Here is a 455,431-nt window from a genome sequence, read left to right on the forward strand (position 1 = left end):
ACGACAACGCCGCGGCGCTGTAGGCCAGGCTGTCGGTACCATGCAGTACGAGCACGCCATCATGGCCAGCCACCTCTACCGCTGCGACGATTGCATCGCGCATCGCCAGCCAGTTGTGCTGTTGCATGTTGGCGCTGTCGAGCAGCGGGTTCAGTTCCTGCAAGGTCCATTGCACCTGGGGGGCGTCGGCCAACTGGGCAAAGTGTTCGCGCATGCGTGCTTCGAAGCCACCGGCGGGCGCCAGGCCTTCGGGGGTTTCGAGCATGCCGATGGTGCCCCCGGTATAGAGCACGAGGAGATTCTTTACTGCTCGCATGGGAAGTATCCGTAGCGGTGAGCGGAAGAAGGTAAGCCGCCCACGGACGGGGCGGCTGGCAGGGGAGAATATCAGCGTTGAGTCTGGACTTCGCCGACTGCTTTGTCAGTGGCTGTTTCCGCCTGCGGATTGGCAGGCCAGGCATTGCGATCCAGGTCCAGGTCGGCAAACTTGGCCGAGTCGAACACCGGTTGGTCGACGCCCGCCTTGCGCTGGTCGTCGTAGTCGCGCATCACCCGCAGGCCGACCTTGAACAGCAGGGCCAGGGCCACCAGGTTGACGAAGGCCAGGCAGGTCATGGTGATATCGGCAAAGGCGAACACAGTCGACAGGTCCTGCAACGAGCCCCATACAACCAGCGCCAGTACCAGGCCACGGAATACCATCAGTACCACACGATTGCGGCTGAGGAATTGCAGGCTGTTCTCGCCCAGGTAGTAGTTGTAGAGGATGCAGGTGAACACGAACAGCGACAGTGCCACGCTGACGAACACGCGGCCCCAGTCACCAACCACGGCGGCCAGCGAGTTCTGGGTCAGGACGATGCCGTCACCTTCGAAGCCCGGGGTGTAGAAACCCGACAACAGGATCAGCAGCGCGGTGCAGGTGCAGATCACGAAGGTGTCGAGGAACACGCTGAATGCCTGGACAACGCCCTGCGCACCCGGGTGTTTCACGGCGGCCACGGCTGCGACGTTTGGCGCACTGCCCAGGCCCGCTTCGTTGGCGAACACACCACGCTTCACGCCCATGACGATGGCGCTGCCGAGCAGGCCGCCGAACGCCGGGTCGAGGCCGAAGGCACTCTTGAAGATGGTTTCCAGCATGGCTGGCACGTGCTCGATCTGGGTGCCGATCACGTACAGGGTCACGCCGATGTACGCCAGGGTCTTGACCGGTACCAGCAGGTCCGACACCGCGGCGATGCGCTTGATGCCGCCGATGAAGGTGATGGCCAGCAGCACGGCGAGGACGATGCCGGTGTGCTTGGGGTCGAAGGCGAAGGCGTTCTGCAGCGAGTGAGTCACGGTGTACGACTGCAGGCCGATGAAGGCGAAGCCGTAAGTGACCAGCAGCAGGACCGAGAACACGATGGCCATGCTTTTCAGCTTCAGGCCGTGCTGGATGTAGTACGCCGGGCCACCACGGTACAGGCCGTCGCCATCGGCGCGCTTGTAGACCTGGGCCAGGGTGCATTCGAAGAAGCTGCTGGACATACCCACCAGTGCGGTGACCCACATCCAGAACACGGCACCTGGGCCACCCAGGGTCACGGCAATGCCGACACCGGCGATGTTACCGGCACCAACGCGGCCAGCCAGGCTCAGCATCAGGGCCTGGAAGGAGCTCAGCTGGCCTGCCTGGCCACGCAGCGATTCCTTGAACACACCGAACATGTGGCCGAAGTGGCGGAACTGGACGAACCGGGAGCGGATAGTGAAGTAGCTACCCAGCCCTACGATCAGCACAATGAGAAGTTTCCCCGAGAGGAAATCGTTGAGTACTTCGAGCATTGGAAAATGACCTCGATTCTTATTGTTCGTGTGGAAGATCAGCGGACGGCAGGCGCACCGCTATTCGTGGGGCGCATGGTTGGCTATGACAAGAGCGGTTACAATTTCGCGGGTTGCTCTGATTTGGTGCAACTTGATGCTACAATTGCGCCATTCGCGTCACCTGAGTCCCGAGTCATGAGCGATCATTTCGCTACCAATCTTAAACTGGCCTGCAGCCACTACCGCTCTATCTCCGAAGTTTGCCGCCAGCTGTCGATCAACCGCGCGCAGTTCAACAAGTACCTGAGTGGGCAAAGCCGCCCGACGACCTACAACCTCAAGCGCATCGGCGATTTCTTCGGGGTCGAAGATTACGAATTGAATTTGCCACCCGAGCAGTTCAGCCGCCTGATCGGTGCCCGCGTGTCGACCCCGGCCGAGCAGCCTGGCGACCCGATCATTGATCTGTTCCGCCCGTTGCACGCCCACGCGGGGAACCTGTCGCGCTATTGCGGTTACTACCTGGAATATTCCAACTGCATGTCGGTTCCGGGTACGGTCCTGGTGTCATTGGTGCACCTGTGGGAGGAGCGCGGGCAGTTCCTTTTCGAACGCCAGGAACGCCAGGAGCGTTCCAGCGCCACCAACCCCCATGCCGAGGTGCGTTGTCGCTATCTGGGAGCGGCGTTCCAGCTGCAGGACCGGATGTTCCTGGTCGATTACGAGTCGCTGACGTTCAACGAGATGAGCCAGACTATCCTCATCCCCAGTTTCAAAAGCCGCATTACCCGGCTCAACGGCCTGAAGGCCGGCGTATCCAGCGGAGACCGGCGAAACCCGGCCTGCACTCGGGTTGTGTGGGACTACCTGGGAGAGGAGATCAATCGCATCAATGTCTACCGGCAGGTAAAACTGTACCAGCCGGATGATCCACGCATAGATGACGATGTGCGTGAGCGCCTCAGCGTGGGGCCGTTGCGTAACAGTCTGTTCGAAATCGAGTGATGCTTTTTTCAGAGAACAAGTTGATGTAACCACTCGCCAACAGGGTTGCCTGGGTCGAGCAGCAACTTGATTGCCATGATGCAGCAAACACAGACCAGCAATGGCTTGATCAGACGGGGGCCAAAGTGTACTGCGCAGCGTGCGCCCAGTTGAGCCCCCACAAAAGCAGCGAATGCCATTGCCAGTGCCAGCGGCCAGATGATCGCCCCGCTCAGTGAAAAGACTGACAACGCGCCCAGGTTACAGGCTGCGTTCAAAAGCTTGCTTGTGCACACGGCTTGTATCAAGTGCTGGCCCAAGAGGATCACGCAGGCCAGCATGAAGAACGAGCCGACGCCAGGGCCGAAGATCCCGTCATAAAAGCCAATGATTGGTGCAACCGTAATGCAGAACAGGCTGGTCGATATCTTTGCCTTGCGCGCTTGTTCATTCGGCTTTGGACTGAAGGCAAAGTAGGCGGCTATCAGGATCAGCAGAGGTGGAACGCACGCCTGCAGAACGCTTTTGGGCACGTAAGTTATCGACAAGGCACCCAACGCCCCTCCGATAAACGACATGACAGCCATTGGACTGCCTTGTCTCCAGTCGATCATGCCTTTGCGGGCGAAGGCGCACGTAGCCGAAACCGTAGCCGAAGCCGCCTGGAACTTGTTGGTGGCAATTGCCGCCAAGGGTTCGATACCGGCAATGAACAACACCGGGAGCGTGATCAGGCCCCCGCCACCGGCGATAGCATCGAAAAAGCCGGCCATCAGTGCCACCAGTGCTAGGGTCAGAACAAGCGTTAAATCTAATTCGATCATTGCGTGTTTTCCTATGATCAGCCACGCACCAGCAGCGGGTCTTCAGCGAGCACCAGCGGTTCGGCGAAGGGGGAATATCCGAATTGACGGATAAGCAGGCGCCGGTTGTCCTGAACCATGTCGCGGCCGTGCAAGGCTCGGCTGTTGTTGATCAGCAGTGCGGTGTCAGGCTGCAGGACAAACGCCAACGGTTGTGTGGTATCCAGTATTTTTTGAAAGGAGTCGAAAGCGCGCGCAGCAGCGCTGCAGGCGCGTTCATTCAGACTGAAGCGATAGCAATTGTAACGAACAGAGAAACCACCATTTGGCTCGAATTGCAGTATTGAAACTGCTTTGCCTGCATTGCCTTGTCCGTGACCGAAGCAGTCACTGCGGGTGAAGTCGAAAGACGCTGAAGTCAGTGCAAGTGTGCCCATGCTACCCAAGCGTTCAATGATTCCCCGGAGCGGGAAGACATGCGTAGGTTCATTGGCGGGGTTCCAGCGCGCAGTCAGAATCAGTGCAGAGGGAGCAGGGGAGTGAGCGTTGCTGGAAATTGTCGAGCAGTTGTAGGGCGCTTCAGTGTGCGGCCCCAAGCGCAAGCCCGCATGCGAGCTGGTTTCAACTTTCAGGCAGGGATCTTCGTCGAGTCGCGGAATGCGGCCACCGCCCTTGAAGTTGCCTACCAGGCGAACCTGCTTACCCTCGTTATCTATATCGAAGGCGAAACTGCGGTGGCGCACGAGCTCCAGCAGTAGTTGATTGCGTGAGGCAAGGTATTGGCAGCGTGGGTTTTGCGCCAGGGCGGAAATGTGGGGCAGATATTCTGGTATTGGCTCGTCGGCACAAGGCATATGCCTGTACATCAAGGCAGATAGCTGGCCTTCACTGAAGCGTTGTAGCAACCCACGCTGTTCCACGCTCAAGGCTTGCTCGAATTGATCGGCAAATATACGAGCCTGAAGTGCTACTCCTTTGGCCTCTGGGCCACCCAGGTCAGCAATTGTCTGGCTTGCAAAGGCTATGGCTTTGCTTTGCTCCGGGCTGAAATCCAGGTATGCAGCTTCCGAGTGAGGCATTGAACGTTCCTTGTACTTGTTTTTGTGAAGCTCCCCGGCTGGCAAGTGGGGGAGTCAACTATTCAATGCGGTTGTGCTGTTGCGCGGAAGTCAGCTCGTTCCTGGTATGTCGTAGGAGATTTCTGCGTGTTGCGGTATTGAACGGTGGAACTTTGAATTCAGTACCGCCTGTGGCATCGAACGGGTCCGGTGTTGGACTTCCCCGCCCGGAAACCGCAAAATGACCCCTTTCCTTCAATCAACCTCTCCGGATCTGCTGACTCTATGCGTATGCGCCTAATGCTGTTGGGTGGTGGCAATGCCCTCGGGCAAGCGCTGATTCGTCTTGGGGCCGAGGAGGACATCGCATTCCTGGCTCCGCGCCCGCCCGAGAACGGCTGGACGCCGGCCAGCCTCACCCAGCTGCTCGACGATCATCGTCCCGATGCACTGGTCAACCTGGCCTATTACTTCGACTGGTTCCAGGCCGAGTCGGTCAGTGAGCAGCGCCTGGCCCAGCAGGAGCGGGCTGTGGAGCGGTTGGCAGAGCTGTGCCAGCACCACCAGATCACCCTGGTTCAGCCATCCAGCTACCGGGTGTTCGATGGTTCTCGGGCCACGGCCTACAGCGAAAAGGACGAGCCGGTACCGCTGGGCCTGCGTGGCCAGGCCCTGTGGCGCATCGAGCAGAGCGTTCGCGCGGCTTGCCCGCAACACGTGCTGTTGCGCTTTGGTTGGCTGCTCGACGAAAGCATCGACGGGGCGTTGGGCCGCTTCCTGACCCGCGCCGAGCAACCCCAGGAGCTGCTGCTGGCCGATGACCGGCGTGGCAACCCTACGCCAGTCGACGACGCCGCCCGGGTGATCCTGTCGGTGCTCAAACAACTCGATTGCAGTGCGCCGCTGTGGGGCACCTACCATTACGCCGGCAACGAGGCGACCACGCCGCTGGCGCTGGGCCAGGCGATCCTCGCCGAGGCAGGCCAGTACCGGCAGCTGGCCGTGCAGGCGCCGACGCCGCAGGCACATGCCGCACGGCCGGATGCCAGCGAAGAGCCGCAGCACGCGGTACTGGCCTGCAAGAAAATCCTTCATACCTTCGGCATCAAGCCGCGCGCCTGGCGCGCCGGCTTGCCGCCTCTACTGGACCGGTTCTACCGCCATGGCTGACGCCCCCATCCTGATCACCGGCGGTGCCGGCTTTATTGGCTCCCACCTGTGCGATGCGTTGTTGGAGAAAGGCTACGCCGTACGCATTCTCGACGATTTCTCCACTGGCCAGCGGGGCAACCTGCAGGTTGACCACCCTCGGCTGGAACTGGTTGAAGGCGATGTCGCCGATGCCGAGCTGGTTACGCAGGTTACGGCTGGCTGCAGTGCCGTGGTGCACCTGGCAGCGGTGGCCTCGGTGCAGGCCTCGGTCGAGGACCCGGTGCGGACCCACCAGAGCAATTTCATCGGTACCCTCAACGTGTGCGAAGCCATGCGCGTGCATGGGCTGCGCCGGGTGCTGTTCGCCTCCAGTGCGGCGGTGTATGGCAACAATGGTGAAGGCGAGTCGATTGCCGAAGACACCCCCAAGGCGCCGCTGACCCCGTATGCCGTGGACAAGCTGGCCAGTGAGCAGTACCTGGACTTCTACCGTCGTCAGCATGGCCTGGAGCCGGTGGTGTTCCGCTTCTTCAATATCTTCGGGCCGCGCCAGGACCCGTCATCGCCGTATTCCGGGGTGATCAGCATCTTCTCCCAACGTGCTGTGCAGGGTTTGCCGATTACCGTGTTCGGTGATGGTGAGCAGACCCGGGACTTCCTTTACGTGGGCGACCTGGTGCAGGTGATGGTGCAGGCGCTGGAGCAGCCGCAGGTCGAGGAGGGCGCGGTGAATATCGGCCTCAACCAGGCCACTTCGCTCAACCAGTTGCTGGCAGCGCTTGAGAAGGTGGTGGGTAGCTTGCCGGCGGTCAGCTATGTGGCGGCACGTTCGGGTGACATTCGCCATTCGCGGGCGGATAACCAGCGCTTGTTGGCGCGGTTCGAGTTTCCGCAGGCGACGCCGATGGTCGAGGGCTTGTCGCGGCTTCTGGGTAAGGGCTGAAATTCTTGGTGGCGCTTTGCGCCCCTATCGCGACACAAGGCCGCTCCTACAGCTACCGCGCAACCTCGGCCTGGCGCGATCGCTGTAGGAGCGGCCTTGTGTCGCGATGGGCTGCGCAGCAGCCCCAGAATCACTCATGCCGCACCACTTTTCGCAGGCAATCCCCTGCCGCCAGCACCCGCCCATCCCGGGCCCGCACCTGCAGTGTTTCCAGCGCCTGCCCCGTATCACTATCCACCAACTCCGAACGCACCTCGCCCGCCTCGAACAGAAACCGCTCCCCCCACTGCCTCAAGCCAACCACCACCGGGAACACCGATCGCCCTTTCTCGGTCAGCACATACTCCTTGTAGGCACTGCCATCCGACGCCGGCTGCAGCGTCAGCAGCCCACTCTCCACCAGCCACTTCAGCCGTGAGGCGAGGATGTTCTTCGCCAGCCCCAGGTTCTTCTGGAATTCACTGAAGCGCCGCAGCCCATCGAATGCGTCGCGCAGGATCATCAGCGCCCAGCGGTCTCCCAGTACCTCCAGCGCCCGGGCTACGGGGCATTGCGCATTGTTTTCATCGAGCATGGACGGGGCCTTTCGTGATCATCTGGTTGCAGATTAAAACCACATTTGCTAAATAGCCAGTATGTGGTTTCAATTCGAAACCAGATTGACGAGACCAGCCCGATGAACCCTGCACTGACACGCTGGATAACCCTGCTGCTGGCCATTACCAGCGCCATGGCTGTGGCGACAGTGTATTTCGCCCAGCCTCTGCTCGAGTCGATGGCCGCTGACCTTGGCGTGGCGCAGCAGCAGATCGGTTGGGTAGTTGGCGCGACCCAGGCGGGCTACGCCCTGGGGTTGTTGCTGATCGTGCCGTTGGGTGACCTGATCGACCGCAAGCGCCTGCTGCTCGGGCAGTTGCTGTTCTCGGCCCTGGCGCTGGTTGGGGTAGGCATGGCGCCCAACTGGGCGCTATTGCTGCTGGCCCTGGCTATCACCGGGCTGATGGCGGTCATGGTGCAAGTGATGGTGGCGCATGCTGCGAGCCTTGCCGCCCCCGGCCAGCAAGGGCAGGCCGTGGGCACCGTCACCAGCGGCATAGTGCTGGGCATTCTGCTGGCGCGGCTGGTCTCGGGCGGGCTTGCCGACCTGGCTGGCTGGCGCAGCGTGTACCTGTTTACCGCAGGGTTGTTGATGCTGCTGGCCCTGGTGCTGTGGCGCAGCCTGCCCGTGGGGCAACCGGTGTCGCTGCGGTCTGGCTACCGGGCGCTGATCGTTGCCCAGTTCAGGCTGTACCGGCACGACCGGCTGCTGCGCCAGCGCGGGTTGTTCGGCGTGTTGATCTTCGCTGCGTTCAGCGTGCTCTGGAGTGCCATGGTCATGCCCCTGAGTGCCGAGCCACTGGAGCTGAGCCATACCGCGATCGGTCTATTCGGCCTGGCGGGTGTTGCCGGCACATTGGCGGCAGCGCGCGCCGGTCGCCTGGCCGACCAGGGGCTGGGTGAGCGCACCACTGGGGTAGCGCTGATTCTGCTGGTGCTGTCATGGCTGCTCACGGCCTTCGTCGGGCATTCACTGATGGCCTTCGGGTTGGGCGTGCTGATGCTGGACTTTGCCGTGCAGGCGGTGCATGTCACCAACCAGAGCCTGCTGCTGGCTGGGCGTGGCGCAATGGCCAGCCGTTTGATCGGCGCCTACATGTGCTGCTATTCGCTTGGCAGTGGAGTGGGGGCAGTGCTGGCGAGCTGGGTGTATGCCCATTGGGGTTGGGCAGCGGTGTGTGGGCTCGGGATGGGCATCAGCGCGGTCGCGCTGGGGTACTGGTTATGGCTGCAACGCGCGAGGGCGGCCGAAGCCGCCCTGCAGTGTTCAGGTCAGAACTTGTAGCCAAGGCCGACCATGTACACCCATGGGTCGACATCGACGTCGACTTTGGTCTTGCTGTAGCCCAGTGCGGACGGGCCGTCGACGCTGGCCTTGGTGTCGATGTCGACGTACCAGACCGCGGCGTTGACCAGCAGGTTGTCGGTGATCATGTAGTCCATGCCCAGCTGGCCGGCGAAACCGACCGAGTCCTGCAGCTTCAGGTTGCTGAAGCCTTGCTGCTTGCGGGCGCTGCTGAGGTCTTCATCGAAGAACAGGGTGTAGTTGATGCCGACACCAGCGTACGGCTGGAACTTGGAGGTCGGTTCCATCGGGTAGTACTGCAGCGACAGGGTCGGTGGCAGCTGCTTGATGTCGGCCAGCTTGCCGTCCAGGCCGCCGCCCAGGCCCTTGACGCCAACGGTATGCTTGAACGGGGTGGCCGCCAGCAGCTCCAGGCCGACATGGTCGGTGAGCATATAGGCGAAGGTCAGGCCCAGCTGGGTGTCGCTGTCCAGGGTTGCCTTGGTGCCCGAGACTTTGTTGCCGTCGAATTTCAGGTCGCCGCTGCTCTCGTTGGGCGCGGTGGTGATCGCGCCGGCACGGACGATGACATCGCCTGCCTGGTGGGCGTTGGCAACAGGGGTAGCGAGCGCCAGGGCCGCGAGGGCGGCGCTGAGCAAGGACTTGTTCATGGAAGCTCCCAGAGGACGTGAGTAATCGAGTAGTCCAATGGTACGGATGCGTCTGAACGGAAAGTTTGACCCAGCTCAACGAAGCATCGCCACAAATTCGAAATAGTTCTCATCTCAGCTCATAAGCGTATATTTTCTCGGCTTCCATCTGGTAGCCGGCATCGGCCAGTTCGCTGCTGGAGGCTCTAACCTGAAGCTTTCCCTCGATCCAGTAGGGCTGGTAGAGGTCTTCAATGCGAACGCCCATTTCACTGAAGATGTGCACAATCTGGTTCGACGGTGGCGGTGGCACGTGGATGCACGCGCCGTAGTAGGGGACCAGCAGGAATTCGGTGGTGCGGCCTTCTTCGCTCACCTCCAGCGGTACGATGTAGCCGGGCAGTTTGATCTGCTGGCCGTCGAGGATTTTTACCACTGGTGCATCGGGGGCCTGCTGGCGCGCCGGCGGGGCGGACTCGGCGGACAGGGCGTTGCTGAGCTGCGACATGTCGTGCAACGGCGCGAGTTGGGGCGGGATGACCGGGGCGCCTTCGGGGATGAGGGCGGGCCAGTCAAGTTCGCGGGGTTCCGAGGCCCAGGTGGGCGATGCCAGCGAAAGCAGCATGACCAGTAGTAGTTGTACTGCCTGTACTGGCCTCTTCGCGGGTGAACCCGCTCCCACAGGTCCTGCATAGGCTTTGAAGCTTGTGGTGGACCTTGTGGGAGCGGGTTCACCCGCGAAGAAGGCAGTGAGGTATTGGATCATTGCACGCCCTCAGAGGTGAATGGACAAGCCGTCGGCCAGCGACTGCCGATAGGCCCGCCACGCCGGTACGCTGCCCATCAACAGCGCAGCTCCCAGGATGATAGCCAGCAACGTCCATTCATGAGCACTCGGCATGGCCAGCGGCAAGTACAAACCATAGTTGGCCTGCACATACCCTTGTGCCAGGGCGATTCCCGCATACAGCAAGCCAAGCCCTGCAGCGATCCCTACCGCCGCCAGCGACAGTGCCTCCAGCACCAGCAGCCCTGCGATATGCCACGGCCTGGCACCAACCGAGCGCAATATCGCCATCTCCCTGCGGCGTTCATTGAGGCTGGTGAGAATCGCCGTAAGCATGCCGATCAGGCCGGTCAGCACCACGAACAGCGACACCACGAACAACGCCTGCTCCGCGGTGCCCATCAGGCTCCACAGCTCCTGCAGGGCTACCCCGGGCAGGATCGCCAGCAACGGCTCGCTGCGGTATTCATTGATCTCCCGCTGCAGGCTGAATGTCGCGATCTTGCTGTTCAGGCCGAGCATGAACGCAGTGATGGCGGCAGGCTGCAGGTCCATGGTCCGTGCCTGCTCGGCGCTGATACGCCCGGCGCCACGGGCCGGCACACCGTTGTGCCAGTCGATGTGGATGGCTTCCATGCCGCCCAGGCTGATATGCAGCGTGCGGTCGACCGGTGTGCCGGTGCGCTTGAGCACTCCGACTACGGTGAACGGCTTGTCGTCGTGCTTGACCAGGCTGATCGCGGCCACGCCGTGGGCAAGCACCAGCTTGTCGCCCAGCTTGTAGTGCAATGCCTCGGCCACTTCGGCACCCAGCACCACCTCGAACGGATCATCGGCAAACGCGCGGCCATGGCTCAATTCCAGGTGCTGGCGGCGGCCGTACTGGTAATGGCTGAAGTAATCACCGGTAGTGCCCATCACTCGATAACCACGGTGCGAGTCGCCCAGCGAGATAGGGATGGCCCATTCCACCCGCGGGTCCTTGGCGTAGTGCTCATAGCTGTCCCAACGGATGTTGTTGGTGGCGTTGCCGATGCGGAACACCGAGTACAACAGCAGGTTCACCGAGCCGGAGCGGGCGCCGACGATCAGGTCGGTACCGCTTATGGTGCTGGCGAAGCTGGCCCGGGCCTCGGTACGGACCCGCTCCACGGCCAGCAGCAGGCACACCGACAGGGCGATGGCGAAGGCGGTGAGTAATGCGGTGAAGCGGCGGTTGGCCAGGCTGGCCAAGGCAAGGCGGAGCAGGTACATCAGGCCTCCCGGGACTTGGCGGCGCGGTTGAGTTCGGCCAGCGACAGGTGGCGGTCGAACAGCGGCGCCAGGCTCTGGTCGTGGCTGACGAACAGCAGGCTGGCACCGGCGGCGCGGCATTCATCGAACAGCAGGCGGATGAACGCTTCGCGGGTGTCGGCATCCAGCGCCGAGGTCGGTTCGTCGGCGATCACCAGTTCGGGTTGGCCGATCAGTGCGCGGGCGGCAGCGACCCGTTGCTGCTGGCCTATCGACAGGCTGTCGGCGCGGCGGGCGAGCAGGGCGGGGTCGTCCAGGCCCAGGTGGGCCAGCAAGGTGCTGGCTGCCTGGTTGACACTGCCATGGCGTTGCTCGGCGCGGGCCTTGCGGCTGCGCGAGAAGCGGCAGGGCAGCTCGACATTTTCGCGTACCGAGAGGAACGGCAGCAGGTTGAACTGCTGGAAGATATAACCGGTGTGGTCGACCCGGAAGCGGTCACGGGCGCCTTGGCCCAGGCGCCCGAGGTCCTGGCCGAGCAACTGGATGCGGCCCTGGCCTGGTACGTTCACCCCGCCCAGCAGGCCCAGCAATGTGGTCTTGCCACTGCCACTGGGGCCCTTGAGAAACAGGGCTTCGCCAGCCTCCAGGCGGAATGCCGGAATATCCAGCAGCGCCGGCTGGCCGGGCCAGGCAAACACCAGGTCATGCAGTTCGATCAACGGCTGGCGCATTCAGAACGCGACCGCAGCCTTGGCTGGCGTGGCTTCCGCGCCTTTCTGGCCATTGGGGCCGATCAGTTGAACGGTGATTTTCTGGGTAGCCGGGAACGCCTTGAACAGCGGAGCGAGGTCCACCTGCGCCAGTTTGTCGGGGTCGGCGCAAGTCAGCTGGTAATGGGCGCCGATGTCGCTGTGCTGGTGGCTGTGCTCGTGGTCGTCACCATCGTCGTCGGCTTTCGGGGCATCACCGAACAGCGGGCTTTCCAGTTCCTGCTGGTCTTCCTTGCAACCGGCAGCGGCGGGCAGGCCGAACAGCTTCAGTGGCTGCTCCAGCTGCTGGCGCACCGCCGCGACCTTGGCCTTGTCGGCGTCGCTGTTGGCGGCGTGTTCGAAGCCGACCAGGTTCATTGCCGGGCTGTCCAGCTCCAGCTCCAGGGTGTTGCCATCGAGCACGGCATTGAGCTTGGCCACGCCATGCTCGTGGGCGCCGAGGGTGCCGTGGTCGTGATCATGGTCATCATCGTGGGCTTGGGCCACGGCCAGGGGCAGCAGGGCGAAGGGCAAGGCGAGCAACAGGCGACGCATGGACGACTCCGGAGCGGGCGGGAAGATCGGGTTATGTTATAACAACTTTTCCGTGTGCTGCCAGCCTGCGTGGCGCAGGTTTCATGTTGGGGTAGGATGGTGGCATTGACTTGGGTTCAGGGAATGCAGCATGAGAATTCGTGGACAGATTGGTGACTGGCCTGTGGATCTGACCATCGAGCTGGCGCCTGAAGAGTGGGCGCAACTGGGGCGGCGGATCGAATTGCCTGCGGTGGCACAGACCGCAACAGCGGAAACCGTGGCGACAACTCGTCAGGATGACGGGCAATGGACTGCGGCACGTGAGGTGTTGCGCCTGGCAGGGCAGATGAGCGGGCCGGAATTGCTGGATCGGCTGGAAGGGCTGGCTGGGAGTACGGCGGCGGGTAAACGGCTGCTGGTGCGCTTGCGGCATAGCCGTGAAGTCAAGGTGGAAAGTGGCGTGGACGCGCCGGTGTATCACTGGGTGGGATAAATCTGTATTGCCTGTGCTGGCCTCGTTCGCGGGCATGCCCGCGAACGAGGGCAAAGCCCTCGCAATAGGCCTAGGGTCAGAACATCGCCGCCGATAACTTGCGACGATACACGCCGACCAGCGGGTGATCACCGCCCAGCAGCTCGAACACCTGCAGCAACGCCTTCTGCGGCAGCCCGTTCTCATAACCACGGTTACGCTGGAACAGCTTCAGCAACCCTTCCAGCGCCGCTTCATATTGCTGGCGCGCCAGCTGCTGCACGCTCAGCTGATAAGCCGCTTCATCATCCTGCGGGTTCTGCGCCAGGCGGCTTTTCAGGTCAGCCACTTCCGGCAGACTGGCGGCCTGGCGCAGGAAGGTCAGTTGTGCCTTGGCGCCGGCCAGTGCAGCTTTGTGCTCGTCAGTCTTGACCGCATCCAGCACCACCTGGGCTTCACCCAGCTCCCCGCGCTCGGCCAGGCAACGGGCATACAGAATCAGTGCCTCGGCATTGCTGTTGTCCTCACCCAGCAGTGCCTGCAACAGTGCTTCGGCCTCGGCAAAACGGCTTTCGGCAAAAAGTCCCTTGGCCTGCTCCAGCGGCGAGGCGGTAGGCGCGGCAGGCAGTTGCACGTGCGGCTCGAGCATCGCGCGGATCGCCGATTCCGGCTGCGCACCGGCAAAACCGTCCACCGGCTGGCCGTCCTTGAACAGCACCACGGTCGGCAGGCTGCGGATGCCGAACTGGGCAACTACCTGTTGCTCCACGTCACAGTTGATCTTGGCCAGCAGCAACTCGCCCTGGTAGCCCTCGGTGATCTTCGCCAGCAGTGGCATCAGTGCCTTGCACGGCGCGCACCACTCGGCCCAGAAATCCACCAGCACCGGTTTGTGGAAGGAGTTCTCGATAACCAGTTGCTGGAAGGTGGCATCGGTAGCGTCGAAAATGTATGGCGTGTCTTGGGTCATCGCGACTCTCGCAAACTCGTGGATAACACCACTATAAAGTGTCGCGGCTGGCGTGGTACAGGCTGACCCGGCGGAATTCGTGCGGCTCGGCCAGGTCTGGCAGGGTGAGCGCTTCCAGCACGCCCAGTTGTTGATACAACGGGTGGCTGAAGTCGCGTACACGCGAGTCGGCCACCAGCGCCTGGCGCCCGCGGCCGAGGAAGGCATCCAGCAGCGGCAGGTTGGCGCGGTCGTACAGCACGTCGGCAACCAGGATCAGATCGAAGCGATCGTCCTCGGCGAAGAAATTGCTGCTGTAACCCAGTTCCACCCCGTTCAGCGCGGCATTTGCGCGGCAGGCATCGAGTGCCAGCGGGTCGAGGTCGCAGGCCACCACTTCCAGCGCACCGGCGCGGGCGGCGGCAATACCGGCGATACCGGAGCCGGCGCCAAAGTCCAGCACGCGCTTGCCGGCTACCCATTCCGGGTGCTCGGCCAGGTAACGGGCCATGGCCAGGCCGCTGGCCCAGCAGAAGCTCCAGTAGGGCGGTTCTTCAAGAATGCGCCGGGTCTCTTCGCTGCTGAAGGCGCGGTCCATGTTCTGGTCGTCGATCAGCCACAGCTTGAGGTCGCAGCCGGGCAGCTCGCTGACGACAAGACGCGCTTCGCCGATCAGGCTGCTGAGGGCCTGTTGCAGGGGCTGTTGTAGGGAGACTGGCGCCACTTACGGCGCCTTCTCGAAACGCAGCGGGCCGATGGCCTGGGTCTGGGCCTGGGTAATGCGCACCGGCGGCAGGTGCATGATCAGCTGGCCAGAGCTGCTGGCGCGGCCGCGCAGCTCGACCCGGGCACCGGCGGGGAAGGCCTCGGGGTTGAAGCGCAGTTGGTAGGGCAGGGCCTGGCCGGTGCCAGTCAGGTTGCTGCTGGCCAGCAAGCGTTGTGGGCGGTCGCGTTCGTCGATGACCAGCAAGGCCAGCTCCACGTCGGCACCGGCGGGGATTTCCAGCAAGGTGCCGCTTAGCTCGCGCTGGTAGGCCGGCAGCGGGCCCAGTACTGCGGCCGGCTTGGCCGTGCGGGCTGGCGTGGGTGCCGGAGGGGTGTCGGGCTTCGGCCTGTCGCTGCCGCAGGCGGCGAGCAGGGCGGCGCAGCACAGCACGACGAGCGCTCGGTAGTGCATGGGGTAGTCCTTCACGGGCAGATTTCCCATGGATGTTAACCCCTTTGGCTTGTCTTGCCAGTGGGATGCGCTACCATGGCCCTCCCTTTTTTTGTTGCCTGCCACCATGCACTGTCCCTTTTGCGGTGCCAACGACACCAAGGTCATCGACTCTCGCCTCGTCGCCGAGGGCGAGCAGGTGCGCCGCCGCCGCGAATGCGTCGCCTGCGGCGAGCGCTTCACCACCTTCGAAACCGCGGAGCTGGTGCTGCCCCGGCTGATCAAGCAGGACGGCACGCGCCAACCCTTCGACGAAGAAAAACTGCGCGCCGGCATGCAACGGGCACTGGAAAAGCGCCCGGTCAGCGTCGAGCGTCTGGAAGCTGCGCTGGCGCATATCAAGAGCCGCCTGCGTGCCACCGGCGAGCGTGAAGTCAAATCGCTGGTGGTGGGTGAAATGGTCATGGCCGAGCTGCGCAAGCTCGACGAAGTGGCCTATATCCGTTTTGCCTCGGTTTACCGGCGCTTCCAGGACCTCGACGAGTTCCGCGAAGAAATCGACCGCCTGGCTCGCGAGCCGGCTAAAGAGTGATCATGCCCAGCCAAGCTGCCATCCTCGACGCCCACTACATGGCCCGCGCGCTGGAGCTGGCGCGCAAGGGCCTGTACACCACCCACCCGAACCCGCGCGTAGGCTGCGTGATCGTGCGCGATGGCGAGGTGGTCGGCGAAGGCTGGCATGTACGCGCCGGCGAGCCGCATGCCGAAGTGCATGCGCTGCGCCAGGCCGGTGAGCGTGCCCGTGGCGCCTGTGCCTATGTCACCCTCGAGCCGTGCAGCCATCACGGCCGCACGCCGCCGTGCGCCGAAGCGCTGGTCAAGGCAGGCGTGGCACGGGTGGTAGCCGCCATGCAGGACCCCAACCCGCAAGTGGCGGGGCAGGGCCTGCGGCGCCTGGCCGAGGCCGGTATCGAAGTGGCCAGCGGCGTGCTCGAGGCCGAGGCCCGCGCACTCAACCCCGGTTTCCTCAAACGCATGGAACATGGCCTGCCGTTCGTTCGCGCCAAGCTGGCCATGAGCCTGGATGGCCGCACCGCCATGGCCAGTGGCGAAAGCCAGTGGATCACCGGCCCGGCCGCCCGTTCGGCGGTGCAGCGCCTGCGCGCCCGCTCCAGCGTGGTACTGACCAGCGCCACCAGCGTGTTGGCCGACAACGCGCGGATGACCGTGCGCGGCGCCGAGCTGGGCCTGGATGCCGAAACCGCCGCCCTGGCACTCAGCCGCACACCGTTGCGCGTGCTGATCGATGGCCGCCTGCGCCTGCCGCTGGATGCACCGTTTTTCCAGGCTGGCCCGGTGCTGGTGGTGACCGCTGTCGCAGATGACCCGCGCTATGCCGCTGCCGGCCACGAACTGCTCAGCTTGCCGGGTGACAATGGCCAGGTAGACCTGTCGGCGTTGCTGCAGGCCCTGGCGGCCCGCAGCATCAACGAAGTCCTGCTGGAAGCCGGTGCCGGCCTGGTCGGCGCCTTCGCCCGGCAAGGCCTGATCGACGAGTACCAACTGTTCGTCGCCGGCACTTTCCTTGGTTCCCAGGCTCGTCCGCTGTTGGACTGGCCACTGGACAAGATGAGCGAAGCGCCGCGGCTGAAAATTACTGAAATGCGCGCAGTGGGCGATGACTGGCGGGTCACGGCCATCCCCCTGCCGGCACCCCGCGTATAATGCCTGGCTTGCCCTGCGCAAAACGTTTTTGAGGAAGACCCCATGTTCACCGGCATCATCGAATCCATCGGCACCATCCGCAGCCTGACCCCCAAGGGTGGCGACGTGCGCGTATACGTCGAAACCGGCAAGCTCGACCTGGGTGACGTCAAGCTCGGCGACAGCATCGCCGTCAACGGCGTGTGCTTGACCGCCGTCGAACTGCCGGGCGACGGCTTCTGGGCCGACGTCAGCGTCGAAACCCTCAAGCGCACCGCCTTCATCGACCTCAAGAGCGGCAGCAAGGTCAACCTGGAAAAAGCCCTGACTCCCACGACCCGGCTGGGCGGGCACCTGGTCAGCGGCCACGTCGACGGGGTCGGCGAAATCATCTCGCGCAGCGATAACGCCCGCGCCATCCAGTTCCGCGTGCGTGCACCGAAGGAGCTGGCCAAGTACATCGCCCACAAGGGTTCGATCACCGTCGACGGCACCAGCCTGACGGTCAACGAGGTCAATGGCGCCGAGTTCGAGCTGACCATTGTCCCGCACACCCTGTCCGAAACCATCATGGCCGACTACCGTGCAGGGCGTCGGGTAAACCTTGAGGTCGACCTGCTGGCCCGTTACCTGGAGCGTCTGCTGCTGGGTGACAAGGCCGCCGAACCGAGCAAGGGCAGTGGCATTACCGAAAGCTTCCTGGCCGCCAACGGCTTCTTGAAATCCTGATTGAGAAGGGGGTGCCGCGTGGCGCTCAACAGCATCGAAGAACTGGTCGAAGACATCCGCCAGGGCAAAATGGTCATCCTCATGGATGACGAAGATCGCGAAAACGAAGGCGACATCATCATGGCAGCCGAGTGCTGCCTGCCCGAGCATATCAATTTCATGGCCAAGCACGCCCGTGGCCTGATCTGTATGCCGATGACCCGCGAGCGTTGCGAAACGCTGAAGCTGCCGCTGATGGCGCCGCGCAACGGCTCGGGCTTCGGCACCAAGTTCACCGTGTCGATCGAAGCCGCCGAAGGTGTCACCACCGGCATCTCCGCCGCTGACCGCGCACGCACCGTGCAGGCGGCGGCCGCCAAGGACGCCAAGGCCGAAGATATCGTCAGCCCTGGCCACATCTTCCCGCTGATGGCCCAGCCTGGCGGTACCCTGGCCCGTGCCGGCCACACCGAGGCCGCGTGCGACCTGGCGCGCATGGCCGGTTTCGAACCGAGCGGCGTGATCTGCGAAGTGATGAACGACGACGGCACCATGTCGCGGCGCGCCGAGCTGGAAGTGTTTGCCGCCGAGCACGGCCTGAAGATCGGCACCATCGCCGACCTGATCCACTACCGCATGATCCACGAGCGCACCGTGCAGCGCGTCTCCGAGCAACCGGTCGAGAGCGAGCTGGGTGAGTTCAACCTGGTCACCTACCGCGACGCGGTGGAAGGCGACGTGCACATGGCCTTGACCCTGGGCAAGATCTGCGCCGAAGAGCCGACCCTGGTCCGCGTACACAACATGGACCCGCTGCGCGACCTGCTGCTGGTCAAGCAACCGGGCCGCTGGAGCCTGCGCGCCGCCATGGCTGCCGTGGCCGAGGCCGGCAGCGGCGTGGTATTGCTGCTGGGGCACCCGCTGGACGGCGACGTGTTGCTGGCGCACATCCGCGAAAGCGCTGGCGATGCACCAGTCAAGGCACCGACCACCTACAGCACCGTGGGTGCAGGTTCGCAGATCCTGCGCGACCTCGGTGTGCGCAAGATGCGCCTGATGAGTTCGCCGATGAAGTTCAACGCGATATCCGGATTCGATCTGGAAGTTGTAGAATACGTGCCCTCCGAGTGACTTGAGGCGGCAGTGACGCCCTCCAGCTCGAGTCCATACCCCTGTCGAGGCCGCCAGCATGCGGCCTCGCTCTTGAAGATGAGAATATCGGAATGACCCTGAAGACCATCGAAGGTACCTTCATCGCCCCCAAAGGTCGCTATGCTTTGGTGGTTGGCCGCTTCAACAGCTTCGTCGTCGAAAGCCTGGTAAGCGGTGCCGTTGATGCCCTGGTACGCCACGGTGTCAGCGAAAGCGACATCACCATCATCCGTGCCCCGGGTGCATTCGAAATCCCGCTGGTGGCACAGAAGGTCGCCCAGCAAGGCGCCTACGACGCGATCATCGCCCTGGGCGCCGTGATCCGTGGTGGTACCCCGCACTTCGAATACGTGGCGGGCGAATGCACCAAGGGCCTGGCCCAGGTGTCCATGGAGTTCGGTGTTCCGGTGGCCTTCGGCGTACTGACCGTCGACTCCATCGAGCAGGCCATCGAGCGTTCCGGCACCAAGGCCGGCAACAAAGGTGCTGAAGCTGCCCTGTCCGCTCTGGAAATGGTCAGCCTGCTGGCGCAGTTGGAGGCCAAGTGATTAGCGACGAAAGCGATCGTTTCAACCCGCGCGATCCAAAACCTGCGGATGCCGGCAAGCCATCGAAGAGTGCCAAGCGCCGCGAAGCCCGCAAGCTCGCGACCCAGGCACTGTACCAGTGGCACATGGCGCAGCATTCGCTGAACGAGATCGAAGCGCAGTTCCGGGTCGATAACGATTTCTCCGATGTCGACGGCGCTTATTTCCGCGAGATCCTGCATGGGGTCCCGGCGATCAAGAGCGAAATCGACAGCGCCCTGAAGCCATGCCTGGACCTGGCGCTGGAAGAGCTCGACCCGGTCGAGCTGGCCGTGCTGCGTCTGTCTACCTGGGAGTTCATCAAACGCGTCGACGTACCGTACCGCGTGGTGATCAACGAAGGTGTCGAGCTGGCCAAGGTCTTCGGTGCCACCGATGGCCACAAGTTCGTCAACGGTGTGCTGGACAAGCTGGCCCCGAACCTGCGCGAAGCAGAAGTCAAGGCGAACAAGCGCTGATCCTGGCGCTTGCGGACCATGGGTGAGTTCGAGCTGATCAGCCATTACTTCGCCGCCGCGCCCTGTGCGCAAGGCGGTGAAGGCGTGGCTCTTGGCATTGGTGACGACTGCGCCTTGCTGGGCCTTCCTGCCGGCGAGCAACTGGCGGTGTCCACCGACACCCTGGTTGCCGGGGTGCATTTTCCGGCTCTGTGCGACCCTTGGTTGCTCGGCCAGCGCTCGCTGGCCGTGGCGGCCAGCGACCTGGCTGCCATGGGCGCCACCCCCATCGGCTTCACCCTTGCCCTGACCTTGCCCGAGGTCAGCGCCGACTGGCTGCAAGCCTACGCCAGCGGCCTCAACCGCATGGCCGGCCACTGCCAGCTAAGCCTTATCGGTGGCGACACCACTCGCGGCCCCCTGAGTATCACCATGACCGTGTTCGGCCGGGTTCCGGTGGGGCAGGCGTTGCGCCGTGATGGCGCTCGCCCGGGCGACCTGCTTTGCGTCGGGGGCGAGTTGGGTAACGCGGCAGGGGCTTTGCCGCTGGTGCTGGGCCAGCGCCAGGCCGATGCCGCGCTGGCGCAACCGTTGCTCGACCATTACTGGTCGCCGTCGCCGCAGTTCGCCCTGGGCCAGTTGCTGCGCGGGCGTGCAACTTCGGCACTGGATATTTCCGACGGCCTGCTGGCCGACTGCGGGCATATCGCCAAGGGCTCCCGCGTGGCGCTCGAAGTGAACCTGGAGCAGGTGCCGGTGTCATCCGCCCTGCAGGGCTTGCTCGGCGCCGAGGCGGCCGTACACGCGGCGCTGACCGGTGGCGATGACTACGTGCTGGCGTTCACCTTGCCGCCAGCCGAGCTTTCATCCCTGCAGGCACAAGGCCTGGCGGCATTCCACGTCATCGGGCGGGTGCTCGAAGGGCAGGGTGTGAGCCTGCGCGACCGGCAGGGCCAGGACATCACCCCGCGGCAACGCGGCTATCAACATTTTAGGGAGACACCGTGACCGATCACCCCAACCAGGTGCCTGCGGAGTTTGTTCCGCCTTCGGTCTGGCGCAACCCGTGGCACTTCATCGCCTTCGGTTTCGGTTCTGGCACCTTGCCAAAGGCGCCGGGCACCTGGGGCTCGCTGGTGGCCATACCGTTCATCCCGCTGTGGCAGATGCTGCCCGACTGGGGCTACTGGCTGTTGCTGGGCGTGAGCATGCTGTTCGGCTTCTGGCTATGCGGTAAGGTCGCCAATGACTTGCGCGTGCACGACCATGAAGGCATTGTCTGGGACGAGATCGTCGGCATGTGGATAACCCTCTGGCTGGTGCCGGAAGGCTGGCAGTGGCTGCTGGCGGGGTTCCTGATGTTCCGCTTCTTCGACATTCTCAAGCCGTGGCCGATCCGCTGGGTCGACCGCCATGTGCATGGGGGTGTTGGCATCATGCTCGACGATATCCTGGCTGGCGTGTTTGCCTGGCTGGGGATGCAGGTTCTGGTTTGGGCGGTTGCCTGATACAGGGAGCGTGTGAATGGCCATGAGGACCGTGCTGCTGGCAATGCTGCTGAGCCTTGCCCCGTGGGCGGCGGCTGCCGAGGGTGTGCCGAAACAGATCCACCTGGTCAGCGAAGAGTGGCTCGACTACACCAACGCCGACGGTACCGGGGTAGCCTGGGACGTGCTCCGCAAGGTGTTCGAGCCGGCCGGGGTCAAGGTAGTGACCCAGAGCGCGCCCTACAGCCGCGCGGTCGGGTTGGTGAAGCGTGGCGAGGCTGACGCCTGGGTAGGCTCGTACAAGGAAGAGAACGACGACAACCTGTACCCGCGCTGGCACTTCGACATGGACCACATCTACGCGCTAGGGTTGGTCAGCAAGCCAGTGCCTACTCGGCAGACCATAGGCCGCTACCGCTTGGCCTGGGTGCGTGGCTACGACTTCGGTAGCTATCTGCCCGATGTGCATGACTTCCGCGAAGTCCAGCGCCGCGAAGGTATCCTGCCGATGCTCGAGCATGACCGCGTGGACTTCTACATCGATGCGCTGACCGAGATCGACTACGTGCTCGGCCAGACCTCTCAGCCCGAGCGCTTCCGCCGCACCCATGTGGCCGAACTGCCGCTGTACCTGGCCTTTGCCCGCAGCGACCAGGCCAGGGCCCTGCGCGATCTGTTCGACAAGCGCATGGCCGAGCTGGTGCGCAGTGGTGAGCTGAAGCCGATCTTCGAGCACTGGCAGCAGCCGTATCCGTTCAGCCCGGATAGCAAACCGCATTGAGACGCAGAGCACCAAGGCCTGTGCGGTCCCTGTGGGAGCGGGTTTACCCGCGAACACCGGCGAAGCCGGTGCCAGGCACCGCGTTACCTTCTTCGCGGGTAAACCCGCTCCCACAGAAGCCCGCGTAGGGGGCAGGGTTGATCGATGGCCTAATAAGCATCGAACTTTTCGATCTTACCCCACGATATTCAGCCAGCCCACATCCCCCAACCTGCTGATACAATCGGCCCACGAGAAATTTAAACTTATTCCAGGAGCACAACGTGCCCGTCGTCTTTGTTGCCGCCTCTAAACTCCCGACTCCCTTCGCGACCTTCACCATGCATGGCTTCCTCGACGAAGCCACTGGCCGTGAGCACGTGGTGCTCAGCCTGGGTGACATCGCGGACGGCCAGCCGGTGCTGGGGCGCCTGCACTCCGAGTGCCTGACCGGCGATGCCCTGTTCAGCCAGCGCTGCGACTGCGGCTCGCAGCTGGAAGCCGCGCTGCAGGCCATCGCCCGTGAAGGCCGTGGCGTGCTGCTGTACCTGCGCCAGGAAGGCCGTGGCATCGGCCTGCTGAACAAGATTCGCGCTTATGAGTTGCAGGACGGTGGCGCCGATACCGTCGAGGCCAACGAGCGCCTGGGCTTCGCCGCCGACCAGCGCGACTACGCCATGTGCCTGCCGATGCTGGAGCACCTGGGCGTGAAGTCGTTGCGCCTGATGACCAACAACCCGCGCAAGGTCAAAGCCCTGACCGACATGAACATCGTCGTCGCCGAGCGCGTACCGCTGCACACCGGGCACAACCCGCACAACCGCTACTACCTGGCAACCAAGGCCGGCAAGCTGGGGCACATGCTGGGTAACGAGCACCAGGGCGAGGTGCCTCAGGCGTGACCCGCGCCGAGGTCAAGCGGCGCCTGGCGCTGGCCTGGTGGCAATACCTGGCGGTGGGCCTGGTGCCGCTGCCAGTGATGGCCTGGGCCTTCGGTGGCGGTGATGCGCTGGCCTCGGTGCTGGCCATGCCACTGTTCATTGCCGGCGCGGCGACCATGTTCCTCAGCCTGCCGCGCTTCGGTGCCTACAAGCGCGCCCTCATCGCCACTTCCAAGGTGCTCGGCACTGGAGAAGAGCCCGCCGCCTGGATCGAGCTGGCGCGGGTGCGGCGCGTGGCCATGCTGTATGCCTGCTTGCCGGCCTGGGTCGCCGCCTTATCGGTGCTGGTCGGCCTCGAGGCAGTGCCGCAGATCCTGCTGGCGTTGTCCACCGCAGTGGTGCTGTACCTCTATCGCATTCCACGCCAGCTCGGCTGATGCGCCTGCTGCCCGGCCTGCTGGTACTGTTCGCCTGTTCCGCACTGGCCGCCGAACCCCTGCGGGTGGTCAGCCTGGCCCCGTCGATGAGCGAGATCATGCTCGAACTGCAGGCCGATGACCTGCTGGTCGGTGTGCTCGACGGTGGCGAACGGCCGGCGGCGCTGCGCGAGTTGCCCTCGGTGGGGCGCCAGGGGCAACTGGACCTCGAACGCCTGCTCAGCCTGCGCCCCGACCTGCTGCTGCTGTGGCCGGGCAGCGTGCCGCCGGCCCAACGCGACCAGCTCAAGCGCCTGGGTATCGCAACGTACAGCGCAGAACCCCATGATATCGACCAGCTGATCGAGCAGATCGAAGCCATCGCCGAACGAATCGGCCGTGCCGAACAGGGCCATCGGTATGCCCAGGCCCTGCGTGACCGACTGCGGCAGCTGCGCCAGCAGTATCGACGGGACGAGCCCTTGCAGGTGTTCTACCAGGTCTGGGACCGACCGCTGTATACGCTCGGTGGCCGGCAGGTGGTCAGCGATGCCCTGGCCGTTTGCGGCGCGCGTAATGTCTTCGCCGATCTCACCCAGGCGGCGCCGCAGGTAAATGTGGAGTCTGTGCTGCTGCGCAACCCGCAGGTCATTCTGGCGGGTGATCAGGCGCAGCTGGCGGGTTGGAAGGCCTGGCCACAACTGCGTGCAGTTGCCGATGATCGTTTACTGGTGGTGCCAGACAAGGGCCTGGAGCGGCCTAGTGGGCAGATGATCGAAGCTACGGCGCGTTTGTGTGCGTTGCTCGAGGCTAACGCGCCGGCGTCCAAGTAAGCTTTTGCGAGGGCTGCGCCCTCGATCGCGACGCAAGGCCGCTCCCACAGGGACTGCGCAAGGCTTGGTGGCTTGCACGACCTTTGTGGGAGCGGCCTTGTGTCGCGAAAGGGCCGCAAAGCGGCCCCCAAGGGATTACAACCCGAGCCTGGCCATCCGAGCCGTCACCGAAGCCTCGATCCCAGCCGCATCCAGCCCGCACTCAGCCAGCATCTGCGCCGGCTTGGCATGCTCGACATAGATGTCCGGCAACCCAAGGTGCAGCAGCGGTTTCACGATCGCCTGGCTGGCCAGGAACTCACCCACAGCCGCACCGGCACCGCCCATGATGGCGTTTTCTTCGATGGTTACCAGCAGCTCATGGCTTGCAGCCAGCTCCAGCACCAGCGCCTCGTCCAGCGGTTTGACGAAACGCATGTCCACAACGGTAGCGTTGATCTGCTCGGCCACCTGCATGGCCTCGGCCAGTTGCACGCCGAACACCAGCAAAGCGACTTTCTCGCCCTGGCGACGGACCACGCCCTTGCCGATTTCCAGCGGCTCCAGGTCACCGCTGATCGGCGCGTTCGGGCCGGTGCCACGCGGGTAGCGCACAGCCGCCGGGCCGTTGTACAGGTGGCCGGTGCTGAGCATCTTGCGCAGTTCGTTTTCGTCGCTTGGGGTCATCACCAGCATGCCCGGGATGCAGCGCAGGTACGACAGGTCGTAGCTGCCCGCGTGGGTCGGGCCGTCTTCGCCGACCAGGCCGGCGCGGTCGATGGCGAACAGCACGTCAAGATTCTGTACCGCCACGTCGTGAATCAGCTGGTCGTAGGCGCGCTGCAGGAAGGTGGAGTAGATCGCCACCACCGGCTTGCTGCCCTCGCAGGCCATGCCGGCCGCCAGGGTCACGGCATGTTGCTCGGCAATCGCCACGTCGAAGTAACGCTCCGGGTAGCGTTCGCTGAACTCGACCAGGTCGGAGCCTTCCTTCATCGCCGGGGTGATGCCCACCAGGCGGTTGTCGGCGGCAGCCATGTCGCACAGCCACTGGCCGAACACCGCGGAGTATTTTGGGCCGCTGGCTTTCTTCGGTGCGGCGGGTTTGTCGGCCGGCTCCAGCTTGGTGATGGCGTGGTAGCCGATAGGGTCGATCTCGGCCGGGGCGAAGCCCTTGCCCTTCTTGGTCACCACGTGCAGGAACTGCGGGCCCTTGAGGTCACGCATATTCCGCAGGGTGGCGATCATGGTCGGCAGGTCGTGGCCGTCGATCGGGCCGATGTAGTTCCAGCCCAGTTCTTCGAACAGCGTGCCCGGCACCAGCATGCCCTTGGCGTACTCCTCGGTGCGGCGGGCGATTTCCCAGGCGCCTGGCAGGCGCGACAGCACTTTCTTGCTGCCTTCGCGCATGCTCGCGTAGGTGCGGCTGGAGAGGATCTTGGCCAGGTAGTTGGACAGGCCGCCGACATTGCGCGAAATCGACATGTCGTTGTCGTTGAGGATCACCAGCATGTCGGCGTTGACTTCCTGGGCGTGGTTCAACGCCTCGAAGGCCATGCCGGCGGTCAGCGCGCCGTCACCGATCACCGCGATCGACTTGCGGTCGCTGTTCTGCAGGCGGGCGGCAATGGCCATGCCCAGTGCGGCGCTGATCGAGGTGCTGGAGTGGCCGACGCCGAAGGTGTCGTACTCGCTCTCGCTGCGGCGCGGGAAGGCGGCGATGCCGCCCTTCTGGCGCAGGCTGAGCATGCGGTTACGGCGCCCGGTGAGGATCTTGTGCGGGTAGGCCTGGTGCCCCACGTCCCACACCAGCCGGTCGTCGGGGGTGTCGAAGACATAGTGCAGGGCGATGGTCAGCTCGATGACGCCCAGGCCGGCACCAAAATGCCCACCGGTCTGACCCACGGTGTAGAGCAGTTCCTGGCGCAGTTCGTCGGCCAGGGTCTCCAGGTCGGCTTCGGCCAGCCGGCGCAGGCCGGCAGGCGTGTCAGCGCGGTCGAGCAACGGCGTGACCGGGCGTTCGCGGGGGATCTCTTGAAACGTCGTGGGCATCAGGCGAGTCGTTATAGGTGTGTGAAGACGCGGCAGTTTACCCCATTGTAGGAAATACTGCCCATTCAGACGGGTGTCGCATGGGGCTGCTGTGCAGCCCTTCGCGGGCAAGCCCGCTCCCACAGGTGCAGCGCTGTCCTGTAGGAGCGGGCTTGCCCGCGAAGGGCCGCACAGCGGCCCCAGTCAAATCAGTTGCGGCGTTCGACGATGTAACGCGCCAACGCCCGCAGCGGTTCGGCCTTTTCGCCAAACCCTTGCAGTGCGACCAGCGCCTGGTCGCGCAGTTCGATCGCATAGGCCTTGGCCGCTTCCAGGCCCAGCAGCGCCGGGTAGGTCGGCTTGTCACGGGCGATATCGGCCCCCTGGCGTTTGCCCAGGGTCGCAGTGTCGCTTTCCACGTCAAGGATGTCGTCCTGCACCTGGAACGCCAGGCCGATCGCCTGTGCATAGGTCTGCAAGGCATCCAGTTGCGCCTGTTCGGCGCGGGCGCTGGCCAGGGCGCCGAGGCGCACGCTGGCTTCGATCAGCGCGCCGGTCTTGTGCCGGTGCATGAACTCCAGCGCCTGCTGGTCCAGCTTCAGGCCAACCGAGCCCAGGTCGATGGCCTGGCCACCGACCATGCCTGCCGGGCCGGCAGCCTTGGCCAGGGCCTGGACCATGGCCAGGCGAATGTTGTCATCCTGCGGGCTCAGACGCGGGTCGAGCAAGGCGCTGAAGGCCAGACTCTGCAAACCGTCGCCGGCGAGGATCGCGCAGGCTTCATCGAAGGCTTTGTGGGTGGTCGGCTGGCCGCGGCGCAGGTCGTCGTCATCCATGGCCGGCAGGTCGTCATGCACCAGCGAGTACGCGTGGATCAGTTCCACCGCACAGGCTGCGCCGTTGGCCTGTTCGGCCGGGGCGCCCAATGCTTCGCAGGCCGCGTAAGCCAGCAGCGGACGAACGCGTTTGCCACCGTTCATCACGCTGTAGCGCATGGCGGCGTAAAGGCGTTCGAGTTCCTTGGTCGGGGCGACGAACAACGGTTCGAGGGCGGCATCGACTCGCGCCTGGCAGCTGGCCTGGTAGGTGCCGATCATGCTTCCGGCTCCGCGTCGAAGGGCTGGGCCGCCAGTTCGCCATCGCGTTCCAGCAGGATCTGCACCTTCTGTTCGGCCTGGGCCAGGGCACCCTGGCAATCGCGGGTCAGGGCGATGCCTTGCTCGAAGGCGGCCAGCGACTCTTCCAGCGACAACTCGCCGTTCTCCAGGCGCTCGACCAGTGCTTGCAGGTCTGCGAGGGATTGCTCGAAATCGAGGGAGGCTTTTTTGCGGGCCATGGCGACTGTCTCGGTGGCATTCAGAACGGCGCGACACTAGCAGAGCGGGGCGGGGGGAGCAAACTTCCGGCAGCCTGAGGTTGCACTTGCCGGCCTCTTCGCGGGTAAACCCGCTCCCACAGGTACTGCACCGGTTCCGAGTCTGCGCGGTCCCTGTGGGAGCGGGTTTACCCGCGAATGGGCCGCAAAGCGGCCCCGTGCGGTGGATCAGGCTGGCTCTGCTTCCAGCTCCAGCATGGCCTCACGGTACCGCGCCAGTTCCTCGATGGTCAGCACCGGCAGATTGTATTGCCGCGCATACACCGCCACCTGCTCGCCACGGGCCATCGTGCCATCGGGGTTCATCAGTTCGCACAGCACTGCCGCCGGGCGCAACCCGGCCAGGCGTGCCAGGTCCACCGAGCCTTCGGTGTGGCCACGGCGGGTCAGCACCCCACCATTGCGGGCGCGCAGCGGGAATACATGCCCCGGGCTGACGATATGGCGCTGGTCCGCAGTAGAGCGCAATGCCGCGCCAATGGTGGTGATGCGGTCCTGGGCGGACACCCCGGTGGTGATGCCTTCCGCCGCCTCGATGGTGACGGTGAAGCCGGTGCCATGGCGTGCCTGGTTGTTCTGCACCATGGGTGCCAGTTGCAGTTCGTCGACGGTGGCCTCGTCCAGGCACAGGCAGACGATGCCGCTGCAATCGCGAATCATCATGGCCATGGTCTGCAGCGAGATGTTCTCGGCGGCGGCGATGATGTCCGCTTCGTCCTCGCGGTCGTCGTCGTCGAGCAGCAGCACAGGGCGCCCGGCCCGGAAGGCGGCGATGGCGGCGCTGACATTGGGGAATTGCGGGTGGTGCTTGGTGGACATGAAACGCTCCTCGTGAATGATCGATGAACGTCTCGGGGCGAACAAAATGCGCGCGCAGGGACGCCCGGATGGCCCCTGCCTGACGCCTTCTTTCATCCGGACTATGACCGTCGGCTCTGGAGTCTCACCAGATCTGCTGACCCCCGACATGGCCGGGGCGCTCGCGGGCTCATCTTTCGATTTACCGCCGGTGGGGACTTTCACCCCGCCCTGAAGACCCGCCAAGCATACAGCACATTGCCATCTCGCTGGCAACCCACGGCTCTACGACCTTTGGCGGTATCATTCGGCTATGCATTCGAGGAACAACCCCATGGACATTCTCCAGGTCGCCGGCGGCAAGCCGGTCAAGTTGTGGACCGACGGCGTACCGGTGGAAGACGACGCCCGCAAGCAACTGCTCAACACGGCCAGGATGCCGTTCATCTTCAAGCACCTGGCTGTGATGCCGGACGTGCATCTGGGCAAAGGCTCGACCATCGGCAGTGTGATCCCCACGGTTGGCGCGATCATTCCCGCCGCGGTGGGTGTGGATATCGGCTGCGGAATGATCGCCGCGCGCACGTCGCTGCACGCCCGTGACTTGCCGGACAACCTGCATGGCCTGCGCAATGCCATCGAGCACGCCGTGCCGCATGGCAAGACCTTCGGCAAACGTGACCAGGGCGCCTGGGCCGATGTGCCGGCCAAGGCGGACAAGGCCTGGGGGCCGTTGGCCGGGCGCTTCAAGGCCATCACCGACAAGTACCCGCGCCTGGAGAAGACCAATAACCGCCATCACCTGGGGACGCTGGGCGGCGGCAACCACTTCATCGAGGTGTGCCTGGACGAGGCCGACCGCGTCTGGTTCATGCTGCACAGCGGCTCCCGGGGCGTGGGCAATGCCATCGGCAACCTGTTCATCGAACTGGCCCAGGCCGACATGCGCCAGCACCTGGCCAATTTGCCGGACAAGGACCTGGCGTATTTCGAGGAAGGCAGCCGCCATTTCGCCGACTACGTTGAAGCGGTGGAGTGGGCGCAGGACTACGCCAGGCAGAACCGCGAGCTGATGATGCTGGCGGTGGTCGGTGCGGCTCGCAAGGCGCTCGGCAAACCGTTCGAGGCCAGCCTGGAAGCGGTGAACTGCCACCATAACTATGTGCAGCGCGAGCAGCATTTTGGCCGAGAGGTGCTGGTGACGCGCAAGGGGGCGGTGTCGGCGCAGAAAGGGCAGTTGGGCATCATTCCCGGCTCGATGGGGGCCAAGAGCTTCATCGTGCGAGGGCTGGGCAACGAGGAATCGTTCTGTTCCTGCAGCCATGGTGCCGGCCGGGTGATGAGCCGGACCAAGGCCAAGAGCCGCTTCACCGTGGAAGACCAGCGGCGGGCCACGGCGCATGTGGAATGCCGCAAGGACAAGGAGGTGATCGACGAGATCCCCATGGCCTACAAGGACATCGATGCGGTGATGCGCGCGCAGCAGGACTTGGTGGAGGTGGTGCACACCTTGCGGCAGGTGGTGTGTGTGAAGGGCTGACGGGTTTACCGAGATATCCCTTCATTCGAGCCGCGGTATGACTTCTGATAATCAGATTTTTTCCGTTGCGCGTAGGCCATTTCTGAAATAGCTTCCTGGCGCCCCAATGGCATGCCATTGCGCGCGCTTGAGGGTGGCTGCGTACGGGAGGTTTTCGAACCTGCCGGTTTCGTTCTCTGCCGGTCTTGCAGACCTGTACGTGGCCGCCACCCATCACACTGCAAGTAATGAGTGGCGGTTCTAGCCAATCAACTGAGAACCTCACCATGCTTAAGATTGTCCCCGATCCACCCCACGATATTCATTCCCTTGAAGACACCCTGATCCGGGCCACGGACTACGCGCTGTGCGCGGCGACCGTTGTGCATCAGGCCATGCTGCTGCCCGCTCAGCCTCGGACTTTGCACTGAGGCTTGAGTGATGTGTTGTCTGGGTCGGCCTTTTCGCGGGTAAACCCGCTCCTACAACGATCGGTGGTCCATGTAGGAGCGGGTTTACCCGCGAAAGGGCCCGTCCAGGCAGTCGAGAATTCTCAGGGGATTCAAAAATGACCACAGAAGACACCCAATTCACTGTCGGCAAGACCACGTTCTACCAAGGCGAACATGGCACCCACCCACTGTTTCGCATCGAGCCCGGCATTCTGTGCAGAGACGCCCGCGAGCAGTCCTCAGAGTTGATGGGCTATGTCCGAGAACTGACCATCACCGGCCTGATGGATGATGCCGAGCTGGGCATGGGACAGTGATGAGCGTTCGCCGTGGCAGTTTCAACGCCTGTCGGTATACACCTGTTGGCCTGCTTGATTAGAGTGGCGCCTGAGGTGATACAGGCCAGTCAAGCCTTTCGACAAGCGAGGTGCAGGTGAGCGTTGATATCGAGTGTGTGGTGGTCGGGGCCGGCGTGGTCGGCCTGGCGGTGGCGCGCGCCTTGGCCCAGGCTGGCCATGAAGTGCTGGTGGTGGAGGCGGGCGAGGGCATTGGCGTCGGGGTCAGCTCGCGCAACTCCGAGGTGATCCACGCCGGCCTGTATTACCCCGACGGCAGCCTGAAGGCGCAGTTGTGTGTCGAGGGCAAGCAACGCCTGTATGCCTATTGCGACAGTCGGGGCGTTGAATACCAACGCCTCGGCAAACTGATCGTCGCCACCGATGCGGCCCAGGTCGAAGGCTTGCAGCGCCTGCTGGAGCAGGGCCGGCGCAATGGTGTCGATGACCTGCAATGGCTCGACGCCGACCAGGCGCGTGAGTTGGAGCCGGCGCTGTCATGTGTCGCCGCGCTGTGGTCGCCGTCCACCGGCATCATCGACTCCCACGGTTTGATGCTCGCCCTGCTGGGTGACGCCGAGGCCGCAGGCGCCACCTTGGTACTGCATACCCCACTGCTTGCCGCGCGGGTGATCGAGGCCGGTTTCAGCCTGGACATGGGCGGTGCCGAGCCGATGAGCCTGACCTGCCAGCGGCTGGTCAACTGCGCCGGGTTATCGGCAGTTGAAGTCGCTGGGCACATCACCGGCCTCGATCCGGCCCATGTGCCCAAGGCCTATCTATGCAAAGGCAGCTATTTCAGCCTGAGCGGTCGCGCGCCATTTCGGCACCTGGTGTACCCCGCACCGGAGCACGCCGGCCTGGGCGTGCACATGACCCTCGACCTGGGCGGCCAGGCGCGCTTCGGCCCGGATGTGGAGTGGGTGGAAAATATCGACTACCCGGTAGACCCCCGACGCGGCGACAGCTTCTACGCTGCAGTACGGCGCTATTGGCCCAACCTGCCAGACGCCAGCCTGCAACCGGCCTACAGCGGCATCCGCCCGAAGATCAGCGGCCCGCAGGACCCGGCGGCAGACTTCGTCATCAGTACGCCCGCCGAGCATGGTGTGCCGGGGTTGGTGAACCTGTTTGGCATCGAGTCACCGGGTTTGACCAGTTGCCTGGCATTGGCGGATCGCGTGCTGCGTACCCTGCGTGGCAACTGAAGGCAGTGCCGAGCTGCCTTCAGTCTTTATGCATGTGCTGCTTGCCATCGCGATGAGTATGGGCCTTTGAATGCCCCTCATCATGCTGGCTTGCGCCCGAGGCCTGCTCACCATGGTGGCCAGGCACGTTGCCGCGGTGCTGGCCTTCATGGTTGTGCATTTCACTTTCGCCACCACCATGCTGGTGGCCGCCACTGGCCGCGACCATCGTTTTGTACTGCTGGGCGTTCAACTGGGGTAGCTGATCCAGGAAGGCGACGATGCCCCAGATGTATTCATCGCCCATGCTCTTGCCCCAGGCCGGCATGCCGGAGGCCTTGATGCCGTGCTTGATGATCCAGAACGCCGCAGCGGGGTCGCTACCGATCCCGCTTATGGTCAGGTTGGGGGGTGATGGATACAGAGCCTGGCTGAGCTCGGTCTTCTCGACGCCAGGGGCAAGGTGGCAACCGATGCACATGGCATTGTAGTTACCGGCGCCGGTACGAATCAGCGCTTCATCTTTCAGGTCTGGCACCTCGATGTCCCTGGCCCGTACTGCGATCGAGCGGTCGCGTGCCATGGCCAGAAAGGCATGCACGGCGGGGAAATGGGGATCATCGGCTCCCACATTGACCAGGCCGGAGTACGCAGCACCCAGCACGGCCACGCTGGCCACTGCGCCTGCTGCAACAAGCGTTGTTATTGTTCTTTTCATGTCTGGTTCTCAAAACCACATGCGGATACCGGCCACGAAACGCGCTTCATCCACATCACCACCGTCGTCGCGGACGAAATCGGCGGTTTTGCCGTAGGAGCGGCTCCAGGTGATGCCGATGTAGGGGGCGAACTGGCGGACAATTTCATAGCGCAGGCGCAGCCCGACTTCGGTATTTGCCAGGCCGGAACCCACACCGCGCCCAGGGTCGTTCTTGCCATAGAAATTGGCTTCAGCGGTCGGCTGCAGGATCAGGCGGTTGGTCAGCAGAATGTCGTAGTCGCCTTCCAGGCGAGCGGCAGTCTGGCCGTTCTCGCCAATGAACGCGGTGGCTTCGGCTTCGAAGTCGTAGAGCGCCATGCCCTGGATACCGAACGCCGCCCAGGTCTGGGGAGATTCAGGCTTGAAGTCCTGGCGCACCCCGGCAACCAAATCCCACCATGGGTTGATCGCGCGGCCGTACAGCAGCTGCAATTCGGCATCCTCGGTGACACCGTTGGTGCGTTCACCTTCGGAGCGGATCCACAGCCGGTTGATATCGCCGCCTACCCAGCCAGAAGCATCCCAGGCCAGCGTGCTGCCTTCATTCGCATCTTGGTACTCGAGCTGATCCAGCAGGAAGAAGCTGTTGATAGCACTGTCGTGCATCTGATGCCCACCCAATGGGGGGAAGGCTGCCTGGCGGTCGGCGTCGGTCAGGACCGGGATCGGGGTACGGCTTGTTGTCGGTGTATCCGCCGAGCCTTGGTTCATTGTCGAATGGTCCATAGCCTCATGATTCATAGCTCCATGATTCATCGCGCCATGGTCCATGCCCTGCATGCTGCCATGATCCATCTCGCCGTGGTCCATCATCGAATGGTCCATTTCTTCAGCGGCGAAGCTGGGCGCAGCGCCCAGCGCCCCCAGCGTAACGGTCAGTGCCAGCAGCGATGGTCGTGCCAGGCTATTGAGCATCTTTCCCTGCCTTGGCTTTGTTACTGCCATGGGATTCCATCATCTTGCCGTGGTCCATGCCCTGCATCGAACCATGGTCCATACCCTTCATGGCGTCATGGTTCATACCTTTCATCGAGCTGTGATCCATCCCTTTCATGGCGCCATGGTCCATGCCCTTCATCGCACCATGGTCCATGCCTTGGGCACTCCTGGCTTCCTTGGCATCGGCAGACTGCTGATCGTTGCCGTCGGACCAGGATGCCGGGGCATAAACTGCAAACAGGCCGGCTATCGCAGCAGAGAGAAAAAACGCGCTTCGTTTCATTGGTTTGCTCATCTCGGATCTCCAGTTCATTCGTCCACGCGGACTTCGCGGAACATGCCCATTTCCATGTGGAACAGCAGGTGACAGTGATAGGCCCAACGCCCCAAGGCATCTGCCGTGACGCGATAGCTTCGTTTTGAGCCAGGCGGCATGTCGATCGTGTGTTTGCGCACCATGAAGTTGCCGTTCTCATCCTCCAGGTCGCTCCACATGCCATGCAGGTGGATGGGGTGAGTCATCATGGTGTCGTTGACCAGGGTGATGCGCAGGCGCTCGCCATACTTGAGGCGCAGTGGCTCGGCATCGGAAAACTTGATGCCGTCGAAGGACCACGCGAACTTTTCCATGTGGCCGGTTAGGTGCAACTCGATTGTGCGACCAGGCGCGCGGCCGTCCGGGTCCGGGAAGGTGCTGCGCAGGTCGGCATAGGTCAGCACACGGCGGCCGTTGTCACGCAGGCCGATGCCCGGATCGCCCAGTTTTGGCGTCGGGGTCATCGTTTGCATGTCGACCAGGGGGTTGTTGGTCTCGGACTCTGGGTGGCTCTGCATGGGCGCGCTGGTGCCAGCCATTTCGCCATGGTCCATGCCGGCCATGCTGCCATGGTCCATGCTGCCGTGGTCCATGCCAGCCATGTCACCGTCGTCCATGCCGGCCATGCTGCCGTGATCCATGCCGCCCATACCGCCATGGTCCATGCCCATATCGCTCATGGAAATGGTCGGCCGTGGATCGACAGCGGGAACAGGGGCCTGCAAGCCCTCGCGAACCGCCAGGGTGCCCCTGGAATACCCGGTACGGTCCATGGATTGGGCGAAAATGGTGTAAGCCTGCTCGCTTTCGGGTTCGACGATGACATCGTAGGTTTCGGCAACGGCAATGCGGAACTCGTCGACCGCAACGGGTTTGACATGCTGCCCATCCGCCGCGACAACCGTCATCTTCAGGCCGGGAATTCGCACATCGAAATACGTCATGGCCGAGCCGTTGATGAAGCGCAGGCGGATTTTCTCGCCCGGCTTGAACACGCCCGTCCAGTTACCGTCGGGGGCCTGGCCGTTCATCAGGTAGGTGTAGGTGTAGCCGCTCACGTCAGCGAGATCGGTGGGGCTCATTTTCATCTCGGCCCACATCTTGCGGTCGGCTACCGCGGCGGACCAGCCCATTTCGCTCACATCGTTGACGAAATCGCCCACCGTGCGCTTGTGGTAGTTGTAGTAGTCGGACTGCTTCTTGAGCTTGGACAGCACCCGTGCAGGGTCTTCATCCGTCCAGTCGCTGAGCATGACCACGTAGTCCCGGTCATAGGTGAACGGCTCAGGCTCTTTCGCGTCGATGACCAGGGCGCCATACACCCCGACCTGCTCCTGGAAACCGGAGTGGCTGTGGTACCAGTAGGTGCCGTTCTGCTGGACCTTGAACTTGTACTCATACATGCCGTCGGGGGCGATGCCATGGAAGCTCAGGCCCGGCACGCCGTCCATGTTCGCCGGCAGGATGATGCCGTGCCAATGGATGGAGGTGTCCTGCTGCAAGCGGTTGCGCACACGCAGCGTGACGGTATCGCCTTCGCGCCAGCGCAGGATGGGCCCGGGAATGGAGCCGTTGATGGCCATCGCTGTGCGCGCAGCGCCGGTAATGTTGACCGGCAGCTCACCGATGTAGAGATCGAAGTCGGTGCCGCTCAGCACACTCGGTTGGCCCGGGCTGGTCACGGCCCAGACCGGCGCGCGCCACATGCCAAGCCCGCCAAGCAGTCCGGTAGCGGCAAGGCCTTTGACGAAGGAGCGTCTGGTGGTTTTGCTTTGCATGCCGTTGCGTCCAGTCAGTCGTGAAGTCGCTGGCATTCAGCGGTTGAATGCCCAGCCCGTGGGACGAGAGGCCCACAATCATCATTCACGCTAGCGGACCTGCGCTGTCATCTGGCTGAGCTTCAGATTACTTTTTTGTCAGCTTCTGACTGGATGTACTGGCGAACCCTATGGTCTGGCTGCAACGCCAGTGTCCGGGAAGCCTGCAACAGTCTGCAAAGGGTGGGAGTGGCTTTTACTCGGGCATTAAAAAGCCGGCTTGTGGCCGGCTTCTCGGGGACGCTTCCGACTAATTTATGGTAAGCCGCAATCGCCTTAACTGTGTGGCCATCAAGGGCCTGAAAGAGATGGCAGATGCCCGTGTGGGATATCGCCGAGCCCTCTGGACCGCGGCTTGCGCCGGTCGGGGCTGAATGTGCGGCGTAGCATACAAGGGCGCGCGCAGGATGCCCAGCAAAAAATGGCACAGGTTGTTTCAGTCGGGCCGTTGCTGGCGGAAATGCGACCAGTGGAACACCCAGCCCAGGACCTTCAGCCCTTGTGTCTGGCGCTGGGCGGCGGTGTAGCGTTCGACCGCATAGTTGCGCCGATCATGGCTGTGCAGGTACAGCGTGCCGTGCTGGCCGAGGCTGAGGTTGTTAACCCTGAGCACGCCGTTGTGCAGCAGGGCATAGGTTTCGCCCTCGACCACCTGGGTCATGCCCAGGTCGATGGCCAGGGTAGCTTGCAGCGGAATCAGCGGGGTCATGTTGCTGGCGGGCATGGCCAGGCAGATGGCGTCGTCGGCATGCACTCCCAACCCTTTCAGGGCTTTTGCGGGCAGGCACAGGTGTTTGCCGGCCACGGGCGACAGCAGGCCGTTGTGCAACTCGTAAAAGGGCACCTTCAATGTACGGCCGCCTTGCGCCGATAGCGGCGTGCGCGGGTTGGCGGGCGCCGGCTCCGGTGGGCAGGTGCGCAGGATCGGGTTGTGGTGTTTGGGGCCTTCGCCCGTGCGCAACCAGCGACGATGCACGCAGAACAGGTCCGCCATTTCGTCCAGCCGGGCCAGGGGCACGCCGCGCTTGAGCCAGTTGTTGACGTGCTGGGGCGTGACGCTGCGCTGGGCGGCGAAATCGGAAGAGGTCAGGCCACATTCGTGGAGGAGGGCTTTGAGTCTGTCACCGGATGTGTTCATGGCGGCGAGTGTAGCGGCGGGATGCCAGCAAGGATATGAACCGGATGTTGATGGGGCTTGTGTGAAAAGCGCCTGTTTGTAGGGCGTTGGAGTAGGACTGCGTAGGATTTTTTACTCTCCCAGGCAAGTGCGCGGTTCCTGTGGGAGCGGGCGTGCCCGCGAAGAGGCCAACGCGGTGGCTGGCACCGGCTGCGCCGGTGTTCGCGGGCACGCCCGCTCCCACAGGGATCGCGCCGGCATCTAGAATTTGAGCAAGACAGTTGTTCCCACAAAAGTGCTGCGCAGGCAGGTCATCCAGTGCCAGGGCGACCAGCCATCCATCAGGCATAAAAAAACCCCGCCGAGGCGGGGTTCTTCATGCAACCGGCATCAGCCCTTGTAGGCAGCAACCGATTTGGTGATCGCGGCGCGGGCGGCGTCAGCGCCTTCCCAGCCTTCGATCTTGACCCACTTGCCCTTCTCGAGATCTTTGTAGTTGGCAAAGAAGTGCTCGATCTGCTGGATCAGCAGGGCTGGCAGGTCGGTGTATTCCTTCACGTCGACATACAGCTGCGACAGCTTGTCGTGAGGAACAGCGATGACCTTGGCGTCGCCGCCGCCGTCGTCGGTCATGTTCAGCACGCCGACCGGACGGGCGCGGATAACCGAACCTGGGGCTACCGGGTAAGGGGTAACGACCAGCACGTCCAGCGGATCACCGTCATCGGCCAGGGTGTTCGGGATGAAGCCGTAGTTGGCTGGGTAGAACATCGGGGTAGCCATGAAACGGTCGACGAACAGGGTATCGCTGTCCTTGTCGATCTCGTATTTGATCGGCGCATGGTTGGCCGGGATCTCGATGGCGACGTAGATGTCGTTCGGCAGGTCTTTGCCCGCCGGAATCTTGCTGTAGCTCATTGGGCAGTGCCCCCGTGTTTGACCAAAAAAGTGGCGGCGATTATAGGCACATTCTGCATGGGCATGCCACGCCTGGCCTGATGTGCGGCCCCGTCAGGCGTGGCTTTCGCGGTATTCCGGGTGTTCGGCCTGCAGCCGGCACAGGCGCGCCAGCGGGTCTTGGCGGTAGAACAGCGACAACTGGCGGTAGACCTGTGGATAAGCCTGTTGCAGCAGGTCGGGAGCACTAAAGAAGTACTCGCTGGTTACGGCAAAGAATTCTGCGGGGTTCTCTGCGGCATATGGATCGATGGCGGTTTCGGCGTCGGGGTTGGCGTCCAGCTGGCGGTTGAGGTCGTCATAGGCCTGTTGCATGGCGGTTGCCCATTCATCCACGGGCATGCCGCTGTGCAGCGGCGGCAGGCCGTTGGCATCACCATTGAGCATGTCGAGCTTGTGCGCCAGTTCATGGATGACCAGGTTGTAGGCCTCCCAGCCACCACTGGCCAGCACGCCGCTCCAGGCGAGGATGATCGGGCCCTGCTGCCAGGCTTCGCCGCTGTGCTCACCGTCCCACACGTGCTCCACGCCACTGGCATCGCGGTGGCGCTGGGGGCTCTTGAAATCGTCTGGGTAGAGGATGATTTCGTGGAAACCCTGGTACCAGTTCAGCTCGCCCAGGTGCAGCAGCGGCAATTGCGCCTGGGCCGCCAGCAACAGGCGCTGCTCGTCATCCGGCTCGACGCCGGGCAGGCAGGTGAGGTGCTTGTCGAGCAGGAACAGGATGCAGGCTTCACGCAGCCAGCGATCCTCTTCGTCAGTGATGCCGTCCAGCATTGGCAGGCGCTCGCGCACGGCCTGCCATTGCTGGGGGGGGATGGGATAGCGCGCCAGGGTGCGCTTGCGCCGCCAGGCGCTGAACGACCACATCGGCAAGTTTCAGTGCGCTTTGGCCGTGCGGCCCAGACGGCCACGCAGCAGGCCGAGGATCATCGGTACCAGCGACAGGATGATGATGCCCACCACCATCAGCGACAGGTGCTGTTTGATGAATGGCACGTTGCCGAAGAAGTAGCCCAGTGTCACCAGGCCGCCGACCCACAGTAGCGAACCGGCGACGCTGAAACCGAGGAAGCGCGGGTAGTGCATGTGGGCGATGCCGGCGACGAACGGCGCAAAGGTGCGCAGGATGGGCAGGAAGCGCGCCATGGTCACGGTCTTGCCGCCGTGGCGTTCATAGAAGTCGTGGGTACGCTGCAGGTAGTCGCGACGGAAGATCTTCGAGTTGGGGTTGTTGAACAACCGCTCGCCCGTCGTGCGGCCGATCACATAGTTGGTGCTGTCGCCGAGGATCGCGGCGGCCATCAGCAGGCCGGCCAGCAGCAACGGGTCCATGCCGCCACCGGCGGCCACGGCGCCGGCAATGAACAGCAGCGAATCGCCAGGCAGGAAGGGCATGACCACCAGCCCGGTTTCACAGAAGATCACGGTGAAGAGGATGGCGTAGATCCAGGGACCGTAGTTGGTGACCAGCAGATCGAGGTAGGCATCGAGATGCAGGATAAGGTCCAGCGGGTTGAAATCCATGTACAGCACCTGTGTTCTTGGGCGTAGGCTCGGTTACCTGCGGATGGGTAAATTTTCACACACGACAGGTGGGCCATTATACGGCTAAGTCAGGATCATGCCCGGGGAGTTTGTAGCGGGGGGTTACGGCAGGGGTACTCCTGTACCGGCCTCTTCGCGGGTAAACCCGCTCCCACAGGTACAGCACCGACTTCAGATGTGCCGCTATGCCTGTGGGAGCGGGTTTACCCGCGAAAAGGCCGGTGCAGGTCAATCCTGGCTGATCGGCAGGATATAGCTCTTGAACTCGTTATCCTCACGAAACCCGATGGATTCGTAAGTCTTGTGCGCTACCTCATTGTCCGCACTGGTCGACACCCGCATGCGCACGGCGTTGGTTTCCTTGGCCATTTTCTTCGCCTCGCGCATCAGGTGGTCGGCCACCAGCATGCGCCGCGAGTCCTCGGCCACGTAGATATCGTTGAGAATCCATACCCGCTTCAGCGACAGCGACGAGTAGCTCGGGTACAGCTGGCAGAAGCCCAGCAGCTTGCCGTCATCATCATCGGGTAGCGCCAGGTAGATCACCGACTCATCCCGCTTCAGGCGCTTTTCCAGGAAGCTGCGCGAACTGTCGGGGTAGGGTAGCTGCCCATAGAACTCGCGGTATTTGACGAACATCGGCGTAAGCAGATCGAGGTGTTCCAGGGTTGCCTTGATGATGCGCATGTGCGGCCCTCAGAGTCCATTAGGGGAAACAGCGGATTGCCAGCAGCTTTCAAAGGCATGCTGCCCAATGCTTGGCGCAAGTGCAATCCGCCTTCCGTGACATGTTTTTTATCCTTTGCCGAGCAGGAAGTTACCTTTCTGGCCGGTGCTGTTTTCGCTCTCCAGGCTATGGACCTCGGCCTCGTCCTTCAGATTCACCCCGGAAAGCTGGCGCCGGCAGGCTTCGCGCATCAAGTACAGCAAGCGGTGCGCCGCCATGCCATAACTCAGGCCTTCCAGGCGGATGTTGGAAATGCAGTTGCGGTAGGCATCGGTCAGGCCGACCTTTGGCGCATAGGTGAAGTACAGGCCAAGGCTGTCGGGCGAGCTGAGCCCCGGGCGTTCGCCGATCAGCATCACGGTCATCCGTGCGCCCAGCAGTTCACCGACCTCGTCGGCCACTGCCACGCGGCCCTGCTGCACCAGCACCACCGGGGCGCTGGTCCAGCCGTCGGCGGCGGCCTGTTCCTCGAAGCGCGCCAGGAACGGCAGGGTGTGGCGGTGCACGGCCAGTGCCGAGAGGCCGTCAGCGACGACGATGGCCAGGTCGACCCCGCCGGGGTTGGCCTGGGCATGCTGGCGCAGCGCGGCAACCGAATCTTCGTTCAGCCGTCGGCCCAGGTCCGGGCGTTGCAGGTACTGGTTGCGGTCGCTGGCGGCGCTGTGCAGCACCAGGCTTTCGCGCCCGCGGTCACTCAGCTGGGTAGCCAGGCCGGCATGGTCGAAGGCCAGGTGCACGGCGTCGCGGGCCTGGGCGTGGGCAAACTGGAAGTCCAGCTGCGCACCGGTCGGCAGGCTGGTGCCGGTCCGGCCCAGGGCAATGCGCGCCGGGGTCAGGTTGCGCAGGGCCAGCCAGGGGTTTTCGGGGGTAGGCGTGCGGTGGTCCATGGTCATCCCTATGCAAGCTGTGCCAAGGCCTGGCGGAAGGCCGGCGGCAGGTTGTCACCGAAGCGCACCCGGCCATCGGCCTGGGTGAAGATGCCGGTGCGGGCCAGCCATGCCTCGAATTCCGGCCCAGGCTTAAGGCCCAGGGTCTGGCGCGCGTACAGCGCGTCGTGGAACGAGGTGGTCTGGTAGTTGAGCATGATGTCGTCGGAGCCTGGGATACCCATGATGAAGTTGATCCCGGCCACGCCCAGCAGGGTCAGCAGGGTGTCCATGTCGTCCTGGTCGGCTTCGGCGTGGTTGGTGTAGCAGATGTCGCAACCCATCGGCACTCCCAGCAGCTTGCCGCAGAAGTGGTCTTCGAGGCCGGCGCGGATGATCTGCTTGCCGTTGTACAGGTATTCGGGGCCGATGAAACCGACCACGGTGTTGACCAGGAACGGTTTGAAGTGGCGGGCCACGGCATAGGCGCGGGTCTCACAGGTCTGCTGGTCGACGCCGTGGTGGGCGTTGGCCGACAGCGCGCTGCCCTGTCCGGTTTCGAAGTACATCAGGTTCTGCCCGAGGGTGCCGCGTTTCAGCGAAAGGCCCGCTTCGTAGCCTTCCTGCAGCACGTTCAGGTTGATGCCGAACCCGGCGTTGGCCGCCTCGGTGCCGGCGATGGATTGGAACACCAGGTCCAGTGGCACGCCACGGTTGATCGCCTCGATCGAGGTGGTGACGTGGGTCAGCACGCAGGCCTGGGTGGGGATGTCGTAGCGCTGGATGATGGCGTCGAGCATCTCCAGCAGGGCGCAGATCGAGGCGATGCTGTCGGTGGCCGGGTTGATGCCGATCATGGCGTCGCCGTTGCCGTACAGCAGGCCGTCGAGAATGCTGGCGGCGATGCCGGCTGGCTCGTCGGTCGGGTGGTTGGGCTGCAGCCGGGTCGACAGGCGCCCGCGCAGGCCCATGGTGCCACGGAACCGGGTGACCACGCGGATCTTCTGTGCCACCAGCACCAGGTCCTGCACGCGCATGATCTTCGACACCGCTGCGGCCATTTCCGGCGTCAGCCCGGGTGCCAGGCTGCGCAGGCTGTCCTCGTTGGCCTCTTCGCTCAGCAGCCAGTCGCGCAGGCCACCCACGGTCAGGTGGCTGACCGGGGCGAAGGCCTGGGCGTCGTGAGTGTCGATGATCAGGCGCGTGACTTCATCATCTTCGTAAGGGATCAGCGCTTCGTTGAGGAAATGCGTCAGCGGGATATTGGCCAGGGCCATCTGCGCGGCGACCCGTTCGCCATCATTGCTGGCCGCCACGCCCGCCAGGTAGTCCCCCGAGCGGGCGGGGCTGGCCTTGGCCATCACTTCCTTGAGGCTGTCGAAGCGGTAGACCAGGTGGCCGACCGTGTGTACGAAACTTGCCATACAGAGTCTCCAGAGCCGCGGGTTGCCCCGCGGCGGGTGGCGGCGATCAGTGCAGGGCCTCTTCGGCCTTCTGGATCGCGGCGAATTCCTCTTCCGGTGTACCCGCGACCAGGTGGTGGCGGCTGTAGAAAGCAAAGTAGGCAATTAATACCGCATAGATCACTGCGGCGCCAATCACCACCCGTGGGTCTACCAGGAAACCGGCGACCACAGCGATGCACGCCAGTACCAGTGCCAGGCCCGAGGTGAAGATGCCACCAGGGGTGCGGTATGGGCGCTCCATCTTCGGTCGACGGATGCGCAGGGTGATGTGCGCGGCCATCATCAGCACGTACGACAGGGTAGCGCCGAACACCGCCACCAGGATCAGCAGGTCACCCTGGCCGGTCAGCGACAGGGCAAAGCCGATGATCCCGGGGATGATCAAGGCCAGTACCGGGGCCTTGCTCTTGTTGGTTTCCGACAGCTTGCGCGGCAGATAACCGGCGCGGGACAGGGCGAAGATCTGCCGGGAGTAGGCGTAGATGATCGAGAAGAAGCTGGCGATCAGCCCGGCCAGGCCGACCAGGTTGACGAAACCGCCCATCCAGGTGCTACCGCCGTAGGCCTTGGACAAGGCTTCTACCAGCGGGTTGCCGGACGCTTTCAGTGCTTCGGAGCCTGCGCCGCCGGGGCCGACCACCAGGATCAGCAGGGCGAAGGCCAGCAACACCAGCATGGCGCCGATCAGGCCGCGTGGCAGGTCACGCTTGGGGTTCTTGGTTTCTTCGGCAGCCAGCGGCACGCCCTCTACGGCAAGGAAGAACCAGATGGCATAGGGGATGGCCGCCCACACGCCGACATAGCCGAACGGCAGGAAGCTGCTGGCGCCCACAGCGTCCGTTTTGGCGATGTCGAACAGGTTGGCTGCATCAAAATGGGGCACCATGCTCACTAGGAACACGGCCAGAGCGATGGCTGCGATGGCGGTGATGATGAACATCAGCTTCAACGCCTCACCCACGCCAAAGATGTGGATGCCGATGAACACGATGTAGAACGCCAGGTAGATCATCCAGCCGCCGATGCCGAACAGTGACTGGCAGTAGGCGCCGATGAACACCGCGATGGCGGCGGGGGCGATAGCGTACTCGATGAGGATCGCCGTGCCGGTGAGGAAGCCGCCCCAGGGGCCGAATGCGCTGCGGGCAAAGCCGTAGCCGCCGCCTGCGGTGGGGATCATCGACGACAGTTCGGCCAGCGAGAAGCACATGCACAGGTACATGGTGGCCATCAGCAGGGTGGCGAGGAACATGCCGCCCCAGCCGCCCTGGGCCAGGCCGAAGTTCCAGCCGGCATAGTCGCCGGAGATGACGTAGGCCACGCCCAGGCCGACCAGCAGGACCCAGCCGGCGGCACCTTTTTTCAGTTCACGTTGCTGGAAATAGTCCGAGCCGACTTTTTCGAAGTCGACGGAAGAGCCTGCCGGCGAGCCGGCGGAATGATCGCTTGGCATAGATTCACCTGTTGTTTTTCTTGGTGGCCGGACGGGTTCCGGGCCGATGGTGATGGGTACTGCAGGAAGCGAGCCAGAGCGTTGGTGCACGGTTACCGCTCTGGGTTTTGTATATGCAGGCCTGGCCTCTTCGCGGGTGAACCCGCTCCTACAGGGGGTGTACAGCGCCTTAAGCAAGCGCAGTACCTGTGGGAGCGGGTTTACCCGCGAAGAAGGCGACGCGGTTTAGAAGAAGCCCAACGGATTGATGTCGTAGCTCACCAGCAGGTTCTTGGTCTGCTGATAGTGGTCGAGCATCATCTTGTGCGTCTCACGCCCGACCCCCGACTTCTTGTAGCCACCGAACGCGGCATGCGCCGGGTACAGGTGGTAGCAGTTGGTCCACACGCGGCCAGCCTTGATCCCACGGCCCATGCGGTAGGCACGGTTGATGTCGCGGGTCCACACGCCGGCACCCAGGCCGAACTCGGTGTCGTTGGCGATCGCCAGGGCTTCGGCTTCGTCCTTGAAGGTGGTGACGCTGACCACCGGGCCGAAAATTTCTTCCTGGAACACGCGCATCTTGTTGTTGCCCTTGAGCAGGGTCGGCTGGATGTAGTAACCGGTGGCCAGCGAGCCTTCCAGTTTTTCGACCTTGCCGCCGGTCAGCAACTCGGCGCCTTCCTTCTGGGCGATGTCCAGATACGACAGGATCTTCTCGAACTGCTGTTGCGAGGCCTGCGCTCCGACCATGGTGTCGGTGTCCAGCGGGTCGCCGCGCTTGATCTGCAGCACCTTCTTCATCACCACTTCCATGAACTGCGGGTAGATCGACTCCTGTACCAGTGCCCGTGACGGGCAGGTGCATACCTCGCCCTGGTTGAAGAACGCCAGCACCATGCCTTCGGCCGCCTTCTCGATGAAGCTTGGCTCGGCTTGCATGATGTCTTCGAAATACACGTTCGGCGACTTGCCGCCCAGTTCGACGGTGGACGGGATGATGTTCTCGGCGGCGCATTTCATGATGTGCGAGCCAACCGGGGTCGAGCCGGTGAAGGCGATCTTGGCGATGCGCTTGCTGGTGGCCAGTGCTTCACCGGCTTCGCGGCCATAGCCTTGCACCACGTTGAGCACGCCTTTTGGCAGCAGGTCACCGATCACTTCCAGCAGCACGGTGATGCCCAGCGGGGTCTGTTCGGCCGGCTTGAGCACCACGCAGTTGCCGGCGGCCAGGGCCGGGGCGAGCTTCCAGGCGGCCATCAGGATCGGGAAGTTCCACGGGATGATCTGCCCGACCACGCCCAGTGGCTCATGGATGTGGTAGGCCACGGTACCTTCGTTGATTTCCGCGGCGCCGCCTTCCTGGGCGCGGATGCAGCCAGCGAAGTAGCGGAAGTGGTCGACCGCCAGCGGAATGTCGGCATTGAGGGTTTCGCGGATCGGCTTGCCGTTGTCCCAGGTTTCGGTAATGGCCAGCAGTTCGAGGTTCTGCTCGATACGGTCGGCGATCTTCAGCAGAACGTTGGAGCGGTCCTGCACTGAAGTGCGGCCCCAGGCGTCGGCTGCAGCGTGGGCGGCATCCAGGGCTTTGTCGATGTCTTCGGCAGTGGAGCGAGGGAATTCAGCGATCAGCTTGCCATTCACCGGGGAGGTATTTTCGAAGTACTGCCCCTTTACCGGAGGAACGAACTCACCACCGATGTAGTTGCCGTAGCGGCTCTTGAAGGAAACCTTCGCGCCTTCGGTACCGGGATGTGCGTAACGCATGGTGTGTCTCCTGGCTATTGTGTTTGTTAGGGAGTTGGAAAGCGTAGAGCAAAGGTTGGGCCAGCGTTTCGAGCGCCAGGTAAATCAATGACTTGGCTCGGTCCTTTGGGCCGGGCCCACGATCTCTGTGCCAGCGCCGGTACGCGCGGGGGTGACACTTTGTGCCATTTGCGACACGTAACCGGAGGGTGCATTGCAAAGCCTTCCCGGGTGGAGGATGCTGGCGGGACTCTCTATCTGCGGAGAACTACAACAATGCAGAGCAATCATTTCAGTCGCCATGCCCAGCAAGTCCATACCGTCGCCCATGGTGGGGCCGGGGAGGGTGGCAGTGACCCGTCCATCGCCCGCTCCTGGCTACGCTGCCTGGAGGACTACCACCTCGACCCGTCGGTGATCGAGGCCCCGGTGGTGCTCGAGCATGGGCGCTTGCTGGAAAGCCGCGAGCGCCTGCGCCAGGTGCTGCAGATTGCCGACCATGAAATGAACAGCCTGCACCAGCAGCTTTCCGGGGCCGGCCATGCGGTGCTGCTGACCGATGCCCGTGGGGTGATCCTCAATTGCGTCAGCGCGCCGACCGAGCGGCGCAGCTTCGAGCGTGCCGGGCTGTGGCTGGGCGCTGACTGGAGCGAGGCGCGCGAGGGCACCAACGGCATCGGCACCTGCCTGGTCGAGCGCCAGGCGCTGACCATTCACCAGAACGAGCACTTCCGCGGTCGCCACACCGGCCTGACCTGCTCGGCCAGCCCGGTGTTCGACCCGCATGGCGAGTTGCTGGCAGTGCTGGATGTGTCTTCGGCGCGGCCCGACGTTTCCCGGCAGAGCCAGTTCCACACCATGGCTTTGGTCAACCTGTCGGCGAAGATGATCGAAAGCTGCTACTTCCTGCGCCATTTCGAACAGCAATGGCTGCTGCGTTTTCACCTGCAGGCCGAGTCGGTCGGCCTGTTCAGCGAAGGCCTGCTGGCGTTCGACGGTGACGGGCGCATCTGCGCCGCCAACCAGAGCGCGCTGAACCTGCTGGGCACGGTGCGTGGTGGCGTGCTGGGCAAACCGCTGGAACGCTTCTTCGCTTGCAGCCACGACGAACTGTTCAGCCGCGCCACGCCTGGCGGCAGCACGGCGTGGCCGCTGCATACCCTGGACGGGCGCCAAGTGTTCGCCAGCCTGCGTGGCCTGGCGCGCGCACCGGTGTGGTCGGTACCAGCCGCCCAGCCGCGGCCCACGCGGGAAGTGGAGCCGCTTATCTGCCTGCTCGACCCCGCCTTGCAAAACGACTTCCGCCGCAGCGTGCGGGTGTTCGAGCGCGATGTGCCGCTGTTGCTGCGCGGCGAGACCGGCTGCGGCAAGGAGGCCTTCGCCCAGGCCGTGCACCAGGCCAGCGAGCGGCGCGGCAAGCCGTTCGTCGCCATCAACTGCGCCTCGATCCCGGAAAGCCTGATCGAGAGCGAACTGTTCGGCTATCGCGGCGGCAGCTTTACTGGTGCACGCAAGGAAGGCATGCGCGGCAAGCTGCTGCAGGCCGATGGCGGCACCTTGCTGCTGGACGAGATTGGCGACATGCCACTGGCCCTGCAAACCCGCCTGCTGCGCGTGCTGGAGGAGCGCCAGGTGGTGCCGATCGGTGGCGAGCCGCAGGCGGTCGACGTGCGCATTGTCAGCGCTACTCACCGTGACCTGCTGGAACGGGTGGAGCAGGGCAGTTTCCGCGAGGACCTGTATTACCGGCTGAATGGTCTGGAAGTGGCATTGCCTGCGGTGCGCGAGCGCAGTGACAAGGCGCAGTTGCTGGACTTTCTGCTGCGTCAGGAGACGCAGGGAGAACCGATCGATATCGAGCCCAGGGCGCGGCAGGCACTGCTCGACTTCGCCTGGCCGGGCAACGTGCGGCAGATGCGCAACGTGCTGCGTACCCTGGTGGCACTTTGCGAAGACTCCCGCATCGCGTTCCCGGATCTCCCCACCATTCTCCGCAACAGCACCGTCCCTGTAGGAGCGGCCTTGTGTCGCGAAAGGGCCGCAGAGCGGCCCCAGGGTCTCAGCAGCGCCGACCAATCTGCAGGGGCTGCGTCGCAGCCCGATCGCGACACAAGGCCGCTCCTACAGGATGCGGAGCGGCAAGCATTGTTGGAGACGCTAGATGCAAAACACTGGCACCTCACCCGTGTCGCCGAGCACTTGGGCATCAGCCGCAATACCTTGTATCGAAAACTGCGCAAACACGGCATCACCAGAGCCGACTGAGCGAAACATCTGGTGCGATTTGTCGCGCCCTGGGCTACCCTGCCTCGATGTTTTGCGAGGTCGACCATGCATATTCACATTCTCGGTATTTGCGGCACTTTCATGGGCTCGCTGGCGGTGCTGGCCAAGGAACTTGGCCACCGCGTCACCGGCTCGGACGCCAACGTCTATCCCCCGATGAGCACCCAGCTTGAAGCCCAGGGCATCGAGCTGACCCAAGGCTATGACCCGGCCCAGCTGGACCCGGCGCCAGACCTGGTGGTCATCGGCAACGCCATGTCGCGTGGCAACCCGGCGGTGGAGTACGTGCTGAACAAGGGCCTGCCCTATGTTTCCGGCCCGCAGTGGCTGGCCGACCACGTGTTGCAGGGCCGCTGGGTGCTGGCCGTTGCCGGTACCCACGGCAAGACCACTACCAGCAGCATGCTGGCCTGGGTGCTGGAACATGCCGGCATGAGCCCGGGCTTCCTGATTGGCGGTGTGCCGCAGAACTTCTCGGTGTCGGCGCGCCTTGGCGATACGCCGTTCTTCGTGGTCGAAGCCGACGAGTACGACAGTGCCTTCTTCGACAAGCGCTCGAAGTTCGTCCACTACCACCCGCGCACGGCGATCCTCAACAACCTCGAGTTCGACCATGCGGACATCTTCCCCGACCTGGCCTCGATCGAGCGGCAGTTCCACCACCTGGTGCGCACCATTCCCAGCGAAGGCCTGGTCATCCACCCCACCACCGAGCAGGCGCTGGAGCGAGTGATCGGCATGGGTTGCTGGACGCCGGTGCAGACCACCGGCGAAGGTGGCCAGTGGCAAGCCCGTCTGCTCAGCCCCGACGGCTCGCGCTTCGAAGTGCTGTTCGACGGCGAAGCGCAGGGCGTGGTGGACTGGGCGCTGACTGGCCAGCACAACGTCGCCAACGCCCTGGCTACCCTGGCAGCGGCGCGCCATGTAGGCGTGGTGCCCGCCATGGGCATCGAAGGCCTGAGCGCCTTCAAGAGCGTCAAGCGGCGTATGGAGAAGGTTGCCGAAGTGCAGGGCGTGACCATCTACGATGACTTCGCCCACCACCCGACCGCCATCGCCACCACCCTGGACGGCCTGCGCAAGCGCGTTGGCGAAGCCCCGGTGATCGCCGTGATCGAGCCGCGCTCCAACTCGATGAAGCTCGGTGCCCACCGTGACGGCCTGCCGGAAAGCGTCAACGACGCCGACCAGGTGATCTGGTACGCCCCGGCCAACCTTGGCTGGGACCTGGCTGCCACCGCCGCGCAATGCAAAGTGCCCAGCGTGGTGGCCGACAGCCTCGAAGCGATCATCGAGCGGGTCAAGGGGCAGGCCCGCGCGGGTACCCATGTAGTGATCATGAGCAACGGCGGCTTCGGCGGCCTGCACGGCAAGCTGGCCGAGGCACTGAAGTGAGCGGGCCGGAACGCATCACCCTGGCCATGACGGGCGCCTCTGGTGCCCAGTATGGCCTGCGCCTGCTCGACTGCCTGGTGCGTGAGGACCGCGAGGTGCACTTCCTGATCTCCAAGGCCGCGCAACTGGTGATGGCCACCGAGACGGACGTGGTGCTGCCGGCCAAGCCACAGGCGATGCAGGCTTTCCTCACCGAATATACCGGCGCTGCCGACGGGCAGATCCGCGTGTATGGCAAGGAAGACTGGATGTCGCCGGTGGCCTCGGGCTCCGGCGCCCCGGCGGCAATGGTAGTGGTGCCCTGTTCCACTGGCACGCTGTCGGCGATTGCCACCGGTGCCTGCAACAACCTGATCGAACGTGCTGCCGACGTTACCCTCAAGGAGCGTCGCCAGCTGATCCTGGTGCCGCGCGAGGCGCCGTTCTCCACCATCCACCTGGAGAACATGCTCAAGCTGTCGCAGATGGGCGCGGTGATCCTGCCGGCGGCGCCGGGCTTTTATCACCAGCCGCAGACCATCGACGACCTGGTCGACTTCGTGGTGGCGCGCATTCTCAACCTGCTGAACATTCCTCAGGACATGTTGCCGCGCTGGGGCGAGCACCACTTCGGGGTGGATGATTGAAGCGAGCGCTGGCGGGTTTGATGGCGCTGGTGCTGCTTGGTGGCTGCGCCACGGTGCGCACGCTGGATGCCAACAAGCCCGGAGCACCGGTGGTGTATGCCGGTACCCGGCTGGACTTGTATGTGATCAATGGCGGGTGCTGCCCGCGGGATCGTTACGGGGCTGAGGCGCCAACGTATCCGGGGCTGGACCTGCCGGGGAGCATGTTGCTGGATACCTTGTTGCTGCCGTTGTCGTTGCTGACAGCGGCCGGTGTAGGCTTCCAGGCCACTGGTGGCCTGTAAGGGCCCTTTCGCGGGTAAACCCGCTCCTACAGGATCTGTGTAATCTTCTTGTGATCACTGTACCTGTGGGAGCGGGCGTGCCCGCGAAGAGGCCATCACAAGTGAAGCCTACTTCTTGCCCAACCTGCGCAACTCATCCGACTCCACAATCCGCACCCCGTCCTCTTCCTCCAGCGCCAGCCGCCACAGCGCCCGGGCCAAGGTACAAGCCTCGATCCCCCGGTACTTCCCGGGTATCAGCCTGGCAAACGGCGAAGCCAACTGTTCGCCGAGCCGCGGCTCGACCCGCTCACCCAGCAGCAACGACGGCCGCACGATGGTCAGCTGCGGCCAATCCTGAGCCTTGAGTGCCTCCTCCATCTCACCCTTGACCCGGTTGTAGAAAATCGACGATTTCGGGTCGGCGCCCAATGCACTGACCACCAGCAGATGCCGCGCGCCCAACTCCCGGGCACGCTTGCTGAAAGCCACCACCATGTCCAGGTCCACCGCGCGGAAGGCCGATTCGGAACCGGCCTGCTTCAGCGTGGTGCCCAGGCAGCAATAGGCGATATCGACCCGCCCACCCAGTTGTGGAAGGAACACAGCCGGGTCGCCTACCGGGTTTTCCAGGTGCGGGTGCTCGGCCAATGGCCGGCGGGTAGGCGCCAGTACGCGAGTGATGGTGGGCTCGTTGAGCAGACGGTCAAGCAGGTGTTCACCTGTCAGACCCGTGGCACCGGCAAGCAGGACATGCTGAGGCGTCAAATACATGATGTCTCTCCCTTGTTACACACAAGCTTAGTGGCTGCCGGGCGTTTGCGCCTGTTCCCCCGCGTTGGCCTGTGCGGCGTTACGCAATGCTTCTTCGGCCTGTTGCCGGCGCAGGTGCTGCCAGTGCTCAAGCACCTTCGGCGGCGCCCACAGCTGCGGTTCGGAGGCCTCGAAACCTTCCCTTTGTTCTCTTTCGGCAACGCTGGCGCGCGCCAGTTCAAACGCCTGTTTCAGGTCGTCGGTCTGGTTCAGCGCTTCGGCGAACAGGGCATCGCCGAAATAGGTGAAATCGGCTTCTTCCGAGCAACCGAAAGACACGCGGTCGGCCCGGGCGGCGGTCATGATGAGCGTGCGCTCATCTTTGAGCGGCGTGATGTAGCCCCCTGAATAGCAGGCGGATATGACAATCACCTTGTCGCGGTTCTTCAGCGGTGCCAGCGCGCTCGCCAGCTCGTCGGCAGACAGATCGGCCAGCTGCAGGCGCGGTTGGTCGAGTACCAGCTGATGGTCCTGGCTGCCATGACTGGTGAGATAGATGAACACCAGGTCTTCGGGGCCGCTGCGCTCGGCCAGGGTGCGGGCGGCGCGGGTCAGGTTTTCGCGTGTGGCCATGGCTCGGGTGGTCATGTGGTCGCGGTGGTTGACCAGGGTCACCTGGCCACTGGCGCCAAAGCGCACCTTGAGCATGTTGCTGACATAGTCGGCTTCGCGCATGAACACGCTCTGCTGGCCATCGCCGGCCACCACCAGGCTGTATAGCTGAACTGGTGGCGCCGAGCGCGGTACCCGGGCCAGCGCTTCATCCAGCAAACGGCCCTGGTTGAGCAGCGCCAGGTCCAGAGGGTCGGGCAGCAGCTTGCCGTTCTGGTCCCGTACGCGCACGCCGTTGCTCCAGGTGCCACTTTCGACCTTGCCGTTGGCCAGGATCAGCCGGCCCTGGCCGTGGTAGGCATCGTTGAGAAAGCCACCGATATACTTGCTGCCGTCGGCCAGCTGCAGGCTGCCCTGGCCCGACAGGCGCCAGTCGGCGAAGGTGCCTTTGTAGTGGCTGCCATCGCTGCCCAGCAGTTCGCCTTCGCCAACCAGCGAGCCGTCCTTGAATTCGCCGATCCACACATCACCATCGGCATTTTCGTAGCGGCCACGGCCTTCCAGGCGGTTGTCCTTGAACTCGCCGATGTACTGCTCGCCGTCAACGCTGTCGTAGGTGCCGCTGCCCTCCAGCTGGCCATTTATGAAGTGGCCGCTGAACTGGTTGCCGCTGGCATCGCTGCGCACCCCGGCGCCGTTGGGCTTGCCCTTGGCGAACAGGCCCTGGTAGCGGCTGCCGTCGGCCAGTTCCAGCTCGCCGGCACCTTCGTACAGGTCGTCCTTGAACTGGCCGCGGTAGGTCTGGTCGTCTTGCTTGAGGGTGCCTTCGCCGTCGCGGCGGCCGTGGCTGAAGGTGCCGGCATAGTGGCTGCCCGGGGTGGTCAGCTCGCCCAGCCCCTGGAACAGCCCTGCGGCGAACTGGCCGCGATACACCTCGCCGTTGCGGCCGTGCCATTCGCCCTGGCCGTGCCATTGGCCGTCCTTGAAGGTACCGGCGTACCAGCTGCCGTTGGGGTAGTCGATCCGGCCCTCGCCTTGCAACAGGCCATCGACCACCTGCCCCCGGTACCGCCCACCGTCAGGCAGGCGTGCGTCCGGCGGGAGCAGCGATTCGCCATCGCCGCAGGCGGCGAGCAGCAGGACCAGGGTGACGGGGAGCAGTGAACGCATGGCGAGAACCGGGCAATAGGTCTGCCGAGTATGACGCAGAATGGGATCCTGAAACAGCGAACGCATGTGCTGGCGCAGCTTTCGAGCCTGCACTGCATTGAAAAGCTGGCACGGAACCTGTGGGAGCGGGCGTGCCCGCGAACACCGGCGAAGCCGGTGCCATGTACCGTGTGGCTTTCTTCGCGGGTGAACCCGCTTGTATGGTTAGACTTGAAGGGGTGGTGGGACTAAATGCCCGATTCTGACTGTTCACAGCAGTACAGACCGTGGGAGACATCGCCCCACCCCTTCCACCAAAGCGCCGATAAAGAATGCATCGTTTGCAAGCGACGATAGAAGCAAGCCAGCGCCTCTTGGTGAAACCCCTTCAAGCCGAAAAACCATAACGTGAGGAGCCGCCCATGGCAATGCAGGTAGGTAAGTTGATCGTGGGTGCGGATGTCGCGAAGGCTGAGCTGGTTATCCACCACGATGATCGCGACGAGATCATCAGGCTGAAAAACTCCAAACTCGAGATCAGAAGGTGGCTCAAGCAACAAACCCTCAACACCGCTATCGCTGTTGAGGCGACCAATGTCTACCACTTGGACCTGGTTGAATTGGCCCACAGCCTAGGCTTCGAGGTCTATGTCATCGATGGTTTTCAATTGAGCAACTACCGGAAAAGTGTTGGGGGACGGGTTAAAACCGACCCCTCCGATGCTCGGTTGTTGTCCCGTTTTTTAAAAAATGAAGGCGAGGACCTTCGCCCTTGGAGCCCGCCTCCCGCTGTCTACGGCAAGCTTCAGAGCCTCTTGCGACGCAGAGCCGCCTTGGTGACTGCTCGTACTGCAATGACTCAGAGCTGGGCTAACGAAAGCCTTTTGAAAGCCGCCTTCGAAACTTTTGTGAAGTCGATAGATCGGCTGGATCAGTTGATTCAAAAGAAGATTAAAGAAGTACTGCGAGACGCTGGGCTACAGGAACAAGTCGCTCGCTGCCAGGCAGTAGAGGGCATTGGTTTTCTCACCGCCGCAGCATTGGTGATGGCTTTTACAAGGGGCGAGTTCAAAAGCAGTGACTCGTACATTGCATTCCTAGGAATGGATTTACGAGTCAGTGATTCCGGGCAGAAGAATGGGCGACGTCGCCTCACCAAGCGAGGTTGTTCAGAAATTCGTCGCTTATTGCACAACGCTGCGATGGCGGCCAGCAGATCGGCAGCCTGGAAAGGGCTTTACGAACAGCATCGGAGCAGTGGTAAAGCAACAACCCAAGCTTTGGTAATCCTGGCAAGAAAGCTCGCGCGGGTGGCATTCGCCCTGATGAAAAATCAGGACGAATACGTCACTAAAGGCGCGAAACTGGCTTGCTGAAAACCATAGAATCTCCCACAGGTATTGCGGTGAATTTCAGCTTTGCGCAATCCCTATGGGAGCGGCTTTAGCCGCGAACACCGGCGAAGCCGGTGCCAGGCACCGTGTGGTCTTCTTCGCGGGTGAACCCGCTCCCACAGCTATTGCGGTGAATTTCAGCTTTGCGCAATCCCTGTGGGAGCGGCTTTAGCCGCGAACACCGGCGAAGCCGGTGCCAGGCACCGTGTGGTCTTCTTCGCGGGTGAACCCGCTCCCACAGGTATTGCGGTGACCTTCAGCTTTGCGCAATACCTGTGGGAGCGGCTTTAGCCGCGAACACCGGCGAAGCCGGTGCCATGTACCGTGTGGCTTTCTTCGCGGGTGAACCCGCTCCCACAGGTATTGCGGTGACCTTCAGCTTTGCGCAATCCCTGTGGGAGCGGCTTTAGCCGCGAACACCGGCGAAGCCGGTGCCAGGCACCGCGTCGCCTGCTTCGCGGGCACGCCCGCTCCCACAGGTTCCGTGTTGCCTTTGAGGTGCAATCAGCGCACGCCCGGCGAAACGATGATCTTCACGTTCTCCTCCTTGTTGTTGACCAACTCCTCGAAGCCCAGCTCGACAATCTGCTCCAGCCCGATCCGCCCGGTCACCAGCGGGCCAATGTCCAGCCTGCCGTCAGCGATGAAGGCAATCACATCGGCAAACTCGCCGTTGTACGCCAACGCGCCCAGCACCTGCTTTTCGGTGGACACCAGTTCGAAGAAGTTGAACTCGCTAGGCTCCTCGAATATCCCCACCAACACGCACTTGCCCGCCTTGCGGATGGTGTCGATGGCCAGCTTGGCCGTGTGCTTGTTGCCGATGCATTCAAAACTCACATCCGCGCCCAGCCCGGCAGTGAGCTTGCGGATTTCCACCAGGGCGTCGCACTGGCTGGGGTCCAGCACCACGCTGGCGCCAACCTCTTTGGCCTTGGCCTTGCGTGCCGAGGACATTTCCAGGGCGATCACCTGCGCCGCGCCTGCCGCCTTGGCACACATGATGGTGCACAAACCGATAGTGCCGGCTCCAACTACCACCACCGTCTCGCCAAGCAGGCTGCCGGCCTTCTTTACCGCATGCATGCCCACCGCCAGCGGTTCGATCAGCGCCCCGGCCTCAGCCGGGAAACCCTGCGGCAGCCGGTACAGCAGGTTGGCGGGCACGTTGACCAGTTCGGCAAAGGCGCCATTGTTCATCAGGCCGGTGAAGGCCAGGCGCTCGCAGATGTTGTACAGGCCGTGGGTGCAGTAGTAGCAGGTGCCGCAATGCTGGCAGGCGTCCGCAGCCACCGGGTCACCGACGGCAAAACCTTCCACGCCTTCACCCAGCTTGGCGATCTGGCCGCAGAACTCGTGGCCGAGGATGCACTGGCCCTGGATGCCGGTCAGCGGGTGCGGTGCCTCCACCGGGATGAATACCGGGCCAGCGACGTATTCGTGCAGGTCGGAGCCGCAGATGCCGCACCAGTCCACCTTGATCTGCACCCAGCCGGGCGCAGGGTCGGCCGGCAGGGGCACCTGTTCGACGCGAATATCATTGCGGCCATGCCAGACGGCGGCGCGCATGTGGGTGTGGCTCAGGTCGTTCATTGTTGTTCTCCAGGCTCACGGAAAGGGCTTAGTGCTTGCGCAGGAACGCGAGCAGTTGCTGGTTGACCTGTTCGGCCGCCTCCATTTGCACCATATGGCCAGCCTCGGGCAGCACCAGCACTTCAGCCTCCAGCCCTTCGGCATGGCTGGCCGGGATGATCGCGTCCTTGCCGCCCCACACCACCAGGGCCGGGTGTTGTCCCAGCACCCCGCGCAGGTCGTGGCGCTGCCGGTCGCCGTCGGCGATGGCCGATGCCAACAGGCGCAACGCGTCGTCCACGCCTTCCAGTCTCTTGAACTTGAGCATGTCCTCCAGCATCTGCCGCGTTACCAGTGCGGGGTCGGCAAACAGCTGTACCATCTGCGGTTTGAGGGCATTGCGGTTAGCGGCAGCGACGAAGCCTTGCAGGTACTGTCCGTTGATCTCCTCGCCCAGCCCGGCACTGGCCACCAGGCTCAGGCTGGCCACCCGTTGCGGCGCCAGGCGCGCCACATTCAGGCTGACCGCGCCGCCCATGGAGTGGCCGGCCAGGTGGGCCTTGGCGATGTCCAGGTGGTCGAGCAGGGCCAGTACGGTTTCGCTCAACTCATCCAGATCGCCCCGTTGCAGGGCCTTGGCCGACTCGCCATGGCCCGGCAGGTCGAGGGCGATTACCCGTCGCTCGGCAGCCAGCGCCGGGTGGTTGAACAGCCAGTTGTTGAGGTCGCCACCAAAACCGTGCACCAGCACCAGCGGCGTGCCGCCTTCACCCAGCTCGAACCAGCGCAACTGCCGGCCAGCCACTTCAGCCTTCTGTGGCGCCGGCCCTTGGGCCTGGTCGGCGCCACCCTCGGCGACGAACTCGGCCTGGAAGCGCTGCACCACGGCATCGATTTCGGCTTCTTCGGCTTCGCCTTCCACCACCACCGCCAGCAGGGCTCCGACCGGCAGGGTTTCATCAGGCCTGGCCACCTGACGGCGCAACACACCGCTGAACGGGGCTTCGACGCTGCTGCTGATCTTGTCGGTCTCGACGTCCAGCACCTCGTCGCCCTTGCTGATTTCGTCACCTTCCTGCTTCAGCCAGGTATCCACCCGGCCCTCGGTCATCGACAAGCCCCACTTGGGCATGGTCAGGGTATGGATCTGGCTCATGCGGCACTCCTTGCGGCTTCGATCACTTTGCGTACCGCAGCCTCGATCTTCGCCGCGTCAGGGATGTACAGGTCTTCCAAGGCATCGGAGAACGGCACAGGAGTATGCGGGGCGGTGACCATTTCGATCGGGCCCTTGAGCGCGCCGAAGGCCTTCTGTGCCACCAGCGCGCTGATGTCGGTGGCCATGGAGCAACGCGGGTTGGCTTCGTCGATCACCACCAGGCGACCGGTCTTTTCCACGCTTTCCAGGATGCTGTCCTCATCCAGCGGGCTGGTGGTGCGCAGGTCCAGCACCTCGCAGTCGATACCCTGGCGGGCCAGGTTGTTGGCGGCCTCCAGCGCCACATGCACCATGCGGCCATAGGTGACCAGGGTCACGTCGTCGCCATCACGCAGGAAGTTGGCCTCACCGAACGGTACGGTGTACACCTCTTCCGGCACCTCTCCCTGCATGCTGTAGAGCAGCTTGTGCTCGCAGAAGATCACCGGGTCGTTGTCGCGGATCGCCTGTATCAACAGGCCCTTGGCATCGTACGGCGAGGACGGGCAGACCACCTTCAGGCCGGGAATGTGCGTCCACAGCGAGGTGAGCATCTGCGAGTGCTGGGCCGCCGCGCGCAGGCCGGCGCCGTACATGGTGCGCATCACCAGCGGGGTGACCGCCTTGCCGCCGAACATGTAGCGGAACTTGGCGGCCTGGTTGAGGATCTGGTCCAGGCAGCAGCCGGCGAAGTCGACGAACATCAGCTCGCACACCGGGCGCAGGCCCTGGGTGGCAGCACCGACGGCAGCGCCGACGTAGCCGATTTCCGACAGCGGTGCGTCGAGCACGCGCCCCGGGAACTGATGGTAAAGGCCCTTGGTCACGCCCAGCACGCCCCCCCAGGCGTCATCCTCGCCGGGGGCACCGGCGCCGCCGGCAACGTCTTCGCCAATGATGAATACAGTGTTGTCGCGGCGCATTTCCTGGGCCAGGGCTTCGTTGATGGCCTGCTGGTAGCTGATCTTTCTTGCCATGGTGATTCTCCTGTTGTTCTTGTAATCCGCGGCTCAGGGGTAGGCGACGTAGACGTCGGTGAGCAGGTCGGCGGGCTGTGGCTTGGGATCGGACTTGGCGCGGCGCACGGCGTCTTCGATCAGGTCCTCGACGCGGGCGTCGATGGCGTCCAGTTGCGCAGCCGTGAGCAGGCCGGCGCGGGTGGTCTTGTTGCGGAACTGCATGAGGCAGTCGCGGGATTCGCGCAGGTTCTTCACTTCGTCCGGGGCGCGGTAGGTTTGTGCATCGCCTTCGAAATGGCCGTAGTAGCGGCTGAGCTTGACCTCGATCAGCGACGGGCCTTGCCCGGAACGCGCACGTTCGATGGCAGCGCCGGCGGCCTCGTACACGGCAAAGAAGTCGAAACCGTCGATGGTGACACCGGGCATGCCGAACCCGGCCGCGCGGTCGGCGATATGGTCGCAGGCAACCGACCAGGTCGAGGCGGTGGCTTCGGCGTAGCCGTTGTTCTCGGCCACGAAGATGCACGGCAGGTTCATGATCGAGGCCATGTTCATTGCTTCGAACACGGCGCCTTCGTTGGAAGCGCCATCGCCGAAGAAGGCCACCGATACATCGTCGCGGCCTTTGATCTTGGCCGCCAGCGCCGCCCCGGCCACCAGCGGAGCGCCGGCACCGACGATGCCGTTGGCGCCGAGCATGCCTTTTTCCAGGTCGGCGATGTGCATCGAACCGCCTTTGCCGCCGCACACGCCGGTCTTCTTGCCGTAGATCTCGGCCATCATGCCGTATACGTCCACACCCTTGGCGATGCAGTGGCCGTGGCCGCGGTGGGTCGAGGCGATACAGTCGCTATCGCGCAGGTGGGCCATGACTCCAGCGGCGGAAGCCTCTTCGCCGGCATACAGGTGCACGAAGCCAGGGATCTCGCCGGTGGCGAACTCGACGTGCAGGCGTTCTTCGAAGGCACGGATGGTGCGCATCACTTCATAGGCATGCAGCAGTTGTTCGGTACTGAGTTGATTGGACATCTTGTTGTTCTCCGGGGTTGTCTCAACACGGGTTTGCAGGGTGCAGCCGATGGCCACGGGGCACGGCCAGCAAGTGATGGCGGGCGGCGTGCGCCAGTACGGCCTCGACGTCCACGCTCAATGGGCCTTGGTGGTCGAGGGTGATGGTGGGGCTGTCATGCTCGGCGAATTCGATTTCGCGCTCGCCGTCCAGCGCCAGGGTGCCGCTGGCCAGGCTCAGGCGATGGGCTACGCCGGGCGTCAGGGCGCCGCTAGCGGTGATGCCGCAGCCTTGCAGCAGGCCGGGTGCCAGTGGTGCGAGCAGCGCTTGTTCAGCACCGGGGTTCAGGCGTACCCAGGCACCGTGCGGGTCCTGGCGCGAGACCGGGCACCACAGGCCGCACAGGGCCGAGAGGCCGATGGCATGGGGTTCGGCGAAACAGGCGAATACTTCGCAAAGGTCTTCGCTGCGGCTCAGTGCCCGAGCGCCGATGAAGCGCTGGGGCGATACCGCCACCTCCACCAGTGCCCATTCGGCAAGCTGTTGTTCGGGCACCTTCACCAGCAGGCGCTTGTTGCGGCGCAGGCCGATGCTCGGCGGTACCCGGCCGCTGGCAAGCAGGCCGCCGGCCAGGCCGGCGCTGGTGGCCTCGCGCAGTTCGGGGAAGGCATTGTTGGTGCCGGTGGACAAGGTCAGCAGCGGTACGTCACCGGCCTCGGCAGCAACTGCCTTGTGGGTGCCGTCGCCGCCGAGCACTGCAATCATCGCCACGCCGCGTTCGACCATGCGCCGGGTGGCCAGGCGGGTATCGGCAACGGTCTGGGTCAGCGGCAGGTCGAGGATCTCGATGGCCGGCCAGTGCTGGTCCTGGGCGACCGGGCCCTGGCTGGCCTTGAGCACGGCAGCGGCGATGCCGGTCATGTCGCTGGGCAGCAGCACCTGACCGATGCCGGTAGCACCGAAGGCAGCGAGCAGGCGCTGGATCGCCGATGCCTTGTCGGTACTCGAATAGAGCCCGGCATTGGCAGTCAGGCGGCGCAGGTCGCGGCCAGAGGCAGGGTTGGCAATGATGCCGACAGTTGGGGCGGGTAGCGGCATGGCGCACCTCGTTTCTTGTTTGCCAGTGCTGGAGCAAGCGGGATGCCAGTTTTCCTTGGGTAGGCTGAAATCACCGGGGCAGAGCGGTTTCGTTGCGCTCTGGCCGGAACGTATGGCCGGGCTGGCGAGACGCCGGGTGCCAGCCGAGGTATGGCATGGCCGAGACGCTGAGACGCTGCGTCTCAAGCCAGCCGGTAATCACGCAGTGCTTGTCGGGGCATGCCCGGAAGCGCTTAATGGCCGGACAACGATAAAAACAGCAACGAGAACCGGAGGGCCTGCATGCTTGCCGCGAACTCCCGAGCCCATGTCGACTGCGTCAGCAGGGTGCTGAAGAATGCCGACCGCCTGCCGCAGGCGCCGGTGCCACCGCTGATCCTCGATTCATGGCGCCGTTCCATGGAGCTGTACCGCCTCGACCCCGGGTCCCAGCAGGGGCCGCGCATCCTGTCCCAAAGCCTGCTCAACGAATGCCGCGAGCGCGCTGAACTGTTCCTGCGCATCGCCAGCGATGCCGTGGCCCGCCTGCATGAGCGGGTGCGCGGTGCCGACTACTGCGTGCTGCTCACCGACGCCTTGGGGCGCACCATCGATTACCGGGTCGAGTCGGCCATCCGCAACGATTGCCGAAAGGCCGGGCTGTACCTGGGCACCTGCTGGTCGGAGGGCGAGGAGGGCACCTGCGGCGTGGCGGCGGTGTTGACCAGCAAGGCGCCGGTCACGGTGCACAAGCGCGACCACTTCCGCGCCGCGTTCATTGGCCTGACCTGTACGGCGGCACCGGTGTTCGACCCGCTGGGCGAGTTGCTGGGCGTGGTGGATGTCTCGGCCTTGCAGTCGCCGGACGACCGCCGCAGCCAGCACCTGATCCGCCAATTGGTCGAGCAGACTGCGCGCGAGATCGAAAATGCCTTCTTCATGCACAGTGCCCAGGGCCATTGGGTAATGCGTGCCCATGGCACGCCGGGCTATGTGGAAAGCCAGCCCGACTACCTGCTGGCCTGGGATGGCGATGGCCGCCTGCAGGCGATCAACAGCCTGGCGCGCCAGCGCCTGGTGGAGCATCTGGGGCGTTTGCCCGAGCACATTGGCGAGCTGTTCGACATGGATCAGTTGCGCCGCGTGAACGCATCGTCCGCTCAACGCCTGCCGGGCCTGGGTGGTCTGTACGGCCGGGTCAGCGCACCCCGACAGCGCCAGCGTGCGCAGCCGTTGCGCCAGGCCCAGGACGCCCGTATCGAGCAGCATCTGCGCCTGGCCACGCGGGTCAAGGACTGCAACCTGGCGGTGCTTGTGCAAGGCGAGACGGGGGCTGGCAAAGAGGTGTTCGCCCGCCAGCTGCATCAGCAAAGCCTGCGTCGCGATGGCCCGTTCGTCACCTTGAACTGCGCGGCCATCCCGGAAAGCCTGATCGAGAGCGAGCTGTTCGGCTATGTGGCCGGGGCCTTCACCGGGGCTTCCAGCAAAGGTATGCAGGGGCTGTTGCAGCAGGCCGATGGCGGCACGCTGTTCCTCGACGAAATCGGTGACATGCCGCTGAACCTGCAAACCCGGTTGCTGCGCGTGCTGGCGGAGGGTGAAGTGGCGCCGCTGGGCGCGGCGCGGCGGGAGCGGGTGGATATTCAGGTGATTTGCGCGACCCACCGCGATTTGGCGGCGATGGTGGAGGATGGGCGTTTTCGTGAGGACCTGTACTTCCGCCTGGCCAATGCCCGCTTCGAGTTGCCGCCGCTGCGCGAGCGTGAGGACCGCTTGGGGTTGATTCACCAGTTGCTGGCCGAGGAAGCCGAGGCCTGCGGAGTCGAGGTGGTGTTGGCGGATGATGCGCTGCAGGCGCTGCTGGTTTACCGCTGGCCGGGGAATTTGCGCCAGCTGCGGCAGGTGTTGCGCTATGCATGTGCGGTGAGCGAGGACGGGCGGGTGCAGGTGCAGGACCTGCCGCAGGAGGTGCGCGGCGAGGTAGTCGCGTCGGCTGAAAGCAGCATGTCCTGTCCGGCCCGGCAGTTGCTGCTGGATGCGCTGATCCGCCATCGCTGGAAGCCGGCCGATGCGGCGCGGGCTCTGGGAATATCGCGGGCAACCTTGTACCGGCGGGTGCATGAGCACCACATCGAGATGCCGCGGATGAAGGGGTAGGGTCCGGGGGCTGCTTTGCAGCCCAATCGCCGGCAAGCCAGCTCCCACCTCGACCGCATAGACCTCAAGCCGTGTGCAATCCCTGTGGGAGCTGGCTTGCCGGCGATGAGGCCCTGACAGGCAATAAAAAACCCCGGAACAAGTCCGGGGTTTTCAGTACATCACACTACGCGATCACTCCTGGCTAGCCAGTTTGTGCTCGAGGTAGTGAATGTTGACGCCGCCTTTGCAGAAACCTTCATCACGCACCAGGTCGCGGTGCAGCGGGATGTTAGTCTTGATGCCGTCGACGACGATCTCGTCCAGGGCATTGCGCATGCGCGCCATGGCTTCGTCGCGGTCCTTGCCGTAGGTGATCAGCTTGCCGATCAGCGAGTCGTAGTTCGGCGGAACCGAGTAACCGCTGTACAGGTGCGAATCAACACGCACGCCGTTGCCGCCCGGGGCGTGGAAGTGCTTCACCTTGCCTGGGCTCGGGATGAACTTCTTCGGGTCTTCGGCGTTGATACGGCATTCCAGCGCATGGCCACGGATGACCACGTCTTCCTGGCGGAACGACAGCTTGTTGCCAGCGGCGATGCTCAGCATCTCCTTGACGATGTCGATACCGGTCACCATCTCCGACACCGGGTGCTCAACCTGCACGCGGGTGTTCATCTCGATGAAGTAGAAGCGGCCGTTCTCGTACAGGAACTCGAAAGTACCCGCACCACGGTAGCCGATCTCGATGCACGCATCGACGCAGCGCTTGAACACTTCCTGACGGGCTTTCTCGTCGATGCCCGGGGCTGGCGCTTCTTCCAGTACCTTCTGGTGACGGCGCTGCAGCGAGCAGTCACGGTCACCCAGGTGAATGGCGTTGCCTTGGCCGTCGGACAGTACCTGTACTTCCACGTGGCGTGGGTTGGTCAGGAACTTCTCCAGGTAGACCATCGGGTTGCCGAAGGCTGCACCGGCTTCGGTACGGGTGAGCTTGGCCGAGGAAATCAGGTCCTCTTCCTTGTGCACCACACGCATGCCGCGACCACCACCGCCACCGGCGGCCTTGATGATTACCGGGTAGCCGACGTCACGAGCAATCGCCAGGGCGACTTCTTCATCTTCCGGCAGCGGGCCATCGGAGCCCGGTACGGTCGGTACGCCCGACTTGATCATCGCGTCCTTGGCCGAAACCTTGTCGCCCATCAGGCGAATGGTGTCGGCTTTCGGGCCGATGAAGGCGAAACCGGACTTTTCCACCTGCTCGGCGAAGTCGGCGTTTTCCGCCAGGAAGCCGTAGCCCGGGTGAATCGCGGTGGCGCCGGTCACTTCGGCGGCAGCGATGATTGCCGGGATATGCAGGTAGGAATCCTTGGACGATGCAGGGCCGATGCAGACCGACTCGTCTGCCAGGCCCAGGTGCATCAGTTCACGGTCGGCGGTGGAGTGCACGGCGACTGTCTTGATACCCAGCTCTTTGCAGGCACGCAGGATCCGCAGGGCAATTTCCCCGCGGTTGGCGATCAGGACTTTTTCGAGCTTCCCAGACATCGTTGGCTCTCCGCGATTCAAACGATGGTGAACAGCGGCTGGTCGAACTCAACCGGCTGGCCGTCTTCTACCAGGATGGCGTCGATGACACCGCCGACATCGGCTTCGATGTGGTTCATCATCTTCATGGCTTCGACGATGCACAGGGTGTCGCCCTTCTTCACGGTCTGGCCAACTTCAGCGAAGTTCGGCGAGGTCGGCGAAGGCTTGCGGTAGAAGGTACCTACCATCGGCGAGCGGATCACGGTGCCTTTCAGGGCCGGGGCGGCGGCAGCGGCTTCAGCGGCCGGAGCGGCAGCGGCGGCAACCGGGGCAGCAGCAGGGGCAGCGGCTACCGGAGCCGGTGCGAAGTACTGCTGGGCAGCCGGGGTCTTGCTGTGACGGCTGATACGGACCGACTCTTCGCCTTCCTTGATCTCCAGTTCGTCGATGCCAGACTCTTCCAGCAGCTCGATCAGTTTCTTGACTTTACGGATATCCATTAATCATCAACTCCCAAAGGTTCGGTCAGGGGGCGAAATACAAAAAAACGTATCTGAAACGTTTCTCTCGAACCCTGGCCCACTGAGGCCAGGGTTTTCATCATTTGGGCTGTGCGTTGGCAGCCAGTTGTTCCAGCGCGGACTCCAGGGCCAGGCGATAACCGCTGGCGCCCAGGCCGCAGATCACCCCTACGGCAACATCGGAAAAGTAGGAGTGGTGGCGGAACGGTTCGCGTTTGTGCACGTTGGACAGGTGCACTTCGATGAATGGGATGCTCACCGCAAGCAATGCGTCACGTAATGCGACACTTGTGTGGGTGAAAGCAGCCGGATTGATCAGGATGAAGTCCACACCCTCATTGCGTGCGGCGTGAATGCGGTCGATCAGTTCGTATTCGGCGTTGCTCTGCAGGTACTGCAGATGGTGGCCTGCGGCGCGGGCACGTTGCTCCAGGTCCTGGTTGATCTGGGCCAGGGTCACGGCGCCGTAGTGGCCAGGCTCGCGGGTACCGAGCAGGTTGAGGTTGGGGCCGTGGAGCACCAGTAGCGTTGCCATCTGCGGATTCCTTGGATTTGTAGGGCAATTCGACACAGCGCGGCGAGTGTGCCGTAAAGCGACGGCAAGTGTCCAGTTCCCGGCAATAGCCAGCACGATGTCCGAGGTTCGCGCGAAGTATGTGACCAAATAATTAAATTTGGTCACTGATTTCTGGATTTTTCACAGCTCGCGGGAAGTTATAGACCGACTTTACCGCGCACGCGTGTGAGAATTTGCGCAAATTCACCGGCATTTATCTCGCCAATGACCCGATCAGCGGTTATTTCGCTACCGTTCGCGGCAAAGAACAGCAGAGCGGGCGGGCCGAACAGCTGGTAGCGATCGAGCAGGCTGCGTTGTTCGGCATTGCTTTCGGTGATGTCAAAACGCAGCAGCTTGAAGCCGGCCAGTTGCGCTTGCACCTGCGGAGCGGTGAGCACCTCGCGTTCGATCACTTTGCAGCTGATGCACCAATCGGCGTACCAGTCCAAGAGCACCGGCTGGCCGGCTGCCTTGGCCTGGGCCAGGGCAGCGTCCAGTGCGGCGGGGGTAGTGATGGTCTGCCAGCTATCCGCCTGCACCGCCGGCCCGTTGCCGGTGGCCACAAGGGTTGCCGGCGGCAACGGGCGCAGTGGGTCGCCCTGGCCGCTGAGGGCGCCGTACCAGCAGGCCAGGGCGTACACCAGCAGGGCCAGGCCGAGCAGTTGGGCCAGGCGCTGGCGTGCGGTCTTGACGACGAACTCGAGGGCACCGAGGAACAGCGCCACGCCAGCGGCGAGGAAACCGACCAGCAGCAAGGTCAGCGGGCCTGGCAGCACTCGGCTGAGCAAGCCGATGGCCAAGCCCAGCAGCAGGACGCCGATGGCATTCTTCACCGTGTTCAGCCAGGGGCCGCTTTTCGGCAGCCAGGCCGCGCCACCGGTGGCCACCAGCAGCAATGGTGCGCCCATGCCCAGGCCCAGGGCGAACAGCTTGAGTGCGCCGCCCAGGGCATCGCCGCTGGCGCTGATGTACAGCAGCGCACCGGCCAGCGGCGCCGACACACAGGGCGAAACCAGCAGGCTGGAGAGGACGCCCAATATTGCCGCGCCCAGCAGCGAGCCGCCCCGGGTGTGGCTGGCGACATTGTTCAGGCGGTTGCTCAGGGCTTGCGGCAGTTTAAGTTCGAACAGGCCGAACATGGCCAGGGCGAACACCACGAAAAACAGAGCGAAGGGCACCAGTACCCAGGCCGACTGCAGGCGCGCCTGCAGGTTCAGGCCGGCGCCGAACAACCCCATCAACGCACCGAGTACCGCAAAGCTGGCCGCCATCGGCAGCACATAGGCAAGCGACAGCGCCAGCCCGCGCAGGCCGCCGGCCTGGCCGCGCAGCACCACGCCGGAAAGGATCGGCAGCATCGGCAGCACGCAGGGGGTGAACGTCAGGCCGACCCCAGCGAGGAAGAACAGCAGCAGCGACTTCCAGGTCCAGGCGTGTTCACCGCCGGCCGGGGTGCTTTTGCCGCCTTCGCCATCGATGTTCAGGCGTGCGGTTTCTGGCGGGTAGCACAGGCCTTTGTCGGCGCAGCCCTGGTAGCCCACCAGCAGGGTGAAGGCGCGCGGGTCATTGCGCGGCAGCTCGATATCGAGCACGCCGTGGTACACCTCGACATCGCCGAAGAACTCATCGTGCTTGGCCTCGCCCTTGGGGATGCTTGGTGTGCCCAGGGCAATGTCGGCCGGTTCGGTGCGGAACTGGAAACGGTGGCGATAGAGGTAGTAGCCGTCGGTTGCGACGAAGCGCAGCTTGATGGTTTGCGCATCGGCCTGGACCAGGCTGAGCTTGAACGCTTCGTGTACCGGCAGGAAGTCGGCGTTGTTGGCCAGCGAAGCTGCGCCGAGGGTGGCGCTGGGGCGGTTGTCGAGCAGGCCCGTGGCGAAGGCAGGGCTGGCCAGCAGCAGGAACAGCAGGAAAAACAGGCGGCGCATGGCGGACTCGCGAGGTGGAACGTGCTGGGCATGATAGCGGAGTTGGTGCGGGTTGGGGCCATGCTGGTTGCGGGGGCGACACATGGCCGCTGGCTCATGTGCTGCCTGTGCCGGCCTCTTCGCGGGTAAACCCGCTCCCCCCTCGTCCGCATAGGCTATCCCTGTGGGAGCGGGTTTACCCGCGAAGAGGCCAGCACAGGCCAACCTAGACTCTGAAGGCCCGCACCGCCCGGTTCAGTTCACCCCCCAAACTCAGCAACTGCTCGCCTTGCTCGCGCCCCTCGCCAATGCGCTGCAGGTTGTCCTCACCCAGCTCATGAATTCGCTCGCTGTGGTCGCGAATCTCACTCACGGCACCACTCTGCTGCGCCGTGACATCGGCAATCCGCACCGCAGTGTCCGAAATGGTGCGAATGGCACAGACGATCTCGTCCAGCGCCCCGTCCGCCGCCTGGGCCTGGTTGGCCGTGGCCTCGGCATGCTCAAGCTGCGCACGCATCCCGGCCACCGAGCTTCTGGCTGCCTGCTGCAAGCGGTCGATCAGTGCCTGAATCTCGCCGGTCGCCCCGGTGGTGCGCTGTGCCAGCGAACGCACCTCATCGGCCACCACTGCAAAACCACGGCCCATCTCACCGGCGCGGGCCGCTTCGATCGCGGCATTCAGCGCCAGCAGGTTGGTCTGCTCGGCAATCGAGCGGATCACTGTCAGGACGCCGCCGATGGTGGCCGACTCCTCCGCCAGTTGCTCGATCATGCGGGCGTTGCCCTGCACCTCGTCGACCAACTCACGCAAGCCCGACAGGCTCTGGCCGATCACCGCCTGGCCCTGCTCCACTGCACGCCCGGCATCGCGGCTGGCGTCGGCTGCGGCGCTGGCGTCGCCGGCTACTTGCTGGATGGTCGCTTCCAGTTCACCCAAAGCATCGCGGATCTGCCCGGTGTCGCCGGCCTGGCGTTCGGCGCCGTCATGCAGGGCGGCGCTCATGCCGGCCAGGGCGTGGCTGCTGCCAGCCACCTGCTCGGCGTTGTGGCGGATGGTGCCGACCAGCTCTACCAGATACTGGCGCAGGCGGTTGAGCGATTCCTGGATGTCGCGCAGTTCGCGGTTGGTCCTGCCCAGGGCGATGGCCTCGGCGAAGTCACCCTCGGCCCAGCGCGACAGGGCCGGGGCCAGGCCGGTCAGGGTGCGCGCCAGGCGACGTTGCAAGGTGTCGATCAGCAGGGCGATAAGTAGGATCAGGCCGATCATCAGACCCTGGATGATGCGCACTTCGCCGGCAATTTTCGCATGCTGGCCGCGTACCTCGGGCTCCAGTGCCGCAATGGCCTGTTGCACGGCCTCCAGGCGTTGGCCAGTGCTGGCAGCCAGGGCGACGCGCCGCTCGATCTGTTCGCGGGTGCGCTGCAGTTCGGCCGGGTAGCGGCCGAGCAGGCTCTGCAGTTCGCGCTTGAGGCCGACGGCAATGTCTTCCTGCTGGGCGCTGGCCTGGGTTTCCAGGCCCATCATCGCGGCGAAGTCGTCGGCACCGGACTCGGCGCTACGGGTTACGCCGAGCAAGGGCAAGGCATCGATCGCCTGGGCCTGGGCACGGATCAGTTGCAGCTCGCGCTCCACTTCGTCAGCCAGCTCGGGGCGACCGCTGCTGACCAGCTTGTCCCGGGCCAGCGACAGGCGACCGAGGTGCACGGTGGCGTCGAGCAGTGGCACCAGGTAGCGGTTGGCGTCGGCGCTGCCGCTGTCGCGGGCGTAGCCGGCCAGTTGTTCGAAGTTGGCGCCCAGTTCCCGCTCGGCTTGCAGCAGCAGGGCTTGCGGGTCACCAGCCAGCTTGCCGGCGGCCAGCAGCTCCTCGGCGGTAAAGGCCTGCAGGCTGTCCAGGCTGGGGCGCAGTTTGTCGGCCAGTTCGCTGGGCCACTCGGCCAGCGCGGCCTGCAACTGCTGGTTGGCCTCCATCGCCGCGGCATGGCGCAGGGCATCGCCGCTGCCCAGGTACGCCTGGATGTTGCGGGCCGCCTGGTTCTGGAACTGCTGGGACAGGCCCAGGTAGCGCTCCATCAACTGGTAGGGGCGCTCAAGGGCCCGCTGCGACCACCAAAGGGTGGCGCCCAAGGCGATACACACGGTTACCAGCAACAGGGTGTTGAAATTGGTCAGCCACTTCAGGCGCATAGCCGCGAGCTTCCTGCGGGGGAGGGAGAGGTCGGTGGCTGAAGTTATTGCGATTTTGTGACGGGGTGATGACGGCAGGGGGTTGGCGCCATAAAAAAGTGGCACAGTGCCTCTATTTTAATCTGTGCCGGCCTCTTCGCGGCTAAAGCCGCTCCCACAGGGACTGCGCAATCCTTCAGTCCGGTGGAGTACCTGTGGGAGCAACTGTCTTTAGAAATTTATTTTCAAGCGTGCCATTCGGGCAGGGCTTCGCTCGATACCGCGTAGCGGTGTCGCTGGCGAAGCCCGCATTTGTAGAAAATCGATCCTCGTTCGTGATCAGGGTGCGGGTACCTGAGGCTTGAGCTCTTTCCACTCCGTTCCGTCACGCAGCATTGCGTTCAGGCGCACCAGCAACACGCGCATGCACGCCACTGCGGCAACTTTTGCGCGCTTGCCTCGGGCTATCAGGGCTTCATAGCGGGTTCTAACTTCTGGGACATGCTGGATCATTGACCAGATCGACATGTAGGCCGCCTTGCGGACTCTGTAACGCCCGCCTTCGATCTTCCTCGGGCCACTCTTCTTGCCGCTGTCTTTGTTGTACGGCGCTAACCCAGCCAAGGCTGCAATTTCGCGCCCCGTCACGCTTCCCAGCTCAGGTAGGTAGGCCATGAAGGTGCCACAACTGATGACGCCAATCCCTTTCACAGACCTTAGCCGCATGGCTGTCGTGCGATCCAGCACGTTCGAGGCACGCTCAATCGCCTTGTCCAAGGCCTTAATCTGATCATTCAGGTAAGCGACATGCTCGGTATAAACGGTAATGGCCGTAGCTGAAGTGGTTTGTTTCATCCGACGCTTGTCATCATCCCGATGCTGGACAAGATTGCCACGGAGTTTGATGAGCTCTCCCAGTTCATCCCGATCTTGATTAGGCTCTATCTGCGGCAAGTCCTCGAAGTCCCTGGCAAACCGCGCCAGCATCTGGGCGTCGATCTTGTCAGTCTTGGCAATTTTGCCCATGGCACTCGCATAGTCCCGACAGCGCCTGGGGTTGACCCTGACGACGTTCAAACCCTCCAGTCGCAAGGCTTTGAATACGGCCCGTTCATAGCCACCGGTGGCTTCCAGCAAGACCCGTTCGACCTCAAGCTCGTTCAGGCATGCGATCAGTTGCGCAAAGCCCTCAGAGTCATTCCTGACCTGGAACTGGGGAATACTTTCAGGAAGAAAGCCCACATCCAGAGTCGCTTTCGAAACGTCGAGACCAACGAAGTAGGAAATCATCGCCAAGCCCTCTTACACTCAAGAAGTGAGAGCACTCTGACTTAGCCCTAGCTTGTGACTGCGAGTTCGCCACTCATTCAACTGTTCGGGCTTAGGTCAGAGTGGGAGGTGGATGGCGACTAGGCTCCCACTCGTGCTTTAGAGCACACCTGGCTTTCAGTCTGCCATCCACTGCTCTCACCCTTTCGAGTTTAAGAGACCTTGAAGACACAAGCGGCTTTAGCCGCGAAGAGGCTGGCACAGGCAAAGCCTGATTCAGGGCTCTACACGCACCACACAATTTCGCCCGGCATGCTTGGCCCGATACAGCGCCTCGTCCGCCGCACTGGCCATGGTCAGCGCATCCAGCCCCTCATCCAACTGCACCACCCCTGCACTGAAGGTGCACTGCAAGTCCCGTGGCTGCGCCGGGTAGAGGATCTCGGCAAAGCGCCTGCGGATTTCGTCGAGAACCTTGTGCGCCGCGTCCAGCGCGGTATTGGGCATCACAATGGCGAACTCTTCACCGCCGTAACGGCCAATGAAATCGGTCTTGCGCAAGCGCTGCTTGAGAAACAGCGCCAGGCTCTTGATCACCCGGTCGCCCATCGGGTGGCCGTGGCGGTCGTTGATCTTCTTGAAGTGGTCGATGTCGAGCATGGCAAAGCACAACGGCAGCTGCTCGCGACGGGCGCGGAAGCTGCAGTCTTCCAGCAATTGCAGGATGTGGGTGTGGTTGTACAACCCGGTCAGGCTGTCGCGCACCATGCGCGCCTTCAGGTGCCGGGCGCGAGCGGCGCGGTTGCGCACGGTGGTGATCAGGTGGCGAGAACGAAACGGTTTGGTCAGGAAGTCATCACCGCCTTCGCTCATGGCATCCAGCTGCTTGTCCAGGTCGTCTTCGGCAGACAGATAGATGATCGGCACGCTCACATAACGGTCGCTGTGGCGGATCACCTTGGCCAGTTCGGGGCCGGTGCAGGCCGGCATGTACAGATCGAGGATGATCAGGTCGGGCTGGAAGTCAGCCAGCTCGGCCATGGTGCGGATCGGGTCGGTCAGGCTGCGGGTGATCATGCCGGCGCTGGCCAGCACGCGCTCGGTGTACAGCGCCTGGGTGCGTGAGTCGTCGATGACCAGTACGCGCAACGGGTCGTGCGGGGTTGCATTGGTCAGCAGTTCGACCTTTTCCAACAGGCTGGAGGCTTCCAGGGTGCCGGTGAGGAAGTCCTGGCCACCGGCGCGCACGGCGGCCAGGCGGGTCGGGGTGTCGGTTTCGTGATGGCTGAAGAACAGCAGTGGTATATGTCGGGCCAGCCCCTGCTGCATCTGGGCAGCCAACAGCAGGCCTTGGCCGGCACCGTTGAAGTCGACATCCATGATGATGGCCGAGGGCGGGTATTCGCTGATCGAGGCCTGAAACGCCGCGGCGCTGGCAAGCGCCTGCACCACCAGGCCAAAGAATTCCAGTTGCTGGGCCAGGCGCTGGGCGCGCTCGTGGTCCTGCAGCAGGATGTACACCGGCTTGCGCAGGGGCGGCAGCAGCACCTGATCGAGCGGGTCGTCCTTGCGCAGGCCGCTACGCGTCAGCTGTTGGGCGGGGCACAGCGGGCTCGGCTCGGCTGCTTGGCTCATGTCCTGGCTACTTGTAGGTTGGGGTGTGCAGGGGCAATGATGGCTCTATGCTAGCAGTTCTTTTCAGGTGCGTGAGTGCCCTGCGTCAACAAAGCGGCCAGAACGAATATTCAGTTGCTGACCGATTGGTCGCTTATGCGTAAGGCGGTGTCTGCTTTATAGTGCTGCCACGCGGGCTTGCCGTGGCACCCTGGCGTAGGCCTGTGGTCCAAGCCCCTGAACCGTCGTGACTGATTAAGGACAAAGCCATGCTGGACTGGAAAAACCGCGAGGCCAAAGCCGAGCCCCGCGAGCGTGTCGACGGCCGTGGCGCCGCCGCCCGTAGCTATCTTGGCGGCCTCTGGAGCCGTGCCCTGGGGACCCTGATCGGGTTGTACCTGCTGGTGTGCATTGGCCTGGGCTGGTACTGGAGCCAGGAGCCGGAGCTGTTCCCGGTGCAGCAGAACGCCCAGGCCGCAGCCGAGCGTACCGGCCAGCAGATGGTGGTGGGCTACACCACTATCGAAACCCTCAAGACTGTGGCCGGCACCTTGCTGAACAAGCCGGGTGGCTACATTTCCAACGACCGCTTCCCGCCCGGGCTGTGGATGGACAACATGCCGAGCTGGGAATATGGCGTGCTGGTCCAGGTGCGTGACCTGTCCCGTGCCTTGCGCAAGGACTTCGCCCGTTCGCAGTCGCAGTCGACCGAAGACGCCGACCTGGCCAAGGCCGAGCCGCGTTTCAACTTCGACAACAAGAGCTGGATCCTGCCGTCGAGCGAGTCGGAGTTCGAAGAGGGCATCAAGTCGCTGACCCGCTACCAGACCCGTCTGGCTGCCGGCGACAAGGGCGCAATCTTCTATACCCGTGCCGACAACCTGAACAACTGGCTGGGTGACGTGGCCACCCGCCTGGGCTCGCTGTCGCAGCGCCTGTCGGCCAGCGTTGGCCGGGTCAAGCTCAACACCACTTTGAAGACTGAGTCGCTGGTCGCCGGCCAGGCGCCGCAGGTGGACGAGGAGCTGGTGGAAACCCCATGGCTGCAGATCGACAACGTGTTCTACGAAGCCCGTGGCCAGGCCTGGGCGCTGTCGCACCTGCTGCGCGCCATCGAGGTGGACTTTGCCGACGTGCTGGCGAAGAAGAACGCCACGGTCAGCGTGCGCCAGATCATCCGTGAGCTGGAAGCCTCGCAGGAGGCCCTGTGGAGCCCGATGGTGCTCAACGGCAGCGGCTTCGGCATGTGGGCCAACCACTCACTGGTCATGGCCAACTACATTTCCCGGGCCAACGCGGCGGTCATCGACCTGCGTCAGCTGCTGTCGCAGGGTTGATGATGGCGATCAGCCCGAACGAGGCCGCCCACCGGGCGGCTTCCGACCGAGAACTGGTCACCTGGGTGGACGAAGCCGACCGGGTGCTGGGTGCCTTGCCCCGGGCCGAACTGCGTGAGCGGGGCCTGATAGGGCGTTGCACGTTCATTCTGCTGTTCAACAGTGCCGGTGAGCTGTGCGTGCACCGGCGAACCCTGAGCAAGGCGCTGTACCCGGGTTACTGGGATGTGGCGGCAGGCGGCATGGTGACGGCCGGGGAGGCGTATGCCGATTCGGCGGCGCGGGAGCTGGCCGAGGAGCTGGGGATCGACGGTGTGGAGCTGCGTTTTCATGAGCGGTTCTACTTTGACCAGCCGGATAACCACTTGTGGTGTGCGGTGTATTCGGCGGTGTCGGATGCGCCATTGCGGTTACAGCCGGAAGAGGTGATCGAGGCGCGGTTCATTGGCCTGGAGCAGGCTGAGCAAGAAAGCCTGACGAAGCCGTATTGCCCGGACTCGTTGGCGGCGTTGCAGCGCTATAAAGCCAGCCTCAAATAGATGCGTGGCCCATGCGGGCCCCTTCGCGGGTAAACCCGCTCCCACAGGGATTTCACAGGTCGTGAAACCTGCGCAGTACCTGTGGGAGCGGGTTTACCCGCGAGGGGGTCGCAAAACATTCGCAAAATGCCGCATTCCGGTACTTAGCAACAGCGGGATTTATCGTTACACTGCGCGCCCTTTTCGGGCTGCCGCAGGTCTTGTGGCAGTAGCGCCGCCCCTGCCAGAGTGGGGCTTCGCGGTCGGGCTCAACCCCCTGGGGCCGACCAGTTTTTGTCCTCAGCACAGAGGAACAAAAGTGGCCAAGAAAGCTTCTTCCTTCGCCGCCCTTGGCGGTCTCGTTTACTCCACCGACACCGGTCGGCACTGCCCCGACTGTAGCCAGCCGGTGGATGCCTGTACCTGCAAGCAGCAGGTCATCCCCGAAGGCGATGGCATTGCCCGTGTGCGCCGCGAAAGCAAGGGCCGCGGCGGCAAGACCGTGACCACCGTCACCGGCGTGCCGCTGCCGCTCGATCAGCTCAAGGAGCTGGCCTCTACCCTCAAGCGCCGCTGCGGTACCGGTGGCGCCCTGAAGGATGGGGTCATCGAAATCCAGGGCGACCATGTCGAACTGCTGATCGGTGAGCTGACCAAGCAGGGCTTCAAGGCGAAAAAATCCGGCGGCTGATGCGGCCACGCGATTTTTTGCCCAGTGCTTTCTAAACTCGTTGCCGTGACCAGGGTCTATCCAGGGCACGGACGAATCGTCATTTTCGGCTTTTACACTGCGCCCGCCTCCTTGCGGGGCAGTGTCTTCGACTTATCTATAGGGGACTTGAATGTCCGTACGACGCACACGCAAAGACGATGGTAGCCAATGGACCGTGGCCGACAGCCGCAGTGTTTATGGCATCCGCCATTGGGGCGCTGGTTATTTCGCCATCAATGAAGCCGGGCGCGTCGAAGTACGCCCCAACGGCCCAAAAAGCGCACCGATCGACCTGTTCGAACAGGTCGACGAATTGCGCCAGAGCGGCCTGTCGCTGCCATTGCTGGTGCGCTTCCCCGACATTCTGCAAGACCGCGTGCGCCAGCTGACCGGCGCCTTCGATGCCAACATCGCGCGCCTGGAATACCAGAGCAAGTACACCGCGCTGTACCCGATCAAGGTCAACCAGCAGGAAGCGGTGGTGGAAAACATCATCGCTACGCAGAACGTCTCCATTGGCCTGGAAGCCGGCTCCAAGCCTGAGCTGCTGGCAGTGCTGGCGCTGGCGCCGAAGGGTGGCACCATCGTCTGCAACGGCTACAAGGACCGCGAGTTCATCCGCCTGGCGCTGATGGGCCAGAAGCTCGGCCACAACGTGTTCATCGTCATCGAGAAAGAGTCGGAAGTGGCCCTGGTGATCGACGAGGCCGCCGAGCTCAAGGTCAAGCCGCAAGTCGGCCTGCGCGTGCGCCTGTCGTCGCTGGCCTCGAGCAAGTGGGCCGACACCGGTGGCGAGAAGTCCAAGTTCGGCTTGTCCGCCGCCCAGCTGATTTCGGTGGTACAGCGCTTCCGCGATGCCGGCCTGGACCAAGGTATCCGCCTGCTTCACTTCCACATGGGCTCGCAGATCGCCAACCTGGCCGACTACCAGCACGGCTTCAAGGAAGCCATCCGTTACTACGGTGAGCTGCGTGCGCTGGGCCTGCCGGTCGACCATATCGACGTTGGCGGTGGTCTGGGCGTGGACTACGACGGTACCCATTCGCGCAATGCCAGCTCGATCAACTACGACATGGACGACTACGCCGGCGTTGTTGTGGGCATGCTCAAGGAATTCTGCGACGCGCAGGGCCTGCCGCACCCGCACATCTTCTCCGAGAGCGGCCGTTCGCTGACCGCCCACCACGCCATGCTGGTGATCCAGGTGACCGACGTCGAGAAGCACAACGACGACGTGCCGACCATCGAGAACAAGGAAGCCCTGCCCGAGACCGTGCAGTGGCTGGTCGACCTGCTCGGCCCGACCGACATCGAGATGGTGACCGAGACCTACTGGCGCGCCACCCACTACATGGGTGACGTGGCTGCGCAGTATGCCGATGGCAAGATCAGCCTGGCCGAGAAGGCCCTGGCCGAGCAGTGCTACTTTGCCGTGTGCCGCCGCCTGCACAACTCGCTGAAAGCCCGCCAGCGCTCGCACCGCCAAGTGCTGGACGAGCTGAACGACAAGCTGGCCGACAAGTACATCTGCAACTTCTCGGTGTTCCAGAGCCTGCCGGACACCTGGGCCATCGGCCAGGTACTGCCGATCATCCCGCTGCACCGCCTGGACGAAGAGCCGATGCGTCGTGCCGTGCTGCAGGACCTGACCTGCGACTCCGACGGCAAGATCAACCAGTACGTCGACGAGCAGAGCATCGAGACCAGCATGCCGGTGCATGCGGTGAAGGAGGGCGAGGACTACTTGCTGGGTGTGTTCCTGGTTGGTGCCTACCAGGAAATCCTCGGTGACATGCACAACCTGTTCGGTGACACCGACTCGGTGAACATCTACCAGAACGCCGACGGTAGCGTGTACCACGCCGGTATCGAGACCCACGACACCATCGAAGACATGCTGCGCTATGTGCACCTGTCGCCGGAGGAGTTGATGACGCATTACCGTGACAAGGTGGCCAGCGCCAAGATCACTGCGCGGGAGCGGACTCAGTACCTGGATGCGTTGCGCCTTGGGTTGACCCGGTCTTCGTACCTGTCCTCGTGATTGCCAGGCCGCTCCCGCTTTTTTGTGGGAGCGGCCTTGCGTCGCGATATGAGGGCGAAGCCCTCACCGCGTCATACCTGGTAATGGTCCAGTCCTCGCCTATCGCATCAGCGCCGCTACCTTTGAATGCAATGTTCAAAGGAGGACGACATGGAAAGTCCCGGCTCCCATCGTTTACGTAGTGGCCGAGTGTCCGAACCAGGGCGTCTCTACCTGCTCACCACGACCACTCGCAACCGAACACCGTTGTTCAAAGACTTCTTGTTCGCCAGAACAGTTATCCAGCAATTGCGGCTCAGCGAAGAGCGCAAGGCGTGTCGATCTCTGGCGTGGGTCTTGATGCCGGATCATCTTCACTGGCTTCTCGAGCTTGGGCCGTCGAGCCTGGGTAGGCTGATGTGCGAGTTCAAGTCCAGAAGCAGTTGTGCGCTGTACAAGGTGGGGGCTGAAAGGCGGCATATCTGGCAGACCAGCTTTCATGATCGGGCTTTGCGCCGCGAGGAGGATGTGAGGGCAGTGGCGCGCTACATCATCGCCAATCCCATTCGGGCTGGCCTGGTGCGGCGGGCTGGTGATTATCCACATTGGGATTGTGTGTGGCTGTGAATCCGCAGGTGAGGGCTTCGCCCTCATTTCGCGACACAAGGCCGCTCCCACAAAGTCCTGCGTACGCCGATCAATGTGGGAGCGGCCCCGGCATTACTGAACCCAAAGCCCTTTTTCCTGCAACCTCCACCCCACCCACCCCAATGTCACCGCCCGCAACCCCATGAACCCGAGAAACGCCAACCACAACCCATGGTTGCCAAACGCACTCATGAGCACCCCCAAGGGCAGCGCAATCACCACCGACACCAACATCGCATTACGCATCTCCCGCGCCCGTGTCGCGCCTATGAACAAGCCATCCAGCAAATAGCTCCACACCGCAATCAATGGCAGCAATGCCAGGTACGGCAGGTACGGATAAGCCGCTGCCCGCACACTCTCGATGTCGGTCTGCAAATCGATGAACAGGTGCCCGCCCAGCAGGAACAACCCGGCAAACCCCAGGCTGGTGATCAGCGACCAGCCACAGGCCACCACCAGCGAGCGGCGCAATGTGTCGCGGTCGCGGGCGCCAATGGCATGGCCGCACAGGGCCTCTACCGCGTGCGCCAACCCGTCAAGCGCATAGGCAGTCAGCAGCAGGCCGTTGAGCAGCAGGGCATTGGCCGCCACGGTGGCTTCGCCCAGACGAGCGCCTTGCACGGTGATCAGCAGGAACACCAGTTGCAGCGCCAGGCTGCGCAGGAAGATGTCGCGGTTCACCGCCAGCAGCGGCCGCCAGGCCTGCCAGCACTTGAGCGCCGCCCACACGATCTGCCCCGGGTAGGCGCGCAGGGCCGGTTGGGTCAGGGCCAGGCCGAGCAGGGCGGCGCTCCATTCGGCGATCACCGACGCCCGCGCCGAACCCAGCACGCCCCAGTCCAGGCCAAGCACGAACCACAGGTTCAAGGCGATGTTCAGCAGGTTGGTGGTCAGCAGGATGGCCAGTGGCGCCCTGGCGTTCTGGGTGCCGAGGAACCAGCCGACCAGGGCGTAGCTGGCCAGTGCCGCGGGCAGGCCGAGCAGGCGGGTATGGAAGAAGTCTTCGGTGGCTTGCTGCAGGGCCGCGCTGGGCTGCATCGCGTGCAGCGCCAGCTGGCTGAAGGGCAGGGCCAGCAGGCCGATCAGCAGGGCGAAGCCGACCGCCAGCAACAGCCCTTGTACCAGTACCTGGCGCAACGCTGCACCGTCGCCACGGCCGGCGGCCTGGGCGGCGAAGCCGGTGGAGCCCATGCGCAGGAAGCCCATCAGGCCAACCATGAAGGTGAACAGCGTGGCGCCCACGGCTACGGCACCCAACTGGTGGGCGTGGGGGAGGTGGCCGATGACCGTGCTGTCGACCAGGGCTACCAGCGGCACGGAGATGTTGGACAGGATCATCGGCGCGGCCAGGGCCCAGACCTTGTGGTGGGTGGGGCGGTGCTGCCAGTCGGTGGTCAGTGAGGTCATCGGGTGTCCTGGGGAATCTTGGGGCTGCTGCGCAGCCCTTTCGCGACACAAGGCCGCTCCCACAAGAATCGTGTAAACCGAAGCCTGTGCAGTACCTGTGGGAGCGGCCTTGCGTCGCGAAAGGGGCGCAAAGCGCCCCCGCTTTTCTAAATTGCCAGCAGTGTACCGGCCATGCAGCCAATTCGCGCGACCATAGTTGCGCTATAGTTGCTGCCCTCACGTACACGCTGCCAAAGAGTTCTACTCCATGTTCAACAAAGGATTGTTGCTGGCCTGCGCGCTGGCTTTGCTCAGTGCCTGTGACTCTTCGACGCCGGACAAGCCGGCGCCATCCGAAAAGCCGGCGGCCACAGCGCCCGTCGCCACCCCGGCACCCCAACGCGAAGACCAGGCCGAACTCGGAAAACGCTACGAGGGCCGCGAGCTGACGGTGCTGGATGTTTCCGAAGTGCAGCTCGATGGCGCCGCGACGCTGTCGATCAGCTTCTCCGCGCCGCTGGATGCCAAACAGGACTTCGCCAGCAAAGTGCACCTGGTCGACACCGTCAAAGGCAAGCTCGACGGCGCCTGGGAGCTCTCCGACAACCAGATGGAGCTGCGTCTGCGCCATCTGGAGCCGCAGCGCAAGCTGGTGCTGACCGTCGACAAGGGCCTGCTGGCGGTCAATGGCAAGCAACTGGACAGCGAGTCGATCAGCCGCCTGGAAACCCGCGACATGCAGCCGACCATCGGCTTCGCCAGCCGCGGTTCGCTGCTGCCCACGCGCCTGGCCGAGGGTCTGCCGGTGATCGCCCTCAACGTCGACAAGGTCGATGTCGAGTTCTTCCGCGTGAAGCCGGACATGCTCTCGACCTTTCTGGTCAACTGGGGGCGCAACAGCAGCCTGTACTACTACCAGTCCAAGGAAACCCTGGACATGGCCGAGCTGGTCTACAGCGGCCGCTTCGACCTCAACCCCGCACGCAACACCCGCGAGACCGTGCTGCTGCCGATCGCCGGCATCAAGCCGCTGCAGGAGCCAGGCGTGTACCTGGCGGTGATGCGTGCCTCGGGCACCTACGACTACTCGCAACCAGCGACGCTGTTCACCCTCAGCGACATCGGTGTGTCCGCGCACCGCTACCGCGACCGCCTCGATGTGTTCGCCCAGGCCCTGGAAGGTGGCAAGGCGATGAACGGCGTCAACCTGGAAATCCATGACGACAAGGGCAAGCTGCTGGCCCAGGCCAGCACCGATAGCGATGGCCACGCCCAGCTGCCGATCACGCCCAAGGCCGACACCCTGATCGCCACCCAGGGCGTGCACACCACCCTGCTGCGCCTGAGCAGCGCGGCGCTGGACCTGGCCGAGTTCGACATCACCGGCCCGCAGGCCAACCCGCTGCAGTTCTTCATCTTCGGCCCGCGTGACCTGTATCGCCCCGGGGAAACGGTGTTGCTCAACGGCCTGCTGCGCGACCAGGACGGCAAGCCGGTCAAGGCGCAGCCAGTGAGCGTGGAAGTGCGTCGCCCGGATGAGCAGGTCAGCCGCAAGTTCGTCTGGGAAGCCGACAGCAATGGCTTGTACCAGTACCAGTTGCAGCTGGCCAGCGAGGCCCCGACCGGCCGCTGGCAACTGCTGCTCGACCTGGGCGGCGGGCGCAAGCAGGTGTATGAATTTCTCGTCGAAGACTTCCTGCCCGAGCGCCTGGCGCTGGAACTCAAGGGCAGCAGCAAACCGTTGTCTCCGGATCAGGATGCGCGCATCCAGGTCAATGGCCGTTACCTTTACGGCGCCCCGGCTGCCGGCAACCGCCTGAGCGGCCAGGCCTATGTTCGCCCACTGCGCGAGGCGGTACCGGCGCTGCCTGGCTACCAGTTCGGCTCGGTCACCGAAACCGAGCTGAACCAGGACCTGGAGCTGGACGAAGTCACCCTCGACCAGGCCGGCAAGGCCGTGGTCGATATCGAAAGCCGCTGGGCCGAAGCCCGCTCGCCGCTGCAACTGACCGTGCAGGCCAGCCTGCAGGAGTCCGGTGGCCGGCCGATCACCCGGCGCCTGGAACAACCCATCTGGCCGGCCGAGCGCCTGCCGGGCCTGCGTGGCCTGTTCGACGGCGAGGAAACCGACAGTGACGGGCCGGTGGAGTTCGAGTTCCTGGTGGCCGACCGCAACGGCAAGAAGCTGGCGGCCAACGACCTCAAGGTGCGGCTGGTACGCGAGCGCCGCGACTACTACTGGAACTACTCGCAGAGCGATGGCTGGAGCTACGCCTACAACGAGAAGTTCCTCACCCAGAGCGAAGAGACCGTCAGCGTCAAGGCCGGCTCCACGGCCAAGCTGAGCTTCCAGGTGGAATGGGGCCCGTACCGTGTCGAGGTGGAGGACCCGGAGACGGGCCTTGTGTCCAGCGCGCGCTTCTGGGCTGGCTACCGCGCCCAGGACAACGCCGAGGGCGGAGCGGTGCGGCCGGACCAGGTCAAGCTGGCGCTGGACAAACCGGCCTACGCCGACGGCGCTACCGCCAAGGTCACCGTCACCCCGCCCGCAGCCGGCAGTGGCTACCTGATGATCGAGTCCAGCGATGGCCCGCTGTGGTGGCAGGAGATCGACGTGCCCGCCGAGGGCAAGACGTTCGACGTGCAGCTGGACAAGCAGTGGGCCCGCCATGACCTGTACATCAGCGCGCTGGTGATCCGCCCGGGTGAGCGCAAGGCCAACGCCACGCCGAAACGCGCGGTGGGCGTGCTGCACCTGCCGCTGAACCGCGCCGAACGCAAGCTGGCGGTGAGCCTGCAGGCGCCGGAGAAAATGCGCCCGAAACAGCCGCTGACCGTGAAGGTCAAGGCTGCAAATGCCGATGGCAGTGTGCCTGAACAGGTGCATGTGCTGTTGTCGGCGGTGGACGTGGGCATCCTCAACATCACCGACTTCAAGACCCCCGACCCGTTCGCCAGCCTGTTCGGGCGCAAGGCCTATGGTGCTGACCAGCTGGATATCTACGGCCAGTTGATCGAAGCCGGCCAAGGCCGCCTGGCCAGCCTGGCATTTGGTGGTGACGCGGCGATGGCCAAGGGTGGCAAGCGCCCCAACACCACGGTGACCATCGTCGCCCAGCAGAGCCTGCCGGTGACCCTGGACGACAAGGGCGAGGGCCTGGCCACGGTCGATATCCCCGACTTCAATGGCGAACTGCGGCTGATGGCCCAGGCCTGGACCGACGAACACTTCGGCATGGCCGAAGGCAAGACCGTGGTCGCCGCGCCCTTGATCGCCGAACTCTCGGCGCCGCGTTTCCTGGCCGGTGGCGACCGTACCAGCCTGGCGCTGGACCTGGCCAACCTGTCGGGTCGTGCCCAGCAACTGAACGTTGAAATCAGCACCGAAGGGCAGCTGAGCCTGGCGGCCAACGCCGTGCAGAACGTTGCCCTGGCTGAAGGCCAGCGCTCGACGCTGTTGATCCCGGTCCAGGCCCAAGGTGGCCTGGGGCAGGGCAAGGTGCATGTGCGGGTCACTGGCCTGCAGCTGCCGAACGAGCCGACCGGCGCGTTCGAGCGCGAGTGGACGCTGGGCGTGCGCCCGGCTTACCCGGCGATGCTCAAGCACTACCGCGTGGCCTTGAAGGACCAGCCATGGACCCTGCCTGAAGCAGACCTGGCCGCCTTCGAACCCGCCGGGCTTGAAGCCAGCCTGGCCTTGTCGAGCCGGCCACCGCTGAACCTGGCCGAGCAGATCCGTGCCCTCGAAGCCTACCCCTACGGTTGCCTGGAGCAGACCACCAGCGGCCTCTACCCGTCGCTGTACGCCGATGCCGACAGCCTCAAGCGCCTGGGCATCAAGGGCGAGCCAGCCGATGTGCGCAAGCGCAAGATCGAGATGGGTATCGAGCACCTGCTGGGCATGCAGCGCTACAACGGCAGCTTCGGCCTGTGGAGCTCGGACAGCGAAGAAGAATACTGGCTGACCGCCTATGTCACCGACTTCCTGCTGCGCGCCCGTGACCAAGGCTATGGTGTGCCGGCCGAAGCGCTGAAGAAGGCCAGCGAGCGCCTGCTGCGCTACCTGCAGGAGCGCAACCTGATCGAAGTCGACTACAGCGAGAACGCCGAACACACCCGCTTCGCCGTGCAGGCCTATGCGGCATTGGTGCTGTCGCGCAGCCAGCAGGCGCCGCTGGGTGCCCTGCGTGGCCTGTTCGAACGCCGCGCCGACGCCCGCTCTGGCCTGCCACTGGTGCAACTGGCGGTGGCGCTGGACAAGATGGGCGACAAGCCGCGTGCCGAGCAGGCCCTGCAGGCAGGCCTGGGCATCAGCCGCGGTAAAGGCTGGATGGCCGACTATGGTAGCGCCCTGCGCGACCAGGCACTGATCCTGGCGCTGCTGCAGGAAAACAACCTGGCCAGCCGCCAGGTCGACCAGCGCCTGTTCGCCCTGTCGGATGAGCTGGCGGCCAACCGCTGGCTGTCGACCCAGGAGCGCAATGCGCTGTTCCTGGCCGGCCGTGGCCTGCTGGGCAAACCGGAAGGCCAGTGGCAGGCGCGCCTGGACAGCGCGGGCGAAGTGCGCGAGTTCAACAATGCCGAGTCTGGCATGAAGCTCGAAGGCCCGTTGCTGGCTTCGCCGCTTAGTGTGCAGAACCAAGGCAGCGAGACGCTGTACCAGCAACTGACCTTGTCGGGTTACCCACGCCAGGCGCCTGCGGCCGTTGGCAACGGCATGCAGATCCGCCGTGAGTACCTGGGCATGAATGGTCAGCCGTTGGATCTGCATAACCTGCGCAGCGGAGACCTGGTGCTGGTGCACCTGGCGCTCAAGGCTGAAGACCGGGTGCCGGATGCGCTGGTGGTGGACTTGTTACCGGCGGGCCTGGAGCTGGAAAACCAGAACCTGGCGCAAAGTGCCGCCAGCCTGGAAAACGCCAGCAGTGCGGTGAAGGAATGGCGCGAATCGATGCAGAATGCCAGCGTGGTGCACCAGGAGTATCGCGATGATCGTTACGTCGCCGCACTCAAGCTGGACAGCTATGGCACCACCCACCTGCTGTACCTGGCTCGGGCGGTGACCCCGGGCACCTACCGCGTGCCGTCGCCGCAGGTCGAATCGATGTACCGGCCAAACCTGCAGGCTGTGGGGGATGGGCAAGGTGAGATGACCGTAAAAGCCCGCTAAGCACCTGCCTTGCGCGTACTATGTGGGAGCGGCCTTGTGTCGCGAAAGGGCCGCAAAGCGGCCCCGGCATTTCAAGCGGCGGAGCTGAGATCCTGGGGCTGCTGCGCAGCCCTTTCGCGACACAAGGCCGCTCCCACAGGTCTGCGCCGGGCAGTTCAATGTCAGTGAATCACCCAGCTCATCACCCACAACCCCAACAGCAGCCAGATGATCCCGAGGATGATCGAGGCGCGCATGAACGCGCGGATTGCCGAGTACAGCAGCACCAGCCCGATGATCAGGGCGAGGATGCTGAGCAGCGAGGTCTCCATGCCCAAGGTGCGCGCCAGGCCATCGATGAAATTGCCACCGGCATTGGCCAGCAGGTTGAACAGCCCGCTCAATGCGTCGACGATGAAGCGGATCAACGACCCCAGCGCCTGGCCCAGCCACTCGAAAAAACCTTCTACATGCATAGTTGCTTCCTGATGAACGAATCGGCGACGTTGCCGTTCCCAAGCCTTTGGCCATCACCTGGCCAGGTCGGTTCCCGATGCCAAGCTTAACGCGGCCGCATACCCGTGCGGGCAGGCTGTTGCGCGCCACGGTGATCGGCATGCTGGTACTGTTCGGCCTGTTGTGGCTGGCCGACCGCCTATGGCCGCTGCCCATGCCCGGAGACGACCTGGCCCGCGTGGTGCTGGCCGAGGACGGCACGCCGTTGTGGCGCTTTGCCGATGCCGATGGTGTATGGCGCTACCCGGTCAGCTCCGACGAGGTCTCGCCGCTGTATCTGCAGGCGCTGCTCACCTACGAAGACCGCTGGTTCTACAGCCACCCCGGGGTCAACCCGCTGGCCCTGGCTCGCGCTGCCTGGCTGAACCTGCGTGGCGGGCGTGTGGTGTCGGGCGGCAGCACGCTGTCGATGCAGGTCGCACGCCTGCTCGACCCGCATGAGCGCACCCTGGCCGGCAAGTTGCGCCAACTATGGCGCACGGCGCAGCTGGAATGGCACTTGTCCAAGCGCGAAATCCTGCAGATCTACCTGGACCGCGCGCCCTTCGGCGGCACCCTGCAGGGCGTGGCGGCGGCCAGCTGGGCCTACCTTGGCAAGTCGCCCATGCACCTGACCCCGGCCGAAGCGGCACTGCTGGCCGTGCTGCCCCAGGCGCCCAGCCGCTTGCGCCCGGACCGTCACCCCGAGCGTGCGCAGCGCGCCCGGGACAAGGTGCTGCAACGCCTGGCCGAATACCAAGTGTGGCCGGCTCAGCAAATCCGTGAGGCTGCCGAAGAACCTCTGGTGCTGGCACCACGTCAGGAACCGGCCCTGGCGCCGCTGCTGGCCCGGCGCCTGAACAGCGCCGACAGCCCGCCGCTGATCCGCACCACGCTCGACGCCGCACTGCAGCGGCGCCTCGAAGACCTGCTGCTGGGCTGGCGCGCACGGCTTCCAGAGCGCACCTCCGCTGCCATTCTGGTGGTCGATGCGCAAACCATGGCGGTGCGTGCCTACCTGGGCTCGATCGACCTGGCCGACGAACGCCGCTTCGGGCATGTCGACATGGTGCGTTCGTTGCGCTCGCCGGGCTCCACCCTCAAGCCGTTCCTCTACGGCATGGCGCTGGATGACGGCCTGATCCATTCCGAGTCGTTGTTGCAGGATGTGCCGCGACGCTACGGTGACTACCGCCCCGGCAACTTCTCCATGGGCTTCAGCGGGCCGGTGTCGGCCAGTTCGGCGCTTGCGCTGTCGCTCAACCTGCCGGCGGTGCAGCTGTTGGAGGCCTATGGTCCGAAACGCTTTGCCGCGCAACTGCGCATGGCGGGCATGCCGCTGATATTGCCGCCTCTGGCAGAGCCCAACCTGTCGTTGATCCTGGGTGGCGCGGGCAGCCGCCTGGAGGATCTGGTGGGTGGCTACGCTGCGCTGGCGCGGGGTGGCAATAGTGCGAGGGTGCGCCTGCAACCGCAGGATCCGTTGCTGGAACGGCGCCTGCTGTCACCAGGGGCTGCGTGGATCATCCGGCGCATCCTCAGCGGCCAGGCGCGCCCCGACCGCGACCCGCATGCCGAGCTGGTGCAACGCCCGCAACTGGCGTGGAAGACGGGCACAAGCTACGGCTTTCGCGATGCCTGGTCGATCGGCGTGGGCCCGCGCTACCTGATCGGCGTATGGATTGGCCGCCCCGATGGCACACCGGTCCCCGGCCAATTCGGGCTGGCTTCGGCAGCGCCGCTGATGCTGCAGGTGCACGACCTGCTGAGCAACCGTGACAGCCAGCGTGGCATCAGCGTGCCGGTGGAGCGGGTGCCGGCGAACGTCGGCGTGGCTGCGATCTGTTGGCCACTGGGCCAGCCGATGAGCAAAAAGGACCCCAACTGCCGGCGTCAGCGTTTCGCCTGGACTTTGGACGGCACTACGCCGCCAACCCTGCAGGCCGCCGACCAGCCACTCGGCCTGGGCCTGCGTGAAAGCGTATGGGTCAACGACCAGGGGCTGCGCGTCGATGGCAGTTGCCCGGGCGCCAAGGCCCGCGATATCGCCCTATGGCCCGCCCCGCTGGAGCCTTGGCTGCCACGTGTGGAGCGGCGTGCGGCGCGCCTGCCGGCCATCGATCCGGCCTGCCCGCCGCATGTGCCGGTCAGCGCGCCACCGCTTTCGATCGTGGGCGTGCGCCCGGGCGACAACCTGCGCCGTCCGGCCACCAGCAGCGAGCCGTTGCAACTGCATGTGTCGGCGCTGGGCGGCGGCGGTCGGCGCTGGTGGTTCCTCAACGGCCAGCCATTGGGCGAAACCCAGGGCCAGGACAGCCTGCTGGTGCGCTTCCAACAGGTAGGCCAGGCCGAAATCAGCGCGCTGGATGAAAGCGGCGAGACGGCGCGCGTGGCGTTCCAGGTCAGCGAGTAGCCGTTCGACGAGGGCCGAGGCAGCACCTACGCTTGCAGGTAACGGGTGTGACCGGCTGGCGCCCCTGATGCCTGTCAGTCAAGCAATTTGGGGCCGCTTTGCAGCCCCAGGGAACATGGAGCGCGCTATGCGTCCTCTGGCCGTGCCCCTGTTGTTGCTGCCTTGGGCGCTTGCGGCCCATGCCGAGCCTTTGCCAGGTTTTCTCGACAGCCATGAGTACGAACGTCGCCTGCCCGGCGCCAACCTGCCGATAGACGCCTACCGCCCGGTCAGTGCTCACCTGCAGCTGGCCGAGGAGGATGGCGACAGCCCCGCGTGGGCGCCTGCGAATACCCGGCTGGTGCTGCATAAAGTGCGCTTCGAAGGCGGCACGGTGTTCCCCCTGAGCGACCTGCGCGAACACTACCAACCGCTGATCGGGCGCCAGACTACCTTGGGCGAGCTGCAGCAGTACACCGCGCGCCTGACCCAGCGCTATCGGCAGGAAGGCTACCTGTTGTCTTACGCCTACCTGCCGCCGCAGGAGGTGGCTGATGGCCAGGTCAATGTGGTGCTGGTCGAAGGCTATATTCGGGATTACCGCGTGGTCGGCGATATCGGCCCGGCAAGCGCCTATCTGCACCAGCTGCTGGAGCGGCTTGCAACCGAGCGCCCGCTGACCCGGGAAACGCTGGAGCGCTACCTGGGCCTGGCCGAGCGCCTGCCAGGGGTGAAGATAGACTCACAGCTGGCCATGGCGCGAACCGCTGATGGTGCCACGTTGTTGACCGTGCATGCCCGGCGCAAGCCGTTCAGCGCTGCCGTTACCGTGGTTGATGGCAACCGCGACGATGCGCAGGCGCTGCTGACGGCAACCAGCCACGCCCAGACCCGCTTTGCCGAACAGATCCAGGCCAGCGTGTTGCTGCCACCAGGGAATGACCAGGTGCATTATCAGCGCCTGGCTTACAGCCAATACCTGGATGCGGGCGGCAGCCAGCTGCTGCTGTCGGCCTCGCGTTATCGCAGCGAACCGGGCACGCGGATTCGGCTGGATGATGGCCGTGATATCACTCGCAAGCGCGACAGCGATCGCTATGCGATCGGCCTGCGCCAGCCGGTGATCGTCAGGCCGGATGAATGGATGGTGGTGCAGGGGCAGGTATATTCGGTCAGTGAGCACTTCGAAGACCGGGTAGATGGGTTGCCATCGGCACGGGACTACGACACCTACGTGCGTGCGCTGTCATTCGAGGGCGACTGGCGCAAGGTGGAAGAGGGCCATTTGCGCATCGTCAGCGCCGGGGTCTATCAGGGCCTGGATTATCTGGGGGCACGCAGCGATGCCGACTACAATCTGGATTTTCTGCGGTTGCGGCTTTCCGGCTTGCAGAGCGACAGGTTGCTCGGTAACTGGCAGGGGGTGGTGTCCGGGGCGCTGTACTGGAGTGATGACCGCTTGCCCGACAGCGAGCGTGCGGGGTTTGGCGGGCAGAGTTTCGGCCGTGGCTACCCGCGCGACCAGGCGGACGGGGACAAGGGCTGGGGTGTGGCTTACGAGGTGAATTACAGCATGCACGCCAACTGGCTGGCGTTGGTGCAGCCCTATGTGGTGGTTGATACGGCGCAGGCCTGGCATAACCGGGGGCCTGTGCAGGATGCCCACCTGGCTTCGGCGGCGCTTGGTGTGCGGTTGGGCGATGGGCGCTTGTTCAATGTGGCGCTGGAGCTGGCCAAGCCTTTGGCGGATGTGGCATTGGACAGCCTGGACCGCGCGCCTCGGCTGACTTTGACGCTTGGCGTTCAGATGTAAGGGGTCGCTGTGGGCTGCAACGCAGCCGCCAAAATCTTGAAGCTACCTGTTTAGTGGGTAGTAAACCGCTGATGCACCGGCGACGAACTGGGTGTCAGTGCCAGTGCCAGCTGGGTGCGGTTGTGCATGTGGGTCAGGCGCAGCACCTGCGACACATACAGCTTCACGGTATTCTCGGTAATGCCCAGCTCACAGGCGATCTGGTAGTTGGTCTGGCCCTTGCCCACCAGGCGGGCTACTTCCAGCTGGCGTGGCGACAGCTTCTCGAACGCCGCTGGCAGTTCGCTTTCACTCTCGTCCACATCGCTGGCACGCCGGTGCATGCCCTGGCCCCGGGCTTTTTGCAGGTCCTGGTAAAGCTCGTCCATCGACTCTGCCAGCTCTTGCAGACGCTGGCTCAACCCGCCCAGCTCGCGGAAGCTGCGCTGGCGCTCCTGCACGGCCTGTTCCTGGCGGCGTACGCCCTCCAGCAGTTCATCGAGGTCCATGGGTTTCTGGTAGTAATCGGCAAAGCCCTCGCGCAACGCTCGGATCACATCCTGCTTCTCCGCGCGACCGGTCACCATGATGGCCTCGAACGCGCGCTGCCCGCCTTGTATCTTCAGTTCGCGGACCAGTTCAATACCATCACGACCAGGCATGTGCAGGTCACAGATGACCACGCCAATGGCCTCGTCTGCCAGGTAACGTTCCAGGGCTTCGTCAGTGGAGTGGGCCGGCAGGCAGCGGTAACCCTTGGTTTCGAGAAACTCACACAATTGTTCGACTATCACTGGTTGGTCATCGACCACCAATATCTTCACATCACTGAATGCTCTGGACACGATCAACTCCCTGTCGTTACGCGGTCCTGCTCCCGGGCCAAGCGCGTTGCAAACTAAAAATAGTCGGGGGTAGTGGATTTGTACAAGTTACAAATTCTGTACAGCCATCGGACCACGAGATTGCTCACTGGATCCATACAGCAGTCAAAAGAAAACCGGTGAGCACATAGGGGACGAACGCCTGCTTGTCACCCATTTCCTCGGTCAAGGCCTGCAAGCGCTTTTTTACCTTGGGGTTGAGCAACGTCCACAGGCGCCGGCGGGTGAGCAGCCACAGCAGCACGCTGACACCGGCGCCGATGAAGGTGCCAAGCACGTATTGCGGGCTGGTGGCCAGGGCCAGGGCGCCCATCAGCTTGACGTCATCGGCACCGAAACGGCCGAGCATGTAGCCGGGCAGGGTCAGCAGCATGACGATGGCCAGCGCCCAGCCTGCATCGCTGGCATCGGCGCCGATCCAGCTGCGGCCAGTGGCGAAAAGCCAGGCCAGGGCGCAGGCAGCCACACCCAGGGTGAGCATGTTGGATATCTGGCGTTGACGCACGTCCTGTTCGGAGCACAAGGCAAGCCACAGCAGGAGAACAATGCTTTGCATTGGCAGGTAGCCCTTCCCAAATGTTGAACACATCTACCCGGTCAGTCAGGTTTCCTTAAGTGAAGATAGACGGGAACCTGCGGGCGAGTGGGGCGGGAAAGGCAAAAAGGCGTGGTCGGGATGGATTTTGTCGCTGTTGAAACAGGCCTCGCAGGCGACCCTTGTGGGAGCGGGTTCACCCGCGAACACCGGCAAAGCCGGTGCCATGCACCGCGTTGTTTTCTTCGCGGGTAAACCCGCTCCCACAGGGGCTGCGGCGCCTGCATAACCGCGTTCGGTGTTACTTCCTGCTCCCCGGCGGGTAGTTGGCCAACACCTTGGTCACGGTGTTCTGGATAGCGCTGTTACGTTCTTCAGGGCTTGGCGGGTAGTTGTTCATGATCTGCTCGGCACTGCCGCGCCACACCAGCTTGCCGTCACGCCCATCGAACAGGTCGATCTGGATGGTGGCGACCTTGTAGTCGACGCTGCGGGTTTCGTTGTACATCGGGCCACCCCAGTAGCCGCCCCAGTAGCCACCCCAGCCACCGCCGTAGTTGGTGGTGATCTGTTGCTGGCGCTGCTCGACGATCAGGTACGCGCGCACTGTCACGTCCGGCCGGGCGCCGCCTTGTACCGGGCGCAGGCCACGCTGGTCGAGTTGGCTTGCAACTGCCTGGCGAATGCGTTGCTCGGTGAGGTCGCTCTTGATTCGTGGGTCATCCGGGCGGTACTGCAGGCCCGGTTCCTGCCATGCCCAGCTGCGGTAGGCGGCAAAGTCACGGCTGGCATCGAAATCCTGCTGGACGTTATTGCTGGAGCAGGCGGCGAGCAACAACGCGAATGACAGTAGAACGAGACGGCGCAACATGATGGTTCTCCGTTGGATATCAACTGGGAGGATAGCCGTTGAGCGCCTTGTGCACAGAATCGCGCAGGGCGCTTTCGCGTTCACGCGGCGAGTCCTTGTCGCTGCCGCTTTCGGCACTGGCACTCCATACCGGCTGGCCGCTGCGGGCGTCGTACAGGTCGATACGCACCACCATCACCTGCACTTCGTAGGTGCGCACGATGGGCACGCTGGCATAGCCCCCATAGCCATGGCGGTAGCCGCCATAGCCGACACCGCCATAGGGATACGGGCCGTAGTAAGGGTCGTAGGCATCGTAGTCACGTACCTGGCGCAAGCGCTTTTCCAGGCGTATGTCGGCGCTGACCAGCAAGTCGCCGGGGCCGCCCCGGGCGGGACGCAGGCCATGCTGGTCCAGTGCGCCGCTGACGGCATCGGCCAGTTGCGCCGGGTCGGTATCGACCGAGCCACTGGGCAACTGGCCGTTGAGCCAGCTCCAGCTACGGTAGTGCCCGTAATCACGGGCCGGTGTCGGGTAGGCACTGGCATCGAAGGTGCTGGCCGCCTGGGCCGGTGCCGGTGGTAACGGGCGGCTACTGGCCACGTAGGGGTTGCTGCCCTGGCAGCCAGCCAGGGCAAGCGGCAGCACGGCCAGGCACAACAGACGGTACGGCATGTATTCCTCCCGGCGGGCAGGTCAACGGGGGCGGCAGACCCAGTGCAGGTAGCGGCCGAGCCCGGCGAAGCTGGGGTGGCGACGGTAGGCCAGTTCCATTTCCAGCAGGTCGAGCAGCTCGGCCTTGCCTTGGAATTCCTTGGGCATGTAGTCGTGGAACACCCGCACGCCACTTTCGCTTTCAACCTGCCACATAGGATCAAGTTGCGCCCTGAGTTCCCGTGGATCAAGCGGTTTTTGCGGGGTCAGGCTCTGCTTTTCACCTTCCAGCCGGTTGCTGCGCAACTTGCGGAAATGGCCCTTGAGCAGGTTGCGATAGACCAGGGCGTCGCGGTTGTAGAAGGCCAGCGATAGCCACCCGGAAGGGGCCGTGAGCTGGTGCAGCACCGGCAGGATGCTTTCGGGCTCGGCCAGCCACTCGAGTACGGCGTGGCATAGCACCAGATCGTAGGGTTCGGTCAGCTGGCCAAGCAGGTCTTGCCAGGGGGCCTGGATGAAGGTGGCCGGTTGGCCGGCTTCGGCAAAGCGCGCCCGTGCGCCGTCGAGCATGGGCGCGGCGGGTTCGGCCAGGGTCAGCTGGTGGCCGCGCTGGGCCAGCCACAAAGCCATGTGACCCAACCCGGCACCGATGTCGAGGATGCGCAGCGGGCGGTCAGGCAGGGCTTCGGCCAGGTCGGCCTGCAGCACGGCCAGGCGGATCGCGCCCTTGGCGCCGCCGTAGATCTTTTCGGCAAAGCGGGTAGCCAGCTCATCGAAGTGACGGTCGTTCATCGGGCGAAGCGCCTCTCGCTGTCGGCCAGCTTGGCTCGCACTACCTGGTCCATGTCCAGGCCAAGTTCGCTGCACAGCAGCAACAGGTAGAGCACCACATCGCCGATTTCCTGGCCGGCATGGGCCAGCTTATCGGCTGGCAGCTGGCGCGATTGGTCTTCGCTCAGCCACTGGAAGATTTCCACCAGCTCGGCCATTTCGACACTGGCGGCCATGGCGAGGTTCTTCGGGCTGTGAAAGCCGCGCCAGTCGTTGTTGTCGCGGATCTGGTGCAGGCGTTGGGTGAGTTCTTGCAGGTTCATCGGGGGTCTCCTAATGCTGCATAGCTTCTGCGCAGGCCCGATGCAAAGCAAGGGGGCCGCTATGCGGCCCATCGCGACGCAAGGCCGCTCCCACAGGAGGTCACCGGCATCAAACCGAACGCGGTACCTGTGGGAGCGGCCTTGTGTCGCGAAAAGGCTGCGAAGCAGCCTCACGATTCAAAGCCGGTCCCAGCGCCCGACCATATGCAGTACCCCTCCATGGCCATCCAGCCGCAGCTCTCCCGTAGCCCCCGCCTCACTGGCACCGAGCACCACCTCCGATGGCAACCGCACCGGCTTGCGGAAATCCACCTCGAAGGCAAAGCCACTGTGCGGCAGGTGCCCGCGCAATGCCGCCAGGGCCATGGCCTTGCTCCACATGCCATGGGCAATGGCCGTGGGGAAGCCGAACAGCCGGGCACTGGCCGCGCTGAGGTGGATCGGGTTGTAGTCCCCGCAGACCTTGGCATAACGCCGGCCGATATCGCTGTCGGCGTACCAGCGGGTTGCCTCCGGCAACGCTTGCGGTTCGTCCTCGGCAGGCTCACCTGCCTGGCTTTCCAGCTTCAGCCCGCGCACCAGCATACGGCTGGTCTCGCGCCACAGCAGGCCGATGCCGTCTTCGGCTTCGGTGACCAGGTCGAAGGTGCCGCCCTTGGCATGCGCTTGCAGATTGCCTGCATGCACCGCAAAGCGCAGCCCTTCGATACCGCCCAGCGGGCGCAGCACCTCGATGCGGTTGTGCAGGTGCACCAGGCCGAGCAGCGGGAAGGGGAAGTTTGGCGCGGTCATCAACTGCAGCTGCAGCGTGAACGCCATGACATGTGGATAAGTCCCCGGCAGGCGGCCATCGTCGGTGAAGTGGCACAACCGTCGATAGGCGGCCAGGTTGCCCGGCTGGACGCGGATGAAGCAGCGCAGGCCGTCGTCCGGCAGCTGGTCGCCGCTGATGCTGCGCTTGCTGGCCGCGCGCAGGTACAGGCTGGTGCGCGAAGCCGGGCTGTGCAGGTCGTGCCAGTGTCGGCTCATGCTCAAGCCCCCATCAAGGCCTGGCCGCATACCCGCAGCACCTGGCCGTTGACTGCACCGGAGCCTGGCTGGCTGAGCCAGGCGATGGCTTCGGCGACATCCTGCGGGCGGCCGCCCTGGCCAAGCGAACTCAAGCGTCGCCCGGCCTCGCGCAGGCCCATGGGCATGGCGGCGGTCATGTGGGTTTCGATGAAACCGGGTGCCACGGCATTGATGCTGCCGCCGCGCTCGGCGAGCCGGGGCGCCCACGCCTGGGCCAAGCCGATCAGCCCGGCCTTGCTCGCGGCATAGTTGGCCTGCCCGCGGTTGCCGGCGATACCGCTGACCGAGGCCAGCAGGGTGATGCGCGCGTTTTCACCCAGGGCGCCGTTGTCGTACAGCGCCTGTGTCAGCACCTGCGGTGCCTTGAGGTTTACCGCCAGCACCGCGTCCCAGTATTCCGGGGTCATGTTGGCCAGGGTCTTGTCGCGTGTGATACCGGCATTGTGCACCACGATGTCGACGCCGTCGGGCAGGGCCGCAAGCAGTTGCGTTGCCGCGTCGCCGGCGCAGATGTCCAAGGGCAGCGCCTTGCCACCCAGGCGCGCGGCCAGGGCGTCTAGGTCCTGGCTGGCTTGGGGCACGTCCAGCAGCAGTACGTCGGCACCGTCCCGGGCCAGGGTTTCGGCAATGGCGGCACCGATGCCGCGCGCGGCACCGGTCACCAGGGCGCGGCGCCCAGCCAGCGGCCGTGTCCAGTCCTCGACCTGGCTGGCGCAGGCATGCAGGCGCAGCACCTGGCCGGAAATGAAGGCGCTCTTGGGCGAGAGGAAGAAGCGCAGGGCGCCTTCCAGCTGGTCCTCCGCGCTGGGGCTGACATACAGCAACTGCGCGGTCGCACCGTTGCGCAGTTCCTTCGCCAGCGAGCGGCTGAAGCCTTCCAGGGCTCGTTGGGCAATGCTGGCCAACGGGTCGTCGAGGCTTTCTGGCGTGCGGCCCAGCAGCACCACATGGGCGCACGATGCCAGGCTGCGCAGCAGTGGCTGGAAAAATTCGCGCAACTGCTTCAACGCGTCGCTGTCGGACAGGTGACTGGCATCGAATACCACGGCCTTGATCTTCGGCCCCAGACCAGCCACCCATGCTTCGGCCTGGAGGTTGTCGGTATTGAAGCTGTAAAGCGTGTCGGTCAGGCGCGGGGCAATGGCTTCGACCTGGCTCGCCAGTGGCCCGCCACCCAGTACCAGGGCACCTTCGACCGGGCGCAGGCGGCCTGCCTGCCAACGCTCCAGCGGCGCTGGACGTGGCAGGCCAAGGGCATCCACAAGGCGGCGGCCGAGGTTGGAGTTGGCAAAGCCGAGGTAGCGATCGCTCATGAGTGGGTCTCCCGGAAGGCAAGCTTGAAAGTGTGGACCAACTTTGTGGCAAGGTCGTTCGAATGCGGTAAAAACACCTAGGCTGTACGGATCAAATTGTTTCAGGAGGAACAAGCGCATGCGTTCACTTCGCCGGGTCGCGATCCTGGGCGGCAACCGAATTCCCTTCGCCCGTTCCAATGGCGCCTACGCCACGGCCAGCAACCAGGCGATGCTAACCGTCGCCCTCGAAGGGCTGATCGAACGCTACCGCCTGCATGGGTTGCGCATGGGGGAGGTGGTGGCTGGCGCTGTGCTCAAGCACTCGCGAGACATGAACCTGACACGTGAGTGCGTGCTGGGTTCGCGCCTGTCGCCGCTGACGCCAGCCTATGACATCCAGCAAGCCTGCGGGACGGGGCTAGAGGCGGCACTGCTGGTGGCCAATAAGATTGCCCTGGGGCAGATCGACTGCGGCATAGCCGGCGGTGTGGACACCACCTCCGATGCGCCGATTGCGGTCAACGAAGGCCTGCGCCACATCCTGTTGCAGGCCAACCGTGGCAAGAGCCTGGGCGAACGGCTCAAGCCATTTCTCAAGCTGCGTCCTCACCACCTGAAACCCGAATTACCGCGCAACGGTGAGCCGCGCACCGGTTTGTCTATGGGCGAGCATTGCGAACGCATGGCCCAGGCCTGGCGCATTGGCCGTGCCGAGCAGGACGAGCTGGCGCTGCTGAGCCACCAGGCGCTGGCTGCCGCGTACGCCGAAGGGTGGCAGGATGACCTGCTGACGCCGTTTCTGTCTTTGACCCGTGATAACAACCTGCGCCCCGACCTGACGCTGGAACAATTGGCCAAGCTCAAGCCAGCCTTCGACCGCAGCGGGCAGGGCACGCTGACGGCGGGCAACTCCACACCGCTGACCGATGGTGCTTCGCTGGTTTTGCTGGGCAGCGAGGAATGGGCCGAGCAGCAGGGGCTGTCGGTGCTGGCCTATCTGGTCGATGGTGAAACCGCTGCGGTGGATTTCGTTACTGGTCGCGAAGGGCTGTTGATGGCGCCGGTGTATGCGGTGCCGCGGCTGTTGGCGCGCAATGGCCTGACGCTGCAGGACTTTGACTATTACGAGATTCACGAAGCCTTTGCTGCCCAGGTGCTGTGCACGCTCAAGGCCTGGGAAGATGCCGATTATTGCCGCGAACGGCTGGGGCTGGATGCGCCGCTCGGGGCGATTGACCGCAGCAAGCTCAACGTCAAGGGCAGTTCGCTGGCGGCCGGGCACCCGTTTGCCGCGACCGGGGGGCGGATATTGGCCAACCTGGCCAAGCTGCTGGCGAGGTCGGGGAAGGGGCGGGGGTTGATATCGATCTGCGCTGCGGGTGGGCAGGGGGTGACCGTCATCGTCGAGCGCTGAGCTGTTAGGCTTGTCTGGTCAGAACTAAAAGAAACCACCATGCCCATCATCGGACACCCCCGCCCCATTCCGGCGCTGGACCACCTGCCCAGGCCGCTCTATGCACGAGCCGAAAGCCTTGGCGCCGGCTCCTGGACCACCCGCCACCAGCACGACTGGGTGCAGTTTTCCTATGCCATCAGCGGCGTCCTCGGGGTGTATACCCAGGAAGGCAGCTACTTCGCCCCGCCCCAGTGGGGCGTGTGGATACCAGCCGATGCCGAACACGAAGTGGTCACCTCGATGCAGGCCGAAATGCGCAGCCTTTACGTGCGCCGGGATGCCTGCCCGTGGGCCCCGGAGCAATGCCGGGTACTGGAAGTGACCCCGTTGGCGCGCGAACTGATCAAGCAGTTCTGCCTGTTCCCGGCAGAATACCCGGAGGTTGACAGCGCCGAGGCGCGGCTGGTGGCGGTGCTGCTCGACCAGTTGCGCATGCTGCCCGAAGTCGGCTTTTCGTTGCCACTGCCACGGCATCCGGGGTTGCTGGCGCTGTGCAATGGTCTGATCGCTGCACCGGACCAGTCGCAGACCTTGCAGCAGTGGGCGCGAGAGTTGGGTTGCTCGGAGAAGACGCTGATGCGGCTGTTCCAGCGGGAGACGGGCTTGAGTTTTCGCAACTGGCGGCAGCGTATGCGGCTGTTGTCGTCGCTGGCGCTGCTGGAGGCCGGGGAGAGTGTGACCGAGGCGGCGTTGGGGTGTGGGTATGACTCCACCTCGGCTTACATTGCGGCGTTCAAGCAATTGTTCGGCGCGACGCCGGGAGAATTGAGGCTTTAGTGATTGGTCGCTTGTGCCGGCCTCTTCGCGGGCACGTCCGCTCCCACAGGTACTGCACAGCTTGCAAAGCTGCGGTGATCCCTGTGGGAGCGGGTTCACCCGCGAAGAGGCCAGCGCAGGCAACACATCAGGTACGGAACCTGCGCACCAGTGCATCCAGCTCATTGGACAGCCCGGCCAGGCTCTCCGAATCCATCCGCGCCGCCTGGGCCAGTTCGGCCACCAGCTGCGCATCGCCGTGAATCTGGCTGATGTGCCGGTTGATGTCTTCGGCCACCTGGTGCTGCTCTTCGGCCGCCGTCGCAATCTGGGTGTTCATGTCGCGGATCACATCCACCGACTCGCGGATCTGCCCGAAGCTGTCACGGGCCAGGCCGATGCGGCTCACCGACTGCTGCGAAACCTCCAGGCTGGCGTGCATCTGTGCAGCCACTTCGGCAGTGCGGCTGGCCAGGTTGCCCAGCAGGCCGTCGATCTCGGCGGTGGAGTCGGCAGTGCGCTTGGCCAGCGCCCGCACCTCGTCGGCAACCACGGCAAAGCCACGGCCCTGCTCGCCGGCACGGGCCGCTTCGATGGCGGCGTTGAGCGCCAGCAGGTTGGTCTGCTCGGCAATCGAGCGGATGGTGCCGAGGATCGACTGGATGGCGTTGCTGTCACGCTCCAGTTGCTGGATCGACTGCGCCGACTGCTCGATCTCCTGGCTCAGGCGGTCAACGCTATGTACCGCGGCATCGATCTGCTGCTGGCCTTCGCGGGCCTGTTGCTGGCCGCTGTCGGCCGATTGCGCCGCCTGGCTGCAGGAACGTGCCACTTCGTTGGCGGTGGCGACCATTTCGTGGAAGGCGGTTGAGACCATGTCCACCGCTTCGCGCTGGCGGCCTGCGGCTTCGGCCATGTCGCTGGAAACGCGGGTCGAGCTGCTGGAGGTGCTGAGGATCTTGCTGGCGGCAGCACCGATGTGCTGGATCAGGCTGCGAATGGCACCGAGGAACTGGTTGAACCAGCTGGCCAGTTGTGCGGTTTCGTCGCGGCCGCGGATCTCCAGATTGCGGGTCAGGTCGCCCTCGCCCTGGGCGATATCTTCCAGGCCGCTGGTGACGCTGTTGATCGGGCGTACGATCAGCTTGGCGAAGGTGGCACCGACCACGGCGAACAGCGCGGCCAGTACCAGGGCCACCACGCCGATCAGCCAGGTCAGGCGGGTGGTGGTCTGCATCACTTCGCTTTGTTCGATCAGGCCGATCAGGGTCCAGCCAAGCTGTTCGTCCGGGTAGATGTTGGCCATGTAGCGCACGCCATTCAGCTCCACTTCGGCCAGCCCCTTGCCGTGCTTGGCCAGCTCGGCGTACCCGTCGCCAAAGCTCGCCAGTTGCTTGAAGTTATGCTTGGCGTCACGAGGGTCGACCAATACGTTGCCGTTGTTTTCCACCAGTAGCACGTAGCCGCTTTCGCCCAGCTTGATCTGCTGGACGATCTCGGTAAGGCCTTTGAGCGAGACGTCGACGTTGACCACGCCACCAGGGTTGCCCAACTGGTTGGCGACGGTGCGCACGGTGCTGACCAGCACAGCGTCGTCGGCAGCCCAGTAGTAGGCGCCGGTACGCAAGGTCTTGCCAGGGTTGGCCATTGCCAATTGGTACCAGGGGCGGGTGCGCGGGTCGTAATTGACGAACTTCTGCCCGGCCGGCCAGCCGACATAGCCACCGTCATTCACCCCGTAGGACAGGTACGCATAGCTGGGATGCGTGGTGGCCAGGCGGGTCATGAACTCCAGCAGCTTGCTGGCCTGCTCGCCCAGTTCATAGGACGGGGTTGCGCTCATGTATTTGTTCAGTTCGCTACCCGTGGCAGCGACCATCGGCTGCGCAGCCAGGTACTCGACGTTCTGGTTGATGCCCTGGAAGAAGATGTTCATCGCGTTGCTGACCTGGCGGATTTCCCGGCTGCTGCCATCGAGGAATCCGTCGCGGGCTTCGCCACGCAGGTTGAGGACCACAAGGGTGGCCACTAGGACGATGGGCAAGCCGGCGATGACCGCGAATGCCCAGGTCAGTTTCTGTTTGATGCTCATCGACGCTCCCGGATTTGTTATTTTCGACATACGAGGCAGGTAACAATTGCATCGGCAGCATCCGGGTTTAATGTAGGGAAACGCCCGTATTTATTGGATAAAGTCGCAGTTGGTGACTATTCGGTCGTGTTTGGACGTATATGGCATACCAGAAGCGTTGCGGGTGGCTCAGTGACAGCAGCCACCAGCAGTGCCATTGGCCAGATCCTTGAGGATCGGGCAGTCCGGGCGCTCGTCTCCCTGGCAGTGCGATACCAGTTCGCCAAGGGTGTCGCGCAGGCTCACCAGCTCTTCGATGCGCCGGTTCAGCTCATCGATGTGCTGCATGGCCAGCGCTTTCACATCGGCGCTGGCACGCTGGCGGTCCTGCCACAAGGTCAACAGCTTGCCGACCTCCTCGAGGGAAAAGCCCAGGTCGCGGGAGCGCTTGATGAAGGCCAGGCTGTGCAAGTCTTCCGCCTGGTAAAGGCGGTAGCCGCTGTCACTGCGCGTGGCGGGTTTGAGCAGGCCGATGGACTCGTAGTAACGGATCATCTTGGTGCTGAGCCCGCTGCGGCGGGCGGCCTGGCCTATGTTCATGGGGCCTCCTGGGTGTTGCTGGTGGGTTTCCACGCCTTGAGCCACAGCGCGTTGCTCACCACGCTGACGCTGGACAGGGCCATGGCGGCGCCGGCCAGTACCGGGTTGAGGTAACCCAGCGCGGCCAGCGGGATGCCGATCAGGTTATAGATGAACGCCCAGAACAGGTTCTGGCGGATCTTCGCATAGGTCTTGCGGCTGATCTCCAGGGCGGCCGGTACCAGGCGTGGGTCGCCGCGCATCAGGGTGATGCCGGCGGCCTGCATGGCCACGTCGGTACCGCCCCCCATGGCAATGCCGATATCGGCGGCGGCCAGCGCCGGCGCATCATTGATGCCATCACCGACCATGGCGACCACGCCATCCTGCTTGAGCGCGGCCACGGTCGCGGCCTTGTCGGCCGGCAGCACTTCGGCATGCACGTCGTCGATGCCCAGGGCATCGGCCACCACTTTGGCGCTGCCGCGGTTGTCGCCGGTCAGCAGGTGGCTGCTGATGTGTTGCGCATGCAGGGTATCGATTGCCTGCGCGGCGCCGGGCTTGAGGCTGTCACCAAAGGCGAACAGGCCCAGCACACGCGGCTGCGCGCCGCGTTCGATAAGCCATGACAGGGTGCGCCCCTCGGCTTCCCAGGCCTGGGCCTTGGCGGCCAGGTCGCCGGGTGGCAGGGCGCTTTCATCGAGCAGGCGGCGGTTGCCCAGGGCCAGCTCGCGGCCTTCCACGCGCCCGGCAATACCACGCCCGGTCAGCGACTGGCTGTCGGTAACGCCAGGCACGTCCAGGCCTTGTTCGGCACAGGCATCCAGTACCGCCTTGGCCAGCGGGTGTTCGCTGCCGCGCTGCAGGGCACCGGCCAGGCGGTGCAGGTCGGCGCTGCTGCCCACCTGCGCCTGGCTGTGGACAACGCGCGGGCTGCCGGAGGTGAGGGTGCCGGTCTTGTCGAACACCACGCGGTTGACCGCATGGGCGCGCTCCAGCGCTTCGGCGTCCTTGATCAGGATGCCATGGCGGGCGGCAACCCCGGTGCCGGCCATGATCGCTGCGGGTGTGGCCAGGCCGAGGGCGCAGGGGCAGGCGATGACCAGTACCGCGACGGCATTGATCAGCGCGGTTTCCAGCGGCGCGCCGGCCAGCCACCAACCGGCCAGGGTGATCAGCGCCAGTACCAGCACGGCCGGGACGAATACCTGGCTGACCCGGTCGACCAGCTTTTGGATCGGTGCCTTGGCCGCCTGGGCGTCTTCCACCAGGCGGATGATGCGTGCCAGCACGGTTTCGGTACCCAGTGCCTTGGTGCGTACCAGCAGCCGGCCTTCGCCGTTGATGGCGCCACCGGTGACGCTGTCGCCGGGCTGCTTGGGCACCGGCAGGCTCTCGCCGCTGATCAGGGCTTCATCGGCATGGCTGCTGCCGTCTTCCACCACGCCATCGACCGGGAAGCGCTCGCCGGGTTTGACCAGTACCAGGTCGCCGAGGCGCAGTTGGGCAATGGCCACGTCTTCTTCCCGGCCATCGACCAGGCGCACGGCCCGTTCCGGGCGCAGGGCCTCGAGGGCACGGATGGCGCTGGCGGTCTGGCGCTTGGCACGGCTTTCCAGGTACTTGCCCAGCAGCACCAGGGCAATCACCACGGCCGAAGCTTCGAAGTACAGGTGAGGGGCCATGCCGCCGGGGGCTTGCGCCCACTGGTACAGGCTCAAGCCGTAGCCGGCGCTGGTACCCAGGGCCACCAGCAGGTCCATGTTGCCGGTACCTGCGCGCACGGCCTTCCAGGCGGCCACGTAGAACCGCGCGCCGAGAATGAACTGCACCGGTGTGGCCAGCAGGAACTGCACCCACGCTGGCAACATCCAGTGCACGCCAAACGGCTGCACCACCATTGGTACCACCAACGGCAGGGCGAGCAGCAACGCTGCGCCGACCGCCAGGCGTTCGTTACGCAGGCGGTGCTGGGCAGCGTGCTGGTCGTCCCTGGCTGTTTGCGGCAGGCTGGCGCTGTAGCCGGCCTTTTGCACGGCATCGATCAGCAGGTTGTCGTCGAGGGCCGCGAGCACTTCGAGGTGCGCACGTTCGCTGGCCAGGTTGACGCTGACCCGTTCAACACCCGGCAGCTTGCCGAGAGCGCGCTCTACGCGGCCGACGCAACTGGCGCAGGTCATGCCGCCAATCTGCAGTTCGACGGTGCGGGTGGGCACGCCATAGCCGGCTTCGCGTATGGCCTCGACCAGCGCGGGCAGACTGTTGACCGGGGCCTGGACCCGGGCCTGTTCGGTGGCGAGGTTGACGCTGACCTGTTCAGTGCCGGTGACCTTGCGCAGGGCGCGTTCGACCCGGCCGGCACAACTGGCGCAGGTCATGCCGGAGATCGGCAGGTCGTATGTGGTGGATGCGGGCATGGCTCTCCTCCTTGGACAGGCCTCCAGCATCAACCTTGCCACGCAGGTAAGGTCAATAGCCCAGGCCGGCTCGCTTCAACTCCAGCCCATATTGCCCCATGGCGATGCGGTATTTGTTGATCTGGCCCGCCTGCAGGTTCAGTCGCGTGCTGCGTTGGTCCTCGACACCCGGGGCGCAGCCGGGCATTTGCCCGGGCAGCAGGCGCAGGCGCACGTCCACCGGGCCGGGCGGCAGGTTGAACGAGGTGGACTGCTCCTGGAACACGCGCCCGGAGAGCTGGTCGTTGAGGTAGATGCCGATTTCGCAACTGGTGGCCACTTCCAGACGCTCCCGGGAAATGATCAGCACGCTGTAGTCCGAGTTGCCCTCGGCGCTGGCCGGTGGCACTGCAGCCAGCGTGCTCAATAGCCCGACGACGGCCAATGCTGCCCTGAACATGAAGAATCTCCTGCTTGCCTGATCATCAAAGGCGCAGCTTGGCCGACGCGCGCGCGGATTTCCACCCCGGCTGGTGTCGGCAAGTCTTGACCTTGCCCCGATGGCAAGCTTGAGACTTGTGGAAAACCTGAAGGAGGTAACCCCCATGCAAGTGTTCAATGTACAAGGCATGACCTGTGGCCATTGCGTGAAAGCCGTGACCCGGGCAGTGCAGGAGCAGGATGCCGCGGCCAAGGTGGAGGTCGATCTGGCGGCCAGGCAGGTACGGGTGCAGAGCGAGTTGGCTCAGGAGCGGATCCTCACGGCCATTCGCGATGAAGGTTATCAGGTCGAGGCGGCCTGAATACTGACCTGTGGGAGCGGGCGTGCCCGCGAACACCGGCGTAGCCGGTGCCATCCACCGCGCCGCCTGATTCGCGGGCACGCCCGCTCCCACAGGGGGCGCTCCAGGCTCGGTATTGTTGCAAATGTTTTCACATGGATAGGGGCCACAGCAGGTAGAATCGAGCACTTGCTTAGCCTGCTATGGATTCCTGATGAACCTGCGAATGGTGCTCATCCTGGGCGCACTCAGTGCGTTCGGGCCCTTGGCGATCGACTTCTACCTGCCCGCCTTCCCGGCCATGGCGCAGGCGTTCGCCACCGATGAAAAACACGTCCAGGCCACCTTGGCCGCCTACTTCCTTGGCCTGTCCATCGGGCAACTGGCCTACGGGCCGGTGGCTGACCGCTTTGGCCGACGCAAGCCGCTGATGTTCGGGGTGACCCTGTTCACCCTGGCGTCACTGGCATGTGCCTATGCCCCCGACCTCGATACCCTGGTGCTGGCGCGGTTTGTCCAGGCGTTGGGCGGTTGCGCCGGGATGGTGCTTTCGCGGGCCATCGTCAGTGACAAGTGCGACCCGGTGGCCTCGGCCAAGGTGTTCTCGCAGCTGATGCTGGTCATGGGGCTGGCGCCAATCCTGGCACCGATGCTGGGCGGGGTGCTGGTGAACGTGGCCGGCTGGCAATCGATCTTCCTCGCCCTGAGCCTGTTCAGTGCCGGCTGCCTGTTGGCGGTCAGCCTGGGCCTGCCGGAAAGCCTGCCCGAGCACATACCGCGGCAACCGCTGTCTGGCGCCATGCGCCAGTACTTGCGCCTGTTCGCTGACCGGGTGTTCGTCGGCCATGCCCTGACCGGTGGTATCGCCATCGCCGGCATGTTTGCCTACATCGCCGGTTCGCCTTTCGTGTTCATCAAGCTCTATGGCGTGCCGGCCGAGCATTACGGCTGGTTGTTCGGCACCAATGCCGCCGGCTTCATCCTGGTGGCGCAGGTGAATGCACGCTTGCTGGCCAAGCGCGGGCCGGCATTTCTGTTGGCGCGTGCGGTATGGCTGTACCTGGCTGCGGGCCTGGTGTTGCTGGCCGTGGCGGCAATGCGGCCAACACAGCTGTGGCCACTGCTGGTACCGCTGTTCGTCTGCATTTCCAGCCTCGGCTGCATCATCCCCAACGCCTCTGCCTGTGCCATGAGCGGGCAGGGGGCGCGGGCCGGCAGTGCCTCGGCGCTGATGGGCTGCCTGCAGTTCAGCGTCGCCGCCGGTGCAGCGGCGCTGGTGGGGCTGCTGCATGATGGCAGTGCGGTACCGATGGCGCTGGTGATCAGCCTGTGCGGGGCGCTGGTGGTCAGTGTCGCGCTGCTGACCCGACGCTTGCCGGCCAAGGCTCCCGCATAAGCGGGTGAGGTGCCTGCAGACGGGTTTCCAGCGTGGCGACGAAGGCACGCGCCTCGGCCTCGCTGCGGAAACTGACCACGTGTTGATCGAGCTGGACCTGCCAGGGGCAAGCGGGGTTTCGGCTCGACGCACTGACGACAATTTTCATCGCGGCATACCTCCAAAGGGGGAGAGCGGATGAAGTGTAGCGCTGCACTTTCTGCCCGCCATGACCTGCATCAGTGTCCTGACTGACGGTCGGCAAGAACGTTTTCTACATGTTTTTTCCAGCTTGGGGTGCAATGCCCGCAAGCACGTGGAACCTTCGCTTTGGCTTGCGCTACTTGTGGAAATTGCTTGTCGGCCGCGTCCGAAGTTGCATCCGGTGTTTTTTCCGCCTGTCGTTCCCGGGCTCCTGCCATGTGTGCCGGGCTGCTTGCCCACGCGGTCCGGGCAGCTTTCACGCACTGTTCCGCTGCCTGCCATGGGTAGGCATACCCAGTGGTATTTTGCCTGTGGCACCACTGCGCGGCGCTGCCTGAATGGCGTTTTTTGCGGCTTATACTGGCGAACCAGGCCAGTGCCAGCGAGAGGCGCTTCCCTGCCAGGGGTGGCCATCGCATCCACACAGTGAACTTGCAGGGAGTTACAGGGACATGAACGCAGCCAGCAGTATCAGCCAGATTGCCAGCCTGATGGCCGACCCCAAGCGCAGTGCCATGTTGTGGGCATTGATCGATGGCACGCCGCGGCTGGCCAACGAGCTCGCGGTAATGACAGGCCTGACCTCGTCATCGGCCTGCGCTCATCTTTCGTTGTTGTCGTCGGCCGGTTTGCTCCGACACGAAGCGCGGGGGCGCAAGCGCTACTTCCGGCTGGCCACCCCGCAAGTCGGGGCAGCGGTGGAGGCCCTGGCCAGTGTCCAGTTGGAGAGTGCCAGGGGGGAGCGGGCCAAGGCACCGGTATCACCGCTGCCCATGTCGATACGCAGGGCGCGTCGCTGTGGCGATCACTTGGGGGGGGAACTGGCCGGTGAGCTGTATCACCGTCTGGTGGTGGCCGGCTGGCTGGAGGGTAGTGGTCGGCAGTTGATGGTAAGCGAAGAGGGGCGGACGCAGTTGGCTTTGGTCGGGGTCTACATCGATGCCTTGGCGCCGCACCAGCAACGTGGCTGCGTGATCTGCCGCTGCACCGAGTGGAACGACCAGGGGCCGCACCTGGGCGGCGTGCTGGGGCAGGCCTTGTTCCGGCTGTTCCTGCAATCTGGCTGGATGCGCGAGGCCGAGGACTCGCGGGCATTGCATATTTCTGCGTTGGGTATCCAGCAGATCAATCGCATTGCCCGCGTGCCGACGTTGCAGGTAGGTTGACGGCGCCACAGATATGTCGCCGTCAGGTCATTCAGGCCAGCCGGGCATCCAGGCTGTTCTGGGCCAGTCGACGGGCCTGGTCTTCGGTCATGCCCAGATGGGTGTACAGGGCGTGGAAGTTTTCGGTGACATAGCCGCCGAAGTAGGCCGGGTCGTCAGAGTTGACCGTGACCTTCACGCCGCGCTCGAGCATCTCGAGGATGTTATGTTGGCTCATGTGGTCGAACACGCACAGCTTGGTGTTCGACAGCGGGCACACCGTGAGCGGGATCTGCTCGTCGATGATGCGCTGCATCAGGCGCTCGTCCTCGATGGCGCGCACACCGTGGTCGATACGCTTGACCTTCAGCAGGTCCAGGGCTTCCCAGATGTACTCGGGCGGGCCTTCCTCGCCGGCATGGGCAACGGCGACCAGGCCTTCGCTGCGGGCGCGGTCGAACACTCGCTGGAACTTGCTCGGTGGGTGCCCCATTTCCGAGCTGTCCAGGCCAACGGCGATGAACGCATCGCGGAATGGCAGGGCCTGGTCGAGGGTTTTCTGTGCTTCATCTTCGCTGAGGTGGCGCAGGAGGCTGAGGATCAGGCCACTGCTGATGCCCAGTTGTTCGCGACCGTCCTTCAACGCCTGGTTGATGCCGTTGAGCACCACCTCGAAGGGGATGCCGCGGTCGGTATGGGTCTGTGGGTCGAAGAACGGTTCGGTGTGGATCACGTTCTGCGCCTTGCAGCGTTGCAGGTAGGCCCAGGTCAGGTCGTAGAAGTCCTGCTCGGTGCGCAGCACGTCGGCGCCCTGGTAATACAGGTCCAGGAACTCCTGCAGGTTGTTGAAGGCATAGGCACCGCGCAAGGTCTCCACATCGGCCCAGGGCAGGGCGATCTTGTTGCGCTCGGCCAGGGCGAACAGCAGCTCGGGCTCCAGCGAGCCTTCCAGGTGCAGGTGCAGTTCGGCCTTGGGCAGGGCGTTCAACCAGTCATACATGGTGGGTCATCTCGATCAGGTACGGTTGCCGCCATTCTACAGAGCCTGGCCGGGCATTGCGCACGGCCAGGCTGCGACCTGGTGAATCACCAGACCAAGGGTTCGCCCTTGTAGTTGATGAAGCGCAGGCCGCCGTTGCCGCTTTGCGCCTTGATCTGTTCAAGCATGCCGCGGGTGCTGGTCAGCACGTCGATCTCGGCGTTTTCACCGCCCATGTCGGTTTTCACCCAGCCCGGGTGCATGGCCAGTACGCAAAGGTCGGGGCGTTGTTGCTCGACGACGAAGCTGTTGATCATCGAGTTCAGGGCCGCCTTGCTGGCCTTGTACAGGCAGATTTCGCCGCCGTCGGGGATGGTCACGCTGCCCAGGATCGAGCTCATGAAGGCGAGTACGCCGCTGCCTTCGCGTACCTGGCCGACCAGGCGGCGGGCCACGCGGATTGGCGCCACGGCGTTGGTCATGAACAGGTCGCCGATGTCCTTGTTCTGCACCGTCTCAAGGTCTTGCGGCAGAGGCCCCATGACCCCGGCGTTGATGAACACCAGGTCGAAGACTTGGTCTTGCAGGCGTTGCTTGAGGCCATCGAGCTGGGCCGTGTCGTTCATTTCCAGCTGTTCGATGCGCACGCCGGGCACGTCCGCCAGGGCGCCGGGCTGCTGCGGGTTGCGCACGGTGGCGGTGATGGTCCAGCCGTCTTCCTGCAGGCGTTGCACCAGGCCCAGTCCCAGCCCGCGCGAGGCGCCGATGATGAGTGCGGTTTTTGCGTTAGCCATTTGGATGCGCTCCGTGATCGGTTCGAAGAAGGATATTGAGGATAATGCACTGTGGTGCCGAGCGCCTCGTGGTGGGCTGTACGAAAAATCACCAGTTGCGTCAGGCCCTTGTACGGCGTGGCCTTCGGCTTGTTGGCGCACGGGTTATCCACAAGCTGGTCCACAGTTATTGTGTGCAAGCGCAGATGGCTGTGCGGGGGTACGCAGGCTGGGGACCTGGGGATAACGTCAGGAGCATCAACGGTTTGCGGCTGTCATCAAATGGTGATCAAAATATGATCAAGCCTCTGTAGCCCTTGATTAATGCTGCCTGCAAGCGAATGCCCCAAGCTTATCCACAGGCCGGCCCACAGTTGTTGTGGGCAATGTTCAACGTGCTTCGAGCAGAATGCGCCCGCGGCTCAAGTCGGCCAACTGCTGCTGCAGTGGCGCCAGGTGGGCGTCACCGAGTGCAATCAACAGGTCCACGCCATTGGCGGTGAACTGCTCATCCAGGACCAGGCCGTCAACCTCCGCCAGGCGCAGCTTCACCAGTGCCAGTTCGCTGAAACTGCAACTGCAGGTGAATTCGCTGCGCTGCACCAGCAGCCGCTTGGGTGCCTGTTGCAGGCATTTGTTGGCGCCGCCGCCGTAGGCCCTGGCCAAGCCGCCAGTTCCCAGCTGAATGCCGCCGTACCAGCGGATTACCAGCACTACCACCTGGTCGCAGTCCTGCGCTTCGATGGCCGCGAGGATTGGCCGTCCCGCGGTACCGCCAGGTTCGCCGTCATCGCTGCTGCGGTACTGGGCGCCAAGCTTCCAGGCCCAGCAGTTGTGGGTGGCGGCCAGGTCGCTGTGGCGTTCGATGAAACTCATCGCGTCGGCGGCACTGCTGATCGGCCCGGCCATGGTGATGAAGCGGCTTTTGCGGATTTCCTCGCGATACTCGCAGAGGTCGAGCAAGGTAGAAGGCATAAATGACGATCAGGCAGCCGGCTTTATGCCGCAGCCCTTCAAAATGATGTGGATAAGATTGTTGCTCGCGTCTTCCATGTCCTGCTTGGTCAGGCGGCTGCGGCCGGTCACCTGGCAGATCTGGGTGGCGAAGTCGGCGTAGTGCTGGGTGCTGCCCCACAGCAGGAAGATCAGGTGCACCGGGTCGACCGGGTCCATCTTTCCGGCTTCGATCCAGGCCTGGAACACCGCGGCCCGGCCGCGGAACCATTCGCGGTAGTCGGCACTGAAGTATTCGCTCAGGCAGGTGCCGCCGCTGATCACTTCCATGGCGAAAATCCGCGAGGCTTGCGGGTTGCGCCGGGAGAACTCCATCTTGGTGCGGATGTACTGGCTCAGGGCTTCGCCCGGATCGTCGTCGACGCTCAAGGCGTTGAAGGTGCTGTCCCACAACTCGATGATGTTGCTGAGTACTGCAATGTACAGGCCCAGCTTGTTGGTGAAGTAGTAATGCAGATTGGCCTTGGGCAACCCCGCCTTGAGGGCGATGGTGTTCATGCTGGTGCCCTTGAAACCATGGCGGGCAAACTCGTCTTCGGCGGCCTGGATAATGGCCTGTTCGTTCTTCTGGCGGATGCGGCCCGCGGGCTTGCCCGAGGCGGAGAGGCGATGCGCAGGGACTTCTAGGGTCATGGACGATTCCGTACGGGTCAGTGGCTGCGGCTGTCGGACAAGATTACCTGCCTGTGCCGAAGTGACAAGCGTTTGCGGCACAGACTGGCATCAGCGTGTCGCAGCCAGGCTTTCGAGGAAGCTTTCCAGTACCAGGTTCGGCCGCCGGCCCTTGCGCGTTACCCAGCTGAGACTCAGATCATAGAAGCGTTCCCGGGGCTTGAGGGCACGCAAGCGGCCTTGCTGCACCCAGAACGTGGCGTAGTGGTCTGGTAGGTAGCCGATGTAGCGCCCGGTAAGGATGAGAAACGCCATGCCTTCGCGGTCCGAAGCACTGGCCGTGCAATTCAGTGCCTGGTAATGCGCCTGGATTTCGGCCGGCAGGCGGAAGGTGGGGGTGATGGCTTCCTGGCTGTTGAGGCGGTCGTCGTCGATCTGCTGGTCATCTGCATAGAACAGCGGGTGGCCGACTGCGCAGTACAGCAGCGAGCGCTCACTGTACAGCGGCTGGTACTCGAGGCCCGACAGCGGGCTGGTCTGCGGCACCACGCCGACATGCAGGCTGCCATCAAGCACGCCGTGCTCGACCTGGCTGGGTGCGATCATGCGGATCTGGATGCGCACATCGGGGCCGCGGTCCTTGAGCTCGGCCAGGGCATGGGTAATGCGCATGTGCGGCAGCGTCACAAGGTTATCGGTCAGGCCAATGTTCAGCTCGCCACGCAAATGCTGGTGCAGGCCGTTGACCTCGGTGCGAAAGCTTTCCAGAGCGCTGAGCAGTTGCAGCGCCGAGTGGTAGACCTCGCGGCCTTCCTCGGTCAGCGAGAACCCGGCGCGTCCGCGCTGGCACAGGCGCAGGCCAAGGCGTTGCTCAAGGTCGTTCATTTGCTGGCTGATGGCCGAACGGCCAATGCCCAGCACGTTTTCGGCGGCCGAGAAACCGCCACACTCTACGACACTGCGATAGATCTTCAGCAGACGGATGTCAAAATCGCTGACTTGGGCGAGTGGATCGGGGCGTCGGCTCATTAGTTTAGTCAGGGCCTGTCTGAAGATTAGAAATGTTGGCTTTTCCAGACTTTATCGCCGTGCCAATTTAGCTGCAACAACATCCATCGTTGCCTAATCGTCTTCCGAGGAACCGCCGATGAACATGCCCGAAACCGCCCCCGCCGGTATCGCCAGCCAGCTCAAGCTGGATGCGCACTGGATGCCCTACACCGCCAACCGCAACTTCCAGCGCGACCCACGCCTGATCGTGGCGGCCGAAGGCAGCTACCTGTTCGACGACCAGGGGCGCAAGATCTTCGATGCCCTGTCCGGTTTGTGGACCTGCGGCGCCGGGCACACCCGCAAGGAAATCACCGAAGCGGTGGCTCGTCAGATCGGCACACTGGACTACTCCCCGGCCTTCCAGTTCGGCCACCCGCTGTCGTTCCAGCTGGCCGAGAAGATCACCGAACTTACCCCGGGCGACCTGAACCATGTGTTCTATACCAACTCCGGTTCCGAGTGTGCCGACACCGCGCTGAAGATGGTGCGTGCCTACTGGCGTCTGAAAGGCCAGGCGACCAAGACCAAGATTATCGGCCGTGCTCGCGGCTACCACGGCGTGAACATCGCCGGCACCAGCCTCGGTGGCGTCAACGGTAACCGCAAGCTGTTCGGTCAGCTGCTGGATGTCGACCACCTGCCTCACACCGTGCTGCCGGTCAACGCCTTCTCCAAAGGCATGCCGGAAGAGGGTGGTATTGCCCTCGCTGATGAGATGCTCAAGCTGATCGAGCTGCACGACGCCTCCAACATCGCTGCCGTGATCGTCGAGCCGCTGGCAGGTTCGGCTGGTGTTCTGCCGCCGCCGAAGGGTTACCTGAAGCGCCTGCGTGAAATCTGCACCCAGCACAACATCCTGCTGATCTTCGACGAAGTGATTACCGGCTTCGGCCGCATGGGCGCTATGACTGGCTCCGAAGCCTTCGGCGTGACCCCGGACCTTATGTGCATCGCCAAGCAGGTGACCAACGGCGCCATCCCGATGGGCGCGGTTATCGCCAGCAGCGAGATCTACCAGACCTTCATGAACCAGCCGACCCCGGAGTACGCCGTGGAATTCCCGCACGGCTACACCTACTCGGCCCACCCGGTAGCCTGCGCCGCCGGTATCGCCGCGCTGGACCTGCTGCAGAAGGAAAACCTGGTGCAGGCCGCCGCCGAGCTGGCGCCGCACTTCGAGAAGCTGCTGCATGGCGTGAAGGGCACCAAGAACATCGTCGATATCCGCAACTACGGCCTGGCCGGCGCGATCCAGATCGCTGCCCGCGACGGTGATGCCATCGTGCGTCCGTACGAGGCGGCGATGAAACTGTGGAAGAAAGGCTTCTATGTACGCTTCGGTGGCGACACCCTGCAGTTCGGCCCAACCTTCAACACCACGCCGCAGGAACTGGATCGCCTGTTCGACGCAGTAGGCGAAACCCTGAACCTGATCGACTGATCTTTCCGATTCTGATGCCTGGCGCGTGAACGCATCGCGCGCCTGCCTCAACCTTCTTTATCTGGAGTTTTGCATGAGCATTGTTCAGCACCTGATCCACGGCGAACTGGTTACCAAGGGTGAGCGCACCGCCGATGTCTTCAACCCGTCCACCGGCCAGGCCGTGCGCAAAGTCGAGTTGGCCAGCCGCGCGACCGTGCAGGAAGCGATCGACTCGGCCAAGGCTGCCTTCCCGGCCTGGCGTAACACCCCACCGGCCAAGCGCGCCCAGGTGATGTTCCGCTTCAAGCAACTGTTGGAGCAGAACGAAGCGCGTATCTCGCAGATGATTAGCGAAGAGCACGGCAAGACCCTGGAAGATGCTGCCGGCGAACTGAAGCGTGGCATCGAGAACGTCGAGTTCGCCTGCGCCGCGCCGGAAGTGCTCAAAGGCGAGTACAGCCGCAACGTTGGCCCGAACATCGATGCCTGGTCCGACTTCCAGCCACTGGGCGTGGTTGCCGGTATCACCCCGTTCAACTTCCCGGCCATGGTGCCGCTGTGGATGTACCCACTGGCCATCGCCTGCGGTAACGCCTTCATCCTCAAGCCTTCCGAGCGCGACCCGAGCTCGACTCTGTTCATCGCCCAGCTGCTGCTGGAAGCCGGCCTGCCGAAGGGCATCCTCAACGTGGTGCACGGCGACAAGGAAGCGGTGGATGCGCTGATCGAAGCGCCGGAAGTGAAGGCCCTGAGCTTCGTCGGTTCGACTCCGATCGCTGAGTACATCTACGCTGAAGGCACCAAGCGCGGCAAGCGTGTGCAGGCCCTGGGTGGTGCGAAGAACCATGCGGTGCTGATGCCGGATGCCGACCTGGACAATGCCGTGAGCGCACTGATGGGGGCGGCCTACGGTTCGTGCGGCGAGCGTTGCATGGCCATTTCGGTGGCGGTATGCGTGGGTGACCAGGTGGCTGACGCCCTGATTGCCAAGCTGGAACCGCAGATCAAGGCCCTGAAGATTGGTGCCGGCACCTCGTGCGGCCTGGACATGGGCCCGCTGGTGACGGCTGCTGCCCGTGACAAGGTGGTGGGCTACATTGATGACGGTGTTGCTGCTGGCGCCAAGCTGGTGGTGGATGGCCGTGGCTTCCGTGTGGCTGGTAATGAGGATGGCTACTTCGTCGGCGGCACCCTGTTCGACAAGGTGACCCCGGAGATGCGTATCTATAAGGAAGAGATCTTCGGCCCGGTGCTTTGCGTAGTGCGTGTGAACAGCCTGGAGCAGGCCATGCAACTGATCAACGATCATGAGTATGGCAACGGCACCTGCATCTTCACCCGTGACGGTGAAGCGGCGCGCCTGTTCTGCGACGAGATCGAAGTGGGCATGGTCGGTGTGAACGTACCGCTGCCGGTGCCGGTGGCCTACCACAGCTTTGGTGGCTGGAAGCGCTCGCTGTTCGGTGACCTGCATGCCTATGGTCCGGACGGTGTGCGCTTCTATACCCGTCGCAAGGCGATTACCCAGCGCTGGCCGCAGCGGGCCAGCCATGAGGCTTCGCAGTTTGCGTTCCCTAGTTTGTAAGGGATGACGCAGAAGCGGGGAGGCCGACAGGCCTCCCCGCTTTGTTTTTCAGCGATATTAAAGTTTCTTGAAATTAAAGGTTGACGCCCTCTCGAATCCCCTTATAATGCGCCCCACTTCCAGCGACATCGGAACGACAAACTTATTGAAATTCAACAAGTTAGGTTGTTCGGAAAGAGTTGAAAGGGCTACGATCAAATGATCGGCAGCGGTTGAGATGATGGTTGACAGCGTTTCTAAACGCTGTATGATTCGCCTCCCGCTACGAGAGATCGCAGCGAGTCAAGTGTTTGAAGCTAAACGAGTTTCTCGCAAAAAACTTCAAAATAAACGCTTGACAGCAAATGAGGAAGGCGTAGAATGCGCGCCTCGGTTGAGACGAAACGCTCTTAACCAAACGCTCTTTAACAAATCGAATCAAGCAATTCGTGTGGGTGCTTGTGAGTACGGACTGATAGTCACAAAGATTATCAGCATCACAAGTGGCCATGCGAGAAATCACATAGTCATTTGAGATTGCTGAGCCAAGTTTAGGGTTTCTTAAAAACCCAAGCAGTATTGAACTGAAGAGTTTGATCATGGCTCAGATTGAACGCTGGCGGCAGGCCTAACACATGCAAGTCGAGCGGATGACGGGAGCTTGCTCCTTGATTCAGCGGCGGACGGGTGAGTAATGCCTAGGAATCTGCCTGGTAGTGGGGGACAACGTTTCGAAAGGAACGCTAATACCGCATACGTCCTACGGGAGAAAGCAGGGGACCTTCGGGCCTTGCGCTATCAGATGAGCCTAGGTCGGATTAGCTAGTTGGTGAGGTAATGGCTCACCAAGGCGACGATCCGTAACTGGTCTGAGAGGATGATCAGTCACACTGGAACTGAGACACGGTCCAGACTCCTACGGGAGGCAGCAGTGGGGAATATTGGACAATGGGCGAAAGCCTGATCCAGCCATGCCGCGTGTGTGAAGAAGGTCTTCGGATTGTAAAGCACTTTAAGTTGGGAGGAAGGGCAGTAAGTTAATACCTTGCTGTTTTGACGTTACCGACAGAATAAGCACCGGCTAACTCTGTGCCAGCAGCCGCGGTAATACAGAGGGTGCAAGCGTTAATCGGAATTACTGGGCGTAAAGCGCGCGTAGGTGGTTCGTTAAGTTGGATGTGAAAGCCCCGGGCTCAACCTGGGAACTGCATCCAAAACTGGCGAGCTAGAGTACGGTAGAGGGTGGTGGAATTTCCTGTGTAGCGGTGAAATGCGTAGATATAGGAAGGAACACCAGTGGCGAAGGCGACCACCTGGACTGATACTGACACTGAGGTGCGAAAGCGTGGGGAGCAAACAGGATTAGATACCCTGGTAGTCCACGCCGTAAACGATGTCAACTAGCCGTTGGAATCCTTGAGATTTTAGTGGCGCAGCTAACGCATTAAGTTGACCGCCTGGGGAGTACGGCCGCAAGGTTAAAACTCAAATGAATTGACGGGGGCCCGCACAAGCGGTGGAGCATGTGGTTTAATTCGAAGCAACGCGAAGAACCTTACCAGGCCTTGACATGCAGAGAACTTTCCAGAGATGGATTGGTGCCTTCGGGAACTCTGACACAGGTGCTGCATGGCTGTCGTCAGCTCGTGTCGTGAGATGTTGGGTTAAGTCCCGTAACGAGCGCAACCCTTGTCCTTAGTTACCAGCACGTTATGGTGGGCACTCTAAGGAGACTGCCGGTGACAAACCGGAGGAAGGTGGGGATGACGTCAAGTCATCATGGCCCTTACGGCCTGGGCTACACACGTGCTACAATGGTCGGTACAGAGGGTTGCCAAGCCGCGAGGTGGAGCTAATCTCACAAAACCGATCGTAGTCCGGATCGCAGTCTGCAACTCGACTGCGTGAAGTCGGAATCGCTAGTAATCGCGAATCAGAATGTCGCGGTGAATACGTTCCCGGGCCTTGTACACACCGCCCGTCACACCATGGGAGTGGGTTGCACCAGAAGTAGCTAGTCTAACCTTCGGGAGGACGGTTACCACGGTGTGATTCATGACTGGGGTGAAGTCGTAACAAGGTAGCCGTAGGGGAACCTGCGGCTGGATCACCTCCTTAATCGACGACATCAGCCTGCTGATGAGCTCCCACACGAATTGCTTGATTCATGGTTGAAGACGATCAAGATCCTGTATGGGTCTTGTGTTGTTCCTGGTCAGAACTTGGAAATGAGCATTCGTTTCGAATGTTGATTTCTGGCTTTTGTCAGATCGTTCTTTAAAAATTCGGATATGTGATAGATATAGACTGATGGCCAGTTTCACTGCTGGTTAATCAGGCTAAGGTAAAATTTGTGAGTTCTGCTCGAAAGAGCAACATGCGAATTTTCGGCGAATGTCGTCTTCACAGTATAACCAGATTGCTTGGGGTTATATGGTCAAGTGAAGAAGCGCATACGGTGGATGCCTTGGCAGTCAGAGGCGATGAAAGACGTGGTAGCCTGCGATAAGCTTTGGGGAGTCGGCAAACAGACTGTGATCCAGAGATCTCTGAATGGGGGAACCCACTCAGCACAAGCTGAGTATCTTGTACTGAATACATAGGTGCAAGAGGCGAACCAGGGGAACTGAAACATCTAAGTACCCTGAGGAAAAGAAATCAACCGAGATTCCCTTAGTAGTGGCGAGCGAACGGGGACCAGCCCTTAAGTTGATTTGAGATTAGTGGAACGCTCTGGAAAGTGCGGCCATAGTGGGTGATAGCCCCGTACACGAAAATCTCTTGTCAATGAAATCGAGTAGGACGGAGCACGAGAAACTTTGTCTGAATATGGGGGGACCATCCTCCAAGGCTAAATACTACTGACTGACCGATAGTGAACCAGTACCGTGAGGGAAAGGCGAAAAGAACCCCGGAGAGGGGAGTGAAATAGAACCTGAAACCGTATGCGTACAAGCAGTGGGAGCCTACTTTGTTAGGTGACTGCGTACCTTTTGTATAATGGGTCAGCGACTTATATTCAGTGGCGAGCTTAACCGAATAGGGGAGGCGTAGCGAAAGCGAGTCTTAATAGGGCGTTTAGTCGCTGGGTATAGACCCGAAACCGGGCGATCTATCCATGGGCAGGTTGAAGGTTAGGTAACACTGACTGGAGGACCGAACCGACTACCGTTGAAAAGTTAGCGGATGACCTGTGGATCGGAGTGAAAGGCTAATCAAGCTCGGAGATAGCTGGTTCTCCTCGAAAGCTATTTAGGTAGCGCCTCATGTATCACTCCAGGGGGTAGAGCACTGTTTCGGCTAGGGGGTCATCCCGACTTACCAAACCGATGCAAACTCCGAATACCTGGAAGTGCCGAGCATGGGAGACACACGGCGGGTGCTAACGTCCGTCGTGAAAAGGGAAACAACCCAGACCGTCAGCTAAGGTCCCAAAGTCATGGTTAAGTGGGAAACGATGTGGGAAGGCTTAGACAGCTAGGAGGTTGGCTTAGAAGCAGCCACCCTTTAAAGAAAGCGTAATAGCTCACTAGTCGAGTCGGCCTGCGCGGAAGATGTAACGGGGCTCAAACCATGCACCGAAGCTACGGGTGTCATCTTTGATGACGCGGTAGAGGAGCGTTCTGTAAGCCTGTGAAGGTGAGTTGAGAAGCTTGCTGGAGGTATCAGAAGTGCGAATGCTGACATGAGTAACGACAATGCGAGTGAAAAACTCGCACGCCGAAAGACCAAGGTTTCCTGCGCAACGTTAATCGACGCAGGGTTAGTCGGTCCCTAAGGCGAGGCTGAAAAGCGTAGTCGATGGAAAACAGGTTAATATTCCTGTACTTCCAGTTATTGCGATGGAGGGACGGAGAAGGTTAGGCCAGCCTGGCGTTGGTTGTCCAGGTTTAAGGTGGTAGGCTGAAATCTTAGGCAAATCCGGGATTTCAAGGCCGAGAGCTGATGACGAGTTGCCTTTAGGCGACGAAGTGGTTGATACCATGCTTCCAAGAAAAGCTCCTAAGCTTCAGATAACTGGGAACCGTACCCCAAACCGACACAGGTGGTTAGGTAGAGAATACCAAGGCGCTTGAGAGAACTCGGGTGAAGGAACTAGGCAAAATGGCACCGTAACTTCGGGAGAAGGTGCGCCGGCGAGGGTGAAGGACTTGCTCCGTAAGCCCATGCCGGTCGAAGATACCAGGCCGCTGCGACTGTTTATTAAAAACACAGCACTCTGCAAACACGAAAGTGGACGTATAGGGTGTGACGCCTGCCCGGTGCCGGAAGGTTAATTGATGGGGTTAGCGCAAGCGAAGCTCTTGATCGAAGCCCCGGTAAACGGCGGCCGTAACTATAACGGTCCTAAGGTAGCGAAATTCCTTGTCGGGTAAGTTCCGACCTGCACGAATGGCGTAACGATGGCGGCGCTGTCTCCACCCGAGACTCAGTGAAATTGAAATCGCTGTGAAGATGCAGTGTATCCGCGGCTAGACGGAAAGACCCCGTGAACCTTTACTATAGCTTTGCACTGGACTTTGAATTTGCTTGTGTAGGATAGGTGGGAGGCTTTGAAGTGGGGACGCCAGTTCTCATGGAGCCATCCTTGAAATACCACCCTGGCAACTTTGAGGTTCTAACTCAGGTCCGTTATCCGGATCGAGGACAGTGTATGGTGGGTAGTTTGACTGGGGCGGTCTCCTCCCAAAGAGTAACGGAGGAGTACGAAGGTGCGCTCAGGCCGGTCGGAAATCGGTCGTAGAGTATAAAGGCAAAAGCGCGCTTGACTGCGAGACAAACACGTCGAGCAGGTACGAAAGTAGGTCTTAGTGATCCGGTGGTTCTGTATGGAAGGGCCATCGCTCAACGGATAAAAGGTACTCCGGGGATAACAGGCTGATACCGCCCAAGAGTTCATATCGACGGCGGTGTTTGGCACCTCGATGTCGGCTCATCACATCCTGGGGCTGAAGCCGGTCCCAAGGGTATGGCTGTTCGCCATTTAAAGTGGTACGCGAGCTGGGTTTAGAACGTCGTGAGACAGTTCGGTCCCTATCTGCCGTGGACGTTTGAGATTTGAGAGGGGCTGCTCCTAGTACGAGAGGACCGGAGTGGACGAACCTCTGGTGTTCCGGTTGTCACGCCAGTGGCATTGCCGGGTAGCTATGTTCGGAAGAGATAACCGCTGAAAGCATCTAAGCGGGAAACTTGCCTCAAGATGAGATCTCACTGGGATCTTGAATCCCCTAAAGGGCCGTCGAAGACTACGACGTTGATAGGTTGGGTGTGTAAGCGCTGTGAGGCGTTGAGCTAACCAATACTAATTGCCCGTGAGGCTTGACCATATAACACCCAAGCAATTTGCTAGCGCAGATTGCGGTGGTGAAGACGAAACGACCGAAAGTTCGCAATATCACAAATATCGCATATCCGAATTCGCTGGGCTGTCCATCTGGACATTCTGGCAACAGAATTTCTTGACGACCATAGAGCATTGGAACCACCTGATCCCATCCCGAACTCAGTAGTGAAACGATGCATCGCCGATGGTAGTGTGGGGTTTCCCCATGTGAGAGTAGGTCATCGTCAAGATTCATTTCGCAAAACCCCTATCTGCGCATGCAGGTAGGGGTTTTGTCTTTGTGGCGCAAAAATTCCCAGGCATACGCAGTCCCTGTGGGAGCGGGTTCACCCGCGAACACCGGCATAGCCGGTGCCATCCACCACGTCGCCCGCTTCGCGGCGGTTCGACGCCTCGACTCGCCCGCACTGGTCACCGTTCAATCGTCGCCTCCCACAATTCGAGCCAGAACACTAGAATAGGCCCACGCACCTATTCAGAAGCGCTATATGCCCAATCCTGTCGAACCTGAAACCCTGGCCCAGTTGCCGTTGGACGAGCTTGTCGCCTGTCACGAATGTGACCTGCTGCTGCGCAAGCCCGTGCTCCAGCATGATGAGAAAGCCCAATGCCCGCGCTGCGGCTATGAGCTGTACGCCCATCGGCACAATGTGGTCAACCGCAGCCTGGCCCTGGTGCTCACCGCCTTGCTGCTGTTTGTGCCTGCCAATTTCCTGCCGATCATGCAGCTGCACCTGCTTGGCCAGACATCGGACGATACTGTCTGGAGCGGCGTGCTGGGCCTGTACAACTCGGAAATGCGCGGTGTGGCCGTCGTGGTTTTCTTGTGCAGCATGGCCATCCCTCTGGCAAAACTGCTCTGTCAGCTGGTCGTGCTCTTGAGTATCCGTCTGAACGTGGGGCGTAGTTTCGGCCTGCTGTTCTACCGCATCTATCACCACTTGCGTGACTGGGGCATGCTCGAGGTCTATTTCATGGGCGTGCTGGTAGCCATCGTCAAGCTGGTGGACCTGGCCGAGCTGACGGTAGGCCTGGGGCTGTTCTGCTTCATCAGCCTGTTATTGATCCAGGTGTGGCTCGAGGTGGTGATGTCACCGCATCAGATCTGGAGTGCGCTATCAGGGGAGGACCTGCATGCGGGCGATTGATGCAGGCATTCTTGTCTGCAATGAATGTCACGAGCTGAACCGGCAACAGCCAGACAGCACTTCACAAACCTGTACACGCTGCGGTGCCATCGTGCATGCCCGTCGGCCGAACAGCATCGCGCGTACCTGGGCGCTGCTGATTGCCGCGTCGATCCTGTACATCCCGGCCAACATGCTGCCGATCATGACCGTGAGCACCCTGGGCCAAGGCAGCCCCGACACGATCATGTCCGGTGTCATCACCTTGCTCAAGCATGGCATGGTGCCCATTGCTGCCGTGGTGTTCATTGCCAGTATCCTGGTGCCCACGTTCAAACTGGTGGGCATCGGCTTGCTGTTGTACTCCGTTCAGCGCCGTCAGCCGCTTTCGGCACGGCAACGGATATTGATGTACCGCTTCATCGAATTCATTGGGCGCTGGTCCATGCTCGATATCTTTGTCATCGCCATCCTGGTGGCGGTGGTGAATTTCGGCCGAATAGCCAGTGTCGAAGCCAACCTGGGCGCTGTCGCCTTTGCAACTGTGGTGATCCTGACAATGCTTGCCGCTTTAACTTTCGATCCCCGACTGATTTGGGATAACACGGAGTCGGATGACGACCATGAGTGACCTGCCAACGGCTAAAACCCGCCCAGCCTCGAACTGGTCGGCCATATGGATCCTGCCTTTGATCGCCTTGATGATCGGTGGCTGGCTTGCTTGGCAGGCTTACCGTGATGCCGGTGTGGAAATTGAGGTCCGCTTCGAGTCGGGTGAGGGTATCGTCGCCAACAAGACCGAGGTGATCTACAAGGGCATGCCGGTTGGCAAGGTCAAGAGCCTGGTGCTCGACGCCAAGGGTGAGAACCAGGGGGTGATCGCCACCATCGAGATGAACAAGGCTGCCGAGCCGCATCTGACCAAAGGCACGCGTTTCTGGCTGGTGAAGCCGAGCGTCAGCCTGGCGGGTATTTCCGGCCTGGAAACTCTGGTGTCAGGCAACTACATCGCCGTCAGCCCAGGGGAGGGGGAGCGCACCAAGCGTTTTACTGCCTTGAAGGTTGCGCCGCCGCTGTCGGACACCGAGCCGGGCCTGCACCTTACCCTCAAGGCTGAGCGGCTTGGGTCGCTCAACCGTGACAGCCCGGTGTTCTACAAGCAGATCCAGGTTGGCCGGGTTAAAAGCTACCGCCTGTCCGAGGACCAGAGCACTGTCGAGATAAAGGTCTTCATCGAGCCGGCCTATGCCAGCCTGGTGCGCAAGCACACGCGTTTCTGGAATGCCAGCGGCGTCAGCATCGATGCCTCGCTCTCGGGCGTGAAAGTGCGTAGCGAATCGCTGTCGAGCATTGTCGCCGGTGGTATCGCCTTTGCCACGCCGGAACACCGCAAGGACAGTCCACCCACCGACTCGAACCTGCCGTTCCGTCTGTATGAGGACTTCGATGCGGCCCAGGCCGGTATCCGGGTGAAGGTGAAATTGAGCGATTACGAGGGCCTGCAGGCGGGCCGTACACCGGTCATGTACAAGGGCATCCAGGTAGGCTCGCTGAAAGCCCTGACAATGGCAGACAACCTGGCCAGTGCCTCGGCCGAGCTTACGCTGGACCCGTTGGCCGAGGATTATCTGGTCGAGGGCACGCAGTTCTGGGTGGTCAAACCGTCAATTTCCCTGGCGGGTATCACTGGCTTGGAGGCGCTGGTCAAGGGTAACTACATTGCCATTCGCCCTGGTGAGAAAGGGGCGCGGCCCGAGCGTGAGTTCGAAGCCCGCGCCAAGGCGCCGCCGCTCGACCTCAAGGCACCAGGCCTGCACATGGTGCTGTTCGCCGACACCCTGGGTTCGCTGGAAGTCGGTAGCCCGGTCATGTACCGCCAGGTGAAGGTGGGTAGCGTGCAGAGCTACCAGTTCGCCCGCAACAGCAATCGCATCCTGATCGGAGTGCATATCGAGAAGGAATACGAAAAGCTGGTCAACGGTTCGTCGCGCTTCTGGAATGTCAGTGGCATCACCCTGACGGGCGGCCTGTCGGGCATCAAGATCAAGAGTGAATCACTGCAGACCCTGATGGCTGGTGGTATCGCGTTCGATACGCCACGGCCTGATGTGCCGCTCAAACGACACATCCCACGCTTCCGCCTGCATGACAGCCAGGAGGCGGTCAACCGCGCGGGTACGTTGATCACCATTCGTGTGGACCGTGCCGACGGCCTCAAGCCTGGCACGGCGATTCGCTTCCGCGGCCTGGATGTGGGTAGCGTCGAGAGCGTCGACCTGACCGATGACTTGCAGGCGGTGCTGCTGCGGGCGCGCATTACCGAAGCGGCGGACCGTATCGCCCGCGTCGGTACGCAGTTCTGGGTGGTCAAGCCAGCCTTTGGCCTGGTGCGCACGCAGAACCTCGACACCCTGGTGGGCGGGCAGTACCTGGAAGTGCAGCCGGCTGCCAAGGACCGTGGCCCGCAGCGCGATTTCATCGCCTTGGCCGACGCCCCGCAGGTGGCAGGGCCTGAAGTCGGGCTGCCGTTGACGCTGAGCGCCCCGCGCCGTGGCTCGATCAAGCCGGGCGTGCCGGTGACCTATCGTGAGGTTGCGGTGGGCAAGGTGACGGGCTTCGAGCTGGGCCAGAGCGCTGACCGCGTATTGATCCATATCCTGATCGAGCCGCGCTATGCGGCCCTGGTGCGCAGCGGCAGCCGCTTCTGGAACAGCAGCGGCTTCGGTTTCGACTGGGGGCTGGTCAAGGGGGTTACGGTGCGTACCGAGTCGGTGGAGACCATGATCGACGGCGGTATCGCCTTCGCCACGCCGGATGGCGAGCAGATGGGCAACCCGGCACGGCCGCAGCAGACGTTCGCCTTGTTCGACAAGGCCGAGGATGAATGGCTGCAGTGGGCGCCGAAGATTCAGATTGCCAAGTAAGATTGCAGAAGGGGCCGCTTTGCGGCCCCTCGCCGGCAAGCCAGCTCCCACAGGGACCGCGCATGGCTTGCCGGTGATGAGGCCGGATCAGGTTATCCAGGCAAGCCCGTCAAATCGCAGGCAACAAAAAACCGACCCTAGGGTCGGTTTTTCGACTAGCGCGTCGCTTAGGCAGCTGCAGCTTCTTTCAGCGCCTTGATGTGGCCATTCAGACGGCCTTTGTGACGAGCAGCCTTGTTCTTGTGGATGATGCCCTTGTCGGCCATACGGTCGATTACAGGCACAGCCAGAACGTAAGCGGCTTGCGCTTTTTCGGCGTCTTTTGCGTCGATGGCCTTGACTACATTCTTGATGTAGGTGCGGACCATGGAACGCAGGCTGGCGTTGTGGCTGCGACGCTTCTCAGCCTGTTTTGCACGTTTCTTGGCGGAAGGTGTGTTGGCCACCGTCGAGCTCCTCGAAAGACTTTAGGTAAATAGCAAACAAAATAGGCCGCGAATCATGCCGATCAGTCGAACGGATGTCAAGGCCACCTGCAAGGTTCCGCCGAGCGGTGCGCCAACAAGAGGGAAATATTCCTTTCTGCTGCGCGACCTGTAAACTCGGGAATTTTTGGCTCCCCTGCGAAGGCGCGGGAGTATCGCACATTCGGACGCTGTCTGGCAGCGTCCTCTGCCCTTGGCGTGAATCTTTTCGATGAACCTGCTCAAATCCCTGGCTGCGGTAAGCTCGATCACCATGATTTCCCGGGTGCTAGGCTTTGTCCGCGACACCATCCTGGCGCGTGTTTTCGGCGCCGGCATCGCCACCGATGCTTTCTTCATCGCCTTCAAGCTGCCCAACCTGCTGCGGCGCATCTTCGCCGAGGGCGCGTTTTCCCAGGCCTTCGTACCGATCCTGGCCGAATACAAGACCCAGCAAGGCGAGGAGGCGACCCGCACCTTCGTCGCCTATGTCAGTGGCCTGCTGACCTTGGTTCTGGCGCTGGTGACCGCCATCGGCATCCTGGCGGCGCCATGGGTGGTGTGGGCGACCGCACCAGGCTTTGTCGACAGTGCCGAAAAGTACGAACTGACCACCGCCCTGTTGCGGGTGACTTTTCCTTATATATTGCTGATCTCGCTGTCCTCCCTGGCCGGGGCAATCCTCAATACCTGGAACCGTTTCTCGGTGCCGGCCTTTACCCCGACCTTGCTGAATGTGGCGATGATTGCCTTCGCCGTGCTGCTCACGCCGTATTTCGACCCGCCCATCATGGCCCTGGCATGGGGCGTGCTGGCCGGTGGCCTGGCACAGTTGCTGTACCAGCTGCCAGCGCTGAAGAAGATCGGCATGCTCGTGCTGCCACGCCTGAACCTGCGCGATACCGGCGTGTGGCGGGTGCTCAAGCAGATGCTGCCAGCGATCCTCGGGGTGTCGGTGAGCCAGATCTCGCTGATCATCAACACCATCTTCGCCTCCTTCCTGGTAGCCGGCTCGGTGTCGTGGATGTACTACGCCGACCGCCTCATGGAGCTGCCTTCCGGCGTACTGGGCGTGGCCCTGGGCACCATACTGCTGCCGACCCTGGCCAAGACCTACGCCAACAAGGACCGCGAGGAATACTCGCGGATCCTCGACTGGGGCCTGCGCCTGTGCTTCCTGCTGGTGCTGCCATGCACCCTGGCCCTGGCCATTCTCGCCGAGCCACTGACCGTGGCGCTGTTCCAGTACGGCAAGTTCACTGCCGTCGACGCAGCCATGACCCAGAAGGCGCTGATCGCCTATTCCGTGGGCTTGCTGGCGATCATTCTGGTCAAGGTGCTGGCACCCGGCTTCTACGCGCAGCAGAATATCCGTACACCGGTGAAGATCGCGGTATTCACCCTGGTCTGCACCCAACTGTTCAACCTGGCCCTGATCGGGCCGCTCGCGCATGCCGGCCTGGCCCTGGCGATCAGCCTGGGGGCCTGCCTGAACGCCGGCCTGCTGTTCTGGAAACTGCGCAGTCAGCAGCTGTTCCAGCCGCAACCAGGCTGGGCGATATTCCTGCTCAAGCTGGTGCTGGCGGTGGGGCTGATGTCGGCGGTGTTGCTGGCCGGCATGCATTATTTGCCGGCCTGGGAACAGGGCAACATGCTCGAGCGCCTGGTGCGCCTGGGGGCTTTGGTACTGGCGGGCGTCGTGACCTATTTCGGCTGCCTGTACCTGTGCGGCTTCCGGCCTCGGCATTTCGCCCGCAAGGCCTTGCACTGAGGCATCGGGCGGGTCAGGCGTCGGTTTTTCGAATTCCACGCCGCCCTTGGGCGCTGCTGCCTGTCACCGGCGCCCGGGTGTGGTTATAATCGGCCACTTTATGAGCAAGAAGCGCGTTATGCAGCTGGTTCGAGGTCTTCACAACCTGCGCCCCGAGCACCGGGGCTGTGTCGCCACCATTGGCAACTTCGACGGGGTTCACCGCGGCCACCAGGCTATCCTGGCGCGCCTGCGCGAGCGCGGCCAGGCCTTGGGCCTGCCGACCTGCGTGGTCATCTTCGAACCGCAACCACGCGAGTATTTCGCCCCCGACACCGCGCCGGCCCGCCTGGCCCGGCTGCGCGACAAGATCGAGCTGCTGGCGGCCGAGGGTATCGACCGGGTGCTGTGCCTGGCATTCAACCAGCGCCTGAGCAAGCTCGGCGCCGATGCCTTCGTCAAGGCCATCCTGGTCGACGGCCTGGGTGTACGCCACCTCGAAGTGGGCGATGACTTCCGCTTCGGCTGCGACCGCGCCGGCGACTTCGCTTTCCTGGTCGAGGCCGGCAAGCAGTACGGCTTCACCGTCGAGGCTGCCAACACGGTGATCCAGGACGGCCTGCGGGTCAGCAGCACCGAAGTGCGCAAGGCCCTGTCCGAAGGCAACTTCGAGCTGGCCGAGCACCTGCTGGGCCGCCCGTACCGCATCAGCGGCCGCGTGCTGCATGGCCAGAAGCTGGCCCGCCAGCTCGGCACACCTACCGCCAACATTCAGCTCAAGCGCCGCCGCGTGCCGCTGTCCGGGGTCTACCTGGCCAGCATCGAAATCGACGGCAAGGCCTGGCCGGGTGTCGGCAATATCGGCGTGCGCCCCACCGTTGCCGGTGATGGGCGCCCGCACCTGGAGATTCATCTGCTGGACTATGCCGGCGACCTTTACGGCCGGCGCCTGACGGTGGAGTTCCACCACAAGCTGCGAGAAGAGCAGCGATTCGCCTCCCTGGAGGCGCTGAAGTCGGCGATCGATGCGGATATCGCCGCCGCACGTGCACATTGGCACGCTCAACCGCTAACGAAGAGCCTGAAATGACCGACTACAAAGCCACGCTTAACCTTCCGGACACCGCCTTCCCCATGAAGGCCGGCCTGCCTCAGCGCGAACCGCAGATCCTGCAGCGCTGGGACAGCATTGGCCTGTACCAGAAGCTGCGCGAAATTGGCAAGGATCGTCCCAAGTTCGTCCTGCACGACGGCCCGCCCTATGCCAACGGCAAGATTCACATCGGTCATGCGCTGAACAAGATCCTCAAGGACATGATCGTCCGTTCCAAGACCCTGGCCGGCTTCGATGCGCCGTATGTGCCGGGCTGGGACTGCCATGGCCTGCCGATCGAGCACAAGGTCGAGGTCACCCACGGCAAGCATCTGTCCGCCGACCGCACTCGCGAGCTGTGCCGCGAGTACGCCGCCGAGCAGATCGAAGGGCAGAAGACCGAGTTCATCCGCCTGGGCGTGCTGGGTGACTGGGACAACCCGTACAAGACCATGAACTTTGCCAACGAGGCCGGCGAAATCCGCGCCCTGGCCGAGATGGTCAAGCAAGGCTTCGTGTTCAAGGGCCTGAAGCCTGTGAACTGGTGCTTCGATTGCGGTTCGGCCCTGGCCGAGGCCGAAGTCGAGTACGCCGACAAGAAATCGCAGACCATCGACGTTGCCTTCCCGGTAGCCGATGACGCCAAGCTGGCTGCTGCCTTCGGTCTGGCTTCGCTGGCCAAGCCGGCTGCCATCGTGATCTGGACCACCACCCCGTGGACTATCCCGGCCAACCAGGCGCTGAACATCCACCCGGAGTTCAAGTACGCCCTGGTCGACACCGGCGAGCGTCTGCTGGTTCTGGCCGAAGAGTTGGTCGAGTCGTGCCTCAAGCGCTACAGCCTGGAAGGCTCGGTCATTGCCACCGCCCAGGGTTCGGCACTGGAACTGATCAACTTCCGCCACCCGTTCTATGACCGCCTGTCGCCAATCTACCTGGCTGACTACGTCGAACTGGGCGCCGGTACCGGCGTGGTGCACTCCTCGCCAGCCTACGGTGAAGACGACTTCGTCACCTGCAAGCGCTACGGCATGGTCAACGACGACATCCTCACCCCGGTGCAGAGCAACGGCGTGTATGTGGACTCGCTGCCATTCTTCGGCGGCCAGTTCATCTGGAAGGCCAACCCGGCCATCGTCGAGAAGCTGAGCGAAGTCGGCGCGCTGATGCACACCGAAACCATCAGCCACAGCTACATGCACTGCTGGCGCCACAAGACCCCGCTGATCTACCGCGCCACCGCGCAGTGGTTCGTGGGTATGGACAAGCAGCCGACCACCGGCGAGCCGCTGCGTGAGCGCGCACTTAAAGCCATCGAAGACACCAAGTTCGTCCCGGCCTGGGGCCAGGCGCGCCTGCATTCGATGATCGCCAACCGCCCGGACTGGTGCATCTCCCGTCAGCGCAACTGGGGTGTACCGATCCCGTTCTTCCTGCACAAGCAGACCGGCGAGCTGCACCCACGCACCGTCGAGCTGATGGAAGCAGTGGCCAAGCGCGTCGAACAGGAAGGCATCGAGGCCTGGTTCAAGCTGGACGCCGCCGAACTGCTGGGCGCTGAAGCCGAGCAGTACGACAAGATCACCGACACCCTCGACGTGTGGTTCGACTCGGGTACCACCCACTGGCACGTGCTGCGTGGCTCGCATGACATTGGCCACGCCACCGGCCCGCGTGCCGACCTGTACCTGGAAGGTTCCGACCAGCACCGCGGCTGGTTCCACTCGTCCTTGCTGACCGGTTGCGCCATCGACGGCCACGCGCCGTACCGCGAGCTTCTGACCCACGGCTTCACCGTGGACGAGAACGGCCGCAAGATGTCCAAGTCGCTGGGCAACACCATCGAGCCAGAAAAGGTCAACAACACCCTGGGTGCCGATATCCTGCGCCTGTGGGTTGCCGCTACCGACTATTCCGGTGAAATGGCCGTTTCCGAGCAAATCCTGCAGCGCAGCGCCGACGCCTACCGCCGTATCCGCAACACTGCACGCTTCCTGCTCTCCAACCTGTCCGGCTTCGACCCGGCCCGCGATTTGCTGGCCCCGGAAGACATGCTGGCGCTGGACCGCTGGGCGGTTGACCGCACCCTGCTGCTGCAACGCGAGCTGGAAGAGCACTACAGCGAGTACCGTTTCTGGAACGTCTACTCCAAGGTGCACAACTTCTGCGTGCAGGAACTGGGCGGCTTCTACCTCGACATCATCAAGGACCGCCAGTACACCACCGGCGCCAACAGTGTCGCTCGCCGTTCCTGCCAGACCGCGCTCTACCACATCAGCGAGGCGCTGGTGCGCTGGATCGCGCCGATCCTGGCGTTTACGGCCGACGAAATCTGGCAGTACCTGCCAGGCGAGCGCAACGAGTCGGTAATGCTCAACGGCTGGTACGAAGGCCTGAGCGAGCTGCCGGTAGGTACCGAACTGGACCGCGCCTACTGGGACCGCGTGATGGCCGTCAAGGCATCGGTCAACAAGGAGCTGGAAAACCAGCGTACCGCCAAGGTCATCGGCGGCAACCTGCAGGCCGAAGTCACCCTGTACGCCGACGAAGGCCTGAGCGCCGACCTGGGCAAGCTGGGCGACGAACTGCGCTTCGTGCTGATCACCTCGGCTGCCAGCGTGGTGCCATTCGCGCAAGCGCCGGCCGAAGCGGTGGCCACCGAAGTCGAAGGCCTCAAGCTGCAAGTGGTCAAGTCCGGCCACACCAAGTGCGGCCGTTGCTGGCACTTCCGCGCCGACGTCGGCAGCCACCCGGAGCACCCGGAAATCTGCGGCCGTTGCGTCGACAACCTGAGCGGTTCCGGCGAGGTGCGCCACTATGCCTAACCCTGTAGCGGGGCGCTTCGGGCGCCTTGCATGGCTTTGGCTGAGCCTGGTGGTACTGGTCCTCGACCAGGCCACCAAGCTGTATTTCAACAATGCCCTGACCATGTACCAGCAGGTTGTCGTCATCCCTGACTACTTCAGCTGGACCCTGGCCTACAACACCGGCGCGGCGTTCAGCTTCCTGGCTGAAAGCTCCGGCTGGCAGCGCTGGCTGTTCGCCCTGATCGCCGTGGTGGTCAGTGCCGTGCTGGTAGTGTGGCTCAAGCGCCTGGGGCGCAACGAGACCTGGCTGGCCGTGGCGCTGGCGCTGGTGCTGGGTGGCGCGATCGGCAACCTGTACGACCGCGTCGTGCTCGGCCATGTGGTCGACTTCATCCTGGTGCACTGGCAGAACCGCCATTACTTCCCGGCCTTCAACCTGGCCGACAGCGCCATCACCGTTGGTGCGGTGATGCTGGCGCTGGATATGTTCAAGAGCAAGAAGTCCGAGGATCCGGTCCATGACTGACACCCGTATCGGCCAGAACACCGAAGTCACCCTGCACTTCGCGCTGCACCTGGAAAACGGCGACACCGTCGACAGCACGTTCGACAAGGCCCCGGCCACCTTCAAGGTTGGCGATGGCAACCTGCTGCCAGGGTTCGAGAACGCCCTGTTCGGCTTCAAGGGTGGCGACAAGCGTACCGTCGTGGTGGCCCCGGAGAACGCATTCGGCCAGCCAAACCCGCAGAACGTGCAAGTCATGCCACGGTCTCAGTTCGAGGGCATGGAGTTGTCCGAAGGGCTGTTGATCATCTTCAACGACGCCGCCAACACCGAGCTGCCGGGTGTGGTCAAAGCGTTCGATGACGACCAGGTGACCATCGACTTCAATCACCCATTGGCTGGCAAGACCCTGACCTTCGAGGTGGAGATCCTCGAGGTGAAGGCCCTGTAAGCCTGGAGCCGAGCATGCAAATCAAACTCGCCAACCCTCGCGGCTTCTGCGCGGGGGTCGACCGGGCGATCGAGATCGTCAACCGCGCGCTGGAAGTCTTCGGCCCGCCGATCTATGTGCGTCACGAAGTGGTGCACAACAAGTTCGTGGTGGAAGACCTGCGCAACCGTGGCGCTATCTTTGTCGAAGAGCTGGACCAGGTACCGGACGACGTCATCGTCATCTTCAGTGCCCACGGGGTTTCCCAGGCCGTGCGCCAGGAAGCTGCTGGCCGTGGCCTGAAAGTGTTCGATGCCACCTGCCCGCTGGTGACCAAGGTGCACATCGAAGTGGCCAAGTACAGCCGCGACGGCCGTGAGTGCATTCTCATCGGCCACGAAGGGCATCCGGAGGTCGAAGGCACCATGGGCCAGTACGACGCCAGCAACGGTGGCGCCATCTACCTCGTCGAAGACGAGGAGGATGTTGCCAACCTGCAGGTGAAGGACCCGGACCACCTGGCGTTCGTCACCCAGACCACGCTGTCGATGGACGACACCAGCCGCGTGATCGACGCCCTGCGTGCGCGCTTCCCGAACATTGGCGGCCCGCGCAAGGATGACATCTGCTACGCCACCCAGAACCGCCAGGACGCGGTCAAGCAACTGGCGGACGAGTGCGACGTGGTACTGGTGGTCGGCAGCCCGAACAGCTCCAACTCCAACCGCCTGCGCGAGCTGGCCGAGCGCATGGGCACCCCGGCCTACCTGATCGACGGTGCCGAGGACCTGCAGCGTGGCTGGTTCGACCAGACGGCGCGGGTCGGCATCACCGCTGGCGCTTCGGCTCCCGAAGTTCTGGTGCGTGGCGTGATCGAGCAGCTCAAAGCCTGGGGCGCCAGCGGTGCTGAAGAGCTGGATGGGCGGGAAGAGAACATCACCTTCTCCATGCCCAAGGAGCTGCGGGTTCGGTCGCTGATCTGAAACGGCACCCACCTGGTGTTGTTTCATGTGGGAGCGGCCTTGTGTCGCGAAAGGGCCGCTCCCACAACGACCACGTATGCTAGCTGGAGGTGTCTTTGCATCGGGATTTTTTTGGCTCTCCCATCTGTACGTTGACCCTGCCAGTCGATGCCATCACAACTTGATACTGGCTAGTTGCGGTCAAGCGCTCGCAAATCTCCATCGTTGAACCTAACCAATTACCGTTGGCCCCAAGCGGAACACCCTGCGAACTGAATTTCAGCTGCTCACCGCGATTGCTCGTGATCTTCAGCGGCCGTGAAAGACGCTGCTCGCGCAGCACCTGCCCGTTATGCTCCAGCATCACCTGCCAACCATTCCCCCAGTTACCGTCCAACGCCTGCACCAGCACCGGCTGGCTTTGCAACATGGCATGGCTGCGCGCACTGCGCAGTGCCTGCGCCAAGTCACGCGCAGCTGCCGCCCTGTGTAGGTCGTCGCTCAATCTGGCGTAGGCCGGCATGCCGAGCTGTGTCAGCAATACGGCCACAGCCAGGGCCGACAACATTTGTATCAGTGTTACACCTCGTTGCTTCACCGTGCATTCCTCCCTGGAAGTGCTTGGCTGTAGCTTCACGGTCGTTGGACCGGCGGTCCAGTCGCCCGGGTTCAATGCAATTGCAGGAAAAGTCGCAGGAGGTGCAGGGATGCACGCAAGACAGCGGGGCATGACGCTTCTGGAAGTGTTATTGGCGGTGGTAGTGGTGGCTGTGGGTATGTTCGCAGCGGCAGGCCTGCAACTGCAGGCATTGCAGGCTGCGGAGAACGCGCGCCGCGATGGACAGGCGGCAATGGCGGTGCACAGTGAGCATGAAAGGGGGCGGCCATGAGTCGCGGCCAGCGTGGTTTCGGCTTGCTTGAGGTGATGCTGGCGCTGACCATCGGGTTGCTGCTGTTGGCGGCGGCCAGCCAGCTATTCGCCTCGGCCCACCATACCTGGCGGCTGCAAAGCACGGCAGTACGCATGCAGGATGAGGCACGCCTGGCATTGCTGCGAATGGCCCAGGATATCCGCATGACCGGGATGTTCGGCTGCCTGCGACTGCGGCCAAAGCACTTCGGCAGTTCGAGCGCAGAGCACGCATTCGCCCGGCCGATGGAAGTCGAAGCATCCACCCTTAGCTTGGTCGTTGCGGAGTTACCTGGGCAAGCCGGGGGCCCGCAGTGGTTCCTGCACACGGACTGTAATAGCAAAGTGTCTGTGGACGATGAGTTGAAGGAGGGCTACCCACAGGTTTACCCCATCAGCAGATATGTCTACCAACTCCAGGGCAATACGCTGAGATTTAAACGCAACAAAAGCAACTTCCAGCCGCTGGTTGAAAATGTGCGCTCAATACGTTTCCAGCGTGTGCAAATGGCACAGGGTGAGGGGGTGGATATTGCCCTGACGCTTTACGAACCCACGCTCGAACTTGAACAGCACCATGAACTGAGCGTCGCAATCCGCAACCCGGTGCCGGCCTCATGAATCGTCAGCGTGGCATAGTCCTGTTGTTGGCCTTGGTCCTGAGCCTGCTGCTTGGGCTGTTTGCGGCGTCTGCCCTGCGTAATGCGCTGGTGCAAACGCGAATGACCGGCTACCTGAGCGAAGGCCTGCTGGCGCTGGAGCAGGCCGAGGCCACGCTGCTGGCAGGGGCAGGCGAGCTCGAGCGGGCTCCCCCCGACCCTTGCGAGGCGTGCCCGCCACCCGCTCGACCGCATGACCTGAGCGGGCAGTGGCAGCGCACGCGAACCGGCTATTTCCATTTGCAGAATCTGGGTACCAGCGAACACGCGGCGCATATGCCGGAAGGGCAGCATGTCACCCTGTACCGCGTCACCGCCGTCAGCCTGCAAACCCAGTCACGGCATGTGCTGGAAGCGGTCTACGCCATGACCGGCGACACAACCCGGCGCATTGCCTGGCGGCAGAGATTGCGAGGAGACTGACATGCAGCAAGGCTTGAGCCTGATCGAGTTGTTGATTGTGCTGGCCGTGACCGGCATTCTGGCAGCCATTGCCTACCCCAGTTACAGCGACCAGCTACGGCGAGCCGCGCGCAGCGAAGTGGTTGGCCTGCTGCATGATGCCGCCCTGCGCCTGGAGCGCCACCGCGTACGCACTGGCCAATACGCCGAGGGCGACCCGGCGTTGCCCGACGGTACCCGCTATTACAGCCTGCAGGCCCAGCGCGACAGCGACACCTTCACGCTGCGCGCCCGGCGGCTGCCGAGCGGGCTGATGGCGCAGGACCGCTGTGGCGATTTCCAGCTCGACCAGGCCGGCGTGCAGCGCAATCCGGGTGCCGTCGAAGACAGCGTGCATTGCTGGGGAAGCTGAAGATTGAATGATGCCCGGTGCATCGCGGATTTACTTCAGGTGTTGGATCGACAGATGAGCAAGCAAGTAGTGGTGGTCGGCGGCGGAGTGATTGGCCTGCTGACGGCATTCAACCTGGCGGCGAAGGTCGGGCAGGTGGTGGTGTGCGATCAGGGGGAAGTCGGCCGCGAGTCGTCCTGGGCTGGCGGTGGCATCGTCTCGCCGCTGTACCCGTGGCGCTACAGCCCGGCCGTGACCGCCCTGGCACACTGGTCGCAAGACTTTTATCCGCAGCTGGGCGAGCGTTTGTTCGCCAGCACCGGCGTCGACCCCGAAGTGCACACCACCGGCCTGTACTGGCTCGACCTGGACGACGAGGCCGAAGCGCTGGCCTGGGCCGAGCGTGAGCAGCGGCCGCTGAGTGCCGTGGATATTTCGGCGGCCTATGACGCGGTGCCGGTGCTGGGCCCGGGCTTCAAGCGTGCCATCTACATGGCCGGCGTGGCCAACGTGCGCAACCCGCGCCTGGTGAAGTCGCTCAAGGCGGCGTTGCTGGCGTTGCCCAACGTGACCTTGCGTGAGCACTGCCAGGTTACCGGTTTTGTCCAGCAGGGCGGTCGCGTGACCGGGGTGCAGACGGCAGACGGCGTTCTGGCGGCGGATGAGGTGGTGCTCAGTGCTGGCGCGTGGAGTGGCGACCTGCTGCGTACGCTCGGCCTGGAGCTGCCGGTGGAGCCGGTGAAGGGCCAGATGATTTTGTTCAAATGTGCCGAAGACTTCCTGCCGAGCATGGTGCTGGCCAAGGGGCGCTATGCGATCCCGCGGCGTGACGGGCATATTCTGGTGGGTAGCACGCTGGAGCATGCCGGGTACGACAAGACCCCGACCGAGGAGGCGTTGGAGAGCCTGAAGGCCTCGGCGGTGGAGTTGCTGCCTGAGCTCGAGGGGGCCACGGTGGTGGCGCACTGGGCCGGGCTGCGGCCGGGGTCGCCGGAAGGTATTCCGTATATCGGGCCGGTGCCGGGGCATGCGGGGTTGTGGTTGAACTGCGGGCATTACCGCAACGGGCTGGTGCTGGCGCCGGCTTCGTGCCAGCTGTTTGCCGACCTGTTGACCGGGGTAGAGCCGATCATTGACCCGGCGCCGTATGCGCCAGCCGGGCGGCTGGGCTGAGGGCCTCTTCGCGGGTAGAGCACAGGTTTCGAAAACTGTGCGATCCCTGTGGGAGCGGGTTTACCCGCGAAGAAGCCAGTGGAGATTTGAATTCAGTCTTGGCGGCCTGGCCCCTGCTGCAGGTGCGCCTGGCTGCAATACCACTCGTTGCCCTGCTGCAGCGCCCGGTCATTGGGCAGGTGCACGCCGCAATGGGCGCAGCGCACCATCTTCAGCGGCGCATCCAGCTTGGCCTCGGGGTGCGACTGTTGGCTGGCTTTGAACTTGCGCCACAGCCAGAACGCGGCGGCGATCAGGGCGATCCAGAAAAGTAGGCGAACCATGGTGTCCAGCTTGTCGGTTGAAGAAGCCGACAGTCTAGGACGCGGCCAATAAAAAAGGGAGGCCCAGGGCCTCCCTTTCATGTACCGCTACGTATCAGTCGAACAGACCAAAGGTCATGTAGCTGAACCAGGAACGGTCCTTCTCGGCTTCCTTCGGCCCTTCCGGCACGATCGGGTCACCGTTCTCGTCAGTTGGCAGCAGCTCACGCGGCATCTCGTCACGTGCATCCTGGAACTGCTTGACCACGTCCTGGTTGGCGCGGGTTTCACCCGGTGGCAGCGGGGTGTCGGTTTCGATCAGGCCCAGGGTCGCCTTGGACAGCCAGCCGCGGCCGTCAGACTCGGTCTGCTTTGGCTGGAACTCGCCATCTACCAGGCTCGGGTGGTCCGGGTAGTTGAGTTTGAGGGTTTCCAGGCTGGTGGCGGCCAGTTCGTCCAGGTGCATCTTCTGGTACGCCTCGACCATCACCGCCAGGCCGTCGCCGACCGATGGGGTTTCCTGGAAGTTCTCCACCACGTAGCGGCCACGGTTGGCAGCGGCTACATAGGCCTGGCGGCTCAGGTAGTAGTCGGCCACATGGATTTCGTACGACGCCAGCAGGTTGCGCAGGTAGATCATGCGCTGCTTGGCATCGGGGGCGTAGCGGCTGTTGGGGAAGCGGCTGGTCAGCTGGGCGAACTCGTTGTACGAGTCGCGGGCAGCACCCGGGTCACGCTTGGTCATGTCCAGCGGCAGGAAGCGCGCCACCAGGCCACGGTCCTGGTCGAACGAGGTCAGGCCCTTGAGGTAGTAGGCGTAGTCGACGTTCGGGTGCTGCGGGTGCAGGCGGATGAAGCGCTCGGCAGCCGACTTGGCAGCCTCGGGCTCGGAGTTCTTGTAGTTGGCGTAGATCAGCTCGAGCTGCGCCTGGTCGGCATAGCGGCCGAACGGGTAGCGCGACTCCAGGGCCTTGAGCTTGTTCACGGCGCTGGTGTAGCTGGAGTTGTCCAGGTCAGCTTGCGCCTGCTGATACAGCTCGGCCTCGCTGAGGTTCTCGTCGATCACTTCTTTATTGGAGGAACAGGCCGCGGTGAGCCCGAGGATGGCGATCAGCAGCAGGTGTTTCACTTGCATGGCGGCTTGCGTCCCTTTGACGGCCGCTGTCTTGGGCGGTGCCGTCCTGTTATGATGAGCGCCCCGGCCAACCCCGGGACAAAAGAAGCCGTATTTAACCACAAGCTCGCAGCCGAAACCAAAGGCTGTGCGCCCGCCGAATCGAGCATGTCCGAGATCATTCAACTTAGCGCAGAGGTCCCGTCCGAACTGGGCGGTCAACGCCTCGACCAGGTCGCCGCCCAATTGTTCGACGAGTATTCGCGCTCGCGGCTGACTACCTGGATCAAAGAAGGCCGCCTGACGGTCGATGGCGCGGTCCTGCGCCCGCGTGACACCGTCCATGGTGGCGCCGTGCTGGCCCTGGAGGCCGAGCAAGAGGCCCAGGGCGAGTGGGAGGCCGAGGACATCGCGCTGGACATCGTCTATGAAGACGACCAGATCCTGGTGATCAACAAGCCTGCCGGCCTGGTTGTGCACCCGGCTGCCGGGCATGCCAGCGGCACCTTGCTGAACGCGCTGCTGCACCATGTGCCCGACATCATCAACGTGCCGCGCGCCGGCATCGTGCACCGCCTGGACAAGGACACCACCGGCCTGATGGTGGTGGCCAAGACCCTGCAGGCGCAGACCAACCTGGTCGACCAGCTGCAAAAGCGCTCGGTCAGCCGCATTTATGAATGCATCGTGGTTGGTGTGGTGACTGCCGGTGGCAAGATCGACGCGCCCATCGGTCGCCACGGCGGCATGCGCCAGCGCATGGCAGTCACCGACGGCGGCAAGCCTGCGATCAGCCACTACCGTGTGCTCAAGCGCTTCCGCTCGCACACCCATGTGCGGGTGAAGCTGGAAACCGGCCGTACCCACCAGATCCGCGTGCACATGGCTCATGTCGGCTACCCGCTGGTCGGCGACCAGACCTACGGCGGCCGCTTCCGCATCCCGCCGGCAGCCAGCCCGACCATGGTCGAGGCGGTGAAAACCTTCCCGCGTCAGGCCCTGCACGCACGCTTCCTGGCGCTGGTACACCCGACCACCGGTGAGCGCATGGAATGGGAATCGCCGCTGCCGGACGACTTCGTCTGGTTGCTGTCGCTGCTGAACCAGGACCGCGAGAGCTTTATCGGATGAGTGGCCTGACTCAGTCGCTGCTGTTCCCCGACTGGCCGGCCCCGGCCTCGGTGCGCGCCTGTGTCACCACTCGCCAGGGCGGCATCAGCCTGCCGCCCTATGAAACCTTCAACCTTGGCGACCATGTTGGGGACGACCCTGTCGCGGTGGCCGAGAACCGTCGTCGCCTGAGCGACGAATTCGCCATCCAGCCGGCCTGGCTCAAGCAGGTGCATGGGCTGGTGGTGGCAAATGCCGACCCGGCCGTGGTGGCCGAGGCCGACGCCAGCTGGACCGATCAGCCTGGCATTGCCTGCACCGTGATGACTGCCGATTGCCTGCCAGCGCTGTTCTGCGACCGGGCCGGTACCCGCGTGGCGGCCGCGCATGCTGGATGGCGCGGGTTGGCCGGTGGTGTGCTGGAGGCCACCTTGGATCGCCTGGCACTGCCACCCGAAGAGGTGCTGGTGTGGCTGGGCCCGGCGATTGGCCCACAGGCGTTCGAAGTGGGGCTGGAAGTGCGTGATGCCTTTACGGCGGTGCACCCGGAAGCGGCCAGGGCCTTTGTCGATGGTGCCCGGCCGGGCAAGTTGATGGCCGACATCTATGAGCTGGCGCGTATTCGTTTGGCGGCGCGTGGGGTGACTGCTGTTCATGGCGGTGGCTTGTGCACGGTCAGCGACGAGCGGTTCTTCTCCTATCGCCGTACTCCGCAGGGGGGGCGTTTTGCTTCCCTTGTGTGGCTGGAACCGCGCTAGCCTGCATCGGCCTTTTCGCGGGTGAACCCGCCCCCACAGGATAATCACAGGCCCTGAGAGCGGAGCAGTACTTGTGGGGGCGGGCATGCCCGCGAATGGCCCAGCACTAATCCAACAGGTTGATCCTGGTCAACCCCGCTACGCTTGAATCTTCCAGAATCAGCCTTATCTATAAGGTCATCTCAGGCAGGTTTCTTCACAAACAGGCGCTGTCCATCGCTCCGACCTGCCCTTTAAAAGGAAGGTATCCCCATGCGAATAGACCGTTTGACCAGCAAGCTGCAGCTTGCGATATCCGATGCCCAATCCCTGGCGGTTGGCATGGATCACCCTGCCATCGAGCCGGTGCACCTTTTGCAGGCATTGCTCGAGCAGCAGGGCGGCTCGATCAAGCCGCTGCTGATGCAGGTAGGCTTCGACATCAACAGCCTGCGCCAGGCACTGGTGAAAGAACTCGACCAGCTGCCGAAAATCCAGAACCCCACCGGCGACGTGAACATGTCGCAGGACCTGGCGCGCCTGCTCAACCAGGCCGACCGCCTGGCCCAGCAGAAGGGCGACCAGTTCATTTCCAGCGAACTGGTGTTGCTGGCTGCCATGGACGAGAACAGCAAGCTCGGCAAGCTGTTGTTGAGCCAGGGCGTGAGCAAGAAGGCCCTGGAAAACGCCATCAACAACCTGCGTGGCGGTGCGGCCGTCAATGACGCCAACGCCGAGGAATCGCGCCAGGCGCTGGACAAGTACACCGTCGACCTGACCAAGCGTGCCGAAGAGGGCAAGCTGGACCCGGTGATTGGCCGTGACGACGAAATTCGCCGTACCGTACAGGTGCTGCAACGCCGTACAAAGAACAACCCGGTGCTGATCGGTGAGCCTGGCGTAGGTAAAACCGCCATCGCCGAAGGCCTGGCCCAGCGCATCATCAATGGTGAAGTGCCGGACGGCCTGAAGGGCAAGCGCCTGCTGGCGCTGGACATGGGCGCGCTGATTGCCGGTGCCAAGTACCGCGGCGAGTTCGAAGAACGCCTCAAAGGCCTGCTGAACGAGCTGTCCAAGCAGGAAGGCCAGATCATCCTGTTCATCGACGAACTGCACACCATGGTCGGCGCCGGCAAGGGCGAGGGCGCCATGGACGCCGGCAACATGCTCAAGCCGGCCCTGGCTCGTGGCGAGCTGCACTGCGTTGGCGCCACCACGCTGAACGAGTACCGCCAGTTCATCGAGAAGGATGCTGCCCTGGAGCGCCGCTTCCAGAAGGTGCTGGTCGAGGAGCCGAGCGAGGAAGACACCATCGCCATCCTGCGTGGCCTGAAAGAGCGCTATGAAGTGCACCACAAGGTGGCCATCACCGACGGCGCCATCATTGCTGCGGCCAAGCTCAGCCACCGCTACATCACCGACCGTCAGCTGCCGGACAAGGCCATTGACCTGATCGACGAAGCGGCCAGCCGCATCCGCATGGAGATCGACTCCAAGCCGGAAGTGCTCGACCGCCTCGACCGTCGCCTGATCCAGCTGAAGGTGGAGTCGCAGGCGCTGAAGAAGGAAGAAGACGAAGCGGCGAAAAAACGCCTGGAGAAGCTGACCGAGGAAATCGACCGGTTGGAGCGGGAATACGCCGACCTGGAAGAAATCTGGGCTTCCGAGAAGGCCGAAGTACAGGGCTCGGCGCAGATCCAGCAAAAGATCGAGCAGGCCCGCCAGGAGCTGGAGACCGCCCGTCGCAAAGGCGACCTGAGCCGCATGGCCGAGCTGCAGTACGGGGTGATCCCGGACCTGGAGCGCAGCCTGCAGATGGTCGACCAGCACGGCAAGACCGAAAACCAGTTGCTGCGTAACAAGGTGACCGAGGAAGAAATTGCCGAAGTGGTCTCGAAGTGGACCGGTATCCCGGTGGCCAAGATGCTCGAAGGCGAGCGTGAAAAGCTGCTGAAGATGGAAGAGCTGCTGCACCAGCGTGTGATCGGCCAGAACGAGGCGGTAACCGCCGTAGCCAACGCGGTGCGCCGTTCGCGTGCCGGGCTGTCCGACCCGAACCGGCCGAGTGGTTCGTTCCTGTTCCTCGGCCCGACCGGGGTGGGCAAGACCGAGCTGTGCAAGGCGCTGGCCGAGTTCCTGTTCGACACCGAAGAGGCAATGGTGCGCATCGACATGTCCGAGTTCATGGAGAAGCATTCCGTGGCTCGCCTGATCGGTGCCCCACCAGGCTATGTGGGGTATGAAGAGGGCGGTTACCTGACCGAGGCGGTACGGCGCAAGCCATACTCGGTGGTGCTGCTGGACGAGGTGGAGAAGGCCCACCCGGATGTGTTCAACGTGCTGCTGCAGGTGCTGGAAGATGGCCGCCTGACCGACAGCCACGGGCGCACCGTGGACTTCCGCAACACCGTGATCGTGATGACCTCCAACCTGGGCTCGGCGCAGATCCAGGAACTGGTGGGTGACCGCGAGGCACAGCGTGCGGCGGTGATGGATGCGGTGGGTTCGCATTTCCGTCCGGAATTCATCAACCGTATCGACGAAGTGGTGGTGTTCGAGCCACTGGGCCGCGAGCAGATTGCCGGCATTACTGAAATCCAGCTGGGCCGCCTGCGCAGCCGTCTGCTGGAGCGCGAACTGTCGCTGAGCCTGAGCCCGGAGGCATTGGACAAGCTGATTGCCGTGGGTTACGACCCGGTATACGGCGCACGGCCACTGAAGCGTGCGATCCAGCGCTGGATCGAGAACCCGCTGGCGCAGTTGATCCTGGCAGGCAAGTTCATGCCAGGCACGGCGATTACCGCCAAGGTGGAAGGCGACGAAATCGTCTTCGGCTGATCTGTTTAACCATGAGCCCCGCATCAGCGGGGCTTTTTTTGCCTGTGCCGGCCCCTTCGCGGGTAAACCCGCTCCCACAGGATTACCTACAGCTCAAAGGCCTGTGCAGTACCTGTGGGAGCGGGTTTACCCGCGAAGAGGCCCTCACAGCCCCAGCAAATCCGGGCCTTTCCGGCTTCCTGGATAACTAGCTGAAATTTTTGAAATTTTTGCTTGCATCTAAAATCGGGTGCCCCTAATATACGCCGCGTTGTCAGGCACTAAGCGAATCACCAGCAACACCGGTGACCGCAAAACAACTTACAAATCAGTAAGTTGAATGAAAAAAAGTGGTTGACAAGCAAAACGAAGAATGTAGAATAGCCGGCCTCAGCAGCTGCAACGCGAAAGCGGATAGCCAAAGAGACCGAAGCTACCACAAGCTTCGAAGCTGTAAAGATGTACCGAAGTTCAGTTCCGCGATAGCTCAGTCGGTAGAGCAAATGACTGTTAATCATTGGGTCCCTGGTTCGAGTCCAGGTCGCGGAGCCAATCTCGGGGTGTAGCGCAGTCCGGTAGCGCGCCTGCTTTGGGAGCAGGATGTCAGGAGTTCGAATCCCCTCACCCCGACCATTTTCCGGGTCGTTAGCTCAGTTGGTAGAGCAGTTGGCTTTTAACCAATTGGTCGTAGGTTCGAATCCTACACGACCCACCATGTAAAAAGGGCATCTCAAGCGAGATGCCCTTTTTCTTTAAGTATCACGGGGTGTAGCGCAGTCCGGTAGCGCGCCTGCTTTGGGAGCAGGATGTCAGGAGTTCGAATCCCCTCACCCCGACCATTTCCGGGTCGTTAGCTCAGTTGGTAGAGCAGTTGGCTTTTAACCAATTGGTCGTAGGTTCGAATCCTACACGACCCACCATGAAAAAAAGGGCATCTCGCATGAGATGCCCTTTTTTTGCGTTGAATTTATCCCACAAGAATGCGCTCTTGGGCCCACACAGCCCTGTGTGGGAGCGGGTTCACCCGCGAATGCGGCAGCAGGTTCACCATCGCATTCGCGGGTAAACCCGCTCCCACAGGGCATGCTGGTGTCTGTCAGTGCAGTTTCAGGCGCGGCTCGGTACCCCGGCCAATCTTGCTACCCAGCATCATCAACGCCGTACGGAAGAACCCGTACAACGCCATCTGGTGCATCCGGTACAGCGACACGTAGAACATCCGCGCCAGCCAGCCCTCCAGCTTCACGCTGCCCATCAGGTTACCCATCAGGTTGCCCACCGCCGAGAAGCGCGACAGCGACACCAGCGAACCGTAGTCCTTGTACTCATAGGTCGGCAGCGCCTTGTTCTCCAGCCGCGCCTTCAAACTCTGCGCCAGCATCGAAGCCTGCTGGTGCGCCGCCTGGGCACGTGGCGGCACGTTGCGGTCGCTACCCGGTTGCGGGCAGGCGGCGCAGTCACCGAAGGCAAAGATGTTGTCATCGCGCGTGGTTTGCAGGGTAGGGCGCACCACCAGCTGGTTGATGCGGTTGGTTTCCAGGCCATCGATGTCCTTGAGGAACGCCGGCGCACGGATACCAGCCGCCCACACTTTCAAACTGGCCTGGATCACTTCACCGTCTTTGGTTTTCAGGCCATCCTCGGTCACTTCACTGACGGCGGCATTGGTCATCACCTTCACCCCGAGCTTTTCCAGGGTCTTGTGCACCGGCACGCTGATGCGCTCTGGCAGCGCCGGCAGTACGCGCGGGCCGGCCTCGATAATGGTGATGTGCATGTCCTTGGGCTGGATGCGGTCCAGGCCATAGGCCGCCAGTTCGTGGGCCGCGTGATGCAGCTCGGCTGCCAGTTCCACTCCGGTGGCACCGGCGCCGACGATGGCCACGCTGATCTTCTCGCTCGCCACGTCACCGGCGTGGGCGCGCAGATAGTGGTTGAGCAACTGCTGGTGGAAACGCTCGGCCTGCTTGCGGGTGTCGAGGAACAGGCAGTGCTGCGCCGCGCCCAAGGTGCCGAAGTCGTTGGTGTTGGAACCCACGGCAATGACCAGGGTGTCGTAGCCCAAGGTGCGCGCAGGCAGCAGCTCGCGGCCCTCTTCGTCGAGGGTGGCGGCTAGTTGAATCTGTTTGCCTTCACGGTCCAGGCCGCTCATGCGCCCCAACTGGAAGTTGAAGTGGTTCCACTTGGCCTGGGCCACGTAGTTCAGTTCGTCTTCCGAGGAGTTCAGCGAGCCGGCGGCCACTTCGTGCAGCAGAGGCTTCCAGATGTGCGTGAGGTTGGCGTCGACCAGGGTGATCTCGGCCTGCTTGCGCTTGCCCAGGCTTTTACCCAGGCGGGTCGCCAGTTCCAGGCCGCCGGCGCCGCCGCCGACAATCACGATGCGATGAGTCATGGGGATATCTCATAAGGTTTACGGAATTCGTGGCCCCGGGGGCCGGCCGCAAACTGCACGAGGGGAGGGCGAGCGCGAAGCAGCTCATAGCACCAGTCCACTGAGCAGGCGGCTGATGAGACCCAACCCGATGGTCACGGCCACCACCAGCACAAGGAGCAGCCACGGCCGGAAGGGCCTGCGCTCGACTTGGTGCTGGGGGGCTCGCAGATACTCATCGACACGACGCTGATCTTCCGGATTCAGGCGGCTGGTCATGGTGGGGCCTCGTCAGGTAGACGTTTGGGACTGCGTAAACGCTACAGCGTTCACGCAAGCGCTTGAAACAAATGATAAGGCTTTCTATCTCTGGCGCCGAGTGTACGCCATCGCAAACACTCGCTGCAGTGGATCAAAGACTGATGCCCACGTCGAACACAATGCTGCGGCCCAGGTTGCCGCGCAGGAAGTCCGGCGCATCGGGGTGGGCGAACAGCACCCGGGCAAATGTCGGTCCGACCAGTGACAGCGAGCGCCAGCCCTGGCGCAGGTATTCGGTGGGCGGCGGGAAATGGGTATTGAGGTCGAGCACTTCGCGCTTGAGGCTGGCGAAGGCAATGATATCCAGCTCGTTCAGTTCCAGCCCGCGTTCCCGGTAGTTGTGCGCCTTCTTGCGCAAGGTTGGCGCCAGCCGCCCCAGCAGCTCGGTGGCACTGATGCGCCGCGGGCGCGCTTCGCGGCGCACCAGTTGCGCCAGGGAAAACGCACTGCGACGGCGCTGCAGTTCTTCGCGCCATTCATCGTTGAGCCGGCGGCCCTCGTCGAGCACGAAAAACACCTCGAACGCCGCGTCGCGGAACAGCACGTCTGGCGGTTCTTGCCCGGCCGGGGTGAAGTCCTCGCTGCGATAGGGGATGTTCAGCCCCTGCAACAGGCGTTGGCACACCCAACGCTCCCGCTCCCACTTGCGGGCGTTGGAGAGAAAGGCATTGGCTTGTTCCGCCTGGATGGTAAGCAGGCGCAGGTAGTCTGAGTCATCCATGCAGACAAGCTTAGCTGCTAATCGATGACGATAAGATGCTGTTTGTGCGCAGAAATCAGCCCAGTATTGGCCATTGCTGCACCACCCCAAGCAGGTGCACCAGGCCAAACCCCAGGCAGATCAGCGAACTGACCACGATGAAACGCCGCGAGCGCCCGGTGCCCGCCAGCAATATCGGCCCCAGCAGGCCGCGCGCCAGGTACACCAAGGTGATCAGGCAGATGGCCGGCAGCAGCAAGGGCAACCGCCCGATGGCCCCGGCAGCTGACAGCGCATACCCCGACCAGGCCAGCAGCACGCAGGCGATGGCTGCGGTGATCAGCCCTGGGTACCAGCGTCCGTTTTCGGCGGCCACGGCCATGCGCTCGCCGGCCCCGAACAAACGGTACCAGCGCGGCCCGACGGCGATGATGACCAGGTGAAGTACGCCGATGATGGCGTTGAGCGCTGCTGCCATCAGCAGGGCGAGGTTGATTCCTTCCGGCATGAGCAATGCTTCCTGCATCGAGTGAGGGTGCCAGCCTAGCGCAACCGAATGAAACGGAGAATGGGTGTAGACTCGGATTTATCCACATGGCTGCAAGGGGAATTGGTCAGGTGATCAGCGCGCAGGTGTTGTCGGGCACCACCCTTACGCTTGGCTGGCTGGGATATGTGCCGTTGCTGATCTGGGCGGTCAGCCAGGTGCGCTGGGTTGAGCTGTTCACCGACCGGCGCCGCCAGCATCTGCTGTTTGGCACGGTGTTCTGCCTGTTTGCCTTGTGGTTGGTGCGGCGCGATTTCGATACCGGTGTGTCGTACCACTTCATAGGCATGACGGCGGTAACCCTGTTGCTGGACTGGCCACTGGCAGTGCTGGGCGGGTTCATGGCCCAGCTCGGTTTGCTGGTGCTGGGGCGTCAGGACCTGGCGGCGCTGGGGGTGAATGGCTTGTTGCTGGTTGGCCTGCCGGTGCTGATCGCCGAGGCGTGCGCGATAGGGGTCGAGCGTGCCCAGCCGCGGAACCTGTTTGTGTATATCTTCTGTTCAGGGTTCTTCCCGGCGGCATTGACCGTGCTGGCCTGCCTGTCGGCTGCGTTGGGGCTGTTGTGGCTGGACGGGCGCTTCGCCATGCCGGAGTGGCTCAGCGATTTTGTCGGCTACCTGTGGCTGATGATGTTCCCCGAAGCGTTCATCAACGGCACGGTGATCAGTGCGCTGGTGGTGTTTTGCCCGGAGTGGCTGGAAACCTTCAACCGCACGCGGTATCTGCAGGCGCCCTGGAAGGAGGATGAGCGGTGATTTTGTGGCGGCTGTACTGGCCCTTTCGCGGGTAAACCCGCTCCCACAGGTATTGCACCAGCCTTGAAAGCCGTGAGGTCTCTGTAGGAGCGGGTTCACCCGCGAAAGGGCCCTGAAGGACACCTTGCTATCGGATCAATGCCGCGGCTCCAAATCCCCCGAGTACAGCTCATCCTCGGACTCTTCCGCCCCCGGAATCTTGTGCTCCTCCGCCGCCCAGGCCCCCAGGTCGATCAGCTTGCAACGGTCCGAACAGAATGGCCGGAACGGGCTTTTCTCGTTCCATTCCACAGGTGCGCCACAGGTCGGGCAATCGACGGTCAATGGCTGGCTCATGGCTGGCCTCCTCGTAAAGTCAGGTAAAAGTGGTGCAGGCGGTCAATCTGCTCATGCAGCGCGGCCAGGTCGCCGTCATTGACCACCACATCATCGGCATGGCGCAGGCGCTCCTCGCGGGCCAGCTGCGCCTTGAGAATGGCCTGCACCTGCTCGGCGCTGGTGTTGTCACGCGCCAGGGTACGCGCCACCTGCAGCTCCTGCGGCGCATCGATCACCAGCACCCGTTGGGTTTTCTGGTGCTGGCCCGACTCGATCAGCAGCGGCGACACATACACCGCATACGGCGACTCCGCCTTGGCCAGGTAGCTGAAAATCTCCTGCCCGATCAGCGGGTGCAGCAATTGCTCCAGCCATTTGCGCTGTGCCGGGTCGGCGAATATCAGCTGGCGCAGTGCCGAACGATCGAGTTGGCCGTCCGCCTGCAGTACGCCGGCGCCAAAGCGCTCGACGATGCTGGCCAGGGCCGGGCGCCCAGGCTCGACCACCCAGCGCGCCGCCTGGTCGGCATCGACCAAGTGCACGCCAAGCTCGACGAAACGCTCGGCAGCGGCGCTCTTGCCGCTACCAATGCCGCCGGTCAGGCCGAGAATCCAGGGGGTAAAGGCCGCAGTGGTCATCAGAATCCAAGCAGGTTTGTGTATGAGGCGTATATTTCATCACCCCAGAGCACGGCAATCCACCCCGCAATCGCCAGATAGGGGCCAAACGGGATCGCCGTGCCCATCGCATGCCGGCGCAAGCGCAACAGGCACAGCCCAGCCAGCGTCCCGACCACCGATGACAGCAGCAGGGTCAACGGCAACACCTGCCAGCCACCCCAGGCCCCGATCAGCGCCATCAGCTTGAAGTCGCCATAGCCCATGCCCTCCTTGCCGGTAACCAGCTTGAACACCCAGTACACCGTCCAAAGGCTAAGGTACCCGGCCACCGCGCCCCACAGTGCGCTGGTCAGCGGAATGTAGAGGCCGAAGGCATTGACGATCAGCCCCAGCCACAGCATCGGCAGCACCAGCGCATCCGGCAGCAACTGGTGCTCGGCATCGATCAGGCTCAGGGCCAGCAGGCACCAGGTCAGCGGCAGCGCCAGCAAGGCCTCGGGCGAAGCACCAAAGCGCCAGGCCACCACCAGCGACAGCAGCGCGCTGGCTAACTCCACCAATGGGTAGCGCGGGCTGATGCGGGTTTTGCAGGCTGAACAACGCCCGCGCAGGACCAGGTAGCTGATGACCGGAATGTTCTCCCATGCGCGAATCCGATGCGCACAATGCGGGCAGCGCGAGGCGGGTAGCCACAGGTCGAAACGCTCGTGCCGCGTGATCGGCAACTCCAGCATTTCCTGCGCCTCACGCTGCCATTGCCGCTCCAGCATGATAGGCAGGCGGTACACCAGCACATTGAGAAAGCTGCCCACCAGCAGGCCGAGCACCGTGGCCAGGGTGAGAAAGTACGCCGGCTGCTCAGCCAGCAAAGTCCATAAAGTCATGTTCAGATCAAGCTACCCAACTGGAAGATCGGCAGGTACATCGCCACCACCAGGCCGCCCACCAGCAGGCCCAGGACCAGCACGATGGCCGGCTCCAGCAGGCTGGTCAACTGGTCCAGCGCCTGGCTGACCTGTTCCTCGTAATGGCTGGCGGCTTTTTCCAGCATCTGGTCCAGCGTGCCGCTGGATTCCCCGATGGCCGTCAATTGCACCAGCAGCGGCGGAAAAAGCGGCTCAGCGGCCATCGCCTGGTGCAGCCCCTGCCCATTGGCCATGCCCTGACGCAACCGCAACACCGCCTGTTCATGCAGGTCGCCACCACTGACCCTTGCCACCGTGCCCAGCGCATCCAGCAACGGCACGCCGGCGGCATAGGACGTTGCCAGACTACGCGCAAAGCGCGCCAGCGCCGCCTGCCCCAGCAGCGTGCCGAACACCGGCAAGCCCAGCACCCGGCAAGATATCCACAGGCGCGCTGGCGCGTGCTGCCGGTAGAGCTGGCGCATGGCAAAACCCAGCACCACGCCCATCACCAGCAACAGCGGCGCAAAGCGGCTCAGCCCTGTGGACAAGTCGATCACCCATTGGGTAAATGCCGGCAACGCCACGCCCATGCCAGAGAACATGCCCTCGAATTTCGGAATCACCTCCAGCAATAGGATCGCCGACACCCCCAACCCCGTCAGCAACAGCAGCAACGGGTAGATCATCGCCTTGCGCACCTTCTTGTGCAGCGCCCGACGTTGCTCCAGCATGCCTGCCAACTGTTCCAGCTGCCGGTCGAGCGTGCCGGACTGCTCACCCACCCGCACCAGGTTGCAGTACAGCGCATCGAACCACCCCGGGTGGCGCTGCAACGCATCTGCCAGCCCCAGGCCCGAGGCCACATCCTGTTTCAATCTACCCAGCAATGCCGCCTGCGCCGCATCACAGCCACTGCGCCCCATCACCTCGAACGCCTGCAGCAGCGGCACCCCGGCCTTGAGCAAGGTCGCCAACTGCCGGCTGAACCCCGCCGGGTCGGCCTTTGCCCGCCGATTCGGCAAACTGAACGTCAGCCCACCGGCAGGCCGCAAACTGGCAACCTTGATGCCCTGGCGGATAAGCCCGGCACGCACATAAGCCGGGCTGCGCCCGGGCGTTTGCCCACTGACCGGTGCGCCATTGGCGTCGGTGCCGTGCCAGGTGTAGAGGAGTGTGGATTGGGTCATACAAGGTCCTTTTTCTGCCCGTGCGACAAGCCTGGAAACAGCTTGCCGCGCCCATGCAAGGGCGTGCGTCCGAGATGCTCACTAGAGTAGTTCAGCGAAGACGACGCCCAAGCGGGCAGGGGTGACAAAAGGTGTCTGTTCAGGCCTACTGCGCCGCTGCCAGCCGGGGTCGAGCCTGACCTCAACGAGTACGCGTATCAAAAGGAAAACGTTCATGAAAGGGCAACGCGGTATCACCCTGATCGAACTGATGATCGTCGTCGCGATCATCGGCATTCTGGCGACCATCGCCTTACCGATGTACACCAACCACCAGTCACGCTCCAAGGCCGCGGCCGGATTGCTGGAGATCAGCGCGCTGAAGACGGCGATGGACCTGCGGTTGAATGATGGGAAGGATGTGGCGGATGTGGCCGCGTTGGGTGGCCAGCCGGCGACGGCGCACTGTGCGATCACGGCTAGTGGCAAGGCGGCGGATGGCAGTGGGAGCATCGTTTGCACGCTGGTGGATGCGCCGGCCACTGTGCTGGGCAAGGCACTGACCCTGACGCGTTCGGCTAGCGGCTGGGCGTGCACGACCGACATCGAGGAAGACCTGGCGCCGAAGGGGTGCAAGGCGCCTTGAGGGTAGGGCAATAAGTCAGGGGAAACAGGGGTTTGCGTAACGGGTGCGAGCAGTGGTACGTTGCGCTACACGCCGGTGTAGCTCAGTCGGTAGAGCAGCGCACTCGTAACGCGAAGGTCGCAGGTTCGATTCCTGTCTCCGGCACCAGAGACCAGTTTCCAGAAGTCTATGACTGTCTATGAAACACCCCGCAAAGCCCGCCTAGCGCGGGCTTTGTTGTTCCTGCCTGTCTCGTTTTGTCTCTGGGCATCTACGCGATTTAGGGATATGGTTAGGGATATCTCGGTTCGATAAGGAAACGTATCCCTATGGCGCGCACAGTGGTGCCTCTCACCGATCCCAAATGTGATGCGGCCAAGCCTCGGGAGAAGGACTACAAGCTGTTCGATGGCAAAGGCCTCTACCTGCTGGTGAAGCCGTCAGGCGTCAAGACTTGGCGTATGAAGTACACCAAACCTGATGGCCGTGATGGTTTAGCAACGTTTGGCAACTATCCGGCGCTCGGCTTGAAAGCGGCCAGGGAGCGACGCGCTCAGGCGCTTGAACTCCTTGCTGCTGGGAAAGACCCCATCGAGCAGGCGCGCTTGGACAAACAGGAAGCGGTCAATGCCCGGGCGAATACCTTCCGTTTGCTTGCACAGGAATGGCATGCAGCCTGCGCTCGTAAGTGGACACCTGGTCATGCCTCCACCGTTTGGCGACGCATTGAGTCCCACCTGTTGCCCACTCTCGGTGATCGTCCGGTCGCGGAACTGAAAACACGGGATCTGCTTGTTCCGCTGAAAGCGGCGGAAAAGCGGGATACGTTGGATACGGCTGCACGCCTACGCCAGTACATGACGGGCATCCTCCGTATGGCGGTTCAGCATGGCCATCTAGATTTCAACCCTGCGATCGATCTGCAAGGCGCCACGGCTACCCGCAAAACGGCGCACCGGCCTGCTTTGCCATTCGAGCGCTTACCTGAGCTTCTCCAGCGGATAGATGCCGACAGCGGGCGCGGCCTGACCAAGCTCGCGGTGCAGCTGACCATGTTGGTGTTCATTCGCTCCAGCGAGCTCCGCTTCGCTCGCTGGGGAGAGATAGACATGGGGAGGCTGATGTGGGAAATCCCTGGCGAAAGGGTGGCTATTGAGGGTGTGAAGAACTCCCATCGAGGCTCCAAGATGAGCACGCCACACCTGGTGCCGCTCAGCCGCCAGGCTGTAGAGGTGCTGGAGAGAATTCGTAACCTCACTGGTCGTTTCGATCTGGTTTTTGCGGGTGACCACAATCACTGGAAGCCCATGAGCGAGAACACCGTGAACAAATCGCTGCGGCGTATGGGGTATGACACCAAAGCAGAGGTATGCGGCCATGGTTTTCGGACTATGGCCTGCTCCGCACTGGTTGAGTCTGGGCTTTGGAGTAAAGACGCTGTCGAACGGCAAATGAGCCACCAGGAGAGAAACACGGTGCGTGCCGCCTACACCCACAAGGCTGAGCATATACAAGAGCGTAGGCTCATGGTGCAGTGGTGGGCTGATTATTTGGATGCTAATCGCAAGGAGGCGATCACCCCCTACGATTTTGCCCATGGGCGGTTGCCTCATTCATGAAGCAGATTGGGTGGGAAATATCGAATAGGGACATTTGGGTAAATCTGGTTGGATATGCTCAGCCTCTTCAAGGCCGGTGTATCAGGTGTAACCGGTGTAACGCTAGGGTGCAACGTATTGAAACTATTGATGAAAACCTGTTTACACCCCACGCAGTGTCGGCTTACACCCGGGTGTAACACAGCGAGAAAGTGTAACAGCCGGAATGCCCAGCTCTTCCTGCTGGTCGCTCTTTCGTTCGGACACAAAACATCTAGACGGCGCGGAATTCAGCCTACAGCCATGGGGCGCGGGGGGGCAAATGATTGATAGCCAAACATACGACATGCTTTTGAAACGTTACGGCAGCACGTGCTTACCGCTTGAGCTCGTGCGACAGCACTATCTTTCGCACATGGGAATGCCGGCGCTTCTCAGGGAGTTTGGCAAAGGGAGGATATCGTTGCGCGTAGTGAAGGGTGAGTGGGGCGGACGCATGCAACGGGTGGTATACCTTCACGACCTGGCTAGCTGGCTCGATCAAGGGGGCAATTGACCCCCTTACCACTGCGCAGCGGGTTGTAGACGAGCACTACCGTTCGTCGGGGTCGAATGTCGTATAGATGTGACGAAGGTGCTACGAAGAAGCGAAATGGGGATAACTCCAGTCGGCTAGAAATTTCTCTGTTTCTTTCACCAGTGAATCGGCATAAATAGTTGGCCCTGTTCATACCAATACAGGGAACTAGCTATGACAACTCGTAGCACTTCAAGCGCCAACCCTCTTGCACAGTCAATTCCAAGAGCTGACCTCGGTGACACGAGCCCACTCGGTTTTGATCCAGCAACACGACTGATCCGCATAACAGATGTGGTCGCCTTGGTAGGTCTTGCGCGTCCGACGATCTATAAGCTGATGAGCCAGCCTGAAAGCGGTTTTCCCCAGCCAGTCAAACTTACGGATAGCACCGCTCGCGGTGCGCCTGTCGCTTGGGTCTTGTCTGAAGTTTTGGACTGGACCCGGGCCCGCATTGCCGCTCGCGACAAGGTGGCGGCATGACTCCAATCTTCCTGCCACACACCGTCCTCGACGCGGTCGGAGTACTTGAAGGCGCCCGGCCTGCAGTGGCCATGGGACGTGATCGCCTACGCGCCTTGCGTGATCGTGCCATTTCTGATGGCGCGCACGTTTTGCTCTTGGCCTGGCCGTCGCTGGAATGGGTGATGCTGGCCGTCGACGTGCCATCGGGCGTAGTAATCGAAGACGCACGGCAACTAATACCCAATCTGCTGGCCAATCCCGCTGCCTTGGAGCACATGCGTTCAGAGTCTCGCAATGGCCAGCATCTAAGCTGGCTGTCTCTGGTACGCCCCGTCGTCGCTAAGCTCTAACGAAAACGCCCCCGGCTGCAACCGGAGGCGTTAGAGGTACATTCGTATGCCCCCTCAATCTATGACGTCGTGCGTGATCGCGCAAGCCTTGCATATTGCTCTTATCAAATCGTCAAGCTATGCTCCGTCCGTCGCTGCAAATTCAGTGACCGGGTTTGGCGACCCGATATACTTGGCGCATAGGCGCCCCATCCGACAGCAGGCGCTTTTTTTGTGTCTGCCGTTTCGTGTTATGGCGGCTGTGCGTGGGAGGCCTTCGGGCCTGCCGGGTTCCAAGTTCCCGGTTCGCCAACCTGCGCACAGCTGCCACCCAAAATCGTTTGGCGACGATCAGTGGCAGCTCCAGCTAACTTGGAGTACCACACATGCCCGCCCTCAATCCGTCCAAAATCCGCGCCGCCGCCCACCGGGCAATGGCTCTCGCCGCTCTACACGCAAACTCCAGCCTTGCTACCCGCCTCGCACGCTACAACCGACATATGAGCATTGCCCGCTCCCTGGAAACCGTCGGGGGTGCGCAATGAAATCTGCGTCCAAGGGACTTGAAGGGCGTCTACCTGAAGACCTTCTATCTGTATGCGCCACCAATGCTGCCGGTGTGCCAATTGATGCCATCACTGCGGCTTGTTCCCGCGTCGACGCCGTTTTGCACTTGCTCATGGCACAGTTCAATTCCGGTCCGGATGTTGAGAGGCTGTCTGACTCAGTAATAGCGAATGTTATTTGGGACATCCAAGGTACCGTAGGACTGATTCGGTCATTGGCCTTGCACGGCGATAAGTCCACTTCTCAGCTGGTGCATGGGGATCTCCAATGAACAAGCGCCCCAGCTTTTCCGAAGTCAAACACGCTTCCCTCAGGTCAATCGAACAAGTCCTTTCTAACTGGTTGCCAGGCGGTAAACGGGTAGATGGCGGTAAGGAGTACACCGCTCCAAACCCTACACGAACTGACAAGCACGCAGGTTCGCTTAAGGTCAACTTGGCTAAGGGCACTTGGTGTGACTTTGCTACGGGTGACAAAGGCGGCGATTTGATTGACCTAGTGCGCTACCTGGATCGCGTCACTGATATAGACGCATGCAACAAACTTGCGGCCTTTCTCTGCGTCGAGCCAGGTAGCACAAGCACCAAGTCGCCCAGTACAAAAGTCTCGAAACAGGACTGGACACCAGTGCTTCCCATTCCTGAGCAGGCGATGCAGAAGGTAATGCATACGCACAGGCAGCACGGTAAGCCCTCAAAAGTCTGGATCTACCGCGATGCCAGTGGTCAGCCTCTCATGGTGTTGTATCGCTTCGACTTGGTGCCGGATGAGACCGGCTCGGCGCGCAAAGTGTTCGCGCCACTTACCTGGTGCAAACACTCGGGCAATGGCTCGCTTGCTTGGCGCTGGCAGGCCTTACCTGAACCCCGTCCGCTGTTGAATCTTGATGAGCTGGCTAAACGCCCAGCGGCACCAGTAGTGCTGTGTGAGGGCGAGAAGGCCGCCGATGCGGCTGCCGAGCTGTGGCCCGAACATGTTGCCACCTGCTGGCCCAACGGGACGAACTCTTGGCAAAAGGCTGATTTCGCGGCACTAGTCGGGCGTGACGTGTTGCTGTGGCCTGACAACGATGTTCCAGGATTGAAGTGCATGAATGCCTTGGCCGACCATCTGCGGAGGCTCGGAGCTGCCACGGTGCAGACGGTAGCCTTGACGGCGTTCGGGCAACTCCCTCGTATGGATGGTGGGCATCCCACCTTCGCCCCAGGCGGCGAGTGGCGCGAAGGTGACGATGCGGCTGACGCCCTATCCAAAGGGTGGACTGCCCAACACTTGGCAGAGCTGCAACGCACCGGGGAACTGTTCTCCCTCACCCCCGCAGTCGCCGCTACCCACACCCCCATCAAGCAGAGCAAGGCCACTGCCCAGGCCAAGCCGCAACCCGAGAAGAAAACCGCCCCGGCCCCCAGCGGTTTCCGTCTCACAAAGGAGGGGGTGTTCTATGCCGGTGAGGATGGCGAAGCACGCCCAGTTTGTTCACGGCTAGAGATATTAGCTCGCACCCGTGACGAAAAGGGCCACGGATGGGGCCTGCTTGTGGAGTTCGATGATCCGGATGGGGCAAGCAAGCGCCTCAACATTCCGGCTAGGGCGATGGCGGGCGACTTTGGCAAAGAAGTGCTCGCGCCACTCGTCGATATGGGGCTGCGCCTGGCGCCTGTGCGCACTGCTCGCAATTCGCGCAACGACCTACAGAGCTACCTACAAGGCTACGACGGCTCCGAGCGTGCCCGGTTGGTCACTCGTCTGGGCTGGCATGGGGATGCTTACCTGGTGCCGGATCGGCAAATTGGTGCCAGCACTGAATACCTGCACTTCTACGAAGCTGGCGCCCAGCTCCCGCCCATTACCCAAGCCGGAACACTCGAGCAGTGGCAACAGCAAATCGGCACGTTGTGCGTTGGGAACAACCGCTTAGCGTTCGTCGTGTGCGTGGCTTTCGCTGGAGCGCTACTGCACCTGCTTGGGCATGAATCGGGCGGCTTCCACTTGTACGGTGATAGCTCGGGCGGAAAGACCACCCATTTGCAGGTGGCGGCCTCGGTTTGGGGTGGGCCGCGTTTGGTGCGCTCCTGGCGCTCTACGGACAACGCCCTGGAAAGTATCGCGGCGGCGCACTCGGACGGATTGCTGGTGCTCGATGAGATCGGGATGTGCGACCCACGGATCATCGGTGAAACGGTCTACATGCTCGGCAACGGCACCGGCAAGGCGCGGGCCAATGATCGGGGCATGAGCGGGCGCCAAGTTCAAGAGTGGCGCTTGCTGTTTCTCTCCACCGGAGAAAAGACCCTTGCGCAGCACATGGCCGAGGCAAATAAGGATCTGAAAGCAGGTATGGAGGTACGTTTGCTTGCTGTTCCTGCTGATGCAAGCAAAGGGCTTGGGCTGTTCGAGGAACTGCATGGCTTCGACGATGCCGCCGCTCTGTCAGACGCGCTCAAGGCGCGAGTGGCCAAGTTTTACGGCTCGCCTGCCCTTGCCTTCCTGTCGGCCCTCTGCGACCCGACCAAGTTGCGCGCCTATACAGCCATGGTACGCAGCACTGTGGAGCGTTTCACTGCTGAAGCGCTCCCCGCCAGTGCCAGCGGCCAGGCCCAGCGGGCCGCAACCCGCTTCGGTTTGGCGGCGGCTGCGGGAGAGTTGGCCACCGCTTTGGGCGTTACGGGGTGGCCAGACGGTCTGGCGCTCGACGCCGCCCGCGTATGCCTGAATGCCTGGTTAGCTGAGCGAGGTGGCGCTGGAAACATGGAAGGTGATGCGATTCTCGCACGCTTGCGCCAGGTGATTGAGCGTTTTGGAGAGAGCCGCTTTACGCGCTGGGAATCGACGGCTGCCAAGGTAGATGAACACGGCCCCCGCACTATTGACCGGCTCGGCTTTCGCAAGTCGATGGAGCACGGCATGGGTGACACGTCGCACACGACGACAACCTATTACGTACTTCCCGAAGCTTGGCGCTCTGAAATCTTCCGAGGCATGAACCTCAATGCCGTGAACAAAGAGCTGCTTAGGCGTCGGGTATTAGAGCCAGGCAAAGATGGCAAGGCCTCCACCTCTGTGCGCCTGCCCGGCCTTGGACTACAGCGCTGTTATGTCGTCCTGACGATCCCTGAACCGGCCGAGAACGAAGTACTGGCCGCTTGAACTACTACCTCTAAATCCACGAGGTAGTGTCGGCAACATGCGGCCTTGCCAGCCTCGTACGTAACCACTTCCAATCATTAGGTGTTGAGCATGAAAGAATTGAAAAAGCAGCGTGACGAATTGATTGCAGAGCGTGACTCTCTTGAAGAAAGCATTCCAGGCCTGAGAGCTGCGTGGGAGGCAACACCGAGTAACTGGGACCGTCATGGCAATTGCATTGGCAGCCCTGAAAGTACGGCGGCTATGAATAAGCTTTCCGACGCAGAGGGTCGCTTGCGCAGTATTCCTAGTGCTATTGAGCGAATTGAACGCGAGATCAGCTATCAGGAAAGTTTGGCGAATGCGAAGCAGGCCAAGACAAAGGCTCGTCAAGTCATGTCTGATTCAGTTAATACGATAACTTCACTGGAGAGCACTCGTACGCTTATTCTTGAGCGCCTACAGGCGATCCAAAAAGAATCAAATCTAGCCATCGAGAGGGCGCAGCAAGCTGAGATTGAGGCTGCGAACCTCTACGCACGCAACGTCGCAACCGGCAATAGTGAGGGTGAAAAGGCTGCAAGCACCGCGATGGAGAGAGCTAGCTCCTTGCTCATTGAGGCTGATGAACATGCAAGGCGCCAAGAACTGATTGTCGCTGCATTGCAGGCGGAAACTGAGGCGCTCGATGCTCAGATCTCCAAGGCTAAGCATGAGTCTAGCCAAGCTCAGGACAGCGCCCTACGCGCAGCCGCTTTGGCCCTCGGCGATGAATGGAATCGCTTGGCCAAGCAACTTGCCGCTGTGGGCTCTCGAATTCTCGCCGCAGACCATCATCGAGGTAGCGGGGGCATGATGTTGTCAGGTCTGTCGATCCCGCTCTTCGGCCCCTCGGCCAGAGAGCTCGACCGCGATGATGTGCTAGAAGGCGCTAGAGGCATCACCCCAATAGACCTGATCGAAGCGTAACCCCGAAACAGCCCGCAGATGCGGGCTGTTTGTTTCTGCGATGTTGCGGTTGATCCCGTCAAAAGCAGATTGGCCAAGCTCGCGGATGTGCAAAATGGGTCGAGAACAGCCAGTCACGACGGACCGCTATCGACCCATAGCAGACGTTCGCCCGAGGCTACGGTTGGCCCAGGTCAGGCACATCTCTGAGTGATGTCGGGGTACTGGTCACCCCAACTCATCACCCTGTTGCAGCCGTTAGAGGCTTTCCTTGTAGAAGGGAATCAGCTTGGCCAGCGCCTGACCCACCGGCTCGGGTTTGTCGTAGAGGTGGTAGTGTGGCCAGCCTACGACGACCACCAACTCCTTTTCCTGGAGGCGGCCCGACCGATGATCTCACAGCCATCGCCGTAGGCTCCGAATGCGCCGAAGCCCCCTAGATTTCGGAATTGCAAATCAGATAGCGGTGACGCATTAGCCACGAATTACTTTAGCCTACAGCTGATAATTTGATGCTACCGCTGCATCAGCGGAACGTAATTGAAGCAAGCGAGCGACTCAAGAATGGACGGCGAGTGGTACCTCTCAAGGGGGGCGGGCGAGTTCGTAAGGTGCAATATTTGATGGCTCCATGGCATCATGCCTGATGTCTTTCTCTGATGGAGTCGTTTGGAATGCGGTTCAGAAAGTTGGATAAATGGGATAATAAAGAAAATTCCCAAGGACTTATATTTGTTGCACAAATAATTGACGAACTACTTTTTGATTATACTCTTGATAGCTATAAGCCATCCGCTATGAATACTGCTCTTTTGATTAAAGAAGCGGTTAAAACGATGAAGGCAATTAGCGCTGGCGTGGTGATGAAACCTAATTTGCAGCACATATTAAATGAGCTGTGCGATAATTTAGAGTCTGACTGGGTGGCGCAGCGGCTACTATCTGTGGATCTTGTCGGAGTGACAAGCACACTCAAGAATCCGAAATCTTCAGATGCTAGCGTTGAAACTGTAGTTAAGCTTCTGGGAATTCAAGTGCCGCTTTCGGCATACAAGGAAATGAATGAGAATCTATTGAGGGAGGAACTTTTAGGGGCATCGAAGCGGTCTACGCTACGCTCCTTGGTTAGGTCTTATATTACTACGCTACTCAATAGTGGTTATACAGCAAAATTCATATCGAAAGTTTCGCAAAATTTTTTCCACTACTCCCCAGATAGAATTTCAGGTAATGAAGCCATTGAGGAATATTTTAGCTTATTTTCTCGGGTTATTCAGGAGTATCATGTTATTTATAAGGCGCCTTCTTACCTATTAGCTTTCAGGGAGGCGGCGAACAAACTTGGGGTTAATGTGCTTCCTGGATCAGGAGACTCACCTTTTACCCATGAGGAATTGACTAGGTATAATTTTCAGTTGAGAGGTGGAGACGTATACCTGTATATATCTAGTCGTGGAAAGGAGCCAAATGTAGCAAAGATCGTGGCGGATAAGAAAGTTGAGGCTATTCAAACCCTCATAGGCCTATATCATCACAAGGAGGCTCCGCGACGTATAACGGAGTGTTTAATAAAAAGTGCCGATGGTGGAGAGTGTGAAAGAAATGCTAGACATATTAATCCAATGCATAGGTGTGCTGATGCAGTGCCAACTGTAGCATCGAAGAAACTTTTCAAGTTCATGAGTGCGTTTAGCCTTGAAAAAGAATCTTTCAGTAAGTTTCATAGGAGCGCGGAACTGCATGCGCTTGCTCTCGCCAGTGAGTCACTTGAAAATCAAATGATAAATCTCTGGATTGCCCTGGAGTCTTTAATACCTAGCAAGTCAGATAAAGATCTGGCGCAGATTGATCACATTGCAAACTCCGTCATCCCTTGTTTGAATTTGGAGTACATAAACAAGCTGCTAACAAGGTTCTTTAAAGACTTGTTGTTCTGGAATAGTAAGCTTGTTCGGCGTATTTATAAAGAAATTGAGGCTCAAGGCGTTTCGTCGAAAACAGCTCATTTGTTAGCTTTGCCTGATTATCAGCACTTGAGAGCTGAGTTGGAAGGCGGGTTTGGTGATTACCACTTGCTCAGAGATCGATATGAGTATTTGGTTGGTTTGCTTTCAAGTCCTGCTTCAATAATTAATGTATTGGATGGTCATGAGAAACGTGTAGGGTGGCAGTTAAGAAGGATCTATCGAGCCAGGAACACTATCGTTCATGATGGTTCTACTCCTTCGTACACAGAGGTCTTAGTGGAGAATACTCATGATTATTTGGATGTGATTATGCGCTGGCTAATGGAGCTCGCCTCAAAGGACAAAACAATATTTAGTGTTTCTCAGGGGTTCAAAATGATTGAGCTCAACTATTTATCTTATCGGAAGCGTTTAGGTGAAAAACATTTGGTGTTCACTAAAGAGAATATTGATCTGTTGTTGACGCGCTTTAATTACTCATGATGGCCGCTCTTGGGCAGTGAACCTCCGCTCGTAAGTCTCCCTGGTGGTCGTGACGAAAGCCTGATCACCCGGGCTCAGCCGCCGACTTCTCCTGACGAAGGACTGGCTTGGAGTTTGATCGGCTGCTATCCACCCAAAGCTGCCCTTCAAGGAAGGGCAGTAGCCGCCGTTGATCTGATAACATCTAACATTTCGGTCAATACTGCACGGGGCCGAAGTGTCCTCTATATCCGACCTGAGTGAGTACCAAACGATTAATGCATTGGATGCTTACCAGTTCGTTCTCAAGCGGACGTCCAAACAAGGCAAAATTTTTGATTGTGTATGCCTCTGCGTATTTTACCCGATCAGGATGACAGCGCCTCAGTGACAAGCCATATGCGGTTTCAAAAGGATGGCCGCCAGTGCGAATCAAACTAAAGAACGACGGGTAAATTATGCCGTCGAAGCCCGCTTCTTTGGCCGCTAATGCAATTGCTCTGGAAATCTCATAGGAGTGAGAACGTGCCAGAAAGAGCATATGGATAGCCATATCCAAGCTTTCGAACTCCGTCACATCTTCTTCGAGTAGATGAGTAAGATCCAAAAGCCTTAAATTCCGCTTGGGCTCTAGGGTAGCAACGTAGATGTCGTCATCTGTCGATGCTCGACATTCATGAATGCAAACGTCGATGTCCTGCGATCCGTACATGATGGGAAAACCTGGCGAGTCGAGTCGCCCCTTTCCAGCGAGTGCAATAGGTGGGCTGTCGTACTCTGCCGGATCAGCTGGACGTTGTGGGCAGATTCGTAGGCGATAAAATTTCTGCCCCATTTCAAGTGTCTTCTCTGGGTATTCCTTCAATACGCGCTTGATGATTTTGGACCGCTTCAATTCGTCTTGAAGATCCTTAAGTGGCTCGACTTCACCAATCATCCAGAGGCGTGGACCGTAGTGGAAGAAGCCAAGCTGAGCAGCCTCCTCAAGAAGCCTGATGTCATCTTTGAGCCAGATCGAGGGCGATATATCGCTCCTCCCAAAGTGATGCTCGTTGCACTGAATAACAGGCGCTGCACCGTAGTCACAACGGACGGTAGTACCACCCACAAAAAAACGCCATGCAAGAGCTTCAACAAGCTCCTTCGTCAGCTTTCGGCCTTCTTGGCTGTGGCAGTTCGGACATTCCACATGCTCCTCAATGCCGAGTTTGAATGCATCTATCCGCAGTCCTTCATCCGTGAAACATTCAGAACAAAGGAGAGTTTGATTCATCTTCGCAGTTTCTTCTGCCATAGTCCTACCGGGGATATTTTTATGGTGTGGAACTCAAACTTTAGACCAAGCAGATCGCTCCGGTTTGGGCTCAATTGGGCCGGTTGCTATGGTCCGCTTCTGGCCGACTTCTGCCCTGCACAAAGGACCGCTTTGGGTCGAAAGCGGGCATTCGTGACCGGCTGCTTTCGACCCAAAGCTGCCTGTGGAGAGCGGCAGCAATCGGCAAATTGCGGGCATTCAGCTGAACAGTAGTCCCGCTACCAGCCTTTTAGCCTTGAATATCCCGCACTCTTCAAATGCAGAATCTACATACTTTAAATGGCTTGGAATCTTCTGAACACGGAGGATTCAGGCTACAGCAATAGAGACCGGGAGACCGCGCAAAGGGCTGTCAGCGAGCGCTGCCAGGCCCCAGGCAAGCCTCGATCATTTCCGCGACGTCAAGCAAGCGCTCGCGCAAAGCGGGAAGCCAGACCACTGCCACGGACGAGTTCCGCTGTGCCAATTCAAGCACTGCCTGAAGCGCATGGTCCGAATGCCGCATTAATTCAACCAAATGAAGGCCGCTGGGACCATGGCTGCCCGCCAGCCAGTGCTTAGCGGTGCGTTCACTGGCATCGGTCCAATTGCGCAGCGTCTTGATTGCGCGATGTGACGTGCCTAATTCGGTACGTAAGGCAGCGGCTACGGCGCCGGCGTAGATTTCTGCATTGATTGGAAAAGGATTGCCCATTTTCGCGATCATTTTTCTGTGGCTCCTATTTATATTCGTTTGTGGCGCATCTGACGAAGGCCGGTAGGCGTAGTGCAATCTACGGCTTGGCATGGGTGTAGACCCCAAGCCGCTGAGGGGGCATCGATCAACAAATGAGACGAGCACAGCTATCCCTGGCAGAGGGCAGCAATAGAGCCGCTGCCTACGTCCGCATGTCGACGGAACACCAGCAGTACTCCACTGAGAACCAGCTGGATGCGATTCGCGTTTATGCGGCAGCGCATGAGCTGGAGATCGTCCGGGTGTACACCGATGCAGGGAAAAGTGGCTTGAGCCTGGATGGTCGGGAAGCTCTTCAGCAGCTACTTCGAGACGTTGACGCGGGTCAGTCCGAGTTCTCTGTGGTTCTGGTCTATGACGTAAGTCGCTGGGGGCGCTTTCAGGACCCTGATGTGAGCGCCAGCTACGAAGTACGATGTCGGCAGGCGGGTGTCAGGGTCGAATACTGCGCCGAACAGTTCGTTAACGATGGCTCACCGGTCTCCAGCATTATCAAGAGTGTTAAGCGCATGATGGCCGGTGAGTACAGCCGTGAACTGTCCGTCAAGGTATTTGCGGGGCAGTCGCGCCTGATCGAGTTGGGCTACCGACAAGGAGGCCCGGCTGGCTATGGATTGCGTCGTCAACTTATCGATCAGACTGGGCAGCCTAAAGCAATCTTGGGACGGGGAGAGTACAAAAGCCTTCAGACGGATCGGGTGATCCTCACTCCAGGTCCTGAGTCCGAACAACAGGTCGTTCAAGACATTTACCAGGCCTTTGTCAGGGAAGGTCGAACCGAAGCTGAAATTGCAACGCAACTGAATCGGCGTGGCCTACTAACAGACTTCCAGCGGCCGTGGACACGGGGCGTAGTGCATCAGGTCCTGATCAACGAAAAGTACATTGGTAACAACGTATGGAATCGCACGTCTGGCAAGCTGAAACAGCCCCGTACACCTAATCCAGTTGATCAGTTGGTGCGGGCGGATGGTGCCTTCTCCTCAGTGGTCGACCACGCCTTGTTTCTAGCGGCGCAGGCCATCATCCGTGCGCGGTCACGGCACTGGACTGATGAGCAAATGCTGGCCACGCTGAAGCAACTATTTGCGGAGCGAGGTTGTCTGTCTGGTTTGATCATCGATGAGCAAGAGGATTGCCCATCCAGCAGTTGTTATCGCCAGCGCTTTGGTAGTTTGCTACGCAGCTACAGCCTGATTGGTTATTCACCCGCACGGGACTACAGCTTTCTGGAGGCCAATCGCCGGCTGCGAGAGCTGTATCCGCAGATCTTGGTCGACACGCAGGAGCGCATTCGTCTTGTCGGTGGACGCATCTCGGTCGACCCCCAGACCCAACTGGTTTGGGTTAATGATGAGTTCTCGATCTCGGTGGTGCTGTGCCGCTGTCAATGCTCAGAGTCGCCGCGCAGACGTTGGCAGCTACGCTTCGACTTCGGTTTATTACCGGACCTGACGGTCGCTGTTCGCATGCTCCCAGGTGAGCAGGAAGTGCTTGATTACTACCTCTTTCCCATGATCGATTTGGCGGCACCTCACCTGCGTCTGGGAGATACTAATCCGCGCGAACTGGAACTCTACCGGTTCGACAGCTTGGATATCCTGGCGGACCTGAGTCGACGTATACCCCTGGGGAGCGCTGCGTAATGGCCACATCGGGAGAGCATCTTGCACTTCATGTGGCGCAGGCGGCGCCTATTGCGCAGATCCCACTCGCGGATATTCGCGTGCTCAACCCGCGTAGTCGCAATCAACAAGTGTTTGCACGCCTGGTGGAAAACATTGCGAGTCTGGGGTTGAAACGACCGATCACGGTGACCCGTAATGGTTCGAGTTTCGACCTTATTTGTGGGCAGGGGCGCTTCGAAGCCTTTAAGGTCCTGGGGGAGTCGGCCATTCCGGCGGTCGTGGTGACGGCGGCTGAGGCGGACCGCTATCTCATCAGCTTGGTGGAGAATCTGGCGCGACGCAAGCATTCGAACCGCGACTTGCTGATGGCGATCAACGTACTGCACGAGCGTGGTTACTCCATCAGGCAGATTGCCCAGAAAACCTGCTTGAACCGTGCCTATGTCGGCGGGATTCTGATCCTGTTGCGGCAAGGAGAGGAGCGCTTGATCGCTGCTGTCGAAAAGGGCTGGCTACCGATTAAAGTCGCGATCCATGTGGCACGGTCCGACGATGCCCAGGTCCAGGCCGCCATGGTCGAGGCCTATGAAAGTGGGCTGTTGAAAGGGGATGAACTCATCAAGGTGCGCCGTCTGATCGACCGTCGACGGGTTCTAGGGAAAGATTATGGTAAGCATCAGGGAGGCGAGCGCATGACCACTCCCCGCCAGTTGCTAACCGCCTATCAGACTGAGGTGCGCCGTCAGCGCCTGATGGTGAAGAAGGCCGACATCAGTGAGCAACGATTGCTCTTCGTCGTGACCGCATTGCGTCGGTTACTAGCCGATGAATTTTTTCGCTCAATGTTACGCAGCGAAGGCATTGAAGATATGCCGCAGGTATTGGCCGAGCGTATTCAGGGGGACGCATGACTGTCGTCAAGCGTGCCTTTGAGCCTGATCTAATTACCGTCCGCTTACCGCTGATCTTGCCCTCTCGCCAAGTCACCCACGATATGCTGACCTCCGTCAAGTATGCGGCGATCCTAGCTTCCATCCGTGAGCTGGGGGTGGTTGAACCGCTTGCGGTGCATCCCGAGCCGGTTCACGGGGCAGGAGAGGAGCCCCGTTATCTGTTGTTGGATGGTCATTTGCGACTAGCTGCGCTCGTACAGTTGGGTGCAAAAGACGCGTTGTGTCTGTTGGCGACAGATGACGAAGGCTTCACCTACAACCGGCAGATCAACCGACTTACCCCAATTCAAGAGCACAAGATGATTCTGGAGGCCATTCGCAAAGGAACGACCGCCGAGCGGATTGCCGAAGTCTTGAGCGTCAACGTTGGACGCATCCGCGAGCGCCAGCGTTTGCTGCGGGGAATTGCGCCGGAAGTCGCTGAGATGCTGAAAACGAGAATGGTCAGTCAGGCGGTCTTTCGTGTGCTGCGCAAGATGAAGCCTATGCGCCAGATCGAATTAGTCGAGATGATGATGTCCGCTAACTGTTTTACTGGCCGCTACGCCGAAATGGTCTTGGCCGCAACGCGTCCTGAACAGCTGGTCGAGGCAAAGAAAGTCAGTGAGGGCGTGACTGCTGAAGACATTGCACGCATGGAGCGGGAGATGGAAAAGCTCTACCACGACTACCGGTTGGTTGAAGACACCCTTGGCGAAACCATGCTGGTACTCGTGGTTGCCAAGGGCTATGTGTCTCGCATGCTGCGCAATCAGACTATCGCAGCTTACCTGGAGCGCTTCGAGCCTGACCTGGTACGGGAGCTGGCGGGGGTTGTGGAGGCGGTCACCGCAGATGCTCGTAGTCTGGAGCGTGAATAGACCCATCTGCTGTGCTGGGTGGGAGGTCATCATTCGTTTTAGGACAGATCGTCAATGCTATTTTGGCGAGGGCATGGACTCTGGCTGAAATCGCGGCTTCGTCCCACGCAGAGCTAGCAATCAATGGGACATTGAGACCAAGGCCAGCATTGGCATCAGCTTGTCGCGTTTCGCCGCGAAATCGCAGTGTTGCGCCGTCCTATTGATGCTGAAGTTAAGCAGCGTCAAGTTGCCTAGCATTGAGATGCTCTCATGCCGTTCACGAATCAGGAGCTGCCAGGGCGTCAATGTAGCGCAAGAGCGCACTATCACTTCGATATCGACGCGTCGCTGTCGGCTGCCACGCTGCCATCTTTCAGCGGCCAGTGGGACGTTCCAACTGCGCGGCGAAATATTTTCTATACCAAGCGCTGATAGGTCTGGTACTTCTGGCTCTTCGCTTTTAACGGATAGCCGTAAACCGCTTTCGAGTTCCGTTAACAGCGAACAGGTTTTTGCGGTATCCAGCCGGTCTGGGTACAACGGTACGCTGACGCAGGCGTTACGGAATTCACCGATCCCCGTCAGCTGTAGTCGAACGTGATGAAGGATTGCGCTGGGTCGAAGGCAGCGTCCGTGACTCGCAGCGTTTGCCCATTGCGGCCCTTTGCGAAGGGCCGGTTTGGGTCGATAGCGGCCTACCATGGTTACACCGGATCTGTTGTTACACTGCTAGGGCAAAGCGAAGGCTTGAGCGTGTATCACTGTTTTTACCTTTAAGAACAATGGGTTGTGCGGTGTCGTTACACCTATTACACCTGTTACACCGCTTTGGATTCGTAGTCATCTAGCGACCCCATGCCCCCTAGTTGGTCGTGCCTTCAGCGGCTGAGGCATTCCCCACCTCCCGGATCCTTGGAGCCGCCGGGGACCCTGAGAGATGTGGCCAGATACGGGGCTGAGAACCCGCGGGACTTCGTTAGCAGCAGGGTGCCCAGCTTAGTGAACAGGTGAACCGGGTGAACACACTCGTCTGGGTGGTGAACCCAATCAACCATTCACCAGGCTACTGACCCTTCTCTTCGGGAGGCGTCAACCTCGTCAACTGTCAACCATCGTCAACCTGGCAGCCGCTAGCAAGGCTGCGCGGGTTTCCGTCCCCGTAGCAGATGCCATTTCTCAGGGTCCCCCGACCTTAGGACTGATGGAAATCAAGAGTCACAAATGTCAGCCCGCACCCTGGTGGCTGTCACAGGTTGAGTGACCTAGTATCTCTGGACCCTGGCCACTATGCCGCCATCAGCGTGAGGGAACATGAGATGCAAATGATTCCAGTCAGATCTTCAGCTATCACCGCTGTCGGTTACGACCCGATTACCAAGAGAATGAAGATCACCTTTAAGCAGGGACGCACTTACGATTTCTGTGGGGTACCGCCAGAGGTTCATCAGGGGCTGGTGAATGCGGGCTCCAAGGGGGGCTACTACGATCGGGTCATTCGGGATCGATATCAATGCTGATCTGAAGGGCTAGCGCTCAGACAGGTAGTGGATTTTGCTTTAGGGATACGTTTAGGGATACGCGAGAGTTGAATCAAGTAGTAAGTCCCATAGATTATGGACTTAACGTGGTGATATTCGATTCCTGTCTCCGCACCAGAGTTCGATGGTTTGATGCAGGTTTTCCTGCGTTCGGGCCCTCCCAAAATGCCTGCCTTGTGTGGGCATTTTTGTTTCTTCCGTTTTCTGCTTTCGGCCGATCAGGCCACCTTCAGCCCAGCTTCTCGGCCGATTGAATAGTCAGCGGTTTTCACTTCCAGTTGTACGGGTTTCAAGATAATGGGTGACCGTCATTTAGCTATCGCCCCGTGTTTTCGGGGTGTTTGGCGAGATTCTTTAAGATAGTGCTTTAATCGGTTATAGATATTTTCAGGTGTCCGAGCTTTCCATCAGTCCCCCAGCGGCTGATCCCGCCCGCTCATCACCCAACCCGCAGACCAACTGCTTTGTTTCCTCTGACACGACAAGAGAAACGCCATGACTGATGAAAAACACGATGATCGCCCTGTTTACCAGGCAGCCTGCCATTGTGGAACGGTGCGTTTTTCACTTCGCTTGACCGATGGTGTGCGCACAGCGCGCCGGTGCAACTGCTCGCTCTGCCGTATGCGAGGAGCAGTGGTGGTATCAGTCAACCTGGGCGACATCACCATCATCCAAGGGCATGAGGCACTCACCCTTTATCAGTTCAACACACATGTTGCAAAGCACTACTTCTGCTCGAAATGCGGCATCTACACCTTCCACCAGCGCCGCTCCTCACCGGATCAATACGGGGTCAATGTTGCCTGTATCGAAGGCATGAGCCCATTTGATTTCCCGGAAGTCCCTGTCAGTGAAGGGCGGATTCATCCAAAAGACCGCGTAGGTGGAGGCTCAGTTACTGCTGGATGGCTGCGATATGAAAGCAACCATGATTGATTCCGATTCTACGTGGGCATCGCGCCGAGAGCTGGATGGATACCATACAGCCCAAGACCCGTTTCCAGTGTCGCCGTTAGCCATGGCATCAACGCTAACCTGATTCGCAAATGCATGAGCGGCGGGCCAGACATCATCATTGCGGCTGGCCCGCTGTTAAAGGCCCCTGATGGCCGTCTTCCTACGAAACGCATAGTCCTTTCCTACTCTTGGAAACTTGCGAAAACAGCCACTCGGGAATAAAGTCCTCCCGTCGCCGAAGCATCGGTGATGCGACCTTGGCCGGTCGGAATCGAAAGGCGCATCAGCGCCCAGTCTTAATCGCAGGCGCTTTTTTTGTGCCCGCGATGTCGTGTTATGGCGGTGGTGCGCGGGACACCTTCGGGTGTGCCGGGCTCCTTTCGTCCCGGTCGGCCAACCCGCGTACTGCTGCCACCTTAACTTGCTTGGCCGCGAGCGGTGGCAGTTCCATCACGAAAGGAACTCATGCATGACCACCGTAAATCCGCTAAAGATCCTCGTATCCGTTCTCCACCGTCGTACCTCGGCGGACCTCAACGATCTCACCTCCAGTCAATCTCGCTCTGTCTCTGCAACAAGGGAGGCACGCCATGACTGACCAAGAACGCCTATCCACCATCCAAAGCTACGCCTGGACCCTCGAACTGCTAGGCGAAGCCCTGGTCCAGCACGACGAAATGCTGGAGTGCGAACACAACCCACACCTGAGTTTTCGCAACACGGCCGGTATCCATCAGGCGATCCGGATCATCAGCCGTTTGGCCAGTGAGCAGTGTGGGAAGGTGATGGAGCAAAACGGCCAGGACCCTGTTGGTTAGGCAGGATCATTGATGAATAGCGGGCCAGATATCACCCTTGCGGCTGGCCCTCTGCTCAAGGTCGGTTGGTGGTTTATTCCTGTCGGGGTAGGGTTATGGGGCTGCTGCGCAGCCCATTGCAGGCAAGCCAGCTCCTACACCGACCGCGCAGCTCCTGGGTGATGTGTCGAACTTGTGGCAGTGGGGTGGTAGGGCGCAATTACCGACAGCGCAACATCAATCGAGCGCTCTGAACGAGATCCGCCGCTTCATACATGAAGCAACCCCAGCGCCCCGATCAAGGCGGGCGGCATCACCAGCGCCCCCAGGCGCAGGAAGTCCAAGGCACCGACGTGTTCGCCTTCACGGCGAACGGCAACCAGCCAGAGCAAAGTGGCCAGGGAGCCGGTAATCGACAGGTTCGGCCCGAGGTCGACGCCAATCAGCAGCGCCGCAGTGGTTTTCGCGGGTAAATCGACAATATGGCCAACGGAGCCTGCGATCAGGCCGGTCGGCAGATTGTTCATCAGGTTGCCGGCGATAGCCGCGACCACGCCGGCGCCCCAGCTCGCCTGGTGCTCGGAGCTGCGCGCCAGCGCGGCCAAGCCATGGGCCAGGTGCTCGATCACACCCGTCTGTGCCACCGCTTCCACCAGCACGAACAGGCCCGCGACCAACGGCAGTACGCCCCATGCCACACCTTTGAGCACCGGCATCGGGTTGCGCCGCTGGCGCAGGTGGATCAGCCCGGCCGTGGCGATGCCGGCGCAGAAGGTGGGCAAGCCGAGCTGCCGGTCCAGGGCGGAGGTCAGCAGCAACAGGGCGCCTGTCAGCACGATACCCAGCGCGCACAAGCGTGCACCGCTGGACAGCGGTTGCATGTCGATAGTCGTTGCCAGGGGCTGGCGTATCTGTTTGCGTTGGGCCAGCCGCAGCACCAGGTAGGTCAGGCCGATGGCCGCAAGCGACGGCAAGGTGAACTGCCGCAGCCAATCCAGCAACGGCGGCATCTGGCTGCCGAACACTACCAGGTTGGCCGGGTTGGAAATGGGCAGCACAAAGCTGGCGGCATTGGCGATGAAGGCACAGATGAACAGATAAGGCAGCGGCTCGGCCTTGGCCGCCCGGCATGCGGCGTACACCGCTGGGGTCAGCACCACCGCCGTGGCATCGTTGGAGAGGAACACCGTTACCAGTACCCCCACCAGGAATACCAGGTCGAACAGGCGCTGGCCGGAGCCCCGGGCATGCTGCACCGCGTACATGGCCAGCCAGTCGAACAGCCCTTCCTGGCGTGCCAGTTCGGCCAGCACCATCATACCGATCAGAAACAGGTAAACATCGCCACCCTCGGCGACAGCGCCGAGGGCCGTGGGTAGTGGCACCAGGCCAAACGCGGTCAGCAATACAGCGGCGCCGACTGCCCAGACATATTCCGGCACCCGCCAGGGGCGCAGGATTACCCCACCGGTCGCAACGGCGGCGACGGCCCAGATGAGCGAGGATGGATCAAATACAGGCATGCAGTTTACTCAGGTGAATGAATGAGTTGGCGCGGCTTGGCCGGGTGCCAGCCTTTGGTGGATGGCGTGCAGCACGCTATATCGTGTCAACGTTATTTGGCTGAGCTGGCAATTGTCGGCTTGGGTGTCCCTTCCTAAGGCCTGTCTGATAGGTGAGTAGCCCGATTGCAGCCACGATACCCAGAACGACAAAGGCTGTGCCATAGCCGAAATGTTGCGCGATCCAGCCGGCGAGTGCGTGGCTCATGGCCGCGCCTATTCCCTGTATCGTCATCACTGCACCAAGCCCGGCATTGATGTGCCCAGTGCCGCGCAGGATGGAAGCGACAAGCCCAGGCAAGGCGACACCCAGCAGGCCTGCCCCGATTCCATCAAGGGCCTGTACCGGAATCAGGGCCCACGGGGACTCCCAGCAACCGGCGATCAGCCCGCGCAAGGGCAAGGCCAGGAGGGCGGCAAGGATCAGTGCCCGATACCCGTGCCGAGAGGCATGCCGCCCGGCCCAAAGCGCCACGGGAATCATGACCAGCTGCGCCACGATGACGGTGGATGCCGTGAACACGCTGGGGTCGGCCAGCCCACGCGTGACAACCGACTGTGCCAGCAAGGGCAGCATCGCGGCATTGCCAAGGTGGAACAGCAGCATGGTGATCGCGAGCAGGCCCAGTTCGCGCGAGTGCGTCAAAACCCGCACCATGGAAGGCGAGGGGCTGCTACCTTGCGCAGGCTGGTTGCCAGTGAGGTCACCACCGCGGGCACGCTCATGATCGATGTCATGTGGATCGATCTTGCGCAAGCAGGCAAGAGCCGCGCACGCCATCAGGGCTATCAGGACGAATACGGCTGACAGCCCCCAGCGGTAGCCTGCCAGCCCGGCCAAGGCAGCCGCTACCACGTTGCCGGCATGGTTCCAGGCTTCGTTGATGCCGAGCTGCCGAGACAAGTCTTTCTGATCAACGATGCCCAAGGTGATACCCATGATGCCGGCGCCCATCAACGCACCCACAACACCCGTCACCACTTGAGAGGCGACGGCGACGCCGAACGTTGGCGCCGTCCATAGCGCTGCCGTGGCGAGAATGAGTGCAATGGCGCCGCTTGCCAGAAGCAGTCGCTTGTGGCGCGAGGCGTCGATCCATGCGCCCATCGGCGTGGTCGCCAACATGCCTGCGATGCCGCCGGCGGCCATCACGTAGCCAATGTCATCGGCTCGCCAGCCATGGCTGGCCAGAAACACACCGAGGAAGGGGCCCAGGCCGTCACGGACATCGGCCAGGAAGAAGTTGAGGCCGGACAGCCAGCGCCGTGAGCTGGCATGCGCCGGGGTTATGAAAGGTGTTGCCGGGTGCATAGCGGCATTCCCCTATGGCGCGCGGTCATAGAGCGGCTGCAGGGTGGATAACGTGGTGCCCATGCTGACCGCTTCCAAAGCGGTGCCAAATGCATTGCGCGTGCCCAGCCCGGATGCTGCGAACGGTGCGCCCGTCTGCACGGAAATACGCAGGCTCTCTGACGGGAAACGTACGATGCTGCCATCGCTCAGGATGACGCCGTTGGCCTCGCCCCGTGGGCCAGTCAGCACGGTCTCCACCTGGCCTTCCACCTGTTGGGGCTGCAGGCGCTGGGCGCGCAGGTGTGGCGGCAGGGCTCGGCCTTCGCCGACCGGTGGCGGCTGGTCGTACACAGTGCGCCCGCTGTCGGCGTGGATGATGGCGTCGGCTTTGACCGTGCCTCGCGTTTCCGCCCGCCCGATGATGCGGACGGCGTCCCCCACTTTGACCGTGGCTGTGAGCGCATCGGCCATGTGCGGTGGAAACTTTGCAATGGTCCCGTCGCTCAGGCGCAGCCCGTCGACCTCACCATAGGGATTGATGAGCATCCGTTGCACCTGGCCCTCCACCACGTACTGGCTCACCAGGCCAGGTGTTTCCACACCCTGATGCGGTGTTGGAGGCAGATGGGCGGCGGCGGGCGGCATGGCATGCGCGCTGAGGCTACCCAGGCCAATTGCCAGTGCAAGAGATGTGGCGATGAAATACCTGGACATTGGAGAAGCTCTTTTGGGTTGGGAACACCCAACCTGTAGCGCAAGCACCATGCCAGATAAAAATATTAATTAAATCAAACAGTTATGATTGATAGGAGTGATGCGCCGTCCGATTCCGTGACGCTAAGGTGTCACGGAATCGGACACCCCCTTTGCGGGCGAAGGGGTTAGTCCAGATCGAACTCGGCCAGCTTGCGGTAGAGCTGCTGGCGGGACAGACCGAGGCGCCGCGCCGCCTCTGCGCGGTTGCCCGCCGTCGCAGCCAGGGCGCGCACGATCATTTCGCGCTCCAGCTGGGCAACGGCCTGTGCCATTGGGCCTTCCCAGTCAATGTCCAGGCCCGGGGTGGGCGCCGCCGCCGTCTGCAACCCGATGTGTTCGGCCTCGATGACCGGGCCGTGGCTGAGGATGGCCGCGCGCTCCATGGCATTGCGCAGTTCGCGCACGTTGCCCGGCCAGGAATGGGCCAGCAGCAGCCGGGCTGCCGCCGCGCTCAACCGCTTGGGCGAGTCGCCGCCCAGCAGGCGTAGAAAGTGTTCGGCCAGCAGCAGCACGTCGCCCAGGCGCTCACGCAGCGGCGGTAGCCACAGGGGTACTACCTGCAGGCGGTACCACAGGTCTTCCCGGAAGCGCCCTTCCTTGACTGCGCTGGGCAGGTCTCGGTGGGTGGCCACGATGATGCGCACGTTCACCGGCTGGGCACGATTGGCGCCCACTGGGGTGATTTCGCGTTCCTGCAGCACCCGCAGGATCTTCGCCTGCGTGGCCAGCGGCATATCGCCTATTTCGTCGAGGAACAGGGTGCCGCCATCGGCCTCGCGAAAGCGCCCGGTGCGTTCAGTGATGGCACCGGTGAACGCGCCTTTGACATGACCGAACAGCTCGCTTTCCATCAGTTCGGCCGGGATCGCCGCGCAGTTGACGGCGACGAAGGGGCCGGTGGCTCGCCCGCTGTTGCGATGCAAGGCACGCGCGACCAGTTCCTTGCCTGTGCCCGTCTCGCCCAGGATCAACGCAGTGGCATCGGAGTTCGCGGCCAGCCCGATACGCTTGAAGACCTGGCGCATGGCCTCGCTGCTGCTGACCAGTTCGGTGCCATCCACGGGCTCTTTTGCGGCAGGTGATGCCCCGGCCGCCTGGGGGTTGTCTGGGGTGTTGGCTGCCCGTCGCAGGGCCCGTTCGAGCGTCTCGATCAGGGCGGCCCTGGTCACGGGCTTGGTCAGGTGGTCGAACGCGCCCAGGCTCATCGCCTCGATGGTGTTGCCGCCACTCGCATAGGCGGTGAGCATGATGCAAGGCACCGGCGAGATGCGCGCCGCGCGGCGCAGGAACACCAGGCCATCCTCGCCCGGCAGCCGCAGATCGACGATGGCCGCATCCACGTCCTCGGTGCGCAGCCTGTGCAGGCCTGCATCGGTGGTTTCAGCCTGCAGCACCGTATACCCCAGGTCTTGCAGCATTTCTGCAAGGCTGTCGCGGAATGCGGCGTCATCGTCGACGATCAGGATTCGGGCCACGGTAGCTCCATCTCTATGCGCGTTCCTTTGGCCGACTCGGCGAGACCGACCCGCCCGCCGTGACCCTGCACGATCTCGCGCACCAGCGCCAGCCCCAGGCCGGTACCTCCAGCGCGGTTGGTGGAGAACGGTTCGAACAGTGTATCGCGCAGGTCATGCGGAATGCCGGAACCATCGTCCGCCACCCACAACAGCAATGTGCCGCGGTGCGTGCGATGTGCACCGAGCTCGATTTCACCGCGTTCTTCCGTGTGCGCCAGCGCATTGAGCAGCAGGTTGTCAAAGACCCGCGCCATTTGTGTCGGGTCGAACAGCGCAACTTGCTTCGCGCTAGCGGTCAGCTCCGGTTCAACGGCCAGTGTTATTCGTACGCCTTTCTTTTGCGCTGCTTCGGCGTGGGCATTACGCCGCTCCTCCAGCCATTCCTGCAGGTCAACTGCCTGGCGCTCGGCGCGGAAAGGTTGGGTCAATGCCAACAGGCTCGACACCAGCGTCTCCAGCCGTGCCGTTTGCGAAAGTACAGCCTCCAGGGCACCAACCACACGTGCTTCGCGCCGGTCAGCCGGGGCAGCCATCGCGTTTTCCACCTTCATGCGCATCGTGCCCAAAGGGTTGCGGATCTCGTGTGCAAGCCCGGCGGAAACGCGCCCCAGCGTGGCCAGGCGCTCGGACTGGGCCAGTTGCTTTCGCAAATGCGCCGACTGGCGCTGCCAACGCGAAATCATCCAGCCCAGCCATGCCCCGGAGACAACGACCAGCGCCAGCAGCAGGCTTACCGCGAGTATCAAGGTATTGACTGTTTCTGTGGCCAACAGCGGAACGCGCATCAGGGTCCAGGCGATCAGCTGCCGGTCATAGGCCTGAACGGGGCAGGCGGCGAAAGCCACGGCTTCGCGTAAGCCCGGTCGCACATCCGCCACCAGGCCTGCAGAATCCTGCGCACGCTGGGCCGTGGAGGCAATGCGCTGCAACTCAGCGCTCGGCGGGTCGCGTTTGATTCCCGTGCCGTCGTAGGTTGGGAAGGCGTAGGCCACCACACCCGCATCCGCTCGCCAGAAGCCGCCCTCCATGCCCGGCTGATCGCGCAGTGCCAAATCCAGCACTGCCTGTGCGGCAGCGGGGGGCATGAGATCGGGGTGGTCTTGTGCAGGCGGGAGCTGCTGGCGAACCCGTGCCGCACCCGCCTGGAGCGCCTGGCAACTGGTCGAGGTGAGTTGGCGCGCCTGCGCAATCTGAGGGCCGGCGCCTTGGCGGCTGATTATCAGCAGCAGCCATCCCAGCACAAGCGCAACTGCGGCAATGGAAAGCCACAGAATCAGCAGATCACGGCGAACGGAGGGTTGCAGTGACAGGTCAGGTTTCCTTTGATGTGGGGCAGCGCTGGTCAGTCGGTGGGCGTTCTGCTGGCAACCTTGCCAGATGGAAAATCGCCGTGCAAGGACAGGGTCGGTTGAATTGGCAGTGACTCTGTGGGCGCTTGGCGGTGAACCAGTACTTTGTGGCCATTGGCGATGCGCGGCAGGTGAGCTTGTCCAGTACCTTCGAGTTCTAGGCCAGCCTGCACCGGCCTCTTCGCGGCTAAAGCCGCTCCCACAGGTACTGCGCTGCACTCGAAGGTGGCGCGGTCCTTGTGGGAGCGGCTTTAGCCGCGAATACCGGCGCAGCCGGTGCCAGGCAACGCGTTGGATTCTTCGCGGTTAAAGCCGCTCCCACAGGTACTGCACTGCACTCGAAGGTGGCGCGGTCCTTGTGGGAGCGGCTTTAGCCGCGAATACCGCGCAGCCGGTGCCAGGCAACGCGTTGGATTCTTCGCGGTTAAAGCCGCTCCCACGGGGTACGCGTACCGCTTCCATTTGCCTTTGTGTGGTCTTTTCGCCTCAGCAGGCGATACTTCTCTGTATTGCAGGCGTGTTCCTGGTGGCGCGCGCCGCTGGGAGGTGTCGTGTGAACAAACTGACAATCGTGGGTGCCGGCATGGTCGGCGAGGCGGCAGCGCAGATCATCGCTCGGGAAGAGTTGTGCCGTGAGCTGGTGTTGATGGATGTGCAGGGCGAGATGGCGCAAGGCAAAGCGCTGGATGTGTGGCAGGCGGCAGTCGAGTCGGGTTCCGATACCCGGGTTCACGGCGGGGCCAAGGCTGAAATGCTGGACGGCTCTGAACTGGTGGTCATCACCGCAGGCGTGCCGCGCAAGCCGGGGCAGTCACGTCAGGATGTACTGAGTATCAACCTGCCAATCCTCGACGGCATCATGGCCGACATCAAGCTGCATGCACCAACTGCGACGGTGCTGGTGGTGTCGAACCCGGTCGATGTGCTCACCTATCGCGCCTGGAGCCTCAGCGGGCTGGGGCGCACCAAGGTGTTCGGCCAGGCGGGGGTGCTGGATACCGCACGCATGAAGTGTTTCATCGCCGAGCAGACCGGGTTCTCTGCCCGGGATATCACGGCGCTGGTCCTGGGCGGGCATGGCGACAGCATGGTGCCGCTGATGCGCTACTGCCAGATCGGTTCGGTGCCGTTGTCGCACTTCCTGTCCAGTGAGCAGATCGAGCAGATCGTCGAGCGCACCCGCAAGGGTGGTGGCGAGATCCTGGGGCTGAAGAAGCTGGGCAGCGCCTGCGATGCGCCGGGCGTGGCGATTGCGCAGATGGTCGATGCGATCGCCAACGGGCGAAACCGCATCTTGCCGGCGGTGGCGATCCTGGAAGGCGAGTACGGGCGCACGGATATTGCCATGGGTGTGCCCTGCGTACTGGCAGAGGAGGGGCTGGCGCGGGTGATCGAGTTGCCGCTGGATGCGCAGGAGCAGGCGATGTTTGACCAATCGGCTGATCAGGTGGCGCGGGATATTGCTGAAATGAAGGCGCTGTAACGCTGTGGGAGTGGCTTTAGCCGCGAAGAATCCAACGCGGTGCATGGCACCGGCTGCGCTGGTGTTCGCGGCTAAAGCCGCTCCCACAGTGTCCCTGCTAATTCAATGAGTTTACGTGCAATTCAATAAGGGGGGGCTGCCAACCCAGCCTGGCCCCTAGCGCTGGTAAGCCTTGCCAAAATGCCGCTCCAGCCGCGCCTGCACCAGCTCGAGCAGGATCGACAGCACCCAGTAAATCACCGCCGCCGTGGTCAGCATCTCCAGGTATCGATAGCTCGACCGCCCGTACGACTGCGCCAGGAACATCACCTCCCATACCCCCATCACCGATATCAGCGATGAATCCTTCAGCATCGAGATGAACTGGTTGGCCGTAGGCGGAATGATCACCCGCATGGCCTGGGGCAGGACGATATGCCAGAAGATCTGCGGCGTGCGCATGCCCAGCGCCAGTGCCGCTTCACGTTGCCCGCGCGCGACGCCGAGGATGCCAGCGCGGAAGATTTCGCTCAGGTAGGCCCCGTAGTTCAGCGACAAGGCGATGATGCCGGCGCTGATGGCGCCCGGTACCAGGCCCAGCTGTGGCAGCCCCAGGTAGATCAGCAGAATCTGGATCAGCAGGGGTGTGCCGCGGAAGAACGAGGTGTAGAAGCTGGCGATACCCACCAGCACCGCGCTGTTCGACAACCGCGCCAGCGCGGCGGCGAAGCCGAACAGCACCGACACCACCATCGAGCACAGGCAAAGGAACAGGGTCAGTGCCGCGCCTTGCAGAAAGCCGTTGGGCCCCAGCTTGAACCCGGCGAGGTTCGGAAACTTCTCCAGGATGATCGAGAACTTCAGATCGAAACTGAGGAAAAACGCAACGAACAGGCCAAACAGCGCCAGCCAGGTCAGCAGCAGCCGGGTGCGAAAACCGAACAGGCCGGCACCCGTGGGCTTGACCACGGGCTTGGGGGAGGAGGGGAAGGTGCTCATTTGCTGATATCGGCGCCAATCCATTTCTGCGACAGCTTGGCCAGGGTGCCGTCAGCCTTCAACTCGGCAAACACCTGGCGCACCTTGGCATCCCACTCGGGGTCGCCTTTCTCGATGGCCACCGAGTTCGGCTCTTCATACAGCGGGGCACCTGCCAGCTTGAAGCGCTTGTCCTGGTCCAGACGCGGCTGCGCGGTCACCAGGTTGGTGAGGATGGCGTCCAGGCGTACGCCGGCACCCAGGCCAAGGTTCTGGAAGGCGACGTTGTCGGTGTCGTAGGGCGCGATCTGCACGAAATCGAAGGGGTATTCGAGCTTCTTGTCTTCGTCGCCTTCGATCACCAGGTTCTTGTTCAGGTAGCTCTCGTAGCTCGATGCACTGGTCAGGCCTACCTTGCGGCCTTCCAGGTCCTTGGCGCCATGGATGCGCTCATCCTTGGCGTTGACCACGATCACCGCAGGCGATGCGTAGTACTCCACCGGGAAGTCGAACACTTCGGCGCGGGCCTTGCTCGGGGTCATCGAGCAGATGCAGATGTCGTAGCGGCCGCTCCAGCGGCCTGCGGCGATCACGTCCCACGAAGGGGTTTCCAGGCGCAGCTTGACGCCGAGCTTGTCCGCCACGGCCTTGGCCACATCCACGTCGAAACCGTCCAGCTGGTTTTGGTCATTGAGGAAGGAAAACGGTGGGTAGCTTTCCATCAGGACGTTGACTAGTTCCTTGCGCGATTCAACCCGCTCCAGCGTGGCACCGGCAAAGGCCTGGGAAGCAGTTGCGAGCAGCACGAGGCCCGCACCGAGCACAGTAGAAAATCGCATGGACATACCTGAAATGTTGGCCAATTATAGGAAGCGGTATTTAATAGTTATAAATGTCACCTACATAATGAATTTTATTCATAAGCACCTTTAGAGTAGTTATATGAAACAGCGAGCGATGGTAATTCTCGACGGTGGCATGGGCCGTGAGCTGCAGCGCAGTGGGGCGCCGTTTCGTCAGCCCGAGTGGTCGGCGCTGGCGCTGAGCGAGGCGCCGGAAGCGGTGGTTGGTGTGCACGCAGCGTTTATCGCTGCCGGTGCCCAGGTCATTACCAGCAACAGCTATGCGGTGGTGCCGTTCCACATCGGCGAAGAGCGTTTTGCAAAGGAAGGCCGACAACTGGCCAATATCGCAGGCCAGCTGGCGCGGCATGCCGCCGATACCGCAGCACACCCGGTCAAGGTGGCGGGCTCGCTGCCGCCGCTGTTCGGCTCCTATCGCCCGGACCTGTTCCAGCCCGAGCGCGTCGAGGAGGTGCTGGCCCCGTTGCTGCAGGGCCTGGCCCCGCATGTTGACTTGTGGCTGGCCGAAACCCAGAGCTCGGTTGCCGAGGTGCGAGCCATTCACAGCCAATTGCCGGCAGACGGCAGGCCGTTCTGGGTGTCGTTCACCCTGCAGGACGAAGAGGTCGACGAGGTGCCACGCCTGCGCTCCGGCGAGCCAGTGGCCGATGCCATCGAAGCCGTGGTCGGCCTGGGCGCGGCGGCCGTGCTGTTCAACTGCAGCCAGCCCGAGGTCATTGGCGCTGCACTGGATGTAGCGCGCTCGGTAATCGAGCGACACAACGCTGACATCGCCATCGGCGCCTATGCCAACGCCTTCCCGCCACAGCCGAAGGAAGCCACCGCCAACGACGGCCTGGATGAGCTGCGCGAAGACCTTGACCCGCCGGGTTACCTGGCATGGGCCAACGATTGGCGTGAACGGGGTGCCAGCATGATCGGTGGCTGCTGTGGCATTGGCCCGGAGCATATCGCCGAGCTGAAACGCAACCTGGCGTAAAGCCTTGAAGGGGCAGGGCGGCTTCCGCACCCGCTCGGCCCCAGCCATTAAAAAAAACGTTACTCAGACCCGGATTCCATCGTTTTTCAGTCCCCCCGCCATGCCCCTATAGTCCGCTGAAAGCCGATGCCGAATCGGTGTACACAACTCAGCGGTGCGGGAACCGGATATGAACAAGAACGAGAAATTCGAGGGCAATGCAGCGGCCGGTATCGGTACGCGTGTGGTGTGGAGCGGGGAGCAGGTTCAGCATCCGTACAACGCTACCCAGACCCCGATCGTGGTCAGTGCCGCCTACGGCTACAACGACATCGATGCCTGGTACGACGTGGCGCAGGGCAAGCTGCCCGGCTACATCTACAGCCGCATGAGCAACCCGACAGTCGCTACCCTGGAAGCCAAGCTCTGCGAGCTGGAACAGTCCGAGTCGGCGGTGGCATTCAGCAGCGGCATGGCTGCCATCAGTGCCGTGCTGCATACCTTCCTCTCAAGCGGCAAGCGTGTGGTATCGACCCGCGACAGTTACGGCGGTACCAACAAGATCTTCGAAGAGTTCCTGCCGCGCATGGGCGTGCAGGTCTGCCTGTGTGACACCCTCGACACCGAAGCGCTGGAGCGCGAGATCGCCGCGGGTTGCGACCTGCTGTATCTGGAAACCCCTACCAACCCCACCCTCAAGGTACTGGACATCCAGCGCCTGAGCGCTGCCGCCCGGAAGGCTGGCGCCGTGGTGGTGGCCGACAACACCTTCGCCACCCCGCTGAACCAGAACCCGCTGGCCTTGGGCGTGGATGTGGTGGTGCACAGTGCCACCAAATTCCTGTCCGGGCACGGTGATGTACTGGGCGGGGTGGTGTGCGGTGCCGAGTCGTTGATGGCCCAGGTGCGCCACTACCGCGAGATCAACGGTGCGGCGCTGGACCCGTTTTCCGCCTACCTGATCATCCGCGGTATCAAGACCCTGGCCCTGCGCCTGCGTCAGCAACAGACCAGTGCCCAGGCCCTGGCGCATTACCTGACTACCGAACCGCTGGTCGAAGCGGTCAACTACCCGGGGTTGCCCCAGCACCCGGGCCATGAGATTGCCAAAGCGCAGATGCGTGGCTTCGGCGCCATTGTCAGCTTCGTGCTCAAAGGTGGCATGCCCACCGTAGCGCGGCTGCTGCCGCGCCTGAAGTACGCCCATCGGGCGGGCAACCTGGGCGCGGTAGAAACCATCTACGGCCCGGCGCGTACCACCAGCCATGTGGAAAACACCCTCGAAGAACGGCTGGCCCTGGGCATTTCCGAAGGACTGGTGCGCATTTCGGTGGGCATCGAGGACACCGAGGACCTGCTGGCAGACCTGGCACAGGCCTGTGCATCGGTGCGCCAGGAGTTGGCCGCAGCAAAGGAATTGCACGGTGACGAAGACACCTGCCTGGCCGAAGTACAGGCCTGAGGCAAGCGTGTAGCACCCGCTCCTTGCGGTGGGTGCCACTTCATGAAGTCGAACAAAAACAATATGCAAGGCAATTCGCTTCGCTCTGCCAAGACGAGGTCGTTGCAACGTCCTTGCCCGCCAACTTTCATGAGTAAACCACAATGTCCCTGCAGACAACGACAACGAGAAATGCTTCGGCGCATAGCTTCAAGCAGGATATGCAAACCCGCCATATCGTCATGCTGGCGCTGGGCGGTGTCATCGGTACCGGCCTGTTCCTGACGTCGGGCTACACCGTCAACCAGGCGGGCCCGCTGGGGGCGGTCATCGCCTATATCCTCGGCGCGATCATGGTCTACCTGGTGATGATGTGCCTGGGCGAACTGGCGGTACACATGCCGGAAGTCGGCTCGTTCAGCAGTTACGCCACGCGCTACCTCGGGCCGGGTACAGGCTACATGGTGGCCTGGATGTACTGGCTGACCTGGACCGTGGCCATCGGCTCGGAATTCACCGCCGCCGGTATCCTGATGGTGCGCTGGTTCCCCGATACGCCGGTGTGGATATGGAGTGCGCTGTTCGGGTTTGCGGTGTTCATCAGCAATATCATTTCGGTGCGGTCGTTTGCCGAAACCGAATTCTGGTTGTCACTGATCAAGGTGCTGGCGGTGATTGCCTTCCTGGTGGTGGGCGGCGGCGCGATCCTGGGCGTTTTCGAAATTACCCAGGCGCACAGTGTCGGGCTGGGCAACTTCACCCGCGAGGGGCTGTTCCCTACGGGCTTCTGGTCGATCGCCATGACCCTGCTGGCGGTGGCCTTCGCGTTCTCGGGTACCGAGTTGATCGGCATCGCCGCCGGCGAAACCCGCGACCCGGAAAAGAACGTACCCAAGGCCATCCGTACCACGGTCCTGCGCCTGGCGCTGTTCTTCGTCGGCACCATCTTCGTATTGGCTACCTTGTTGCCACGTGAACAGGCAGGGTTGGTTGAAAGCCCGTTCGTGATGGTGTTTGCCATGATCGGTATCCCCTATGCCGCAGACATCATGAACTTCGTCATCATCACTGCGTTGCTGTCGGCAGCCAATTCCGGGCTCTATGCTGCGGCGCGCATGCTGTGGACCCTCAGCGACCAAGGCAACATGCCCCGCCGGTACGCGGCGCTGTCGCGTCGTGGCACGCCGTTCAATGCCATCGTCCTGAGCATGGCCGGTGGCATGGCATCGCTGCTGAGCAGTGTGTTTGCCCCCGACACCATCTACCTGGCGCTGGTGTCCATTTCCGGGTTGGCGGTGGTGGTGGTGTGGATCAGCATCGCGGCCAGCCAGATGGCATTCCGTCGCCATTACATCGCCAATGGCGGCAAGCTCGAAGACCTCAAGTTCCGCGTGCGCGGCTACCCGTTCGTGCCGCTGGCGGCCATCTTCTGCTGCGTGCTGGCCTGCGTCGGCATTGCCTTCGACCCGGCCCAGCGCGTGGCCCTGTACTTTGGTCTTCCATTTATCGCCTGGTGTTACCTGGCCTACTGGCTGACCCGCAAGTACCGCGACCGTCGCCCGCTGCAACCGGAAGCCTTGGCAACAGGTTCCGAGGCCGCCAGAGCAGGGTGATACTAGGGCACCGGAACGTTGCCACGAGAAACCGCCGATGACCCAGAAAACCCTGCCCCCCTTGAACTGGCTCAGAGCCTTCGAAGTGTCGGCGCGTTACCTGAACTTCACCCATGCAGCCGAGGAACTGCACCTCACCCAAGGGGCCGTGAGCCAGCAGATCCGCCACCTGGAGAGCCAGTTGGGGGTGGCGCTGTTCAAGCGCCTGCCCCGGGGGCTGGGGTTGACCGAAGAAGGCCAGTCCTACCTGCCGGTGGTGCAGGATGCGATAAGCCGCCTGGCGGTAGGCACCAATGAAATTTTCGGGCAACGCCAGCGTCGGCCCCTGAAAGTGCGCGGCAGCCTGTCGTTCCTGCATTTCTGGCTGGCGCCCCGCCTGGCCGATTTTCGCCGTTCGCACCCACAGGTGGACATCCGCTACATCAGTAACCTGTGGGTCAAGGAACTGGATGCAGAGGATGACCTGGAAATCCGCTGGGGCAGCGGCCAGTGGGCTGGCGTGGAGGCGCAGCGCCTGACCCGCGACCTGCTGGTGCCAGTCTGCTCGCCTGCGCTGATTGCCGGCTCCCCGCTACGCGAGCCGCGCGACCTTGCCCGCGTCCCTTTGCTGCACGTGCTGGGTTACGAGGAGGGGTGGGGTTACTGGCTGGAGCGGGTAGGCGCCGATCAGGTCGATTCTTCCAGCGGCCTGCAGTTCGACACTTTGGTGGCGACCTTGCGCATGGCGGAACTGGGGCTTGGGGTGGCACTGGCGCGCTCGTCGCTGGTCGAGGACTTGCTGCAGGAGGGGCGGCTGGTGGCGCCTTTTGCGCAGCGCATCGAGGCGAGCGAGTCGTTTTACCTGGTACGTGGCCTGGGTGAGGCGTTGTCCACGGATGCCCAAGCCTTCAGCCACTGGTTGGTGGCGATGGCCCACCGTTAATCAAATATTTACCTGGAGCACCGATGCAGTACACATCCACGCGCGGCAACGAGACACGGGTTGATTTCCGCACGGCGCTGCTTTCCGGGCTGGCCGACGATGGCGGGCTTTACGTGCCGACTGCGGTGCCGACGTTCAGCCAGCAGGATATTGCCAGCTGGTCGTGGTTGCCGTTCGACGAACTGGCCTGGCGGGTAATGGCGCCGTTTGTCGGCGACACGCTCGATGAGCCGACCCTGAGGGCGCTGGTAAGCGACAGCTACCGCGGCTTCAAGCACCGTGGCATCGCACCGTTGCAGCAGATTGGCCATAACGAATGGATCCTGCAGCTGTTTCACGGGCCTACCCGTTCCTCCAAGGATTTCGCCGCGCAGTTGCAGGCGCGGCTCATTCGCCATTTCCTGGGGCCCGATTGCGAACGGGTCATGCTGGTCGGTGCCAGCAACGGCGATACGGCGGTGGCCGCTATCGAAGCCTTGCGGCATTGCCCTACGGCACGCTTGCTGGCGCTTTACCCCAGTGCCGGGACACCGGCCGACCGGGCGGCGGTGATGCGCAGTGCCGCTTCCGAAAGCGTGAGCTGCGTGGCCGTGGACGGCAGCTTCGATGACTGCCAGTCACTGGTGTCGACGCTGCTGCGTGCATGGCCGTGCCCCGGGCTGATTCCCGTGAGCTTCAACTCGACCAACTGGGTCGGCGTGCTGGCGCAGATCGTGTTCTATTTCCACGCGGCGCTTCAGCTGGGTGGTGGGATTCGGCCGGTGGGTTTCAGCATCCCCACGGCCAGTTTTGCCGAGATCTACGCGGGGTTCATTGCCCAGAAAATGGGCCTGCCAATCAACCAGATCATTGTTTCCACCAACCGCAACGATGCCTTGCACCGGTTCATCCACTGCAATCGCTACAGCCGTGGTTCCACCAGCCAGACCTTGTCGCCGGTCATGGACTTTTCGCTGTTCTCCAACCTGGAACGTTTCGTCTGGGAGCTGTATGACCGCGATGGTGGGGCGACCCGGGCACTGATGGAGCATTTCGAGGATTGTGGCGAGTTGAGCATCGGCAACCGCCAGTGGCTGCACGCGCGCATGCTGTTCGACTCCTACGCCGTGGATGACGCGCTGATTCGCGAAGAAATCGTCACGCTGTTCCAGGAAACCGGCTGCGCAGTAGACCCACACGCTGCCACCGGGGCATTCGCCGGGCGCCTGCACCGGCGCAACATTGGTGCGCCGATCGTCACGCTGGGGCAGTTTGCCCCGGAAAAGTCTGCCGGGTTGCTGGCGGAGCTTGGGGCCTGGCATGGCGAGGTGCCGGCCTGTGGTGTTGGCAGCGCGGGCAGTGGGCCGCTGCTGGCGCCAGAGGACCTGGCGGGGGTTCATGAGATATTGGCCCGGTTGCAGGCAGGACGATGAAGCGCATCCTCGACCCCCTGGACGAGCGAATTCTCGCCGAACTCACCGCCAATGCACGCATTGCCCATGCCGAACTGGGGCTCAAGGTGAACCTGTCGCGTAATGCGGTACGCCAGCGCATCGAGCGCCTGGAGCGTGACGGGGCCATCCAGGGCTATACCCTGCGTATCGGTGAGGGGCGACGACCGACCTCGCTGATCAACGCGGTCATCTTCGTCTACCGCTACGACCGCATGCGCGGAGAGGCTGTGCTCGATGCGTTGCGCCAGATCCCCGAGGTGATCCAGTGTGAAGTGCTCAGCGGCGAATTCGACCTGCTGCTGCGCGTCGAGGCTTCCAGCCCGGAACGGGTGCACCATGTATGGAAGGAGATTGCCGCCATGCCAGGGGTCGAGAACACCGTGACATCGTTCGTCCTGGCCTCGGTGATCTGAGACGCGCGTTTGCCTTTTGGCAACCATTGCTACAACAACGCCGCCCGGGTTTGCGCCCTGGCGGCGTTTTGCATTCCGGCGGCGCTCAGGCGTGCATCGGCTACTGGTCAGATTGGCCAGTAAATACAGCGGATTGCCATATTCAACTGGCATTGCACGGCTCTTACGCTTGTCCCCATCGACCAACCGTCTGGAAAGGACAGCGAACCATGACCGAATACAAAATTGCACTTGTTGGCTTTGGCGGTGTGAACCGTGCCCTGGCCCAACTGATCGCCGAACGCAATGCGCGCTGGCAGCAAGAGCTGGGCTTTGGCCTGAAGATCGTTGGCGTCACCGACCTGTTCCTGGGGTCGGCAATCGACCGCAACGGCCTGGATGCGGCCACGCTGGCTGCTCTGCCTGCTCAGAAGGGGGCGCTGGCGCAGATCCCGCAAGGTTCGGCTGAAGCGTTCAACGAATCGGTGATCAAGCAGTCTGGCGCCGACATCATCGCCGAGGCCACATTCACCAACCCCAAGGACGGTGAACCGGCGGCAACCTTCTGCCGTTGGGCGCTGGAAGCTGGCAAGCACGTGGTCACTACCAACAAGGGGCCGATCGCATTGCATGCTGCGGCGCTGAAGGCCCTGGCCAAGGCCAATGGTGTGTCGTTCGAGTACGAAGGCGCGGTCATGAGTGGTACGCCGGTGCTGCGCATGGCGCGCCAGACGTTGGCCGGCGCAGGCCTGGTGGGGTTCGAGGGCATCCTCAACGGCACCTCCAACTATGTGCTGACGCGTATGGAAGAGGGGCTCGGTTTTGCCGATGCAGTGGCCCAGGCGCAAGCACTTGGCTATGCCGAGGCGGACCCGAGCGCCGATGTGGAGGGGTATGACGTACGCCTGAAAGTGGTGATCCTTGCCAACGAGCTGCTCGGCGCTTGCTTGCAGGTGAGTGATGTGACCTGCAGCGGGATCAGCAGCCTCGATAGCGCTGCTATCCAGCAAGCGCAGGCGGCGGGCCAGCGCTGGAAACTGATCGGCAGTGCCAGCCGTGAAACCGATGGTTCGGTGCGTGCCAGCGTCGAAGCGCGCCTGTTGCCCGGCAACCACCCTCTGGCGGGTATTTCCGGTGCCACCAATGCGGTTGCGTTCAACACCGAATTGCTGGGCGCTGTAACCGTGTCCGGCCCGGGTGCGGGGCGTGTCGAAACGGCATTCGCCCTGTTGTCGGATATCGTCGCCATCCACACTGCTGGCCGCTCGGCCTGAGGAGCAACCTTCATGAGCCTGACTTCCGTGTCCCGGGTAGCCGTCCAGCAACCCGCCTTGATCGATGTCTACAGCCCGTTCGACGGTAACCTGGTCGGCAGCGTCGCCAACCTTGCTGCCGATGCCGTGCCAGGTCTGCTCGTGCGTGCTCGGCAGGGCGTGCACGAAAGTGCTGCGCTGCCTCGGCACCGTCGCGCGAGCATCCTGGAGCAGGCGGCCCGGCTGATAGAGCGCGATGCAGCCGATTTTGCCGGCCTGATTGTCGACGAAGCGGGCAAGACCCTGCGTCAGGCCGAGAAGGAGGTGAAACGCTGCATCAACACGCTCAAGCTGTCTGCCGAGGAAGCGCGGCGCAATGCCGGCGAGGTGGTGCCGTTCGATGCCTACGAAGGCTCCGAATCGCGTCAGGGCTGGTTCACACGCGAGCCGCTGGGGCTGATCCTGGCCATCACGCCGTACAACGACCCGCTCAACCTGGTGGCGCACAAGTTGGGGCCAGCGATTGCCGGGGGCAATGCGGTCATTCTCAAACCCTCGGAGCTGGCCCCGCTTTCTGCCTTGAAGCTGGTGCAGTACCTGGTCGACGCGGGGCTGCCAGAGGCCGTCGTCACCGTGGCCACTGGCGGTGCCGAACTGGGCAAGGCCCTGGTGGCTGTGCGTGAAGTGCGGATGATTTCCTTCACAGGCGGCTTCGCCACGGGCGAACAGATTGCCCGGGGGGCGGGCCTGAAAAAACTGGCCATGGACCTGGGTGGCAACGCCCCGGTGCTGGTACTGAAGGACTGCGACCTCGAGGCCACTGTCGAGTCTTGTGTGTCAGGCGCATTCTGGGCGGCCGGGCAGAACTGCATCGGCACCCAGCGCATCCTGGTGGACGCTTCGATCTATGAGGCGTTCCGCCAGCGCTTCGTTGCCTTGACCCAGGCGATGGTGGTGGGTGATCCTGGCCTGCGCGAAACCGACATGGGGCCGATGATCACCGAAGGCTCGGCCCGGCAGATTGAAGAGCGCGTGAACCAGGCCCTTCAAGGCGGCGCTCGCCTGCTCTGTGGCCACAAGCGCCAGGGGGCGACCTATTCGCCGACGGTGCTGGAGGGTGTTGACCACGCCAGCCGGCTGTGGCGTGAAGAGGTATTCGCACCGGTGGTGATGCTGGCGCCTTTCGAGGATATCGAGCAGGCGATTGCATTGGCCAACGCCCCGGAGTACAGCTTGCACGCCGGTGTGTTTACCCGCGATCTGTCCTTGGCATTGAGCCTGGCGCGGCGTATCGAGGCGGGTGGCGTGATGATCAACGACTCGTCCGACTACCGCTTCGATGCCATGCCATTCGGTGGCTCCAAATATGGGAGCCTTGGGCGCGAGGGGGTGCGGTTCGCCTACGAGGACATGACCCAGCCCAAAGTCGTCTGCCTCAACCAGATGGGCTAATAGGAGGAATCTTGATGATCGAACGGTATGGACAAGGCGAACGGATGTCGCTGGCGGTGAGCTACAGGGGCCTGTTCGAAACGGCTGGCGTGGTCGCGGACGACCTGCAGCAGGATGTGCAGGGGCAGTTGCGCCAGGCGTTGAGTACGATCGATGGGCTGATGGCTGAGGCCAACGTCGGCAAGGAACATTTGACCCGGGTTCAGTTATGGATTGCCGACTACAGCCACTTCGACCTGGTCAATGAGGTGTACGACGCCTGGTTGCAGGGTTGTCCGAAACCAGTACGGGCTTGCGTAGGCGCAGACTTGGGAGAGGGTTACCTGGTCGAGGTACAGGTGTTTGCCGTGTGCCCTGAGCGCTCCTGACCCAAAGCGTCTGACGCCCCGGGTCAGCGCACAAACCGGGGTATCGCCTTTACGTAGACCAGTTCGCCTAGCAGTTCCACCAATGTCTGCGTAATCACAGCTGCCGCCGCCAAACCGCGCATGTCTTCCGGCAACGCCAGCGCCAGCGGCAGCACTACCAGCGAATTGCGCGTGGCGGCGCTGAAGGTTACCGAGCGTGCCTCGGTCACCGGCAAGCGCAGCAAGCGCGCCGCAACGAACCCGAGCACTGGCGCCAGCAGCATGAAGCCGATGTACACCGGAATCACCGGCAGCAAGCGGTCGAAATCACGCAGCACCACGGCAATCTGCGAGGCGATCACTACCACCAGCACCAAGGCCATGGCCGGTACCGGCATCCACGCCCAGGCATCGTTCCAGGCCGAGACCGTGCGCGAGCGACGGGCGCCGGCGCTGGTGAGTACGGCGAGGACCATCGGCAGCACGATCAGTAGCACGAAGGCTTCCACGAACGGGGTGATGGAAATGGCCACGCTGCTGTTGTCACCCAGCATCAGGGCCAGGTAGAGCGGCAGCATTGCCAGTTGTACCAACAGCAGCACAGGGGTGGCGGCCAGGGTCAGGCGGGAGTCGCCTTTGCCGATGTGGGTGAAAACCACCACGTAATCGATGCACGGTGTCAGCAACACCAGCAGCGCACCGATGAGGATCGCCGGGCGCTCGACCAGCCCGCGGGTGATGGCCCATCCCAGTAGCGGCACGAGGACGAAGTTGGCCAGCAGCAGGGCGGAAGTGAAACGGCGGTTGCCCAGACCCTGGCGCAAGTCGAGGAAGGGGATCTGCAGGAACATCGCGTACATCAGCACGGCGATGGCGGGGGTGACCAGCGCCTCCAGGAGCTGTGCAGTGTCGCTGGTCAGCAGGCCGAACGTGACGGCGGCGAGCACGGCGACGAAATAGATCGGGACCTGGTGGGTTTCAAGTTGCTCTCTGGTCAAGGTAGGGCCTGTGCTTGAAGGGAGGAACGCAATCATAGCCTGTGGGAGCGGGCGTGCCCGCGAATACCGGCGCAGGCCGGTGCCATCCACCGAGTCGTCTTCTTCGCGGGCACGCCCGCTTCCACAGGATTCGCCACCTGACAGGAAAAAGCCCGGCACTAGGCCGGGCTTTTTCCTGTCAGGCAATCGCCAATCAGTTGCCGTAAACCGGCAGCTTCTTGCAGATGGCCTTGACCTTCTCACGCACGGCGTCGATCACCGCTTCGTTGTTCAGGTCAGCCAGGATGTCGCAGATCCAGCCAGCCAGCTCGCGGCACTCGGCTTCCTTGAAACCACGGGTGGTAACGGCTGGGGTGCCGAAACGCAGGCCCGAGGTGACGAACGGGGAACGTGGGTCGTTCGGTACCGAGTTCTTGTTGACGGTAATGAAGGCTTTGCCCAGGGCGGCGTCAGCGTCCTTGCCGGAGATTTCCTGCTTGATCAGCGACAGCAGGAACAGGTGGTTCTGGGTGCCACCGGAAACCACGTCGAAACCACGCTCGATGAACACGCTGGCCATGGCCTGGGCGTTCTTCACGACCTGCTGCTGGTAAGCCTTGAACTCAGGCTGCAGGGCTTCCTTGAAGCAGATGGCCTTGGCAGCGATGACGTGCTCCAGCGGGCCACCCTGGGCGCCAGGGAAGACGGCGGAGTTCAGCTTCTTCTCGATCTCTTCGTTCTTGCGAGCGAGGATCAGGCCGCCGCGCGGGCCGCGCAGGGTCTTGTGGGTGGTGGTGGTGACCACGTCGGCGAACGGAACAGGGTTCGGGTACACGCCAGCGGCAACCAGGCCGGCAACGTGGGCCATGTCGACGAACAGGTAGGCACCGACCTTGTCGGCGATGGCGCGGAAGCGGGCGAAGTCCAGCACCTGCGAGTAGGCCGAGAAGCCGGCAACGATCATCTTCGGCTTGTGCTCGACAGCCAGGCGCTCGACTTCGTCATAGTCGATCAGGCCGTTGCTGTCGATGCCGTACTGGATGGCGTTGTACAGCTTGCCCGAGGAGCTTACCGAAGCACCGTGGGTCAGGTGGCCACCGTGGGCCAGGCTCATGCCCAGGATGGTGTCACCGGCCGACAGCAGGGCCAGGTAGACGGCGGCGTTGGCCTGGGAGCCGGCGTGCGGCTGGACGTTGGCGTAGTCGGCGCCGAACAGTTCCTTGGCACGGTCGATGGCCAGCTGCTCGACGACGTCGACGTACTCGCAACCACCGTAGTAGCGCTTGCCTGGGTAGCCTTCGGCGTACTTGTTGGTCAGGACCGAGCCCTGGGCCTCCATGACTGCCGGGCTGGTGTAGTTTTCCGAAGCGATCAGCTCGATATGCTCTTCCTGGCGCAGAGCTTCTTGCTGCATGGCTTCGAAGAGCTCGGCGTCGTACTTGGCAATGGTCAAATCACGGCTGAACATGGCGGTCCTCAAGGATCGGGGTGAATTGGGGGGGCATTCTAACCGATTGATCCGCGGCTGGCATATGAAGTGGCATCAAGTCGCGGACCAATGGGCTTCACGTTGCATCCCGCGCCGTTTCTGGGCTGGGCGGGAACTGGAGTTGACTCGCAGGTCCGTTTTTTGGGGCGCTGTGCGCCCCATCGCCGGCAACTGCTCAATGGAACATGAAGAGCTTCTCGTTGGCGAACTGCGCCTCGAACTGATGCGCCGGCATCGGCCGCCCGAACAGGTAGCCCTGCACCTCGTCGCAACCATGCTCGCGCAGGAACTCCAGCTGCTCGTGGGTCTCCACCCCTTCGGCGATCACCGCCAGGTTGAGGCTGTGGGCCATGGCGATGATCGCTCGGGCAATCTGCGCATCCTGCTCGCCTTCAGGCAGGCCGTCGACGAAGGTGCGGTCGATCTTCAACACATCGATCGGGAACTGCTTGAGGTAGTTCAGCGACGAGTAACCGGTGCCGAAGTCGTCCACCGCGATGCTCAGGCCGAGGTTTTTCAGGCTGGCGAGAATCTGCATGGCTTCGTTCACTTCGCGCATCAGGATGCTTTCGGTCAGCTCCAGCTCCAGGCACGCCGGTGGCAGGCCGGTTTCTTCCAGAATGGTGGCGATGCGCGTGCCCAGCTGGCCGTCGGAGAACTGCCGCGCCGAGATGTTCACCGACACCTTGGGCACGCGCACCTTGGCCTTGTGCCAGGCCTTGAGCTGGCGGCTGGCCTCGCGCAGCACCCAGTCGCCCACGTCCACCACCAGGCCCAGTTCTTCGATCACCGGGATGAAGTCGCCCGGCGGGACCAGGCCGCGGGTCGGGTGGCGCCAGCGCAGCAGGGCTTCTGCGCCGGTCAGGCGCTTGCCGTCGCCACTGAACTGCGGCTGGTAGTAGAGGATGAACTCGTTCTGCTCCATGGCATGGCGCAGGTCGCTCTCCAGCTCCAGGCGTTCCAGGGCGCTGGCGTTCATCTCCGCCTGGTAGAACTGGAAGTTGTTCTTGCCGCGCTCCTTGGCGTGGTACATGGCGGTGTCGGCGTTTTTCATCAGCTGGCTCAGCTCGCTGCCGTCCTGCGGGCTGAGGGCGATGCCGATACTTGCGGTAACGAAGAACTCGCGGTTTTCCAGCACGAACGGCCGCACCAGGCTGCCGAGGATGTTCTCGGCCACGTGGATGGCGCGGTTGAGTGCCATTTCACGGGTAGCGCGCGGTTGCAGCAGCAGGGTGAACTCGTCGCCGCCCATGCGCGCCACGGTGTCGTCGTTGTCCACGCAGGCCAGCAGGCGCTGGGCCATGTCCTTGAGCATGCGGTCACCGGCAGCGTGGCCGAGGGAGTCGTTGATCGGCTTGAAGCGGTCCAGGTCGAGGAACATCAGCACCACCCAGGCCTTTTGCCGCTCGGCCTGCTGCAGGGCGTTGTACAGACGGTCCTGGAACAACGTGCGGTTGGGCAGGTGGGTGAGGGCGTCGTAGTAGGCCAGGCGGTGGATGCGCTGTTCGCTGGCCTTGCGCTCGCTGATGTCGGTGAAGAAACACACGTAGCTGGCCAGGTCGCCTTCGTCGTCCAGCACTGCGGTAATACCGACCCAGGCCGGGTAGTGGTCGCCGTCGCGGCGCTTGAGCCACATTTCGCCCTCCCAGCTGCCGCGCTGATAAAGCTGCTTCACCACGTAGCGCAGGTGGCCTTCCTGCTGCTCGTCGACGGTAAGCATGCCCGGCAACTGGTCGAGCACCTCGCTGACGGCGTAGCCACTGACGCGGCTGAACGCTTCGTTGGCCTGGACGATATAGCCCGCCGGGTCGGTGATGAGGATGGCCGAGGTGGAGTGCTCGAATACCGTCGCGGCCATGCGCAGGTCTTTCTCGGCACGGCGTTGCTGGCTGATGTCGCGGCCAACCCCGAGCACGCCTTCGAAGCGCTCTTCGTCGTCCCACACCAGCACCAGGCGCAGTTCGATGGGGATCTTGCGGCCATCGGCGCGCAGGCAGTCGAAAAGGAACAGCTGGGTGGGCAGTTGGTTGCGTAGCTGGGCCAGCTGGGCCGGGTCGCCCATGGCCTTGCTGACGCGCTCCATCAGGCTGTAGATGCCGGTGAGCTGGGACGGGTTGGCGATGATCGACTGCCAGCCGTTGGCGAAGATCCAGTCGGCCTGGTAGCCCAGCACGCTTTGCACCGAGGGGCTTACGTAGTTGAGCTGGAGCAGGTTGTCGGTGGAGAAGATCACGTCGCTGATGCTTTCGGCGAGCATGCGGTAGCGCTGCTCGCTGTCACGCAGCGACTGGCTGGCCTCGATCTGCACCGTCACGTCCTTACCCACGCCGATGATGCGTGTCACCAGGCCGTCGGCGTCACGGGTCAGCACTTGTTCGCGGATGTCGTAGCAGCGCCAGCCGCCATCGCGGTGGCGGAAACGCAGCTGGCAGTGCAGCGGCTGGTCATGGCCGCTGTCCCGCTGTTGCTGGCGCAGCGCCTGGTAGTGCGTGGCATCCTCGGGGTGCAGCAGCAGCTCCCAGAAGCGCTCGCCCATATGCGCCAGCTCGGTACGGTCGTAGCCCAGGGTCTGGCCGAGGTGGCGGTTGCTGAAGATCATGCGCTGGCTGAGCACGTCCTGCACATACAACTGGTCGGGCACGGTGCGCACCACGTCCGACCAGAAGCTTTCACGCTCCAGCAGCGACAGCTCCACCTGCTTGCGGCTGGTGATGTCGCTGATGCTGAGGATGACCGCCTGGTAGTCGCGGCGCTGCTGCGGCAGGCGGGCCATCAGCCACAGGTGCAGCTCGCCACCCAGCGGCGCCGGCAGGCGCACCTCCAGCTCCAGCAGCGGGCGCTGCTCGATCAGCGCGTCGATCAGTTGCATGCCGATGCTGTCGCGGCCATCGCCAGTGCCATCGATCAGGCGCTGCCAGGCACCTTCGTGGCTGTCGATGTTCAACAGTTGGCGGGCCACCTGGTTGATCTCGGTGATCTTCAGCTCCAGCAGCAGCGAGCGGCGCAGGTTGGGGTCCAGGGCCAGGCTGTGTTTGAGCGCGGCACGGTTGCGCAGGTGGTAACGGTCGAGTTGGCCGGGCAGGCTGGACAGGTCGAGCACACACAAGGCCACGCCGGTGCCTTCGAAAATTTCCTGATAGCGCCGGCGGTCGTCCTGCAGCGCCCGTTGGCGGCGGCGCATGTTGACCAGGGCCAGCATCGGCAGCAGGGCGCAGAACAGCACCAGCAGGCATTTGCCGAGCAGCGCCGGCAGCAGCTTCTGTTGGGCCAGCTTGGCGTCGAACAGGCCGCGCAACTGCCAGGTACTGTTATCGATGAAAGCCAGCATCACGCTTTGCAGCGGTTCGTTGCTGGTAACGGCCGGCGCATGGCTTTGCAGTACCTCGCCGTTGCGGCTGTTTTCCAACAGCCACAGCGGGTGGCCGGCACCATCCAGGTGGAGGGTGAGGGTGCGGTAGTAGTCCGGCGACAGGCGCAGCAGCCAGTAGCCGCGGCCTTGTTCGGTGGCCTGGCGTAGCAATAGGTAGACGGTGCGGTTGTCGCCCGAATTGGTGAAGAAGTACGGGCTGCCCTGGTTCAGCCTAAGCAGCTCGTCAAGCAAATGGCGGTCGGGGCTGCCGGCCAGGCTGTCGGCCTGCACCTGGCCGGTAGCGTCCAGCCAGGCCATGCTCTGCAGGGCCGGGAGGCGCTCGCGAAGGGTGCCCAGCAGGCTGGGCAAGGCCGAGGGCGTCGGCGCCTTGACGTAGGGCTGCACCACATTCACGGCCTGTTGCGCCTTGAGGGCCATGTTCAGGCTCAGGTGGTCGGCCAGTTCGGCGGTGGCGTCCAGGCTCTGTTTGCGCAGGTCAGCCTGGGTATGGTTGAACTGGGCGAACAGCTGCCACAGCAGCAGGCCCAGCAGGATCAGGGCCAGCAGCGCCAGCGCACCCTTGATCGACCCGCGCAGCGAGGCGACGGGCGCCTGTGGCGCGGAACGCAATGACGACGGATGAGTAAGATTGGTCAAGCGTTGATCCTGCGATTGGGCTGGCGATGGCAGGGATGGATCATGCACGGTGTGTGCCGGTGTCTGGTTGCCAGACCGCGGTGGCGCACTATAAGGCCGGACACCCGAAACGGGCTAGCATGCCTAGGATTATGGCAAAGTGCCAGCCGATGTGACCGGTGGTGCCTGCCCGGTGGTTCGGCAAGCCCCTGCAACCTGTGCGAGAATAGCGCCCGCTTCAAATGACAACGCATCGGAGATGTTCGGTTTTGGTTACTCACTTTTCCTCCAATGGCCTCGATTCCGCCTGCGGGCGCAGCAGTCAGACCCTTGTCAGCACTGCCGTGACCGAGGACGTATCCTGCAAGTCTTGCCAGCGTTCGCTGAGCAAACCCGAGGCGGCAGCTGTCGCCAAGAGCAAGAGCCCATCGCTGGCCGAACTGCGCAAGACCGCCAAGGCGGCAGTTGAGCCGGCTGTTACCGTGGCCGAGGTCAAGCCGGCGGCCAAGGTTGTCAGCGTGCCTGCGGCCGCCAAACCGGCCAAAGCTGCCGAGCAGCAGCCGGCTCGTAGCGGTGGCTTCAGCGTGAAGTCCGCCTGGGCCGCGCGCCTGGCCGAGCAGGGCGACCGTTGCCGCTTGCCTCGGGGCAAGGCCAAGCAGCGTCACGTCTGAGTCATCTGCAGCTGTACCGGCCCTTTCGCGGCTAAAGCCGCTCCCACAGGGATTATCACTGCCTTCGCGAACTGTGCAGTACCTGTGGGAGCGGCTTTAGCCGCGAAGAGGCCAGCACAGGCAATAGATTCCCCCGATCCCACCCCCACCATCCGCCCCTCCTATGCAACGCCGCGCGTTGGCGTAGAATGGTCGACTTTGTTCAATGACACCCCGTAAATACATCCCCCTGGCCAGCGCGCCGGGGCGATCGTCGATGTCTTTACCTATCTGATTAGAGGGCTTGGTTTTGGCTCAATACGTCTACACCATGCATCGGCTGAGCAAGGTCGTGCCGCCGAAGCGGGAAATTCTCAAGAACATTTCCCTGTCGTTCTTCCCGGGCGCCAAGATCGGCGTGCTCGGCCTGAACGGCGCGGGTAAATCGACCCTGCTGCGGATCATGGCGGGCGTCGACAAGGAATTCGACGGCGAAGCCCGTCCGATGCCCGACATCAACGTCGGCTACCTGCCACAGGAACCGCAACTGGACCCGAACAAGTCGGTGCGCGAAGTGGTCGAGGAAGCGGTCAGCGTGATCAAGGACGCCCAGGCGCGCCTGGACGAGGTCTATGCTGCCTACGCCGAACCGGATGCCGACTTCGACAAGCTGGCCGCCGAGCAGGCCAAGCTGGAAGCCATCCTGCAGGCCGCTGACGGCCACAACCTGGAGCGCCAGCTGGACGTTGCCGCCGACGCCCTGCGCCTGCCGGCCTGGGATGCACGCATCGAGCACCTGTCCGGTGGTGAGAAGCGCCGCGTGGCCCTGTGCCGCCTGCTGCTGTCGGCCCCAGACATGCTGCTGCTGGACGAACCGACCAACCACCTGGACGCCGACTCGGTGGCCTGGCTGGAGCGCTTCCTGCACGACTTCCCGGGCACCGTGGTAGCCATTACCCACGACCGTTACTTCCTCGACAACGTCGCTGGCTGGATCCTGGAACTGGACCGCGGCGCCGGTATCCCGTACGAAGGCAACTACTCGGGCTGGCTGGAAGCCAAGTCCGAGCGTCTGGCGCAGGAATCCAAGCAGCAGAGCGCCCACGAAAAGGCCATGAAAGAGGAACTGGAGTGGGTGCGCAAAGGCGCCAAGGCCCGCCAGTCCAAGTCCAAGGCACGTCTGCAGCGCTTTGAAGAAATGCAGTCGCAGGAATTCCAGAAGCGCAGCGAAACCAACGAGATCTACATCCCGGCCGGTCCGCGCCTGGGCGACAAGGTCATCGAGTTCAAGAACGTCACCAAGGGCTACGGCGACCGCGTGCTGATCGACAACCTGTCGTTCTCCATGCCTAAAGGCGCCATCGTCGGTGTGATCGGTGGTAACGGTGCCGGTAAGTCGACCCTGTTCCGCATGCTGATGGGCAAGGAACAGCCGGACTCGGGCAGCATCGAGATCGGTGAAACCGTGCAGCTGGCCTGCGTCGACCAGAGCCGCGAAGACCTGGACGGCGGCAAGACCGTGTTCCAGCAGGTTTCCGACGGCTCTGACATGATCCGCATCGGCAACTACGAGATCCCGTCGCGTACCTATGTGGGCCGCTTCAACTTCAAGGGTGGCGACCAGCAGAAGTTCGTCAAGGACCTGTCCGGTGGTGAGCGTGGCCGCCTGCACCTGGCCCTGACCTTGAAGGAGGGCGGTAACGTCCTGCTGCTCGACGAACCGTCCAACGACCTCGACGTCGAAACCCTGCGTTCGCTGGAAGAAGCCCTGCTGGACTTCCCGGGCGCGGCGATCGTGATCTCCCACGACCGTTGGTTCCTGGACCGTGTGGCTACCCACATCCTGGCGTACGAAGACGACTCGAACGTGGTGTTCTTCGAGGGTAACTACACCGAGTACGAAGCCGACCGCAAGAAGCGCCTGGGCGATGCTGCTGCCCAGCCGCACCGTGTACGGCACAAGAAGCTGGCCCAGTAAGCCGGTGTTCTGATGCACAAGAATGGGGCCCTTCGAGGCCCCATTTTTGTGCTCGGCTGGAAAGTGGTGTTGGCTTCTTCGCGGGTAAACCCGCTCCCACAGGGATGCCCATAGCTCTCGGGCTTGCGCAGCTCCTCTGTGGGAGCGGGTTTACCCGCGAAGAGGCCAACACTGATAGCGAATTTGTATACACTTATATAAAACGCACCAAATAATTTCAAAAAAACGACATTTCGCCCTATTCCGGTGCGATTGCTTCTTGGTACATTCCTGAAAAAAACCAATAAGTCCAATCCTCTTGGTGAGATGTCTACCATGATCGAATCTGTCGACAATTTCCTCGCGCGCCTGAAGCAACGCGATCCGGCCCAACCTGAATTCCACCAGGCTGTGGAAGAAGTGCTGCGCAGCCTTTGGCCATTCCTCGAGGCCAACCCGCATTACCTGCAGGCCGGCATTCTGGAGCGCATGGTCGAGCCCGAGCGCGCCGTACTGTTCCGTGTGTCCTGGGTCGATGACCAGGGCAAGGTGCAGGTCAACCGCGGCTACCGCATCCAGATGAGCAGCGCCATCGGCCCGTACAAGGGCGGCCTGCGCTTCCACCCGTCGGTCAACCTGGGCGTGCTGAAGTTCCTGGCCTTCGAGCAGGTGTTCAAGAACTCTCTGACCTCGCTGCCCATGGGCGGCGGCAAAGGCGGCTCGGACTTCGACCCCAAAGGCAAGAGCGACGCCGAAGTCATGCGCTTCTGCCAGGCGTTCATGAGCGAGCTGTACCGCCACATCGGCGCTGACCTGGACGTCCCGGCCGGTGATATCGGCGTGGGTGCCCGCGAAATCGGCTTCATGTTCGGCCAGTACAAGCGCCTTGCCAACCAGTTCACTTCGGTGCTGACCGGCAAGGGCATGACCTACGGCGGCAGCCTGATCCGCCCGGAAGCCACCGGCTACGGCTGCGTGTACTTCGCCGAGGAAATGCTCAAGCGCCAGGACAAGCGTATCGATGGCTGCCGCGTGGCGATTTCCGGTTCGGGTAACGTGGCCCAGTATGCCGCGCGCAAGGTCATGGACCTGGGCGGCAAGGTGATTTCGCTGTCCGACTCCGAAGGCACCCTGTACGCCGAAGCCGGCCTGACCGATGCCCAGTGGGATGCGGTGATGGAGCTGAAGAACGTCAAGCGTGGCCGCATCAGCGAACTGGCCGCGCAGTTCGGCCTGGAGTTCCGCAAGGGCCAGACCCCGTGGAGCCTGCCGTGCGACATCGCCCTGCCGTGTGCCACGCAGAACGAACTGGACGCCGAAGACGCCCGCACCTTGCTGCGCAATGGCTGCATCTGCGTGGCCGAAGGCGCCAACATGCCGACTACCCTGGAGGCTGTGGATATCTTCCTGGAGGCCGGCATCCTGTACGCCCCGGGCAAGGCCTCCAACGCCGGCGGCGTGGCCGTGTCGGGCCTGGAGATGTCGCAGAACGCCATGCGCCTGCTGTGGACTGCCGGTGAGGTGGACAGCAAGCTGCACAACATCATGCAGTCGATTCACCATGCTTGCGTGCATTACGGTGAAGAGGCGGATGGCAGCATCAACTATGTCAAAGGTGCGAACATCGCGGGCTTCGTGAAAGTGGCTGATGCGATGTTGGCGCAGGGCGTGGTTTGATCTGAGGCCGTTGGGGCCGCTTTGCGGCCCTTTCGTGACACAAGGCCGCTCCCACAGGGAATTGCGTACTCCTGTGGGAGCGGCCTTGTGTCGCGATGGGCTGCAAAGCAGCCCCCAGGTCCTCAATCTTCACCAAAAACCTCAACCACTTCGATCACCTGCTCCCCCACCGGCCGCCGCCAGACCACTTCATCCCCAGGCCCCGCCCCGAGCAAAGCCCGCCCCAACGGCGAACCCCAGTTTATCAACCCCCGCCCGGCATCCGCCTCATCCTCGCCCACCAGCCGCACCACATGTTCCTGGTCCTGCGCATCGACAAACCGCACCCGGCTGCCAATCTGCACCTTGCTGCGCGATGTCGCCGCCGGCACAACCTGGGCGCTTTGCAATCGCGCGCTGAAGTAGCGCAGGTCCCGTTCGGTATCCGCCAGTCGCTGCTTGTCGCCACGTTCACCTTGTGCCTGCAGTTCGCTGCGCAGGGCATTCAGCTCGGTCACGCGCTCCTGCAGCTGGCGCAGGCCACTGGCGGTCACGTAGTTGGGTTGTTCGCTGACCCGTCGCTCGACCGGCTGATCAGCCTGGGCGGCGGCCTGGTCTTCGTTGACGAATGCTCGGCTCATGCGGGGCCTCCTTTTGCAGGAGACCATCATCGCAGGCCGCCGGTTTCAAGGGATGTCCGTTTGCGACTCAGTTGTGGCGATAGGCGCGTGCGGCGTCGCGGTCCTTTTCCTGCTCCCAGTCGCGCTCGCGCTGGTCCCAGAAGCGCTCGTGGTACTGGCGCTGTTCTTCGCTGTTCTGCATGGCGTGGCACTGGCGAAAGCCGTCGTCCCAGCCGCTTTCGTACTGGCGCTCGTGCAGGTAGCGCGGCACGTCCTTGCGAAAAGCGCCGACCATCAGCCCTGCCGCCTGTCGGCCGCTGCTGCAGCCGTCCTGGAAGCCATCGGCATAGGCGGGGGGATAACCCTGGTGGACCATCTGCTCGTGGGTGGTTTCGCAACCAGACAGCAACAACGCCATGCACACGCCGAACCAGTACCGCGACATAACCACAAAACCCTCCGGTTGATACTGGAAAGTCTAGGTGGCGATTTGTCGGGGAGCCGTTAAAACAGTGTCAAAGAGTCGGTTGGTTCACACAGGTCAGCCTTGATGCGGTCATTTGTGGGAGCGGCCTTGCGTCGCGAAAGGGCCGCAAAGCGGCCCCGGCATTTCTGCATGAGTGCAACAATCTGGGGGCGCTTCGCACGCCTTTCGCGACGCAAGGCCGCTCCCACAAAGTCCGCTTCAGTAGTGATACCACTTCAACTCCAGCATCACCTCGTTCTGCGCCGTGGCCAGGTGGCTGAACTCTCGCGAAGCACTCAACCGCAGGCCCAGGTTCTGGCTGATCTCCCATTGCTGGTTCAGGCTCACACTGCGCCGTACTTCGCCATTGGTGAAATAATCGCCCTTGGCCTCCAGCGTCATGTTGCCCAGCCCGTTGCGCCACAGCAGCCCGCCATTGAAGCCCGCCGCCGGGGCGATGAACTGGGCAAAATCATTGTGGTGCTCGACCCGCACCGTGCCCAGGGCAAAGCCCAGCAACCCGTCGGCCAGTTGCCAGGTGCCGCCGGCCCCGCCGTTCACATGGCTTACCAGCACTTCGTCATCATGCTTGCCCGGCACGCGCTCCAGCCCGCCGGCCACCTGCCATGACCAGGGCTTGAGCAGCTCGTTGCGCGGTGTCAGCGAGCGGATGGTGGCCAGGTCCAGGCGCTGCACCTGCCAGTCATTGCCTTCGTACTGGCGCAGCTTCAGCTGCAGGATCTCGATCTGCGCCCCCAGCGGGAAGCCATAGGCGTTGTCATTCAGGTCGTGGTAGGCCATCCGCAGGCCGTACTCGGCGTAGGCGCGGTCTTCGCGGGTGCCTACGCCCAGCTGCCAGGTGCGCGAGTCATGGCCGTCCTCGGGCAGGCCTGGGCGCTCGATCTGCAGGGGCGGGGGCGGGTTGCTGTTGATTGCCCGCAGCAGTTCGAAGCTGCGTTTCGCCTGCCCAGGGTCGCGCTCCTGGCCATTGGCACGGTAACGCTCCAGGCGGTACGCGGCGTCCTGCACCAGCGCCTGGCGCTGGCGGGGGAGGGCCTTGAATTCGGGGCTCTGCAGTTGCCCGGTGTCGGCACTTACAGCCAGCACCTGGCGCTTTTCGTCGTGATCGAGCGGCTCGGCCCGGGCCAGCAGTTCACGTTCGCGAGAGGGGCGGTACGTCTCGCTGGCGACCATGCCGGACTGCTTCACGGCTTTCACCGTGTCGGTCGGGATGGCGGTCAGCGGGAACTGCGAGGTCAGGTCAAGGCCCGGCCGGGCCACCTGCAGCAGCTCCAGCAGGCGGTACGAGCAGTTCTCATCGAAGAAGAAGTAGTCGAACTGGATCTGCTTCAGCTCCCACACATGTTCGACCATGCGCCCGGTTTCTTCCGGGGTCAGGTCCAGTTGGTATTCCCACAGGTCGCGGTTTTCCAGGCTGCGGTATTCGGACAGTTTCTCCTGGTAGGGCATCAGCGCGAACAGGCCCGGGTAGCCACCCATCAGGCCCTTCCAGGCATACAGGATGCTGTTGTCGCTGCCTTCGATGTAGGCGCCGAAGTTGATTGCGTAGCTCAGCAGCGTGGTGTCGTCGCTGCGGGTGTTGGACTGGTCGATGCGCAGCAAGGTGTGGCCGAACATCGATGACGGGCTGTTCAGGTAGGCCGCCGGGAAGATCAGCGCCGCACTGTGTGGGTCGATCGACTGGTACCAGGTGGTGAACTCCTGGCAGTCAGGTTGCGGCAAGTCTTGCAGGTCGAGCTGTTCGCGCAGCCAGCGGGTGCGCGCCGGGAATACGCACTGGGCATGTTTGTCACCGAGGCTGGCCGGGGCGTACAGCGCTTCGACCGTGGCTTGCAGCTCTTGGTCGGGGTGGTGCGCGCCGTCCTCGGCAAGGAAGAACGCATCATCATCCACGTAGCTGCGCCAACCACCCAGCTTGGCGGTTTCGTAATGGCCCAGGGCAATCCAGTAAGGGGTGTTGGCCAGTTGCTGGACACGGCCTTGGTCCAGCACAGGCGCGGCATGAACAGGGGCGCAGGCACACAGCGCCAGAGATACGAAGCGTTTGAGCATGTCGGGCAACTACTTCTTAACGATGCCGAAAAAAGGCGAAACCCGCCCCGGGGCCGGGGCGGGAGGAGCTGCACTCAGGCCTCGGTTGCGTATTTGGCCAGGCGTGGGTCGTTCTTCAGAACAGCCAGGGTGTTGCTGTGGACGGTTTCGGCAGTGACGTCGGCGCTGCTGAAGATCTGGTTGAAGTGCTGATGGGTGACCGATGCGAAGTAGCCACGGTCTTCAGGGGCCACGCCGAGAACCACGGCATAGGTGGTCAGTGCTTCGCCCTGGCCCATGGCCATGTCTTCGGAAAGCTCATTCATCATGCCGTTCATGGCGAACCAGGACTTGCCGCCGTAGGTCAGCGACGCTTTGGTCGAGCAACCGTTGGTGCCGGAGGTCATGCCGAAGGTGGCGTTACCGGAGGTGCCGTTGGTGGTGGAAGCCAGGAAGTGTGCCGGAGTGCCGCGCTGGCCTTCGAACAGCATGTTGCCCCAGCCGCAGTTCGGGCCGCCTGGCGCTTCGGCCATGGCATTGATCGAGACCACGGTGAACAGAGTACCCAGAAGAATCCGTTTCATAGCATTTGTTCTCTATTTGACTTAACCAAGGGTCAGGGTTTCTGGCAACTCGGTTGCCAGGTCGGGAAAGCTTTTCACCCACCCGCGCAGCTTGGAGTTTAGGCACGATCTAAGAGTTGCGTTGTTGATTGCGAAAAATTTGCTGTTGCATGACCCGCACCGGCTGCGACATAAAGTCCTGCGGAGCCTTGCAAGGCGCGCGCGGGCAGCGCCAGAATGCTGCCTATCTGCCCCGCCGAAGTAAGGAAACCCAATGCCCGATCCTGTCGCTGCGCGCCTGCGTCTCGCGCCTGAAGCCCTGACCCGGCGTTTCTCCCCCGAGCAGTTTGCCTTTACCAATACCGACGATCTGGAGCCGTTTCGCGGAGTCCTGGGCCAGGAGCGTGCTGTCGAGGCCCTGCAGTTTGGCGTGGCCATGCCGCGCCCTGGTTACAACGTTTACGTGATGGGCGAGCCCGGCACCGGCCGCTTCTCGTTCGTCAAGCGCTACCTCAAGGCCGAGGGCAAGCGTCAGCAGACCCCGGCCGACTGGGTTTACGTCAACCACTTCGATGACACGCGCGAACCCCGCGCACTGGAATTGCCGTCCGGCACCGCCGGGGCGTTCATTGCCGACATGAACGGGCTGATCGACAACCTGTTGTCGACCTTCCCTGCGGTATTCGAGCACCCGTCCTACCAGCAGAAGAAAGGCGCCATCGACCGCGCCTTCAACCAGCGTTACGACCGCGCCCTGGATGTGATCGAGCGCGCCTCGCTGGAAAAGGACGTGGCCCTGTACCGTGACGCCAGCAACGTCGCCTTCACCCCGATGGCCGACGGCAAGGCGCTGGATGAAGCCGAATTCGCCCAGTTGCCGGAAGAGGTGCGCGAGCAGTTCCACGAGGATATCGCCCTGCTCGAGGAACGCCTGAACGAAGAGCTGGCCAGCCTGCCGCAATGGAAACGCGAGTCGAACAACCAGCTGCGCCAGCTCAACGAAGAAACCATCACCCTGGCCCTGCAGCCGTTGCTGGCGCCGCTGTCGGAGAAGTACGCCGAGAACGCTGCGGTCTGCGCCTACCTGCAGTCTGTGCAGCTGAACCTGCTGCGTACCGTGGTCGAGCAACTGGTCGATGACAGCAAGACCGACGCGGCCGCGCGCAAGCTGCTGGAAGAGCAGTACGCCCCAAGCCTGGTGGTCGGCCACCACGCCGATGGCGGTGCGCCGGTGGTGTTCGAGCCGCACCCGACCTACGACAACCTGTTTGGCCGTATCGAATACAGCACCGACCAGGGTGCGCTGTACACCTCTTACCGTCAGCTGCGCCCAGGCGCGCTACACCGCGCCAACGGCGGCTTCCTGATTCTGGAAGCCGAGAAGATGTTGGGCGAGCCGTTCGTCTGGGACGCGCTCAAGCGTGCGCTGCAGTCGCGCAAGTTGAAGATGGAGTCGCCACTGGGCGAGCTGGGGCGGGTGGCCACCGTTAGCCTGACGCCGCAGATGATCCCGCTGAACATCAAGCTGGTCATCATCGGTTCGCGCCAGCTTTACTACGCGCTGCAGGACCACGACCCGGACTTCCAGGAAATGTTCCGGGTGCTGGTGGACTTCGACGAAGACATGCCCATGGTCGACGAGAACCTGGAGCAGTTCGCCCAGCTGTTGCGCACCCGCACCAACGAAGAGGGCATGGCGCCACTGACCAGTGACGCGGTGGCGCGTCTGGCCACCTACAGCGCCCGCCTGGCAGAAAACCAGTCGCGCCTGTCGGCACGTATCGGCGACCTGTTCCAGCTGGTCAGCGAAGCTGATTTCATCCGCCAGCTGGCCAGTGACGAAATGACCGACGCCGGGCACATCGAGCGTGCGCTCAAGGCCAAGGCCACCCGCACCGGGCGTGTTTCGCAGCGGGTTCTGGACGACATGCTCGCCGGCATCATCCTGATCGACACCGAAGGCGCGGCCATCGGCAAGTGCAACGGCCTGACCGTGCTGGAAGTGGGTGATTCGGCGTTCGGTATGCCGGCGCGTATCTCCGCCACCGTGTACCCGGGCGGCAGCGGTATCGTCGACATCGAGCGTGAGGTAAACCTCGGCCAGCCGATCCACTCCAAGGGTGTGATGATCCTCACCGGCTACCTGGGCAGCCGCTATGCCCAGGAGTTCCCGCTGGCGATCTCGGCGAGCATCGCCCTGGAACAGTCCTACGGCTATGTGGACGGTGACAGCGCCTCGCTGGGCGAAGCCTGCACGCTGATCTCGGCCTTGTCGCGCACGCCGCTCAAGCAGTGCTTCGCCATCACCGGCTCGATCAACCAGTTTGGTGAAGTGCAGGCGGTGGGTGGGGTCAACGAGAAGATCGAAGGCTTCTTCCGCCTGTGCGAGGCGCGTGGCCTGACCGGCGAGCAGGGAGTGATCATCCCGCGTGCCAACGTCGCCACGCTGATGCTCGACGAGCGTGTGCTGCAGGCAGTGGAGAACGGCATGTTCCACGTGTACGCGGTCAGCCAGGCCGACGAGGCGTTGAGCCTGCTGGTAGGCGAGGAGGCCGGTGTGCTGGATGACAAGGGCCAGTTCACCGAAGGCAGCGTCAACGCGCGGGTGGTGGAGCGCCTGCGTGAGATTGCCGAGATGATCAGCGAGGAAGAAATCGAGAAGGCGGAGAAAGAGCGCCTGGAAGAGGTGATTGCCCAGGCCAAGCCAGCCTGAGTCAAGAAACCGGCGCTGGCGGCGATGTGCTACCGTTCAGCGCCGGTTTTCCATCTTTCTGTACCGTTCTTCTATGCTGGAACTTAAGGACGGTAACAGCGTTCAGGATGGAAACAGCCTGAGGTTCAGGCTGAACAAGGCTTTTTGGAGGGGGCGCGGCCATGCGCAATCTCAGCCTCACACGCCAGTGCCTGGGCCTGGTGACCCGCATCGAATGCAGCATCCGTCCGCTGGCCGGGGATAACGGCATGTGGACACTGCTGTTCGCCGCCGGCATGGCCGGTGAACAACCGTCCGCGATCAAGGCCCAAGGGCCGTTCCATGGGCCGCTGGTGGCCGAATCTGTGCTCAATGCCATTGTCGACAGCTTGACCTTGCATGGGTACCAGGTGGCCGAGGATCCGCAGATCTGGTGTTTGCATTTGCAGGCGCAGTTGCGGCGGATCAACGGTGAGCGGTGTCGGAATCTGGGGGATTACCAGTTTCATCCTGAGACCTGATTGATGCAGGGGGCCGCTTTGCGGCCCATCGCGACACAAGGCCGCTCCTACAAGGGACAGCAATCTCTTGTAGGAGCGGCCTTGTGTCGCGATGGGCTGCAAAGCAGCCCCGTTCACCGGGCTTTTGCTGTAACAGGTGGCTGGCTATACTCGCCGTCGCTTTTTTAGTCACCTGATGAGTCCCGACACTCCATGGAACGTATCCTCGAAAATGCGATGTATGCCTCGCGCTGGCTGCTCGCCCCCATCTACTTCGGCCTGTCCCTCGGCCTGCTGGCCCTGGCGCTGAAATTCTTCCAGGAAGTGGTCCACGTCCTGCCCAACGTCTTCGCCCTCAGCGAAGCCGACCTGATCCTGGTGATCCTGTCGCTGATCGACATGTCGCTGGTGGGCGGCCTGCTGGTGATGGTGATGATCTCCGGCTACGAGAACTTCGTCTCGCAACTGGACATCGACGAGAGCAAGGAAAAGCTCAACTGGCTGGGCAAGATGGACTCTTCGTCGCTGAAGATGAAGGTTGCCGCATCGATTGTGGCCATTTCGTCCATCCACCTGCTGCGGGTGTTCATGGACGCACAGAACATCTCCACCGATTACCTGATGTGGTACGTGATCATCCACATGACCTTCGTGGTCTCGGCATTCTGCATGGGTTACCTGGACAAGCTGACCAAGCACTGAACCTTTCAGGCCTCTTCGCAATCCCTCTGGGAGCGGGCAAGCCCGCGAAGAGGCCGGCACGGTCCAACTGACGAGCGGCGTCAGTCATGCCTTGTGCATTCGCCCTTTCTGTACAAAAAATGAGCTCTCATGCGTGGTTCCCATCGCGAGGTGCTCTCATGAACCTGCATCAGCTCAACACCGAGGCCAGGGCTGGCCATGTCGACGAACTGAACCTGATCGCCATCGAAGGCGGTGACTACCTGCTCGAAGCGCGGATCAAAGGCCACCCCCATCCTCTCTCCGACACCCGTGGTGAACGCTTGCGCGTGCATTCGGTGGAGGATGCGCGCAAGTTGCTGCAAACCATCCCCATGGTCTCGATGAACCTGGTGCACTGGTCGGTGCAGGACGAAATGTGCGGCATGGGCACGCACCCGGAAGAAGACTTGAAGGTGCCGATTTCCCAGCGCTCGGCCTGGTAGCTGCTCGCAGCGCCCCAGTGTGCTAGGCTGCTCGCCCTTTTCATCAAGGGCGCGGCTTCACTGCGCCCTGCAGTGGAGCACGACAATGTCCGAACTCAACCTGTCCACCGACGAAACTCGCGTCAGCTACGGCATCGGCCGTCAGCTGGGCGGCCAGCTGCGCGACAACCCGCCACCGGGCGTCAGCCTGGAAGCCATCCTGGCTGGCCTGACCGATGCCTTCAACGGCGCCGACAGCCGCGTCAGCGAAGCCGACCTGTCGGCCAGCTTCAAGGTGATCCGCGAAGTGATGCAAGCCGAAGCAGCTGCCAAGGCTGAAGCCGCTGCTGCCGCTGGCAAGGCATTCCTGGTCGAGAACGCCAAGCGTGACGGCATCACCACCCTGGCTTCGGGCCTGCAGTTCGAAGTACTGACCGCAGGTGAAGGCGCCAAGCCGACCCGCGAAGACAATGTGCGCACCCACTACCACGGCACCCTGATCGACGGCACTGTGTTCGACAGCTCCTACGACCGTGGTCAGCCGGCTGAATTCCCGGTAGGTGGTGTGATCGCTGGCTGGACCGAAGCCCTGCAGCTGATGAACGCTGGCAGCAAATGGCGCCTGTACGTGCCGAGCGAGCTGGCCTACGGCGCCCAAGGCGTTGGCAGCATCCCGCCGCACAGCGTGCTGGTGTTCGACGTCGAGCTGCTCGACGTTCTGTAATGCCCTCGGGGCCGCATTGCGGCCCATTCGCGGGCAAGCCCGCTCCCACAAGATCCCCACAGCATTCGAATCCTGTGTTGTGCTTGTGGGAGCTGGCTTGCCGGCGATGAGGCCGGTCCTGCTGGCCTCAATTCCAGTCTGTCCCCCCGGGGCGCAACGCCCGCGCATAGCAGTACAGAAACAGATTCCGCACCAGCTCCTTGAGTACCCCCGGTTCACTCGAATTCAGCCCGCTCATGTCCAGGTCGCCCTGGTCACGCAGCTCGTCGAGCGCTTCTTCTTCAAGCACTGCGCACACTTCGCCGGTTTCCCGATGAAGAATGCGCAGGTAGGGGTGAGGGCGGTCCAGCCAGGCGTCGATCAGATAAGTCATGGCTATTCTCCTTGGATAGCAGTCCCAATGAGAATAATTCTTATTACCTGAATAGCAAGCGCCAATTGCCGGTTTTTTGGAAAATCAGACTTTGCGAACGAACTCGGACTTCAGCTTCATGGCGCCGATGCCGTCGATCTTGCAGTCGATGTCGTGGTCGCCGTCGCACAGGCGGATGTTCTTGACCTTGGTGCCGACCTTGACCACGAGGGACGAGCCCTTGACCTTGAGGTCCTTGATCACGGTGACGGTGTCGCCATCCTGCAGGATGTTGCCGACTGAGTCCTTCTTCACCACCTCGTCGCCGGCCGCTTCGGCGTCGCCGCTGGCCGACCACTCGTGGGCGCATTCAGGGCAGATTAGCTGAGTGCCATCCTCATAGGTGTATTCGGAGTTGCATTTCGGGCAGGGTGGCAGAGTGCTCACTTCGGTTCCTCAAACAAACAGACGGGCGGTTAAAAACCCGAATTGTATAAGGTATTTTTTCGGAAGTGATTATGTCCGGACAAAAGCATCGCGGGCAAGCCAGCTCATACAGGCGACGCAATCCTGTAGGAGCGGGCTTGCCCGCGAATGAAGACGACTCGGTCTATCAGTGAGTACGCGCGACAGCAAACTCGCTCAACTCGACCAGCGCATCACGATATTCGCTGGCCGGCAGCACTTCCAGGCACTGGATGGCACGCTTCACATAGTCACGCGCCAGCTCCGCCGTGTACTTCAGAGCACCCGACTCCTCGACTGCCACGCGAATCTGCTCCAGGTCTTCCAGGCCACCCTTCTGGATCGCCTGGCGCACCAGCGCAGCCTGTTCGGCGGTGCCTTCGCGCATGGTGTAGATCAGCGGCAGGGTAGGCTTGCCTTCGGCCAGGTCGTCACCGACGTTCTTGCCCAGGGTCTGCGAGTCGCCCTTGTAGTCCAGCAGGTCGTCGACCAGCTGGAACGCCACGCCCAGGTGGTCACCGAAGGTACGCAGGGCCTCGCGCTGTTCGTCGGTTGCTTCGGCCAGCGCGGCGGCGCTGTGGGTCGAAGCCTCGAAGAGCATCGCGGTCTTGCCGCGGATGACCTCCATGTAGACTTCCTCGGTGGTGCTGGCGTCGCGTACCCGCGACAGCTGCAGCACTTCACCTTCGGCAATCACGCGGGTGGCCTTGGACAGGATCTGCATGACCGGCATCGAGCCCAGTTCGACCATCATCTCGAACGAGCGCGAATAGAGGAAGTCGCCCACCAGCACGCTCGGCGCGTTGCCCCACAGGGCATTGGCGGTGGAGCGGCCACGGCGCATGCCGGACATGTCGACCACGTCGTCGTGCAGCAGGGTAGCGGTGTGCAGGAATTCGATGGTGGCAGCCAGCAGGCGCAGGTCGTCGCCTTCGCGGCCCAGGGCCTTGCCACACAGCAGCACCAGCAGGGGGCGCAGGCGCTTGCCACCGGCGGACGTGATATAGTCGCCGATCTTCGATACCAGCGGCACGCGCGAGGTCAGCTGCTTCTTGATGATCTCGTCGACGGCGCTGAAATCATCAGCCACCGCGCGGTAGAAGGATTGGGGTTGCATCGGCTGCTCCAGTGAGGTTGCGCGGCATGCTAGGTCGCGGGTCCCGGTGTGTCAAGGCGCGGTGCCAGCGCCCCGGGGGCGGCACTTGCAAGCAAAACCACGGTTGCGTACAATCGCGCACCCTAACTTCCTGGGCAGCACCTGCCTTACGCAATTGCGCCGGGCCGTTCCAGCCCTGTGCAGCCATGCCAGCCAATACTCATCATATAAAGCGCTGGGTGAGCAGGATTATCGGAGAAATACCATGTCTTACGCAGTAATCGTTACCGGCGGCAAGCAGTACAAAGTCGCTGAAGGTGAATTCCTCAAGATCGAAAAACTGGAAGTCGCCACTGGCGAATCCGTGACCTTCGATCGCGTCCTGCTGGTCGCCAACGGTGAAGAAGTCACCATCGGTGCTCCAGTTGTTGCTGGCGCTAAAGTAGTGGCCGAAGTCGTTTCGCAAGGCCGCCACGACAAGGTTCGCATCATCAAGTTCCGTCGTCGTAAGCACCACATGAAGCGTATGGGCCACCGCCAGTGGTTCACCGAGATCAAAATCACCGGTATCCAGGCTTAATCCCCTAGATCCCCTGAATTTATTTGGAGAATTGAACCATGGCTCACAAGAAGGCTGGTGGTAGTACTCGTAACGGTCGCGACTCAGAATCGAAACGCCTTGGCGTGAAGATGTATGGCGGCCAGGTTATCAAGCCAGGCAACATCATCGTCCGTCAGCGCGGCACCGAATTCCACGCTGGCTACGGTGTTGGCATGGGCAAGGATCACACCTTGTTCGCCAAGATCGAAGGCGTGATCAAGTTCGAGAAAAAAGGCGAGTTCATGCGCCGTTACGTGAGCATCGTCGCCGCTTAATCGCGACGTCGCTCCAGAAGCCCCGTCATGCGACGGGGCTTTTTCGTTTGTGGTGAGCCTCTTGCAAAGCTGTTTGTATGGGCTGCCGGCGTGGGTTTCTACGGTCGTACGGGGCCGCCGCGCTCATTTTTGCAAGAGCCTCAGGTTTTTCAGGTATTCAACTCGCCAGCAGGCGAGAGGCGGTTTTGAATGAAGTTTGTTGACGAAGTATCCATTCGGGTCAAGGCCGGTGACGGTGGCAACGGTTGCATGAGCTTCCGTCGCGAGAAATTCATCGAGAACGGTGGCCCCAACGGTGGTGACGGTGGCGACGGTGGTTCGGTGTACATGATCGCCGACGAAAACCTCAACACCCTGGTCGACTATCGCTACACCCGTCACCACGAGGCCCAGCGTGGCGCCAACGGCGGCAGCACCGACTGCACCGGCAAGAAAGGCGACGACCTTTACCTGCGCGTGCCGGTCGGCACTACCGTGATCGACGCCTCCACCCAGGAAGTGATCGGTGACCTGGTCACCCCGGGCCAGAAACTGATGGTCGCCCAAGGCGGCTGGCACGGCCTGGGCAACACCCGCTTCAAGTCCAGCACCAACCGTGCACCGCGCCAGACCACCCCGGGCAAGCCAGGTGACCAGCGTGACCTGAAGATGGAAATGAAAGTGCTGGCTGACGTCGGCCTGCTGGGCCTGCCGAATGCCGGCAAGAGCACCTTCATTCGCTCGGTTTCGGCCGCCAAGCCGAAAGTGGCCGACTACCCGTTCACCACCCTGGTGCCGAACCTGGGTGTGGTCAGCGTCGACCGCTGGAAGAGCTTCGTCATCGCCGACATTCCTGGCCTGATCGAAGGTGCTTCCGAGGGCGCCGGCCTGGGTATCCGCTTCCTCAAGCACCTGGCGCGTACTCGCGTACTGCTGCACCTGGTGGACATGGCGCCGCTGGACGGAAGCAGCCCAGCCGATGCCGCCGAAGTCATCGTCAACGAGCTGACCCGCTTCAGCCCGTCGCTGGCCGAGCGTGAGCGCTGGCTGGTGCTGAACAAGGCCGACATGGTCATGGACGACGAGCGCGACGAGCGGGTCAAGGAAGTGGTCGAGCGCCTGCAGTGGGAGGGCCCGGTCTACGTGATTTCGGCCATCTCCAAGCAGGGCACCGAAAAGCTCAGCCACGACCTGATGCGCTACCTCGAAGACCGCGCCGACCGCCTGGCCAACGACCCGGCCTACGCCGAAGAGCTGGCCGATCTCGACCAGCGCATCGAAGACGAAGCCCGTGCCCAGCTGCAGGCCCTGGACGACGCCCGTACCCTGCGCCGTACTGGTGTCAAGAGCGTGCACGACATCGGCGACGATGACGGTTGGGACGATGATTTCGAGGACGACGAAGACGGCCCGGAAATCATTTACGTGCGCGACTGACCGGTTGCAGTACACTAAACGCCGCTCTTTGGAGCGGCGTTTTTGTATCCACGGTATCTACAGATTCGACATAGGTTGGAAGAAGATGCGAAGCAAGGTGACGGGCGCCAAGCGCTGGGTCGTGAAGATTGGCAGTGCTCTGCTGACCGCCGATGGCAAAGGCCTCGATCGCGGTGCCATGGCCGTTTGGGTCGAGCAGATGGTCGCGCTGCGTGAGGCAGGCGTGGAGTTGGTACTGGTCTCCTCCGGGGCCGTGGCTGCCGGCATGAGCCAGCTGGGCTGGACGTCGCGACCGAGTGCGATGAACGAGCTGCAGGCGGCTGCCTCGATCGGCCAGATGCGTCTGGTGCAGGCCTGGGAGTCGAGCTTCGGCGAGCACGGCAAGCACACCGCGCAAATCCTGCTGACCCATGACGACCTGTCCGACCGCAAGCGCTACCTGAACGCCCGCAGCACCCTGCGCACGCTGGTCGACCTGGGCGTGGTGCCGGTGATCAACGAAAACGATACCGTGGTCACCGATGAGATCCGCTTCGGCGACAACGACACCCTGGCGGCGTTGGTGGCCAACCTGGTCGAGGCTGACCTGCTGGTGATCCTCACCGACCGCGATGGCATGTTCGATGCCGACCCGCGCAACAACCCCGAAGCCCAGCTGATCTACGAGGCTCGCGCCGACGACCCGGCACTGGATGCCGTGGCCGGCGGTACCGGTGGCGCGCTGGGTCGTGGCGGCATGCAGACCAAGCTGCGCGCCGCGCGCCTGGCTGCCCGTTCCGGTGCCCACACCATCATCATCGGTGGCCGCATCGAGCGCGTGCTGGATCGCCTCAAGGCTGGCGAACGCCTGGGTACCTTGCTGTCGCCCGAGCGCGGCATGCTTGCCGCGCGCAAGCAGTGGCTGGCCGGCCACCTGCAGACCCGTGGCACCCTGGTGCTGGATGCCGGTGCCGTGCAGGCGCTGCGCCAGGCCAACAAGAGCCTGCTGCCGGTTGGCGTGAAGACCGTGCAGGGCAGCTTCCGTCGTGGCGAGATGGTGGTGTGCGTCGGCCCGGACGGCCTGGAAGTAGCCCGTGGGCTGGCCAACTACAGCGCCCTTGAGGCGCAGAAGATCATCGGCCAGCCATCCGATGCCATCGAAAGCCTGCTGGGCTACAGTGCAGAACCGGAGTTGGTGCACCGCGACAACCTGGTGCTGGTATGAGCGTGCTGAAGCGGGTAATCGGCGTGGCGGCATTGGTGCTGCCAATGCTGGCCGGGGCCGAGGAAATCGGCCAGGTATCCACCGTGTTTAAGTTCCTCGGGCCGAATGACCGCATTGTGGTCGAGGCGTTCGACGACCCCAAGGTCGAGGGCGTGACCTGCTACCTGTCGCGGGCCAAGACCGGCGGCGTGAAGGGTGGGCTGGGGCTGGCGGAGGACCGGGCGGAGGCATCGATTGCCTGTCGCCAGGTCGGGCCGATCAACTTCAAGGGTGAGCTGAAGGATGGCGAGGAAGTGTTCAAGGAACGCACCTCGCTGGTGTTCAAGACCATGCAGGTGGTGCGCTTCCTCGACAAGAAGCGCAATACGCTGGTGTACCTGGTGTACAGCGACCGCATGATCGAAGGCAGCCCGCAGAATGCGGTGACCGCGATTCCGATTCTGCCTTGGGCTCATTGATAGCCTGACAGATCGCCGGGAGGCCTTTGGCCTCCATCGCGACACAAGGCCGCTCCCACAAAGGTCCTGCGTACACCGGTCAATGTGGGAGCGGCCTTGTGTCGCGAAAGGGCCGCAAAGCGGCCCCACTACTCCGATATCAGGCCAACTCTTCGGCCTGATGATCCTCACGCACAACCGCCTTCACCTCATCCCGACGGCTGATGAACTTCCAGTCCGCCTCGTCGATGTAGATGCCATTCGGCCCACTGCCACCTTCCAGGTCGATCGCCACGCGCGCCGACACCTGCGGCTTCACGCTCGCCAGGATCGGCACGAAGCCGAGCTGCAGGCTGGTCTCCAGCAGTGCAGCCTGGTTGCGTTCGTCGATGTCCGCCGCTTCGTCCAGGTAGTACGGCAGGCGGATACGCCCGGCCAGGTCGCGGTCCATCAGGTGCAGCAACAGGTACATGTTGGTCAGCGCCTTGATGGTCATGGTGGTGCCGTTGGATGCCGCGCCGTCGATGTCGGCATGGATCACCGGCTGGCCGTTGACCTTGGTGATCTCGAACGCCAGCTCGAACAGGTCCTTCAGGCCCAGCTGGTTGTGGTTGGCTGCCACCAGCCGTGCCAGGTATTCCTTGGCCTCTTCGTTCTTGTTGTCCTGCTCGGCGCTCTGGGTCAGGTCGAATACCGACAGGGTTTCGCCTTCTTCGTACTGACCGGCGCTGTGGATGATCTGGTCGATGTGCTTGAGCGCTTCCTTGTTCGGCGCCAGCACCACGCGGAAGCTCTCCAGGTTGGATACCTGGCGCTTGTTGATCTCGCGGTTGAACAGCGCCAACTGGTGCTCGAGGCTGTCGTAGTCGCTGCGGATGTTGCGCAGGGTTCGGGCGATGTCGGTGACCGCCGCGCGGCGGGCCTTGGCCAAGGTCAGGGCTTCGTCGGTGCGGTGCGCGTAGGCATTTACCAGCAGCTGCAGGCGGCGCTCCATGTCGTCTTCGCTGTCGAACTTGGCCACGCCTTTCAGGCGCACCTGGGCGTACAGCGCCTCGATCTGGTTGTCCACCCGCTGCAGGCTCTGCCAGCTGTCCTGGTAGTCGTTGAGCAGTGGCAGCAGGTTGTCCATCGAGTCGTCGATGGCTTCCATGTACGGCGTGCCGTAGGGCAGGTCGGCCGGCAGCAGCTGGCGACGGCGCAGGGCGTCTTCCAGGGTGCGCTGCTTGGCCTCGAGGTCGCCGATCTGCCGGCCGACCAGCTGCAGCTTGGCCGACAGCTGCTGGACACGTTCAGTGAAGGCGTCGCTGGAGCGTTTGAGTTCGTCCTGGGCGGCTTCGAGCTGCGACAGCTGCTCCAGCTTCTCGGGCTCTTCGGCGGCCAGGGTTTCGCTGCGGCGGAAGTCTTCCAGCGCTTTCTGCGCGTCCAGTACTTCCTGGTACAGGGCCTCGGTCTGCGCCTTGGAGGCGGAGCGGTCGGCGGCCACGGCTTGCTGGGTCTTGAGCTGCTTCAGCTCTTTTTCCAGGCGCTCTTTCTGGTCACGCAGGGCGGCACGGTCGGCCAGGGCCTGCAGTGCCGGTGGGTCGATGTGCGACAGGTCGATGGACAGGCCCGGGGCTTCGAAGCGTTCGCCCTTGAAGCCGTCGAGCACCGCTTCCAGCGATTTTACCCACAGGTCGCTGTCGTCCAGTTCGATACCGCGGTCGCCCAGCGGCAGGCTGAACAGCGCGCCATTGAACAGGCGCATCAGGCGGTCGACGTCCTGCTGCGAGAACTCTTCGCGCAGGCGGGCGTAGCTGTTGTTGTCGGCGTGGTCGAGCTGTTGCTTGACCTGCTTCAGGCGCTTTTCCAGGTCGCGGACGCGTTCGTCCAGGTCTTCGGCGCTGAACTGCCGCGACTGGGCCAGGGCGCCGGCCAGTTCGTCGTGGGCGTCCTTGGCCGCCAGCAGTTGCTGCTCCAGCACCTTGACGTCATCGACCAGGGCGAAGCGATGTTTGAGCACCGACAGTTCGCCCAGCCAGCGCTGGATACCGGTGATTTCACGCTCCAGGCGCATCAGTTCCTGAGTACCGCCGCGCTGGTCGTTCTGCAGGCGGTCCTGCTCGCCACGGTAGTGCTCGGCCTGGATCACCAGCTCTTCCTTGCGCGCCATGGCGTATTCCTGCCAGGTGCCCAGCAGGGTGTCGAGCACTGGTGAAATGCGGTGCAGTTTGCCGCGCAGGATGTCGCGCTGGGCCACTCCACCGGCCAGGGCCTCGACCAGCGGGCCGGCGGCGACCAGGGCGTTGTAGTCCTGTTCCATGCGGCGCACGTCGCGGAAGGCTTCCTCGCATGCGGCGATGTAGTCGACGCTACCGGAGCGCAGGCTGTGCTCGAAAGCGTCGAGGAACAGCTGCTTGAGCTTGGCGGCGGTGATTTCGCGCATGTGCAGCAGGTTGATGAACAGCGCGCGGAAGGTTTTCAGGCTTTGCTCGCTGGTCGAGCGCAGCGGGATCATGGTCAGGTCCAGCGGCACCGAGGTGTGGCCACCGACCAGCAGACGACGCAGTTCGTCCGGCTTCAGCTCGTAGGCCTTGATCCCCAGGCGCTCGAGGTTGGTGAACAGCTCTTTCTGGCGCAGGCACGTGTCGTTCTTCTGGTAGTGGGCCAGGTCCAGTTCGCCCTTGTAGGCAAAGAACTGGTGGCCGAAACCGCCGCCCGGGCCGCGGCCGACAACGCCGATGACGTGCGGGCCGTGGGGCAGGCTCAGTTCGCAGAGAATGTACGAGGTATCGCTGGCGAAGTAGAAGCGGCGCGACTGCTCGAGGCTGTACTTGCCGAAGCTCATGTCCGACATGCGCGCCAGGATCGGGAACTGCAGGGCGTTGATCGACGCCGATTTACCCAGGTTGTTGGCACCGTATACCGACAGTGGGTGCTCCAGCGGGAACAGGCCAAGGCTGTAGCCGGCGGTGTTGAGCAGTGCGAAGCGGCGGATGCCGTAGCGTTCCTGGCTCATGCGTCAATCTCCTGTTGCTCTTCGCGGATGGCCCGGGCCAGGGCTTCCTCTTCGCTTTCCTCGCCCTCGAAGGGGCTGAGGTCGAGCGGGTCGTCGGTGCGGTTGAGTTCTTCGGGGCTTTCTTCCTCGACCAGTACCGGGGTCGGCAGCGGCAGGTCGCTGTGCAGGGTGGCCGCCAGGTCGCGGTCCTGCTGTACGGCCAGGCACACGTCGAGGAAGCGATGCATCGGCGGCAGGAAGCGGTAGATGCCGCCTTCCTCGAAGGCGAAGCCGAGCTGGGTCATGCGGCGCAGGATTTTTTCTTCCAGCTCGTCCACGGTCTGCACTTCGGCCTGCAGGAACAGGTCGCGGTACTTGTCCAGCAGCGAGGGCAGTTCGTCACGGCCGATGCTGCCGCCATCGAGCACGGCCATCGGGTCGCGGCCCTGGTCGGCCAGGTGTTCGACCAGGATGAAGGTGAACAGCGACAGGCGCTGCGCGGTCTTGTTGACCTGCGCGGCGGTCATGTCCGGCACGAAGTAGTAGAAGCCACGGGTGTCGCACACCAGTTCGAAGCCCAGGGCCTTGAACAGGGTGCGGTACTGGTCCTGGAAATTCGACAGCTGGGCGTACAGCTCGGGGTCGCGGCGGCTGACGTGGAAGCCTTTGAACAGCTCGCGGAAGATCGGCGCGAGCTGGGACAGTTCGGAAAGATCAAGATGCATGGGCTGGGCTCGCGTTGGATTCGGTAGGCGCGCTGGCGGCGTCTTCGCGGCTGGAGGTCAGGGCGAACGAGCGCAGGCTGACCAGGTGTTCCTGGGTGATGTACTCGCGGCGGTCGAGGCGTTCGCGCTTGAAGCGCTTTTCCCGCGACAGGCGCGAGAACCAGTACAGCAACTCGTCGGTGGCGCCTTCGGGTTCCTGCTCCAGCAGCCAGACCATCAGGTCGGGCAGCGGCAGGGCCTGTTCGCAGCGTTCGGCCATTTCCTTGACCGTGCGCGGTGCACGGGGCAGGGCGCCGGACTGGGTCTTGTGGGCCTTGGGGAAGCGTGCTGGCTTGGGCTCGAAGCGGGCCAGGGCGTAGACATAGGCCTCGACCTGGCTGGCGCTGCCGAGGAAGGTGCTTTGCGGGCGGGTGAACATCGGCATGGCCGCTTGCGGTACGGCGTCGATGCCCTTGCGCCGGATCACCGACAGGGCCAGTGCGGCGCCACGGGTCACGGCGTTGTGCCGGCGGGCTTCTTCACGCAGCGGCAGCAGCAATTCGCGGGCGTGGCGCAGGGTCAGCTGGGCGCTGGTCTGCATTTCCAGGATGCGCGCATGGGTCCGCAGCAGCATGTCGTCGTCGACCAGGTGGCCCAGGCGCGCCTGTTCGCCCAGCAGCTTCAGCAGCACGGTCTCGACCTTGCGCACGCCCTGTTCGAAGGCGCCGTCGGCGTTGACCAGCTGGATCATCGGCTCGACATACTCGTCCCAGGTCGCCAGTACTTCGGCATAGCGCTGGCGCAGCGGGATCTGGCGGTTGCTGGTCTTGGCCCGCTCGGCCACGGCCACCAGTGCCTGTTCGTCGTTGTCGAGCTTCTTCAGTACATCGCGCACGCGCATGTCGAGCAGGCGCAGCTGGCGCGCCAGGTCGTCGCTGTCGCGGTTGTCGAAGGCGTCCTGAATATGCCCGGCCAGGCGCTCCAGGTGGCGCAGGTAGGCTTCGATCTCCAGGCACAGGCCCAGCCGGTGTTCGCGGCGCAGGTAGGCGAGGAAGTCGTGGATCTGCGCGTTGAGCTCGAAACGGTTCGGGCTCTTGGCCACCGGGACCAGGATATCCAGGCGGATCCACACGTCGAGCAGCTGGGTGATGTCCTGCGGGGTGCTCTCGACCTGCTGGCGGGCCACATGCTGACGCAATTCGACCAGGCTCAGGGTGCCCTGGTCGAAACGCTCGCACAGCGGCTCGATCAGGGCCCAGTGTTCGGCTAGGGCGCGCAGGACGCGCTTGGGTTCGATCATTGGCTTCGACTCGTTGCCAAGAAAAAGGGGGCGATTGTACTGCATCCGGGGGGGAGGTTTTCACCCCTTGGTCTGTAATGAGAGATAACCTTTGTCGTTGTACGGGATTCACTGGCCCTTTCGCGGGTGAACCCGCTCCCACAGGGCCTTGCGCAGTACCGGTGGGAGCGGGTTCACCCGCGAAAGGGCCGGTGCAGGCAATAAAAATCCGCCGACCAGTTGCGGCACTCGAATGCCAACGGCGTTAGAATGGCCCTTTGTCTTCACCCCTCGGAACCCCGCCCCTTGCTCACCGAACCCCGTCGCCGCGCCTACCTTTCCGCCATGCAAGTGGTGCACTGGCTGCCGCGCGCCGAACTGCCGTTCGCCGCACCGTCGCGGCCCGAGCTGCTGCTGCCGGTGGCGCCGGTCGAGGACCTCGACTTCGACGTCAGGCCGGCACCGGCTGCCAACGAGGCGCCAGTCACCCCACAGGCCCGCTCCGGCGAGCGGCCGAAAATCGAGATTCCGCGCCCGGGCAGTGCGCCCAAGCCGGCCGCCAAGCCTGTCGAGGCCGATGAGCAGGCCACGCCACCGCGCCCGGCCATGGTGCCACCCCCGCGCTTCTCGCTGCAGTTGCTGCGAGCCGGCAGCTGCCTGCTGCTGGTGGAGTTGGCCACCGGCCAGCCGTTCCAGAGCCGCGACCCGTCGTACCTGCTGCTCAAGGACATGCTGCGCGCCGCCGGCCTGCCCGACGCACCGCAGATCATCGGCGAGCCGGTGCGCTGGCCGCTGCTGGTGCGCGGCAACATGGACCAGGGCCCGGAGGCGGCGCGCGATTTTGTCCAGGGCTTTGTCCAGGCGCGCTTGGAGGACGCCCCGTGCACCTGCCTGTGGCTGGTCGGCCTGCCGGCGCTGCGCTTTGCCGCCAATGTCGACGGCGAAGCCTATTACCAAACCCTGAAGCTCGAGGGCCTGGGCGAAGCCTGGGCCTTGCCGGGCCTTGAACTGTTGATGGACGAGCCGCAGCGCAAGGCGGACGTCTGGAAAGCCATGCGCCAGCTGATGGCGCGCTGGAAGAGCGTTGAATGAGTGACTCGATCAGCTTCCGCCGGATGACCGAGGCGGATCTGGATGCCGTACTTAAGATCGAATATGCCGCGTTCAGTCATCCCTGGACTCGAGGGATCTTTCAGGATGCGCTCAAATCGTATGAAGTCTGGCTGATGTTCGACGGCCAGCAGCAGGTGGGCCATGGCGTGATCAACGTGATCATCGACGAGGCCCACCTGCTCAACATCACCGTCAAGCCGGAAAACCAGGGCCGCGGCCTGGGCCTGCGGCTGCTCGAGCATCTGATGGCCCGGGCCTACCAGCTCAATGGCCGCGAGTGCTTCCTGGAGGTGCGTGCCAGCAACCAGTCGGCCTATCGTTTGTACGAACGCTTTGGTTTCAACGAAATCGGCCGCCGCCGCGACTATTACCCGGTTGCCGGCGGCCGTGAAGACGCCTTGGTGATGGCCTGCACCCTGCTCGAAGATTGAGCAGGGCGGGCTTCAATCACAGGTCCTGTGGCTGAGCCTCCATCGGCTTGGCCAGGTCGCGCAGGCTTCTGGTCACGCTGCCGGTATTGCATTTTGCCGCCGCCTGCTCCGGCGTGTACTTGCGAATGGTGCGGAAGAACAGCTCGCAGGTTTGTTTCTTCTGTGTAACCTGCCACTTGGTCGAGCAGGCATCCAGCGTCAGCTTGGCATCGGCCCGTTGATTGCGCCCCATCCCTGCCTGCCAGCAGGCTGCCGTCAGGTCCTGCCCCATCATTTTCAAGCCGGCAGCATCAGCTGCATCCTGGTCGCCGCCGTGGCTGTCCTTGTTTGCCGCATACCAGATGGCACTAGGGTGGTTGGCACCCAGTACCGGTACCTTGGCACCTGCCTGCGGGCTGATGCTGACCAGGCCCAGCACATTCACCTGCGGCCCGTACTGCTGCTGGATCCAGCTGCGTACCGGCGCGCCGAATGCCACCATCGGCAGAGGCCTGGCGGGGTTTTGCAGGGTCATCTCGCTGACCATGCGCACCTGGTAGTCCTTGAAGTAGCTGTAGGTTTCCTTCAGCGTTTCACCCGCGCTGGCGGGCGCGGCGATGGGAGCGATATCGATGATGGTCTGGTAGGCCGGGGTCTGGCTGGCGTCGACGCCATTGAATGTCAACAGCTCGGCCCAGCGGTCGGTGGTGTTGGAGCGCAGGTAGTCCTGGGCCTGGGTCAGCGAGTAGTCCGGCGGGAAGTGCAGCAGTTCGATGCTGCGGCGGTTCTGCAGGGCCATGCCCAGCGGCAGGAACAGATACCAGTCGTAGGACCATTTGCCGTCCTCGTTCAGCCGGGTGGCCGCCTGATAGGCCAGTTCACCGCTGTCGAGCAGCTTGCGCAGGGGTTTTGCATAGTTGGCGGGTACGCCACTGATGGTTGCGTGCAGGCGATCGTTGTCGCGGCTTACATGCACCTGGGCCGCGGCATGGCCGTCGCGGCGTACGCTCTGAGTCAGATAGTGTTCTACGGTTTGCTCCAGGGTCCAGTCGCGATAACAGATCACGTGACAGTTGTTGGGGAAGGCGAAAAGGCGGGTGACGCGCTGGGCGTCGCCCAGGTCGATTCGCGCATCGGCGGCTGCAAGGCCGCTGAAGGCCAGGGCGGCAAGGCTCGGTAGTGCCATCTTGTGCATGCTTAACTCCTTGTTGGGCGCAGCCGTATTCGGCAGCGTGGCACATACTGTGGCAAGGGGAGCAGGGATGAAAAGGGCAGGATGGCTGCCGCTGGTGCTGGGCATGTTGGGTGCAGGAGCGCAGGCCGATGAGCGTGATATCTGGTTGTTCGCGCAATGGGCCGGGGACCATCAGACACGGCCATTTCGCGAGATGCTTGTGGATGCCCGTCTTTATGGCGTGGTGCCGATCCATCAGCTGCTGCGTTCGGCGTCGGACTGGAAGCAGTGCCACGCGTCCCCCTTCGCCGTGCCGCCCGCCAGCAACTGGCCGGCAGTGCGCTCGACGCTCTCGCTGATAAAGACGCTTCATGACCAGGGCATCCTGCGTCAGTTCGAAGTGGTTTCAGCCTATCGAGCCCCGCGCCTGAATGCCTGCGCCGGCGGGGCGGCCAACAGCGCCCATACCCGGGCGTTCGCTGTCGATATCCTGCTGCCCGACTGGGCGGACCCCAACCCGCTGTGCCGGTTCTGGCAGCAATACGGCCAGGCCTGGAACATGGGCCTGGGGCGCTACCCCTCCGGGCGTATTCATGTGGATACCGCGGGTTACCGTACCTGGGGTGGTGACGGCCGTGCGGGTTCGTCGTTCTGTATCAAGCCCAGATGAGCCAGGCAGCTCCTGCATTCGCCCATCACCCACGTGGCGAAGCGCTGGCGCTTGCCGTCGTCTTCCAGCGGCAAGGGGCTGAGCAGGTGGTAGGCCGAGCCGTCACGCACGAAGCCGAACGGTGCCTGCAACTGCCCATTGTCGAGTTCGTCGCGCACCATGAGGGCTGAGGCCATGGCCAGGCCCAGGCCGGCGCTGGCGGCCTGAATCGACAGGTAGAAGTGCTGGTAGTCGCTGCGCTCGGTGTGCCGGACCTGTTGGCCGCTCAGGCGCAGCCAGTTGGGCCAGGCGCCGGGGCGGGTGGCGCTGTGCAGCAGGCGCTGGCCTTCGAGTTGGAGGGGGGCGGTGGAGTGGCAGACCGGGCCGATCCATTCGTCGCAGATCTTCTGGTTGTACAGCTGTTTGTCCCAGTGGAAGTCATCGCGGCGAATTGCCAGGTCGACACCGCTACGTGCGAAGTCCAATGGCCCGCCAGCGGCCACCAGGTGCAACTGCAGGTCGGGATGGGCGGCGTGGAAGCGGGGCAGGCGCGGGATCAGCCAGCGCATGGCGATGGTCGGCTCGCACGACAGCACCAGTACGTTGTCGCGGGCCTGTTGTTGCAAACGCTGCACGGCGCCTTCGAGCTGCTCGAAGATCGCCTGGGTAGTGCCCTGCAAGGCACGGCCGGCAGGGGTGAGGAAAATGGCCCGGTTGCGGCGCTCGAACAACTCCACACCAAGGCTTTCTTCAAGCAGACGCACCTGGCGGCTGACGGCGCCATGGGTGACATGCAGGTGCTCGGCGGCGCGCACGAAGCTCTCGGTCTGGGCGGCTATGTCGAAGTAGCGGAAGGCGTTGAGTGGCGGCAGTTTCATGGCATTCCTGTTTGTCTGTGCCGGCCTCTCGCGGGTAAACCCGCTCCCACAGGCGATGCGCCGCCCCTGTAGGAGCGGGTTTACCCGCGAAGAGGCCGACACAGGCTCTAGATATCTGTGAGGAAAGCTATCAGATTTGTCTCACTATAAATCGATTTTTCCTGGGCTATAAGCTCTCGATAATTACATGGTCTGTGCATTTCCATCGTCTATCGAGAGCCACCAGCATGACCGAACTCATTGCCGTAGCCCTGTTCACCCTGCTTGCCGTCATCAGCCCCGGTGCCGACTTCGCCATGGTCACCCGCAGCAGTTATGCACAAGGCCGCAAGGCCGGGCTGGCTGCCGCCGTGGGCATTGCCCTGGGAGTGCAGGTGCACGTCCTGTACACGGTGCTGGGCATCGCGGTGATCATCAGCCAGAGCCCGACCCTGTTCCTGGGCATGAAAGTGCTGGGCGCGGGTTACCTGGTCTACCTGGGTTTCCAGTCGCTGACCAACACCCGGCGTATCAGCCTCGACGGGGTTGCCGCATCAGCCACCAGCGTAACGCAGGCCCTGCGCACGGGCTTTCTGACCAACGCCCTCAACCCCAAGACCATGCTGTTCGTGATCAGTGCCTTCACCCAGGTAGTGCAACCGGGCAGCTCGTTGGCGCTGGATTTTGCCTACGGCGCTTTCATGTCCATTGCTCACTGGGTGTGGTTCAGCCTGGTGGCGGTATTTTTCTCCAGTACGGCATTGCGCAAGGCGATGATCGAGCGGCAAAGGCTGGTGGACCGGGTTATTGGCCTGGCGCTGATCGGGTTGGGCCTGGCCGTGGCGGTGACCGGAATGCGTTGAGGTGGCAATTGCATGCCCTGTACGGGAAGGGTGCAGGCCTGTGGTATTTTTCGCAGGCAAAGAAAAAGGGCTTACCTTGCGGTAAGCCCTTCGTCTTGTTTGGTGGCTACACAGGGACTTGAACCCCGGACCCCAGCATTATGAATGCTATGCTCTAACCAACTGAGCTATGTAGCCGATGGCGCGCATTATTCTCTTGAACGGCCCCCCTGTCAACACTCATTTCAAAAAAAATTTGCACGCTTTCAAAAACTTAGCGGCCAGGCCCGGGTTCTGCCTTGCCCAACGGCATGTCACCGGCTTTCAACTGCCTGCTGCGCCAGCCATCGGCGGCCTTGAGGTCGGCTTTCCGTACCGGGCCGATATGCGCGCCATCGAAGGTTACCCGCTCACCCATCGATACCATGCGCTGTTCGCTGCCTTGGATAACCATGGCCTTGCCACTGAGCACCACCAGTTCGTCATGGCCTGCATGGCGGGCGACCTGCAGGCGGGTACCGAACACCTGGATGCGCGCGTCGCCCACTGCTATCTCCATGGCCCTGCCGTCGAGCATCACTTCCAGGTATACCCGGCCCTGCACCAGGTGCAGTTGGCGCGTGCGGCCACGCAGGTCGGCGTTCATCGCACTGGCGCTGCCCAGGTGCAGGGTGGTGCCATCGGCCAGGCGGATGCTGCGGCGTTCACCTGCATCGGTATGCAATTCGCTGCCCAGGCGCTGTATCAGCGGCCAGTACAGGTAGGCGGTAGCGGCCAGCCCCAGGAGGAACAATAGCGCCAGCCATTTGCCCAGATGGCTGCGGTGCGCGTTGATCTGCCGTGGACGGACGCGAACGGGCATTGGGCTCATTGGGTTGGTGTGCTCGTGATTAGGGCCGTTTCGCCCAACGATGACGGGTGTTTTGGCCAAGGATGCTAATTATATTGAGAACCATTTTCAAGTGTGTCGCGGACAAAGGAAATAAAAGGTAGCTATGTATCTATTTGTTTTCCGATAATCGGATCCCAAACTACGGACGGAGATTCAGGCACATGGCTATCAGTAGCGCCTCCACGGCGCCCACCAGTGCGGCGGCGAGCCAAGCCACGCCGCTGGTGATGCGCATAATCGGTTTCTGCGCCCTGGCGCACCTGATCAATGACCTGATCCAGTCTGTGCTGCCGGCGATCTACCCGATGCTCAAGGCCAACTACGACCTGAGTTTCGCCCAGATCGGCATGATCACCCTGACGTTCCAGATCACCGCCTCGCTGCTGCAGCCTTGGGTCGGCTTCTTTACCGATCGCCGACCGGCACCGAACCTGCTGCCACTGGGCACCCTGTGTACCCTGGTGGGTATCGTGATGCTGGCCTTCGTCGGCAGCTTCCCGATGATTCTGCTGGCCTCGGCCCTGGTGGGTATCGGTTCGTCGACCTTCCACCCGGAAACCTCGCGTATTGCGCGCCTGGCATCGGGCGGGCGCTTCGGCCTGGCCCAGTCGACCTTCCAGGTCGGTGGCAACACCGGGTCGGCTTTGGGGCCGCTGCTGGCGGCAGCCATTGTCATTCCGTTCGGCCAGAGCCACGTGGCCTGGTTCGGCCTGGCTGCGCTGTTCTTTCTCGGCGTCACCCTGATGCTGCGTGGCTGGTACAAGGAGCACCTCAACCAGGCCAAGGCGCGCAAGGCTGTGCAGGCGACCCACGGCATTTCCCGCGGGCGGGTGGTGGCGGCGCTGATCGTGCTGGGCCTGCTGGTGTTCTCCAAGTACTTCTACATGGCCAGCTTTACCAGCTATTTCACCTTCTACCTGATCGAGAAGTTCGATGTGTCGGTGGCCAGCTCGCAGCTGCACCTGTTCCTGTTCCTTGGTGCGGTGGCGGCGGGTACCTTCTTTGGCGGGCCGATCGGTGACCGCATCGGGCGCAAGGCCGTGATCTGGTTTTCGATCCTTGGCGTGGCGCCGTTCACCCTGGTGCTGCCGTATGCCGATCTGTTCTGGACCACCGTGTTGAGCGTGGTGATCGGCTTTATCCTGGCTTCGGCGTTTTCCGCGATCGTGGTGTATGCGCAGGAGCTGGTTCCGGGCAGCGTGGGCATGATTGCCGGGATCTTCTTCGGGCTGATGTTCGGCTTTGGTGGCATCGGTGCGGCCTTGCTGGGGTATGTGGCGGACCTGCGTGGCATCGAGTACGTGTACGAGGTGTGTTCGTTCCTGCCTTTGTTCGGGTTGCTGGCGGTGTTCTTGCCAAGTACCGGCAAGCGCTGATATTGCCGGGGCTGCTTTGCAGCCCATCGCGACACAAGGCCGCTCCTACAGGGGGACTGCGTACTGTTGTAGGAGCGGCCTTGTGTCGCGAAACGGCCTCGTAGAGGCCCCCTGGGCAATTGACGAGCCAACCTGCGGTGGCCTAGAGTCCGCCCTTTCTTCAACCACCTGCGTAGTAGTCAAAGCAATGTGCCGTACCCAGTCCCTGCCGAACGCCCGCCAGCCTGCCTTCCAGGCCCTGCGTCGTGCGTGGCCGCGCGACACGGTGCTCAAGCGTCGCCGCAGCGTGCTGTTTGCCTTCACCTTCTCGCCACACCTCGCCTGAACTGATCTGCGCTTTCGCGTCGCTCGCCGCCCTGGCGTGCGCGCCTGTGTCTGCACGTCTTTTCGGTTTGTAAGGAGTGGTACATGAACATGCGTTTGCTGGCGGGCCTGTTGTTCGCCGTTTCGGTCGTGGGTTTCAGTTTGGGGGCCAGCCTGCCGCTGGTGTCGTTGCGCCTGCATGAAGCCGGTGCGAGCACCCTGGAAATCGGCATCATCTCGGCCATCCCCGCTGCGGGCATGATGCTCTCGGCGTTCCTGGTCGACGCCTGCTGTCGCCACCTGACCCGGCGCACCATCTACCTGCTGTGCTTCAGCCTGTGCACGCTCAGCATTGCCTTGCTCGAGTCGGCGTTCGGCTCGCTGTGGCAGCTGGCGCTGTTGCGCCTGGGCCTGGGGCTGGGCATGGGTATCGCCATCATCCTTGGCGAGTCGTGGGTCAACGAACTGTGCCCGGAGCACAACCGCGGCAAGATCATGGCCCTGTACGCCACCAGCTTCACCGGCTTCCAGGTGCTCGGCCCGGCAATGCTGGCGGTGCTGGGCGCCGACAGCCCGTGGATCACCGGTGTGGTCACCGCCTGCTATGGCCTGGCGCTGCTGTGCATCGTGCTGACCGTACCCAACGACCATGTGGAACATGAAGAAGGTGAAAAGAGCTTCGGCCTGGCCGGTTTCTTCCGTGTGGCGCCGGCGCTATGCGTGGCGGTGCTGTTCTTCTCGTTCTTCGATGCCGTGGTGCTGTCGCTGCTGCCGGTGTATGCCACCAGCCATGGCTTTGCCGTGGGCGTGGCGGCGCTGATGGTGACCGTCGTGTTTGCCGGTGACATGTTGTTCCAGTTGCCGCTTGGCTGGTTGGCCGACCGGGTGGAGCGCACCGGGCTGCACCTGGTATGCGGGCTGCTGGCGATGGCGATCGGTATCGGCCTGCCCTGGCTGCTGAACCTGACCTGGTTGCTATGGCCGCTGCTGGTGCTGCTGGGCGCCGTGGCAGGCGGCATCTATACCCTGGCGCTGGTACTGATCGGGCAGCGCTTCAAGGGGCAGGACCTGGTTACCGCCAATGCCAGCGTGGGTTTGCTGTGGGGTGTGGGTAGCCTGGTCGGGCCGCTGGTCAGCGGTGCGGCGATGGATGTGGCGCCGCATGGTCTGCCCATCGCGCTGGCGCTGATGGCCGGGTTGTTCGTGTGCTTTGCCCGGCAGTCGTACCGGCGCACGGTGCGGTTGCGGGGCGATGGTGCCGAGCAATACCCTGCCAGGAATTAGCCGCGCAAGAATCGGCGTTTGTCCGATGAACGGCTGCGTTAAGCTGGGCCTGCAATCGACCCGTTGGAGGTGCCATGATCCTGTCCGACCTATCGCCTGAAGCCTACCGTGAGGCCACTGAATACCTTGCGGCGCTCGACCCGGACTGGTCGCGGCATATCGAGGCGACCGGGCCTTGCCTGCACCAGGCCACGCCGGGGCGTGAGCCTTACGAAGTGCTGGTGCGAGCGATTGCCTACCAGCAGTTGCATGCCCGTGCTGCCGAGGCAATTCTTGGGCGCTTGCTGGCGTTGTTCCCGGAGGCTGCGTTCCCAGGGCCGGAGCAGTTGTTGGCGGTTACACCGGAAACCATGCGCGCCTGTGGTTTTTCCGCGAGCAAGATGGCGACGATCCAGGGTATTGCCCAAGGCCGGCTGGATGGCCTGGTGCCGAGCCGGGAAGAGGCGCTGGCCATGGCTGACGAGGCGTTGATCGAACGGCTGGTGGCGTTGCGCGGGGTAGGGCGGTGGACGGTGGAGATGTTGCTGATCTACAGCCTGGCGCGTTCGGACGTTCTGCCGGTCGACGATTTTGGCGTGCGCGAGGGGTATCGGCGGCTGAAGGGGCTGGACAAGGCGCCGACGCCGGCGCAAATGCGTTCGCTGGGTGGCGGCTGGCGGCCATACCGCACCGTGGCGGCCTGGTACCTGTGGCGGGCTTGAGGTTTTGCACTGCCTGTGCCGGCCTCTTCGCGGGTAAACCCGCTCCCACAGGGATATCCACAGCCTTGAAAGGCTATGCAGTACCTGTGGGAGCGGGTTTACCCGCGAAAGGGCCGGCACAGGCAACAACCTATCTGGACATTTACCAATGAACTCCTACACCACCCCCGACCAACGCTGGCAAGCCGTAGAATCCCGCGAAACCGCCGCCACCGGCCACTTCGTCTACGCCGTGCGCACCACCGGCATCTACTGCCACCCCGGCTGCAAATCGCGTCTTGCCAAGCGAACCAATGTCGAGTTCTACGACACCCCAGCTGCCGCCGAAACCGCCGGCTACCGCGCCTGCAAACGTTGCACCGCCACCACCAGCGCCACCCGCCACAGCCAGCTGGTCACCCGCGCCTGCCGCCTGATCGAAGCCATCGACCCGGCACCCAGCCTCGACCAACTCAGCGCCCAACTGGCCGTCAGCCCTTTTCACCTGCATCGCCTGTTCAAGGCCGAAACCGGCCTGACCCCCAAGGCCTATGCCACCGCTTTCCGTGCCCGGCGCCTGCGCGCTCACCTGGAAGATGGCCAGCGCTCTGTCACCGATGCCATCTACGACGCCGGCTACAACTCCAACAGCCGCTTCTACGAAAGCGCCGACCAGCGCTTGGGCATGCGTCCGCGGCAATACCGCGCCGGCGGCGCCGGAGCAACCATCCACTTCGCCCTTGGCCAATGCTCCTTGGGTGCCATCCTGGTGGCCCAGAGCGAGAAGGGCATTTGCGCGATCCTGCTGGGCGACGATCCCGAGGCCCTGCTGCACGATCTGCAGGACCAGTTCCCCAAGGCCCACCTGGTCGGCGGCGACAGTGCTTACGAACGGTTGGTCGCCGAGGTGGTGGGATTCGTCGAAGCACCCGCCCTGGGCCTGGCCTTGCCACTGGATGTGCAAGGCACTGCGTTCCAGGAGCGGGTGTGGCAAGCCCTGCGCGAGGTGCCGGCCGGCAGCCGGGTCAGCTACACCGACATCGCCGAGCGCATCGGCGCGCCCAAGGCGGTGCGTGCGGTGGCCATGGCCTGCGCGGCCAACCACATCGCCGTGGCCATCCCCTGTCATCGGGTGGTCCGCCGCGACGGCGACATCAGTGGTTACCGCTGGGGCATCGAGCGCAAACAGCAGTTGCTCAAACGAGAAACGGCACTCTCCTGATCGCGTGAAGCCGCGTAGAATCCCCCGCCAAATCGAATTGTAAAGAGGAATATTCGATGAGGCGTGTCAGCCTTGCCCGTTATTGTCCAGGCCTGATGGTTTTCATGGCCCTGATGCTGGCCATTGCCAGCCCGGCCTGGTCGGCCCCGGCCACGCCATTGTCCAATCTGGCGGTTGCCGAAGCGGACGTGCTGGATGAAAACGCCAGCATCGAGCAGTTGAGCGAGCGGCTGGACCAGATACGCCAGGGCGTTACCAGCGACGCCAATGACGATCTGCTTTCGCAGTTGCGCCTGGGCGCAATGCAGGTGCAGCGTCAGGCCGACGCGTTGACTGCCCTGCGCACCACTGATGTTGAAAAAGTCGACGACAAGCTCAAGGTCATCGGCCCGGTCCAGCCGGACGAGGCGGCTACCCTGACCCAGCAGCGTAAAGCGCTGGAGGCCGAGAAGAAGGCCTTGGTGGCGCAGCAGGACCAAGCCTCCAAGCTGACCCAGTCGGCGCGCGACTTGTCCACGCAAATCGTCAACCTGCGCCGCAGCCAGTTCAACTCGCAGATCACCAGCCGCGCGGCCTCACCGCTGACCCCGGCATTCTGGCAGAGCATCATTCGCCCCACCCAGGACGATGTTGCACGCCTGCGTGACCTGCGTGGTGAGACGGCTGATGCCATCGGCAGTGCCTTCAGCGCTGAAAATCGCTGGTTGTTCATTACCAGCCTGGTGGCGGCAATCCTGGTCTGGACCTTGGTGCGCCGCGTGCTCGAGCGCCTTCTCGCCGGCGCCATGGTCAGCTGGCTGCCCGAAGGCCGCCTGCGCCGCAGTGCGCTGGCGCTGGGTGTCAGCCTGGCAACCTTGGGTACCATCGCCGGCTCGGTCTCGCTGCTGCGTTGGGGGCTGGAGAGCAGCGCCGAGTTGGGCGCCGATATCGCCAGCCTGGCCAATCATGTGCTCGCGCTGGTGGTGTTCAGCGCCTTCATCACCGGCCTGGGCCGCGCCATGCTGATGCTGCAGCGTCCGTCCTGGCGCCTGCCGCCTATTCACGATGAAGTGGCCAGCGCCCTGGGCTGGTTCCCCAAGGTGCTGGCGTTGGCGCTGATGGTCATGATGACCATGGAACGCATCAACAGCGTGATCGGTGCCAGCCTGGCGCTGACCGTGGCGGTCAACGGCCTGACCGCGCTGGTAGTGGCGTTCACCTTCGCCGGTGCGCTGCTGCGTTACCGTCGCACCCTGCGCAAGCATGACCTGGAGCGCCCCACAGGCCTGGCCGGGCTGATCCCGTTCGTGATGGTGATCTGGCTTACGTTGATCCTGCTGGCCTTGCTCGCCGGTTACCTGACACTCGCCTACTTCCTCACCGCCAAGCTGCTGTGGGTCAGCCTGGTGATTACCTGTGCCTACCTGCTGACCACGTTCTTTGGCGACCTCTGCGAAACCCTGCTGTCGCCCCGCCAGCCCGGCGGCCTGGCGCTGGCCTCGACCCTGGGCCTGGCGCCACGTCACCAGGCCCAGGCCAGCACCATCCTGGCCGGTATCGGCCGCACCGTGGTGCTGTTCCTGGCGTTGTTGCTGGCACTGATGCCGTCGGGCACCAGCCCCAGCGAACTGCTGTTGAGCCTGGGTGATTGGGACGAGACCGGCGGCAAGCTGCTGGGCAACATGAACATTGTCCCCCAGGACATTCTGTTGGCAGTGGTGATGTTCCTCGGCGGCCTGTTCGCCATCCGCGTGGTCAAGCGCTGGCTGAGCGATCGCCTGCTGCCGGAAACCGACATGGACGCCGGCATGCGTGCCTCGCTGGTGACTCTGGTGGGTTACCTGGGCTTTATCTTCCTGGCCATGCTGGTGATGTCGACCCTGCGCATCAACCTCACCAGCCTGACCTGGGTGGTCAGTGCCCTGTCGGTGGGTATCGGTTTCGGCTTGCAGCAGATCGTGCAGAACTTCATTTCCGGCCTGATCCTGCTGACCGAGCGCCCGGTCAAGGTGGGCGACTGGGTCAGCCTGGCGGGTGTCGAGGGCGACATTCGCCGTATCAACGTGCGCGCCACCGAGATCCAGATGTCCGACCGCTCGACGGTTATCGTGCCCAACTCGCAGTTCATCTCGCAGAACGTGCGTAACGTGACCATGGGCAACGCCCTGGGCGTGGTCGGCATTACCCTGACCATGCCGCTGGAGACCGATGCCAACCGCGTGCGTGAACTGCTGCTGGCGGCTTACCAGGAGCACGAGGCGATTCTGGATGCGCCGGCTACCTCGGTCACCTTCAAGGACCTGACCAGCAGCGGCATGGTGATAGGTGTGAGTGGTTACGTGGCGGGGCCGCGGCAGGTGTCCGGTACGCGCAGTGACCTGTTGTTCACCATCCTTGGGCGCCTGCGTGATGAAGGTATTGCCCTGTCGTCGCCGCAGAGCATGGTGTTGGTGCAAGAGAATGCACGGCCGGCTGACGAGCCGGTGTGAGCATCGGGGGCTGCGTTGCAGCCCATCGCGACACAAGGCCGCTCCTACAGGAAATGTGCAGTCCCTGTAGGAGCGGCCTTGTGTCGCGATAGGGGCGCAAGGCGCCCCCAACCCTCAATGCTGCTTGGCCTGCCTGATCCTCAGCAAAATCACCAACAACACCAACAGCACAGGCGGCGCCATGGCCAAAAGCCCATCCCGCGCCGTCAGCCCAAACCCCAGCACATTCAGCCCGCCATACAGCAGCTTGAACAAGTTCAGCAGGTAGTAGGTGATGGCAATGATCGACAGCCCCTCCACCGCCCGTTGAATCTTCACCTGGGCATCAGCCCGGGCATTGAGGCTGCGCAGGATCTCGGCGTTCTGCTCTTCCATTTCCACCTGTACCCGCGCCTGCAACAGGTCGCCCAGGTTGGCCACGTTCTTTGCCAGCTGCTCCAGGCGCTGCTCGGTGGCCGCGCAGTAGCGCACGGTTGGCTTGAACCGGCGTTCGATGAAAACCCCCAGGCGCTGGCAATCGCCCACATGGCTTTCCCGCAGCTCGCCCAGGCGTTCGAACACCAGTTGCGCATAGGCTTGCGTGGCGCCGAAGCGGTGGCGGGTTTTCACCGTACGGCTGACCACCTGGCGTGACAGGTGGGCAATGGCTTCCAGCAAGCCTTTGGAATCATGGTCATCGACACCGGCACTTCGCTCCGAGAGGTTGACCAGGGTCTTGTCGAAGGCATCCAGTTCCTGGCTGAGGTCCTTGGCCGTGGTCAGGGTCAGCGAGGCCATCATGCGGTAGGTCTCGATCTCCAGCAGACGGCGGATCATGCGGCCCTGTCGGTAGGCATTGAGGCGACGGTTGATGAACAGGAAGCGGTTGGTGCCGTCCTCGGTCAGGCGAAAATCGCTCCACACCACCGCATCGCCACCGCCGACGCAGGAGCCGCACGGGTCCTTGAAACCGTAGTGGGGCAGGTCCAGTTCGTGTTCGTCACGGACCAGCACCTGCACCGCATTGATCACTTGCGCCGCTTGCGGGGCGATAGCCTCGGCCAGCACCGGCGGCAGCGTTTGCCACTCGGTGTCGGCGGCAGTGCAGGGCACCACCAGGGTCAGGGTGAAGAACTCGGTGTGCCGTTCCCATTTGAACGGATGGCCATCCAGGCGGGTGATGCCTTGGGCGGCTGCGGTGTCCAGGGCATCCGGGCAGCATCGTTGCAGCAGTGCCGCACAGGCAGCATCGCCGCCGAGCAAGGCCAGGTGGAAGACATGCGCCGGGCCGTCGAAATACAGCGACGGGCGGGCGTGCAGTTCGTTGTGCAAGGCGGTGCGTTGAGGGTGCATGGGTGGTCCGGCCTGGTGTTGTGATTGTGGGGGTACCAGGAAGTGGGACTTTGCGGTGGGCGGGCAAAGTCACGCGGACGCAAAGTTTTGTATCGCCTGTGCCGGCCTCTTCGCGGGTAAACCCGCTCCCACAGGTACGGTGCTGCCCTTCAGGCCTGCGCTATCACTGTGGGAGCGGGTTTACCCGCGAAGAGGCCGGTGAGCCCGGCATCAATTCCAGGCCTTACTCGCGGTTCAACAGCAACTGGTTGAGCGCCCGGGTCATTTGCACGTTATGCACGGTATTGACCAACAACCCGATGCCCGGTTCGCCAGCGTTGGCGCAGATGTATTCGTCGAGGGTGTCCTCAATGCCGAGCAGCAATTGCGAGACGTAACGAAGTGCCTCGGGTGAGGGCAAGTCGTTGTTGATGGTGTAGAACGGGCGGGAGCCAGGTTTTACAGGTGGATCGGGCACAAGTTTATTCATTGCGTTTCCCTAGGTCGGTCAGGAGCTACCACCTCATTCCCTCTCACAGGATCGGGTGGCAGCCGTACGCGGGGTGAGAGACCGGAGACCTAGGAACCCGGCCAGGACCAAGCCTGCCCGCGCACAGCTACCGTTGAGGTTGCAACCAGATCAGCACGGGCTCTCACACCCGGTCGCCATTTGTGACGACCCAGGGAAATTAGCCCTGATGCTCCTGTTCAACAACAGAGAAACGGCTGCGGCGCGGGTAGGATAATTCCCAAGCTACTTCCAGCTGAAGCATTTGGTTTCAGGTTGGGAAAAGTCTTACATCTGAGGGGGGCAAGGCGAGGGCTTCGCCCTCGATCGCCGGCAAGCCAGCTCCCACAGGGATGGCATATGGCTTGCCGGCGAAAGGGCCGCAAAGCGGCCCCGGAAATCTCAACCCAGACAGCGCGTCACATGCTTGACCGACTGGTAGGCCGACAACCCCCAAGGCCCCAGCTCACGCCCGATCCCGCTACCCTTGGTGCCACCCCACGAGGTCTCGACGAACACCGCCTGCACCGAGTTGATCCACACATGGCCAACCTCCAGCGCATCGGCCACCCGCTCGGCGCGCTCCAGATCGGCGGAGCACACCGTAGCCACCAGCCCGAAGCGGCTATCGTTGGCCTCGGCAATCGCCTGTTCCTCGGTCGCAAAGCGACGCGCGCACAGCACCGGGCCAAAGATTTCCTCGGTCCACAGGCGGCTGTCTTTCGGCACATCGGCATACAGCGTCGGGCTGACGAACCAGCCATCACGGTCCAGCGCCTTGCCACCGGCCAGGCACTGCAGGCCTTCTTCCCGCGCCGTGGCAAAGTAGCCGGCCACCTTCAGCCACTGCGCCTGGCTGGTCAGCGGCCCCATGTCGACCTCTTCGGTCAATGGATTACCGACCCGTAGCTGCTCCAGTGCGGCCTGCAAACGCGGCAGCAATGCATCGGCAATGCCGTCCTGCACCAGCAGCCGCGAAGTGGCCGAGCACATCTGCCCGGCGTTCCAGGTGATGCCGGCGACGATCCATTCCACTGCCTGGCCCACGTCGCAATCATCGAACACCACGATCGCCGACTTGCCGCCCAGCTCCAGCGTCACCGGCCGGCACTGCGCCGAAGCGCTGCGCATTACCTGGCTGCCGACACTATTGCTGCCGGTGAACGACAGCTTGTCCAGGCCATTGTGGTTGCTCAGTGCAGCGCCGGTTTCGGCCTTGCCGTTGACGATGTTCAACACCCCGGCCGGCAGCTCCAGGGCATCGGCGATCTGGCCATAGGCCTGTTCGATCAGCGGGGTGACTTCCGATGGCTTGAGCACCACGGTGCAACCAGCGGCCAGGGCCGGGGCGAGCTTCCAGGCGCTGGTCACTAGCGGGAAATTCCACGGTACGATCAGGCCGACCACGCCCACTGGTTCCAGGCGGGTGCGAGCGCTGAAACCCGGCGCAGCCAGCGGCACATCGCGGTTCTTCGATGGCAGTTGCTCGGCCAGTTCGGCGTAGTAGCCGAAGGTGGCGATGGCGTCGTCCAGGTCGATTTCCGCCTCGTGACGTGGCTTGCCGTTGTTGCGCATCTGCAAGGTGATCAATGCTTCACGGCGCTGCCCGAGTTGTTCGGCAAAGCCGCGCAGGTAGGCGGCGCGTTCGCTGGCGCTGGTGTTTTTCCAGGCGGGTAGGGCGCCACGGGCAGCGGTCACTGCCTGGTCTACCTGGGCGACGCTGGCGGCCTTCAGTTCGGCAAACGGTTGCCCAAAGGCCGGGTCATTGACGCTGATGCAGTCGCTGCCCTGGCCTTCGACCCAGCGGCCGGCGATGTAGTGGGAAGTGGTCATGGTCGGTTTCCAGTCAGGCCGTTTCGGCGGTGGTTACCGGCGAGTGCGCGGTGCTTTTGCAACGCACCCAACGCGGGCCCTGGGGGCCATACACGCCGGCAGGTTCGGGGAACAGGTTGAGCAGCAGCAGGTACAGCACACCGGCCAGCCCCAGGGTGACCGGCAGGCTCAGGTCGATGCCGCCGGCCAGGTCGCCCAGTGGGCCGACGAACTGTCCTGGCAGGTTGACGAAGCACAGGCCCACCGCCGCGCTGGGGATCCACGCCCCCATGCCGCGCCAGTTCCAGCCATGCAGGAACCAGTAGTGGCCGCCACGCTGGCCGCGGGTGAACACCTGCAGGTCGTCGGCATGGTAGAAGCCGCGGCGGGTGATCAGGCCGAGGATCATGATCACCATCCACGGGCTGGTGCAGGTGATGATCAGCACAGCGAAGGTCGACACGCTCTGCACCAGGTTGAAGGTGAAGCGGCCGATGAAGATGAAACCGATCGCCAGCACGCCAATCAGCAGGGTGGCGCCGGCACGGCTGAGCAGGCGTGGGAACACGCTGGACATGTCCAGGCCAGTACCGTACAGCGCGGTGGTGCCGGTCGACATGCCGCCGATCACCGCAATCAGGCACACCGGCAGGAAGAACCAGCTTGGCGCCACCGCCAGCAGGCCACCGACGTAGTTGTTGGCGGCGATGTAGTCCGGCGCCTGGGTGGCCACCAGGGTGGCGGTGCACAGGCCGAACAGGAACGGGATCAGTGTCGCGCCCTGGGCCGCGATCACTGCCAGCATGATGCGAGCCTTTGGGGTTTCACGCGGGATGTAGCGTGACCAGTCGCCGAGGAACGCACCGAACGACACCGGGTTGCTCATGGCCAGGATCGCCGCACCGACGAATGCCGCCCAGAAGCCCGCCTGGCCGAGGTTTACGCTACCCGCATAACCGGCGTCGAACGGCCCGGCAAAGGCAACGATGCCCAGCAGGAACAGCAGGCTCGAGGCCCACACGGCGATTTTGTTGACCCACAGCATGAAGCGGAAGCCAAAGATACACACCACCAGCACCAGCACCGCGAACAGGCCGTAGGCCAGGCCCAGGGTCAGGTCGGTTTCCGGCAGGCCGGCCAGGCGCTTGGCACCGCCGACCAGGGCGTCGCCCGAGCTCCACACCGACAGCGAAAAGAATGCCACCGCGGTGAGCAGCGACAGGAACGAACCGACGATGCGCCCGTGCACGCCAAAGTGCGCACCCGACGACACCGCGTTGTTGGTGCCGTTGAGCGCGCCGAACAGGCCCATGGGCGCGAGGATCAGCGCGCCTACGCCGACGCCGAGCAGGATCGCCCACACGCCGGCCTGGAACGACAGCCCGAACAGCACCGGGAAGCTGCCCAGCACGGCCGTGGCGAAGGTATTGGCGCCGCCGAAGATCAGGCGGAACAGGTCCAGCGGGGAGGCGTCGCGTTGATCGTCGGGGATCTGTTCGACGCCGTTGGTCTCGATACCGGTCGAGTGGCTCATGGTGATGCTCCAGCGCGGTTGTTGTGGGCCGGCGCAGTGCGCGGGCCTTCTTGTGGGTGCGATGGCAGGGCGGCAGGGCCGCGTAAAGGGGATCAGGCCGGCGATACGACCGACAGGTGCTCGTGGCAGGCCAGCCACCGTTCGCCGTGGCGGCGGAAGACAATGGTTTCGCGCTCGCTCAACTGGTGTTCTTCGCCGGCGATGCGGATGTGCGTGGCCACATCATGCATGAAGATCGCCATGTCACCTTGCAGGCTCACCTGGGCATTGCCCGATTCGCAGGCGAGCACGGCAAACCCGTCGGCCTGCCATTGGGCCCAGAGTTGCTCGTAGGCATGGCGCGACAGCAGCGGTTGCGGCAGGGTGTGGAAAAGGAAGGTGGCGTCTTCGCTGAAGCAGGCGAAATAGCGAGCGGTGTCGTTGCTGGCGAACGCCGCAACGAGGTCGGCGGCGGCTTGCCGTACCTGGAGTGTCTGGTCCACGGGAGTGGCCTCACGGTTCTTGTGATTGTGGTGAAGCGATTCTGGTGGCGGTTGGCGAGGGGAAAAATCGCTGCGGGCAAATAATCAGTTCAGGAATTTGTGAAGTGATGGAGGCGCTTTCTCAGGTTTCGCACTGCGCATCCTGTGGGAGCGGGTGTGCCCGCTCTCATAAGGCTGCACATAACTCATTGAATTAGCAGGGACCCTGTGGGAGCGGCTTTAGCCGCGAACACCGGCGCAGCCGGTGCCATGCACCGCGTTGGATTCTTCGCGGCTAAAGCCGCTCCCACAGGGTATGCGGACCGCTTGCGAATTCGGCTCTCTACGCGACAGCGCAGCCCAAAGGGCTTTCAGCTATCCAGCTGTCATCTGACTGCAACGAATATTCAGCAACCTTTCTGCCATCTCCCCGTGCCTCATTGCGAGTTCGAATGGGCCATCCCGCGCTGCATCTGCCACAGGACCACGACCTGTTCGGCCTGCTCTACGCCTTCGCCTTCCGCCCTGGCCAGCCGGGGCGCGAAATCGATTCGGCGCAGTTGTTGCGCACGCTCGGCCAGCCGCTGGAACCTGGCGAGTTTCTCTGGGTGCACCTGAACCTGGCCCACGCTGCCTGCGAACGCTGGTTGCGTACCCACCTGCAGTTGCCCGAAGCCTTCTTCGAAACCCTGCGCGAAGGTTCGCGCTCGACCCGTATCGAACACGCCGACTCGGCGCTGCTGGCGGTGGTCAACGATGTGGTGTTCAACTTCGGCCTGGTGTCCTCGGACATCTCCACGCTGTGGGCCTGCGCCAGCAGCCAGTTGCTGGTAAGCGCGCGGTTGCAGCCGCTGCATTCGGTGGACAAGCTGCGCTCGTCGGTCAAGCATGGCGAGCGCTTTCATTCGTCCATCGAGTTGCTGGTCCATCTGTTGCGCGACCAGGGCGATGTGCTGACCCAGATCGTGCGTGAAACCACCACCAGCGTCGACCGCATCGAAGACCAGTTGCTGTCCCAGCGCCTGAGCGACAACCGCGCCGAACTGGGCAGCATGCGCCGGGTGCTGGTGCGCTTGCAGCGCCTGCTGGCGCTGGAGCCGGGGGCGCTGCTGCGCCTGCTCAACCGGCCGCCCGACTGGCTGCAGGAACAGGACATACGCCAGCTGCGCGCGGCCACAGAAGAGTTCACCCTGGTGATCAGCGACCTCACCGCCCTCGGTGAGCGGATCAAGCTGTTGCAGGAAGAAATCGCCGCCAAGCTCAACGAACAGACCAACCGCACCCTGTTCACCCTGACCGTGGTGACCGTGCTGGCGCTGCCCATCAACATCATCGCCGGTTTCTTCGGCATGAATGTCGGGGGTGTGCCGCTGGCGGAAAACCCCCATGGTTTCTGGGTGCTGGTGGCCCTGGTGGCGACCTTCACCGTGCTGGTGGGGCGCTGGGCGTTTCGCAAGCGGCGCGAGTACTGACGCGACGATCGCCGGTCAGTTCGCCTCCCGCACTGCACTGAGGAACGCCCGGGTCCGCTCCTGTTGCGGGTTTTCGAAGATCTGCGCCGGCGTCCCCTGTTCGTGGATCTGCCCCTTGTAGAAGAAGCACACCCGATCCGCGAACTCCCTGGCAAAGCCCATCTGATGCGTCACCATCAGCATGGTCAGGTTGTGTTCGCTGCCCAACCGGCGGATCACGTTCAGCACCTCGCCACACAGTTCCGGGTCCAGCGCCGAGGTCACTTCGTCGAACAGCATCACCTTGGGTCGCATCGCCAGCGCCCGGGCAATCGCCACGCGTTGTTGCTGACCTCCGGACAATTGCGACGGGTAATGCTCGAACTTGTTGCCCAGGCCAACCATCTCCAGCAGCTCCGCAGCCCGTTCGCGCGCCTCGGAGGGCTTCACGCCCAGTACCTGGACCGGGGCTTCGATCACGTTCTGCAAGGCACTCATGTGCGGGAACAGGTTGAAACTCTGGAACACCATGCCGATCTTCGCGCGCACTTTGCGTACATGGCGCTCGTTGGCGATGAGCTGCTGGCCGTTGCGCCCGGGCATGTGGGTGAGCGATTCGCCATCGACTTCGATCATGCCCTGGTCAATGCCTTCAAGCGTCATCAGTACCCGCAGCAACGTCGATTTGCCCGAGCCGCTGGGGCCGATGATCGCCACCTTTTCGCCGGGGGCGACATCGAGGTTGAGGCCGTCGAGCACGGTGAAGCTGCCGTAGCGTTTGGTCACGTCCTTGAAGCTGACGATCGGTTGGGCAATGGCCGGTGTGGGCATGTGGGTGTCCAGCGGCTGGGTGGCGGTGGCAGTGGCGAAGTGGGTCACAGGGGCGATCATCAGCGGAGCTCCAGGCGCACTTCAAGGCGCCGAACGAGGTAGGCCAGAGCGACGCTCAAGGCCAGGAAGAACAGACCGACCAGGGTGATCGGCTCGAGGTAGCGGAAGCTTTCGGAGCCGACGTTCTTGGCCTGCTGCATGATTTCCACCACGGTGATGGCCGACAGCACCGGGGTGTCCTTGAGCATGGCGATCAGGTAGTTGCCCAACGGCGGCAGGATCGGGCGAATCGCCTGGGGCAGGATGACTGCCCGGTAGGCGGTCCACGGCGCGAAGTTGAGGGCGACCACCGCTTCCCACTGGCTGCGCGCCACCGAGTCGAGGCCGCCGCGGTAAACCTCGGCCAGGTAACAGGCGTAGTGCACGCCGATACCGATGATGCCGGCCTGCATGGCCGTCATGTTCACCCCGTAGTTGGGCAGCACGTAGTAGAGGAAATACACTTGGATCAGCAGCGGCGTACTGCGGATGAACTCGATCAGCAATGCCACCGGCCACGACAGCCAGGCCTGGCGGCTGCGTCGGGCAATGGCCAGGAACAGGCCCAGCACCACTGCGATCAGGAAGCCAACCAAGGTGATGCCCAGGGTTTTCAGCGACGCCTGCAGCAAGTCGGGGAGGATTTGCGCGACGTAGTTCCAGTCCCAGAAATTCATGACAGGCTCCCCCGCAGGCGACCACGGCTCAGGCGCCGTTCGACCCGACGCATGAGGAAGTTGATGACCTGCGCCAGGACGAAGTAGAGCAGCAGGGTGAGGCTGAAGATTTCCAGGGTCTGGAAGGTCGCCTGGTCCAGCTGACGGGCGCGGAAGCTAAGGTCCGACAGGGTGATCAGCGACACCAGCGAGGTGTTCTTCAGCAGTTCGATCAGCAGGTTGGTGCCAGGTGCGATGGCCGCCAGCAATGCCTGCGGCAGGATGATCCGCCGGAAGCGGGTGGTGGCGGGCATGTTCAGCGCGGTGCAGGCTTCGTACTGCCCCTTGGCCACCGAGCTGATCGCCCCGCGCATCACTTCGGCACCGTAGGCACCGATGTGCAGCCCGAGGCCGACGATGGCCACGGTGTAGGCGCTGAGTTCGACGTTGAACGGTGGCAGCGGCAATACGAAGAACAGCCAGAACAACTGCACCAGCAGCGAGGTGCCACGGAACAGCTCGATGTAGGCCACGCACAGCCAGCTCAATGGCCGCCATGACGAACGCCGGCCGAGGGCGGCGAGGATCGCGGCGACGATGGCCAGCAGCGAGCCGAAGAAGGTCACCTGGATGGTGATCCAGGCGCCTTGCAGTAACAACGGTATCAATTCACCCATGGTTCGACCTGAATAATCGGATTACACAGGGAATGGCACGGCAAGCGCCATGCCACCTCGATTCACTGCTGGGCACAGAGCTCGGCGGCGGTCTTGTCAGTCACGTTGCTGCGGTCGAAGCCGAACGGCGCGACGGTCTTCAGATGCTCCTCGCTGCCCAGCCACTTCTTCATCTCGGCGTTGACCGCGTCGCGCAGGGCTTTGTCCTCGGGGCGGAAGGCCAGGGCACCGTAGCCGGTGTGGGCCGGGTCATCCGTGAAGTCGCTGATCGCCTCGACCTTGTCGCCACCCTTTTTCGCCAGGCCCTTCATGGTCAGCTGGGTGCCCACGGCAGCATCGGCGCGGCCGGCACGCACGGCCTGCAACTGGGCGGTGGTGTCCGGCACCTGAAGGATCTGCGCATCGGTGATGCCGGAGTCGCGGGCATAGGCGAGGTTGACCGTGCCGGCCATGATCGCCAGCTTCACGTCCGGGCTCCTGGCGATGTCGGCGTAGCTGTGCAGGTTCTTCGGATTGCCCTGTGCCACCAGCAGGGTGTCGGGCAGGGCGTACTGCGGGTCGGTGAAGATCACCTGCTTGCAGCGTGCGGGGGTGATGTACATGCCTGCTGCAATCACATCGAAGCGCCCGGCGCGCAAGCCCGGGATCAACGAACCCCACTCGGTGAGCACGCCATCGACCTGCTTGATGCCCATTTTCTCGAAGATGATCTTGGCGATTTCCGGTGACTCACCGGTTACACGGCCATCGGTTTCGGTGAAGGCGAACGGGGTTTCGTTGGCGTAGCCGATGCGGATGCGGCTGGTTTCCTTGATCTCGTCCAGGCTGGCGGCCTGGGCGCTGGCGAGCACACCGACGGCGGCACAGGCCATCAGCAGGCGCTGGAAGGGGCGTGGAACGTTGAAAGGCTGGCTCATCAATGAAGCTCCTGTTTGTTATAAAAACCGTCGTCGACGGCTCTGTGTTAGGAGGCAGTGGAGCAAAACAGCGATAGCAGGTCGGTCTTTTGTTCGAGGCTGCCAGGCAGCGGGAGTTCGACCTTGGGGCGAGCATACAAAAGCTGAAACGGCGATGGCATTGCACTAGGACAATTGCCCGAAGCACTTGTACGGGGGATGCTGTGACCCTGGCCCCGGCAAGCGAAGCGAACCTCATGATGAACAGTTGGAAGGCAGCCCTGGACGCGGCCCGCATCGGCGAGTCCAAATACAAGATCCTGGTCCAGGCCGTCACCGGCGAGATCGAGCGCGGCGTATTGGTACATGACCAGCGCCTGCCACCGCAGCGACAGGTAGCCGATGCCCTAGGCATCAGCGTGCAGACCGTGACCAATGCCTACAAGGAACTCGAGCGCCAAGGCCTGGTACGTTGCGAGATCGGCCGTGGCAGTTTCGTCAGCCGGCGCATGAGCGACCGTGTGTCGGATGACATCATCGACCTGCCCGAGCGTACCCTGGTCGACTTCTCCATCACCCGCATCCTGCACACCCAGGTGCATGAGCGCATCTGGCGCGACACTTGCGCCGAGCTGGCCGTGGAAGAGGAGCAGCCGTGGATCCATGCCTACCGGCCCATCGCCGGTTTCGAGAGCCACCGCGAGGCCGCGGTGCGCTGGCTTGCCGGCCTGGGCATGCAGGTCGAGCGTGACGATGTGCTGGTAACCAACGGCGCCGCCCACGCCATCTTCCTGGCCCTGGCCTCGCTGGCCGGGCCGGATGATGTGGTGCTGTGCGAGGGGTTGACCGACCATGGCGTGATCGGCAATTCACAGGTGCTCGGTTTCACCCTCAAGGGCCTGGAGATGGACCGCGAGGGCATCAACCCGGAACATTTCGAGGACATCTGCAGCAACGAGCGGGTGACCGCGCTGGTGTGCACACCCAACCTCAACAACCCGACCGTCAGCCTGATGCCCGACAGCCGGCGCCAGGAGATTGCCGAAATTGCCCGGCGCTTTGGCGTGCATATCATCGAAGATGACGTTTACGGCCCGCTACTGGGTGGCAGCCATGCCAGGCCGCTCAGTTCCTATGCGCCGGAGCTGTCGTTCTACTGCACCAGCATGACCAAATCGGTGCTTACCGGCCTGCGCGTGGGCTATCTGGCCATGCCCAAGCGGCTGGCGCTGCGCACCGAGAGCATCTTGCGGGTCAACAGCTGGATGGCCACGCCCCTGGTGGCGGAGATTGCATCGCGCTGGATCAACGACGGGCGCGCGGCGCAACTGGTGGCGCTGCAGCGCACCTTGCTGGGCGAGCGTCAGGCGTTGTTGCGTGAGTACCTGGGGGAGTATGTGCGTGGTCAGCACGCCCATGCCTTGGGTGCCTGGCTGAACATTCCCGAGCGCTGGGAAGTGGACAGCCTGGTGCGTGCCTTGCGCCGCCGGCAGATTGCGGTGACGCCGCCGGAGCCGTTCCTGGTGCGCGGTACACCGCGGCCACGGGCCGTGCGCTTGTGCGTGGGCGCCGAGTGTTCCGAGGCAAAGTTGCGCCAGGCCTTTGGCGATATGCGGGAGTTGTTCGGGCAGTATCCGCAGATCCACGAGCTTTGAGCGGCCTGTACCGGCCTCTTCGCGGGTAAACCCGCTCCCACAGGAATCGCGCATTTCCTGAACCCCGCACGGAACCTGTGGGAGCGGGTTTACCCGCGAAGAGGCCGGTACAGGCAAAAACAAATTCCCCGGCAAATTGCCCTAGTACATTCAGCACGACAATTTTCGCCTCATACACTCCGCCCAACATCAGCTCACTTGTTGGGTCCCGGTCATGTCAGCGCTCTCGCTTCACGATCTCTACCTCGCCCGCCAGCGTATCCACGGCCTGGTGCGCAGCACGCCGCTGGAACTTTCCCCCAGCCTGTCACGGCGCCTGGGCACGCCGGTCTACCTGAAGCTCGAGGCCCTGCAGACTACCGGCAGCTTCAAGCTGCGCGGGGCCAGCAATGCCATCGCCGCACTCAGCGCTGAACAACGCGCTTGCGGCGTGGTTACGGCCTCCACCGGCAATCACGGCCGGGCGGTGGCCCACGCTGCTGCGCAACTGGGCGTGAAGGCAACCGTGTTTCTTTCGCAACTGGTGCCAGCCAACAAAGTCCAGGCCATCCGCGATCTGGGCGCCGAAGTGTGCATCGTCGGCCACTCCCAGGACGATGCCCAGCAGGCCGCGCAACAACATGCCGATCAACAGGGCGCAACCCTGATCCCACCTTTCGATCACCCTCAGGTCATCGCCGGCCAGGGCACGTTGGGCCTGGAAATCATCGAGCAGTTGCCCGAGGTGGAGCAGGTGCTGATTCCGCTCTCCGGTGGTGGCCTGTTCGCAGGTGTGGCGTTGGCCATGAAAAGCATCAAGCCGGCGATCACCACCCATGGCATCAGCATGCAGCGCGGCGCGGCGATGTACGCCAGCCTGCAGGCCGGCAGGCCGGTCGAGGTTGAGGAGCTGCCGACACTCGCTGACTCGCTCGGCGGCGGCATCGGCCTGGGCAACCAGCACACCCTGAACATGACCCAGCGTCTGCTCGACCAACTCCACCTGCTGCCGGAAGCGTCGATCGCCAATGGCATGCGCCACGCCTACCAGCACGAACGGTTGGTACTCGAAGGTGCCGGTGCAGTCGGCATCGCCGCGCTGCTCGACGGCTTGGTGACGGCCCGCGGCCCGGTGGTGGTGGTGGTCAGCGGGCGCAACGTCGACAGCGCACAGCATCAGCGCGTCATCAATGGCGGCGACGCCTGAAATTCACGTTCCTTCACTGGAGGTATTCGAATGCCGGCCATCACCTTGCTCAGCGAAGCCGACCTGCGTAGCTGCATTACCCTCGACCGCGACGCGATCGATGCCATCGAGCAGGCCTTTGCCCTGCTTGCCACGGCCAATGTGGCGATGCCGCCGATCCTGCGCCTGGATGTGCCCGAGCACAACGGCGAGGTGGACGTGAAAACCGCCTACCTGCCTGGTCTGGAGCGTTTCGCGATCAAGGTCAGCCCAGGCTTTTTCGACAACCCCAAGCTTGGCCTGCCCAGCCTCAACGGCATGATGATGCTGCTGTCGGCCCGCACTGGCCTGCTCGACGCCTTGCTCCTCGACAATGGCTACCTCACCGCCGTGCGCACCGCTGCAGCCGGTGCGGTGGCTGCCCGCTGGCTGTCGCGGCAGGACAGCCGCAGCGTGGCCTTGATCGGCAGTGGCGAACAGGCACGCCTGCAGCTGCAGGCACTGCGTCTGGTGCGGCCGATCGAGCAGGTCAAGGTGTGGGGGCGCAATGCGCAGAGAACCGCAGCGTTATGTGATGACCTGGGACGTGATGGGCAACTGCAGGTACAGGCCTGCGACAGTGTCGACCAGGCCATGCAGGCGGTCGATATCGCCATCACCTGCACCCCCAGCCGCGAGCCGCTTATCCAGCCGCATCACCTGCAACCGGGGCTGCACATCACTGCCATGGGCTCGGATGCCGAGCACAAGAACGAGATCGCGCCCACGGCCCTGGCCCGGCTCGACCGTTATGTGGCCGACCGCCTGAGCCAGACCCGCGTGCTGGGCGAACTGCACCACGCCTTGCGCGCTGGCGTGGTCAGCGAACAGGCCGTTCATTCCGAGCTGGGCCAGATCATCGCCGGCCTGCACCCGGGCCGTGTGCAGGCCGAAGAGGTCACCCTGTGCGACCTGACCGGCACCGGGGCCCAGGACACCGCCATCGCCAACCTTGCCTTCGAACGCGCAATCGCCGCCAACAAAGGCCTGGCGTTTCACAGCTGACAGTTTTCACAACCCACTCACAAGAAGGGCATCCGTATGTCACAGACAGTGGTCAACCTGCCGTTCAGCCGGCAGGAGTACGCCCAGCGCCTGGCCAAGACCCGCGCTGCCATGCAGGCACAGGGCCTGGAGCTTTTGCTGGTTACCGATCCATCGAACATGGCCTGGCTCACCGGCTATGACGGCTGGTCGTTCTACGTGCACCAGTGCGTGCTGCTGGCGCTCGATGGCGAGCCGATCTGGTTTGGCCGCGGCCAGGACGCCAATGGCGCAAGGCGCACGGTGTTCATGCAGCACGACAACATCGTCGGCTACCCGGATATCTATGTGCAGTCACGCGAGCGCCACCCGATGGACTACCTGTGCCAGGAGGTGATTCTGGCCAAGGGCTGGGGCGGCCTGAGCATCGGCGTGGAGATGGACAACTACTACTTCAGCGCGGCGGCCTACCAGGCGCTGTGCAAGCACTTGCCGCAGGCGCGCTTCAGCGATGCCGCCGGGCTGGTCAACTGGCAGCGGGCGGTCAAGTCGCCGCAGGAAATCGAATACATGCGTATCGCCGCGCGCATCGTCGAACAGATGCACGGGTGCATCCTCGAACGCATCGAGCCCGGCATGCGCAAGAACGAGCTGGTGGCCGAGATCTACCGCAGCGGCATCCTCGGTGTCGATGGCCACGGTGGCGACTACCCGGCCATCGTGCCGTTGTTGCCGACTGGCGCTGATGCCAGCGCGCCGCACCTGACCTGGGACGATTCACCGTTCACCCGCGGCGCCGGCACGTTCTTCGAGATTGCCGGCTGCTACAAGCGCTACCACTGCCCGCTGTCGCGTACCGTGTACCTGGGCAAGCCGCCGCAACACTTTCTCGATGGCGAAAAGGCGGTGGTCGAAGGTATCGCGGCCGGCCTCGATGCCGCGCGGCCAGGCAATACCACCGGTGACATCGCCAGGGCGTTCTTCCGTGTGCTGGAGAAGTTCGGCATACACAAGGACAGCCGCTGTGGTTACCCGATCGGTATCAGTTACCCGCCAGATTGGGGCGAGCGCACCATGAGCCTGCGCCCGAGCGACACCAGCGTGCTGCAACCGGGCATGACCTTCCACTTCATGCCGGGGCTGTGGATGGACGACTGGGGCCTGGAGATCACCGAAAGCATCCTCATCACCGAGACCGGGGTCGAGACCCTGTGCAACGTGCCGCGCCAGCTGTTCGTGAAGGACTGACCCATGAATGCAATCGCTCAGGCCGCCGCCACGGTGGCCAACCCGATCACCTGTACCTTGGATTTCGAGCAGGACGGTGTGCAGCACGGCTTCCTCAAGCTGCCGTACTCGCGTGACGACTCGGCCTGGGGGGCGGTGATGATTCCGCTGACGGTGGTCAGGAATGGCAGTGGCCCTACTGCCTTGCTCACTGGTGGCAATCACGGTGATGAGTACGAAGGCCCGGTGGCGCTGAGCAAGCTGGCTCAGCAGCTGCAGCCCGAGCAGGTAAACGGGCGGGTGATCATCGTGCCGTTCATGAACACACCGGCGTTCCAGGCGGGCACCCGTACTTCGCCGATCGACCGGGGCAACCTCAACCGCAGCTTCCCTGGCCGGCCTGATGGCAGCGTGACGGAAAAGATCGCCGATTATTTCCGGCGCACCTTGCTGCCGTTGGCCGATATCGTCCTGGACATCCACTCCGGTGGTCGCACCCTCGATTTCCTGCCGTTCGCTGCATGCCATGTGCTGCCCGACAAGGCCCAGCAGGCCCGCTGTGAAGCCGGCATGCAGGCCTTCGCCGCGCCCTACAGCATGCGCATGCTCGAGCTGGATGCGCAGGCGATGTACGACACCGCGGCAGAAGAGCAGGGCAAGGTGTTCATCACCACCGAACTGGGCGGTGGTGGCACCTCCACGGCGAAAAGCGTGGCCCTGGCGGAGCGCGGCGTGCGCAATGTGCTGATTCACGCCGGCATCCTTGCCGGCGAAGTGGAGCAGGGCGAGACAACCCTGCTGGACATGCCCGATGGCGATTGCTTCATCGCCAGCGAGCACGACGGATTGCTGGAGATGTGCCGCGACCTGGGCGAAACGGTCAGCCAGGGCGAAGTGATCGCCCGTATCCATGACATCCGCCGCACCGGCAGCGCCCCGGTCGAGTACCGCGCCCGACGCAATGGCTTGCTCGCAGCCCGGCACTTTCCCGGCCTGGTGCAGTGCGGCGACACCCTGGCGGTGATAGCCGACGTACTGGCCTGAACCTGGCGCCACGACAACGAGGTATGGAGAACAGTCATGTCACACCACTACCCATTCAACAGCCTGTGCCACGTCGATGGCCAATGGCTGCACAGCCACAGCGGCAACAGCATCGCCGTGCATGACCCGGCCAACCGCCAGGTCATCGGCCATGTGCCGCTGCTCGACCACGAGCAGATCGTCGCCGCGGTGGATGCCGCCCAGCGGGCTTTCCCGGCCTGGCGCCAGCAGAGTCTGGACAGCCGCGCTGCGCTGTTGCGGCGCTGGGCTGAATTGATGCTCGAGCACCAGGAGGCTCTGGCGCGCATTCTCAGCGAGGAACAGGGTAAGCCGCTGGCCGAAGCACGCGGTGAAATCGCCTATGCGGCAAGCTTCATCCCCTGGTTTGCCGAGGAGGCCCGGCGCCTCAACGGGCAGACTATCCCCAGCCATATTCCGGGTGCCCAGCTGAGTACGCTGAAGGAGCCCGTCGGGGTCTGCGCGCTGCTCACCCCGTGGAACTTCCCCAGTGCCATGATCACCCGCAAGGCGGCTGCGGCGTTGGCGGCCGGCTGCACGGTGGTGGTCAAGCCGGCCCACGAAACACCGTTTTCGGCGCTGGCCCTGGCCCAGCTGGCAGAGGACGCCGGCTTCCCGCCGGGGGTGTTCAACGTGGTAATCGGCGAGCCGCAGATGGCCATGGAAACCCTGGTGTGCGACAGCCGCGTGCGGGCGGTCAGCTTCACCGGCTCGACCCGTGTCGGCAAGCTGGTGCTGCAAGCCGCGGCTCAGGATGTGAAGAAAGTGGCGCTGGAGCTGGGCGGCAACGCGCCGTTCATCGTCTGCGCCGATGCCGACCTGGAGCTGGCCGTGCGGGTGGCCGTGGCCGCCAAGTTCCAGACGTCTGGCCAGGACTGCTGCGCGGCCAACCGGATCATGGTGCAGCGGCCGTTGTACGAAGCATTCCTGATGCGTTTCGCCGAAGCGGTGCGGGCGCTGAAGGTTGGCCCGGCGATGGTCGATGGCGAGGAGACGGCGGCAGAGGTCGGCCCGTTGATGCACCAGGCCGCCTTCGATGCCACCCAGGCCCGGGTCGAGGACGCCCTGCAGCGTGGCGCCCGGCGCCTGGTCGGTGGCGAGGGCCATGCGCTGGGTGGCTGGTTCTTCCAGCCGACGGTGCTCGCCGATGTCACGCCGGCGATGCGCATCTACCAGGAAGAAAACTTCGCGCCGATTGCCGGGGTCATGCCGTTCGACACGCTGGAGCAGGCCATCACCATGGCCAATGACACCGAGTACGGCCTGGCTGCCTACATCGTCGGCAACCGCCTCGATGTCGTGCACCCGCTGGTGCGCCGGCTCGACCACGCGATGGTGGCGATCAACGGCGTCAAGTTCACCGGCCACCCCATCCCGTTCGGCGGCATGAAGGCCTCGGGCCTGGGCCGCGAAGGCGGCAGTGAGGGCTTCGAACCCTTCGTCGAAACCAAATACGTTTGCTTGCACCACCACGGTCAGTTCTAAGGAGTGTTTGCCATGAGCCAAGATTTCAGCCAGCTGTTCGAACAGGACCGCGCCCACTTCATGCACCCTTCGACCCACGCCCATGATCACGCCAGCGGCGCGCTCAAGGGCCGGATCATCACCGGTGCCGAGGGCATCCGCCTGCGTGACCATGAAGGCCGCGAACTGATCGACGCCTTCGCCGGCCTGTACTGCGTGAACATCGGTTACGGGCGTACCGAGGTCGCTGACGCCATCCATCGCCAGGCCAAGGAGCTGGCGTATTACCACACCTACGTCGGCCACTCGACCGAAGCGATCATCGAGCTTTCCAGCCGCATCATCGACTGGGCGCCGGCCGGGATGAAAAAGGTCTATTACGGCCTGTCGGGGTCCGATGCCAACGAGACCCAGGTCAAGCTGGTGCGCTACTACAACAACATCCTCGGTCGTCCACTCAAGAAGAAGATCATCTCTCGCGACCGCGGCTATCACGGCTCGGGCATCATGACCGGCAGCCTTACCGGCCTGCCCAGCTTCCACCAGCATTTCGACCTGCCGGTGGAAGGCGTCAAGCATACGGTCTGCCCGCACTGGTACCGCAAGGCACCGGCCGGCATGGATGAGCAGGCCTTCGTGCGCTATTGCGCCGACGAGCTGGAGCAATTGATCCTGGCCGAAGGGCCCGACACGGTCGCCGCGTTCATTGGCGAGCCGCTGATGGGCACCGGTGGCATCATCGTGCCGCCCAAGGGCTACTGGAAGGCGATCCAGGCCGTGCTCGATCGCTACGACGTGCTGCTGATCGCCGACGAAGTGGTGTGCGCCTTCGGCCGCCTGGGCTCGAAGATGGGCAGCCAGCGCTACGACATCCGCCCGGACCTGATCACCACGGCCAAGGGCCTGACCAGCGCCTATGCGCCTCTGTCGGCAGTGATCGTTGGTGAGAAGGTGTGGAACGTGATCGAAGAAGGCTCGCAGAAGGCCGGCCCGATGGGCCACGGCTGGACCTACTCCGGGCACCCGATCTGCGCGGCGGCGGCGCTGGCCAACCTGGATATTCTCGAGCACGAGAACCTGACCGAGAATGCCGAAGTGGTGGGGGCATACCTGAACCGGCGCATGCGCGAAACCTTCGAAGGCCACCCGCTGGTAGGTGAAGTACGGGGTGACGGCATGCTTTGCGCAATCGAGTTCATGGCCGATCGCGAGGCGCGTACGGCGTTCGACCCGGCGTTGAAAGTCGGGCCACAGGTGTCGGCAGCGTGCCTTGAGCGCGGGATGATCGCCCGGGCCATGCCGCATGGTGACATTCTCGGTTTCGCACCGCCGTTGGTGCTGAACCAGGAGGATGCCGAGAAGATCGTCGCCATCACCAAGGTGGCGGTCGATGAGGTAGCTGGCAAGGTGCTCGGCTGAGCATTGCAGGGGCCGCCGTGCGGCCCCATCGCCGGCCTTGGCAGGCGAACCGACTGACGGTCCCATCCACCTTTCATCCTTGCCTACGCTGATATTCCCAACCCGCTAACGCAAGGAAACCCGTCATGGCCTTCCAATACAAGCGTCTGGACAAGAACAACGCCGCCGTGCTGCTGGTCGACCACCAGACCGGCCTGCTCTCGCTGGTAAGGGACATCGACCCCGACCGCTTCAAGAACAACGTCCTGGCCCTGGCGGACCTGGCCAAGTACTTCAAGCTGCCGACCATTCTCACCACCAGTTTCGAGACCGGCCCCAACGGCCCGCTGGTGCCCGAACTGAAAGAGCAGTTCCCCGACGCCCCGTACATCGCCCGGCCTGGCAACATCAACGCCTGGGACAACGAGGACTTCGTCAAGGCCGTCAAGGCTACCGGCAAGAAGCAGCTGCTGATCGCCGGCGTGGTGACCGAAGTGTGCGTGGCCTTCCCGGCACTGTCGGCGCTGGAGGAGGGCTTCGAGGTATTCGTCGTCACCGATGCCTCCGGCACCTTCAACGAACTGACCCGTGACTCGGCCTGGCGGCGCATGGAGGCCGCCGGAGCGCAACTGATGACCTGGTTCGGCGTGGCCTGCGAGCTGCACCGTGACTGGCGCAACGACATCGAAGGGCTGGGGACCCTGTTCTCCAACCATATTCCGGACTACCGCAACCTGATGACCAGCTACAACAAGATGGCCAAGTAATCCGGCCTTGAAGGCACCCCGTACCCTGTGGGAGCGGGTTCACCCGCGAATGCGTCGGTAGCTTCAATGACGCATTCGCGGGTAAACCCGCTCCTACACCCACCCCGGAACACTCACCAGCACTCGTAGAATCAATGAGATAGAGGCAAGCCTGCGAAATCCATAAGCGAAGCGGCAAACTGCCATGGATCGACCATACTGACTCTTCATTCGCCCTCAGGAGAGTGCCATGTCGAAGTCGTCCAGGAAGAGAGACCCCAAGGACCAGCCGGAGAAACTGGGCGGCAAGGCGTACGAGAAGGAGCTCAAGCAGCTGCACGTGGAGCTGGTGAAGCTGCAGGAATGGGTGGTGGCCAAGGGCCTGAAGGTGTGCATTGTCTTCGAGGGCCGCGATGGCGCCGGCAAGGGCGGTACCATCAAGGCCATTACCGAGCGCGTCAGCCCGCGAGTATTCCGCGTGGTGGCGCTGCCGGCGCCAACCGAGCGGGAAAAGAGCCAGATGTATGTGCAACGCTACCTGGGCCACCTGCCTGCCGCGGGCGAGGTAGTGATCTTCGACCGCAGCTGGTACAACCGCGCCGGTGTCGAGCGAGTGATGGGCTTCTGCAGTGAAGAGCAGAGCAGCAAGTTTCTCACCGTGGTGCCGCTGTTCGAAAAGATGATGGTCGAGTCGGGGATCATCCTCATCAAGTACTGGCTGGAGGTCAGCGCCGAAGAGCAGACCCGCCGCCTGCAGGACCGCATCAACGATGGCCGCAAGCTGTGGAAGCTGTCGCCGATGGACCTCAAGTCCTACACACGCTGGGATGAATACACCCGGGCCCGCGACGAAATGTTCGCCGCCTCCGACTCGTCATGGGCACCGTGGTTCATGGCCCATTCCAACGACAAGCGCCGTGCCCGGCTGAACATCATCAGCCATCTGTTGACGCGCATTCCCTACAAGGACATCACCCGTGACGGGCTGGTGAAATTGCCCAAGCGCGGCAAGATCGGCAAATACAAGGCCGTCAACTACCCGTTCAAAGTCGTCGAAGAGCGTTTCTGATCTCTCCCCGCGGGGAGCAGCGAGGGTGCGAGCCTATGCCACATGATGGCAGCCTGTTGCAGGCGACGGTGGTGTTCCTGCTGGCCGTGGTGCTTCTGGTACCGCTGGCGCAGCGTTTGAAAATGGGGGCGGTGCCCGGCTATCTGCTGGCGGGCATCCTGATAGGGCCATCGGTATTTGGCCTGCTGAACAACCCGGATAACGTGGCACGCCTGTCGGAGATGGGTGTGGTGATGTTGCTGTTCGTCATCGGCCTGGAGCTTTCGCCGCGGCGTTTGTGGGGCATGCGCCGGGCGCTGTTTGGCGTCGGCTCGCTACAAGTGGGCCTGAGTGCTGTAGTGCTTGGCCTGCTGGCGTACTGGCTGTTCGGCCAGTCGAAGCCGGCTGCCATCGTGCTGGGCCTGGGCCTTGCGCTGTCGTCAACTGCGTTTGGCCTGCAGGTACTGGCCGAGCGCAAGGACCTGGGCAAGCCGCACGGCCGCCTGGCCGTGGCGATCCTGCTGTTCCAGGACATTGCCGCGATCCCGCTGATTGCCGTGGTGCCGCTGCTCGGTGGTGATGTCAGTACCGCCGACGAAGGCGCCTGGCCGGTGTTGGCGGTGGTGGTTGGCATAGGTGTGCTGATCATCTTTGGCCGCTACCTTTTGACCCCTGTCTTCAAATGGACAGTCGGTTCTGGCCTGCCCGAGCTGTCTACCGCTACCGCCCTGTTGGTGGTGCTGGGCACCGCCTGGGTGATGGAGCACGTAGGTGTGTCCATGGCGTTGGGGGCGTTTCTGGCGGGCGTCCTGATGGCCGAGTCGCCTTTCCGCCACGAACTGGAAACCCAGATCGAGCCCATCAAGGGGTTGCTGCTGGGGCTGTTCTTCGTTGGCGTGGGAATGAGCGCCGACCTGCGCCTGCTGTTCGGCATGCCGTTAATGGTGCTGGGGCTGACCCTGCTGCTGGTGATGATCAAATTGCCGCTGCTTTATGGCCTGGGCCGCACCGCAGGTGGGCTCACCCAGGCCCAGGCGCTGTGCCTGGGCGTGGTGCTGGCGTCTGGCGGCGAGTTTGCCTTCGTGGTGTTCAAGCTGGCGTTGGATCATCAGGTGCTGGGGCAGCAGGTGCATGACCTGCTGGTGCTGGCCATCACCTTGTCGATGGCGGTAGTGCCGTTGGTAATGATGGCCCTGGCGCGGCAGTTGCGTGACGACAGCCCCACACCGGCAGCCCCTGAAGCGGGCCACTGAATCGCGCCACATGGCGCACCTGGAGTTCGGAGGTGAAGCATGCAACCGGGTATCAAGATGGACAGCCGCCTGTCGCGGGGCTTGCTCGATGTGCTCATCAAGGCCGGCCTGGTGGCTGCGCTGGTGATATTCGCCTTCCAGACGTTCCAGCCGTTCCTGGAGCTGATGCTGTGGTCGGTGATCCTGGCGGTGACCTTGTACCCGTTGTATTGCCGCATCCAGCGCCGCACAGGGCTCAAGGACGGGCTTTCGGCGACGCTGGTCGTTCTGCTGGTACTGGTCGTGCTGCTGGTGCCGATCTACCTGGTGGTGATGTCGATCGGCGAATCGGTGGACAGCCTGGTGACGCTGCTGAAAAGCGGGGCCTGGACCGTGCCGGCCCCTCCCGACTCGGTGGCGGCCTGGCCGCTGATCGGGCCGAAGGTGCATGCCTTGTGGCTGGCCGCCTCGGAAAACATGGCCGGTGTGCTGAACCAGTGGATGCCCCAGCTCAAGGGTGCCGGGCGCACGGTGCTGGGGGCTGCAGCCAGTGCGGGCGGCGCGTTCCTGCTGTTCATCGCGGCGATCATCGTCTCGGGCATCATCATGGCGTTCGGTGACCGCGGCGAAATCGCGGCGCAGCGCATTGCCATGCGGGTGTCGGGGGAGGAGCGCGGCAAGCCATTGGCCAAGCTGTGCACCGCCACCATTCGCGCGGTGGCCCAGGGCGTGATCGGCATTGCCTTCATCCAGATGCTGCTGATCGGTGTCGGCTTCGTCATCAAAGGGGTACCGGGAGCGGGGATGCTGGCAATCGTCATCCTCATGCTGGGGATTGCCCAGGCACCGGCCACGTTGATAACGGTGCCGGTGATCATCTACATCTTCAACGTCGAAGGCTTTACCGTGGCGACCATCATTTTCGCCATCTACACCTTCGTCGCCGGGCTTGCCGACAACGTGCTCAAGCCGCTGCTGCTGGGGCGCGGGGTGGACGTGCCGATGCCGGTGGTGCTGATCGGGGCATTGGGCGGCATGGTGGTCAAAGGCATCATCGGCCTGTTCATCGGGCCGGTGATCCTGGGCGTCACTTATGTACTGTTCTGGCAGTGGGTGGCGCTGCAGGTGCCGGAAAATCCCGTCGAACCGTCGGCGTAAGCCAAGGCCTGCCATGCCCGGACGCTTCTGTGGTTTTGCACTGAGCCTGGCTGCCGCGTTGGTGGGCTGTACCCAGGTCGGCCCGGATTTCCAGCCGCCGCAGGACCCGTGGCTGGGTACCTGGAATACCCCGCTGCTGGAGCAGGCCGGGCAGCAGGCCGCGGCGCCCGACCTTCGTCAGTGGTGGGCCGTGTTCGCCGACCCTGCCCTGGATGCCTTGATCGCCGAGGCCGATGCCAATAACAGCAACCTGCGCGTGGCTGGTTTGCGCGTTGCCGAAGCCCGCGCCCAGTTGGCCATCGTGCAGACCGGGCGTTATCCACAGCTGCAGCAACTGCGCGCGCAGAGCCTTTACCTGAAGCAGGATCAGTCCGGCACCGCCACCGCTCGCGACTCGGTGTTCTGGCAATCCAGCGCGGGCTTCGACATTGGCTGGGAAATCGACTTCTGGGGGCGCTTCAGCCGCGCCATCGAAAGCGCCGACGCCGTCTACTTCGCCTCCCAGGCCAATTACGCCGATGCCATGCTGCTGTTGCGTGCGCAGGTGGCCGACACCTACTTTGCCCTGCGCACCGCCGAGGCGCGGCTGGATATCGCCGAAGAAAACGCCCGCCGCCAGGCGCGCAGCCTGGAGATAACCGAGCGGCTGTTCCGTCATGGCGAAAACGACGAACTCGACTGGCAACAGGCGCGCACCCAGTACCTGGCTACCCAGGCCACCATCCCCGAGTTCCAGAACCAGCTCAATGCCCTGCGCAACGTGCTGTGCTCGCTGCTGGGCCGCGCGCCCGGGCCGCTGCCACAGCTCGATGCCGGTCATGGCCAGTTGCCGTTGCCGGACCGTGCCGTGCTGCAGGATGTGCCCGCCCGCCTGCTGCAGCGCCGCCCGGACATCCGTGCCGCCGAGCAGGCGGTAGCGGCGCAGTCGGCGCTGGTCGGGGTAGCCGAGGCCGACCTTTATCCACAACTGAGCCTGTTGGGCAGCATCGGCTGGAGTTTCGTCACGGCCAATCATTTGCCCGATACCTTCGACATCGCCGCCGGGCCCAGCCTGATCTGGAACCCGTTCGACTACGGCCGACGCAAGAACGCTGTGCGCGTGGAAGATGCCCGCTTGCAGCAACTGATCGAGCTGTATCACCAGGATGTGCGCGAAGCCGCCCGTGAGGCCGACGATGCCGCCAGCGGGCTGGTGCGCTCGCTGCAGAGCGCAAGTATCCGCGACCAGGCCTCGCAGGCCGCGCAGCGCTCCCTGAACCTGGCCAGCTCGCAGTACCGCGAAGGCTTTGCCGACTTCCAGCGCGTGCTCGACGCCCAGCAACTGCTGCTGCAGCAACAGGACGGCTATCTGGTCAGTCGCGGCAATGCGGTCAGCAGCCTGGTGACGCTGTACAAGGCCCTGGGCGGCGGCTGGGACGCCAGCCGCGCACCGATCGACCCGACCACCCGCCAGCAGATGCAGCAACGCACCGACTGGGGTGAGCTGCTTGACGAACCAGGCCCCAGCGCACATGCACAAGGTGAAACGAAATGAGCGACACCACGCCGACGCCATCCCCGCCAGCCCCCGATCGCGGCATGCGCTGGGTGCTGCTGCTGATTGTCGTGAGCCTGCTGTGGTACCTGCTGGCCGATCGCTTCACGCCCTATACCCAGCAAGCCCGCCTGCAGGCCTACGTGGTGCCGGTGAGTGCCGAGGTGGCTGGGCAGGTGAAGCGTGTGGCGGTGGGCAACAACCAGGAAGTGCGCAAGGGCGATGTGTTGTTCGAACTGGACCAGGAGCAATATCGCATCGCCCTGGCCCGAGCCGAAGCCGACCTGGACACGGTACGCCGGCAGATCGGCGCCCACACCGCTGGCATCGACTCGGCCCAGGCGGCGCTGGTGGCGGCCCAGGCCAACGAGCGCAAGGCCCGGCAGGACGCCGAGCGGCTCAAGCGCCTGATCGATGAAGACCCGGGCACGGTGTCGGTGCGCCGCCTGGAGGGCGCCCAGGCCACCCGCGACCAGGCCATCAGCCAGGTGGCCGCAGCCCGTGCCGAAGTTGAGCGGGCCCGTGAGCAGCAGGGTGGGGCGCAGGACGACAACGCCCAACTGCGCAGCGCGGCGGCCAATGTGGAAAAAGCCCGGCTGGACCTGGCGCGCACCATGGTACGCGCCGATGCAGACGGGTTGATCACCGACCTGCGCACCGACGTTGGCCACTATGTTGGCGCCGGCAGCCCGATGATGACCCTGATCGCTATCCATGACGTGTGGATAAGTGCCGACATGACCGAGAACAACCTAGGTCGGCTGCGCCCTGAAACCCCGGTGCTGGTAGTGCTCGATGCGCTGCCCGGCACGGTGTTGAAGGGGCGCATTCGCAGCATCGGCTACGGTGTGAGCGTAGGCCAGAGTGCCCCGCCAGGTACGTTGCCGACCGTACAGAACAGCCGCGAGTGGCTGCGCTCCGCACAGCGCTTCCCGGTTATCGTCGAACTGGAGCGTGACCAGTTGCAGGACAAGACCGTATTGCGGGTCGGTGGCCAGGCCGAAGTCATGGCCCTGCCAAGCGAGGGCAACCCATTGAACCTGCTGGGCCGGCTGTTCATGTGGCTGATGAGCTGGCTGTCGTATGCCTATTGAACTACGCCGCCTGCGTGCCCTGCGCCTGGCCTGGGGCGTGGCGCTTTGCCTGGCGGTGAGTTTCGGCATCGGCTTGCCGGTACCGATCCTGGCGCCGGTGTTCGCGGTGTTGTTGCTGGCCATGCGCAGCCAGCCCTTGCCCCTGCGTGCGGCACCGGCCTTGGCGGTGCTGGTGCTGCTTGCCTGCGGCAGCGGGCTGCTGCTGATTCCGCTGCTGCGCCATGCCCCGGTAAGTGGAGTGTTGCTGGTGAGCGTGGGGGTTTTCCTTACCTTGCGTTATGCACTGAAAGGCGGCAATGGCCTGTTGGCCAATTTGCTGGTTATCGGCCTGACCATGATCGCTGCCGCCGGCACCAGCGACTTCAGCCTGGCGCTGTCGGTGGTCGAAGCGCTGGCCAAAGGCATGCTGCTGGCGGTGCTGGGCACGGCAGCGGCGCATGTGTTGTTTCCCGAGCCGGCCGATGCGCCGGCGCAACCGGCACCGCCTCTGCTCGACAGTGACCAGGTGAGCTGGGTTGCCTTGCGTGCTACGTTGATCGTCATGCCGGCCTTCCTGCTGGCGCTGATCGCCCCGGACCAGTACATGCCGCTGATCATGAAGGCAGTGAGCCTGGGGCAGCAGGCCGGTGAGACCCGCGCACGGCATGCCAGCCGCGAGCTGATCGGCTCGACCTTGCTGGCCGGGTTGCTGGCGATATTGATGTGGGGCGCGTTGAGCCTGTTCGTGCACCTGTGGATGTTTTTTCTGTGGGTGCTGCTGTTCGTCCTTTGGCAGGGGCGCAGGCTCTACCGTGCGGTGGATACCAGGCAAAGCCCGGCGTACTGGGTGAGCTGCCTGACGACCATGCTGATCTTGCTGGGGCAGTCGGTGCAGGACAGCGCGGGCGGGCAGGATGTGTACCGCGCCTTTGCCGTGCGCATGGCGCTGTTTCTGGCGGTGTCGGTGTATGCCAGTGCCATGCTGATCTGGATCGACCGGCTTCGGATGCGGCGTGGGCTTCTTCGCGGGTGAACCCGCTCCTACAGGTATCGTGTTGCCCATGGGATCACGCAATTCTTGTGGGAGCGGGCATGTCCGCGAAGAGGCCAGCCCAGGAAAACCTAGGGCTTCCAGTCAACCCCACTCTCTTCCAGGTAGGCATCCACCGCTGCCCCAACAGTGGGATGAAATGCCGACTCCCCCATATGCTCGAACAACTCGAACTGCCGCATCTTGTCCTTTACCGGGTCCTTCATCTCGGCAAACTGCAACTCCACCCCCCGCGCCTCCAGCGCCCGGTCCAGCTCGGCCAGCATGTCCGCCGAGGTGATATCGATGCTGGTCACCGGCTCTGCCGCGATCACCAGCCGTTGTACCGGGGTAGGCGATGCATCCACCGCCGCCATCACCGTGCTCTGGAACTGTTCGGCATTGGCAAAGAACAGCGGGGCATCCCAACGCAGCAGCACCAGCCCCGGAATGCGTCGGGCCTGTGGATAACGCTGCACATCATGGTAACCGCGGGTGCCATCCACCCGTCCCAGCACCGCATGATGCGGCCGCCAGCCGTCCCACAGGAATTCGATCACCGATATAGCCACGGCAATGCAGATACCGGGAATGGCCCCGAATACCGCTACGCCGACGAAGCAAGTGAACGACAGCCAGAATTCCCATTGCTGCATGCGGAAGATGCGCTTGAGGTCGGCGAACTCGAACAGGCCCAATGCTGCGGCAATCACCACTGCCGCCAGGGCGCTGTTGGGCAGGTGTTGCATCAGGTTGGGCGCCACCAGCAGCAACAGGGTCACCGCCAGCGCGCCGATAATACCGGTGAGCTGAGTCTGCGAGCCGGCCGCTTCGGCCACGGGGGTGCGCGATGAGCTGCTGCTGATGGGGATGCCCTGGAACAGCCCCGAGGCCAGGTTGGCCACACCCAGGCCGAACATTTCCTGGTTGGGGTTGACCGGGGCCTTCATGCGCGCGGCGTATGAACGTGACAGCACACTGGTATCGGCGAACGACACCAGCGCTACTGCGATGCCACCGAGCAGCACCTCCACCAGGTCGATATCGCTGACCCAGGGGAACACGAAGCTGGGTAGCCCCTGGGGCAGTTCGCCGAGCACTTTCACGCGTTGCTGGTCGAGCCCCAGCAGGCTCACCGCCAGCGTGGCCAGCACCACAGCAATGAGAATGCCCGGCAAACGCTTGAACGGCTTGAGCAGCAGGATCAGCGCCAGGCTACCGCCACCGACCACGAAGCTTGGCCAATGGCCCTGGCCGGCGAGCAATGCCTGGATCAGGTTCCAGGTATCCCGCAGTGGGCCCTGGCTGTCGACCGACAGGCCGAACAGTTTGGGCAACTGGCTGATCAGCACCGTGAGGGCGATGCCGTTCATGTAGCCATAGCGGATCGGCTTGGACAGCAGTTCGGTGATGAAGCCCAGGCGCAGCAAACCGGCGATCACACAGAACGCCCCGGCGACCAGGGCCATCATGCTGGCGATGGCGATTGCCCGTTGCGGGTCGCTGGCGGCGTACTGCACCACCACTGCCAGGATCGGCGCGGCCAGCGCCGAGTCCGGGCCCAGCACCAGGATGCGGCTGGGGCCGAAAAGGGCGTAGGCCAGCAGCGGGATGATGGTGGCGTACAGGCCGTAGATGCCAGGTACGCCGGAAGCTTCGGCATAAGCGATACCCACCGGCACCAGCATGGTGGTGAGCACCAGGCCGGCGGCGATGTCCCTGGGTAGCCAGGCGGGTTGGTAGTGGAGCAGGGTGACCAGGCCGGGTAACCAGCGTTGCCAGTCGAGGCGGGTTTTTTCGGGCATGGGGCGTGCGTCCAGGGGAGGGTGCTGAATCACAGCTTAGATGCTGAATTCCGGGGCCGCTCTGCGGCCCTTTCGCGACACAAGGCCTTTGATGCAATGTCCAGAAAATGCGTGGTAGCTGTGGGAGCGGGCATGCCCGCGAACACCGGCGCAGCCGGTGCCAGGCACCGCGTTGGATTCTTCGCGGCTAAAGCCCACAGGGGGAGCGTGCCGCTTGCCAAATGCCAGAAAAAACAAAACCCCTTGAGGCGTTGGCCTCAAGGGGTTCGTGGGTACTGCAGTCTGGCGCTTAGACGTTGAAGCGGAAGTGCATCACGTCACCGTCCTTGACGATGTAGTCCTTGCCTTCCAAACGCCATTTACCGGCTTCCTTGGCACCGCTCTCGCCCTTGAACTGGATGAAGTCGTCATAGGCCACCACTTCAGCGCGGATGAAACCTTTTTCGAAGTCGGTGTGGATCACGCCAGCGGCCTGTGGTGCGGTGGCACCGACGCGTACGGTCCAGGCGCGTACTTCCTGCACGCCGGCAGTGAAGTAGGTCTGCAGGTTCAGCAGCTCGTAACCGGCGCGGATAACGCGGTTCAGGCCAGGCTCTTCCAGGCCCAGGGCCTCAAGGAACATATCCTTCTCTTCACCGTCTTCCAGTTCGGCGATTTCCGCTTCGATCTTGTTGCACACCGGCACCACTACCGCGCCTTCTTCCTCGGCGATGGCCTTGACCACGTCCAGGTGCGGGTTGTTGTCGAAGCCGTCTTCGGCCACGTTGGCGATGTACATGACCGGCTTGCTGGTCAGCAGGTGGAAGCCGCGGATGACCGCCTTGTCTTCGGCGCTCATGTTCTTCATCAGGCTGCGCGCTGGCTTGCCTTCGGTGAAGTGCGGGATCAACTGTTCGAGGATGGCCTTCTGCGCCAGGGCTTCCTTGTCGCCGCCCTTGGCGTTGCGGGCAACCTTCTGCAGTTGCTTCTCGCAGCTGTCGAGGTCGGCGAAGATCAGCTCGAGGTCGATGATCTCGATGTCACGCTTGGGGTCGACGCTGTTGGAAACGTGGATCACGTTCTCGTCTTCGAAGCAGCGCACCACGTGGGCAATGGCGTCGGTCTCGCGGATGTTGGCGAGGAACTTGTTGCCCAGGCCTTCGCCTTTCGAGGCACCAGCCACCAGGCCGGCGATGTCGACGAACTCCATGGTGGTCGGCAGGATGCGGTTTGGCTTGACGATTTCAGCCAGTGCATTCAAGCGCGCATCGGGCATCGGCACGATGCCGCTGTTAGGCTCGATGGTGCAGAAGGGGAAGTTCTCCGCCGCGATGCCAGACTTGGTCAGGGCGTTGAACAGGGTGGACTTGCCGACGTTGGGCAGGCCGACGATGCCGCAATTGAAACCCATGGGTATTCCCCTCTCTAAGGAAATCAGGCCTTCTGGCTGTGCAGCTCGCGCATCGCCTTGGCGAAGTCGCCGGCAAGCACGTCCGGCAGCACGCCGAGGGCAAAATCGATGCTGGCGTCGAGCTTCTCCTGCTCGGCGCGCGGCGCGCGGCCCAGGACGAAGTTGGAGACCAGTTTGGCGTCACCCGGGTGGCCGATGCCAAGCCGCAGGCGGTGGAAGTCGTTCTGGTTGCCGAGCTGCGCGATGATGTCGCGCAGGCCGTTGTGCCCACCATGGCCACCGCCGCGCTTGAGCTTGGCGACGCCCGGGGGCAGGTCGAGTTCGTCATGTGCCACCAGGATCGCTTCCGGCTTGATGCGGAAGAAATTGGCCAAGGCCGCCACGGACTGGCCGCTACGGTTCATGTAGGTGGTGGGGATGAGCAGACGAACGTCGTTGCCCTGATGGCTGAACTTAGCCGTCAGGCCGAAATATTTGCGGTCAGCGGTCAACGAGACGCGCTGGGCGCTGGCAATGCGTTCAACGAAAAGAGCCCCTGCGTTATGCCGGGTCTGTTCGTATTCGGGGCCGGGGTTACCCAGGCCGACGATCAACTGGATGGCGGTCACGTCAGGGGCTCTTCCTTGGAGTTGGTGGGTTACAGGGCGCGCGGCACTGTAACCCGATCAACGCCGGCGCGCGAGTGGATTACTCGGCAGCGCCTTCTGCTTCTGGAGCAACGCGTGGAGCGTGAACGTTGGCAACAGCTTTGTCATCACCGTGGGCCAGAGCTACGAACTCTACGCCTTTCGGAGCTTTCAGGTCCGACAGGTGGATGATGGTGCCGATTTCAGCGTTGGCCAGGTCGACTTCGATGAACTCAGGCAGGTCTTTGGCTTCGCAGGAAACTTCGATCTCGGCTTCTACGTGGGAGATCTCGCCGCCTTTCTTGACCGGGGCTTCTTCATTGATGAAGTGAACCGGTACCTTGGCGGTCAGTTTCTGGCCAGCAACGACGCGAACGAAGTCGGCGTGCATGATGAAGCCTTTGGCCGGGTGGCGCTGCAGAGCCTTGACCACGACGTTTTGCTTGGCGCCGTCGACGTTCAGTTCCAGAACGTGGCTGAAGGCAGCCTCGTTTTCGAACAGCTTGGTGATTTCCTTGGCCAGGATGGTCAGGGACTGAGCGTCCTGGTTACCACCGTAGACAACGGCTGGGATGTTCGCGGAGTGACGCAGGCGGCGGCTCGCACCTTTCCCCAGGTCAGTACGCGCTTGGGCGTTCAGAGTGAATTCGGTCATTTTGTTTCTCCAAAGTAGCCCCCCGAGGGCGTTTGCGACCAGCGCCAACGGGGATGGCAAAAAAGCCCCGCCCCAACAACCAGTGTTGGGGCGGGGCGCTTTTCGTCAGCGTGTGTTCCGCTTAGCGGAACATCGCGCTGATCGATTCTTCGTTGCTGATGCGGCGGACCGCTTCAGCGACAACCGGTGCGATATCCAGCTGGCGGATACGGTCACAGGCTTGAGCAGCGGCGGACAGCGGAACGGTGTTGGTCACCACCAGCTCGTCCAGTACCGACTTCTCGATGTTCTCGATCGCGCGGCCCGACAGGACAGGGTGCGTGCAGTAGGCGTAAACCTTGGCAGCGCCGTGTTCTTTCAGGGCTTTGGCCGCGTGGCACAGGGTGCCGGCGGTGTCGACCATGTCGTCTACCAGGATGCAGGTGCGCCCTTCGACGTCGCCGATGATGTGCATGACCTCGGAGTGGTTAGCCTTCTCGCGGCGTTTGTCGATGATACCCAGGTCGACGCCCAGGGACTTGGCAACGGCACGTGCGCGCACGACACCACCGATGTCCGGGGAGACGATCATCAGGTTCTCGAAACGCTGGTCCTCGATATCGTCGACCAGTACGGGCGAGCCGTAGATGTTGTCGACCGGGATATCGAAGAAACCCTGGATCTGGTCAGCGTGCAGGTCGACGGTGAGTACACGGTCGATACCTACGACAGTGAGCATGTCAGCGACGACTTTGGCGCTGATGGCTACACGTGCCGAACGCGGACGGCGGTCCTGGCGGGCGTATCCGAAGTAAGGAATCACGGCGGTGATTCGGGATGCTGAGGAGCGGCGGAAGGCGTCGGCCATCACTACCAGTTCCATCAGGTTATCGTTGGTCGGGGCACAGGTCGGCTGAATAATGAAGACGTCTTTACCGCGGACATTCTCATTGATCTCAGTGCTGATCTCGCCGTCGGAGAACTTACCGACAGAAACGTCACCGAGAGGGATATGCAGCTGACGTACGACACGCCGAGCCAGATCGGGGTTGGCGTTCCCCGTAAAGACCATCATCTTGGACACGCGCAGTACCTGAAGGCTGAGGGTAACCTGGATGAGTATAAGGAAAATGGCAGGGGCGGCTGGATTCGAACCAACGCATGGCAGGATCAAAACCTGCTGCCTTACCGCTTGGCGACGCCCCTGTATCTGTTGCTGCGAACGCTTATGCGCTCGACTTCTTGACCAGACTTTGCAGCTTGCGATGCAACATCGAAACGTTGCTTCCTTTCGCCACAAACCCTGTTTGGGTCGCTGAAAGAAGGGCCAGAACTTTATCAGCTTCGGCTTTGCTTGGGAAGGCCCCAAACACACAACTTCCAGTACCGGTCAGTCGAGCCTCAGTGAATTTACCCAGTGAATTCAACGCATTGCGAACTTCCGGGTAACTCTGCTCTACCACCGGTTGGCAGTCATTTCGACTGTTTCCCTCGGGAACGGGGCGCATCTTAAGGGGGAGCGAATCACGTGTCAACTGTGGATGTGAAAAAATTTCTACTGTGCTGACAGACACTTGCGGCACAAGCACGACATACCACGGCTCTTCCGGGTCGACCGGGGTCAATTGTTCACCCACGCCCTGGGCGAATGCCGCGTGGCCGCGCACGAATACCGGTACGTCGGCGCCCAGGCTCAGGCCTAGTGCGGCCAGGCGGTCTTCGTCCCAGTCCAGTTGCCACAGGTGGGCGAGGGCCAACAGGGTAGTGGCGGCATCCGAGCTGCCACCGCCGATGCCGCCGCCCATGGGCAGCACCTTGGTCAGCCAGATATCGGCGCCCAACGTCGTGCCGGATTGTTCCTGCAGCTTGCGCGCAGCACGCACGATCAGGTTGCTGTCATGCGGCACTGCTTCGATCTCGGTGTGCAGGCGGATCACGCCGTCGTCACGCACGGCAAAGCTCAGTTCGTCGCCGTGATCGAGAAACTGGAACACGGTTTCCAGCTCGTGATAGCCGTCCGCACGGCGGCCGATGATGTGCAGCCACAGGTTGAGCTTGGCCGGAGCGGGCAGGGTTAGGGTCTGCATGTATCAGTGCCCCAGCTGGCGGGGCTGCCAGTCCTTGACCACCAGTGTCACGTCGAGGTCCTTGCCGTGCAGCTTCATACGCTCGGGCAGCCAGTAGCCGTTCTGTTCCGTGTAGCTCAGGTATTGCACCTGCCAGCCGTCCTGGTCGAGGCTGGCCAGGCGGCTGTCGCCGTCCAGGGTCAGCTTGCTCTTGCTGTCGGGGGCCGGCAGGCCGCGGACCCACCAGACCAGGTGCGAGACCGGCAACTGCCAGCCCAGTTGTTCTTCCAGCAGGGCTTCGGGGCTGAGGGCCTCGTAGCGGCCCTGGTTGGCCACTTCCAGTACCACGCCGCCGGGGCGGCCGGTCAGGCGAGCGGCGCCACGGCCCAGCGGGCCGGCCAGGCGAATGTCGTAGTAGTCCTGGCGTTGCAGCCAGAACAGCGTGCCGCTGCCGGAGTCGCGCGGGGCACGGATGCCGACCTTGCCGTTGATCTGCCAGCCATCGAGGCTGCTCAGTTGCTCTTTATGGGCGCGCCACTGCTGCGGGTCGCCGTGGCCCTGCAGGGCCTCGCGACTACCGAAGCCGGCACAGCCGGCCAGCAGGGCGATCAGGGTGAAGGTAATGCAATGGCGCAGGAACATGGCGTTAGAGAGTCTCGGATCCGGTCAGGCGCAGGATGGTCTTGCGCAGGATGGGGCTGTCGGCCTGGGCTTCGAAGCCCTTGGCCCAGACCTGGCGGGCTTCGCGGCGCTTGCCGTTGGCCCATAGCACTTCGCCCAGGTGGGCGGCCACTTCGTGGTCTGGGAAGCTGGCAAAGGCCTTGCGCAGGTAGGTTTCAGCCTCGTCGAGGTTGCCCAGGCGGTAATTGACCCAACCCAGGCTGTCGAGCACCGCCGGGTCATCCGGGGTCAGCTGATGGGCCTTGTCGATCAGCGCCTTGGCTTCGCTGTAGCGGGTAGTGCGGTCGGCCAGGGTGTAGCCGAGGGCGTTCAGGGCCATGGCGTTTTCCGGCTCGCGGGCGATGATGGCGCGCAGGTCTTTTTCCATCTGCGGCAGGTCGTCACGCTTTTCCGCCAGCATGGCACGGGTGTACAGCAGGTTGAGGTCGTCCGGGTAGCGCTGGATGGCTTGCTGCAGCACCTGGCTGGCCTGGGCGTCCTTGTTGTTGTTGCTGTAGCTTTCCGATTCGATCAGGAACAGCTGTATGGCGTAGTCCGGCTGGGATTCGCGGGCATCGGCGAGCAGGCGCGAGGCTTCGGTACCACGGCCGTTGGCAATCAGGATGTCGGCCTGGCGCAGCTGCGCCGGCAGGTAGTCGGGGCCCGGGCCGACCAGGGCGTATTCACGCAGGGCGCCTGCAGGGTCGTGGCGCTCTTCGCGGATGCGGCCCAGGTTCAGGTGCGCGGCGTCGACGTTGCTGTCGCGTTCGATCAGCTCCTGCAGGTAGCCCTCGGCTTCATCCCAGTCCTTGTTTTCCAGGCACACCAGCGCCAGCGAATAGCGCAGCTCGTCGTCCTCGGGGTATTGCTGGACCAGGCTGAGGAACTCGCCCTTGGCATCGGCGATGCGGTCCTGTTCGACCAGGGTGCGCGCGTAGGTCAGGCGCAGGCGCTTGTCGTCCGGGTTGTCGCGAATCGCCCCGCGCAGCAGTGGCAGGGCCTCCGGGCCGCGGTCCAGGGCTTGCAGCAGGCGCGCGCGCAGCAGGACCGGGGCGACTTCGCCGTTTTGCGGCGGGTGCGACTCGAGCAACTCCAAGGCTTCTTCGGCCTTGCCGTCCTGGTTCAGCAGCAGGGCCTTGCCGAACACCAGCTGGCTGTTGTCCGGGTACTTCGCCAGCAGGCGTTCGAAGCTTTGCAGCAAGCCGTCGCGGGTGCTCTGGTCGGTTTCGGCGGCGGACAGAGCGAGGAAATCGAAATGGGTGTCGCCTTGGCCCTGCAGGACCTTTTCCATGTAAGTCATGGAGTCGTCATAGCGGCCGGCGCGGGCCAGCTGGATGGCTGCGGCGCGCTGGGCGTCGAGGTTCTGCGGGTCGTTGCGGGCCCAGACCAGGGCGTTGTCCAGTGCCGGTTCGTCGGCGCCGAGGTATTCGGCAATGCGGTAGGCGCGCTCGGAAACCCCGGGGTCCTGGGTTTTCGCGGCCTGGTCGGTGTAGTTGGCCAGGGCGATGTCGAAGCGGTTGCGCTGGCCGGCCAGTTCGGCCACCAGCAGGCTGTAGAGCGTATCCTGCTTGAACGAGCCATACACCACGGGTTTTTCCGCCTCGCTCTTGCCGGCCTCGGCGACGGGAGGCTCGGCCTTTTGCGGGGCCAGGCTCTGGCAGCCCTGGAGCAGGGCGAAGGCAAGCAGCAATGCGTATGGTTTGTTCATAGAAGGCTTTAAGAGGACTCACCGGCGGTCGGAGCATGATGACACAAGCGCGGGGGCAAACCCACCTGCGAAGGTATGAAGCTGCGCTTCGCTTATGCAGACCGCGCTGTGCCCGCGGGGTTCGCCGCAGAGCCTGCCACGGCGCCCAGAACACAGAATTCTTGCTCTTGCTCTTGCTCTCGCTCTTGCTTCTAAGCGCGCGATAGTTCAGGCGCCGCCGATTGCGACTTCAGGAGGCCGAGCGAAGGGACTGCGGAGGGAGGTGACGGGCATGGATGCCCGTCAAGCGCTGAGGCCCCATGGATGGGGCCTGCAGCGCGTACTCCCGGGAGCAGGCCCGTAGCGAGGGGACCCCGGAGCGCAGCGCAGGGGCAGGATGATGGGAGCCGACGGTTTTTGGTTCCTTTTTGCCACGACAAAAAGGGACCCGCCGTAAAGGCGGAAAGGTGACTTTGCGCCACCATCGCGAATGAATGCCTACTCGATGTGAATGCCCGCATCCAAAAAGCCAAAAAGCTTAAGCGACGGTTTTGATATGGCGAACAGTCCGTTTGCGATGGCGACGCTGACTCACCTTTTCGCCCTTACGGCGAGTCACTTTTTGCCAAACGCGGCAAAAAGTAACCAAAAAACGCTGCGCTCCCATCATCCGGCCCCTGCGCTGCGCTCCGGGGTTCCCTCACTCCGGCCTTGCTCCCGGGAGTACGCGCTGCAGGCCCCATCCATGGGGCCTCAGCGCTTGACGGGCATCCATGCCCGTCACCTCCCTCCGCAAGACCTGCGTTCGGCCTCCTGAAGTCGCGAAGATCAAGATCAAGATCAAAAGCCAGATCAAGAGCCAGATCAAAAGCGGGGGTGTGAGCTGAAGTTGCCGCTGATGCTGGCCTGAAGCCGGCGATAGCCGCAGCGCTATCGCGCAATAGCGAACGGTGGTTGTCCAAAAACCTGCGAAAGAGGACAATTATCGGCTTCCCGTCACAACCAGCGACCTTGCATGGCCTTTCTTGCACTTGGTATCAACCATAAGACTGCCTCGGTAGACGTACGCGAGCGCGTGGCGTTTACCCCAGAGCAGCTGGTAGACGCCCTGCAGCAGCTCTGCCGGCTGACATCCAGCCGCGAAGCGGCGATTCTGTCGACCTGCAACCGTAGCGAGCTCTATATCGAGCAGGACCACCTGTCCGCCGATGCCGTGCTGCAATGGCTCGCCGACTACCACCGCCTCAGCCTGGACGAGCTGCGCGCCAGCGCCTACGTGCACGAAGAGCACGAGGCGGTGAAGCACATGATGCGGGTGGCCTCCGGCCTGGACTCGCTGGTGCTCGGCGAACCGCAGATCCTCGGCCAGATGAAGTCCGCCTATGCCGTGGCGCGTGAGGCCGGCACCGTCGGCCCGCTGCTCGGGCGCCTGTTCCAGGCCACCTTCAGTGCCGCCAAGCAGGTGCGCACCGACACTGCCATCGGTGAAAACCCGGTGTCGGTGGCGTTTGCCGCGGTCAGCCTGGCCAAGCAGATCTTCAGCGACCTGGGCCGCAGCCAGGCCCTGCTGATCGGTGCCGGCGAAACCATCACCCTGGTCGCCCGCCACCTGCATGAGCAGGGCGTGCGCCGTATCGTCGTGGCCAACCGTACCCTCGAGCGGGCCAGCATCCTGGCCGAACAGTTCGGTGCGCACGCCGTTCTGCTGGCCGACATCCCTCAGGAGCTGGCCAACAGCGACATCGTCATCAGCTCCACCGCCAGCCAGTTGCCGATCCTTGGCAAGGGTGCGGTCGAGAGCGCGCTGAAGCAGCGCCGGCACAAGCCGATTTTCATGGTCGACATTGCCGTACCGCGCGATATCGAAACCGAAGTCGGCGAACTGGATGACGTCTACCTGTACACTGTCGATGACCTGCACGACGTTGTGGCAGAAAACCTCAAAAGTCGCCAGGGCGCGGCCCAGGCCGCCGAAGAGCTGGTGTCGGTGGGGGCAGAGGACTTCATGCTGCGCCTGCGCGAGCTGGCCGCGGTGGATGTGCTCAAGGCCTATCGCCAGCAATGCGAGCGCCTGCGCGACGAAGAACTGCAAAAGGCCCAGCGGCTGCTGGCCAACGGCGGCAACCCCGAAGACGTACTGGCCCAACTGGCCCGGGGGCTGACCAACAAACTCCTGCACGCGCCCAGCGTGCAATTGAAAAGGCTCTCGGCCGAGGGCCGCCTCGATGCGCTGGCCATGGCCCAGGAACTCTTTGCCCTCAACGAGGGCTCGACGGACAAATCCCCGCAATGAAAGCGTCGCTGCTGAACAAACTGGAAATCCTCCAGGACCGCTTCGAAGAACTCACCGCTCTGCTTGGTGATGCCGAGGTCATTTCCGACCAGACGCGCTTTCGCGCCTATTCCCGTGAATACGCCGAAGTCGAGCCGGTCTACGCTGCTTATAAAGAGTGGCGCAAAGTCCAGGACGACCTCGAAGGTGCCCAGGCGCTGCTCAAGGACAGTGACCCGGACCTGCGCGAAATGGCCGTGGAAGAAGTGCGTGAAGCCAAGGAACAACTGCTGACGCTGGAGTCGCAGCTGCAACGCATGCTGTTGCCCAAGGACCCCAACGACGGCCGCAACGTGTTCCTCGAAATCCGCGCCGGCACCGGTGGCGACGAGGCGGCGATCTTCTCCGGCGACCTGTTCCGCATGTATTCGCGCTACGCCGAAAAGCGTGGCTGGCGCCTGGAAATCCTCTCGGAGAACGAAGGCGAGCACGGCGGCTACAAGGAAATCATCGCCCGCGTCGAGGGTGAGAGCGTGTACGGCAAGCTCAAGTTCGAGTCCGGCGCACACCGCGTACAGCGCGTGCCCGAAACCGAATCCCAGGGCCGTATCCACACCTCCGCGTGTACCGTGGCGGTACTGCCCGAGCCGGACGAACAGGCGGCCATCGAGATCAACCCGGCCGACCTGCGCGTGGACACCTACCGCGCATCCGGTGCCGGCGGCCAGCACGTCAACAAGACCGACTCGGCGATCCGTATCACCCACTTGCCCACCGGTATCGTGGTCGAGTGCCAGGAAGAGCGCTCGCAGCACAAGAACCGTGCCCGTGCCATGTCCTGGCTGTCGGCCAAGCTCAACGACATGCAGACCAGCGCCGCGCAGAATGCCATCGCCACCGAGCGCAAGCTGCTGGTCGGCTCGGGTGACCGTTCCGAGCGCATCCGTACGTACAATTATCCACAGGGGCGGGTGACCGATCACCGTATCAACCTGACCCTGTACTCGCTGGACGACATCCTCGCCGGCGGGGTGGAGGCGGTGATCGAACCGCTGCTGGCCGAATACCAGGCCGATCAACTGGCCGCTCTGGGGGACTGATGACCATCATCGCCAGCCTGCTGCGCAACGCGCAGTTGCCAGAGTCGCCTACCGAGCGGCTGGATGCCGAGCTGCTGTTGGCCGCGGCCATCGGCAAATCGCGCAGCTACCTGCACACCTGGCCCGAGCGAATCGTCAGCAGCGAAGATGCCGAGACCTATGCTGGCTACCTGCAGCGCCGCCGTGGCGGCGAACCGGTCGCCTACATTCTCGGGCTGCAAGGCTTCTGGAAGATCGATCTGGAAGTGGCACCGCATACCCTGATCCCGCGGCCGGATACCGAGCTGCTGGTCGAAGCTGCCCTTGAACTGCAACCCGCCACGCCGGCCAAGGTCCTTGACCTGGGCACCGGCACCGGCGCGATTGCCTTGGCCCTGGCCAGCGATCGCCCGGCCTGGCAGGTGACCGCAGTGGACCGCGTGGAGGAGGCTGCAGCCCTGGCTGAGCGCAACCGCCAGCGGCTGGGCCTGGCAAACGCCCAGGTACGGCTCAGCCACTGGTTCGACAGTCTGGCCGGCGAGCGTTTCGACCTGATTGTCAGCAACCCGCCCTACATCGCTGCCGCAGACCCGCATTTGGTCGCCGGTGATGTACGCTTCGAGCCCAGCAGTGCGCTGGTGGCCGGTGCCGATGGCCTGGACGACCTGCGCGTGATAGCTGCCCAGGCGCCCGCGCACCTGGTACCGGGTGGCTGGTTACTGCTGGAACACGGCTACGATCAGGCAGCGGCGGTGCGCGCCTTGCTGGCTGAACAAGGCTTCATCGAGGTCGCCAGCCGCACGGACCTGGGCGGCCATGAACGCATTACCCTGGGGCGCCTGCCATGCTGAGTGATCAGGAACTGCTGCGTTACAGCCGGCAGGTTTTGCTGGCCCAGATCGACATCGACGGCCAGTTGCGGCTCAAGCAGAGCAAGGCGCTGATCGTCGGGCTCGGCGGCCTTGGCTCGCCCGTCGCCTTGTACCTGGCCGCCGCCGGGGTCGGTGAGCTGCACCTGGCGGACTTTGACACCGTCGACCTGACCAACCTGCAACGCCAGGTGATCCACGACAGTGCGAGCGTGGGCATGAGCAAGGTCGATTCGGCCCTGCAGCGCCTGCAGGCAATCAACCCGGAAATCAGCCTGGTTGCCCATCGCCAGGCTCTGGACGAGGACTCGCTGGCGGCCGCTGTGGCAGCGGTCGACCTGGTGCTGGACTGCTCTGACAATTTCGGTACCCGCGAGGCGGTCAACGCTGCCTGCGTCGCGGCTGGCAAGCCGCTGGTCAGCGGTGCGGCGATCCGCCTGGAAGGGCAGTTGTCGGTATTCGACCCACGGCGTGACTACAGCCCTTGCTACCACTGCCTGTATGGCCATGGCAGCGAAGCCGAACTGACCTGCAGCGAGGCCGGTGTGATCGGCCCGCTGGTGGGCCTGGTGGGCAGCCTGCAGGCGCTGGAGGCGATGAAGCTGCTGGCCGGGTTCGGCGAGCCGCTGGTCGGCCGCCTGCTGCTGATCGATGCTCTCGGCACTCGTATCCGCGAATTGCGGGTCAAGCGCGACCCGGCTTGTGCGGTCTGTGGTAAGCGCGATGGCTGATCGATCGGCGCCGGTCGGCGTGATGGACTCCGGGGTTGGCGGCTTGTCGGTACTCGCCGAGATCCAGCGCCTGCTGCCCAACGAGACGCTACTGTACGTGGGCGATTGCGGCCACATACCCTACGGCGAGAAGTCGCCGGACTATATCCGTGAGCGTCTCCGGCGCATTGCTGCGTTCTTCCATGAACAGGGCGCCAAGGCCATGGTACTGGCCTGCAATACCGCCACGGTGGCGGCGGTGGCCGACCTGCGCGAGTTGTACCCGAACTGGCCGCTGGTGGGCATGGAGCCGGCGGTGAAGCCCGCTGCCGCCGCTACGCGCTCTGGCGTGGTCGGTGTGCTGGCCACTACCGGTACCCTGCAGAGTGCCAAGTTCGCTGCCTTGCTCGATCGTTTTGCCAATGACGTACAGGTCATCACCCAACCTTGCCCGGGCCTGGTCGATCTGATCGAGACCGGTGACCTGGCCAGCCCGACGCTGCGCCAGTTGCTGCAAGGTTATGTGCAGCCGTTGCTGGCCGCTGGCTGTGACACGTTGATTCTCGGTTGCACCCATTACCCCTTCCTGCGCCCGTTGCTGGCCGGCATGGTGCCAGCCGACGTCGCCATCATCGATACCGGTGCTGCAGTGGCACGCCAACTGCAGCGGCTGCTGGGCGCGGATGACCTGTTGGCCGATGGGCCGGCCAGGGATACCCGCTTCTGGACCAGTGCCGATCCGCAATACCTCAGAAAGATCCTGCCTTTGCTGTGGCATAAGTCGGACAGTGTGCAAAGCTTTTCATTGTGAAAAAAACGTGAAAAGAAGCTGAACTATCGTACCGCTGCCGTTTTCTACCGCCTTGCCTGAAATGAGGCGGATACCAATAACAGCAAAGAAGGATGTTGCTCATGAAGAAGCTGCTCGGCTTGGCGGCGGCTGCCGTCTTCACCCTGGGGCACTCACTGTCGGCGCAGGCTACCGACGTTTCGTTTTCGGTGGGGCAGACCGGTGACTCGACCATGGTCTACCGGTTGGGGCTGCAATCGAATTGGGAAGCGAGCTGGTGGCAGACCAGCGTCGGGCGCCTGACGGGGTACTGGGATGGGGCCTACACCTATTGGGATGGTGACGAGACCGCGAGCAACCATAGCCTGTCGTTCGCGCCGGTGTTCGTCTACGAGTTTGCCGGGGAGTCGGTGAAGCCTTATATAGAGGCTGGGATTGGCGTGGCGGCATTCTCCAGCACCGAGCTGGAAGACAACGAGCTGGGCTCGGCATTCCAGTTCGAGGACCGCATCGGCTTTGGATTGCGCTTTGCCGGTGGGCATGAGATTGGCGTGCGGGCGATTCACTATTCCAACGCGGGCATCAAGCAGCCCAACGATGGGGTGGAGAGCTATAGTCTGCATTACCGCATGGCGCTCTGAGTTCTCCTGTGCCGGCCTCTTCGCGGGTGAACCCGCTCCCATAGCCCCCCCTGTATCTTGAGTGCAGTGGTGTACCTGTGGGAGCGGGTTTACCCGCGAACAAAGCAGTGCCGATGCCAGGCTCTAGCGCGTCAACGGCCACAGGCCATGGAGATCCAAGGCCTCCAGCACAAGCTCGGGCTCCCTCTGCGGCCACCGCCGCAGCAGTTCTTCTGCCGCATCCTGCGGCGTCCACGCCTCCGGTAGCGCCTGCGCCGGTGTCACGGGTGTCTTCAGCGACTGCGGCCCCACCACGGTCAGCTCAACCCCCTGCGCCTTCAACGCCTGACGCTGCTCGCGCATCCATTGCGGCGTGTTGTTCCAGCCCGCAGGCACCCGCGTCGGTGCATGCAACTGCAGCGCCGAATAACGGTTGAACACCGCCATCACCTGCGGCGAGTCACCCTTCGCCAACAACGGCAGCGCACTGGCCAGGCAATGCTCGCCGGCCAACTGGTTGTCCGTGACGATCGCCTCGAACAACTCGCTGTCAGCCACATCGTCCGCCAGGTAATCGCTGGTACCAGCGTTGATGATCAAGCCATCCAGCGCGCACCAGGCATGGCAGATCTGCTGGCTGGCCTGGGCCGCCTGATGTTCTTCGTGCAACTGCCACGGCAAGCGCAACAGTTGGCTGCCATAGCGTGCACCCAAGGCATCCAGTGCCTCGCCATGCTTCGCGCTTGCAGCTACCCGGTGTCCTTGCCCGAGCAGCCCCTCCACTAAAGCCAGGCCAAGTCCATTGCCTGCTCCCGTCACCCAGATACTGCGTGCGTTGTTCAAGATGCTGCCCTCTGATCCTGCCGGCGCGGGAGGTTCTTGAATGCCTCCAGTGCGCGCTGACGACTGCTGTCGAGATCGACAATTGGACTGTGGTAGGAATATCTAGCAAAAAGATCGGCCGACTTCACGGGGAAATGAATGGCTTTTTCATCTACCCCCTGCAATTCCGGCAGCCAGTGCCGAATGAAACGCCCTTGCGGGTCGAATCGCTGCGACTGTGAAACCGGGTTGAAGATGCGGAAATAGGGCACTGCGTCGGTGCCAGTGGACGCGCTCCACTGCCAACCGCCGTTGTTGGCGGCCAGGTCGCCGTCTATCAAGTGGCGCATGAAATGCCGCTCGCCCTTGCGCCAGTCGATCAGCAGGTTCTTGCTGAGGAACATGGCCACGATCATGCGCAGGCGGTTGTGCATCCACCCGGTGTGCAACAGTTGGCGCATGGCGGCGTCGATGATCGGGAAGCCGGTTCGGCCCTGTTCCCATGCTTCGAGGTCGGCCGGTGCATCGCGCCAGGGCAGGGCTTCGGTCTGGGCGCGGAAGGCTCGGTGACGCGAGACCTGTGGATAACCGGTCAGGATGTGTTTGTAGAATTCGCGCCAGAGCAGCTCGTTGATCCAGGTTTGCACGCCGCTGCTGCCGCTGTCGAACTCGCCGCGGTTGCTGGCCAGGGCACCGTGCAGGCACTGGCGTGGCGAGATCATGCCGGCGGCCAGATAGGCGGAGAGCTGGCTGGTACCGGGCTTGGCAGGCAAGTCACGCAGCTGTTGGTAATCGTCGATGGTTTCATCGAGAAAACGGGTCAGCCGCGCCTTCGCTTCGGCTTCGCCGGCCGGCCAGTGGTCGCGCAGTGCCTGCGCGGGTTTTTCGAAGCCGTCCACGTGCTGTGGGATCGGGTCGCTGCTGACATGCAGCGGTGCCTGGCGTTTTATCTGGCGGGCCAGGGCAGGGAGGCTGCGGTGCAGGTGCTCCAGGCAGCTCTTCTTGAACTGGCTGAACACCTGGAAGTAGTCGCCGCTGCGGGTAAGGATGGTGCCAGGGCGGAACAACAGCTGGTCGAGGTGGCTGTGGGCCTGGATGGACGACTTTTCCAGCAGCGCGCGGGTGGCGTCGTCGCGACGTTGCTCGTTGATGCCGTACTCCTCGTTCCAGTGCACGCTTTGCACCTGATGTTGGCGGCAGACGTCGAGTACGGCCTGTGGCGCCTGGTCCCAAGTGTCGATCCTGCGGATCAGCAGGGGGATGTTCAAGCGCTCCAGCGACTGGCGCAGGTCGCGCAGGCTGCGCAGCCAGAAGTCGACCTTGCAGGCGGCGTCGTCGTGGGCCAGCCATTGCCCGGGGCTGACCAGCCACAGTGCGAGGGTCGGGCCGCGTTCGCTGGCGGCGGCTAGCGCGGTGTTGTCATCGATGCGCAGGTCGCTGCGCAGCCAGGTCAGGTGCATGGTGCGGTCATCTCTCCAGGCTGGCGGTCATGGGCTTGCAGCAAACGCAATGCCGCCTGCGGGGTATCGAACAGGGCAAGATTGGGCAGCCCCAGGGCGCGCAGCCGGGTTTCATGCAGCGCCAGCGTCGGCCCGCCAGCCAGGGTCGGCACGGGCAGGTTGGACAGGGTACGGTGCAACGCCTTGTCATCGATGCGTGGCCCCAGGTGCAGGAGCACGGCGCGTGGCTTGAGCATGGTGGCTGCGCGTTGCAGGTGCGCGCCAGCAATGGTGTGCTCCAGCACTTCGACCGGCAGGCCGTTGCTGGTGAACAGCCAGGCGCACAACCACAAACCGGGGCTGAAAGTTTGTTCGCTGTCTTCGGCCAGCAAGATGGCAGGCCCTTGCAGCAACTGGTTGTCGTGGTAGACCCTGGCGCCCAGCTTGCTGCGCAACCAGCTGTGGAAAAACACCTGTTCCAGCCGTGCGTTGAAGTAATTGCGCCAGCGCAGGTCGAGGAGGTCGAGCAGCGGCAACAGCAATTGCTCGCACAGGGTGACGGCCGGGTACAGGGCCATCGCCTGGTTGAGCTGCTGGTCGAGGGCGCGCTGCGACAGCGTGGCGATGGCCTCGATCAGTTGGAACTGCCGGGCTTGCCAGTCGCCTTTCGGCGGCGTGCTGGCCGGTTTGTCGAGCAGCTCGCGTACCTGGCCGACGGAGGCGCCGCGCTGCAGCCAGGCAAGGATCGCTTCTACTCGTTCGACCTGCTCCAGCGGATACAGGCGATGGCCCTTGGCGGTACGCTGGGGCTTGAGAAGGCCGTAGCGGCGCTCCCAGGCTCGCAGGGTGACGGGATTGACGCCCGTGCGGCGAGCCAGTTCGCCGATGGGCAACAGGATCTCAGACGGCATTGCGCAGGCCCAGGCTCTCGGGGTGCGGCTGAAGGTAGGCCTGCTGCTGCAGATACGGATCGGGATGCTTGCGCAAATGGTGCTTGAGCAGGGTCAGCGGCACTACCAGCGGCACCACGCCTTGCTGGTATTGGCCGATGATGGCCTGCAGCTCGGCTTTGTCCTGCCGTGTGAGGATGTCCTTGAAGTAGCCGCTCAGATGCTGCAGCACGTTGCAATGAGTGCCGCGGCTGGCACAGCGGCGCAGAGCCTGCATCAGCTGGCTGAAGTAGCGCGGGCCGATGCTTTGCGGGTCATCGTCCTTGCTCATGCTGCCGAGCAGGCGCCCGAGGCTGCGGTAGGCCTGCGGGTTGTTGGCCATCAACAGGTACTTGTAGCGTGAGTGGAATCGCACCAGAGCGCCACGGCTCAGGCCTTCGGCCAGCAGGCGTTGCCAGTCGGCGTACGCGTACACGCGGCTGATGAAGTTCTCGCGCAGTATGGGGTCGTGCAGGCGGCCTTCTTCTTCCACCGGTAGGTCCGGCCGCCGTGCGCAGAACGCCTGCGCATACACTCCCCGCCCACCGTGGAAGGCAGGGTGGCCATTGTCTTGGTATACCTTGACCCGCTCCAGGCCACAGGAAGGCGATTTCTGCATGAAGATGTAGCCGCAGATATCATCGAGTTCCGCCGCCATTTGCTCGCCATAGCTGCGCAGCGGTCCGGTCAGGTCCATGCCGGGGTTGCGGGTGCCTACCACTTCCGGCTGCTCGGGGTCGCCGACCAGGCGGATCGGGTCGCGCGGCACGCCCAGGCCGATGGCCACCTCCGGGCACACCGGCAACCAGTCGAAATGTTCCTCGAGTTGCATACGGCACAGGTCGGAGGCCTTGTGGCCGCCGTTATAGCGCACGCTGTGCCCGGTCAGGCAGGCGCTGATGGCGATACGCGGCTTGCTGTGGGCGGATGAGTCGTGCATGGGCTGCCTCCAAAAACCTGTACGAGACAAAATAGTTGTACAGGTTCATTCCAGCACAGCCCGGAAGTTATGCAAACAGTTTTTTTTGTATAACCCTACATCACTCGAGATGTTCGAGCAGTCGACGCGCCGCTTCCTGGCCACTGAGCCAGGCGCCCTCGACACGGCCGGACAGGCACCAGTCGCCGCAGGCGTATAGGCCCTGGTCAGCATCGGCCAGTGCGCCCCATTCATGGTTGCTGCTCGGACGGGCATAAAGCCAGCGGTGGGCCAAGGCAAAAGTAGGTGCTGGCACCACGCAGCCGACCAGTTCGGCGAATTCGCCCCACAGCTGTTCGATCACTTCCTCCTTGGGCAGGTCGATGTGTTGTCGGCTCCAGTCCGATGTGGCGTGCAGTACCCAGGTGTCGAGTTGCTCGTCACGCCCGGGCTTGCTGCGGTTGCGCGCCAGCCAGTCGAGCGGGTTGTCCTGCACGAAGCAGCCTTGCATCGGGGTATCCAGCGGTGTCTGGAAGGCCAGGGCGACGGCCCAGGTGGGCTCCATCTGCACACCGGCGGCCACGGCAGCGAGCTTCGGGGTAGCGGCCAGCAGCGGCGTGGCCTGTGGCGCCGGCACGGCGATCACCACGCGGCTGTAGGGGCCGTGGCTGCAGCCTTCGGTGTCCTGCAGGTGCCAGTACTGCTTGCCGCGGAACACTTCGGCGATGCGGCAGCCGAAGTTGACCGTCACGTCCTTGAGCAGGCCGCGGGTGATTGCACTCATGCGCGGCACGCCCACCCAGCGCGTCTGCTCGTCGGGGGAGGGGCTGAGTTCACCATCGCGGTAGTTGTACAGCTGTGGCTTCCATTGCGCGGCCCAACCGGCGGCAACCCATTGCTGTACCTGCTCGACGAAGCGGCGGTCACGGGCCGTGAAGTATTGGGCGCCGAGGTCCAGCGCGCCAGCTTCGCTGCGCTTGCTGGCCATGCGCCCGCCACTGCCGTGGCCCTTGTCGAACAAATGCACGGATTGCCCGGCCTTCTGCAGGGCCTGGGCGGCTGACAGGCCGGCGATACCGGCCCCGATGATGGCGATAGGTACTGTCATGATGGCCTCTTCAAACCTTGCTGTAAGCAGACTACGCTGTCAGGCAAACCTGTACAATGCTCAAATGTTGTATAAGGTTATTCCGTGTTGGCAGGCAGGTTGGCCTATGTTTATCCGAGAGCGTCGGGTCAAAAAAGTGCCTTGATGTTAAAAATAGACCACCGCCGCATTCTGCGAGGACACAGCCATGCATATATTGCTGACAGGCGGCACCGGGTTGATTGGCAAGCACCTGTGCCAGTACTGGCTCGGCCAGGGTCATCGCCTGACGGTGTGGAGTCGGCGGCCTGAACAGGTGCCGAAAATTTGTGGGACCGGCGTGCGTGGCATCGCCCGCCTGGAACAACTGGAGGCGGATGTTCAGCTGGACGCAGTGATCAACCTGGCCGGCGCGCCGATTGCCGATCGGCCCTGGACGGCGGCCCGGCGCAACCTGCTGTGGGCCAGCCGCGTCACCCTCACCGAGCAGTTACTGGCCTGGTTGGGCAGCCGCGAACAGCGCCCGGAAGTGTTGATTTCCGGCTCTGCGGTGGGCTGGTATGGAGACGGTGGCGAACGCGAGCTGACCGAGGCTTCACCGCCGGTGCGCGAAGATTTCGCCAGCCAACTGTGCATTGCCTGGGAAGAGACAGCGATGCGTTCGCAGGCTCAGGGCATTCGCGTGGTGCTGGTGCGTACCGGGTTGGTGCTGGCCAGTGACGGCGGCTTTTTGTCGCGCCTGCGCCTGCCCTTCAAACTGGGGCTGGGCGGGCCTTTGGGTGACGGGCGGCAGTGGATGCCTTGGGTCCATATAGACGACCAGGTCGCCCTGATTGATTTTCTCTTGCAGCACAAGGATGCCAGCGGTCCTTATAATGCCTGCGCCCCGGAGCCGGTGCGCAACCGCGAGTTCGCCAGGCGCCTGGGCCGCGCCTTGCACCGGCCGGCGCTGCTGCCAGTGCCGGCACTGCTGCTCAAGGCGGGGCTGGGTGAGCTGTCGACCCTGCTACTCGGCGGCCAGCGCGCCCGCCCGGCACGCTTGCTGGCGGCAGGCTTCACCTTCCGCTTCAACGATCTGCAATCGGCTCTGGACAACCTGTCCAGCTGCCTCTGACATAGGACGCTGCATGACCGATCACGCCCTGCTGCTGGTCAACCTGGGTTCCCCGGCCTCCACCTCGGTGGCCGATGTGCGCCGCTACCTCAACCAGTTCCTCATGGACCCGTATGTGATCGACCTGCCCTGGCCGGTACGGCGCCTGCTGGTGTCGCTGATCCTGATCAAGCGCCCGGAGCAGTCGGCGCACGCCTATGGCTCGATCTGGTGGGAAGAGGGCTCGCCGCTGGTAGTGCTGACCCGTCGCCTGCAGGCGGCAATGGTCGAGCACTGGCCCCATGGCCCGGTGGAGATTGCCATGCGCTATGGCCAGCCGGCCTTGCCCGAGGTGCTGGAGCGCCTGGTGGCCCAGGGTGTGCGCAAGGTGACCCTGGCGCCGCTGTATCCACAGTTCGCTGACAGCACGGTGACCACTGTGGTGGAACTGGCCAGGCAGACGGTCAGTGAACGCCAGTTGCCGTTGCAACTTCGCGTGCTGCAGCCATTCTACGAGCACCCGGACTACATCGAGGCATTGGTCGCCAGCGCCCGGCCTTACCTGGAGCAGGATTACGATCACCTGTTGCTGAGCTTCCATGGTTTGCCGGAGCGCCACTTGAAGAAGCTGGACCCTACCGGCAAGCATGACTTCCAGGCGGCCGATTGCTGCAAGGATGCCAGTGCCGACATGCGCGCGGTGTGCTACCGCGGGCAGTGCTTGGCAACGGCCAGGGCCTTTGCGCAGAAGATGGGCATACCCGATGGCAAATGGTCGGTGTCGTTCCAGTCACGACTGGGGCGGGCCAAGTGGATCGAACCCTATACCGAGGCGCGGCTGGACGAGCTGGCCAAGGCTGGGGTGAAGAAGCTGCTGGTAATGTGCCCGGCGTTCGTGGCCGATTGCATCGAGACCCTGGAAGAGATCGGCATGCGCGGGAGCGAGCAGTTTGTCGAGGCCGGCGGGCAGGAGCTGGTGCTGGTGCCTTGCCTGAATGATCACCCGGAGTGGGTGAAGGCGCTGGCGGGGATGTGCGAAAAAACCTGAGTCCAAGGTTGCCCTCTTCGCGGGTAAACCCGCTCCCACAGGTTTTGCACAAGGCCTGAGGGCAGCGGGGTACCTGTGGGAGCGGGTTTACCCGCGAAGTGGCCGGGTCAGGCTAAAGCCGAATCAAGGCAACTGATCATCCAGCTTCTTGTGCTTCCAGCCATCATTGCCCGGCAAGATCAGGTTCAGGGCGATAGCCACGATGGCGCACAGGGCGATGCCCTTCAGGCCCCAGTCATCCGGGCCATCACCACTGCCGATCAGTACGCCGCCGATACCGAACACCAGTGTCACCGACACGATCACCAGGTTGCGCGCTTCAGCCAGGTCGATCTTGTGGCGGATCATGGTGTTCATGCCCACCGCCGCGATCGAGCCGAACAGCAGGCACAGGATGCCACCCATCACCGGTACCGGGATGCTTTGCAGCAATGCGCCGAACTTGCCGATGAAGGCGAGGGTGATAGCGAAAATCGCCGCCCAGGTCATGATCTTCGGGTTGTAGTTCTTGGTCAGCATCACCGCGCCGGTGACTTCGGCATAGGTGGTGTTGGGCGGGCCGCCGAACAGGCCGGCTGCGGTGGTGGCCAGGCCGTCGCCCAGCAGGGTGCGGTGCAGGCCGGGCTTCTTCAGGTAGTCGCGGCCGGTCACGCTGCCGACCGCGATCACCCCGCCGATGTGCTCGATCGCCGGTGCCAGGGCAACCGGGACGATGAACAGGATGGCCTGCCAGTTGAATGCTGGCGCGGTGAAGTTGGGCAGCTCCAGCCACGGCGCGGCGGCGATCTTGGCAGTGTCGACCACGCCAAAGGCGAACGACAGGGCAAAGCCTACGAACACGCCGGCAATGATCGGCACCAGACGGAAGATGCCCTTGCCGAACACGGCAACGATCAGCGTTGTCAGCAGGGCCGGCATCGAGATCATCATGGCGGTCTTGTACGGCAGCAGCACGCTGCCGTCACCGGCCTTGCCCATCGCCATGTTGGCGGCGATCGGCGCCATGGCCAGGCCGATGGAGATGATCACCGGGCCGATCACCACCGGCGGCAGCATGCGGTCGATGAAGCCAGTGCCTTTGATTTTTACCATCAGGCCCATGAAGGTGTACACGAAACCTGCGGCCATCACGCCGCCCATGGTCTCGGCCAGGCCGAACTGGCCCTTGGCGAGGATGATCGGGGTGATGAAAGCAAAGCTCGAGGCCAGGAACACGGGTACCTGGCGGCCGGTGACCAGCTGGAACAGCAGGGTGCCGATGCCGGCAGTGAACAGCGCTACGTTCGGATCGAGGCCGGTGATCAGTGGCATCAGCACCAGCGCGCCAAATGCCACGAAGAGCATCTGCGCGCCCGAAACGACCTGGCGCCAGAGCGGGTCGTTGAAGCCGTCCTGCATGGTCAGGCGTCCTTTTGCTTGGTGCCGAAGATCTTGTCACCGGCATCGCCCAGGCCCGGCACGATGTAGCCGTGTTCGTTCAGGCGCTGGTCGATCGAGGCGGTGTAGATCTGCACGTCCGGGTGGGCTTTTTCCACCACTTCGATGCCTTCTGGCGCAGCGACCAAAACCATGGCGCGGATCTCTTTGCAGCCGGCCTTTTTCAGCAGGTCGATGGTGGCGACCATCGAACCGCCGGTGGCCAGCATCGGGTCGATGATCAGGGCCAGGCGCTGGTTGATGTCCGGCGCGAGCTTTTCCAGGTAGGTGTGGGCTTCGAGGGTTTCCTCGTTGCGGGCAACGCCGACGGCGCTGACCTTGGCGCCCGGGATCAGGCTGAGCACGCCGTCGAGCATGCCGATGCCGGCTCGCAGGATCGGTACCACGGTAATCTTCTTGCCGGCGATTTTTTCAACTTGCACCTTGCCGCACCAGCCGTCGATCTCGTAGGTTTCGAGCGGCAGGTCCTGGGTGGCTTCGTAGGTCAGGAGCGCGCCGACTTCCTGGGCAAGTTCGCGAAAATTCTTGGTGCTGATATCGGCACGGCGCATCAGGCCGAGCTTGTGGCGGATCAGCGGATGGCGGATCTCACGAGTGGGCATAGGGGGGCTCCGAAAGGCGGGCAAAAAAACCGCGCTAGATTAATCTATTCAGCCTGTGCTGTCGTCTGGTCATTCTGGACGTTAGTCCATAAATGCTTGATCTGTGACGAGCGGATGCGTACCTTTGCCCGCTTTTCCAAAATGCACCCCCGGAGAGCGCCATGTCCGCCGATCTCGAGCATATCCGTCAAGTCATGCGTGAAGCTGACTGCCTGTACACCGAAGCCGAAGTCGAAGCGGCCATCGCCAAAGTCGGCGAGCAGATCTGCAAGGACCTGCACGACAAGAACCCGGTGGTTTTCTGCGTGATGAACGGCGGCCTGATCTTCTCGGGCAAACTGCTGACCCACCTGCAGTTCCCACTGGAAGCCAGCTACCTGCACGCTACCCGCTACCGCAACCAGACCAGCGGCGGCGAGCTGTTCTGGAAGGCCAAGCCCGAAGTGTCGTTCATCGACCGTGACGTACTGATCGTCGATGACATCCTCGACGAAGGCCACACCCTCAGCGCCATCATCGAGTTCTGCAAGCATGCTGGTGCGCGCTCGGTGCACACCGCGGTACTGATCGACAAGGAACATGACCGCAAGGCCAGCCCGGAACTCAAGGCCAACTACGTGGGCTTGCCCTGCGTCGACCGCTATATCTTCGGTTACGGCATGGACTACAAAGGCTACTGGCGCAACGCCAACGGCATCTTCGCCGTAAAGGGGCTGTGATCATGCGCCAGCCTGCGTTCATCGACCAATCGCTGTTCGCCGGGCTGGCCGCAAAGGCTGCAGCCAACCCGCGCGGGCGGCAACATCACAATTTCCATGAGATGGAAGAGCCTTGCCACCGCATGGCAGTCGGGCTGCAACCGAGCACCTATATCCCGCCGCATCGGCACCTGAGCGATGACAAAGCCGAAACGCTGGTCGTGCTCAAGGGTTGCCTGGGCCTGCTGCTCTTCAACGAGCAGGGGGCGGTGACCGACAAGCGAGTGCTGCAGGCGGGCGGGGATTGCCTGGGTGTGGACCTGGCGCCTGGTATTTACCATGGGCTTGTGGTGCTGAAGCCGGACAGCATCCTGTTCGAGTGCAAGGCCGGACCGTATCGGCCGGTGGGTGAAGGCGAACATGCGCACTGGGCGCCGCGCGAAGGAGAAGAGGGCGTGGACGAGTACCAGGCCTGGATGCGCGCGCAGTTCGATTGATGTTGCTTGCACCGGCCCCATCGCCGGCAAGCCAGCTCCCACATGGATAGCGCGGTACCTGTGGGCGCTGGCTTGCCGGCGATAGGGCCGGTACAGCCCAGACACAGCATGCTAGAGTGCTCTTTCATTCAAGGAGCCTCACATGCGTGCGTTTCTTCCCCTCCTGCTGGCGGTCAGCCTGCCACTCGCCGCCGCACCGCTGCACAGCCAGTTCCTGCCACCAGACGACCAGTCCCTGCGCCAGGAAGCGCCGACCGGCCAGCAATTGCTGCAAGTGACCGACTACTCGGTGGTAGTGGGTACCCAACGCCAATCCGACCAGCAGCCGATCCCGATCACCTCGTCGTTGCAGGTGCGCCTCAAGGGCAAGCCGCTGAGCAAGGGCGCAACCATCGCCCAGGTACTGCTGACCTTTGACGGTGAAGCGGCCAAGAGCCTGAAGAAACCCGTATACGATGAGAAAACCCGCACCCTGAGCCTGAATTATCCGCTCAGCGACTACCGCGTGATCATGGACCTGCTGCGCAACGAGACGCTGTATGTGCAGTTCCTCACCTACGGCAACGGCCACGTCTGGGCCGACCTGCACACCGGTACCGTACGTACGCGTTGAGGCGCCCGGCCTGCGGGGGGTACACTGCCGGCCTTCGAAATTTCGTGATGGTCCAGTTGGAGTCGGCAATGCGTAAAGACAAGAAACAGGTAATCGGTGACGAGATCAGCGACGACTACATCAAGTCGTTCCTCCAGTTCGAGCCGGCCGATGGCGTGACCTCGCCGTCGCTGCACAAGCTGGTCAAAGCCTACCGCGGCCTGCGCATCGACGATTTCGAGCGTTTTGTCGGCTTCTTCGTCGAGGCTGGGCTGGACCTGGATGGCAAAGACGAGCACGGCAAGACCTTTGTCGAGCAGATTGCCGACCAGCGCAATGCGTCGGATTACATCGAGATCATCGCCAAGGCCCGTGGCTGATTTGTAAACCTGCTCCGGCCCTTTCGCGGGTAAACCCGCTCCCACAGGTACAGCACAGCCCTTAGTTGTGGTGCGGTCCTTGTGGGAGCGGGTTTACCCGCGAAAGGGCCGGAGCAGGCTTACAAAGATCCAGGCACAAAAAAACGCCCCGAGGGGCGTTTTTTTCGTTACCGGCCGAATCAGGCGTAATGCTTGGCCGCCGGGCTGCTTTCCACCAGGTCCAGCGCCACGTCGTTGTCGGCACTGATCTTGTGGTACAGGGCAGCATCGGTCGCCAGGATCTTCTCGCGAGCCGGGAAGATTTCCTTGAGCTTGGCAGCCCAGGCACCTTTGGCCTGCTCGGGGAAGCAGCGCTCGATCAGTTCCAGCATGATCGAAACGGTCACCGAAGCGCCCGGCGATGCGCCGAGCAGTGCAGCCAGGCTGCCGTCCTGGGCTGAGACCAGCTCGGTACCGAACTGCAGCACGCCGCCTTTTTTCGGGTCTTTCTTGATGATCTGCACGCGCTGACCGGCTACTTCCAGGCGCCAGTCTTCGGCCTTGGCCTGCGGGTAGAAGCGACGCAGGGCTTCCAGGCGCTGCTCCATCGACTGCATCACTTCGCTGACCAGGTACTTGGTCAGGTCCATGTTGTCACGGGCCACGGCCAGCATCGGGCCGATGTTGCCCATGCGTACCGACAGCGGCAGGTCCATCAGCGAACCGTGCTTCAGGAACTTGGTGGTGAAGCCGGCATATGGACCGAACAGCAGCGATTTCTTGCCATCGACCACGCGGGTATCCAGGTGCGGTACCGACATCGGCGGGGCGCCGACCGCGGCCTGGCTGTAGACCTTGGCCTGGTGCTGCTTGACGATTTCCGGGTTGTCGCAACGCAGCCACTGGCCGCTGACCGGGAAGCCGCCGAAACCTTTGCTTTCCGGAATGCCCGACAGCTGCAGCAGCGGCAGGGCCGCGCCACCGGCGCCGAGGAAGACGAAGCGGGCGTCCACTTCACGGCTACCGCCGCTGTTGACGTCCTTGATGCTCACGGTCCAGCCCTTGCCGTTACGGCGCAGGCCAACGACCTTCTTGCTGTACTTGACCTGGGCGTCCTGCGAGTCGCCCAGCAGCTTCAGCAGCTTGTTGGTCAGGGCGCCGAAGTTGACGTCGGTGCCCTTGAGCACGCGGGTGGCGGCGATGTGCTGGTCGGCTGGGCGGCCTGGCATCATCAGCGGCATCCAGTCCTTCATCACGGCCTTGTCTTCGGTGTATTCCATGTCCGCAAAGGCATGGTGCTGCTTGAGCAGCTCATAGCGCTTCTTGAGGAAGGAAACACCCTTGTCACCCTCGACGTAGCTCAGGTGCGGGACAGGGTTGATGAAGGCACGTGCCGAGCCGAAGTTGCCCTTCTTGCTCAGGTAGGCCCAGAACTGGCGCGAAACCTCGAACTGGGTGTTGATGTGCACGGCCTTCTTGATGTCGATGCTGCCATCGGCGGCCTGGGGCGTGTAGTTAAGCTCGCACAGGCCGGCGTGGCCGGTGCCTGCGTTGTTCCAGGGGTTGGAGCTTTCCGCGGCTCCGGAGTCCATCGCCTCCACGACCTCAAGCTTCAGGGTCGGGTCGAGCTCCTTGAGCAGTACGGCCAGGGTGGCACTCATGATGCCTGCGCCTACCAGTACCACATCAACCGATTCGTTCTGCGCCATTTAACGCGTCTCCACAATCTACAGCTACCTAATTGACAGCATAGGACCTGGGTTCGCCAGGGTCGCCATGTCCGACTTTTCGCAGTTCTTGCAACTTCCGCGGACACCGCCAATCAGTCTTCGGGTTCGCGTATTGAACGCGGTTTGCCACGGGTGCGGCAATTCGACTTATGGTCAAGGTGTCGTGCGTGCGTTATGGAACGGCTCAGACACTCATACGGGATGAGCGCATTTGCCGCCTGTTCAGGGCTGTTCGGGACACATCTGCCGCTTTTGCACATGCCAGACTGTTCATTTGCTCGCCACACTCTTGTGAAGTTGTGAAAACCGTTTTTTCACGCTCTTTTGGAGACGTGAACCTCAAAAGGGGACTGCGCGATGGCAACCCGCAGGTTCATGCAGTGTGAAGGGCCGGAAAAGCAGGCACGACAGCCGATGCAAGACCTGAGTGGAAGGCTCTCTGTGGGCGAAGCATTGAAGTTGCCGGGGTCAATCGGCGAGTGCGGGGCCCGATCAGGAGACGTCCTTATAATCGGGGGGAGATTATAGCGATGTCGCGGGCAGAAATGTCGCCATTCGTGGTTTTTATTGCAGCGTTTGTCAGGCCGCGAGGATGCGCTGGTGCCAGCGGCGGCTTGCGCGGGCGCAAACCCGGGCACTGGCGGGCAGCTCGCGGCCCAGCCAGGCGAGCCGGATTTCGCCGATCTGCACCCAGCCGCTGCCGCTGGGCGCCTGGCTGCATTGCTTGAAGGCCAGGCATTTGCCGTCGGCATCGAGGCGGGCATAGGTGTTGTGGCGCGGGCGTTGGAACAGCAGGGTCCAGAGCGAGGCCATGGCAGCGAGTCCTGTGCGTTAGGGCTTGGCGCAAGGATAAGGGCGCGGCGATGAAACGATTGTGACAAGCGGGCCGGACCGATGACTGGTCGATGCGTGGCTAGGTATACTGTGGGCCTTCGCCGCTTTTTCTGGAGTAACGCGCATGTTGCAACGTCTGTTGTTCGGTTTGATCGCCGTGGCCAGCCTCAGCCTGGTCGGTTGTGCCCACAGCCCGCAACAACTCAACCCGCAACCCACGCTCAAGGCCCAGCTCGCCCCGGTCGGCCATGGCCAGCCGGTAGTGGTCCGGGTAGTTGATGGCCGGGCCTCGCAGTCCCTGGGCACTCGCGGTGGCATGTATCCCGAGACCAGTACCATCAGCGTGAGTGGCAACGACATCGTGCCCAAGCTGCAGGCCCAGGCCGAAGCCGCCGTACGCCTGCTCGGCTTCACCCCGACGCCGAACGCCTACAACGCGCCGCAGCTGACCGTGACCCTGGCCGAACTGAAGTACCAGTCGCCGAAAGACAACCTGTACGTGACCGAGGCTACCATCGGCGCCACCTTCCGTGCCGACGTGTCCAATGGCGGCCGCCGCTACAGTGGCCGTTACGGCGCTTCGCTGGACCAGCGTTTCGGCATGGCGCCGAACCAGGAAACCAACACCCAGCTGGTGGGCGATGTGCTGAGCGATGCCCTGACCCGCATGTTCAAGGACCCGACCATCGGTCAGGTGCTGGGGCAGTAAGCCTTCAGCTATAAAACAAAACCCGCTGCCTGTGTTCCAGGCAGCGGGTTTTTTGTTGTCTGTGCCCGCGAAGAGGCCGGCAAATCTTCATGCCATGCCAGATGAAATTCGATGACACTTTGTCGCCTGAACCGGGCGTCTGGGCATGACTTGGGTAGAATGCCGGCCTTTGCCGTCGCTCATACCGAGGTTGCGTGATGTCCTTGCAAGTGCTCTGGGGGTTCCTGGCCGCCCACCCGACCAAGCTGATCAATCTGCTGGCGCTGCTGCTGACCTGCCCGGGCGGGTTGCTGCTGCACAGTGCGCGGCGGCGCGAGGCCGAGACCCGCGAATACATGGCGGTGGACGAGGGGGTGGTGGACGCGTTCGACCTGCGGGTGCCGCGGTATTTCTACATTCTCGGTTTTTCGTGCCTGGCGATGGCGTTGCTGCTGTCCTGGTTCAGTACCTGGATTTGAGATTTCAGGGCCGCTTTGCGGCCCATCGCGACACAAGGCCGCTCCTACAGGTATGTGCGATCCCCTGTAGGAGCGGCCTTGTGTCGCGATGGGCTGCAAAGCAGCCCTAGGATCTATCAGGCAACCGGTGCCTGCTGCCTGACCTGGTACTGGTTGCGCACCGGCGTCGCATACTGCAGCACAAGGTACGGCCGCTGCTCCTCAGGGCAGGCATCCAGGCGGCGTTGCCATTCCTCCTTGGCCCGAGCCAGCTCATCGGCCGGGAACACCTTCTCGGCGCTCGGCACCTGTAGCGCCTCATCCTTGCCATCCCACATTGCATAGGCCAGGTAGTGCACCGGGAACAGTCGGTAGCCACCGAGGATCTGCCGGTCGATTTCCGCTGCCAGCTGCTTGGTATCCTCGTGATACTCGGTCACCGGCGGGGCAAAGTTGATGTGCACCCGGCCTTTGTAGCCGGTAATGCCCTTGGCGATGCTGTTGTCGTCCTCGCCCGGCGCCTTCTTGTAGGTGCCGGTGGTGGCGCGGATGTACAGCTCGCGGGCCTTGGCCTGGTCGCACGGGTCATATTCGTAGCTGATCGAAACCGGTGTCAGGTTCAGGCTCTGGATCACCGCGCCGAACGGCTCGTCCTTGCGGCTCATGTGGAACATCTTGAGGATCGCCGAATCGGTGCGGTCGTCACCGTCCTTGGCCCGGCCTTCTGCCTGGGCGATCCAGATCGACGTGGCGTCGTTGCGGATCGAGTGGTTGATGTAGGCCGAGAGCAGCTGGTAGGCCGCCAGCTTCTCGCGGCGCCCACTGATCGAGCGGTGCACGATGAAGCTCTTGTTCAGGCGCATCATGTCGCTGACAAACGGCTTTTGCAGCAGGTTGTCGCCAATGGCGATACGCGGCGTGGGCAGCCCGGCGTGGTACACCGCGTAGTTGACGAAGGCCGGGTCCATGACGATGTCACGGTGGTTGGCCAGAAACAGGTAGGCGGTGCCGGCCTTGAGCTGCTCCACGCCCGAATAGGTGACGCCGTCGGTGGCGCGGTCGATGGTCTGGTCGACGTAGTACTCGACTTTGTCCTGCAAGGTCGAGACACAGGTGACACCGGCGAATTCCTTGCGCAGACGGCGGGCGATCAGCGGTTTGAGCAACCAGCCGAGAGCACCGGCCGCACGCGGGAAGCGGAAGTGGGTGAGGATATCGAGGAATGCCGGGTCGCTGAGCAGGCGTGCCAGAACGGCAGGGACCTCAGCGTCGTCGTACGGTCGGATGGCATCGAATTCGCCCATCATGCTCTCTTGTTGGAAACGGCTAGGGTAATAAGGTAGGGGCGGGCTCCGAAAAACGGCTCGGACACACACAGGCCCTGTAAACAGACCGGCAATTATACGCATAAGTCACCCCGGAGGCCGCGATGCTGCAAACTGCTATCTACGATTGCCCTTATTGTGGCGAAGAAGTCGAAACCACGGTGGACCTGTCCGGTGGCGATCAGGAGTACATCGAGGACTGTCAGGTATGCTGCAAGCCTATCCGCTTCGTGCTGCAAGTTCATGGCGAGGAGTGGATGCTGGATGTATTCGGTGAGAATGACTGATGCAGCGTATCTACGAACCGGAAAACCTGCTCGAGGCTGAAATGCTGGCGGGCATGCTCGCCAGCGAGGGGGTCGAGGCGCACCTGGTTGGTCGTGACCTGATCGGTGCTGCCGGTGAACTGCCGATGCAGGGCTTGCTTGGGCTTGCCGTGGCTGATGAACAGGCCGAGTACGCACGGCAGCTGATCGATGCGTACAATGATGCCCAGCCACTGGTTGGCGACGAACCGGAGAGTTTCCCCGGTACCTTGATCTGCTAGGTTCTGAATTCGCCCATGTGTGGACGTTACGCCCTGTTTCGCTGGCCCCAGGCTCTTGCCAGTCTGCCGGGCTTTCCCGTTGGCCAGCCAGCCCAATGGAACATCTCGCCCGGGGCTTCGGTGCTGATCCAGCGCCAGCTTGACGGCCAGTTGCAACTGGCCAAGGCGCGCTGGGGGCTGACCCCGGCCTGGCTCACCGACCTGTCCCGCACCCCCGCCCATGCCCGCGCCGAAACCCTGGCCGAGCAGCCGATGTTTCGCGACGCGTTTCGCCTGCGCCGCTGCCTGATGCCGGCCAACGGCTTTTACGAATGGCGCGGCAGCGTGCGCAAGCGCCCGTACTGGCTGACCCCGGGGGAGGGTGCATCACTGTACTTCGCCGCCGTGTGGGAGGCCTACCCGGTGCAGGACCAGGTTTGGTTGAGTTGTGCGGTTGTGACCCAGGCGGCGATGAACCAGCGTCGGCCGCTGATACTGGACGAGGCAGGGCAGGCCGCCTGGCTTGACCCGGACACGCCGCTGGCCCGCCTGCATGAATTGCTGGCCAGCCCGCCGGCGACGTTGCGCGAACGGGCCCTGGCGCATTTCGTCAATGATCCGAAGCTGGATGCGCCGGAGTGCCTGACTCCGGCCTGATGTATGGCTGTGCCGGCCTCTTCGCGGCTGAAGCCGCTCCTACAACGATCGCATTATCCCTGTAGGTGGGGGTTCACCCGCGAAGGGGGCGGCACAGGCGACGAAAATCTTCCCTGCGGCTATGGCGGCCCCAAGCGACTCGGCCTACGATACGGCGCATGTAAAAAGGGAGTGTTTTCATGCGCAAGTCTTTTGTCGTCAGCCTGTTGAGTGCTGGCATCCTGCTGGCCGGCTGCCAGGCGGTTAATACCACCAGCGGCGGTGCTGTCGGCGTCGAGCGCCAGCAGTACATGTTCAGCATGCTTTCGACCGATGAGGTCAACCAGATGTACGCCCAGTCCTACCAGCAGACCCTGGGTGAGGCATCGAACAAAGGCGTGCTCGACAAGTCCAGCGCAGATGCCAAGCGTGTGCAGGTAATTGCCAACCGCCTGATTGCCCAGACCCCCAAGTTCCGCCCGGATGCCGCGCAATGGAACTGGGAAGTCAACGTGATCAAGAGCGACGAGCTCAACGCCAACTGCGGCCCGGGCGGCAAGATCATCGTCTACACCGGCCTGATCGATCAGCTCAAGCTCACCGATGCGGAAATTGCTGCGGTGGTGGGCCACGAGATCGCCCACGCTTTGCGTGAGCACAGCCGCGAGGCGATGTCCAAGGCGTATGGCGTGGAAATGGCGCGCCAGGGCGCCGGTGCCCTGTTCGGCCTCGGCCAGGGCAGCATGGCCATGGCCGATACCGTGGTGAACTATGCCATGACCCTGCCCAACAGCCGGGCCAACGAGAACGAAGCCGACCTGATCGGCCTGGAGCTCTCGGCGCGTGCCGGTTACGACCCGAATGCCGCGATCACTTTGTGGAACAAGATGAGCCAGGCTTCCGAAGGCGCACCGCCTGAGTTCATGAGCACTCACCCGGCGTCCCAGAGCCGCATTGCTTCGTTGCAGGCGGCCATTCCGAAGGTGATGCCGCTGTATCAGGCGGCCAAGAAGTAAGACCGTAAGGGGCCGCAGAGCGGCCCCCATCAGCAGTCAACCCACCCAGCCACTGGCTTTCATCGCCGAGTACACGGCCACGATCGCCAGCACGAAGAACGCCGTGGCCGCCAGGCGACGGATCAGCGTCAGCGGCAGTTTGTCCGCTGCGAAGTTACCCGCCAAAACCACCGGCACGTTGGCAATCAGCATGCCCAAGGTAGTACCGATAATGACCATGATCAGGTACGGATACTGTGCTGCCAGCATCACCGTGGCGACCTGGGTCTTGTCACCGATTTCAGCCAGGAAGAACGCGATCAGCGTGGTCAGGAACGGCCCGAAGCGGCGCGCCGGGTTCTCGTCGTCATCCATCTTGTCCGGAACCAGGGTCCATAGGGCAGTGGCGGTGAAGCTCGCGGCCAGGATCCAGTGCAGTGCCGAGTCGCTGAAGAAGCTGCCGACCCACGCGCCCACGGCACCAGCCGCGGCATGGTTGGCCAAGGTGGCGGCGATGATGCCGGCGATGATCGGCCAGGGCTTGCGGAAGCGGGCAGCGAGTATGAGCGCGAGCAGTTGCGTCTTGTCGCCGATTTCGGCGAGGGCAACGATGGCGGTGGGGACCAGCAAAGATTCCAGCATCAGAATTCCTACGGGGGCGGGTCGACACGGCTATGACACGTACAGCCTCCCCGCCCCGGGTAAGGTGTGCGTGTCATAGGTCTTGTCAAACCCTGGATCCGTCTATGCGGATCTCGCCATGCAGGCTGGCATGGTGGGTCGCACGCGCCATGGTCTGTGGACCAAGTATGTTGACGCGTACCGGGCGAGCTGGGTGCTCGCGGGAGACTACTCCCCTAGGACGGTGCGGATTCTGCCTAGGCAAAACGCTTTCGGCAAGCGCTGTTTTTATCCGTGTGTTGCCTGGTAGATGCGGAAACCGTCCGCCTCGTCGCGTACCTGGCAGTTGCCCAGCGCCCCTTCGATCAGTGGCTGGTAGCGCAGGAAGCTGTTGGCAACCAGGCGCATTTCGCCACCTTTTCGCAGATGAACGGCTGATTTTTTCAGCAAGTTTTCCGATGCCTGGTAGTTGGTGTGCACCCCGGTGTGGAACGGCGGGTTGCTCAGGATCAGGCTCAGCTCGGTCGGCGCCGCGTCGATGCCGTCGCCGCTGATCACTTCGCCCTCCAGACCATTGGCGGCCAAGGTCAGGCGGCTGGCGGCCACGGCGAAGGCATCCACATCCAGCAGGGTCACCCGGTTTTGTGGATAACGGCGCTTGACCGTGGCGCCCAGCACCCCGGCACCGCAGCCGAAGTCCAGCACATGCCCGCTCGGCAGGCCGTCGAGGTGCTTGAGCAGCAGGGCGGTACCGCGATCGAGGCGGCCATGGCTGAACACACCGGGCAGGCTGACCACTTGCAGTGGGCCGTCTTCCAGGCTGAGCTCGAAGCGTTCGGCCAGGCTTTCCAGGGGCTTGGCTTCTGGCGCGTGCTCGATGGTCACCTGCCACAGCTGGCAATGGCGGGCGCTGTCGAGCTTGCGCGGCTTGCCAAAGGCCTGCAGCTGCTTGGCCGCACCCTCGATGCCACCACGTTTCTCGCCGACCAGGTACAGCTCGCGGCCCGCCAGGCGCGAGGCCAGGGCATTGAGCAGGTAGGCGGTCAGTTCGCGGGACTTGGGCAGGAACAGCACGGCGCTGTCGAAAGCCACTTCAGGGGGCTTCACTGAATAGTGGCTGCGCCCGGCGAAGCGGCTTTCGAGCGTAGCCTGATCACCCGCATGCCAGGTCCAGGCCTGGGCATTGGGCAACTGGCCTAGCAGGCCGTCGGCGGGGGCGCCGGCGAGCAGCAGCGGGCCCTGGAACAGCTCTGCCTGGCGGAGCAACACTTCACTGCGCGGGTCCATGGACGACGCCTCCTGGAAAAAGTGGCGCAGTTTAGCAGAGGCGGGCGTCGGGCTCAGCTAACCACGCGGCGTGGCTGCCCGGCGAAGAAGGCCTGGGCGTTCTCGCTGAGCTGGCCGACGATGCGCTGGCGCGACTCTACCGCGCCCCAGGCGCTGTGCGGGGTGATGATCAGGCGCGGGATGCCGGGCTCGAGCAGCGGGTTGCCGTTGACCGGCGGCTCCACACTCAGCACGTCGGTGGCGGCGCCACCCAGGTGGCCACTGCGCAGGGCGTCGGCCAGCGCCTGCTCGTCGATAAGGCCGCCGCGGGCGGTGTTGACCACCAGTGCGTTTGGCTTGAGCAAGGCCAGTTCGCGGGCCCCGAGCATGTGTCGTGTGTGCTCGTTCAGCGGGCAGTGCAGGGTCAGGGCGTCGACTTGCGGCAGCAACTCGTCCAGCGGCAACCGGTCGGCGCGTTCCGGGCGGCCGGGGATCTGCCCGCTGAGCACGCGCATGCCAAAGGCTTCGGCCAGTCGCGCCACCGCGCCGCCCAGTTCACCGTGGCCGAGCAGGCCAAGGGTCTTGCCCTCCAGCTCGACGATGGGGAAGTCCAGCAGGCAGAACTGGCTGGCCTTGGCCCACTGGCCGTCGGCTACCGCCTGGTTGTAGTCGCACAGGCGGGTGGCCAGTGCCAGTAGCAGGGCGAGGGTGTGCTGGGCGACGGACGGTGTGCCGTAGCCCTGGCAGTTGCACACGGTGATGCCCTGGGCGCGGGCGGCCGCCAGGTCGACGTTGTTGGTGCCGGTGGCGGCCACCAGGATCAGCTTCAGTTGCGGGTTGGCGGCCAGGGTCGCGGCGTCGAGCATGACCTTGTTGCTGACCACCGCTACCGCGCCCTGAAGGCGTTCGGCGACCTGCTCAGGACGGGTGGCGGCGAACAGTTCGAACTCGTCGAACTGCTGCTTCAGGGACGAGAGGTCGAGATCGCCCAGGTCCAGGGACTGGTGATCGAGAAACACGGCGCGACGCGGGCTGGGCATGAAGTTCTCCGAGGCTGGGCGGGATTTCGGTGTCGCGGCCATTCGCGGGTAAACCCGCTCCCACAGGTACTGCACCAGCCTTTGCAATGGTGCAATACCTGTGGGAGCGGGTTTACCCGCGAATAGGCCATCAGCTTCACCACATAACCTGAAGCTGCCGCCGCAGTGTCTAGTTCAACCTTGCCGCCCGTCAACGCCCGCCACTCATACCTTCATCACGCAAATCATTCCTTCGGCTGATTTAGCCGTCACATTGGCGAACTACAGTAGTTCCCAGACTTGTCCGGCCCGCTTTCCAGAAAAGGGATACCCATGTTGCAGACCCGCATCATCAAGCCCGCCGAGGGCGCCTACGCCTACCCCCTGCTGATCAAGCGACTGCTGATGTCTGGCAGCCGCTATGAAAAGACCCGCGAAATCGTCTACCGAGACCAGATGCGGCTGACCTACCCCCAGCTCAACGAGCGCATAGCGCGCCTGGCCAACGTGCTGACCGAAGCCGGGGTAAAGGCCGGTGACACCGTGGCGGTGATGGACTGGGACAGCCACCGCTACCTGGAATGCATGTTCGCCATCCCGATGATCGGTGCGGTGGTGCACACCATCAACGTGCGCCTGTCGCCCGAGCAGATTCTCTACACCATGAACCACGCCGAAGACCGCGTGGTGCTGGTCAACAGTGACTTCGTCGGCTTGTACCAGGCCATCGCCGGGCAACTGACCACGGTCGACAAGACCCTGCTGCTGACCGACGGCCCGGAAAAGACAGCCGAGCTGCCCAACCTGGTGGGCGAGTACGAGCAACTGCTGGCCGCTGCCAGCCCGGGCTACGACTTCCCGGACTTCGACGAGAACTCGGTGGCCACCACCTTCTACACCACTGGCACCACCGGCAACCCCAAGGGTGTGTACTTCACTCATCGGCAACTGGTGCTGCACACCCTGGCCGAAGCTTCGGTGACTGGCAGCATCGACAGCGTGCGCCTGCTGGGTAGCAACGACGTGTACATGCCCATCACGCCGATGTTCCATGTGCACGCCTGGGGCATTCCCTACGCCGCCACCATGCTGGGCATGAAGCAGGTGTATCCGGGGCGCTACGAGCCGGACATGCTGGTCAAACTGTGGCGCGAAGAGAAGGTCACCTTCTCCCATTGCGTGCCGACCATCCTGCAGATGCTGCTCAACTGCCCGACCTCCCAAGGTCAGGACTTCGGCGGTTGGAAGATCATTATCGGTGGCAGCGCACTCAACCGCTCGTTGTACCAGGCCGCCCTGGCACGCGGTATCCAGCTGACCGCTGCGTATGGCATGTCCGAGACCTGCCCGCTGATTTCCGCCGCCCACCTGAACGACGAACTGCAGGCCGGCAGCGAGGATGAGCGCGTCACCTACCGCATCAAGGCCGGCGTGCCGGTGCCGCTGGTGGAGGCGGCCATCGTCGACGGCGACGGCAACTTCCTGCCCGCCGACGGTGAAACCCAGGGCGAGCTGGTGCTGCGTGCGCCATGGCTGACCATGGGCTACTTCAAGGAACCGGAAAAAAGCGAGGAGCTGTGGCAGGGCGGCTGGTTGCACACTGGTGATGTCGCCACGCTCGACGGCATGGGCTATATCGACATCCGCGACCGTATCAAGGATGTGATCAAGACCGGTGGCGAGTGGATTTCCTCGCTCGACCTCGAAGACCTGATCAGCCGTCACCCGGCCGTGCGCGAAGTGGCGGTGGTAGGGGTGGCCGACCCGCAGTGGGGTGAACGCCCGTTTGCCCTGCTGGTGGTACGCGAAGACCAGGTCATCGACGCCAAGGCGCTGAAGGAACACCTCAAGCCGTTCGTCGAGCAGGGGCACATCAACAAGTGGGCGATTCCAAGCCAGATCGCCGTTGTTACCGAAATTCCCAAGACCAGTGTCGGCAAGCTCGACAAGAAACGCATCCGCCAGGACATCGTCCAGTGGCAGGCCAGCAACAGCGCGTTCCTCTCCACGCTGTAACCGCCATGCGGGTCGCGTACTGCAGCGCGCGACCCGCATGCTAGAGGGGTGGAGCCTTGCCAAACGGCAGAAATACGCCATCCTTTAGCACTGCCAGCGCGCAGCCGGGGCAACATGGCAGCGAGTTGGCCGCACGGAGCGCAAATCACACTTTAGAGGGATCAAGCGCCTGTGCCTTGCTGGCTATAGTCGGGGCCAGGGGATTTTCAGGAATGGGGGAGGCGACATGCGCAAGCCGTGTCGCCGCGGGCGCAAGCCTGCAAACCGGTCGCTCGGGCCGTTCTTGAAAGGACTCACTGCCATAACAAAAAAAGTACATGGAGTAGCGTCGATGAAATCTGCAAACCTGTTCTGGCGCCGGGCCAAGTTGCCCCTGGCCGTCAGCCTTGCTTCCACGCTCGCAAGTCCTGCTTTCGCTGTCAGTTTCAACATTGGTGAAATCGAAGGCCAGTTCGACTCGTCGCTCTCCATCGGCGCCAGCTGGTCGACGGCCAACCCCAACAAGAACCTGATCGGGGTGAACAACGGCGGCAAGGGCCTGTCGCAGACATCCGACGATGGCCACCTGAACTTCAAGAAGGGCGAAACCTTCTCCAAGATCTTCAAGGGTATCCATGACCTGGAGCTCAAGTACGGCGACACCGGCGTTTTCGTCCGCGGCAAGTACTGGTACGACTTCGAACTGAAGGACGAAGGCCGCGAGTTCAAGGACATCAGCGACTCCAACCGCAAGGAAGGCGCCAAATCGTCCGGTGCCGAGCTACTCGACGCATTCGTCTACCACAACTACTCCATCGGCGATCAGCCAGGCTCGGTGCGCCTGGGCAAGCAGGTGGTGAGCTGGGGTGAAAGTACCTTCATCGGTGGCGGCATCAACTCGATCAACCCGATCGACGTGTCGGCGTTTCGCCGCCCGGGGGCCGAGATCAAGGAAGGCCTGATTCCGGTCAACATGTTCTACATTTCGCAGAGCCTGACCGACAACCTGTCGGCCGAGGCCTTCTACCAGATCGAATGGGACCAGACGGTCGTCGACAACTGCGGCACGTTCTTCTCCCAGCCGGACATCATTGCCGACGGCTGTACCGACAACCTGCGTGTGCTCAACAGCAGCCGCACGGTGCCAGGGGCGGCGCAGCAGTTCCTTGCCACTCGGGGCGTGGATATCAACGAAGAAGGGGTGATGGTGCGCCGCGGCGCCGACCGCGATGCACGTGATAGCGGCCAATTCGGTGTGGCCATGCGCTACATGTTCGAACCGCTGGACACCGAGTTCGGTGCCTACTTCATGAACTATCACAGCCGTGCGCCGATCTTCAGCGCTACAGGGGCTGCACCCTCCGTGTTCGCCGGGTTGAGCGCCCTGCCTGCACAGCTGCGCGCCCTGGCACCCCTGATCGTGGCGGGTAATTCCGAGTACTTTGTCGAATACCCGGAGGATATCCGCCTCTATGGCTTGAGTTTCTCCACCACGCTGCCTACAGGGACCGCCTGGAGCGGCGAACTCAGCTACCGCCCCAACGCGCCAGTGCAACTCAACACCACAGATATATTGTTTGCCGGGGTTCGTCCCATTGGCGGCGCCTTGAGCAATGCTTCGCTGTTGACTGGTACTCCGGGGCAGGACCTGCATGGGTATCGCCGTAAGGAAATCACGCAATTCCAGACTACCCTGACGCACTTCTTCGATCAGGTGATGGGTGCCAGCCGCATGACCGTGGTGGGCGAAGTGGGTGTCACCCATGTGGGCGGCCTCGAAAACGCGCACGACACTCGCTACGGTCGCGATCCAGTGTTCGGCCCTGGCCCGCTGCCTTCCACCGGTGGTGCCGATACCTGCCAGGTACTCAACGCCAGTACCATCGCAGGCGCTGGCGCCGGTGCATCCACTGCCAACCTGAACCGCAACTGCGAGAACGACGGCTACACCACCAGTACCTCCTGGGGTTACCGCGCCCGTGTCATCTGGGACTACAACGACGTCTTCGCCGGGGTCAACCTGAAGCCGAGCGTGGCCTGGTCGCATGACGTTTCCGGCTATTCGCCTGGCCCTGGCGCCAACTTCGAGGAGGGCCGCAAGGCTGTCAGCCTGGGCCTGGACGCCGAGTACCAGAACACCTACACGGCGAGCCTGTCGTACACCAATTTCTTCGACGGCAAGTACACCACCGTGGATGACCGCGACTTCGTCGCCCTCAGCTTCGGCGTGAACTTCTAAGCATACAGATCCAGGACGACACGACATGAACAAGACCAGAAGTCTGCTGCAAGCCGGTGTGCTGGGCCTGTCCCTGCTGGCGACCAGCGTCATGGCTGCAGTATCCGCCGACGAGGCGGCCAAGCTGGGCAGTACCTTGACTCCGATGGGCGCCGAAAAGGCTGGCAACGCCGATGGCTCGATCGGCCCGTGGGAACCGCTGTCCAAGAGCGCGGGCAGCGTCGACGGCAAGGGCTTCCTGTCCGACCCGTACGGCAGTGACAAGCCACTGTTCACCATCACCGCGCAGAACGCCGACCAGTACAAGGACAAGCTCTCGCCGGGCCAGCTGGCCATGCTCAAGCGCTATCCGGACACCTTCAAGATCCCGGTATTCAAGACCCATCGCGGTTCCACGGTGCCGGCCGATGTGTTCGCCGCCATCAAGGAAAACGCTACCAAGACCACCCTGGTCGAAGGCGGCAACGGTCTGAACAACTTCCGCACGGCTGTACCGTTCCCGATCCCGAAAAGCGGCCTGGAGGTGATCTGGAACCACATCACCCGCTACCGGGGCGGTAGCGTCAGCCGTCTGGTGACCCAGGCAACGCCCCAGCAGAACGGCTCTTTCAACCCGGTATACTTCTCCGACCAGTTCGTCTTCCGCGAAAGAATGAAGGATTACGACCCGAACAACCCGGGCAACATCCTGTTCTACTTCAAGCAGGAAGTGACCGCGCCTGCGCGCTTGGCCGGTACCGTGCTGCTGGTGCACGAAACCCTCGACCAGGTGAAGGAACCACGCAAGGCGTGGATCTACAACGCCGGTCAGCGCCGCGTACGCCAGGCACCACAAGTGTCGTACGACGGCCCGGGTACGGCCGCCGACGGTTTGCGCACCTCCGACAACCTGGACATGTTCAACGGTGCGCCAGACCGCTATGACTGGAAGCTGGAAGGCAAGAAGGAGATGTACATCGCGTCCAACGCCTTCAAGCTCGACGACCCCAAGCTCAAGTACACCGACATCATCAAGGCCGGGCACATCAACCAGGACCTGGCCCGTTACGAGCTGCGCCGTGTATGGCACGTGGTCGCCACCCTCAAGCCGGGCCAGCGGCACATCTATGCCAAGCGTGACTTCTACATCGACGAGGACACCTGGCAGGCTGCGGTGATTGACCAGTACGACGGCCGTGGCCAACTGTGGCGCGTGTCCGAGGCACATGCCCAGCCGTACTACAACGTGGAAGTGCCGTGGTACACCCTGGAGGCCATCTATGACCTGCAGTCGGGCCGTTACCTGGCCTTGGGCATGAAGAACGAAGAGAAGCGCGCCTACGACTTCGGCTTCAGTGCCAGCAAGGCTGACTTCCAGCCAGCGGCACTGCGCCAGTCGGGTATTCGCTAAGTATCGCGCAACCTCGGAGCGCCCCGGCTTGTCCGGGGCGTTTCATTTTCCTGTACCGGCCCCTTCGCGGGTGAACCCGCTCCCACAGGTACTGCACTGGGCTTGAAACCTGCGCAATCTCTGTAGGAGCGGGTTCACCCGTGAAGAGGCCGGTACAGCAATAAAGCTGGTGAATACCCCTCCAAACCCCCGCCCCAGCCGCTGTCCATCAGTCATGTTGCTTTTTGTCGCAGTCTTTTTCAGTGTAATTGCGCCCATCATCTTCAAATGCGTAGCGTTACCCGCTAGTCTCGCAAGCATCCATACCGCCGTAGTCTTCCAATCAGAACGAGCCGGCCATGACAGATCTGTCCCGTACGCATGGATTCACCAGCCAGGCCCTGGGCCTGCTGGACGGGCGTTTCTTCCGGCCGCCCTTGCCGGACGGCCATGTGCCGCGCCTGCGCCTGTGCCAGCGGCTGCAAGCCGGTCTCGGCGGGCGGTTGTTACTGGTCAATGCCCCGGCAGGGTTCGGCAAAAGCTCCCTTGCCATCGAATTTTGCGAAGCGCTGCCCGAGCACTGGCGTAGCCTGTGGCTGGGCCTGAGCCAACGGGATGCCGACCCTGGCCGATTCCTCGAACGCCTGCTCGAAGGCCTGCAGCAGTATTGCCCGGCGCTGGGCGGCCAGGCCATGGGTCTGCTGAAAATGCGCCAGCGCCACCAGCCGTTCGCCTTCGAGGAATGGCTCGACGGCCTGCTCGACGAGCTGGCGCTGTACCTGCAAGCCGATACTCCCTTGTTGCTGGTGCTGGACGACTATCACCTGGCCCAGGGGCCGGTACTCGACCGCTGCCTGCAGTTCTTCCTCAATCACCTGCCCCCCGGCCTGGTGCTGCTGGTCACCAGCCGCCAACGCCCGGATTGGCACCTGGCGCGCCTGCGCCTGTCGCGGCACCTGGTCGAACTCAACGAACAGGACTTGCGCCTGACCGCCGAAGAATCACTGGCGGTGATCGGCCGCCAACCCAACGGGCTGCGTGGCCAGGCTCTGGACAACCTGATCCAGCGCAGCGACGGTTGGGTGGCCGGGTTGCGTTTCTGGCAGCTGGCGGCAAGCGAGTCCGCTGACGAGCAGGCCTTGCCCCAGGCCTTGCATGGCGGCGAGGGCCTGATCCGTGACTATCTGCTGGAAGAAGTCATCGACATGCTGCCCGCCGATGTACAGGCCTTCCTTTACGAAACGGCCTGCCAGGAACGTTTCTGCGCCCCGCTGTGCGATGCCGTACGCGGCCGTCACGACAGTGCCGCGATCCTGCGTTTCTTGCAGGCGCACCAGGTGTTCCTGGTGCCGCTGGACGAGCATGGCCACTGGTTCCGCTATCACCATTTGTTCTCCGACCTGTTGCGCAGCCGCCAGGCCAGCGAGCCGCTGGCCGACCTGCAGTTGCGTGCCTGCCGCTGGTTCGAAAGCCAGGGCCTGCTGGACGAAGCGGTGGAGCAGGCCCTGCGCGCCGGTTACCTCGATGTCGCCGCCGACCTGGTGCAGAGCCTGTCCGAGGAGCAACTGCTGGCCGAACAGAACGTCGGCATGTTGCTGCGCTGGAAGATGGACCTGCCCGACAGCCTGCTGATCAGCACGCCGCGGCTGATCGTGCTGTACAGCTGGGCGTTGGGCCTGGCGTGCCAGCTGGACGCGGCCGAGGAGCTGGCGGGTTATCTCAGCCGCTTCCTGCCCGCGCCTTCGGCGACCGCGCAAAAGTCCATGCTGGCCCAGTGGCTGGCGCTGAGTGGTGTTATCGCCCGTGGCCGTGGTGATCGCGAGCGCACCCTGGCCTATTGCGGTGAAGCGCTGCAGAGCTTGCCGAGCAAGCGTTATGGCCAACGCCTGGTGTGCCTGTCGACGCTGTCCAACCTGGCGATTGCCGATGGCGATTTCTGGCGGGCCCGCGGCTGGAACCGTGAGGCGCTGGAGTTGGCCCAGCGTGTTGGCAACCCATTGTTCGAGGCCCTGGCCCATTACGACCGGGCGCGGGTGCTGCATGCCCGTGGCGAGGTGTTGCGCGCGCTGGACGAAGTTCGCCAGGGGTTGCAGCGCCTGCAAGGGCTCTCGGCACAGCGGCTTTATGCCGTGCGCGCCCGCCTGACGCTTTACGAGGGCTACCTGCTGGTGTCGCGTCTGCAGCCGTCCCAGGGTCGTGCCCGTTTACGTGCTGGGCTGGGCGAGGCGCGGGCCTGCCGTGATATCAGTGTGCTCATCGGCCACTGTGTGATCGCTACGCTCGATGGCCGAGAAGGGCACTTTGCCGAGGCCTTTGCCGAACTGGCCGAGGCCGAGCGGCTGATGCACATCTGGGATGTACCGCCGGTCTACTATCTGGCGATGATCACCTTGGTCAAATGCGAGTTGTGGTTGGCCCAGGGGCGCATCGACCTGGCCGAGTCCTGGCTGCTGCGGCTGGGCCAGACTTATGGTGGCGAGCAACCGGCGGCGGCCCCGGAGTTCCACCCGTTGCTGCCGTTGCACATCGCCTTGCAGCAGGCATCCCTCGAGCGTATCCAGTCGCGTAGCGCCGATGCGGCGCAGCGGCTGGCAGGCCTGGTCGAGCGCGGCCAGGCCAGTGGCGGCATGATGCTCAGCGTCAGTGCCCTGTGCCAGTGGCTTGGCTTGTTGCTGGGCGAAGGTCGGGAAGAGCAGGCCGCCCAGTTGTTGCCACGGTTGCTGGCGGCAGCCCATGGCGGCGTGCTGCAACCGTTCCAGCCTTTGCTGGAGCAGTACCCGCAGTGGCTTCTCGAACAGCTCCATGCAGTAGCCGCCTGCCCGGTGCAGGCCGAGTTGCTCAAGCGCTTGCCGCAAATACCAAGCGCCAGCACCGGCAGCGGCGAAGCCCTGAGTAGCCGCGAGTTGGCCGTGCTCGAGCTGATTGCCCAGGGTTGTTCCAACCAGCAGATCAGCGAGCGGTTGTTCATTTCCCTGCACACGGTGAAAACCCACGCCAGCCATATCAACAGCAAGCTGGGGGTGGAGCGGCGTACCCAGGCGGTGGCGAAGGCCAAGTCCCTGGGGCTGCTGTTGTGATATTGGCCCAGCAGGGTCTTGCTCGTTAAAGTGATGGCTCGAGGCCATGGTTCGTGGCCGCGAATGCTCTACCCTAATCTTTTCCGACCAGCTGCCGATACAGCTATCGGTGGCATCGCCTCGCGCGATTTTTCAATCATTCCAAGGCAGGTCGTGTTGATGCTGCAGTACGGGCAAAAGAGCTTTCTGATCGTCGACGACTTTACCGACTTTCGCACGTCGACCCGTTCCATGCTGCGCGAACTGGGCGTGCGTGACGTGGACACCGCCGACAGCGGCGAGCAGGCGCTGCGCATGTGCGCGCAAAAGCGCTATGACGTCATACTGCAGGACTTCCACCTGGGCGACGGCAAGAAGAACGGCCAGCAGGTGCTCGAAGACCTGATCCTCGACAAGCACATCAGCCATGAGTGCATATTCATCATGGTCACTGCCGAGAGCAGCCAGGCCATTGTCCTCAGCGCCATCGAGCACGAGCCTGATGCCTATCTGACCAAGCCGTTCAACCGAGTTGGCCTGGCCCAGCGTGTCGAGAAACTGTACCAGCGCAAGACCCTGCTCAAGCCGATCCTGCAGGCCCTGGACCGAAATCGCCCGGCAGAAGTGCTGGCGGCTTGCGCCGAGCTGTGCAAGCGCGACCCACGCTTGGCCCCGCTGTGCCTGCGCTATCGGGCCGATGCCTTGCGCAACCTCAACCGCTTCGAGGAACTGGAGAAGTTCCTCAAGGCCATCCTGGCCAGCCGCCCGCAGCCGTGGGTCTACTCGGCGTTGGGCGGCCTGATGCACAAGCGTGGCCAGAATGCCCAGGCCCAGGGCGTGTACGAGCAGGCGCTCAAGGCCTTCCCGATCATGCCAGGCCTGTACGATGGCATGGCCGAGGTGCTGGTGGCCCAAGGCGAGACCAGGCGTGCGCAGAACATGCTTGAAGAAGCCGTGCGCCTGTCGCCGTTATCGGTGCGCCGGCAGTCGACGCTGGGCAAGCTGGCGTTGGAAAACGAAGACTTCGAGAGTGCTTCGAAGGCATTTCGCCACGCGGTGAATCAGGGCCAGAGCTCACGCTACAAGGACCCCGAGAACAACCTGGGCCTGGTGCAGGCGCTGATGAGCAGGAATGCCGGCTTTGGGCTGGATGCGCGCACACGGGTCGAGATCAACAGCACACTCAGCGAAGTGGCCAAGGAAAACCCCGAGGACCAAGGCCTGCAGGTGCGTGCCCGCATGATGAAGGCCGCCAGCCTGCAGCAGGCCGGCGACCCTGAAACGGCTGCAAAGCTGACCGAACAGGCGATCCAGCGCCTGGACAAGATGAACCAGTTCTTCTCGGTCGATTCGGCCCTGACCGTTGCCGCGCAGTTGCAGGCCATGGGACAGGAAGCTGCCGCCATCGGCGTGCTGAAGAACTGTGTGGAAAGTTATGGCGATGACCCAAAGGTCATGGAGAGGGTCGGCAAGCTGACGGACGACCCCAGCGTGCTCAACGCCATTACCGAAGCGGTCACCCTCAATCGCCAGGGTGTGCGCAGTTACCAGGGAGGGCAGCTCGGCGAGGCTTTGCAGCTGTTCCGCAAGGCGCTGGGTTTGCAGCCGAAGAACATCAGCATCGCCCTCAACACTGCCCAGGCGCTGCTGCGCATCGGCGGAGACAACCCTCAGCCCGCGATCATGCAGGAGTGTCGCGACGCCCTGACCAGCGTGGCCGGCATCCCCGCCAGCGACAACCGCTACGACCGTTACCGCAAACTGCACATCCGAGTGTTCGGCGCATGAATCAAGACAACCAGGGGCTGGATTTTTCCACGGTGATCGCCTCCACCGTGCACGACCTGAAGAACTCCCTGTCGGCGCTGATCCAGTCCCACAACCAGTGGATGCAGCGCTTGCCCGAGGAGCTGCGAAGTGGTGCCGAGCAAGGGGTTATGGAACATGAGTTTCGCCACCTCAACGGCATGCTTGTGCAGTTGCTGGGGTTGTACAAACTGGGCGTGAACCAGTTGCCGGTGTGCCCGGACTACCACGAACTGGACGACTTTATCGAAGCCCAGCTCGCGGCACACGAGGAGGTGCTCAAGCACAAGGACATCCTTGCCACCTGGCGCATCGACACCGACAACCCGCTGGGCTTCTTCGACCGCGAGCTGGTGGCCTCGGTGATCGCCAACGTGATCACCAACGCCACCCGCTTTGCCGCGCATGCCTTGCTGATCACCATCGAAGAGGCAGACAACCAGCTGGCCATCTGCGTCAACGATGACGGCCCGGGTTATCCACAGCGGATGCTCGAACGCCAGGAAGAATTCATCCAGGGTATCGACTCGACCAGCGGCAGTACCGGCCTTGGCCTGTATTTTGCGGCGCGGATCGCGGCACTGCATGAAAGCGGCGGGGTGCGCGGGCGGATCGAGATCTCCAATGGCGGCGCGCTTGGGGGTGGGTTGTTCAGGTTGTTTTTGCCTTGAAACTGACAAGGATTACGTTTCAAATTTTTGCAGGTGGAAAGTAGGTTCCCAAGGTGATGTAGGGCATTTCCTTCTTGAGGTTGCAGGGCTTTTGTCCATACCGGGCAAATGACAGTGTAGATACGACGTCTCTACATTTCGCTTGCAATCATTTGGAGGGTTTCTACTATGTATCTACCTTGGGAGATACTCATGCAGATCAAGATTCAACAGTGGGGTAACAGCGCCGCGATTCGCTTGCCGGCTGCAGTGCTCAAGCAGATGCGTCTCGGAGTCGGCTCTACCTTGAGCCTGGACACCGCGGGTGAGACCATGGTGCTCAAACCCGTCAGGTCGAAACCCAAATACACCCTTGAAGAGCTGATGGCTCAGTGCGATCTGGATGCACCGGAGCCAGAGGACATGGCCGACTGGAACGCGATGCCACCAGTAGGGCGTGAAGTGTGAATCGGGTGAAGTTCGCCAGGGGCGATATCGTTCGCGTCAATCTCGATCCGACTGTTGGACGGGAGCAGCAGGGGGCCGGGCGACCTGCGCTGGTGCTCACTCCCGCTGCGTTCAATGCGTCAGGCCTGGCTGTGGTAGTGCCGATCACTCAAGGTGGCGATTTTGCCAGGCATGCGGGTTTCGCCGTCACGCTCAGCGGTGTGGGTACGCAGACTCAGGGCGTGATGCTCTGCAATCAGGTGCGCACAGTCGACCTTGAAGCCAGATTTGCCAAACGCATAGAGTCGGTACCCGAGGTCGTCATCCTTGATGCACTGGCTCGCGTACAGACCCTCTTCGATTAACCGGTTCCCGTATTCCCTATGCAGAATCCATCGTCAGCGCTCATCCGCGAAACCTTCCCCGTAGGCCCCCTGCAGTGCAACTGCACCCTGATCGGCGACCCGCTTACCAAAAAGGCCATCGTCGTAGACCCCGGCGGTGACCCGGACAAGATCCTGGCCCGCCTGCAGGCCCACGGGCTGACGCTGGTGAGCATCATCCACACCCACGCGCACTTCGATCACTTCCTCGCCTCGGGCAAGCTCAAGGAGCTGACCGGCGCCACGCTGCACCTGCACAAGGACGACCAGTCGCTGTGGGACAACCTGGAAATGCAGTGCCAGATGTTCGGCGTGCCCTACACTCCGGTACCCGCGCCGGACCGCTGGCTGGGGGATGACGAGGAGCTGGCCTGTGGATGTGGCGTGGCCCTGCATACGCCAGGCCACACGCCAGGCTCGATGAGTTTCTGGTTTGCCGACGCCAAGCTGCTGATCGCCGGCGATACCCTGTTCCGCCGGGGCATTGGCCGTACCGATTTGTGGGGTGGCGACCAGCGGGCCATCGTCCGTTCCATCAGGGAGCGGCTGTACCGGCTGGACGAGGAGGCCATCGTGGTGACCGGCCACGGGCCTGATACCCGCCTGGGCGACGAAATGCGCGAGAACCCCTTTGTGCGTGCCTGATGGCACATGAAGGCACTTTCACGGAATTTTTCGGCGCCGATGCAATCCAAGGCTGGCATAGATCCCTTTATGATCTGTCGCATTCATGAATTCAGTAGGAGCTTGTCCATGTTCACCATGCGTCGTCTGATTATCGTCGCAACCGCCGCTGCCCTGATGACCGGCTGTGCCGGCCAGAACCCTTATGACAGCCAAGGGCAGGCGCAGGGCTCCACCGGGATGAGCAAAACTGCCAAATACGGCGGCCTGGGCGCGCTGGCCGGTGCTATCGCCGGTGCCGCCATCGACCACAACAACCGCGGCAAGGGCGCACTGATCGGCGCTGCCGCCGTGGGTGCCGCTGCAGCCGGTTATGGCTACTACGCCGACAAGCAGGAAGCCGAATTGCGCGCGCAAATGGCCAATACCGGTGTGGAAGTGCAGCGCCAGGGTGACCAGATCAAGCTGATCATGCCGGGCAACATCACCTTCGCAACAGACTCGGCCAACATCGCGCCAAGCTTCTACTCGCCGCTGAACAACCTGGCCGGCTCGTTCAAGCAGTTCAACCAGAACACCATCGAAGTGGTCGGCTTCACCGACAGCACTGGAAGCCGCCAGCACAACATGGACCTGTCCCAGCGCCGTGCGCAGGCGGTCAGCACCTACCTGACCTCGCAGGGTGTAGATGCCTCGCGTATCACCGTACGTGGCATGGGCCCGGACCAGCCGATCGCCAGCAACGCCGACGCCAATGGCCGTGCGCAGAACCGCCGTGTGGAAGTGAACCTGAAGCCGATTCCGGGTCAGCAGTATGACCAGCAAGGTCAGGTTCAGCAGTATCCCTGATTGACCGCCGGGGCCCCTTGGCGGCCCTTCGCGGGCTTGCCCGCTCCCACAGGTTTAGCGCGAGGCTCAGGAAATGCGCGGTTCCTGTGGGAGCGGGCGTGCCCGCGAACACCGGCGAAGCCGGTGCCATGCACCGCGGTGCATGCTTCGCAGGTATCAGCCCGCCACGCTCGCCTGAATCGCCGTCAGGGCAATGGTATGCACGATATCGTCAACCTGAGCCCCGCGCGGCAAGTCGTTCACCGGCTTGCGCAACCCTTGCAGCATCGGCCCCAGGCTGACCCCGTCGGTGCTGCGTTGCACCGCCTTGTGAGTCGTGTTGCCGGTATTCAGGTCTGGGAACACGAATACCGTCGCCCGCCCGGCTACCGGGCTGCCCGGCGCCAGGTCCCGCGCAATCGCCGGGTTGGCCGCCGCGTCATACTGCAACGGCCCGTCGATTAGCAGCTCTTGCGCCGCGCCTTGTGCCAGGCGGGTCGCTTCGCGCACTTTCTCGACTTCCTCGTCGCTGGCCGAATCGCTTGAATAACTGATCATCGCCACCCGTGGCGCGATGCCGAAGGCCTGTGCCGATTCGGCACTCTGCCGGGCGATCTCGGCCAGTTCGACAGCACTCGGGTGCGGGTTCATCACGCAGTCCCCGTACACCAGCACCTGTTCGGGGAACAGCATGAAGAATACCGACGACACCAGGCTCGAGCCCGGTGCGGTCTTTATCAGTTGCAGAGCCGGGCGGATGGTGTTGGCGGTGGAGTGCACCAGGCCCGAGACCAGGCCGTCCACTTCGTCCAGGGCCAGCATCATGGTACCGATCACCACCGGGTCTTCCAGTTGCTGCTCGGCCATTGGTGCATTGAGGTTCTTGCTCTTGCGCAGCTCGACCATCGGCTCTACATAGCGCCCGCGAATTACCTCGGGGTCCAGGATTTCCAGGCCCGGCGGCAAGGTGATGCCCTGGGCGCGGGCCACGGCGTCGACATCCTCGGGCTTGGCCAGTAGCACGCAGCGGGCAATGCCGCGGGCCTGGCAGATGGCCGCTGCCTGCACCAGCAGCGGCTCGGCGCCTTCCGGCAGGACGATGCGCTTGTTGGCCTGCTGCGCCCGCTGGATCAACTGGTAGCGGAACACGGCTGGGGACAGGCGCAATTCACGCGGCGTGCCGCAACGCTGGTGCAGCCAGGCGGCGTCGAGGTGGCTGGCGACGAAGTCGGTGATGAATTCGGCGCGCTCGCGGTCGTCCACTGGTATCTCGCGGTTCAGCGAGTTGAGCTGGTTGGCGGTGTCGTACGAGCCGGTACTGACCGACAGGATCGGCAGGCCGGCCTGCAGGGCGCCACGGCACAGACCAAGGATACGCGCGTCAGGTTTGCTGTCGCTGGTCAGCAGCAGGCCGGCCAGCGGGACGCCGTTGATCGCCGCGAGGCTGACGGCGAGGATGATGTCGTCGCGGTCGCCCGGTGTCACCACCAGGGTACCCGAGGTGAGCAGTGGCACCGTGTTGGCAACGGTACGCGCGCAGATGATGATCTTGCTCATGCGCCGCTGTTCATAGTCGCCGGCGTTGAGCACCTGGGCACCTAGCAGGTCGGCCACATCGCGGGTGCGCGGGGCGTTCAGTTCAGGCTGGTAGGGGATGCAGCCCAGCAGGCGGAAGTCGTTGCCGCGCAGTAGCGGCGAGTGCTCGCGCAGGCGGGTGGAAAAGTCGGCCATGCTTTCGTCGGTGCGCACCTTGTTGAGGATTACCCCGAGCACCTTCGGATCGCGCGGGCCGCCGAACAGCTGGGCCTGCAGTTCGACCCGGCCGGACAACTCGCTGAGCACTTCGTTTTCCGGCGCCGATACCAGAATCACCTCGGCATCCAGGCTCTTGGCCAGGTGCAGGTTGACCCGCGCCGCATAGCTGGCGTGGCGCGTGGGCACCATGCCCTCGACCACCACCACGTCGTTGCCGATGCAGGCTTGCTGGTACAGGCGGATGATTTCTTCGAGCAATTCGTCCAGCTGGCCATCGCCGAGCATGCGCTCGACGTGGGCCAGGCTCAGCGGCACCGGGGGCTTGATGCCGTGGGTGCGGGCGACCAGCTCGGTGGAGCGTTCGGGGCCGGTGTCACCCGGGTGGGGCTGGGCGATCGGCTTGAAGAAGCCGACCTTCAGCCCGGCGCGCTCCAGGGTGCGCACCAGGCCCAGGCTGATGGAGGTCAGGCCGACACCGAAATCGGTCGGCGCAATGAAAAATGTGTGCATGCGTGCTTCTCGAAATAAGCGGTGCAAGAAATTAACGGCCAAGGGTAGCGCTATCGGCACCTTGTGCGCACCAGCCGCAAGCGAAAGGCTGGCCGATGCGCTGCTCGCGCTGGGCCGGGTCGAGCACCCAGGGGCGCGCCTGCCACGGCGGCTGGTGGCGCAGGTGCTGGGTGTGGCCGCAGGACAGTTCGGCCACCCAGTGGCCCTCTTCGTCCTGGTGGAAGCCGGTGATCCGACTGATGGGCCGTTGCTCGTCCGCGGTGCGTTCGCAATCGGGCGATGGCTTGGTTACACTTGTCCGCTCTATATACTTTTGCAAAAGGTCTTGCCCCATGCTGATCGCCGCCAACAAGGCTGTCTCCATCGACTATACCCTGACCAACGACGCCGGGGAGACCATCGACAGCTCCGCCGGCGGTGCACCGCTGGTGTACCTGCACGGTGCCGGCAACATCATCCCAGGCCTGGAAAAAGCCCTGGAAGGCAAGCAGGCCGGTGACGAGCTGAACGTTTCCATCGAGCCGGAAGATGCCTACGGGGAATACCTGGCCGAGCTGGTCAGCACCCTGAACCGCAGCCTTTTCGAAGGTGTCGACGAACTGGAAGTGGGCATGCAGTTCCACGCTTCGGCGCCGGATGGCCAGATGCAGATCGTCACCATTCGCGACATCGACGGCGACGACGTGACTGTCGACGGCAACCACCCGCTGGCCGGCCAGCGTCTGACCTTCCAGGTCAAAGTGGTCAACGTTCGTGATGCCAGCGACGAAGAAATCGCTCACCGCCACATCCACGGTGAAGGTGGCCATCACCACTGATTTTTCTGCGCTAAGCTCAGAAAGTCGCCAGGCGCTCGGGCAAGCCGATTTGCCTTCCTACGGGAGGTGGACGGTTTGGACGAGCGCCTTTTTAGTGGGCGTAATTCGCCTGCGCGGCAACCGGGAACCTGAGAGGGGATTCATCATGAGTGCATTTCACGACCTGAAACTGGACGCATTGAACGGCGGGGAGCTGCCCCTCGCACCGTTCAAGGGCCAAGTGGTGCTGGTGGTCAACGTTGCCTCCAAGTGTGGCCTCACGCCGCAATACAAGGCCCTGGAGAACCTCTACCAGAATTACAAGGACAAGGGCTTCAACGTGCTTGGCCTTCCGTGCAACCAGTTTGCCGGGCAGGAGCCTGGCAGCGAAAAGGAAATTCAGGAGTTCTGCAGCCTCAACTACGGGGTGAGCTTCCCGCTGGGTGCCAAGCTGGAGGTCAACGGGCCGCAGCGCCATTCGCTGTACCGACTGCTGGCGGGTGAGGGGGCGGAGTTCCCGGGCGACATTACCTGGAACTTCGAGAAGTTCCTGGTGGGCAAGGACGGGCGGGTGCTGGCGCGTTTTTCGCCGCGCACGGCGCCGGATGATCCTGCGGTGGTGCAGGCTATCGAGAAAGCCTTGGCCTGAAGTGCCTGACGCGGTCCCTCTGTAGGAGCGGCCTGGTGTCGCGATCGGGCCGCATAGCGGCCCCCGGATATCAGCATTGTCGCAACTATCGAGGGGCTGCTCTGCAGCCCGATTGCGACACAAGGCCGCTCCTACACAGATCGCGTAGCACCCAGCCTCGAAGCTGGCGAGGTCGCAGCCTGGTTCCGGGCTGCATGCAGATACCCCTCGAACTGCTCGACAATCGCCGGCCATCCCTGGTGGCTGGCATGCTTTCGCGCATTCAGGCGCACCCGCCGTAACGTCTCTTCTTCCTCCAGCAGCCAGCAGGCTGCATCGATGAACGCCACCTGATCCCCCGGCATGGCCAGCGCACCGCTATGGCCATGACGAATATGCTGCGCGGCGGCTGCCTCGTCATAGGCGACCACCGCCAACCCCGAGGCCATGGCTTCGAGTACCACATTGCCAAAGGTTTCGGTCAGGCTCGGAAACAGGAAAAGGTCACCGCTGGCATAGTGTTCGGCCAGCACCTCGCCACGCTGGACGCCGCAGAACATGGCATCCGGTACCTGCTGTTCGAGGGCGGCACGCTGCGGGCCGTCACCGACCATTATCAGGCGCAGACGTTTGTGTGGATAAGTTTTCTGCAGGGCCTCCAGGCTTGGGCGCAGCAAGCCCAGGTTCTTTTCTGCCGCCAGCCGCCCCACATGCAGCACGGCGATATCATCCGGGCCGAGCCCCCAGCTTTCCCGTAATGCGGGGTTGCGCCGGGCCGGGTTGAACAGGCAGGCATCGACCCCCCGGGCCAGTAGCTCCAGGCGTTCGAAGCCACGGCGTTCGAGCTCCAGGCGCTGGCTGAGGCTGGGTACCAGAGTGATCGCCGTGCGCCGATGGAACCAGCGCAGGTAGTTGGTGAGCAGGCGCGTCAGCAGGCCCAGCCCGTACTGGCCGGAATACTGCGGGAAGTTGGTGTGGAAGCCACTGACCACCGCAACCCCGAGGCGCCGGGCCGCGCGCAGTGCACTGAGCCCAAGCGGCCCCTCGGTGGCGATGTACAGCACATCCGGGCGCTGTCGACGCCAGCGGCGCAACAGCTTGTGCATCGATACCTCGCCCCATTGCAAGCCCGGGTAGCCAGGCAGTGGCCAGCCACGGCACAGCATCAGGTTCGGGTCGCTGTGCCGCGTTGCTTCTCCGGCCTGGCGTGGGCGCACCACTTCGATCTCATGGCCGCGTTGGCGCAACCCCTCGCTGAGGCGGCCAAGGGTATTGGCCACGCCGTTGATCTCGGGTGGGAAGGTTTCGCTGACCAGGGAAATGCGTAGGGCGGGTGTATTCATGACAAAAAGTTTCCGCCTGCTGGATTGCGCCAATGTGACTGCCATGTGACGTAAAGATGACGCCTGCTCGCCGACGCGTATGTCCACGTGAATATTTCATTGCAGGGCACTCAAGCGGGGGCATCGGCAGCCGATGAAGATGCATTCGACTACCCGATTCGCTCCAGGAGAGCGGTGATGTTCAACAACAAGCTCAAGCAAGAAATCCGGCAGCTTCGCGAAGACCTGATGTCCATAGAACAGGTCAAGAATAGCCTCGACAGCGAGATGCTGGTACTTCAACTCGACCCTCAGGGACGGATCGAGATGGTCAATGCCAACTTCGAGAGCGAGATGCTCTACCGTGGCGAACAATTGCTTGGGCGCAACATCGAGGACATCGTCCCCGCCCATGTGAAGACGCTGGATTTCCACCAGCGCATGAAGGGCGCAATCAGCCGCGGTGAACACCTGAACGGTGCATTCCGCCTGCTGCGTGGCAATGGCCAGGAAGCCTGGCTACGCTCGATCCTGCAGCCGGTCAAGAACAGCGAGGGGCGCATCAAGTATTTCACGCTGCATTCCAGCGACCTTACCCGCACCATCGAGACCTCCCGCGAGCACGAAAGCCTGATCAAGGCCCTGATGCGCTCCACCGCGGTGATCGAGTTCGATCTCGATGGCACCATCCTCACTGCCAACGACCGGTTCCTGGGCGCTGTCGGTTACCGCCTGGAGCAGATCCGTGGCAAGCATCACCGCATCTTCTGCGAGCCGGAGGAGGCCAACTCGGCCGGCTACCAGGCGTTCTGGGACAAGCTGCGCCTTGGCGAGTACGTTGCCGACCGCTTCAAGCGTATCGATGCCCACGGCCGGGTGGTCTGGCTGGAAGCTTCATACAACCCGATCTTCGATGCCCATGACGTGCTGTACAAGGTGGTGAAGTTCGCCACCGTCATCACCGATCAGGTCAACCAGGAGCAGGCGGTGGCCGAGGCGGCGGATGTCGCCTACAACACCTCGCTGGGTACCGATGCCAGTGCCCGCAAGGCCACCGATGTGGTCACCCAGAGCGTCAGCGTGATGCGCGGGCTGGAAGCGTCGATGCAAGAGGCGGCAGAGGGTATCCAGGCACTGGATACCCAGTCGCGGGTGATCGGCTCGATCATCAAGACCATCAGCGACATTGCCGGGCAGACCAACCTGCTGGCGCTGAACGCGGCCATCGAAGCGGCCCGCGCTGGCGAACAGGGACGTGGGTTTGCCGTGGTTGCCGATGAAGTGCGCCAACTGGCCTCGCGCACCAGCACCGCCACCGAGGAAATCGCCCGCGTGGTACAGCAGAACGAGCAACTGGCCCAAGCGGCAGTGGCGATCATCGACACCAGCAAGCGCCAGGCCGAGCAGGGCCTGGCACTGGCGGACGAGACAGGGAGCGTGATCGTCGAGATTCAGGATGGTGCGAAGCGGGTGGTGGATGTGGTGGGGCAGTTTTCCAGCCAGTTGAGTCTTTGATATGGCCTGAGGTTTGTAGCGCATATGCAGTCGAGCCCCCGCCCAGATGGGGCTCGATCTCAGGCACGACAAAGATCCCCAACCTTGTCCATGGTGCCGGCTGAACAGCTCAACTTCGCTGAACCTGCCGTAAAAGAAGTCGCATTTTCCTACAACTGGCTAAGAAACCTCCGATCCGAATCCATGATGGGATTTCCCCCTGCACACGCTGTCAGGGAGACACCTCATGTACCTGGATTACCTCGTGCCCTCCTGGCACGAGATCGAGTCACGTGTCATCGCCCTGGTGGGCTACCAAAGCGGTGGCCAGTTCCGCACCAGCCTCAATGAAGAGGTCGCCTCGCTAGGCCTCAACCTGCGCCGGATCGAAGCCGTCCGCACAGCCTTCTACCACGCCGAATGGCAGGCGGCGCACATGCTGCGCCAGCGCTTCGCCGACCTCGACATCAACAGCATCGTCGACGAACTGCTGATGGTCGTGCGGCAGATGGCGATGATCGTCGCCGGCAGCACCATTACCGGTGGCCTGCTTGGCGCGGGGGTTGGCGCATTCGCCGGCGGCGCCGGAACCATTCCGTTCGCCGGCGCGGGCGCGGCCATGGGCCTCAAGGTCAGTGGCTGGATCCTCGGCGCGCTGGGGCTGGCCTCCATCGCCGAGTTCTTCATCGAGGGCTTGCCGCGTATCGGCGAGTACTACGTCGACGGCATTCGCTTCGCCTGGGAAGGCACCTGCGGCAATGAAGGCACGGGCCCGTTCTGCCGGGACGACCCCTATGCGATATCCCGGGCCACGCATCAGATTGCCCAAGGCCATGTGGAAGTCGTGCTGCTGTTGTTGGGGGCGATCGTGTCGTACCTCACCCGCGGCCGCGGCGATGCCCGGGTGCTGGCCCAGGAAATGGCGGCCAGCCGCAAAGGTGCGCGGCTGGGGCAATGGATGCTCAAGCATGAAGAAGGGTTGAAGCAACGGCCGGATCTGCAGGTGCCGGAGCGGCGCAAGGGGGCGGTGGGTGAGCCGCAACCGATGCAGCCTGATCGGCCGGCAGGGAAAGACAAGGAGCCCTCGACAGGGAAGCCCGGTAGCATGCCGTTGCATACCGTGGCGTGCTTCAAGGCAGACAAATTGCCAGTATCCAAGCATGGCGAGTTTGAACGGCAGTTGAAGGGACAGCAGGATGGGCTAAACCGGCTTACGGTTGAAGAGTTTCTCGAAAATATCGCTAATCCGGCCAAGCGAGATCCGCGCATTGCAAAAATAGCGAGAAAGGAACTTTATGATAAGTTGCAGGAGAGGATTCAGAGGGATCTGATGAAAACTATGAGTGCCATTGAAGCTAGAAAGCTCTCGGTGAAGCAAGCAAAGGAAACCATGTCATCTCTCGCAGCTTTGCATAATCCTGACTTGATCGCCGGTGGACGGGATACTATTTCTGACTTTGGCGACAGGCAAGTTAACTCGAGCATAGGCACGCAATGGAAAAGCAGAGTTTATGGTTTGAAAGCTGCTGCCGAGAAAGCTTCAAGATCGGGTGTGGGGTCAGGCCTGTTAAACGTAAAACTGCATAAATGCTAGTCGCTTGAGGGTTTCGCCGTGGATGAGATTTTTTCCCTGTTTGTAGAGCAAGTTGGTGAGCCGTTTTTTCGACAGGAGGTTCCTCCCTCAAGTCTGGATCGATACAGAGGGATCTTGCCGAGCAAATTGTTAGAGTATTGGAGTGAGCACGGTTGGTGCGGATATGGTGACGGGATATTTTGGACTGTCAATCCCCAGGAATATGAAGAGGTAACTGCCTCGCTTATCGAAGGCACAATATTGGAGAGGCGGGATAGATACCACCTGATCGCTCGCGGTGCATTTGGTGACCTGTATCTCTTTGGAGAGCAAACGGGTTTCTCAGTAAAGATTTTGGCTCATATTTCACGATATAAGGGAAGTGAATATGAGTTGACGGCGGCGGATATGGACAGTGAAGTGCAAGGTTTCTTCCTTGGGAAAGAGAAGGCGTCTGTTGACTTTGATGGAATGTTCGAGCCAGCAAAGAAAAAACTGGGCATGCTAAAGCATGATGAAATGTATGGGTTCGTTCCAGCCCTGGCGTTCGGCGGCTCAAGCGACCTTGCTAACCTTGAGAAGGTTAAGGCAGTGGAGCATCTAATACTGCTTTCTCAGATTGCCACCCTCGAGCCCTACAGTTTCTCCGACTTTTGAAAATGCAGCCCGCAAAAAGGGGCTGCCCTGCAGCCCCTCGCCCCTTCAGTTCCGCTCCCGCACCCAGAACAACGTAGCCCCGGCCACCGCCGCCGGCATCATCAGCACGTTCACCACCGGCACCATCAACGCCAGATAGGTGATGCCGCCAAAGCCCAGCGATTGCCAGCGCTTCTGCCGCAGCCAGGCGAGCATGTCCTGCCAGCTCATCTTGTTGTTGTCCGCCGGGTAGTCGATGTACTGGATAGCCATCATCCATACCCCGAAGATCAGCCAAAGCGGCGCCGCCACCACGTTGACCACCGGGATCAGCGACAGGATGAACAGGCCGATGGCCCGCGGCAGGAAGTAGCCCAGCTTGCGCATTTCACGGCCGAAGGTACGTGGCACCATGGCCACCAGCTCGCCCCAGCTGAACGCGGGGAAATTGTCCTCGCCACGCACCACAACCTCGACCTTTTCCGCCAGAAAGCCATTGAACGGCGCGGCGATGATGTTGGCCACCAGGGTGAAGGTGAAGAACACCATCAGCACCACCAGGGCGACGAACAGCGGCCAGAGGATGTAGGTGAGAAAGCTCAGCCAGCTCGGCAAGCTTGGCATCAGGGCGTCCACCCACAGGCTGAACTGGTGGCCGGCGAAGTAGATCAGGCCGCCAAACAGCAGCAGGTTGACCGCCAGCGGCAGCAGCACGAACAACCGCAGATTGGGGCTCAGCACCAGTTTCAGGCCTTCGCGCAGGTACTGGGGGCCAGAGAGTACAGGGGCTTGCATCGAGAGACTCCGCAGAGAAGGAAAACGCGCTGACCTTACCGAGTTTGCCGCGCCGACGAAAGGCGGGCAGCGGGCGGGAAACGGGCTGTAACAAAAGCAGCAGGGCTTGGCTATCGATCAAATCGCTGAATAGACGATGGCTATGAGGTGGATTGTCGAAGGATATTTCCTTAATCTTTGCGACCTCGCTACAGTGCGCTCACTTTCCGCTTTATGGGCCTGCGCGTTGTAGCCTTCCCCAAGTGCTGCGTGGGTCCTTTTTAATTTCCAGGCAGGCGCAGCCGGTACACCGATGCCGGCCCTGCGGCCCGCTCGACAGGAGTTCGACATGTCTGAAGTACGTCATTCGCGCGTCATCATTCTCGGTTCCGGCCCTGCCGGTTACAGCGCTGCGGTATATGCCGCCCGTGCCAACCTCAAGCCGCTGCTGATCACCGGCATGCAGGCCGGTGGCCAGCTGACCACCACCACCGAAGTCGACAACTGGCCGGGCGACCCCCACGGCCTGACCGGCCCTGCGCTGATGCAGCGCATGCAGGAACACGCCGAGCGTTTCGAAACCGAAATCGTCTTCGACCACATCAACGCCGTCGACCTGGCCAACAAACCCTTCACCCTGCAGGGTGACAGCGGCAAGTACACCTGTGACGCGTTGATCATCGCCACTGGCGCCAGCGCCCGCTACCTGGGCCTGCCGTCGGAAGAAACCTTCATGGGCAAGGGTGTTTCGGCCTGTGCCACCTGCGACGGCTTCTTCTACCGCAACAAGCCGGTCGCCGTGGTGGGTGGCGGCAACACTGCCGTGGAAGAGGCGCTGTACCTGGCCAACATCGCCAGCAAGGTGACTCTGGTACACCGTCGCGATACCTTCCGCGCCGAGAAGATCCTGGTCGACAAGCTGCATGCCCGTGTGGCCGAAGGGAAGATCGAGCTCAAGCTCAACGCCACCCTGGACGAAGTGCTGGGTGACAACATGGGCGTGACTGGTGCGCGCCTGAAGAACAACGATGGCAGCAGCGACGAAATCAAGGTCGACGGCGTATTCATCGCCATTGGCCACACCCCGAACACCTCGCTGTTCGAAGGCCAGCTGACCCTCAAGGACGGCTACCTGGTGGTCAACGGCGGCCGTGAGGGCAATGCCACCGCCACCAACATCGAGGGCGTGTTCGCCGCCGGTGACGTGGCCGACCACGTTTATCGCCAGGCCATTACCTCGGCCGGTGCCGGCTGCATGGCCGCGTTGGATGTCGAGCGTTACCTGGATGGGCTGGCCAACGCTTCGTTCTGATCCGAGAGCGCCACCAATTAAAAAACCGGCCCTGAGGCCGGTTTTTTCATGCCTGCAATCAGCTTACAGGCTCAACCGCATCGACAGGTCCACCGCCTTCACATCCTTGGTCATGGCACCAATCGAGATGTAGTCCACCCCAGTCTCGGCAATCACCCGCAAGGTCGTCTCGTTGACCCCTCCACTGGCTTCCAGCTTGGCCTTGCCCGCAGTAATGCGCACTGCTTCGCGCATCTCTTCCAGAGTCAGCTCGTCGAGCATGATGATGTCGGCACCAGCGGCCAGTGCCTGGCGCAGCTCATCCAGGCTTTCCACTTCGATTTCCACCGGCTTGCCCGGCGCAATGCGGTGCGCCGCCGCCACGGCCGCGGCCACGCCGCCGCTGGCTGCGATGTGGTTTTCCTTGATCAGGAAGGCGTCGTACAGGCCGATGCGGTGGTTGTCGCAACCGCCGCAGGTCACTGCATACTTCTGCGCCAGGCGCAGGCCCGGCAGGGTCTTGCGGGTGTCCAGCAGGCGTACCTGGGTGCCTTCCACCAGGTCGGCAAGGAAGCGCGCACGAGTGGCGACACCCGACAGCATCTGCAGGAAGTTCAATGCACTGCGCTCACCACTGAGCAGCGAACGCGCGGGGCCCTCCAGATGGAACAGTGGCTGGTTGGCCGTGGCGCGCTCGCCATCGGCCACCTGCCAGTGCACGGCCACGCGTGGGTCGAGTTGGCGGAACACGGCATCGACCCAGGCGGTGCCGGCGATCACGCAGTCTTCGCGGGTAATGATGGTCGCCTTGGCCAGGCGCTCGGCCGGGATCAACTGCGCGGTGATATCGCCACTGCCGATGTCCTCCAACAGCGCACGGCGCACATTGGCTTCGATTTCAGCGGTCAGGTCGGCAAGGCGTAGGTTCGGCATGGTCGGCTCCACAAGCTAGATGCCGGCGATTATAGGGCAGGGGGCCGGTGTGTACAGTCGCCTCGGCGATGACCTTTGGTCGGCCGGTGTGAGCAGGAGGGGTAAATCAGGGTCATTAGCCAGCTAGTGAAACGGCGCTGGCAGCTGTGTGGATTTTTACCGATAATGGTGACCAGTATTTGGCGTCATGACTTTGACGATCTTCAGCCCCTTCGGGCGAGACACCCTGCAAGGAGTACAGGATGCAAAAAGAAGGCAAGGTGGTGCCCTTGGCGGCAGCCATCGATCGAGGCGGGCGTACGCCTCTGCCTTGCCTTCCGGTATTGCTCCTGCAGGTGCGCGACAAGGCCGCCTTGCAGTTGCGTCAGGGCCTGCAGGGCTTGTTCGACAATGCTGACGACACCCTCTTCGAGATGGCCGACAAGGCCTTGGACCGCGGTGACCAGAACCTGTACTTCGAGGCCATGCGCGACCTGCGCCTGAAGCGCAAGAGCATCGAGCGCGGTTTTCTCGACACGTTCTATGATGCCTTTGCCCGTATCGGGCAGGTTGACCTGCTGGCGCACATGGTCGAGCCGGGTAACCTGCGCAGCAAGGCCCATGTGGAACGGGCTGGCGCGATAGAAGGCATGGTCGCGCGCGTGCTGTCACGCGACGGTATTGCCCTGCAGCAACTGGGCCTGCGCTTGCAGGTACTGCTCGACCGCCCCCTGCACGAGCAGCACAACCCGCTGGGGCCCGCAGCGCTGTGCGGCTACTTCCTCGACGCTGGCCGCAACCTAGGGGTTGGCCTGCGGGTCAAGCTGGTCCTGCTCAAACTGTTCGAGCGCTATGTGTTGCGCGATGCCGACGTGATCTATGGTGAAGCCAACCAGTTGCTGGCCGCCGCCGGTGTACTGCCTGAGTTGCCGTCGGCACCACGTCGGCGTGCCGAAGACCGGCGCATGAGCGCAGGTCGTGGGCCGGCGAACCTGGGTCACGAGGTGGGCTCGGACGCGGCAGGGCAGGCTTTCTTTGCCTCGTTGCAAACACTGCTGGCCCCGGTGCGTGGAAAGTTCGCGCCTCGTTTGCAGGCGGTGGCCGCCGCCCAGCCAATCAGCACCGCCGACCTGCTGCGCCTGCTTTCGCATTTGCAGCACTATGTGCCCGCTACCCACGAGGCCGACGATTTCGAACTTGGCCAACAGCTTGAACAATTGCTGTTGCGGGTCAGCGTGCGCAGCGGCACACGCCGGCGTATCGATGTTGCCGACGAGGACATGATCAACCTGGTTGGCCTGCTGTTCGTCTTCATCCAGAACGACGACAACTTGCCGGCCAGCCTGCGTGCGCTGATCGGGCGTTTGCACATTCCGCTGCTTAAAGTGGCCCTGTTGGACAAGGGGCTGCTCAGTCGTGCCAGCCACCCGGCCCGCCGGCTGCTCAACGAGATCGCTGGCGCGGCAATCGGCTGGGAATGCGGCGGCGACGGTATGCGTGACAGCCTGCACCTGCGGGTGGAGCGTATCGTCCAGCGCCTTCTCAATGATTTTGCCGAAGATACCAGCCTGTTCGCCGAACTGCTCGAAGACTTCCTCGCTTTCAACCAGGACGAGCGGCGGCGCAACGAGCTGCTCGAACAACGCACCCGCGACGCCGAAGAAGGGCGTGCCCGAACACTGCAGGCCAGGCAGCAGGTGCAGCATGCTCTCAACCAACGGCTGCGCGGTAGGTTATTGCCGCAGGTGGTGGTACAGATGCTGGTGCAAGCCTGGAGCCAGGTACTGCTGCTGGCCTGGCTCAAGCAAGGTGAAGCATCCCAGGCCTGGCGGGATGCCTTGCAGACGATGGACACGCTGCTGGCCAGCATCACTCCGCCGCATGAGCCGCATGCCTTGCTGCAGCAGGTACCGGGCCTGCTCAAGGCACTGCGCGATGGCCTGGCCAGCGTGGCCCTGGACTCGGCAGCGACCCGCGAATTCTTCCTGGAACTGGAACAGCTGCACCTGCGTGCCTGCGCGGGTACCGCGATGCCGCCCGGCACTGAGGGCCAGCCCCTGAGCGAAGTGCTGGTGGCCGAGGACATCGTCCTGGCGATTGCCGAAGAACCCGCTTGCGCTCCGTCGCAGTTTGCCGACGGGCAGGCCGTGGCCGTGCGTCAGGTGCAGCGCCTGCGTATCGGTACCTGGGTCGAAGTGCTGGACGAGGACGAACCGCTGCGCTGCAAACTGGTGGCTCGCGTCGACAGTAGCGACCGGCTGGTGTTCGCCAACCGCACCGGTATGAAAGTACGCGAATGGAACGGGGCCAGCCTGGCCCGGGCACTGCATCGAGGTGAGGTGCGGGTGCTGGATGACGGGCTTTTGTTCGAGCGCGCGCTTGAGGCGGTGCTCGACGGGCTGCGGCGGTAGGCACAACTGTCTTGCGCATTATCTGCAAGCTGGCACGATCTCTGTGGGAGCGGGCGTGCCCGCGAAACAAGCGCCGCGGTGGATGGCATCGGCTGCGCCGGTGTTCGCGGGCACGCCCGCTCCCACAGCATTACAATGATTCACATGCAAACGCCGTTGGCCGCAGGGCATACTGTTGACCTGTTCACGGCGCTCTCAGGATCTGCCCCATGCAATTGGACCGTGCCACTGGCTGGTTCCACGGAATCGGAATCACCCACTGCCCCTCGCCGAACTTCAATGCTCGCCCCGAAGGCGAATCGATTTCCCTGCTGGTTATTCACAACATCAGCCTGCCGCCGGCCTGCTTCGGTACCGGCAAGGTCCAGCAATTCTTCCAGAACCGCCTGGACCCCAATGAGCACTCGTACTTCGCCAGCATCAACCACCTGACCGTATCGGCGCACCTGTTCGTCGAGCGTGACGGTGCGGTGACCCAGTTCGTGTCGTTGCTCGACCGTGCCTGGCACGCCGGGGTGTCGTGCTTCGACGGGCGTGAAGGCTGTAACGATTTCTCCATCGGCATCGAACTGGAAGGCACCGACGACCTGGCTTATACCGATGCCCAGTACACGGTGCTGGAGCAACTTACCCGGCACATCCGCGGTGCCTGGCCGGCCATCGGGCTGGACCGCATCCAGGGCCATAGCGACATTGCCCCGCAGCGCAAGACCGACCCCGGCCCGGCCTTCGACTGGCCGCGCTACCGAGAGGCGCTGCAGCAAAACGAGGACAAGGCATGAGTTTTCTGGTGTTGTTGCTGGCGCTTTGGGTCGAGAAGTTCTCGGCCCTGCGCCATCAGGTGCAGCGAGATGGGTTCTTCCTCGGCGAACTGGTGCGCCTGGAGCGCAGCGGCAAGGTGCACCCATGGTGGACGCTGGCCATTCTGGTGTTGGCACCGGTAGCGCTGCTGGTTTTGCTGCTGCATGTTCTGGACCCGGTGGCGTATGGCTTGCTGGCGTTGCCGGTGCACCTGCTGGTGCTGATCTACAGCCTGGGCCGCGGCGATGCCAAGGCATCGATGGGGCCGTTCCGTGATGCCTGGCGGCGCGGTGACGACCAGGCCGCGCTGCACGTGGCCGAGCGCGACCTGGGGCTGGCGGCCGACGAGCCGCAAAGCCTGTTGGTGCAGGTGCAGGGCAACCTGCTGTGGCAGGTGTACCAAGGCTTTTTCGCGGTGATCTTCTGGTACTTCGTGCTGGGCCCGGGTGCAGCCCTGGCCTATCGCTTGCTGGCTCTGTGTGGCGAACACAGCAAGCAACCGACGTTGAAGGCCCGTGCCGAGCAGCTCAGGCATATCATGGACTGGCTGCCGGTGCGGGTGCTGGCCTTGAGTTTCGCCCTGGTCGGCAATTTTCTCGCGGTTACCCGGGTGATGCTGCACGAGGTGCTCAACTGGCACATCAGCGCCGCCCACCTGGTTGCCAGGGTCGGGCGCATTGCCGATGACATTCCCGAAGAAGAAGACAGCCAGCGCGGGCTGGGACGGCTGGACAGCCTGTGGGAGCTGCTGCTGCGCTGTGCGGTGCTGTGGTATGCCGGGTTTGCGCTGTGGACGGTGCTTGTCTGAACTGACACGCTGGCTTCTTCGCGGGCTTGCCCGCTCCCACAGGTACTGCGCCGGTCTCAAGATTTGCGCGGTCCCTGTGGGAGCGGGCAAGCCCGCGAAGAGGCCCACGCAGGTGCCAGCACTTCAGCTACCAGCCAAACAACTCGCAAGCATTGCGGGTGCTGGCTTGAGCCAGTTCCGCGACATCCACCCCCATCACCTGCGCCAGCACCCCGGCAATTTCCGGCAGGTGCTCCGGGCTGTTCCTTACCCCGGGGAACATAACCGGCGCCATGTCCGGCGCATCGGTCTCCAGCACCACGCTGTCCAGCGGCAACCGCGCCAGGGTCTTGCGCAGCCGTAGGGCCTGCGGCCAGGTACCCGCACCGCCAAGCCCAAGCCGGAAGCCCAGCTTGATGTACTCGCGGGCCTCTTCGTAACTGCCGGCAAACGCATGAATCACCCCCGCCCGCGCCGGCTTGTAGCGCTTGAGCGTGGCGATCACCTGGGCATGGCTGCGGCGCACGTGCAGCAGTGCGGGCAGTTCGAAGTCGCAGGCCATCTGTAGTTGCGCTTCGAACAGCTTCTGCTGGCGGGCCTTGTCCAGGTCTTCGAGGTAATAATCCAGGCCAAACTCGCCCACGGCACAAAGCCGTGGGTCGCCGTGCAAGCGCTGCAGCCACTCGCGCAGCTGCGCCAGGTGCTCCGGGCGATGCTGGTCAAGGTAGATCGGGTGCAGGCCGAGCGCGGCGAACAGGCGCTGGTCGGCACAGGCGAGGTCCCACACCCGCTGGAAATTCGCCTGGTACACCCCCAGCACCACCATCCTCTCCACCCCGCGCGACACCGCGTTGGCCAGCAGTTGTTGGCGGTCGGCGTCGAAGTCGGGGAAGTCCAGGTGGGTGTGGGTGTCGATCAGGCGCATGTTCAGGCCGCTGTAATGCGTTGCTTGAACGTTCGACCGACGGCATGCACGCCAGGTTCGTAGCGTTTGTCCTCGATCGCGGCCAGTGCCAGTTCCAGCGCGGTGGCGGCAATCAAGCCATGCTGCTGGGCCATGGCATTGACTGGCAGCGGCAGGAAGTCAAGCAACTGGTTGTCGCCAAAGGTACCCAGCTGCAGCTGGCGTGAGTCGGCAGTGCGCGCCTGCAGGGTGTCGAACACCCCTTGCAGCAGCACGTAGGAGGTTGTCACCAGGGCATCCGGCAGGCCGCCAAGGTCATCGATCAGTTGCTGCATCAGGCGCTGGCCGCACTCTCGGCTGAACGCTTCGCCCTGATAGCGGCGAACCTCGCCGGCATAGCCTTGCAGGGCTTCGTCGAAGCCACCGGCACGTGCCTGGCTGACCGACAGCTCGGGGCGGGCGCCGATCAAGGCGATGCTGCGCGGGGCGACGCTCAGCAAGCTGGCGGCCAGCTGGCGGCTGGCGTCGCGGTCGTCACTGATCACCGAGCAGAAGTGCGCAGGGTCCAGGCGGCGGTCGATGGCGATTACCGGCAGGCCTTTGTCCTGCAGCTCGCGGTAGCTGTCGTCTTCTGGCGGCAGGCAGCTGGCGACGAACAGTGCATCGCAACGGCGGGCGCGGAACAGCTGTTGCAACTGGCGCTCGCTGTCGGGCTGGTCGTCGCTGCTGGCAATCAGCAACTGGTAGCCACGGGCGCGGGCACCTTGTTCGAGCTGCTTGGCGATGCGGGCGTAGCTGGGGTTCTCCAGATCCGGGAGAATGAAGCCCAGAGTGCGGGTATGCCGGCTGCGCAGGCCAGCGGCCTGCGGGTTGGGGGTGAAGCCGTGGGCCTCGACCACCGCGCGTACCCGCTCGACAGTGCTGTTGCTGATGCGCTGCTGTTCGGCCTTGCCATTGATGACGTAGCTGGCAGTGGTCACGGACACACCGGCCAGACGGGCGATATCGCTGAGTTTCACCGAATTTTCCTTGTTATTACCGGGGCTGGCTGTGAGCCCTGACCGGGTAGTTTGACCCGGCGAGGGCGCCACGCGCAGACGACCATTGTCGCAATTGTCCGACAGGATGGGGCTTTTTCATCGGCAGATTATCGAGTAACGTGGCCGCCTGGTCAGATTAATCGTTTCAGCTGCTGAATTTTCTGCCTCGGCTGCCATCGGTGCAAGGCTGTTGAACTGGCCGTTCATGTGAATTCCACAACAATACTCCAGTACCCGACCGGGAACTGCAAAAGGAGAAGGTCATGCTCGAGCTCGCCAAGGAGCAGATAGCCATGGGCCAGAAGGCCGCCGACAAGGCCGAGGCATTGCGCCTGCTGGCCGACCGGCTGGTCGATGACGGCCTGGTCGCCGAGGGATACCTGCAAGGGCTGCAGGCCCGAGAGGCACAAGGCTCTACCTTCCTTGGGCAGGGCATTGCCATCCCCCATGGCACGCCGCAGACCCGTGACCTGGTGTACGCCACCGGCGTGCGCCTGTTGCAGTTTCCCGAGGGCGTGGACTGGGGCGATGGCCAGATGGTCTATCTGGCTATCGGCATCGCCGCCCGTTCCGATGAGCACCTGCGCCTGTTGCAACTGCTGACCCGCGCCCTGGGCGAGACCGACCTGGCCGAAGCTCTGCGCCGCGCCGGTTCCGCGGAGGCGTTGCTGAAGCTGTTGCAGGGCGCGCCTCAGGAACTGGCGCTGGATGCGCAGTTGGTCGGCCTGAACCTGCCGGCCGAAGACTTCGATGAGCTGGCCTGGCGCGGCGCCCGTCTGTTACAGCGTGCCGACTGCGTCGATAGCGGTTTTGCCGCCGTCCTGCAGCAGGCCGAACCGCTGCCGCTGGGCGAGGGCCTGTGGTGGCTGCACAGCGAGCGCCAGGTGCGCCAGCCGGGGCTGGCCTTCATCACCCCGCAGCAGCCGCTGCGTTACCGCGACCAACCGCTCAACGGCCTGTTCTGCCTGGCCAGCCTCGGTGCAGCCCACCAGGCCTTGCTCGAACGCCTGTGCGAAGTGCTGATCGAAGGCCGCGGGCAGATGCTCTACCAGGCCACCAGCAGCCGCGCGGTGCTGGAGGTACTAGGCGGTGAGGCGCCGACAGACTGGCCCAGTGCGCGCGTGGTGCTGGCCAACCCGCACGGTTTGCATGCCCGCCCGGCAAAGGTATTGGCGCAACTGGCCAAAGGTTTCGAGGGGGAAATCCGTGTGCGGCTGGCGGATAGCGCGCAGCCGGCGGTGTCCGTAAAGAGCCTGAGCAAGCTGCTCAGTCTCGGCGCCCGACGTGGCCAGACACTGGAGCTGGTGGCTGAGCCCGGCATCGCCCCCGATGCCTTGCCGGTGCTGCTGGCCGCCATCGAACAAGGCCTGGGTGAAGAGGTGGAGCCACTGCCGCAGAGTGCTGAGGTTGTAGCTGGCGCAGCGGCCGAAGTGCTGCAAGCGCCCGCGGCCGGTAGCCGTATCCACGGCGTGGGTGCTGCGCCCGGCATTGCCAGTGGCCCGGCCCATGTGTGTGTCGAGCGTGAGTTCGACTACCCCCTGCGCGGTGAGTCCTGCGCCCAGGAGCGGCAGAAGCTGCGTGAAGCTGTGGCGGCCGTGAATGGCGAGCTGCAGGCTTTGGTCCAGCGCAGCGACAAGGCCATTGGCGAAATCTTCGTCACCCATCAGGAAATGCTCGCAGACCCGGCCCTGAGCGATGATGTCGAGCAGCGCCTGGGCCAGGGCGAAAGCGCCGCGGCAGCATGGATGGCAGTGATCGAGGCGGCGGCGCGTCAACAGGAGTCGCTGCACGATGCCTTGCTCGCCGAACGTGCTGCCGACCTGCGTGACATCGGCCGCCGCGTGCTGGCGCAGTTGTGTGGCGTGCAGGCCCAGGCTGAACCCGAGCAACCCTACGTGCTGGTAATGACCGAAGTCGGCCCGTCCGATGTCGCCCGGCTGGACCCGAGCCGCGTCGCCGGTATCGTCACCGCCCAGGGTGGCGCCACCGCCCACAGTGCCATCGTCGCCCGTGCCTTGGGCATTCCGGCGGTGGTGGGCGCGGGGGCGTCGATACTGCTGTTGGACAGCGGCACGCCGTTGCTGCTCGATGGCCAGCGTGGCGTGGTCAGCGTGGCGCCGCCGGCGGATGAACTGCAAAAGGCCCTGGCCGAGCGCGACCTGCGCGAGCAACGCTTGCAGGCCGCCTGGGCCAACCGCTTCGAGCCGGCGGTCACTCGCGATGGTCACGCTGTCGAGGTGTTTGCCAACATCGGCGAGAGCAACGGCATCGCCAAGGTAGTGGAGCAGGGCGCCGAAGGCGTTGGCCTGCTGCGCACCGAGTTGATTTTCATGGCCCACACCCAGGCCCCGGACGTGGCGACCCAGGAAGCCGAGTACCGTCGTGTGCTCGATGGCCTCGACGGGCGCCCGCTGGTGGTGCGCACCCTCGATGTCGGTGGCGACAAGCCGCTGCCGTACTGGCCGATCGCTGCCGAGGAAAACCCGTTCCTCGGTGTGCGCGGCGTACGCCTTACCCTGCAGCGCCCGCAGGTGATGGAAGACCAGTTGCGCGCCCTGCTGCGCGCTGCCGACCAGCGCCCGCTGCGCATCATGTTCCCGATGGTCGGGCAGGTGCATGAATGGCGCGAGGCGCGCGCCATGGTCGAGCGCCTGCGCGCCGAGATCCCGGTAGCCGACCTGCAACTGGGTATCATGGTCGAAGTGCCCTCGGCAGCGCTGTTGGCACCACAACTGGCGCGCGAAGTGGACTTTTTCAGCATCGGCACCAACGACCTGACCCAGTACACCTTGGCCATCGACCGTGGTCACCCCAGCCTCTCGGCCCAGGCCGACGGCCTGCACCCGGCGGTGCTCAGCCTGATCGACATGACCGTGCGCGCCGCCCATGCCCATGGCAAGTGGGTGGGCGTGTGCGGCGAGCTGGCGGCCGACCCGCAGGCTGTGCCCGTGCTGCTGGGCCTGGACGTGGACGAACTCAGCGTCGCCGCGCGCAGCATTGCCGAAGTCAAGGCCCTGGTTCGCCAGGCCGATCACCAGACGGCCCGCGCCCTGGCGCGCGAGGCCCTGCAACAGGACAGCGCCGCAGCGGTTCGCGCGCTGGTGGAGCGTTACTGAATGGCCAAGATCCTCACCCTCACCCTGAACCCTGCGCTGGATATCACCATCGGCCTGGGTACCCTGCGCCCAGGGCAGGTCAATCGCAGCCAGGAGCAGCACAGCCACGCCGCAGGCAAGGGGCTGAACGTTGCCCAGGTACTGGCCGACCTGGGCCACACCGTCACTGTTGGCGGCTTCCTCGGGCGTGACAACCTGCAGCCTTTCGAGGCGCTGATCGACTGGCGCGGCTTCGTCGACTGCTTTGTCCGCGTGCCGGGCGAAACCCGCAGTAATATCAAGCTGGTCGAAGCCGATGGCCGTGTCACCGACATCAACGGCCAAGGCCCGGAAGTCGACGAAGCGGCGCGCAGTGCATTGCTGCGCTGCCTGGCGCAGGTTGCCCCGGGCCACGATGCGGTGGTGGTGGCTGGTAGCCTGCCGCGTGGGATCAGCGCCGACTGGTTCCGACAGTTGCTCGAACAGCTCAAGACGCAAGGCCTGAAGGTGGCTCTGGACAGCAGCGGTGAAGCCCTGCGTGCCGGCCTGCAGAGCTCGCCCTGGCTGGTCAAGCCCAATACCGAAGAGTTGGGCGAGGTGCTCGGCCTGGCTGTGGATAACCCGGCGCAGCAGCGCGCTGCTGCCGAGCGCCTGCTGGCCAGTGGCGTCGAACACGTGGTGGTGTCGGCGGGAGAGCAGGGCGTCAGCTGGTTCACCCGCGGCCATGCCGTACATGCTTGCCCGCCCAAGGTGCAGGTTGCCAGCACAGTGGGTGCAGGTGATTCGCTGGTGGCCGGCATGGTCCACGGCCTGCTGCAGGGCGAAGCCCCGGCGCAGACCTTGACCCGTGCCACCGCCATCGCTGCACAGGCTGTTACCCAGGTTGGTTTCGGCATTCGTGACCGCGAACAACTGGCGCGTCTGGAAGCTGCCGTGCAACTGACAGAACAAAAAGAGGGTTGCCGATGAACATTGCCATTGTCACTGCCTGCCCCAACGGCCAGGTGTCGAGCGTGCTGAGCGCGCGCTTGCTGTCCGCCGCAGCCCAGCGGCGGGGCTGGAGTACCAGCGTCGAAGTGCAGGATGCCGGCCACCCCGAGCGGCAACTGAGCGCCACGCAGATCGCCGAGGCCGACTGGGTGCTGGTGGTCAGCACCGGCCCGGTGGACCTGGAGCGTTTCGTCGGCAAGCGCGTGTACCAGAGCACGCCATCCCAGGCTTTGGCCGACCGCGAAGGCTTCCTCGATGAGGCGGCTTCCAGCGCCCATCTGCTGGCCACGGTGCCAGGCCTTCCGGCTGAAACTGGCAGCGCTGGCGCACGCATCGTCGCCGTCACGGCTTGCCCGACTGGCGTCGCGCATACATTCATGGCCGCGGAAGCCTTGCAGCAGGCTGCGCAGCAACTGGGCTACGAGCTCACCGTCGAGACCCAGGGCTCGGTCGGTGCGCGCAACCCCTTGTCTGCCGAAGCCATCGCTGCAGCGGATGTAGTGCTGCTGGCCGCCGACATCGAAGTGCCCACCGCGCGTTTCGCTGGCAAGCGCATTTACCGTTGCGGCACCGGTATCGCCCTCAAGCAAGCCCGCGCGACCCTCGACAAGGCCCTGGCTGATGCCAAGGTGGAAAACAGCGGCGATGCCGCAGCGGCGAGCACGCCAGCCAAGGGCGAGAAGAGCGGGGTATACAAGCACCTGCTCACCGGCGTGTCGTTCATGCTGCCGATGGTGGTGGCTGGCGGCCTGCTGATTGCCCTGTCGTTCGTATTCGGTATCGAGGCTTACAAAGAAGCGGGCACCTTGCCGGCGGCGTTGATGCAGATCGGCGGCGAGGCTGCGTTCAAGTTGATGGTGCCGCTGCTGGCGGGTTACATCGCCTGGTCCATCGCCGACCGCCCGGGGCTGGCGCCCGGCATGATCGGCGGCCTGCTGGCCAGCACTCTGGGCGCCGGTTTCATCGGGGGTATCGTCGCCGGCTTCCTCGCTGGCTACAGCGCCAAGGCCATTGCCCGCTGGGCGCGCTTGCCCAGCAGCCTGGAGGCACTGAAGCCGATCCTGATCATCCCGCTGCTGGCCAGCCTGTTCACCGGCCTGGTGATGATCTACGTGGTTGGCCAGCCAGTGGCGGCGATGCTGGAAGGGCTCACGCAATTTCTCGACAGCATGGGCACCACCAATGCCATCCTGTTGGGTCTGTTGCTGGGCGGCATGATGTGCGTCGACCTGGGCGGGCCGATCAACAAGGCCGCGTATGCCTTCTCGGTGGGGCTGTTGGCCTCGTCGAGCTATGCACCGATGGCGGCGACCATGGCCGCCGGCATGGTGCCGCCGATTGGCCTGGGTATCGCCAGCTTCCTGGCCCGACGCAAGTTTGCCCAGAGCGAGCGTGAAGCGGGCAAGGCGGCGTTGGCGCTGGGGCTGTGCTTCATCTCCGAAGGGGCGATCCCGTTTGCCGCCAAGGACCCGCTGCGGGTAATCCCGGCCAGCGTGGCCGGTGGGGCATTGACCGGGGCATTGTCGATGTACTTCGGCTGCAAGCTGATGGCGCCGCACGGCGGCCTGTTCGTGTTGCTGATACCCAATGCGATCAACCATGCGCTGCTGTACTTGTTGGCGATCGTGGCGGGCAGCCTGCTGACTGCGGTGGTGTATGCGGTGATCAAGAAGAGCGAGCGGGTGGAGTTGGCGGTAGCGCCGGTGAAGGGTTAGAGATTTTAGCGGGCCTTACTGGCCTCTTCGCGGGTGAACCCGCTCCCACAGGACTGCACAGGTATCAGGTCCGGCGCGGTCTCTGTGGGAGCGGGTTCACCCGCGAAGAGGCCGGAACAGGTCACCGCCCGTGCTTCTGCCGCAACGGCACAAGCAGATCGCCCAGCCCGTTGTGATCGATCTCGTGCATCAGCGCCAGCAAGCCACCCAATTCCCCCGCCGGGAAACCCTTGCGCGCAAACCAGGCCAGGTAATCCCCTGGCAGCTCGGCAATGATTCGTCCCTGGTACTTGCCAAACGGCATGGTGCGGGTGACCAGCAGTTCGAGGGTTTCCGGCTTCATCATCGGCGCACCTGGCTGTTGAAAAGCGCCGACCATACTGCAATCTGCACGAAGGCCCAAGCGGCAATCATGCAGAACGCCGTGATCAAACTCAGACCTTGTGTTTCTATCTTATTGATTGTTAAGGAATTTGTAGATAATCCTCGCTTGGCACGAACGCTGCTCCCATACAGATGACTATCACCTGCCAAGGAGTTTGTGCCATGAGCAATCCCAACAAAGACGTGATCGACGTGCTCAACGACCTGATCGAGTACAGCAAGGATGGTGAGAAAGGTTTCAAGGCCTCTGCCGATGATGTGAAGAACCCCGAACTTAAAGCGTTCTTCGTTCAGCGTGCCGGTGAGTGCGCCAATGCGGCCGGCGAACTGCAGAGCGAGGTGCGTCGCCTGGGGGGCGACCCGGAAACCTCCACCAGCATCAGCGGTGACCTGCATCGGGGTTGGGTAAACCTCAAGGCGATGGTCACCGGCAAGGATGAGGAAGCGGTGCTGAACGAGGTGGAGCGGGGCGAGGACCATGCCCTCAAGGCCTACAAGGAAGCTCGCGAGAAACTGGTCAAGCTGGGCCGCACCGCCAGCGACCAGACCTACACCTTGGTGGAAAAACAGCTGCAAGGTGTGCAGCGTAACCATGATCAGGTCAGGGCCTTGCGCAACGCCGCGCGCGCCCGCAGCTAGTCCGCAGGCCCCTCTACCCGGTTGCGGCCCTTGGCCTTGGCTCGGTAGAGCGCTTCGTCCGCAGCACCCAGCACCCTCGCCAGGTCGTGCTGGGTGCCTGACAGGCCAATGCCGATGCTCACCGTGACAGAGTGGGCATCGTCGGCAAACGGTGCCAGTGCCTCGACGCTGGCCCGGATGCGCTCCGCCAGCAGTTGCGCACCGGCCAGGTCAGTTTCCGGCAACACCACTTGGAATTCTTCACCGCCATAGCGCGCCGCCAGATCGGCCGGGCGCCGGATGCACGCCTCGATGGTCCTGGCCACTTCGCGCAAGGCATGGTCGCCACCGGCGTGGCCGTGGCGCTGGTTGAATGCCTTGAAGTGGTCCACATCCACCATCAGCACTGCCAATGACTTGCGATTGCGCTGGGCGCGGGCCCATTCCTGACGAAGTACCTGGTCCAGGTGGCGGCGGTTGGGCAAGCCGGTCAGGCTGTCGGTGGCGGCCAGGTTGGCCAGACCCTGTTCGGCCTCTTGCCGGCGGCGCAACTCGCGGCCCAGCAGCAGGGTCAGCCAGAGGATACCCACACACAGTACCCCTGTGGCGACGCCGACCACGATCGCAGTGCGGCGCCACGACTCGAAAACTTCATCGGCCGAACGCACGACCAGCACGATCAGCGGCAACTGAGCGACCCGGGCAAAGGTGTACATGCGCGGGGTGCCGTTGCGGCTGGAGCGTGCGGTAAAGCTGCCGTTCTGCTCGCTGAGAATGCGTTTGAAATTGGGCCGTTCGGCATAATTGCTGCCAATCGCCGGGTCTTGCGCGCGGCTGGGCTGGCGGGCTAACAGTTGGCCGTCTGTGTTGACCAGGTTGATGCTGCTATCGTCGCCGATGTCCAGGCGCTGAAACAGGTCACTGAAGTACGATAGGCGCAGTGCCCCCGCGGCCAGGCCGACGAACTCGCCATTGGGCCCGGAAATGCGTCGGCTGAAACTGATGCACCAGTCCAGGTCGCCGAGCCTGGCCTTGAACGGCGGGCCGACCAGCAGGCCGAGGTTGGCGTTGTGCAGATGGGCCTGGAATACCCCTGTACCGCTGAAGTTGGCCTTGCGTGGCACGCTACTGGTGGAATCGCCCACAACGTTGCCTTGCTTGTCCAGCCACAGCACGTCACCGCGCTTGCGGTCGACGAAGGCTTCATTGAATAGCAGGCGTTGGCGCACCGGGCCGGGTATTTCCGGCAGCTCCTTGCGCCCGACCGCCCAGATCAGGCCCTGCAGCGACTGGTCGTAGAGTTCGACGTTGCGCAGGATGTCGCTTTCGATCAGCTGGACAATATTGTTGGACGAGCGGATCGCCGACAGCTCGATATTGTCGCGCTCCCGCGCCAGCAGGTAGCTGACGATGGCCACGATGGCGAGCACGGCAAGGCAACTGCCCAGATTGAGGATCAGCTCGGGGTGCGACCTGTAGTGTGCGAAACGCGGTAATCGGGTGGTCATGCTCGCTACTGCGTGGGCAGGGCCATTCGCGGCGGCGACATTCTAGGGAAGCGGGGATTGTCGGACAAGATTTGTCCGACGGAATCGCGCAGAGGCTGCTGCGCAGCCCATCGCCGGCAAGCCAGTTCCCACAAGTACCGCACAAGGCTTGAGGTCAATGCGGTCAAGGTGGGAGCTGGCTTGCCGGCGAAACGAGGGCGAAGCCCTCGCACCCGGGTCTGGATCAGAACACGTTCAACGGGTAATCCACGATCACTCGCAGTTCATCGTTGTCGCTGTTGCTGTCGATCGACGCATAACCCTGGCTGCCGCGGTGGGTGGCATAGCGCACCAGCACCGACAGGTCCTTCAGGTCACCCTCCTGGAACACGTACTTCACGTCCAGGTCGCGCTCCCAGTGCATGGCGTTCTTGCCATCGGCACGGTAGTAGTCGTAGTGGGTAGTGTCCTGGGTGGCCTTGGTCAGGTCGGCTTCACCACGCGAGTACGACAGCACCGTGGTCAGGCCAGGAATGCCCACACCAGCGAAGTCATAGTTGTACTGCAGCTTCCACGAGCGCTCGTTCGGTGCGTTGAAGTCCGAGTACATGCGCGAGTTGTCCAGGTAGACGCTGTCGCCCAGGTTGATGTAGTCGAACGGCGTGTTGCCATTGACCCGCTGATAGGCGGCCGTGACGCTGTGGAACCCGGCGTTGACGGTGAAATGCACGCTATAGGTGTTGTTGTCGATTTTGCCCAGCAGGGCCTGGCCGGTGTCCTGGGTGTGATAGAAGTGCACGCCCGGGTTCAGGCTGACCAGGTCGTTGACCACATAGGTGTAGTCGAAATCGGCGTAGTACTGGTTCCAGATGTCCTTCAGCTCGGCCGCATACAGGTTGGCGGTGATGTTCGGGGTACCGCTCCACGACGCGCCGGCCCAGTTCAGGTGCTTGCTTTTGTCATGCTCGCCCAGCGAACCGTAGTAGGTGTCGATGCGGCGGTGGCCGCTCTGGTTGTACGGCTTGGTGAAGCTCACTTGGCCGCCTTCGAGCAGCAGGCCGTCGATGCTGGTGTTGGTCAGGCTTACACCACGGAAGGTCTGCGGCAGCATGCGGGTTTCGCCGCCAGCGATCACCGGGTTGGTGAGGAACAGGTCACCGGCTTTCAGCTCGGTGTCGAACGCCTTGAGCTTGACTGCGGCACCGGCGGTGGAGAAGGAGTGCGGGGCAGCACCCAGTTCGTCTTCGTTCTTCTGGTGGGTCGGCAGGATGCTGGTGCCAGCATGGCCGCCGCCCCCGTCGAGCTTCAGGCCCAGCATGGCATGGGCGTCCAGGCCAAAGCCGACCACACCCGGGGTGTAGCCCGACTCGAAACGTGCAACCGCACCTTGGCCCCACTCGCGGGTGTCGCGCACGCCGGCGTTGTGGTTGTCGCGGTTGAAGTAGGCATTACGGAAATGCAGGTTGAAGGACGAGCCTTCGATGAAGCCATCAGCCTTGTCTTCATCTGCCTGGGCGGCGAAAGGGATCGTTGCAGTCAACGCAATGAACAGCGGGGTAAAACGAAACGCGGAAGGCACCGGTACTAGCTCCTTGGGTCTGGCGGTGGGGCAGTTTTTATTTTCGAATGTGCGTCTTTTTTATAGGTGAACGTTACAGCTTGGCTGATAGTTGAAGCACATAAAAAAAGCCGCTGATCGGCAGCGGCTTTAAAAGGCTAACATATCGGCACTGGTAGTGCCCATGGCGTAGCCAAGGGAAAACGGGAGCAGCGACAGCACTTGATCAGCTGTCGGCATTGGCATCGACAGAGACCTTGGAAGCTGTCTGGTTAGCGTCTTTTGCAGTGTCTACCTGCTGTGCGGCTACGGCTTCGCGGGCCTCTTGGTGGACTGCGGCGAACTCAGCATTACGGGTGACGAAAGCCTTGGATTCTTCAGCCATGGCCAGGGGCGACAACAACAGGGAAGACAGGACGAAGACGCTGGCAATACCCATACTGTTGGACATTTGAAACTACCTTCTTGCGATGCAAGTGCTAATGAGGACGGGGGTAAAGTTAGTCCTTTCAATGCACTTGAAACAGAGCGAAGAGCGATAAGCACTGTTGCGCAAAAGGTAACTATCGCAGTAAAAGCAATTGGACTTTCGCCGCAAACCCGCATGCTAGAGGGCCTACGCGGTCTTTACTTTTGTGGGAGTGGCCTCCTGTCAGGCATGGGTGGGCAGCCTGATACCAAAGGTATTGGCCCCAGCGGCACTACGCACGAACACCTCCCCACCATGCATCAGCGCAATCGCCTTGACGATCGCCAACCCCAACCCATGGTTACCCCCACCACTATTGCTACGTGCCGCATCCACCCGGTAGAAGCGTTCGAACAACAACGGCAGGTGCTCATCGTCGATCGCCGGCCCCGGGTTGCTCACGGCGATACTGACCTGCTCCGGCCCGGCAGCGATCTGCACCTCGATCACCTGGTGCGGTGCGGTGTGCTGCACGGCGTTGTTCAGCAGGTTGATCAGCGCCCGGCGCAGTTGGGCCTTTTCGATGGGCGCCTGGGCGTCACCGCTCACACTCACGCTGACTTGTGCATCTTCGAGAATGTAGTCCAGGTAGTCGAGGGTGGTCGCCACTTCCTGGGCCAGCGAGGCCTGGGTCAGGGCAGTGGCCTTGCTGCCCTGGTCGGCACTGGCCAGGAACAGCATGTCGTTGATGATGCTGCGCAGGCGCTCCAGCTCCTCAAGGTTCGATTGCAGCACTTCGAAGTAATGCTCGGCGCTGCGCCCTCGGGTCAGTGCAACCTGGGTCTGGCCGATCAGGTTGGTCAGCGGCGAGCGCAGTTCGTGGGCGACGTCGGCATTGAACGCCTCCAGCCGCGAGTAGGCCTGGCTTACCCGGTCCAGTGCGGCGTTGAAGGCACCTGCGAACTGTGCAAGCTCCGGGGCCAAGGCGTGGGTCTGCAGGCGCCCGTCCAGGCGCGGTGGGGCCAGGGCCTGGGCCTCAACGGACAATGCCAGCAGCGGGCGCAGGCCGATGCGCGCCACCCAGTAGCTCAGCAGCGAGGCCAGCAGCACGCCGAGCACCGCCAGCCCGACAATCGCCACCAGCAGGCTGTGCTGCGCCTGCCAGAAGGTTTCGGTGTCGATGCCGATCAGAAAGCGCAGCGGCGGCCGCTCGCCCAGGGCCGGCAGTTCGCTGACCAGCACCTTGTAAGGGTAGGGCCGGTCGGGCAGGTGCAGGTCGCGCATGCCCTGCGCGCCTTCGGCGAAGGCGCGGACCAGCTCGCTGGGATGGCCGTATTCGTAGGCCGGGTTGCTGCTGACCACCCAGAAGCGAATGCGCTTGTCCTCTTCACTTAGCAGGTTGAGCTTGTTGTTGATCTTGACCCAGTGTTCCGGTGTGCCGAAGCGGTTGAGGGTGGACTCGAGCACACTGAAGCGCGCGTCCAGCTCGGCTTGCGGCAGCAGGTCGAGGCTGCGGTCTACCTGGCGGTACAGCGCCGAACCGATCAGCAGGAACACGCCCAGCGCCACCAGGATGAACAGCGCCGACAGGCGCAGCGCGATGGAATTACCCCGCACGGCTTTCCAGGACATAGCCCATGCCTCGGATGGTGTGCAGCAACTTGTTGTCGAAAGGCCCGTCGAGCTTGGCGCGCAGGCGCTTGATCGCCACTTCGACGACGTTGGCATCGCTGTCGAAATTGATGTCCCAGACCAGCTCTGCAATCGCTGTCTTTGACAGAATTTCGCCCTGCCGGCGGGCCAGCACGCTGAGCAGCGAGAACTCCTTGGCCGTCAGCTCAAGGCGTTGGCCGGCGCGCGTGGCCTTGCGCGCAATCAGGTCGATCCACAGGTCACCCACCTGCACCTGCAGCGGTTCATGGTTGCTGCTACGGCGTGTCAGGGCTTGCAGGCGGGCGACCAGTTCGAGGAAGGAAAACGGCTTGCCCAAGTAATCGTCGGCGCCCTCGCGCAGGCCATGGATACGGTCTTCGACCCGTTCACGGGCGGTCAGCATGATGACCGGCGTCTGCTTGCGCGCGCGCAGGGCGCGCAGCACGCCATAGCCGTCCATGCCCGGCAGCATCACGTCCAGCACGATCACCGCGTAGTCACCTTCCAGGGCCAGGTGCAGGCCCTCGATGCCGTCCCGCGCCAGGTCCACGGTAAACCCCTGCTCGCTGAGGCCGCGATGCAGGTAGTCGGCGGTTTTTTCTTCGTCTTCGATGATCAGCACACGCATGGTCTTGTCCTAACTGGCACTGGGCGCCGCCGCACGGGCGGCCTGGCGGCGGTGGAACAGGCGCTCCAGGGCCAAGTATATGACCGGGGTGGTGAACAGCGTCAGCGCCTGGCTCACCAGCAGGCCACCAACCACGGCGATGCCCAGTGGCTGGCGCAGTTCGGAACCGGTGCCGAAGCCGAACATCAGCGGCACCGCGCCGAGCAAGGCGGCCAGGGTGGTCATGATGATCGGCCGGAAGCGCGTCAGGCAGGCCTGGTGGATCGCCTGCTCCGGGGTCAAGCCCTGGCGGCGTTGGGCCTCCAGGGCGAAGTCGATCAGCAGGATGCCGTTTTTCTTGACGATACCGATCAGAAGCACCACGCCGATCAGCCCCATGATGCTGAAGTCCTGGCCCAAGGCCCACAGCAGGATCAGCGCGCCGAGGCCGGCCGAGGGCAGGGTGGAGATGATCGTCAGCGGGTGGACGAAGCTTTCGTACAGCACGCCGAGGATGATGTACACCGCCACCAGCGCAGCCAGGATCAGCCACGGCTGGCTCGACAGCGAACTTTGGAAGGCCTGGGCCGCGCCCTGGAAGTTGCCGCTGATGGAGTCGGGCATGCCGAGCTCGCGCTGGGTGCGCTCGAGGATGGTCACCGCATCGCCCAGGGCCACGCTTGGGGCCAGGTTGAACGACAGGTTGGCTGCCGGGAACAGGCCATCGTGGCTGATCGACAGCGGCCCGGTGCTGGGCGGCGCTACATGGGCTACTGCCGACAGCGGCACCATCTCGTTGGTCAGCGGCGAGCGCAGGTAGAAGTAGTTGAGGCTTTCGGCCTTGCCGCGCTGGCGGGCATCCAGTTCGAGGATCACCTTGTACTGGTTGGTCTCGGTCTGGAATTCACTGATCTGCCGCTGGCCGAAGGCGTCGTACAATGCCTGGTCGACGTCGGTGGTGGTCAGGCCGAAACGTGCCGCGGCCTGGCGGTCGATATCGATGCGGGTGACGCTGGCGCCCAGTTGCAGGTCGTTGGACAGGTCGCGGAACGCCGGGTTTTCCCGCAGGCGCTCGGTCAGGCGCTGGGTCCACAGGTTCAGCGCCATGCCGTCGTTGCTCTTGAGCACATACTGGTACTGGGTACGCGACGGGCCGGAGCTTAGGTTGATGTCCTGGCCGGCACGCATGTACAGGACGATGCCTGGTACCTGGGCCAGCTTGGGTCGCAGCCGGTCGATCAGTTCGCTGGCCGACACATCGCGTTCGCCACGCGGCTTGAGGGCGATCCAGAAACGGCCGTTGGCGATGGTCTGGTTGCTGCCGGTGACACCCACCGAGTGGGAGAACGCGCGCACCGCCGGGTCGGCCTCGATGATTTTGGCCAGCGCCTGGTGCTTCTCGATCATCGACGGGTACGACACATCCGCCGCCGCCTCGCTGGTGCCAAGGATGAAGCCGGTGTCCTGCAGCGGGAAAAAGCCCTTTGGAATACCCACGTAACCGGCCACCGCCAGGGCCAGGGTCAGGCCAAACACCCCGAGGGTCAGACGCTGGTGGGCGAGGGCGCGGTCCAGGCCCTTTTCGTACCGCCTGACCAGCCGCTCGCCGAAGCCGCCCTTGTGCTCTCCGGGCGGGCGGCGCATGAACAGTGCGCACAGGGTTGGCGCCAGGGTCAGCGAAACCACCACCGAAATCAGGATGGTGGCGGTGGCGGTAAGGGCGAACTCCTTGAACAGCCGGCCGACCACGCCGCCCATGAACAGCAGCGGGATGAACGCGGCGATCAGCGAGAAACTGATCGACACCACGGTGAAGCCTATTTCCCCGGCGCCCTTGAGCGCTGCCGTGCGGCTGTCGTCGCCGGCCTCCAGGTGACGGTGGATGTTCTCCACCACGACGATGGCATCGTCGACCACGAAGCCCACCGAGATGACGATGGCCACCAGGGTCAGGTTGTTCAGGCTGAAGCCGAAGATGTACATCAGCGCGCAACTGGCGATCAGCGATACGCCGAGCACGCTGGACACCACCATGGTCGCCGACCACTGGCGCAGGAACAGCGCCATCACCCCGATCACCAAGGCCACGGCGATCATCAGGGTCAGCTCCACTTCATGCAGCGAGGCACGGATGGTCTGGGTGCGGTCCTGCAGCACCGACACTTCGACCGAGGCTGGCAGCATCTCCTGCAGCTTGGGCAGGGCAGCCAGTACCCGGTCCACGGTATCGACGATGTTGGCGCCAGGCTGGCGGAAAATCACCAGATTCAACCCGGGCTGGTCGCCGGACCAGGCTTTGACGTAGGCGTTCTCGGCGCCATTGATCACCTTTGCCACGTCCCTCAGGTGCACTGGTGCACCGTCACGGTAGGAGACGATCAGCTGGGCGTAGTCGTCGGGATGGAACAACTGGTCGTTGGCGGCGATGGTCGACACGCTGTGTTCGCCGTACAGCGCACCCTTGGCCAGGTTCAGGCTGGTCTGCTGGATGGCCTGGCGCAAGTCGGCCAGTGTCAGGCCGATGGCGGCCAGTTTCTCGGGTTGCGCCTGCACGCGGATCGCCGGGCGCAGTTGCCCGGTGATGTTGATCAGGCCGACCCCGTCGATCTGGCTCAGCTGGCGCGCGAGCAGGGTTTCGGCGTAATCGCTGAGGTCGTTGCCAGGCATCTGGCTGGAGCTTACCGTCAGCACCAGCACCGGGCTGTCGGCCGGGTTGACCTTGCGCCAGGTCGGCGGGTTGGGCAGGTCTTGCGGCAGGCGCGCGGTGGCGGTGTTGATGGCCGCCTGCACTTCCTGGGCGGCGGTGTCGATGTTCTTGTCGAGCGTGAACTGCAGGATCAGGTTGGTCGAGCCCAGTGCGCTGCTGCTGGTCATCTGGGTCATGCCGGGGATGGCGCTGAACTGCACTTCCAGCGGCGTGGCCACCGACGAGGCCATGGTTTCCGGGCTGGCGCCGGGCAGCTGGGCGGTGACCTGGATGGTCGGGAAGTCGGCTTCCGGCAGTGGTGCCACCGGCAGGCGCGGGAAGGCGATGGCCCCCAGCAGCACCAGGGCGAAGGTCAGCAGCAGGGTGGCGATGGGGTGGTCGATGCACCAGGCCGAAACACCGTTGCGCGTGTTCATGGCTGGCTCCGCCGGTCGGCCATTTCCGATGGCGCGGGGGCATCGGGGGCCACCTTGACCCGCGAACCTGGCTTGAGCCGCGACTGGCCATCGAGCACCAGGCGCTCGCCCGGCTTGACCCCGGCAATGATGTTGAGCCCGCTGTCCTGGTACAGCACCTTGACCGGCACGCTGGTGACCTTGTCACCGTCCAGGCGGTAGACAAAGTGCCCGTCGACGCCGCGCTGTACCACAGGCGGCGGTACCACCAGGGCGTTTTCTTCCACGGAGGTGCGCAGGCGGATGGTGACCAGCTGGCCCGGCCACAGGCGGCCGTCCTTGTTGTCGAACTCGGCTTTTACCCGCACGGTGCCGGTGGTGGCGGAGATCTGGTTGTCGATCAGTGCCAGGTGGCCTTCACCGAGCAGGCTGCGTTCGCCGTCGGCATCCATGTAGGCCTGCACCAGTGCCGGGGTGGGCGCCTTCAGCAGGCTTTGGAGGGTTGGCAGCATTTGCTGCGGCAGGGCGAATTCGACGGCGATCGGGTCGATCTGGGTGACGCTGAACAGGCTGCGGGTATCGCTGGTGCGCACCAGGTTGCCGGGGTCGACGTTGCGAATACCTACCCGGCCGGTCACTGGCGAGCGGATCTGCGTGTACGACAGCTGCACCTCGGCATTGGCGATGGCCGCCTGGTTGCCCTTGACCGTGGCTTGCAGGCGGTTGACCAGGGCCTGCTGCTGGTCGAGCGTCTGCTTCGACACGCCGTTGTCGTTACTCAGCAGGCGGTAGCGCTGCAGGTCGACGTTGGCTACCTGGATCTGCGCCTGGCTCTGGCCAAGTTCGGCACGGGCCTGGTCGAGGTTGGCGCGGATGGCGCGGTCGTCGAGGGTGGCCAGCAGGTCACCTTCCTTCACCCACTGGCCTTCCTTGACCAGCACCTGGGTCAGTACACCCTCCACTTGCGGGCGCACCTCGACGCTGTGCAGCGACAGCACCGAGCCGATGGCGCTGGCATAGCGCGGCACGTTCTGCTGGACGACGCTGACCACGCGCACCGGGATGGCGGTTTGCGCGCGGGTGGCAGGTACTGGCTGGCGCTGGCCGAACCAGAGGCCCGCTACCGCCAGGACCAGGAGCGCCAGGGCGGCGAGGATGACAGGGCGGGACGGACGTCGCATCGGTGCGGGCACCTTGGCCATAGGGGAGGGAAGTGGGCTGTATTCAATCTTATAGCCCCCGAACCGGGTCGGCAGCGTGACCGCCGGCTGACAGTGCTGTCAGTTTCGCCTGCGCCGCAGGAGATCGTTCGCCTTTTGCGCTGCGCTGTCGCGCAGAGAACTGATCAGCTGGGCGATCCGCGTTCCCTGTGGGAGCGGGTTTACCCGCGAAGAATCCAGCGCGGTACATGGCACCGGCTCCGCCGGTGTTCGCGGCTAAAGCCGCTCCCACAGGGATGGCGCCGGTTCATAGATCTGGAACAGGACAGTTGCCCCCGCCAAGGCATAGCTAGAAGCTGATGAAGGCGTAATACACCGGGGGCTCGCTGGTGGTGCGCAAACCATGTTCCTGCAAGCTCGCCACCAGCGCCGCGTCCTCCACGTGCAGGGCCCACTGTGCCAGGCCAGCCTCCGGTATCTGCTCCAGACCCGCGCGGAAGGCCCCCATGTCAGGCAGGTAGGCAGTAAATCCGTTGCCCTTGAGCGCACTGGTGGTCATGCCCAGCGCCTGGCACACCGCCACCTTGGCGGCGATGTCATCGCGGTCGGCCTGGCGCGAGGCCTGCACCAGCGCCTCCAGCCCGGCATCGACCAGTTGCCTGCCGTGAATCAGCTCCGGCCCCTGTTGCCAGGCTTCCGGCGGGCAGTCCTTGCTGCCCGGGCGCAGCGGTATATGTGGGTTGATTTCCACCGGGTAGATGCGACAGACCAGCGGGCGCTGGTCGTAGATGGTGCACAGGTCGTTGTCGTCGAGGTTGCGGCAGCGCCCGGGGTTGAACGCGGCAAAGGTCACCGAGACGCGTACTTCGCTGTCGCCGCAGGGCACGGGATGGGAACGACGCAGCACATGATCACGCTGTTCTACTGGCATGCCAGGGCCGTCCGCAACGAAGGCTTCGATCAGCACCACCACCTGGCCGTCGTTGTCCGCCCAGCGGCGCGCTTCGGCCAGGGTCAAGGGCACGTGGTGGCCGGTACAGCACTTGCCGCAGCCGGTACAGGCGAAACGCAGGCTGTCGGTCACTTGGCTTCCGGGCTCCACTCGCTGACGAAGGCGCGCTGGTGCTGGCGGTCGTACAAGCAAAGCTCGGTGCCGGTGCGCTGCTGCATGTGCTTCTGGGGGTAGACGCCTTCGATCAGCAGGGCGCTCATGCCGACCTGATCATCGAACTCGGCGGGCTTGCTGCGGGCGTGAGCATCCTTGAACTGGCTGGCGGCCAGGCAAGCCTTGAGCATCTGCTGGCGCTGCTCGTTCCAGGCCTGGCTGCTGGAGGCCTGGGCGATACCGCTGAAGAGGGCGAAACTGATCAGGATAGAGCTGAAAAACTTCATACGGGTTCCGGCAAGTTACTTGCGAGGGGCGCGAATTATGCCTGACTCGACCCCGACGGCAAGCCGGGGAGTTTGTCTCCGAATATATCAGCGCTCGGCGAACACCACGGCGCGCGCCGCCACCACCAGACAATCGGTCAGCTCTGGCGAGGAAAACTTGGTGAGGATGGCATTGGCCCCGGCCTGGGTCGCCTTTTCACTGCTCATTGCGCTGTCCAGCGAGGTGTGCAGCAGTATGTACAGGTGCTGGAAGTCGGGGGTTTCGCGCAGGGTGCGTGTGAAAGCGTAGCCGTCCATTTCGCTCATTTCGATGTCGGAGACGATCACGTTGATTTCTTGCGCGGTGCCCTGCAGCTCCAGCAACACGTTGATGGCGTCCTTGGCGCTGCGCGCGGTATGGCATTCGACGCCGAGGTTGCGCAGGGTGTGCACCGACTGTTGCAGGGCTACCTGGCTGTCGTCCACCACCAGGATATTGGCGGCAGCCAGCAGGCTGGCGTCTTCCTCGCTCAGGGTGCCGTGATGCGGTTCGGGCACCGGCGGGGCGATGGCGTGGATGACTTTTTCGATGTCCAGCACCTGCACCAGAGTGTTGTCGACCCGGGTCACGCCGGTGATGAACGAGCGGCTGCCGGAGCCATAAGGGGGTGGTTTGATGTCGGTGCTCAGGCAATGCACGATGCGGCTGACCGCCTGCACATGCAGGCCCTGGCGCGAGCGGCTGATCTCGGTGACGATCAGGCAGCCGCCGTCAGGGTCGGCCAGCGGCCGTTCGCCGATGGCGCGGGACAGGTCGATGACTGACAGCGAATTGCCGCGCAGGGTTGCCACGCCCTTCACGTGGGGGTGCGATTCGGGCAGCTTGGTCAACGGTGGGCAGGGGATTATCTCGCTGACCTTGAGCAGGTTGATTGCCATCAACTTGCCGCTGCGCAGGGTGAACAGCAGCAGGGACAGCGAGTCCGCGCGGGCATTTTGCGTGGCCATGGTGACCTTCGTGGCGAACAGGGGATAACCGGTTATCGGCCTGTTCGGGCTTGGCTTTAGTCATTTTGCACCGAGCCAAGGAATGCTCGGGACCCTGTGGGAGCGGCTTTAGCCGCGAACACCGGCGCAGCCGGTGCCATGCACTGCGTTGGATTCTTCGCGGCTAAAGCCGCTCCCACAGGTACCGCGCTGGTTTCAATCAGCGCAGCCCCAGCCGACGGGCCAGGCGGCTAAGGTTGGCGCGGTCCAGGCCGAGTTCCCGGGCAGCCGCTGCCCAGTTTTCCTGGTGCCGCTGCAGGCAGGCCTCGATCAGCTGGCGCTGGTAGTCGTCGACGGCTTCGCGCAGGCCCCCTTCGGGTAGCGGTGCCGCTGGCAAGGGCGCGGCAGGGGAGGGCGGGGTGCCGGGCGTTGCGGTTGCGCGCAGGTCCAGGTCGATGGCTTCCAGGGTGAGGATGCGTGGCCTGTCGGAATGTTGGCCCAGCGCCTTGAGCGCCGAGCGGCCGATCAGGTGTTCCAGTTCACGCACGTTCCCTGGCCAGTCGTAGGCCAGCAGCGCGGCCTGGGCTTCGCTGCTCAGGCGCAGGCTGTTCAGGCCCAGGCGCGAACGGTTCTGTTCGAGGAAGTAGCCAGCCAGTAGCAGCACATCCCGCCCACGTTCGCGTAACGGCGGAACGTGCAGCGGGTATACGCTGAGGCGGTGGTAGAAGTCGGCGCGGAAGTTGCCAATACGTACCTCTGCTGCCAGGTCGCGATTGGTGGCTGCGATCAGGCGCACATCCACCCGGTGTTCGCGATCCGAGCCCAGGCGTTGCAACTGGCCGCTCTGCAGTACGCGCAACAATTTGGCCTGCACCGTCAGTGGCAGTTCACCGACTTCGTCGAGGAACAATGTGCCGCCATTGGCGAGCTCGAACTTGCCGCGGCGCTCGCCATGGGCGCCGGTGAAGGCTCCGCGTACATGGCCGAACAGTTCGCTTTCTACCAGGGTGTCAGGCAGGGCGGCGCAGTTGAGGCTGACCAACGGCTTGTCAGCGCGGTTGCTGGCCTGGTGCAGGGCCTGGGCCACCAACTCCTTGCCGACGCCGGTCTCACCGGTGATCAGTACGGTCAGGTCACTGCCACCGACCAGGCGGATTTCCTCGACCAGGCGCTTGTGCGCGGGGCTCTGGCCAATCAGCTCTTTGTCCTGGCCGCTGGCCTGGCGGTAGATCTCCGCGCGATGGTGTTCGTCTTCTGCGCGCAGGGCCAGGTGCTCGATGCGCTCGGCCACGGTGACCGTGGCGGCGGCAAGGCTGGCGAAGGCCTGCAGGGCGCCCAGCTCCAGGCTCTGGAACTGCCCGGGGGTGAGGGCATCGAGGGTAACCAGGCCCCAAGGGCGCTCGTCGACCATCAACGGGCAACCCATGCAGTCATGTACTTCCAGGTTGGCATCAGGGGCGTTGACCAGGCCGTCGTAAGGGTCGGGCAGCTCGGAGTCGCTGGCGAAGCGGGTGGGTTCCCGGCTGCTGAGCAGGATCTGGAAGCGTGGGTGCTCGCTGACTCGGAAGCGCCGGCCCAGGGTATCGGGGCTCAGGCCGTCCACTGCCAGCGGCACCAGCCACTCGCCGTCCAGGCGCAGCAGCGCGGCGGCATCACAGGGCAGCAACCCCCGCATGGCCTGCAGCAGGCGGCGATAGCGTTCCTGGTCGGGCAGGTCGCGGGAAAGGTCGCTGACCAGGGGCAGCAGGGTGGTGAGCAGGGGCTTCGTGGTCATATGGACTCCTGTGGGTCGATATGACTATACGTCGAGGTGGGTCGTTTTGACATGACCTGCGTCAAGCCCCTGATTTTGCTGGAGATAAGAGTTGGCATGATTGATGTAATAGCTCGGGCAGTCATTTGAAGCCACAGGCTCAGGAGTTGTTGCAATGCTCAATGCCGAACAACGTGCAATCATCAAGGCCACTGTCCCGCTGCTGGAAAGCGGCGGCGAAGCGCTGACCACCCACTTCTACAAGATGATGCTCAGCGAGTACCCGCAGGTGCGCCCGCTGTTCAACCAGGCCCACCAGGCCAGCGGTGACCAACCGCGCGCCCTGGCCAACGGCGTGCTGATGTATGCCCGCCATATCGACCAGCTGGAGCAGCTTGGCGGCCTGGTCGGCCAGATCATCAACAAGCACGTTGCCCTGCAGATTCTGCCGGAGCACTACCCTATCGTCGGCAGCTGCCTGCTGCGCGCCATCGAAGAAGTGCTGGGCAAGGAAATCGCCACCCCCGCCGTGATCGACGCTTGGGGCGCGGCCTATGGCCAGTTGGCCGACATCCTGATCGGCGCGGAAGAGAACCTCTATAAACAGAAGGAAGAAGCCGAAGGCGGCTGGCGCGGCACCCGCGAATTCCGCCTGGTGCGCCGTGAGCAGGAAAGCAGCGAAATCGTTTCGTTCTACTTTGCCCCGGTGGATGGCAAACCGGTGCTCAGGGCCGAGCCTGGCCAGTACATCGGCCTGAAGCTGGACATCGACGGCGCCGAGCAGCGCCGCAACTACTCCCTGTCGGCACTGTGCGACGGCAAGGAATACCGCATCAGCGTCAAGCGCGAGGCGGGTGGCAAGGTCTCCAACTACCTGCACGATGTGCTGGCGGTGGGCGATACCCTGCAGCTGTTCCCGCCGGCTGGCGATTTCACCCTGGCAGCGAGCGACAAGCCGCTGGTGCTGATCAGCGGTGGCGTGGGTATTACCCCGACCCTGCCAATGCTGCAGGCGGCACTGCAAACCCAGCGTGAGGTGCATTTCATTCACTGCGCCCGTAACGGCGCAGTGCATGCCTTCCGCGACTGGATCGACGAGCTGGCCGAGCGTCACCCGCAGCTCAAGCGCTTCTACTGCTATGCAGAACCGCAGGGTGGCGGCGCGGCTGATGCCGTGGGCCTGCTGAGCGAAGACCTGCTGGCCGAGTGGCTGCCGCAAGAGCGAGACGTGGATGCCTACTTCCTCGGGCCCAAGGGTTTCATGGCGGCGGTCAAGCGCCAGCTGAAGGGCCTGGGTGTGCCAGAGCAGCAGAGCCGCTACGAGTTCTTCGGGCCGGCGGCAGCGCTGGAGTGATGTAGCGCCTGCACTGGCCTCTTCGCGGGCTTGCCCGCTCCCACAGGGACTGCACAGGTTTCAAACCTTGTGGGGATCTGTGGGAAATTTAGTGGTTTTCAACAAACCAGCCCCCACAGGGATCGCGCAGATTTCAATGCCTGCGCGATCCCTGTGGGAGCGGGTTTACCCGCGAAGAGGCCGGTACAGGCTTACATCGTATTCATCCCAGCCGCTGGGCCACACTTCACCTTCCTGCCTATATAAAGGAGAGATGAAAGCGGCTGTGCAGCTTTCATCTTTAATCCTCCTTTAATCACGGTATCCTTCACTCCCGGGTGTCGAGGGGCTTGCCCCTGCGCGGCACCCGGGCAGCCGCTTTTTTGCCGCCCGGCGTTGAACCGACGTCGTTGCGGCCGGTCTCAGCCACACCGGATAGCCCTGCGCAGCGCTATCACGCCGCTTCCTCGGCACGCTCAAAGGCCCTGCACAGCGTGTAGACTTGCGCCAGGCAGGCAGATCACGCTGCCACTATCCATCGAAGGAACCGGCAATGAACGAACAAACATCGCGCCTGAATCGGGAACGGCGCTTTCTGGTACTGTTGGGCCTGATCTGCATTTCGCTGATCGGTGGCGCCCTCTACATGCAGATAGTCCTGGGCGAGGCACCATGCCCGCTGTGCATCCTGCAACGTTATGCGCTTTTGTTCATCGCCGTGTTCGCCTTCATCGCCGCGGCCATGCCCGGGCGCCGTAGCCTCACCTTCTTCGAGGCACTGGTGGTGCTCAGCGCCATCGGCGGAATCGTTGCGGCCGGCAACCATGTGTATATACTCGCCAACCCCATGGTCAGTTGCGGCATCGACACCCTGCAGCCGATCGTGGACGACCTGCCGCTGGCCAAGCTCTGGCCGCTGGTGTTCCAGGTCGACGGCTTCTGCAGCACGCCATACCCGCCGATCCTTGGTCTGTCGCTGGCGCAATGGGCACTGGTGGCGTTCGTCCTGACGGCTGTGTTGGTTCCACTCGGGATCTATCGCAACCGACGCCAGGGTTAGACAAAAGTACCGAATTGCATGGGGTCTTTTACGCCGCATGAGAAGAGGGAAAATTCGCTCACCGCTTGATCCAGATCAACTCGGAGGCCTTGCAGAATGCGGCTTTGGGGCCTATCAAGCGGGGTGCGACAAACTGTCGCGAAGTTGAATTTTTGAGCAGCATTGTTGCAGATTCTGTAAAAGACTGTTGCTCAATAAGTCATAGTCAAGGATTGGCGACCTATCTACAATCGCCCCCAATTTCCGTTCGGCACTGCTTGCGAGTCGCAGGATTGAAGGAAGCCCCAGCGCTCCTTTTTGCTGACTTCGTCAAGTTTCGCCCAACGGCGATACCGGGCGGATCCCCCTCCGCGTTTTCCCGCACCAAATGGACTTGGTCTGAAGTACAGGCCTGTTGCCTACGAAACCATAAGCACCGCTAACCCGCTTGACGCCAAGGTCCTGCAGTCGGACCCCGGGCAGGAGCGAGTACGGGCGCGAAATGCCTCACTTGGCAGGACGAAGTGCTGGCTACCAAAACACAAATTGCATTGAAGCAAGCTGATCTAGAGGTCGTGAGATGAGTAAAAAGCGTTACCCCAGACTGTTTGGCATATTGCCCTTTTTAGGCATGCTTTTACTCAGTGGGTGCAACTGGACCCTGCTCGACCCGAAAGGTCAGGTCGGCATTGAGCAAAAGAACCTGATCCTGATCGCTACCGGCCTGATGCTGCTGGTGGTGATTCCTGTCATTATCATGACCGTGGTTTTCGCCTGGAAGTACCGTGCTTCCAACAAGGCTGCCACCTACACTCCCGACTGGTCGCACTCGACCAAGATCGAAGCCGCGGTGTGGATCATCCCGATCCTGATCATCATCGCCCTGGGCTACTTCACCTACCACTCCACCCACAAGCTGGACCCGTACCGTCCGCTGGATTCCGATGTGAAGCCGGTGCAGATCGACGTGGTCGCACTGGACTGGAAGTGGCTGTTCATCTACCCGGAGCAGGGCATTGCCACGGTCAACAAGATCGTCTTCCCGGCTAACACCCCGGTCAACTTCCGCGTCACTTCCGACGCCGTGATGAACTCGTTCTTCATCCCGGGCCTGGGCGGCCAGATCTACGCCATGGCCGGCATGACCACCAAGCTGCACCTGATCGCCAACGAAAACGGCGAGTTCGACGGTATCAGCGCCAACTACAGCGGTGCTGGCTTCACCGGCATGAAATTCAAGGCTACTGCCACCTCTCAGGAAGACTTCGACAAGTGGGTCGCCGAGGTCAAGCAGTCGCCGAAGAAGCTGGACAAGGCCGAATACGACGCCTTGGCCAAACCAAGCGAAAACAACCCAGTCGCGCTGTATAGCGAGGCTTCGCCTGACCAGTTCCAGCTGATCGTCGACAAGTACGAAGGCATGAACCGCGGTCGTCCGAGCCACGAAGAAGCAGGCAGCAAAGATCTGGCCACTACCAAGGGTGTGGAATCGAGTATGCAACCAGCTGCCGGTGCAGAGGAGTAAGAGATGTTCGGTAAACTAAGCCTGGAGGCGATACCCTATCACGAGCCGATAGTCATGGTGACGCTTGCCATGATCGCGCTCGGTGGTATCGCTGTCGTCGGTGCTATCACCTACTTCCGCAAGTGGACCTACTTGTGGAGCGAGTGGTTGACGACTGTCGACCACAAGAAAATCGGGGTGATGTACATCATCGTCGCGATGGTCATGCTGCTGCGCGGCTTTGCCGACGCCATCATGATGCGTACCCAGCTGGCTGCCGCTACCGGTGGCTCCGAAGGCTACCTGCCGCCTGAACACTATGACCAGATCTTCACCGCTCATGGTGTGATCATGATCATCTTCATGGCGATGCCGTTCTTCACCGGCCTGATGAACCTTGCGGTTCCTCTGCAGATCGGTGCACGTGACGTTGCCTTCCCGTTCCTGAACTCCCTGAGCTTCTACCTGCTGCTGGCAGGCGTGCTGCTGGTCAACATCTCGCTGGGCGTTGGTGAATTCGCCAAGACCGGCTGGGTTGCCTATCCGCCGCTCGCGGGCATTCAGTACAGCCCTGGGGTGGGTGTCGACTACTACATCTGGGCGCTACAGCTCTCAGGCCTGGGTACGACGCTTACCGGCGTGAACTTCCTCGTCACCGTGATGAAGATGCGCGCACCTGGCATGAAACTGATGGACATGCCGATCTTCACCTGGACCTGCACCTGGGCCAACGTGCTGATCGTGGCTTCCTTCCCGATCCTGACCGCTGCACTCGCTCTGCTGACTGTTGACCGTTATCTGGACTTCCACATCTTCACCAACGAGCTTGGTGGGAACCCGATGATGTACGTCAACCTGTTCTGGGCGTGGGGTCACCCTGAGGTTTACATCCTGATCCTGCCGGCCTTCGGTGTGTTCTCGGAAGTTACCTCCACCTTCGCAGGCAAGCGTCTGTTCGGCCACCACTCGATGATCTACGCATCGGGCGCCATCGCCGTGCTGGGCTTCGCTGTATGGCTGCACCACTTCTTCACCATGGGTGCCGGCGCCAGCGTCAACACCTTCTTCGGCCTGGCGACGATGCTGATCTCCATTCCGACCGGTGTGAAGCTGTTCAACTGGCTGTTCACCATCTACCAGGGCCGTCTGCGCTTCACCGCGCCGATCATGTGGACCCTGGGCTTCATGATCACCTTCTCCATCGGTGGCATGACTGGTGTTCTGCTGGCTGTTCCAGGTGCTGACTTCGTGCTGCACAACAGCCTGTTCGTAATTGCTCACTTCCACAACGTGATCATCGGTGGTGCGGTATTCGGCTACATCGCCGGCTTCGCCTACTGGTTCCCGAAAGCCTTTGGTTTCACCCTGAACGAGAAGTGGGGCAAGGCTGCCTTCTGGTTCTGGATCTCGGGCTTCTACGTAGCGTTCATGCCGCTGTATGCCCTGGGCTTCATGGGCATGACTCGTCGTCTGAACCACTCCGACAACCCACTGTGGGAACCCTACCTGTACGTAGCCGTTGTCGGCGCCGTGCTGATCCTGTTCGGTATCGCCTGCCAGCTGATCCAGCTGTACGTATCGGTTCGCGACCGCAACCAGAACCTGGACGTGACCGGCGACCCATGGGGCGGCCGTACCCTGGAATGGTCGACTTCGTCGCCACCTCCGTTCTACAACTTCGCCCACATGCCTGAGAAGGTTGGCCTGGACGCCTGGCACGAAGCCAAGGAAGCCGGTGTTGCCTACAAGCCTGCGGCCAAGTACGAAGCGATCCACATGCCGAGCAACACCTCCACCGGTTTGTTCATGGGCCTGTTCCTGACCGTCTTCGGCTTCGCCTTCATCTGGCACATCTGGTGGCTGGTTGGCGCGAGCCTGGTTGCAACCATCGCTGTCTTCGTTCGCCACGCTGCGCGTGACGACCAGGGCTACATGGTTCCGGCCGAAGAAGTGGCGCGCATCGAAGGCGAGCGCATGAAAGCGCTGGCCAAAGCAGGTGCTCTGCCTGCCGGCGCACGTGTCGAATCGTTTGAGCGGGTGTAATCAATGTCCAGTCAAGTAATGCACGGTGCTGCTCATGGTCACGACCATGGGCATGACGACCACCACCACGACTCGGGCCAGATGACCGTACTCGGTTTCTGGCTGTACCTGATGACCGACTGCATCCTGTTTGCGTCGCTCTTCGCCACCTACGCGGTGCTGTCCGGCAGTTTTGCCGGCGGCCCGTCGGGTCATGACATCTTCCAGCTCGATTTCGTAGCTGTTGAAACGCTGTTCCTGCTGCTGTCCTCGATCACCTTCGGCTTCGCCATGCTGAAGATGTTCGACGGCAAGAAAGCTGGCGTACTGGGCTGGTTGGCTGTGACCTTCCTGTTCGGTGCAGGCTTCATCGCGATGGAAATCTACGAATTCCATCACCTGATCGCCGAGGGCTACGGCCCGAACCGCAGTGGTTTCCTGTCGGGCTTCTTCGCCCTGGTAGGTACCCACGGTCTGCACGTGACCGCCGGCCTGATCTGGATGGCAATCATGATGTACCAGATCAACAAGCACGGCATCACGCCGACCGCCAAGACCCGCATGAGCTGCCTGAGCCTGTTCTGGCACTTCCTGGACGTGGTCTGGATCTGCGTATTCACCGTCGTCTACCTGCTGGGAGTTCTGTAATGGCTAACGCACACGACACTCATCACGAAGGTAACCACGGCAGCGTCAAGTCGTACATGATCGGCTTCATCCTGTCGATCATCCTGACTGCGATCCCGTTCGGCCTGGCCATGTCGCCAAGCCTGCCGAAGAACCTGACCGTTCTGATCATTGTTGCCATGGCCGTGATTCAGGTAGTAGTGCACCTCGTGTACTTCCTGCACATGGACCGCTCGAAAGAGCAACGCAACAACGTTTCGACGTTCCTGTTCACCACCCTGGTGATCGCTCTGCTTGTCGGCCTGTCGCTGTGGATCATGTTCAGCATCCACTTCGAAATGTTGGCCAAGTGAGGTAAGACTGCATGTCCGTTAAGCACTTTATCCAAATCACCAAACCGGGGATCATTTTCGGTAACGTGCTTTCCGTGGCAGGCGGTTTCTTCCTTGCCTCGAAGGGCCATGTGGATTTCGCCCTGTTCCTGGCGGTGGTGATCGGTACTTCGCTGGTGGTTGCGTCCGGATGCGTGTTCAACAACTGCATCGACCGTGACATCGACCACAAGATGGAGCGCACCAAGAACCGCGTCATGGTCCAGGGCGGCATGTCGCTGCCCCTCGCGCTGATCTACGCCACCCTGCTCGGGGTGGCGGGTTTCAGCCTGCTGTATGTCCAGGCCAACCCGCTGTCGGCGTTCTGTGCGCTGATCGGCTTCATCGTCTACGTCGGTTTCTACAGCCTGTGGCTGAAGCGTAAATCGGTGCACGGCACCTTGGTCGGCAGCCTGTCTGGTGCCATGCCTCCGGTGATCGGCTATTGCGCCGTGAGCAACAGCTTCGACCTGGCTGCGTTTACCCTGCTGGTGATGTTCAGCCTGTGGCAGATGCCGCACAGCTTCGCAATCGCGATCTTCCGCTTCAAGGATTACAGCGCTGCCAACATTCCGGTCCTGCCGGTGGCACGTGGCATCCTCGCGGCGAAGAAGCAGATCGTGCTGTACGTGCTGGCTTTCGTGCTCGCAACCCTGATGCTTACCCTCGGCGGTTACGCCGGCCTCGGCTATCTGGCCGTGGCAGCAGCCATGGGCCTGTACTGGCTGTACATGGCCTGGGCTGGCTACAAGGCCGAGGACGACAGCAAGTGGGCACGCAAGGTGTTCGGCTTCTCCATCCTCACCGTCACTGCCCTGAGTGTGATGATGGGTGTGGACAGCCAGACCGCTGCGGACGTGCTGATGACATACGCACGCTGATACTGCTGCCTGTTTCACGAAAAAGCCCGGCCACTGTGCCGGGTTTTTTTTATGGGCGTTTTTCTGTGCCGGCCTCGTTCGCGGGCTCGCCCGCTCCCACAGGTACGGCGCAGGTCTCGGGACAAGTGAGTAATCCTGTGGGAGCGGGCAAACCCGCGAAGAGGCCGGCACAGCAGAATATAAATTTCTTATTTTCAAAAAATACATCTGAAAAGATCTATGAAAACAGGAAATTGTCCTTTACAGGAATGCTGTATCGGCATTATCTTCTGATCCAGGCCGCCATATCGGCCAGCGTCGCTCGGACGGTTCCGGGCGCTTACGTACTCAGAGGAAGCCATGGCCAACCCAGGTTCGCCGCGTCGCTTTGCGCGCATCGATCGTCTCCCCCCTTACGTCTTCAACATCACTGCCGAGCTCAAGATGGCCGCCCGCCGCCGTGGCGAGGACATCATCGACCTGAGCATGGGCAACCCCGATGGCGCCACCCCGCCGCACATCGTCGAGAAGCTGGTGCAGGTTGCCCAGCGTGAAGATACCCACGGCTACTCCACCTCTCGCGGCATCCCGCGCCTGCGCCGGGCCATCTCCAACTGGTACAAGGAACGCTACGAGGTCGACATCGACCCGGAAAGCGAAGCCATCGTCACCATCGGCTCGAAGGAAGGCCTGGCACACCTGATGCTGGCTACTCTCGACCAGGGCGACACGGTACTGGTGCCCAACCCCAGCTACCCGATCCATATCTACGGTGCGGTGATCGCCGGTGCCCAGGTGCGTTCGGTACCGCTGGTGCCGGGCGTGGACTTTTTCAACGAACTCGAGCGGGCCATCCGCGAGTCGATCCCCAAACCGAAGATGATGATCCTCGGCTTCCCGTCCAACCCCACCGCTCAGTGCGTGGAGCTGGACTTCTTCGAGCGCGTGGTGGCCCTGGCCAAGCAGTATGGCGTGTTGGTGGTCCATGACCTGGCCTATGCCGACATCGTCTACGATGGCTGGAAGGCCCCGTCTATCATGCAGGTGCCGGGGGCCAAGGACATCGCGGTGGAGTTCTTCACCCTGTCCAAGAGCTACAACATGGCCGGCTGGCGGATCGGCTTCATGGTCGGCAACCCCGAGTTGGTCAGTGCCTTGGCGCGGATCAAGAGCTACCACGACTACGGCACCTTCACCCCGCTGCAGGTAGCTGCCATTGCAGCACTGGAAGGCGACCAGCAGTGCGTACGAGACATTGCCGAGCAATACCGCCAGCGCCGCAACCTGCTGGTGAAAGGGCTGCACGAGCTGGGCTGGATGGTCGAGAACCCCAAGGCTTCGATGTACGTATGGGCGAAGATCCCGCCGGAGTATGCGCACCTGGGCTCGCTGGAGTTTTCCAAGAAGCTGCTGGCCGAAGCCAAGGTTTGTGTGTCGCCGGGGATCGGTTTTGGTGATTATGGTGATGACCATGTGCGTTTTGCCCTGATCGAGAACCAGGATCGTATTCGCCAGGCGATTCGCGGGATCCGGCAGATGTTCCGGGCTGATGGCCTGACTCGTAAGTAAGCCCTCATGTCTACAGGTACGGCACATGCCGCACGGCCTGCGCCGTACCTGTAGGAGCAGCTTTCCTACTGCTCTACAGCTACCCAGTTACATATTTTTCTGCACTCATTTCTCACTTCAGAGACCCGAAAGATGAGTGTCTTCACCGCCTATTTCTGCGGCACCGGCTCCCACCGCTTCGACGATGCCAACCCCAACTTCTGGAATGGTGAGCTGGTCTCGACCCTGGCCAGCAATGACCAGGGCCGCGAGTTCGCTCACTGGATTGCCGTTGACGGCCCCGGCAGCGGCAACCTGCAGGATGACAATCTGTTCGTCGAGCCCGGTGGTTATTTCAACTGGAGCGGCCAGTTGTTTGGCAGCGGCTGGGAAGAGAACGTCAACCATGTGCTGAAGGTGATCAAAGGCGAAAGCAGTTGGCAGCGCACCAAGCTGAGCGAGGAAGAATACGAGCGGCTCAAGGAGGCCGGTGTTCCGATCCCGGATGCCACCTCTACAGCTTCCTGGTTCTGGCGCACCTATGACTACGGCGAACGCCACCCGACGCCACAGGAGCTGCAAGAGCGCATCATCAACCTGTTCCGCAAGCCGCGCTTGCCGACCCAGGTGAACCTGGTGGGTTGGAGCAGGGGAGGGATCAGTTGCCACATGCTGGCCAACGCCATGGCGCAGGTCCCTGTATTGCGGGACATACCTGTGAATATCTTCGCCATCGACCCGGTGCCGGGCATCGGTAACCTGCAAAGCCAGCGGGTAACCTTGGCGGGCAATGTCCGCGAGTATGTGGGTTTCTATTCGCGGGACGAGCGATCCAAAGGCTTTGCCTGTGTGATCCCTTCGGTCGAACCGAGTACACGGATATGCATCTACCCGATACCAGGCCGCCACGCCACGCTGGTGGGCAACGCCTCCATCGACGGTGCGAGTGATGGCAAGGTACTGGCGGAGCCGGGATTGATCGTTCGTCATTTTGCCGAGGTCTGCCTGACCCGCTGGGGTGTGCAACTGGACAGGCGCCTGTTCCTGAGCGACGAGCATTTGATGCGATATCACATGCTCATGGCCGCTGCCGAAGGGCGTTACAAGGCCATGCGTAGCGAGTCGTATACCCTACTTACCGAGGGCGAAGATGACGACCGCTTGGTGTATTGCGGCGAGACCTGCATTCACTTCAGCAAGGTGTGTGGTGATGGCTATGAGCCGACCGAGGGCCTTGGCCTGCAGCGCTGGGATGTCAACACCTACAAGGCATTACGCTGACTTGAACGGGCGGCCGGGGAAGTCATTGGTCGCCCGTGTTCAATTGCCGGATCAGCGGCAAATATTTTTTGCATTCCCCTCTATCCAGCCGCCCCGGCTTGGATTGAAAATGGCGCCGCGGGCCAGCCCCGATAACAACAACCTTCCCTCCGTGCCATCATGTCCGAATACAACCCTTGCCTTGACTGCGGCGCCTGCTGCGGGTACTTCCGTGTGTCCTTCTTCTGGGGCGAATGCCAGTCCGCCGGGGGCCTTGTGCCGGACGACCTGGTGGTACAGATCAACCCCACCCGTGTTGCCATGATCGGCACCGATGCCAAACCCTGCCGCTGCATCAGCCTGCAGGGCGAGATCGGCCAGGAAGTGGCTTGCACCATCTACGCCAACCGTTCCAGCCCCTGCCGCGAGTTCGAGGCGTCGTGGGAGGGTGGGGTGCATAACCCCAGCTGCGACGATGCGCGGGCGGCGTATGGCCTGCCACCACTGACCCCGCCCGGGGCCAACGAACCGCATTGGCCGGATGATGGGGCTGAGGTGGCCTGATCGTATTTCGTTAGCCTGTACCGGCCCTTTCGCGGGTAAACCCGCTCCTACAGGTATAACCGTACCCTGTAGGAGCGGGTTTACCCGCGAAAGGGCCATCAGCTGTAAGAAGATTCTGAACCTGAAACCAAATGCTTCAGGTTGCCAGGGATTAGGAATTATCCTACGGCCTCAGTCGGATGCCGTCTGATAGGCAAGTAGCTACCTCAGAGATAACGTTTCGGCGTCGTCACAATTGGCGATCGGGTGTGAGAAGCCCGGTGTTTCGAGATGGCTTGCCAGTTATGGCAGCCGTGCGCGTGCAGACTTCGGTCTGGCCGGTGCCTCGGACACTGGTCTTCTCACCTCGCGTACGGCTGCCACCTTATCTGTGAGAAGGATGCGAGTGGTTGCCTCTGAAAATATTTCCGAGATGACTATGAAAAAACTTGTACCTGATCCACCCGTTACAGACCTTACTTACCAAGCCGCGAAGTCCCAGGCTACCCAGGTCATGGACATTCTCTCCAACACCATCCTCCAATACCTCGACGCAGAAGCCCCGGACCTGCGTTCCACCCTTCTCGAAAACATGTCGACGCAAACTGCCCTGCTGCACGCCTTGTTAGCCCACATAAAGGCGCAGGAGGCCCAGGCATGAGCGACCACCTCAAATCCCGCACCACCGTAGGTGCGGAGAAATTCCTTGAGCTGTACCGGGTAGAGCCGGGTGTACCGCTTGATCTGGCATTCGATGAATTGTCGGTGCTGATCGGCTGTATCAAGCATTTGAACGAAGAGGCCGAGATGGAGGGCGACAAGATCGCCGGCAGCGCGGCGCGCATCCTCAGTGCCATGGCCAAGGCGCTGATCAATGATATGGAAATGGGCTTGAATCGGAGCGCCTGAACGATTTTTGGGGCCGCTTTGCGGCCCATCGACGCGGTTCGTCGCCACGACAAGCCAGGCTCCCACAGGTATAGTGCAAGGCTCCGGGCCTGTGGTGCACCTGTGGGAGCCTGGCTTGCCGGCGATGGGCTGCGCAGCAGCCCCGGGATGCTTGAACCGATCGCTTGACGTTAAACTGTCATCTCCCCAGCCATGGACAGGAGATCCGGCGTGACCCCACCCCGCAGTTTCCCCAGTGACCTCTGCCTCGACAGCCCGCGTCTGCAATTGCGCCCCATGCGCCATGCCGATGCCGCGCAATGGCTGGCGATCATGGCCGACCCCGAGGTCATGCGCTATTGGCACCATGCACCTTGGCAAGACCTGGCCGAAGCCGAAAGCGCCCTGGCCGCCGACCGCGAAGCCTATGCCAATGGTGACCAGCTCAAGCTTGGCGTGTACCGCCGTGACAACGGCGAACTGATCGGTATGGTCCAGCTGTTCAATATCGACGATGTCTCTCGCCGTGGTGAAATCGGCTACTGCCTGGCCAGCGCGGTGCAGGGCAGGGGTTACATGGACGAAGCACTGACCTGCTTCATCGATTACCTCGCCCACACCCTGCACATGCGCCGCCTGGAAGGCGAGATCGACCCGCGCAACCAAGGTTCGGCACGCACTCTGGAGCGCCAGGGCTTTGTGCTGGAAGGCACATTGCGTGCGCGTTGGTGCGTTGCCGGCGAGTTGTCCGATTCGGGTATTTATGGCCTTCTGCTAGAGCCACCGGTTGCATAGGAAGTAAATCTCTTGCCAGTTTTCTACCTGAGCGCCAGCCTGCTGCTTTACCTGCTCGCACTGTTCTTCGACGGCGCGCTGATGAGTGGTGACCGCCACATGCCGGCCCTGCAGATGCTGTTGTACGGGCCTTGGGGCATGCCCTTCGGGTTGTACCAGTGGTTTGCCAACCCGCTGCTGGCCCTGGCAATCCTTGCCCATCGGCGCTTTTGTCGTCTGGCCTTGCTGGTCGGGCTGGTGGCTGTGTATCTGGCGGCCAGCAGCTTTGGAATTGACCGCCTGCCGGACAATCAGAGCTATGAGTTCCATGACCTGACCGGTTTTGGTGCCGGTTTCTACCTGTGGCTGGCGGCAATGGTGGTGTTTTGCATGGGCCAGGCCTGGCATTGCTGGAGGGCACGCAGCGCCGACGACATGCCGGGCTGGAGCTGGCTGGATGTGGTGTTGATCGCGGCGCTTGGCGTGATGTTTTATGCGGCAACGCAGATGCCGTCGCTGCGCTTCGAGCCGGGCAAGGTGCTGATGCCACCGGAACAGCCGCAGACGCTGTGATGCCCACAAGGAGAGTTTATGACCAAGCATTACCTGACGGGCCTGGCATTGGCCTGTGTGCTGCCGCTGGCCCAGGCGGATGACTACACGCCGGGATACGGGCAGTGCATGGACAAGGCGTCCAGTACCGTTGCCATGAGCGAGTGCATTCGGGCCGAGACGCAGTTGCAGGACCAGCGTTTGAACCGGGTGTACAAGCAATTGATGGGCAAGCTGGATGCCGGGCAGCAGAAGAGCCTGCGTGATGTGCAGCGCAAGTGGCTTGCCTACCGCGATGGCAATTGCGGGTTCCATGTGCAGGCCAGTGGCGGGACCATGGCACAGCTGGAAGGTGGGTCCTGTGTGATGGACATGACCCGCGACCGGGCGGCGGAGCTGGAGCGCGTGCTCAGCCCTGGGCAGTGAGTACTGCCAGTACTGGCCCTATCGCCGGCAAGCCAGCTCCCACAGGGAGCGCATACCCTGTCAGGCAGTGCAATACCTGTGGGAGCTGGCTTGCCGGCGATGGGGCGCGAAGCGGCCCCGTTTTTACTTGCGTGGTTCGCGCAGCGCCCGGGCCTTGAGATACTCGCGCACTTCCACCGCATCCCCGGCAAACTCGATACGCTCTGCTTTCGCTGCACGCTGGTAGGCATACATCGGGTCGTAATACTCGCTCAGCAAGCTTTCGATGAAGACCCGGTGCAACTCTACCGAACCACTGCGCTGCTGCTCGTCCAGCGCCTGGCGCAGGATTTCCGACAGCCGCTGATGGCGCTCGCCGCCGAGGCGCTTTTGAATCCTGCCCATGCTCTGCAGAAGTGTCTCGGCAAATAGCCGCCGGCCATCTTCTTCACCATGCAGGCTGACGAACTCGGCGCTCAGGTCGATCACGTAGTCGCGCAGGATACGCTCCACGCGGTTGGCCAAACTGTCTTCCAGCCACACCAGCGGGTATTGCTGCATGCCCTGGTACAACTCCAGCGGTACGGTGCAGCTGCCCACGATTCGGCCTTCGTCTTCCAGCACGAACTGCTCGATACCCCGGGCGCGTTTTTTCAACACGTCTATGGCCAGCCTGTTCTCGAAGTCGATCTGCGCTGGCTGTGCAGTGGCGCGCTTGCCAAAGCTGGAACCGCGATGGTTGGCGTAGCCCTCCAGGTCCAGCTCGTTGTCCAGTAGGTGCAGCACTTCGGTCTTGCCGGTGCCGGTCAGGCCGCCCACTAGCACGAAATCACATTGCGCGACCGCCTGTTGGGTAGTCTCCAGCAGGAAGTGGCGCATGGCCTTGTAGCCGCCCTCGACGAGGGGGTAGTGGATGCCCTTCTCATCGCGCAGCACTTTCTGGACAAGATGCGAGCGCAGGCCGCCACGGAAGCAGTACAGGTAGCCTTCCGGGTGATCCTCGGCGAACTTTGCCCAGGCCTCCAGACGTGCCTGCTTGATCTCACCGCTGACTAGCTTGTGGCCCAGAACGATGGCTTCAGCCTGGCCCTTCTGCTTGTAGCAGGTGCCGACCTTTTGCCGCTCTTGGTCATTCATCAGTGGCAGGTTGACGGCACCCGGGAAGGCGCCCTTGGCAAATTCGACAGGTGCACGCATGTCCATCATCGGCACGTCGTCGAGGAACAACTGGCGGAAGTCGGTGCAGTCGGGGCGCATCAGATCACCTCGACCGCGTGGCTCTGTCGCTCGACCAGCTTGCCGATCGGCGCCAGTTGCAGGCCCAGTTCGGCGGCCACCGCGAGGAACTCGGCTTCACCCTCCGGGGTAACCGCCACCAGCAGGCCACCGCTGGTCTGCGGGTCGCATAGCAGATGCTTCTGGTCGTCGCTCAGGGTGCCGATCTTGTGGCCATAGCTGTCGAAGTTGCGCAGAGTGCCGCCGGGGATGCAGCCCTCGGCCAGGTAGTGGTCGACGCTGGGCAGGCGCGGGACGGCGGCATAGTCCAAATGAGCGGTAAGGCCACTGCCCTCGGCCAGTTCCACCAGGTGGCCGAGCAGGCCGAAACCGGTGACGTCGGTCATGGCCCTGACCCCGTCAAGCTTGCCGAAGCGGCTGCCGGGCGTGTTGAGGGTGCACATCCAGTCGCGGGCAAGGCCCTGGTCCTGGGTGCGCAGCTTGGCCTTTTTCTCGGCGGTGGTGAGGATGCCGATACCCAGTGGCTTGGTCAGATACAGGCGGCAGCCTGCGCTGGCGGTGTCGTTGCGCTTGAGGTGACGCTTGCTGACCACGCCGGTGACGGCCAGGCCGAAGATCGGCTCGGGGGCGTCGATGGAGTGGCCGCCGGCCAGCGGGATACCGGCTTCGGCGCATACCGCACGGCCGCCGCGGATCACTTCGCGGGCCACTTCTGGTGGCAGCACGTTGACCGGCCAGCCGAGAATGGCAATGGCCATCAGCGGGTCGCCGCCCATGGCGTAGATGTCGCTGATGGCGTTGGTGGCGGCGATACGGCCGAAGTCGTACGGGTCATCGACGATCGGCATGAAGAAGTCGGTGGTCGAAACCACGCCGCGCTCGTCATCCAGCGCGTACACGGCAGCGTCGTCGCGCGAGGCGTTGCCCACCCACAGTTTCGGGTCCAGGGCCTGGGCGCCGCTTTCTGCGAGGATCACATCCAGCACCTTGGGGGATATCTTGCAGCCACAGCCGGCACCATGGCTGTACTGGGTCAGGCGAATCGGCTCGCTCATGTGCACCTCAGGAGGTCAATTTGATGCGCGATTGTAGCAAAGCTGGCCTTTGCGCCTGCGCCTCTTATAATTCCCGTCGTCGGCGTATAGGCCGACATTTCCCCGCTATTGAACCGGAGAACACCCCATGCTCAAACGCCCTCTGGCGCTCGCCGCCGGCCTCGTGCTGTCTTGCTGCGCCGTTGTCGCCCAGGCCGCCGACACTCTGCGGGTCAGCGCCATCCCTGACGAAGCACCGACCGAACTGCAGCGCAAGTTCAAACCGTTGGGCGAGTACCTGGCCAAGCAGTTGGGCATGGAGGTGAAGTTCGTGCCGGTGGCCGATTACCCGGCGGTAGTCGAATCGCTGGCTTCCAACCGCCTGGACCTGGCCTGGCTGGGGGGCTTCACCTTCGTTCAGGTGCACTTGAAGGACCCTGCCGCCACGCCGCTGGTGCAGCGTGAACAGGATGCGCAGTTCACTTCCAAATTCATCACCGCCAACCCTGATGTGAAGAGCCTGGCCGACCTCAAGGGCAAGTCGTTTGCCTTCGGTTCCATCTCATCCACCTCGGGCAGCCTGATGCCGCGTTACTTCATGCTCAAGCAGGACAATATCAAGCCTGAAGACTACTTCGGTCGCGTTGCCTACTCCGGCGCCCACGATGCCACTGTGGCCTGGGTGCAGGCCGGCAAGGTCGATGGCGGCGTACTCAATGCCAGCGTGTGGCAGAAGCTGGTGGATGCCGGCAAGGTCGATACCGCCAAGGTGAAGGTTTTCGCCACCACCCCGACCTACTTCGACTACAACTGGACCGTGCGCGGAAACATGGACCCGGCGCTGAAAGAGAAGATCAAGAAAGCCTTCCTCGACCTCGACCCGGCCAACCCGGAGCACAAGGCGATCCTCGACCTGCAGGCGGCCAGCCGCTTCATCGAGACCAAACCTGAGAACTACGTGGGCACCGAGCAGGCTGCGCGCGAGGCCGGCCTGCTCAAGTGATATCGACAGTGGCTTCCAATGTGGCGATCCATCTGCACGAGGCCGGGCTGCGCCATGGCCAGGTGCGTGCGCTCGATGCCGTGAGCCTGAGCATCGGCCAGGGCGAGCGCGTCGCCATCATAGGCCCGTCGGGGGCGGGCAAGTCCAGCTTGCTGCACCTGATGGCAACTGCCGTGCAGCCCAGCAGTGGGCGCCTGGACCTGCTCGGCGAGCAGCCATGGGCGTTGTCCTCCGGCGCCCGCCAGCGCCTGCGTGCGCGGGTAGGCCTGGTGCATCAGGCACCGCCCTTGCCGCCGCGCCAGCGGGTGGTGACGGCAGTGCTGGCCGGCCGCCTGGGGCAGTGGGGCATGCTGCGTGGCCTGTTCAACCTGCTGTACCCCTGCGATGTGCCGGGGGCGCGCCAGGTACTGGCCGAGCTGGGGTTGGCCGACAAACTCTTCGTACAGTGCGGGCAATTGTCCGGTGGCCAGTTGCAGCGTGTGGGCATTGCCCGGGCGCTGTACCAGCGGCCGCAGGTCTTGTTGACCGACGAGCCGGTGTCGGCCATGGACCCGGTGCTGGCTGACCACAGTCTGGCCTTGCTCAACCGCCACGCACAGGCCAATGGCGTCACTCTGGTGGCGAGCCTGCATGCCGTGGACCTGGCGCTGGCGCACTTTCCGCGGGTGATTGGTATCCGCGAAGGGCAGGTGGTGTTCGACTGCCCGGCGCAAGCGGTGACCGAGCAGTTGCTGGATGCGTTGTATGCGAATGAACAACTGGCCTCACCACCGAGCCAGGGGCCGACCCTGACCGTGCAGATACCGCGATGCTGAAACTTGATGCCCGCGACCCGGCGCTGTTGCATCGGTTGCTGCTGACCCTGCTGGCTGTGGCGGTGCTGTGGCCTGGCGTGCAGCTGAGCGAATTGAACCCGGCGGTCCTGCTGCAAGCGGAGAATCGCCAGCAGATCGCCAGTTTCACCAGTGCCTTCTGGCCACCAGCACACGATGCCGACTTCCTTTCCCTGCTTTATGAGGCCACCTTGCAGACCCTGGCCGTGGCCACGGCCGGCATGGCGTTGGCGTTGCTGCTGGCGGTCCCTGCCGGGTTGCTGGCCAGCCGAGCCTTGTCGCTGCGTGCCGCCTCACATGGCGGTCGCGCCGGGTTGTGGTCGCGTCTGCTACGCCTGCCGGTACGCTGGTTGCTGATTTTCTTGCGCAGTGTGCCGGAAATCGTCTGGGCGTTGCTGTTCGTGCGCGCCGTCGGGCTGGGGCCGACGGCGGGCGTGCTGGCTATCGCCATTACCTACAGCGGTATGCTCGGCAAGGTGTATGCCGAGATCTTCGAATCGGTCGACCAGCGCCCGGCGCATGCCTTGCTGCAGGCGGGTAGTGGCCGCCTGGCTGCGTTTTTCTACGGCATCCTGCCCAGTGCGGTGTCCGAAGTGGTGTCCTACACCGTGTACCGCTGGGAGTGCGCGGTACGCGCCTCAGTGGTGATGGGCTTTGTCGGTGCTGGCGGGTTGGGGCAGCAGATCGACCTGTCGATGCGCATGTTCGCGGGAGCGGAAGTGGCAAGCATGCTGCTGACGTTCCTGGTCCTGGTGATGCTGGCCGACCTGCTCAGCCGCTTCCTGCGCTGGAGGCTTGCATGAACCGGGTCATCAACTGGCTGGTGCTCGGCGCCATCGTGGCTGCAGTGATGGCCTCGTTCGCCTACCTGAAGCTGGACTTGCAGGCGCTGGTCGGCAACGGCGGGCTGGGGCAGATGGGCGAATATGCCGGGCGTTTCCTGCACCCTGACCTGTCTGCCGGGCACCTGCGCGCGGTAGCGCATGGGGCGCTGGAAACCTTGGCCATGTCCGGCCTGGGCACCTTGTTGGCCATGCTGCTGGGCATGCTGTTGGCGCTGCCGGCCGCTGGCCGGTTCGGTTGGCTGCTGCAGGCCTGTGCGCGGTTGTTGCTGAATGCCCTGCGGGCCATCCCGGAACTGGTGTGGGCCGCGCTGACGGTACTGGCGGCCGGGCTTGGGCCGAATGCTGGTACCCTGGCCTTGGCGCTGCATACCGCTGGCGTGCTGGGGCGGCTGTTTGCCGAGGCGCTGGAGAACGCACCGCCGGAGCCCGCAGCTGCCATCCGCTTGCAGGGCGGTAGCCAGGTGGCGGCATTCTGCTTTGGCACCTTGCCCAATCTGTGGCCGCAGTTGCTGGCTTATAGCTTGTATCGGTGGGAAAACAACATCCGCATGGCGAGCGTGCTGGGATTTGTCGGGGCTGGCGGGTTGGGGCAGATGCTGTACACAACCTTGAGTTTGTTCCAGGAGGCCCAGGCCAGCACGGTGATCATGGGGATGCTGGTGCTGGTGTTGCTGGTGGATGCGTTGAGTGATGTGTTGCGCCAGCGCTATGTGCGGGTCTGACAGATAGCCGGGGCCGCGTTGCGGCCCTATCGCCGGCAAGCCAGCTCCCACAGATACGGTGCAAGGTCACAGGATTCCACGGCCCTGTGGGAGAAGGCTTGCCGGCGATAGGGCAGTTGAGGTCTGGCACTAAGCCAACTCCCCACACTGCGCCTCCCGCTGCATCGACTCCAGATTCCGCTCGATCGTCTCGCAAATGCTGTCCATCTGGATCTGATGCTCACTGAACCTGAACGGGCTCTGCAAATCCGTCCCGATCCGCTCGATGGCCAGCAGCATGAAGCCCACCACCGTCGATGCCAGCGGCGTGAACCAGCCCAGCGACTCCACCAGCCCCACCGGTACGATCAGGCAGAACAGGGTGATGAACAGCCGCGGAAAGTACACGTAAGGGTAGGGCAGTGGCGTATTGGCGATCCGTTCCATGCCACCTTGGGCATTGGACAGGTCCACCAGCGTCGATTCCAGTCTTGCCAGGCGAATGCTGTCCAGCCGCCCGGCCTGGTACTCCCGCGCCAGCAACGCCGCCGAACCACTCAGAATGTCGTTGGCGAAATTGTTCGAGCGGCTGCGCCGCTCGAATTCCGCTGGCGGAATGAACGCCATCAGTTCATCCGGGCAGCGCTCGCCCTTCAGGTGCGCCGCCAGGCAGTTCACATAGGCGATATGCCGACGCAGCAGGGTAGCCTTGACCGGGTTCAGGCCATCATCCGGGTCATCGATCAGCGTCAGCGCCTGCCGCGCGAAACTGCGTGAACTGTTCACCAACGCCCCCCACAATGTGCGAGCTTCCCACCAGCGGTTGTAGGCGCTGCTGTTGCGAAAGCTCACCAGCACCACCAGCGCCGAGCCAAGCAAGGTCAGCGGGATCAACGGCAGGGTGAACTTGCTGTTGAAGAACAGCATGAAATCGATGGTGACCAGCACATCCCAGATCAACAGCCAGAACAGCGACCAGCCGATATAGCCGATGGTCTTCACCGCCAGGCGGTACTTGCGGACAATGATGTCTTTCACGCGGGCTACCTCGAAAATTGGCAGATGCAGGATCCGACGTCGAGGTAGGGCGAAGGTTCTGTGTGTGATTGTTGCAAGGGATTTTGGATCTTCTCGTCCAGCCCCATGCAGTGCCTCGCTGGCTCAGCCGGGTTGGATAAACACCTGTTTCATCTGCACTAACGCCACCCGCGAGCCATCCCACGCCTGCCGTTCCTCGATGCCGAACGGCACGAAGCCCAGCTGTGGATAAAGCAGCAGGCCCGCTGTGTTGTGGTTGAAGCACGACACCCAGACCTCCCGGGCTGCGAACTGTTGGCGGGCCAGTTCGATCATGGTAGTTACCAGGTAGCGCGCTACGCCGTGGCCGCGTGCGGCGTGGGCCACGACCACGTTGCCCAGGGCGCACACGCCGCCGTGTTCGGCCTTGTAGAAGTTGGCGAATGCCAGCACCGTGCCGTTGCCCTCCACCACCGTGGAGCCGCTGCGCTGGGCGATGGCATCGTTCAGTTGGGCGGGGGAGAGAGGGTACTTGGCTTTGGGGAACATGTAGAACAGTTCGGCCGGGCTTTGCGGGAAGCTGCAGATTCCAGGGATATCGTCGGGCCGTACGGGGCGGTGGGTCAGGTGCATGGCAAGTCCTTGTGTGCTGGCTGGTCGGGCCACTTCGCGGGCAAGCCCGCTCCCACAAGGGGCGGGGAAGTCATATTCTGCCCCGCGACGGGTCAATGTTCACTATTCATGAAACTGTTTCCCCCTTGGTCGGGGTCGCGTTTCGCATCAGCTCTTTGCGCAATTTGCCGGGGGACATGCCGAACAGGTTCTGGAAATGCCGAATGAAATGGGGAGCATCGGCAAAACCGCATTCGAAAGCGATTTCTCCGATATGTCGATCCGAGCTGATGAGCAGCCAGCGGCCAAACCTGAGTCGAACCTGGCGATAGAACTGGGCCGGAGTACTACTGGTTTCGGCGACAAACAGACGCTCCAGTTGCCGTTTACTGGTACCGACAAGGTTCGCGATCGCGTCGATATCCAAAGGCTCGGTCATGTGCTTTTCCATCAGCATCACGGCTTCGTGCAGGCGCCTGTTCGAAGAGCTGGCGTAGCCGAGTGCCTTGCGCCGATCGACGAAACTGCCAGAACTGCTTTTCGCAACTGTCATCTGGTGAACGACCTTGCCGGCCCGATCCGGGCCGCAATGCATCCCGATAAGATGGATGGCCAACTCGATCACCGAGATACCACCTGCGCAGGTGATCCGATCCTTGTCGATGAGGAAGTCACTGTTGCTGACAAAGCGCAATCGTGGGAACAGACGTTTCCAGTCATCGCAATGGTAGGCATGCACACAGGCAGTACGTCCCTCCATCAGGCTATGTCGCGCGAGCACGAAGCTGCCTGTGCATAGGCCGATCAAAGGCACGTCAGCGGCGGCTGCCTGATGCAGGAATGCCGGATAAGTCTTAGGCGCTGCCTCCAGATAGTCCAGTAGCCCACCAATCACCACGATGTAATCGAATTGATGAGGGTCGGTGAGTTCACTGTCGATGGGTACATCCAGCCCGCAACTGGAAATGACTCTTTGCCCAGGGGTACCGAGGACTTTCCATTGGCATCGTATCGGGCGGCTCTGATCGCCGGTATCGGCAGCATGTCGCAACGCATCGGTCAGCCCCGAGAGTGACAGCAAGGGGAAGCGCGGCCATAGCACGATACCTATAGACAACTCGGTGGCGCCGCGTCGGCTTGGCGGATGTCGTGCCTGACCCTTGTCAAGCGCTTCCACGAGGCTTGCGCTGGAGGCGTTGGGCAGTGCATCTCCGAAATGTCGCAAATGTTCAATCATTCCTGCAAAGCATCCAACCAGTTATCCCGATCATCACCATACGATGAGCTTCTGCCTAACACCATGCTGTTCATAAAAAAAGCAATCTGGGAGCACGTGATGAAGAAGCCCAACGTTCGACGTTTTGCCGGTATCTACGCGGGTTTGCTGGTATCCATGCTGGCCTCGGTGCCGGCATTCGCACTGGAAACGGTAGAGCCTGGAAGCCTTACTATCGCGTTCACTGGCGATATGCCGGGGACCGGTTATCAAGACAGCCGGATGGTCGGCTATGACGGTGAAATCCTTCAACAAATATCTGAGAAGCTGGGCTTGAAGGTCAAGCCTGCCTTGATGGACTGGGCCAGCACCATCGCTTCGGTACAAGCTAACCGCGTGGATGTCATGGCCGGCACCATGGGCTGGACCGAGCAGCGCGCGAAGATCATGACCGTGAGTGACCCGATTCACTATTTCAAGAACGGCATCACCCAGACCGACAAGACCAACTGGAGCAGCCTCAAAGATTTGCAGGGCAAGAAGGTCGGCACCATCACCGGTTTCTCGTTCATCCCAGAGATGCGCAAGATCGAAGGGTTGCAAGTTGCGTTGTACGACACCTCCGATGCTGCGGTGCGCGATCTTCTCGCCGGACGCATCGATGCAGTGATCGGTGATCCTCCAGTCATGCAATACGCCATTTTTCGCAACGAGCAGTGGCACCTGCGTTTCAACGCCTTCACCGACAACGATCCGAATTTCCCACTGCTTACGGGGCTAGGTCAGGTGGTTTACGGCTTCAACAAAGAGGCCAGCCCGCAGCTGGTGGCTGCCGTGAACGAACAGATCCAGACCCTCTGGAAAAGCTGTGAAATGCGCACGATCGGTGCCCGCTACGGCCTGACTCAGGATGTCTGGTATGTGCCGGAAGGCAAGGACCTGAGGCAGGGGGTCGACCGTCCGGCGGACTGGAAACTGCCCGGCTGCAAGTAAGCGCTTGAGCGGATCAATCGGCCTGGTAGCCGGTGCCGGTTCATCGCCATGTCTATAAAAAAAAAAGAGGTTAACCAAGATGTCGACCCCGTCCGAACCTGCGTTGCTGCGAGTGCATGATCTGCACAAAAGTTATGGTGATCTGGAAGTACTCAAAGGGATCAACCTGGAGTTGAAAGCCGGGGAAACCCTGTCGTTGATAGGCCCCAGCGGGTCGGGAAAGTCCACATGCCTGCGTTGCATCAATTACCTGGAAAAACCCACTCGAGGTGATATCTGGCTGGGGGATGAGTTGATCGGCCAGGTCAAGGACGGTAAACGCACACGTCTGATGAGTGATCGGGAAATGGCTCCGCAGCGTCGCGAGATCGCGATGGTGTTCCAGCTCTTTTACCTCTGGCCACATTTGAGCGTACGCGACAACGTTGCGCTGGGGCCGATCAAGGCACAGGGTATGCCGCGAAAGCTGGCCTATGAGCTGGCCGATGCCATGCTGGAAAAAGTCCATCTGCGGCATAAGGCCGAGGTCTACCCCGAGCAGTTGTCCGGTGGACAACAACAGCGAGTCGCTATCGCCCGCGCGTTGGCCCAACAACCGAAGGTCATCCTGTTCGACGAGCCGACCTCGGCACTGGACCCCGAACTGGTGGGGGAAGTACTGGCCGTGATTCGTGAGCTGGCGCAAGAGGGCCGCACCATGATCATGGTGACCCATGAAGTGCGCTTCGCTCGGGATGTGGCGGATCGGGTGATCTTCATGGATGGCGGACACATAATCGAGCAAGGGCCTTCGGCGCATGTAATCGACAACCCAAGCCATGAGCGCACCCGCAGTTTTCTTGGGCGCATGGCCATGGAGGGCGCTTGATGGCGAACTTCGAGGTCTTTGTCGGGCTACTGCCTCTGTTGTTCAAAGGCGCGCTCACCGCCCTGGAAATCGCGCTATGTACCTTGCTGCTGGCGAGTGTCGGAGGGGTAGTGCTGGCGGTGTTGCTGACGTTCAGTCGATCACGGGTGTTGCATGGGGTGATCGGCTGTTTCATTGAGTGGATGCGCAATGTTCCTGCGCTGGCTCATTTGTTCCTGATCTATTTCGGTCTCTCCTACCTTGGCATCAACTTGCCCGCGTGGCTGGCCGCCATCGTTGGATTGAGTCTGGTGGGCAGCGCGGTGTTGGCCGATATTTTCCGTAGCGGCTTGCAGTCGCTGCATGTCGGTCAGCATGAAGCCGGGTTGGCTGTGGGGCTGAGCCGGATGCAGATTTTGCGCTGCATTCTCTTGCCCCAGGCCCTGCGCGTGACGTTGCCAGCGTTCGCCAACTACGTTACGCAATTGATCAAGGACACGTCCATCGCCTCGGCTATCGCCGTGCCGGAAATCATGTTCCTTGCGCGCAATCTGGTGACATCCACCTTCCAGACTTCACTGATCTATTTGGCTGTGATGTGCATCTACGCCGCGATGATTCTACCGATCGGTGTGGGATTCATTCGCCTCGAACGTCATTTTGGGAGTGCGCGATGATCAGCTTTTTTCAACAGTACCCAGAGTACTGGAGCGACTGGAGTGCTCGCCTGTTGCTCGGGGCACGGATCACTGCCGAATTGTCCCTGGTGGGGTTCGCCCTGGCAGTCGTGCTGGGGGCGTTGTTGGTCTGGGCGATGAGAAGTCCGAGTGTCATCCTGAAACGGCTGGCAGCGTTCTTTATTCAGAGCATGCGCGCTGTGCCTCTTCTGGCGTTGCTGCTGGCCCTGTATTTCGCATTGCCCAGCCTGGGGTTGACGTTGTCCGGCTACTGGGCCGGGGCCATCGGTCTGGGGTTGCAGGGTGCCGCTTACGTTGCGGAAATCCTTCGTGGCGGCCTGGATTCGCTGCATCGCGGCCAGCGCGAAGCCGCTATCGCCATCGGACTGACGCCGCTCAGAGCGTTTACTACCGTCATCCTGCCGCAAGTGATTCGCGTCATACTGCCACCACTGCTTAACGCCTACGTGTCGATCCTCAAGGACAGCTCATTGTGCGCTCTGATCGCCACCGATGAGTTGATGCTGGCCGCGCGGGCCATCGCTTCGGAAACCTTCCTGCCAATGCATGTCTTCCTGCTGGTAGGACTCTTCTATTTTGTTATCGCCTTTCCTCTTTCAATGCTGTCGCGCGTGCTTGAAAAGCACTTTTCACGCGGGCGCAAAACCGTGCGAGGTTGAACATATGAGCATCATGGATCGAGTTACTTCCCACAGCATTGCCCAGTTGCAGCAGGCACTGCAGGCGGGATCGCTGACTAGCGAAGCGCTGGTTCGTGCGCAACTGGCGCGCATCGAGCACTTTGACGAGCAGCTCAATGCCTATGTCGAGACCTATCCCTCGCGCGCTTTGAGCGCAGCCATCGCCGCTGATCGCCAGCGTGCGTCCGGTATACACCTGGGACCGCTGCATGGCATTCCTCTGGCTATCAAGGACTTGTTCGAGATCGATGGCCAGGCCATCACGGGCGGGTCAGTGGCACAGCAACCGCGTGTTTCGAGGGTGACCGCCACTGCAGTGCAACGCCTGGAACGTGCTGGTGCAATAATTCTTGGCAAGACCCATACCGTCGAATTCGCCTTCGGCGGCTGGGGCACCAATGCGGTGATGGGCACGCCATGGAACCCATGGGACCGTAACGTGCATCACGCTCCGGGGGGCTCAAGCAGCGGTTCGGCAGTGGCCGTGGCCAGTGGATTGGCGAGCGCTGCGTTGGGCACCGATACCGGTGGTTCGGTACGAATTCCGGCGGGCATGTGCGGCCTGGTCGGGCTGAAAACCACGCGTGGGCTTATCAGTCGCCATGGCTTGATCGAACTGTGTCCTTCGCTGGATTCGGTAGGGCCTATCACTCATACCGTTGAGGATGCGGCGTGGATGCTGGATGCATTGCTGGGGCCAGACCCGCTGGATCCGGTTTCGGCCCAGGCGCCTGTATTCAGCGCCGCTAACGGTCTCAATAAGCCGGTAGCCGGTTTGCGCATCTGGGTGTTGCCACAGGCCGAACGAGCGCATGTCGCGCCCGGGGTGCTGAAGGCTTACGATTTGGGGCTCGAGCAGCTGGCCGCGTTGGGCGTGCAACTGATAGAGCAACCCCTACCCACCACGTTGGAACAGTGCATGCGCATCGCTGGTGGACTGATGAGCGCCGAAGGTTATGCCAGCCTGGGTAGCTTGTTCGAGCGCGACGATCTGCGTTTCGATCCCCATGTTCAACGTCGCATACTCAGTGGTCGCGACATCGACGCAGCGTCGTACATACAGTTGCATAATCAGCGCCGTGCCGCTCGGTATGCCATGCAGGAGGCCATGACCAACATAGACGCCTGCGTTTTCCCGACCAACGCTATTGGCAGTGTGCCGCTGGATGAGGTCGATGAATATGGCACACCGCTGGCCTTGTTGGGACGGTTCGCCAACTTGCTGAACCTGTGTTCGGTGGCGGTGCCCATCGGGTTCGATGAGAAAGGCATGCCGGTCTCGATGCAGATTGTGGGGCGGGCATTCGCCGAACCGCTGATTCTGCGCATTGGCCATGCTTATCAACAGGTCAGTGACTGGCACACGTTACGGCCTGAGGGCTGGGCGCTGGCAGACAAAGCGGTTGCGTGATCCATGTGACGGTTTGACATATCCCTGAGTATCACCTTGGCAGCATTGCAAGTTGGCCGAGGTGGAAGGGGCATTGCCGTACAAGATGGAGGAGCTGGTCAGTAGCCTCGATTATGCTCAACAAATGGCCGCTCTTGCAGAAAAACATGGGCAGCGACTGAGAAGGTCCACCTGGCCTTGAGCGCAGGTGGCATGAGCCGTAACGGTAAACAAGGAGACAGCGAAATTACCCAGAGTGAACTTGAAGAACTCAGCGGAACTTTGCTGGTGGACCTTGCTACTACCGTATGGGGGAGTAGCAATCCTCAAACCTTGGTGACGGATAAAGCTTCCGACTAACCAGTGGGGGGGTGGTCGCTACTGTGGTGGTAACGCTCACGCAGTAGCGACTTTTGGCAGTAACGCGCTCGCAGGTCACTGCCGGCCCGTAATCTTCATGGGTATGAGCGGGGAGCAGAAGCTACTGCACCGGATCACTCACCGGTTTGGCAAAGATGGCCTTGAGTTCGCTGGTCATCGGGAACTCCAGGTTCAAGCCTTTAGGCGGAATCGGCTGTTCGAACCAGCGCTGGTAGATCCCGTTGATTTCCCCTGAGCTGTACAGTTCGCCCAGCGACGCGTTCACCAGCGCGAGGAACTGCGGGTCATCCTTGCGCACCATGCAGCTGTAGATTTCCCGCGACTGCTCTTCCCCGACCACCACCCAGTTGTGCGGATCGCGAGCCTTGGCGCGTTCACCGTAGAGCAGCGCATCGTCCATGTAGAACGCCGCCGCCCGGCCGGACTGCAACATCTGGAAAGCTTCACCATGGTCCTTGGCGCTGATCACGTACATGTCCATCTTGTTATCGACGTTGTAGCTTTTCAGATAGCGTTCGTTCGTGGTGCCTGCAGTGGTTACCACATTCTTGCCGCGCAGGTCGGTGAAACTCTTGATTCCGCTGTCTTTGGCTGTCAGTAATTGACCTTTGACATAGATGAACCCGTAGGAAAACGCCACCTGCTTCTGGCGCTCTGCGGTGACGCCGGTCGAGCCGCACTCCAGGTCAACGGTACCGTTCTGTACCAGCGGAATGCGGGTTTGCGATGTCACCAGGTTGTACTTCACCTTGAGCTGGGGCAATGCCAGCTTTTGCTGTACCCGCTCGACGATCTTTTTCGCCAGGTCTACTGAGTAGCCCATGGGTTGTCCCGAATGGTCTCCCACGTAGGAGAACGGCACCGAAGCATCGCGATAGCCCAGGGTAATGCTGTTGGCTCTGGCAATCTTGCTCAGGGTAGGCCCCAGCGCTGCTTCGTCAGCATGGGCCTGGGTGCCTAGCAACAGGCCAAGGGTGCAGCCGATCAACGTGATTTTTCGCATTGTTATTCTCCGTTGTAGGTGAGGGGTTAGCGACGTGCTGCAATAACGGTTATTTCCACCAACACCTGCGGACGCGCCAGTTCGGCCTGCAAGGTGGTGCGACTTGGTGCCTGGCCGGGCGACAACCAGGCGGACCACACTTCATTCATCGCAGCGAAATCTTTACCGATGTCCTTCAGGTAGATGGTCGCGCTGAGCAAGTGATCCTTGTCGCTGCCCGCCTCGGCCAATAATGCGTCGATCTTTTCCAGCACTTGGCGAGTCTGGCCGCCGGCATCGGTGGCGTCGTCCGGCACCTGGCCAGAGAGAAACACCAGGTCGCCGAAGGTCACGGCGCCGGACAAGCGTGGATTGGGCTGGATACGGTTAATGGTCATCGGGTGGTCCTTCTAAGGAGTTAGCGTTCAAGCTGCGCGGGGCGTAAAACCCTGCAGGTCGATGGAGGGGCGGCGCTGGCCGATCAGTTCACTGAGCAATCGTGCACTGGCGCAGGCCAGGGTGAAGCCCAGCGCACCATGGCCGAGGTTCAGCCACAGATTGCTATACGCCGTTGCGCCCAGCAGCGGTACGCCGCTGGGGGTCGCCGGCCGCATGCCGGCCCATTCGATGGCGTAGTCGTAGTCACCAGCATTGGCGAAGGTTTCACGGGCCTGGCGTTTTAGCAGGGCCAGGCGCTTGGGGTCCAGCGACGGATCGAAACCGACAATGTCGACCATCGCCGCCACCCGCAGCTGTTCGCCAATCCGGGCGTAGACGATCTTGCGATCGTAGTCGGTGATGCTCAGGTCCGGCGCCTTGTGCTGTGCGCCGATCGGTAATGTCAGGCTATAGCCCTTGAGTGGATACAGCGGCAGGTCGATGCCCGGCAGTGCCAGCAACGCACTGCGATGGCCGGCCGCAACCACCAGGTGCTCCACCGGCAGCACTTCGTCGTCCAGTTCAATCGCATTCACCATGCCATGTGCATGGCGAATTGCGGACACAGCCTGGCCCAGGCGGAACTTGCAGCGTCCCGACGCCTGCAGGCGCGCCGCCAGTTGCTGGCAAAAGCTGTGGCAATCGCCGACTTCTTCATCCGGGGTATAGATGGCGCCGACAAAGGGCGCCTCTGCCAGTGCCGGGTCCAGACGGGTGCAGTCGGCGTGCGACAGCACCTGTTGTTGCTGGGGCGCGGCAAGGTTCTTGCGCGCATGTTCGAAGCTGCTGGCCTGGCGGAAGGTGACCAGCTTGCCGTTGCGCCGCCAGTTGAAACCGTCCAGGCCATCCTCTTCTCGCCAGGTTTGCAAGGTCGATTGGCTCAACAGCGCGAGGCGCAACAGGTGGCCTGCGTTGGCGCGGTTGACCGAGGAGCGGCAAGCACCAAGGAATGCTGCCATCCAGCGCCATTGGGCACGATCGAAGCGCGGGCGCAATCGCAGCGGCGATTCACCTCGCAGCATCCAGCCAAGGGCCTGCAATGGCACACCTGCGTCGGCCAGGGGCGCCACGTACCGATAGGACAGCTGGCCGCCGTTGGCGAAGCTGGTTTCACTGCCCAACGAATCGCGAGCCTCGATCAGCGTCACGTCAAAGCCGTCGCGTACCAGTGCGTAAGCGGTTGACAGGCCAATGACGCCACCGCCGATGATGCATACATGCTGAGCCATGTCAGTCCTTGGTCGTGGTTGGAACGAGGCTGAGGTTAGGGCCAGGTGACAGGTGGCGAAAAATGAATAAAGATCGCTGAGCCATAAACAAAGGTTATGGACTTGCCATGCGCCTTCGCCATATCGAGATTTTCCAGGCCATCCGCCAGACCGGCTCGGTCAGCGGTGCCGCACAGTTGCTGCACGTTTCCCAACCTGCCGTGACCAAGGTTCTGCAGCACGCCGAGCAGCAACTGGGCTTCCCGTTGTTCCTGCGGGTGCGCGGCAAGCTGCAGCCCACGCCCGAAGCGCTGGAGCTGGAGCGTGAGGTCGACAAGGTAACGGAGAGTCTGCAAGGGGTGCGACGCCTGGCGCAAAGCCTGCGTCGCGCGCCAGGCCACAGCCTGCGGATCGGTGCGACCCCGGCACTGGCCCTGTCGCTGCTGCCGCCGGCCATTCATGAATGGACCCAGCGTTATCCGGATATCGCCTGCGAGTTGTCCAGCGCCCACAGTCGCGAACTGGTGCAGAACCTGTTGATGCGGGAGATCGATGTCGCCCTGACCTTGCAACAGCCAGATCACCCTGCGCTCAAGGCTCAGGCGCTGGCCAGCGGGGTTTTGGTGGCATTGGCACCGGCAGGTTATTGGCCGCTGGAAGATGAAGGCAAGCCGCTGCCGTTGGCGGCACTGGCCGGTGCGCCCATGATCGGACTGTCCAGCGCCGACCCGCTGTCGGTGCGCCTCGAAAGCTACCTCAAGGCGGTGGAGCCGCCGCCACGGGTGAGCATTGCGGTGCAAACCTATTCACTGGCCAGGGCGATGGTCGAATCCGGTGCTGGGCTGGCGGTGATCGATCCCTTCACCGCACTTGGCGCGGCGCCTGGGGCGACCGCGATCAGGCCGCTGGCCCCGGCGCTGCCGATTACCTTGTATGCGGTGACCCGCACTGCCGAACCGTCACCGCATACATTGAGCGAGCTGCTGACGATTTTCAGCAGCCGTGCCCAGGGGCAGCTGGATCGCTGGCGTTGACCGGACGGGCAAAAAAAAAACCGACCATAAGGTCGGTTTTTTCCGGATCTTGGTGCCCCGAGGGAGACTCGAACTCCCACTCCTTTCGAAAACGGATTTTGAATCCGCCGCGTCTACCAATTCCGCCATCAGGGCTTGTGGCGCGCAGTATAGAGAGCCACCGCTGGTCGGTCAATCGGCTTTCATGGTCAATTTTCACACATTGGGCTAAACTTCCCGGCCCTGCCGAACCGAACATCATCATGCGCGTCGCCGATTTTTCCTTCGAACTCCCCGATTCCCTGATCGCCCGCCACCCGTTGGCCGAGCGCCATGGCAGCCGTCTGCTGGTGCTCGATGGGCCAACCGGCGCGCTGGCGCACCGGCAATTCCCCGATCTGCTCGAGTACCTGCGCCCCGGCGACCTGATGGTGTTCAACAACACCCGGGTGATCCCGGCGCGGTTGTTCGGCCAGAAAGCTTCCGGCGGCAAGCTGGAAGTGCTGGTCGAGCGCGTGCTCGACAGCCATCGGGTGCTGGCCCATGTGCGCGCCAGCAAGGCGCCCAAGGTAGGCGCGGTCATCCTCATCGATGGCGGCGGCGAGGCCGAAATGGTCGCACGCCATGACACGCTGTTCGAGCTGCGCTTCACCGAAGAGGTGCTGCCGCTGCTCGACCGTGTCGGCCACATGCCGCTGCCGCCGTACATCGACCGCCCCGACGAGGGCGCCGACCGTGAGCGCTACCAGACTGTGTACGCCGAACGAGCCGGTGCAGTCGCCGCACCGACCGCAGGCTTGCACTTCGATGAGGCGTTGCTGGAGAAGATTGCCGCCAAGGGTGTAGAGCGTGCCTTCGTCACCTTGCACGTGGGCGCGGGCACCTTCCAGCCGGTGCGGGTCGACAAGATCGAAGACCACCACATGCATAAAGAGTGGCTTGAAGTGAGCCAGGAGGTGGTCGATGCCATCGAGGCTTGCCGCGCCCGTGGTGGCCGGGTAATCGCAGTCGGCACCACCAGCGTGCGTTCGCTGGAGAGCGCAGCGCGCGATGGCGTGCTCAAGGCCTTCAGTGGCGATACCGACATCTTCATCTACCCGGGCCGGCCGTTCCATGTGGTCGACGCCCTGGTCACCAACTTCCACCTGCCGGAGTCCACGCTGCTGATGCTGGTCTCGGCCTTCGCCGGCTACCCCGAGACCATGGCCGCCTACGCGGCAGCGGTCGAGCAGGGGTACCGCTTCTTCAGTTACGGTGATGCCATGTTCATCACCCGCAATCCGGCGCCACGCGGGCCCGAGGATCAAGCATGAGTCGCACCTGTCGAATGTCCTTCGAACTGCTGGCCACCGACGGCAAGGCCCGTCGTGGCCGCATCACTTTCCCACGTGGCACCGTGGAGACTCCGGCGTTCATGCCGGTGGGCACCTATGGCACGGTCAAGGGCATGCTGCCACGCGACATCGAAGCCATCGGCGCCGAGATGATCCTGGGCAACACCTTCCACCTGTGGCTGCGCCCGGGCACCGAGGTGATCAAGAAGCACAACGGCCTGCACGACTTCATGCAGTGGAAAGGCCCGATCCTCACCGACTCTGGTGGCTTCCAGGTGTTCAGCCTGGGCGCCATGCGCAAGATCAAGGAAGAGGGCGTGACCTTCGCCTCGCCGGTCGATGGCGCCAAGGTGTTCATGGGCCCGGAAGAGTCGATGCAGGTGCAGCGTGACCTGGGCTCGGACGTGGTGATGATTTTCGACGAGTGCACCCCGTACCCGGCCGAGCACGATGTGGCGCGCGCGTCCATGGAGCTGTCGCTGCGCTGGGCCCAGCGCTCGAAGAACGCCCACGCCGACAACACTGCGGCGCTGTTCGGTATCGTCCAGGGCGGCATGTACCAGGACCTGCGCATGCGCTCGCTGGAAGGCCTGGAAAACATCGGCTTCGACGGCCTGGCCATCGGTGGCCTGTCGGTGGGCGAGCCCAAGCACGAAATGATCAAGGTGCTGGATTACCTGCCGGGCCAGATGCCTGCTGACAAACCTCGTTACCTTATGGGGGTAGGCAAACCGGAAGATCTCGTTGAGGGTGTGCGCCGCGGCGTCGACATGTTCGACTGCGTGATGCCGACGCGTAACGCGCGCAACGGTCATCTGTTCGTCGATACAGGGGTGATCAAGATTCGCAATGCGTTCCATCGCCACGATGATTCGCCGCTGGATCCGACCTGTGACTGCTACACCTGCACCAACTTCTCCCGCGCCTATCTCCATCACCTGGACAAGTGCGGCGAAATGCTGAGCAGCATGCTGAATACCATCCACAACTTGCGCCATTACCAGCGCTTGATGGCCGGTTTACGCGAGGCTATTCAACAAGGTAAATTGGCCGCCTTTGTCGACGCCTTCTACGCCAAGCGCGGGCTTCCTGTGCCGCCTTTGGACTGACTGTCTGCATCCATTATTAGAAAATTACATTAGGAGTGCCCAATGAGCTTCTTGATCCCCGCCGCTTACGCGGACGCCGCTGCACCTGCCGCCGGCCCAGCCGGTACCGGCTTCGAGTGGATTTTCCTGGTCGGTTTCCTGGTCATCTTCTACCTGATGATCTGGCGCCCGCAGGCCAAGCGTGCAAAAGAGCAGAAGAACCTGCTGAGCAACTTGCAGAAGGGTGACGAAGTTGTCACCAACGGCGGCATCGCCGGCAAGATCGTCAAGGTTTCCGATGATTTCGTGGTCCTGGAAGTTTCCGACAACGTCGAGCTGAAGTTCCAGAAGGGTGCCATCGCGGCCACCCTGCCAAAAGGTACGCTCAAGGCTATCTGAGTTACCGGTTTCATTTTTCCAGTCGGGGCGCGCAAAGCGCCCCGCGTCTTGAACGGGCGGCGTGATGCTGAACAAATACCCTCTGTGGAAATACGCACTGATCGTGCTGGTACTGGCGATCGGTTTTATTTATTCCGCTCCCAACCTCTACCCGGATGATCCGGCGGTACAGATCAGTGGTGCCAGTTCGGCGCTGCAGGTGAACCAGGCCGACCTCGACCGCGTCAGCAAGGCGCTGGTCGATGCCAAGATCGCCGTCAAGGGCGTGAGCCTGGGTGAGAAGGGCAGCGGGCTGATCCGCCTGACCAATCAGGAAGACCAGCTACCAGCCAAGGATGTAGTGCGCAAGGCACTGGGCGATGATTACGTCGTGGCCCTGAACCTGGCCCAGACTACCCCGCAATGGCTGCGCAACCTGGGCGCAAGCCCGATGAAGCTGGGCCTGGACCTGTCAGGTGGTGTGCACTTCCTGCTGGAAGTGGACATGGACAAGGCCATGAACGCCCGCATGAAAGTCTACGAAGGCGAGGTCAAGACCTTGCTGCGCAAAGAGCGCGTCCGCTACCGCAGCCTGCCTCAACAGGATGGCGGCATCATGCTGGGCTTCGCTGACGATGCTACCCGCGAACAGGCTCGTGTCCTGATCCGCAAGAATTTCAATGACTTCGACCTGACCACCACCGAGCGCAACGAGCTCGCCGTGCTGCGTCTGGCGCTGACCCAGGCGAAAGTCGCCGAGATCCGCGAATACTCGATCAAGCAGAACCTCACCACCGTCCGCAACCGGGTCAACGAACTGGGCGTGGCCGAGCCGCTGGTACAACGCCAGGGCGCCAACCGCATCGTGGTCGAGCTGCCAGGCGTGCAGGACACTGCCGAAGCCAAGCGTATCCTGGGTAAAACCGCCAACCTGGAGTTCCGCTTCGGCGCCGAGCCGGGCGCGTCCAAGGCCACTACCGAGGTGTTCGAGTTCCGTGAAGGCGGCCGCTCCGCCGCGGTCGAGCGCGGCCTGATCATCACTGGTGACCAGGTAACCGACGCCCAGGCCAGCTTCGACGAACAAGGTCGCCCGCAGGTGAACATCCGCCTGGATGGCCACGGTGGCGAGCTGATGGCCCGCGCTACCCGCAGCAACGTCGGCCGCAGCATGGCGGTGATCTTCATCGAGCAGAAGCCGGTCACCCGCTACGTCAAGCAGACCATCGACGGCGTCGAGAAGGACGTTGCCGTACAGAGCTTCCAGGAAGAGAAGAAGATCATCAGCCTGGCGACCATCCAGTCGCCGCTGGGCAGCCAGTTCCGCATCACCGGCCTGAACGGCCAGGGCGAATCGTCCGAACTGGCCCTGCTGCTGCGTGCCGGTGGCCTGGCTGCGCCGATGTACTTTGCAGAAGAACGTACCATCGGCCCAAGCCTGGGTGCCGACAACATCACCAAGGGTATCGATGCGTCGCTGTGGGGCATGCTGTTCGTCTCGCTGTTCATCATCGCCATCTACCGCGCCTTCGGTGTGATCGCCACCATCGCCCTGGCAGGCAACATGGTCCTGCTGCTGGCGCTGATGTCGCTGTTGGGCGCTACCCTGACCCTGCCGGGTATTGCCGGTATCGTGTTGACCATGGGTATGGCGGTGGACGCCAACGTGCTGATCTTCTCGCGTATCCGCGAAGAGCTGAACGCCGGCATGTCGGTGCAACGCGCCATTCATGAAGGCTTCAACCGCGCCTACACCGCGATCATCGACGCCAACCTGACCAGCCTGCTGGTCGGCGGCATCCTGTTCGCCATGGGTACCGGCCCGGTCAAGGGCTTTGCGGTCACCATGTCCCTCGGGATTTTCACCTCGATGTTCACCGCCGTCATGGTGACCCGTGCAATGGTCAACCTGACCTGCGGCGGGCGTGACATCAAGAAGCTGTGGGTTTGAGGGAGCTGCGATGAAAACCATCAACTTCATGGGCGTGCGCAATGTCGCGTTCGCCGTTACCGTGCTCCTCACCGTGCTGGCACTGTTCAGCTGGTGGCAGAAGGGCCTGAACTTCGGCCTGGACTTCACCGGCGGTACGCTGATCGAGCTGACCTACGAGCGCCCGGCCGACCTCAAGGCGGTGCGTGCCGAGCTGGTCAATTCCGGCTTCCACGAGGCGGTAGTGCAGAGCTTCGGTGCCACCACCGACTTGCTGGTGCGCATGCCGGGTGATGACCCACAGCTGGGCAACAAGGTAGCTGAAGCCCTGCAGAAGGCTGGCGGCGACAATCCGGCCAAGGTCAAGCGTGTCGAGTTCGTTGGTCCGCAGGTGGGTGAAGAGCTGCGCGACCAGGGTGGCATGGGCATGCTTCTGGCCCTGGGCGGCATCCTCATCTACCTGGCCTTCCGCTTCCAGTGGAAGTTCGCCGTGGGCGCGATCGTCTCGCTGATCCACGACGTGGTGGTGACCCTGGGTATCCTGTCGTTCTTCCAGATCACCTTCGACCTGACGGTGCTGGCAGCGGTGCTGGCGATCATCGGCTACTCGCTGAACGACACCATCGTCGTGTTCGACCGGGTGCGCGAGAACTTCCGCGTCATGCGCAAGGCCTCGCTGATCGAGAACATCAACGTTTCCACCACCCAGACCCTGCTGCGGACTATCGCCACCTCGGTTTCGACCTTGCTGGCCATTGCCGCGCTGCTGTTCTTCGGTGGCGACAACCTGTTCGGCTTCTCGCTGGCACTGTTCATCGGCGTCATGGCCGGTACCTATTCGTCGATCTATATCGCCAACGTGGTACTGATCTGGCTGAACCTGAGCAGTGAAGACCTGATCCCGCCAGCCAAGACCGATGGTGTGGACGACCGTCCATAAGGCGTGCTCCACGCCGTTTGGCGGCCAAAAAGGCGCGAGTGTTGAACTCGCGCCTTTTTTTTTACTCCAAGGCTGGGAGAAGGCGGGTCGGACCCGCGGGTGATGATCAGGAGGTTCATGTGAACAAATCAATGCTTGTGGGTGCGGTACTGGGTGCTGTCGGTGTGACTGCCGGAGGTGCTGTCGCGACCTACAGCTTGGTCAACAAGGGGCCTGAATATGCACAGGTCACCGACGTGCAACCGATCAAACAACAGGTAAAAACCCCCCGTGAGGTCTGCAAGGACGTCGCCGTGACGCGTCAGGCGCCGGTCAAGGACCAGCACCAGATCGCCGGTACCGTGGTGGGCGCCATTGCCGGTGGCCTGCTGGGTAACCAGATCGGTGGTGGTAGCGGCAAGAAGATCGCCACCGTTGCCGGTGCGGTCGGTGGTGGTTATGCCGGTAACAAGGTGCAGGAGGGCATGCAGGAGCGTGACACCTACACCACCACGCAAACCCGCTGCAATACGGTCAACGATATCAGTGAGAAGGTGGTGGGCTACAACGTGAAGTACACCATCGGCGACAAGGTCGGGCAGGTGAAGATGGATCACGAGCCCGGTTCGACCATTCCACTGGACAAGAATGGCAAGCTGATCCTGAGTGAAGCCGGCCAGTAAGGCCGCATGGCTTCGACAGGCATAAAAAAAGCACCCCGAGGGGTGCTTTTTTGTTTGCCGGCAATCCGCGCTTAGCGCTTCATGTTCTCTGGCAGGTGCGGCTGGATAGCGGTCAGCACGGCCTTGAAGCACTTGATGTTGCCCGCAACGATATGGCCCTTCTCGAGGAAGTCATGGCCGCCGTTGAAGTCGCTCACCAGGCCGCCCGCTTCCTGAATCAGCAGCACGCCGGCCGCCATGTCCCATTCGGACAGGCCCGACTCCCAGAAAGCGTCGAAACGGCCGGCGGCCACGTAGGCCAGGTCCAGGCTGGCGGAGCCGGCGCGGCGGATACCGGCGGTCTGGCCAGTCAGGGCGCGGAACATGCCCAGGTAGTTGTCCAGGTCGGCCATCTGGCTGTCACGGAACGGGAAGCCGGTACCCAGCAGGGCGCCTTCCAGGCTGGTGCGCGAGCTGACACGCAGGCGGCGACCATTGAGCTGGGCGCCACGGCCGCGGCTGGCAGTGAATTCTTCCTGGCGAACCGGGTCGACGATCACGGCGTGCTCAAGGCGGCCACGGTATTTGCAGGCGATGCTGACGGCGAAGTGCGGGATGCCACGCAGGAAGTTGGTGGTGCCGTCCAGCGGGTCGATGATCCACAGGTAATCCTTGCCTTCTTCGCCGCTACCCGCGTGCAGGCCGGTTTCCTCGCCCTGGATGGAGTGGTTCGGGTAGGCCTTGCGCAGGGCGTTGACGATGCTCTGCTCGGCGGCGCGATCGACTTCGGAGACGTAGTCCTTGGCCTCTTTCTCATCGACCTTGATGCTATCCAGGCGTTCGATGGAGCGGAAAATCAGTTCACTGGCGCTGCGAGCGGCGCGCAGGGCGATATTCAGCATAGGCTGCATGGGCGGGTCACCTGGAGATGTTAAAGAAGAAAGCCGATCATTCTAGCAGAAAACTTTGGCGGCAGAAGTGTCACATTTGCTTTCATGGCGTTACGTCTGTCGGTTCTGTAAGATCGAAGGCCCTGATTCCTGCATCTGTGAGCACAACACCTTGCTGCAAAATATTCGTGTTGTTCTGGTCAATACCAGCCACCCCGGCAACATCGGCGGCGCTGCACGTGCCATGAAAAACATGGGCTTGTCGCGTCTGGTGCTGGTGCAGCCGAAAGAGTTCCCCGCCGTGGATGCCAGTGCCCGAGCCTCGGGTGCCGACGATGTGCTGGACAATGCCCAAGTGGTCGACAGCCTCGAACAGGCGTTGGTCGGCTGCAACCTGGTAATGGGCACCAGTGCCCGCGAGCGGAGCATCCCCTGGCCGTTGATCGGCCCGCGCGAGTGCGGGGCCAAGGCGGTGGAGCATGCCAACGGTGGCGAGGAAATCGCCCTGGTGTTCGGGCGTGAACACGCCGGCCTGACCAACGAAGAGCTGCAGCGATGTCACTTCCACGTGCACATTCCCTCCAACCCCGACTTCAGCTCGCTGAACCTGGCCGCCGCTGTCCAGGTGCTCTCCTACGAGGTGCGCATGGCCTGGCTTGCCGCCGGTGCAGCGCCGGGCAAAGTCGAAAAGGTTGACGCCAGCGAGCTGGCGACGATGGACGAAATGGAGCTGTTCTACGACCACCTGGAGAAGACCCTGGTCGGTATCGGCTTTCTCGACCCCGAAAAGCCCAAGCACCTGATGCCGCGCCTGCGCCGGCTATATGGGCGGGTGGCGGTCGAACGTTCGGAAATGAGCATTTTGCGCGGCATCCTCACCGAGACCCAGAAAGTGGTCCGGGGCGAGCCGCATAAACGGAAGGACTGACAGATGTTCGAACGCCTGCGTGAAGATATTCAAAGCGTATTCCACCGCGACCCGGCTGCGCGCAACGCCTTTGAGGTGCTGACCTGCTACCCAGGCATGCACGCCATCTGGCTGCACCGCCTGGGCAATGCCCTGTGGAAGCGTGATTTCAAGTGGCTGGCCCGCCTGGTATCGAACTTCGGCCGCTGGCTGACCGGCATCGAGATCCACCCCGGCGCCACCATCGGACGGCGCTTCTTCATTGACCACGGCATGGGTATCGTCATCGGTGAAACCGCCGAGATCGGCGATGATGTCACCCTTTATCAGGGCGTGACCCTGGGCGGCACCAGCTGGAACAAAGGCAAGCGACACCCCACCCTGGAAAACGGTGTGGTGGTAGGGGCGGGGGCCAAGGTGCTGGGCCCGTTCACCGTCGGCGCCGGGGCCAAGATCGGTTCCAATGCGGTGGTGACCAAAGCCGTGCCGGCCGGGGCTACGGCGGTTGGTATCCCCGGGCGAATCATCGTCAAGAGCGAAGACAGCGAGGTCGAGGCCAAGCGTAAGGCCATGGCTGAAAAGATTGGCTTCGATGCCTACGGCGTCAGTGGCGACATGCCCGACCCGGTGGCCCGTGCCATCGGCCAGATGCTCGACCACCTGCAGGCAGTCGACGAACGGCTGGAGGGCATGTGCGGCGCCCTGACCAAGATGGGCAGTGATTACTGCGCCAAGGAACTGCCAGCCCTGCCGGAAGATGACTTCAAGGAAGTTGCCCAGGTGGCTCAGCGCGACACTCAGTCACATTGATTGCGCCGCGCTGAAATCATGGTGACATACGGGGCGTGTGCTCACGCCCCCTGTCTGCTACAATCGCGCCCGCCTCCCCGATGCAAACCCGACTAAAGCACTAGGTCTAATAGTTGACTTAAATGCTCGGGAATCGCATACTCGCTCACATCCTGTAACTCCCGTGGTACCCAATAGCCATGCGACTGACTACCAAAGGCCGATACGCCGTGACCGCCATGCTCGACCTGGCGTTGCACGCGCAGCATGGGCCGGTGTCTTTGGCCGACATTTCCGAGCGCCAGGGCATTTCCCTCTCTTATCTGGAACAGCTGTTCGCCAAGCTGCGCCGCAGCAGCCTGGTCTCCAGCGTGCGTGGTCCAGGCGGTGGCTACCAGCTGTCGCGGGGCATGGAAACCATCCAGGTGGCCCAGGTCATCGATGCGGTCAACGAATCGGTCGATGCCACCCGTTGTCAGGGCCTCGGGGACTGCCATGCCGGTGATACCTGCCTGACCCACCACCTGTGGTGCGACCTCAGCCAGCAGATCCATGAATTCCTCAGCGGTATAAGCCTGGCCGACCTCGTCATGCGCCGTGAGGTGCAGGAAGTCGCCCAGCGCCAGGACCTGCGTCGTGTCGCAGGCCGAACCGCCCAGCTGGACAAGATTGAGACGTCCGCCGTCGATTGATCCCACCGGGACGACGAGCGACGCCACCGCCTGATAGGAGAGACAAATGAAGTTGCCGATCTACCTCGATTACTCCGCGACCACCCCGGTCGACCCACGCGTGGCCCAGAAGATGGCCGACTGCCTGCTGGTCGACGGGAACTTCGGTAACCCGGCTTCGCGCTCCCACGTCTTTGGCTGGAAAGCCGAGGAAGCGGTCGAGAACGGTCGCCGCCAGGTTGCCGAACTGATCAACGCCGATCCGCGCGAAATCGTCTGGACCAGCGGTGCCACAGAGTCCGACAACCTCGCACTCAAGGGCGTCGCGCACTTCTATCAGACCAAGGGCAAGCACATCATCACCTCCAAGATCGAGCACAAGGCGGTCCTGGATACCGCTCGCCAGCTGGAGCGTGAAGGTTTCGAAGTCACCTACCTCGAGCCAGGCGAAGACGGCATCGTCACCCCGGCCATGGTCGAGGCGGCGCTGCGCGACGACACCATCCTGGTTTCGCTGATGCACGTGAACAACGAAGTTGGCTCGATCAACGATATCGCCGCCATCGGTGAACTGACCCGCTCGCGCGGCGTGCTGTTCCACGTTGACGCCGCGCAATCGGCCGGCAAGGTCGAAATTGACCTGCAAAAGCTGAAGGTCGACCTGATGTCGTTCTCGGCGCACAAGGTATACGGCCCGAAAGGCATCGGCGCGCTGTACGTCAGCCGCAAGCCTCGTGTGCGCCTGGAAGCCATCATTCACGGCGGCGGCCATGAGCGCGGCATGCGTTCGGGCACCCTGCCGACCCACCAGATCGTCGGCATGGGCGAAGCCTTCGCCATCGCCAAACAGGAAATGGCCGCGGAAAACGTACGCATCAAGGCCCTGAGCGACCGCTTCTTCAAGCAGGTCTCGGACCTCGAAGAGCTGTACGTCAATGGCAGCAAGACTGCCCGCGTACCGCACAACCTGAACCTGAGCTTCAACTACGTCGAAGGCGAATCGCTGCTGATGTCGCTGAAGGATATCGCCGTATCGTCCGGTTCGGCCTGCACCTCCGCGTCGCTCGAGCCGTCCTACGTATTGCGCGCCCTGGGCCGCAACGACGAGCTGGCGCACAGCTCGATCCGCTTCTCCTTCGGCCGCTTCACCACCGAAGAAGAAGTCGACTACGCCGCGCAGAAAGTCTGCGAGGCCGTGAACAAACTGCGTGAGCTGTCGCCGCTGTGGGACATGTACAAAGACGGCGTTGACATCTCCAAGATCGAGTGGGCCGCCCACTAAGCAGTCGCCGGCAAGAGCGGCTCCCTGATGAGGAAGGAATTGCACCATGGCATACAGTGAAAAGGTCATCGACCACTACGAAAACCCGCGCAACGTCGGCAAGATGAACGCCGAAGACCCGGACGTCGGTACCGGCATGGTCGGCGCCCCGGCCTGCGGTGACGTGATGCGCCTGCAGATCAAGGTCAACGAGCAGGGCGTGATCGAAGACGCCAAGTTCAAGACCTACGGCTGCGGTTCGGCCATCGCTTCCAGCTCCCTCGCCACCGAGTGGATGAAGGGCAAGACCCTGGACGAAGCCGAAACCATCAAGAACACCCAGCTGGCCGAAGAACTGGCGTTGCCGCCGGTCAAGATCCACTGCTCGGTACTCGCCGAAGATGCCATCAAGGCAGCCGTTCGCGATTACAAGCAGAAGAAAGGCTTGATCTAAGTCGCCTGTTGCGAGGTAAGGAGTCCTGATGGCTATCAGCATGACAGAAGCCGCCGCCAACCACGTGCGGCGTTCCCTGGAAGGGCGCGGCAAGGGCGAAGGCATTCGCCTGGGCGTGCGCACCACCGGTTGCTCGGGCCTGGCCTACGTGCTGGAGTTCGTCGACGAGCTGGCGGACGAGGACCAGGTGTTCGAGAACCATGGCGTCAAGGTGATCATCGATCCCAAGAGCCTGGTCTACCTCGATGGCACCGAACTGGACTTCGTCAAGGAAGGGTTGAACGAAGGCTTCAAGTTCAACAACCCCAACGTGCGCGGTGAGTGTGGCTGCGGCGAAAGCTTCAACGTTTGAGGCTGGCTGTGGGTACTCCTTGTCATTTCGCATTGTTTGACCTCCAGCCAAGCTTCCGCCTGGATCTCGACAAGCTGGCCACTCGCTATCGCGAGCTGGCCCGCGAAGTCCATCCCGACCGCTTTGCCGACGCCTCCGAGCGCGAGCAGCGCGTGGCGCTGGAAAAGTCCGCGGCACTCAACGACGCCTACCAGACACTGCGCAGTGCGCCGCGTCGCGCCCGCTACCTGCTGGCCATCGGCGGCCACGAAGTGCCTCAGGAGGTCACGGTCCACGACCCTGACTTCCTGTTGCAGCAGATGCAGTGGCGTGAAGAGCTCGAAGAACTGCAGGACGAAGCCGACCTCGATGGCGTGGCCGTGTTCAAGAAGCGCCTGAAGGTCGCCCAGGACACGCTGAACGAGGACTTTGCCGCCTGCTGGGACGCCCCAGGCGAGCGCGACAAGGCCGAACGCCTGATGCGCCGCATGCAGTTCCTCGACAAGCTCGCCCAAGAAGTGCGCCAACTGGAAGAGCGCCTCGACGATTAACCCGGTGCTGCCCGTGATAGCACCTAAGGTATTCAGATAAGCATGGCCCTACTGCAGATTGCCGAACCCGGTCAAAGCCCTCAGCCGCATCAGCGCCGCCTGGCGGTGGGGATCGACCTGGGTACCACCAACTCCCTGGTCGCCGCACTGCGCAGCGGCCGTAGCGAGCCCCTGCCCGACGCGCAGGGCAATGTCATTCTGCCGTCCGCGGTGCGCTACCTCGAAGGGCGCAACGAAGTGGGGCAGGCTGCACGCGATGCCGCTTCCAGCGACCCGCTGAACACCGTGCTGTCGGTCAAGCGCTTGATGGGGCGCGGCCTGGCCGACGTCAAGCAACTGGGCGAGCAGCTGCCGTACCGCTTCGTTGGCGGTGAGTCGCACATGCCGTTCATCGACACTGTGCAGGGGCCGAAAAGCCCGGTGGAAGTGTCCGCCGATATTCTCAAGGTGCTGCGCGAGCGTGCCGAAGCCACCCTTGGTGGTGAGCTGGTGGGCGCGGTTATCACCGTGCCGGCCTATTTCGACGATGCCCAGCGCCAGGCCACCAAGGACGCTGCGCGCCTGGCCGGCCTGAACGTGCTGCGCCTGCTCAACGAGCCGACCGCCGCTGCCGTGGCCTATGGCCTGGACCAGAACGCCGAAGGCGTGGTGGCCATCTATGACCTGGGCGGCGGTACCTTCGACATTTCCATTTTGCGCCTGACTGCCGGCGTATTCGAAGTGCTGGCCACCGGTGGCGATACCGCCTTGGGCGGTGACGACTTCGACCACGCCATCGCTGGCTGGATCATCGAGCAGGCCGGGCTGTCATCCGACCTGGACCCGGCCACCCAGCGCGCACTGTTGCAGACCGCCTGCGCCGCCAAGGAAGCCCTGACCGACGCCGACGTGGTCAGCGTCAGCCATGGCACCTGGCAGGGCGAGCTGAGCCGCGCCGGCTTCGAAGCCATGATCGAGCCCATGGTTGCCCGCAGCCTCAAGGCCTGCCGTCGCGCCGTGCGTGATAGCGGTATCGAGCTGGAAGAAGTCAGCGCCGTGGTCATGGTCGGTGGTTCGACCCGCGTACCGCGTGTGCGTGAAGCCGTCGGAGCACTGTTCGGCCGCACCCCGCTGACCTCGATCGACCCCGACCAGGTGGTGGCCATCGGTGCCGCCATCCAGGCCGATACCTTGGCCGGCAACCGCCGCGAAGGTGGTGAACTGCTTTTGTTGGATGTCATCCCGCTGTCGCTTGGCCTCGAGACCATGGGCGGGCTGATGGAGAAGGTGATCCCGCGCAACACCACCATCCCGGTAGCGCGTGCCCAGGAGTTCACCACCTATAAAGATGGCCAGTCGGCCATGATGATCCACGTGCTGCAGGGCGAACGTGAGCTGATCAGCGATTGCCGCTCGCTGGCGCGCTTCGAGTTGCGTGGCATTCCGGCCATGGTCGCCGGTGCGGCAAAAATCCGCGTCACCTTCCAGGTCGACGCCGATGGCCTGCTCAGCGTCGCCGCACGCGAGCTGGGCTCGGGCGTGGAAGCCAGCATCCAGGTCAAGCCGTCCTATGGCCTGACCGACGGCGAAATCGCCCGCATGCTCAAGGACTCCTTCGAACACGCAGGTTCCGACAAGCAGGCCCGCCAGCTGCGCGAGCACCAGGTTGACGGCGAGCGCCTGCTCGAAGCGGTACAGGGCGCCCTGGACGCCGACGGCGAACGCCTGCTCAGCAGTGACGAGCGCGTCGCCATCGAATTCCAGATGCAAGAACTACGTGATTTGCTGGCCGGCACCGATGGCGCAGCCATCGAGCAACAGACCAAGCGTCTGTCGCAGGTGACCGACGCATTTGCCGCCCGTCGCCTTGATTCGACGGTCAAAGCCGCACTGGCCGGGCGCAACCTGAATGAGATCGAGGAGTAACCGATGCCGCTGGTGACATTCCTGCCGCACGAGAAGTTCTGCCCCGAAGGGCTGACCGTGGAAGTCGAGACCGGGACCAACATCCTGGAACTGGCCCACGACCATCACATCGAGATGGAAAGCGCCTGCGGCGGCGTCAAGGCCTGCACCACTTGCCACTGCATCGTGCGCAAGGGCTTCGACTCGCTCGAAGAAGCCGACGAACTGGAAGAGGACATGCTGGACAAGGCCTGGGGCCTGGAGGCTCAATCGCGTCTCGGCTGCCAGGTGGTTGTCGCTGACCAGGACCTGGTCATCGAGATCCCCAAGTATTCGCTCAACCACGCCGCCGAAGCGCCGCACTGAGGTTTACCCCATGAGCCTGAAATGGATTGATGTACTTGAGATCGCCATCCAGCTTGCAGAAAGCAAGCCGGAAGTCGATCCTCGTTATGTGAATTTCGTCGATCTGCACCGCTGGGTGCTGGCCTTGCCAGAGTTCAGCGACGATCCGTCACGCGGCGGTGAGAAAGTGCTCGAGGCCATCCAGGCGGCCTGGATCGAAGAAGCCGACTGAACGCGTCCTGCAGGTTAGGCAATCCCCTGGAACCCGCGTATAATTCGCGGGTTTAATTTTTCGCAACACTCATTTTTCTGGAGTTTTCCATGGCTGTTCAACGTACTTTCTCCATCATCAAGCCTGACGCCGTTGCCAAGAACGTCATCGGCGAGATCACCACTCGTTTCGAGAAAGCCGGCCTGCGCGTCGTCGCTTCGAAAATGAAGCAGCTGTCCAAGGCCGAAGCCGAAGGCTTCTACGCCGAACACAAAGAGCGCGGCTTCTTCGGTGATCTGGTTGCCTTCATGACTTCCGGCCCGGTCATCGTTCAGGTTCTGGAAGGCGAAAACGCCGTTCTGGCCAACCGCGAGCTGATGGGCGCCACCAACCCGAAAGAAGCTGCTGCCGGCACCATCCGTGCTGACTTCGCCGTTTCCATCGACGAAAACGCTGTTCACGGTTCCGACTCGGAAGCTTCGGCTGCCCGCGAAATCGCTTACTTCTTCTCCGCTACCGAGCTGTGCGACCGCATTCGCTAAGCGAAGCAGGTCTTGGGTGATTCCATGAGTGACATGACTGGCAAGATCAACCTGTTGGGCCTGACCCTGCAGGAAATGGAAAAATTCTTCGAGTCGATCGGAGAGAAGCGTTTTCGTGCCGGTCAGGTCATGAAATGGATTCACCACTATGGCGTCGACGATTTCGCCGCCATGACCAATGTCGGCAAGGCCTTGCGCGAAAAGCTCGAGGCCGTTGCCGAGATTCGGGGCCCGGAAGTGGTCAGTGAAGACATTTCCGCCGACGGTACCCGCAAGTGGGTGGTCCGCGTTGCCTCCGGCAGCTGCGTCGAGACCGTCTACATCCCCACCGACGATCGCGGCACCCTGTGCGTGTCGTCGCAAGCCGGCTGTGCCCTGGACTGCAGCTTCTGCTCCACCGGCAAGCAAGGCTTCAACAGCAACCTCACCGCCGCCGAAGTGATCGGCCAGGTGTGGCTTGCCAACAAATCCTTCGGGACCGTTCCGGCCAAGATCGACCGCGCCATTACCAACGTGGTCATGATGGGCATGGGCGAACCCCTGCTGAATTTCGACAATGTCATCGCCGCCATGAAGATCATGATGGAAGATCTGGGCTATGGCATTTCCAAGCGTCGCGTCACCCTGTCCACCTCGGGCGTGGTGCCGATGATCGACGAGCTGGCCAAGCACATCGACGTGTCGCTGGCCCTGTCGCTGCACGCGCCGAACGACGAACTGCGCAACAAGTTGGTACCGATCAACAAGAAGTACCCGCTGAAGATGCTGCTGGAATCGTGCATGGGCTACATGTCCACCCTGGGTGGCAAGCGCGTGCTGACCATCGAGTACACCCTGCTCAAGGACGTCAACGACCAGCCTGAGCATGCTGCGCAAATGATCGAGCTGCTGCGCGACGTACCCTGCAAGATCAACCTGATTCCGTTCAACCCGTTCCCGCACTCGGGCTACGAGCGGCCGAGCAACAACGCCATTCGCCGCTTCCAGGATCTGTTGCACCACGGTGGCTTCAACGTCACCACCCGCACCACCCGTGGTGATGACATCGACGCTGCCTGTGGTCAGCTGGTCGGCCAGGTCAACGACCGCACCCGCCGCAGCGAGCGCTACATCGCTGTGCGCCAGCTGTCCGCGGACGCCGAGCTGCAAGACAGCCCCGCCAGCCACTGACCGGGACCTTGCCCATGAGCCTGCGCGCCGCGCTGTCGATCCTTGCGCTTTCGCTGCTGGCCGGCTGCGTGTCGGGCGGCGCGGGCGACCCGCTGGCCAGCCGCCAGGGCAGGGCAGAGGCGGGGCGGGCCTATGTGCAGCTTGGGCTGGGTTATTTGCAACAGGGTTTGACCGAGCAGGCCAAGGCGCCGCTGGGCAAGGCCCTGGCCCTGGATGGTGGTGATGCCGATGCGCACGCCGCCCTGGCGCTGGTCTTTCAGGCCGAAGGCGAGCCCGCGCTGGCCGAAACGCACTTCCGCAAGGCGCTGAAGGCACGCACCGGCGACACGCGAATTCGCAACAATTACGGCAGTTTCCTTTATGCTCAGGGCCGATTTGCCGAGGCCGAGCAGATGTTTCGCCTTGCCAGCGCCGATACCCTGTATCCTGAGCGCTCACGCGTTTACGAGAACCTGGGCCTGACCGCCCTGAAACTCGAGCGCCGCGACCAGGCGCATGCGTATCTGCTGAAAGCTCTGCAACTCAACCAGCGGCAGCCGAAAGCGTTGCTGGAAATGGCTGAGTTGTCCTACGAAAACAGGCATTATGTGCCGGCCCGGGACTACTACGATCGTTTCAGCCAGTTGAGCGACCACGATGCCCGTAGCCTGCTGCTGGGCAGCCGCCTTGCCAGGGTATTCGACGAGCAAGGCACACTGGCCGAGCTGGGCCAGCAATTACAACGACTTTATCCCGGTACGCCGGAATATCAGCAATACCTGTCGGAGCAACGATGAAAGCCGCGCATCCCGAAGTAGCAGTAGCGCCTGGCCAGAACCCCGGTGAGCTTTTGCGTCAGGCCCGTGAGAACCGGGACTGGTCACAAGCCGAGGTGGCCCGCAAGCTCAACCTCACTGTCAGTTCGTTGAACCACGTGGAAACCGGCGCCTTCGACAAGCTGCCGGGGCATACCTTCGCCCGTGGTTATATCCGCGCCTATGCCAAGCTGATGGACCTGGACCAGGCTGCCCTGGTGGACGCCTTCGACCGTTACACCGGCACCCACGCCAAAGGCAGCGACGTGCACTCGCTGGGCCGTATCGAAGAGCCCGTGCGCCTGTCGCACAACATTCTGCGTGGCGTCAGCCTGCTGCTGCTGGTGGCAGTGGTCGGCGGCGGCTTCGTCTGGTGGCAGGACCAGGGCAGCCTGCGTGGCAAGGAGCTGGCCAAGATTGCTCTGGAGCACGTCGAAGTCGAAAGCGCCGACGGCACCACCCAGATTCACCCGCTCGATGAGCCTGAAGACCAGGCTGTTTCCGCAGGCCAGCAGCCTGAGAGTGCGCCGCTGCCGCTTGAGCAGGGCGCAGCCGAGCAGCCTGCCACCGCCGTACCGGCACCGGCAAGCCCGGCGCCTGCCGATACCGCTGCCGTAGTACCGACACCGGCCCAGCAGGCGCCTGTGCCAGCGATCGCCAGCGCACCTGCTGCCGCGCCTGCGCCGGTAGCACCGGTTGCCCCGGCCCCGGCGGCTGTTGCACCTGCTACGCCGGTAGCGGCCGTGGCCGCTGCCGCCCCTGCCGCAGTGCCGGCTGGCAGCGCCAAGGTTGCCATCCAGTTCGTCGCCGATTGCTGGACCCAGGTCACCGACGGCAACGGCAAGGTGCTGTTCAGCGCCATCAAGCGCAAGGGGGACAACCTCGAGCTGACCGGCAAGCCGCCGTTCTCGGTACGCCTGGGCTTTGCCCGTGGCGCCCAGGTCAGCTACAACGGCCAGGCCGTCGATGTTGCCCCGTTCACCAGTGGCGAGACCGCTCGCCTGAAGTTGGGACAGTAATCATGCACGGCGAATCTCCGATCAAACGTCGCGAATCCCGCAAAATCTGGGTCGGCAATGTACCGGTGGGTGGTGATGCCCCCATCGCGGTGCAGAGCATGACCAACACCGACACCAACGATGTGGCCGCCACCGTGGCGCAAATCCAGCGCCTGGTCGATGCCGGCGTGGACATCGTGCGCGTCTCGGTGCCGGACATGGACGCCGCCGAGGCGTTCGGCCGCATCAAGCAGCAGGTCAGCGTACCGCTGGTTGCCGACATCCACTTCGACTACAAAATCGCCCTGCGCGTGGCCGAACTGGGCGTCGACTGCTTGCGTATCAACCCGGGCAACATCGGCCGTGAAGACCGCGTGCGCGCGGTGGTCGATGCCGCCCGCGACCGGGGCATCCCGATCCGTATCGGCGTCAATGCCGGCTCCCTGGAAAAGGACCTGCAGAAGAAGTACGGCGAACCGACCCCGGCAGCGCTGGTCGAGTCGGCCCTGCGCCATGTCGAGCACCTCGACCGCCTGGACTTCCAGGACTTCAAGGTCAGCGTCAAGGCATCCGATGTGTTCATGGCCGTCGAAGCCTACCGCCTGCTGGCCAAGCAGATCGTGCAGCCGCTGCACCTGGGCATCACCGAAGCCGGTGGCCTGCGTTCGGGGACGGTGAAATCCGCTGTCGGCCTCGGTATGCTGCTGGCCGAAGGCATTGGCGATACCATCCGTATCTCGCTGGCGGCCGACCCGGTCGAAGAAGTGAAAGTCGGCTACGACATTCTCAAGTCGCTGCACCTGCGCTCGCGTGGCATCAACTTCATCGCCTGCCCGAGCTGCTCGCGGCAGAACTTCGATGTGGTCAAGACCATGAACGAGCTGGAAGGGCGCCTGGAAGACCTGCTGGTGCCGCTGGACGTGGCGGTGATCGGTTGCGTGGTCAACGGCCCGGGCGAAGCCAAGGAGGCCCATGTGGGGCTGACCGGCGGCACGCCGAACCTGATCTACATCGACGGCAAGCCGGCGCAGAAGCTGACCAACGACAACCTGGTCGATGAACTGGAAAAGCTCATTCGCCAGAAAGCGGCCGAAAAGGCCGAAGCCGACGCGGCGCTGATCGTCCGTGGCTGACACACAGAATTCGTAAGGACTTTTCGTGAGCAAATCGCTGCAAGCCATCCGTGGCATGAACGACATCCTGCCAGAACAGTCGCCACTGTGGCGCTACTTCGAAGGCACCGTGGCCGGTCTGCTGGATACCTACGGGTACAGCCAGATCCGCACGCCGATCGTCGAGTTCACCGAGCTGTTCAAGCGCTCCATCGGTGAAGTGACCGACATCGTCGAAAAAGAGATGTACACCTTCGAGGACCGCAACGGCGACTCGCTGACCCTGCGCCCCGAAGGTACTGCCGCCTGCGTGCGTGCCGTACTCGAGCATGGCATCACCGGCAACGGCCAGGTGCAGAAACTGTGGTACATCGGCCAGATGTTCCGCCACGAGCGCCCGCAGAAGGGCCGCTACCGCCAGTTCCACCAGATTGGCGTGGAAGTGTTCAACCTGGATGGCCCGGACATCGACGCCGAGCTGATCATGCTGACCTGGCGCCTGTGGGGCCTGCTGGGCATCCAGGACGCGGTCAAGCTGGAGCTCAACAGCCTGGGCACCAGCGAAGCCCGTGCACGCTACCGTGATGCGCTGGTCGAGTTCCTCTCGGCGCGCCTGGAGCAACTGGACGAAGACAGCCAGCGCCGCCTGAAGAGCAACCCGCTGCGCATCCTCGACAGCAAGGACCAGAACACCCAGGCGGTGCTGGTCGGCGCGCCGAAGCTGGAAGACTACCTGGACGAAGAGTCGCGCGTGCACTTCGAGGGCCTCAAGGCCCGCCTGGACGCTGCCGGCATCCCGTTCGTGATCAACACCAAGCTGGTGCGTGGCCTGGACTACTACAGCAAGACCGTGTTCGAGTGGGTCACCGACAAGCTCGGCGCCCAGGGCACTGTCTGCGCCGGCGGCCGTTATGACGGCCTGGTCGAACAGATGGGCGGCAAGCCGACCTCGGGCGTCGGTTTCGCCATGGGCATCGAGCGCCTGATCCTGCTGCTGGAAACCCTGGGCAAGGTGCCCGAGTCCATCAGCCGCCAGATCGACGTCTACCTGTGCGCCTTTGGCGAACAGGCGGAGCTGGCCGGCCTGCGCCTGTCCGAAAGCCTGCGTGACCGCTTGCCGGGCCTGCGCCTGGCAGTCAACGCCGGCGGTGGCAGCTTCAAGAGCCAGTTCAAGAAAGCCGACAAGAGTGGCGCGCTGTTCGCCCTGATCCTCGGCGACGACGAGCTGGCCAAGCAAGAGATCGGCTTCAAGCCCCTGCGTGGTCAGGGCGAACAACAGAACATTGCCTGGGATGCTCTGGCTGAGCACCTGGAAACCGCGATCGCGCAGGCGTAACGCGGTTCAACAAGCGAATAGGCGAAAAGGAGTATTGGGGTGTCGAGTACCGATGATGAACTGGCAGGGGTCAAGGACTGGTGGAACCGCAACGGCAAGCCGCTGCTGACCGGTGCCCTGTTGGCTGGCGTAGTGGTGTTGGGCTGGAATACCTGGCACAAGTACCAGAACAATCAGTCGCAAGGTGCCTCGCAGCTGTACCAGGCCTTGCTGGAGACCAGCCTGACGCCGACTGGCCAGCCTGACGCGACCAAGGTCGCGGAACTGGCCGGCAAGCTCAAGAGCGAGTTCGGTGGTACCGCCTACGCCCAGTACGGCAGCCTGTTCGTTGCCAAGGTCGCGGTCGAGAGCGGCAAGCTCGACGACGCTGCTGCCGAGTTGAAGAGCGTGCTGGACAAGCCGGCCGATGCCACTCTGGGCGAAATTTCGCGTCAGCGCCTGGCTCGTGTACTGGCCGCCCAGAACAAGGCCGAGGATGCCCTCAAGCTGCTCGACGGCGACGCCGACAAAGCCTTCCTGGCCAGCCGCGAAGAGTTGAAAGGTGACCTGCTGGTGCAACTGGGTCGCGCCGACGACGCGCACAGCGCTTACGAGAAAGCCAAGGCTGCGTTGTCCGATGAGGCGGCGGTCGGTGGCCTGCAATTGAAGCTGGATGACTTGGCCAAAGGGGACGCGTAAGTGATCGGTTGGAAACATGCAGCAGTGCTGACCCTGGCCGTACTGGCCGCGGGTTGCAGCAGCAACAGCAAGAAGGAACTGCCTCCGGCCGAGCTGACCAAGTTCACCGAGGAAGTGGTGCTGAAAAAGCAGTGGAGCCGTTCGATCGGTGACGGCCAGGGCGAGACCTACAATACCCTCGTACCTGCCATCGAGAACGACCGTATCTACGCCTCCGACGTCAACGGCGAAGTCTTCGCCCTCGACCGAATCACCGGCGACGTGGTGTGGAAGAAGGACCTCGAGCTGCCGGTTTCCGGCGCTGTCGGCGTGGGCTACGGCCTGGTCATGATCGGTACCCTCAAGGGTGAAGTCATCGCCCTGGACTCCAGCACCGGTGAGGAGCGCTGGCGCTCCCGCGTGACCAGCGAAGTACTGGCCCCACCTGCCAACAACGGTGACGTGGTGGTGGTGCAGACCCAGGACGATCGCCTGATCGGCCTGGATGCCGCCACTGGCGACCGCCGCTGGATCTACGAAAACACCCCGGCCGTGCTGACCCTGCGTGGTACCGGCGCACCGATCGCCACCAATCGCCTGGCCGTCGCCGGCCTGTCCACCGGCAAGGTGGTGGCGGTGGACATCAACAACGGCGTGCCGGTGTGGGAAAGCCGTGTGGCAATCCCGCAGGGCCGTTCCGAGCTGGACCGCGTGGTCGATATCGACGGCGGCCTGCTGCTGTCGGGTGGTATCCTGTACGTCAGCACCTACCAGGGCCGCGTCGCGGGCCTGGACCTGGAAAGCGGCCGCGTGCTGTGGCAGCGTGATGCCTCCAGCTACGTGGGTGTCGCCCAAGGCTACGGTAACGTCTATGTCAGCGAAGCTTCCGGTACTGTCGAAAGCGTCGACGAGCGCTCGTCCAGCGCCCTGTGGACCAACGACACCATGGCTCGCCGCCAGCTGACCGCGCCTGAAGTGTTCTCCAGCTACGTGGCGGTGGGCGACTTCGAGGGTTACCTGCACCTGCTGAGCCAGGTCGATGGCCGCTTCGTCGGCCGTGAGCGTATCGACAGTGATGGCCTGCGTGCCCGCCCACTTGTGGTCGGCGACACCATCTACGTCTTCGGCAACAGCGGCAAGCTCGAGGCACTGACCATCCGCTGAAGCTATGCTTGAAGCCTTGGCGGGCTTCAAGCCGCGGCGTAGGACACGCCGCCCGAACTCCGGCCGCTGCCTTGCAGCGGCCTTTGCATTTTCAAGAATTCAAGAGTGGAGAGCCGAATGGTTCCCGTAATCGCCCTGGTGGGCCGCCCAAACGTCGGCAAATCCACCATGTTCAACCGCCTGACCAAGACCCGCGATGCCATCGTTGGTGACCTGTCGGGCCTGACCCGTGACCGCCAGTACGGTGATGCCACCTGGCAGGGTCGTTCCTTCATCCTGATCGACACCGGCGGTATCACCGGTGACGAAGTGGGCATGGACGAGAAAATGGCCGAGCAGTCGCTCATGGCCATCGAAGAAGCTGACTATGTGCTGTTCCTGGTCGATGCCCGTGCCGGCATGACCGCTGCCGACCAGATGATCGCCGAGCACCTGCGCAAGCGGAACAAGGAAGCGATCCTGGTTGCCAACAAGATCGACAACATCGATGCCGATGTGGCACGCGCCGAGTTCTCGCCGCTGGGCATGGGCAACGCGATCCCGGTAGCCGGCTCCCAGGGCCGCGGCATCAATGCGCTGATGGAGGCCGTGCTCGGCCACCTGCCACGCGACCAGGTCGAGGAAGCGCTGGACGCCGAAGTCGCCGAAGGCGAGGAAGCGGTGCGCATCCCGGGCCCGAGCGAGAAGGATGGCATCAAGATCGCCATCATCGGCCGCCCCAACGTCGGCAAGTCGACGCTGGTCAACCGCATGCTCGGCGAAGAGCGCGTGGTGGTTTACGACCAGCCGGGCACCACCCGCGACAGTATCTACATCCCGTTCGAGCGCGATGACGAGAAGTACACCTTCATCGACACCGCCGGCGTGCGCAAGCGCGGCAAGATCCACGAGGAAGTTGAGAAGTTCTCGGTGGTGAAGACGCTGCAGGCGATCAAGGACGCCAACGTGGTGATCTTCGTCATGGACGCCCGCGAAGGCGTGGTGGATCACGACCTGAACCTGCTGGGCTTCGCCCTGGAAGCTGGCCGCGCCATCGTCATCGCCCTGAACAAGTGGGACGGCATGGAGCCGGGCGAGCGTGACTACGTGAAGACCGAGCTGGAGCGCCGGCTGTTCTTCGTCGATTTCGCCGACATCCACTTCATCTCCGCCCTGCACGGCACCGGCGTGGGCCACCTGTACAAGTCGGTGCAGGCCGCGTTCAAGTCGGCGGTAACCCGCTGGCCGACCAGCCGCCTGACGCAGATCCTCGAAGATGCCGTGAGCGAGCACCAGCCGCCGCTGGTCAACGGCCGCCGCATCAAGCTGCGCTATGCCCACCTCGGTGGTGCCAACCCGCCGCTGATCGTGATCCACGGCAACCAGACCGACAAGATTCCGAAGTCGTACTCGCGTTACCTGGAGAACACCTACCGGCGCGTGCTGAAGCTGGTCGGTACGCCGATCCGCATCGAGTACAAGGGCGGTGAGAACCCGTACGAGGGCAAGAAGAACACCCTCACCGACCGCCAGGTCAACAAGAAGCGCCGCCTGATGTCGCACCACAAGAAGGCCGAGAAGAAGCGCCGCGACAAGCGCTGATTCCGCGTCGACTTCTTCGCGGGTAAACCCGCTCCTACAGGACCCACAGTTTTCGAAATCTGTGCAGGACCTGTGGGAGCGGGTTTACCCGCGAAGAGGCCCTTTGATCCAGCGCAAATCCCCCTATTGTTTCAACCTTTTTCCTGACCGCTCGATCCGCTATGCTCGGACTCCACCCCGTGCCGGATACACCCCAGGAAAGAGGGCTCCATGATCCGCAGCAAACTGCCGAATGTCGGCACGACCATCTTCACCACCATGTCCCAGCTCGCCGTGCAGACGGGCGCGCTCAACCTGTCGCAAGGCTTCCCCGACTTCAATGGCCCGCAGGCGCTGCTCGATGCAGTCGGCCGGCATGTGGCCGCCGGGCATAACCAGTATTCGCCGATGACCGGCCTGCCGGCCCTGCGCCAGCAGGTGGCGGCCAAGGTCGCGCGGCTGTATGGCGCGCAGGTGGATGCCGACCAGGAAGTGACCATCACCCCTGGCGCCACCGAGGCGATCTTCTGCGCCATCCAGGCTGTGGTGCATGCCGGTGACGAGGTAATCGTCTTCGACCCTTGCTACGACAGCTACGAGCCGTCCGTGGAACTGGCTGGTGGGCGCTGCGTGCATGTACAGCTGAGCGATGGCGATTTCCGCATCGACTGGCAGAAGTTCAGCGATGCCCTCAGCCCGCGCACGCGCATGGTCATTCTCAATTCGCCGCACAACCCCAGCGGTGCGCTGATTACCCGTGAAGACCTGGACCAACTGGCGCGGCTTATCGCTGACCGCGATATCTACCTTGTCAGCGACGAGGTCTACGAGCACTTGGTCTATGACGGTGTACGCCATGCCAGCGTGTTGGCCCACGAGCAACTGTACCAGCGCGCCTTCGTGGTCAGCTCGTTCGGCAAGACTTATCACGTCACCGGCTGGAAGACCGGCTACGTGGTCGCCCCGCCGGCGCTGAGTGCCGAGCTGCGCAAGGTGCACCAGTACGTCAACTTCTGCGGTGTGACCCCGCTGCAGTGCGCCTTGGCCGATTTCATGGCCGAGCACCCCGAGCATATCGATGAACTGCCGGCCTTCTACCAGGCCAAGCGAGACCTGTTCTGCGGCTTGCTGGAGGGCTCGCGGTTCCGCTTCACCCGCACGGCGGGTACCTATTTCCAGCTGGTGGACTATTCGCAGATCCGCCCGGACCTGAACGATATCGAAATGTCGCTGTGGCTGACCCGTGAGCACGGCGTGGCGACCATCCCGGTGTCGGTGTTCTACCAGCAACCCATCCCCGAGCAACGCCTGGTCCGCCTGTGCTTTGCCAAACGAGAGGAGACGCTGCGTCAGGCAGCGGAAAAACTATGCGCGATCTGAGTACACTGCCGAATCTGAAAGTCGCCCTGGTGCAGACCACTCTGGCCTGGCACGACCGCGAGGCCAACTATGCGCACTTCGAAGTGCTGCTGGAGCAGGTGGGTGAAGTGGACCTGGTGATCCTGCCGGAAATGTTCACTACCGGCTTTTCCATGCAATCGGAAAGCCTGTGCGAGCCGGAAAACGGCCCGACCTACAAATGGCTGAAGGCCCAGGCGAAGAAGTACAACACGGTGATTACCGGCAGCGTGATCATCCAGGCCGCCGATGGCAGCCACCGCAACCGCCTGCTGTGGGCCCGACCGGATGGCGAGATCCTGCACTACGACAAGCGTCACCTGTTCCGCATGGCCGGTGAGCACAAGCATTACACCCCGGGTGAGCGCCAGGTGCAGTTCGAGCTCAAGGGCTGGCGGATTCGCCCGCTGATCTGCTACGACCTGCGCTTCCCGGTGTGGAGCCGCGATGCCCAGGACACCGACCTGTTGCTGTACACCGCCAACTGGCCGGCTGCGCGCCGCCAGCACTGGAACCGCCTGTTGCCGGCGCGGGGTATCGAGAACCTGTGCTATGTGGCGGCGGTGAACCGGGTGGGTACCGACGGCAAGGGCTTTGCCTATTCCGGCGACAGCCAGGTGCTGGATTTCCAGGGCGAGAGCCTGCTCAGTGCCGGCGAGGCCGACGGTGTTTTCACCGCTGTGTTGAGCGCGGCAGAGCTGGCGGCCTACCGGACCAAGTTCCCGGCCAACCTGGATGCCGACACCTTCGAGCTTCACTGACAGCTTGTACCGGCCTCTTCGCGGGTAAACCCGCTCCCACAGGTCCCCCACAGTGTTTGAATTCTGTGCAGTACCTGTAGGAGCGGGTTTACCCGCGAAGAGGCCTGTGCTGGTTACATCAGTTTCCGATCAGTACACATCCCGCCGATACCGCCCATCCTCGATCAGCTGTTGCACAACCGCTTCCCCGAGGATGCCGTTGAGCGCTGCATCCACCCCGGCAGCCATGCCTTGCAGGCTGCCGCAGACATACACACAGGCACCATCCGCGACCCAGCGCTTGAGCGTTTCAGCCTGCTGCAGCAACACATCCTGCACATACACCTTGTCGGCCTGATCCCGCGAAAATGCCAGGTCCAGGCGTGCCAGGTCGCCGTTGTCCAGCCAGCCTTGCAGCTCGTTGCCGCACAGCAGGTCATGCGCCCGGTTACGCTCGCCGAACAGCAGCCAGTTGCGCTGCTCGCCAGCATTCACCCGCGCGCGGAGCACGCTGCGCAGGCCGGCCAGGCCGGTGCCATTGCCGATCAATACCAGCGGTGCAGCCGTTTCCGGCAGGTGGAAGCTGCTGTTGCGCCGCAAACGCAGGCTCAACATACCCCCAAGCGGCAGGTACTCGGTCAGCCAGCCGGAACCCAGGCCCAGATTGCCATCGGCATGGCGTTCCTGGCGCACGATCAGCTCCAGCACACCATCGCTGGCGATCGAGGCAATCGAGTATTCGCGGCTGCCGATCGGCACCAGTGCGTCGACCAGCGCCTGCGGCTGCAAACCGACCAAGTGATCGCGACGGGTCGGCAACTGGCGACCGGACAGGGCCTGGGCGAGGGTTTCGGCCAAGCCATTCACTTGCACCTTGGCCCCGCCGTCCAGCGCCATGCCATCGAGGAAGGCGTCGATCCTCGGCTGGCCGTTGAGCGGCAGGATCTCCACCAGGTCGCCGGCTTCCCAGCTGGCGGGCTGCTCCGGTCGCAGGCCCAGCAGGTACACCGGCTGGCCCTGGCTGCCCGGGTTGAGCAGTTCGCGGCGCACCAGCGACCAGTTGCCGAAACTCGGCGGCTGCCAGGCGGCCACTGGCTGGGCGCCGGTCAGTTGCGCCAGTTCCTGCTGCCACTGCTGCAGCGCGGCCTGGTCGGCGTTGTCCACTTCCACCGGGCTGAACGCACTGCTGGCACCGCGTTCACCCAGCCATGCCTGCAGGCGGCGGGCGAAGCCGCAGAAGTGCGGGTACTGGCGGTCACCGAGGGCGAGCAGGGCATAGCTGAGGTTGTCCAGCGCCCAAGGTTGGCCGAGCACCTTGCGCTCGAAGGCGCGGGCGCTGTCGGGGGCTTCGCCGTCGCCGAAGGTGCTGACCACGAACAGCGCACGGCGGGCCTGGCGCAGGTCGCTTTCACCCAGTTTTGCCAGGGCGCGTACCTGCACTGGCAGGCCGGCGGCCTGAAGCTGCCCGGCGCTCTGCCAGGCCAGTTGTTCGGCAAGCCCGCTCTGGCTGGCAAAGCCGATCAGCCAGCTATCGCCGCTGGCAGTGTTGCTGGTGACGTTGCCACGGGCGGCACGTACCTGGCGCTTCTTGCGACGGCGGTCGAGGTACAGCAGCCAGCCGGTGACGAAGAACAGCGGCATGGTCAGGCTGGCGATGGTGACGATGATGCGCCCCGGCAGGCCGAAGTATTCGCCCACGTGCAGGGCGTAGACGCTCTGGAGCAGCTGGGCCTTGAAGGACTTGTCGGTGTAGCGGTCATGTCTTTTCACCTGGCCGCTGGCCGGGTCCAGTACCAGGGTGTTGAAGGCACGTGGGTGGTCGGCGTTATCCAGCAGGTAGAACAGGTTGGCCGGCTGGCCGCCTACCGGCGGCAGGCGCAGGTTGTACATGGCCAGGCCCGGGCCTGCAGCGTCCTTGAGGTTGGCCCAGATTGCGTCGTAGTCGACCACCAGCGGCGGGGCGTTCTTGTCGATTTTCTGCGGCCCGTGGCGGCCACGGCCTTCGCCGCGCTTTTGCTGCTGGCCGGCGATCGGCGCGTCGGCCAGCAGCTTGTTCAGGCCCTCGCGGTACCACTCGTAGGACCAGAACAGCCCGGTCAGGGCGAACAGCAGGTAGAACAGCAGGCACCAGGTGCCGGCCACAGCGTGCAGGTCCCAGTTGAAGGCGCGGCCTTTCTTGGCCCAGTCGAAGGTCAGCCAGGTGCGCCAGTCCAGCGCCTTGCGCGGCCAGCGCAGGTACAGGCCGGAGAGGCAGAAGAACACCAGCATTAGGGTGCAGGCACCGGTGATCTGCCGGCCGCTGTCGCCCATGGCCAGGAAGCGGTGCAGGTTGAGCATGAGGTTGAAGAAGCCTTGCCCGGCCACTTCTCCCTTGAGTTCGCCGGTGTACGGGTCGGCGTAGCGCAACTGGCCACGGCGCTCGCCTGGCGGTGGGGTAAAGAAGACGCGTGCGGCGTTGCCTTCGCGTACATCGACCCACAGCATCGCCACCTTGTCGTGCTGCTGGGCCTCGACCCGCTGGACCAGTTCGGCCGGGGGCAGCACGCCCTCCGGGCGCACCTGGACCTTCAGGACATCGGTATTCAGCGCGCGCAGCAGTTCGTCCTGAAACGAGTACAAAGCCCCGGTGATACCCATCAAGGCCAGCACCAGGCCAGCGGTGATGCCAAAGAACCAGTGCAATTGGAACAGCGTCTTCTTCACCACATGATCACCTTGTGTTTCTGCCGCACACTGCGCGGCGTGCATTATGCCTTGATACGCAAAAGCCCCGCTCACGGGAATGAACGGGGCAGGGTGGGCTAGTCAGTCAGGCTTGTGTTGTCTGTACCGGCCTATTCGCGGGTGAACCCGCTCCCACAGAGATATCACTGGACCTGAGGCCAGTGGAGTACCTGTGGGAGCGGGTTCACCCGCGAAAGGGCCGGCACAGGCGCAGCCCATTCAACAGATCAACCCGATCCCGGCATCAGAAGTGGACGCTGGTGGTCAACAGAGCCGTCCGCCCCGCCGCCTGGTTGGCGAAGTGGGTAGAGAAGGCCTTGTCGTAGTACACCTCGTTGGTCAGGTTCTGCACGTTCAGCTGCAGGTCGACGTTCTTGGTCAGCTTGTAGGCGGCCATGGCGTCGTAGCGTACATAGCTGTCGACCATGGTGGTGTTGGCCACGCTGCCATACACGTCATCCACGTAGAAGGCACCGCCACCCACGGTCAGCTTCGGTGTAATGGAGTAGGTGGTCCACAAGCTGGCGCTGTTGTTCGGCGTGTTCGGCAGCTGGTTGCCGTCGTTGGCCTTGTTCACGGCACCACCGTCTATCTGGCGAGCTTCCATGTAGGTGTAGCCGGCAAATACCTGCCATTTTTCGGTGATCTTGCCGCTGGCAGACAGTTCGATGCCCTGTACGCGAGTTTCGCCGACGTTCTCGTAGGTAGTGGTGTCAACCTGGACGCGGGCGTTTTCCTTCTCGGTGCGGAACAGCGCTGCGGCCAGGGACAGGCGCTGGTCGAGCAGGTCCCACTTGGTGCCGATTTCGTAGTTGGTGGTTTCCTCCGGCTCCAGATCGCTGCTCAGCAAGTTGCCGGCGCGGTCGGTGGTGTTGCCCAGCGGGTTGCCTTCAGTACCTTCGCCCAGCATTGCTCCGGGTGGCGTTGCGGAGGTGGCGTAGGAAACGTAGATACTGCCATTCTCGGCCGGCTTCCATACAAGGCCCAGCTGGCCGGTAACGAACTCGCTTGTATCCTTGCCTTTGGAGACAACGCCCTTGCTGTTCACCGCGGTGGCGCCTGTGGCGTCGTAGGTGCGGTACTGGGTGTCGAAGTGGTCGTAGCGCAGGCCCATGTTCAACAGCCACTCGGGCGTAAGTTCGAGTGTGTCAAAAACATAAATTGCGCGGGTGTTGCTCTTGGTATCGGTGCCCGCGTAGTTGCGTGCGATGCTGCCGTTCCACGGATCGTCCGGGTTCGGGTTGCTCAGTGAGGTGCAGTTGTAACCGCTGGTGGCGCCGATCATGCCTGGGGTGCAGTTGGTGTTGGCGGTGCCGCCCGGGACGGTGTCAGTATCGACGGTGTAGCTCGAGCGCTTGCTCTCTTCTCGGCTCAACTCGATACCGGTCGAGAAACTGTTCTTCATGCCACCCAGGTAGAACTCACCGAACAGGTCGGTCTGGTTGGTGGTGGTGGCAGTGTTGCCCACACGGGTATTGGCGCGGCGCCAGACGCTGCCGTTGTTGACGTTACCCTTGCTGTCGTCAGGCTGGGTCAGGATGTAGTCCTGCATGCTGTTGCCATGGCGCAGGGTGTTCTTGATGGTCAGCGAGTCGGTCAAGTCGTGCTCGATGGCAAAGGTGGCAATATCCACGCGGCTTTTGCGGAAGTCACGACCGGTCAGGCCATAGAAGTTGTCGCTGTCGCCGCCGTCGTACGGCTTGCTCGGGTGTGCCGAGGTGCGGGCAGTACTACCAGCGGTCGGGATGGTGTACGGAATGCCCGAATCCGGCAGGTCGTCGCTTTCCAGATGGTAGTAGTCGAGGTTCACGCGGGTCGGAGTACCCAGGCCGAAAGCCAGCGATGGGGCGATACCCCAACGGTCGTAGTTGACCTTGTCGCGGCCGGCGACGTTGCTTTCGTGGGTCATCAGGTTCAGGCGCCCGGCAACGGAGTCGCTGAACTGGTAGTTGCCATCGAAGGTATAGCGCTGGGTCTGGTCGCTGCCCCAGGTCCAGGCGCCGTCAAGCGAGTTGCCCAGGTGGGCGCGCTTGCTCACCAGGTTGATGCTGCCGCCGGCGGCGCCTCGGCCGCCGATGGCCGAGTTCGGGCCCTTGGCTACCTCTACCGATTCGATGGCGAAGATTTCGCGGGTTTGCGCACCAGTGTCGCGCACGCCGTCCAGGTAGGTGTCGCCCTGGGCGTCGAAGCCGCGGATGAACGGGCGGTCGCCTTGCGGGTTGCCGCCTTCGCCGGCACCAAAGGTGATGCCCGGTACAGTGCGCAGTGCATCCTGCAGCGTCAGGGCGTTGGTGTCCTTGATCACTTGCTGCGGGATCACGGTTATCGAGCGGGGGGTATCCACCAGCGGCGCGGTGTACTTCTGCGAGGATGCCTGGTCGACCTTGTAATCGGTGCTGGCCTGTTCAGCCTTGCCGTTGACGCTGGTGGCGTCGAGGGTGATAGCACTGCTGGCGACCGGGTCGGCGGCGTAGGCCGACGAAGCGCTGAGGGCTACGCCGATGGCAGACACGATCAGGCGTGGTGAACTCACTGCAGATGGTACGTACTGGCGCATTGCTAAGGACCTTCCCCAAGGTGGTAAGGCCGCGGATCTTAATGTAAGCAATTGTGACTCACAATTGAGATTCGTTACCATTCGTGAATAATTTACAATCTTTACAATTTGCCTTTACGGTTTCATCAAGCTGAAACGTCTTAAGCGGCAATTGGGGCTTGTGAAGCGCAAAAGGGAATCAATATCATTGGCGCATTACATTTTCCGACGGTGCTGTCGCCATGCTGCTTCACATCCCTGGCCTGTTTCACGCCGATGAACTGGCCCGTATCCGCGAGGCGCTGGAGCAGGCCGACTGGGCCGACGGCAAGATCACGGCCGGCTACCAGTCGGCCAAGGCCAAGCACAACCTGCAACTGCCGGAAGGCCACCCGCTGGCCAAGGAAATTGGCAGCGCGCTGATCGACCGCCTGTGGCAGAACCCGCGCTTCATGTCTGCAGCCTTGCCGCACAAGGTGTTCCCGCCGCTGATCAACTGCTATCGCGAAGGCGGCAGTTTCGGCTTCCACATCGACAACGCCCTGCGCCAGCCCAAGGGCAACCCGGAGCGGGTGCGTACCGACCTGTCTTCCACGCTGTTCCTCAGCGATCCGGACAGCTACGACGGCGGCGAGCTGGTGATTCAGGACACCTATGGCGTGCAGCAGGTCAAGCTGCCCGCCGGTGACCTGGTGCTGTACCCCGGCACCAGCCTGCACAAGGTCAACCCGGTTACCCGTGGCCAGCGTTATGCCGCGTTCTTCTGGACCCAGAGCCTGGTGCGCGAGGACAGCCAGCGGGCGTTGCTCTTCGAGATGGACAATGCCATCCAGCAACTGACTGCCGATGTGCCGGACCATCCGTCACTGCTGCAGTTGACCGGCACCTACCACAATCTGCTGCGCCGCTGGGCCGAGGTCTGAGCCGTGTCCTATCAGTTGCGGCGTGAGGAAGTGGTGGATGTGGCCGGTTTGCGGGCCATGCTGGAAGAAAGCCCTGGCAAGGCCGCCCAGGCGATCCTGGCGGCGGCAGGGCAGGGCGCGGTCGAGGCACAGTTGCTGCTAGGGCAGATCCTGCTCGACGGGCGCGGCATTCAGGCGGATGCAGCCGTCGCCAGGCGCTGGTTCGGCATCGCCGCGCAGGGTGGCAGTGCCATGGCGCACAACATGCTGGGCCGTTGCCTGGAGCATGGCTGGGGCGGTGAGCCAAGCCAGACGCAGGCGGCCATTCACTATGCGCGTGCGGCCGATGCCGGGCTGGACTGGGGGCTGTACAACCTGGGCAACTTGCTGGCCACCGGGCGCGGCATACCGGCCAACCAGGCACAGGCGCTGATGTGCTACGAGAAGGCCGCGCACATGGGGCATGCCAAGTCGATGAACCTGTACGGGCGTTACCTGGAACAAGGCATCGCCACGGCGCCCAATCCGACACGGGCGGTGCGCTGGTATCGGCGCTCGGCCGAGGCGGGGGACTTTCGTGGCATGTTCAGCCTGGCGCTGGTGCTTGTCGAGCGGGGACAGGTGGCGGAAGCCGGGCCCTGGCTGGAGCGGGCGCGGGTCGAGGGGAACATGAATTTCCTGCGCAGTGCCTTGGTAACCCTGCAGGGGGCGGGGCCGGCGTTGATGGCCTTTGCCGGGAGCTATGCCCAGGAGCTTGAGCGGCGCGAAGCCTGATGTTGACTGGGCCGGCCCCTTCGCGGGCAAGCCCGCTCCCACAGGTACAGCGCCAGTTTTCAATGTAGCGCCGTCCCTGTAGGAGCGGGCTTGCCCGCGAAGAGGCCAGCACAGGAGTACACAAATGAAAACGGGGCCTTTCGGCCCCGTTTCGCATTACAGGTAGTAAGCCTTCAGCGGCGGGAAGCCGTTGAATTCCACTGCGCTGTAGCTGGTGGTGTAGGCGCCGGTCGACAGCCAGTACAGGCGGTCGCCGATGGCCAGGTTCAGCGGCAGGCCGTACTTGTAGTGCTCGTACATGATGTCGGCGCTGTCGCAGGTCGGGCCGGCGATGACCACTTCTTCGGTCTCGCCTTTCTTCTCGGTCCAGATCGGGAACTTGATGGACTCGTCCATGGTTTCGATCAGGCCGGAGAACTTGCCCACGTCGGTGTAGATCCAGCGCTCGACGGCGGTACGCGACTTGCGTGCAACCAGTACCACTTCGCTGACCAGGATACCGGCGTTGGCAATCAGCGAACGGCCCGGCTCGAGGATGATTTCCGGCAGGTCGTCACCGAAGTCTTCCTTCAGGAAGCGGATGATCTCTTCGGCGTAGGTTTCCAGGCTGTTGGTCCGGGTGATGTAGTTGGCCGGGAAGCCGCCACCCATGTTGATCAGCTTCAGCTCGATGCCGTCTTCTTCCTTCAGGCGCTCGAAGATCACCTTGACCTTGGCGATGGCGGCGTCCCACACGCTGATATCGCGCTGTTGCGAGCCGACATGGAAGGAAATGCCGTAAGGCACCAGACCCAGGTCGCGGGCGAGAATCAGCAGGTCCATGGCCATGTCGGTCTGGCAGCCGAATTTACGCGACAGCGGCCAGTCGGCGGTGGTCGAGCCTTCGGTGAGGATACGCACGTACACCTTCGAACCCGGTGCGGCCTTGGCGATGTTGCGCAGGTCGGCTTCCGAGTCGGTGGCATACAGGCGCACGCCCTTCTCGTAGAAGTAGCGGATGTCCTTGGACTTCTTGATGGTGTTGCCGTAGCTGATACGGTCGGCGCTGACGCCGCGGCCCAGCACCTTGTCCAGCTCGTAGATCGAGGCGATGTCGAAGCTCGAACCTTTCTCTTTGAGCAGGTCGATGATTTCCACGGCCGGGTTGGCCTTGACCGCGTAGTACACCTTGGCGAATTCGAAACCAGCGCGCAGGTCGTCGTAGGCCTGGCTGATCATCTGGGTATCGATGAGTACGAAAGGGGTTTCCTGCTTGTCGGCAAACGCCTTCATTTTCTGGAAGGTGTCACGCGCGAAATAGTCTTCGACCTGGATCGACATGCTCAGGGACTCCATGGGCAAACTGAAAATTTAAGTGGCTGCAAACTGAACGTCCTCCGTATCCCCACTTTGGTTCGCCTACTCAGTACTTGAGCCGGATGGATCGTTTCCAGCATGGACGTTCGGCGCGCACTTTAGGGCGTGAAGAATGCAGAATCAACAGGCAATCCGGGCGTGATCGACGCGGATCGACGACCTGCCATTTGAATAACCGACCCATGTGACCGGCTGATGTTCCCCGGAGTGTTTCAAGCGTAAAAAATAGTGGAATGGAGCGCGTTGGTTCCTTCGCGGGCACACCCGCTCCCACAGGCATCTCGCGGTTCCTGTGGGAGCGGGCGTGCCCGTGAAGGGGCCTCAGGTGTTCATATTTATGGCCACATTTCCCTGGCACTGCCGTGCATGAAAAAGACGATAAATTTTTTGTTACCGACTGGCGGAATTGCCGTCCTTGATGAGAAAAATTACTATTCGCACCCTTATCTGCCTCCCTGATGACCCCGACCGTGTCCGGACCCAAAGGCTTCCTCGACCACTACCATGAGCTGATCGGCACCTGGACGCGCAAGTTGCGCAGTCGACAGCAGGCCGAGGACCTCACCCACGATGCCTTTGTCCGGGTACTGGAAAACCCGCGCGAGCAGGTCGAGCAGCCACGCGCCTACCTGCACCAGACCGCACGCAATATTGCCGTGGATGGTTTCCGGCGCGAGGACCGCCGCCAGGCCCTGGAGCTGGAAGCCTTCGACGAAGGCGTGGCCGGCAGTGGCGACCCCGAGGCCTACGTGCATGCGCTGGAGCTGGCCGACAGTGTCGAGCGGGCGCTGGCCGAACTGCCGCTCAATTGCCGGCAGGTGTTCATCTGGCAGAAGCTCGAAGGCCTGACCCAGGCCGAGATTGCCGAGCGCATGGGGTTGAGCAAGAACATGGTCGAAAAGTATATGATCCGGACGCTCCGGCATCTGCGCGAGCACCTGGATGTGTCGGCATGATGAGTCAGGAGACCTTTTCGATGAAACAGCACGGTACCGATACCGTCCGCGAGCAGGCGGCCGCGTGGTTCGCCCGGGTGCAGGATGCACCTCGCGATGCCGGGCTGCAGGCGCAGCTGCACGCCTGGCTGGAAGGCGATGCACGGCACCGTGATGAGTACCAGCAGCTCTCCCGCCTGTGGCAGGCCGCCGACTTCATCCCGCGCCAGCGCCTGGAAGCGCTGTGCCAGCCGGCCCCGGTACGCCAGTTGCCACGTCGGCGCTTCGTGCGCCAGGCCTTGGCCGCCAGCGTGGCGGCACTGGCGCTGGGCCTGGGCTGGGGCGGCTGGCACTACCAGCAACTGAATCACCAGGGCAGCTTGCAGACCGCCTTCAACGAACGCCGCCAGGTCGAACTGCCGGATGGATCGCACCTTGAGCTCAACGGCAGCACGCAAGTGCAGGTCGCTTTCAGCACCGGCCAGCGGCATGTCCGGCTGATGGCGGGTGAGGTGATGTTCACCGTGGCCCACGACAGTGGCAGGCCGTTCGTGGTCGACACCGCCCAGGGTAGCGTGACTGTCACCGGTACCCGTTTCGACGTCCGCCTGGAGCCGGCCAGCACCCGCGTGGCGGTGGAGCAGGGCTCGGTGCGTGTGCAGGGCAAAGGCGCCTCGCTGGCGCAGCTCACGGCGGGCCAGGGCTCGCATATAGATGCACAAGGCCAGGTGGCCGCGCCCTATGCGGTGAATACCGGCGCCCTGACTGCCTGGCGCCAAGGCAGGCTGGTGTTCGACAACGCCACCCTGGCCGAGGTGGTGGCCGAAGCCTCGCGCTACCGTAGCCAGCCGCTGTGGGTTGCCCCCGGCAAAGTCGCCCAGCTGCGGCTGTCCAGCACCTTCAGCACCGACGACACCGATGCGCTGCTGCGTGCCTTGCCGAGCATCCTGCCAGTGGCCATCAAGGCCCATGAAGATGGCTCGCGCGAAATAATCGCGAAATAGATTCAGGTTTTTTTCCGCTCGTTCGTCTTCCCCGTCAGCTGCAACTGCCAAGCATTTCCATTTGCATGCGGTTGGCGTTTATTCCGTATTCCAGGAAGTTTCGACGACGTGAACAACAACAATCCCTTCCCAGGCTTCCGCGCCCTGGCACTGGCCCTGGCGGTCAGCGCCGTGGCCGTCAACAGCCAGGCCGCAGACGCCACTATTCAGATTCAGGCCCAATCCTTGGCATCGGCGCTGAACCAACTGGGCCAGCAGACCAACCTGCAGCTGTTCTTCAACCCCGAACTGGTGGCCGGCAAGCAGGCCCCGGCGGTGTCCGGCCAGCTGGCGCCCGAGCAGGCGCTGCAGCAGTTTTTGCAAGGCAGCGGCCTGACCTACGAGATGTCCCAGGGCACCGTGGTGGTCAAGCCCGCCCAGGCCGATGGCACCCTCACCACCGGTAGCCTGGAGCTGGCGCCCACCGACGTCAAGGTGGTGGGTGACTGGCTGGGCGATGCCCAGCAGAGCGTGGTGCAGAACCACCCCGGCGCGCGCACCGTGGTACGCCGCGAGGCGATGGTGGAAAAGGGCGCAATGAACGTGCGTGACGTGCTGCGCGGCATCCCGGGCGTTCAGGTGCAGGACTCCAACGGTACCGGCGGCAGCGACCTGTCGCTGAGCGTGGGCGTTCGCGGCCTGACTTCGCGCCTGTCGCCACGCTCCACGGTGCTGATCGACGGCATTCCGGCGGCCTTCGCCCCCTATGGCCAGCCGCAACTGTCGATGGCGCCGATTTCCTCGGGCAACCTCGACAGCATCGACGTGGTGCGTGGCGCCGGTTCCGTGCGTTATGGCCCGCAGAACGTCGGTGGGGTGATCAACTTCGTTACCCGGGCAATCCCCGAGAAGCCCTCGGCCGAGCTGTCCACCACCCTGGAAACCTCCCAGCATGGCGGCTGGAAGCACACCGAGTCGGCCTTCGTCGGCGGTACGGCGGACAACGGCATGGGCGTGGCGCTGCTGTACACCGGGGTGAATGGCAACGGCTACCGTGAAAGCAACAATGGCAACGACATCGACGATGTCATCCTCAAGACCCACTGGGCACCGACCGACGTTGACGAGTTCTGGCTCAACTTCCACTACTACGACGGCCGTGCCGACATGCCTGGTGGCCTGACCCAGGCGCAGTACGACAGCAACCCGTACCAGTCGCTGCGCGACTACGACTACTTCGCCGGCCGGCGTAAGGACGTGTCGTTCAAGTGGCAGCGGCAGCTCGACGACGCCACCCAGTTCGAAGTGCTGACCTACTACACCGACAGCTTCCGCGGCAGCTCCATTGCCTCGCGCGACATGAAGACCCTGTCGTCGTACCCGCGCAACTACCACACCTTTGCCATCGAACCACGGCTGTCGCGGATCTTCTTCGCCGGCCCGACCACCCAGGAAGTCAGCGTGGGCTACCGCTACCTGAAGGAAGCGATGCGTGAGCAGTCGACCCGCCTGGCGCTGATCGACAACGTGCCGACGCCCGCCCCGGGCTCCGATGGCCATGTGTTCCAGGACCGCAGCGGTGGTACCGAGGCCAGTGCCTACTACATCGACGACAAGATCGACGTGGGTAACTGGACCATCACCCCAGGTATCCGCTTCGAGCATATCAACACCGACTGGCGCGACCGCCCGGTGCTCGGTGCCAACGGCCAGCCGGTGCCGGAGAAGAAACGCAGCATCACCAGCAACGAGCCGCTGCCGGCGCTGAGCGTGATGTACCACATCTCCGATGCGTGGAAGGTGTTCGCCAACTACGAGACCTCGTTCGGCAGCCTGCAGTACTTCCAGCTGGGCCAGGGTGGTACGGGCAACAGTACGGCCAATGGCCTGGAGCCGGAAAAGGCCAAGACCTACGAAATCGGTACCCGCTATGACAATGGCGGCTTTGCCGGTGAGCTGACGGCGTTCTACATCGACTTCGATGACGAACTGCAGTACATCAGCAACGACGTGGGCTGGACCAACCTCGGTGCGACCAAGCACCAGGGTATCGAGGCCTCGGTGCGCTATGACCTGGACGGTCTGGACCCGCGCCTGGAAGGGCTGTCGGTGAGCGGTGGCTATACCTATACCCGCGCTACTTATGAAGGGGACATCCCTGGCTTCGAGGGCCGTGACCTGCCGTTCTATTCACGCCAGGTGGCCACTGCCGGCGTGCGTTACGCGGTCAATCACTGGACCTGGAACCTGGATGCCTACGCCCAATCCAAGCAGCGCGCGCCGGGTACCGGGATCAATGCCGATGGCAGCTTCAACGGCGACTACATCACCGAGCCGAGTGCGGACGGGCAGTTTGGCGATATTCCGGGTTATGTGACCTGGCATGCCCGTGGCGGGTATGAGTTCGGGCCCCAGATGTCCAACCTGAAGCTGGCGGCGGGGGTGAAGAACTTGTTCGACAAGCAGTACTTCACTCGCTCCAGCGACAACAATGCCGGCATCTATGTGGGTGAGCCGCGGACCTTTTACGTGCAGGCCAGTGTAGGGTTCTGACATCGCGTCGCCTGCTTCGCGGGTGAACCCGCTCCCACAGGTACCGCGCAGGTCTTTAGCCTTGCACCGACCCTGTAGGAGCGGGTTTACCCGCGAAGAGGCCGGCACAGGCAATCCATTACTTGGGTTTTGAGCCGAGATTGCCGGGGCCGCTTTGCGGCCCCCCGGCTATTACGAAACCACCGCCTCGGCCGGCGAGACAATGCTGGTCTTGGCCCCCCGCGAGCGCCCCGAACTCAGGTACGCCGCAATCGACTCCTGCGTCACCTCGCCCAAGAACACCTGCTCGGCATCCAGCACCGGCAGCCACGCCCGGTTGAACTCGTACATCCGCGACAACAGGATGCGCAAATGCTCGTCATGCGACGCCGTGGCATTGAACGGCCGCAGGAAGTCGCCACAAGTCCCTTGCTGGCGATGCATGTCACGCCGGCGCACGTAGCCCAGCGCCTTGTTCTGCGCATCGGTCACCACCACGTAGCGGCGGTCGTGCTCGTCCAGCAGCTCCAGCGCATCGCTCACCGGCGTTTGCGGGCTCACCGATGGCGCGTTGTCTGCCGCATCCTCCGCACGTACCAGAAGCAGGCGCTTGAGGGTGCTGTCCTGGCCGACGAAGTTGCTGACGAAATCATCCGCCGGGTGCGCCAGCAGGGTGTCCGGGTGGTCCAGCTGCAACAGCTTGCCGGCGCGGAAGATGGCGATCTTGTCGCCCAGCTTGATCGCTTCGTCGATGTCATGGCTGACCATGATCACGGTCTTGTTCAACGCCCGCTGCATCTCGAAGAACTCGTTCTGGATCATCTCGCGGTTGATCGGGTCGACCGCGCCGAACGGCTCGTCCATCAGCAGCACTGGCGCTTCCGCCGCCAAGGCGCGGATCACGCCGATACGCTGCTGCTGGCCGCCGGATAGCTCGCGCGGGTAGCGCTGCAGGTACTGCTTGGGCTCCAGCTTGATCATGTGCATCAGCTCGCGGGCGCGTTCATGGCACTTCTGTTTGTCCCAGCCGAGCAGGCGCGGCACCACGGTGATGTTTTCTTCGATGGTCATGTTGGGGAACAGGCCGATCTGCTGGATGACATAGCCGATGTGCCGGCGCAGGGTGACCTCGTCCAGCCCGGTGGTGTCTTTGCCATTGATGAACACCTGGCCGGAAGTGGGCGTGATCAGGCGGTTGATCATTTTCAGGGTAGTGCTCTTGCCGCAGCCCGAGGGGCCGAGGAACACGCAGATTTCCCCTTCGTTGACGGTGAGGCTTACCGAGTCGACGGCTTTGACGTCCTTGCCGTTGACGTTGAAGGTTTTGCTGAGGTTCTTCAGTTCGATCATGAGCGCAGTCCTTCTGGAGTCAGGGCACGTTGCAGGGTTTGCAGCAGCAGGTCGGCGATGATCGCCAGCAGGCTGACCAGCACGGCGCCGACCAGCAGCATCGACATGTCGCTGCGGCTGATGGAGGTAAGGATGAGTACACCAAGGCCGCCGGCGCCGATGGTGGCGGCGATGGTCATCACGCCGATGTTCATCACCACGGCGGTGCGCACGCCGGCGAGGATCACCGGCACGGCGATGGGCAGTTCGACCATGCGCAGGCGCTGGCCGAAGGTCATGCCGATGCCACGTGCGGCTTCACGGATGCCGGGTTCGACGTTGGTCAAAGCCAGGTAGGTGTTGCGCATGATCGGCAGCAGTGAGTAGAGGAACACCGCAGTGATCGCCGGCAGCGGCCCCAGGCCCTGGCCGAACCTGGAGTAGAACGGCAGCAGCAGGCCGAACAGGGCGATCGAGGGAATGGTCAGCAACACCGTGGCACTGGCCTGCAATGGGCCGGCGACGGCCGGGAAGCGGGTCATGAGGATGCCCAGCGGTACGCCGACGATGATCGCCAGGCCCACGGCGACGCCGACCAGCATGATGTGTTGCCAGGTCAGCTGCAGTACCTGGGCCCAGTCGAGGTGGGCGAACGTGTCGAGCAGGCTCATGGTTGTACCTCGCCAGGCATTGGGTGGTCACGCAGGAAGGCGGCGGCCACCTTGGTCGGGTTCTGGTGTTCGACGTCGACCTTGGCATTGAGCTGGCGCATGGTTTCGTCATCCAGTTGCTCGGCCAGAGGCTTGAGCAGGCCGGCCAGTTGCGGGTTGGCGTCGAGCACCTGTTTGCGCACCACCGGGGCGGCGGTGTAGTCGGGGAAGTAGTGCTTGTCGTCTTCCAGCAGCTTGAGGTTGAACGCGTTCAGGCGACCATCGGTGGTGTACACAAGGCCGGCGAACACCTGGTTGTTGTGCATGGCGGTGTAGACCAGGCCGGCATCCATCTGGCGGATGTTGGCGCGGCCCACTTGCAGGTCGTACATCGCTTTCAGGCCTACCAGGCCGTCCGGGCGGTTGGCGAACTCGGTGTCCAGCGCCACCAGGTGGTTGCGGTGGCTTTCGTCACGCAGTACCTGGTTGAGGTCGCTGATGGAGTTGATCTGCGGATAAGCCTCGGCGACCTGCTTGGGCAGGCCCAGCGCATAGGTGTTGCTGAACTTCGACGGGGTCAGCCAGATCAGGTCCTTCTTCGCGTCCAGTGCCTTGACCTTGGCGTAGGTGGCCTCGGCACTGGGCATGCGCTCGTCGATATGGTTGTACGACACCAGTGACACGCCGGTGTATTCCCACATCAGGTCGAGCTGGCCGGTTTCCTGGGCCTGGCGTGCGATGTTGCTGCCAAGGCCGCTGGTGACGCGCACATCAAAACCGTTGGCGCGCAGGTATTGCGCGGTGATTTCGGCAAGTACGGTCTGTTCGGTGAACACCCGCGCGCCGATACGGACAAGTGGTTTTTCCGCTGCCTGGGCAAATCCTGCGAACAGCAGGGTCGCGCCCAACAACAAGGCGATTCTCTTGTTCATACGTTCCCTCTCGTTATCCAGCCAGGCCACGTTCCAGCCAGCGCTTGCTGGAGAAACTCACCGCTGCATCCAGCGCCAGCGCCAGCAGTGCGGTGCAGGCAGCCCCCAGCAGCAGTTGTGGCTGGTTGTTCAGGGCGATGCCGGGGAAGATCAGGCTGCCGAGGCTGTTGGCGCCAATCAGGAACGCCAGCGGTGCGGTGCCGACGTTCAGCGCCAGGGCCACGCGCACACCGCCAACGATGATCGGCACGGCGTTGGGCAGCTCCACCTGCCAGAGTTGCTGGCGCGGAGTCATGCCGATGCCGGTGGCGGCTTCCTTGAGCGAGGCGGGGACGTTTTTCAGGCCCTCGTAGGTATTGCGCACGATGGGCAGGAGGGAGGCGAGGAACAGCGCGAAGATCGCGGGCCCGGCGCCGATGCCCAGGATACTCAGGGCAATGGCCAGAACGGCCAGGGGAGGGATGGTGTTACCAACGTTGAAGAACTGCATGAAGCGCTCGGCTTTGTCGACCCGGTGCGGTCGACTTAACGCAATGCCGGCGGGGATGCCCACGGCCAGCGCCGCCGCCATCGAAGCCAGCACCAGTACCAGGTGCGCTTGCAGGTAGAACCCAAGATCGTCGCGATACCGCGCGATCGTGTCGATGCCGATCCAGTGGACCAGCAGGGCCAGGATGACGAGCACGGCGGCCCATCCCAACAGCCCTTTTCCGTAGCGTTTAGCCACAGGCGGACTCCTTGTGTAGTCGGCGAGCACACTTCTTGGTTGCCGGCCAGTCCTGGCGGCGGGTGGTGTGTTCGCGAGTAGCAGCGTGACGCACGCCGAAGGCTGCGATCAGGCCATGAGCCGAACCCCGTCGGGCCCGAAAATGCTGATGAAAACAACTCCCCAACCGAAGCGGGTTGCAGGGGAGTGGACGTCTCCGTGGGCGTAAAGGTTCCCATCTGGGGCGGCATTTGGCCAGCGTTAATCACTGGCTGGTTGGAAAATTTACGAGAAAAAGCAGCGGGTTGGTGCGCTGTAGGCGTTGAAATAACTGCCCTTTGGCCATTTGTCGTGATAAAGCGATTGCCTGGCGAATTTGTGGCCTCTGGGCGGGCCCTTTCGCGGGTTTACCCGCGAAGAGGCCGGTACAGGCACCGCCGGTTCAGCAAATTTTGGTCCCGGCCCAACTTCAGGTATGATATCGCCCCTTTTTAATCCCCCAGTCAGGCGATTTCCCATGACCAACCAGGCCGCCGAAGTCGCGAAGCGCCGCACTTTCGCAATCATTTCCCACCCCGACGCCGGTAAGACCACCATCACCGAGAAGCTGCTGCTGATGGGCAAGGCCATTGCCGTCGCCGGTACCGTGAAGTCGCGCAAGTCCGACCGCCACGCCACCTCCGACTGGATGGAAATGGAGAAGCAGCGCGGCATCTCCATCACCACCTCGGTGATGCAGTTCCCGTACCGCGAGCACATGATCAACCTGCTCGACACCCCCGGCCACGAAGACTTCTCGGAAGACACCTACCGCACCCTGACCGCGGTGGACTCGGCGCTGATGGTGCTCGACGGCGGTAAAGGTGTAGAGCCACGTACCATCGCCCTGATGGACGTGTGCCGCCTGCGCGACACGCCGATCGTCAGCTTCATCAACAAACTCGACCGCGACATCCGCGACCCGATCGAGCTGCTGGACGAGATCGAAGCCGTGCTGAAGATCAAGGCCGCGCCGATCACCTGGCCGATCGGTTGCTACCGCGACTTCAAGGGCGTGTACCACCTGACCGGTGACTACATCGTGGTGTACACCCCGGGCCACGGCCACGAGCGCACCGAAGCCAAGATCATCCAGAAGCTGGACTCGGACGAAGCCCGTGCCCACCTGGGCGACCAGTACGATTCGTTCGTCGAACAGCTGGAGCTGGTGCAGGGCGCCTGCCACGAGTTCAACCAGGAAGAGTTCATCAACGGCCAGCTGACCCCGGTGTTCTTCGGTACCGCGCTGGGCAACTTCGGTGTCGACCATGTGCTTGACGCCGTCGTCGACTGGGCGCCGCGCCCGCTGGGCCGTGTTGCCCACGAGCGCACCGTGGAGCCTGTGGAAGAGAAGTTCACCGGTTTCGTGTTCAAGATCCAGGCGAACATGGACCCGAAACACCGCGACCGCATCGCCTTCATGCGCATCTGCTCGGGCAAGTACGAGAAGGGCATGAAGATGCGCCACGTGCGCATCAACAAGGACCTGCGCATCGGCGACGCGCTGACCTTCTTCTCCTCCGAGCGTGAGCAGCTGGAAGAGGCCTATGCCGGCGACATCATCGGCCTGCACAACCACGGCACCATCCAGATCGGCGACACCTTCACCGAAGGCGAGGCACTGGGCTTCACCGGTATCCCGCACTTCGCACCGGAGTTGTTCCGCCGCGTGCGCCTGAAGGACCCGCTGAAATCCAAGCAGCTGCGCCAGGGCCTGCAACAGCTGGCCGAAGAAGGTGCGACCCAGGTGTTCTTCCCTGAGCGCAGCAACGACATCATCCTCGGTGCAGTCGGTGTGCTGCAGTTCGACGTGGTCGCCAGCCGCCTGAAGGAAGAGTACAAGGTCGAGTGCGCCTACGAGCCGATCACCGTGTGGTCGGCCCGCTGGATCGGTTGCGACGACAAGAAGAAGCTCGAGGAATTCCAGAACAAGGCCATGGAGAACCTGGCCATCGACGGTGGTGGGCACCTGACCTACCTGGCGCCGACCCGGGTCAACCTGTCGCTGATGGAAGAACGCTGGCCGGACATCAAGTTCCGCGCTACCCGCGAGCACCACTGATTTCGAGAGCTTGCTCCTGATTTTCAGGGCCTGCTCCTGACCCTTGTGGGAGCGGGTTTACCCGCGAATGCGTCGGTAAACTCAACATCGCATTCGCGGGTGAACCCGCTCCCACAGGGACCGTGTTAAGGCCGAAATCAATTCCCGGCCTTGATACTGGTCCAGATCCGCGTGCGAATACGGTCGATCTTGGCCGGCATCGCCTCCAGCGCATACAGCTTGCCCATTACTTCCTCGCTCGGGTAAATCATCGTATTACCCTTCATCGCCGGATCCACCAGCCCGTCCGCCTTGAGATTGCCGTTGGCGTACTGCACATGGTTGCTGATGTTGGCCATCACCTCCGGCTGCAGCAGGTAGTTCATGTAGGCATACCCGGCCTTCTCATCCGGTGCATCGGCCGGCATGGCAACCATGTCGAACCACATCGGCGCGCCTTCCCTGGGTATCGAGTAGCCCACCTTCACCCCGTTCTTCGCCTCCTCGGCGCGGTTCTTCGCTTGCAGTACATCCCCCGAGAAGCCCACCACCACGCAGATATCGCCATTGGCCAGGTCGCCGGTGTACTTCGAGGAGTGGAAGTAGCTGATGTACGGTCGCACCTGCATCAGCAGCGCCTTGGCCTTGTCGTAGTCCGCCGGTTCCTGGCTGTGGTGCGGCAGGCCCAGGTAGTGCAGGGCGATCGGTAACAGTTCAGGGCCGTTGTCCAACACCGCGACGCCGCAGCTTTTCAGCTTGCTCATGTACTCGGGCTTGAAGATCAGGTCCCAGGAGTCCACCGGGGCATCGTCGCCCAGCACTGCCTTGACCTTGTCGATGTTGTAGCCGATGCCGGTGCTGCCCCACAGGTATGGGAAACCGTACTGGTTACCCGGGTCGTTCACTTCGAGCGCCTTGAGCAGCACCGGGTTGAGGTTGTGCCAGTTGGGCAATTGCGACTTGTCCAGGCGCTTGAGGGCCTTGCCCTGGATTTGCCGGGCCATGAAATGGTTGGACGGAAACACCACGTCGTAGCCGGAGTTGCCGGTCATCAGCTTGCCGTCGAGGGTTTCGTTGCTGTCGTAAACGTCGTAGGTGGGCACGATACCGCTGGCTTGCTGGAAGTTCTTCAGTGTGTCGGGGGCAACGTAGCTGGACCAGTTGTAGATCTTCACCGTTTCGGCGGCGCCGGCCACGCTGGCGGCCAGCATCAGGGGGGCGAGAAGGAGCGTGCGCATGTCGGGGTTACCTTGCTTTGTGTGTTGTTATCGAAGGCAGGCGATCAGCGGATCAGAAAATAAGGACGTAGGTTTTGCGCACGGTCTCCTGGATGTCCCAGGTGCCAGTGCTGTTGGCCGGTAGCATCAGTGCGTCTCCGGCTTCTATGAGCAGGGGCTCGCCACCGTCGGGGGTGAAGGTGCAGCGGCCCTTGATGAAATGGCAGAACTCCTGCTGCACGATCTGCCGCCGCCAGCGCCCGGGGGTGCACTCCCAGATGCCGGTTTCGACGCCGTCGCTGCGTTCCACGCAGGTGACCGAAGTCAATGCAACGGGGTCGCCAAGCGGCACCGCGACCGGGTTGGAGCTGTCGAGCACGGCGCTTTCGGTGTTCTTGAAATGGGTGATGCTCATGACCGGTAAATCCTGTGTCAGTGAGGGGGAAAAATCAGCGCATGAAGCCTTCCATGAAGTCCGCAAGATTGCTGGCAAGGCGCCGCCTCCAGGGCGCACTGGCGGGGTTGGCGAGGGTCCGGTCCTCGTGGACGAAGCTCTGGATGATCGCGTTGTAGCCCAGCCATCGGCAGGGCTCGGGTGGCCAGCTGGCCAGGCTTGAAAGCGGGCGGTTGTCGAGCACCCAGGGTTGCGCGGTCAGTTCGTTGTGCTGATTGAGGATCAGCGCCGCCAAGGTGCGACCGCCCAGGTTGGTGGCGCCGACGCCTTCGCCGCCATAGCCGCCCGCCAGGGCGATGCCGCGTTGACGGTCGCAGAGCATGTGTGGGCGGAAGCGCCGCGCCATGCCCAGGTTGCCGCCCCACGAATGGGTGATGCGTGCGTTTTTCAGTTGCGGGAAAAGCTCGCCGAACAGGTAGCGACGCAGGTCGATCTCGTGCGTTTCTAGGTTGAAGTTCTCGCGCAGGCGGCCACCGAAGCGGTAGCCGCCGCGGGCGCCGAACACCAGGCGATTGTCAGCGGTACGCTGGCCGTAGGTGACCTGGCGGCTACTTTCGCTGAACGCCTGGCCCTGGTTCAGGCCGATCTGTTGCCAGGTGGCCTCCGGTAGTGGTTCGGTGGCCACCAGCAGGCTCTGTACCGGCAACTGATGTCTGCCCAGCGGCGGCAGGCTGACGGCGTAGCCCTCCACGGCGGGTACCGTCCATTGGCAACGGATGCGCGCCAACGGGGTGCGCACCTCACCCGGCTGCCAGTCGATGGCTGGGGTGTTTTCGTAGATGGGTACGCCCAGCGCTTCTACCGCCCGGGCCAGGCCACGCGCCAGCTTGGCGGGTTGGATGGTTGCGGTGTGCGGGCTGTAGATGGCGCCATAGGCGTTGCTGACCCGCAACTGAGCGTCAAGCTGTTCGGGGCGCAGCCAGCGGTAGTCGTCCTCGGTCATGCCTTGGCGATAAAGGTCGTCTAGGTAGGCGCGCAGGCTGCGCTCCTGTTCCGGGTAGCGCGCGGCGCAGTACAGCACGCCGCCTTTGCGGTAGTCGCAGTCGATGCTCTCGCGATGCAGTACGCGGTGTACTTCATCGGGAATGCCATGCAGCAGGTCGATGCTGGCGCGGCGCTGTTGCGGTGACAGGGTGGCCAGCAGCCGGTCTTCGCCGAGCAGGTTGCCCATCAGCCAGCCGCCGTTGCGCCCCGAAGCGCCGAAGCCGGCGATGTTGGCGTCGATTACCGCGATGTTCAACTGTGGCGCCTGGCGCTTGAGGTAGTAGGCGGTCCACAGGCCGGTGTAGCCAGCGCCGATGATGCATACATCCGCGTCCAGGTCCTCGCGCAGGGCCGGGCGGGCGCACAACGGCTCGTCGAGCTGGTCCATCCACAGGCTGAGCGTGCGCAGGGGTTGCATCGGGTTCGGCTCCACATCCGTCAAGGTCTGTGGGCGATCCTAGTGGTGTCGGCGGGCGGCTGTCCTACGTGCGTGCACGCAGGGAAATTTGCTTCAGGTACGCCTTGGGCGTAAGCCCGGTGTGTTCGCGGAAACACTTGTAGAACGCCGACAACGAGTTGAAACCGGCATTGAACGCCAGCTCGTCGATCGTGGCCTCGATGCTGTCGTTATCAAGGCTGGCCATCAGGTGCTGCAGGCGGGCCTGGTTGACGTAGCGGTAGAAGCTTTGCCCGAGCACCTGGTTGAGCAGGTAGGAGATCTGGTTGCGGCTGTAGCCGCTGGCGTCGGCCACCTGCTGCAGATCCAGTTCCGGGTCCAGGTAGGGGCGCTGGCGCTGGAAGTAGTGTTCCAGGTCCTGGGCCATGGTCGACAACTGCCTCGGCGACAGGCCCAGGCGGCTGGTGGCCGGGCGTGGGCCACTGCTGGCGTGGCCGCTGCCGTTGCGGTGGACCAGCGTGGCATATTCGTTGACCTGCCAGATCAGGCCGTCCTTGACGGTAATCGCCTCGCTGGACTGGAACGCCACCAGGCCATCGCCGCCCTGGACCGTGACCTGGTACTGGATGAACGCGGTACAGCCGTCGACGCGGATGCGGTCGCTGTGCACGATATCTTCGCCGGCTTCATGGGGCAGGCAGGCGCGCACGTAGTCGCGCAGTTCCTGGTAGCCGAGCACGCGGTTCTGGAAGAAGTCGTGGTACTGAATGTCGGGGTGGTAGAGCTCCATGACGCCGTCGAGGTCGCGGCGCTTCCAGCACAGGTGGTAGCGCAGCACGGTGTCGGCGGTGAGCGGGGTCTGCTCGGGGCCGTCGGGGAGGGTGTGGGCGATCATGAGCCTGATAGTGCATTGCAGAACACCCAGCTGCAAGGGTGTGGATCCGGCATATTGCACGGTTCTGCCAAGCGGTATGGGGCGTAAGCCGTTGATTTGGTTGAGACTGATTTTTTGACAGGGATGGCATGGCGAGTGCACCGGTCTGTTCAACATCGAACAAGGAGAAAGGCCATGCGCTCGATACTGCTCTGGATGATTGGGGTGCCGATTCCGGTGATTATTCTGATCTGGTTCTTCATGCATTGAAATTGTGGGGCCGCTTTGCGGCCCATCGCGACACCAGGCCGCTCCTACAGGAGATCGCGGTCCCTTGTAGGAGCGGCCTTGTGTCGAGAAAGGGCTGCAAAGCAGCCCCGGCTATCTAAAGGCTAGAGAAACTGCTCGGCATAGTGACAAGCCACCTGCCGGGTACTCACCTGCCTGAGCGCCGGCACTTCCTTGGCACAACGCTCAGTCGCATACGGGCAACGTTTGTGAAACGCACACCCATCCGGCGGGTTCAGCGGGTTGGGCAACTCACCGGCAATGCGGATCTTCGGCTTCAAAGGGTCCGGGTGAATCGCCGGCGTCGCCGACAGCAGCGCCTGGGTATACGGGTGCAGCGGCCTTTCGTAGATATCTTCTTTCGGCCCCATCTCCGCCGGCCGGCCGAGGTACATCACCAGCACCTGATCGGCCACATGCCGCACCACCGCAAGGTTGTGCGAAATGAACACGTAGGCGGTGTTGAACTCCTTCTGCAAGTCCATGAACAGGTTCAGCACCTGGGCCTGGATCGACACGTCCAGCGCCGAGGTCGGCTCGTCCGCCACCAGCACCTTGGGCTGCAGCATCATTGCCCGGGCCAGGGCAATACGTTGGCGCTGGCCACCGGAGAACATGTGCGGGTAACGCTGGTAATGCTCGGGGCGCAGGCCGACCTGTTCCATCATCTTCTGCACCTTTTCTCGCCGCTCGGCCTTGGTCAGCGAGGTGTTGATCAGCAGCGGCTCGGCCAGCTGGTCACCAATCTTCTGCCGTGGGTTGAGCGAGGCGTAGGGGCTCTGGAACACCATCTGCACGTCGCGGCGCAGTTGCTTGCGCTCGCTCTTGCTGGCGCCTTTCACTTCGGTGCCGGCAATTTGCAGCGAGCCGGACGACGGCTCTTCGATCAGGGTCAGTGCGCGGGCCAGGGTCGACTTGCCGCAGCCGGACTCGCCGACCACGGCCAGGGTTTTGCCGGCCTCCAGTTCGAACGACACGCCATTCAGCGCGCGGACCAGGGCGTGGCCCTTGAACAGCCCACGGGAGACTTCGTAGTGCCGGGTCAGCTCCCGGGCGGATAGAACGACGGCCATCACGCCACCTCCTGGTTCAGCGGGTAGAAGCAACGCACCAGGCCATGGGCCTGAGGATCGAGGGGCGGGCGCTGGCGCCGGCAGTTGTCCTGCACGTACGGGCAGCGCGGTGACAGCAGGCAACCCACGGGGCGGTCGTAGCGGCCTGGGACGATGCCGGGCAGGGTGGCCAGGCGTTCGGCACCAATGCTGTGCTCGGGGATCGCCGCCAGCAACGCTTCGCTGTAGGGGTGGGCGGGCACGTCGAACAGCTCCGGCACCTGGCCCACTTCCACGGCCTGGCCGGCGTACATCACGCACACCCGCCTGGCCGTTTCGGCGACCACGGCGAGGTCGTGGGTGATCAGGATGAGCGCCATGTTGCGCTCCTTCTGCAGGTTGACCAGCAGCTCCATGATCTGCGCCTGGATGGTCACGTCCAGCGCAGTGGTGGGTTCGTCGGCAATCAGCAGCTTGGGCTCGCCGGCAATCGCCATGGCAATCGCCACGCGCTGGCTCATGCCGCCGGACAGCTGATGCGGGTAGGCGTCCAGGCGGCTTTCCGCAGCCGGGATCTCGACCTTCTTCAGCAGCTCCAGGGCACGCTGGCGCGCGGCCTTGCCCTTCAGGCCCAGGTGCTGGCGCAGCACTTCCTCGATCTGGTAGCCCACGGTGTAGCTGGGGTTGAGCGCGGTCATCGGGTCCTGGAAGACCATGGCGATGTCCTTGCCCACCACTTTGCGTCGCTGGCGACCGCTGAGCTTGAGCATGTCGGTGCCGTCGAAGGTGAGCGAGTCGGCGGTGATGCGCCCGGGGGCGTCGATCAGGCCCATCAGGGCCATCATGGTCACGGACTTGCCCGAGCCGGATTCGCCGACGATGGCCAGGATCTCGCCGGCCTCCACCGTCAGGTCCAGGCCATCGACCACCGGTACCGCATTGGCGTCGCCGAAGCGCACGTTCAGGTTGTTGATCTGCAACAGTGACATGGCGTACTCCTCAGGCGGCGTTCTTGAGTTTCGGGTCCAGCGCATCGCGCAGGCCGTCGCCCATCAGGTTGATTGCCAGCACACTGAGCAGAATGGTCAGGCCGGGCAGGCTCACCACCCACCAGGCGCGCTCGATGTAGTCACGAGCCGAAGCCAGCATGGTGCCCCACTCCGGGGTCGGCGGCTGTACGCCAAGGCCAAGGAAGCCCAGGGCGGCGGCGTCGAGGATGGCCGAGGAGAAGCTGAGGGTGGCCTGCACGATCAGCGGGGCCATGCAGTTTGGCAGCACGGTGACGAACATCAGCCGTGGCAGCCCGGCACCGGCCAGGCGCGCGGCGGTGACGTAGTCGCGGTTCAGCTCGCCCATCACGGCGGCGCGGGTAAGGCGCACGTAGGATGGCAACGACACGATGGCGATGGCGATCACGGTGTTGATCAGGCCTGGGCCGAGGATGGCGACGATGGCCACCGCCAGCAGCAGCGAGGGCAGGGCCAGCATCACGTCCATCAGGCGCATGATCGACGGGCCGAGCAGTTGCGGGAAGAAACCGGCCAGCAGGCCCAGCAGGATGCCAGGGATCAGCGACATCACCACCGACGACAGGCCGATCAGCAGCGACAGCCGCGCGCCCTGGATCAGCCGCGAAAGCAGGTCGCGGCCCAGCTCGTCGGTGCCGAGGATGAACTGCCAGCTGCCACGTTCGAGCCACACCGGTGGGGTCAGCAGGAATTCGCGGTACTGCTCGCTCGGGTCGTGCGGGGCGACCCACGGCGCGAACAGCGCGCAGAACACCACCAGGCACATGAAGGCCAGGCCCATCACCGCACCTTTGTTGCGGGCGAAGGCTTGCCAGAATTCTTTGTATGGCGAGGGGTAGAGCAGGCTCTGGTCCACCGGGCTGGCCGGCGTGACGGATTTCGGAATCGGGCTAGTCATGGCGAAGGCCTCAGCGCTGATGACGGATGCGTGGGTTGGCCAGGCCGTAGAGGATATCCACTACGAAGTTGACCAGGATCACCAGGCAGGCGATCAACAGGATGCCGTTCTGGACCACGGGGTAGTCACGGGCACCGATGGCTTCGATCAGCCACTTGCCGATGCCCGGCCAGGAAAAGATGGTTTCGGTCAGCACCGCACCGGCCAGCAACGTGCCAACCTGCAGGCCGAATACGGTCAGTACCGGGATCAGCGCGTTGCGCAGGCCGTGCACGAACACCACGCGGGCCGGCGACAGGCCTTTGGCGCGGGCGGTGCGGATGTAGTCCTCGCGCAGCACTTCGAGCATCGACGAGCGGGTCATGCGGGCAATCACCGCCAGCGGGATGGTGCCGAGCACGATGGCCGGCAGGATCAGGTGCATCACCGCGTCCTTGAACGCACCTTCCTCGTCGCTGAGCAGGGTGTCGATGAGCATGAAGCCGGTCTTCGGCTCGATGTCGTAGAGCAGGTCGATGCGCCCGGACACCGGGGTCCAGCCCAGGCTTACCGAGAAGAACATGATCAGGATCAGACCCCACCAGAAGATCGGCATCGAATAACCCGCCAGCGAAATGCCCATCACCCCGTGGTCGAACAGCGATCCGCGCTTGAGCGCAGCGATCACCCCGGCCAGCAGGCCGACGATGCCAGCGAACAGCAGGGCGGCGAAGGCCAGTTCGAGTGTGGCCGGGAACAGGGTGAGGAACTCGCTCCACACGCTCTCGCGGGTGCGCAGCGATTCACCGAGGTCACCCTGGGCCAGCTTGCCGACGTAGTCCAGGTACTGGACCGGCAGCGGCTTGTTCAGGCCCAGGCGCTCCATGGCCTGGGCATGCATTTCGGGGTCGACCCTGCGCTCGCCCATCATCACTTCCACCGGGTCGCCGGGGATCAGGCGTATGAGCGCGAAGGTCAGCAAGGTGATACCGAAAAAGGTCGGTATCAGCAGGCCAAGGCGCCGGGCAATAAAGCTCAACATTGTCTGGGTTACCTCATCAGGCCGTGCGGCTAGCAGCACGCTACGGGGTGCCGCCGGTCCCCGTGTGGGTTGCCGGCGGTCGTTGTTGTTCTACTTCACCTTGGTGGTGGCGAAGTTGTTGTTGGCCAGAGGGCTGATCACGTAGCCCTCCACGTTGTCACGCATGGCGGCGAACACCTTGGGGTGGGCCATGCTGATCCAGGGTTGGTCGTCATCGTACACCCTTAAAGCCTCGGCATAGACCCATCGGCGCTCATTGTCATCCGTCATCTGCCGTGCGCGCGTGATGAGTTCCTGGAACTGCGGATTGCACCAGCGGGCGTAGTTCTCGCCGTTCTTGGCGGCCTCGCAGCTGAGCAGTGGGGTGAGGAAGTTGTCCGGGTCACCGTTGTCGCCTGCCCAGCCGGTGGAGACCAGGTCGGCTTCGCCGTTCTTGGCACGACGCAGCATTTCGGCCCATTCCATCACGCGGATATCCAGCTTCAGGCCGACCTGTTTCAGGTCGGCCTGCAGCATCTCGGCGGACAGGCGTGGGTTGGGGTTGGTCATGCCGCCGCCGTTGCGGGTGAACAGGGTGATCACGGTACCTTCCGGTACGCCAGCTTCCTTGAGCAGGGCGCGGGCCTTGGCCAGGTCCCGAGGCGGGTTCTGGTTGGTGGTATTGTAACCGAGCATGGTCGGCGGGTACGGGTTCACGCCCACCAGCGCGTTGTCCTTGCCAAACAGCTGGTCGACGTGTGTCTGGCGGTCGAAGGCCATGTTGATGGCTTTGCGCACGCGCACATCGCTGAGGTACTTGTGCTGGGTGTTCATGGCGATATAGCCGGTAACCAGCGCTTCGGTCTCGGCGACCTTGAGCTTGGGGTCGGCCTTGATCGTCGGCACGTCCTCCGGTTTGGGGTACAGCGCCACCTGGCATTCGTTGGCGCGCAGCTTTTGCAGGCGCACGTTGCTGTCGGTGGCGATGGCGAATATCAGGGCGTCGGCCGGGGGCTTGCCGCGGAAGTAGTCCGGGTTGGGTTTGAAGCGGACCTGGGCGTCCTTGTTGTAACGCTGGAAGATGAACGGGCCAGTGCCGATCGGCTTGCTGTTCAGCTCGGCGGTCTTGCCGGCCTTGAGCAACTGGTCGCCGTATTCGGCGGAGTAGATCGAGGTGAAGCCCATGGCCATGTCCCGCAGGAACGGTGCTTCCGGGCGAGTGAGGGTGATCACCACGGTGTGGTCATCGGTCTTGTCCACCGACTTGAGCAGGCTTTTGAAGGACATGCTTTCGAAGTACGGGTAGCCGACGCTGGTCTTGTCGTGCCACGGGTGCGCCGGGTCGAGCTGACGGCGCAGGCTCCACAGCACGTCATCGGCATTGAATTCGCGAGTGGGCGTGAAGTAGTCGGTCTTGTGGAACTTCACCCCTTGGCGCAGGTGGAAGGTGTAGGTCAGGCCGTCCGGTGAGATGTCCCAGCGTTCGGCCAGGGCCGGCTGGACATCGGTGGTACCGGGCTTGAAGTCGACCAGGCGGTTGAACAGCGCTTCGGAGGTGGCATCGAAGGTGACCCCCGTAGTGTACTGGACAACGTCGAACCCTTCCGGGCTGGCCTCGGTGCACACTACCAGCGGCTTGGCCGCCAGTTGCGTGGCGCTACCCAGTACCAGCGCTGCCAGGGCGAGGCGTAGCGGTAGCGATTTCATGAAAGCTCTCTGCATGGGTGGACTCCCTGCTTGCATTGATTCCAGCGTAGCCGCCACGGCCCGCAGCGAAGCAGGCCGTGGCGCCGGCGGTCAGAGAATGTTGAATGGAATGGTGGTAACCACCCGGAACTCATCCAGGCTGCCATCGCCCTGGGCCTTGCTGGCGCGGTGCGCGGTGTAGGTGGCACGGATGCTGGTGTCTTTCAATGGCCCGCTCTGTACCGCGTAGCTGGTGCCGAAGCCCCACTCGTAGTGGGTTTCGCCATCCAGGCCGTTCACGTCGTAGGCGGTACCGCGGTAATGGGTACCATCGATGCCCCAGCCGCGGGCGTTGTACAGGTTGAACTTCAGGCCCGGCACGCCGTACGGCGCCATGTTCAGCACGTAGGAAATCTGCAGCGATTTCTCGTTGGGGCCGTTGAAGTCCGACAGCAGCGAGTTGGCCAGGTAGATGCCGTTGGTTTCGTGCAGGTAGTCGAAGTACTCGTTGCCGTTGACCTGCTGCCAGGAGGCGCTGAGGGTGTGGGCCTGGTGGGTCAGGCCGAACGACAGGCTGTAGGTGTCGTTGTCGATATCGCCCATCTTCTTGCTGCCGGCGTCGACGGTCTTGTAGTAGTTCAGGCCGGTGCTCAGGCTTAGCACTGCGCTATCGCCGAGCACATGGTTGGCGCCGAAGTAGTACTGGTTCCAGAAGTCGTCGACCTTGGTGGCGTACAGGCTGGTGCTCAGGCTCTTGAACGGCTGGTAGTTGATGCCGGCGGTGCTGGCGCGGTCGGTCTCCACGCCAGTGGCGCTGTACTCGGTGCGGAACTTGCTGAGGCTCTGTTCGGTACGTGGCGAGACGCGGTCGAAGGTGCCCAGGTCGAAGCTCAGGTTGTCGAATTCGGCGCTGTGCAGGAACGCGCCCTGGAAGCTCGAGGGCAGGGCGCGGTTGCCGATGTAGGCGATCATCGGCGTGTCCACCGATTGGCGGCCGACGGTGAGGGTGGTGTTGGACACCCGCGCCTTGACGTTGGCCAGGCCCATCTTGCTCCACTGGCCGACCGGGTCGCCGTCGCTGTGGGTCAGGGTGCGGTTGTTGGGGCCGGCGACGTCCTCGCGGTTCTGCAGCAGGGCGATGGCATTGTAACCGGCGGCTTCGACGGCGAAGCCGACGGTGCCCTGGGTGAAACCGGAGCTGTAGTTGAGGATGGTGCCCTGCACCCAGTTCTCGCGGCTGTGGGTGTCGTGGCGGGTGCCGTCGCTCTTGTAGTACTTCCACAGCGGGGCGCGTGCGGCGCGCTCGCGGGCATACCAGTTGCGGGTGCTGCCGGACAGGCTCTGGCCGTCGACGAAGCCGCTGGCCTGCTCCTGCTCGCTGCTGCCTTTTAGTGTGATGGGCACGTATTCCTGGCTTTGTGGGTCGGCCTGGGTCACGGTGGATAAGGCACTGATGGATAACGCCAGTGCGGTCAAGGTGAATAGTCTCAAGGTTAAAGCTCCCTTTCTGTTCTTCTAGTTATTGCCTGGCCTTGTGGGCCGGGCTTCTTGCTGCGGTGTTGCCAGGGTTGCCCGGGGTCACCGGGCAGAATCGGGGCGTTGTGTTGGCTGTGCCGGCCCTTTCGCGGGTAAACCCGCTCCCACAGGGGCACCACAGGTTTCGGCATGTGCGCCGTACCTGTGGGAGCGGGTTTACCCGCGAAGAGGCCCTTGAGGGTTAAAGATCAATCAACACTCACACCGGAAAAATCGTTGCGCCCGAAAGGGCTGACCTTGAATTCGGAAACCTTGATGCTCAGCGGTTGGTTGACCATTGAATGTGCCACCGGGGTAATCGGCACCTGTTGCTTGAGCCGCTGCTGGGCCTGCTGGTACAGGGCGGTGCGCTGCGCGCGGTCGGTGACCTGCTTGGCCTGCTTGACCAGGCTGTCGTACTGCGGATCGCACCACAGCGAGTAGTTGTTGCTGCCGATGGCATCGCAGTTGTAGAGGGTGCCCAGCCAGTTGTCCGGGTCGCCGTTGTCCCCGGTCCAGCCGATCAGGGCGATATCGTGCTCGCCGCTTTTCATGCGCTTGAGGTACTCGCCCCATTCATAGCTGACAATGCGCACCTTGAAGCCGAGCTTGCTCCAGTCGGCCTGGAGCATTTCCGCCATCAGCTTGGCGTTTGGGTTGTACGGGCGCTGCACCGGCATGGCCCACAGGGTGATCTCGGTGCCCGGCTTGACTCCGGCCTGCTGCAGTAGCTGTTTGGCCTTTTCCGGATCGAAGGGGGCGTCCTTGATGCTGTCGTCATAGGACCACTGGGTTGGCGGCATGGCGTTGACTGCCAGCTGGCCGGAATCCTGATACACAGCCTGGATGATCGCCTGCTTGTTCACTGCCATATCCATTGCCTGGCGCACTTCCAACCGGTCGAACGGTGGGTGTTGAGTGTTGTAGGCGATATAGCCGAGGTTGAAGCCAGGCTGTTGCAGCACCTGCAGTTTGCTGTCGGCCTTGAGCGCCGGGAGGTCTGCGGGGCGCGGGTTCAGGGTGACCTGGCATTCGTTGCGGCGCAGCTTCTGGATGCGCACCGAAGGGTCGATGTTGATCGAGAACACCAGGTTGTCGATCTTCACGTCCTGCGGTGACCAATAGGCCTTGTTGCCCTTGTAGCGGATCTGCGAATCCTTCTGATAACGCTGGAACACGAACGGGCCGGTGCCGATCGGTTGCTGGTTGATGTCGCTGGGGCGCCCGCTGGTAATCAACTGTTCGGCGTATTCAGCAGAGAGGATCGAGGCGAAGCTCATGGCCAGGTTCTGGATGAACGCGGCATCGACCTTGTTCAGGGTGAACACCACGGTCAGTGGACCGGTCTTTTCGACACGGGCGATGTTCTTGTCCAGGCCCATGCTGATGAAATAGGGGAACTCGGTCGGGTAGGCCTGGCGGAACGGGTGGTTCTTGTCGAGCATGCGGTTGAAGGTGAACAGCACGTCGTCGGCGTTGAAGTCGCGGCTCGGTGCAAAGGCCTTGTTGCTGTGGAACTTCACCCCTTCGCGCAGGTGGAAGGTGTAGCGCAGGCCATCTTCGGACACCTCCCAGCGGGTCGCCAGGGCAGGGTGCACGGCAGTGCCGCCGCGTTCGAACTCGACCAGGCGGTTGTAGATCGGTTCGGCGGCGTCATTGTCGGTGGCGCTGGTGTACTGGGCAGTGTCGAAGCCGGCGGGGCTGCCTTCGGAACAGAACACCAGGTTGTTGGCCAGCAGGGCCGGCGATTGGCTGATCAGGCCCAGGGCCAGCAGGGCGGAAACTCGGGTGGTATTGCGCATGGCAAGTCCTTTTACGTCTGTTTGCGCCGCCTCGGGGTACGAATGGCGGCAACAGGTCGCCGACCCCGCTGCGGATGGCAGCAGGACGACATGAACGGGTATGAGGATGGCGGGGCACCCGCCGCTCGGCGGGTGCCTTGGCTAGCCTATTTGTCCACGCTGACGCCGTAGAAGGAGTTCAGCGCGAACGGGCTGATCTTGAAGTCCTTCACCTTGGCGCTCATGGGCTGGTACACGGTGGAGTGGGCGATCGGGGTGATCGGCACCTGCTCCTTGAGGATGTGCTGTGCCTGCTGATACAACTCGGTGCGCTTGGCCTGGTCGGAAGTGGCCTTGGCCTGCTTGATCAGGTCGTCGTAGGGCTTGTAGCACCATTTGGAGAAGTTGTTGCCGTTCATGGCGTCGCAGCCGTACAGGGTGCCCAGCCAGTTGTCCGGGTCACCGTTGTCACCGCTCCAGCCGATCAGCATGGCGCCCTGTTCGCCGCCTTTGGAGCGCTTGATGTACTCGCCCCATTCATAGCTGACGATCTTGGCCTTGATGCCGACCTTGGCCCAGTCGGATTGCAGCATCTCGGCCATCAGCTTGGCATTGGGGTTGTACGGGCGTTGCACGGGCATCGCCCACAGGGTGATTTCGGTGCCTTCCTTGATGCCGGCTTCCTTGAGCAGTTGCTTGGCTTTTTCAGGGTCGAATGGCGCGTCCTTGATGCTGTCGTCATAGGACCACTGGGTCGGGGGCATGGCGTTGACCGCCAGTTGGCCGGCGCCCTGGTAGACCGACTCGATGATCTTTTTCTTGTCCACGGCCATGTCCAGCGCCTCGCGGACTTTCAGCTGGGCCAGCGGGTTGGGCTCGTTGCTGCCCTTGACCTTGTCCATCACGTTGTAGGCGATGTAGCCGAGGTTGAAACCGGCTTGCTGCGGCATCTGCAGCTTGGGGTCCTGTTTCAGCGGCTGGATGTCGGCAGGGCGCGGGAACAGGGTGACCTGGCACTCGTTCTTCTTCAGCTTCTGCATGCGCACAGAGGCGTCGGTGGTGATGGCGAAGATCAGGTTGTCGATCTTCACGTCATCAGGTTGCCAGTAGTCCTTGTTGCCCTTGAAGCGGATCTGCGCGTCCTTCTGGTACTTGCTGAATACGAACGGGCCAGTGCCGATCGGCTTCTGGTTGATGTCGGCGGCCTTGCCGTCCTTGAGCAACTGGTCGGCGTATTCGGCGGACTGGATCGAGGCGAAGCTCATGGCCAGGTTCTGAATGAATGCGGCGTCGACTTCGTTGAGGGTGAACCTGACGGTATGTTCGTCGAGCTTTTCCAGCTTGGCGATATTCTTGTCCATGCCCATGTCGGTGAAGTATGGGAACTCGGTGGGGTAGGCCTTGCGGAACGGGTGGTCCTTGTCGAGCATGCGGTTGAAGGTGAACAGCACGTCGTCGGCGTTGAAGTTGCGGGTGGGCTTGAAGTAGTCGGTGGTGTGGAACTTGACCCCTTCGCGCAGGTGGAAGGTGTAGGTCTTTCCGTCGTCGGAGACTTCCCACTTGGTCGCCAGACCCGGGATGACTGCCGTGCCGCCACGTTCGAACTGGGTCAAGCGGTTGAACACGGTCTCGGCCGAGGCGTCAAAGTCAGTCCCTGTGGTGTATTGGCCCGGATCGAAGCCGGCCGGGCTGCCTTCGGAGCAGAACACCAGGTTGGACGCTGCGAGGGCCGACGGTGCGCCGGAGAGCAAGCCTGCGCCTAGCAGGAACGGAATGACTGCGTGTTTGAGCATGGTGGCCTCATTGTTGTCATTTTTCGATTGAGGTGGCCTCGTGAGCCGACCTGCGGATACTTATGCAGGGGGTGTTCCCAATGCAATATGCGGAGGGATAGTTGGCGCCAGAAAAGTGGTACGGGCGTACATGGATGTCGCATTGATATAACTTTCGAAGAAGTTAAACGTTTGCGTAGGCAAAATAATGGCTTTTTGCGGGATATTTCGAGGCGGGGTTGGCGTAGGAAGCACCTTATTGGTGCGTAGGAAATGTCTGAAAAAGCTGATTTGGCAGAGAACTGGATTCGCAAGCGATCCGCGTACCCTGTGGGAGCGGCTTTAGCCGCGAAGAATCCGACGCGGTGCATGGCACCGGCTGCGCCGGTGTTCGCGGCTAAAGCCGCTCCCACAAGGTCACTGCTAATTCAATGAGTCATGTGCAGTTCCATGAGAGCGGGCAAGCCCGCTCCCACAGGTATTTCGTGGATCCTTTAAGGCATCTGCACTTCGATCAGGCCATCGGCATTCATGCTCACTTCACTGGTCCCGGCCTCGATATCCGGCGCCGGTGCCGACTCATCAGCCCCCATGGCCTTCATCGCCATCGGCGCACTGCGCAGGTAAGGGCGCGGGTAACCGCTGCTGTTGAGGTTCAGGCTGACCACTTTGTAGCCCTTGCCACCCAGTGCCTCGGTAGCCAGTTGCGCGCGTGCCTTGAAGGCATCCACCGCATCCTTGAGCAGTGCATCTTCGCTGGCCTTGCGCGTGGCCGGGGCGATGGAGAAGTCCATGCCCCCCATCTTCAGCTCTTGCAGTAGGTCGGCGGTCAGCTGCGACAGGGCAGGGAAGTTGGCGCTTTCCAGGCGCAACTCGGCGCGCTCGCGCCAGCCGGTGATCTTCTGGCCCTTGCTGTCATATACCGGGTAGCTGTTGCGGCTACCCTGGCTGATCTTCACGTCCTTGACCTGGCGCGACTGCTGTACGGCCTTGTTCATGGTCTCGGTGATCTGCTTGGCGAGCTTGCCCGGGTCGGTGTTCTGCGCTTCGCTGTACAGGGTAACGACCATCAGGTCGCGCGCCACTTCCTTGCTGACCTCGGCACGCAGCGAGACCTGATTGTAGCGCGGCTCATCGGCAGCCAGCGCCGGCAGGCTGGCGAGCAGGCCGCAGGACAGGATCAGGGCGGTGCCGCGACGTGGGATTTGCATGTGGTACTCCTTGGCAATATAAGGCGTGGGTTGTGGCCATCCATTCCACGCATGGCCCATCAGACCGGCAACAGTGTAGTGGGTTCAAAAGTGCCATCATGAACCTGTGACAAAGTGTGGCGCTTTGCCGCATCGCTGCAGCGAGGCGCCTGGCTTCGGTATACTCCAGCCGATTTTTCTGGAGCACTCATCAGGAGAGCTCATGCTCGCCGCCGTACAACCGCTGTCCGCTACTCGCCAGAACCTCTGGCGCCTGACCGTCATTCGGGTCCTGGTCCTGGCTGCCCAGGCCGGCTCCGTGGGCGTCGCCTACTGGACCGAACTGCTGCCTTTGCCCTGGCTGTCGCTGGCCGGCACCTTGGCCTTGTCTTCGCTGCTGTGCGCCTTCACGGCCCTGCGCCTGCGCCTGTCGTTACCTGTCACCGAGCTGGAATATGCCCTGCAACTGGCCTGCGACCTGCTGATCCACAGTGCCTTGCTGTACTACTCCGGCGGCTCGACCAACCCGTTCGTATCGTATTACCTGGTGCCGCTGGCGATTGCCGCAGTTACCTTGCCGTGGCTGTATTCGCTGATCCTGTCCGGCATTGCCCTGACCGCCTACAGCCTGCTGCTGGTGCAGTTCTACCCGCTCGAAGGCCTGCCGATGGCGCGGGACAAGATGCAGGTGTATGGCATGTGGCTGAGTATTGCCCTGGCCGCGGCGGTGATCACCTTCTTTGCCGCACGCATGGCCGAAGAGCTGCGCCGCCAGGAGCAACTGCGTTCCGAGCGGCGTGAAGAAAGCCTGCGCGACGAGCAGCTGCTGGCCGTGGCCACCCAGGCCGCCGGTGCCGCCCATGAGCTGGGCACACCGTTGGCGACCATGAGCGTGCTGCTGAACGAAATGCGCCAGGACCACGCCGACCCCTTGCTGCAGGAAGACCTGCAGATCCTTCAGGACCAGGTGAAGCTGTGCAAGGAAACCCTGCAACAGCTGGTACGCGCCGCCGAAGCCAACCGCCGCCTGGCCGTGGTGGAGCAGGATGTCACGGCCTGGCTGGACGAAGCGCTCAACCGTTGGCACCTGATGCGCCCGGAAGCCAGCTACCGCTTCCAGCGCTTGCGCGACGGCCAGGTGCCGCGCCTGACCCCGCCGCCGGACCTGACCCAGGCGCTGTTGAACCTGTTGAACAATGCCGCCGATGCCTGCCCCGACGACCTTGAAGTGCGCCTGGACTGGGACACCCATGACATCGTCATCAGCATCCGTGACCACGGCCCCGGCGTGCCGCCGGCGATCGCCGAGGCCATCGGCAAACCCTTCATTACCACCAAGGGCAAAGGCTTCGGCCTGGGCCTGTTCTTGAGCAAGGCCAGCGTGACCCGTGCGGGCGGTTCGGTGAAACTCTATAGTCATGAACAGGGTGGCACCCTGACCGAACTGCGCCTGCCCTATGGCAAGCGAGGAGATGAATGATGAGCGAAGAAAACCAGGTCGAAGGCGAAGAGCTGCCGCACCTGCTGCTGGTGGATGACGATGCCACCTTCACCCGTGTCATGGCCCGGGCCATGAGCCGCCGCGGTTTCCGCGTCAGCACCGCCAGCTCTGCCGAGGAAGGGTTGATCCTGGCCCAGCAAGACCTGCCGGACTACGCCACGCTGGACCTGAAGATGGAAGGCGACTCCGGCCTGGTGCTGCTGCCCAAGCTGCTGGAGCTGGACCCGGAAATGCGCGTGGTGATCCTGACCGGTTACTCGAGCATTGCCACTGCGGTGGAAGCGGTCAAGCGCGGTGCCTGCAATTACCTGTGCAAGCCGGCCGATGCCGATGATGTGCTGGCTGCGTTGCTGTCAGAGCACACCGACCTGGACAGCCTGGTGCCGGAAAACCCGATGTCGGTCGACCGCCTGCAGTGGGAGCATATCCAGCGCGTACTGAACGAGCACGAGGGCAATATCTCGGCCACCGCGCGGGCGCTGGGCATGCACCGTCGGACCTTGCAGCGCAAACTGCAGAAGCGCCCGGTTCGGCGCTGATTCAGTACTGGCAGTGCCGGCCTCTTCGCGGGTAAACCCGCTCTTACAGGTGTTCACAGGCCTCCAGGCCTGTGCAGTACCTGTAGGAGCGGGTTTACCCGCGAAAGGGCCGTAACTGCCAGAAACTTCTCTTTATCACCCCGCGATCCCCGCAAGTCCCGGCCGTTGGCGTATCATTAGCCCCCTAACGGCAACCCCTCCAGGATCGCTTGCGCATGCTCGCCCTTCTTATCCAGACGTTGAACATCACGGCCCCGGTCTTCGCCATGCTGTTCATGGGCGTGCTGCTCAAACGTATCCGCCTGATCGACGACAATTTCAACCGCGTAGCCTCGCAACTGGTGTTCAACGTGTGCATGCCGGCGTTGCTGTTCCTCGGCATCTACCACGCCGACCTGGCCACGGCGGTCAAACCCGGCGTCCTTCTCTATTTCATCGTCGCCACCCTGGCCGGCTTCGCCATTGCCTGGGGCATGGCCATCTGGCGCAGCCCGCTGGCCGATCGGGGCATCTATACCCAGGGCGCATTCCGTGGGAACAACGGCGTGATCGGCTTGGCCCTGGCCGCCAGTCTCTACGGCGACTACGGCATCTCCCTGGGGGCGGTACTCGCCGGCCTGGTCATCCTCATGTACAACTCGTTGTCGGCAGTGGTGCTGGCGGTTTACAGCCCGGACCTGAAATCCGACCCGTGGAGCATCTGCAAGAGCATCTTCAGCAACCCGCTGATCATCAGTGTGCTGGTGGCCACGCCCATGGCCTACGGCCAGGTGCCGCTGCCCAACTGGCTGCTGACCTCGGGCGATTACCTGGCGCAGATGACCCTGCCGCTGGCGCTGATCTGCATCGGTGGCACGCTGTCGATGGCGGCACTGCGCGACAGTGGCAGGCTGGCCATCGACGCCAGCCTGGTGAAGATGGTCTGGCTACCGCTGCTGGGTACCCTCGGTGCCTGGCTATGCGGCTTCCGCGGCGCCGAGCTGGGCATCCTGTTCCTGTACATCGGCAGCCCGACTGCAGCTGCCAGCTACGTCATGGCGCGGGCGGCGAACGGCAACCATGAGCTGGCTGCATCGATCATCGTGATTACCACGCTAATGGCGGCGATCACCACCAACATTGGTATTTTCATCTTGCAGTGGGGCGGATGGATCTAGATCCTTGACTGCAAACAACACAAAAACACAGCCTCACTGAGCTAAAGGACACTTCATGCAAGACCAGAGCACGCCCGAGCGGTTACAGCGCGGGCTGAAGAATCGCCATATCCAGCTGATCGCGCTGGGCGGGGCCATCGGTACCGGGTTGTTTCTGGGCATTGCCCAGACCATCCAGCTGGCTGGCCCCTCCGTCCTGCTGGGCTACGCCATTGCCGGCCTGATGGCCTTCCTGATCATGCGCCAGCTCGGTGAAATGGTTGTTGAAGAGCCCGTGGCCGGCAGCTTCAGCCACTTCGCCCACCAGTACTGGAGCGAGTTTGCCGGGTTTGTTTCGGGCTGGAACTACTGGGTGGTGTACGTACTGGTCGGTATGGCCGAGCTTACCGCGGTGGGCATCTACGTGCAGTACTGGTGGCCCGGCTTCCCCACCTGGGCCACTGCGGCGATCTTCTTCGTGGTGATCAACCTGATCAACCTCACCCAGGTTAAGGTCTACGGCGAGATGGAGTTCTGGTTCGCCCTGGTCAAGGTGGTGGCTATCGTCAGCATGATCGGCTTCGGCGCCTGGCTGCTGACCAGCGGCCATGGCGGCCCGGACGCCAGCGTGGCCAACCTCTGGCAGTACGGCGGCTTCTTCCCCAACGGCGTCACCGGCCTGGTGATGGCACTGGCAGTGATCATGTTCTCGTTCGGTGGCCTGGAGCTGGTGGGCATCACCGCCGCCGAGGCCGACAACCCGCGTCAGAGCATCCCCAAGGCCACCAACCAGGTGGTGTATCGCATCCTCATCTTCTATATCGGTGCCCTGGCGGTGCTGCTGTCGCTGTACCCGTGGCAGAAGGTGGTGCAGGGTGGCAGCCCGTTCGTGATGATCTTCCACGAACTGGACAGTGACCTGGTGGCGACCATCCTCAATATCGTGGTGCTGACGGCGGCGCTGTCGGTGTACAACAGCTGCGTGTACGCCAACAGCCGCATGCTGTTCGGCCTGGCCAGCCAGGGCGATGCACCGCGTCAGTTGCTGAAGGTAAGCCGTAGCGGCGTGCCGCTGACCGCGCTGGGTGTGTCGGCTTTTGCCACCGGGCTGTGCGTACTGATCAACTACCTGATGCCGGGTGAAGCCTTTGGTTTGCTGATGGCCCTGGCGGTGTCGGCGCTGGTGATCAACTGGGCGAGCATCAGCATCACCCACCTGAAGTTCCGCAAGGCCAAGCTGGCGGCCGGGATTACCCCGTTCTACAAGAGCTGGGGGCACCCGGTAACCAACTACCTGTGCCTGGCGTTCATCGTGCTGATTCTGGTGGTGATGTACCTGACCCCGCCGATTCGCATCTCGGTAATGCTGATTCCGGGGTGGATCCTGGTGCTGTGGGTGGCCTTCAAGATGAAGAAGGCTCGCCAGGCCAGGTAGGTAACACAGTACCGGCCTCTTCGCGGGCACGCCCGCTCCCACAGGGATTCCACAGGCTCTAAGACCTGTGCAGTACCTGTGGGAGCGGGTTTACCCGCAAAGAGGCCGGGCCTGAAAAAGGCTGGGTCAGCCTTGATAGCTGTCGATCACTTCCTGTGCCGCACGGAACGCATCAATCGCCGCGGGCACCCCCGCATACACCGCGCAATGCAGCAGCGCTTCGCGAATTTCCTCCACCGTGCAGCCATTGTTCAACGCCCCGCGCACATGTCCCTTGAGCTCCTGCGGGCACTTGAGTGCCGTGAGCGTGGCCAGGGTAATCAGGCTGCGGGTTTTCAACGGCAGCCCGTCGCGGGCCCACACGCTACCCCAGGCATGTTCGTTGACGAAGTCCTGCAGCGGCTGGGTAAAGTCGGTGGCATTGCCCAGGGCGCGGTCGACGAATGCATCGCCCATCACCTGGCGCCGAATCTGTTCGCCGGTTTTCTTGCTATCAGCCATGTTGTTTTCCTTAGTGTTGGCGGCGCCAGGCTCGTGCGGTGGTGTACAGCAACACCATGGCGAGCACCGGCAGTACGTAGAACAGCATCAACCGCTCCAGGCGGCCGGCCAGTGGCATGCCCATGGTAAACGCCGCCACGTGCAGCCCATAGGCCAGGTACAGGCAGAGGAACACCAGGCCTTCGGCGCGAGTGATGCGGTAGCCGGAATAGAACACCGGCAGGCTCAGCGCAGCAACACCCAGCATTACCGGCAGATCGAAGGCCAAGGCGTTGGGCGAGATCGACAGCGGCTCGGGAGTGACCAGCGCGGTCAGGCCCAGCACGGCCAGCAGGTTGAACAGGTTGCTGCCGATCACTGTGCCCACGGCGATTTCCCGTTCACCGCGCAGGGCGGCGATCAGCGCAGCGGCCAGTTCCGGCAGGGAGGTGCAAATGGCAACGACAGTCAGGCCGATGATGCGCTCGGACAGGCCCAGGTCGGTGGCCACCTCCACGGCGGCTTCCAGCAACAAGTGACCTGCCAGGCTCAGCAGGCCCAGGCCGGCCAGCACCTGCAGCAGCGTGCCCGACCAGAAGCGCCCGGCGCTGCTGGTGACGGTGGTCGGTGCGGGGTAGGTGCGGGCGTAGTGGCGCGACTGGTGCCAAAGCATTGCCAGGTAGCCGATCAGTCCGGTCAGCAGCAACACCCCTTCGGCCCGGCCCAGGTGGCCGTTTGCGGATAACGCGTAGACCAGGCCGCTGGCGACGATCATCAGTGGAATGTCCAGGCGCACCAGTTGCCGCGACACGCGCAGCGGGATGATCAGTGCGGCCAGGCCGAGAATGACCAATACGTTGAATATGTTGCTGCCGATAACGCTGCCCACCGCCACGTCCGGCGCGCCCTGGTAGGCGGCCTGCAGGCTCACGGTCATTTGCGGGGCAGTGCTGCCGAAGGCCACCAGGCTAAGGCCGATGATCAGCGGGCGTACGTGCAGGCGCTGGGCCAGGCGCAGGGCTGCGCGTACCAGCAGTTCGGCACCGCCGATCAGCAACAGCAGGGCGATGCCCAGTTGCAGGAGGCTGGTGGTAGGTAGGGTAGCCAGGTCGAAAATGGTCGGACTCCTGTCGCGTCAGTCGCTAAGCCCTTGTACTCGCACGCGCGCGGTTCCGCTACGGATCATGCCGATTTTTTCTGCGGCGGCACGTGAAAGATCGATCAGGCGGCCGCGGGTGTGTGGGCCACGGTCGTTGATGCGCACCACGACGCTGCGCTGGTTGGCCAGGTTGGTCACCCGTACCCGGGTGCCGAAGGGCAGGCTGCGGTGGGCGGCGGTGAGGCCGTGCTGGTTGAACGGTTCGCCGCTGGCGGTGCGTTTGCCGTGGTGGCGAGAGCCGTAATAGGAGGCGGTGCCGGTCTTGTCGTAACCGTCGGGGTCGATGTCCTGGCTGGCGCAGCCGGCCAGCAGGGAGAAGAGGGCGAGGGTGCTCAGGGATCGTTTTAGCAATTCGAATGCTCCGGTGCGGCCATTCGCGGCTAAAGCCGCTCCCACAGGTACGGCGCTGCACTGGCGAGCGGCGCTGTACCTGTGGGAGCGGCTTTAGCCGCGAACGAGGGCGAAGCCCTCGCAGGACTACAGGGGAAAAACAATCACCCTTCGAGCTTGGCCTTGAGCAATTGGTTCACTTGCCCCGGGTTGGCCTTGCCTTTGGAGGCTTTCATCGCCTGGCCGACAAAGAAGCCGAACATCTTGCCACGCTTGGCCTCGTCGGCTGCGCGGTACTGTTCGACCTGCTCGGCGTTTGCCGCCAGCACCTCGTCGAGCATCTTGTCGATCGCACCGGTATCGGTGACCTGCTTCAGGCCCTTGCTTTCGATGATGCTGTCGGCATCGCCTTCACCGGCGGCCATGGCCTCGAACACGGTCTTGGCGATCTTGCCGCTGATGGTGTTGTCGCGGATACGCAGCAGCATGCCACCCAGCTGTGCGGCGCTGACCGGTGCCTGGTCGATCTCGATGCCCAGCTTGTTCAGCAGGCTGCCCAGTTCGACCATGACCCAGTTGGCAGCCAGCTTGGCATCGCCACCGATCTTCACCACTTCCTCGAAGTAGTCCGCCTGCTCGCGGCTGGAAGCCAGCACGTTGGCGTCGTAGGCCGACAGGCCGTACTGGTTCTGGAAGCGCTCGACCTTCTGCGTCGGCAGTTCCGGCAAGCCGGCGCGGACGGTTTCGAGGAAGCTGTCCTCGATCACCACCGGCAGCAGGTCCGGGTCGGGGAAGTAACGGTAGTCGTTGGCTTCCTCCTTGCTGCGCATGGAGCGGGTCTCGTCCTTGTTCGGGTCGTACAGGCGGGTTTCCTGTACCACCTTGCCGCCGTCCTCGATCAGGTCGATCTGGCGCTGGATCTCGCTGTTGATCGCGCGTTCGATGAAGCGGAACGAGTTGACGTTCTTGATCTCGCAGCGGGTGCCGAACTCGGCCTGGCCTTTCGGGCGGATCGACACGTTGCAGTCGCAACGCAGCGAGCCTTCGGCCATGTTGCCGTCGCAGATGCCCAGGTAACGCACCAGCGCGTGGATCGCCTTGACGTAGGCCACGGCTTCCTTGGCGCTGCGCATGTCGGGCTCGGAGACGATTTCCAGCAGCGGGGTGCCGGCACGGTTCAGGTCGATGCCGGTGGAGCCGCTGAAGTCTTCGTGCAGGCTCTTGCCGGCATCTTCTTCCAGGTGCGCGCGGGTTACCCCGATGCGCTTGATGGTGCCGTCTTCCAGGGCGATGTCCAGGTGGCCCTTGCCGACGATCGGCAGGTCCATCTGGCTGATCTGGTAGCCCTTGGGCAGGTCCGGGTAGAAGTAGTTCTTGCGCGCGAACACGTTGCGCTTGCCGATCTCGGCATCGATGGCCAGGCCGAACATGCACGCCATGCGCACGGCTTCCTGGTTCAGTACTGGCAGTACGCCAGGCATGCCCAGGTCAACCAGGCTGGCCTGGGTGTTCGGCTCGGAACCGAAGGTGGTGGCGCTGCCGGAGAAGATCTTCGACTGGGTGGCGAGCTGAGTGTGGATTTCCAGCCCGATCACAACTTCCCATTGCATGTGTGAATTCCTCAGAAGCCGTTGGGGGCGCGGGTGTGCCAGTCGGTCACTTGCTGGTAGCGGTGCGCGACGTTGAGCAGGCGGCCTTCCTGGAAGTATGGCGCCAGCAGCTGCACGCCGACCGGCAGGCCATCGACGAAGCCGGCCGGCATCGACAGGCCCGGCAGGCCCGCCAGGTTGGCGGTGATGGTGTAGACGTCTTCCAGGTAGGCGGCGACCGGGTCGCTGCTCTTGGCGCCGAGCTTCCAGGCCGGGTTTGGCGTGGTCGGGCCGAGGATCAGGTCGACGTCGTTGAAGGCGGCCATGAAGTCGTTCTTGATCAGGCGGCGGATCTGCTGCGCCTTCACGTAGTAGGCGTCGTAGTAGCCGGCCGACAGGGCGTAGGTGCCGACCATGATGCGGCGCTGCACTTCGACACCGAAACCTTCGCCACGCGAACGCTTGTACAGGTCGGTGAGGTCTTTCGGGTTCTCGCAGCGGTAGCCGAAGCGCACGCCATCGAAACGCGACAGGTTGGACGAGGCTTCAGCGGGGGCGATCACGTAGTAGGCCGGGATGGCGTGCTGCATGTTCGGCAGGCTGATTTCCTTGACCACCGCGCCGAGCTTTTCCAGCTCCTTGACGCTGGCCTGGACCAGGTCGGCGATGCGTGGGTCGAGGCCGGCACCGAAGTACTCCTTCGGCAGGCCGATGCGCAGGCCTTGCAGCGAAGCATTCAGGTTGGCGCTGTAGTCCGGCACCGGTTCTTCGATGCTGGTGGAGTCCTTGGCGTCGAAACCGGCCATGCCTTGCAGCAACAGGGCGCAGTCTTCGGCGGTACGGGCCAGCGGGCCACCCTGGTCGAGGCTGGAGGCGTAGGCGATCATGCCCCAGCGCGACACGCGGCCGTAGGTTGGCTTGAGGCCGGTGAGGTTGGTCAGTGCCGCCGGTTGGCGGATGGAGCCGCCGGTGTCGGTGCCGGTGGTGGCTGGCAGCAGGCGTGCAGCCACTGCCGCGGCCGAACCGCCCGACGAGCCGCCCGGGACGTGCTCGAGGTTCCATGGGTTCTTCACCGCGCCGTAGTGGCTGGATTCGTTGGCCGAACCCATGGCGAATTCGTCCATGTTGGTCTTGCCCAGGGTGACCATGCCGGCTTCGGCCAGCTTGGCAACCACGGTGGCGTCATACGGCGCCTTGAAGTTGTCGAGCATCTTCGAGCCGCAGCTGGTGCGTACGCCGTTGGTGCAGAACAGGTCCTTGTGGGCGATGGGGGCACCCAGCAGCGCGCCGGTTTCGCCAGCGGCGCGACGGGCGTCGGCGGCACGCGCCTGGCCCAGGGCCAGGTCTTCGGTGACGCTGATGAAGCTGTTGATCTGCGGGTCGAGCTGCTTGATGCGCGCCAGCAGGGCGCCGGTCAGCTCTTCGGAGGAAAACGACTTGTCGGCGAGTCCGCGGGCGATCTCGGCCAGGGTCAATTGATGCATGGCAGGCACTATCCCTTACTCGATGACTTTGGGAACCAGGTACAGACCGCTTTCGGTCGACGGCGCGATGGCCTGGTAGGCGTCGCGCTGGTTGCTCTCGGTGACCTGGTCGGGACGCAGGCGCTGGCTGGCCTCCAGGGGGTGGGCCAGTGGCTCGATGCCAGTAGTGTCGACCGCTTGCATCTGGTCGACCAGCCCGAGAATGCTGTTCAGTGCGTCAGTAATGCGTGGCAGTTCGCCATCATTCAGCCCCAGACGGGCCAGATGGGCGATCTTTTCCACGTCGCAGCGTTCAAGCGCCATGGGGATCTCCAGGGGAAACAAAGACCGGAATTCGGGTCCGCAGTGAGGAACATGTCAGCTTTCTGGCGGTCTAACGGCCGCGAAATTCTGCTGGCGTGCTCGGAAAAACAGCCAATTTAACATATTGGCTCCTTGCCCAAAATCCCTGCCATTGTTAGAGTTTGCCGCACTTTTTTACCCACGCTTTCCCCAGGGTCACTTTCCCATGTTCAAGAAACTGCGTGGCATGTTTTCCAGCGATCTGTCCATCGACCTGGGTACTGCCAACACCCTTATTTACGTGCGTGAGCGCGGTATCGTCCTGAATGAGCCCTCGGTTGTTGCCATCCGTACCCATGGCAACCAGAAAAGCGTCGTCGCCGTCGGTACCGAAGCCAAGCGCATGCTGGGCCGTACGCCTGGCAACATTGCTGCCATTCGTCCGATGAAGGACGGCGTCATCGCCGACTTCAGCGTCTGCGAAAAAATGTTGCAATATTTTATCAACAAGGTTCACGAGAACAGCTTCCTGCAGCCGAGCCCGCGCGTGCTGATCTGCGTGCCGTGCAAGTCGACCCAGGTAGAGCGCCGCGCCATTCGCGAATCGGCGCTGGGTGCCGGTGCCCGTGAAGTGTTCCTGATCGAAGAGCCGATGGCCGCCGCCATCGGTGCCGGCCTGCCGGTCGAAGAAGCCCGCGGTTCGATGGTCGTCGATATCGGTGGTGGTACCACTGAAATCGCGCTGATCTCCCTGAACGGCGTGGTCTATGCCGAATCCGTCCGCGTTGGCGGCGACCGCTTCGATGAAGCCATCGTCACCTACGTGCGCCGCAACTACGGCAGCCTGATCGGCGAGTCCACCGCCGAGCGCATCAAGCAGGAAATCGGTACTGCCTACCCGGGCGGCGAAGTACGCGAAGTCGACGTGCGCGGCCGCAACCTGGCCGAGGGCGTACCGCGTGCCTTCACCCTGAACTCCAACGAAGTGCTCGAAGCGCTGCAGGAGTCCCTGGCGACCATCGTCCAGGCGGTCAAGAGTGCCTTGGAGCAATCGCCGCCCGAGCTGGCTTCGGACATCGCCGAGCGTGGCCTGGTGCTGACCGGTGGTGGCGCACTGCTGCGTGACCTGGACAAGCTGCTGGCCCAGGAAACCGGCCTGCCGGTGATCGTCGCCGAAGACCCGCTGACCTGTGTCGCCCGTGGCGGCGGTCGCGCCCTGGAGATGATGGACAAGCACGCGATGGACCTGCTCTCCAGCGAGTGATTCCGCTCGCTGTTCACGAGCGCCCGGTTTACAGGTAGTACGCACAGTGCTACCTGTATGTGCTGGGCTGGCGCCCGTTCGGGGCGCCGTATCCGTCAACCCGCAACCAGGCTGGTGCGTTGTCCCATGTCCAATGACCTCCTGAGTCGTCCACGAGGAACGGCCCATTAAACCGCTTTTCTCCAAGGGCCCTTCGCTGGGCGTTCGCCTGCTCGTCCTGGTGGTGATGTCGGTCGCGTTGATGGTTGTCGACGCGCGCTTCGACGTGCTTAAACCAGTGCGCAGCCAGATGGGCCTGGTACTCATGGAGTCGTACTGGATCACCGACCTGCCGCAGCGTGCGTGGCAAGGTGTGGCCGGCCAGTTCGGCAGCCGCACCGAACTGATCGCCGAAAACGAAAAGCTCAAGACCGAAGCCCTGCTGCTGCAGGGGCGCCTGCAGAAACTGGCGGCCCTGACCGAGCAGAACGTGCGCCTGCGCGAGTTGCTCAACTCTTCGGCGCTGGTCAACGAAAAGGTCGAAGTGGCGGAGCTGATCGGTGTCGATCCCAACCCGTTCACCCACCGCATCCTGATCAACAAGGGCGAACGTGATGGCGTGTTCCTCGGCCAGCCGGTGCTCGATGCCCGTGGCCTCATGGGCCAGGTGGTCGAGCTGATGCCGTACACCTCGCGCGTACTGTTGCTGACCGATACCACCCATAGCATCCCGGTGCAGGTCAACCGCAACGGCCTGCGCGCCATCGCCAGCGGTACCGGCAACCCGGAGCGCCTGGAGCTGCGCCATGTGGCCGATACCGCCGACATCAAGGAAGGCGACCTGCTGGTCAGTTCCGGCATGGGGCAACGCTTCCCGGCCGGTTACCCGGTGGCCACGGTCAACGAAGTGATCCACGATTCCGGCCAGCCGTTCGCCATCGTTCGTGCCATCCCCACCGCCGCGCTCAACCGCAGCCGCTACATGCTGCTGGTGTTCAGCGACCGGCGCAGCCCGGAACAGCGCGCCACCGATGCCGCCATTGCCCAGGAAGAGGCTGACCGCAAGGGCACCTCGGCCCCAGGCCAGCCGGCCACGACGGGTGAGCAGGGCGCACCAACTGGCAGCGCCCCTGCCACGCCGGCCACACCAGCGGCCCCGACAGCCCCGGCTGCGCAGCCTGCAGCTCCGGCGGTCGCACCTGTCACGCCGGCTGCCGCGCCTGCCGCACCCGCTCACACCCGGAGGCAATGATGGCTGCATCACGCCGCAACAACGGCTGGGTCATCTGGCTGACTTTCGCCATCGGCCTGCTGCTCAGCGTCTCGCCCATGCCGCAGTTCATGGAAGTGTTCCGGCCCATGTGGCTGGCCTTGCTGGTGTCGTTCTGGACCCTCGCCGTACCGAACAAGGTCGGCATGACCACCGCGTTCGTGCTGGGCCTGGCCGAGGACGTGCTGTACGGCACTCTGCTGGGTCAGAACGCGCTGATCCTCACCCTCATCACCTTCCTGGTGCTGTCGTTGCAGCAGCGCCTGCGCATGTTCCCCATGTGGCAGCAGAGCCTGGTGATCCTGGTGATCTTCGGCATTGCCCAGCTGATCCAGCTGTGGCTCAGCGCGCTGACCGGCAACCGGCTGCCCACCCTGGCGCTGGTCTGGTCAGCAGTGATCAGTGCCTTGCTCTGGCCGTGGATAAGTTTCGCCCTGCGCGACCTGCGCCGACGCTTGCATATCAACTGACGGCGCCGCCGCGACTGACAGGGAGATGTCTGCATGAACCCGCTATACCTGGCCTCCGGCTCGCCCCGTCGTCGTGAACTGCTGACCCAGATCGGTGTGCCGTTCAGCGTCGTCAGTGCACCCATCGATGAAACCCCACTGCCCGATGAAAGCGCACCGGCCTACGTCGAGCGCCTGGCCCGGGCCAAGGCTGCCGCCGGCCTGGCCTGCCTCGAAGGTCCGGCTGTGGTGCTGGGTGCAGACACTGCCGTGGTGCTCGATGGTCGTATTCTCGGCAAACCGGAAAACCGCGAAGATGCCCTGGCCATGCTGGCCGGCCTGTCGGGCCGCGAGCACCAGGTTTTGACCGCGGTCGCCCTGAGCGATGGCCCGCGCGTGCACAGCCTTTGCGTCACCAGCAAGGTGCGCTTCCGTGCGATCAGCGCCGAGGAAGCGCAACGCTACTGGGCCAGCGGCGAGCCCGCGGACAAGGCCGGCGGCTATGCCATCCAGGGCTTGGGCGCGGTGTTCGTCACCGGCCTTTCCGGCAGCTACTCGGCGGTGGTCGGCTTGCCCCTCAGTGAAACGGCCGAACTGCTTGGCCAATTCGGCATTGCCTGCTGGCAATCGCCCGCGCATACGCCAGAGGTAACAAACCAGCGGTAGCCAGCACTGCATACGCCATCCATCATTATCCAAGACCTTTGACGAGAGCCTGCCATGAGTGAAGAGATCCTGATCAACATCACCCCGATGGAGTCGCGCGTGGCGGTGGTGGAAAACGGGGTGCTGCAGGAAGTGCATGTCGAGCGCACCCAGCGCCGGGGCATCGTCGGCAATATCTACAAAGGCAAGGTGGTGCGTGTGCTGCCGGGCATGCAGGCGGCCTTTGTCGACATCGGCCTGGAGCGCGCGGCATTCATCCATGCCTCGGAGATATCCCAGCGCGAAGGCTCGGCGGTAGAGAACATCACCGCCCTGGTGCACGAGGGCCAGGCCCTGGTGGTGCAGGTGACCAAGGACCCGATCGGCACCAAGGGCGCGCGCCTGACCACCCAGCTGTCGATCCCGTCGCGCTACCTGGTGTACATGCCGCGCAGCAGCCATGTCGGCATTTCCCTGAAGATCGAAGACGAAGCCGAGCGCGAGCGCCTCAAGCAGGTAGTCAGCGACTGCATGGAAAGCGAGAACATCAAGGACGCCGGTGGCTTCATCCTGCGTACCGCCGCCGAAGGCGCACGCGCTGAAGAGATCCTGCAGGACATCCGCTACCTGCGCCGCCTGTGGGAGCAGATCGGCACCCAGATCAAGACCTGCGGTGCGCCCACGGTCATCTACGAGGACCTGGGCCTGGCCCTGCGTACCTTGCGTGACCTGGTCAACCCGAAGATCGAGAAGATCCGCATCGACTCGCGGGAAACCTTCCAGAAGACTACGCAGTTCGTTGGCGAACTGATGCCGGAAATCGCCGACCGCCTCGAGCACTACCCGGGCGAACGGCCGATTTTCGACCTGTATGGCGTCGAGGACGAGATCCAGCGTGCACTGGAGCGCAAGGTGCCGCTGAAGTCCGGTGGCTACCTGGTGGTCGACCCGGCTGAAGCGATGACCACGATCGATGTGAACACCGGCGCCTTCGTCGGCCATCGCAACCTTGAAGAGACCATCTTCAAGACCAACCTCGAGGCCGCCACCGCGATCGCCCGGCAACTGCGCCTGCGCAACATCGGCGGCATCATCATCATCGACTTCATCGACATGGAAGACGAGGAGCACCAGCGCCAGGTGCTGCGTACTCTGGAAAAGCAGCTGGAGCGCGATCACGCCAAGACCAACATCATCGGCATCACCGAGCTGGGCCTGGTTCAGATGACCCGCAAGCGCACACGTGAAAGCCTGGAACAGGTGCTGTGCGAGCCCTGCCTGGCCTGCCAGGGCCGTGGCAAGCTGAAAACCCCCGAGACCATCTGTTACGAAATCTTCCGCGAGATCCTGCGCGAGGCCCGTGCATACCAGGCCGAAGGCTACCGCGTGCTGGCCAACCAGAAGGTGGTCGATCGGTTGCTGGATGAAGAATCCGGTAACGTCGCGGAGCTGGAAGCCTTTATCGGCCGAACCATTCGTTTCCAGGTGGAGTCGATGTATTCGCAGGAACAATACGATGTGGTGCTGCTCTGAGGCCTTCTGAAACGCGCCGCAGGTGGCCCGGGCTGGAAAATCCGGGGCTACGGGCCATCATGGATAAACGACCTGGAGGGCCATGGCCATGGGACGTCTGACCCGCGTTCTTGTCGCCTTGACCCGCTGGGGGCTGGGCGTTTGCGCCCTGCTGGCGGTACTGGTGGCACTGTATGTCAGCCTCGGCCGCGAACTGGTGCCGTTGGTGGCCGAGTATCGCGCCGATGTGGAAAGCAAGGCCGAGCAGGCTTTGGGCCTGCCCGTGCACGTTGGTGCCCTGGAAGGCCGCTGGAGCGGCCTGGCACCGGTGCTGCGGGTGCGCGACCTGCAACTGGGCGATGGGGCGACGGCCCTGCGCTTGGACGACGTCAAGGTAGTCCCCGATGTCTGGGCTAGCCTCACTGCCCGAGAAGTACGCCTGGCACGCATTCAGTTGGGCGGCCTGCAGCTGATTCTGCGCGAGAACGAGCAGGGCGCCTGGAGCCTCGAAGGCCTGCCGAAGAAGGACGATGCGCCGCTCGACCCCGCCGAGTTGTTGCAGCGACTGCGCCAGTTGGGCCGCATCGATGTGTTCGACAGTCAGGTCACCCTGCACCCCTGGCAGCGCGACCCGTTGACCCTGACTTATGTGAGCGTTGGCCTGCAGGCCGGAGCTTCGCGCCATGCCCTGGACCTGCGCGCGACCCTGCCCGATGGCCAACCCTTGTCGCTGAACCTGCGCAGTCGTGCCACGCCCAGCGCCTGGCGCGACGGCCAGGTCGAAGCCTATCTGAGCCTGCCACAGAGTGACTGGGCGCGTTGGTTGCCGCCACGCCTGCTGGGCCAGTGGCATGCCGACGCCCTGCGGGCGGGCGGCGAATTCTGGGTGGACTGGAGCAAGGGGCAGTTGCAGCAGGCCGTTGTACGCCTCAATGCACCGGAGCTGCATGGTGCCTATGCCGGGCGCAAGGCGGCCAAGCTGAACAATCTGGCCCTGGGTGCCTGGTTCCAGCGCCAGGAACAAGGCTTCGATGTGGTAGTCGACTCCCTGGCCATGGACGTCGGCAAGACCCGTTGGGAGTCGCACCTGCAAATGCAGCAGCGTCCAGGCGAGGACGCTGCCGCGGAAAGCTGGAACGTGCAGGCCGACCGCCTCGACCTCACGCCGTTGACACCGCTCGTCGATGCCCTGGCGCCACTCCCGGACAAGGTCATGGCCGTGGTCGATGGCCTGAATGTGACCGGCGCGTTGCGCAATGTGCGTCTGGTAGCCCGGCCCAAGGCTGAGGGTGACCAGCGCCTGCAGTTCGAAGCCAACCTGGAGAAGGTCGGTTTCGATGCCTATCACAATGCCCCGGCAGCCGGTAACGTCAGCGGCAGCATCAGCGGAGACCTTGGTCATGGCGAACTGCGCCTTGATACCGATGCGTTCATGCTGCACCTGTACCCGATCTTCGCCAAACCCTGGCATTACCAGAAGGCCAATGCGCGCCTGACCTGGGCCCTGGACAAGGAGGGTTTCACCCTGGTCGCGCCTTACCTCAAGGTACTGGGCGAGGAGGGCAAGATCGCCGGTGACTTCCTCATTCGCCTGTTGTTCGAAGAAGGCCGTGAAGACTACATGGACCTGCGCGTCGGCCTGACCGAAGGCGATGGCCGCTACACCGCCAAGTACCTGCCTGAGGTGCTCAGCCCGGCACTCGATGAATGGCTGCGCAGTGCGATCGTCAAAGGCACGGTGGACGAAGGCTACTTCCAGTACCAAGGCTCGCTGAACCATGGTGTCGCGCCGGAAGCCCGCAGCATCAGCCTGTTCTTCAAGGTGCGTGATGCAGCCCTGGACTTCCAGCCGGGCTGGCCGCAGGTGCAGCACGTGGATGGCGATGTGTTCATCGAGGACAGTGGTGTGCGCATCAAGGCCCAGCGTGGCGTACTCCTCGATACCAAGGTCAGTAATGTGAGCGTCGATATCCCGCATGTCGACGAGGGCCAGCAAAGCCACCTGTACCTCGATGGTGACTTCGACGGGAGCCTGGGCGATGGCCTGAAGATCCTCAAGGAGGCGCCAATCGGCACTGGCGAGATATTCGCCGGCTGGGAGGGCGAGGGGCCGCTCAAGGGCAAGGTCAAGCTCGACATTCCGTTGGCCCGCGGGCAGCGGCCGAAAGTGCAGGTAGACTTTGCCACCGACGATGCGCGGTTGAAGGTTGCGCCGCCGAGTCTGGAGTTGAGCCGCCTGAAGGGTGACTTCAGCTTTGATTTGGACAAGGGCCTGAGCGGCAAGGGCATCAGCCTGCAAGCGTTCGGCAAGCCTGTTACGGCGCAAATCACCGCCGAAGGCCAGCCCGGGCAGATGCAGACACGCGTCAACGCCAGCGGCCAGGTGTCACTCAAGGCTCTGACCGACTGGCTGCAGTTCAAGCAGGCCTTGCCGGCGTCCGGCGACCTGCCTTACCAGTTGCAGGTCAGCCTGGGTAGCCGGGACAACCGTCTGAGTGTCGATTCCAGCCTCAAGGGCTTGGCCATAGACCTGCCGGCACCGTTCGGCAAGGCAGCGTCCGATACCCGTGACACACGCTTCAGCATGACCCTGCAGGGGCCGGAGCGGCGCTTCGATGTCGCCTACACCGACCTTGCCCGCTTTGCCTACGCCGCGCCGGCCGAGAAGCTGGGGCAGGGCCGTGGCGAGTTGCTGCTGGGCGCCGGTGATGCCCAGGTACCTGCCGGCCAGGGCCTGCGAGTGCGCGGGCACCTGGAGACGCTGGACCTGGGGCCCTGGCAGGAACAGGCGGCGCGCCTGGCCGGCGATGACCCGGGCAGTAGCGCGAGGCAGAACCTGCAAGGCGTAGACCTGAGCATCGGCCAGCTGAAAGCCTTTGGCCTGGACCTGAACCAGGCCGTGGTGCGCCTGGCCCGTGGCGGCCCCGCCTGGGATTTGCGCCTCGATAGCAAGGAAGTCATCGGCAACGCCCGGGTGCCGGATGCCAAGGGCGCGCCAATGGTGGTGCGCATGCAGACCTTGCGCCTGCCCGCCGCCAGCGCGGCGGAAAAGCAGGCAGAGGCACAGGCCGAGGAGGGCCCGGACCCGCTGGCTTCGTTCGACCCGCGCAAGGTTCCGGCACTGGACCTGAGCATCGACAAGCTCTATCGCGGTGACGACCTGTACGGCAGTGCGTCGCTCAAGCTGCGGCCGACCGCGCGTGGCGTGACCGCCAGCGATATAGACCTCGACTTCAAAGGACTGCGTATCGATGGTGGCGGTGGCTGGGAAGGCGAACCGGGAAAAACCGGCAGTTGGTACAAAGGGCGCCTGGAC

General features: G+C 62.9%; 414 protein-coding genes, 9 tRNA genes, 3 rRNA genes, 5 pseudogenes and 2 riboswitches (2 of these 433 running past the window's edge). Of the genes and pseudogenes, 241 read left to right on the plus strand and 190 right to left on the minus strand.

Annotation, left to right across the window (positions count from 1 at the left end):
• A protein-coding gene (locus QN085_RS02680; protein ID WP_024086175.1) for an asparaginase crosses the window boundary here: on the minus strand, nt 1-316 show its start. It extends 674 nt beyond the left edge of the window; the window shows 316 of its 990 coding nt (coding positions 1-316); its start codon is at nt 314-316; the stop codon falls past the left edge of the window.
• 71 nt (nt 317-387) lie between these two features.
• Nucleotides 388-1,830 carry an alanine/glycine:cation symporter family protein gene (locus tag QN085_RS02685; RefSeq protein WP_013970656.1) on the minus strand — a complete coding sequence of 481 codons (1,443 nt, stop codon included), beginning with the start codon at nt 1,828-1,830 and terminating at the stop codon, nt 388-390.
• A 177-nt stretch (nt 1,831-2,007) separates the two neighbouring features.
• Between QN085_RS02685 and QN085_RS02690 the strand changes: the two genes are divergently transcribed.
• On the plus strand, nt 2,008-2,817 hold the full coding sequence (locus QN085_RS02690; protein WP_041506285.1) for a helix-turn-helix domain-containing protein: 810 nt from the start codon (nt 2,008-2,010) through the stop codon (nt 2,815-2,817).
• Between the two features lie 8 nt (nt 2,818-2,825).
• Here the strand turns inward: QN085_RS02690 and QN085_RS02695 are convergent, their stop codons facing one another.
• Entirely contained in the window at nt 2,826-3,620 is a 795-nt protein-coding gene (locus tag QN085_RS02695; protein WP_013970658.1) for a TSUP family transporter, read from the minus strand.
• A 17-nt stretch (nt 3,621-3,637) separates the two neighbouring features.
• Nucleotides 3,638-4,678, minus strand: coding sequence for a Fe(II)-2OG oxygenase family protein (locus QN085_RS02700; RefSeq protein ID WP_013970659.1), 1,041 nt, complete (start codon nt 4,676-4,678; stop codon nt 3,638-3,640).
• A 264-nt stretch (nt 4,679-4,942) separates the two neighbouring features.
• Here QN085_RS02700 and QN085_RS02705 point away from each other — a divergent pair, with 264 nt between their 5' ends.
• Complete coding sequence (locus QN085_RS02705; RefSeq protein WP_024086179.1) at nt 4,943-5,827, plus strand: sugar nucleotide-binding protein; 885 nt, start codon at nt 4,943-4,945, stop codon at nt 5,825-5,827.
• On the plus strand, nt 5,820-6,752 hold the full coding sequence (locus QN085_RS02710; protein WP_023662675.1) for an NAD-dependent epimerase/dehydratase family protein: 933 nt from the start codon (nt 5,820-5,822) through the stop codon (nt 6,750-6,752). Before QN085_RS02705 ends, QN085_RS02710 begins: the two co-directional genes overlap by 8 nt.
• A gap of 130 nt (nt 6,753-6,882) precedes the next feature.
• Here the strand turns inward: QN085_RS02710 and QN085_RS02715 are convergent, their stop codons facing one another.
• Nucleotides 6,883-7,326 carry a winged helix-turn-helix transcriptional regulator gene (locus QN085_RS02715; RefSeq protein WP_013970662.1) on the minus strand — a complete coding sequence of 148 codons (444 nt, stop codon included), beginning with the start codon at nt 7,324-7,326 and terminating at the stop codon, nt 6,883-6,885.
• Between the two features lie 102 nt (nt 7,327-7,428).
• On the opposite strand from QN085_RS02715, the gene QN085_RS02720 reads away from it, so the two are divergent.
• On the plus strand, nt 7,429-8,634 hold the full coding sequence (locus QN085_RS02720; protein ID WP_038408604.1) for an MFS transporter: 1,206 nt from the start codon (nt 7,429-7,431) through the stop codon (nt 8,632-8,634).
• Here QN085_RS02720 and QN085_RS02725 read toward each other — a convergent pair.
• From QN085_RS02725 to QN085_RS02745, 5 genes are all read right to left on the minus strand, one after another.
• Entirely contained in the window at nt 8,622-9,305 is a 684-nt protein-coding gene (locus QN085_RS02725; protein WP_013970664.1) for an OmpW/AlkL family protein, read from the minus strand. The two genes, QN085_RS02720 and QN085_RS02725, sit on opposite strands and share 13 nt — an antisense overlap.
• 109 nt (nt 9,306-9,414) lie before the next feature.
• Entirely contained in the window at nt 9,415-9,909 is a 495-nt protein-coding gene (locus QN085_RS02730; RefSeq protein ID WP_041506284.1) for a DUF3299 domain-containing protein, read from the minus strand.
• Nucleotides 9,910-10,059: 150 nt separating this feature from the next.
• On the minus strand, nt 10,060-11,325 hold the full coding sequence (locus QN085_RS02735) for an ABC transporter permease (RefSeq protein WP_023662663.1): 1,266 nt from the start codon (nt 11,323-11,325) through the stop codon (nt 10,060-10,062).
• Entirely contained in the window at nt 11,325-12,035 is a 711-nt protein-coding gene (locus tag QN085_RS02740; RefSeq protein WP_041506283.1) for an ABC transporter ATP-binding protein, read from the minus strand. The genes QN085_RS02735 and QN085_RS02740 overlap by 1 nt, the downstream gene beginning before the upstream one ends.
• Nucleotides 12,036-12,608, minus strand: a complete 573-nt coding sequence (locus QN085_RS02745) for a DUF2796 domain-containing protein (RefSeq protein ID WP_013970668.1) — start codon at nt 12,606-12,608, stop codon at nt 12,036-12,038.
• Nucleotides 12,609-12,738: 130 nt separating this feature from the next.
• On the opposite strand from QN085_RS02745, the gene QN085_RS02750 reads away from it, so the two are divergent.
• On the plus strand, nt 12,739-13,083 hold the full coding sequence (locus QN085_RS02750) for a hypothetical protein (protein ID WP_023663079.1): 345 nt from the start codon (nt 12,739-12,741) through the stop codon (nt 13,081-13,083).
• 76 nt (nt 13,084-13,159) lie between these two features.
• Here the strand turns inward: QN085_RS02750 and trxA are convergent, their stop codons facing one another.
• The 3 genes from trxA to QN085_RS02765 are packed head-to-tail and all read right to left on the minus strand — an operon-like array spanning nt 13,160 to nt 15,188.
• The gene (gene trxA / locus QN085_RS02755; protein ID WP_013970670.1) at nt 13,160-14,032 is read right to left on the minus strand and encodes a thioredoxin; all 873 of its coding nucleotides are present in this window, start codon (nt 14,030-14,032) and stop codon (nt 13,160-13,162) included.
• A gap of 31 nt (nt 14,033-14,063) precedes the next feature.
• Nucleotides 14,064-14,735 (minus strand): class I SAM-dependent methyltransferase, encoded by a 672-nt coding sequence (locus tag QN085_RS02760; RefSeq protein ID WP_023663080.1) that lies wholly within the window; start codon nt 14,733-14,735, stop codon nt 14,064-14,066.
• Complete coding sequence (locus QN085_RS02765) at nt 14,736-15,188, minus strand: YbaY family lipoprotein (RefSeq protein WP_024086181.1); 453 nt, start codon at nt 15,186-15,188, stop codon at nt 14,736-14,738.
• 106 nt (nt 15,189-15,294) lie between these two features.
• Here QN085_RS02765 and nrdR point away from each other — a divergent pair, with 106 nt between their 5' ends.
• The 12 genes from nrdR (at nt 15,295) to QN085_RS02825 (ending at nt 24,132) form a co-directional block, all read left to right on the plus strand.
• Entirely contained in the window at nt 15,295-15,759 is a 465-nt protein-coding gene (gene nrdR / locus QN085_RS02770) for a transcriptional regulator NrdR (RefSeq protein ID WP_003255402.1), read from the plus strand.
• 2 nt (nt 15,760-15,761) lie between these two features.
• The gene (gene ribD / locus QN085_RS02775; protein WP_041506282.1) at nt 15,762-16,892 is read left to right on the plus strand and encodes a bifunctional diaminohydroxyphosphoribosylaminopyrimidine deaminase/5-amino-6-(5-phosphoribosylamino)uracil reductase RibD; all 1,131 of its coding nucleotides are present in this window, start codon (nt 15,762-15,764) and stop codon (nt 16,890-16,892) included.
• A gap of 42 nt (nt 16,893-16,934) precedes the next feature.
• Nucleotides 16,935-17,600, plus strand: coding sequence for a riboflavin synthase (locus QN085_RS02780; protein WP_003255399.1), 666 nt, complete (start codon nt 16,935-16,937; stop codon nt 17,598-17,600).
• 18 nt (nt 17,601-17,618) lie between these two features.
• Nucleotides 17,619-18,710 (plus strand): bifunctional 3,4-dihydroxy-2-butanone-4-phosphate synthase/GTP cyclohydrolase II, encoded by a 1,092-nt coding sequence (gene ribBA, locus QN085_RS02785; RefSeq protein ID WP_003259341.1) that lies wholly within the window; start codon nt 17,619-17,621, stop codon nt 18,708-18,710.
• Nucleotides 18,711-18,802: 92 nt separating this feature from the next.
• Nucleotides 18,803-19,279: a 6,7-dimethyl-8-ribityllumazine synthase gene (gene ribH, locus QN085_RS02790; RefSeq protein ID WP_003255395.1), complete on the plus strand. Its 477-nt coding sequence runs from the start codon at nt 18,803-18,805 to the stop codon at nt 19,277-19,279.
• Nucleotides 19,276-19,776 carry a transcription antitermination factor NusB gene (gene nusB, locus QN085_RS02795; protein WP_013970674.1) on the plus strand — a complete coding sequence of 167 codons (501 nt, stop codon included), beginning with the start codon at nt 19,276-19,278 and terminating at the stop codon, nt 19,774-19,776. Before ribH ends, nusB begins: the two co-directional genes overlap by 4 nt.
• 18 nt (nt 19,777-19,794) lie before the next feature.
• Nucleotides 19,795-20,763, plus strand: a complete 969-nt coding sequence (gene thiL / locus QN085_RS02800; RefSeq protein ID WP_015268776.1) for a thiamine-phosphate kinase — start codon at nt 19,795-19,797, stop codon at nt 20,761-20,763.
• Nucleotides 20,760-21,263, plus strand: a complete 504-nt coding sequence (locus QN085_RS02805) for a phosphatidylglycerophosphatase A family protein (protein ID WP_004376077.1) — start codon at nt 20,760-20,762, stop codon at nt 21,261-21,263. The genes thiL and QN085_RS02805 overlap by 4 nt, the downstream gene beginning before the upstream one ends.
• Nucleotides 21,264-21,279: 16 nt before the next feature.
• Entirely contained in the window at nt 21,280-22,023 is a 744-nt protein-coding gene (locus QN085_RS02810) for a substrate-binding periplasmic protein (RefSeq protein ID WP_023661957.1), read from the plus strand.
• A 263-nt stretch (nt 22,024-22,286) separates the two neighbouring features.
• Nucleotides 22,287-22,904, plus strand: a complete 618-nt coding sequence (gene ribA / locus QN085_RS02815; RefSeq protein WP_003260612.1) for a GTP cyclohydrolase II — start codon at nt 22,287-22,289, stop codon at nt 22,902-22,904.
• Complete coding sequence (locus QN085_RS02820; protein ID WP_023661956.1) at nt 22,901-23,320, plus strand: hypothetical protein; 420 nt, start codon at nt 22,901-22,903, stop codon at nt 23,318-23,320. The genes ribA and QN085_RS02820 overlap by 4 nt, the downstream gene beginning before the upstream one ends.
• Nucleotides 23,320-24,132 (plus strand): cobalamin-binding protein, encoded by an 813-nt coding sequence (locus QN085_RS02825; protein ID WP_041506281.1) that lies wholly within the window; start codon nt 23,320-23,322, stop codon nt 24,130-24,132. Before QN085_RS02820 ends, QN085_RS02825 begins: the two co-directional genes overlap by 1 nt.
• A gap of 135 nt (nt 24,133-24,267) precedes the next feature.
• On the opposite strand, the gene dxs is transcribed toward QN085_RS02825, so the two are convergent.
• From dxs to ribB, 4 genes are all read right to left on the minus strand, one after another.
• Nucleotides 24,268-26,163 (minus strand): 1-deoxy-D-xylulose-5-phosphate synthase, encoded by a 1,896-nt coding sequence (dxs, locus tag QN085_RS02830; protein WP_013970680.1) that lies wholly within the window; start codon nt 26,161-26,163, stop codon nt 24,268-24,270.
• Nucleotides 26,164-26,351: 188 nt separating this feature from the next.
• Nucleotides 26,352-27,239 carry a (2E,6E)-farnesyl diphosphate synthase gene (gene ispA, locus QN085_RS02835; RefSeq protein ID WP_013970681.1) on the minus strand — a complete coding sequence of 296 codons (888 nt, stop codon included), beginning with the start codon at nt 27,237-27,239 and terminating at the stop codon, nt 26,352-26,354.
• Nucleotides 27,236-27,478 carry an exodeoxyribonuclease VII small subunit gene (locus QN085_RS02840; RefSeq protein ID WP_003255380.1) on the minus strand — a complete coding sequence of 81 codons (243 nt, stop codon included), beginning with the start codon at nt 27,476-27,478 and terminating at the stop codon, nt 27,236-27,238. Before QN085_RS02840 ends, ispA begins: the two co-directional genes overlap by 4 nt.
• 207 nt (nt 27,479-27,685) lie before the next feature.
• Nucleotides 27,686-28,336 carry a 3,4-dihydroxy-2-butanone-4-phosphate synthase gene (ribB, locus tag QN085_RS02845; RefSeq protein ID WP_013970682.1) on the minus strand — a complete coding sequence of 217 codons (651 nt, stop codon included), beginning with the start codon at nt 28,334-28,336 and terminating at the stop codon, nt 27,686-27,688.
• A gap of 80 nt (nt 28,337-28,416) precedes the next feature.
• Nucleotides 28,417-28,558: riboswitch (FMN riboswitch) on the minus strand.
• A 91-nt stretch (nt 28,559-28,649) separates the two neighbouring features.
• On the opposite strand from ribB, the gene QN085_RS02850 reads away from it, so the two are divergent.
• The 3 genes and pseudogenes from QN085_RS02850 to QN085_RS02860 all read left to right on the plus strand — a co-directional run bounded on the left by QN085_RS02850 (nt 28,650) and on the right by QN085_RS02860 (nt 31,829).
• Nucleotides 28,650-29,855, plus strand: a complete 1,206-nt coding sequence (locus QN085_RS02850; RefSeq protein WP_023661454.1) for an RtcB family protein — start codon at nt 28,650-28,652, stop codon at nt 29,853-29,855.
• 547 nt (nt 29,856-30,402) lie between these two features.
• A pseudogene (locus QN085_RS02855) lies at nt 30,403-30,579 on the plus strand (DUF3077 domain-containing protein); the annotation flags it as partial.
• Nucleotides 30,580-30,719: 140 nt separating this feature from the next.
• Nucleotides 30,720-31,829 carry an NAD(P)/FAD-dependent oxidoreductase gene (locus QN085_RS02860; RefSeq protein ID WP_031324558.1) on the plus strand — a complete coding sequence of 370 codons (1,110 nt, stop codon included), beginning with the start codon at nt 30,720-30,722 and terminating at the stop codon, nt 31,827-31,829.
• A 19-nt stretch (nt 31,830-31,848) separates the two neighbouring features.
• On the opposite strand, the gene QN085_RS02865 is transcribed toward QN085_RS02860, so the two are convergent.
• The 13 genes from QN085_RS02865 to exaC all read right to left on the minus strand — a co-directional run bounded on the left by QN085_RS02865 (nt 31,849) and on the right by exaC (nt 45,520).
• Nucleotides 31,849-32,526, minus strand: a complete 678-nt coding sequence (locus QN085_RS02865) for a c-type cytochrome (RefSeq protein ID WP_023661458.1) — start codon at nt 32,524-32,526, stop codon at nt 31,849-31,851.
• Between the two features lie 9 nt (nt 32,527-32,535).
• Complete coding sequence (locus tag QN085_RS02870; RefSeq protein WP_023661459.1) at nt 32,536-33,483, minus strand: copper resistance protein B; 948 nt, start codon at nt 33,481-33,483, stop codon at nt 32,536-32,538.
• Nucleotides 33,473-33,820, minus strand: a complete 348-nt coding sequence (locus QN085_RS02875) for a hypothetical protein (RefSeq protein WP_031324559.1) — start codon at nt 33,818-33,820, stop codon at nt 33,473-33,475. Before QN085_RS02875 ends, QN085_RS02870 begins: the two co-directional genes overlap by 11 nt.
• Complete coding sequence (locus QN085_RS02880) at nt 33,817-35,601, minus strand: copper resistance system multicopper oxidase (RefSeq protein ID WP_013970689.1); 1,785 nt, start codon at nt 35,599-35,601, stop codon at nt 33,817-33,819. Before QN085_RS02880 ends, QN085_RS02875 begins: the two co-directional genes overlap by 4 nt.
• 475 nt (nt 35,602-36,076) lie before the next feature.
• Nucleotides 36,077-36,778, minus strand: a complete 702-nt coding sequence (locus QN085_RS02885) for an XRE family transcriptional regulator (protein WP_023660927.1) — start codon at nt 36,776-36,778, stop codon at nt 36,077-36,079.
• A gap of 369 nt (nt 36,779-37,147) precedes the next feature.
• Nucleotides 37,148-37,675 (minus strand): inorganic diphosphatase, encoded by a 528-nt coding sequence (ppa, locus tag QN085_RS02890; RefSeq protein ID WP_003255365.1) that lies wholly within the window; start codon nt 37,673-37,675, stop codon nt 37,148-37,150.
• 93 nt (nt 37,676-37,768) lie between these two features.
• The gene (locus QN085_RS02895; RefSeq protein WP_023660929.1) at nt 37,769-38,584 is read right to left on the minus strand and encodes a M90 family metallopeptidase; all 816 of its coding nucleotides are present in this window, start codon (nt 38,582-38,584) and stop codon (nt 37,769-37,771) included.
• A gap of 9 nt (nt 38,585-38,593) precedes the next feature.
• A complete protein-coding gene (locus QN085_RS02900; RefSeq protein WP_015268798.1) occupies nt 38,594-39,241 on the minus strand; it encodes a DedA family protein in 648 nt (215 codons plus the stop codon).
• A gap of 249 nt (nt 39,242-39,490) precedes the next feature.
• The gene (locus QN085_RS02905; protein ID WP_003257044.1) at nt 39,491-39,949 is read right to left on the minus strand and encodes a GNAT family N-acetyltransferase; all 459 of its coding nucleotides are present in this window, start codon (nt 39,947-39,949) and stop codon (nt 39,491-39,493) included.
• A 108-nt stretch (nt 39,950-40,057) separates the two neighbouring features.
• A complete protein-coding gene (eutC, locus tag QN085_RS02910; protein WP_015268799.1) occupies nt 40,058-40,876 on the minus strand; it encodes an ethanolamine ammonia-lyase subunit EutC in 819 nt (272 codons plus the stop codon).
• A gap of 8 nt (nt 40,877-40,884) precedes the next feature.
• Nucleotides 40,885-42,279 (minus strand): ethanolamine ammonia-lyase subunit EutB, encoded by a 1,395-nt coding sequence (locus QN085_RS02915; RefSeq protein WP_013970694.1) that lies wholly within the window; start codon nt 42,277-42,279, stop codon nt 40,885-40,887.
• 46 nt (nt 42,280-42,325) lie between these two features.
• Nucleotides 42,326-43,774 carry an ethanolamine permease gene (eat, locus tag QN085_RS02920; RefSeq protein ID WP_013970695.1) on the minus strand — a complete coding sequence of 483 codons (1,449 nt, stop codon included), beginning with the start codon at nt 43,772-43,774 and terminating at the stop codon, nt 42,326-42,328.
• A 225-nt stretch (nt 43,775-43,999) separates the two neighbouring features.
• Nucleotides 44,000-45,520 carry an acetaldehyde dehydrogenase ExaC gene (gene exaC / locus QN085_RS02925; protein ID WP_003257045.1) on the minus strand — a complete coding sequence of 507 codons (1,521 nt, stop codon included), beginning with the start codon at nt 45,518-45,520 and terminating at the stop codon, nt 44,000-44,002.
• 255 nt (nt 45,521-45,775) lie between these two features.
• On the opposite strand from exaC, the gene QN085_RS02930 reads away from it, so the two are divergent.
• The 4 genes from QN085_RS02930 to QN085_RS02945 all read left to right on the plus strand — a co-directional run bounded on the left by QN085_RS02930 (nt 45,776) and on the right by QN085_RS02945 (nt 50,090).
• Nucleotides 45,776-47,764, plus strand: coding sequence for a sigma-54-dependent Fis family transcriptional regulator (locus QN085_RS02930; RefSeq protein WP_041506280.1), 1,989 nt, complete (start codon nt 45,776-45,778; stop codon nt 47,762-47,764).
• A gap of 66 nt (nt 47,765-47,830) precedes the next feature.
• Nucleotides 47,831-49,180 (plus strand): UDP-N-acetylmuramate:L-alanyl-gamma-D-glutamyl-meso-diaminopimelate ligase, encoded by a 1,350-nt coding sequence (gene mpl / locus QN085_RS02935; RefSeq protein ID WP_024086190.1) that lies wholly within the window; start codon nt 47,831-47,833, stop codon nt 49,178-49,180.
• Entirely contained in the window at nt 49,177-49,806 is a 630-nt protein-coding gene (gene ubiX / locus QN085_RS02940) for a flavin prenyltransferase UbiX (RefSeq protein ID WP_013970698.1), read from the plus strand. The genes mpl and ubiX overlap by 4 nt, the downstream gene beginning before the upstream one ends.
• On the plus strand, nt 49,803-50,090 hold the full coding sequence (locus tag QN085_RS02945; protein ID WP_023660805.1) for a YceK/YidQ family lipoprotein: 288 nt from the start codon (nt 49,803-49,805) through the stop codon (nt 50,088-50,090). The genes ubiX and QN085_RS02945 overlap by 4 nt, the downstream gene beginning before the upstream one ends.
• Nucleotides 50,091-50,198: 108 nt before the next feature.
• Here QN085_RS02945 and QN085_RS02950 read toward each other — a convergent pair whose 3' ends face one another.
• Nucleotides 50,199-50,843 (minus strand): oxidoreductase, encoded by a 645-nt coding sequence (locus tag QN085_RS02950; RefSeq protein WP_013970700.1) that lies wholly within the window; start codon nt 50,841-50,843, stop codon nt 50,199-50,201.
• 27 nt (nt 50,844-50,870) lie between these two features.
• Nucleotides 50,871-52,604, minus strand: a complete 1,734-nt coding sequence (locus tag QN085_RS02955) for a C13 family peptidase (protein WP_031324316.1) — start codon at nt 52,602-52,604, stop codon at nt 50,871-50,873.
• A 401-nt stretch (nt 52,605-53,005) separates the two neighbouring features.
• On the opposite strand from QN085_RS02955, the gene QN085_RS02960 reads away from it, so the two are divergent.
• Complete coding sequence (locus QN085_RS02960; protein WP_013973518.1) at nt 53,006-53,959, plus strand: IS110 family RNA-guided transposase; 954 nt, start codon at nt 53,006-53,008, stop codon at nt 53,957-53,959.
• A 522-nt stretch (nt 53,960-54,481) separates the two neighbouring features.
• Here QN085_RS02960 and QN085_RS02965 read toward each other — a convergent pair.
• Genes QN085_RS02965 through QN085_RS02985 form a run of 5 tightly spaced genes read right to left on the minus strand, consistent with a single transcriptional unit; the run spans nt 54,482 to nt 59,813 of the window.
• Nucleotides 54,482-55,546 carry a 2,3-butanediol dehydrogenase gene (locus QN085_RS02965; RefSeq protein WP_230397108.1) on the minus strand — a complete coding sequence of 355 codons (1,065 nt, stop codon included), beginning with the start codon at nt 55,544-55,546 and terminating at the stop codon, nt 54,482-54,484.
• 52 nt (nt 55,547-55,598) lie between these two features.
• Complete coding sequence (locus QN085_RS02970) at nt 55,599-56,705, minus strand: acetoin dehydrogenase dihydrolipoyllysine-residue acetyltransferase subunit (RefSeq protein WP_013970704.1); 1,107 nt, start codon at nt 56,703-56,705, stop codon at nt 55,599-55,601.
• Entirely contained in the window at nt 56,702-57,724 is a 1,023-nt protein-coding gene (locus QN085_RS02975; protein ID WP_013970705.1) for an alpha-ketoacid dehydrogenase subunit beta, read from the minus strand. Before QN085_RS02975 ends, QN085_RS02970 begins: the two co-directional genes overlap by 4 nt.
• A 33-nt stretch (nt 57,725-57,757) precedes the next feature.
• Nucleotides 57,758-58,735: a thiamine pyrophosphate-dependent dehydrogenase E1 component subunit alpha gene (locus QN085_RS02980; protein WP_015268810.1), complete on the minus strand. Its 978-nt coding sequence runs from the start codon at nt 58,733-58,735 to the stop codon at nt 57,758-57,760.
• Between the two features lie 22 nt (nt 58,736-58,757).
• The gene (locus QN085_RS02985; RefSeq protein WP_013970707.1) at nt 58,758-59,813 is read right to left on the minus strand and encodes an ATP-NAD kinase family protein; all 1,056 of its coding nucleotides are present in this window, start codon (nt 59,811-59,813) and stop codon (nt 58,758-58,760) included.
• 282 nt (nt 59,814-60,095) lie between these two features.
• Between QN085_RS02985 and QN085_RS02990 the strand changes: the two genes are divergently transcribed.
• On the plus strand, nt 60,096-61,949 hold the full coding sequence (locus QN085_RS02990; RefSeq protein ID WP_023662885.1) for a sigma-54-dependent Fis family transcriptional regulator: 1,854 nt from the start codon (nt 60,096-60,098) through the stop codon (nt 61,947-61,949).
• A gap of 174 nt (nt 61,950-62,123) precedes the next feature.
• On the opposite strand, the gene accC is transcribed toward QN085_RS02990, so the two are convergent.
• From accC to QN085_RS03025, 7 genes are all read right to left on the minus strand, one after another.
• Entirely contained in the window at nt 62,124-63,479 is a 1,356-nt protein-coding gene (gene accC / locus QN085_RS02995; protein ID WP_003257054.1) for an acetyl-CoA carboxylase biotin carboxylase subunit, read from the minus strand.
• 17 nt (nt 63,480-63,496) lie between these two features.
• Nucleotides 63,497-63,961 carry an acetyl-CoA carboxylase biotin carboxyl carrier protein gene (gene accB, locus QN085_RS03000; RefSeq protein ID WP_003257055.1) on the minus strand — a complete coding sequence of 155 codons (465 nt, stop codon included), beginning with the start codon at nt 63,959-63,961 and terminating at the stop codon, nt 63,497-63,499.
• Between the two features lie 100 nt (nt 63,962-64,061).
• Entirely contained in the window at nt 64,062-64,517 is a 456-nt protein-coding gene (gene aroQ, locus QN085_RS03005) for a type II 3-dehydroquinate dehydratase (protein ID WP_003255330.1), read from the minus strand.
• A 179-nt stretch (nt 64,518-64,696) separates the two neighbouring features.
• On the minus strand, nt 64,697-66,469 hold the full coding sequence (locus tag QN085_RS03010; RefSeq protein WP_013970709.1) for a protein-disulfide reductase DsbD: 1,773 nt from the start codon (nt 66,467-66,469) through the stop codon (nt 64,697-64,699).
• Nucleotides 66,470-66,674: 205 nt separating this feature from the next.
• Entirely contained in the window at nt 66,675-68,636 is a 1,962-nt protein-coding gene (locus QN085_RS03015) for a methyl-accepting chemotaxis protein (protein ID WP_038408615.1), read from the minus strand.
• Nucleotides 68,637-68,954: 318 nt separating this feature from the next.
• Nucleotides 68,955-69,905, minus strand: a complete 951-nt coding sequence (locus tag QN085_RS03020) for an IS110 family transposase (RefSeq protein WP_013970357.1) — start codon at nt 69,903-69,905, stop codon at nt 68,955-68,957.
• 255 nt (nt 69,906-70,160) lie between these two features.
• Nucleotides 70,161-71,519, minus strand: coding sequence for a diguanylate cyclase (locus QN085_RS03025; RefSeq protein WP_013970712.1), 1,359 nt, complete (start codon nt 71,517-71,519; stop codon nt 70,161-70,163).
• Nucleotides 71,520-71,767: 248 nt separating this feature from the next.
• Between QN085_RS03025 and QN085_RS03030 the strand changes: the two genes are divergently transcribed.
• The 5 genes from QN085_RS03030 to QN085_RS03050 all read left to right on the plus strand — a co-directional run bounded on the left by QN085_RS03030 (nt 71,768) and on the right by QN085_RS03050 (nt 76,715).
• The gene (locus tag QN085_RS03030; RefSeq protein WP_013970713.1) at nt 71,768-72,835 is read left to right on the plus strand and encodes a DUF2333 family protein; all 1,068 of its coding nucleotides are present in this window, start codon (nt 71,768-71,770) and stop codon (nt 72,833-72,835) included.
• Nucleotides 72,836-72,837: 2 nt separating this feature from the next.
• A complete protein-coding gene (locus QN085_RS03035; protein WP_024086195.1) occupies nt 72,838-73,374 on the plus strand; it encodes an NUDIX hydrolase in 537 nt (178 codons plus the stop codon).
• A 298-nt stretch (nt 73,375-73,672) separates the two neighbouring features.
• A complete protein-coding gene (locus QN085_RS03040; RefSeq protein ID WP_003257057.1) occupies nt 73,673-74,044 on the plus strand; it encodes a translation initiation factor Sui1 in 372 nt (123 codons plus the stop codon).
• A gap of 151 nt (nt 74,045-74,195) precedes the next feature.
• The gene (speA, locus tag QN085_RS03045; RefSeq protein WP_013970716.1) at nt 74,196-76,109 is read left to right on the plus strand and encodes an arginine decarboxylase; all 1,914 of its coding nucleotides are present in this window, start codon (nt 74,196-74,198) and stop codon (nt 76,107-76,109) included.
• Nucleotides 76,110-76,259: 150 nt separating this feature from the next.
• Entirely contained in the window at nt 76,260-76,715 is a 456-nt protein-coding gene (locus QN085_RS03050) for an REP-associated tyrosine transposase (protein WP_023662678.1), read from the plus strand.
• A 93-nt stretch (nt 76,716-76,808) separates the two neighbouring features.
• Here QN085_RS03050 and QN085_RS03055 read toward each other — a convergent pair whose 3' ends face one another.
• Nucleotides 76,809-78,146 carry an MATE family efflux transporter gene (locus tag QN085_RS03055; RefSeq protein ID WP_038408617.1) on the minus strand — a complete coding sequence of 446 codons (1,338 nt, stop codon included), beginning with the start codon at nt 78,144-78,146 and terminating at the stop codon, nt 76,809-76,811.
• Nucleotides 78,147-78,393: 247 nt separating this feature from the next.
• On the opposite strand from QN085_RS03055, the gene QN085_RS03060 reads away from it, so the two are divergent.
• Entirely contained in the window at nt 78,394-83,295 is a 4,902-nt protein-coding gene (locus tag QN085_RS03060) for an alpha-2-macroglobulin family protein (RefSeq protein ID WP_041506278.1), read from the plus strand.
• A gap of 161 nt (nt 83,296-83,456) precedes the next feature.
• Here QN085_RS03060 and QN085_RS03065 read toward each other — a convergent pair whose 3' ends face one another.
• Complete coding sequence (locus QN085_RS03065; RefSeq protein WP_013970720.1) at nt 83,457-83,750, minus strand: hypothetical protein; 294 nt, start codon at nt 83,748-83,750, stop codon at nt 83,457-83,459.
• A gap of 77 nt (nt 83,751-83,827) precedes the next feature.
• Here QN085_RS03065 and pbpC point away from each other — a divergent pair, with 77 nt between their 5' ends.
• Both pbpC and QN085_RS03075 read left to right on the plus strand, forming a co-directional pair.
• Nucleotides 83,828-86,182, plus strand: coding sequence for a peptidoglycan glycosyltransferase PbpC (gene pbpC / locus QN085_RS03070; RefSeq protein WP_024086198.1), 2,355 nt, complete (start codon nt 83,828-83,830; stop codon nt 86,180-86,182).
• Between the two features lie 127 nt (nt 86,183-86,309).
• Nucleotides 86,310-87,974 carry a ShlB/FhaC/HecB family hemolysin secretion/activation protein gene (locus tag QN085_RS03075; protein ID WP_031324737.1) on the plus strand — a complete coding sequence of 555 codons (1,665 nt, stop codon included), beginning with the start codon at nt 86,310-86,312 and terminating at the stop codon, nt 87,972-87,974.
• 50 nt (nt 87,975-88,024) lie between these two features.
• Here QN085_RS03075 and QN085_RS03080 read toward each other — a convergent pair whose 3' ends face one another.
• The 8 genes from QN085_RS03080 to QN085_RS03115 all read right to left on the minus strand — a co-directional run bounded on the left by QN085_RS03080 (nt 88,025) and on the right by QN085_RS03115 (nt 94,355).
• Entirely contained in the window at nt 88,025-88,798 is a 774-nt protein-coding gene (locus QN085_RS03080) for a response regulator transcription factor (protein ID WP_024086200.1), read from the minus strand.
• 124 nt (nt 88,799-88,922) lie between these two features.
• A complete protein-coding gene (locus QN085_RS03085; RefSeq protein ID WP_013970724.1) occupies nt 88,923-89,393 on the minus strand; it encodes a prepilin peptidase in 471 nt (156 codons plus the stop codon).
• A gap of 280 nt (nt 89,394-89,673) precedes the next feature.
• Nucleotides 89,674-90,243: a DUF4136 domain-containing protein gene (locus QN085_RS03090; RefSeq protein ID WP_023661913.1), complete on the minus strand. Its 570-nt coding sequence runs from the start codon at nt 90,241-90,243 to the stop codon at nt 89,674-89,676.
• 19 nt (nt 90,244-90,262) lie between these two features.
• Nucleotides 90,263-90,898, minus strand: a complete 636-nt coding sequence (locus tag QN085_RS03095) for a DUF4136 domain-containing protein (RefSeq protein WP_003257064.1) — start codon at nt 90,896-90,898, stop codon at nt 90,263-90,265.
• A gap of 21 nt (nt 90,899-90,919) precedes the next feature.
• Entirely contained in the window at nt 90,920-91,669 is a 750-nt protein-coding gene (locus QN085_RS03100; protein ID WP_015268825.1) for a methyltransferase domain-containing protein, read from the minus strand.
• Nucleotides 91,666-91,971: a MazG-like family protein gene (locus QN085_RS03105; RefSeq protein ID WP_013970728.1), complete on the minus strand. Its 306-nt coding sequence runs from the start codon at nt 91,969-91,971 to the stop codon at nt 91,666-91,668. The genes QN085_RS03100 and QN085_RS03105 overlap by 4 nt, the downstream gene beginning before the upstream one ends.
• 177 nt (nt 91,972-92,148) lie before the next feature.
• Entirely contained in the window at nt 92,149-93,000 is an 852-nt protein-coding gene (locus QN085_RS03110; RefSeq protein WP_024086204.1) for a MaoC family dehydratase, read from the minus strand.
• A 2-nt stretch (nt 93,001-93,002) separates the two neighbouring features.
• Nucleotides 93,003-94,355, minus strand: a complete 1,353-nt coding sequence (locus QN085_RS03115; RefSeq protein ID WP_024086205.1) for a 3-oxoacyl-ACP reductase — start codon at nt 94,353-94,355, stop codon at nt 93,003-93,005.
• 118 nt (nt 94,356-94,473) lie between these two features.
• Between QN085_RS03115 and QN085_RS03120 the strand changes: the two genes are divergently transcribed.
• Nucleotides 94,474-95,751: an acetyl-CoA C-acetyltransferase gene (locus QN085_RS03120; protein ID WP_023662416.1), complete on the plus strand. Its 1,278-nt coding sequence runs from the start codon at nt 94,474-94,476 to the stop codon at nt 95,749-95,751.
• Between the two features lie 39 nt (nt 95,752-95,790).
• Nucleotides 95,791-96,570, plus strand: a complete 780-nt coding sequence (locus QN085_RS03125; RefSeq protein ID WP_013970732.1) for an AraC family transcriptional regulator — start codon at nt 95,791-95,793, stop codon at nt 96,568-96,570.
• Nucleotides 96,571-96,697: 127 nt separating this feature from the next.
• On the opposite strand, the gene QN085_RS25910 is transcribed toward QN085_RS03125, so the two are convergent.
• The 5 genes and pseudogenes from QN085_RS25910 to QN085_RS03145 form a co-directional block, all read right to left on the minus strand.
• Nucleotides 96,698-97,465, minus strand: coding sequence for a methyl-accepting chemotaxis protein (locus QN085_RS25910; RefSeq protein WP_371033815.1), 768 nt, complete (start codon nt 97,463-97,465; stop codon nt 96,698-96,700).
• Nucleotides 97,466-97,603: 138 nt separating this feature from the next.
• Nucleotides 97,604-98,671 (minus strand): annotated as a pseudogene (locus QN085_RS25915) (cache domain-containing protein); the annotation flags it as partial.
• Nucleotides 98,672-98,809: 138 nt separating this feature from the next.
• The gene (cueR, locus tag QN085_RS03135; protein ID WP_023663456.1) at nt 98,810-99,220 is read right to left on the minus strand and encodes a Cu(I)-responsive transcriptional regulator; all 411 of its coding nucleotides are present in this window, start codon (nt 99,218-99,220) and stop codon (nt 98,810-98,812) included.
• On the minus strand, nt 99,217-101,616 hold the full coding sequence (locus tag QN085_RS03140; protein WP_024086207.1) for a heavy metal translocating P-type ATPase: 2,400 nt from the start codon (nt 101,614-101,616) through the stop codon (nt 99,217-99,219). Before QN085_RS03140 ends, cueR begins: the two co-directional genes overlap by 4 nt.
• A 52-nt stretch (nt 101,617-101,668) precedes the next feature.
• Entirely contained in the window at nt 101,669-102,055 is a 387-nt protein-coding gene (locus QN085_RS03145; RefSeq protein WP_023662829.1) for a hypothetical protein, read from the minus strand.
• 145 nt (nt 102,056-102,200) lie between these two features.
• On the opposite strand from QN085_RS03145, the gene QN085_RS03150 reads away from it, so the two are divergent.
• Together QN085_RS03150 and QN085_RS03155 are read left to right on the plus strand one after the other, a co-directional pair.
• Entirely contained in the window at nt 102,201-102,398 is a 198-nt protein-coding gene (locus QN085_RS03150; RefSeq protein WP_003257072.1) for a heavy-metal-associated domain-containing protein, read from the plus strand.
• A 193-nt stretch (nt 102,399-102,591) separates the two neighbouring features.
• Entirely contained in the window at nt 102,592-103,773 is a 1,182-nt protein-coding gene (locus tag QN085_RS03155) for a multidrug effflux MFS transporter (protein ID WP_024086208.1), read from the plus strand.
• On the opposite strand, the gene QN085_RS03160 is transcribed toward QN085_RS03155, so the two are convergent.
• Entirely contained in the window at nt 103,724-103,921 is a 198-nt protein-coding gene (locus tag QN085_RS03160) for a hypothetical protein (protein WP_075044510.1), read from the minus strand. The genes QN085_RS03155 and QN085_RS03160 overlap by 50 nt on opposite strands.
• 487 nt (nt 103,922-104,408) lie before the next feature.
• Between QN085_RS03160 and QN085_RS03165 the strand changes: the two genes are divergently transcribed.
• Nucleotides 104,409-105,122: an ArsR/SmtB family transcription factor gene (locus tag QN085_RS03165; protein WP_013970739.1), complete on the plus strand. Its 714-nt coding sequence runs from the start codon at nt 104,409-104,411 to the stop codon at nt 105,120-105,122.
• 31 nt (nt 105,123-105,153) lie between these two features.
• Here QN085_RS03165 and QN085_RS03170 read toward each other — a convergent pair whose 3' ends face one another.
• The 5 genes from QN085_RS03170 to QN085_RS03190 form a co-directional block, all read right to left on the minus strand.
• The gene (locus QN085_RS03170; RefSeq protein WP_023662874.1) at nt 105,154-106,101 is read right to left on the minus strand and encodes an adenosine deaminase; all 948 of its coding nucleotides are present in this window, start codon (nt 106,099-106,101) and stop codon (nt 105,154-105,156) included.
• 86 nt (nt 106,102-106,187) lie between these two features.
• Nucleotides 106,188-106,874, minus strand: coding sequence for an SDR family oxidoreductase (locus tag QN085_RS03175; protein WP_013970741.1), 687 nt, complete (start codon nt 106,872-106,874; stop codon nt 106,188-106,190).
• 369 nt (nt 106,875-107,243) lie between these two features.
• Entirely contained in the window at nt 107,244-107,828 is a 585-nt protein-coding gene (locus QN085_RS03180; protein WP_013970742.1) for an IMPACT family protein, read from the minus strand.
• 9 nt (nt 107,829-107,837) lie between these two features.
• The gene (locus tag QN085_RS03185; protein WP_003257076.1) at nt 107,838-108,500 is read right to left on the minus strand and encodes a TetR/AcrR family transcriptional regulator; all 663 of its coding nucleotides are present in this window, start codon (nt 108,498-108,500) and stop codon (nt 107,838-107,840) included.
• Nucleotides 108,501-108,590: 90 nt separating this feature from the next.
• On the minus strand, nt 108,591-109,508 hold the full coding sequence (locus QN085_RS03190; protein ID WP_013970743.1) for a LysR family transcriptional regulator: 918 nt from the start codon (nt 109,506-109,508) through the stop codon (nt 108,591-108,593).
• Between the two features lie 118 nt (nt 109,509-109,626).
• Between QN085_RS03190 and aptA the strand changes: the two genes are divergently transcribed.
• The 8 genes from aptA to QN085_RS03230 all read left to right on the plus strand — a co-directional run bounded on the left by aptA (nt 109,627) and on the right by QN085_RS03230 (nt 121,914).
• Nucleotides 109,627-110,973, plus strand: a complete 1,347-nt coding sequence (aptA, locus tag QN085_RS03195) for an omega-aminotransferase AptA (protein WP_013970744.1) — start codon at nt 109,627-109,629, stop codon at nt 110,971-110,973.
• Nucleotides 110,974-111,046: 73 nt separating this feature from the next.
• Entirely contained in the window at nt 111,047-112,540 is a 1,494-nt protein-coding gene (locus tag QN085_RS03200) for a CoA-acylating methylmalonate-semialdehyde dehydrogenase (protein ID WP_023662877.1), read from the plus strand.
• 560 nt (nt 112,541-113,100) lie between these two features.
• Nucleotides 113,101-114,637, plus strand: a 16S ribosomal RNA gene (locus QN085_RS03205).
• A gap of 317 nt (nt 114,638-114,954) precedes the next feature.
• A 23S ribosomal RNA gene (locus QN085_RS03210) occupies nt 114,955-117,846 on the plus strand.
• A gap of 131 nt (nt 117,847-117,977) precedes the next feature.
• Nucleotides 117,978-118,093 (plus strand): 5S ribosomal RNA (gene rrf / locus QN085_RS03215).
• Together the 16S, 23S and 5S rRNA genes form the textbook arrangement of a ribosomal RNA operon.
• A gap of 258 nt (nt 118,094-118,351) precedes the next feature.
• A complete protein-coding gene (locus tag QN085_RS03220; protein WP_013970746.1) occupies nt 118,352-119,011 on the plus strand; it encodes a paraquat-inducible protein A in 660 nt (219 codons plus the stop codon).
• The gene (locus QN085_RS03225; protein ID WP_015268842.1) at nt 118,998-119,621 is read left to right on the plus strand and encodes a paraquat-inducible protein A; all 624 of its coding nucleotides are present in this window, start codon (nt 118,998-119,000) and stop codon (nt 119,619-119,621) included. Before QN085_RS03220 ends, QN085_RS03225 begins: the two co-directional genes overlap by 14 nt.
• Nucleotides 119,614-121,914, plus strand: coding sequence for a PqiB family protein (locus QN085_RS03230; RefSeq protein WP_013970748.1), 2,301 nt, complete (start codon nt 119,614-119,616; stop codon nt 121,912-121,914). The genes QN085_RS03225 and QN085_RS03230 overlap by 8 nt, the downstream gene beginning before the upstream one ends.
• 167 nt (nt 121,915-122,081) lie before the next feature.
• Here QN085_RS03230 and rpsT read toward each other — a convergent pair whose 3' ends face one another.
• Nucleotides 122,082-122,360, minus strand: a complete 279-nt coding sequence (gene rpsT / locus QN085_RS03235) for a 30S ribosomal protein S20 (protein WP_003247625.1) — start codon at nt 122,358-122,360, stop codon at nt 122,082-122,084.
• A gap of 250 nt (nt 122,361-122,610) precedes the next feature.
• Here rpsT and murJ point away from each other — a divergent pair, with 250 nt between their 5' ends.
• The 6 genes from murJ (at nt 122,611) to ispH (ending at nt 129,946) form a co-directional block, all read left to right on the plus strand.
• Complete coding sequence (gene murJ / locus QN085_RS03240; protein WP_013970749.1) at nt 122,611-124,149, plus strand: murein biosynthesis integral membrane protein MurJ; 1,539 nt, start codon at nt 122,611-122,613, stop codon at nt 124,147-124,149.
• A gap of 118 nt (nt 124,150-124,267) precedes the next feature.
• On the plus strand, nt 124,268-125,218 hold the full coding sequence (gene ribF, locus QN085_RS03245; protein ID WP_023660619.1) for a bifunctional riboflavin kinase/FAD synthetase: 951 nt from the start codon (nt 124,268-124,270) through the stop codon (nt 125,216-125,218).
• Nucleotides 125,215-128,046, plus strand: a complete 2,832-nt coding sequence (ileS, locus tag QN085_RS03250) for an isoleucine--tRNA ligase (protein WP_013970751.1) — start codon at nt 125,215-125,217, stop codon at nt 128,044-128,046. The genes ribF and ileS overlap by 4 nt, the downstream gene beginning before the upstream one ends.
• Nucleotides 128,039-128,554, plus strand: coding sequence for a signal peptidase II (gene lspA / locus QN085_RS03255; protein WP_003258216.1), 516 nt, complete (start codon nt 128,039-128,041; stop codon nt 128,552-128,554). The genes ileS and lspA overlap by 8 nt, the downstream gene beginning before the upstream one ends.
• Nucleotides 128,547-128,984: an FKBP-type peptidyl-prolyl cis-trans isomerase gene (gene fkpB / locus QN085_RS03260; protein WP_003258215.1), complete on the plus strand. Its 438-nt coding sequence runs from the start codon at nt 128,547-128,549 to the stop codon at nt 128,982-128,984. The genes lspA and fkpB overlap by 8 nt, the downstream gene beginning before the upstream one ends.
• A 14-nt stretch (nt 128,985-128,998) precedes the next feature.
• Complete coding sequence (gene ispH / locus QN085_RS03265; protein ID WP_023660620.1) at nt 128,999-129,946, plus strand: 4-hydroxy-3-methylbut-2-enyl diphosphate reductase; 948 nt, start codon at nt 128,999-129,001, stop codon at nt 129,944-129,946.
• 79 nt (nt 129,947-130,025) lie between these two features.
• Here the strand turns inward: ispH and QN085_RS03270 are convergent, their stop codons facing one another.
• A complete protein-coding gene (locus QN085_RS03270; RefSeq protein WP_196184193.1) occupies nt 130,026-130,523 on the minus strand; it encodes a GspH/FimT family pseudopilin in 498 nt (165 codons plus the stop codon).
• A 109-nt stretch (nt 130,524-130,632) separates the two neighbouring features.
• On the opposite strand from QN085_RS03270, the gene QN085_RS03275 reads away from it, so the two are divergent.
• The 5 genes from QN085_RS03275 to thiO are packed head-to-tail and all read left to right on the plus strand — an operon-like array spanning nt 130,633 to nt 133,460.
• Entirely contained in the window at nt 130,633-130,815 is a 183-nt protein-coding gene (locus QN085_RS03275; RefSeq protein ID WP_023660622.1) for a prepilin-type N-terminal cleavage/methylation domain-containing protein, read from the plus strand.
• Nucleotides 130,812-131,456, plus strand: a complete 645-nt coding sequence (locus tag QN085_RS03280; RefSeq protein ID WP_023660623.1) for a PilW family protein — start codon at nt 130,812-130,814, stop codon at nt 131,454-131,456. The genes QN085_RS03275 and QN085_RS03280 overlap by 4 nt, the downstream gene beginning before the upstream one ends.
• Complete coding sequence (locus tag QN085_RS03285) at nt 131,453-131,917, plus strand: hypothetical protein (protein ID WP_023660624.1); 465 nt, start codon at nt 131,453-131,455, stop codon at nt 131,915-131,917. Before QN085_RS03280 ends, QN085_RS03285 begins: the two co-directional genes overlap by 4 nt.
• A gap of 1 nt (nt 131,918) precedes the next feature.
• Nucleotides 131,919-132,308: a type IV pilin protein gene (locus QN085_RS03290; RefSeq protein ID WP_013970758.1), complete on the plus strand. Its 390-nt coding sequence runs from the start codon at nt 131,919-131,921 to the stop codon at nt 132,306-132,308.
• A 54-nt stretch (nt 132,309-132,362) separates the two neighbouring features.
• Complete coding sequence (gene thiO / locus QN085_RS03295) at nt 132,363-133,460, plus strand: glycine oxidase ThiO (RefSeq protein WP_024086214.1); 1,098 nt, start codon at nt 132,363-132,365, stop codon at nt 133,458-133,460.
• A 92-nt stretch (nt 133,461-133,552) separates the two neighbouring features.
• On the opposite strand, the gene QN085_RS03300 is transcribed toward thiO, so the two are convergent.
• Nucleotides 133,553-133,783, minus strand: a complete 231-nt coding sequence (locus tag QN085_RS03300) for a PP0621 family protein (protein ID WP_013970760.1) — start codon at nt 133,781-133,783, stop codon at nt 133,553-133,555.
• Between the two features lie 94 nt (nt 133,784-133,877).
• The gene (locus QN085_RS03305) at nt 133,878-134,897 is read right to left on the minus strand and encodes an outer membrane protein assembly factor BamD (protein ID WP_015268855.1); all 1,020 of its coding nucleotides are present in this window, start codon (nt 134,895-134,897) and stop codon (nt 133,878-133,880) included.
• 147 nt (nt 134,898-135,044) lie between these two features.
• Here QN085_RS03305 and rluD point away from each other — a divergent pair, with 147 nt between their 5' ends.
• The 8 genes from rluD to QN085_RS03345 all read left to right on the plus strand — a co-directional run bounded on the left by rluD (nt 135,045) and on the right by QN085_RS03345 (nt 140,460).
• Nucleotides 135,045-136,007: a 23S rRNA pseudouridine(1911/1915/1917) synthase RluD gene (gene rluD, locus QN085_RS03310; RefSeq protein ID WP_015268856.1), complete on the plus strand. Its 963-nt coding sequence runs from the start codon at nt 135,045-135,047 to the stop codon at nt 136,005-136,007.
• The gene (gene pgeF / locus QN085_RS03315; protein ID WP_013970763.1) at nt 136,004-136,744 is read left to right on the plus strand and encodes a peptidoglycan editing factor PgeF; all 741 of its coding nucleotides are present in this window, start codon (nt 136,004-136,006) and stop codon (nt 136,742-136,744) included. The genes rluD and pgeF overlap by 4 nt, the downstream gene beginning before the upstream one ends.
• A 252-nt stretch (nt 136,745-136,996) precedes the next feature.
• Complete coding sequence (clpB, locus tag QN085_RS03320) at nt 136,997-139,561, plus strand: ATP-dependent chaperone ClpB (RefSeq protein WP_015268858.1); 2,565 nt, start codon at nt 136,997-136,999, stop codon at nt 139,559-139,561.
• 455 nt (nt 139,562-140,016) lie between these two features.
• Nucleotides 140,017-140,092, plus strand: a tRNA-Asn gene (locus QN085_RS03325).
• Nucleotides 140,093-140,096: 4 nt separating this feature from the next.
• Nucleotides 140,097-140,173: transfer RNA gene (locus QN085_RS03330), tRNA-Pro, on the plus strand.
• Between the two features lie 6 nt (nt 140,174-140,179).
• Nucleotides 140,180-140,255 (plus strand) — tRNA-Lys (locus QN085_RS03335).
• Between the two features lie 47 nt (nt 140,256-140,302).
• Nucleotides 140,303-140,379: transfer RNA gene (locus QN085_RS03340), tRNA-Pro, on the plus strand.
• Nucleotides 140,380-140,384: 5 nt separating this feature from the next.
• Nucleotides 140,385-140,460: transfer RNA gene (locus QN085_RS03345), tRNA-Lys, on the plus strand.
• A gap of 176 nt (nt 140,461-140,636) precedes the next feature.
• Here the strand turns inward: QN085_RS03345 and QN085_RS03350 are convergent.
• The 4 genes from QN085_RS03350 to QN085_RS03365 form a co-directional block, all read right to left on the minus strand.
• A complete protein-coding gene (locus QN085_RS03350; protein ID WP_003260618.1) occupies nt 140,637-141,932 on the minus strand; it encodes an NAD(P)/FAD-dependent oxidoreductase in 1,296 nt (431 codons plus the stop codon).
• An 84-nt stretch (nt 141,933-142,016) separates the two neighbouring features.
• The gene (locus QN085_RS03355; protein ID WP_013970765.1) at nt 142,017-142,190 is read right to left on the minus strand and encodes a DUF3094 family protein; all 174 of its coding nucleotides are present in this window, start codon (nt 142,188-142,190) and stop codon (nt 142,017-142,019) included.
• Nucleotides 142,191-142,323: 133 nt separating this feature from the next.
• Nucleotides 142,324-142,953: a DUF1780 domain-containing protein gene (locus QN085_RS03360; RefSeq protein ID WP_013970766.1), complete on the minus strand. Its 630-nt coding sequence runs from the start codon at nt 142,951-142,953 to the stop codon at nt 142,324-142,326.
• 55 nt (nt 142,954-143,008) lie between these two features.
• A complete protein-coding gene (locus QN085_RS03365) occupies nt 143,009-143,440 on the minus strand; it encodes a hypothetical protein (RefSeq protein WP_041506273.1) in 432 nt (143 codons plus the stop codon).
• Between the two features lie 86 nt (nt 143,441-143,526).
• Between QN085_RS03365 and QN085_RS03370 the strand changes: the two genes are divergently transcribed.
• Nucleotides 143,527-144,234 carry an energy-coupling factor ABC transporter permease gene (locus QN085_RS03370; RefSeq protein WP_031324242.1) on the plus strand — a complete coding sequence of 236 codons (708 nt, stop codon included), beginning with the start codon at nt 143,527-143,529 and terminating at the stop codon, nt 144,232-144,234.
• Nucleotides 144,235-144,369: 135 nt separating this feature from the next.
• Here the strand turns inward: QN085_RS03370 and yacG are convergent, their stop codons facing one another.
• The 4 genes from yacG to QN085_RS03390 are packed head-to-tail and all read right to left on the minus strand — an operon-like array spanning nt 144,370 to nt 147,267.
• Complete coding sequence (yacG, locus tag QN085_RS03375; protein WP_003260624.1) at nt 144,370-144,570, minus strand: DNA gyrase inhibitor YacG; 201 nt, start codon at nt 144,568-144,570, stop codon at nt 144,370-144,372.
• Nucleotides 144,567-145,190 (minus strand): dephospho-CoA kinase, encoded by a 624-nt coding sequence (gene coaE, locus QN085_RS03380; protein ID WP_023660627.1) that lies wholly within the window; start codon nt 145,188-145,190, stop codon nt 144,567-144,569. Before coaE ends, yacG begins: the two co-directional genes overlap by 4 nt.
• Nucleotides 145,190-146,056 carry a prepilin peptidase gene (locus QN085_RS03385; RefSeq protein ID WP_031324244.1) on the minus strand — a complete coding sequence of 289 codons (867 nt, stop codon included), beginning with the start codon at nt 146,054-146,056 and terminating at the stop codon, nt 145,190-145,192. Before QN085_RS03385 ends, coaE begins: the two co-directional genes overlap by 1 nt.
• 2 nt (nt 146,057-146,058) lie before the next feature.
• Nucleotides 146,059-147,267 carry a type II secretion system F family protein gene (locus QN085_RS03390; RefSeq protein WP_023660629.1) on the minus strand — a complete coding sequence of 403 codons (1,209 nt, stop codon included), beginning with the start codon at nt 147,265-147,267 and terminating at the stop codon, nt 146,059-146,061.
• 214 nt (nt 147,268-147,481) lie between these two features.
• Between QN085_RS03390 and QN085_RS03395 the strand changes: the two genes are divergently transcribed.
• The 9 genes from QN085_RS03395 to QN085_RS03430 all read left to right on the plus strand — a co-directional run bounded on the left by QN085_RS03395 (nt 147,482) and on the right by QN085_RS03430 (nt 157,931).
• On the plus strand, nt 147,482-147,892 hold the full coding sequence (locus QN085_RS03395; RefSeq protein ID WP_023660630.1) for a pilin: 411 nt from the start codon (nt 147,482-147,484) through the stop codon (nt 147,890-147,892).
• A 71-nt stretch (nt 147,893-147,963) separates the two neighbouring features.
• Nucleotides 147,964-148,039: transfer RNA gene (locus QN085_RS03400), tRNA-Thr, on the plus strand.
• Nucleotides 148,040-148,200: 161 nt separating this feature from the next.
• A complete protein-coding gene (locus QN085_RS03405; RefSeq protein ID WP_099452832.1) occupies nt 148,201-149,490 on the plus strand; it encodes a tyrosine-type recombinase/integrase in 1,290 nt (429 codons plus the stop codon).
• Between the two features lie 325 nt (nt 149,491-149,815).
• Nucleotides 149,816-150,025, plus strand: a complete 210-nt coding sequence (locus QN085_RS25825; protein ID WP_225874453.1) for a pyocin activator PrtN family protein — start codon at nt 149,816-149,818, stop codon at nt 150,023-150,025.
• 195 nt (nt 150,026-150,220) lie between these two features.
• Nucleotides 150,221-150,529, plus strand: coding sequence for a helix-turn-helix transcriptional regulator (locus QN085_RS03410; RefSeq protein WP_099452834.1), 309 nt, complete (start codon nt 150,221-150,223; stop codon nt 150,527-150,529).
• Nucleotides 150,526-150,861: a hypothetical protein gene (locus QN085_RS03415; RefSeq protein ID WP_274094706.1), complete on the plus strand. Its 336-nt coding sequence runs from the start codon at nt 150,526-150,528 to the stop codon at nt 150,859-150,861. The genes QN085_RS03410 and QN085_RS03415 overlap by 4 nt, the downstream gene beginning before the upstream one ends.
• An 813-nt stretch (nt 150,862-151,674) precedes the next feature.
• On the plus strand, nt 151,675-154,554 hold the full coding sequence (locus tag QN085_RS03420) for a DUF927 domain-containing protein (protein WP_099452838.1): 2,880 nt from the start codon (nt 151,675-151,677) through the stop codon (nt 154,552-154,554).
• Nucleotides 154,555-154,644: 90 nt separating this feature from the next.
• Entirely contained in the window at nt 154,645-155,502 is an 858-nt protein-coding gene (locus tag QN085_RS03425) for a coiled-coil domain-containing protein (protein WP_157767018.1), read from the plus strand.
• 653 nt (nt 155,503-156,155) lie between these two features.
• Nucleotides 156,156-157,931: a hypothetical protein gene (locus QN085_RS03430; protein WP_285689550.1), complete on the plus strand. Its 1,776-nt coding sequence runs from the start codon at nt 156,156-156,158 to the stop codon at nt 157,929-157,931.
• A 196-nt stretch (nt 157,932-158,127) separates the two neighbouring features.
• On the opposite strand, the gene QN085_RS03435 is transcribed toward QN085_RS03430, so the two are convergent.
• Together QN085_RS03435 and QN085_RS03440 are read right to left on the minus strand one after the other, a co-directional pair.
• Nucleotides 158,128-159,204, minus strand: coding sequence for an RES family NAD+ phosphorylase (locus tag QN085_RS03435; RefSeq protein WP_285689552.1), 1,077 nt, complete (start codon nt 159,202-159,204; stop codon nt 158,128-158,130).
• Between the two features lie 373 nt (nt 159,205-159,577).
• Nucleotides 159,578-159,931, minus strand: a complete 354-nt coding sequence (locus QN085_RS03440; RefSeq protein WP_021782005.1) for a hypothetical protein — start codon at nt 159,929-159,931, stop codon at nt 159,578-159,580.
• Between the two features lie 122 nt (nt 159,932-160,053).
• On the opposite strand from QN085_RS03440, the gene QN085_RS03445 reads away from it, so the two are divergent.
• Genes QN085_RS03445 through QN085_RS03455 form a run of 3 tightly spaced genes read left to right on the plus strand, consistent with a single transcriptional unit; the run spans nt 160,054 to nt 163,402 of the window.
• Complete coding sequence (locus tag QN085_RS03445; RefSeq protein WP_099452841.1) at nt 160,054-161,607, plus strand: recombinase family protein; 1,554 nt, start codon at nt 160,054-160,056, stop codon at nt 161,605-161,607.
• Complete coding sequence (locus QN085_RS03450; RefSeq protein ID WP_099452842.1) at nt 161,607-162,500, plus strand: ParB/RepB/Spo0J family partition protein; 894 nt, start codon at nt 161,607-161,609, stop codon at nt 162,498-162,500. Before QN085_RS03445 ends, QN085_RS03450 begins: the two co-directional genes overlap by 1 nt.
• On the plus strand, nt 162,497-163,402 hold the full coding sequence (locus QN085_RS03455; protein ID WP_099452843.1) for a ParB/RepB/Spo0J family partition protein: 906 nt from the start codon (nt 162,497-162,499) through the stop codon (nt 163,400-163,402). Before QN085_RS03450 ends, QN085_RS03455 begins: the two co-directional genes overlap by 4 nt.
• Nucleotides 163,403-163,522: 120 nt before the next feature.
• Here the strand turns inward: QN085_RS03455 and QN085_RS25830 are convergent, their stop codons facing one another.
• Entirely contained in the window at nt 163,523-164,086 is a 564-nt protein-coding gene (locus QN085_RS25830; RefSeq protein ID WP_352230950.1) for a GmrSD restriction endonuclease domain-containing protein, read from the minus strand.
• 680 nt (nt 164,087-164,766) lie between these two features.
• On the opposite strand from QN085_RS25830, the gene QN085_RS03460 reads away from it, so the two are divergent.
• From QN085_RS03460 to QN085_RS03470, 3 genes are all read left to right on the plus strand, one after another.
• A complete protein-coding gene (locus QN085_RS03460; RefSeq protein WP_232107062.1) occupies nt 164,767-164,901 on the plus strand; it encodes a KTSC domain-containing protein in 135 nt (44 codons plus the stop codon).
• Between the two features lie 516 nt (nt 164,902-165,417).
• Nucleotides 165,418-165,861, plus strand: a complete 444-nt coding sequence (locus QN085_RS03465) for a GFA family protein (protein WP_080963520.1) — start codon at nt 165,418-165,420, stop codon at nt 165,859-165,861.
• Between the two features lie 611 nt (nt 165,862-166,472).
• The gene (locus tag QN085_RS03470; protein ID WP_023663250.1) at nt 166,473-166,700 is read left to right on the plus strand and encodes a hypothetical protein; all 228 of its coding nucleotides are present in this window, start codon (nt 166,473-166,475) and stop codon (nt 166,698-166,700) included.
• Between the two features lie 248 nt (nt 166,701-166,948).
• Here the strand turns inward: QN085_RS03470 and QN085_RS03475 are convergent, their stop codons facing one another.
• From QN085_RS03475 to QN085_RS03495, 5 genes are all read right to left on the minus strand, one after another.
• Nucleotides 166,949-168,202: an arsenic transporter gene (locus tag QN085_RS03475; protein WP_023663251.1), complete on the minus strand. Its 1,254-nt coding sequence runs from the start codon at nt 168,200-168,202 to the stop codon at nt 166,949-166,951.
• 76 nt (nt 168,203-168,278) lie between these two features.
• Nucleotides 168,279-169,553, minus strand: a complete 1,275-nt coding sequence (locus QN085_RS03480) for an MFS transporter (RefSeq protein ID WP_082041866.1) — start codon at nt 169,551-169,553, stop codon at nt 168,279-168,281.
• A gap of 12 nt (nt 169,554-169,565) precedes the next feature.
• Nucleotides 169,566-170,249 carry a hypothetical protein gene (locus QN085_RS03485; protein ID WP_013970793.1) on the minus strand — a complete coding sequence of 228 codons (684 nt, stop codon included), beginning with the start codon at nt 170,247-170,249 and terminating at the stop codon, nt 169,566-169,568.
• A gap of 167 nt (nt 170,250-170,416) precedes the next feature.
• A complete protein-coding gene (locus QN085_RS03490) occupies nt 170,417-171,766 on the minus strand; it encodes a sigma-54-dependent transcriptional regulator (RefSeq protein ID WP_041506272.1) in 1,350 nt (449 codons plus the stop codon).
• Nucleotides 171,751-173,049, minus strand: a complete 1,299-nt coding sequence (locus tag QN085_RS03495; RefSeq protein WP_230491489.1) for a sensor histidine kinase — start codon at nt 173,047-173,049, stop codon at nt 171,751-171,753. Before QN085_RS03495 ends, QN085_RS03490 begins: the two co-directional genes overlap by 16 nt.
• A 661-nt stretch (nt 173,050-173,710) precedes the next feature.
• Here QN085_RS03495 and QN085_RS03500 point away from each other — a divergent pair.
• Entirely contained in the window at nt 173,711-174,640 is a 930-nt protein-coding gene (locus QN085_RS03500) for a malate dehydrogenase (RefSeq protein WP_023663598.1), read from the plus strand.
• 156 nt (nt 174,641-174,796) lie between these two features.
• Here QN085_RS03500 and QN085_RS03505 read toward each other — a convergent pair whose 3' ends face one another.
• Complete coding sequence (locus QN085_RS03505; protein WP_013970798.1) at nt 174,797-175,618, minus strand: amino acid ABC transporter permease; 822 nt, start codon at nt 175,616-175,618, stop codon at nt 174,797-174,799.
• Nucleotides 175,615-176,436, minus strand: coding sequence for an ABC transporter substrate-binding protein (locus QN085_RS03510; protein ID WP_285689564.1), 822 nt, complete (start codon nt 176,434-176,436; stop codon nt 175,615-175,617). The genes QN085_RS03505 and QN085_RS03510 overlap by 4 nt, the downstream gene beginning before the upstream one ends.
• A 118-nt stretch (nt 176,437-176,554) precedes the next feature.
• On the opposite strand from QN085_RS03510, the gene QN085_RS03515 reads away from it, so the two are divergent.
• The 9 genes from QN085_RS03515 to QN085_RS03555 all read left to right on the plus strand — a co-directional run bounded on the left by QN085_RS03515 (nt 176,555) and on the right by QN085_RS03555 (nt 186,292).
• On the plus strand, nt 176,555-177,439 hold the full coding sequence (locus QN085_RS03515; protein ID WP_031325950.1) for a homocysteine S-methyltransferase family protein: 885 nt from the start codon (nt 176,555-176,557) through the stop codon (nt 177,437-177,439).
• A 169-nt stretch (nt 177,440-177,608) separates the two neighbouring features.
• Complete coding sequence (locus QN085_RS03520) at nt 177,609-178,880, plus strand: cystathionine gamma-synthase family protein (RefSeq protein WP_023663595.1); 1,272 nt, start codon at nt 177,609-177,611, stop codon at nt 178,878-178,880.
• Between the two features lie 143 nt (nt 178,881-179,023).
• Nucleotides 179,024-180,472: an amino acid permease gene (locus QN085_RS03525; protein ID WP_013970802.1), complete on the plus strand. Its 1,449-nt coding sequence runs from the start codon at nt 179,024-179,026 to the stop codon at nt 180,470-180,472.
• A gap of 37 nt (nt 180,473-180,509) precedes the next feature.
• Nucleotides 180,510-181,394 carry a LysR substrate-binding domain-containing protein gene (locus QN085_RS03530; RefSeq protein WP_013970803.1) on the plus strand — a complete coding sequence of 295 codons (885 nt, stop codon included), beginning with the start codon at nt 180,510-180,512 and terminating at the stop codon, nt 181,392-181,394.
• 23 nt (nt 181,395-181,417) lie between these two features.
• Nucleotides 181,418-182,806, plus strand: a complete 1,389-nt coding sequence (locus tag QN085_RS03535) for a threonine synthase (protein ID WP_013970804.1) — start codon at nt 181,418-181,420, stop codon at nt 182,804-182,806.
• Nucleotides 182,803-183,240 (plus strand): Lrp/AsnC family transcriptional regulator, encoded by a 438-nt coding sequence (locus QN085_RS03540; protein WP_013970805.1) that lies wholly within the window; start codon nt 182,803-182,805, stop codon nt 183,238-183,240. Before QN085_RS03535 ends, QN085_RS03540 begins: the two co-directional genes overlap by 4 nt.
• A gap of 209 nt (nt 183,241-183,449) precedes the next feature.
• Nucleotides 183,450-184,493, plus strand: coding sequence for a homoserine dehydrogenase (locus QN085_RS03545; RefSeq protein WP_013970806.1), 1,044 nt, complete (start codon nt 183,450-183,452; stop codon nt 184,491-184,493).
• Nucleotides 184,494-184,505: 12 nt separating this feature from the next.
• Nucleotides 184,506-185,924 (plus strand): aldehyde dehydrogenase family protein, encoded by a 1,419-nt coding sequence (locus tag QN085_RS03550; RefSeq protein ID WP_013970807.1) that lies wholly within the window; start codon nt 184,506-184,508, stop codon nt 185,922-185,924.
• A 44-nt stretch (nt 185,925-185,968) separates the two neighbouring features.
• Nucleotides 185,969-186,292: a RidA family protein gene (locus tag QN085_RS03555; protein ID WP_049866930.1), complete on the plus strand. Its 324-nt coding sequence runs from the start codon at nt 185,969-185,971 to the stop codon at nt 186,290-186,292.
• 23 nt (nt 186,293-186,315) lie between these two features.
• Here QN085_RS03555 and QN085_RS03560 read toward each other — a convergent pair whose 3' ends face one another.
• The 3 genes from QN085_RS03560 to QN085_RS03570 form a co-directional block, all read right to left on the minus strand.
• Nucleotides 186,316-187,269: an arsenic resistance protein gene (locus QN085_RS03560; protein ID WP_023663594.1), complete on the minus strand. Its 954-nt coding sequence runs from the start codon at nt 187,267-187,269 to the stop codon at nt 186,316-186,318.
• Between the two features lie 193 nt (nt 187,270-187,462).
• Entirely contained in the window at nt 187,463-188,716 is a 1,254-nt protein-coding gene (glyA, locus tag QN085_RS03565; protein WP_003256308.1) for a serine hydroxymethyltransferase, read from the minus strand.
• 196 nt (nt 188,717-188,912) lie between these two features.
• On the minus strand, nt 188,913-192,743 hold the full coding sequence (locus QN085_RS03570; protein ID WP_031325948.1) for a sensor domain-containing protein: 3,831 nt from the start codon (nt 192,741-192,743) through the stop codon (nt 188,913-188,915).
• A 248-nt stretch (nt 192,744-192,991) separates the two neighbouring features.
• Between QN085_RS03570 and QN085_RS03575 the strand changes: the two genes are divergently transcribed.
• The 3 genes from QN085_RS03575 to gdhA all read left to right on the plus strand — a co-directional run bounded on the left by QN085_RS03575 (nt 192,992) and on the right by gdhA (nt 197,006).
• Nucleotides 192,992-193,393 carry a hypothetical protein gene (locus QN085_RS03575; RefSeq protein ID WP_024086234.1) on the plus strand — a complete coding sequence of 134 codons (402 nt, stop codon included), beginning with the start codon at nt 192,992-192,994 and terminating at the stop codon, nt 193,391-193,393.
• Nucleotides 193,394-193,682: 289 nt separating this feature from the next.
• Entirely contained in the window at nt 193,683-195,350 is a 1,668-nt protein-coding gene (gene ettA / locus QN085_RS03580; RefSeq protein WP_015268893.1) for an energy-dependent translational throttle protein EttA, read from the plus strand.
• A gap of 315 nt (nt 195,351-195,665) precedes the next feature.
• Nucleotides 195,666-197,006 (plus strand): NADP-specific glutamate dehydrogenase, encoded by a 1,341-nt coding sequence (gene gdhA / locus QN085_RS03585; RefSeq protein WP_015268894.1) that lies wholly within the window; start codon nt 195,666-195,668, stop codon nt 197,004-197,006.
• A 122-nt stretch (nt 197,007-197,128) separates the two neighbouring features.
• Here the strand turns inward: gdhA and QN085_RS03590 are convergent, their stop codons facing one another.
• The 4 genes from QN085_RS03590 to QN085_RS03605 form a co-directional block, all read right to left on the minus strand.
• On the minus strand, nt 197,129-197,626 hold the full coding sequence (locus QN085_RS03590; RefSeq protein WP_031324532.1) for a GreA/GreB family elongation factor: 498 nt from the start codon (nt 197,624-197,626) through the stop codon (nt 197,129-197,131).
• 67 nt (nt 197,627-197,693) lie between these two features.
• The gene (locus QN085_RS03595; protein WP_013970815.1) at nt 197,694-198,050 is read right to left on the minus strand and encodes a hypothetical protein; all 357 of its coding nucleotides are present in this window, start codon (nt 198,048-198,050) and stop codon (nt 197,694-197,696) included.
• A 240-nt stretch (nt 198,051-198,290) separates the two neighbouring features.
• Nucleotides 198,291-200,144, minus strand: coding sequence for an Lnb N-terminal periplasmic domain-containing protein (locus QN085_RS03600; RefSeq protein ID WP_031324531.1), 1,854 nt, complete (start codon nt 200,142-200,144; stop codon nt 198,291-198,293).
• A gap of 74 nt (nt 200,145-200,218) precedes the next feature.
• Entirely contained in the window at nt 200,219-200,707 is a 489-nt protein-coding gene (locus QN085_RS03605; RefSeq protein ID WP_003256313.1) for a DUF3015 domain-containing protein, read from the minus strand.
• 253 nt (nt 200,708-200,960) lie between these two features.
• Between QN085_RS03605 and QN085_RS03610 the strand changes: the two genes are divergently transcribed.
• The 5 genes from QN085_RS03610 (at nt 200,961) to bamJ (ending at nt 205,747) form a co-directional block, all read left to right on the plus strand.
• A complete protein-coding gene (locus QN085_RS03610; protein ID WP_013970817.1) occupies nt 200,961-203,399 on the plus strand; it encodes a Lon protease family protein in 2,439 nt (812 codons plus the stop codon).
• A 161-nt stretch (nt 203,400-203,560) separates the two neighbouring features.
• Entirely contained in the window at nt 203,561-203,899 is a 339-nt protein-coding gene (locus QN085_RS03615; protein WP_003247487.1) for a PA4575 family protein, read from the plus strand.
• A 192-nt stretch (nt 203,900-204,091) separates the two neighbouring features.
• Entirely contained in the window at nt 204,092-204,580 is a 489-nt protein-coding gene (locus QN085_RS03620; protein WP_003247486.1) for a TIGR00645 family protein, read from the plus strand.
• Between the two features lie 158 nt (nt 204,581-204,738).
• A complete protein-coding gene (locus QN085_RS03625; RefSeq protein ID WP_013970818.1) occupies nt 204,739-205,044 on the plus strand; it encodes a DUF6482 family protein in 306 nt (101 codons plus the stop codon).
• Nucleotides 205,045-205,129: 85 nt separating this feature from the next.
• Nucleotides 205,130-205,747: a BamJ family beta-barrel-assembly machinery protein gene (gene bamJ / locus QN085_RS03630; RefSeq protein ID WP_003256315.1), complete on the plus strand. Its 618-nt coding sequence runs from the start codon at nt 205,130-205,132 to the stop codon at nt 205,745-205,747.
• A gap of 127 nt (nt 205,748-205,874) precedes the next feature.
• Here the strand turns inward: bamJ and QN085_RS03635 are convergent, their stop codons facing one another.
• The 3 genes from QN085_RS03635 to QN085_RS03645 form a co-directional block, all read right to left on the minus strand.
• Complete coding sequence (locus QN085_RS03635; protein WP_023661295.1) at nt 205,875-206,120, minus strand: PA4570 family protein; 246 nt, start codon at nt 206,118-206,120, stop codon at nt 205,875-205,877.
• 84 nt (nt 206,121-206,204) lie between these two features.
• Complete coding sequence (locus QN085_RS03640; protein WP_023661294.1) at nt 206,205-206,546, minus strand: zinc ribbon domain-containing protein YjdM; 342 nt, start codon at nt 206,544-206,546, stop codon at nt 206,205-206,207.
• A gap of 166 nt (nt 206,547-206,712) precedes the next feature.
• Complete coding sequence (locus QN085_RS03645) at nt 206,713-207,681, minus strand: polyprenyl synthetase family protein (protein WP_003256318.1); 969 nt, start codon at nt 207,679-207,681, stop codon at nt 206,713-206,715.
• Nucleotides 207,682-207,925: 244 nt separating this feature from the next.
• On the opposite strand from QN085_RS03645, the gene rplU reads away from it, so the two are divergent.
• The 5 genes from rplU to QN085_RS03670 all read left to right on the plus strand — a co-directional run bounded on the left by rplU (nt 207,926) and on the right by QN085_RS03670 (nt 211,614).
• The gene (gene rplU / locus QN085_RS03650) at nt 207,926-208,240 is read left to right on the plus strand and encodes a 50S ribosomal protein L21 (protein WP_003247466.1); all 315 of its coding nucleotides are present in this window, start codon (nt 207,926-207,928) and stop codon (nt 208,238-208,240) included.
• 38 nt (nt 208,241-208,278) lie between these two features.
• Complete coding sequence (gene rpmA / locus QN085_RS03655; RefSeq protein WP_003247464.1) at nt 208,279-208,536, plus strand: 50S ribosomal protein L27; 258 nt, start codon at nt 208,279-208,281, stop codon at nt 208,534-208,536.
• A gap of 189 nt (nt 208,537-208,725) precedes the next feature.
• Nucleotides 208,726-209,952 (plus strand): Obg family GTPase CgtA, encoded by a 1,227-nt coding sequence (gene cgtA, locus QN085_RS03660; RefSeq protein WP_013970821.1) that lies wholly within the window; start codon nt 208,726-208,728, stop codon nt 209,950-209,952.
• Nucleotides 209,953-210,037: 85 nt separating this feature from the next.
• Nucleotides 210,038-211,156, plus strand: coding sequence for a glutamate 5-kinase (gene proB, locus QN085_RS03665; protein ID WP_015268899.1), 1,119 nt, complete (start codon nt 210,038-210,040; stop codon nt 211,154-211,156).
• Complete coding sequence (locus tag QN085_RS03670) at nt 211,153-211,614, plus strand: CreA family protein (RefSeq protein ID WP_003256322.1); 462 nt, start codon at nt 211,153-211,155, stop codon at nt 211,612-211,614. Before proB ends, QN085_RS03670 begins: the two co-directional genes overlap by 4 nt.
• Before the next feature lie 139 nt (nt 211,615-211,753).
• Here QN085_RS03670 and mksF read toward each other — a convergent pair whose 3' ends face one another.
• Genes mksF through mksB form a run of 3 tightly spaced genes read right to left on the minus strand, consistent with a single transcriptional unit; the run spans nt 211,754 to nt 216,571 of the window.
• The gene (gene mksF, locus QN085_RS03675) at nt 211,754-214,588 is read right to left on the minus strand and encodes an Mks condensin complex protein MksF (protein ID WP_015268901.1); all 2,835 of its coding nucleotides are present in this window, start codon (nt 214,586-214,588) and stop codon (nt 211,754-211,756) included.
• Complete coding sequence (gene mksE / locus QN085_RS03680) at nt 214,585-215,292, minus strand: Mks condensin complex protein MksE (RefSeq protein ID WP_013970824.1); 708 nt, start codon at nt 215,290-215,292, stop codon at nt 214,585-214,587. Before mksE ends, mksF begins: the two co-directional genes overlap by 4 nt.
• Entirely contained in the window at nt 215,282-216,571 is a 1,290-nt protein-coding gene (gene mksB / locus QN085_RS03685; protein ID WP_024086237.1) for an Mks condensin complex protein MksB, read from the minus strand. Before mksB ends, mksE begins: the two co-directional genes overlap by 11 nt.
• Nucleotides 216,572-216,856: 285 nt before the next feature.
• Here mksB and QN085_RS03690 point away from each other — a divergent pair, with 285 nt between their 5' ends.
• Both QN085_RS03690 and rimI read left to right on the plus strand, forming a co-directional pair.
• Nucleotides 216,857-217,642 carry a hypothetical protein gene (locus tag QN085_RS03690; protein ID WP_041506271.1) on the plus strand — a complete coding sequence of 262 codons (786 nt, stop codon included), beginning with the start codon at nt 216,857-216,859 and terminating at the stop codon, nt 217,640-217,642.
• A complete protein-coding gene (gene rimI, locus QN085_RS03695) occupies nt 217,639-218,094 on the plus strand; it encodes a ribosomal protein S18-alanine N-acetyltransferase (RefSeq protein WP_013970827.1) in 456 nt (151 codons plus the stop codon). The genes QN085_RS03690 and rimI overlap by 4 nt, the downstream gene beginning before the upstream one ends.
• Before the next feature lie 16 nt (nt 218,095-218,110).
• Here the strand turns inward: rimI and QN085_RS03700 are convergent, their stop codons facing one another.
• Nucleotides 218,111-219,268 carry a hypothetical protein gene (locus tag QN085_RS03700; RefSeq protein ID WP_013970828.1) on the minus strand — a complete coding sequence of 386 codons (1,158 nt, stop codon included), beginning with the start codon at nt 219,266-219,268 and terminating at the stop codon, nt 218,111-218,113.
• 67 nt (nt 219,269-219,335) lie between these two features.
• Here QN085_RS03700 and QN085_RS03705 point away from each other — a divergent pair, with 67 nt between their 5' ends.
• Nucleotides 219,336-219,917: a YcbK family protein gene (locus QN085_RS03705; RefSeq protein ID WP_023661340.1), complete on the plus strand. Its 582-nt coding sequence runs from the start codon at nt 219,336-219,338 to the stop codon at nt 219,915-219,917.
• Here the strand turns inward: QN085_RS03705 and QN085_RS03710 are convergent.
• Complete coding sequence (locus QN085_RS03710) at nt 219,857-220,774, minus strand: LysR substrate-binding domain-containing protein (protein WP_041506270.1); 918 nt, start codon at nt 220,772-220,774, stop codon at nt 219,857-219,859. The genes QN085_RS03705 and QN085_RS03710 overlap by 61 nt on opposite strands.
• Before the next feature lie 227 nt (nt 220,775-221,001).
• On the opposite strand from QN085_RS03710, the gene QN085_RS03715 reads away from it, so the two are divergent.
• Nucleotides 221,002-221,616 (plus strand): LysE family translocator, encoded by a 615-nt coding sequence (locus tag QN085_RS03715; protein ID WP_024086240.1) that lies wholly within the window; start codon nt 221,002-221,004, stop codon nt 221,614-221,616.
• A 100-nt stretch (nt 221,617-221,716) separates the two neighbouring features.
• On the opposite strand, the gene QN085_RS03720 is transcribed toward QN085_RS03715, so the two are convergent.
• Nucleotides 221,717-221,793: transfer RNA gene (locus QN085_RS03720), tRNA-Met, on the minus strand.
• Nucleotides 221,794-221,893: 100 nt separating this feature from the next.
• Nucleotides 221,894-222,466 (minus strand): annotated as a pseudogene (locus tag QN085_RS03725) (FecR family protein); the annotation flags it as partial.
• Nucleotides 222,467-222,648: 182 nt separating this feature from the next.
• Between QN085_RS03725 and QN085_RS03730 the strand changes: the two are divergent.
• The 6 genes from QN085_RS03730 (at nt 222,649) to QN085_RS03755 (ending at nt 229,820) form a co-directional block, all read left to right on the plus strand.
• The gene (locus QN085_RS03730) at nt 222,649-223,863 is read left to right on the plus strand and encodes an MFS transporter (RefSeq protein WP_023661338.1); all 1,215 of its coding nucleotides are present in this window, start codon (nt 222,649-222,651) and stop codon (nt 223,861-223,863) included.
• A 187-nt stretch (nt 223,864-224,050) separates the two neighbouring features.
• The gene (locus QN085_RS03735; protein ID WP_164842885.1) at nt 224,051-224,188 is read left to right on the plus strand and encodes a hypothetical protein; all 138 of its coding nucleotides are present in this window, start codon (nt 224,051-224,053) and stop codon (nt 224,186-224,188) included.
• An 83-nt stretch (nt 224,189-224,271) separates the two neighbouring features.
• Nucleotides 224,272-225,450 (plus strand): MFS transporter, encoded by a 1,179-nt coding sequence (locus tag QN085_RS03740; protein WP_023661336.1) that lies wholly within the window; start codon nt 224,272-224,274, stop codon nt 225,448-225,450.
• A 74-nt stretch (nt 225,451-225,524) separates the two neighbouring features.
• The gene (locus QN085_RS03745) at nt 225,525-226,151 is read left to right on the plus strand and encodes a DNA-3-methyladenine glycosylase family protein (protein WP_013970834.1); all 627 of its coding nucleotides are present in this window, start codon (nt 225,525-225,527) and stop codon (nt 226,149-226,151) included.
• 148 nt (nt 226,152-226,299) lie between these two features.
• Nucleotides 226,300-227,352, plus strand: coding sequence for a bifunctional DNA-binding transcriptional regulator/O6-methylguanine-DNA methyltransferase Ada (gene ada / locus QN085_RS03750; protein WP_041506269.1), 1,053 nt, complete (start codon nt 226,300-226,302; stop codon nt 227,350-227,352).
• Nucleotides 227,353-227,408: 56 nt separating this feature from the next.
• Nucleotides 227,409-229,820, plus strand: coding sequence for a DUF3772 domain-containing protein (locus QN085_RS03755; RefSeq protein WP_024086244.1), 2,412 nt, complete (start codon nt 227,409-227,411; stop codon nt 229,818-229,820).
• Between the two features lie 114 nt (nt 229,821-229,934).
• On the opposite strand, the gene QN085_RS03760 is transcribed toward QN085_RS03755, so the two are convergent.
• From QN085_RS03760 to QN085_RS03780, 5 genes are all read right to left on the minus strand, one after another.
• On the minus strand, nt 229,935-231,152 hold the full coding sequence (locus tag QN085_RS03760) for a DUF3422 domain-containing protein (protein ID WP_023660617.1): 1,218 nt from the start codon (nt 231,150-231,152) through the stop codon (nt 229,935-229,937).
• A gap of 223 nt (nt 231,153-231,375) precedes the next feature.
• A complete protein-coding gene (locus tag QN085_RS03765) occupies nt 231,376-231,621 on the minus strand; it encodes a hypothetical protein (protein ID WP_024086246.1) in 246 nt (81 codons plus the stop codon).
• A gap of 420 nt (nt 231,622-232,041) precedes the next feature.
• Nucleotides 232,042-233,472, minus strand: coding sequence for an aldehyde dehydrogenase family protein (locus QN085_RS03770; RefSeq protein WP_013970839.1), 1,431 nt, complete (start codon nt 233,470-233,472; stop codon nt 232,042-232,044).
• A 13-nt stretch (nt 233,473-233,485) separates the two neighbouring features.
• Nucleotides 233,486-234,985, minus strand: coding sequence for a purine-cytosine permease family protein (locus QN085_RS03775; RefSeq protein ID WP_013970840.1), 1,500 nt, complete (start codon nt 234,983-234,985; stop codon nt 233,486-233,488).
• 92 nt (nt 234,986-235,077) lie between these two features.
• Nucleotides 235,078-235,467: a YybH family protein gene (locus tag QN085_RS03780; RefSeq protein WP_013970841.1), complete on the minus strand. Its 390-nt coding sequence runs from the start codon at nt 235,465-235,467 to the stop codon at nt 235,078-235,080.
• Nucleotides 235,468-235,898: 431 nt separating this feature from the next.
• Here QN085_RS03780 and QN085_RS03785 point away from each other — a divergent pair, with 431 nt between their 5' ends.
• A complete protein-coding gene (locus QN085_RS03785; protein WP_024086247.1) occupies nt 235,899-236,918 on the plus strand; it encodes a transporter in 1,020 nt (339 codons plus the stop codon).
• A gap of 15 nt (nt 236,919-236,933) precedes the next feature.
• On the opposite strand, the gene ehuA is transcribed toward QN085_RS03785, so the two are convergent.
• The 4 genes from ehuA to ehuB form a co-directional block, all read right to left on the minus strand.
• The gene (gene ehuA, locus QN085_RS03790) at nt 236,934-237,728 is read right to left on the minus strand and encodes an ectoine/hydroxyectoine ABC transporter ATP-binding protein EhuA (protein ID WP_164842880.1); all 795 of its coding nucleotides are present in this window, start codon (nt 237,726-237,728) and stop codon (nt 236,934-236,936) included.
• Nucleotides 237,729-237,787: 59 nt separating this feature from the next.
• The gene (gene ehuD / locus QN085_RS03795; protein WP_003256382.1) at nt 237,788-238,444 is read right to left on the minus strand and encodes an ectoine/hydroxyectoine ABC transporter permease subunit EhuD; all 657 of its coding nucleotides are present in this window, start codon (nt 238,442-238,444) and stop codon (nt 237,788-237,790) included.
• On the minus strand, nt 238,441-239,100 hold the full coding sequence (ehuC, locus tag QN085_RS03800; RefSeq protein WP_013970844.1) for an ectoine/hydroxyectoine ABC transporter permease subunit EhuC: 660 nt from the start codon (nt 239,098-239,100) through the stop codon (nt 238,441-238,443). Before ehuC ends, ehuD begins: the two co-directional genes overlap by 4 nt.
• 62 nt (nt 239,101-239,162) lie before the next feature.
• Entirely contained in the window at nt 239,163-240,017 is an 855-nt protein-coding gene (ehuB, locus tag QN085_RS03805; RefSeq protein ID WP_013970845.1) for an ectoine/hydroxyectoine ABC transporter substrate-binding protein EhuB, read from the minus strand.
• A gap of 239 nt (nt 240,018-240,256) precedes the next feature.
• Here ehuB and ehuR point away from each other — a divergent pair, with 239 nt between their 5' ends.
• From ehuR to QN085_RS03875, 14 genes are all read left to right on the plus strand, one after another.
• Nucleotides 240,257-241,651 (plus strand): MocR-like ectoine utilization transcription factor EhuR, encoded by a 1,395-nt coding sequence (gene ehuR / locus QN085_RS03810; RefSeq protein WP_031324447.1) that lies wholly within the window; start codon nt 240,257-240,259, stop codon nt 241,649-241,651.
• Between the two features lie 214 nt (nt 241,652-241,865).
• Nucleotides 241,866-242,837: a hydroxyectoine utilization dehydratase EutB gene (gene eutB / locus QN085_RS03815; protein ID WP_013970847.1), complete on the plus strand. Its 972-nt coding sequence runs from the start codon at nt 241,866-241,868 to the stop codon at nt 242,835-242,837.
• A 30-nt stretch (nt 242,838-242,867) separates the two neighbouring features.
• A complete protein-coding gene (gene eutC / locus QN085_RS03820) occupies nt 242,868-243,860 on the plus strand; it encodes an ectoine utilization protein EutC (RefSeq protein WP_023661085.1) in 993 nt (330 codons plus the stop codon).
• Nucleotides 243,861-243,896: 36 nt separating this feature from the next.
• Nucleotides 243,897-245,087 (plus strand): ectoine hydrolase DoeA, encoded by a 1,191-nt coding sequence (doeA, locus tag QN085_RS03825; protein ID WP_013970849.1) that lies wholly within the window; start codon nt 243,897-243,899, stop codon nt 245,085-245,087.
• A gap of 3 nt (nt 245,088-245,090) precedes the next feature.
• Nucleotides 245,091-246,110: a N(2)-acetyl-L-2,4-diaminobutanoate deacetylase DoeB gene (gene doeB / locus QN085_RS03830; RefSeq protein ID WP_013970850.1), complete on the plus strand. Its 1,020-nt coding sequence runs from the start codon at nt 245,091-245,093 to the stop codon at nt 246,108-246,110.
• Nucleotides 246,111-246,146: 36 nt separating this feature from the next.
• Nucleotides 246,147-247,613, plus strand: a complete 1,467-nt coding sequence (locus tag QN085_RS03835; RefSeq protein ID WP_013970851.1) for an NAD-dependent succinate-semialdehyde dehydrogenase — start codon at nt 246,147-246,149, stop codon at nt 247,611-247,613.
• A gap of 12 nt (nt 247,614-247,625) precedes the next feature.
• Nucleotides 247,626-249,011: an aspartate aminotransferase family protein gene (locus QN085_RS03840; RefSeq protein WP_031324445.1), complete on the plus strand. Its 1,386-nt coding sequence runs from the start codon at nt 247,626-247,628 to the stop codon at nt 249,009-249,011.
• Between the two features lie 125 nt (nt 249,012-249,136).
• The gene (ycaC, locus tag QN085_RS03845; protein ID WP_023661083.1) at nt 249,137-249,757 is read left to right on the plus strand and encodes an isochorismate family cysteine hydrolase YcaC; all 621 of its coding nucleotides are present in this window, start codon (nt 249,137-249,139) and stop codon (nt 249,755-249,757) included.
• Between the two features lie 229 nt (nt 249,758-249,986).
• On the plus strand, nt 249,987-250,805 hold the full coding sequence (gene ppk2 / locus QN085_RS03850; RefSeq protein WP_003256373.1) for a polyphosphate kinase 2: 819 nt from the start codon (nt 249,987-249,989) through the stop codon (nt 250,803-250,805).
• A gap of 35 nt (nt 250,806-250,840) precedes the next feature.
• Entirely contained in the window at nt 250,841-252,037 is a 1,197-nt protein-coding gene (locus QN085_RS03855; RefSeq protein ID WP_013970854.1) for a monovalent cation:proton antiporter-2 (CPA2) family protein, read from the plus strand.
• Between the two features lie 39 nt (nt 252,038-252,076).
• Nucleotides 252,077-253,174: an AI-2E family transporter gene (locus tag QN085_RS03860; protein ID WP_013970855.1), complete on the plus strand. Its 1,098-nt coding sequence runs from the start codon at nt 252,077-252,079 to the stop codon at nt 253,172-253,174.
• 13 nt (nt 253,175-253,187) lie between these two features.
• Entirely contained in the window at nt 253,188-254,708 is a 1,521-nt protein-coding gene (locus tag QN085_RS03865) for an efflux transporter outer membrane subunit (RefSeq protein WP_041506268.1), read from the plus strand.
• Complete coding sequence (locus QN085_RS03870) at nt 254,705-255,802, plus strand: HlyD family secretion protein (protein WP_024086253.1); 1,098 nt, start codon at nt 254,705-254,707, stop codon at nt 255,800-255,802. The genes QN085_RS03865 and QN085_RS03870 overlap by 4 nt, the downstream gene beginning before the upstream one ends.
• Nucleotides 255,792-256,814 carry a DUF2955 domain-containing protein gene (locus QN085_RS03875; RefSeq protein ID WP_015268935.1) on the plus strand — a complete coding sequence of 341 codons (1,023 nt, stop codon included), beginning with the start codon at nt 255,792-255,794 and terminating at the stop codon, nt 256,812-256,814. The genes QN085_RS03870 and QN085_RS03875 overlap by 11 nt, the downstream gene beginning before the upstream one ends.
• An 89-nt stretch (nt 256,815-256,903) precedes the next feature.
• Here QN085_RS03875 and QN085_RS03880 read toward each other — a convergent pair whose 3' ends face one another.
• The 9 genes from QN085_RS03880 to QN085_RS03920 form a co-directional block, all read right to left on the minus strand.
• Entirely contained in the window at nt 256,904-258,616 is a 1,713-nt protein-coding gene (locus QN085_RS03880; protein ID WP_041506266.1) for a SulP family inorganic anion transporter, read from the minus strand.
• A 289-nt stretch (nt 258,617-258,905) separates the two neighbouring features.
• The gene (ychF, locus tag QN085_RS03885; protein WP_013970895.1) at nt 258,906-260,006 is read right to left on the minus strand and encodes a redox-regulated ATPase YchF; all 1,101 of its coding nucleotides are present in this window, start codon (nt 260,004-260,006) and stop codon (nt 258,906-258,908) included.
• Nucleotides 260,007-260,029: 23 nt separating this feature from the next.
• Entirely contained in the window at nt 260,030-260,614 is a 585-nt protein-coding gene (gene pth / locus QN085_RS03890) for an aminoacyl-tRNA hydrolase (protein ID WP_008099045.1), read from the minus strand.
• A gap of 79 nt (nt 260,615-260,693) precedes the next feature.
• Nucleotides 260,694-261,287: a 50S ribosomal protein L25/general stress protein Ctc gene (locus QN085_RS03895; RefSeq protein WP_013970896.1), complete on the minus strand. Its 594-nt coding sequence runs from the start codon at nt 261,285-261,287 to the stop codon at nt 260,694-260,696.
• A 121-nt stretch (nt 261,288-261,408) separates the two neighbouring features.
• A complete protein-coding gene (locus QN085_RS03900) occupies nt 261,409-262,350 on the minus strand; it encodes a ribose-phosphate pyrophosphokinase (RefSeq protein WP_003247410.1) in 942 nt (313 codons plus the stop codon).
• A 47-nt stretch (nt 262,351-262,397) separates the two neighbouring features.
• Nucleotides 262,398-262,472 (minus strand) — tRNA-Gln (locus tag QN085_RS03905).
• A 20-nt stretch (nt 262,473-262,492) separates the two neighbouring features.
• Nucleotides 262,493-263,353: a 4-(cytidine 5'-diphospho)-2-C-methyl-D-erythritol kinase gene (gene ispE, locus QN085_RS03910; protein ID WP_013970897.1), complete on the minus strand. Its 861-nt coding sequence runs from the start codon at nt 263,351-263,353 to the stop codon at nt 262,493-262,495.
• 3 nt (nt 263,354-263,356) lie between these two features.
• Nucleotides 263,357-263,974 (minus strand): lipoprotein insertase outer membrane protein LolB, encoded by a 618-nt coding sequence (gene lolB / locus QN085_RS03915; RefSeq protein WP_013970898.1) that lies wholly within the window; start codon nt 263,972-263,974, stop codon nt 263,357-263,359.
• A gap of 4 nt (nt 263,975-263,978) precedes the next feature.
• Entirely contained in the window at nt 263,979-265,700 is a 1,722-nt protein-coding gene (locus QN085_RS03920; RefSeq protein WP_013970899.1) for a tetratricopeptide repeat protein, read from the minus strand.
• Nucleotides 265,701-266,694: 994 nt separating this feature from the next.
• Between QN085_RS03920 and hemA the strand changes: the two genes are divergently transcribed.
• The 6 genes from hemA (at nt 266,695) to QN085_RS03950 (ending at nt 272,040) form a co-directional block, all read left to right on the plus strand.
• Nucleotides 266,695-267,972 (plus strand): glutamyl-tRNA reductase, encoded by a 1,278-nt coding sequence (gene hemA, locus QN085_RS03925; protein WP_013970908.1) that lies wholly within the window; start codon nt 266,695-266,697, stop codon nt 267,970-267,972.
• The gene (prfA, locus tag QN085_RS03930) at nt 267,969-269,051 is read left to right on the plus strand and encodes a peptide chain release factor 1 (protein ID WP_013970909.1); all 1,083 of its coding nucleotides are present in this window, start codon (nt 267,969-267,971) and stop codon (nt 269,049-269,051) included. Before hemA ends, prfA begins: the two co-directional genes overlap by 4 nt.
• Nucleotides 269,051-269,881: a peptide chain release factor N(5)-glutamine methyltransferase gene (prmC, locus tag QN085_RS03935; protein WP_013970910.1), complete on the plus strand. Its 831-nt coding sequence runs from the start codon at nt 269,051-269,053 to the stop codon at nt 269,879-269,881. The genes prfA and prmC overlap by 1 nt, the downstream gene beginning before the upstream one ends.
• Complete coding sequence (locus QN085_RS03940) at nt 269,875-270,630, plus strand: molybdopterin-synthase adenylyltransferase MoeB (RefSeq protein ID WP_013970911.1); 756 nt, start codon at nt 269,875-269,877, stop codon at nt 270,628-270,630. Before prmC ends, QN085_RS03940 begins: the two co-directional genes overlap by 7 nt.
• Nucleotides 270,623-271,420, plus strand: coding sequence for a glutamate racemase (gene murI, locus QN085_RS03945; RefSeq protein WP_023661839.1), 798 nt, complete (start codon nt 270,623-270,625; stop codon nt 271,418-271,420). Before QN085_RS03940 ends, murI begins: the two co-directional genes overlap by 8 nt.
• Before the next feature lie 101 nt (nt 271,421-271,521).
• Complete coding sequence (locus tag QN085_RS03950) at nt 271,522-272,040, plus strand: acyloxyacyl hydrolase (protein ID WP_024086263.1); 519 nt, start codon at nt 271,522-271,524, stop codon at nt 272,038-272,040.
• Between the two features lie 123 nt (nt 272,041-272,163).
• On the opposite strand, the gene QN085_RS03955 is transcribed toward QN085_RS03950, so the two are convergent.
• From QN085_RS03955 to QN085_RS03975, 5 genes are all read right to left on the minus strand, one after another.
• Nucleotides 272,164-272,862 carry an SDR family NAD(P)-dependent oxidoreductase gene (locus QN085_RS03955; RefSeq protein WP_024086264.1) on the minus strand — a complete coding sequence of 233 codons (699 nt, stop codon included), beginning with the start codon at nt 272,860-272,862 and terminating at the stop codon, nt 272,164-272,166.
• Entirely contained in the window at nt 272,859-274,301 is a 1,443-nt protein-coding gene (phrB, locus tag QN085_RS03960; RefSeq protein ID WP_013970915.1) for a deoxyribodipyrimidine photo-lyase, read from the minus strand. Before phrB ends, QN085_RS03955 begins: the two co-directional genes overlap by 4 nt.
• Nucleotides 274,292-275,191, minus strand: a complete 900-nt coding sequence (locus tag QN085_RS03965) for a MerR family transcriptional regulator (protein ID WP_013970916.1) — start codon at nt 275,189-275,191, stop codon at nt 274,292-274,294. Before QN085_RS03965 ends, phrB begins: the two co-directional genes overlap by 10 nt.
• A complete protein-coding gene (locus QN085_RS03970) occupies nt 275,181-276,149 on the minus strand; it encodes a YbgA family protein (protein ID WP_013970917.1) in 969 nt (322 codons plus the stop codon). The genes QN085_RS03965 and QN085_RS03970 overlap by 11 nt, the downstream gene beginning before the upstream one ends.
• A gap of 100 nt (nt 276,150-276,249) precedes the next feature.
• The gene (locus tag QN085_RS03975) at nt 276,250-277,236 is read right to left on the minus strand and encodes an NAD(P)/FAD-dependent oxidoreductase (RefSeq protein ID WP_013970918.1); all 987 of its coding nucleotides are present in this window, start codon (nt 277,234-277,236) and stop codon (nt 276,250-276,252) included.
• 187 nt (nt 277,237-277,423) lie between these two features.
• Between QN085_RS03975 and QN085_RS03980 the strand changes: the two genes are divergently transcribed.
• Nucleotides 277,424-278,329, plus strand: a complete 906-nt coding sequence (locus QN085_RS03980; protein WP_013970919.1) for a TIGR01777 family oxidoreductase — start codon at nt 277,424-277,426, stop codon at nt 278,327-278,329.
• 13 nt (nt 278,330-278,342) lie between these two features.
• Nucleotides 278,343-279,356 (plus strand): ferrochelatase, encoded by a 1,014-nt coding sequence (hemH, locus tag QN085_RS03985; RefSeq protein ID WP_013970920.1) that lies wholly within the window; start codon nt 278,343-278,345, stop codon nt 279,354-279,356.
• Between the two features lie 123 nt (nt 279,357-279,479).
• Here the strand turns inward: hemH and QN085_RS03990 are convergent, their stop codons facing one another.
• Together QN085_RS03990 and upp are read right to left on the minus strand one after the other, a co-directional pair.
• Nucleotides 279,480-280,754: a uracil-xanthine permease family protein gene (locus QN085_RS03990; protein ID WP_013970921.1), complete on the minus strand. Its 1,275-nt coding sequence runs from the start codon at nt 280,752-280,754 to the stop codon at nt 279,480-279,482.
• 2 nt (nt 280,755-280,756) lie between these two features.
• Nucleotides 280,757-281,395 (minus strand): uracil phosphoribosyltransferase, encoded by a 639-nt coding sequence (gene upp / locus QN085_RS03995; RefSeq protein ID WP_011532223.1) that lies wholly within the window; start codon nt 281,393-281,395, stop codon nt 280,757-280,759.
• 161 nt (nt 281,396-281,556) lie between these two features.
• Between upp and QN085_RS04000 the strand changes: the two genes are divergently transcribed.
• From QN085_RS04000 to QN085_RS04015, 4 genes are all read left to right on the plus strand, one after another.
• Nucleotides 281,557-282,114 (plus strand): hypoxanthine-guanine phosphoribosyltransferase, encoded by a 558-nt coding sequence (locus tag QN085_RS04000; protein ID WP_013970923.1) that lies wholly within the window; start codon nt 281,557-281,559, stop codon nt 282,112-282,114.
• 2 nt (nt 282,115-282,116) lie between these two features.
• Nucleotides 282,117-282,590 carry a WbuC family cupin fold metalloprotein gene (locus tag QN085_RS04005; protein WP_024086265.1) on the plus strand — a complete coding sequence of 158 codons (474 nt, stop codon included), beginning with the start codon at nt 282,117-282,119 and terminating at the stop codon, nt 282,588-282,590.
• Nucleotides 282,591-282,732: 142 nt separating this feature from the next.
• Nucleotides 282,733-283,203: a hypothetical protein gene (locus tag QN085_RS04010; protein WP_013970925.1), complete on the plus strand. Its 471-nt coding sequence runs from the start codon at nt 282,733-282,735 to the stop codon at nt 283,201-283,203.
• A 68-nt stretch (nt 283,204-283,271) separates the two neighbouring features.
• Nucleotides 283,272-283,562 carry a PA4642 family protein gene (locus QN085_RS04015; RefSeq protein WP_015268954.1) on the plus strand — a complete coding sequence of 97 codons (291 nt, stop codon included), beginning with the start codon at nt 283,272-283,274 and terminating at the stop codon, nt 283,560-283,562.
• A gap of 179 nt (nt 283,563-283,741) precedes the next feature.
• Here the strand turns inward: QN085_RS04015 and mqo are convergent, their stop codons facing one another.
• A complete protein-coding gene (gene mqo, locus QN085_RS04020) occupies nt 283,742-285,250 on the minus strand; it encodes a malate dehydrogenase (quinone) (protein ID WP_023662527.1) in 1,509 nt (502 codons plus the stop codon).
• A 600-nt stretch (nt 285,251-285,850) separates the two neighbouring features.
• Nucleotides 285,851-286,084, minus strand: a complete 234-nt coding sequence (locus tag QN085_RS04025) for a hypothetical protein (RefSeq protein WP_013970928.1) — start codon at nt 286,082-286,084, stop codon at nt 285,851-285,853.
• 145 nt (nt 286,085-286,229) lie between these two features.
• Between QN085_RS04025 and QN085_RS04030 the strand changes: the two genes are divergently transcribed.
• Nucleotides 286,230-286,814, plus strand: a complete 585-nt coding sequence (locus tag QN085_RS04030) for a YajG family lipoprotein (RefSeq protein WP_013970929.1) — start codon at nt 286,230-286,232, stop codon at nt 286,812-286,814.
• A gap of 197 nt (nt 286,815-287,011) precedes the next feature.
• Nucleotides 287,012-287,272, plus strand: a complete 261-nt coding sequence (locus QN085_RS04035) for a hypothetical protein (RefSeq protein WP_013970930.1) — start codon at nt 287,012-287,014, stop codon at nt 287,270-287,272.
• Nucleotides 287,273-287,388: 116 nt separating this feature from the next.
• Here QN085_RS04035 and QN085_RS04040 read toward each other — a convergent pair whose 3' ends face one another.
• On the minus strand, nt 287,389-288,555 hold the full coding sequence (locus QN085_RS04040) for a 1-acyl-sn-glycerol-3-phosphate acyltransferase (RefSeq protein WP_024086266.1): 1,167 nt from the start codon (nt 288,553-288,555) through the stop codon (nt 287,389-287,391).
• Nucleotides 288,556-288,680: 125 nt separating this feature from the next.
• Here QN085_RS04040 and QN085_RS04045 point away from each other — a divergent pair, with 125 nt between their 5' ends.
• The 4 genes from QN085_RS04045 to QN085_RS04060 all read left to right on the plus strand — a co-directional run bounded on the left by QN085_RS04045 (nt 288,681) and on the right by QN085_RS04060 (nt 290,754).
• Entirely contained in the window at nt 288,681-288,863 is a 183-nt protein-coding gene (locus tag QN085_RS04045; RefSeq protein ID WP_003260667.1) for a CPXCG motif-containing cysteine-rich protein, read from the plus strand.
• Complete coding sequence (locus QN085_RS04050; protein ID WP_013970931.1) at nt 288,863-289,123, plus strand: putative signal transducing protein; 261 nt, start codon at nt 288,863-288,865, stop codon at nt 289,121-289,123. The genes QN085_RS04045 and QN085_RS04050 overlap by 1 nt, the downstream gene beginning before the upstream one ends.
• A gap of 15 nt (nt 289,124-289,138) precedes the next feature.
• Nucleotides 289,139-289,759: an SOS response-associated peptidase gene (locus QN085_RS04055; protein ID WP_003260669.1), complete on the plus strand. Its 621-nt coding sequence runs from the start codon at nt 289,139-289,141 to the stop codon at nt 289,757-289,759.
• A 179-nt stretch (nt 289,760-289,938) separates the two neighbouring features.
• Nucleotides 289,939-290,754, plus strand: coding sequence for a M48 family metallopeptidase (locus QN085_RS04060; protein WP_013970933.1), 816 nt, complete (start codon nt 289,939-289,941; stop codon nt 290,752-290,754).
• A gap of 36 nt (nt 290,755-290,790) precedes the next feature.
• Here QN085_RS04060 and QN085_RS04065 read toward each other — a convergent pair whose 3' ends face one another.
• From QN085_RS04065 to QN085_RS04075, 3 genes are all read right to left on the minus strand, one after another.
• Nucleotides 290,791-291,375 (minus strand): TMEM165/GDT1 family protein, encoded by a 585-nt coding sequence (locus QN085_RS04065; RefSeq protein ID WP_013970934.1) that lies wholly within the window; start codon nt 291,373-291,375, stop codon nt 290,791-290,793.
• An 87-nt stretch (nt 291,376-291,462) separates the two neighbouring features.
• Nucleotides 291,463-291,603, minus strand: a riboswitch (yybP-ykoY riboswitch).
• A 39-nt stretch (nt 291,604-291,642) separates the two neighbouring features.
• The gene (locus QN085_RS04070) at nt 291,643-292,641 is read right to left on the minus strand and encodes a methyltransferase (RefSeq protein ID WP_285689648.1); all 999 of its coding nucleotides are present in this window, start codon (nt 292,639-292,641) and stop codon (nt 291,643-291,645) included.
• 53 nt (nt 292,642-292,694) lie between these two features.
• A complete protein-coding gene (locus QN085_RS04075; RefSeq protein ID WP_024086268.1) occupies nt 292,695-293,660 on the minus strand; it encodes a 2-hydroxyacid dehydrogenase in 966 nt (321 codons plus the stop codon).
• A 312-nt stretch (nt 293,661-293,972) separates the two neighbouring features.
• Here QN085_RS04075 and QN085_RS04080 point away from each other — a divergent pair, with 312 nt between their 5' ends.
• The 10 genes from QN085_RS04080 to QN085_RS04125 all read left to right on the plus strand — a co-directional run bounded on the left by QN085_RS04080 (nt 293,973) and on the right by QN085_RS04125 (nt 307,057).
• On the plus strand, nt 293,973-295,655 hold the full coding sequence (locus QN085_RS04080) for a fatty acid--CoA ligase (protein ID WP_023661094.1): 1,683 nt from the start codon (nt 293,973-293,975) through the stop codon (nt 295,653-295,655).
• A 331-nt stretch (nt 295,656-295,986) separates the two neighbouring features.
• Nucleotides 295,987-297,873: a DUF1302 domain-containing protein gene (locus QN085_RS04085; RefSeq protein ID WP_013970938.1), complete on the plus strand. Its 1,887-nt coding sequence runs from the start codon at nt 295,987-295,989 to the stop codon at nt 297,871-297,873.
• Nucleotides 297,874-297,898: 25 nt separating this feature from the next.
• Complete coding sequence (locus QN085_RS04090) at nt 297,899-299,263, plus strand: DUF1329 domain-containing protein (RefSeq protein ID WP_013970939.1); 1,365 nt, start codon at nt 297,899-297,901, stop codon at nt 299,261-299,263.
• A gap of 338 nt (nt 299,264-299,601) precedes the next feature.
• A complete protein-coding gene (locus tag QN085_RS04095; RefSeq protein ID WP_013970940.1) occupies nt 299,602-302,319 on the plus strand; it encodes a winged helix-turn-helix domain-containing protein in 2,718 nt (905 codons plus the stop codon).
• Nucleotides 302,320-302,478: 159 nt separating this feature from the next.
• Nucleotides 302,479-304,086, plus strand: a complete 1,608-nt coding sequence (locus QN085_RS04100; RefSeq protein WP_023661095.1) for a response regulator — start codon at nt 302,479-302,481, stop codon at nt 304,084-304,086.
• The gene (locus QN085_RS04105) at nt 304,083-304,775 is read left to right on the plus strand and encodes a sensor histidine kinase (RefSeq protein ID WP_013970942.1); all 693 of its coding nucleotides are present in this window, start codon (nt 304,083-304,085) and stop codon (nt 304,773-304,775) included. The genes QN085_RS04100 and QN085_RS04105 overlap by 4 nt, the downstream gene beginning before the upstream one ends.
• Nucleotides 304,776-304,943: 168 nt before the next feature.
• On the plus strand, nt 304,944-305,222 hold the full coding sequence (locus QN085_RS04110; protein WP_003259615.1) for an AbrB/MazE/SpoVT family DNA-binding domain-containing protein: 279 nt from the start codon (nt 304,944-304,946) through the stop codon (nt 305,220-305,222).
• Nucleotides 305,219-305,566 (plus strand): type II toxin-antitoxin system ChpB family toxin, encoded by a 348-nt coding sequence (locus QN085_RS04115; RefSeq protein ID WP_023661096.1) that lies wholly within the window; start codon nt 305,219-305,221, stop codon nt 305,564-305,566. Before QN085_RS04110 ends, QN085_RS04115 begins: the two co-directional genes overlap by 4 nt.
• 18 nt (nt 305,567-305,584) lie before the next feature.
• Nucleotides 305,585-306,229, plus strand: coding sequence for an MBL fold metallo-hydrolase (locus QN085_RS04120; protein WP_013970945.1), 645 nt, complete (start codon nt 305,585-305,587; stop codon nt 306,227-306,229).
• Nucleotides 306,230-306,337: 108 nt separating this feature from the next.
• Nucleotides 306,338-307,057, plus strand: a complete 720-nt coding sequence (locus QN085_RS04125) for a YiaD family glycine zipper/OmpA-like lipoprotein (RefSeq protein WP_013970946.1) — start codon at nt 306,338-306,340, stop codon at nt 307,055-307,057.
• Between the two features lie 156 nt (nt 307,058-307,213).
• Here the strand turns inward: QN085_RS04125 and pta are convergent, their stop codons facing one another.
• Complete coding sequence (gene pta, locus QN085_RS04130; protein ID WP_013970947.1) at nt 307,214-309,301, minus strand: phosphate acetyltransferase; 2,088 nt, start codon at nt 309,299-309,301, stop codon at nt 307,214-307,216.
• Between the two features lie 31 nt (nt 309,302-309,332).
• Nucleotides 309,333-309,635, minus strand: coding sequence for a DUF3565 domain-containing protein (locus tag QN085_RS04135; protein WP_013970948.1), 303 nt, complete (start codon nt 309,633-309,635; stop codon nt 309,333-309,335).
• Between QN085_RS04135 and QN085_RS04140 the strand changes: the two genes are divergently transcribed.
• Together QN085_RS04140 and QN085_RS04145 are read left to right on the plus strand one after the other, a co-directional pair.
• Nucleotides 309,634-310,119 (plus strand): FKBP-type peptidyl-prolyl cis-trans isomerase, encoded by a 486-nt coding sequence (locus QN085_RS04140; protein ID WP_003259610.1) that lies wholly within the window; start codon nt 309,634-309,636, stop codon nt 310,117-310,119. The two genes, QN085_RS04135 and QN085_RS04140, sit on opposite strands and share 2 nt — an antisense overlap.
• Before the next feature lie 145 nt (nt 310,120-310,264).
• Nucleotides 310,265-310,747 (plus strand): glutathione peroxidase, encoded by a 483-nt coding sequence (locus QN085_RS04145; protein WP_015268966.1) that lies wholly within the window; start codon nt 310,265-310,267, stop codon nt 310,745-310,747.
• Between the two features lie 131 nt (nt 310,748-310,878).
• On the opposite strand, the gene QN085_RS04150 is transcribed toward QN085_RS04145, so the two are convergent.
• Nucleotides 310,879-312,069 (minus strand): glycosyltransferase family 4 protein, encoded by a 1,191-nt coding sequence (locus QN085_RS04150; RefSeq protein ID WP_024086273.1) that lies wholly within the window; start codon nt 312,067-312,069, stop codon nt 310,879-310,881.
• Between the two features lie 306 nt (nt 312,070-312,375).
• On the opposite strand from QN085_RS04150, the pseudogene QN085_RS25920 reads away from it, so the two are divergent.
• The 4 genes and pseudogenes from QN085_RS25920 to QN085_RS04165 all read left to right on the plus strand — a co-directional run.
• Nucleotides 312,376-312,975, plus strand: a pseudogene (locus tag QN085_RS25920) (PAS domain-containing protein); the annotation flags it as partial.
• Between the two features lie 228 nt (nt 312,976-313,203).
• A pseudogene (locus tag QN085_RS25925) lies at nt 313,204-313,563 on the plus strand (methyl-accepting chemotaxis protein); the annotation flags it as partial.
• A gap of 226 nt (nt 313,564-313,789) precedes the next feature.
• Nucleotides 313,790-315,136 carry a DUF6861 domain-containing protein gene (locus tag QN085_RS04160; protein ID WP_024086275.1) on the plus strand — a complete coding sequence of 449 codons (1,347 nt, stop codon included), beginning with the start codon at nt 313,790-313,792 and terminating at the stop codon, nt 315,134-315,136.
• 18 nt (nt 315,137-315,154) lie between these two features.
• Nucleotides 315,155-315,772, plus strand: coding sequence for a GAD-like domain-containing protein (locus QN085_RS04165; RefSeq protein WP_023662427.1), 618 nt, complete (start codon nt 315,155-315,157; stop codon nt 315,770-315,772).
• 45 nt (nt 315,773-315,817) lie between these two features.
• Here QN085_RS04165 and cysZ read toward each other — a convergent pair whose 3' ends face one another.
• On the minus strand, nt 315,818-316,546 hold the full coding sequence (gene cysZ, locus QN085_RS04170; RefSeq protein ID WP_004376058.1) for a sulfate transporter CysZ: 729 nt from the start codon (nt 316,544-316,546) through the stop codon (nt 315,818-315,820).
• 328 nt (nt 316,547-316,874) lie between these two features.
• Here cysZ and trxB point away from each other — a divergent pair, with 328 nt between their 5' ends.
• Nucleotides 316,875-317,837, plus strand: a complete 963-nt coding sequence (trxB, locus tag QN085_RS04175; RefSeq protein ID WP_015268972.1) for a thioredoxin-disulfide reductase — start codon at nt 316,875-316,877, stop codon at nt 317,835-317,837.
• Nucleotides 317,838-317,900: 63 nt separating this feature from the next.
• Here trxB and nadC read toward each other — a convergent pair whose 3' ends face one another.
• The gene (gene nadC, locus QN085_RS04180) at nt 317,901-318,749 is read right to left on the minus strand and encodes a carboxylating nicotinate-nucleotide diphosphorylase (protein WP_004376060.1); all 849 of its coding nucleotides are present in this window, start codon (nt 318,747-318,749) and stop codon (nt 317,901-317,903) included.
• A 242-nt stretch (nt 318,750-318,991) separates the two neighbouring features.
• On the opposite strand from nadC, the gene QN085_RS04185 reads away from it, so the two are divergent.
• From QN085_RS04185 to ampE, 3 genes are all read left to right on the plus strand, one after another.
• Complete coding sequence (locus tag QN085_RS04185; RefSeq protein ID WP_023662426.1) at nt 318,992-321,139, plus strand: DUF1631 domain-containing protein; 2,148 nt, start codon at nt 318,992-318,994, stop codon at nt 321,137-321,139.
• 209 nt (nt 321,140-321,348) lie between these two features.
• Nucleotides 321,349-321,921: a 1,6-anhydro-N-acetylmuramyl-L-alanine amidase AmpD gene (gene ampD / locus QN085_RS04190; protein ID WP_023662425.1), complete on the plus strand. Its 573-nt coding sequence runs from the start codon at nt 321,349-321,351 to the stop codon at nt 321,919-321,921.
• Entirely contained in the window at nt 321,918-322,748 is an 831-nt protein-coding gene (ampE, locus tag QN085_RS04195; RefSeq protein WP_013970958.1) for a regulatory signaling modulator protein AmpE, read from the plus strand. The genes ampD and ampE overlap by 4 nt, the downstream gene beginning before the upstream one ends.
• A 127-nt stretch (nt 322,749-322,875) precedes the next feature.
• Here ampE and QN085_RS04200 read toward each other — a convergent pair whose 3' ends face one another.
• Nucleotides 322,876-323,652: a TatD family hydrolase gene (locus QN085_RS04200; protein ID WP_013970959.1), complete on the minus strand. Its 777-nt coding sequence runs from the start codon at nt 323,650-323,652 to the stop codon at nt 322,876-322,878.
• 2 nt (nt 323,653-323,654) lie between these two features.
• Nucleotides 323,655-324,650: a catabolite repressor/activator gene (gene cra, locus QN085_RS04205; protein WP_013970960.1), complete on the minus strand. Its 996-nt coding sequence runs from the start codon at nt 324,648-324,650 to the stop codon at nt 323,655-323,657.
• Nucleotides 324,651-324,934: 284 nt separating this feature from the next.
• Here cra and ptsP point away from each other — a divergent pair, with 284 nt between their 5' ends.
• From ptsP to QN085_RS04220, 3 genes are read left to right on the plus strand one after another with little or no spacing between them, the layout of a single operon-like run.
• Nucleotides 324,935-327,787 carry a phosphoenolpyruvate--protein phosphotransferase gene (gene ptsP, locus QN085_RS04210; protein ID WP_024086282.1) on the plus strand — a complete coding sequence of 951 codons (2,853 nt, stop codon included), beginning with the start codon at nt 324,935-324,937 and terminating at the stop codon, nt 327,785-327,787.
• Nucleotides 327,788-328,735 carry a 1-phosphofructokinase gene (gene pfkB, locus QN085_RS04215; RefSeq protein ID WP_024086283.1) on the plus strand — a complete coding sequence of 316 codons (948 nt, stop codon included), beginning with the start codon at nt 327,788-327,790 and terminating at the stop codon, nt 328,733-328,735. It abuts the gene before it with no gap.
• Nucleotides 328,732-330,471: a PTS fructose-like transporter subunit IIB gene (locus QN085_RS04220; RefSeq protein WP_013970963.1), complete on the plus strand. Its 1,740-nt coding sequence runs from the start codon at nt 328,732-328,734 to the stop codon at nt 330,469-330,471. The genes pfkB and QN085_RS04220 overlap by 4 nt, the downstream gene beginning before the upstream one ends.
• A gap of 121 nt (nt 330,472-330,592) precedes the next feature.
• On the opposite strand, the gene QN085_RS04225 is transcribed toward QN085_RS04220, so the two are convergent.
• Nucleotides 330,593-330,814: a DUF3820 family protein gene (locus QN085_RS04225; protein ID WP_031324490.1), complete on the minus strand. Its 222-nt coding sequence runs from the start codon at nt 330,812-330,814 to the stop codon at nt 330,593-330,595.
• A gap of 203 nt (nt 330,815-331,017) precedes the next feature.
• On the opposite strand from QN085_RS04225, the gene QN085_RS04230 reads away from it, so the two are divergent.
• The gene (locus QN085_RS04230) at nt 331,018-331,494 is read left to right on the plus strand and encodes a ferritin-like domain-containing protein (RefSeq protein WP_013970965.1); all 477 of its coding nucleotides are present in this window, start codon (nt 331,018-331,020) and stop codon (nt 331,492-331,494) included.
• On the opposite strand, the gene QN085_RS04235 is transcribed toward QN085_RS04230, so the two are convergent.
• The 11 genes from QN085_RS04235 to norR all read right to left on the minus strand — a co-directional run bounded on the left by QN085_RS04235 (nt 331,491) and on the right by norR (nt 345,581).
• Nucleotides 331,491-332,981, minus strand: a complete 1,491-nt coding sequence (locus tag QN085_RS04235; RefSeq protein WP_023661164.1) for a GGDEF domain-containing protein — start codon at nt 332,979-332,981, stop codon at nt 331,491-331,493. The two genes, QN085_RS04230 and QN085_RS04235, sit on opposite strands and share 4 nt — an antisense overlap.
• A gap of 223 nt (nt 332,982-333,204) precedes the next feature.
• A complete protein-coding gene (locus QN085_RS04240; RefSeq protein ID WP_023661165.1) occupies nt 333,205-334,539 on the minus strand; it encodes an OprD family porin in 1,335 nt (444 codons plus the stop codon).
• A 205-nt stretch (nt 334,540-334,744) separates the two neighbouring features.
• Nucleotides 334,745-334,969: a hypothetical protein gene (locus QN085_RS04245; protein WP_023661166.1), complete on the minus strand. Its 225-nt coding sequence runs from the start codon at nt 334,967-334,969 to the stop codon at nt 334,745-334,747.
• 201 nt (nt 334,970-335,170) lie between these two features.
• Entirely contained in the window at nt 335,171-336,559 is a 1,389-nt protein-coding gene (locus QN085_RS04250; protein ID WP_023661167.1) for a heavy metal sensor histidine kinase, read from the minus strand.
• Nucleotides 336,534-337,208, minus strand: coding sequence for a heavy metal response regulator transcription factor (locus QN085_RS04255; RefSeq protein WP_023661168.1), 675 nt, complete (start codon nt 337,206-337,208; stop codon nt 336,534-336,536). Before QN085_RS04255 ends, QN085_RS04250 begins: the two co-directional genes overlap by 26 nt.
• Nucleotides 337,209-337,217: 9 nt before the next feature.
• Nucleotides 337,218-340,310: a multidrug efflux RND transporter permease subunit gene (locus QN085_RS04260; RefSeq protein WP_023661169.1), complete on the minus strand. Its 3,093-nt coding sequence runs from the start codon at nt 340,308-340,310 to the stop codon at nt 337,218-337,220.
• A complete protein-coding gene (locus tag QN085_RS04265; RefSeq protein WP_031324492.1) occupies nt 340,307-341,470 on the minus strand; it encodes an efflux RND transporter periplasmic adaptor subunit in 1,164 nt (387 codons plus the stop codon). The genes QN085_RS04260 and QN085_RS04265 overlap by 4 nt, the downstream gene beginning before the upstream one ends.
• Nucleotides 341,471-341,798: 328 nt before the next feature.
• Entirely contained in the window at nt 341,799-342,533 is a 735-nt protein-coding gene (locus QN085_RS04270) for a YkgJ family cysteine cluster protein (RefSeq protein WP_013970973.1), read from the minus strand.
• Nucleotides 342,530-342,841 (minus strand): hypothetical protein, encoded by a 312-nt coding sequence (locus tag QN085_RS04275; protein WP_013970974.1) that lies wholly within the window; start codon nt 342,839-342,841, stop codon nt 342,530-342,532. The genes QN085_RS04270 and QN085_RS04275 overlap by 4 nt, the downstream gene beginning before the upstream one ends.
• A gap of 87 nt (nt 342,842-342,928) precedes the next feature.
• Nucleotides 342,929-343,828, minus strand: a complete 900-nt coding sequence (locus QN085_RS04280) for a chemotaxis protein (RefSeq protein WP_013970975.1) — start codon at nt 343,826-343,828, stop codon at nt 342,929-342,931.
• A 199-nt stretch (nt 343,829-344,027) separates the two neighbouring features.
• Nucleotides 344,028-345,581 carry a nitric oxide reductase transcriptional regulator NorR gene (gene norR / locus QN085_RS04285; protein ID WP_013970976.1) on the minus strand — a complete coding sequence of 518 codons (1,554 nt, stop codon included), beginning with the start codon at nt 345,579-345,581 and terminating at the stop codon, nt 344,028-344,030.
• A 154-nt stretch (nt 345,582-345,735) separates the two neighbouring features.
• On the opposite strand from norR, the gene hmpA reads away from it, so the two are divergent.
• From hmpA to QN085_RS04360, 15 genes are all read left to right on the plus strand, one after another.
• Nucleotides 345,736-346,914: an NO-inducible flavohemoprotein gene (hmpA, locus tag QN085_RS04290; RefSeq protein WP_023661240.1), complete on the plus strand. Its 1,179-nt coding sequence runs from the start codon at nt 345,736-345,738 to the stop codon at nt 346,912-346,914.
• Between the two features lie 532 nt (nt 346,915-347,446).
• On the plus strand, nt 347,447-347,953 hold the full coding sequence (locus QN085_RS04295; RefSeq protein ID WP_023661241.1) for a disulfide bond formation protein B: 507 nt from the start codon (nt 347,447-347,449) through the stop codon (nt 347,951-347,953).
• Between the two features lie 559 nt (nt 347,954-348,512).
• Nucleotides 348,513-349,457 carry a ubiquinol oxidase subunit II gene (gene cyoA / locus QN085_RS04300; protein ID WP_015268993.1) on the plus strand — a complete coding sequence of 315 codons (945 nt, stop codon included), beginning with the start codon at nt 348,513-348,515 and terminating at the stop codon, nt 349,455-349,457.
• Nucleotides 349,458-349,460: 3 nt separating this feature from the next.
• A complete protein-coding gene (gene cyoB, locus QN085_RS04305) occupies nt 349,461-351,479 on the plus strand; it encodes a cytochrome o ubiquinol oxidase subunit I (RefSeq protein WP_013970980.1) in 2,019 nt (672 codons plus the stop codon).
• Between the two features lie 3 nt (nt 351,480-351,482).
• Nucleotides 351,483-352,106, plus strand: a complete 624-nt coding sequence (gene cyoC, locus QN085_RS04310) for a cytochrome o ubiquinol oxidase subunit III (protein ID WP_023661242.1) — start codon at nt 351,483-351,485, stop codon at nt 352,104-352,106.
• Nucleotides 352,106-352,438, plus strand: coding sequence for a cytochrome o ubiquinol oxidase subunit IV (cyoD, locus tag QN085_RS04315; RefSeq protein ID WP_003259128.1), 333 nt, complete (start codon nt 352,106-352,108; stop codon nt 352,436-352,438). The genes cyoC and cyoD overlap by 1 nt, the downstream gene beginning before the upstream one ends.
• 11 nt (nt 352,439-352,449) lie before the next feature.
• The gene (gene cyoE, locus QN085_RS04320; RefSeq protein WP_013970981.1) at nt 352,450-353,337 is read left to right on the plus strand and encodes a heme o synthase; all 888 of its coding nucleotides are present in this window, start codon (nt 352,450-352,452) and stop codon (nt 353,335-353,337) included.
• A 339-nt stretch (nt 353,338-353,676) separates the two neighbouring features.
• Entirely contained in the window at nt 353,677-354,885 is a 1,209-nt protein-coding gene (alaC, locus tag QN085_RS04325) for an alanine transaminase (protein ID WP_013970982.1), read from the plus strand.
• 132 nt (nt 354,886-355,017) lie between these two features.
• Nucleotides 355,018-356,145, plus strand: coding sequence for a PH domain-containing protein (locus tag QN085_RS04330; RefSeq protein ID WP_013970983.1), 1,128 nt, complete (start codon nt 355,018-355,020; stop codon nt 356,143-356,145).
• Nucleotides 356,146-356,304: 159 nt separating this feature from the next.
• Nucleotides 356,305-356,688 (plus strand): YkgJ family cysteine cluster protein, encoded by a 384-nt coding sequence (locus tag QN085_RS04335; protein ID WP_003259127.1) that lies wholly within the window; start codon nt 356,305-356,307, stop codon nt 356,686-356,688.
• Between the two features lie 493 nt (nt 356,689-357,181).
• Nucleotides 357,182-357,328, plus strand: coding sequence for a hypothetical protein (locus QN085_RS04340; RefSeq protein WP_169774995.1), 147 nt, complete (start codon nt 357,182-357,184; stop codon nt 357,326-357,328).
• The gene (locus QN085_RS04345) at nt 357,325-357,576 is read left to right on the plus strand and encodes a DUF3077 domain-containing protein (RefSeq protein ID WP_023661245.1); all 252 of its coding nucleotides are present in this window, start codon (nt 357,325-357,327) and stop codon (nt 357,574-357,576) included. Before QN085_RS04340 ends, QN085_RS04345 begins: the two co-directional genes overlap by 4 nt.
• Before the next feature lie 210 nt (nt 357,577-357,786).
• Entirely contained in the window at nt 357,787-358,350 is a 564-nt protein-coding gene (locus tag QN085_RS04350; protein ID WP_023661246.1) for a GNAT family N-acetyltransferase, read from the plus strand.
• Nucleotides 358,351-358,362: 12 nt separating this feature from the next.
• A complete protein-coding gene (locus QN085_RS04355) occupies nt 358,363-358,902 on the plus strand; it encodes a hypothetical protein (RefSeq protein ID WP_023661247.1) in 540 nt (179 codons plus the stop codon).
• An 18-nt stretch (nt 358,903-358,920) separates the two neighbouring features.
• A complete protein-coding gene (locus QN085_RS04360) occupies nt 358,921-359,307 on the plus strand; it encodes a lysozyme inhibitor LprI family protein (RefSeq protein WP_023661248.1) in 387 nt (128 codons plus the stop codon).
• A gap of 123 nt (nt 359,308-359,430) precedes the next feature.
• Here the strand turns inward: QN085_RS04360 and mnmH are convergent, their stop codons facing one another.
• Nucleotides 359,431-360,543: a tRNA 2-selenouridine(34) synthase MnmH gene (mnmH, locus tag QN085_RS04365; protein ID WP_013970990.1), complete on the minus strand. Its 1,113-nt coding sequence runs from the start codon at nt 360,541-360,543 to the stop codon at nt 359,431-359,433.
• The gene (gene selD / locus QN085_RS04370; protein WP_023661249.1) at nt 360,543-361,577 is read right to left on the minus strand and encodes a selenide, water dikinase SelD; all 1,035 of its coding nucleotides are present in this window, start codon (nt 361,575-361,577) and stop codon (nt 360,543-360,545) included. The genes mnmH and selD overlap by 1 nt, the downstream gene beginning before the upstream one ends.
• A gap of 127 nt (nt 361,578-361,704) precedes the next feature.
• Here selD and QN085_RS04375 point away from each other — a divergent pair, with 127 nt between their 5' ends.
• Genes QN085_RS04375 through phnE form a run of 4 tightly spaced genes read left to right on the plus strand, consistent with a single transcriptional unit; the run spans nt 361,705 to nt 364,959 of the window.
• Nucleotides 361,705-362,559, plus strand: coding sequence for a putative selenate ABC transporter substrate-binding protein (locus QN085_RS04375; RefSeq protein ID WP_013970992.1), 855 nt, complete (start codon nt 361,705-361,707; stop codon nt 362,557-362,559).
• A gap of 20 nt (nt 362,560-362,579) precedes the next feature.
• Nucleotides 362,580-363,374, plus strand: coding sequence for a phosphonate ABC transporter ATP-binding protein (locus QN085_RS04380; protein ID WP_041506491.1), 795 nt, complete (start codon nt 362,580-362,582; stop codon nt 363,372-363,374).
• Nucleotides 363,368-364,195, plus strand: coding sequence for a PhnE/PtxC family ABC transporter permease (locus QN085_RS04385; RefSeq protein ID WP_023662839.1), 828 nt, complete (start codon nt 363,368-363,370; stop codon nt 364,193-364,195). Before QN085_RS04380 ends, QN085_RS04385 begins: the two co-directional genes overlap by 7 nt.
• On the plus strand, nt 364,192-364,959 hold the full coding sequence (gene phnE, locus QN085_RS04390; protein ID WP_023662838.1) for a phosphonate ABC transporter, permease protein PhnE: 768 nt from the start codon (nt 364,192-364,194) through the stop codon (nt 364,957-364,959). Before QN085_RS04385 ends, phnE begins: the two co-directional genes overlap by 4 nt.
• Before the next feature lie 129 nt (nt 364,960-365,088).
• On the opposite strand, the gene QN085_RS04395 is transcribed toward phnE, so the two are convergent.
• The 3 genes from QN085_RS04395 to QN085_RS04405 all read right to left on the minus strand — a co-directional run bounded on the left by QN085_RS04395 (nt 365,089) and on the right by QN085_RS04405 (nt 367,804).
• Entirely contained in the window at nt 365,089-365,976 is an 888-nt protein-coding gene (locus tag QN085_RS04395) for a bestrophin family protein (protein ID WP_023662837.1), read from the minus strand.
• 123 nt (nt 365,977-366,099) lie between these two features.
• A complete protein-coding gene (locus QN085_RS04400) occupies nt 366,100-366,588 on the minus strand; it encodes a GNAT family N-acetyltransferase (protein ID WP_023662836.1) in 489 nt (162 codons plus the stop codon).
• 106 nt (nt 366,589-366,694) lie between these two features.
• A complete protein-coding gene (locus tag QN085_RS04405; protein WP_044039531.1) occupies nt 366,695-367,804 on the minus strand; it encodes a GlxA family transcriptional regulator in 1,110 nt (369 codons plus the stop codon).
• A gap of 99 nt (nt 367,805-367,903) precedes the next feature.
• Between QN085_RS04405 and QN085_RS04410 the strand changes: the two genes are divergently transcribed.
• From QN085_RS04410 to QN085_RS04435, 6 genes are all read left to right on the plus strand, one after another.
• Complete coding sequence (locus tag QN085_RS04410; RefSeq protein WP_024086300.1) at nt 367,904-368,776, plus strand: substrate-binding periplasmic protein; 873 nt, start codon at nt 367,904-367,906, stop codon at nt 368,774-368,776.
• Nucleotides 368,777-368,855: 79 nt separating this feature from the next.
• On the plus strand, nt 368,856-369,644 hold the full coding sequence (locus QN085_RS04415) for an amino acid ABC transporter ATP-binding protein (RefSeq protein ID WP_013971000.1): 789 nt from the start codon (nt 368,856-368,858) through the stop codon (nt 369,642-369,644).
• Nucleotides 369,644-370,300, plus strand: a complete 657-nt coding sequence (locus QN085_RS04420; RefSeq protein ID WP_013971001.1) for an amino acid ABC transporter permease — start codon at nt 369,644-369,646, stop codon at nt 370,298-370,300. The genes QN085_RS04415 and QN085_RS04420 overlap by 1 nt, the downstream gene beginning before the upstream one ends.
• The gene (locus QN085_RS04425) at nt 370,297-370,980 is read left to right on the plus strand and encodes an amino acid ABC transporter permease (protein WP_013971002.1); all 684 of its coding nucleotides are present in this window, start codon (nt 370,297-370,299) and stop codon (nt 370,978-370,980) included. Before QN085_RS04420 ends, QN085_RS04425 begins: the two co-directional genes overlap by 4 nt.
• Nucleotides 370,937-372,412, plus strand: coding sequence for an amidase (locus QN085_RS04430; RefSeq protein WP_230396990.1), 1,476 nt, complete (start codon nt 370,937-370,939; stop codon nt 372,410-372,412). The genes QN085_RS04425 and QN085_RS04430 overlap by 44 nt, the downstream gene beginning before the upstream one ends.
• 192 nt (nt 372,413-372,604) lie before the next feature.
• Entirely contained in the window at nt 372,605-372,751 is a 147-nt protein-coding gene (locus tag QN085_RS04435) for a hypothetical protein (protein ID WP_178119459.1), read from the plus strand.
• A gap of 121 nt (nt 372,752-372,872) precedes the next feature.
• Here the strand turns inward: QN085_RS04435 and QN085_RS04440 are convergent, their stop codons facing one another.
• From QN085_RS04440 to QN085_RS04450, 3 genes are read right to left on the minus strand one after another with little or no spacing between them, the layout of a single operon-like run.
• Entirely contained in the window at nt 372,873-373,775 is a 903-nt protein-coding gene (locus tag QN085_RS04440; RefSeq protein ID WP_013971004.1) for a transporter substrate-binding domain-containing protein, read from the minus strand.
• Nucleotides 373,776-373,801: 26 nt separating this feature from the next.
• The gene (locus QN085_RS04445) at nt 373,802-374,152 is read right to left on the minus strand and encodes a RidA family protein (RefSeq protein ID WP_013971005.1); all 351 of its coding nucleotides are present in this window, start codon (nt 374,150-374,152) and stop codon (nt 373,802-373,804) included.
• Nucleotides 374,153-374,179: 27 nt separating this feature from the next.
• A complete protein-coding gene (locus QN085_RS04450; protein WP_023662834.1) occupies nt 374,180-375,421 on the minus strand; it encodes a D-amino acid dehydrogenase in 1,242 nt (413 codons plus the stop codon).
• A 107-nt stretch (nt 375,422-375,528) separates the two neighbouring features.
• Between QN085_RS04450 and QN085_RS04455 the strand changes: the two genes are divergently transcribed.
• Nucleotides 375,529-376,434 (plus strand): LysR family transcriptional regulator, encoded by a 906-nt coding sequence (locus QN085_RS04455; protein ID WP_013971007.1) that lies wholly within the window; start codon nt 375,529-375,531, stop codon nt 376,432-376,434.
• 50 nt (nt 376,435-376,484) lie between these two features.
• On the opposite strand, the gene QN085_RS04460 is transcribed toward QN085_RS04455, so the two are convergent.
• Nucleotides 376,485-376,569: transfer RNA gene (locus QN085_RS04460), tRNA-Leu, on the minus strand.
• A 107-nt stretch (nt 376,570-376,676) separates the two neighbouring features.
• On the opposite strand from QN085_RS04460, the gene queA reads away from it, so the two are divergent.
• From queA to QN085_RS04490, 6 genes are all read left to right on the plus strand, one after another.
• Nucleotides 376,677-377,726, plus strand: a complete 1,050-nt coding sequence (queA, locus tag QN085_RS04465) for a tRNA preQ1(34) S-adenosylmethionine ribosyltransferase-isomerase QueA (RefSeq protein ID WP_013971008.1) — start codon at nt 376,677-376,679, stop codon at nt 377,724-377,726.
• A gap of 14 nt (nt 377,727-377,740) precedes the next feature.
• The gene (gene tgt / locus QN085_RS04470) at nt 377,741-378,856 is read left to right on the plus strand and encodes a tRNA guanosine(34) transglycosylase Tgt (protein ID WP_013971009.1); all 1,116 of its coding nucleotides are present in this window, start codon (nt 377,741-377,743) and stop codon (nt 378,854-378,856) included.
• A 42-nt stretch (nt 378,857-378,898) separates the two neighbouring features.
• Nucleotides 378,899-379,234 (plus strand): preprotein translocase subunit YajC, encoded by a 336-nt coding sequence (gene yajC / locus QN085_RS04475; protein ID WP_003259111.1) that lies wholly within the window; start codon nt 378,899-378,901, stop codon nt 379,232-379,234.
• Between the two features lie 64 nt (nt 379,235-379,298).
• A complete protein-coding gene (gene secD / locus QN085_RS04480; protein ID WP_023662833.1) occupies nt 379,299-381,161 on the plus strand; it encodes a protein translocase subunit SecD in 1,863 nt (620 codons plus the stop codon).
• A 10-nt stretch (nt 381,162-381,171) separates the two neighbouring features.
• Nucleotides 381,172-382,080: a protein translocase subunit SecF gene (gene secF, locus QN085_RS04485; protein ID WP_013971011.1), complete on the plus strand. Its 909-nt coding sequence runs from the start codon at nt 381,172-381,174 to the stop codon at nt 382,078-382,080.
• Nucleotides 382,081-382,199: 119 nt separating this feature from the next.
• Entirely contained in the window at nt 382,200-382,742 is a 543-nt protein-coding gene (locus QN085_RS04490; RefSeq protein WP_013971012.1) for a glycine zipper 2TM domain-containing protein, read from the plus strand.
• A gap of 71 nt (nt 382,743-382,813) precedes the next feature.
• Here QN085_RS04490 and suhB read toward each other — a convergent pair whose 3' ends face one another.
• A complete protein-coding gene (gene suhB / locus QN085_RS04495; RefSeq protein ID WP_003257850.1) occupies nt 382,814-383,632 on the minus strand; it encodes a type III secretion system regulator SuhB in 819 nt (272 codons plus the stop codon).
• Between the two features lie 151 nt (nt 383,633-383,783).
• Here suhB and trmJ point away from each other — a divergent pair, with 151 nt between their 5' ends.
• The 21 genes from trmJ (at nt 383,784) to QN085_RS04600 (ending at nt 402,507) form a co-directional block, all read left to right on the plus strand.
• Complete coding sequence (gene trmJ, locus QN085_RS04500) at nt 383,784-384,539, plus strand: tRNA (cytosine(32)/uridine(32)-2'-O)-methyltransferase TrmJ (RefSeq protein WP_031325634.1); 756 nt, start codon at nt 383,784-383,786, stop codon at nt 384,537-384,539.
• Between the two features lie 3 nt (nt 384,540-384,542).
• Nucleotides 384,543-385,328 (plus strand): serine O-acetyltransferase, encoded by a 786-nt coding sequence (gene cysE / locus QN085_RS04505; RefSeq protein ID WP_023662831.1) that lies wholly within the window; start codon nt 384,543-384,545, stop codon nt 385,326-385,328.
• A 179-nt stretch (nt 385,329-385,507) separates the two neighbouring features.
• The gene (gene iscR / locus QN085_RS04510; protein ID WP_008092572.1) at nt 385,508-385,999 is read left to right on the plus strand and encodes a Fe-S cluster assembly transcriptional regulator IscR; all 492 of its coding nucleotides are present in this window, start codon (nt 385,508-385,510) and stop codon (nt 385,997-385,999) included.
• Between the two features lie 46 nt (nt 386,000-386,045).
• Entirely contained in the window at nt 386,046-387,260 is a 1,215-nt protein-coding gene (locus tag QN085_RS04515) for an IscS subfamily cysteine desulfurase (protein WP_013971017.1), read from the plus strand.
• A 46-nt stretch (nt 387,261-387,306) separates the two neighbouring features.
• Nucleotides 387,307-387,693: a Fe-S cluster assembly scaffold IscU gene (iscU, locus tag QN085_RS04520; RefSeq protein WP_003248539.1), complete on the plus strand. Its 387-nt coding sequence runs from the start codon at nt 387,307-387,309 to the stop codon at nt 387,691-387,693.
• A 28-nt stretch (nt 387,694-387,721) separates the two neighbouring features.
• Nucleotides 387,722-388,045 carry an iron-sulfur cluster assembly protein IscA gene (iscA, locus tag QN085_RS04525; RefSeq protein ID WP_003257854.1) on the plus strand — a complete coding sequence of 108 codons (324 nt, stop codon included), beginning with the start codon at nt 387,722-387,724 and terminating at the stop codon, nt 388,043-388,045.
• Nucleotides 388,046-388,053: 8 nt separating this feature from the next.
• Complete coding sequence (hscB, locus tag QN085_RS04530) at nt 388,054-388,575, plus strand: co-chaperone HscB (protein ID WP_015269012.1); 522 nt, start codon at nt 388,054-388,056, stop codon at nt 388,573-388,575.
• Nucleotides 388,576-388,617: 42 nt separating this feature from the next.
• The gene (gene hscA / locus QN085_RS04535) at nt 388,618-390,480 is read left to right on the plus strand and encodes a Fe-S protein assembly chaperone HscA (RefSeq protein WP_013971019.1); all 1,863 of its coding nucleotides are present in this window, start codon (nt 388,618-388,620) and stop codon (nt 390,478-390,480) included.
• 3 nt (nt 390,481-390,483) lie between these two features.
• On the plus strand, nt 390,484-390,825 hold the full coding sequence (gene fdx, locus QN085_RS04540) for an ISC system 2Fe-2S type ferredoxin (RefSeq protein ID WP_013971020.1): 342 nt from the start codon (nt 390,484-390,486) through the stop codon (nt 390,823-390,825).
• A 10-nt stretch (nt 390,826-390,835) separates the two neighbouring features.
• Nucleotides 390,836-391,036, plus strand: a complete 201-nt coding sequence (iscX, locus tag QN085_RS04545; protein WP_003257859.1) for a Fe-S cluster assembly protein IscX — start codon at nt 390,836-390,838, stop codon at nt 391,034-391,036.
• 89 nt (nt 391,037-391,125) lie between these two features.
• A complete protein-coding gene (gene ndk, locus QN085_RS04550) occupies nt 391,126-391,557 on the plus strand; it encodes a nucleoside-diphosphate kinase (RefSeq protein ID WP_013971021.1) in 432 nt (143 codons plus the stop codon).
• Between the two features lie 24 nt (nt 391,558-391,581).
• Entirely contained in the window at nt 391,582-392,727 is a 1,146-nt protein-coding gene (gene rlmN / locus QN085_RS04555) for a dual-specificity RNA methyltransferase RlmN (protein WP_013971022.1), read from the plus strand.
• 14 nt (nt 392,728-392,741) lie between these two features.
• Nucleotides 392,742-393,503, plus strand: a complete 762-nt coding sequence (pilW, locus tag QN085_RS04560) for a type IV pilus biogenesis/stability protein PilW (RefSeq protein ID WP_013971023.1) — start codon at nt 392,742-392,744, stop codon at nt 393,501-393,503.
• Nucleotides 393,500-394,540, plus strand: coding sequence for a RodZ domain-containing protein (locus QN085_RS04565; RefSeq protein ID WP_013971024.1), 1,041 nt, complete (start codon nt 393,500-393,502; stop codon nt 394,538-394,540). Before pilW ends, QN085_RS04565 begins: the two co-directional genes overlap by 4 nt.
• Before the next feature lie 2 nt (nt 394,541-394,542).
• Nucleotides 394,543-395,652, plus strand: coding sequence for a flavodoxin-dependent (E)-4-hydroxy-3-methylbut-2-enyl-diphosphate synthase (ispG, locus tag QN085_RS04570; RefSeq protein ID WP_003257869.1), 1,110 nt, complete (start codon nt 394,543-394,545; stop codon nt 395,650-395,652).
• Between the two features lie 25 nt (nt 395,653-395,677).
• On the plus strand, nt 395,678-396,967 hold the full coding sequence (hisS, locus tag QN085_RS04575) for a histidine--tRNA ligase (RefSeq protein ID WP_013971026.1): 1,290 nt from the start codon (nt 395,678-395,680) through the stop codon (nt 396,965-396,967).
• A 39-nt stretch (nt 396,968-397,006) separates the two neighbouring features.
• Nucleotides 397,007-397,645: a tetratricopeptide repeat protein gene (locus QN085_RS04580; protein ID WP_013971027.1), complete on the plus strand. Its 639-nt coding sequence runs from the start codon at nt 397,007-397,009 to the stop codon at nt 397,643-397,645.
• On the plus strand, nt 397,646-398,788 hold the full coding sequence (gene bamB, locus QN085_RS04585) for an outer membrane protein assembly factor BamB (RefSeq protein WP_023661350.1): 1,143 nt from the start codon (nt 397,646-397,648) through the stop codon (nt 398,786-398,788).
• A 117-nt stretch (nt 398,789-398,905) separates the two neighbouring features.
• Nucleotides 398,906-400,369, plus strand: coding sequence for a ribosome biogenesis GTPase Der (der, locus tag QN085_RS04590; RefSeq protein WP_013971029.1), 1,464 nt, complete (start codon nt 398,906-398,908; stop codon nt 400,367-400,369).
• Between the two features lie 210 nt (nt 400,370-400,579).
• Nucleotides 400,580-401,728 carry a pyridoxal phosphate-dependent aminotransferase gene (locus QN085_RS04595; RefSeq protein ID WP_023661351.1) on the plus strand — a complete coding sequence of 383 codons (1,149 nt, stop codon included), beginning with the start codon at nt 400,580-400,582 and terminating at the stop codon, nt 401,726-401,728.
• On the plus strand, nt 401,716-402,507 hold the full coding sequence (locus QN085_RS04600; protein WP_023661352.1) for an amidohydrolase: 792 nt from the start codon (nt 401,716-401,718) through the stop codon (nt 402,505-402,507). The genes QN085_RS04595 and QN085_RS04600 overlap by 13 nt, the downstream gene beginning before the upstream one ends.
• Before the next feature lie 129 nt (nt 402,508-402,636).
• On the opposite strand, the gene QN085_RS04605 is transcribed toward QN085_RS04600, so the two are convergent.
• Both QN085_RS04605 and QN085_RS04610 read right to left on the minus strand, forming a co-directional pair.
• Nucleotides 402,637-405,192, minus strand: coding sequence for a PepSY domain-containing protein (locus QN085_RS04605; RefSeq protein ID WP_041506255.1), 2,556 nt, complete (start codon nt 405,190-405,192; stop codon nt 402,637-402,639).
• A 262-nt stretch (nt 405,193-405,454) separates the two neighbouring features.
• Nucleotides 405,455-407,767 (minus strand): TonB-dependent receptor, encoded by a 2,313-nt coding sequence (locus tag QN085_RS04610; RefSeq protein ID WP_041506254.1) that lies wholly within the window; start codon nt 407,765-407,767, stop codon nt 405,455-405,457.
• Between the two features lie 221 nt (nt 407,768-407,988).
• On the opposite strand from QN085_RS04610, the gene QN085_RS04615 reads away from it, so the two are divergent.
• Together QN085_RS04615 and QN085_RS04620 are read left to right on the plus strand one after the other, a co-directional pair.
• A complete protein-coding gene (locus tag QN085_RS04615) occupies nt 407,989-408,669 on the plus strand; it encodes a Fe2+-dependent dioxygenase (protein ID WP_013971034.1) in 681 nt (226 codons plus the stop codon).
• A gap of 3 nt (nt 408,670-408,672) precedes the next feature.
• Entirely contained in the window at nt 408,673-409,422 is a 750-nt protein-coding gene (locus QN085_RS04620; RefSeq protein ID WP_024086310.1) for a tetratricopeptide repeat protein, read from the plus strand.
• Between the two features lie 156 nt (nt 409,423-409,578).
• Here the strand turns inward: QN085_RS04620 and QN085_RS04625 are convergent, their stop codons facing one another.
• Nucleotides 409,579-410,742 carry a type III PLP-dependent enzyme gene (locus QN085_RS04625; protein WP_015269027.1) on the minus strand — a complete coding sequence of 388 codons (1,164 nt, stop codon included), beginning with the start codon at nt 410,740-410,742 and terminating at the stop codon, nt 409,579-409,581.
• Nucleotides 410,743-411,236: 494 nt separating this feature from the next.
• On the opposite strand from QN085_RS04625, the gene QN085_RS04630 reads away from it, so the two are divergent.
• From QN085_RS04630 to QN085_RS04640, 3 genes are all read left to right on the plus strand, one after another.
• Nucleotides 411,237-411,734: a sigma-70 family RNA polymerase sigma factor gene (locus tag QN085_RS04630; RefSeq protein ID WP_013971037.1), complete on the plus strand. Its 498-nt coding sequence runs from the start codon at nt 411,237-411,239 to the stop codon at nt 411,732-411,734.
• 20 nt (nt 411,735-411,754) lie between these two features.
• The gene (locus tag QN085_RS04635; RefSeq protein ID WP_041506253.1) at nt 411,755-412,717 is read left to right on the plus strand and encodes a FecR family protein; all 963 of its coding nucleotides are present in this window, start codon (nt 411,755-411,757) and stop codon (nt 412,715-412,717) included.
• A gap of 108 nt (nt 412,718-412,825) precedes the next feature.
• A complete protein-coding gene (locus QN085_RS04640; RefSeq protein WP_041506252.1) occupies nt 412,826-415,249 on the plus strand; it encodes a TonB-dependent siderophore receptor in 2,424 nt (807 codons plus the stop codon).
• 171 nt (nt 415,250-415,420) lie between these two features.
• Here QN085_RS04640 and QN085_RS04645 read toward each other — a convergent pair whose 3' ends face one another.
• From QN085_RS04645 to QN085_RS04660, 4 genes are read right to left on the minus strand one after another with little or no spacing between them, the layout of a single operon-like run.
• Nucleotides 415,421-416,578 (minus strand): osmoprotectant ABC transporter ATP-binding protein OsmV, encoded by a 1,158-nt coding sequence (locus tag QN085_RS04645; protein WP_013971041.1) that lies wholly within the window; start codon nt 416,576-416,578, stop codon nt 415,421-415,423.
• Nucleotides 416,575-417,228 carry an ABC transporter permease gene (locus tag QN085_RS04650; protein WP_013971042.1) on the minus strand — a complete coding sequence of 218 codons (654 nt, stop codon included), beginning with the start codon at nt 417,226-417,228 and terminating at the stop codon, nt 416,575-416,577. The genes QN085_RS04645 and QN085_RS04650 overlap by 4 nt, the downstream gene beginning before the upstream one ends.
• Complete coding sequence (locus QN085_RS04655) at nt 417,225-418,139, minus strand: glycine betaine ABC transporter substrate-binding protein (protein ID WP_013971043.1); 915 nt, start codon at nt 418,137-418,139, stop codon at nt 417,225-417,227. Before QN085_RS04655 ends, QN085_RS04650 begins: the two co-directional genes overlap by 4 nt.
• Before the next feature lie 13 nt (nt 418,140-418,152).
• Nucleotides 418,153-418,866: an ABC transporter permease gene (locus tag QN085_RS04660; RefSeq protein ID WP_023660682.1), complete on the minus strand. Its 714-nt coding sequence runs from the start codon at nt 418,864-418,866 to the stop codon at nt 418,153-418,155.
• Between the two features lie 496 nt (nt 418,867-419,362).
• Between QN085_RS04660 and QN085_RS04665 the strand changes: the two genes are divergently transcribed.
• Nucleotides 419,363-420,946 carry a peptide chain release factor 3 gene (locus tag QN085_RS04665; protein ID WP_003257876.1) on the plus strand — a complete coding sequence of 528 codons (1,584 nt, stop codon included), beginning with the start codon at nt 419,363-419,365 and terminating at the stop codon, nt 420,944-420,946.
• Nucleotides 420,947-421,083: 137 nt separating this feature from the next.
• Here the strand turns inward: QN085_RS04665 and QN085_RS04670 are convergent, their stop codons facing one another.
• The 13 genes from QN085_RS04670 to QN085_RS04730 all read right to left on the minus strand — a co-directional run bounded on the left by QN085_RS04670 (nt 421,084) and on the right by QN085_RS04730 (nt 437,082).
• Complete coding sequence (locus QN085_RS04670; RefSeq protein WP_023660681.1) at nt 421,084-422,163, minus strand: polyamine ABC transporter substrate-binding protein; 1,080 nt, start codon at nt 422,161-422,163, stop codon at nt 421,084-421,086.
• Between the two features lie 52 nt (nt 422,164-422,215).
• Nucleotides 422,216-422,557, minus strand: coding sequence for a cupin domain-containing protein (locus tag QN085_RS04675; RefSeq protein WP_023660680.1), 342 nt, complete (start codon nt 422,555-422,557; stop codon nt 422,216-422,218).
• A 34-nt stretch (nt 422,558-422,591) separates the two neighbouring features.
• Nucleotides 422,592-423,998, minus strand: coding sequence for an NAD(P)/FAD-dependent oxidoreductase (locus QN085_RS04680; RefSeq protein WP_041506251.1), 1,407 nt, complete (start codon nt 423,996-423,998; stop codon nt 422,592-422,594).
• A 64-nt stretch (nt 423,999-424,062) separates the two neighbouring features.
• Nucleotides 424,063-424,872: an AraC family transcriptional regulator gene (locus QN085_RS04685; RefSeq protein WP_013971048.1), complete on the minus strand. Its 810-nt coding sequence runs from the start codon at nt 424,870-424,872 to the stop codon at nt 424,063-424,065.
• Nucleotides 424,873-425,243: 371 nt separating this feature from the next.
• Nucleotides 425,244-426,212, minus strand: a complete 969-nt coding sequence (locus QN085_RS04690; RefSeq protein ID WP_013971049.1) for a peptide ABC transporter ATP-binding protein — start codon at nt 426,210-426,212, stop codon at nt 425,244-425,246.
• Nucleotides 426,212-427,180 (minus strand): ABC transporter ATP-binding protein, encoded by a 969-nt coding sequence (locus tag QN085_RS04695; RefSeq protein ID WP_003257886.1) that lies wholly within the window; start codon nt 427,178-427,180, stop codon nt 426,212-426,214. Before QN085_RS04695 ends, QN085_RS04690 begins: the two co-directional genes overlap by 1 nt.
• 10 nt (nt 427,181-427,190) lie before the next feature.
• Nucleotides 427,191-428,117, minus strand: a complete 927-nt coding sequence (locus QN085_RS04700) for an ABC transporter permease subunit (RefSeq protein WP_041506250.1) — start codon at nt 428,115-428,117, stop codon at nt 427,191-427,193.
• A gap of 10 nt (nt 428,118-428,127) precedes the next feature.
• Nucleotides 428,128-429,138, minus strand: a complete 1,011-nt coding sequence (locus QN085_RS04705) for an ABC transporter permease subunit (protein ID WP_012316108.1) — start codon at nt 429,136-429,138, stop codon at nt 428,128-428,130.
• 90 nt (nt 429,139-429,228) lie between these two features.
• A complete protein-coding gene (locus QN085_RS04710) occupies nt 429,229-430,839 on the minus strand; it encodes an ABC transporter substrate-binding protein (protein ID WP_031324239.1) in 1,611 nt (536 codons plus the stop codon).
• Between the two features lie 75 nt (nt 430,840-430,914).
• A complete protein-coding gene (locus tag QN085_RS04715) occupies nt 430,915-432,294 on the minus strand; it encodes an OprD family porin (RefSeq protein ID WP_041506249.1) in 1,380 nt (459 codons plus the stop codon).
• Nucleotides 432,295-432,527: 233 nt separating this feature from the next.
• Entirely contained in the window at nt 432,528-434,120 is a 1,593-nt protein-coding gene (locus QN085_RS04720; protein WP_013971053.1) for an ABC transporter substrate-binding protein, read from the minus strand.
• Nucleotides 434,121-434,266: 146 nt separating this feature from the next.
• The gene (locus tag QN085_RS04725) at nt 434,267-435,892 is read right to left on the minus strand and encodes an ABC transporter substrate-binding protein (RefSeq protein WP_013971054.1); all 1,626 of its coding nucleotides are present in this window, start codon (nt 435,890-435,892) and stop codon (nt 434,267-434,269) included.
• A 473-nt stretch (nt 435,893-436,365) separates the two neighbouring features.
• Entirely contained in the window at nt 436,366-437,082 is a 717-nt protein-coding gene (locus tag QN085_RS04730) for an SIMPL domain-containing protein (RefSeq protein WP_015269044.1), read from the minus strand.
• Nucleotides 437,083-437,284: 202 nt separating this feature from the next.
• Here QN085_RS04730 and QN085_RS04735 point away from each other — a divergent pair, with 202 nt between their 5' ends.
• The 4 genes from QN085_RS04735 (at nt 437,285) to QN085_RS04750 (ending at nt 441,672) form a co-directional block, all read left to right on the plus strand.
• Nucleotides 437,285-438,541: an ATP-binding protein gene (locus QN085_RS04735; RefSeq protein WP_003257889.1), complete on the plus strand. Its 1,257-nt coding sequence runs from the start codon at nt 437,285-437,287 to the stop codon at nt 438,539-438,541.
• The gene (locus QN085_RS04740; RefSeq protein WP_015269045.1) at nt 438,541-439,101 is read left to right on the plus strand and encodes a response regulator transcription factor; all 561 of its coding nucleotides are present in this window, start codon (nt 438,541-438,543) and stop codon (nt 439,099-439,101) included. The genes QN085_RS04735 and QN085_RS04740 overlap by 1 nt, the downstream gene beginning before the upstream one ends.
• Nucleotides 439,102-439,316: 215 nt before the next feature.
• Nucleotides 439,317-440,258 (plus strand): AEC family transporter, encoded by a 942-nt coding sequence (locus QN085_RS04745; protein WP_015269046.1) that lies wholly within the window; start codon nt 439,317-439,319, stop codon nt 440,256-440,258.
• Between the two features lie 55 nt (nt 440,259-440,313).
• Nucleotides 440,314-441,672, plus strand: a complete 1,359-nt coding sequence (locus QN085_RS04750; protein WP_013971058.1) for an amino acid permease — start codon at nt 440,314-440,316, stop codon at nt 441,670-441,672.
• A gap of 126 nt (nt 441,673-441,798) precedes the next feature.
• Here QN085_RS04750 and QN085_RS04755 read toward each other — a convergent pair whose 3' ends face one another.
• From QN085_RS04755 to gatC, 6 genes are all read right to left on the minus strand, one after another.
• Nucleotides 441,799-442,173, minus strand: coding sequence for a carboxymuconolactone decarboxylase family protein (locus QN085_RS04755; RefSeq protein WP_013971059.1), 375 nt, complete (start codon nt 442,171-442,173; stop codon nt 441,799-441,801).
• A 10-nt stretch (nt 442,174-442,183) separates the two neighbouring features.
• A complete protein-coding gene (locus QN085_RS04760; RefSeq protein WP_041506248.1) occupies nt 442,184-443,227 on the minus strand; it encodes a calcium/sodium antiporter in 1,044 nt (347 codons plus the stop codon).
• Nucleotides 443,228-443,287: 60 nt separating this feature from the next.
• Nucleotides 443,288-443,662, minus strand: coding sequence for a septal ring lytic transglycosylase RlpA family protein (locus tag QN085_RS04765; protein ID WP_023662789.1), 375 nt, complete (start codon nt 443,660-443,662; stop codon nt 443,288-443,290).
• A 143-nt stretch (nt 443,663-443,805) separates the two neighbouring features.
• Nucleotides 443,806-445,251 (minus strand): Asp-tRNA(Asn)/Glu-tRNA(Gln) amidotransferase subunit GatB, encoded by a 1,446-nt coding sequence (gene gatB, locus QN085_RS04770; RefSeq protein ID WP_013971062.1) that lies wholly within the window; start codon nt 445,249-445,251, stop codon nt 443,806-443,808.
• 11 nt (nt 445,252-445,262) lie between these two features.
• The gene (gene gatA, locus QN085_RS04775; RefSeq protein WP_024086328.1) at nt 445,263-446,714 is read right to left on the minus strand and encodes an Asp-tRNA(Asn)/Glu-tRNA(Gln) amidotransferase subunit GatA; all 1,452 of its coding nucleotides are present in this window, start codon (nt 446,712-446,714) and stop codon (nt 445,263-445,265) included.
• Nucleotides 446,715-446,729: 15 nt separating this feature from the next.
• Nucleotides 446,730-447,017, minus strand: a complete 288-nt coding sequence (gene gatC / locus QN085_RS04780; RefSeq protein WP_003255165.1) for an Asp-tRNA(Asn)/Glu-tRNA(Gln) amidotransferase subunit GatC — start codon at nt 447,015-447,017, stop codon at nt 446,730-446,732.
• A 205-nt stretch (nt 447,018-447,222) separates the two neighbouring features.
• On the opposite strand from gatC, the gene mreB reads away from it, so the two are divergent.
• The 6 genes from mreB to QN085_RS04810 all read left to right on the plus strand — a co-directional run.
• Nucleotides 447,223-448,260: a rod shape-determining protein MreB gene (mreB, locus tag QN085_RS04785; protein WP_003255163.1), complete on the plus strand. Its 1,038-nt coding sequence runs from the start codon at nt 447,223-447,225 to the stop codon at nt 448,258-448,260.
• Nucleotides 448,261-448,486: 226 nt separating this feature from the next.
• Nucleotides 448,487-449,491, plus strand: a complete 1,005-nt coding sequence (gene mreC, locus QN085_RS04790; RefSeq protein ID WP_041506247.1) for a rod shape-determining protein MreC — start codon at nt 448,487-448,489, stop codon at nt 449,489-449,491.
• The gene (gene mreD, locus QN085_RS04795) at nt 449,491-449,979 is read left to right on the plus strand and encodes a rod shape-determining protein MreD (RefSeq protein WP_015269051.1); all 489 of its coding nucleotides are present in this window, start codon (nt 449,491-449,493) and stop codon (nt 449,977-449,979) included. Before mreC ends, mreD begins: the two co-directional genes overlap by 1 nt.
• Before the next feature lie 33 nt (nt 449,980-450,012).
• Nucleotides 450,013-450,624, plus strand: a complete 612-nt coding sequence (locus tag QN085_RS04800) for a Maf family protein (protein WP_013971066.1) — start codon at nt 450,013-450,015, stop codon at nt 450,622-450,624.
• A 54-nt stretch (nt 450,625-450,678) separates the two neighbouring features.
• Nucleotides 450,679-452,136 (plus strand): ribonuclease G, encoded by a 1,458-nt coding sequence (rng, locus tag QN085_RS04805; protein ID WP_013971067.1) that lies wholly within the window; start codon nt 450,679-450,681, stop codon nt 452,134-452,136.
• Nucleotides 452,137-452,218: 82 nt separating this feature from the next.
• A protein-coding gene (locus tag QN085_RS04810) for a YhdP family protein (protein ID WP_041506246.1) crosses the window boundary here: on the plus strand, nt 452,219-455,431 show its 5' portion. It continues 621 nt past the right edge of the window; 3,213 of the gene's 3,834 nt are visible here — the first part of the coding sequence; its start codon is at nt 452,219-452,221; its stop codon lies beyond the right edge, outside the window.

It is taken from the genome of Pseudomonas sp. M2(2023), assembly GCF_030263955.1.
Taxonomy (GTDB): Bacteria; Pseudomonadota; Gammaproteobacteria; order Pseudomonadales; family Pseudomonadaceae; genus Aquipseudomonas; species Aquipseudomonas asiatica.

Bases quoted from the DNA above. Each gene is read 5' to 3' on its own strand.
- QN085_RS02685 (WP_013970656.1), bottom strand. From the start codon at position 1,830: ATGCTCGAAGTACTCAACGATTTCCTCTCGGGGAAACTTCTCATTGTG.
- QN085_RS02690 (WP_041506285.1), top strand. From the start codon at position 2,008: ATGAGCGATCATTTCGCTACCAATCTTAAACTGGCCTGCAGCCACTAC.
- QN085_RS02695 (WP_013970658.1), bottom strand. From the start codon at position 3,620: ATGATCGAATTAGATTTAACGCTTGTTCTGACCCTAGCACTGGTGGCA.
- QN085_RS02700 (WP_013970659.1), bottom strand. From the start codon at position 4,678: ATGCCTCACTCGGAAGCTGCATACCTGGATTTCAGCCCGGAGCAAAGC.
- QN085_RS02705 (WP_024086179.1), top strand. From the start codon at position 4,943: ATGCGTATGCGCCTAATGCTGTTGGGTGGTGGCAATGCCCTCGGGCAA.
- QN085_RS02710 (WP_023662675.1), top strand. From the start codon at position 5,820: ATGGCTGACGCCCCCATCCTGATCACCGGCGGTGCCGGCTTTATTGGC.
- QN085_RS02715 (WP_013970662.1), bottom strand. From the start codon at position 7,326: ATGCTCGATGAAAACAATGCGCAATGCCCCGTAGCCCGGGCGCTGGAG.
- QN085_RS02720 (WP_038408604.1), top strand. From the start codon at position 7,429: ATGAACCCTGCACTGACACGCTGGATAACCCTGCTGCTGGCCATTACC.
- QN085_RS02725 (WP_013970664.1), bottom strand. From the start codon at position 9,305: ATGAACAAGTCCTTGCTCAGCGCCGCCCTCGCGGCCCTGGCGCTCGCT.
- QN085_RS02730 (WP_041506284.1), bottom strand. From the start codon at position 9,909: ATGCTGCTTTCGCTGGCATCGCCCACCTGGGCCTCGGAACCCCGCGAA.
- QN085_RS02735 (WP_023662663.1), bottom strand. From the start codon at position 11,325: ATGTACCTGCTCCGCCTTGCCTTGGCCAGCCTGGCCAACCGCCGCTTC.
- QN085_RS02740 (WP_041506283.1), bottom strand. From the start codon at position 12,035: ATGCGCCAGCCGTTGATCGAACTGCATGACCTGGTGTTTGCCTGGCCC.
- QN085_RS02745 (WP_013970668.1), bottom strand. From the start codon at position 12,608: ATGCGTCGCCTGTTGCTCGCCTTGCCCTTCGCCCTGCTGCCCCTGGCC.
- QN085_RS02750 (WP_023663079.1), top strand. From the start codon at position 12,739: ATGAGAATTCGTGGACAGATTGGTGACTGGCCTGTGGATCTGACCATC.
- trxA (WP_013970670.1), bottom strand. From the start codon at position 14,032: ATGACCCAAGACACGCCATACATTTTCGACGCTACCGATGCCACCTTC.
- QN085_RS02765 (WP_024086181.1), bottom strand. From the start codon at position 15,188: ATGCACTACCGAGCGCTCGTCGTGCTGTGCTGCGCCGCCCTGCTCGCC.
- nrdR (WP_003255402.1), top strand. From the start codon at position 15,295: ATGCACTGTCCCTTTTGCGGTGCCAACGACACCAAGGTCATCGACTCT.
- ribD (WP_041506282.1), top strand. From the start codon at position 15,762: ATGCCCAGCCAAGCTGCCATCCTCGACGCCCACTACATGGCCCGCGCG.
- QN085_RS02780 (WP_003255399.1), top strand. From the start codon at position 16,935: ATGTTCACCGGCATCATCGAATCCATCGGCACCATCCGCAGCCTGACC.
- ribH (WP_003255395.1), top strand. From the start codon at position 18,803: ATGACCCTGAAGACCATCGAAGGTACCTTCATCGCCCCCAAAGGTCGC.
- thiL (WP_015268776.1), top strand. From the start codon at position 19,795: ATGGGTGAGTTCGAGCTGATCAGCCATTACTTCGCCGCCGCGCCCTGT.
- QN085_RS02810 (WP_023661957.1), top strand. From the start codon at position 21,280: ATGGCCATGAGGACCGTGCTGCTGGCAATGCTGCTGAGCCTTGCCCCG.
- QN085_RS02825 (WP_041506281.1), top strand. From the start codon at position 23,320: ATGCGCCTGCTGCCCGGCCTGCTGGTACTGTTCGCCTGTTCCGCACTG.
- dxs (WP_013970680.1), bottom strand. From the start codon at position 26,163: ATGCCCACGACGTTTCAAGAGATCCCCCGCGAACGCCCGGTCACGCCG.
- ispA (WP_013970681.1), bottom strand. From the start codon at position 27,239: ATGATCGGCACCTACCAGGCCAGCTGCCAGGCGCGAGTCGATGCCGCC.
- QN085_RS02840 (WP_003255380.1), bottom strand. From the start codon at position 27,478: ATGGCCCGCAAAAAAGCCTCCCTCGATTTCGAGCAATCCCTCGCAGAC.
- ribB (WP_013970682.1), bottom strand. From the start codon at position 28,336: ATGTCCACCAAGCACCACCCGCAATTCCCCAATGTCAGCGCCGCCATC.
- QN085_RS02850 (WP_023661454.1), top strand. From the start codon at position 28,650: ATGGACATTCTCCAGGTCGCCGGCGGCAAGCCGGTCAAGTTGTGGACC.
- QN085_RS02865 (WP_023661458.1), bottom strand. From the start codon at position 32,526: ATGAAAAGAACAATAACAACGCTTGTTGCAGCAGGCGCAGTGGCCAGC.
- QN085_RS02870 (WP_023661459.1), bottom strand. From the start codon at position 33,483: ATGCTCAATAGCCTGGCACGACCATCGCTGCTGGCACTGACCGTTACG.
- QN085_RS02875 (WP_031324559.1), bottom strand. From the start codon at position 33,820: ATGAACTGGAGATCCGAGATGAGCAAACCAATGAAACGAAGCGCGTTT.
- QN085_RS02880 (WP_013970689.1), bottom strand. From the start codon at position 35,601: ATGCAAAGCAAAACCACCAGACGCTCCTTCGTCAAAGGCCTTGCCGCT.
- QN085_RS02885 (WP_023660927.1), bottom strand. From the start codon at position 36,778: ATGAACACATCCGGTGACAGACTCAAAGCCCTCCTCCACGAATGTGGC.
- ppa (WP_003255365.1), bottom strand. From the start codon at position 37,675: ATGAGCTACAGCAAGATTCCGGCGGGCAAAGACCTGCCGAACGACATC.
- QN085_RS02895 (WP_023660929.1), bottom strand. From the start codon at position 38,584: ATGTGGTCGTTCAGCGCCTGGCGGCGCAAGCGCACCCTGGCGCGCTAT.
- QN085_RS02900 (WP_015268798.1), bottom strand. From the start codon at position 39,241: ATGGATTTCAACCCGCTGGACCTTATCCTGCATCTCGATGCCTACCTC.
- QN085_RS02905 (WP_003257044.1), bottom strand. From the start codon at position 39,949: ATGCGCATCATCAAGGCAACCCTGGAACACCTCGATCTGCTTACGCCG.
- eutC (WP_015268799.1), bottom strand. From the start codon at position 40,876: ATGGACCACCGCACGCCTACCCCCGAAAACCCCTGGCTGGCCCTGCGC.
- QN085_RS02915 (WP_013970694.1), bottom strand. From the start codon at position 42,279: ATGGCAAGTTTCGTACACACGGTCGGCCACCTGGTCTACCGCTTCGAC.
- eat (WP_013970695.1), bottom strand. From the start codon at position 43,774: ATGCCAAGCGATCATTCCGCCGGCTCGCCGGCAGGCTCTTCCGTCGAC.
- exaC (WP_003257045.1), bottom strand. From the start codon at position 45,520: ATGCGTTACGCACATCCCGGTACCGAAGGCGCGAAGGTTTCCTTCAAG.
- QN085_RS02930 (WP_041506280.1), top strand. From the start codon at position 45,776: ATGCAGAGCAATCATTTCAGTCGCCATGCCCAGCAAGTCCATACCGTC.
- mpl (WP_024086190.1), top strand. From the start codon at position 47,831: ATGCATATTCACATTCTCGGTATTTGCGGCACTTTCATGGGCTCGCTG.
- QN085_RS02950 (WP_013970700.1), bottom strand. From the start codon at position 50,843: ATGTATTTGACGCCTCAGCATGTCCTGCTTGCCGGTGCCACGGGTCTG.
- QN085_RS02955 (WP_031324316.1), bottom strand. From the start codon at position 52,604: ATGCGTTCACTGCTCCCCGTCACCCTGGTCCTGCTGCTCGCCGCCTGC.
- QN085_RS02960 (WP_013973518.1), top strand. From the start codon at position 53,006: ATGGCAATGCAGGTAGGTAAGTTGATCGTGGGTGCGGATGTCGCGAAG.
- QN085_RS02965 (WP_230397108.1), bottom strand. From the start codon at position 55,546: ATGCGCGCCGCCGTCTGGCATGGCCGCAATGATATTCGCGTCGAACAG.
- QN085_RS02970 (WP_013970704.1), bottom strand. From the start codon at position 56,705: ATGAGCCAGATCCATACCCTGACCATGCCCAAGTGGGGCTTGTCGATG.
- QN085_RS02975 (WP_013970705.1), bottom strand. From the start codon at position 57,724: ATGGCAAGAAAGATCAGCTACCAGCAGGCCATCAACGAAGCCCTGGCC.
- QN085_RS02980 (WP_015268810.1), bottom strand. From the start codon at position 58,735: ATGTCCAATCAACTCAGTACCGAACAACTGCTGCATGCCTATGAAGTG.
- QN085_RS02985 (WP_013970707.1), bottom strand. From the start codon at position 59,813: ATGCCGCTACCCGCCCCAACTGTCGGCATCATTGCCAACCCTGCCTCT.
- QN085_RS02990 (WP_023662885.1), top strand. From the start codon at position 60,096: ATGCTTGCCGCGAACTCCCGAGCCCATGTCGACTGCGTCAGCAGGGTG.
- accC (WP_003257054.1), bottom strand. From the start codon at position 63,479: ATGTCTGGGAAGCTCGAAAAAGTCCTGATCGCCAACCGCGGGGAAATT.
- accB (WP_003257055.1), bottom strand. From the start codon at position 63,961: ATGGATATCCGTAAAGTCAAGAAACTGATCGAGCTGCTGGAAGAGTCT.
- aroQ (WP_003255330.1), bottom strand. From the start codon at position 64,517: ATGGCAACGCTACTGGTGCTCCACGGCCCCAACCTCAACCTGCTCGGT.
- QN085_RS03010 (WP_013970709.1), bottom strand. From the start codon at position 66,469: ATGCGCCGCCTGTTTTTCCTGCTGTTCCTGCTGCTGGCCAGCCCTGCC.
- QN085_RS03015 (WP_038408615.1), bottom strand. From the start codon at position 68,636: ATGCGCCTGAAGTGGCTGACCAATTTCAACACCCTGTTGCTGGTAACC.
- QN085_RS03020 (WP_013970357.1), bottom strand. From the start codon at position 69,905: ATGATTTCCTACTTCGTTGGTCTCGACGTTTCGAAAGCGACTCTGGAT.
- QN085_RS03025 (WP_013970712.1), bottom strand. From the start codon at position 71,519: ATGAGCCAAGCAGCCGAGCCGAGCCCGCTGTGCCCCGCCCAACAGCTG.
- QN085_RS03030 (WP_013970713.1), top strand. From the start codon at position 71,768: ATGCTGGACTGGAAAAACCGCGAGGCCAAAGCCGAGCCCCGCGAGCGT.
- QN085_RS03035 (WP_024086195.1), top strand. From the start codon at position 72,838: ATGGCGATCAGCCCGAACGAGGCCGCCCACCGGGCGGCTTCCGACCGA.
- speA (WP_013970716.1), top strand. From the start codon at position 74,196: ATGTCCGTACGACGCACACGCAAAGACGATGGTAGCCAATGGACCGTG.
- QN085_RS03050 (WP_023662678.1), top strand. From the start codon at position 76,260: ATGGAAAGTCCCGGCTCCCATCGTTTACGTAGTGGCCGAGTGTCCGAA.
- QN085_RS03055 (WP_038408617.1), bottom strand. From the start codon at position 78,146: ATGACCTCACTGACCACCGACTGGCAGCACCGCCCCACCCACCACAAG.
- QN085_RS03060 (WP_041506278.1), top strand. From the start codon at position 78,394: ATGTTCAACAAAGGATTGTTGCTGGCCTGCGCGCTGGCTTTGCTCAGT.
- QN085_RS03065 (WP_013970720.1), bottom strand. From the start codon at position 83,750: ATGCATGTAGAAGGTTTTTTCGAGTGGCTGGGCCAGGCGCTGGGGTCG.
- pbpC (WP_024086198.1), top strand. From the start codon at position 83,828: ATGCCAAGCTTAACGCGGCCGCATACCCGTGCGGGCAGGCTGTTGCGC.
- QN085_RS03075 (WP_031324737.1), top strand. From the start codon at position 86,310: ATGCGTCCTCTGGCCGTGCCCCTGTTGTTGCTGCCTTGGGCGCTTGCG.
- QN085_RS03085 (WP_013970724.1), bottom strand. From the start codon at position 89,393: ATGCAAAGCATTGTTCTCCTGCTGTGGCTTGCCTTGTGCTCCGAACAG.
- QN085_RS03090 (WP_023661913.1), bottom strand. From the start codon at position 90,243: ATGTTGCGCCGTCTCGTTCTACTGTCATTCGCGTTGTTGCTCGCCGCC.
- QN085_RS03095 (WP_003257064.1), bottom strand. From the start codon at position 90,898: ATGCCGTACCGTCTGTTGTGCCTGGCCGTGCTGCCGCTTGCCCTGGCT.
- QN085_RS03100 (WP_015268825.1), bottom strand. From the start codon at position 91,669: ATGAACGACCGTCACTTCGATGAGCTGGCTACCCGCTTTGCCGAAAAG.
- QN085_RS03105 (WP_013970728.1), bottom strand. From the start codon at position 91,971: ATGAACCTGCAAGAACTCACCCAACGCCTGCACCAGATCCGCGACAAC.
- QN085_RS03110 (WP_024086204.1), bottom strand. From the start codon at position 93,000: ATGAGCCGACACTGGCACGACCTGCACAGCCCGGCTTCGCGCACCAGC.
- QN085_RS03115 (WP_024086205.1), bottom strand. From the start codon at position 94,355: ATGAGCGATCGCTACCTCGGCTTTGCCAACTCCAACCTCGGCCGCCGC.
- QN085_RS03120 (WP_023662416.1), top strand. From the start codon at position 94,474: ATGCGTTCACTTCGCCGGGTCGCGATCCTGGGCGGCAACCGAATTCCC.
- QN085_RS03125 (WP_013970732.1), top strand. From the start codon at position 95,791: ATGCCCATCATCGGACACCCCCGCCCCATTCCGGCGCTGGACCACCTG.
- QN085_RS25910 (WP_371033815.1), bottom strand. From the start codon at position 97,465: ATGGCCGAAGCCGCAGGCCGCCAGCGCGAAGCGGTGGACATGGTCTCA.
- cueR (WP_023663456.1), bottom strand. From the start codon at position 99,220: ATGAACATAGGCCAGGCCGCCCGCCGCAGCGGGCTCAGCACCAAGATG.
- QN085_RS03140 (WP_024086207.1), bottom strand. From the start codon at position 101,616: ATGCCCGCATCCACCACATACGACCTGCCGATCTCCGGCATGACCTGC.
- QN085_RS03145 (WP_023662829.1), bottom strand. From the start codon at position 102,055: ATGTTCAGGGCAGCATTGGCCGTCGTCGGGCTATTGAGCACGCTGGCT.
- QN085_RS03150 (WP_003257072.1), top strand. From the start codon at position 102,201: ATGCAAGTGTTCAATGTACAAGGCATGACCTGTGGCCATTGCGTGAAA.
- QN085_RS03155 (WP_024086208.1), top strand. From the start codon at position 102,592: ATGAACCTGCGAATGGTGCTCATCCTGGGCGCACTCAGTGCGTTCGGG.
- QN085_RS03160 (WP_075044510.1), bottom strand. From the start codon at position 103,921: ATGAAAATTGTCGTCAGTGCGTCGAGCCGAAACCCCGCTTGCCCCTGG.
- QN085_RS03165 (WP_013970739.1), top strand. From the start codon at position 104,409: ATGAACGCAGCCAGCAGTATCAGCCAGATTGCCAGCCTGATGGCCGAC.
- QN085_RS03170 (WP_023662874.1), bottom strand. From the start codon at position 106,101: ATGTATGACTGGTTGAACGCCCTGCCCAAGGCCGAACTGCACCTGCAC.
- QN085_RS03175 (WP_013970741.1), bottom strand. From the start codon at position 106,874: ATGGCTAACGCAAAAACCGCACTCATCATCGGCGCCTCGCGCGGGCTG.
- QN085_RS03180 (WP_013970742.1), bottom strand. From the start codon at position 107,828: ATGCCTTCTACCTTGCTCGACCTCTGCGAGTATCGCGAGGAAATCCGC.
- QN085_RS03185 (WP_003257076.1), bottom strand. From the start codon at position 108,500: ATGACCCTAGAAGTCCCTGCGCATCGCCTCTCCGCCTCGGGCAAGCCC.
- QN085_RS03190 (WP_013970743.1), bottom strand. From the start codon at position 109,508: ATGAGCCGACGCCCCGATCCACTCGCCCAAGTCAGCGATTTTGACATC.
- aptA (WP_013970744.1), top strand. From the start codon at position 109,627: ATGAACATGCCCGAAACCGCCCCCGCCGGTATCGCCAGCCAGCTCAAG.
- QN085_RS03200 (WP_023662877.1), top strand. From the start codon at position 111,047: ATGAGCATTGTTCAGCACCTGATCCACGGCGAACTGGTTACCAAGGGT.
- QN085_RS03220 (WP_013970746.1), top strand. From the start codon at position 118,352: ATGCCCAATCCTGTCGAACCTGAAACCCTGGCCCAGTTGCCGTTGGAC.
- QN085_RS03225 (WP_015268842.1), top strand. From the start codon at position 118,998: ATGCGGGCGATTGATGCAGGCATTCTTGTCTGCAATGAATGTCACGAG.
- QN085_RS03230 (WP_013970748.1), top strand. From the start codon at position 119,614: ATGAGTGACCTGCCAACGGCTAAAACCCGCCCAGCCTCGAACTGGTCG.
- murJ (WP_013970749.1), top strand. From the start codon at position 122,611: ATGAACCTGCTCAAATCCCTGGCTGCGGTAAGCTCGATCACCATGATT.
- ribF (WP_023660619.1), top strand. From the start codon at position 124,268: ATGCAGCTGGTTCGAGGTCTTCACAACCTGCGCCCCGAGCACCGGGGC.
- ileS (WP_013970751.1), top strand. From the start codon at position 125,215: ATGACCGACTACAAAGCCACGCTTAACCTTCCGGACACCGCCTTCCCC.
- lspA (WP_003258216.1), top strand. From the start codon at position 128,039: ATGCCTAACCCTGTAGCGGGGCGCTTCGGGCGCCTTGCATGGCTTTGG.
- fkpB (WP_003258215.1), top strand. From the start codon at position 128,547: ATGACTGACACCCGTATCGGCCAGAACACCGAAGTCACCCTGCACTTC.
- ispH (WP_023660620.1), top strand. From the start codon at position 128,999: ATGCAAATCAAACTCGCCAACCCTCGCGGCTTCTGCGCGGGGGTCGAC.
- QN085_RS03275 (WP_023660622.1), top strand. From the start codon at position 130,633: ATGCACGCAAGACAGCGGGGCATGACGCTTCTGGAAGTGTTATTGGCG.
- QN085_RS03280 (WP_023660623.1), top strand. From the start codon at position 130,812: ATGAGTCGCGGCCAGCGTGGTTTCGGCTTGCTTGAGGTGATGCTGGCG.
- QN085_RS03285 (WP_023660624.1), top strand. From the start codon at position 131,453: ATGAATCGTCAGCGTGGCATAGTCCTGTTGTTGGCCTTGGTCCTGAGC.
- QN085_RS03290 (WP_013970758.1), top strand. From the start codon at position 131,919: ATGCAGCAAGGCTTGAGCCTGATCGAGTTGTTGATTGTGCTGGCCGTG.
- thiO (WP_024086214.1), top strand. From the start codon at position 132,363: ATGAGCAAGCAAGTAGTGGTGGTCGGCGGCGGAGTGATTGGCCTGCTG.
- QN085_RS03300 (WP_013970760.1), bottom strand. From the start codon at position 133,783: ATGGTTCGCCTACTTTTCTGGATCGCCCTGATCGCCGCCGCGTTCTGG.
- QN085_RS03305 (WP_015268855.1), bottom strand. From the start codon at position 134,897: ATGCAAGTGAAACACCTGCTGCTGATCGCCATCCTCGGGCTCACCGCG.
- rluD (WP_015268856.1), top strand. From the start codon at position 135,045: ATGTCCGAGATCATTCAACTTAGCGCAGAGGTCCCGTCCGAACTGGGC.
- pgeF (WP_013970763.1), top strand. From the start codon at position 136,004: ATGAGTGGCCTGACTCAGTCGCTGCTGTTCCCCGACTGGCCGGCCCCG.
- clpB (WP_015268858.1), top strand. From the start codon at position 136,997: ATGCGAATAGACCGTTTGACCAGCAAGCTGCAGCTTGCGATATCCGAT.
- QN085_RS03350 (WP_003260618.1), bottom strand. From the start codon at position 141,932: ATGACTCATCGCATCGTGATTGTCGGCGGCGGCGCCGGCGGCCTGGAA.
- QN085_RS03355 (WP_013970765.1), bottom strand. From the start codon at position 142,190: ATGACCAGCCGCCTGAATCCGGAAGATCAGCGTCGTGTCGATGAGTAT.
- QN085_RS03360 (WP_013970766.1), bottom strand. From the start codon at position 142,953: ATGGATGACTCAGACTACCTGCGCCTGCTTACCATCCAGGCGGAACAA.
- QN085_RS03365 (WP_041506273.1), bottom strand. From the start codon at position 143,440: ATGCCGGAAGGAATCAACCTCGCCCTGCTGATGGCAGCAGCGCTCAAC.
- QN085_RS03370 (WP_031324242.1), top strand. From the start codon at position 143,527: ATGGCTGCAAGGGGAATTGGTCAGGTGATCAGCGCGCAGGTGTTGTCG.
- yacG (WP_003260624.1), bottom strand. From the start codon at position 144,570: ATGAGCCAGCCATTGACCGTCGATTGCCCGACCTGTGGCGCACCTGTG.
- coaE (WP_023660627.1), bottom strand. From the start codon at position 145,190: ATGACCACTGCGGCCTTTACCCCCTGGATTCTCGGCCTGACCGGCGGC.
- QN085_RS03385 (WP_031324244.1), bottom strand. From the start codon at position 146,056: ATGACTTTATGGACTTTGCTGGCTGAGCAGCCGGCGTACTTTCTCACC.
- QN085_RS03390 (WP_023660629.1), bottom strand. From the start codon at position 147,267: ATGACCCAATCCACACTCCTCTACACCTGGCACGGCACCGACGCCAAT.
- QN085_RS03395 (WP_023660630.1), top strand. From the start codon at position 147,482: ATGAAAGGGCAACGCGGTATCACCCTGATCGAACTGATGATCGTCGTC.
- QN085_RS03405 (WP_099452832.1), top strand. From the start codon at position 148,201: ATGGCGCGCACAGTGGTGCCTCTCACCGATCCCAAATGTGATGCGGCC.
- QN085_RS25825 (WP_225874453.1), top strand. From the start codon at position 149,816: ATGCTTTTGAAACGTTACGGCAGCACGTGCTTACCGCTTGAGCTCGTG.
- QN085_RS03410 (WP_099452834.1), top strand. From the start codon at position 150,221: ATGACAACTCGTAGCACTTCAAGCGCCAACCCTCTTGCACAGTCAATT.
- QN085_RS03415 (WP_274094706.1), top strand. From the start codon at position 150,526: ATGACTCCAATCTTCCTGCCACACACCGTCCTCGACGCGGTCGGAGTA.
- QN085_RS03420 (WP_099452838.1), top strand. From the start codon at position 151,675: ATGAACAAGCGCCCCAGCTTTTCCGAAGTCAAACACGCTTCCCTCAGG.
- QN085_RS03425 (WP_157767018.1), top strand. From the start codon at position 154,645: ATGAAAGAATTGAAAAAGCAGCGTGACGAATTGATTGCAGAGCGTGAC.
- QN085_RS03430 (WP_285689550.1), top strand. From the start codon at position 156,156: ATGCGGTTCAGAAAGTTGGATAAATGGGATAATAAAGAAAATTCCCAA.
- QN085_RS03435 (WP_285689552.1), bottom strand. From the start codon at position 159,204: ATGGCAGAAGAAACTGCGAAGATGAATCAAACTCTCCTTTGTTCTGAA.
- QN085_RS03440 (WP_021782005.1), bottom strand. From the start codon at position 159,931: ATGATCGCGAAAATGGGCAATCCTTTTCCAATCAATGCAGAAATCTAC.
- QN085_RS03445 (WP_099452841.1), top strand. From the start codon at position 160,054: ATGAGACGAGCACAGCTATCCCTGGCAGAGGGCAGCAATAGAGCCGCT.
- QN085_RS03450 (WP_099452842.1), top strand. From the start codon at position 161,607: ATGGCCACATCGGGAGAGCATCTTGCACTTCATGTGGCGCAGGCGGCG.
- QN085_RS03455 (WP_099452843.1), top strand. From the start codon at position 162,497: ATGACTGTCGTCAAGCGTGCCTTTGAGCCTGATCTAATTACCGTCCGC.
- QN085_RS25830 (WP_352230950.1), bottom strand. From the start codon at position 164,086: ATGGTAGGCCGCTATCGACCCAAACCGGCCCTTCGCAAAGGGCCGCAA.
- QN085_RS03460 (WP_232107062.1), top strand. From the start codon at position 164,767: ATGAAGATCACCTTTAAGCAGGGACGCACTTACGATTTCTGTGGGGTA.
- QN085_RS03465 (WP_080963520.1), top strand. From the start codon at position 165,418: ATGACTGATGAAAAACACGATGATCGCCCTGTTTACCAGGCAGCCTGC.
- QN085_RS03470 (WP_023663250.1), top strand. From the start codon at position 166,473: ATGACTGACCAAGAACGCCTATCCACCATCCAAAGCTACGCCTGGACC.
- QN085_RS03475 (WP_023663251.1), bottom strand. From the start codon at position 168,202: ATGCCTGTATTTGATCCATCCTCGCTCATCTGGGCCGTCGCCGCCGTT.
- QN085_RS03480 (WP_082041866.1), bottom strand. From the start codon at position 169,553: ATGCACCCGGCAACACCTTTCATAACCCCGGCGCATGCCAGCTCACGG.
- QN085_RS03485 (WP_013970793.1), bottom strand. From the start codon at position 170,249: ATGTCCAGGTATTTCATCGCCACATCTCTTGCACTGGCAATTGGCCTG.
- QN085_RS03505 (WP_013970798.1), bottom strand. From the start codon at position 175,618: ATGAGCACCTTCCCCTCCTCCCCCAAGCCCGTGGTCAAGCCCACGGGT.
- QN085_RS03510 (WP_285689564.1), bottom strand. From the start codon at position 176,436: ATGCGATTTTCTACTGTGCTCGGTGCGGGCCTCGTGCTGCTCGCAACT.
- QN085_RS03515 (WP_031325950.1), top strand. From the start codon at position 176,555: ATGGTAATTCTCGACGGTGGCATGGGCCGTGAGCTGCAGCGCAGTGGG.
- QN085_RS03520 (WP_023663595.1), top strand. From the start codon at position 177,609: ATGAACAAGAACGAGAAATTCGAGGGCAATGCAGCGGCCGGTATCGGT.
- QN085_RS03525 (WP_013970802.1), top strand. From the start codon at position 179,024: ATGTCCCTGCAGACAACGACAACGAGAAATGCTTCGGCGCATAGCTTC.
- QN085_RS03530 (WP_013970803.1), top strand. From the start codon at position 180,510: ATGACCCAGAAAACCCTGCCCCCCTTGAACTGGCTCAGAGCCTTCGAA.
- QN085_RS03535 (WP_013970804.1), top strand. From the start codon at position 181,418: ATGCAGTACACATCCACGCGCGGCAACGAGACACGGGTTGATTTCCGC.
- QN085_RS03540 (WP_013970805.1), top strand. From the start codon at position 182,803: ATGAAGCGCATCCTCGACCCCCTGGACGAGCGAATTCTCGCCGAACTC.
- QN085_RS03545 (WP_013970806.1), top strand. From the start codon at position 183,450: ATGACCGAATACAAAATTGCACTTGTTGGCTTTGGCGGTGTGAACCGT.
- QN085_RS03550 (WP_013970807.1), top strand. From the start codon at position 184,506: ATGAGCCTGACTTCCGTGTCCCGGGTAGCCGTCCAGCAACCCGCCTTG.
- QN085_RS03555 (WP_049866930.1), top strand. From the start codon at position 185,969: ATGTCGCTGGCGGTGAGCTACAGGGGCCTGTTCGAAACGGCTGGCGTG.
- glyA (WP_003256308.1), bottom strand. From the start codon at position 188,716: ATGTTCAGCCGTGATTTGACCATTGCCAAGTACGACGCCGAGCTCTTC.
- gdhA (WP_015268894.1), top strand. From the start codon at position 195,666: ATGATCGAATCTGTCGACAATTTCCTCGCGCGCCTGAAGCAACGCGAT.
- QN085_RS03590 (WP_031324532.1), bottom strand. From the start codon at position 197,626: ATGAGCCGAGCATTCGTCAACGAAGACCAGGCCGCCGCCCAGGCTGAT.
- QN085_RS03595 (WP_013970815.1), bottom strand. From the start codon at position 198,050: ATGTCGCGGTACTGGTTCGGCGTGTGCATGGCGTTGTTGCTGTCTGGT.
- QN085_RS03600 (WP_031324531.1), bottom strand. From the start codon at position 200,144: ATGCTCAAACGCTTCGTATCTCTGGCGCTGTGTGCCTGCGCCCCTGTT.
- QN085_RS03605 (WP_003256313.1), bottom strand. From the start codon at position 200,707: ATGAAACGGATTCTTCTGGGTACTCTGTTCACCGTGGTCTCGATCAAT.
- QN085_RS03610 (WP_013970817.1), top strand. From the start codon at position 200,961: ATGCCCGATCCTGTCGCTGCGCGCCTGCGTCTCGCGCCTGAAGCCCTG.
- QN085_RS03615 (WP_003247487.1), top strand. From the start codon at position 203,561: ATGCGCAATCTCAGCCTCACACGCCAGTGCCTGGGCCTGGTGACCCGC.
- QN085_RS03620 (WP_003247486.1), top strand. From the start codon at position 204,092: ATGGAACGTATCCTCGAAAATGCGATGTATGCCTCGCGCTGGCTGCTC.
- QN085_RS03625 (WP_013970818.1), top strand. From the start codon at position 204,739: ATGAACCTGCATCAGCTCAACACCGAGGCCAGGGCTGGCCATGTCGAC.
- bamJ (WP_003256315.1), top strand. From the start codon at position 205,130: ATGTCCGAACTCAACCTGTCCACCGACGAAACTCGCGTCAGCTACGGC.
- QN085_RS03635 (WP_023661295.1), bottom strand. From the start codon at position 206,120: ATGACTTATCTGATCGACGCCTGGCTGGACCGCCCTCACCCCTACCTG.
- QN085_RS03645 (WP_003256318.1), bottom strand. From the start codon at position 207,681: ATGCAACCCCAATCCTTCTACCGCGCGGTGGCTGATGATTTCAGCGCC.
- rplU (WP_003247466.1), top strand. From the start codon at position 207,926: ATGTCTTACGCAGTAATCGTTACCGGCGGCAAGCAGTACAAAGTCGCT.
- rpmA (WP_003247464.1), top strand. From the start codon at position 208,279: ATGGCTCACAAGAAGGCTGGTGGTAGTACTCGTAACGGTCGCGACTCA.
- cgtA (WP_013970821.1), top strand. From the start codon at position 208,726: ATGAAGTTTGTTGACGAAGTATCCATTCGGGTCAAGGCCGGTGACGGT.
- proB (WP_015268899.1), top strand. From the start codon at position 210,038: ATGCGAAGCAAGGTGACGGGCGCCAAGCGCTGGGTCGTGAAGATTGGC.
- QN085_RS03670 (WP_003256322.1), top strand. From the start codon at position 211,153: ATGAGCGTGCTGAAGCGGGTAATCGGCGTGGCGGCATTGGTGCTGCCA.
- mksF (WP_015268901.1), bottom strand. From the start codon at position 214,588: ATGAGCCAGGAACGCTACGGCATCCGCCGCTTCGCACTGCTCAACACC.
- mksE (WP_013970824.1), bottom strand. From the start codon at position 215,292: ATGCATCTTGATCTTTCCGAACTGTCCCAGCTCGCGCCGATCTTCCGC.
- mksB (WP_024086237.1), bottom strand. From the start codon at position 216,571: ATGATCGAACCCAAGCGCGTCCTGCGCGCCCTAGCCGAACACTGGGCC.
- rimI (WP_013970827.1), top strand. From the start codon at position 217,639: ATGAGTGACTCGATCAGCTTCCGCCGGATGACCGAGGCGGATCTGGAT.
- QN085_RS03700 (WP_013970828.1), bottom strand. From the start codon at position 219,268: ATGCACAAGATGGCACTACCGAGCCTTGCCGCCCTGGCCTTCAGCGGC.
- QN085_RS03705 (WP_023661340.1), top strand. From the start codon at position 219,336: ATGAAAAGGGCAGGATGGCTGCCGCTGGTGCTGGGCATGTTGGGTGCA.
- QN085_RS03710 (WP_041506270.1), bottom strand. From the start codon at position 220,774: ATGAAACTGCCGCCACTCAACGCCTTCCGCTACTTCGACATAGCCGCC.
- QN085_RS03715 (WP_024086240.1), top strand. From the start codon at position 221,002: ATGACCGAACTCATTGCCGTAGCCCTGTTCACCCTGCTTGCCGTCATC.
- QN085_RS03730 (WP_023661338.1), top strand. From the start codon at position 222,649: ATGGCTATCAGTAGCGCCTCCACGGCGCCCACCAGTGCGGCGGCGAGC.
- QN085_RS03735 (WP_164842885.1), top strand. From the start codon at position 224,051: ATGTGCCGTACCCAGTCCCTGCCGAACGCCCGCCAGCCTGCCTTCCAG.
- QN085_RS03740 (WP_023661336.1), top strand. From the start codon at position 224,272: ATGAACATGCGTTTGCTGGCGGGCCTGTTGTTCGCCGTTTCGGTCGTG.
- QN085_RS03745 (WP_013970834.1), top strand. From the start codon at position 225,525: ATGATCCTGTCCGACCTATCGCCTGAAGCCTACCGTGAGGCCACTGAA.
- ada (WP_041506269.1), top strand. From the start codon at position 226,300: ATGAACTCCTACACCACCCCCGACCAACGCTGGCAAGCCGTAGAATCC.
- QN085_RS03755 (WP_024086244.1), top strand. From the start codon at position 227,409: ATGAGGCGTGTCAGCCTTGCCCGTTATTGTCCAGGCCTGATGGTTTTC.
- QN085_RS03760 (WP_023660617.1), bottom strand. From the start codon at position 231,152: ATGCACCCTCAACGCACCGCCTTGCACAACGAACTGCACGCCCGCCCG.
- QN085_RS03765 (WP_024086246.1), bottom strand. From the start codon at position 231,621: ATGAATAAACTTGTGCCCGATCCACCTGTAAAACCTGGCTCCCGCCCG.
- QN085_RS03770 (WP_013970839.1), bottom strand. From the start codon at position 233,472: ATGACCACTTCCCACTACATCGCCGGCCGCTGGGTCGAAGGCCAGGGC.
- QN085_RS03775 (WP_013970840.1), bottom strand. From the start codon at position 234,985: ATGAGCCACTCGACCGGTATCGAGACCAACGGCGTCGAACAGATCCCC.
- QN085_RS03785 (WP_024086247.1), top strand. From the start codon at position 235,899: ATGGGCCATCCCGCGCTGCATCTGCCACAGGACCACGACCTGTTCGGC.
- ehuA (WP_164842880.1), bottom strand. From the start codon at position 237,728: ATGCCCACACCGGCCATTGCCCAACCGATCGTCAGCTTCAAGGACGTG.
- ehuD (WP_003256382.1), bottom strand. From the start codon at position 238,444: ATGAATTTCTGGGACTGGAACTACGTCGCGCAAATCCTCCCCGACTTG.
- ehuC (WP_013970844.1), bottom strand. From the start codon at position 239,100: ATGGGTGAATTGATACCGTTGTTACTGCAAGGCGCCTGGATCACCATC.
- ehuB (WP_013970845.1), bottom strand. From the start codon at position 240,017: ATGAGCCAGCCTTTCAACGTTCCACGCCCCTTCCAGCGCCTGCTGATG.
- ehuR (WP_031324447.1), top strand. From the start codon at position 240,257: ATGAACAGTTGGAAGGCAGCCCTGGACGCGGCCCGCATCGGCGAGTCC.
- eutB (WP_013970847.1), top strand. From the start codon at position 241,866: ATGTCAGCGCTCTCGCTTCACGATCTCTACCTCGCCCGCCAGCGTATC.
- eutC (WP_023661085.1), top strand. From the start codon at position 242,868: ATGCCGGCCATCACCTTGCTCAGCGAAGCCGACCTGCGTAGCTGCATT.
- doeA (WP_013970849.1), top strand. From the start codon at position 243,897: ATGTCACAGACAGTGGTCAACCTGCCGTTCAGCCGGCAGGAGTACGCC.
- doeB (WP_013970850.1), top strand. From the start codon at position 245,091: ATGAATGCAATCGCTCAGGCCGCCGCCACGGTGGCCAACCCGATCACC.
- QN085_RS03835 (WP_013970851.1), top strand. From the start codon at position 246,147: ATGTCACACCACTACCCATTCAACAGCCTGTGCCACGTCGATGGCCAA.
- QN085_RS03840 (WP_031324445.1), top strand. From the start codon at position 247,626: ATGAGCCAAGATTTCAGCCAGCTGTTCGAACAGGACCGCGCCCACTTC.
- ycaC (WP_023661083.1), top strand. From the start codon at position 249,137: ATGGCCTTCCAATACAAGCGTCTGGACAAGAACAACGCCGCCGTGCTG.
- ppk2 (WP_003256373.1), top strand. From the start codon at position 249,987: ATGTCGAAGTCGTCCAGGAAGAGAGACCCCAAGGACCAGCCGGAGAAA.
- QN085_RS03855 (WP_013970854.1), top strand. From the start codon at position 250,841: ATGCCACATGATGGCAGCCTGTTGCAGGCGACGGTGGTGTTCCTGCTG.
- QN085_RS03860 (WP_013970855.1), top strand. From the start codon at position 252,077: ATGCAACCGGGTATCAAGATGGACAGCCGCCTGTCGCGGGGCTTGCTC.
- QN085_RS03865 (WP_041506268.1), top strand. From the start codon at position 253,188: ATGCCCGGACGCTTCTGTGGTTTTGCACTGAGCCTGGCTGCCGCGTTG.
- QN085_RS03870 (WP_024086253.1), top strand. From the start codon at position 254,705: ATGAGCGACACCACGCCGACGCCATCCCCGCCAGCCCCCGATCGCGGC.
- QN085_RS03875 (WP_015268935.1), top strand. From the start codon at position 255,792: ATGCCTATTGAACTACGCCGCCTGCGTGCCCTGCGCCTGGCCTGGGGC.
- QN085_RS03880 (WP_041506266.1), bottom strand. From the start codon at position 258,616: ATGCCCGAAAAAACCCGCCTCGACTGGCAACGCTGGTTACCCGGCCTG.
- ychF (WP_013970895.1), bottom strand. From the start codon at position 260,006: ATGGGTTTCAATTGCGGCATCGTCGGCCTGCCCAACGTCGGCAAGTCC.
- QN085_RS03895 (WP_013970896.1), bottom strand. From the start codon at position 261,287: ATGACCGAATTCACTCTGAACGCCCAAGCGCGTACTGACCTGGGGAAA.
- ispE (WP_013970897.1), bottom strand. From the start codon at position 263,353: ATGCAGACCCTAACCCTGCCCGCTCCGGCCAAGCTCAACCTGTGGCTG.
- lolB (WP_013970898.1), bottom strand. From the start codon at position 263,974: ATGTTCCTGCGCCATTGCATTACCTTCACCCTGATCGCCCTGCTGGCC.
- QN085_RS03920 (WP_013970899.1), bottom strand. From the start codon at position 265,700: ATGAACAAACCATACGCATTGCTGCTTGCCTTCGCCCTGCTCCAGGGC.
- hemA (WP_013970908.1), top strand. From the start codon at position 266,695: ATGGCCTTTCTTGCACTTGGTATCAACCATAAGACTGCCTCGGTAGAC.
- prfA (WP_013970909.1), top strand. From the start codon at position 267,969: ATGAAAGCGTCGCTGCTGAACAAACTGGAAATCCTCCAGGACCGCTTC.
- prmC (WP_013970910.1), top strand. From the start codon at position 269,051: ATGACCATCATCGCCAGCCTGCTGCGCAACGCGCAGTTGCCAGAGTCG.
- QN085_RS03940 (WP_013970911.1), top strand. From the start codon at position 269,875: ATGCTGAGTGATCAGGAACTGCTGCGTTACAGCCGGCAGGTTTTGCTG.
- murI (WP_023661839.1), top strand. From the start codon at position 270,623: ATGGCTGATCGATCGGCGCCGGTCGGCGTGATGGACTCCGGGGTTGGC.
- QN085_RS03950 (WP_024086263.1), top strand. From the start codon at position 271,522: ATGAAGAAGCTGCTCGGCTTGGCGGCGGCTGCCGTCTTCACCCTGGGG.
- phrB (WP_013970915.1), bottom strand. From the start codon at position 274,301: ATGCACCTGACCTGGCTGCGCAGCGACCTGCGCATCGATGACAACACC.
- QN085_RS03965 (WP_013970916.1), bottom strand. From the start codon at position 275,191: ATGCCGTCTGAGATCCTGTTGCCCATCGGCGAACTGGCTCGCCGCACG.
- QN085_RS03970 (WP_013970917.1), bottom strand. From the start codon at position 276,149: ATGCACGACTCATCCGCCCACAGCAAGCCGCGTATCGCCATCAGCGCC.
- QN085_RS03975 (WP_013970918.1), bottom strand. From the start codon at position 277,236: ATGACAGTACCTATCGCCATCATCGGGGCCGGTATCGCCGGCCTGTCA.
- QN085_RS03980 (WP_013970919.1), top strand. From the start codon at position 277,424: ATGCATATATTGCTGACAGGCGGCACCGGGTTGATTGGCAAGCACCTG.
- hemH (WP_013970920.1), top strand. From the start codon at position 278,343: ATGACCGATCACGCCCTGCTGCTGGTCAACCTGGGTTCCCCGGCCTCC.
- QN085_RS03990 (WP_013970921.1), bottom strand. From the start codon at position 280,754: ATGCAGGACGGCTTCAACGACCCGCTCTGGCGCCAGGTCGTTTCGGGC.
- upp (WP_011532223.1), bottom strand. From the start codon at position 281,395: ATGCCCACTCGTGAGATCCGCCATCCGCTGATCCGCCACAAGCTCGGC.
- QN085_RS04000 (WP_013970923.1), top strand. From the start codon at position 281,557: ATGTCCGCCGATCTCGAGCATATCCGTCAAGTCATGCGTGAAGCTGAC.
- QN085_RS04005 (WP_024086265.1), top strand. From the start codon at position 282,117: ATGCGCCAGCCTGCGTTCATCGACCAATCGCTGTTCGCCGGGCTGGCC.
- QN085_RS04010 (WP_013970925.1), top strand. From the start codon at position 282,733: ATGCGTGCGTTTCTTCCCCTCCTGCTGGCGGTCAGCCTGCCACTCGCC.
- QN085_RS04015 (WP_015268954.1), top strand. From the start codon at position 283,272: ATGCGTAAAGACAAGAAACAGGTAATCGGTGACGAGATCAGCGACGAC.
- mqo (WP_023662527.1), bottom strand. From the start codon at position 285,250: ATGGCGCAGAACGAATCGGTTGATGTGGTACTGGTAGGCGCAGGCATC.
- QN085_RS04025 (WP_013970928.1), bottom strand. From the start codon at position 286,084: ATGGCCTCGCTCTGGACCCTGCTGTTCCAACGCCCGCGCCACAACACC.
- QN085_RS04030 (WP_013970929.1), top strand. From the start codon at position 286,230: ATGTTGCAACGTCTGTTGTTCGGTTTGATCGCCGTGGCCAGCCTCAGC.
- QN085_RS04035 (WP_013970930.1), top strand. From the start codon at position 287,012: ATGTCCTTGCAAGTGCTCTGGGGGTTCCTGGCCGCCCACCCGACCAAG.
- QN085_RS04040 (WP_024086266.1), bottom strand. From the start codon at position 288,555: ATGGGCGAATTCGATGCCATCCGACCGTACGACGACGCTGAGGTCCCT.
- QN085_RS04045 (WP_003260667.1), top strand. From the start codon at position 288,681: ATGCTGCAAACTGCTATCTACGATTGCCCTTATTGTGGCGAAGAAGTC.
- QN085_RS04050 (WP_013970931.1), top strand. From the start codon at position 288,863: ATGCAGCGTATCTACGAACCGGAAAACCTGCTCGAGGCTGAAATGCTG.
- QN085_RS04055 (WP_003260669.1), top strand. From the start codon at position 289,139: ATGTGTGGACGTTACGCCCTGTTTCGCTGGCCCCAGGCTCTTGCCAGT.
- QN085_RS04060 (WP_013970933.1), top strand. From the start codon at position 289,939: ATGCGCAAGTCTTTTGTCGTCAGCCTGTTGAGTGCTGGCATCCTGCTG.
- QN085_RS04065 (WP_013970934.1), bottom strand. From the start codon at position 291,375: ATGCTGGAATCTTTGCTGGTCCCCACCGCCATCGTTGCCCTCGCCGAA.
- QN085_RS04070 (WP_285689648.1), bottom strand. From the start codon at position 292,641: ATGGACCCGCGCAGTGAAGTGTTGCTCCGCCAGGCAGAGCTGTTCCAG.
- QN085_RS04075 (WP_024086268.1), bottom strand. From the start codon at position 293,660: ATGCCCAGCCCGCGTCGCGCCGTGTTTCTCGATCACCAGTCCCTGGAC.
- QN085_RS04080 (WP_023661094.1), top strand. From the start codon at position 293,973: ATGTTGCAGACCCGCATCATCAAGCCCGCCGAGGGCGCCTACGCCTAC.
- QN085_RS04085 (WP_013970938.1), top strand. From the start codon at position 295,987: ATGAAATCTGCAAACCTGTTCTGGCGCCGGGCCAAGTTGCCCCTGGCC.
- QN085_RS04090 (WP_013970939.1), top strand. From the start codon at position 297,899: ATGAACAAGACCAGAAGTCTGCTGCAAGCCGGTGTGCTGGGCCTGTCC.
- QN085_RS04095 (WP_013970940.1), top strand. From the start codon at position 299,602: ATGACAGATCTGTCCCGTACGCATGGATTCACCAGCCAGGCCCTGGGC.
- QN085_RS04100 (WP_023661095.1), top strand. From the start codon at position 302,479: ATGCTGCAGTACGGGCAAAAGAGCTTTCTGATCGTCGACGACTTTACC.
- QN085_RS04105 (WP_013970942.1), top strand. From the start codon at position 304,083: ATGAATCAAGACAACCAGGGGCTGGATTTTTCCACGGTGATCGCCTCC.
- QN085_RS04110 (WP_003259615.1), top strand. From the start codon at position 304,944: ATGTATCTACCTTGGGAGATACTCATGCAGATCAAGATTCAACAGTGG.
- QN085_RS04120 (WP_013970945.1), top strand. From the start codon at position 305,585: ATGCAGAATCCATCGTCAGCGCTCATCCGCGAAACCTTCCCCGTAGGC.
- QN085_RS04125 (WP_013970946.1), top strand. From the start codon at position 306,338: ATGTTCACCATGCGTCGTCTGATTATCGTCGCAACCGCCGCTGCCCTG.
- pta (WP_013970947.1), bottom strand. From the start codon at position 309,301: ATGCACACATTTTTCATTGCGCCGACCGATTTCGGTGTCGGCCTGACC.
- QN085_RS04140 (WP_003259610.1), top strand. From the start codon at position 309,634: ATGCTGATCGCCGCCAACAAGGCTGTCTCCATCGACTATACCCTGACC.
- QN085_RS04135 (WP_013970948.1), bottom strand. From the start codon at position 309,635: ATGGGGCAAGACCTTTTGCAAAAGTATATAGAGCGGACAAGTGTAACC.
- QN085_RS04145 (WP_015268966.1), top strand. From the start codon at position 310,265: ATGAGTGCATTTCACGACCTGAAACTGGACGCATTGAACGGCGGGGAG.
- QN085_RS04150 (WP_024086273.1), bottom strand. From the start codon at position 312,069: ATGAATACACCCGCCCTACGCATTTCCCTGGTCAGCGAAACCTTCCCA.
- QN085_RS04160 (WP_024086275.1), top strand. From the start codon at position 313,790: ATGTACCTGGATTACCTCGTGCCCTCCTGGCACGAGATCGAGTCACGT.
- cysZ (WP_004376058.1), bottom strand. From the start codon at position 316,546: ATGCAAGCCCCTGTACTCTCTGGCCCCCAGTACCTGCGCGAAGGCCTG.
- trxB (WP_015268972.1), top strand. From the start codon at position 316,875: ATGTCTGAAGTACGTCATTCGCGCGTCATCATTCTCGGTTCCGGCCCT.
- nadC (WP_004376060.1), bottom strand. From the start codon at position 318,749: ATGCCGAACCTACGCCTTGCCGACCTGACCGCTGAAATCGAAGCCAAT.
- QN085_RS04185 (WP_023662426.1), top strand. From the start codon at position 318,992: ATGCAAAAAGAAGGCAAGGTGGTGCCCTTGGCGGCAGCCATCGATCGA.
- ampD (WP_023662425.1), top strand. From the start codon at position 321,349: ATGCAATTGGACCGTGCCACTGGCTGGTTCCACGGAATCGGAATCACC.
- ampE (WP_013970958.1), top strand. From the start codon at position 321,918: ATGAGTTTTCTGGTGTTGTTGCTGGCGCTTTGGGTCGAGAAGTTCTCG.
- QN085_RS04200 (WP_013970959.1), bottom strand. From the start codon at position 323,652: ATGCGCCTGATCGACACCCACACCCACCTGGACTTCCCCGACTTCGAC.
- ptsP (WP_024086282.1), top strand. From the start codon at position 324,935: ATGCTCGAGCTCGCCAAGGAGCAGATAGCCATGGGCCAGAAGGCCGCC.
- pfkB (WP_024086283.1), top strand. From the start codon at position 327,788: ATGGCCAAGATCCTCACCCTCACCCTGAACCCTGCGCTGGATATCACC.
- QN085_RS04220 (WP_013970963.1), top strand. From the start codon at position 328,732: ATGAACATTGCCATTGTCACTGCCTGCCCCAACGGCCAGGTGTCGAGC.
- QN085_RS04225 (WP_031324490.1), bottom strand. From the start codon at position 330,814: ATGAAGCCGGAAACCCTCGAACTGCTGGTCACCCGCACCATGCCGTTT.
- QN085_RS04230 (WP_013970965.1), top strand. From the start codon at position 331,018: ATGAGCAATCCCAACAAAGACGTGATCGACGTGCTCAACGACCTGATC.
- QN085_RS04235 (WP_023661164.1), bottom strand. From the start codon at position 332,981: ATGACCACCCGATTACCGCGTTTCGCACACTACAGGTCGCACCCCGAG.
- QN085_RS04245 (WP_023661166.1), bottom strand. From the start codon at position 334,969: ATGTCCAACAGTATGGGTATTGCCAGCGTCTTCGTCCTGTCTTCCCTG.
- QN085_RS04250 (WP_023661167.1), bottom strand. From the start codon at position 336,559: ATGTCCTGGAAAGCCGTGCGGGGTAATTCCATCGCGCTGCGCCTGTCG.
- QN085_RS04255 (WP_023661168.1), bottom strand. From the start codon at position 337,208: ATGCGTGTGCTGATCATCGAAGACGAAGAAAAAACCGCCGACTACCTG.
- QN085_RS04260 (WP_023661169.1), bottom strand. From the start codon at position 340,310: ATGAACACGCGCAACGGTGTTTCGGCCTGGTGCATCGACCACCCCATC.
- QN085_RS04265 (WP_031324492.1), bottom strand. From the start codon at position 341,470: ATGCGACGTCCGTCCCGCCCTGTCATCCTCGCCGCCCTGGCGCTCCTG.
- QN085_RS04275 (WP_013970974.1), bottom strand. From the start codon at position 342,841: ATGAAGTTTTTCAGCTCTATCCTGATCAGTTTCGCCCTCTTCAGCGGT.
- QN085_RS04280 (WP_013970975.1), bottom strand. From the start codon at position 343,828: ATGGCCACGCAAAATGCCCGCGCGGACTCGCTGTCCCTGCTGCTGTTC.
- norR (WP_013970976.1), bottom strand. From the start codon at position 345,581: ATGACCACGAAGCCCCTGCTCACCACCCTGCTGCCCCTGGTCAGCGAC.
- hmpA (WP_023661240.1), top strand. From the start codon at position 345,736: ATGCTCAATGCCGAACAACGTGCAATCATCAAGGCCACTGTCCCGCTG.
- QN085_RS04295 (WP_023661241.1), top strand. From the start codon at position 347,447: ATGAACGAACAAACATCGCGCCTGAATCGGGAACGGCGCTTTCTGGTA.
- cyoA (WP_015268993.1), top strand. From the start codon at position 348,513: ATGAGTAAAAAGCGTTACCCCAGACTGTTTGGCATATTGCCCTTTTTA.
- cyoB (WP_013970980.1), top strand. From the start codon at position 349,461: ATGTTCGGTAAACTAAGCCTGGAGGCGATACCCTATCACGAGCCGATA.
- cyoC (WP_023661242.1), top strand. From the start codon at position 351,483: ATGTCCAGTCAAGTAATGCACGGTGCTGCTCATGGTCACGACCATGGG.
- cyoD (WP_003259128.1), top strand. From the start codon at position 352,106: ATGGCTAACGCACACGACACTCATCACGAAGGTAACCACGGCAGCGTC.
- cyoE (WP_013970981.1), top strand. From the start codon at position 352,450: ATGTCCGTTAAGCACTTTATCCAAATCACCAAACCGGGGATCATTTTC.
- alaC (WP_013970982.1), top strand. From the start codon at position 353,677: ATGGCCAACCCAGGTTCGCCGCGTCGCTTTGCGCGCATCGATCGTCTC.
- QN085_RS04330 (WP_013970983.1), top strand. From the start codon at position 355,018: ATGAGTGTCTTCACCGCCTATTTCTGCGGCACCGGCTCCCACCGCTTC.
- QN085_RS04335 (WP_003259127.1), top strand. From the start codon at position 356,305: ATGTCCGAATACAACCCTTGCCTTGACTGCGGCGCCTGCTGCGGGTAC.
- QN085_RS04340 (WP_169774995.1), top strand. From the start codon at position 357,182: ATGGACATTCTCTCCAACACCATCCTCCAATACCTCGACGCAGAAGCC.
- QN085_RS04345 (WP_023661245.1), top strand. From the start codon at position 357,325: ATGAGCGACCACCTCAAATCCCGCACCACCGTAGGTGCGGAGAAATTC.
- QN085_RS04360 (WP_023661248.1), top strand. From the start codon at position 358,921: ATGACCAAGCATTACCTGACGGGCCTGGCATTGGCCTGTGTGCTGCCG.
- mnmH (WP_013970990.1), bottom strand. From the start codon at position 360,543: ATGCGCCCCGACTGCACCGACTTCCGCCAGTTGTTCCTCGACGACGTG.
- selD (WP_023661249.1), bottom strand. From the start codon at position 361,577: ATGAGCGAGCCGATTCGCCTGACCCAGTACAGCCATGGTGCCGGCTGT.
- QN085_RS04375 (WP_013970992.1), top strand. From the start codon at position 361,705: ATGCTCAAACGCCCTCTGGCGCTCGCCGCCGGCCTCGTGCTGTCTTGC.
- QN085_RS04385 (WP_023662839.1), top strand. From the start codon at position 363,368: ATGCTGAAACTTGATGCCCGCGACCCGGCGCTGTTGCATCGGTTGCTG.
- phnE (WP_023662838.1), top strand. From the start codon at position 364,192: ATGAACCGGGTCATCAACTGGCTGGTGCTCGGCGCCATCGTGGCTGCA.
- QN085_RS04400 (WP_023662836.1), bottom strand. From the start codon at position 366,588: ATGCACCTGACCCACCGCCCCGTACGGCCCGACGATATCCCTGGAATC.
- QN085_RS04405 (WP_044039531.1), bottom strand. From the start codon at position 367,804: ATGATTGAACATTTGCGACATTTCGGAGATGCACTGCCCAACGCCTCC.
- QN085_RS04410 (WP_024086300.1), top strand. From the start codon at position 367,904: ATGAAGAAGCCCAACGTTCGACGTTTTGCCGGTATCTACGCGGGTTTG.
- QN085_RS04415 (WP_013971000.1), top strand. From the start codon at position 368,856: ATGTCGACCCCGTCCGAACCTGCGTTGCTGCGAGTGCATGATCTGCAC.
- QN085_RS04420 (WP_013971001.1), top strand. From the start codon at position 369,644: ATGGCGAACTTCGAGGTCTTTGTCGGGCTACTGCCTCTGTTGTTCAAA.
- QN085_RS04425 (WP_013971002.1), top strand. From the start codon at position 370,297: ATGATCAGCTTTTTTCAACAGTACCCAGAGTACTGGAGCGACTGGAGT.
- QN085_RS04435 (WP_178119459.1), top strand. From the start codon at position 372,605: ATGAGCCGTAACGGTAAACAAGGAGACAGCGAAATTACCCAGAGTGAA.
- QN085_RS04440 (WP_013971004.1), bottom strand. From the start codon at position 373,775: ATGCGAAAAATCACGTTGATCGGCTGCACCCTTGGCCTGTTGCTAGGC.
- QN085_RS04445 (WP_013971005.1), bottom strand. From the start codon at position 374,152: ATGACCATTAACCGTATCCAGCCCAATCCACGCTTGTCCGGCGCCGTG.
- QN085_RS04450 (WP_023662834.1), bottom strand. From the start codon at position 375,421: ATGGCTCAGCATGTATGCATCATCGGCGGTGGCGTCATTGGCCTGTCA.
- QN085_RS04455 (WP_013971007.1), top strand. From the start codon at position 375,529: ATGCGCCTTCGCCATATCGAGATTTTCCAGGCCATCCGCCAGACCGGC.
- queA (WP_013971008.1), top strand. From the start codon at position 376,677: ATGCGCGTCGCCGATTTTTCCTTCGAACTCCCCGATTCCCTGATCGCC.
- tgt (WP_013971009.1), top strand. From the start codon at position 377,741: ATGTCCTTCGAACTGCTGGCCACCGACGGCAAGGCCCGTCGTGGCCGC.
- yajC (WP_003259111.1), top strand. From the start codon at position 378,899: ATGAGCTTCTTGATCCCCGCCGCTTACGCGGACGCCGCTGCACCTGCC.
- secD (WP_023662833.1), top strand. From the start codon at position 379,299: ATGCTGAACAAATACCCTCTGTGGAAATACGCACTGATCGTGCTGGTA.
- secF (WP_013971011.1), top strand. From the start codon at position 381,172: ATGAAAACCATCAACTTCATGGGCGTGCGCAATGTCGCGTTCGCCGTT.
- suhB (WP_003257850.1), bottom strand. From the start codon at position 383,632: ATGCAGCCTATGCTGAATATCGCCCTGCGCGCCGCTCGCAGCGCCAGT.
- cysE (WP_023662831.1), top strand. From the start codon at position 384,543: ATGTTCGAACGCCTGCGTGAAGATATTCAAAGCGTATTCCACCGCGAC.
- iscR (WP_008092572.1), top strand. From the start codon at position 385,508: ATGCGACTGACTACCAAAGGCCGATACGCCGTGACCGCCATGCTCGAC.
- QN085_RS04515 (WP_013971017.1), top strand. From the start codon at position 386,046: ATGAAGTTGCCGATCTACCTCGATTACTCCGCGACCACCCCGGTCGAC.
- iscU (WP_003248539.1), top strand. From the start codon at position 387,307: ATGGCATACAGTGAAAAGGTCATCGACCACTACGAAAACCCGCGCAAC.
- iscA (WP_003257854.1), top strand. From the start codon at position 387,722: ATGGCTATCAGCATGACAGAAGCCGCCGCCAACCACGTGCGGCGTTCC.
- hscA (WP_013971019.1), top strand. From the start codon at position 388,618: ATGGCCCTACTGCAGATTGCCGAACCCGGTCAAAGCCCTCAGCCGCAT.
- fdx (WP_013971020.1), top strand. From the start codon at position 390,484: ATGCCGCTGGTGACATTCCTGCCGCACGAGAAGTTCTGCCCCGAAGGG.
- iscX (WP_003257859.1), top strand. From the start codon at position 390,836: ATGAGCCTGAAATGGATTGATGTACTTGAGATCGCCATCCAGCTTGCA.
- ndk (WP_013971021.1), top strand. From the start codon at position 391,126: ATGGCTGTTCAACGTACTTTCTCCATCATCAAGCCTGACGCCGTTGCC.
- rlmN (WP_013971022.1), top strand. From the start codon at position 391,582: ATGAGTGACATGACTGGCAAGATCAACCTGTTGGGCCTGACCCTGCAG.
- pilW (WP_013971023.1), top strand. From the start codon at position 392,742: ATGAGCCTGCGCGCCGCGCTGTCGATCCTTGCGCTTTCGCTGCTGGCC.
- QN085_RS04565 (WP_013971024.1), top strand. From the start codon at position 393,500: ATGAAAGCCGCGCATCCCGAAGTAGCAGTAGCGCCTGGCCAGAACCCC.
- ispG (WP_003257869.1), top strand. From the start codon at position 394,543: ATGCACGGCGAATCTCCGATCAAACGTCGCGAATCCCGCAAAATCTGG.
- der (WP_013971029.1), top strand. From the start codon at position 398,906: ATGGTTCCCGTAATCGCCCTGGTGGGCCGCCCAAACGTCGGCAAATCC.
- QN085_RS04595 (WP_023661351.1), top strand. From the start codon at position 400,580: ATGATCCGCAGCAAACTGCCGAATGTCGGCACGACCATCTTCACCACC.
- QN085_RS04600 (WP_023661352.1), top strand. From the start codon at position 401,716: ATGCGCGATCTGAGTACACTGCCGAATCTGAAAGTCGCCCTGGTGCAG.
- QN085_RS04610 (WP_041506254.1), bottom strand. From the start codon at position 407,767: ATGCGCCAGTACGTACCATCTGCAGTGAGTTCACCACGCCTGATCGTG.
- QN085_RS04615 (WP_013971034.1), top strand. From the start codon at position 407,989: ATGCTGCTTCACATCCCTGGCCTGTTTCACGCCGATGAACTGGCCCGT.
- QN085_RS04625 (WP_015269027.1), bottom strand. From the start codon at position 410,742: ATGTCGATCCAGGTCGAAGACTATTTCGCGCGTGACACCTTCCAGAAA.
- QN085_RS04630 (WP_013971037.1), top strand. From the start codon at position 411,237: ATGACCCCGACCGTGTCCGGACCCAAAGGCTTCCTCGACCACTACCAT.
- QN085_RS04635 (WP_041506253.1), top strand. From the start codon at position 411,755: ATGAAACAGCACGGTACCGATACCGTCCGCGAGCAGGCGGCCGCGTGG.
- QN085_RS04645 (WP_013971041.1), bottom strand. From the start codon at position 416,578: ATGATCGAACTGAAGAACCTCAGCAAAACCTTCAACGTCAACGGCAAG.
- QN085_RS04650 (WP_013971042.1), bottom strand. From the start codon at position 417,228: ATGAGCCTGCTCGACACGTTCGCCCACCTCGACTGGGCCCAGGTACTG.
- QN085_RS04655 (WP_013971043.1), bottom strand. From the start codon at position 418,139: ATGAACAAGAGAATCGCCTTGTTGTTGGGCGCGACCCTGCTGTTCGCA.
- QN085_RS04665 (WP_003257876.1), top strand. From the start codon at position 419,363: ATGACCAACCAGGCCGCCGAAGTCGCGAAGCGCCGCACTTTCGCAATC.
- QN085_RS04670 (WP_023660681.1), bottom strand. From the start codon at position 422,163: ATGCGCACGCTCCTTCTCGCCCCCCTGATGCTGGCCGCCAGCGTGGCC.
- QN085_RS04675 (WP_023660680.1), bottom strand. From the start codon at position 422,557: ATGAGCATCACCCATTTCAAGAACACCGAAAGCGCCGTGCTCGACAGC.
- QN085_RS04680 (WP_041506251.1), bottom strand. From the start codon at position 423,998: ATGCAACCCCTGCGCACGCTCAGCCTGTGGATGGACCAGCTCGACGAG.
- QN085_RS04685 (WP_013971048.1), bottom strand. From the start codon at position 424,872: ATGATCGCCCACACCCTCCCCGACGGCCCCGAGCAGACCCCGCTCACC.
- QN085_RS04690 (WP_013971049.1), bottom strand. From the start codon at position 426,212: ATGGCCGTCGTTCTATCCGCCCGGGAGCTGACCCGGCACTACGAAGTC.
- QN085_RS04695 (WP_003257886.1), bottom strand. From the start codon at position 427,180: ATGTCACTGTTGCAGATCAACAACCTGAACGTGCGCTTCGGCGACGCC.
- QN085_RS04700 (WP_041506250.1), bottom strand. From the start codon at position 428,117: ATGACTAGCCCGATTCCGAAATCCGTCACGCCGGCCAGCCCGGTGGAC.
- QN085_RS04705 (WP_012316108.1), bottom strand. From the start codon at position 429,138: ATGTTGAGCTTTATTGCCCGGCGCCTTGGCCTGCTGATACCGACCTTT.
- QN085_RS04710 (WP_031324239.1), bottom strand. From the start codon at position 430,839: ATGCAGAGAGCTTTCATGAAATCGCTACCGCTACGCCTCGCCCTGGCA.
- QN085_RS04720 (WP_013971053.1), bottom strand. From the start codon at position 434,120: ATGCGCAATACCACCCGAGTTTCCGCCCTGCTGGCCCTGGGCCTGATC.
- QN085_RS04725 (WP_013971054.1), bottom strand. From the start codon at position 435,892: ATGCTCAAACACGCAGTCATTCCGTTCCTGCTAGGCGCAGGCTTGCTC.
- QN085_RS04730 (WP_015269044.1), bottom strand. From the start codon at position 437,082: ATGCAAATCCCACGTCGCGGCACCGCCCTGATCCTGTCCTGCGGCCTG.
- QN085_RS04735 (WP_003257889.1), top strand. From the start codon at position 437,285: ATGCTCGCCGCCGTACAACCGCTGTCCGCTACTCGCCAGAACCTCTGG.
- QN085_RS04740 (WP_015269045.1), top strand. From the start codon at position 438,541: ATGAGCGAAGAAAACCAGGTCGAAGGCGAAGAGCTGCCGCACCTGCTG.
- QN085_RS04745 (WP_015269046.1), top strand. From the start codon at position 439,317: ATGCTCGCCCTTCTTATCCAGACGTTGAACATCACGGCCCCGGTCTTC.
- QN085_RS04750 (WP_013971058.1), top strand. From the start codon at position 440,314: ATGCAAGACCAGAGCACGCCCGAGCGGTTACAGCGCGGGCTGAAGAAT.
- QN085_RS04755 (WP_013971059.1), bottom strand. From the start codon at position 442,173: ATGGCTGATAGCAAGAAAACCGGCGAACAGATTCGGCGCCAGGTGATG.
- gatB (WP_013971062.1), bottom strand. From the start codon at position 445,251: ATGCAATGGGAAGTTGTGATCGGGCTGGAAATCCACACTCAGCTCGCC.
- gatA (WP_024086328.1), bottom strand. From the start codon at position 446,714: ATGCATCAATTGACCCTGGCCGAGATCGCCCGCGGACTCGCCGACAAG.
- gatC (WP_003255165.1), bottom strand. From the start codon at position 447,017: ATGGCGCTTGAACGCTGCGACGTGGAAAAGATCGCCCATCTGGCCCGT.
- mreB (WP_003255163.1), top strand. From the start codon at position 447,223: ATGTTCAAGAAACTGCGTGGCATGTTTTCCAGCGATCTGTCCATCGAC.
- mreC (WP_041506247.1), top strand. From the start codon at position 448,487: ATGTCGGTCGCGTTGATGGTTGTCGACGCGCGCTTCGACGTGCTTAAA.
- mreD (WP_015269051.1), top strand. From the start codon at position 449,491: ATGGCTGCATCACGCCGCAACAACGGCTGGGTCATCTGGCTGACTTTC.
- QN085_RS04800 (WP_013971066.1), top strand. From the start codon at position 450,013: ATGAACCCGCTATACCTGGCCTCCGGCTCGCCCCGTCGTCGTGAACTG.
- rng (WP_013971067.1), top strand. From the start codon at position 450,679: ATGAGTGAAGAGATCCTGATCAACATCACCCCGATGGAGTCGCGCGTG.